Below are 461373 nucleotides of genomic sequence, written 5' to 3'. Positions count from 1 at the left end.
GGTACGATTACCGCCGCAAATGCAAGTTCTATTTCGGATGGTGCGTCTGCATTAGTATTAACTTCAAGTGAAGTTGCAGCACAGCGTGGTTTGCAACCGCTTGCAAAAATTATCGCGACAGCGTCAAACTCTCAGCATCCTTCAGAATTTACGATCGCTCCAGTTGGTGCTATTGAAAAAGTTCTAAAAAAAGCGGGATGGAATGCTCAAGACGTCGATCTTTGGGAAATTAACGAAGCTTTTGCTATGGTTACTATGTGTCCAATTGATGATTTCAAACTTGATGCAGAGAAAGTAAATATCAATGGCGGTGCTTGTGCACTAGGTCACCCTGTAGGTTCTACGGGTTCTCGTATTATTCTTACCCTTATTCATGCACTCAAACGTACTGGCGGTAAAAAAGGTATTGCTGCACTCTGTATTGGTGGTGGTGAAGCAACAGCGGTTGCAATTGAACTCATTTAATCCAAATTCATTATTTTAAAATCCCACTTCGGTGGGATTTTTTATGAAAAAACTACAAAAAATGACCCACAAAATCACTTTTAAGTTTTAACTTATTCCTTTAAACGAAAACAACAATGGACAATAACAATGCAACTCAATCACTATCTCAATTTCCAAGGTCAAGCAGAACAAGCCTTTAACTTTTATAAATCAGTATTTGGTGGTGAATTCGATATGTTAAGCCGTTATGGTGATATGCCAGCGCCTGAAGGTGTGACCTTATCGGAAGCCGACAAAAATCTGGTTCTACATGTTTCTTTACCGATTAATGAGTACACTGTGCTTATGGCCTCAGATACAAATGATCAGTTTTGTGCCCCTAACAGCGTTTTTACCCAAGGAAATAATCACTATATCTCGATCAACCTTGAAAAAGATGAGCAAGAAAAAGCAAAACAACTTTTTGATGCTTTATCTGTTAATGGTCAAATTGAAATGCCTTTAGAAAAAACGTTCTGGGGCGCATTGTACGGCGCTTTTACCGATCAGTTCGGTATAAAGTGGATGGTTAACTGCCAGCTCGATACCTAATATTTTCAATATTTAGCCCTTATAGAGATACTTAATATTTCTATAAGGGCTTTAAACATCGATATTGGAATATTGTGCAATAATCATTAAACCTACAGTAATAAAACCAATTCCCACCCATCCTGCCACATCAATATTCTGACCAAGAAAAATCTTTGCCAAAAAAGCTGTTGCTAATACACCTATCCCAGACCAAAGCACATATAAGATTCCGGCTTGCATATATTTCAAAGCAATAGCAGCGCATGCAAAAGAAATAATATACAAAACCAGAGCAATACCCTGAGCTGTTTTATTGACTAAGCCATTCCCCTTAGCAGAATAAAATGTTGAGAGTACATCTGTCGCAATAGCAAAAAGTAGCCACCAAGCACCAGGATTTATTTTTGAAATTAAACCTAACATTGTTGTTCTTCAGTTGAGTCATTTAAAAATTATTCATAAAAAAAAGCTGAACCTGAGTTCAGCCTTTATATTTAAAAACTATTTAAGCGCCAGTTTGATAACTTGCTTGCGGTACGGCTGTTGAGGCTTGGTATGGGTTGGTAAAGTCTTGCAAACCAGCTGCCGCTTCTTGCACATCTTTACCTTCTTTAATCACAAAACTATCAAAACCTGAACGTTTTAAATAGTTTAAGACATCCTTAAACACATCACCAGTTGCACTCAACTCACCTTGGAAACCTTGACGACGTAGTAGTGCAGCGAATGAATAACCACGACCATCACCAAAACCCGCAAACTCAATGAAGATTGCATCAAGTTCATTTAATGGAAATGTGTGCTCTTCAGGTGAATCATTTACAGTCACATACAAAGCTTTTTTGCCTTGAACGTTAGCTAATTGATCGAGTTGAGCTGTTGTTACAACAACATCACCTTGGGGAATAACACCATCTTCAGCAATGATTTGATAAGTATTATCTGTAATCGTGCCATCTTTATAAAGCACTGGTAGAGCTGTATTAAGCATATGCACGCTCCTTAAATGGTTGAATTCCTACACGGCGATATGTATCAACAAAACGCTCACCTTCAGTACGTAGATCAAGATAAGTATTCAATACTTCTTCAATGACATCTGGCACTGCATCTGCTGCAAATGATGGGCCTAAGATGTCACCGATTGATGCATCATGGTCTGAATTACCACCTAATGTAATTTGATAGAACTCAGCGCCTTTCTTATCTACACCTAAAATACCGATGTTACCTACGTGGTGGTGACCACAAGCATTCATACAACCAGAAATATTTAGATCTAAATGACCAAGATCATAAACTTTGTCTAAGTCATCAAAACGACGTGTAATCGCTTCAGCAATTGGAATTGATTTCGCATTTGCAAGTGAACAGAAATCACCGCCTGGGCAACTAATGATATCGGTAATAAAGCCGATATGTGCACGCGCCATATTTTGTTGTTCAAGCGCTTGCCATACATCAAACAAATCTTTTTGAGGTACATCTGCCAAAGCAATGTTTTGTTCGTGAGTCGTGCGAAGTTCACCGAAAGTGTATTTATCAGCAAGGTCTGCAATAAAATTCATTTCTTCAGTAGTCATATCACCTGGTGCAATACCTGCGCGTTTTAGAGAAATCGTAACAATACGATAGCCCTTCACTTTATGCGCATGCGTGTTGATATTGAACCACTGTTTGAATTTTGGATGCTCAGCAAACAATGCTGTGAAGTCTTCATCTGCCAAATCTTGGTAAGCAAATGGAGTGAACTCTTCATCCAGTTTTTTCAAGATTTCTGGCTGAATCTTTAATGCTTCACGTGTATGTTCAAATTCAGCTTCAACTTTTTGTGCAAACACTTCAGGAGTTAATGCCTTAACTAGAATTTTGATACGCGCTTTATATTTGTTATCACGACGACCATGCAAGTTATAAACACGTAAAACCGCTTCTAAATAAGCAATTAAATCTTCACGTGGTAAAAACTCACGAATCACACTACCGATGATTGGGGTACGGCCTAAACCACCACCAGCCATAATTTTATAGCCGATCTCGCCTGCTTCATTACGCACGATATAAACACCAATATCGTGGAATGCAGTTGCCGCACGATCTTTTTCTTCAAGTGCAGAAACAGCAATTTTGAATTTACGTGGCAAAAATGCAAATTCTGGGTGGAATGTACTCCACTGACGAATCAACTCACATGTTGGACGTGGATCTGCAATTTCACCAGCAACCACACCTGCATATTGGTCAGTTGTCGTATTACGAATACAGTTACCACTGGTTTGAATGGCATGCATTTGTACAGTTGCAAGTTCAGCCAAAATGTCTGGCACATCTTCAAGTGCAGGCCAGTTTAACTGAATGTTTTGACGTGTAGATACATGTGCATAACCACGGTCATAAGCAGTTGAAACTTCAGCAACTTTACGTAATTGTTTAGAATTCATTAAGCCATACGGCACAGCAATACGCAGCATAGGCGCATAACGTTGCACATATAAACCATTTTGCAAACGTAATGGACGATATTCATCTTCAGAAAGTTTGCCAGCTAAATAGCGTTCTGTTTGATCACGGAACTGAGCAACTCGTTCATTAACCAGCTGCTGGTCGAAATCGGTATATAAATACATGGCGTATGGCTAGTAGATTCATTATTAAGGCGGATAGCATAGCGAGCTTTTATTCATCAATAAAATGCTTTTTTTGCATATTTAATAACGGTTTTATTGATAAGCTTTAATATAAATCGACATAAAAAAAGCCCGGATAAATCCAGGCCCTTTCTATAAAAGCTTTTTATTTGTTATCTGGTAAGGCATAAGCCACTAAATAGTCGCCCATTTTCGTACCAAATGAACCATGACCACCAGCCATGATTACAACATATTGCTTACCATTGATTTCATAAGTCATTGGTGTTGCTTGTCCACCTGCTGGTAAACGCGCTTCCCAAAGTTTCTTACCGTTAGTAACGTTAAACGCACGTAAGTAGTTATCTTGAGTTGCACCAACAAACATGACATTACCGGCAGTAGAAATTGAACCACCTAAACCAGGCACACCAATTTTCACAGCTGGTAACTGGAACAAGTTCGGCAAGCTGTCACGAATTGTACCAATACGTTTTTTCCATACCACTTCATGAGTTTTCAAATCAACGCCAGCTACATAGCCCCAAGCCGGTTGTTTACAAGGTAAACCAAGCGGAGATAAGAATGCGCTAATTTCAACACCATACGGTACGCCGTACATTGGTTGTACGCCCTGCTCAGTTCCTGCACCTTTTGCAGTTTGTGCACGGTTTGGATCAGCAGGAATTAAACGACTGACGAATGGCAGACCAATCGGGTTCATTACAGCAACCTGACGATCAGGGTTAACTGACATACCGCCCCATTCAAATACACCCAAGTTACCAGGGAAAACTAAAGTACCGTTTTCAGATGGTGGAGTATAAATACCATCGTAATTTAGACGTTTGAAAGATACACGACACATGAGCTGATCAAGCATAGTGGCACCCCACATGTCTTTATCAGTCAATTTATCTTGTGGCGCCAAGTTCAAGTCAGAGAATGGCTGAGTTTTTGAATAGAACTCACCTTTAGTTTGTGGTCCACGTTTAACTGTTTGTGGAACTGGTTTCTCAGTTACAGGGACAATCGGTTGACCATTACGGCGATCAAGCACAAAGGCATTACCTGTTTTCGTCAATACATAGATTGCAGGAACAGTTTGGCCAGCTTTGTTTTTGATATCAGCTAAAGATGGTTGAGATGGTACGTCCATATCCCATAAATCGTGATGGGTTGTCTGGAAGTTCCACACTAATTTACCAGTAGAAGCATTAATCGCTAACATTGAGTTTGCATAACGCTCTTTCAGCTCGGTACGGTCACCACCCCAGATATCTGGTGTACCTACACCTGTTGGTACATAAACGATATCAAGTTTGGCATCGTATGCTAAAGGTGCCCACGCATTTGGTGAGTTGTGAACAAAAGTAGTACCTTCGCCCGGCATTGCATTTGGATCTGCTGCGCCAGTATCAAATACCCAAAGAAGTTTACCAGTGTTAACGTCGTATCCACGAATGACACCAGATGGCTCTTTATTGGAGTAGTTATCTGTTACAGAACCAGCAATCACAACAGTTGAACCAGTCACGATACCAGGAGATGTTGGGTTGTAACCGCCTGGATAAGCATATGGCATAAACTCTTGTAAGTTCACTTGACCATTTTGACCAAAGTCAGTACACGCTTTACCAGTGTCAGCATTTACAGCCACTAAACGGCCATCGTTGACTGGTACAAATACCTTACGTGGACATTGTGTAGAGCTAGATTTCTTGCTTTGAAGACTCGTTGCAAACTCAGTTGTATTGTTTGCATCGTAGTACATCACACCACGACAAGTTAAATGCTGGAACGATTTATCCGTTTTAAGTTTCGGATCAAAACGCCATTTTTCTTTACCTGTAGCAGGATCAATCGCAATTAACTGCTGGTGAGCTGTACAGATAAACATGTTATTACCGATTTTAATCGGTGTAACCTGATTAGTCGTTTCGCCAGAGTCGTTATCTGTCTTAAGATCGCCAGTACGTAAAGTCCAAGCAACTTTCAAGTCTTTTACGTTTTGATCATTGATCTGTTTCAATGGAGAGTAACGCACGCCTGCTTGAGTACGACCATAAGCTGGCCAATCGCTTTCAGCAACACCAGGCACGGCTTGAGCTGTTTCTGGTTGAGGTGTTTTGATTTCACCATTAATTTCTTGCGGATCATTGAAGATAGAATAAACCATCAACACGATTGCAATTGCTAAAGTTGAAGATAAGGCAATCTTACTTGATCCAAGGTTGTTGATTCCACGAGTTACAGCCGGAACCAATAACCATAAACCAAGAATACCTAAAATATCTAAACGTGGTGCAAGCGCCCAAAAGTCTGTTCCAACTTCCCAGACACTCCAGATAATAGTTCCTAGCATTAATGCAGCATAAACCCACAAAGCAGTAGAAGCACGCTTGTAGAGTTGCCATGCAACAATGAGGAGTAATACTCCAGCTATAATGTAGTAAATTGAACCGCCTAGTGTAGCGAGCCAAATACCTCCAATTAACAGGAATAACGCCAGTAACCCAATAATAATTACGGTAAAAGTCGTTAAACCTGATCTTGAAGTAGGTTGATTCATAAACCACCTCTTATCAATCATCATTTTTATAGGAAAGATGTGCCAAGAACCTTATAGAAAAATGGCATCACCAATACATCTAAAACAAATTCAGGCATCAAGAAAAAACGGAAGGTCAGGATAATTCAATCAATGATTTAGCCCTCGACAATCCGTTTTTCGGAGTAATTACGCTTAGAATGCAGTTGAGAATTTAATACCGCCAACCCAAGTGTTATCACCATTTTTTAATGCACCAACATGACGAACATATTGCACATTTGGACGAATAGTTAACCAGTTAGTGGCATGAATACCGTAGTAAAGCTCGGTATTGTATTCAGTGTCATATTCTTTAGTTTGAACATCGTTCCAATCATCATTGATATGGATACGAGCAACACCGAGTGCCAATTCATCTTGAGGACGTTGATTGAGCAAACCTTTATAGACCAAGCCTACATTTTGCATGTTATCAATTTTGTTGGTATCAGAGTCGTGGAAAGTCAGGTTCACAAAACCTGTTAAACCGCGATCTGTTTGATCAGCAGGCTGGAATAATTTTTGTTTTGCAGTTACCCAAACACCTTGTTTATGAGAGTTTTTAGTTTCATCTGCAATTTCTTTGGCATCAGCAGTGCTGTAGTAATAACCTAAACGGTATTCACCCGCCATACTTTGAGCACCTAATTTAGGTGACCAAACCACTTCGGCAGGAATAATTGCACCGTGAGAACCATCAGTACTTAAGTTAAAACCTTTGCCTCGCTCCAGATTTTCTGGGTTATATTCATATACACCAACTTGAGTATATAAGTCAGGTTGCAAGTTATATTTAACACGCATTGCCCATTGGCTAACCGGCCAGTTATACCACTGATCACCCACCCAGTTACCGACTTGCGAACCACAAAGCGCTAAATTCTGGAAATCACAGTCAAAACTGTTAAAGTCTTCACCTTCACCAAAACGACCGACTTTAACGTCTAATTTTTGATCCATGAATTTTTTCTTAATCCATAAATCTGTTAAACGCCAAGTTTGCTCACGCCCCCACACTTCTTGTACCGAGCTTAAGTGCCCTGCTAAAGCTGGTGAATGTTCAGAAAGCGACTGTCCATCACGATATGTTAATGTGATTTGAGCTTCAGTATCTTGCCAACCTAAAATTTTATTTAGGTCAAAATGAGTTCCTAATGCCAGTTGCCCCGTATAAGCACTACCATGAGTAGATGTATTTTTTGAATCTAAAATACCGGCATATTCGCCGGTATATCCAAAAGAAAAATCATAACCTTGTGCTTGTAACGCAGTGCGTTGACCGTTCCAATCACCCAACATCCAAGGACTATTTGGGTCGAATGCAGCAGCAGCTTGTGCATGCTGTATAAAAAGAGTAATTGATAAAACGGATAAACAGGAAGCCATCAAGGATTTATGTGTTTTCATGTTTACATACCTTTTATGTCTTTGTTTATTAAGGGTACGCTAATTTTATGTAAAGAAATTATTCAAAATGTTAATCAATTGATTAATCTAATAATAATCTTAATACACATTGTATGAAAAATGGCCTCAACTGTTTACCACTGCCCTTCACCAAGTTTTTGACCAATAAAGGAATATCTCATTTCCGATCTTGAAAACTTAATTGGGCAAGCCAATTGTGGTTCTGTAACCGTCGCATTATTTTGCAAAGGTACATCCACAATCCATCCACGTTCTTGTGCTAAAGGCGAGTTTAAGGACTCTGTTAGGCTTAAAACAGGTTCTACACACACATCAAGATTTGCAAAAATTTCATGCCATTCTTTAAATGATTTCGTTTTGATTTTCTCTTGAATGGCTTGTTTAACTTCCTGTCGGTCTTCTACATCTAAGGAAGCGCCTTTTTGTAATAATAAAGGCAAATCAAGCGCCACTGATAAACCAGACATAAATTGTGGCTCAAGACTACCTATTGAAAGATAACGACCATCTTGAGTCATATAATAGTCATAGAAAATGCCGCCATTGAGCATGCCATGCTCAGGTGCCTGCTCAACTTGTGCGGCAAGTGTGGCGGATGCCGCCATACTATTTAGGCTAGCAACACAATCGGTCATAGAAATATCAATATATTGTCCCATTCCACTACGTCCGCGTTCGACGACCGCAGCTAAAATCGCAATGACAGCATGAAGTGAACCACCTGCAATGTCTGCAACCTGAATACCGAGCGGTGGCGGACCACTGTCTTGTCGGCCGCTATATCCAGCAATACCAGCTAAAGCTAAATAGTTAATGTCATGCCCAGCCCTGTCTTTATAGCTTCCTGTTTGTCCATATCCTGTAATTGAACAATAAATGAGACGCGGGTTAATTTCGGCAAGCGTCGCGTAGTCTAATCCTAGACGGTGCATGACATCAGGTCGGAACTGCTCTATGACAATATCAAACTCAGAAATTTTGGCTTTAATCAGATCAATACTCGCCTTATCCTTTAAATCCAGAACAATCGACTGTTTATTTCGGTTTAGATAACTATGTGCTGTTGCTTGACCATTTGCGTATGGCGGCATGATTCGGATTAAATCAGGACGTGATGGAGATTCAATATGGATGACTTCTGCCCCCATATCGGCTAAATACATTGTGGCAAAAGGTCCTGGTAAGAGCGTCGAGAAATCGAGAACTTTAAGTCCATTTAATGCTGTCGTCATCGTATTTTTAACCAATATTATTCGAATTTTCTTTTATATTAGTTAAGCAAATATTCTAAAACAATGTCATGTTCAGCCATTTACCTTGATCATTTCGGCAATTTAACATGTAAAAAGTGCTTTTACTCTGTTGTAAATCGCCAATTTATTTTTTTAGACGGTCATTTAGGTCAATTTAAAGTGAACATCAAAGAGACTGAAGGATTCAATATGAGTCGCGATACGATTAGCATCCACTTCGTGAATGCGGCTTTGACAGGCGTAAAACGCCTTGGCATGGATGTTGAAATGCTCCTTTCACATGTGGGTATTGAAGCGGAATTATTACGTCAACCTAAAGCTCGAATCTCACCAGAACAATACACTCGATTTATAAAAATGTTGTGGATGGTCACACAGGATGAACACGTTGGATTTGACGTACAACCGCGTCGTCTGGGCACTTTTGCCATTATGTGTCAGTTGATTATTCACGCAAAAACATTGGGCCAAGCCCTTGAACTGTCATCTCAATTCTACAAATTATTTGGCGATGAATGGTCTGTAACTCTAGAGCGTGACAAACATGAAGCACGTCTAGTTCCACTCATTCCAAAAACTTTAGATCCAGACCATTTCATTACTGAAAGTATGCTGATGATTTGGCACGGTCTAGCATCATGGTTGATTGAACGTCGTTTGCCATTAGAGCGCGTTCATTTTAGCTATCCACGTCCTGCACATGCAGATGAATATGATGCATTATTTTTTGCACCAGTCATGCAGTTTGATGCACCACGCACTGAAATTACATTTGCAGCTGATTATCTTGATTTACCAATCCGCCAAGATGAAAAAACGCTAGAAGAATTCTTAAAAGCAGCTCCTGCTCAGCTTTTAGTGAAATTCAAAAACACCAACTCGCTAACTTCTCGTATTCGTGAAGTACTCAAAAGCCAAATTGGTGAAGAAATGCCAACGCTTAATGACGTTGCATCAATGTTATATTTATCTCCTCAAACCTTACGCCGCCGCTTGGCTGCCGAAGGTAAAAGCTACCAAGGTGTAAAAGATGCTTTACGCCGAGATGCTGCAATTCACTTGTTACTCAACCCTGAGTTAACACTTGAAGATGTTGCTCAACAAGTTGGCTTTAGTGAAACCAGTACCTTCCACCGCGCATTTAAAAAGTGGACTGGTGTAACACCTGGCCTATATCGCCAGCTACATGGTTATCACTAATTCTCAAATCTCTTTAGTTTCACATTTAGCCCAAGTTCAACTTGGGCTTTTTTGTATTTCTATTGGCAAAAATCATCACCTGACTGGTGCGCTTATCGTCATTGCGTTGCCTTTTAAAACCAGTACACTCAAAACACAACAAAGTTTAACTAATAAAAAAGGAACTGTTATGAGCGAGGCTTATATTATTGATGCCATTCGCACCCCACGCGGAAAAGGAAAAAAAGATGGCTCTCTTTACGAAGTAAAACCAATTACATTATTGACCACCTTATTAAATGAATTACAACAACGCCATCAACTCGATACCTCTAAAGTCGATGACATTGTTTTGGGGTGTGTAACACCAATTGGCGATCAAGGTGGTGATATTGCCAAAACTGCAGCGATTGCAGCAGGTTGGAATGATGATGTTGCTGGGGTGCAAATCAATCGCTTTTGTGCATCTGGTTTAGAAGCAGTCAATATGGCAGCAATGAAAGTTCGCTCTGGCTGGGAAGATTTAGTAGTTGCTGGTGGCGTTGAATCAATGTCACGTATTCCAATGGGTTCCGATGGCGGACCATGGGCTCTAGATCCAGAAACAAATCTTAAGTCATCATTTGTTCCACAAGGTATCGGCGCTGACCTCATTGCAACCCTAGATGGCTATAGCCGTGAAGATGTTGATAATTTCGCTGTAAAATCACAGCAAAAAGCGGCGACGGCTCAATCAAATGGTTATTTCAATCACTCAGTCATACCAGTCAAAGATCACACAGGTGTGGTGATTTTAGAAAAAGATGAATTTATTAAAGGTAATACATCACTCGAAGGCCTAGCAAAGCTCAACCCAAGTTTTGAAATGATGGGCCAAATGGGCTTTGATGCAGTCGCTTTACAAAAATATCCAGAAGCACAAAAAATCAATCATGTTCACCATGCAGGTAACTCATCAGGCATTGTCGATGGAGCAGCTGTAGTTTTATTAGCTTCTGAAAAAGCGGTAAAAGAACAAAACTTAAAACCACGGGCTAAAGTTTTAGCGACCGCACTGGTTGGTACTGACCCAACCATTATGCTGACTGGCCCTGCGCCTGCTGCACGTAAAGCTTTAGAAAAAGCTGGGCTTACGATTGATGATATTGACCTATTTGAAGTCAATGAAGCATTTGCGGCAGTTGTTATGCGTTTTATTAATGAGCTCAATGTCCCTACTGAAAAAGTCAACGTAAATGGTGGTGCGATTGCTTTAGGTCATCCATTAGGTGCAACAGGTGCCATGATTTTAGGTACTTTACTTGATGAGCTTGAACGACAAGACAAAAAGCGCGGTTTAGCGACGCTCTGTGTTGGCGGTGGGATGGGTATTGCCACCATTATTGAACGCATATAAAAATTAGGGATATAGAAGATGAGTGCAATTCAATACGAAAAAAATGCCGACAATATTGTCATTTTAACGCTTGATTCAACTGGTCAATCTGCGAACACTATGAATGCTGAGTTTCGTGACTCGCTTGATGAAGCAACTCAGAAACTTAAAGCAGAAACAGAACTTTCAGGTGTTATTTTCCGCTCGGCTAAAAAAACTTTCTTTGCAGGCGGTGATTTAGATGAGCTGATCCAAGTTCAGCCTGAACACGCAACTGACTTTTTCAATATGGTTGAAAAGCTAAAAGGTCATTTACGTACAATTGAAACACTAGGGATTCCAGTGGTTGCAGCATTAAATGGCACGGCACTTGGCGGTGGTTGGGAAATTGCATTAAGTTGCCATCACCGTATTGCAATCAATGACCCGAAGAGCAAATTTGGTCTACCAGAAGTTACTTTAGGTTTGTTACCGGGTGGCGGCGGTATTGTGCGTATGGTACGTCTCCTCGGACTTCAAAATGCGTTCCCATTTTTAATGGAGGGCAAACAGTTCGGTGTTGATAAAGCAAAATCTTTAGGCTTAATTCATGACACTGCCGAAAATGAACAAGAACTTTTAGATAAAGCAATTGCTTGGATCAAGGCCAATCCAAAATCTCAGCAGCCATTTGATGTGAAGGGTTATAAAATTCCGGGTGGCGATCCAAAAACTCCAGCAGTTGCACAAGTTCTTGCAATTGCACCAGCCATGTTAAAAGACAAAACCAAAGGTTGTTACCCTGCCCCTGAAGCAATTATGGCTGCCGCAGTTGAAGGTGCACAAGTTGATGTCGATACTGCTTTACGTATTGAGTCTCGCTACTTTACTCAGCTTACAACAGGTCAAATTTCTAAAAATATGATCGGCACTTTCTGGCATGGTCTAAATGCAATTAAGTCTGGTGCTAGTCGTCCTGCCGACGTTCCAAAATGGCAAGCGACTAAAGTTGGTGTATTGGGTGCAGGCATGATGGGTGCAGGTATTGCTTATTCAACAGCCATTAAAGGCATTCCAGTTGTACTTAAAGATGTATCTGTTGAAAATGCTGAGAAAGGTAAAGCTTACTCACAAAAGCTCTTAGATAAACGTGTTTCACAAGGCCGCATGACCGCAGAAAAACGTGATCAGATTTTATCTCTCATCACGGCGACAGCTTCCGCTCAAGATCTTCAAGGTTGTGATTTAATTATTGAAGCGGTATTTGAAAATCAAGAACTCAAAGCTAAAGTCACTCAAGAAGCCGAGCAATATCTAGCGCCTAACGGTGTGATGGCATCAAACACCTCAACCCTGCCAATTACAGGTTTAGCTCAGGCAAGTAAGGATGATAAAGCTTTTATCGGTCTGCATTTCTTTAGCCCTGTCGACAAAATGCAGTTGGTTGAGATTATTAAAGGTAAAAACACCTCCGCAGAGACACTTGCCAAAGCTTACGACTTTGTACAACAAATTGGAAAAACACCGATTGTTGTCAATGATAGCCGTGGTTTCTTTACCAGTCGTGTGTTTGGTACTTTCATTCAAGAAGGTATGCGCTTGCTTGCCGAAGGTGTCCACCCAGCGCATATTGAAATGGCAGCACTGAAAGCTGGTATGCCAGTTGGCCCCCTCGCTATTCAAGATGAAGTATCTTTAACATTAACTGAACATGTTGCTAGTGAAGCACGCAAAGCTCTACAAGCCGAAGGAAAAGATTTACCTAAAACTTCTGTAGATGAAGTGGTTCACACCATGATTCATGAGTTAAACCGTAAAGGTAAAGCTGCTGGAGCTGGTTTTTATGAATATCCTGAAAATGGTAAAAAGCATCTATGGGAAGGCTTAAACCGCTGGAAAAAAGATCATGATATTTCTGAACAAGATATGATTGATCGCATTCTGTTTGTACAGGCCTTAGATACTTTACGTTGTTATGAAGAAGGCGTACTGGAGTCTGTAATTGATGCCAATGTCGGTTCTATTTTTGGAATTGGTTATGCGCCTTGGACTGGAGGAGCAATTCAATTCCTAAATCAATACGGCACTGATAAAGCACAAAAACGAGCTGAAGAATTAGCTGCAAAATATGGTGAACGTTTTACACCGCCAGCTTTACTAAGAACCAAAGCTGAGCAGAAACAAAATATTCAGTAATTTAGTCCTATTGAATATTTAAAAAACTGCATAAATCTTACCCATATAAATATATTTTATTTATATGGGTTTTTCTTTATGACCTTTAAGATTTCAGCCCCCTGCCTAAATATGCTATAAATAGACTTCATTTTTGTGCTTCTATAGCACATTCGAGAAATTCTTATGTCCGATAAAAATTCTTCCGAGTCAGCAATTTTAGGCTGGAAATTTGTTCTGATCGTTGGTGTTTTAAGTGCGATTTTCCTTGGCTTTTTCTATTTAGCAATGAGTAATGAACCTGACTATATGCCAGGTGCACAGCGCAAAGCTCAACAAGAGCAAATGCAGCAAAAGGCTGAACACTCTACAGAGCAACATGCTCAACATAGTGACAACATGCCTGAAATGGATATGCAAGAACATAAGCAATCAACTCAGTAATCAGATATTTTTCAAATGACAGATTTTTCCCGCAACGCACTGGTTGTAGAGGGTGGAGGCATGCGTGGTGCCTTTACCAGTGGTGTACTTGACGCGTTTTTACAACAACAGTTCAACCCATTCGATTTATATGTTGGTGTATCGTCTGGTTCAACTAATGTCGCCAACTACCTAGCAGGCCAGCAAGGCCGCACTTTAACATTTTATATTGATCATTCACTGCGTCCTGAATTTATCGATTACAAGCGCTTTTTTAAGGGCGGCGATTTACTTGATTTAAAATGGATGTGGGAAATTGGTGAGCAAGAGCATCCTCTTGATCAACAGAGTCTTTTTGCCAAAAATCCTGATTTTTATATGGTGTTGACGCATGCCAAAACCGGTCATGCAGAATATCTTCGTGCGGGTAAAGACAATTTACTCAATGCGCTTCGTGCTTCTAGCTCAATTCCAGTTTTAACGCGTCATCCCGTCGATATTATGGGTGAACCTTATTTTGATGGTGGTGTTGCAGATGCCCTACCCGTTCGCTGGACGGCTCAGCAAAGTGGCGTCAAAAAACTGTTAGTTTTACGTACTCGTCCGAAAAACTATTTCAAAGCAAGTAGTCGAGCTGATCAATTCCTCGCAAAATATGCGTTTAAACATCATTATGGTTTCGCTAGTAGCTTGCGTAGCCGCTGTGCTCGTTATAACGCTTCGGTCGATTTTGTTCGTGGTGAAAATCCAGACCAGCAAATTTTAGAAGTGTGTCCACCGCCTCTTAAAAATATGGCTGGTCGTTTAACTACCAATCCAAAAAAGCTTCGCTACAGTTATGAAGTCGGTTTAGAAACTGGCTTACAGGCCATCGAAAGTTGGAATGCAATGAAATAAATTAAAATTGAGATTTCTAAAAAGAAGTCTCAATTTAACTTCAAAACCATATCAATATGTGGAATGCCACAGTCCTCGTAAACTTCACCTTGTACTTTAAAGCCTAAAGCTTCGTAAAAAGCGGTCACATAGGTTTGCGCTGAAAGCTTTAAGTAAGGCAGTTTATGACGACGTGCATAGTCAATAATATGCTGCATTAAAATTTTACCAATACCCTGCTTTCGATAAGGCATTAAAACAGCAACACGCCCTACGCTATGCTGCGGCAACAAACGTGCTGTAGCGATAGGCTGCTCTTTGTCATAGACAATAAAATGTAGAACTGTGGCATCCAAGTCGTCCCATTCATCTTCAGGTGCAATTCCCTGTTCTCGGATAAAGACTTGTTCACGGATGTATTTGGCATCTTGCTCAAGCTGTTCCCAACCACCCTCTACAATTTTATACATCCATTCACCGTCCTAGCACTTACAGCCAATATTTTCGATCGGCAACTGATCTTGTAACAACAATTCCAACGTTTGTTTTTTAATACCATACATTTCTTTCAATGCTTGGATTTGAGCCATAATCTTGGGATCAGGTTGTGAAACATTTCTGCGTTTTGTTGCCAAAATCATTTTATTTTTGCTGGTATGTTCAAGCGATACAAACTCAAAAACTTTGGTTTCATAACCATACGCCTTTAAAAGTAATGCACGTAAAGTGTCGGTCAACATCTCGGCTTGTTGTCCAGCATGAATACCAAACTGTAGCATTGGCTGTAAAACTTCTGGGCTATGTAATTGAGGGCGTAACTCTTTGTGGCAACATGGTGCACACATAATCATCGAAGCGTTTAAACGAATTCCGGTATGAATAGCAAAATCAGTCGCAATATCACACGCATGTAAGGCAATCATAACGTCCAGCTTTTCTGGTTGATAACTACGAACATCGCCTTCAAAAAAGTCTAGATGATTGAAATTAACTTTGTTTGCAACGTTCTGGCAAAATTCCACCAAATTACGACGTAGCTCTACACCAGTAATCAATGGTGTTTTCTGCTGTTGTTGCAGATAATCATACAATGCAAAAGTTAAATAACCTTTCCCCGAGCCAAAATCAACAATGCGTAACTCTTGTTGAGACGCATCAATCTGTTCGTAGGCACTCGCAAAAATTTCGATAAATTTATTAATCTGTTTCCATTTACGAGCCATGCTTGGAATAACTTGGGCTTTCTCATCAGTAATACCCAGCTCTTTTAAAAATGCATTGCCTTGCTGTACATAGCGCTGCTTTTCACGGTCATGTGCCTGAACCGTTTGTGTCGTATTTACGGCCTGCTTTTTACCCATATTTAATATGGCTTTTTTCTTATTTTTTTTTAGTTGAATTTCTTGAGTGGTTGAAAATAAGTTTGCTTGCTTACACTGTGTGATTAATTGCTCAATCTGCTGCAAGCCTTCTTGAAATGAATAGTTTTTAGTCACATCTTGAGTCGTGTGATGGTATAGAGCTGAAAGCTGTTTTTGTCCATGTAGCTCTACAACACGGAAAGTAATTTTTTCCAGCTGCGCCAACTCTCCCTTATATTGGCTCAAGATCAAACGCTCAAAAGCTTGTTGGTCAAGCATTTGCTTGATTTCATGAAAGAATTGCTGTTCTTGCTCAAAGGAGAAAACCGACACGGATATACCTGAAAAATGAAGACTCATATAAAATAGAAGTTTAAAGGGTCTAGGATTAAAAATAAAATAACTTTACGACTGTTTTGTATTTCTATACATTTGTATTTTTAATCAAAAAAATTAAAGTTATGAGTAAATCTGTGTTGGAAACTTACGATCCAAAAGAAGAACTATTTAATGCCTATAGTCATGGTGCTGGCGTTGTTATGGCTGTTGTAGCTTCTATCTTTTTAATTATAAAGGGATCTTATCTTTCAACCGCTCAGTGGATAGGTTTATGGGTATACTCATTTAGTCTAATTTTAGTTTTTACCAGTTCTACACTCTATCATTTTGCTCAAACACAAAACCTACGCTACTGGTATAAAAAACTCGACCACACTGCTATTTATTATTTAATTGCGGGAACATATACCCCATTCTTAAGCATTGCTATACCTACACAAAAAGCTCATATTTTACTTATTGCTCTGTGGAGCATTGCTGCAATTGGTACACTTTTCAAGTTAGTTTTTATTCATCGTTTTCAGAAAATTTCGCTACTTGCTTATGTTCTTATGGGTTGGCTTGCTGTTTTTGTTATGGATGATATGCGCACCTATCTGAGTAAAGACGCGTTGATTTTGTTAATTATTGGCGGATTAGCTTATACGGTTGGAGCATTGTTTTACGCGTTAAAAAAGGTAAGATATACCCATGCGATCTGGCATATTTTTGTGCTTTTAGGTGCAGGGGCACATTTTCTTGCAATCTATTGGTACGTAGTTTAGTCCATTTTTCACTCATATTCAGTGATCCTGAAAGAGTCATGGATGATGTTCTTTCACGCTATTCTTTGAGAAAAATACGTCTTTAAAAAGAGTAGCTATTAAAAATAAATTTTAACGGATATAAGGACTTATATGGAGTCAACTTCTGCGACTGCTGCTCCTGTAGTAGCCACTAATTCAAAAACACGAGTTTTGTTTGCAAGCTTAGTCGGTACAACTATTGAGTTCTTCGACTTTTATATCTATGCAACAGCCGCCGTGATTATCTTTCCTCATCTATTTTTCCCTGCTAGTAGTGGCAGTGCCGCAGTCTTACAATCTCTGGCAACCTTTGCAATTGCCTTTATTGCTCGTCCTATCGGTGCCGCATTATTTGGCCATCTAGGAGATCGTATTGGGCGAAAAGCAACTTTAGTTGCAGCTTTACTGACTATGGGTATTTCAACTGTATGTATTGGTTTGCTTCCAACCTATGCCCAAATCGGGATTGTCGCACCATTACTATTAGCTGTTTGTCGTTTAGGACAAGGCTTAGGCCTAGGCGGTGAATGGAGCGGTGCAGTATTATTAGCGACTGAAAATGCCCCAGAAGGAAAAAGAGCATGGTACGGCATGTTTCCGCAGCTAGGTGCCCCAATTGGCTTTATTTTGGCAACAGGTTCATTCTTACTATTAAGCGCAGTTATTCCTGAGCAAGCATTCATGCAATGGGGTTGGCGTATTCCATTCATTGCCAGTGCTGTATTGGTTATTGTTGGCTTATATATCCGTTTAAAACTTCATGAAACTCCAGCTTTCCAGAAAGTCTTAGATAAGCAAAAAGAAGTTAATATTCCATTTAAAGAAGTTTTAACCAAACATACCGGTAAGCTTATTCTTGGTACAGTTGCAGCAATCTGTACCTTTGTCGTGTTCTATCTTACTACCGTATTTGCTTTAAACTGGGGAACCACTAAACTGGGTTATGCGCGTGGTGAATTCTTAGAACTTCAACTCTTTGCCACACTTTGCTTCGCCGCATTTATTCCTTTATCGGCTATTTTTGCAGAAAAATTTGGTCGTAAAACGACTTCTATTGGCGTTTGTATTGCTGCTGCGATTTTCGGCTTGTTCTTCTCTAGTATGTTAGAGTCTGGAAATACCTTAATCGTATTCCTTTTCTTATGTACTGGCTTGGCAATTATGGGATTGACCTACGGTCCAATTGGTACAGTTCTTTCTGAACTTTTCCCAACTTCAGTTCGTTATACAGGTTCAGCATTAACCTTTAACTTGGCTGGTATTTTTGGTGCATCTTTTGCCCCACTGATTGCGACTAAGCTTGCTGAAACTTATGGTTTATATGCGGTTGGTTATTATCTTACTGCTGCATCACTTTTATCATTAGTTGCCTTCTTACTTATTCGTGAAACAAAAAATGATGATGTAAATAATCAGATTTAAAGTTTTAAAGACACCCCTATAAAAAAGCCAGTTCAATTTGAACTGGCTTTTTTATACGTATATGAATTAATTCATTGATGCAGGATTTACTGGAACAACACTATTTGTTGCAGCTGGCGCTGTTACATTGCTTGCTGCAACTGCTGCTGGTCCTGCTACTGCTGCTTCACCGATTAAAGCAACTTTTGCTTTTTCTTGGCTTTTTGCAGAAAGAGCTGGGTTACTTGCCACAATACGATTAATGTTTGCTGAGTTTGCTGGAGCAATCGCAGTAGTTTGTAAAATAATTGGGCGATTACCTGTGTTACCCAAGGTATAGCGAATACCGGTACGTGGACTAATCACTGTAGTATTTTCTTGCTTCACTACAGCTTGAGCCGAAGTTGGGCCTTTTGCTGCAAGAACTTTGTCAACCGTTGTCGTTTGAGGGGCTGAAGCTGCTTCTGCTGCAAAAACAAAACTTGGTACAGCAAGAACAGTTAAAAATAAAGGTTGTAATACTTTTTTCATTGTCTTTCCAACATACACTCTGGATGAGAAGTAAATAGCATTTAATGCTTAAAACTGCAAACATTATTCACAGGCTTACTACAAACATAAAAAAAGCAGAACAATTGTTCTGCTTTTTTTTGTGAAGGCAGATTAGATCTTACCGTGACATTGCTTATATTTTAGTCCCGAACCACATGGGCATGGGGCATTACGGCTTTCTGGAACAGGGAAAGCTTGCTGTTCAGCAGACTCGTTCATGGTTTCTTGAGAAAGTGTAACTTCACCAGTTAAACCATCTACATCATCATGTTCAAAAGAAAGCTTCATTGATTCAGCTTGCTGCTGCTGTTGAGCTTCCATTTCTGCAAGTTCTTCTGGTGTTGGGATATGTACGCGAGACAAATCAGTCACAACATCAGTTTTAATAATACCCAACATGTTTACGAACAGGTTGAAAGCTTCTTTCTTATATTCCTGTTCAGGGTTCTTTTGCGCATAGCCACGTAAGTGAATACCTTGGCGCAAATAATCCATTGCAGCCAAGTGATCTTTCCAATGGCGATCAAGAGAGTTTAAAACGAAATGACGTTCAAGCATTGCTGCAGATTCATCACCCATTTGAGCACGGCGCTGACGATAACGTTCAATTACTTCATCACTAATACGCTCAACCAAACCTTCTTCATCTAAACGACGATCTTGGTCTAACCATTCTTGAATTGGCAGCTCAATACCTAAATCAATACGTAAAGCATTTTCTAAACCTTCCACATCCCACTGATCATGAATTGACTCTGGTGGAATAAAGTTAGCAATCATGCCTTGCATCACTTCACGATGCATTTCTTCAACGTATTCTTTTAAGGTATTTTCAGCTAATACTTCATCACGTTGTGAGTAAATGATCTTACGCTGTTCATTATTCACGTCATCGTATTTCAATAAATTCTTACGAATATCGAAGTTACGCGCTTCAACTTTACGTTGAGCATTCTCAATCGAACGGCTCACCATTTTATGTTCAATCGCTTCGTCTTCTTTCAAACCCATCGCACGCATCATGCCAACAACACGGTCGCCTGCGAAAATACGCATAAGGTCATCTTCAAGAGATAAATAGAAACGAGAAACACCAGGGTCACCCTGACGACCGGCACGACCACGCAACTGGTTGTCAATACGACGTGATTCATGACGTTCAGAACCAATAATGTGCAAACCACCGGCTTGCAGGACATCTTCGTGGTCTTGTTCCCATTGTGCTTTTAGACGTGCTTCATCTTCTGCAGTTGGGTTTTCAAGTTTGGCAAGTTTCGCTTTCCAGTTACCACCCAAGATAATATCCGTACCACGACCGGCCATGTTGGTTGCAATCGTTACTGCATTCGGACTACCCGCTTGAGCAATAATGTCTGCTTCACGCTCATGCTGCTTTGCATTCAACACTTCATGATGAATACCAGCTTGCATTAACTTAGAAGATAAAATTTCGCTGGCTTCAATGGTTGCTGTACCAATCAGAATTGGAGCAACACCCTGCCCACGAATATTCATAATCTCTTGAATAATCGCGTTATATTTACCGTTACGGTTTAAATAAATTAAATCGTTTTGGTCGTTACGAATCATTGGACGGTGAGTTGGAATAATCACAACATCAAGACCGTAAATTTCTTTCATTTCCGCAGCTTCAGTATCAGCAGTACCTGTCATACCTGAAAGCTTTTTATAGAGACGGAAATAGTTCTGGAATGTTGTTGTCGCTAAAGTTTGGTTTTCAGGCTGAATTTCTAAGCCTTCTTTTGCTTCAACAGCTTGATGCAAACCTTCTGACCAACGACGACCCGGCATCGTACGACCCGTATGTTCATCGACAATAACCACTTCACCATCATGAATAATATAGTGAACATCACGTTGGAATAGGAAATGCGCACGAATAGCAGCAGATACATGGTGAACAAGGTTCAGGTTTGTTGCTGAATATAAGCTTTCGCCTTCAGCCAACAAGCCCATCTGAATAAGTTCTTGTTCAACAGTTTCATAACCAACCTCGGTCATTTCAACTGAACGCTGCTTTTCATCAATCCAGAAATGCCCACCATCTGCAACTTTTTCTTCTTTTTGCGGACGTAATTTAGGAGGAATCGTATTGATTGCAGAATACAGATGCGAAGAGTCTTCACTTTGACCAGAAATAATTAATGGTGTGCGAGCCTCATCAATTAAGATGGAGTCAACTTCATCGATAATGGCATAGTGCAAACCACGTTGTTTCTTTTCTGCTAAAGAAAACACCATGTTATCACGTAAGTAGTCAAAACCGAATTCGTTATTGGTACCGTAAGTAATATCTGCAAGATAAGCTTCCGCTTTTTCTGACGGACCTTGCATTGAATAAATCGTACCAATTGATAGACCCAAAAATTCAAATAATGGGCGGTTCAACTCGGCATCACGCTGTGCCAAATAATCGTTCACAGTAATGACATGTACACCTTGGCCACTCAAAGCGTTTAAATAACACGCCAGAGTACCCATAAGGGTTTTACCTTCACCAGTACGCATCTCGGCAATCTTACCTTCATGTAAGGTAATACCACCGATTAACTGAACGTCATAGTGACGCATACCCATCACACGCTTAGCAGCTTCACGACAAACTGCAAACGCTTCTGGAAGTAATTTATCTAAACTTTCGCCATTATTATAACGTTGTTTGAATTCTGGAGTTTTTGCAGATAAGTCTGCATCGCTTAAAGCTGATATCGTCGGCTCGAGCGCATTGATTTGCTCAACAATTTTGCGCATGCGTTTGAGTTCACGCTCATTTTTTGTACCGAAGATACCTCCGATCAGACTTGCCAACATGGATAAACTCTCTAAATCTTGCTTGGTCAAATGAATAAACTTTTTCTCAGTCGTTTATTATGGTGCCAGAAATTTGAAGTACAAGGGGTTTGCACAAAACCCCTAAAAAAAATCTGATAGTTAGACGAATGGTTTTTCATTCATCTAATCTCCCCTTAATGTGCCGAGCACCAAAAACACACCATTAACGCTCATCGATTAAGCATAACTTCCGAGAAATCTAATTTAGCAAATTTACCTTAAAGTTACATTGATTAAGCACTTAAAATAATGAGTTTTAGTCATATATATTTACACTTATATAAAAAGTTCATAATAAAATACAAAAACAATAATTTTAATCATAAAGTAAATGCTGCATATTCATTCAATCGAATAACAAATTATGCGCAATTGAGGAAAGATCATGACACTACGATTAGGAGATACTGCTCCCGATTTTCAACAAGAATCGAGTGAAGGCACAATTAATTTTTATGATTTTTTAGGGGATAGTTGGGGAATCTTATTTTCACATCCAGCCGACTATACTCCTGTATGTACAACTGAATTAGGTTATACAGCAAAATTAAAAGATGAATTTACGAAGCGTAATGTTAAAGCGATTGCTTTATCTGTAGACGATGTAGAGTCGCACAAGGGCTGGATCAACGACATCAATGAAACACAAAACACAACTGTAAACTTTCCAATCATTGCAGATAAAGATCGTAAAGTATCTGAGCTCTATGGCTTCATTCACCCTAATGCCAGTGAAACTCTGACAGTGCGCTCATTAGTGATTATTGATCCTAACAAAAAAGTTCGCTTAATCATTACCTACCCTGCTTCGACGGGCCGAAATTTTAATGAAGTCTTACGTGTTGTGGATTCATTACAATTAACAGATAAGCATAAAGTCGCTACACCAGCGAACTGGCAACAAGGCGAAGATGTCGTTATTGTGCCATCACTTAAAGATGAAGAAGAAATTAAACAACGTTTCCCTAAAGGTTATACGGCTGTTAAACCTTATTTACGCCTCACACCACAGCCTGAAAGCAATAAAACCGACTAAAGGTTTTATTGCTTGCAAGACAAACGCAGTGCGTAGGCAAGCATCTGAAAAACTCCCTACAAGACAAGCAAAGCGTGTAGGCAAACATCTGAAAGGTTCCCTGCAAGACAAGCAAAGCGCGTAGGCACACTTAGATTAAATATCACACCCGAAAAAGTCATCCAGAGTGATGGCTTTTTTATTTATGTATTGAATACTCATGGTTTTTATTGCTCAGATCAGTTATAACTCGAAACGATTCGGTAAAAAAATAAAAATCATGATCTATAAAATTCATCATTTAAAGTGTGGCAGTATGTGCCCAGTTTGTGCCCCCTTATTTGGACAAAAAGGCTTCCGAGCTGAGGTAATCTGTCATTGTCTTTTAGTTGAAACTGATCGAGGCTTAGTACTTATCGATACTGGCTTTGGCTTGCAAGATTACTTACATATGAAACAGCGCCTAGGCTCATTAGTTAAACGCTTAGGCAATATTGAGCATAATCTTGAATTTAGTGCGATCCAACAAATCCAAAAGCTCGGGTTTAGCCCCAAAGATGTACAGCATATTTTTGTCACTCATCTTGATTTCGACCATGCTGGTGGTATCTCAGATTTTCCTCATGCCACAGTTCATGTTTTAGCAGCAGAATACAACGCTGCCCAACTTCCAAATTTTAAAGGCAAACTTCGCTATAGAACCAATCAATATAAAGATCATCGGTATTGGAACTTCGTTGAATATCAAAAAGGTGAAGCATGGTTCAACCTCGAAAAAGTCAAAGGTTTTCCGCTGTTTCAAGATGAAATTTTAATGATACCACTGTTAGGACATACAGCTGGACATTGCGGGATTGCCATAAAGCAACAAAATCAATGGTTATTATTTTGTGGAGATGCCTACTACTCACACCTAGAGTTAAACTCTAAAAATAAATTAAGATCACTCGGTCTGTTGGAAAAAACATTTGCAGAAGATAATGAAAAGCGTCTTTTTAATCTCAAACGTTTACAGCATTTAGCTCAACATGAACCAACAATTCAAATAATTTGTGCTCACGACCCTGATGAGTTGCAACGGTATCAAACATGAAGAAATTATCGCTCCTTACACTTGCCATCTGTATAAGTTTACAAGGGTGTATGCAGCACGAAAGTATCGCCCATGAGCATCGACCACAAGATTGGGGAAGCTTAGTTTCTCAGACTCATAACTTTTATCAAATTAGTAATGATGTTTATCGCAGCGAACAACCGAGTGCTGCCATGATTTCTGAATTAAAGAATCATCAGATTGGAACGATCATTAATTTAAGAGCCAAAGACGCAGATACTTTAGTTTTTAAAAATGAAAATTTTAATCTTGTGCATATTCCTATCAACACTTGGGCAATTGACCGACAAGACCTCCTAGAAGTCATGCAACAAATCAAAATTGCCAAGCAGAATGACCAGCGCGTTTTATTACACTGCTACCATGGTTCAGACCGTACCGGCGCCAGCGTTGCCATGTATCGCATTATTTTTGAAAATTGGGCAATTGATGATGCGGTTAAGGAAATGAAACAAGGTGGTTACGGTTATCACATTATTTGGAAGAACATTGACCGTTTATTTACACCTGAAAATGTAAAATGGATTCAACAGCAACTGTCGAATCCATCTTAGTGACATCTTGAGTGGAGTTTTAATCTGGTTAACGTTGGTCTAACGGCACCCAGTCAATCACCCACGCTGATTTCATGTTTAAACTTGAATCAGAAGTAATTTTCTTACGAGCAGCATCTGCTGTATCACGGTCTTTTGCAGGTCCAACCATAATACGAATCCCCTTACTGGTTGGGCTTGTAGTGACCTTATAGCCTTTAGCTCGTAATTTAGAAACAACTGCATCTGCATTTGCTTGGTTAGCAGCCAAAGCGACTTGAACCATCCACTTTTTATCGCCATTTTCAAGCAGTTCACGTGCTTTTTCAGCTTCAGCTTTTTTCTCAGCATCAGCTTTTCGTTTAGCATCAGAGGCTTTTTTATCAGCTTCTGCTTGTCGTTTGGCTTCAGCAGCTTTCTTGTCTGCTTCTGCTTGGCGTTTTGCTTCAGCAGCTTTTTTATCTGCTTCTACCTGTCGTTTAGCTTCAGCTGCTTTCTTGTCTGCTTCTGCTTGGCGTTTTGCTTCAGTTGCTTTTTTGTCTGCTTCTGCCTGTCGTTTAGCTTCAGCTGCTTTCATGTCTGCTTCTGCTTGGCGTTTTGCTTCAGCAGCTTTTTTGTCTGCATCTATTTTTGAAGTATCAGTTGTTTTATTCACCGTATTGGTTTGCTGGTTTTTAGCTTTCGCCTCACCCACTAACTCCGGTGGAATATTATCTGAACTTTCTTGAGCCGCTGTACGGCGCGCATTAATAGCAGCGTACTCTGCTGCAGCTTTACGAGCAGCATCAGCTTCAGCTTGCTGCTGCATTGCTAAGAACTCAGCTGCACGTGCTTCTTGTTCAGCAACGGCCTTTTCACGCGCACGACGCTGTTCTTCTAGCAAACGTTTTTCAGTTTCAACATCAACCGCAAGCGGTTGTAGTTGTACCATTTGCCCTTCAGTTGTCTGTTTTGGTTTAGTTTGAGTTTTTGGCGATGTGGATGCGGATGGTTGAGCTTCAACCTGTTTTATTTCCTCATTTCCTTTTAGAAGTAATGCTGCCAATAAAACACCACCTCCTAGTAAAACAACGCCACCCATCCAGCGTTGTTTGTTATTCATTGACATTCTTCCAAATACTCCCAAATCGCTTCTAAAGTATGAAACGAACCACAGGCCAAAATCAGCTGATTGTTATTTGTTTGCTCAAGCGCTGATTTAAAAGCCTCTTTGATATTGCCATATTGTTGTACTGTCTGGCCTTGCAAGGCATCATTGAGTTGCTGAATCGGTGCAGCACGCGGCACATTCAATTCAGCAATTTTCCAATGTAAAACAGTAGGTTTCAATAAATCGACTACTGATTTTATATCTTTATCTGCCAGCATTGAAAATACTGCGACAACTTCTGTGTACTGTTTATTGTATTCTAAGAAATTTCGCAATTGCTTTAACAAAAATTCAACACCATGTGGATTGTGTCCAGCATCAAAAATGACCGTCTTCCCATCCACTTGACGCTGTTCAAAACGCCCTGCTAGGCGAGCAGATTGAATACCTTTTTCTAATGCTGACTGAGAAATCTCAAGTCCGCTATTTAAAATGGCCGCAACCGCTCCTGCAATATTTTCAATCGCTAATGTACCTAAAGGAAGTTTTAAAGTGGTTCCTTCCGAAGCAAAGTACCAGTTTTGTCCACCTTCTGCGAGCTTATAAAAATAATCACGATTAACGGTATATAAGTCTGCTTGTGAACTTTGTGCTTTATCTTGAATTGCTTGCGGTAATTGTTGCTCACCCGCGAAGATAACCGGAATATGTGGACGAATAATGCCTGCTTTTTCAAAAGCAATTTTTTCAATGGTATCGCCTAACCAGTCTGTGTGATCTAGGCCAATATTAGTAATTACTGCAATGTCGGGATCAATCACATTGACAACATCTAAGCGTCCGCCCAGACCAACTTCAAGCACCCATACATCACATTGTTGTTGTTTAAAAATAACAAAAGCAGCCAAAGTGGTTGCTTCAAAAAAAGATAAGCTTAAATCACAATCGCGACGAGCCTGATCGACTTGAACAAAAGCATCAATCAGACTTTGATCATCGACTTCTACCCCACCCAATTTAACTCGCTCATTAAAGCGATAGATATGCGGTGACTGATATAACCCAACTTTATAACCGTGTGCGTTTAATATCGCAGCCAGTGTGGTTGTGGTTGAGCCTTTACCATTCGTTCCGGCTACTGTAAAAACTTTAGCATTAGGCTGAGTTACACCCAGCTTTTCTGCAACAGGAATTACACGTTCCAGACCAAGATCTATCCCTGTAACGTGAACATGGCTCCAATAATTGAGCCATGTATCTAAAGAGTCTATTGAAAGTGGAGCTTGTTGGTTCAAGGTAAGTTCATCAATTTCGATACAAGTCGAGATACAGTATCACGTAAAGCATGACGATGAACAATCTGATCGATTACACCATGATCAAGCAAATATTCAGCACGTTGGAACGGTTCTTCAAGAGTTTCACGTACAGTCTGCTCAATTACACGTTTACCAGCAAAGCCAATCATTGCTTTAGGTTCAGCAATATGAATATCACCCAACATTGCTAAAGAAGCTGTTACACCACCATACACAGGATGTGTTAACACAACGATATATGGTAAGCCAGCATCTTTTAATTTTTGAATCGCAGCAGAAGTGCGCGCCATTTGCATAAGCGATAACATACCTTCTTGCATACGCGCGCCGCCAGAAGCTGCGAAACAGATTAATGGCTGACGTTTTGCAATTGCAAGCTCGGCAGCCTGTACAAAACGGTCACCTACAACTGTACCCATTGAGCCGCCCATAAAGTCGAACTCAAAAGCACATGCAATCATATCTACGCCATTTAAGTTACCTTGCATGGCAATTAACGCTTCCGTTTCACCAGTTTTGCTTTGCGCTTCACGCATACGATCTGGATACGGTTTAGAGTCAACAAACTTTAATGGATCTTTTGCAGTAAATTCTTGACCCAATTCAGTTACAACATTATCGAAGAACCAGTTCAAGCGGTCACGAGCTTTCATTCGTAAGTGTTCGTCACATTGCGGACAAACATATGCATTGAAAGAAATTGCTGTACGTGTCACTAGTGCATGACATTCAGGACATTCAATCGTTGGCTCAGTAAATGTTGCTTTGAGAATTTGTTGCTCATCTGCGACTTCAATACCTGGAACCGGACGTTTTGTCCATGGTGTCGAAGGGCTAAGAACTTTCCCTGGTTTCACTTCTTGATTCATACTAACTCATCGAGCGCTGCTCGAAGCTCCTTGACTTTACTCACCGTCTGTTCAACAGCGTCATCCGCTGCCAACGTTGCAAAATTTTTAACGAAAGCACTACCTACAATCACGGCATCAGCAACATTACCCATTGCTTTTGCTGAAGCGGCATCACTAATACCAAAACCAACACCCACTGGAATATTAGTGGCATTTTTGATTTTTTGAATACGCGCAGCAGCTTCTGCCGTATCAAGTGTTGCTGCTCCAGTTACACCCTTAAGTGAAACGTAGTAAATAAAACCACTTGCCTGATTAGTCACATGTTGAATACGTTGATCTGTAGAAGTTGGCGCAAGCAAGAAAATTTGGTCCATATCATGTTGTTTCAACACAGCACCAAACTCTTTTGACTCTTCTGGTGGTAAATCCACAAGTAATAAGCCATCTACACCACATTGTTTCGCATGAGAAACAAACTTCTCGTAACCAATCACTTCAACCGGATTCAGATAACCCATTAAAACAACAGGTGTTTCCTGATCCTGCTCACGGAACTCTTTTACCATGTTGAGTGCATCCAACGTGTTAGTCCCTGCCGCAAGCGCACGTTCAGCTGCAAGCGCAATTACCGGACCATCAGCCATTGGATCTGAAAATGGTAAACCAAGCTCAATCACATCTACTCCTGCCGCAACCATTTTATGCAGTAACGGAACCGTTACTTGTGGCTGTGGATCACCCGCCATAACATAAGATACAAGCGCTTTACGTTGTTGGGACTTAAGCTTTTCAAAACGGGTGGCAAGACGTGACATAGGGTTGTGCTTTCCTTGAATTATTTAAAATTGAGGAGTTGTTTGTAGAAATACAAGAACATCGCATTTTAACGCTATTTTTTGTCCATTGAACAGGTCTAACGTTATGGCGATATTCGATTGTATGATTCATACAACCCATGGTGTACATTTATCAATATTTTGAAACTTTTCTCAATGATCAAAGCTTCCTATTTTCGAGCCATTATTAGATTGCCACCCGATCAAAAAATCACCACACAAAACTTATTTCTCAATATTTTTATTGGCGAGTTGTAATTCCCTTTTCCGCGTGAGTAAAGTTTGTCCTGTCAAATTTTTATGAGCACGCGCAAGTGCCGACTGATCCGAATATCCCAACTGTTCAGCAATTGTAGTGAGGCTTTCATTTTGGTGAAGTAATATTTCACAGCGTTTCATGCGTTCAGTATCTAAAATTAATTTAAATGAAGTATTTAATGACTGTAATTGACGCTGCAAGCTACGTACTGAAATATTCAACTCGATGGCAATATCCTCTATTTTCGGGGCTTGTTGCTTGTGTTTGAAATATTCATGAACAATCCAATGTATTTGCTGAGCCAAATCTGTATGTATTTTCCGCTGAGCCAATGCCTCTTCTGCTTGTTTCACTAAAAGTTGCATTAAGCTGGGGTCTGCATGTCGAGGACGAACATTCAATCCCTCACTTGCAAAAGTTAATGCATAGTATGGTTGCTCAAATGATAATTTACATTGAAAGAAACGCTGATAGTGAACTAAGGGACCACGTGAGCGGTGCACAAACTCAACATGCTGCAAGAGAAAATCATGGAAAGGGGCAATTTGTTTAGCAAGCTGAACCATAGCAGCTAAAGTCAGCTCACAAAGTATGATATTACTGGCATCAACTAGCGGCCAATACAAACGAATGTTAGAAGCATCTTGTTCAACTTGCATAGGCACGACTTGCTCACCGTCAATCACGAGACGATGAAATTTCATGACATATTCAAGAACCTCTGCGAAGCTGCCACTTCGAGAAGCCATATATCCCAGTACACCAAAATTGGCAGGTGTAATACAAGTTGCCATTTCTAGGACTAAATTAGAAACTTGTAGACGAGACTCTGTCAGCTCTAAAAGTTCAAGAAAAAAGTTTAAAGAAGATTGAGCATCAATAGATGAAGCTAAAACATTTTGAACTTGACGGGCCTGAACATCTGTAAGGTTTAATGCCTGCCAATCGATTCCTTTTTCTTTTAGATAAGTATTCCACAGATAAAAGTAGCCATTTGAAATCGTAAAATCCTGCATGGCTCATCCTTTTTTAATGCCATCTTGTCGTAAACTGTATAAAAATTGGCAATAACTGTCAAAACAAAGCCGACTATAGGCGACATACTAATGAACATGTTAGATGCGAGAAATAAAAATATGAACGCACATGTTTCTTATCAGGTCGAGCCAGTAGTTCGTAAAGATCTAGATTTTCATTTAAACGAAGCGCCTCGCTTTTGGTTTAATAATGATCCTTTTTTGACTCGTATGTTTGATGCGCTCAGCTTAACCTTTCCAGATGGAGAGCGTTATTTTATTGAATGTGTCCGTATGTTCCGAGACAAAATTGATGATCCCGAACTACAAAAACGGGTTGCAGACTTTATTAAACAAGAAGCTCAACATGGTATTGCACATGACAAAATGAATCAGCTCATGAAAGAGCAAGGCATGCCTGTTGACCAGTTCACAGCTACACTTAAAAGAATTTTTCGTTTTGAACTCACCAAACGCTCACCGCAATACAATATTGCAATGACGGCAGCAGCTGAACATTTAACTGCATTAATGGCAGAAACTTTTTATAGCCATAAAAAAACTTTGGAAAATGCTCACCCCTATGTTCGAGCGCTATTCGCGTGGCATGCCATTGAAGAGATGGAGCACCGTGATGTTGCTTTTGACGTCATGAAACAGGTGGGTGAAGTTCCTGAGTCGACTCGTCGTTTTGTATTGGTTCTTACAACAGTACTGATGTTTGGCTTTACACTCTATCGCACCAACATCATGTTGAAATGTGATGGCTTTAGTCCAAGAGAAAGACTCTTGATGAACCTTAAAGGTTTACCTTGGTTCTTTGGCAAAAATGGCACATTAACCGCTATGAAAAACCAATATTTAGATTGGTTTAAAAAAGACTTTCATCCAAGTCAGCATCCAGTCATTCGTCAATATCCTGTCTGGATTGAAACACTCGAAAAAACGAATGATCCGATTGCGGCTGGTGAGGCATTCTGGCAAGCAGGTTTATAACCTGCTTGCTACCATTTTGCATAATGTTGTTCTAGTAAACCGTATTGCTCATTGCAATTGATGATATCGGTTGCCTCATGCTCAATTGTTCCGCTAATTTTAGCTTGCCACTGGTTGAACTGGCTGCCAATCATTCTTAAATTAATATTTTCGTATCGGCACCAACCGATATGCACTTGGAGATTAAGCTTTTGATCTAAAGAGCTAATTTGCCAAAGCTCATCATTTACTTTTTCAAATAAAACATCAGTCAGTGGAAATAAAACGCCGTTAATCCATAAGCAGTTTTCATTACCAAAACTTTCATTAACACCAGAAGCTAAATTTAAACCAATACGTCGCCCTTGCTCATCCCAAAAATTACATGAAAGCCAGAACCAAGCCGTTTCAGGTCGCAAAAAACCGCAGGTATCATCTAAAGAGGCAAATGTCTTTTCATCAAATTGTACGATTTGGTTTTGTTTATTAATAAACATTCCCTCTACAGCCAATGTGGTCTGCTTTTGGGTATATGTCCAACCATTGATTCCTGTTGGTGTACACAAGCTTAATATATCGGTTCCAGCACAAAAAATACGAGCGCTAAGTTGAATCTCACCATATTTAGTGACTCGAATGTATCGCACACCATTGGCATGCTGGATATCAAACTGATAAGGCGATTTAGAAAAATAACTTTGATTAAATAAAGGTTGTTCATCAAGGTAGGTTTTATGACCTAAAGGCTGAATGGCATTCCACTCGATGACTTGCTGAGTTTCATGGTCATAAATATAGAAAAAGCCATGCCCAACCCAGCCAATATCTGCAATTGCCAGACCAATACTATAGTGTTTATGTTGAATGCCGCAGAATTTAAATTTTTTATATTTTAATTGCTTACGCCAGCCTTTAAGGACCTTACCGTAAGGGGTTTTATAAATATAATGTTGTACGTGAATGGTTGACGGTACAGATTCAAAACGCCCGTAGCGAGGCTGTCCATTTTCTTGAATTAAATCCATTTACCCACTTCCATATGAATATTAGATTTCAAATGACCTATACCACGGTCAAATACGTATTTTCCCAAATTGTTTCAGCAAAATCGCCTTTTATTAAATGAATATAGCGCCCTGCTACACAATCTATCGCTAAGCAGTCATCAATATCAATGACTCGATCTGTATGTGCTTTTTGCCACTGCCGATCTATAAATTGTTTACCTAATTGTTTGGCAACTACCGCATTTGGTGCAACCACAAACTCATAACGGTGAAGTTCACCGAATTCACTTGCATTATATCCGCCCAGATTAATTAAATATAATTTTAAATCATCTGGTTGTGGAGCAGTATCTGTAAAGTGAATTTGATAATTTTGTCCTTGAGAGCTAACGCCAGAGAGCTTGGCCCAAGCATCAATATGTAATCCTTGAGCCTCACCAAACCAAGCCTGTTTAAGTTGAGGATAAACTTCTTCCAAAGTATCTCCTACAGCCATGACTACATCATGAACTTCTGTATTAGCACGTGCATGACGCCCACCTAACATCACCATAAACAAACTTGGCATTGTATCCTCTTACATCTCGACCATTTCTACGCCATCAATGCGTGCAACTGTCATTAAATCTTTGTCACCACGACCTGAAACAGTCGCAATAATAATCTGATCTTTAGACATCGTTGGTGCAAGCTTAGAGACGTACGCCATAGCATGTGAGCTTTCAAGTGCAGGAATAATCCCTTCGATTTTGGTTAAATCACGGAAACCTTGTAGAGCCTCAGTATCATTAATCGGCACGTATTCTACGCGCTTCATATCTTTCAAGAAGCTATGTTCAGGGCCAACACCCGGATAATCAAGGCCCGCCGAGATACTATGTGTCTCAATAATCTGGCCTTGTTCATCACTCATCAAGTAAGTACGGTTACCGTGCAATACACCCACATGACCCGCATTTAATGGTGCAGAGTGTTTACCAGTTTCAATACCAAAACCAGCTGCTTCAACACCATACATTTTCACGTTGGCATCGTTTAAGAATGGATAGAACAAGCCCATTGCATTTGAACCACCACCCACACAGGCAACTAATGCATCTGGTAAGCGACCTGCTTGTTCCAAAATCTGTTTACGTGCTTCGCGACCAATAATCGACTGGAAGTCACGAACCAATTGAGGATATGGATGCGGGCCTGCAACTGTACCAATCACATAGTACGTCGTATCAACATTAGTTACCCAATCACGCATCGCTTCGTTCATGGCGTCTTTCAGCGTTTTAGAGCCGCTTTGTACAGGAACAACTGTAGCACCCAACAAACGCATACGATAAACGTTCATCGCTTGACGCTTAACGTCTTCAGCACCCATATAAACAACACATTCAAGACCTAAACGTGCTGCAATTGTTGCTGTTGCTACACCATGCTGCCCAGCACCAGTTTCGGCAATAATACGTTTTTTACCAGAAAGCTTTGCCAATAACGCCTGACCAATCGTGTTGTTTACCTTGTGTGAGCCTGTATGGTTCAAGTCTTCACGTTTAAGGTAAATTTGCGCACCACCTAACTCTTTTGACCATCGCTCAGCATAATAAAGTGGACTAGGACGACCTACATAGTAGGCGAGGTCACGGTCGAATTCTGCCAAAAACTGTTCATCATTTTTCATGCGGGAATAGAGATTTTCTAAATCTTCTAATGCCGCCATTAGAGTTTCTGACACAAAACGTCCGCCATGGATACCGAAATGCCCTGCAGCATCTGGATACTGTGTATAGTCAATCACATTGTTTTGCTGATCCACGTTGGACTCCTTGCATAAATCGTTCAATGAGTTGTTGGTCTTTTATACCTTTTGCGGACTCTACGCCTCCGCTCACATCTACTGCAAAAGCACCGGTAGTATGAATAGCGTCAATGACATTGTCAGGGGTTAAACCACCTGCCAAGATTAATGGAATATCAAGTTTTGGGAATTTAGACCAGTCAAACTGATGTCCTGTGCCCCCTTTGAGCTCAGGATGCCACGCATCGAGCAATACAGCACTGGCACCCGCTGCCTGATATTTTTGAATTTCAGCAACTACATCCAGATCAGGTTTAACCTGAATCGCTTTATACCAGCGACGTTTACAATGGCGAGCAATTTCCTGACATTGTTCTGGAGTTTCATCGCCATGTAGTTGTAATACATCTAGGGGAACACAATCAAGTACATCCTGAATTTCAGTAGCACTCGCATTTACAAACAAACCTACCATTTGTACATAAGGTGGAATTACTTTTGCTAATTCTTGGGCCTGTTCAACTGTTACATGTCTTGGGCTTGGCGGAAAAAAAACAAAACCAATCGCATCTGCTCCAGCAGCAACAACTGCCTGAACATCTTGAGTACGAGTAATTCCACAGATTTTTGCTCGTGTACGTTTTTGGTTTGATTGGCTCATGATCTGCCTAAACTACAACCATTTCTTAAAATAAGCGCCATTGTAATGCAATTTTTGTCCCTTGCGTAAAAGTTCTCGGGGAATTGCTCCAAATGACATTGTATGAAGTAAATCGCCACTTTATACTGCGTAAAATTGGAAGCAAGTGTAAGCAATTCATGCTTTAGGGAAGCTGGTGAAAGTCCGGCACTGCCCCCGCAACGGTAACAATGTAAAGCATATTTTTTAAGTCGTTCTCGACTTACACCACTGCAGTAATGTGGGAAGGTGAATATGTCCATAAATTAAATATGGCGCTGAAGTCCGGAGACCTACTTGTTTCATCTATCTACCCGATCATTCACGTGGGGTGAATGTATGGAGCATGTTATGTCTAAGTCTTTTCAACCTACTCGTCTAGTAGGGGCTATCGCTATTGCGATGGGGTTTTCACCTGTTATTTTTGCTGAAGATACAATGAATGTAACTCAGCTTGATCCAATTGTAGTGACTGCTTCAAAAAGTGCTGAAAAAGCAAGTGAAGTTCCGGCACGTATTAATATTATTGAACCAAAAGTTCTCGAACAATCTCCTATCGCTTCTTTACCACAATTATTACAAACCGATGCTTCCATCAATATGGTGCAAAGTGGTGGTTATGGTCAAACAGCATCAATTTTCACACGTGGAACTAACTCAACCCATACACTGGTTTTACGTGATGGTGTTCGTTTAAATACGGGCTCCTTGGGAGCAGCCTCATTACCATTTATTGATACAACAGATATTAAACAAATTGAAGTTCTCAAAGGTCCAGCATCTGTTTTATATGGAACGGATGCAATTGGCGGTGTGGTACAACTAATTTCAAAAACACCTGAAAAAACCTCAGCATTTGTGACAGGTGAAATTGGTGAAAATAATACATATAAATCTATCTTAGGTGCTGACTTAGTAGAGGATGGTTTCTACACACAAATTCGTGGACAACGTTTAGAATCTGATGGTACTCAAGTTACAGATTTTAAAAATGCTAATGTAAAAGCTGGATCTTATGATCAAAAAGGATTTAGTACAAAAATTGGTGTCGAAAAAGAACAATATGCAGCATCTCTAGATTACGCGCAAAATGAAGGTAATTCTGTATATGTCAAATCCATTGAGGATGATAATTTTAATTTACTAGGATTGGAGAATGTATCCCAAGATTTTAAGAATGAAATTATTAATCTTAAAGGACGTGTGAATATCACTGACACTGTATCGTTAAACGCGCGTTTATCCCAGTTCAAAGATGATTTAAGACAAAAAAATAGCCCCGATTTTATTAACAATAAAACACAGGAGGCTGAACTTGCAACTAAATGGCAATTTACCCCCCACCAGAATATTATGGTGGGTGTTACTGACAAAAAAACTGAAACAGATCTACTCTCTATCAGTAAGGATTATACCGTTGATTATTTAAAAGATGTAAATAGCACAGGTTATTTTATTCAGCATCAATATAAAAATGAGAAGTTAAATACTCAAGCGGGACTACGTATTGAAGATCATGAAACCTTTGGAACACACACCGTAGGACAACTGGCTGCACGTTACCAAATTCTGCCAGGCACAAGTGTCTATAGTAATATTGGAACAGCATTTCGTGCACCAAGTAATAATGATTTGTATGCACTCAATTGGGGGGGAAATCCTAATTTGAAGCCAGAAGAAAGTATTTCTTATGAAATTGGTTTAGATCAAAAAATTACTAATGAATTAAGTTTAGGGTTATCTGCATACCGTAATGAGGTCGATGATTTAATTACATATGTTTCAGATCCAATTACATATAAAGGTAGATTATACAATGTCAAAAAAGCAACTTTTACAGGTAGTGAACTTAATCTGAGTTGGATGCAAGATGATTTATTACTGAACCTTAGTTATGCTTACGTTCAACCTAAAGATAAGGAAAGTGACAAAGACTTAGCCCGTCGACCACGTCAAAGTTTAACCTTAACCGCAGGTCTGCAAAATGAGGTCTATGGTATTAGCACATCACTATCTGCGAAATCAAAGCCTAAAGATAATTCAAAAGTTGGGGGTTATGCCACTGTAGACGTAAATGCTTATTGGAACATCAATCCAAATATTAAAGTATTTACTAATATTCAAAACATAGGCGATGTTCAATATGAAACTGCAGCTTATGGTAGCGGTTATTACTACATCAACGGCGGCCGTCTCGCATCAGCAGGCGTAACTTTCCGTTATTAATTTCTCACGCCAACTATAAAAATATTTTCTTAACTTCAGTTTCGGGGTAATGTTCTGACCGACATTATCCCTTTTTTATGTTCAGGATATCCATCATGGGACACCGTTTAAGCAAGATCTATACACGTACAGGCGACTCAGGAACCACAGGTTTAGGCGATGGTTCTCGTGTTGCCAAGGATGACTTACGAGTAGCCGCGCTTGGTGATGTTGATGAACTCAATGCCATTATTGGGGTACTTCGTGCTCAAATCACAGATAGCCAAGTAACTGATAAGGCCGCTTGGGATAAAAGCTTAAGTTTGATTCAACATTGGCTATTCGACTTAGGTGGAGAAGTTTGTATTCCAAATTACCACCTACTCCAGCCCGTTTGTATTGAATTTCTTGAAAAAGAAATTGACCGTATGAATGAAGATTTGCCTATGTTGAAAGAATTCATTCTACCGTCTGGTACTTTATCGTGCAGTTACGCTCATCAAGCTCGTGCCGTTTGTCGTCGTGCAGAACGATCTCTGATGTCAGTACAAACTCGTGATCAAAATATTCAAGCTACAGCACTCCAACTTTTAAACCGTCTATCTGACTGGTTATTTGTCGCATCGCGTGCTTTACAGCGTGCCGAAGGTGGGCAAGAAGTGCTTTGGCAAAAAAATATTAATGAGATTATTTAAAAATAGATTAGATTAAACATGGTCTCTGCTCTTTTTTTAAAGAGACCATAATCAAAAGATTTCAAAGAAGAAAATTATGCGCATTATTGGTCATCGTGGTGCACGCCGAGAAGCTCCTGAAAATACACTTGGTGGGTTTCAGTACATAAAAAATTTAGGTATTCGTGGTGTCGAATTTGATATTCGACAGCTTCAAGACCAAGAGTTGGTTGTTATTCATGATGACAATTTTTTGCGTACAGCTGGAATCGATCAAGTTGTAGAGCAATCTACTTTGGCTCAAGCGTTGTCATTTGATCATCGTCAAGGCTGGCCCAATTGGCCAACTTCTGAATCAACACCGACCCTTACAGGTGTTTTAAACTTACTTGATAATTTCGATCATATTGAAGTTGAAGTTAAAGCTGTAAGAGATATGGTGTTGGCCGAAAAACTCGTTCAAAAGCTTGAGACTGAATTACAGGGTTTTGAGAAAGTTGTAACCATCACAAGTTTTGATCTTCAAATTTTAACTGCCTTACGCGATATCAATTCTCAATTTAAACGCGGATTGTTAGTTGAACTTCCGGTTGGCGCAACAGCGATTGAACTCGCGCATCAGTATGGGTGCTGTCATATTGGTTGGCACGATCAGCTGGCAACAGATGAAATGATTCAATTATCACATCAAGCTGGTTTGAACATTAGTGTCTGGACAGTAAATGATGTAGAAAGAGCAAAAAGACTACGTGATTTAGAAGTTCAGGGCTTAATTACAGATATTCCAACCACGATGTTACAAGCCCTATAAATATAAAAAAGGTGGTAAAAACCACCTTTTATTTCTTTTGTGCCTGAATGAGACGCTGACCATTCTGGTCAAGTAAATATAGCGTATTACCTACGAGTTGGAAGCGTTGAATACGTTGCAAAGCATCTACCAACTCTGCTTCTTGAGCCAAAGCACCATCACAGCTTGAATGACCTGCATTTACTTGCATATCAAGTTTTTGCTGGCTGAAATTAAATGTATAACGGCCAAAAACAGCATTACAGCCAGTATGGCCCGATACTGTTTTGACTGCTGAGTTCAGTGAAAGAGTTGGCCATTGGTTAAAGAATTTTGCCTTATGACCACTGATCTGAGTGATCTGCCAATCAATATCTTGAATGCCATCTGGACTCACTCTCTTTTTTACAACAGGGGTTTGAGTCTGATGAACTGTTCTTTTTGGTTGAACTTTTTTCGTAGTTTGTTCGGGTGCACTTTGACATGCGGCTAATACAAGACTGATTGTGACCAAGATACACTTCAATGATAATTTTCTTGAAATATCAATGCTGTTCTTTTTTTTCAATCGTTGTACGTTCATTAAACAACTTCTCCTGCTTGAAAAACTCTTTGACATAGTTTAATTCTGTTACGGTTCTTTCAATACATCTGTACAATAATGCTAGTGATTCTCACTAAGCACGTGCTAATATGAAGGATAGAATAGCAATATATCTTGATGATTGGTTTTGCTATGTCGTTTTGTCTTTGTACCTTGTTTCACAAGGATTCTAGGAGCGCTGCCGGATATGACTTCCGCCCCACTCAAAGCCCCAATTAACTGGACCGCTAGCATTACCTTAATTGGTTTACCAATTCTTGCCGCAATCATAATCCCGATTTATGCGTATTTTTATGATTTTAGTGTAAGCGCATGGGTAAGCTTATTTTTTCTTTTAGCTCTAAGTAGTATGGGGATTACTGCTGGTTACCATCGCCTTTGGGCTCACCGAGCTTATGAAGCGTCGTTACCGCTTAAAATTCTTTTAATGATCGGTGGAACATTTGCCGTACAAAATAGTATTTTGTTCTGGGCATCTGGTCACCGTACTCACCATCGACATGTTGATGATGTTGATGAAGATCCGTATTCAATTGAGCGTGGTTTTTGGTATGCCCATATGGGTTGGATGATCCGCGATCATTCACCATCTGAGCCAGACTTTAAAAATGCACCAGACCTACTCAATGATAAATTGGTCATGTTCCAGCATAAATATTACGCACTACTTGTAGTCGCAGTTCATGTTGGTATTTTAGGTTTAATTGGTTGGGCAACAGGTGATCTATGGGGTGTAGTCCTCCTAGGTGGTCTCTTACGTTTAATCATTAGCCATCAAGTTACATTCTTTATTAACTCGCTTTGCCACATGTTTGGTAAACGTCCTTATACAGACGAAAACTCAGCACGTGATAATTTCTGGTTAGCTATTGCCACTTGGGGCGAGGGTTACCACAACTATCACCATATCTTCCAATACGACTATCGTAATGGTGTGAAATGGTGGCAATATGACCCAACAAAATGGTTGATCTGGTCATGTTCTAAAATTGGTTTAGCTAAAAATTTACGTCGTATTCCAAGCTTTAATATTAAAAAAGCAGAACTGGCGATGAAATTTAAATACGCTGAACAAGACCTAGCTATTTATGGTCATGATGTAAATGCAGACATTACTCAAATGAAACAACGTATTGCACAAGAGTACGAAGCATTTACACACACCTTAAATGATTGGGCAAAACTTAAAGAACAAGAGTTACAAGCGAAAAAAGCAGCAATGGCTGAAAAGATTCATAGAATGGATCATAAGCTTAAAGTTGATTTTCAATTGCTTGAACACCGTTTAAGTCATCACCGCGAATGCTTAGAAACACTGATGCGTAGTGTTAAAAAGAATACCAACGTGGTGTCAGACTAAAATAAATTCTGATCTAAAATAGCTCTTTCGGGAGCTATTTTTATGCCTGCTTTTTAACTGTGTTATAGTGAAATCTGCTCTCTCTATTTTGCTAAGCCTATGCAGTTTAATCCGCTCTACCCTTCACTTCCGTCTAAATTATTTCATGTTCAGCAACCATCACCTTTACGTGGTGCAAAAGCAGGACATTTTAACAATGCTTTGGCTGATGAACTGCAATGGTCAGAAGACGATAAAAATGCATGGGTTGAGATCTGTAGTGGACAGCGTACATTCCCTGAATTTCCGTCTCTTGCGATGGTCTATGCTGGCCACCAATTCGGACAATGGGCAGGACAACTCGGCGATGGACGTGGTTTACTAATTGCACAAATACTGAATACAAAGGGCCAAACCATCGACCTTCATCTCAAAGGTGCAGGTCCTACGCCTTATTCAAGAATGGGAGATGGGCGAGCAGTATTACGTTCTGTGGTCCGTGAATATTTAGCAGGACATGCTTTAAATGCTTTAGGCGTCGCATCTAGTCATGCAGTCGGTTTTACAACCTCGACTCAAGGTGTACAGCGTGAAAAACTAGAGTTAGGCGCAATGCTACTTAGAACATCTGAATGTCATATTCGTTTAGGACACTTCGAATGGATTAATCAATATGCGCCTGAATTGCTGTCAGAATTCACTCAAAAATGTATTGAATGGCATTATCCAGAATGCTTAGAAACTGAAAATCCAATTTTATCCTTTGCTAAAAAGGTAGTTGAACGTACTGCAATTATGATTGCGAAATGGCAATTGGTTGGGTTTGCTCACGGCGTGATGAATACCGATAACTTAAATATTACGGGTTCAACACTCGATTTTGGGCCATATGGTTTTATGGAGCGATTCCGCCCCAACTGGATTAACAATCACTCAGATTATCAAGGTCGTTATACTTATCAAAATCAACCGAGTATAGGCCATTGGAACTTATGGACGTGGCTAAATAACTTAATCCCTCTCGCTGAACCTGAACAAAAAGATAAGTTTAAAGAAGAGTTAGCACGTTGCTTAGAACAATTTGAACCGACTTTTATTGAACATTACACAACTGGTTTATGTCAAAAAATGGGACTTCCCCATTTTCATAAAGACAGTCTTGATTGTAGTTTTAGTTTTTTAAAAATCTTACAAACTGAACAACTCGATTACACTCAAAGTTTTATTCGTCTTCAAAATAAAGAATATAAGACTCTACGAGATGATTGCCTTGATATTCGACAGTTTGATGAGTTTCTTAGCCAATATCAAAGTATTCGTGAACATCAAGATATTGATGAGCTGGATGCAAATATGCAAAAAGCAAATCCAGTTTATATTTTACGTAATCACATGGCACAGCGTGCTATTGAAGCAGCTGAACGAGATGATTTTAGTGAAGTAGATCGTTTATTTAAGCTACTTAATCACCCATACACAAGACAACCAGAGCTTGAGCAACCACAAGATTTAGGGCCATTACCAAGTGATGTTCCAGATGTAGCAGTGAGCTGTTCATCTTAATATTAAAAAACTAAACTCTCTTAAGTTAATTTGAGACACTTAAGAGAGTTCATTGAGTATAAAAAATAATATATGAAAATTAGACCCTTCATTATTTGCACACTTCTTATCATTCCACTGGGAATCGCTTTTTATAATTATGAAAAATATTTACCGACTTTTACGTCAAGCCATCAAGCGCTCTCAAAAGAAGAAATATTAGAACTCATAAAGACCAAGCCAGTTACCTCAATTGAAGTGTTTAAAAACCAACGCCTACTTCTGCTCAAGAGTAATCAGGACGTGATTCGGCAATATCCGATTCGTCTCGGCTTTAATCCCAAAGGACATAAACACTTTGAAAATGATGGTAAAACACCTGAAGGAATTTATTCTATAGATTGGCGAAACTCACAAAGTGCTTACTATAAATCTTTGCATATTTCCTATCCCAATGCGAAAGATATTGCTTATGCCAAGCAACATAATCAACCAACAGGAGGAGATATCATGATTCATGGATCTGTTCCGAAATCATTACTCTCGATGCCTTTTAGCTCGACTTATATGCCCCATAAGGATTGGACGTTAGGATGTATCGCGGTTAGAAATGTAGATATAGATGAAATTTGGCAATTAGTACCCAATCACACCAAGATTATAATTTATCCATAAAATCTTTAAAACTATCCACATTTTCTGTGGATAACGTTGTGGTTATCCACAGAATAACTTTTATGAAGACTTACTCTTCAGGATATTCGAAGCGATAACCTACACCATAAACTGCTTGAATCCACTCATGGCGGTTACCAGTTTCCGCTGCTTCACTAATTTTTCGTCGCAAGTTTTTGATATGGCTGTCAATCACACGATCGGCAACATCAAAGCTATCTGGATTAATATGATCCAATAATTGTGCACGTGAATAAACTTGCCCCACATGCTCTAAAAATAGCTCAAGTAAGCGAAATTCGGTTGGCGTTAAGCTCAACGATTTTTGTTGATACCAAATTCTTTGTTGTGCTTTATCAATTCGGAAAGAATCATTTTGTTCAGGTTCTGCCTTACGCTCTAAACGGCGTAAAACAGCTTGTACACGAGCCACTAACTCTTTTGGGCTAAATGGTTTACATACGTAATCATCAGCTCCCATGTTAAGACCTAATACTCGGTCAATTTCTTCGGTACGGGCAGTGACCATAATAATCGGTAAATCTGATTGTTCACGAACTTTACGGCAAATCGTTAAACCATCCATTCGTGGAACCATTAAGTCCAGAATCATCAAATTTGGTTTACGTTGCTGGAAACTCGCATAGGCATCTTGACCATCATGAAACATACTTACTTCAAAACCGGCAGCTTCAAGATAATCACGCACCAAATGCGCCAATTCGACTTCATCTTCAACCAACATCACATGTTTCATGAGATATTTTTCCTTTTATATTTAACTCTGCTTTTTAAAAGTAAGTACACAACGTAAACCACCTAATGGTGAATGTTCAAAACTGAGTGTACCACCAAGCGCCTGCGCAATCTTACAAGACAAAGCTAAGCCCAGCCCTGTTCCACCTGTACTACGCGTACGCGAATCATCTACGCGATAGAAACGTTCACCTAAACGGGATAACTGCTCATCACTTAAACCATAAGGACTATCATCGACATACAAAGTCCACTCTTGAGGAGTCTGGCTTGTATGAATATGAATTTTGCCACCTGTTTCTGTGTAACGAATACTATTACTAATTAAATTAACAATAATCTGTTTAAAACGGTCACGGTCTAATAATAGCGGAGAACTTGTTCCTTCAACTTGAATTTCGAGACCAGCCTGCTCAAGTTTTGGTTTAAAGTTTTCAACTTCTTGTAATACTACTTCCCAAGGATTTACAGAACTCAAATAACACTTAAGCTGCTGAGCATCTGCCTGCGCTAAGTCTGCAAGATCTTGGGTCAATTTTTTCAAGCTTGAAACCTGACGCATCATCGCATCTAAATGTTCTGGGGTTGCTTTTCGAATCCCGTCTTGCATCGCTTCAATTTGTGCTTGCAATACAGCCAAAGGAGTTTTTAACTCATGAGAAGTATCAGCCACCCATTGACGTCGCGACTCTTCATGCTGATGTAAAATCTCTGCCAAATGGTTCAATTGAGTAGATAAATCACCTAACTCATCATTTCGCTTAATGACCACTTGGTGTTGATAATTTCCTTTGGTTAATTCATTGGTTGCATTTAATAAACGCTGAATTGGTTTTTTAAAATAAGTTGCCATTAACAGCGCTGCAACTAAACTTGATAGTAAGGTCAAAGCATAAATTAACAGTAAATAACGCTTTTGATTACTAAAGAAATTAATACTCAAAGCATCTTCTTTATCTAAAACAGGTTTTAAACCTAAATATCCCACGACTTGATTGTTTAAGATAATCGGGCGAAATGACATCTGATCTGAAGAAGGCGGCTCACCTACCACAAACTGGTGTCGTGCATCATATAAAGATAAACGTGAACTCAACCCTAAACGGTCTGGCAAAGCAATAAAACGCTTCTTCCCATTTTGGGTTTCAATATCTTTTAGGCTTCCCTTCTTTGACTTATTTTTATCATCGCTTGGACGAAACTGGTTTGCGCTTAAGGGAAATCTTAGCCCTTCAAAGGGTTGATATTGAGAAGGTAAATTTTGCTCAAGCGTTCTTAACTCTTCATCACTAAAAATAGTATTTTTATTGGTCGGTGCAACTTGCGGTGAAATATTAATAAGGGCATGTTCATCGAAAGAATGCTGCTGTATGGCAATATCATATTGGCGACGAAGCCACCACTGTGAGAGACGATCATAGTCGTCAGGAGCTGCGGTTCCTTCGATTTGTAAAATCTGCGCCTGAATCGCATTTCCCCAATCATGGTACACGGTATAGACATCACCCAGATTAGTAATGAGACGATCTAGCTTCTGCATTTCAACGTCAGCCACGTATTTGGCAAAGTTCTTTTGCATTGTCCAGTGCAAAACGCTCAAGCTTGCAGTCGCAATAAGCAATGTGGTGAGCAAGACTGTCAAAAATAACCGTAATGCAATGGGAACACGTAGAACGTTCAAAAGCACTCTCTCATTTTTACCCTATATTTTGCATTGTAACCAACAACGAAAAGAAAAACTCTCCATTGTTTCTACATCTTTATTATCTAATCTTTAACCCATCAGTAAACACAACATTAAAGGGCTTTAGATATGAAAATGACGGCAAAAATTGCATTATTCAGTGCGGCAATTGTAACAATGGGAAGTTTGGCTGCGTGTCAATCGACAACTCAACCACCTAAACCAGAGCGTGGAATGATGCAAGATGGCCCTCGTGAGGGTCACCACCATATGAAGCACCGTGAGTTCACTCCAGAACAAAAAGCTGCATGGAAACAGCACCGCGCAGAACGTCAAGCTCGCTTTGAACAAATCCAAAAAGCATGTGATGGTAAAGCGAATGGACAAACAGTAAATGTTCAAGTTGGAGATAAGACACTTGAAGGTACTTGTAACCTTCGTTTTGAACCAAAGCGCCCTCAACCACCAGTTAACGCTCCTGCTCCAGCAAAATAATTCTAAAATTATGAAACAAAAAGGCGCCTATAGGCGCCTTTTTGTTTATACATAACTGTTTACGATTTTGACTATTTGTATCATATAAACAGAACCAAAAGTGTTTACACTCAAAGCACTTAGCTAGTTTAAGCATTTTTTTCTTGACTTTGCAGTCACAAAGTAAAGGTCCTGAGGTGCTTGTGCAGTTATGCAAGTTGTTGCACGATGTAATAGTCCAAGGTGCCTCATGGCACATTCTCATAGATTAAGATTATAACTCTGGTTTCACCAGTATTGAGGAACCCGATATGCCACAATACAAAGCGCCCTTACGTGATATGCAATTTGTTTTGCATGAATTATTAAATGCTGAAGAACACTATGCAAAATTACCTGATTTCCAAGGTAACGTAAGCCGTGAATTGGTTGATCAATATTTAGAAGCTGCTGCTGACTTCTGTGAAAATGAACTTTCTCCTTTAAACCAAGTTGGCGACCGCGAAGGTTGTACTTGGAATGATGGCGTAGTCACTACTCCAACAGGTTTTAAAGAAGCTTATCAAAAATATATTGAACTTGGCTTTCCGTCTTTATCAGCTGAAGAACAATACGGTGGTCAGGCCTTACCTAACTCTTTAGGTATTGCAATTTCTGAAATGGTAGGTAGCTCGAACTGGGCATGGGGCATGTACCCTGGCTTGTCTCACGGAGCTGTACGTACATTAGAACATCATGGTTCTGATGAACAAAAAAATACTTATTTACCAAACCTTGTTTCAGGTGTTTGGACAGGTACGATGTGTTTAACTGAGTCTCATGCAGGTTCAGATTTAGGTATTATCCGTACTAAAGCAGAACCAAATGCAGATGGTAGCTATGCAATCTCTGGCGAGAAAATCTTTATCTCTGCTGGTGAACATGACATGGCCGAGAACATCATCCATATCGTTCTTGCTCGCCTACCTGGCGCACCAAAAGGTACTAAAGGTATCTCATTATTCATTGTTCCTAAATTCAATGTAAATGCAGATGGAACTATTGGCGAACGTAATGCGGTACGTTGTGGTTCTATCGAACACAAAATGGGTATTCATGGTAACGCAACTTGTGTCATTAACTTTGACCAAGCTAAAGGTTACTTGATTGGACCTGAAAACCGTGGTTTGAACTGTATGTTCACCTTCATGAACACAGCGCGTATTGGTACTGCGGTTCAAGGTTTAGCAGCGTCTGAATCATCTTTCCAAGGTGCATTGACTTACGCGAAAGAACGTTTAGCAATGCGTTCACTTTCTGGTCCTAAAGCTCCAGAAAAAGAAGCAGATCCTATTATCGTTCACCCTGCTGTTCGTAACATGCTTTTAACTCAAAAAGCGTTTGCTGAAGGCGGTCGTGCTCTTGTTTACTTACTTGCTCAATACGCAGATATCGTTGAAAAAGGCGAAACTGAAGAAGAGCGTAAGTTTGCTGACAACATCTTGTCTTTATTGACTCCAATTGCAAAAGCATTCTTAACTGAAACAGGTTCTGAATCTGCTAAGCACGGTGTACAAGTCTTCGGTGGTCATGGCTTTATTTCTGAGCATGGCATGGAGCAAATCGTACGTGATACACGTATTGCTTGCTTATATGAAGGTACAACCGAAATTCAAGCACTTGATTTGTTAGGTCGTAAAGTATTGCAAACTCAAGGTGCAATGCTACGTGACTTCACTAAGATCATCCATAAATTCATAGAAGCAAACAAAGACAACGCTGCTATGAAAGAATTTGTTGAACCGCTTGCGGCACTTAACAAAGAATGGGGCGATCTTACTATGCAAATTGGTATGCGTGCGATGCAAAACCCAGATGAAGTCGGTGCTGCTGCTGTAGATTACCTATACTTCGCCGGTTATATCACTTTAGCTTACCTATGGGCTCGTATGGCGCTTGTAGCACAAGAGAAATTGGCAGAAGGTACAACCGATGTTGACTTCTACAATGCGAAAGTAACTACTGCTCGTTTCTACTTCAAGAAAATCTTGCCACGTGTACGTTCTCATGTAGATGTGATCGCTGGTGGTCTAGATCCATTAATGTCATTAGACGCTGAACATTTCGCTTTCTAACCATAGTTAGTTGCGTTATGCAATGTTAAAAAACAAAAAAGGACTGCTCAGTTTTGACGGTCCTTTTTTTATAAAATCAATGATAAATTTACACTTTAAATTCCATATCCATTTCGTTTTACAGGATATCTAGCACAGGCCAATGTGCACAAAAAAGGTGAACGATTATGCCAATTTACAATGCTCCTTTAGCTGATATGAAATTCATCTTAAATGATGTATTTAAAGCAGAACAATTTTGGCAGTCTAATGAGAAACTCGCTCATGTAGATGCTGCAACAGCTGAAGCAATTTTAGAAGAAATGGCTAAATTTGCTCAGAATGTGACTCATCCATTAAACCGTACCGGTGACGAAGAAGGTGCTCGCTATGAAAACGGCGAAGTATTTACACCAGCTGGTTTTAAAGATGCATTTCGTCAATATGCAGAAGGTGGTTGGATTGGCTTAGGTGCCGATGAAGAATGGGGCGGTCAAGGCATGCCAAAAATGCTCACCGTTCTTTCTGATGAAATGTTATTTGCGACAAACCCATCATTTATGCTTTACCCGCTTCTTTCAGTGGGTGCAGGTATGGCTTTAAACAGCTACGCATCTCAAGAGCAAAAAGAGACTTATTTACCTAAGATTTATTCAGGTGAATGGTCAGGCACCATGTGCTTAACTGAGCCACATGCAGGTACTGACTTAGGTATTATCAAAACTAAAGCTGAACGTAATGAAGACGGCACTTATAACATTACAGGTACTAAAATCTTCATTACAGGTGGTGACAACGATCTAGCAGAAAACATCATTCACTTAGTACTTGCTAAAACTCCAGATGCTCCTGCTGGTTCACGTGGTATCTCGTTATTTATCGTACCAAAATATTTGGTAAATGAAGATGGTTCTTTAGGCGACCGTAACCATGTTGGCCCAGGTTCAATTGAACATAAAATGGGTATCAAAGCATCTGCAACTTGTGTAATGAACTTTGATGGAGCTAAAGGTTACCTCGTTGGTAAAGAAAACGAAGGTCTTGCAGCAATGTTCGTTATGATGAACTACGAACGTTTATCAATGGGTATTCAAGGTTTAGGCGCATCTGAATTTGCATATCAAAATGCTGCTCAATACGCGACTGATCGTTTACAGGGTCGTAGTGCATCTGGCGTTCAATCACCAAACAAACCAGCAGACAGCATTTTAGTACACGGCGATGTACGTCGTATGTTGTTAAACGTACGTGCAAACAATGAAGCATCTCGTGCATTTGCAGTTTATGTAGGTCAACAACTCGATATTACTAAATTCTCAACTGATGCAGCAGCAGTGAAAAAAGCCAATGACCGCGTTGCGCTTTTAACTCCAATTGCAAAAGCTTACCTCACAGATACAGCATTCCAAGCGACTTTAGATGCTCAAATGGTATTTGGTGGCCACGGTTATATCCGTGAATGGGGTATGGAACAATGTATTCGTGATCTTCGTATTGCTCAAATCTACGAAGGAACCAACGGCGTTCAATCTCAAGATTTAATTGGTCGTAAAACCATTAAATGTGGCGGTGCTTTCATCGCGGAATACATCACTGAAATTCGTGACTTTGCAAATACATTAGATGCGGATTTGAACTTTATTAAAGATGCAACTTTAGATGCTGCAACTGAAATCGAAGCAATCACTCAGTTTATTATTGAGCAAGCTGCTGAGAATGTAGAGTTCCCGAACTCAGCTGCGGTTGATTATTTACACGCTGTCGGTTTACTCAGCTTCTCATACATGTTTGCAAAAATTGCAGCAGCAGCAAAAGATAAGTCTGGTGATTTCTACCAAAATAAACTTGCTTTAGCTCAGTACTTTGTTGAACGTATTTTGCCTGATATTGATGCGCGTATTGCTAAAATCAAAGCTGGTTCTGACTTAATTATGGGCTTTAGTGAAGATTACTTTACAAATCAAGCTTAATTAAGTTCTTCATAAAAACGCCTGAATAATCAGGCGTTTTTTATTTTATATTTACTATTTCCATTGGCACAAAATTTGTTTAATTTCTAAATATTATGAAGTAAACAAAAGATCTCATTATGCCTGATTCTAAAAAATACGAACGGATACTTGACCGTTTCGGACATTACGCCGTAGAAGCCTTCCATTATTTAGCCTTGTTTATTATCGGGTGTATGGTGGCATGGTCGGCAGCCAATACCGTTTTTGAAATTCTGACTGTCAAAAAGTACGCTTCAATTGATGATATTTTATTATTATTTATCTACTTGGAATTAGGAGCAATGGTTGGAATTTACTTTAAAACCAATCATATGCCTGTGCGCTTTCTTATTTATGTTGCAATTACAGCCTTAACCCGACTACTCATTTCAGATATTCAACATGATCATAAAGCGGATATCGATCAAGTCATTATTACGGGCTCAATTTTGATTTTAGCCTTATCTATTTTAGTTGTACGATTTGCTTCATGGCACTACCCATCAGTAATGAAAGAGAAACACGCAAAAACCTCAAATAATTTGAAAACCCCTCAACCGCAAGATGACGAGTTAGCATAGAAAAAGGCCTCAAAATAGAGGCCTTTGTTATATTACATTTAACGAACTCGATAAATGTTATGTCTTGAGTCTACTAATAAGTATTGATTAGGGGTTTTAACCCAATGGTATCCACGTGGTGGCGCATATAAACGGTGCGCTCTCCAGTCCGAAACATAATAGCGGCTATGGCGATATTGAGTAGGAATACGTTCACCACGTTTAAAAGCAACATAGTTACCATAATGCTTACCACGATCAGCATTTGACCAAACTGGCGCTCGGTGATCATTACGATAATCATGACGGCGGTCATCACGATGCTCATATCGATCATAGTTTTTACCATGTTTATTGTCCCAACGATGACCTGAATCAGCCATCGCGGTAGCTGATATACCTAGCATCAATGTTGAAAGTACAAGAACGATTGGCTTTTTCATGGCCTATTTCCTTTTAATCTTGATATGGAGCTAGATTAGAAGACAGTCGAGGAGAAACCATGAATAAAACAACTTTGATTGCTAAACTTTGTAATGACTATAAAGAAAATATGAAGAATCTGTATCTGTGCTACCATTAGCATTTTTCAAACTAGGTCAATTGCTGTGTCTGAAATCAGTTTTGAGCGTCTTCATCAATTTTTTTGCAAAGTTCCAAGTGTACAAGAAGCCCGTATCATGGCTCATGGAGCAGATGGCGAACATGCTTGGTGGTTTAAGTTCAGTATTGACGTAGAGCATGCACTTGCATGGCAAACAGTTCAAGAACTAGGTCATGTTTTAAATTACCTATCGACGAATGAACGTCTGCCCACATTATTCTTTCCTGTTTCACCACCACCTTATATGAATGGTGAAGCCAAAGATTTTTTATCATGGATTATTCAGTGTAATCATCCGGAGTTTTCTCCAGATGTGGTCTGTGACTGGCTTGAAGCACGTTTGCCTAATCCTGTTGACGACGAGTCGCAGTGGAAAATTAAGACAGATTTGAGTGAAATAGAAAAACTTGATGATAAAGCGTTGGATCAATTGATTCCGCCAGCGCCTTAAATCGGACTTATAGCACAGCCTTTGCTTACAGTGATGTTCTCATGTCTTTTGTATAGGCTAATGCCTCACTTTTGAGAGGTCAAAAGTGACAAAAACCTTTGTTTCACTGATGTTGCTTCCCTGCAACACAGTGAAACGGCGACATCCATGTCGCCAATCATCTTGCTAATTTTTGGAAAACTCCAAAGATAGTAATTAAAAAGTCGATAATCCTGACCATTCCATAAAACGATAAATCCAATACTTCACTTTAGACTCATCTGCATATTTCGCGTAATCCACACTCATCTGTCTATCTTTTAGGTTTGACCACGAGGTATTGAAGTAATCTTGTGCATCTTTAAAAACTTGATCTTGAACTTTGCCGATGACCAACATATCCGTTTCAAGGTTGTAATTTTTTAAATTACGGGCCGTAAAGTTGGCAGATCCTACGATCAACTCAGCTTGTTGAGCATTATATTTTAAGATCATTTTGCTATGGTTCTGTTCGCCATGGGTATCACACCAACGGATTGGAATACCAGCAGCATGTAGCTCTGAAGCCACCTGGCGGTTTGGAATACCATTCTTTTGTCTACCAAATGCATCTTTATTTGGATCGAGTAAAACACGAACAATAACACCTCGTTCTTGAGCATTTTTTAGTGCTTGAATAATCTTACGTTCAGATAGATAGAACATACTTAAATCAAGATGCTCTTTCGGCTTCGCTGAGTTAATCAATTTCAATACAGATTCATAAATTGCGCCCTCAGTTAAAACTTGCACTTGAGGTTTAGTTACGTCTTTCTCAAAGTCACCTAAAATGAGCGATGGGGAGCTACTGCCTGACATTTGTGCAACTGCAGCTTCAGTTTGAAGAACATCAGCAGCTGTCGCCCCTGTTACAACCAACGCGACATTAGAGTGTCTAGAACTGCCATCGTGTGGATTTGCTGAGGTCACCAATGATTTCCAACCAGCATCGGTATCGACCACAACAGTCTTACGGTGATTGGCCTTAAAATTAAATAAGTTTAGATAGCTGCGCAGTGTAATTTTTTCATCACCGAATGGATTTGGTAACCAGCCCTTTTCAGGGTTATTGCCAATATTTTGACAGCAGATGTACCAGAAGCCTGACCAGAATGGGTTAGAAGCACGCAATGGGGCTAAATTCGTTTCAATCACATCGACACCTGCCTGACGTAACTGACGGTAGTGTTCAGGGCTTAGACCACCGTATACCGAGTTAATCGGGTCGGTAATCATAACGATCTGAATTTGACGATTTTGTCTTTTCTTACTTACTAATGCATCGGTTAGCTCTTGCATTAATGGTCTTTGCTTCAGCTTTGAGTCACCTACTTCTGAATTAAACAAGAACATATCCACCACAATCGTGGTTTTTGCCTCATCAATCATTTTCAAGATTTCATCAAAGATGTGCTGGTCAACCTGCTGTTGCCCTTTTGCATCAAGATAAGTTTTGTCTGCTAAAAATTTAACATCGGCATGTCTAAGCTTGCCACTAAAGTTAATCCCTTGTGGTAATGGTTTTACTGTGTGGTAAATCGCCGATGCAACATATGCAATAGCAACAACGCAAAGTAATACCGCCATATAACGACGCCCTGACCAATTTAACTTTTGATGAATTCGTTGAAAAATACGCATAAAAAAGACCTAACTTGATGGTTTCAAATTAGGTCTTTTGACTTGATTTTTCAAGTTTAGTTTCGTGTTAAAGCCTTAGAAACTAAAATCAACACCCACAGTAAAATTACGTCCAACTTGTGGAATATTTGATAAGAATGAAGCATGCTGATAAACCGTGTCATCTAACAAGTTATTTGCTTTCATATAAACACGGTAATCTGTTTTTGCACCATATTGTCCAGAGTATGCCACGCCAAGATTAAGCATGTTATAGCTTTCAGTTTCGGTCTCGTAAGCTGCGATCTTATCTTGGTTAAAGACATGATAGTACTCGGCAGAACCACTAAAACCATCGCCAAAGTCTGCATCAACTTTAGTACCTAAACGTCCCGCTGGAATACGTGGAGCGTTACCCTCTGCATCAATTTTACCGCGTACATAGTCACCAAAAGCACTGATCTTGTACATTGGGGTAATTTGATAACCAATTTCACCCTCTGCACCATAGAAACGAGCTTTATCTTGAGTGTATTGAACTAAACGGAAGTCTTTATAACGGTCAAGGGTTTGCGCATAGATGTAGTCATCAAACCAGTTATGGTAAACATGAAGATGATAATCGAGTTTGTCATTATCAAAATGCAAACCCAACTCAACATTATTCGATTTTTCCTTACTGAGTTGATCATTTCCTAACTCATAAGTATTCGTCGCAAAATGTCCACCATTTGCATATAACTCTTGAGCTAAAGGTAAACGTTCCTGATGTGAAGCGACAAAAGACAGTTTATAGTTCGGTGCAAACTCCCAATTCGCAGCACCTGCATAAGAAAATGCCGAACCATCAAAATCCTGTTTAGAATTATCGTCTACATCAATTTCTTGCTGATCTGCACGGGCAGAAAGCTCAAAATGTACGTCTTTCCATTGTTTATGTTCTAAAGCAAATACGCTCCACTTTTTGGTAGTGGTCGGGGCCATAAATGCTTCTTCGCCAGTTAAATCTAATTTCTGTTGACCTAACTGTGCGCCAATTACCCCTTCCCAACTTGCAATCGGGTTATGCACTAACTCAATACGACCATCATAACCTTTGTTTTGGAATCGGGTTGCAATTGCGCCCTCTTCAATTTCATCATGCTGATAGTCAGTATAGCTTGCTTGCGCACGTAACTTTTGGAAGCCTGCAAATGGATCATTTAACTCAGTTTTAAAATCGTAACGCTCAGATTTTAAATCAATCCATGGGCCGCCATGCTCGTGCTCATGTTCTTCATGCTCATGATCGTGAGCTTCTTCACCTTCTTCATGCTCATGGTCACCACAATGCAAATGCGGTCTTCCACCTAGATGAGCGCTACAACTTTCATATTCATGGCTATGTCCAGGTAAGCCATACTGGTCTCTGCGGTTGCTATAAGAAATACCCGTATAACCACGGTCATAAATCCAAGACAAACCAACATTAACCGAGTCACCCTGCGCAAAAGTATTGTCTACACGGCGCTCTTTTTCACCTTCATGAATATAATTGGGCGCAATATAATTATTCGCATCACGAGTTAACCCCTCAACACGTAAAGCAACTTGGCTGCCCAAGCCAACAGTTACGCCAGCGCTCGCCAGTTTTTCATCACTTCCAGTGTTGTAACGTAAGCCAACTTGTCCTTCATAACCATTTTCAGGCATTTGCGTAGGGATCTTGTTATCAATGACGTTGACTAAACCACCGACAGTCCCCGCACCAAACAGTAAAGTTGAAGGGCCGCGAATTACTTCTACTTGTTTCGCAAGCACAGGATCTACTGTTACCGCATGGTCAGGAGACAACGTCGATACATCAATATTTTCTGATGAATTTTGAAGTACTTTAACGCGTGGCCCATCTTGTCCACGGATGACTGGACGACTCGAACCAGCCCCAAACTGATTCGCGTAAATTCCTACTTCACTACTGAGTGCATCCCCAATGGTGGCAGCACCTTGCGACAAATGCTTTTGATCAACCACGGTATCTGCAACAGCAAAATCTTGTGACGTTTGCTCAAGTGGATGAGCCTTAATTCGGATGGTTTCTAGCTTTTCAACATTTTCACTTTCTGCTGCAAATACAGGTACCGATATTGCAGCCAAAATGGATATGGTCAAAATATTTTTATAGAACAACATGAGGTGATTCTCTGATCGCTACGCCTTTTGTTTTGTTATATTATAACATTTCAGTTGTTTTGCAATAAAAAACATTTCTAATCAGATGATTCGTTAGACTGGCCAATTAAATGATGTGAGTAAATTCCGATTTCCTATGCCTTTTACGATCTCTCATGCCGTTATAGCGCCTCCTCTTTCAAAGCTTAGCCGAAACACTTTGCCAATTGCTGCGTTAGCAATTGGCAGTATGACACCCGATCTTTACCGCTTATTTACAGTTCAATCCAGTATGCTGACACATCAATGGAAAGGCCTGATTTATCCCAACCTTACTTTAGGTCTCGTTTTTTGTGCTATTTGGTATTTTCTATATCGGCCTGTAATTTACCGTTTTTTCGGCATTCAGCATGATCTTGGCCTCAACTCTTTAAAACATATTTTTTTATTTTTGATTGGGACATTACTCGCACTTACTTTAGGAATTGCAACACATTTAATTTGGGATGGCTTAACACACTCGGACTTTCGCACCTTTATATTTAAAGATGTATTAGCAACAAATATTCACCTTTTAGGACATCCATACCCCTTACATCGTCTTTTGCAGTTAGGTTCCTCTGCTCTTGCCTTACCTTTTATTGTTTGGATGTGTATTCATTATTATCAGCGCTATAAACAACACTGGAGAGTAAACTATAAAATTAAAATTTTCGCATGGTGTCTGTTGATTTTATCTACATTGTTAGGTCTATTTTCTTTTTGGGATTATGCCCGCTACATTCCTCATGAAGTTTGGCATGCCGATACGTATTATTTTACGGGCCGCTCTATTAATGAATTTATGCAAGGTTGGTTAAGTACCTTTAGCTTAGGATGCTTACTATTCCTGATTTTAGATCGACAACAAAGAATGGGATGAATAACTAAAATCGCTGCCAAATTGCTCATTTTCAGGTTAATTTCTGCGGTTTTTTGATCTAGTTCTTGTGACAAACCATCCAACAAGGCATAATCGAAAACTTACTTTTTTGACGGTGCGCGGTTTACGCATCCGTCCTTTCAGCCAATATAGTTTGGATAATCTTCATCATGATGCGAACTCATTACTGTGGCTCTTTAACTGAAGCCCAAATCGACCAGACCGTTACACTATGCGGTTGGGTACATCGTCGCCGTGACCATGGCGGTGTTATTTTCCTTGATATGCGTGACCGTGATGGTCTCGTTCAAGTGGTTATTGACCCAGATACTCCAGAAGCATTTGCAACAGCAGATAAAGCACGTTCTGAATATGTATTAAAAATTACAGGTCGTGTTCGTCGCCGTTATGAAGGTACTGAAAACCAAAATATGGTGAGTGGTCAAATCGAAGTTTTAGGCAAAGAAATCGAAGTTCTTGCTGCTTCTGAAACTCCGCCATTCCCGTTAAATGATGACACGATTAACGTGTCAGAAGAACACCGTTTAAAATATCGTTTCTTGGACATCCGTCGTCCAGAAATGTTAGATCGCTTACGTTTCCGTTCTAAAGTAACTAACTTGATCCGTAATTATTTAGACGATCACGGTTTCTTAGACGTTGAAACTCCGATTTTAACTCGTGCAACTCCTGAAGGTGCACGTGACTATTTAGTACCAAGTCGTGTACAAAATGGTAGCTTCTACGCACTTCCACAATCACCGCAATTGTTTAAACAATTATTGATGGTTGGTGGTATTGATCGTTACTACCAAATCGCGAAATGTTTCCGTGATGAAGACTTACGTGCTGACCGTCAGCCAGAATTTACTCAAATCGACATTGAAACATCGTTCTTAAATGACGATGAAATCATGGATTTGATGGAAGGCATGACTGTTAAACTATTTAACGACTTGCTTGGCGTAAAATTTGAAAAATTCCGCCGTATGCCATATAGCGAAGCAATGCGTGACTATGCATCTGACAAACCAGATTTGCGTATTCCGTTGAAACTCGTTGACGTTGCAGACTTAATGCAAGAAGTAGAGTTCAAAGTATTTGCTGGCCCTGCAAAAGACCCTAAAGGCCGTATTGTTGCTTTACGTGTTCCTGGTGCAGCTTCATTGCCACGTAGTGCAATCGATGAATACACCAAATTCGTTGGCATCTATGGTGCTAAAGGTTTAGCGTACATTAAAGTTAATGAACTCGCTAAAGGAATTGAAGGTCTTCAATCTCCAATCGTGAAATTCATTGAACCGATTGTACTTGAGCTGTTGGAACGTGTTGGCGCACAAGATGGCGATATCGTATTCTTCGGTGCTGATAAAGCTAAAGTTGTAAATGATGCAATGGGTGCGCTTCGTGTCAAGATTGGTCACGACTTGAACCTTTCAACTTGTGAGTGGGCTCCACTTTGGGTTGTTGACTTCCCAATGTTTGAAGAAACTGACGATGGTAAATGGACTTCTGTTCACCACCCATTCACGCTTCCTAAATCTAGCGTAGAAGACGTGAAGAGCAATCCAGGTGAAGCACTTTCTGTTGCTTACGACATGGTATTGAACGGTACTGAAGTTGGTGGTGGTTCACTTCGTATTTACACATTAGAAATGCAAAAAGCGATTTTTGAAGCGCTTGGTATTTCTGATGAAGAAGCAGAAGAGAAATTCAGCTTCTTACTTAACGCGCTTCGTTATGGTGCTCCTCCTCACGGTGGTTTGGCATTTGGTCTTGACCGTTTAGTTATGCTTATGACTGGCGCGACTTCAATTCGTGACGTTATCGCATTCCCTAAAACTAAGACTGCTGAATGTCCACTTACTCAAGCACCTGCTCCTGTTGAAGCAAACCAGCTTCGTGACTTGGGCATCCGCTTACGTGAAAAGCCAAAAGCTGAAGAATCTAAATAATTTTTTAGATTTTCAAATTAAAAAACCCTGCTTATGCAGGGTTTTTTTACTGGGAAATTTCAGCTATATATTCGACTTATCTAAGCTATGCTTTGCGAATAAGCAGGTCAGTGGCATAATAAAGAGCTTTTAATTTAGAGGACAGCTTTATGGCTATGCGCCCTGATGTACGTCGACATGCTTTAGTCGTGATTGTATTCTCCCTCGCACAATGGTTTTTCATGCGCTATATTCTTGCAAATGAATTATTTAATATGACTACAAATCAACGTATTTTATTTTTCTGTGTAAGTAGCTTGGTTGGTGCTTTACTGATTTTTGTTGCACTAATTTATATGGTACTTAAAGGAAATGCCGACCAACCTTAACAACATGGCTCGCCACTGGTTTTAACCGATATTATGATTTTACTGGTGGCTTAATCTTCTATTTTATTTTTTTGCTGCTCATAGTACTGCAATTTATAAAAGATAACCCCCACTTAAGTTACAGCATTTGAATACCACAAAATATATCGAATTATCAATTATGCTTCACCGTACTTGAGTAAAAACTTCATATATTCTTTACTCCCTAGCATTTATAAAAATTAAATTTAATTAATGCTAAGGACTGTATTCTATGACGTTTTATTGTTTGTTTCTATCCAATTGCCAAAGTATCTCAATGACTAAAATTAACGATGTAGATCAATATTATTCTCAGTAACTAGACATTAAATAAAGAAAATCAAAATTTTCCTTACTGGCTATGTCTTTTAATTTCAAGGGCAAAACTTATAGAATAGCAGTTGCTATCATTATGTTGTGAATATCTATATGAAGAAAATCTTAATCTTATGCGTGTCTTTAAAAGATAGCAAAGCAAGACAAGACAACATATCTCATCAAATACAATCCCTTAAACAAGTTGTATCCGATATTCAAATTGATTTTCAGTTTTTTGAAGCTGTATATGGAAAAAAACTTCCGCCTGAATACCTTTCCCTTATTGATATGCGTCGTCAATTTTCAGGCTTGTGTGATCATGCTTTAGGTCCGAGTGAAATCGGTTGCTTCTTGAGTCATATGATTCTATGGCAGCGTCATGCTCAAGGAGACTATATGCAACATGATCGCATCATTATTATCGAAGATGATGTGATTTTTAATTTTAATCAAATTCATGAAAAACTGATTTCTCTCATTGAAACCAATCCCTCTTTTGCATTCTTAGGTGGTCATTCACAACCCTCTAGACGCCGAATTCGAGGTTATACTAGTCAAGATCGATTATATTTTAATATGAGTGGCCCTAAAGACCTATATACCGCTACTTTTGCCTACTCCCTCACTAGAGAACAAGCTCGTATATTTATTGAGAAACAAATCAAGCGATTAACCTATATTGATGACTGGAAATATTTATTACAAAAACATAATACTGTGCCATTTTATTTCTGTTTTGAACATGATGATGAAATTCCTAGTTCGATTGCATCCGATCGCCAGAATTTTATGAAAAAACCAAATCGGTTTAAGAAAAATTATCGAAAGATTCGTAATGACCTCGTTTCTCGTATTATTTCTTTATTTTTATTTAAAAAAATTATTCGTCTTTCTGCTTTTATCGCAGCACATAATAATAGCTTGAATATGTCAGTCGATAATAAGAGCAAGGATTAATATGAAAAAATACCTTTTTATTCAAGATCATTTATATGGTGGCGGTGCAGAACAAATATGTATTGATACTGCTGTCGCGCTTAAAGAAAAAGGTCATGATGTGACAGTCTTGTTATTAGATTCAAACAATATTCGCACAACCTATCCTGAAGACTTGAATCTAATCAAATTCGATATAACACCAGCTTTTATGCGAGGTAGTATCAAAAAAAATAAGTTAAAAAGTGTTCCTTTAGAGCAACAAGCTGAACTAATACAAATCATTAATGACTTAGCACCAGATACTATTATTGCTGGTCATTCACATGCTTTTTGGTTATCACCGATTCTGACAGGGAATGTTTGGTTTTGGGTACATGGTGATACATTAGGTTTAGTACGAAAACAAAATTTAGGTTTCTTTAAGTATTTAGAAGCACTGAAGAAGTTTACGCAATGTAAAAAATCCTGTAATTACTTGTTTAAAGGGAAACAACTTATTGTTGTTAATCAAGATATTAAAAATCTTATTCAACAGCATATTCAAGAGACTACAGTAAAAGTCATTCATAATGGTATTAATGTCAAACGACTCAAGAGTAACTTACCAGATGATAAAAATGTCACTATAAAAAAATGGAATACAATTTTTGTCGGACGTTTATCTGAAGAAAAACAACCAGATGTCGCAATAAAAGCTTTTGCTGAAAGTGGTCTAACCGGACGTATGGCAATAGTCGGTGATGGACCTTTATTAGATGAATTAATTCGCCTTACTGAAACCTTAGGATTGACTAACCGTATTGATTTTTTAGGCTGGCAAACTCAGCCTAATCAGTTTATTCAGCAAAGTAATAGTCTAATTTTGACTTCACGCTCAGAAGGTTTCGGACTCACGATTGCTGAAGCATTAATTCTAAATACACCCGTTGTTGCTTATAATTGTAGTGAAGGTGTAGAGCACCAACTGTCCTCTGGAGAACTTATTCAAGGGCTAGTGACTTTAAATGATATGCAAGCTTTGTCTCAACGACTTTATCAAGTGGTCACGCATCCCTACGAGATTCGAGCACAAGACATACAACGCTTAAATATCTCAGAAATGGTTAAAGCCTTTGAAGAACTATAACCTCCACTATTTAACCTTTGATTTGAGTAATTCATCATGTCTATCTCTCGTATAATTCTCAAAAAATGGTACAAACACCTGCAGAATCAGCAAAATAAAAAATTTGATCCACATTGGTATATCCGCTTTGGTTGGCTGGGTGAATCCCTAAATAATAAAGACCAATTAAAAGACCTATTTGAAATCCACTCCCCTAGAAAGTTTACATTTGCAGACAGCTTTTATGCTTATGAAAATGGCCGTCATTTCATTTTTTTTGAAGAAGTCGATGACCAGCATCCGGTAGGCTTTCTTTCGGTTTTAGAAGTCTTTAAGGATGGCACTTACACTCCACCTGAAACCATTTTAAAACTCGATTACCACCTCTCATACCCTTGCGTATTTAAAATAGATAACACTTGGTATATGGTCCCAGAAACATCAGCCAATAAAACCATCGAACTTTGGAAATGTACTGAGTTTCCGCTGAAATGGGAAAAGCATTCCAACCTTATTGAAAATATTGAAGCAGTCGATAGCACCCCTTTTTACCATGAGGGCTTATGGTATCTTTTTACCTCAACGCGTCGTGATTGTAAGAAATTTGGTGACCGTTTAGACCTGTTCTTTACCGAAGATATTTTAAATCCGAACTGGCAAGAGCACCCAATGAACCCAGTGTGCCGAGGCAGTCAGCAGTTCCGTATGGCAGGCAAACCTTTTATTTATAAAGGGCAACTGGTTCGACCAAGCCAAGATTCTTTAAAGCGATATGGCGGCAATATCGAATTAAAAGCGATTACTCAGCTTAGCCCAATAGCTTATGAAGAAAAATTACTAGAAGTCGTTTTACCAGATTGGAATCAGGCTGATGACGGTTGCCATACCATTAATGTCGAAGATAACTTCGTAGTACTTGATGCCATCCGCCTTACACCCAAAAATAATTAAGTTTTTAGCAGGCCTTTATAAATATTAAGCGTCTGCTCAGCCATGGCTGGTACAGTCAGTTCAGCCTTGGCTTTTGCATATAAAGGGCCAAAGTTGTTTTGAGCCTCAGGTTGCAGTGCATATTCAATCGCTTTTGCTAAACCTTGTGCATCTCCAATTTCTGCTAGATATTGCTCTGGCAACCACTCAATCACACCGTTTACTTTGGTTGAAGCCATTGCTTTATCAGCCTGTAAAGCTTCGACCATGACGAGTGGAAAACCTTCACGGTCTGACGATAAAACTACAATATCAGCCAGTTGCACCAGATCACGCGCATCAGTTCTAAACCCAAGAAAAGCGACCCGATCTTGCATGTTTAATTCACTGACTTGTTTTTCTAAACTTGCTCGAAGTGAGCCATCGCCAACAATCCATAAATTGGCATCAATCTGTTGCATCGACTCAATCAATAAACTGATATTTTTTACGGGTTCTAGACGCCCAATACACATAACAACTTTTTTGCTTGTGTCTAGCTCAGCAAAATCTTTTTGAATCGATTGAAGTAACTTTTCTTTATTTTCAACTGTAAGTACGGGTTGAGGATATACACCGTTATAAACCACGTGTGCTTTTGACTCAGGAATACCTTGCGTGAGTGCTTGGCTCACTGCAATAACCGCATCACCAGCTAAATAAGCGGATTTATTCTTTTTAGTACCATGAACAGTCGTTACAAACTTTGGGCCAGATAAAAATGGCTTAATTCGGGCAATCAGCTCAGCAGCCTTTCCAGCTTGTGCATGAACAATGGCGGGTTGGATTTGTTGAATAAGATTTTTAAGTTGCCAAAGTAAAAAAATATTCCAACGGCTACGTGCAAAATCGACATCATGAAAATGTACTTGTTGGCTAAACTTGTCTACATAGCAAGGATGAGCAATCACATGTACTTCATGATTTAAAGCAAGCTCATTAACAAGGTTAAAAGTGTGCTGCTCTAAACCACCAATTCCACCACTCGTTGCCAATACCTGAACAATTTTCATAGCTTGCCTACTTATTTTTTATCTTTATTCATTGTCTGTTCAAAAAGCTTGGCTTCTTTTAAAAAAGCATAAAACGCGTTAATCATACTATTTACGAAACCACGCCAACCATTTAAGAAACTACGGCGAATAAAATAAGACTTCATGAAAGTCACTGGCATTACCAAAACCAATTTTGCAACACTTGGAGACTTTCCTTTTTGGTATTTCTCTAATGCTTTTAAATTGGAATATTGGTTATTTTTTTCGACTTTAATGAAAATGCTCGACTCGCCATAATGATAAATATCATGTTGAGCACGCTGAGATTCACCATCTACAATCACATTTTCATGAACTTTATTAGCAAGATCATAATGCCCTTTAGACTTGCGAAAAAAACGTACCTTCGCATGCTTTTTAGTATGTTTGCTGTTGGGAACACCTAAAAACACATCATTAATCGGTGTAATTAAAGCATCAAGCTTGTTTTGCTGAATGGTCTCAACAATTTCTTGTTTTAACTCGTTAGATAAGACTTCATCGCCATCTAGATTGAGTACCCAATCATTTCGGCACTTTGCTAAAGCCAAACTTTTTTGTCCAGCATAACCTTGCCAGTCTTGATGAGAGATTTGCGTATTTTTGAAGCGCTGAGCAATTTCATAAGTATTATCAGTACTGCCAGAGTCTAAAATAATGACTTCATCAAACTCACTGACACTTTCTAATGTTCGCTCTAACCAAGCACCACAATTTAAAGTGACAATATAGACACTACATGGAATTTTATTCATAACTTATAACGTCCTTTAGCAAGGGCGATACGCATCTGTAAAGCATTCATGGCGCCATGCGTGCTGACACGTGGAATATTAAATTGGTTATCTACTTCATACGCTTCGATTTTTTTACGAGTCGATACTGCGTTTTTAAAGCCAATCTCTTGAGCCATTTTCTGGTGCTTTTCATTAAATCGACCAAATGGATAAGCAAAACTCGGGCACTTTCCAACTAATGCTTCAACATCACGCTTAGACTGAAGCATCTCATCGTAAGCAGTTTGATCATCAAGCTTAAGTAAGTTCACATGATGTTGCGTGTGCGCACCAAATTCAATCAAACCAGAATTCGCCATTTCATGGATTTGCTCATGAGTTAGCTTTTCAATTCCTTCAATTTGCGTTGCCAAATAAATGGTTGCCTTTGTATTATATTTTTTAAGTAATGGATAGGCATAAAGATAATTATCCATAAATCCATCATCAAAACTTAAAGCAACCACTTTCTTTTGATTACGATATTGCTCAAGCTCGGAAACAAAACAAAAAGTAGCTCCTTTACGCGTCAACAACTGTAAGAGTTGTTCAAACTTTTCAGGAGGCATATTCATGCCAGAGGCCGCATCTTTAGGGGTAACCTGATGCAACATGACAATCCGTGGTAATTTGTTCGAACGGAACGGAAGCCAGAATGTATAATTACCCAGCACATATAACAGTGCAGCAAGTACTAATAGGCCTACCGCAACGTACAAAAACCACATCATGCATAAACCTCATGTGACCATTCATAATCTTCTGAAAGGGGCTGCTTAAATGTCACCTCAACCATAAACTGGGTGATGCGCTTAGCATTGAAAGATTTACGTGTTTTCTCCCAGCCTTCTTTCGCTATTTTTTCAGCCTGCTCTGGATTTTGATCAAAGAATTGGATCTTCTTGGCCAAGTCAAACTGATCATCAAAGTAAACCACTTCCTGCTCAGTATAGAGCTTCTCAAAGCCCGGAATTCTTGGGCTAAAGGTAAGTAAACCATTACCAGTGAGCTGAACAATACGATCAGAGCTATATAAGGTTACATCATTACGACGTGAGTAATTAAGTCCCATTTTTGTTTCAGACAGAACTTTATAATACGCTTTACCATAAACACCAGGTTGTTCAAAACAACCATAATATTGATAGTTCACATCGCCTTGTTGTAAAGCATCTGCCAAGTCCTTTAAGAACTTCTCACGCTCAGGTTCTTTATAAACCACACCACAAAAAATAAAGGTCTTATCCGTATTAGCATTTGAAAATTGCTGTAGTGTTTCTACATTACGATGCCCCACATTTGGCAAGTAGGCCACACTTAAATGAGGCTGTTTTAACTTTTGTAGATATTCACCACCTGTTGTACAGAAAATAGCATCTAAATACGGAGAGAATGCTTTAACAAAGTCGAGTTTGTTTTCAAGATAAAGCGGATCAACATACCAAAATGCAATTTTAGTATTTGGATAAGATTCTTTAATTTGTCTTAGAACATCTGGACTCATTAAGTCACTATGTCCAATCAGTACCAAGTCAGGTTCAATATTATTGACGACTTTTAGTACTTCTTTATTAGCCCAATTGGCACCCAGTTTTTTTGTTTTAAAAATGGTACCCATTCGAGCCATATCGCGAAAACTAAAATCATAAACGAAATGGCCATTTTCAATTAATCCGGCAGAAATTTTACGGTCTGTGCAGTAAAAATGGGCGCCTTGTTTATTAAAGCCAAAATTTGCAATATGCAATATTTTCATTTATTTACTCAAAATAAAAAATTTAATTTTTTGATAAAAGATATGTTGCCACACGGTCTGCTTCTTTAAAAGCATAAGGTTGTGGTAACTGTACAACACAAGTCTGCTGTGAAATTAATTTTGATTCTAACATTTGATCAACTGAGTGCGTAATCCGGTCGTCTTTCAAACGATCCATTGCCATCACCCCGACTCGACAACCCGCAGTAAGTGCCTCAAAAATCATAGAGACGCTGTCTTCTGTCACCCAAACTGCTTCTGCTTTTTGCATTTCTTCGAAAATCCAGCCTTGGGGTGTTTGATCAACTGGAAATATGTGTAAATGCTGGGCAAAACTTTGCTGCCTTAAAATATCGACAAACTCTGCTGGGGTTCGACGTGAAGTGGTCAGAATAATTTCAGCATCTGGATTATTCTCAACAATTTTTTGAACACTGGTTAATACTTTATTCTGGTTCCATTGATGTCGTTTAGATGAACCACCTAAAGCGATTAAAACTCTCGCGGTTTGATGGCGATTTTCATTACGGATGGGGTTTAATGCACCACGTGTGACAATCACATGGCTATCGGCATGAATACCGTCATGTTCTGGAATAACAGCATAATCAAAGCAACCAATAGGTAAACTTGGCTTCATTAAAATAATCGTTTTGGCCTTTTTGAAAATTCTACCGAGTAACCAAACACGAAAATGAGTGTGACTTCCTACGCCAAATACAAAGTCAGGCACTTGTTTAAATAAGGACTTTTTTGAAGAGAAAAGTGCCTGAATTAAAGAAATAATAGGTAAATCAGAAATTAGGACCTCTTCAAAAGTTGTTTCTGGCTGTTGTCTTTGCATTGCCTGAAACAAGCCTAATGCTTGTGAGCGGTGTCCTGCCTTACCATCAGACACATAGACAATATGCATAGAAGCTCCCTAAGCCAAAAAATAAAAAAGGCGAAACCGAAGTTCGCCTTTTTATGTTAACGGATTAACTTATTTTACGTAAGTTAACCAGTGTTCATATTTCGGATTTCTACCTTGAACCGCATCAAAGTAAGTTTTTTGGATTTCAGTGGTAATTGGGCCACGAGTACCCGAACCGATTGGACGGTCATCGTATTCACGAATTGGTGTTACTTCGGCAGCAGTACCTGTGAAGAATGCTTCGTCTGCGATATAGAATTCGTCACGTGTAATACGGCGCTCAACAACTTGATAACCAAGATCTCTAGCGATTGTCATCACAGTTTGACGTGTAATACCGTCAAGTGCACCGCCAGCGATATCTGGAGTGTGTAAAACGCCATCTTTAATCAAGAATACGTTTTCACCTGAACCTTGGCATACATAACCTTGTGGGTCCATGAGCATTGCTTCATCATAACCAGAGTGTGCAACTTCTTGGTGAGCAAGAATTGACAACGTGTAGTTACCAGATGCTTTTGCTTTACACATAGTCACGTTTGGATGATGGTGAGTAAATGATGAAGTTTTTACGCGAATACCTTTCGCCATCGCTTCATCACCAAGGTATGCACCCCACGCCCACGCAGCAACAGCAGCATGAATTGTGTTATTTGTTGCTGCAATACCTAATTTCTCTGAACCGATCCAGATCAACGGGCGTAAATAGCAAGAAGCTAATTTATTTTCACGAACAACATCAATTTGTGCTTGTTCAAGCGTTGCTTGATCATACGGCACTTTCATTTGATAAATTTTTGCTGAATTTAACAAACGTTTTGTGTGGTCTTGAAGACGGAAAATAGCAGTACCTTTAGGCGTTTCATAAGCACGAACACCCTCAAATACGCCCATACTGTAGTGTAATGTATGGGTTAAAACGTGAATCTTTGCATCACGCCAATCAATTAATTTTCCATCTTGCCAAATAAAACCATCACGATCAGCCAAATTCATGGAACACTCCAAATTGTTATAAAATCATTCACTATCCAACTCAACCGAAGCGGTTGGGTCTATTAATCTTTGCCATAAATTGCAAACGACCGCACGGGTACTACGCCAGTCCGCTGCGCTGACTTGCATGGATTGATTTGCAAGGGCTAAACGGTGGCTTTCGGCACGTTCACTAAGATAGGCTCGAATTAATGCTGTGGCATCTTCACTGGATAAGCAGTCTGCTTTAGCAGCATCTTCTAATATTCTTACATTATCAGAATAATGGGCGAGATCGGGTTTCGTCCCGCTCCATGCAAGTACAGCATACTGTGCCATAAATTCGATATCGACGATACCACCTGCGTCCTGTTTTAAATGAAAAATACCATGTTTTTTTTGTTCAGAAGACGAACCTAGGTGGTCTTTCATTTTCTGACGCATTTTCAACACTTCTTCACGAACATAAGCCTCATCTCTAGATTGAGTCAATATCTCGCGGCGAAATATTTCAAATTTCTGGCAGAGCGCTTCATCGCCAGCAATAGAGCGTGCTCGAACTAATGCCTGATGCTCCCAAAGCCATGCACTTTTCAACTGATAGTGCTCATAGGCTTTCAGACTCGTTACCAGTAAACCTGCCTCACCTGAAGGTCTTAAGCGTGTATCAATTTCATAGACACGGCCATCAAGGGTTTGAGTAGTCATGAGTGACATAAACTTTTGAGCGACACGCATAGCAAACTCAAAGCCACTAATTGACTTCGTTCCATCAGTATCTGCTTGTTCATCTAGATAGTGAATAAAGACAAGGTCTAAGTCAGAACCATAGCCCAGTTCAATCCCCCCCACTTTGCCATACCCAATGACAGCAAAAGCTTTATAGTCGAGTGAGCAGCGTTTCCCATCAACGTCCTTTGGGTACCCATGACGCTTCGCCACTGTCTGATAAGCTAAATGTAGGGTTGCATTAACACTCACTTCAGCAATATCAGTTAATGCATCAGATACTTTCATTAATGGGCTTTCAGCTAAGACATCACTTGCCGCAACAGTGAGTACATTGCTCTTTTTAAACAGGCGAAGTGCTCGCATCTGATCTTCGACCTGATCAATCTCAATACGAAGCAATTGCTGACGTAATGAGTCTTCTAAGTCCTTACGTTTTGGTAACTCAAAATCCATCGATAAGAACTCATCCAGCAGTACTGGATATTGCGTTAGCTCTTCACAAATCCACGGACTCACCGTCGCCATTTTCACTAAGCGTTGCAGTGCCCCCTTACTTTCAATCAACATCACCAAATACACGGTTCGACGCATGACTGATTCAATCAGTGGCATTAAGCGCAACAGTGCAGTTTGTGGTTGTTCTGATTGCAAGATGGCTTCAATTAAATGAGGCCAGAAGGTTTTTAAACGCTGCACAGCATTTGAAGGGAGTTTCTTAAGTGCATGACCATGCCAAAACTCATGAATCAGATTTCTCGCATTGTCATCCAACACTTCATCTAACTGCTGCTCTAACTGTCCGAAATTTTCAGTTGCTGCATTAGAGCTGGTATCTTCAATGAGCTGCTTAAATTGAACTTTTACCTTTTGACGTTTCTCATTAAGAACATCAAGAAACTCATTCCAGCTAGCAAAACCTAAGGTATCAATAATGCGTTGTCTTAAGTCCAATTCTTCTGGTAATAATTGGGTTTGCTGATCGTTGAGAGCTTGAATTGCATGTTCAACACGGCGTAAAAATAGGTAAGCATCTTCAAGTTCTAATACAGCTTGTTTTTCTAATAAGCCAGCTTCCCCAATGTGCTCAAGACTAACTAAACATTGACGGTCTTGTAACTCACGTTTAGACCCGCCATAAATAAGCTGAAAGACCTGAACAATAAACTCAATTTCACGAATACCACCCGCTCCGAGTTTAATATCATCCTCAATATGACGACGTAAGACTTCGCGCTCAATCATCGCTTTCATATCACGCATGGCAGCAAAAGCAGTGTAATCGACATAACGGCGGAATACAAAAGGACGTGTCATTTCCAATAAGTCTTGTCCTTCTTTTCCCCCAGTGACAACGCGCGCTTTAATCCATGCATAACGTTCCCACTCACGGCCATGTTGACTTAAATATTTTTCTAAAGCTGCATGACTAATCGCTAGTGCCGAACCGTCTCCCCAAGGACGCAAGCGCATATCAACTCGAAATACAAAACCATCGGCAGTAATGTGTTCAAGCAAATAAATGAGTTTTTGTCCCCACAAAATACAGAACTGCTGTACATCAATACATTTGCGACCTTTGGTTTCACCTTGCTCATCAAAGGCAAAAATTAAGTCGATATCACTTGATAAGTTAAGCTCTTGAGCACCAAGCTTACCCATGGCAACAACAATCAAATCTTGAACTTTGCCAGAGTAACTCACAGGTTCACCGTGTTTCGCCACAAGTGCTACACGCGCAAAATCTTTTGCTGCACAAATACTGGCATCGGCAAAATCAGAAAGTTCACGAGTGAGTGTGACAACATCGGTCAATTGATTGGCATCCTGCCAAATCCAGCGGAACATTAAACGGCTACGTAAAATGCGCATTCCGCGCATCCAAAGCGTTTCATCACCAATCCCATCTAGCGTGGTCTGTACAAACTGGTAAATCTGTTCGGTCGAGAGCGGTGCAGTAAATTGATCTATTTGATAATCTTGTTCTAAAACAGCTTGATGCAAACCTAAAACTTGTTCCGCGTACTGACTGGCACGCAATGTTTTTTGTAACTGCTCCGCATTCATATAAAAAGCTCTTTTCCTCGTACTCTGTTTTTAGTTATAGCAGTTCGAGTAGTGGTAGGAAAAGGGATTAGACTAATTTTGCTTCTGATGAAGAATGATGTTCGGTATGTACTTCATGACTTTCTTGAGCTGAAGGTAATAGAACTTTAAATGTCGTTCCTACCCCTTCTTTAGAATCAACAGTAATTTGCCCCTGATTAATCTCGACAAAACGCTTGCAAAGACTCAAACCTAAACCAGCACCTTTTTCCCCTGCAGTGCCTTTAAAGCTAGCAGTAATACGTGGATGGAATAAATTTGCCATTTGTTGCTCGGTCATGCCTAGACCTGTGTCTCGAACAGTAATTTCTACATTTGCATCCGCTTGTCGAGCTTCAATAAAGACTTTGCCCGATCCATCAACGTCGGTAAATTTCAGCGCATTTGACACCAAGTTTTGAATTACAGAGGTCATCATATTGATATCGGCGTAGATGTTTAAATCATCCGGAACACCATTCACCAGTTCAATATTTTTCTTTAAAGCTAATGTGTGCAGTACATCGCAAACGATATTGCTGACTTGTCTAAGCTTAAAATTAATTGGGTGATAAACAAAACGCCCGCCCTCAGCCATTGCCCATGTTAGTAAGCTTTCAAGCAAGTTATAGGTCGATTGTGAGGTGTCGTACAAATAATCTGCAATATTTTGAATACTAGATTCATCTAAAGTTTCACGCTCTTTGGCGAGTACTTCAGAAAATCCAAGCAAGCCATGAAAGGGTGCACGTAAGTCATGTGAGATAATCGAGAAAAATTTTGTCTTACTCGAATTAATAGCAACTTGTTGTTCATAGAGCTCGTTTAACTCTTCATAGTTAAACTTCAACTCGACCTGCTGCATAAAAATAGAACAATAATCGAGCAATAATTGAATATCATCATCTTCAAACGTTGCCGCATCGTCATCAAAAAAGACAGCAAAACCCATCGAGGTTTTATCAGGGTGTAGAAGATGCACGGCCAGTGCCCTACTGCACTCAATATTTAATTCTTTTAAATAGTTGATTAAATTTTGATATGAGGGATGTAAGTGATTAATGGTCTGTTGTTTGGCGAAGCACTGTTTTAAATGCTTTGATGGTTTAAATGAAATGGCGGTCATGCCTTCAGGGCAACGGTGCCAAAAGTAGGGTTCCTGATTAAAAGTCAATAAGGCTTTTTTACAATTCAAAAGACGAAGACTAAACCGGAAAAATTGCTCGATGTAGTTCTGCTCGGCATTTAATCCAAGCAACAGGGATATCCTACAAGCACTTAACTGCTCAACCTGATTTAGTTCTAAACGTTGGAATGTCATTGCCCGCCTCACAGATTATGTCGTTTTTGGTCGGAACCGCTCTCAAGAAATGTACTTATAATCATTATGATCTACTACAAACTTTAACACAGTACATTAAAAGAGCAACGTTCTTTTCAAAATAGAAATGTGAAGTTTCAATTAAAGGTTTCCAGATACATAAAGTGGGTATGCTTGAGGAAAATACAACAAATATTTGAAGGTAAACAGTTGTAAGATGTTAGAAATGCGAGTTCAGAATACTCGTAAAAGATGGTCAAAAAATATTATTTTGAGCACGAGGTTAGATTCTTACTCAGTTCCGCTTTTATCAAACGTGTTTGGTATTTAAACAAGAACTTCTTGAGCTTAAAAATGAAAGATTTTTATAAGCTCTAAATTTATAGCTAGAAATTCGAGTCCGACCCTCGAGATCAAATACTCATTTCATAATTTCTTAAGCTCTATCCACTTTTTATACCTAACAAAAAACCCCTAAGCCGTTAACTTAGGGGTTTTCGTAGAATCATAAGATTCTGAATATGGTCCCGAGGGTCGGACTCGAACCGACACGTCATCTCTGACAGCGGATTTTGAGTCCGCCGCGTCTACCAATTTCACCACCTCGGGAGAGGAAGTATGTTTGTGTTGCGTATATTAGCGCGTTTGTAAAACTTGTCAAACCCTAAGTGAATATTATCGTTCACTTTTAGATCATTTAAACATTTTTCATGATTTAGGTCAGAAGCACAGCCATAAAAAAGCGAAAAAGTTTATACTAGGCCCAATTTTTGTGGTGTTTTTTCTCAAATATGCAACTGTCTGACTTTTCCTTTGAATTACCTGATGAACTTATTGCCCGTTACCCTCTCGAATCACGTAGTGCTTCGCGGTTGTTGCACTTAGATTCAAAGGGTCAATATCACGATCACATGTTCACAGACATTATCGATCTGTTCGAAGAAGGTGATTTGTTGGTGCTTAATGACACCAAAGTCATGAAAGCTCGACTTAAAGGAAAACGCTCTACAGGCGGTGCGATTGAGATTTTAGTTGAGCGTATGCTAAACCACACAACAGCGTATTGTCATATCAAATCTAGCAACTCACCTAAAGCAGGTGCTGAGCTTTTCGTCGGTGCAGATAATATTCCTGTGATTGTACGTGGCCGTCACGAAAACTTATTTGTGGTTGAGTTTTCACAGCACATCTTGCCTGTACTTGAGCAATATGGTCAGTTACCTATTCCGCCTTACTTTAATCGTGAAGCAGAAGAAATTGACACTGAACGCTATCAAACTGTTTTCCATAATCCTGAAAAAATTGCCAGTGTGGCCGCTCCTACTGCGAGCTTGCACTTTGACGAAGAGTTACTAGCAAAGTTAGAGCAAAAAAATGTTCAAAAATCTTTTGTGACTTTACACGTCGGTGCTGGCACCTTCATGCCTGTTCGTACTGATGACATTACCAATCATGTCATGCACAGTGAATGGTGTGATGTACCTCAAGAAACCATTGATTTAATTTTGGCGACTAAAGCACGCGGCAATAAAGTAATTGCGATTGGTACAACTGCGACACGTGCTTTAGAAAGTGCAGCTCAAGCTCATGGCGGTAAAATTGCAGCTTGGACTGGCGACACGCAAATCTTTATCTATCCAGGTTATGAGTTCTGCATCGTAGACCGTTTAATTACTAACTTCCATTTACCAGAGTCTACTCTACTCATGTTGGTGTCAGCACTTTCAAATCGAGACAACATTTTAGCTGCCTATGAACATGCAGTTAAAAGCCGCTATCGTTTCTTTAGCTATGGTGATGCAATGCTGATTGATAAGCTAGAAGTTTAAAAATTAAAGCTGGGTTAAACCCTATAAATTAATTCAAGGTTTAACCCAGCTCAAATTTTTACAATAAAAAATAATGAATTTAGCTCTGTGAGTTGCAAAACTTTATCGATAAAACTCAGGCATCATTTTTTTAAAGAAAAATTCCAAATTTAGGAATATTTAGTATTTATCTCATTCAATTTAAAAGATAATCTAAAAATAGCACTTTATGATAATGACCTCATTACTTCCATGCCAATTGATACCTTACAAGAAGCTCTGCATATAAGACGTAAGAAAAATACACAGGTTTTTCGCAATATTGCTCGACTTTGGGATGCTGGACAAAAGTCACAAACAGATCAAGAGCTCTTAAATGCGTTACATCCATGGCGTGAAGATCCTAACCTTCGTTTTGTTAATGTATTACCGTATTTGTTAGGTATTTGCAGTATTACGACTTTATTATTTGGATACTTTTTTCATCCTCATATTCAATATATTTTGATCCTCTTATGGGCATTTTTAACTGGTTTTCTGGCCTATTTGCTCTATGAACCGCAAAAACCTCTAAGCGAAGTCATTCACTATTTAGAAGAACGTATCACCACTTTACGTTATGGATTACGGTTTCAACAGTTACCGGCCTATCTTCCTATTCAATCTCAACCAATTTTAGTCATAAGCAAATTAAAGCAACACTTTCCACTGTTTAATCGGGGTAATAAATCTAATGAAATTACTCAGTTTGCTTCCACTACGTGGGATGATGGCATTACGGAACATCAAGTTCTGCTGTTCAAATATCACTATGTAAATAATTTACCCATTCTTCAAAATCAAGATAGTGATAAAAAAATAGTTAAAGAGATCCATAGAGATCTATGGGGCGCTTTTATATTTCAAATGCCTGCATTAGGTATTGCTATAAGTAACCAACGTTCTCGTTTTTTTACTCCCTACAGCAGTAAATGGCAAAGTAGCGATATTTTAATTAACCAAGAACTTAATATTTTCGGGGTTAATCAACACCAGTTAGCCAAAGAAGTCAGTCCGAGTTTAACTTTAAAATTAAATGATTTTTTTCAGCACTTTAAAGGTGATTTAATTTATCATCATGAAGAGCAAATTTTGTGTTATCTCGGTGAACAAGATCTTTTTCAGACCACCAGCAAGCAAATTGAAATTCATGATGTTTCAACATTACGTGGACACTTACGTACCATGACTATGCCGCAATATGAAAAATTTCAGCAATTAATGCTTAATTTAATTAAATAAATCTCTCGTAGCGCTGAACTGGCAACTTATCAAAAAATAAGAAGTTAAAAGGCTCAATGAGAGAATAAAAATAAGAGGAGTGAAAATGACAGGTTTATTTATTTTCTTGGGGATATTCGTCGTACTGATTGTCTGGGGCGTTCACATCCGTAACACCATCGTACGTTACTTTAATGCGACTAAAAGAGCTTGGGCTGAAGTTGCCAATTTCGAGCGTCAAAAAGTAAAGACCTTGGAATCTCTCGAATCAACGCTCAATCAATATACTCAGTTTGAAAAATCGACATTGGAAAAAGTCACTGAATTACGTCAGCAAATTCTTAATTTAAATGTGAATAACACTGATATTTCTCAGCTACAACAGATCGAGAAAATGAGCCAAGAACTTATTCGAAGCTTAAACGTTGTTGTTGAAAATTATCCAGAGCTTAAAGCTGATTCACTCTATAGCAAAATGATGGATGACATTCAGGAACAGAATGAAAATGTTGGTGCAGCAATTAGCATTTTTAACCGCAATGTCGAGCTGTTCAACAACCAGATTGAAGTATTCCCTAATAATCTTATTAACACTTTAACTTTATCCAAGAAAGCGATTCGTCCTTTTAAGGATAATCTTGTTAATGAGAATTTTGACTATAAACCTAATTTTTAATATGAAGAAAATAGTCTCCAAGTTATCGGAAATTTATCTATTTTATAACCAGCTACATTTAGTAGTAGAACTACGTCGCAGAATCAAGGAAAATAGCCCTCTTTTTAGCAGCGAACTGTTTCTTCGCCTCTGCTCGTGTTCAGGATTTTTAGATGAAGTTTGAAAAATTAGGTCAGTCGGGGCGCGCCCGTCGTGGTCGTTTAACTTTAGAGCATGGTGTTGTTGAAACACCTGTTTTTATGCCAGTGGGGACTTACGGCACAGTCAAAGGCATGTTACCTCGTGACATCGAAGACATTCAGGCACAAATTATTTTAGGAAATACGTTCCATTTATATTTGCGTCCGGGTCTTGAAGTGATTAAAGAACACGGTGGTTTACATGACTTTATTAAATGGAATAAGCCAATTTTGACTGACTCTGGCGGTTTCCAAGTTTTTAGTCTTGGCGCAATGCGCAAAATCAAAGAGGAAGGTGTTACTTTCCGCTCCCCGATTGATGGTTCAAAAGTATTTTTATCTCCTGAAATTTCTATGGAAATTCAGCAGGTCTTGAACTCTGACATCGTTATGATTTTTGATGAATGTACACCTTACCCTGCGACACATGAAGAAGCTCAAAAATCATTGCAGCTTTCTTTACGCTGGGCAAAACGTTGTAAAACCCATCATCATGATGAGCTCAAAAATCACAATGCTCTATTTGGCATTATTCAGGGCGGTATGTATGAAGACTTACGCGATGAGTCTTTAAATGGCTTACTTGAAATCGGATTTGACGGCTATGCAATTGGCGGTTTATCGGTAGGTGAACCTAAAGAAGAGATGATCAAAGTTTTAGATTATCTACCAAATAAAATGCCACATGACAAACCACGTTATTTAATGGGCGTTGGTAAACCAGAAGATATCGTTGAAGCAGTGCGCCGCGGTGTCGATATGTTTGACTGTGTAATGCCGACTCGTAATGCTCGAAACGGTCATTATTTTGTCACTGATGGTCTGGTACGTATTCGTAATAGTAAATATCGCCATGATCAGAGCCCGCTCGATCCACATTGCGATTGTTACACTTGTAAGAACTTTACCCGTGCTTATCTATTCCACCTTGAAAAATGTGGAGAAATGTTGGCGTCTATGCTCGGTACTATTCATAACTTACGTTATTACCAACGTTTGACTGAAGGTATGCGTGATGCATTAGACAATGGCACATTTGACGAATTTGTTCAGGACTTTTATGCCCGTCGTGGTTTAGAAGTTCCACCATGTCCGGTTGATGAATAAGCCAGATTTGCGCTCAACCTCAAGACAAGGTAAATTGCAAAACGAATTAGGATTATGTCAGTTATCTGACTCATATTTTTAACTTTAGGAAATCAAAATGAGCTTTTTAATTTCTGCTGCTCATGCAGCACCGGCAGCTGGCCCAACTAATGGTATTTTGCCAAACATCTTAATGATTGTCGTATTCGTTGCAATCTTTTATTTCTTAATTTGGCGCCCTCAAGCAAAACGTGCTAAAGAACACCGTTCTTTGATCGAGAGCTTAGGTGTTGGTAGTGAAGTTGTTTTCGCTGGTGGTTTAATGGGCAAAGTAACCAAAATTGAAGGTGACTATGCAGTTGTTGAACTTAGCCGTGGTGTAGAAGTAAAAATTCAGCGTGCCAGCGTAATTTCAGTATTACCTGAAGGCACTCTAAATAACCTTTAATCATAAAACAGTCGTGCTTTAGCACGGCTTTTTCATTTAAGAAGAAAGCGAATGCGTTACCCTGCATGGAAATATTTACTGATTCTGGTTGTTCTGGTAATCAGTACATTATACGCACTGCCTAGTCTATATCCGGATGAGCCCGCTGTTCAAATTTCCGGTGCCAAAGCTGGTACCCAAATTGATCAAAGTGTGGTGAAAAAAGCAGAGCAAATTTTAAAAACAGCAAATATTGCGAGCCATGACAATACTTTTACAAATAATGCTGCCCTATTGCGTGTTAGTTCATCTGAAGCGCAGTTAAAGGCAAAAGAAGTATTACGTCGTGACTTAGGTGATGAATATGTTGTCGCCCTAAACCTTGCACCAACCACACCGGAATGGCTGCAAAAGATTGGGGCAAAACCAATGAAACTTGGTTTGGACTTACGTGGTGGTGTCCACTTCTTGCTTGAAGTAGATATGGACAAAGCCGTTGCCCAACGTATGGAAACCTCTGCCACCGATTTGCGTCGTCAGTTCCGTGAAAACAAGATCAAATTTAACAGTCTTGCATTAACGAATAATGTGATCACTGTTCAATTTGCTGACAATGCTGACCGTGATGCAGCAATGGATTTTTTACGTCGTAATGGGAATGAATATACCCAACAGGCATTAGCAAGCTCTACAGGTTCTACTTTAAAGCTTACTTATACCGATGTACGTCGCCAAGAAATTCAGTCATATGCGGTAAATCAGAACTTAACAACATTACGTAATCGTATTAACGAACTTGGTGTTGCAGAAGCATTGGTACAAAGTCAGGGTAGCAACCGTATTGTTGTTGAATTACCGGGTGTACAAGATACAGCTGAAGCTAAACGTGTTTTAGGGCGTACTGCGAACCTCGAATTCCGTTTAGTTTCTGACTTAAATGATCAATATATCGATCCATATACGGGTAAATATAATGGTCAACCTTTACCTCCGGGTACAGAAGTTTTTGCTTATGAGTCTTTAGATAGCGGCCGTCAACTCTTGTTGCAACGTAACCGAATCTTGACTGGTGAGCGTGTTCAAAATGCAAGCTCTGGCTTTAGTCAGGACTCTGGCGGTGCCGAAGTAAATATTACGCTCGACAGTGCTGGCGGTAAGCTAATGTCCGATGCAACCCGTAATGCAGTTGGTAAACGCATGGCGGTATTGTTCATCGAGAACAAGCAAAAAATTAACTATGTCACAGATCCAAAAACTGGTGCACAAACAGAAGTTCGTACGCCATACACTGAGTCTGTAGTCATTAACGCTGCAACAGTTCAAGCTGTTTTAGGTTCGACTTTCCGTATTACTGGTTTAAGTTCTCCTCAAGAAGCATCTGAACTTGCATTAATGCTTCGTGCTGGTGCTTTGGCTGCGCCAATGTACTTTGTTGAAGAGCGTGTAGTAGGTCCAAGCCTTGGTCAAGAAAACATTGATAAAGGTGTATTGTCTACTCAAATCGGCTTCTTGCTCGTTGCAATCTGGATGGTGGTTTTCTTCCGTGTATTCGGTTTAATCGCGAACTTTGCTCTTGTGTTTAACTTGGCAATGATTTTAACCGTGATGTCATGGATTGGAGCTTCCCTCACCTTACCGGGTATTGCCGGTATCGTTATTACCATTGGTATGGCGGTCGATGCGAACGTATTGATATGTGAGCGTATCCGAGAAGAAATGCTCTGGGGGGCCTCACCCAAACAGGCCATTGTGGCCGGTTATGATCGAGCCTATAACACCATTTTTGACTCGAACTTAACCACGTTCCTCGTTGCATTCATTCTGTTTGCAATTGGTACAGGCCCAATCAAAGGTTTCGCCGTGACATTAATGATCGGTATTATTTGTTCGATGTTTACTGCAATTACAGTAACTCGTGCAATCGTACAAATCATTTATGGCAAACGTCGTAATTTGAAAAAGTTGAGCATTTAAGGAGATCGATGATGACTAAAGTGACTCAACAAGATTCAAAACAATATGGTCGTCCGGATGATGCAAAAATCATCCCGTTCATGAAGATTGCCAAACCTGCGGCGATCTTCTCGATCCTTATTACTTTGGCAAGTATTTTCTTTATTGCGACTAAAGGTCTTAACCTCGGTTTAGACTTTACCGGTGGTGTTTCAGCTGAGCTTAACTATGCTCAACCAGCCAATCAATCTGAAGTTATTCAGGCACTCGATAAAGCTGGTTTTAAAGATGCTGTAGTACAAACTTTAGGTAGTAATAAAGACTTACTTGTGCGCATGCCAGTACAAGAAGTTAAGGTTGAAGACCTTAATAATGCGATTACTAAAGCAGTGCAGTTGCCAAATAATGCTGCCGAAGTTCATAAAGTGGACTCTGTTGGTGGTCAAGTTGGTAACGAACTCTATGTTCGTTCTGCTGGTGCAGTTGCACTTGCACTTATCTTAATGTTGATCTACGTGACCATCCGCTTTGAGTTTAAACTCGCGATGGGTGCGGTAATGTCTTTATTCCACGACATCATCATTATTATTGGTGCTTTTGCATTATTCCAATGGCCATTTGACCTTACAGTGTTAGCTGCGGTACTTGCTGTTATTGGTTTCTCGCTTAACGATAACATTGTAGTGTCAGACCGTATCCGTGAAAATTTCCGTAAAATTCGCGGTGCGACTCCTCGTGAAATCGTTGATATTGCGTTAACTGAGACTTTACGTCGTACCATTCATACATCAATGACGTTATTGCTGGTTGTTCTAGCGATGATGTTCTTAGGTGGCGATGGTCTACACTGGTTCTCTGTGGCAATGTTTGTTGGTGTATTTGTCGGTACTTATTCTTCGATTTATATCGGTACTGCATTTGCATTATGGCGTGGTCTTAACCGCCAAGACTTCATCGTTCAGGTTAAACCTGAATTTGAGGATGAAATTCCTTAAGCTGTCTAAAACAAGACAAATAAAAAAAAACCGCGATTCATTCGCGGTTTTTTTATTTGATTCAAAAATTATTTATTTACGGCGCAGGGCATCCGAAATTGCTTCAACCAATTGTTGAGAAATTTCTTGCTTAGATGCTTTCTCTAACTCACGCTTTTTCATGTGATAGCTTTCAGCAAAGAAAACTGTCATCGCATTCTCATCAGAAGCAAACCCAATATCAGCACGTGATACATCGTTGCAGGCAATCATGTCTAGTTTTTTAGCAACAAGTTTTCCTGCCGCATATTCTTCAACATTCTGCGTTTCGGCGGCAAAGCCCACCATAAATGGACGTTTTTCCTGACCTGCGATTGTCGCCACGATATCTGGATTTTTTACAAGGGAAACATTCAACTCATCCCCTGCTTTCTTAATTTTATGCTCAGCAACTTCTGCTACGCGATAGTCTGCGACTGCCGCAGTCGCAATAAAAATATCGCAGCCTGTTTCTAGTGAACTCATACTGACGTCAAGCATTTGTCGTGCTGAGGCAACATTTACACGTTGAACACCATTTGGCGTATCTAAACTTACAGGTCCAGCAATTAGAGTCACTTGCGCGCCAGCAGCATAACAAGCAGCAGCTAAAGCGAAGCCCATTTTTCCAGTACTATGGTTTGAGATATAACGGACAGGGTCAATCGCTTCACGTGTTGGTCCAGCAGTAATAACCACTCGTTTACCTGCCAACAGTCCAAATTTCTCAGCGATAGCACGTTGAGCTTGATGGAAATAGCCAGCGACTTGGCGAGCAATTTCTTCTGGCTCAGGCATACGGCCTAAGCCGACATCACCACAAGCCTGCTCACCCGCATCCGGCATGATCACATGTACGCCATCTTCGACTAAGGTTTGCAAATTACGTTGAGTTGCTTTAGCGGCCCACATTTGCTGGTTCATCGCCGGAGCTACCCAGACAGGAGATTTTGTTGCCAAAAACACCGTGCTGAGTAAATCATCTGCCAAACCATTCGCAAATTTAGCCAATGTGTCACAACTTGCAGGTGCGACTAGTAATAAATCAGCCCAACGTGCTAATTCAATATGTCCCATACCTGCTTCAGCCGCTGGGTCTAGAAGTTCAGTATGAACAGGATTACCAGAAAGAGCCTGAAAAGTTAATGGTGTAATAAATGCCTGCGCACCATGTGTCATCACCACTCGCACGTCAAAGCCATAATCTTTGAGGCGGCGGACTAAGATGGCACTTTTATAGGCAGCAATTCCGCCAGTAACAGCTAAAACAATGTTTTTATGAGGAATAACGCTTAGATCAAAGCTCACGAACAGGATACCTTTCTGTTGCAGTGGCGCTCACAATAGCATTAAATACGCGCAGACCCAAGATTGATTGGGCAAACAAAATAAAATTTTAAGCGAATAATGCTGGGGAATATGAATACTTCTATTAAAAATTGGCCTGAACAAGAACGGCCAAGAGAACGGTTATTACAACAAGGTCCACAAAGTCTATCAGATGCTGAGCTACTCGCGATTTTTCTTCGCTCAGGTTCAAGGCAATATTCAGCAGTCGAGTTATCTCGTTTACTCATTCAGCACTTCGGTAACCTTAATGCCGTGTTTGATGCCTCATTTAGTGAGTTAACTCAATTTAATGGCATTGGGGCAACGAAATATTCACAATTGCTGGCAGTCAAAGAACTTGGACGGCGTTATCTCAATCATCACTTCCAGACAAATAATCTCAGCCTCCATTCATCAGATCTAGTGTTGGATTATCTGCGCTATGAACTAAAGGGTGAGAAACAAGAAGTCTTTGCTGTTTTGTGTCTAGATCCAGAACTAAGAAAGCTTCATTTTAAAAAGCTATTCTTTGGTTCAGTTCAGCATTGCGCAGTTTCGGTCAATCAAACCTTACGCTACGCCTTACAGCAACATGCTTGCCAGCTCGTTATTGCACATAATCATCCATTTGGTTCAGCACAACCGTCTTCCGAAGATATTGCCTTAACTCAGCAACTTGAACGGGCTTGTCAGCTTGTCGAAATTCGTCTGCTTGACCACTTTATTATCTCACCAGAAGGGAGCTTTTCCTTTGCTGAACAACAACTGCTCAACCCAGCAACAATATCAGTTCAATGATATTGACAAAGTACTACTAAGCCTAGAAGATCAAAACAAAAATAGCGACGTTTAAAATAAAATGATTGTTCGGGAACAGCCTAGTATTTTCAAAGTATTATTCTCTTGGCGAGGCACAATTTTACCCAAAATTTTGCCATCCTTAGGCGTTGTGATGCTGATCTCGGCAATCATTGGTGGAGTCGAATACATCAATCTTTATCGCTTTCCAGAGATTCCTCTGGTTGGCTTTACGCTCATTGGTGTCGTACTTTCTATTTTCCTAGGATTTAAAAATAGTGCATGTTATGACCGTTGGTGGGAGGCCCGAAAATTATGGGGCGTTCTAATTGCAACTTCACGCCATTTTGACCGTGACTGCCGTATTTTAACTCAAGCTCGCCGTGAGCGTGTTATTCAACATGTGATTGTTTTTGCTAATGTATTGCGTGACCGTTTACGTCGTCAGACGGCGAACCCAACTGAGTTAATACAAACCAGTGGTATGAGTCAGCAAGCACTCACTCAACTCTACCAACAAAATAATGCTCCTCAGTACACACTCAGTCTCATTCACTGGGAATTGTTGCAGGCACTTAAAGAAGGTGAAATTTCTGACATCATCTATGCACAAATGAATAAAAATGTTTCAGATTTAAGTGTTGTACAAACTGGCTGTGACCGGATTGCCAATACGCCCATTCCATTTGCCTATTCAGTTTTACTCAACCGCACAGTCTATTTTTTCTGTTTTATGTTGCCTTTTAGTCTTGGGTCATTACTTGGATTAGCAACGCCTTTACTCGTCGGAATTTTGGCATACACATTTTTAGGTCTAGATGCACTAAGCTCTGAAATTGAAGAGCCTTTTGGTACCCAAAGTAATGATTTACCGCTAGATGCAATGGTACGTAGTATCGAGATTGAGTTATTAGGGACTCTAGGTAAACCAACACCTCCTCCAATTCAAGCTCAAGATAACAACTTACTCTGAGCTCGATTAAAGAAAACGTTCCCAAATCCCATGCTGCTTATCAGTGGGTTTAGGCGTATTTCCTAGTTTAATCCATGGCATATTTTCACCATGAAAATCACTGCCAATTGAAACTGCCAACTGATATTGTTCAATCATTCGATCAATCATCTGGCGAGTAGATAGAGGTTCCATTTGTGGAGGTAACTCAATTGCGTCTCCACCTGAAGTCGCGAATAATTCAATTAAATAACGAACGTTAGTTGCAGATAAATCATAACGGGTCGGGTGTGCTAATACTGCGAAACCTTTACTTTGATGAATCACATCAATAGTTTCTTTTAAGCCTAGTCCTTCAAACTTTACAAAAGCACGTTTTCCTTCTTTTAAGAAACGATCAAATGCTTGTTGAGGACGAGTCACGACATTTTTCTCGACCAATGTTTTAGCAATGTGAGTTCTTGTTACCCTATCCGGCTGATTTTCTACTTTGGCAAGAACATCATCATAAATCTGAAAACCAATACATTTTTCTAATAGCTCACAAATCACTTTAGCTCTTTGCGCTCTAATTCTTTTTTGTTGTTCTAATGCTTCTAAAATTGGTGCTTCATCTTGCATATTTAAAGCAACAATATGTACACCATAACTCTTCTTAGTGGTTGGGCGCGACCATTGACTAGAAATCTCTGCGCCAGAAATAATATTTAAATCATGGCCTTGTGCAGCAATTTTTGCACGCTGCAACCCATCCATTGTATCGTGGTCAGTCAAAGCCAACGTATGCAAGTTCACATCAATAGCAGCTTGCACCAGCAATTCCGGAGACAAAGTTCCATCAGAAATATTGCTATGTGTATGTAAATCTATGCCTTGCATCTTTTATACTATGCCATTCGCCAAACCTGATCAGATACTCTAACATGAAAGCACTTCTGGACTTTGTTCCATTAATTATTTTCTTCTATTTATATAAAACAGTTGATCCAACTGACACCCAGCATCCTTTACTGAAACTGATCGGGTCTGCTGGTGGTGCCGATAATAATAATATTCTTGTAGCGACGACTGGCTTAATTATTTCAATGCTTGTGGTATATGGTGCCCTATTCGTTTTCCAAAAATTCCGTCTTGATAAACAACAGTGGTTTGTATTGTTTATGACTGTCATTTTTGGTGGTATCACCCTCATGTTAAGTGACGATTTCTATATTCGTCTCAAAGCTGCGATTTTAAATTTAGTTTTTGCAGGCGCATTCTTGATTTCACCTTGGTTTGGTAAAGACCGTAAACCGCTCATTCAACGCTTATTTGACCCGATTTTAGATTTGAGTGAAAAAGGTTGGAAAAACCTCAATTTTGCTTGGGCTGCGATGTTTGTTGTGATGTCTTGTCTGCATGTATTCTTCGCATTTTTATTTCACGGTGGAAAATATTGGGGCGAATTTACTGCATTTGGTGACATGATCGTGATGTTTTCATTTATCATTATTCAGTTCATTATTTTACGCAAACATTTTAAGTCACCAGACGCTTAAAGTGCTTCCAGATTGATTATAGAGATACGATTACATGCCTTTTTTTGTTCTAAGCTGTACCGATAACGAAGGAACTTTAGAAAAACGCTTGGCAGTACGCCCTCAGCATATCGAACGCTTACAAAAACTCGATGATGAAGGCCGCCTTGTTACAGCGGGTGCTATGCCAAAAGATCCTAATGATCCGCAAGCAGGCTTCTATGGTAGCACCATGATTGTTGAATTCGACAGTCGCGAAGCATTAGATGAATGGTTAAAAGAAGAGCCATTTCTTAAAGAAGGCATTTATGCTCACGTTGATGTAAAACCGTTTAATAAAGCATTTCCAAAAGGGTAATCGCATGCAGCTTGCAATCAAAAGCTTTCTTGGCTTGTGTTTGATATGTTCAACTGCTGGAGCAGTTGAACCTGCTGCGACACCAGCAACTCCTTCCCCAAGTGCGCCTTCAACTCAAGCCGCTAAACCAGCTCCAACATCTACAACTGGAGTCAAAACAGTAGCGACGACGGCACCAACTGCAACACAACCACTTACAGCAGAACAGCTCGCAAAGAACAAGCAACAGCAAGACGCAAAAATCAAAGCCTTAGTCCAAGATCAAGCATCTCGCTTAAAACAGCTAGAACATGCCAACCTTGAAGCGCTAGCCCAGAACCAAGAGTTACAACTAAAAAATGATAATCTCTCTGTTCAGGTTCAAGTCTTACAAAGCGAACGAAGTGCGCAAATGTTTTTATATGGCGCTGTTACCTTAGCAGGCGGTGTATTGCTAGGTTTCTTTATTGCTAGTTATATTCATACAAAACGTCGACGCCAGTGGTAATACCAAGCGATCTATTAAATTCAATGAACGTATCAAACCGTATCCAAACAGCAGAGCTGGACTGGGAATTTATCGATGGTATCGAGATTCCCATTTCTAAACAATTTGGTGATGTCTACTTCTCTAAAGATAATGGCCTACTTGAAACACGACATGTTTTTCTAAATGGTAACGACTTATCAGAACGATTAGCCAATCTAAAAGATTTTGAATATTTCAGTGTAGGAGAAACCGGTTTTGGTACAGGTTTAAATATTCTTGCACTCTGGCAACTTTGGCAGCAAGTTCGTCCTAATAATCAAAGCCATTTACACGCAATTAGCGTAGAAAAATTTCCATTAAGTAAAGCTGATCTTATTCGCGCTTTAAATGTCTGGGATGAACTTAAACCGCTTGCAGAGCAGTTAATTGAACAATATCCCCTGCCTATTGCTGGATGTCATCGTTTAACTTTTCCTAAAGAACGTTTTAGCATCGATTTATGGCTTGGAGATGCGCAAGAAATTTTCCCAAGCATGGCTAAAACTAAAGCTGTGAATGCCTGGTTTTTAGATGGCTTTGCACCGTCTTGCAACCCAGACATGTGGGAACAAAATGTTTTAAACAATATTGTCCGTCTTTCAGGTTATGGCACTACATTCGCCTCTTTTAGTGTTGCTGGCATTTTAAAACGTGGACTAAAAGCACATGGTATCGATATTTCTCGTCCACGTGGTTTTGGCCATAAACGAGAAATGCTCAAAGCAGTCTGGAAGCTGCCTGAATCTGATCAGGGTTCCACAGAATTAGAACAAACCCACGCATTGGCTACAGAGCAACAGCATATTGCGATTATAGGGGCTGGTGTAGCAGGTTTAAGCACGGCGTGGGCATTTGCAGCACGTGGCCACCAAGTGACCTTATACGAGCAAACCAATCCGTTATCGGGCGCGTCTGGAAACCCTTTGGCATTACTTAATCCGAAACTATGCCCAATTGAACAAAGTCATGAACATCTCATGACATTAAGTTGGCAACATGCTTTAAATTTTTATAAAAATTTTAATGCATTCCACCCGCTTCAAATCCAGCAAATTGCATTAAAAAATGCAGATGAACTTCTTGATTTGGTAAATCAGTATCCAGCTCAAGTTGTTACCAAATCAGCGAACTCACTTGAAAGTGATTATTCAAGCATATTACTAACTGAGGCTGGTTCCGTTTCACCACATCAATTACGTGATGAAATTTTGCAGCATCCATGTATCAATCTCGAAATTGCCCATGTCACAGCACTTGTTTCTTCTGAAAATAAAGTTCAATTGCAAACCAACAATGAAATTATTGCAGAAGCAGACCATGTCGTTGTGTGCTGCGCTCGAGAAAGTGCTGCTTTATTTGACAGCTATCCACTGTTAAAACCAATACGTGGACAAGTCAGCTGGGTTGATAATACATTTTCTCCCCTACCTTTAAATGAAGCGTATAGCTATGGCGGCTATTGCATGCAACTTGATGCTTCACAAATGATTTTAGGTGCGTCTTTCTACCCAAACCGTGAAGATCAAGATGTACTTCCCGAAGACCATGTGCATAACTTTGAATTAATCCACAGTGTATTCCCTGAATATGCTGAAAAGTTACCATTACCTTCGACATGGCAAGGTCGTGCATCTATACGGGCTCAAAGCTTGGATTATTTTCCTCTGGTTGGAAAAATGCAGGAGAATAGCCGAATTGCTACTTTTGCTGGGCTTGGCTCTAAAGGCTTCTTATTTGCACCCCTGTGCAGTGAAATCTTAGTTGCTCAAATATTAGGAGAAGCTTGCCCGGTACCGGAACGCCTATTACAAAAATTGAATCCTCAACGGTTTCAAAAGAAAGTGAAACCTAAAAAGCCTTATTTTAAACCGCAATAATTCACTTCAATAAAAAAGCACCCGAAGGTGCTTTTTTTTATGCGCCCTGCTCTAGAGGCAAGCCGGCATCACGAGCTGCACGTGTCCCGCCCATCAGCACGACATATTCACGCGAGGCATCCAATCCTTCTAGTTTCTCAGCTGCACGAGGAGCTTTGCTACCACCACCACATAAAATATAAATCGGCTGACCCGCAGAGACCTGGTTCAAAATATCAGCATTCAAATCATTAATTGGGCGATTCACCGCACCTTTAACATGCCCTTCTGCATAAGCATTAGTATCACGGACATCCCAGATAACAGCATTTTCTGGGAACTCAAATGTTGTAATTTCTTGTTTACGGATCATTGTGCACTCCTTTGATGTAAACAACACTTGGCAAATGAAGAAAACCCTCTTAGCATCTCAAATATTCTTTCCCTTTGTAAAGGTCTAAACTATGCCTTCTTTCGATATTGTCTCTGAATTAGAGTTATTTGAAGTTAATCATGCTGTACAAAACACACAAAAAGAGATTGCCACACGCTTTGACTTTCGTGGTCACGATGTTTCTATCGAATTAAATGAAAAAAATAAAGAAATCAAAATCAGTACCGAAAGTGATTTCCAGTGTGAACAAGTTTATAACATGTTAGAAAATCATTTTTATAAACGTAAAATTGATGTTCAAGCACTTGATCCACAAAAAGCCTCTGCTTCAGGCAAAAATTTTGTACAAGTCATTAAACTTAAAGACGGTCTTGACTCTGATACTGCAAAAAAAATTAATAAAGCCATTAAAGAAAGTGGTGTTAAAGTGCAATCTTCTATTCAAGGCGACAAAATTCGTGTAACTGATAAAAAGCGTGACACTTTACAACAAGTTATGACTTTTTTACGTGAACAACAATTCGGTGTGCCATTACAGTTTAATAACTTTAAAGATTAATATTTTGTCGGCCATTTAAAGCTAAGGTAATCCCATGTCTCAATCCAACCGTCTATCAAAACTGGTAAAAGCAACTTCAAAATTCCCTAAAGGTATTCGGAGCACGCTTTGGAGCAAGGCGTTTGGTCGTATCGTGCCAATGGTGGGTACAGCAAACATCCGCTATCTGGAAGTAGACTCAAACCACGTTACTGTCCGTTTAGATAACCAAAAAAATATGCAGAATCATATTAAAGGCGTCCACGCTGCGGCTATGGCGCTTTTAGCAGAAACTGCAACGGGTTTTCTAACCGGTTTACATATTCCTGATAATCGAATTTTATTAATCAAATCATTACATGTAGATTATTTAAAAGTGGTTGAAGGCGGTTTGACTGCTACAGCAACATTGTCTGCTGAACAACAAAAGTTTATTGCAGATAATGAGAAAGGTGAACTTGTGATTCCTGTTACTGTGATTGATGACGCAGGCAATGAGCCAATTCAATGTCAAATGCTGTGGGCATGGTTACCTAAACGCAAGAAATAATAACTAATCTAAAGTATTTTTAGATGGTTATTTACCTCAAGATATAAAAATTATTTTTGTATCTTGAGGTCAAAATGAAAAAAATACTGATTCTTTCCTCTTTATTTACCAGTTTAATATTTACAACAATAAGTTCTCACGCGACTGAACCTCACATTAAAACCAGTAAAGTAACTTCGGCTAAATCAGAAGCTATTGATAAAGTAAGTACTCAAAACAAAAGAATAGTGACCGACTTTTATGAAGGTGTCTTTTTAAAACATAAAGTCAAAGAATATGCAGACCGCTATATTGGTCAACAATACATTCAGCACAATCCTAATGTTCCAGATGGGAAAGCGCCTTTTGTTAATTTCTTCACTGAAAAATTCCAAAAGAATCCGCAAGCTAAAAATGAGATTAAACGTGCAATTGCTGAAGGTAATCTTGTCGTTTTACATGTTCATTCCACTGAAAACGAAAAAGACAGAGGAAGAGCGATTGTTGATATATTCCGTGTCGAAAATGGAAAAATCGTAGAGCATTGGGATGTGATACAAAATATTCCTGAGCAAAGCAAAAATACAAATACTATGTTTTAATTTCTAAAAAATAGTTTTTCTTTTGAATAAAATTAAAGCCTGAATACGGATATTCAGGCTTTCTAATTCTTATTGAGTTTCTAAAAACTTTTGTTTCGCTTCTTCAGGTATTTGACGCTTATTACCTTTTACATCTACTGCTACGAAGGTAAACACTCCCTCTGTAATGCGTATTGGCTCACGAGAGTCATCATGACTATCCCAAACTTCAATTTGCATCTGAATAGAAGTATTTCCAACTTTTAAGATTTTGGTATAGCAACTAATGACAAAGCCAACTTTTACCGGAACCAAAAAGGTCATTTGATTAATAGAAATCGTAGCACAGCGACCACGACTGAAACGTTCTGCGTGAATTGCTCCAGCCAAGTCCATTTGTGACACAATCCATCCACCAAATACATCACCACTCCAGTTTGTATCTGCTGGCATGGCAATCGTTTGTAAGGATAAAATTCCTTCTGGTTTGGTATAAGCTTCTGACACCTTAGCTCCCGAAATTCGTTTGAAGTTGTTGATCGAGCCACTGTTGCAATTCAGGCGCACGTAATGCACCGCTAATACGCGCGACCTCTGTCGTTTTATTCATTAAGACAAGTGTCGGAATACTTCTCACATGAAAAGCTTGGCTCAAGCGAGGAGATTCTTCGGTATTAATCTTGGCAAAGATAACGCCTGGATTTTGTTTTGCGACCTGCCCAAAATGTGGAGCCATCATTTTACAAGGTCCGCACCATTCTGCCCATAAGTCTATAAGAATAGGTAAATCACTATTCGTGATGTAGTTACTAAAATTTTGCTCATTTAGCTCAATAGGTGCAAGCGGTAGTAATGGCTGATGACATTGCCCACAGCTTGGTTGTTCTGGAAGTTTTTCTTCTGGAACTCGGTTTTTAGCACCACACGATGCACATACAATAATCATTTACATCACTCCTATATGCTGATGTAAAAATTCTAATTGGGTTGTCACTGCTTTTTCAAACCATGAACCGTGATAGATATCAAAATGTTTCATATCCCATTCATGATAACTCACAAAAGGCGCAATATTTGTCGCAGCTTCACGGCTTGACTCAATAGGAATAAGCGAATCTTTTTGAGCAGCAATAAATAAAACAGGAATATTAATCTGGCGCACAACTTGGATTGGACGGTATCGCATCAGATTAAAAAAGACACGAGCAGGAACTTCCCCACTCCAATAATAATCAGGATTTACAATCGATAAATAGCCATAATAACTATCAGCCGTAGGCATAAAGCATAAGTTATGTTGATCAACAACAGGTAATCTCTTTGGATTAAGCCCCATCTTTGATCCCATATAATCCTGACTCGATAGCTTTAATGCTTGGGGATAGCGCTGCAAAGGATAGAGCTTGGCAGTTTCAGCGCCATCTACATAAGGAATTTGTACTAAAACCGCTTGAATATTCTTTAACTCAGAAGCTAGGCTTAGTGCATATCCCCCACTTAAAGAAGTTCCCCAAAGCACAATCCTTCGGTTATCTACGAGTTTACAAGTCGAAGCATACTGAATCACTGTCTTCCAATCTTCTAATTGTGAATTGATGGAGACCATTTCTCTAGGCTTGCCAGTACTGCCACCCCAATATCTGTAATCAAACAAAATAACAGCGTAACCTGCTTGAGCAAATCGCTGGGCATACTGAATGAGTTTAAATTGACGCAATCCGGCAAAACCATGCGCCATGATAATTACCGCAGATTTATTATTTGTTTTTGGAATATAAAAGTCAGCTGCGATCATTTCCTGATCACATGGAACATATAAAGGCTCAACCGTATAAGCGTGCATATGTGCTCCGTGGCATTATGGTCGAAGTAATGAATTTACAAAAAACATCCTGATCGCCTTTTAAAAATCTAGAGCTGTTCTATGACATAAGTTTTATCTATGTAGGAACAACGTTTTAGTGTCTTGTATCTCAGGTTAAGCTTAATGCTATGATACAGCATAAGAGGTTTTGTTAAATTTTGGAGTGACGAAATGTCAGATAATGTTGGTTTCGCAGGTCAAATTGGTCCAGAACACGTTGGCCAAGTTGTAGAAAAAGGATTTAAATCTATTATTAATAACCGACCAGATATGGAAGGCGGCCCAGAACAACCTACAAGCGCTCAGATTGAAGAAGCTGCACGTCAGGTAGGCTTAGACTATGTATATCAACCTGTTGTAGCTGGACAAATTACTGAACTAGATGTACGTACTTTTGCTAATCATTATAATGAATTGCCAAAACCTGTGCTGATGTTCTGCCGCACAGGAAACCGTTCAAACAACCTATATCAATTAGCAAAACAAATGGATTTGTTAGACGACTAAGTTTAAAAAATTGGTACTCTTTAAAACCCTATTTTCTTCTTTAAAGTAGGGTTTTTTGATAAATTATTTTGCATATCTCTGCACGAACTCAACAGAACTAAAAATAATATTAATTTAGAGTATTTATATCTTTTGATTGATTTATTAATTTTCTATGAATAAATTTATTTTCGTTCTTTTAAGCTGTTTAATCATTAGCGCATGCTCCTCAATGCAAGTAAAACCTACTGTCGGGGTAACGATGGGTACACGCATTTAATCAGTTACCCTGCCTATAAATATCATGAGCAACCTCATGAAATATATGTTATTTTATAAACCTAAAAAATTATTTTAAATAACTTATCATTTTAATGGGGATAATCATGAAACTTACTCAAGGAGTATGTGGAGTTACTTTGGCTGCTTTTTTGACAGCTTGTGGTGGGGGTGGCAATGATGGCTACTATAATCAAAATTCAAATTCTGGTTCTACAACAACACCAACCACTCCATCACCAGATCAGGAGTTAGCGACTTCAGTTTTAAATAATGTAAAACAAGAAGGGAAATATCTATTTGGTGCCTATGATCTTAATGATGAAAAGCAATCAAAAGGTTATATTGATCATGCACTAGATACCTTCGCTCAAGGACCACTTAAGTTAACCTTAGACATTCGAAAAGTAGATCTTACTAAGTACTCCGACCACTATCGAGATAAATGTTTTATCAAGAGTACTACAGACTACCGCGCCTGCTATGTATTTAAAGGGGAAGAAATAAAAACTTTACTCACTGGATATAATGATTGGGACTTTGATATTACAGCAGACGACTTGAAGAACATTAAACTGGCAAACGACAATATATCTCCGAACTTACAGGACTATCAATCAAATACCAGAATTTATATTTTTAAAAATGAAAATAATGATAAAAACTTTCAAGATGTAACTATTACAGGTGCGTTTGCTTATCCTTTCCAACAGTCATGGGGACTTGAACAAACCAAGCAAAAAAGATTCGTATTAATTAATGCTGCCACAAGTGATTATAAAATTACGACAACCGCTCTAGTTCAAGATCCAGAGACTGGCCAACCAACTGAAAAAGAAGTAACCACGGGTGCAATGAGTGTTTATAAAGATAATACATCAATTGATGGTGATCTCTATGTAGTTCAAGGTGGTTCTGGTTTCAACGTACTCATTAATGACAATCCTAATGTCCCTTTTGCAGAGCCAATTTCATTTGTTGTGAACTCAACTCCTGGTAATACGAACAATGCGACATATAAAGTAATGGCTAATAATCACCAAATATTGAGCCTACCAAGTATTACTAGCCTTGAAGGAAGCCGAGTTGAAAATGAATCACCAACAACGAATGCACAGAAATTTAATGGCAGTATTTATTTAGAAGGACAAAATATTTTTACTTTCAAACAAAGCTTGAATGGAACTACATTAGACTTTAAGCATGTTATTAATGGGATAAGCATTGAAGGTCAGTCTTCTGTTAGTCAGAATGGTACTGTTTCAACAACCCTAAAAACACCTTTTATGCAAAAATTTACATTTTAAAGCTAAATAATTAGGACGAAACCCTCTGTTTAAGAGGGTTTTTCTATATATTCTAAATATCTATTAAAATAGCTTAATGACAATGTTCGATATTATTATCATTGGCGCAGGTACTGCTGGTATTAGCGCATACAAAGAAGCCGTTAAACATACCAACAATATTTTAATTATAAATGATGGACCATGGGATACTACTTGTGCCCGTGTAGGCTGTATGCCAAGTAAAGTTCTCATCTCTACAGCAAACCGTATGTTTGACATTCAAAATGCTCAAGAGGTTGCTTTAGATGTATCTGCAAATATTAATACTGATCAAGTGATGCAGCATGTACAAACTTTACGTAACAGATTTACACAAGCAACTTTAAAAGATGTAGATCAATGGCCGACTGAGCATAAAATTTCTGGCAAAGCACATTTTATTGATCCACAAACTGTAGAAGTTAACGGAAAACAGTACAAATCAAAAAGTTTTATTCTGGCGGTTGGTTCAACTCCTAATTATGATCAAATTTGGAAGCAAGAATTAGGAAACCGGCTTATAACAACAGACCAAATATTTGAGTTAAAAACACTTCCTAAATCTATTGCTGTAATTGGTAGTGGTGTGATCGCTCTTGAGATTGCACAAGCTATGCATCGTCTAGGTGTAGAAACAACAATCTTCGCTCGCAGTAAACGAATTGGAATCCTAACTAGTTCTAGAGTTCAACAGCTTGCTCAAAAAGAGCTAGGAAAAGAATTAACAATTCTATTCGAGACTTTACCGAGTGAAGTTAAATGCAGTAAGGAAAACGCTGTATTAACTTACCAAGTTGATGAAACAGAGAAAACTCTCGAAGTTGAATATGTTTTAGCTGCAACCGGCCGTACAAGTTTAATTGATACTTTAAAACTAGAAAATATTGATAATTCATTCAAAGATATTAAGTTATTACCTGTAAATGCTAAAACTAAGCAGCTAGATACATATCCAATTTTTGTTGTCGGTGACGCTTACACCTCAACACCACTACAACATGAAGCAGCACATGAAGGTAAAAAAGTTGTTTATAACTGTTTAAATTATCCACAGGTAAACTCAGTTAAGACACTTACTCCATTAGGAATTGTCTTTAGTCATCCTGAAATGGCGATCGTAGGTCAAAGCTATAAGCAATTAAAAGATGAAGGTATAGATTTTATTACAGGCGAAGCCTCTTATGAAGGACAAGGAAGAGCTATTGTTCTTGGAAAAAATAAAGGTGCTATTGAAGTTTATATAGAACGGGAAAGCCAAAAGCTTCTAGGTGCTGAGCTATTTACAGAAGCAACTGAACATATGGCCCATTTATTAACCTGGATAATCGGTGAAGAATTAACGCTAAATGATATTCTAGAGAAACCCTTTTATCATCCGACTTTAGAAGAAGGCCTTCGAACTGCTCTAAAGCATGCACGTAGACAACTGAAATAATCGATTTTAGAAGAGCCCTTTATTAATCAAAATTGGCTCTTCTCTACTTCACATTGCTTTAATTAATTCATTTGATGGGAAATAACCGCAACTAATGAAGCATTCTTTTCAGATGAACTAGTATATATCCATGTCTCTAAAGGCTTCCCATTTTTAGAAATAATATAATTTGTTGTGGTCAAATTCTTATCTTTATATACTTCTTTTTTATAAGTTAGGCCCGTAGATCCTGGAGGTAGCCAGTTTTCTAAATTCTGCTGAATTTCAGTTGAATTTCCTTTATTTATAAATAATGAACATACACCATTATTGAGTTGAGTAATAACGAATTTTCCTTCAGAAGAACTTATCATCCATGCATGACCATTATAATCTTTTAAAAAATCTGCAGCATATTCATCAGGCATTTGGATAAATCCCATATTTTTTGCTTGTTTATTTATTAATTGAGGGTTTCCTCTAGAACTTACACAGATATTTAAAAAGGCTTTTGTACTATACAAACTTTTCACAGTTTCATTAGCATATATAGAACTACAACTGAGTATTGTAGACAATATGAAGGAAAATATTTTAAATTCTGAAAATTTCATGATTAATACTCTTATTATCATTTTAAATAATGTGATTTATATCATAATTCATTCTAAAGTTACTCGGGTATTTAGATTTTTTTATCACGATAAAAAAACACCCCCATTCATTGGAATGGGGGTGTTTGTAATAATGAGCTGGCGATGACTTACTCTCACATGGGTAACCCCACACTACCATCAGCGCTAAGAGGTTTCACTTCTGAGTTCGGGAAGGGATCAGGTGGTTCACTCTTGCTATGGTCGCCAGCACAACTGTTTATGGATACTTGCTTCGTTTTATTCACTGTGTGATACGTTGCGTTTTCCAAATCTTTACAGATGGGCTGATTGAATCTGATTTTTCGTTGTTCATTTTAGCTAAGTGTTTAACTAAATCAAGTTGCTTTGCATATTTATGAATCGATTGATGCTTCATATACAACTGCTTGGGTGTTGTATAGTCAAGCCTCACGAGCAATTAGTATTGGTCAGCTTCACATATCACTATGCTTCCACATCCAACCTATCAACGTCCTAGTCTCGAACGGCTCTTTAGAGGAATAAATTCCTAGGGAAATCTTATCTTGAGGTAGGCTTCCCGCTTAGATGCTTTCAGCGGTTATCCCTTCCGAACATAGCTACCCGGCGATGCGACTGGCGTCACAACCGGTACACCAGAGGTTCGTCCACTCTGGTCCTCTCGTACTAGGAGCAGATCCTCTCAAATTTCCAGCGCCCACGGTAGATAGGGACCGAACTGTCTCACGACGTTCTAAACCCAGCTCGCGTACCTCTTTAAATGGCGAACAGCCATACCCTTGGGACCTGCTTCAGCCCCAGGATGAGATGAGCCGACATCGAGGTGCCAAACACCGCCGTCGATATGAACTCTTGGGCGGTATCAGCCTGTTATCCCCAGAGTACCTTTTATCCGTTGAGCGATGGCCCTTCCATACAGAACCACCGGATCACTAAGACCTACTTTCGTACCTGCTCGACTTGTGGGTCTCGCAGTTAAGCGCGCTTTTGCCTTTATACTCTACGCGTGATTTCCGACCACGCTGAGCGCACCTTCGTACTCCTCCGTTACTCTTTAGGAGGAGACCGCCCCAGTCAAACTACCCACCAGACACGGTCCTCGTCCCGGATAACGGGACAGAGTTAGAACCTCAACATTACCAGGGTGGTATTTCAAGGACGGCTCCATTGGAACTAGCGTTCCAACTTCAAAGCCTCCCACCTATCCTACACAAGTAAGGTCAAAGTTCAGTGTCAAGCTGCAGTAAAGGTTCACGGGGTCTTTCCGTCTAGCCGCGGGTACACTGCATCTTCACAGCGATTTCGATTTCACTGAGCCTCTGCTGGAGACAGCGCCGCCATCATTATGCCATTCGTGCAGGTCGGAACTTACCCGACAAGGAATTTCGCTACCTTAGGACCGTTATAGTTACGGCCGCCGTTTACTGGGGCTTCGATCAAGAGCTTCGCTTACGCTAACCCCATCAATTAACCTTCCAGCACCGGGCAGGCATCACACCCTATACGTCCACTTTCGTGTTTGCAGAGTGCTATGTTTTTAATAAACAGTTGCAGCGGCCTGGTTTCTGCGGCTGTCGTCAGCTCAGGAAGCAAGTTCCATCACCAACAACAGCGTACCTTCTCCCGAAGTTACGGTACCATTTTGCCTAGTTCCTTCAGCAGAGTTCTCTCAAGCGCCTTGGTCTACTCGACCTGACCACCTGTGTCGGTTTCGGGTACGATTCCTGTGTAACTGAAGCTTAGAGACTTTTCCTGGAAGCATGGTATCAGCCACTTCACTGTACAAGTACAGCTTGCTATCGGATCTCAGTATAGAGTACCCCGGATTTGCCTAAGATACATACCTACATCCTTCCACCTGGACAACCAACGCCAGGCTGACTTAACCTTCTCCGTCCTCTCATCGCATTACACAGAAGTATTGGAATATTAACCAATTTCCCATCGACTACGCCTTTCGGCCTCGCCTTAGGGGTCGACTCACCCAGCCCCGATTAACGTTGGACTGGAACCCTTGGTCTTTCGGCGAACGGGTTTTTCACCCGTTTTGTCGTTACTCACGTCAGCATTCGCACTTCTGATACCTCCAGCATACTTCTCAATACACCTTCATCGGCTTACAGAACGCTCCCCTACCACTTGACTAATGTCAAATCCGCAGCTTCGGCACATAGTTTTAGCCCCGTTACATCTTCCGCGCAGGCCGACTCGACTAGTGAGCTATTACGCTTTCTTTAAAGGGTGGCTGCTTCTAAGCCAACCTCCTAGCTGTCTATGCCTTCCCACATCGTTTCCCACTTAACTATGATTTTGGGGCCTTAGCTGGCGGTCTGGATTGTTTTCCTCTTGACTACGGACGTTAGCACCCGCAGTCTGTCTCCCGGATAGTACTCATAGGTATTCGGAGTTTGCATCGGTTTGGTAAGTCGGGATGACCCCCTAGCCGAAACAGTGCTCTACCCCCTATGGTATTCGTCCGAGGCGCTACCTAAATAGCTTTCGGGGAGAACCAGCTATCACCAGGCTTGATTAGCCTTTCACCCCTATCCACAAGTCATCCCCTGGCTTTTCAACGACAGTGGGTTCGGTCCTCCAGTTAGTGTTACCCAACCTTCAACCTGCTCATGGATAGATCGCCTGGTTTCGGGTCTATACCCAGCAACTAAACGCCCTATTAAGACTCGGTTTCCCTACGGCTCCCCTATACGGTTAACCTTGCTACTGAATATAAGTCGCTGACCCATTATACAAAAGGTACGCAGTCACACCACGAAGGTGCTCCCACTGCTTGTATGCATGCGGTTTCAGGATCTATTTCACTCCCCTCACAGGGGTTCTTTTCGCCTTTCCCTCACGGTACTGGTTCACTATCGGTCAGTCAGGAGTATTTAGCCTTGGAGGATGGTCCCCCCATATTCAGACAAGGTTTCACGTGCCTCGCCCTACTCGTCATCATTATGTGTGCCCTTTCGTGTACGGGAATATCACCCTCTACGTTCGCACTTCCCAGAGCGTTCCACTAAAACACACATAACTTAATGGGCTGATCCCCGTTCGCTCGCCGCTACTGAGGGAATCTCAATTGATTTCTTTTCCTAAGGGTACTGAGATGTTTCACTTCCCCTCGTTCGCCTTGCAACACTATGTATTCATGTTGCAATACCTACCTTAAAGTAGGTGGGTTCCCCCATTCAGAAATCTCCGGATCAAAGGATATTTGCCGCCTCCCCGGAGCTTTTCGCAGGCTATCACGTCTTTCATCGCCTCTGACTGCCAAGGCATCCACCACATGCACTTAATTACTTGACTATACAACCCCAAACAGTCGTCAACACCTACAAGTGAGTGTTGTCCGTGCGATTCTTCATCGCTACTATCTGTTGTCTGTGTACTTAAACACTGTACAGCTTCAATCTAAATTCACATACCAAAACGCTTGATTCAGTTAATTTGCTAGTTCTCAATTCATTTAGATTAATTGCTTAATCCAAACTCTTGAGTGAACAATTTATTTCAGACTCAATTTTGCCAATCTGTTAATGAATAAACACGCCTTCGTCAGGTCATGCTTAATACCGTGATACTTAAATCACAGAAGTTAATAAACCAAGATCTAAATCTCTATTTACTAATTTCTGTAATCCGAACTTCTCTTAAGTTCTGGTGGAGACTAGGAGAGTCGAACTCCTGACCTCCTGCGTGCAAAGCAGGCGCTCTACCAACTAAGCTAAGTCCCCAGCTTACATCATCAGTCATGTATCTTTTATCTATAACTTCAACCAGTCAAAGTCATGGTGGGTCTGACAAGACTTGAACTTGTGACCCCACGCTTATCAAGCGTGTGCTCTAACCAACTGAGCTACAGACCCTCAGATACATCTATGAAGAACAACTTGTTGTGGATTCTTACCAATCGTCAATCTTTCGTTAAGGAGGTGATCCAGCCGCAGGTTCCCCTACGGCTACCTTGTTACGACTTCACCCCAGTCATCGGCCACACCGTGGTAACCGCCCTCTTTGCAGTTAGGCTAGCTACTTCTGGTGCAACAAACTCCCATGGTGTGACGGGCGGTGTGTACAAGGCCCGGGAACGTATTCACCGCGGCATTCTGATCCGCGATTACTAGCGATTCCGACTTCATGGAGTCGAGTTGCAGACTCCAATCCGGACTACGATCGGCTTTTTGAGATTAGCATCCTATCGCTAGGTAGCAACCCTTTGTACCGACCATTGTAGCACGTGTGTAGCCCTGGCCGTAAGGGCCATGATGACTTGACGTCGTCCCCGCCTTCCTCCAGTTTGTCACTGGCAGTATCCTTAAAGTTCCCGACATTACTCGCTGGCAAATAAGGAAAAGGGTTGCGCTCGTTGCGGGACTTAACCCAACATCTCACGACACGAGCTGACGACAGCCATGCAGCACCTGTATGTAAGTTCCCGAAGGCACCAATCCATCTCTGGAAAGTTCTTACTATGTCAAGGCCAGGTAAGGTTCTTCGCGTTGCATCGAATTAAACCACATGCTCCACCGCTTGTGCGGGCCCCCGTCAATTCATTTGAGTTTTAGTCTTGCGACCGTACTCCCCAGGCGGTCTACTTATCGCGTTAGCTGCGCCACTAAAGCCTCAAAGGCCCCAACGGCTAGTAGACATCGTTTACGGCATGGACTACCAGGGTATCTAATCCTGTTTGCTCCCCATGCTTTCGCACCTCAGCGTCAGTGTTAGGCCAGATGGCTGCCTTCGCCATCGGTATTCCTCCAGATCTCTACGCATTTCACCGCTACACCTGGAATTCTACCATCCTCTCCCACACTCTAGCTAACCAGTATCGAATGCAATTCCCAAGTTAAGCTCGGGGATTTCACATTTGACTTAATTAGCCGCCTACGCGCGCTTTACGCCCAGTAAATCCGATTAACGCTTGCACCCTCTGTATTACCGCGGCTGCTGGCACAGAGTTAGCCGGTGCTTATTCTGCGAGTAACGTCCACTATCTCTAGGTATTAACTAAAGTAGCCTCCTCCTCGCTTAAAGTGCTTTACAACCATAAGGCCTTCTTCACACACGCGGCATGGCTGGATCAGGCTTGCGCCCATTGTCCAATATTCCCCACTGCTGCCTCCCGTAGGAGTCTGGGCCGTGTCTCAGTCCCAGTGTGGCGGATCATCCTCTCAGACCCGCTACAGATCGTCGCCTTGGTAGGCCTTTACCCCACCAACTAGCTAATCCGACTTAGGCTCATCTATTAGCGCAAGGTCCGAAGATCCCCTGCTTTCTCCCGTAGGACGTATGCGGTATTAGCATTCCTTTCGAAATGTTGTCCCCCACTAATAGGCAGATTCCTAAGCATTACTCACCCGTCCGCCGCTAAGATCAGTAGCAAGCTACCTCTCTCCGCTCGACTTGCATGTGTTAAGCCTGCCGCCAGCGTTCAATCTGAGCCATGATCAAACTCTTCAGTTAAAATCATTTTGTACCTTATTTAAAGACAAGGTACCAATTCTGGCTCATCAATTACTGACTTAAATTTCGCTCAAATAAACTTCGAGTAATTTAAACCAATCAATCAATGAAAATTATTTCGATTAATCAATCAGTAAAAATCCACACAAGTTGTTCTTCAATTCTCTTAATGATCTTCTTCCTGGTTCGTCACCAGCAAGCTAGGTCGGCTATATTACTCTTAATCTCTTAAAAGTCAACAGGTAATTTCGATATTTTTTAAAACTCATTCTCAAAACCAACTCACCATCAAATTCATCACTTAAAGTAATCAACTTAATCACAAGTAACTGTTTTTCAACAAGTTTCTATCTGCATCACCGCCGATGGATGTGCATTATAGACCATTAAATTCCCTTTGCAACCCTTTTTTTAAATCAATATCATCAACCGGATACTTTTTAAGCTTTTTGGTCGCTTTTAGATGAGATATTAAACTTTTTTTACGTTATCAACTTCATGTAGAATAGATTATTCGTGCAATAGTTTGGCATTAACTCACCATGTGGCAGTTCGCTAAAAAAGTATTTGTTTGCATACTTGTAGTGCTTGCTACGAGTGGGCCTTGTTATGCCAATTCAAAACATAATTTCTATGTACTTACTTTATCTATCCTAAGCTACAGTAAGTGGGAGAATGTAAATACTCCTACTCTTTGTGTAATTGATAACCCTTCTATTACATCTACTTTTCAATCTTATATCCAGCAAATGTCTTATAATTATCGTGTTCAAACTGTAAATGCGAAAGATTTTGCTCGGTCACATTGTCAGGCTGTCTATTTTTCTAGTACTTCTCCGCAGCAACAACAAAACCTTATTCAAAACTATCCTTATCATTCTTTACTTTCTTTAAGTATTAATAATTCAGAGTGCGAGATAGGAAGTATCTTTTGTTTATATACTCAGAATAATTACACTACCTTTAAAGTTAACTTAGATGCTTTAAGTCACTCCAAAGTCCATATTGATCCGAGAGTATTGCTCTTGGCTAAGAATGCGGAGTAAGGATCATGATATCAAAGTTGTATCAGTCCACTTCACTACACGCATTATTTAGAAAATCTCAATTTACTATTTTTGCTATTACTTTTTTCATTTGCTCTTTTACGTTTGTCTCAATTTCTGTTTTTACTATGGAAACTTATGCCAAACAGAATTTGCAATTGCTTAGTCATACTCTATTAGAGCGTATTCAGCCCGCAGTCGTGTTTAATGATAAAATTACAATAGAGCAGATTTTGAATGAGTACACGAATGATCATTCAATTCGTACTATTCATATTTATGATTCAGAACATCATCTGATCGCCCAAAGTTTTAAACTATCAAGTCAAACTTCAATTTTAGAAGGCTGGTTTGATCACTGGTTTTTAAATGAGCCTGTTCATCTTACAATTTATCACCATGAACAAAACGTAGGTGAACTCACACTTTTTGGTAGTTCTGAAAAAATATTGCAGTTCCTCAAAATGATTATGGTAGGGCTTGCGATTGCAATGTTGTTTATTGTTTGCGCTTTATGGTGGTCAGTAAACTTAACTTATCGTCAAATTATGCAGGCTATTTACCCACTTACTAATATTGCTCAAATTGTAAGTGAACAAAAAGCTTATAATCTTCGTTTTCCTTATAACCGAATTAAAGAATTTCAAGATTTAAATACCGTTTTTAACGAGTTACTTGAAGAAATTCAAATATGGGATAATCAGCTGCAAAAGGAAAATCGTAAATTATCCTTTCAGGCTCATCATGACCAGCTCACCTTATTACCTAATAGACATTATTTTTACCAAATCCTTTTAGACATGTTTGAAGATAAAGGGTTTGATAATAAGTCTGCATTATTATTTATAGATAACAATAACTTCAAAGCAATTAATGACCAATTTGGCCATTTAGCTGGCGATGAAGTTTTAAAAGAAATGGCGAATCGCCTGCAAACTCGTTTGCGTCATCAAGATTTTATTGCACGGTTAGGTGGTGATGAATTTGCTGTCATTTTGCATTCCATTAGTCATGCTGATCATTTAATATCTATTGCTGAAAATTTACTCGAAAGCTGTAAAGAACCTTTGCATCTAAATGGGCAAACCATTTACTTCAGTTTCAGTGTAGGTATTGCTTTATCACAATTTGCATCTAGCCCCGAAGATTTCATTATGCAAGCAGATCAAGCAATGTATAAGGCTAAAAATTCGGATGAACACTGGTTTATCTATAAACCTGAAAATTAAATTTAGGCTAATCTATGAATACAAGATCTTTAAAACTCTCTTTTATTGCATTGCTATGCATTACTCTTGCAGGGTGCCTGAGTTTTGGTCCATTAAAATATCGTCAAGTAAAATTGCTCAAAAAAGAAGGTTTCGTTCTTACTGATGAAGGCTGGACTTTAGGTTTACCAGAACGCTTATTATTTGACTTTAATAATGCGCAGTTAAAACAAAGTCATGAAGCTGAGTTAGTACGTCTAGCAAATCAATTGAATAAATATGACCTGAATAAATTGAAAATTGTTGGTCATACTGATGATGTGGGTGATGCTACATATAACCAAAAGTTATCTGAAGAGCGTGCACAAAGTGTGGCAAACCTTTTCTTAACACGTGGATTTAAAAAAGAAAACATCTACGTAATTGGCCGTGGTTCAACGCAACCTTATGTGCCAAATACAACCAATGAAAACCGTGCCATTAACCGACGTGTTGCGATTGTCGTTATTCCATAAGTAAATTTAATTCATAAAAAAGCCAATCCTCTGTGATTGGCTTTTTTATTTTAAACTAGCTCAATAATATCAATAGTTGGTGGCACTCTGAAACGTAAAGGAATTCCAACCATTCCTGTGCCAACGGTAACAAAGACATCCGCATGCTCATGAGAGTAGAAACCGCGCTTATGACCTAAAATTGATACTTTTTTCATAATATAGTTAGTCAACCATGGAAGCTCTACCTGCCCTCCATGTGTATGTCCAGATAACATTAATGGTCGATTCGGTAATTTAGGCACCATATCTACCGTATCGGGATTATGAGATAAAATTAACCAAGGCTTGTCTTGCGGTAAATCTGGCATAGAACGCATATCGGTTTTGCCTGCCCAAAGGTCACCAATACCAATCAAACGAAATTCTTCAAAATCAACAATCTTACCTTCGATATCAGCAACTTCATTATAAAATAGGGCATCTTTTAATAGTTGTTGAATTGGTGGTCCAGGATATTGCTCATCATGATTCCCAGGAACCGAATATACAGGTGCCTGAATTTCTTTTAAAACACTTAACTCTTCAATCAGTCTATCTTCTGGCTCATATGTCCAATCACCAGCGACTACCACTAAATCAGGTTGCTGTTCATTTAATTTTCTAACGATGGTTTTAAGCTGACGTTCATGCCCTGAAAATAAACCGATATGTAAATCTGCAATTAAGGCTACTTTTACTGGTTTATCAAAACTACGATCTGGGTTTAAGCGATATTGATGAGTATCGACACGGACTAAATGAGGTTCGATAAATCGGGCGTAAATTAACACGCCACTTAAGAAAAAGATGAAAATACCTTGATGAATTGAATAGTAACCAATCCAAGCAGCATATAAATTAAAAAACCAGAGAGGAATAAGTAGATAAGAGAGATAAAATGCGAGTAGATGTACAAAAGCTTTAAATGGATGAATCGTCTCGGTTCGTGATTGATGAATCCAAGCCTCAGAAATTCCCCATAGAGCAAGTATTGAAAAAATAAAGTAAAAACAAAAAATGATTGAATTTGGATTCCACATTACGACTCTCGACTTATCTTATATTGATTGCTAGTAATCAAATTCAATATTTATCTTTCAATATGCACGAATTATACTCTAGCTCACCTTATCGTATGTACTGATTATGGCACAATCCTTTCCTTCCAAACAGCTTCAAACGAATCAACAAGCTAAAGGCTTTTTGATAAAAGCCTCTATAGTCCTATGTTCAAGTTTTGCTGTGGGTTTGACAGGATGTAGTACTCTGCCAAAACATGGTGTTGAGCCAGTACAATATGCAAAAGATATTGATACCTCTGAGACTTCACTTGCCAAAATTATTACACCTTTACGCCAGCAAAATCCAAAGTTAACGGGTTTCCATGTTCTAAACGATCCGTTAGAGGCCCTAGCTGCCCGACTCAGATTAATTGATAAAGCCGAAAAGACTTTAGATTTACAATATTACATCTGGGATAATGACAAAGTTGGTGCTTTAGCCTTGCACGCCATTATTCGTGCAGCTGATCGAGGTGTAAAAGTCCGGCTTCTTATTGATGACAATAATGCAAAAAAAATGGAAGGGATTTTACTTGCCCTTTCTCAGCATAAAAATATTGAAGTTAAGCTTTTTAATCCCTACCGTTTCCGCAAATATCGTGCAATGGATATGGTGCTGGATTTAAAACGTATCAATCGTCGTATGCACAATAAAAGTTTTATTGCCGACAATGAGGTTGCCCTTATTGGAGGGCGCAACATGACCAATCAATATTACAATGTAAGCGATAGCTATCAGTTTTCTGATGTCGATGTAATGTTGGTAGGTGCTGCTGTTGATGATATTGTGAATTCGTTTGATGATTACTGGAATCATGAATATGCATATTCAGTTCAAAGTATAGTAAGTCCTGAGCAGCACCGTTTACGTTATGAAGGCTTAAAAGACCAACTCGAAGCACACTATCAACAAGCTACCGTTCAAAACTTTTTAAACTTAACCGCAAAATCTCATGCATTTGATCAATGGCTAAATCACAATATTCAATTCGATTGGGTAAAAGCAGAAGTCGTAAAAGACTCACCTGATAAAATCAAATCGAAAGCTAAGAAAGAAGAACACCTCAATTTCCAGTTAATTAATCATTTGGAAAAACCAGAAAGTAACGTTGACTTAATCTCTGCTTATTTTATTCCTGAAAAACAAGGCGCCAAGATTTTAAGCACGCTTGCCAAAGAAGGTGTTGAAGTTCGAGTTTTAACGAATTCTTTTAAAGCGAATGACGTTGCTGTTGTACATGCCTTTTATGGAAAATACCGTAAAGAACTGCTTAAAAACGGCGTACAACTTTATGAATTTTTACCGACACCAGATAAAAGAGATTTAAATAAAAATACAGATGAGCTTGCTACTAAAGCTAAAGTAAATATGAAAGGGCTAAGCCGATCAAGTTTGCATACTAAACTTATGGCATTAGATGAGCAGGTTTTTATTGGTTCATTTAACTTTGATCCGCGCTCGGCTTACTTAAATACTGAAATTGGTGTGATTTTAGATAGCCCATCACTGGCTAAGACGATTCACCATACGATGGATGAAAATTTAAATAAGTATGCTTATAAATTAAAGCTCGACACTAACAATCATATTTATTGGCAGCAAGAAACTCCAAATGGTCCTGTAATTTATAGACAGGAACCTGAGATGAAATGGTGGCAAAAAGCAGGCATGAAATTTCTTTCATGGCTGCCACTTGAAGGCTTTATGTAATTATTTTTTTGGCTTAAGTACTTTTTGATGTAGTTGAGCCAAACCTTCTACCATTTTTTCTTGAACTTCGCGCGTTAAACTTTTGACGTCATGCCCTTCCACTGAAATAGGAGGCAAAGTTAACAGATGAGCTGTGACTTTAGGCATTTCAAGTACGCGTTGAATATGTTCGGCAAATGTCATGTCACCAATGAATGGCGCAACTGTATCTAGTTCCCCATCGCGATTTACATAACAAATCAAACAAACCTGTACTGGACGCTGTGCTTCAATCGCTGCTCCTAGTAATCGTCCATGTACTTTTTTAACAGAATGTCCATCTGTAGTTGTGGCTTCAGGGAAAAATAATACTGGAATATTCTGTTTTAAAAATTCAGCAATTTGCTCACGAATTCTGACGGAATCGCCAGATCCACGCTTAATAAATAACGTTCCACCACTTTTGGCTAAATTTCCAAGAATAGGCCAATTTTCAATTTCAGCTTTAGCCAGAAAGAAAACTCGCGCACCAGAACCTAGAACTGCAACATCTAGCCAAGAAATATGATTACTTACCCATAAAGCTGGTTCTCTAGGAATTGTGCCATGTACTTCTATATCTAAATTAAAAACCTGACATAAACGGCGGCAAAAGTATTGGACATAACGTGTATTAACAGGATTATTAGGATCTTTATAAAGCCCATGTCGATAAACTAGATAAAAACCTTCACTAATTGCGGCCGTGGCAGAAGTGACCTTTTTTCCGTATAAACCTATTTTTGATAATTTCTTTAACGTTGAATTAACTATACTTTGCGTTTGAGCCATAAAATTTCACTAACGATTAATCATTGTTATACCCATCTCAAGTCATTCTATACGTTTCGTATTAAACTTGCATTGACGTTAGAGAACGGCAAATAAAATAAATCTAAACACTAGACTAATCTCATATAACTAATCTAAAGGATAAGAACAAACGCTTTCCCCTTTTGCTTAAGTTTCCTCTAGAATAAAGTTTTCCCATTTTCAGGATTTATAGCCACGTGGAATATGTTGATCGGCATCAAGGCGGTGAACGCACAATCTTAGTGAGTGTTTCTGTACAATTATTAGATGATCTGGATGCCGAAGAGTTTGCTCTACTTGCACAGTCTGCTGGTGCAGATATCCTTGAACATATTAAGGTTCAGCGTAATAAGCCTAATCCTAAATTTTTTATTGGCTCAGGAAAAGTCGAAGAAATTGCAGAGCAAGTTCAGGAGCTAGAAGCGAGTCTGGTTATTTTTGACCACGCGTTATCACCTGCTCAAGAACGAAATTTAGAAAGAATATTAAAATGCCGAGTTATTGACCGCACAGGGTTGATTTTAGATATTTTTGCCCTGCGTGCCCGTACACATGAAGGTAAGTTACAAGTCGAACTTGCTCAGCTTAAACATTTATCTACTCGTCTTATTCGTGGTTGGTCTGCCGATTTTGAACAACAAAAAGGTGGTATCGGCTTACGTGGTCCTGGTGAAACACAACTAGAGACAGATCGCCGTCTCATTCGTGTTCGTATTACCCAATTAAAAGATAAATTAGACAAAGTACAACAGACTCGTATGCAAGGGCGTGCTGCAAGACAAAAAGCAGCTATTCCAACGGTTTCATTAGTAGGTTATACCAACGCTGGTAAATCGACTTTATTTAATATTTTAGCTAATAGTGATGTCTACGCAGCTGATCAACTATTTGCAACACTCGATCCAACCCTACGCCGTTTAGACTGGGATGGTATCGGTACTGTTGTGCTAGCAGACACAGTAGGTTTTGTACGAAACTTACAGCATGATTTGGTTGAATCATTTAAAGCAACACTTGAAGAAACACTAGAAGCGACCCTTTTACTGCATGTTATTGATAGTAGTAGCCACGACATGCTTGACCAAATTGAAGCGGTTGAAGGCGTATTAAAAGATATTGGTGCTGATGCTCCCGTACTTCGGGTGTACAACAAAATTGATCTAAGCGGTGAAGAGGCCAAAATTATTTATGCTGAGCCCCACGTCCCAGATCGAGTGTATGTTTCAGCTCATTCTGGTCAAGGTCTAGAGTTACTCCAAAAAGCAGTACAAGAATGCTTAATGGGCCAAATTCAAAAGTTTTCACTCGTTCTTAAGCCTGCTTATGGCAAATTACGTACTCAACTTTATGCCTTAAATGTGATTGAGTCTGAACATTATGATGATGCGGGCTTATTACATATTGACGTGAAGATTGCACCACATAAGTTAGAAAAGCTTATTCACCAAGCAAAACTGCCCTTAGAAGAAATCTTGGGAGAACGCGCTAATCAATTTAAGCGACCATTGGAAGAGTTTGAAATCAAGGGCGAGATCAGTTAAAACTCGATAAGTAAACTTTTAGAGATAAAAAATATGGATAAGATCAAAAGTATAGACTGGACAGCATGGGTAGCAACTTTACTACTCATTATTGGTTTTCGTGAAGGCTCTGTCGTTGTCATGCGTGCTTTTGGTCATCCAGAATTAGGTAATCTGGTCGGTTTAATCAGCTTACTTATTATTTTACTGATTTGGAGAAAGTTTAAAAAAATTCCACTTCGAATAGTAGATACCAATAATAAAATCATGAAAGAAAGTGGATTCGCGTTTTTACCTATCTGTGCAGGTTCATTAATTATGCTGGTACATATGGGTAAGGAAATTCCATTATTTCTTTTTGTTTTAGTGGTCAGTACCCTTATACCTTTGTGGGTCTATGCAAAAATGGCAAAACGTTGGTTATAAGGAGAATAAAATGTTTACGATTTTCTACGGATTTTTGATCACATTAATTGGTTATCTGTGTGCAAAGCCTTTAAACCGACGTTTCCCGCAAGTTCCACTTTTAGTTTTCGGCATGTTCATTGTAATTGGCTTACTTTCAGTTTTGCATGTGCCATATGAGCAGTATCGTCTTTATGTGAATGACTTATTTGGTCATCTATTAGGTTATGTCACCGTAGCATTAGCCATCCCTTTAGCTGCAATGCGTTACGATGATCTTCCAATTAAATCGGTCATTGGTATTTTACTTTTTGCAAGTATTAGCGCCGTTGCCCTACCTATGGGGCTAGCATACTTGTTACATATGTCCGAACCTACCATTCTTGCATTTGCCACCCGTGCAGTAACCACTCCAATTGCTCTGAACATCGCAACTTTATTACACGCTCCTGAAACACTCGTAACCCTTATTGTTATTTTGTCTGGAGTAATCGGCGCTGCATTCTCACCATTCTTACTTAAACATATTCATGATGAGAGAGCATCAGGTTTAGCCTTAGGTTTAGCTGCACACGCCATCGGAACAGCTCAAGCTTGGCAACGTGGGCCTGTTGCAGGTCGTTACGCTGCATTTGGTATGGCATTGAATGGTGTATTTACTGCAATTTGGCTACCAACATTAATGTTATCTTTTGGAACACCATAATTAAGAAGTTGATTAAATAAACATTGAACGGTCTATTAATTCCAAATAAGATGACCTTTCAAAGTTAAAAGGATTTTTAATTATGGGGAAAATTTTTATTGGAGCTCTGCTCTTATTGGGGATTAATACTGCTACATTCGCAGCAGATATTACAGGTCTCTGGCAAACAATTGATGATAAGACAGGTGCTCCTAAAGCACAGGTAGAAATACGAAAAGAAGCGAACGGGACATATGCCGGGAAAATTATCAAAGTAACGCCACGCCCAGGTTATACGCCTAAAGAAATTTGTGATAATTGCCCTGCGCCATATACCAACAAACCGATTTTAGGTCTGGATATCGCAACTGGTTTAAAACAGGTAGATGGACTGAACTATACTGGCGGTAAAATTTTAGATCCGAATACTGGCAAAGTTTACGGGCTTAAAGCAAAACTCAGTTCAACTGGCAAACGCTTACATATGCGCGGTTATCTCGGAGTTTCAGCTTTAGGGCGTAATCAAATCTGGATTCGAGTAGAATAATAGTTCCCAATAAAAAAGCCGCTTCTGCGGCTTTTTTATTTTTAGCTCAGCTACAAGCTTCATCTTGCACTCATAGAAAAGCATTGCTTTTCTTATATTTGCACAGGATTTTCAACAGAAAAAATTTCTTTGTTTTCAATACGATAAGCCATTAATTTTCTGCCCCAAACACAGCCACCATCGATATTCTGGATCTGCTCATTAATAGTTCGGCCCTCGAGCGCAGCCCAATGACCAAAAATAATCTGATGAGTTTGTGCGGCTTTGCTCGGAAATTCAAACCAAGGTAAATAACCTTCCGGCATTGGTGCATCCAAAGAATCTTTAAAACTAAACTCTAAAGCCCCTTGGGCATTGGTTAAACGCATGCGAGTCAAATAATTGGTAATACAACGTAAACGCGCAGAACCAGTTAGGTTATCTTCCCACAAATCTGGTTTAGAACCATACATGTCTGCTAAAAAAGCATCCAATACAGATAAATCTTCGTTTGCGAGTACAGCCTCAACCTCTTTTGCCAACGTTACAGTTTTTTGCGCATCCCAAATACAAGGTATGCCAGCATGAGTAAGGATCGTATGCTCGTTTGGCAATAAACATAATGGCTGTTTACGTAACCAATCGATTAACTCATCACCATCGATCGCATCAATAACGTCTTGGGTACGATCTTTTTCTTTAATCTCTTTTAAACCACGCGCACCCGCAATTAAAGTCAGGTCATGATTTCCAAGTACAGTTGCAGCAGCTCCACGATCAGCAAGCTTTTTAATAAAACGTAATGCCCCTACCGAGTTTTCACCACGTGCGACTAAATCACCAGCAAACCATAAAAAGTCTTGATCTGGATCAAAACGTATTTCTTTAAGCAAGGCTTTTAGAGCTTCAAAACACCCCTGCACATCGCCAATAACATAGTTAAAACGCTTAGTCATTTACGCCACCATTTGATCGGCCAAAGCAACAAATTGGGCAAGTGTTAAGGTCTCTGGACGAGCCATCGGATCAACACCAGCTTTTTCAAAGCCATCTTCTGCAATCATACCTTTAAGACTGTTTCTTAAAGTTTTGCGGCGCTGAGTAAATACATGGGCAACCAGTCGAGCTAAAGCTTTTTCATCTTTTGCTGTAATTGGCTTTTGATCATACGGAACAAGGCGGAAAACAGCACTCGTTACTTTAGGTGGCGGGTTAAATGCCCCAGCCGGCACTTCAAATAAAAATGTTGGTTGACAGTAATACTGAATCATTACCGACAAGCGTCCATATTCTTTTGTATTCGGTTCAGCAGTAATACGGTCAACCACCTCTTTTTGCAGCATAAAGTGCATATCTTTAACTTTGCTGCCAAATTCCAAGAGATGAAAGAGTAATGGGGTTGAAATGTTATAAGGTAAGTTACCGACTACACGTAATGGTCGGCCATCTTTTACCAGTTCGCTAAAGTCATATTTTAATGCGTCAGCTTCTATAATCGTCAAACGTTCAGGATGTGGAACACGTTCTGGTAGCCCAGCAGCTAAGTCACGATCTAGCTCCACTACTGTTAATGCATCACACTCCCCAATTAAAGGAGAGGTTAAGGCAGCTAAACCAGGTCCAATCTCGACAATATTGTCGCCTGTACGCGGACTTACAGAGCGCACAATTTTGGCAATGACTCGTTGATCATGTAAGAAGTTTTGACCAAAACGTTTACGAGCTTTATGCCCTTCATCTTTCGGGTTTAGGGCATTAATTTGATACATAGAACATTTCCAACATGAAAAATTTAGCTCGCTGCTAAAGATAAAGCTAAATCAACAGCGACATTTAAACTTGAGCTTTTTGCCAAACCAGTCCCAGCCAAAGACAATGCAGTGCCATGGTCAACCGAAGTTCGAATGAAAGGCAAACCCAATGTAATATTGATGGCTTCACCAAACCCTTGTGATTTTAACACAGGTAAACCTTGATCATGGTACATGGCAAGTACAGCATCTGCATTTTTAAGATGTTCTGGAGTAAACAAGGTATCTGCCGGCAAGCTTAAACTCATTTTAACCCCTTGCGCTCGATAACTTTCGAGTACCGGATTAATGGTCTCAATCTCTTCACGACCCAAATAACCATCTTCACCCGCATGAGGATTTAAGCCACACACGAGTACACGTGGGTCTATAATTCTAAATTTTGTTTTTAAGTCGTGTAGTAAAATATCAATAACCTGATGCAATCGCTCTTTGGTAATCGCATCTGCTACATCTCTTAAAGGTAAATGTGTAGTTGCTAAGGCGACACGCAAGGTTTTGGTTGCAAGCATCATTACGACACGTTCTACACCTGCAAACTCTTGATAGTATTCAGTGTGACCGCTAAATAAAATACCAGCATCATTAATGACCGATTTTTGCACGGGTGCCGTGGCTACCCCCACACTTTTACCAGACATTGCATAATCAGCTGAGCGACGCAGTTGCTCTAATACATAAGCTGCATTAGCTGGGTTTAATTGACCATCAATAACCGCTGCTTCTAAAGGCACATGCTCTACATAGAGTTCATTCAGAGATGATGACTCAGGCTGTCCTGTATATTCTATAAATTGAATATTTACCCCAAGTTTTTGGGCACGTTGCTCTAATAAGTCTCGGTCACCCAAAATAACAACAGGGCGTTCATCAACCCGCTTAGCCAAGCTCAAACAGATATCTGGACCAATACCAGCCGGCTCACCGGAAGTGACATATAATGGCAGCATAATCACTCCAGACACATAACAAGAATTTTTTTGATTTTAACATATCTGACATTCATCAGTTTATGGATTAAATTATATGGCTTAAAATGGATTTTTCTTGTGAGTTGGGACAAACTCGTTTAGAATGCTCGCTCCTTTTGTTTGGACAGATTCCATAGTCCAAACCAACTATAATAGGTAGTGGTTTAATGAAAACTCTCAGCGCTAAGCCAGCTGAAGTTCAACATGACTGGTATGTTGTTGATGCTTCTGGCAAAACTTTAGGTCGCCTTGCGACTGAAATCGCTCGTCGTTTACGCGGTAAGCACAAAACTTCTTATACTCCTCACGTTGACACTGGCGATTACATCGTTGTGATTAATGCTGAACAAGTTCAAGTGACTGGTAAAAAATCACTTGATAAGAAATATTATCGCCATACTGGTTTCCCTGGTGGTATCCGTGAGACTAACTTCGAGAAGTTAATTGCTCACAAACCTGAAGCTGTTCTTGAAAAAGCGGTTAAAGGCATGTTACCAAAAGGTCCTCTTGGTTATGCAATGATCAAAAAAATGAAAGTGTACGCTGGTACTGAGCATCCGCATGCTGCTCAACAGCCACAAGTTTTGGACATCTAAGGGATACAGCACATGGCTACTAATTATGGTACAGGTCGCCGTAAGACCGCAACTGCACGTGTTTTCTTGTCAGCTGGTACAGGTAAACTCGTTATTAACAACCGTACTTTAGAGCAATATTTCGGTCGTGAAACTGCTCGTATGGTTGTTCGTCAACCTTTAGAACTTTTAGAAGTTACTGAAAAGTTTGACCTTTACATCACTGTTAAAGGTGGTGGTATCGGTGGTCAAGCTGGCGCGATCCGTCACGGTATTACTCGTGCGCTTATCGCTGCTGACGAAACTTTAAAACCTGTTCTACGTCAAGCTGGTTTCGTTACTCGTGATGCTCGTGAAGTTGAACGTAAGAAACTTGGTTTACGTAAAGCTCGTAAGCGTCCTCAATTCTCTAAACGTTAATTCGTTTATCGAGTTGGACAAAAAGCCTTGGATTTTTCCAAGGCTTTTTTATTATAAAAATAGAACCATAAAATGCAAACTTATAAATATAAACAAACTATCTCTTTAGAACCGTGATTTCCTAGAGCATTTTTAGTATCCTAATGGATTCACTCAACCACGTCGTCTTGTGATATGTCGGTCGAAAACACCTCTATTCAGGGGATTACCCTTTACAGTCATGCTGATGATTTCCGTTCTCACTGGATTCGTTTCTTATTAGCAGAAAAACAAATCAAATATCAATTAATCATAACTGACCATGAAGACGAAGATTTAGCCAGCTTAAATCCTTACAACCAATTACCGATGTTGGTCGAACAAAATCTTAAATTATTTTCAGCACCTATCATCGCTGAATATTTAGATGATCGTTATCGCCAAAGCAAGCTTTATGCCGATGCACCTATGATGCGTGCAGAACAGCGTCAGTATATCTGGAGACTTGAAAACGACTGGTTTAAGTTAGCAGATCACATGTTAAAACATGCTGACTCACTAAATGTCGAACAAAAGCAAAAAGCTCAAAAAGAACTACGTGAAACATTAATTTCACTTACTCCCCTATTTCAGCATTTTCCGTATTTCATGTCTGAGAATTTTACAATCTTAGACTGCATGCTTGCCCCTATCTTTTTAAGATTAAACAGCATGGGAATTGATTTACCCAAACAGCACTGTCGACCTATATTTTTGTACTGTAAACGTATCTTTGAACGGCCTTCTTTTGCTAAATCAATGACGCCTCAAGAGAAAAACCGTTACAATGAACTATTAAATATGGAATAGCGTGATATGTCTGAGCAAACTATTGATTTAACCCCTACACGTCCTTATCTTGCTCGTGCAATCTATGAATGGATTTGTGATAACCAGCTTACTCCTTATCTATTAGTTGATGCGATACAACCGCATACCGACGTTCCGCAACAATTTGTTAAAGATGGGCAAATTGTTCTAAATATTGTGCCCCATGCAGTTCATCAATTGCTTATTACTAATGAAGCTATTACTTTTTCAGCTCGCTTTGGCGGAGCATCAAAAGATATTTATGTTCCTATTCAAGCTGTTCTAGGGATTTACGCACGTGAGAATGGACAAGGTTTATTCTTTGATCCTGAAGAATATGCCAATGTAACACCTGTAGAAAATACAGTAGAGTCAGAAGTACAAGAAGCAACTGAAACAACATCAACTAAGAAAAAACCATCGTTAAGAATTTTAGATTAAATTTAGAGGAAGAAAGCATGGCATTTGATTTAGTCCAATACTTTGCTGAGCAGATAAAAATTCAAAAGCCTCAGCTTTTAAATCAATATCCAGTTAATGAAAAAAATAAACTGATTGATGAGGTGAATATTCTTACGCTTGGAAAACTGATTAGTTTATGGCGTCAGAATGACAATAAGATTTATCAAGAAATCAAAACCTCAGATCCACTTTATATTCAAGAAGTTGCTCGTCATTTAACGACTTCTAAACATAATCAGTCGACTTTAAAAAATTCAGAACTAGAACAGAGTATTTCTGAAATTTTAACTTTGCAGTTAGCAGAACTTAATCAGCTCGATGAAACAGGTGGTTTTGGGCATAATGGCTTAAAAGAATTAATTTTAGGTCAGATTGAACACTTATCAGGTCAAGCTGAAGATTGGGTTTGGTCAACAAACCACCTAAATGAATTAATTGGTTCTAAACCTGTGGAACAAGAAGAGCTATCATTGGATACAACAATGAAGGAGTTCAACCAAATGGTTCACCAAGCCCAACCTCATCATGATGACGTGCATATTGAAGAACAAGCTGCCGAAATTTCTGTACCTACATGGTCAAAGATTGTTGCCCCTGTAGTTGCTTTAGCAATTTTGGGCTATCTCTACTGTATTTATACACAGCTCGTTTAATTTGATTTTTATATAAAAAAAGGGGAATTCATTATTCCCCTTTTTATGATTAAAATTAGAATATTTTATTTTTCAATATTTTATTAACATTCTATTACAATTGTTTTATTCAGATTTTAAAATATATAATGTAAAACTCAGCACAATATTAAAAGTATAATGTAAAAATAATCTTATAATATTTTTTATAATCTGACATTTTCTGTCACTTATTTCCCAAAACAACAATTTCTCTATTTCTTTGATTTATTGACTTCAAATTGAGCAGAAATATAATTAATTTCAACTACTTTTAGGAAAAAGTAGTAAATATAATTTTAGAATCCTGAGAGATAAAAAACATGGCTAAACTTTCTTTAGATAGCTTAACTGAAATTGATGGTTTTATTGCATCTGCACTTGTTGATTCAGAAAGTGGTTTATCACTTGCAACTCAAGGTGGTGGGGAAATTGATTTAGAATTGGCAGCTGCCGGCAATACAGAAGTAATCCGCGCAAAACGAAACATCGCCAATGCTTTGAAATTAAATGACAATATTGAAGACATTTTAATTACATTAGGTAAGGCTTACCATTTAATTAGACCTCTAGAAAGTAATAATAATTTATTCCTTTACTTAGTCCTTGACCGGAGTAAGTCAAATTTAGCAATGGCTCGCCACGAGTTAAAGTCATTTGAAAAAGAGTTAGACTTTAGCTAATTAATCTGAAATGTGCTTTTTATACCTATTATAAAGAGCACATTAAAACCCCTCTCTTATTCAATAAAATTTAATGTGATACTATGGATAGGCATTGCATAAATATTGCAACCTCTGGTTTAAGCTTAAAAGTTTCGGATGAATTAAAAACTTTAATCAGAAATTTAATATCTAATCAGTATGATATTAATTGGGTTAATATTTCTAATATTCATATTGATCTATTATTAATTAACGAAAACTTTTTTGATTCAGATAATATTCAAAATATTCTTCAAAAGAAAAAATGTCCTTATTTAAAAATTAGTAAAATTCCCTCAAAAAATGGATATCAAGTTGATGAACACACCCTGCATCTGCCACTAGAAAAAGTAGAGTCTTTACTTAACTGGATAGAAATAAACTTATTATCGTATTTGAACAAAAAAAATACAGCTGTAGTTTCAGATTTATCAAATGAGCTACTGTTGATTGATGATAAGTTTATAAGGAATTTACACAGTCCAGAAAATGCCAGACTACATGTTTTTGATGATAAAGGTACTCTAGCCATTATTGATAATAGAACTCAAATTGCTTGGTTAGAGCCATCACGCCAACATACGCAAACCAATCAAAGCTTTGATTTTACTTTTGCTAATACTTCAGACTTCACTAAGGTTTCGCGTAAAAAAGATTATTATTTACAGGACTGGTTATGGAATCTGATTTGGAATTCTAACAATTTTGAAAATCTAGCCTCGAAGGATAGCTATTTTAAAATTGATCATTGGCCACAGCCCTATCAAAAAGAATATAGAAAAGTGAGCCTACAACTCTCTGCATGCTTTATACAGGGAGCAAAAATTACTGATGTGGCTAACCAGCTTAACTTATCAATTGATGATGTCTTACGCTTCGTTACAGCTTGCTTAATGGCAAATAATGGAAAATTTGTTTCTGCAAGCAAATGCACTTACACGCCAAATTCGTACTTAGAGAATTCAAATACAGAGAATCATTTTTTTAAAAATTTTATAGGGAAAATTAGACGGCGATTTGGTCTTTAAGGGAAGTTATGATTATACAGCAATATAAAATTGTCTTTGCAGGTAGCATGGGGGCAGGAAAAACAGAAGCGATTAAATCGCTATCTGAAATTCCAATTCTAGAAACAGAAGCATTCAATACAGATGTTCAAAGCCACCAGAAAACCCAGACCACTGTAGGCATTGATTATGGTGAAATTACTTTAGATGACGGAATCAAAATCGGACTCTATGGAACCCCAGGACAAAGCCGTTTTGATTTTATATGGTCGGTCATTTGTGAAGGTGCAATCGGTGTTATTTTATTATTAGATCATAATAGTTCGAACCCAATTGCTGAGCTAGAAAGCTACTTAGAAACCTTTAAAAATTACAATGATAATATTGCGATTGGTATTACTCATGTTGACGAAAATAAAGAGTCATCACTTCAACAATATCGCAATTGGATAAAAGCAAAAGGATTACCGTATCCGTTGTTTTTTATTGATGCACGTGAGGAAGAACAAATTTTAATGATGGTTGAATCATTAATTGCATCACTTGAAGTCAAGGTAGGCTTAACATCTCAAGGGAATGATCATGCTTAGTATCCCAACTCAAAAACGGACCGCTCCAACACAGTTACTACAACTTGCAAAAAATGAAGCTCATAATATTTTGATGAATACACGAGGTGTAGACTTTGTGATGATTTGTTCTTCTGATGGTTTTGAATTAGCGACCGTAAGTCATAAAAACTACCGTAACACTACAAAATTAGCAGCAGTGAGTAGCTCAATTTTGGCAATGGTCACTGCATTTTTAAAAGAGATTCAACTCACTGGTTGTAACAACATTACTTTAGATGCAGATAATGGCAAAGCTATTCTGACCGCTATTCCTGCTGTTCATCACCCTATGGTTATGGTTACGCTAAGCAATAAAGAGGTTCTTTTAGGACAACTATTATATAGTCTAAAAAAAGCAAGTCAGTTAATTGCGGAAGCCGATGGCGAATAAATCAGGACTCCTCATTTAAAATAAATACCGCTCTATATGAGCGGTATTTTATTAGATTTGAATAGTAAATAACATTTGCCTTTTTTTTACTTGCTGGCCTTGCTGTCCTAAAACCTCTTCCACTACACCATCAACATCAGCTTTAATCTGTTGCTGAATTTTCATGGCCTCAAGAACTAATAAAGTTTGGCCTTTTATGACTTGATCACCTTTATTGACCAAAATATTCACCACAGCGCCATCCATCGGCGCACGAATTTTGCCATCGCCTGCTACGTCGGCAGCTTCTGGCGCAGCGTAGGTCACATTGCGTATCACAACATTACCATTATCACGATCTAGATAAAGCTGACCATCATCCAATACGTATTGCACACGGCGGCGCACGCCATCCAACAGATAGATCAATTGTTCCGCTGTTTTTTCAACAACCTCAATACTTACAGTTTGCTCACAGAATTGTACCGTAAACGTGTTATTTACAGATGAAAGCTGTAATTGGATACTCTGATCATCACATTTCAACTTCAAAGGTAACGGCACGCCAAGACCTGTTTGCCATGTCGCAGTTCCTTTACTTTGACTAAATAATGCTGCAGCAATGGCTAAGCTTTCTAAAGATAGAACCTGCTTATGTAGACTGCTATCATCTTGAAAATGCTGCTGAATAAATGCGGTATTGGTATCACCCGCCACAACAACCGGATGACGCAGTAAATTGACCAAGAACTGCTTATTGCTATTTACACCTAGCAAAACACAGTCATCGACGGCACGCGCCAATAAGCGAATTGCATCCTCACGGGTTTTACCGTATGCAATCACTTTTGCCACCATCGGATCATAAAATGGACTGACTTCATCAGTTGTTAACATGCCATGATCTATTCGCACATTTGGCAAAGTTGCAGGCTTCCAGCGTAAGACTTGACCAGTTTGAGGCAAAAAATCCTGACGTGGGTCTTCGGCATACAAACGTACTTCAATTGCATGTCCAGTTAAGGTCAACTCATGTTGTTTTAAAGGTAACTGTTCACCATTGGCAACACGTAACTGCCACTCAACCAAGTCTAATCCTGTAATAAGTTCAGTGACCGGATGCTCTACCTGCAAACGAGTATTCATCTCCAAAAAGTAAAATGCACCCGATGCATCTAGCAAAAATTCAACTGTCCCTGCCCCCACATAGGCGCATGCTTTCGCTGCTGCTACAGCAGCCTCGCCCATTTGCTGACGCAATTCGGGAGTCATCACTGGACACGGTGCCTCTTCAACAACTTTCTGATGACGACGCTGGATCGAACAATCACGCTCAAACAAATACACATAGTTGCCATGTGTATCGCCAAAAACCTGAATTTCGACATGGCGCGGAGCAATGACTGCTTTTTCTAAAATAAGCTCGCCTGAACCAAAGGCATTTTCAGCTTCTGAACGTGCAGTCTGTAAAGCTTCCACCAACTCAGCGGAGTGCTGTACCAAACGCATGCCGCGACCGCCACCACCTGCAGAAGCTTTAACCATCAAAGGAAAACCGATTTGCTCTGCTTGAGCTGTTAAATATTCAAGGTCTTGACGATCGCCTTCGTAACCCGGCACACAAGGTACACCTGCTTCAATCATGGCAATTTTTGAAAGGCGTTTACTGCCCATTAACTCAATTGCAGAAGCGGTAGGCCCAATAAACGTAATCTGGTTATCGATACACGCCTGAGCAAAATCAGTATTTTCAGACAAAAAACCATAACCCGGATGAACTGCATCAGCAGCTGTCTTTTTGCATGCATCTATTATCTTGGTAATTGAAAGATATGACTCAGATACTTTTGAAGCACCAATATAGACAGCTTCATCGGCCTCTTGCACATGGCGAGCATGACGGTCTGCATCGGAATAAACTGTGACAGTCTGATAACCCATGGCTTTGGCTGTCTGCATGACTCGAACTGCAATTTCTCCACGATTGGCAACCAGTACTTTTGAAAATTTCATTATTTTTATCCTTATCGCTTATGACTCATCGGCCCAATTTGGCAATCGTTTCTGGATAAAAGCCATCGTTCCCTCTTGTCCTTCAGCACCACCAACCGCTTGAGCGAACTGCTGTGCAGCATCATTAAGCAATTCATTTAAATTTTCATTGAGCGTTCGATGTAACAATGCTTTAGTTACACGCGAAGCCTCTGGTGCTGCTCGTTTAATGTGCTGAATGGTTTCCTGTAAAGCTTGTTCAAGTTCGATTTCATTATGTGCAATTTGATGAACCACACCAACACTCAGTGCAGTATGTCCTTCAAAACGCATGCCGAGTAAAGCAAGTCGGCGTGCCTGAGTCAGGCCAATACGTTTCACCACAAAAGGAGCAATTTGCGCAGGAATTACACCTAGACCTGTTTCAGGTAAACCAAACTGGGTATTGTCACGACTAATGGCAACATCGGAAACACATGCAAGACCAAATCCCCCACCTAACACTGCCCCCTCTAAAATGACCACAACAGTCTGTGGTGCAGCTTCAACTTGCTCAAGCATGGCACCAAAACGGCGATTAAAATCAGCATAAGGTTGTAGAGTGCCGACATTGGTCGCTTCAATTCGTAAAGCAGCCATATCTTTAATGTCACCACCTACACAAAAAGTCCCGCCTTCGCCACGGATAATCACCGCACGAATCGAAAGGTCATCGCGAATAGCAGCAAAAACTTGTTGAATGGCATTTACCATATTCAAGTTCATGGCATTACGGCTCTCTGGTCGATTTAACCAAAGGTATAAAATACTGCCGTCTTGTTCCAATTGAATGCTGTCATCAAGATCTAAAGCTTGTAAAGATGTCGAAAGTGTCATGGTGTATTCCTTATTTTTATTTCTGCTTTTTAGGCAGAATATCCATCAACTTACAGATAATCCCCAACATAATCTCATCTGCCCCGCCCCCAATAGACCCTAGGCGGCCATCACGATACAGCTGCGACGCAGGGTTATCCCACATGAATCCGTTACCCCCCCAGTATTGCAGACAACTATCAGCAACTTCACGAGTTAAACGTCCAGCTTTGAGTTTTGCCATAGACGCCAACATCGTGACATCCTCGCCCGCAATATGCTGTTCGCATGCTTGATAAGTTAATGCTTTGAGTGCTTCCACTTCGGTCATAAGTTCAGCAAAGCGGAAATGGATATATTGGTTATTAATGAGAGGTTGACCAAAAGTGGTACGCTCTTTAGTGTAATTAATCGTTTGCTGAATACAATGCTGCAAGCCGCCAATCGCATTAGCACATGCCCATAAGCGCTCTTCCTGAAATTGCATCATTTGCATCATAAAGCCCATACCTTCAACACCCACCAAGTTACGCTGTGGTACACGTACGTTGTCCAAATAAACTTGTGCTGTAGTCGTTGAACGCATCCCTAATTTATTTAATGGTTCTGAAAAACTAATCCCTTTAGTTTTTGCCGGCACAATAATCATCGACTTATTAACGTGAGGTTTATCATCAGACGTGTTGGCTAAAAGACAAAAGAAGTCGGCCTGCAATGAGTTGGTAATCCACATTTTGCTGCCGTTAATGACATAGTCATCGCCATCTTTTTTTGCAGTTGTTTTAATAGCAGCAACATCCGAACCAGCATGTACTTCTGATACTGCAATCGATGCAACATATTCCCCTGCAATCGCTGGTGTTAAAAATTCATCACGTAATTCTTTACTACCAAAACGGGCCAAGGCTGGTGTTGCCATATCGGTTTGCACACCAATCGCCAGAGGCACCCCGCCACAAGCCGCATAGCCAATTTCTTCTGCAACCACGAGGTTATACGAATAATCTAACGCTAAACCGCCATTTTCTTCTGGCTTGCAAATTCCTAATAAACCAAGATCACCCATCTTTTTAAATACTTCATGGATTGGGAAACGTCCCGCAGCCTCCCATTCTGGAATATGTGGATTCAGCTCATTTTGAACAAATTGACGAGCTGTACGGCGCAATGCTTCATGTTCAGCAGTAAATTTCATTGTGTTATTCCTATTAATTTTTTTAATTGCGGTAAAGGTTGATTAAAAACGGGACACACCAAAACGAGTTGAATTTAGCTCTCGTTGCTGTGCTTCATAAATGGTTTGTAAAAGGAAAATTAATAATTTTCGGGTATCTCGCGGATCGATAATGCCATCATCATGCAACATAGCCGTATTGAAAAGCGCGGTAGATTGCTGTTCCAATTTCATGGCCGTACTTTGCTCAAGAAAATCGAGCATTTGCGGATTCGGCTCCTGCCCTGAAGCTTTTTGCTTTCCTTCGGCTACAATACGTAATACTTTTCCGGCCTGTGCAGCACCCATTACGGCAACATGCGAATTTGGCCAAGCAAAAATAAAGTCTGGTGATAGGCTTCGACCACACATCGCGTAATTGCCAGCACCATACGACCCTGCCACAACAATTGAAATTTTAGGTACAGTACAATTGGCAACCGCTTGAATCAGTTTTGAGCCATGTTTAATAATGCCATTTTGCTCGGCATCGGTTCCCACCATAAAGCCAGTAGTATTATGTAAGAATAATAACGGACGGTTAGTCTGTTCACATAAGTGAATAAACTGAGCTGCCTTCGCTGCTCCTTGAGGCGTAATCGGACCATTATTGGTAATAATACCGATATGTAATCCGCCAATTTTTGCCCAGCCACATACCGTTAAATCATCATATTCCTGCTTAAATTCTAGAAAATCTGAATCGTCAATAATGCGGGCAACCACTTCTTTCATATCAAATGGTTGCTTAGGATCACTTGGAATCACACCCAATAATTCCTCGGTATCGTAACGAGGTTCTTTATATGTCGTTTCAACTGGTTTGATTTGTTCTTTCCAGTTCAGATGTTCAAAAATTTCACGTGCAAGTCGAATACCATCAGCATCATTTTCTGCCAAATATTCTGCAGTTCCGGCAACCTGTGCATGCATTTCTGCCCCGCCCAACTCTTCAGCTGTTGCCACTTCGCCAGTGGCAGCCAAGAGTAAAGGGGGACCTGCAAGAAGCATCTCGGTTTGCTTGCGTACAGCAATCACATAATCGGAAAGACCGGGCTGATAAGCACCACCTGCCGTTGCATTACCATGCACCACTGCAAGCTGTGGAATACCTGCCGCAGAAAGACGTGCCTGATTGGCAAATGTCATACCACCATAGGTAAATACTTCCGCAGCATAATTAAGGTTTGCACCACCACTTTCGGTCAGCGTAATCAGTGGGAGTTTTTGTTCTAAGGCAATTTTTTGCAAACGCAAAGTTTTCTGTACGCCCATAGGAGACATGGTCCCACCTTTAATCGCGCTATTACTTGCAGAAACCAGACAGCGCACTCCACTCACAAAACCAATACCGGCAATTACACCACCACCAGCTTCGGAGCCATCCTTGTCATCATGCATGTTGTAGCCGACCAAACCACACAGCTCAACAAAAGGTGAATCAGCATCGAGTAACAACCGTACACGCTCATGTGGCAGAATCTTGCCCTTTTTATCGAACTTCGCTTTGGCAGCATATGATTTATCAATGCTTTTTTGCTGAATTGCACGGACTTCACTCAGTTGAGTAAGCAATGCCTCTTTATTCTTTTGATACTGTTCACTACCAACAGCAATTTCGGATTGGAGAATGGTCATTGTTATTCCTCCTCAGCCTCAGACTTTTTCTGAAAAATTTCAGGAATAAACGCGCGATGGAAACCATTATAAGACTGACTATTTGTCGCTTCGGCTAGTGGGTACATGCGTGTCCCTTGCGATGCAGCGCCATCAATACGCAAAGTTACACCTGACACAAAAGCCGCAGCATCTGACAGTAAATAACAAATCGCCGATGAAACTTCTGATTCAGTTCCCATACGTTTTAGCGGTACATTGCCAGCAAGACTTGGAATAATCACTTTGGCAAAATCACCGCTATAATTATCCATACCGGATGACACAATCCACCCCGGTGCAACCGCATTTACACGAACGCCAGATTTGCCCCACTCAACCGATGCTGTTTTAGTTAAGTTATCAACCCCTGAACGCGCAGCACCAGAATGTCCCATTCCCGGCATGCCGCCCCACATATCAGCTGTCATGTTGACAATACTGCCACCATGTTTTGCCATCCATTGGTTATAAGCTTCACGCATTAAATAGAAAGTTGCATGCAAGTTATTACGCACGACTGCATCAAAACCATTCGCCGAAATATTCTCTAAAGCTGAGGGGAACTGACCACCTGCATTATTTACCAAACCATCTAATTTGCCGAATTTCTCAATCACTTCAGCAATCATATTTTTCACTTGTTCTTCTTCACGGTTATCACAAACAATGAAATGAACCAAGCCACCATCTTCTATAATTTCTTGGCTTACTTTCTCTAGTTTCTCAATTTTTCGTCCTGTAATTACTACTTGCGCGCCGAGGGCTGCAAGCTCATGTGCAGTACAGCGGCCTATTCCTGAGCCACCACCCGTCACAATCACGACTTTATTATCAAAAGCATCTGGTCTAAAAATTGATTGATAACTCATCTTTGTTTCATCCATTCATTTTATTTTTCTAAAAGATGTGCCGGAACTTTTACAGGCATATCTAATAATTGTTGTGCAAAGGCCTTCCCTTGCGGATCTATGCGTAGGCTTGCAACACCACCGCCACCCAAGGCATTTTCCAACATAAAATTCAGTGCATTTAAACCCTGTAACTCATAACGAATTACTCGCCCTTTCTCTGCATCCAAAACATGCTGCATATAGCTAGCAACCGCCTGTTCAGTCAGTGCCGTACGAATCCATGGTAAATATTCTGCTTTACGTGCAATCACACCAATATTGCTATGATTGCCTTTATCACCACTGCGGGCATGAGCAATTTCAATCAAAGGAACTTCAATTTCATCTCCTTGATAAACTGCATTTTCACCTGCCTTTAAATTAGGCAATTGCTCTGTAGAAACTCCTTGTGGAATCTCAACTGGGTAGCGTTTTCCTTCAAAATCGATTTCGACACTTACTTGATTTTTATCTATTAAAAATGAAAATAGTTTAATCACTGGCGATGCTTTTGGACGCCCCCCCACTATCCCTGCCAAAGCCGGAGCCATGCCTGTTGAAGCCTGAGCAATTTCTGATGCAAAGAACATACATGCTTCTTTAAACATGTGTTTCACAGCAATTTTGACTACAACTTCACGACTGTTTAAAGGCTGAGCATGTGCTCCATAAGTACTTTCAATACCTAAAATTTCTACCGATTTTTCACTAAAAGGTGGGACAGAGCGCATTGCTAAAACACGTTCGCACTTAGCCAAAATCGCATCGGCAATGATTTGTGCTTTTTGTGGTGCCTCACGTCCTGCAATGAGGAAACTGACTAAAACCCGATAACCATCTGGATAGGCCGCACTGACTTTATATTGTGTAGTTGGTGCTTGTCCTTTTGCACCCATCACACGAACTCGGTGCTCCCCGACTTGCTCTAAATGCACGTGGCTGAAATCAGCAATTACATCGGGTAGTAAATATACTTGAGGATTGCCTATTTCATAAACAATTTGCTCTGCAACTGTAGCAGTAGAAACCAGACCACCTGTACCTTGTGGTTTGGTCACAACGAATGAGCCATCTTCACTCACTTCAACCACTGGAAAGCCCATGTTGTCGAAACCCTGAACTAAGCGCCAATCGGTAAAGTTACCACCCGTACATTGGGCACCACATTCAATCACATGACCTGCCAACGAACCTTGCGCCAATTTGTCATAATCATCGAGCGACCATTGATATTCATGAAGTAAAGGGGCAAGCACCACAGCAGAGTCAACTACACGGCCAGTAATCACAATATCTGCGCCTAAGTCTAAGGCGTCACGAATAGCAACCGCACCTAAATAGGCATTACTACTTGCTACCTGTTCTGGCAAGGCTTCTCCGCTAAACATTTCCTGAATATTCTGTGATTTTAGCTGCTCATGTTTTGGCAAAAGATCATCACCTAACACCACGGCAACTTTTAGATCTAGTCCATATTCTTTAATTATTTTTTGCAAAGCATCTCGACATGCCAATGGGTTAACTCCGCCAGCATTACTAATGACCTTAATCTTTTTTTCTGCAATTTTTTTAAGTAGAGGCGCCATCACCCGACTGACAAAGTCCAAAGCATAGCCATGTTTCGGCTCTACCATTTTCACTTTTGCCATAATCGACATGGTGATCTCGGACAAATAATCAAAAACCAAATAATTAATATCAGTTAGATGTACCAATTGAAAAGCAGCAGTATTAGTATCTCCCCAAAACCCAGAGGCACAACCTATTTTTACGACACGCTCATCATCCTGTTGATTACTTGCCATCTTGTTTCTCATTATTTTGTTTAAAAATTACACTCAACATTACCAAGCAAGCGCTTGGTTTGTAAAGAGCAAAATGTTATTGTGAAATTGACTAAAACTGCCAAACTCGACAACTAGCTTAAAACATGATGAGATTTAGCAAAATTTTTTCCGTAAATATTTTTATATAAAGGATCCAGCTTTCGTATGATTGCTACTTCAATTGAACAGATTCCAAATATTTCTTGCTTTGACGATAGCTCGCGTGGTCGTTTATTACAGGGGGCTGCCTATCTATTTCACAAACAAGGTTATGATAAAACCACCGTCCGCGAACTTGCTCAATTTATTGGGATTCAATCAGGGAGCTTATTTCATCACTTCAAGAGTAAAGATGACATCCTCGCTCACGTAATGGAGCAAACTATCATTTACAATCTTGCTCGTTTAGAAGAGGCCGCAGCTCAATCTACCGATCCAGAACACCAATTACGAGCTCTTATTAAAGCGGAACTCATTTCAATTACTGGAGATACTGGTGCAGCCATGGCTGTTTTAGTTTATGAGTGGTTTGCGCTGTCAAAAGAAAAACAAGATTATCTTTTAGAAATGCGTAATGAATATGAACAAATCTGGTTAGATGTCATTGAAAAGTTACGCATTCAAGGCAAGATAAAACATGATGCCTTTATTTGGCGAAGATTAGTTGGTGGTGCAATTTCGTGGACCGTAACTTGGTATAAAGCTGATGGTAAAGTCAAAATTGATGAGTTAACAGAAATGGTTTGGGAAATGGCTTTGAAATAAAAAGGTGGCTCAATGACCACCCTGCAAGAATTAATAACCGAGCTGCTTACTAATCAAATCTTTCATAATTTCTTCAGCACCACCGCCAATCATATTGACCTTTACTTCACGGTAAATACGTTCAGACTTAGTACCTCGCATAAAACCCATACCTCCCAATGTTTGTACAGCCGCATCAGCACAAAATTGCATAGTGCGAGTCGCAACATTTTTCAGCATCGAGATTTGAGCGACTAACTCAGGCCCTTGTAGTTTTGGCTGAGTCATTTTCCATGCAGTTTCTTCAAGTAACGCCCGTGTTGAGGTTAATTGCGTTGCCATATCTACCAATTTATGACGAACCACTTGATGATCTATTAATCGCTTACCAAAAGTTTTTCGTTGCTGTGCCCAATCTAAAGCTTCTTCATAACAGACTAACGCGTACCCATAAGCCACTACCCCCAAGAAAAATCGCTCCATATTAAAGTTATTCATAATAACTTTAAAACCAGCATTTTCCTTACCAAGAAGATTCGATGCTGGTACTCGTACTTGATCAAAATGCAAATGCGCCGTATCAGAAGCCCACCATCCCATTTTCTTTAAAGGTGTTTTAGTAATTCCTTCACTGTGCGCATCAATGAGCAACATTGAAATGCCTTCAGCACCTGTTTTGGTTGGGTCTGTACGCACCGCAACTGTATAATAATCTGCACGAATTCCCGATGTGATAAATGTTTTCTCACCCGAGACAATATAATAGTCACCATCACGAACAGCTTTAGTTTGTAATGCAGCCACATCAGAACCACCGCCTGGTTCTGTAATCGCCAATGCTGAAATCTTTTCACCAGAAATAATCCCTGGTAAAACTTTTGACTTTAATTCTTCGCTACCAAAATGCTGAATCGGTGGTGCTCCAATTGTATGTACCATGAGTGAAATATGTACTCCACCCGAACCAGCTTTTGCCATTTCTACACCAGCCAGTAATGAATAAAATGGATCTGCATCGGGAATACCGCCATATTCCTCAGAAAAACCTAAACCTAATAGACCAATTTCAGCAGCCTTTTTATATAGCTCTCTTGGGAATGTCTCAGCCTCATCCCATTCATTAACGAAAGGAGCCATTTCTTTTTGTACAAATCGACGAACATTATCAGCAAAAGCAATATGTTGTTCATTATAGTAAATTGGGTTGGGTTGCATTTCTACAGGTGTCCTGATGTTTTTATTTAATTCCAGAACATATCTTGTCATGTTTGCCATCAATCAAAAGTTGCAAGAATCTCCATTTTCTTGGCATAAAACATCAAAGCCTATTCTTTTTATTCAAATACAATGCAATGCCTATACTCTTAAGCAACAACGGAAACCACGAGCAGCATAATAAGACTGCGCTCCATTATGATAAATAAAGACACGACCATATCGACGATCAGCAAAAAGTGCTCCATCTAGTTTACGAATCTCATTTGGGGTTTTGAGCCAACTTGATGTTTTAAGATCAAACTCTTCAATTTCTTGTAGTTGGTAATATTGCTCTTCTGTTAAAAGTTCAACTCCCATTTCCTTAGCTACATCTATTGCGCTATTTTTAGGAGGATGATCTTTTCTAGATTCTAGAGCCTCACGATCATAGCAAAGGCTTCTACGACCTTTAGGTGTCTCAAGAGAGCAATCTACAAATAAATATTCGTCTTTCTGCTGATCATAAGCAATAACATCAGGCTCCCCTCCTGTATTTTCCATTTCCAGCAATGACCAAAGTTTATCAGGAACCTTAATTAGTTTATTTTGCACATCCGACCACTCTATTTCTGTATGACGATATGTATTCTTTTCAAATCTATTCTTTAATAATTCAAGGAGTAACTCTATTTGCTTTTGAGTTAGCTGTTTTTTATCTACCATTAAATAAGTCCTTATATTTATTAAATTGAACGGCCATCAAAATAATTTATTTTATTTAATATCAATGGCTTCTCCGCCTAGTACATTAATTACAGAGATAGAACTAAATCCAATACCTCTACATTAGGTTCCATAATTAAGATAATCAATAATCGTTTACTATATATTTAATTCCAAAAGTGTCCACAACGCTTACATCTATTACCATTTCTAAAAGAAAATAAAGGTAGGCCCAAAAACATAAACGCTAAAAAGGCAGATTTTTTTCCTTTATTATTAACTTCTATATCCAAACTTCCACACTCAGGGCAACATTCTTTACTCTCCCCAAACTTTTGTTCAAGCTCATCACTAAAGTCTTTTTCAAGAAATGACTTCGCTTCATTAACATAGTTTTCTGGAACTAATAAACGAACCCCACCTAAAGCATTAGAATAAAACCAATCCATATTAATTGTATGCTCATTTTCAATATAAACAGGAATTCCAAATGCTTCTAGTTGAGTCTTGGCAATTTGTGCCTCATAAGGAAACGAGAAAGTTTTAATTACGATCCATTGCATATTAAATTTCTAATTAGGTAAATAATTTTAGAGTAGCTTTATTTCTTTATAATTTGAATAAATTTTAATATCTAAAGGATTGAGAATACAAATTGCACATAAAGAAACACCCCCATTCGTTAGAACGGGGGTGTTTGTAATAATGAGCTGGCGATGACTTACTCTCACATGGGTAACCCCACACTACCATCAGCGCTAAGAGGTTTCACTTCTGAGTTCGGGAAGGGATCAGGTGGTTCACTCTTGCTATGGTCGCCAGCACAACTGTTTATGGATACTTGCTTCGTTTTATTCACTGTGTGATACGTTGCGTTTTCCAAATCTTTACAGATGGGCTGATTGAATCTGATTTTTCGTTGTTCATTTTAGCTAAGTGTTTAACTAAATCAAGTTGCTTTGCATATTTATGAATCGATTGATGCTTCATATACAACTGCTTGGGTGTTGTATAGTCAAGCCTCACGAGCAATTAGTATTGGTCAGCTTCACATATCACTATGCTTCCACATCCAACCTATCAACGTCCTAGTCTCGAACGGCTCTTTAGAGGAATAAATTCCTAGGGAAATCTTATCTTGAGGTAGGCTTCCCGCTTAGATGCTTTCAGCGGTTATCCCTTCCGAACATAGCTACCCGGCGATGCGACTGGCGTCACAACCGGTACACCAGAGGTTCGTCCACTCTGGTCCTCTCGTACTAGGAGCAGATCCTCTCAAATTTCCAGCGCCCACGGTAGATAGGGACCGAACTGTCTCACGACGTTCTAAACCCAGCTCGCGTACCTCTTTAAATGGCGAACAGCCATACCCTTGGGACCTGCTTCAGCCCCAGGATGAGATGAGCCGACATCGAGGTGCCAAACACCGCCGTCGATATGAACTCTTGGGCGGTATCAGCCTGTTATCCCCAGAGTACCTTTTATCCGTTGAGCGATGGCCCTTCCATACAGAACCACCGGATCACTAAGACCTACTTTCGTACCTGCTCGACTTGTGGGTCTCGCAGTTAAGCGCGCTTTTGCCTTTATACTCTACGCGTGATTTCCGACCACGCTGAGCGCACCTTCGTACTCCTCCGTTACTCTTTAGGAGGAGACCGCCCCAGTCAAACTACCCACCAGACACGGTCCTCGTCCCGGATAACGGGACAGAGTTAGAACCTCAACATTACCAGGGTGGTATTTCAAGGACGGCTCCATTGGAACTAGCGTTCCAACTTCAAAGCCTCCCACCTATCCTACACAAGTAAGGTCAAAGTTCAGTGTCAAGCTGCAGTAAAGGTTCACGGGGTCTTTCCGTCTAGCCGCGGGTACACTGCATCTTCACAGCGATTTCGATTTCACTGAGCCTCTGCTGGAGACAGCGCCGCCATCATTATGCCATTCGTGCAGGTCGGAACTTACCCGACAAGGAATTTCGCTACCTTAGGACCGTTATAGTTACGGCCGCCGTTTACTGGGGCTTCGATCAAGAGCTTCGCTTACGCTAACCCCATCAATTAACCTTCCAGCACCGGGCAGGCATCACACCCTATACGTCCACTTTCGTGTTTGCAGAGTGCTATGTTTTTAATAAACAGTTGCAGCGGCCTGGTTTCTGCGGCTGTCGTCAGCTCAGGAAGCAAGTTCCATCACCAACAACAGCGTACCTTCTCCCGAAGTTACGGTACCATTTTGCCTAGTTCCTTCAGCAGAGTTCTCTCAAGCGCCTTGGTCTACTCGACCTGACCACCTGTGTCGGTTTCGGGTACGATTCCTGTGTAACTGAAGCTTAGAGACTTTTCCTGGAAGCATGGTATCAGCCACTTCACTGTACAAGTACAGCTTGCTATCGGATCTCAGTATAGAGTACCCCGGATTTGCCTAAGATACATACCTACATCCTTCCACCTGGACAACCAACGCCAGGCTGACTTAACCTTCTCCGTCCTCTCATCGCATTACACAGAAGTATTGGAATATTAACCAATTTCCCATCGACTACGCCTTTCGGCCTCGCCTTAGGGGTCGACTCACCCAGCCCCGATTAACGTTGGACTGGAACCCTTGGTCTTTCGGCGAACGGGTTTTTCACCCGTTTTGTCGTTACTCACGTCAGCATTCGCACTTCTGATACCTCCAGCATACTTCTCAATACACCTTCATCGGCTTACAGAACGCTCCCCTACCACTTGACTAATGTCAAATCCGCAGCTTCGGCACATAGTTTTAGCCCCGTTACATCTTCCGCGCAGGCCGACTCGACTAGTGAGCTATTACGCTTTCTTTAAAGGGTGGCTGCTTCTAAGCCAACCTCCTAGCTGTCTATGCCTTCCCACATCGTTTCCCACTTAACTATGATTTTGGGGCCTTAGCTGGCGGTCTGGATTGTTTTCCTCTTGACTACGGACGTTAGCACCCGCAGTCTGTCTCCCGGATAGTACTCATAGGTATTCGGAGTTTGCATCGGTTTGGTAAGTCGGGATGACCCCCTAGCCGAAACAGTGCTCTACCCCCTATGGTATTCGTCCGAGGCGCTACCTAAATAGCTTTCGGGGAGAACCAGCTATCACCAGGCTTGATTAGCCTTTCACCCCTATCCACAAGTCATCCCCTGGCTTTTCAACGACAGTGGGTTCGGTCCTCCAGTTAGTGTTACCCAACCTTCAACCTGCTCATGGATAGATCGCCTGGTTTCGGGTCTATACCCAGCAACTAAACGCCCTATTAAGACTCGGTTTCCCTACGGCTCCCCTATACGGTTAACCTTGCTACTGAATATAAGTCGCTGACCCATTATACAAAAGGTACGCAGTCACACCACGAAGGTGCTCCCACTGCTTGTATGCATGCGGTTTCAGGATCTATTTCACTCCCCTCACAGGGGTTCTTTTCGCCTTTCCCTCACGGTACTGGTTCACTATCGGTCAGTCAGGAGTATTTAGCCTTGGAGGATGGTCCCCCCATATTCAGACAAGGTTTCACGTGCCTCGCCCTACTCGTCATCATTATGTGTGCCCTTTCGTGTACGGGAATATCACCCTCTACGTTCGCACTTCCCAGAGCGTTCCACTAAAACACACATAACTTAATGGGCTGATCCCCGTTCGCTCGCCGCTACTGAGGGAATCTCAATTGATTTCTTTTCCTAAGGGTACTGAGATGTTTCACTTCCCCTCGTTCGCCTTGCAACACTATGTATTCATGTTGCAATACCTACCTTAAAGTAGGTGGGTTCCCCCATTCAGAAATCTCCGGATCAAAGGATATTTGCCGCCTCCCCGGAGCTTTTCGCAGGCTATCACGTCTTTCATCGCCTCTGACTGCCAAGGCATCCACCACATGCACTTAATTACTTGACTATACAACCCCAAACAGTCGTCAACACCTACAAGTGAGTGTTGTCCGTGCGATTCTTCATCGCTACTATCTGTTGTCTGTGTACTTAAACACTGTACAGCTTCAATCTAAATTCACATACCAAAACGCTTGATTCAGTTAATTTGCTAGTTCTCAATTCATTTAGATTAATTGCTTAATCCAAACTCTTGAGTGAACAATTTATTTCAGACTCAATTTTGCCAATCTGTTAATGAATAAACACGCCTTCGTCAGGTCATGCTTAATACCGTGATACTTAAATCACAGAAGTTAATAAACCAAGATCTAAATCTCTATTTACTAATTTCTGTAATCCGAACTTCTCTTAAGTTCTGGTGGAGACTAGGAGAGTCGAACTCCTGACCTCCTGCGTGCAAAGCAGGCGCTCTACCAACTAAGCTAAGTCCCCAGCTTACATCATCAGTCATGTATCTTTTATCTATAACTTCAACCAGTCAAAGTCATGGTGGGTCTGACAAGACTTGAACTTGTGACCCCACGCTTATCAAGCGTGTGCTCTAACCAACTGAGCTACAGACCCTCAGATACATCTATGAAGAACAACTTGTTGTGGATTCTTACCAATCGTCAATCTTTCGTTAAGGAGGTGATCCAGCCGCAGGTTCCCCTACGGCTACCTTGTTACGACTTCACCCCAGTCATCGGCCACACCGTGGTAACCGCCCTCTTTGCAGTTAGGCTAGCTACTTCTGGTGCAACAAACTCCCATGGTGTGACGGGCGGTGTGTACAAGGCCCGGGAACGTATTCACCGCGGCATTCTGATCCGCGATTACTAGCGATTCCGACTTCATGGAGTCGAGTTGCAGACTCCAATCCGGACTACGATCGGCTTTTTGAGATTAGCATCCTATCGCTAGGTAGCAACCCTTTGTACCGACCATTGTAGCACGTGTGTAGCCCTGGCCGTAAGGGCCATGATGACTTGACGTCGTCCCCGCCTTCCTCCAGTTTGTCACTGGCAGTATCCTTAAAGTTCCCGACATTACTCGCTGGCAAATAAGGAAAAGGGTTGCGCTCGTTGCGGGACTTAACCCAACATCTCACGACACGAGCTGACGACAGCCATGCAGCACCTGTATGTAAGTTCCCGAAGGCACCAATCCATCTCTGGAAAGTTCTTACTATGTCAAGGCCAGGTAAGGTTCTTCGCGTTGCATCGAATTAAACCACATGCTCCACCGCTTGTGCGGGCCCCCGTCAATTCATTTGAGTTTTAGTCTTGCGACCGTACTCCCCAGGCGGTCTACTTATCGCGTTAGCTGCGCCACTAAAGCCTCAAAGGCCCCAACGGCTAGTAGACATCGTTTACGGCATGGACTACCAGGGTATCTAATCCTGTTTGCTCCCCATGCTTTCGCACCTCAGCGTCAGTGTTAGGCCAGATGGCTGCCTTCGCCATCGGTATTCCTCCAGATCTCTACGCATTTCACCGCTACACCTGGAATTCTACCATCCTCTCCCACACTCTAGCTAACCAGTATCGAATGCAATTCCCAAGTTAAGCTCGGGGATTTCACATTTGACTTAATTAGCCGCCTACGCGCGCTTTACGCCCAGTAAATCCGATTAACGCTTGCACCCTCTGTATTACCGCGGCTGCTGGCACAGAGTTAGCCGGTGCTTATTCTGCGAGTAACGTCCACTATCTCTAGGTATTAACTAAAGTAGCCTCCTCCTCGCTTAAAGTGCTTTACAACCATAAGGCCTTCTTCACACACGCGGCATGGCTGGATCAGGCTTGCGCCCATTGTCCAATATTCCCCACTGCTGCCTCCCGTAGGAGTCTGGGCCGTGTCTCAGTCCCAGTGTGGCGGATCATCCTCTCAGACCCGCTACAGATCGTCGCCTTGGTAGGCCTTTACCCCACCAACTAGCTAATCCGACTTAGGCTCATCTATTAGCGCAAGGTCCGAAGATCCCCTGCTTTCTCCCGTAGGACGTATGCGGTATTAGCATTCCTTTCGAAATGTTGTCCCCCACTAATAGGCAGATTCCTAAGCATTACTCACCCGTCCGCCGCTAAGATCAGTAGCAAGCTACCTCTCTCCGCTCGACTTGCATGTGTTAAGCCTGCCGCCAGCGTTCAATCTGAGCCATGATCAAACTCTTCAGTTAAAATCATTTTGTACCTTATTTAAAGACAAGGTACCAATTCTGGCTCATCAATTACTGACTTAAATTTCGCTCAAATAAACTTCGAGTAATTTAAACCAATCAATCAATGAAAATTATTTCGATTAATCAATCAGTAAAAATCCACACAAGTTGTTCTTCAATTCTCTTAATGATCTTCTTCCTGGTTCGTCACCAGCAAGCTAGGTCGGCTATATTACTCTTAATCTCTTAAAAGTCAACAGGTAATTTCGATATTTTTTAAAACTCATTCTCAAAACCAACTCACCATCAAATTCATCACTTAAAGTAATCAACTTAATCACAAGTAACTGTTTTTCAACAAGTTTCTATCTGCATCACCGCCGATGGATGTGCATTATAGATGATTAAGATCCCTTTGCAATACCTTTTTTAATATTAGTGCAACAACAGTTCGCTTTTTAATCAAAAACTAATAAAAATAGTCATTTTTTATATAAACATGGTTGTAAAAGCATCAATTTATCTAAAATTTTCTCGTCTTGATTCTTTTCTTGCCATCTAAGTGGACGACAATCAATATATTCACAGTATCCACCCTCTCCTTGCAGACACTGTTCATTCCAGCTTAATTGATATTGAAAGCTTCCCACATATCCAGCCGCCAACCCAAACTTATAATCACCACGACTTTGTGCATAAAGTTCAAAGATTATTTTTCCATTTTTCTCACATTGCCAAGAAAACTCCCTAGGCAAGTACATCTCTTTACCATTCGGTGTTTTAACCTTTGGATAAACTCTGTGGATATGTAAATTTACATCTTCTGTAAAACTTTCAACAGGCTTTCCAAATTCTTGAATATCTAATCTTGAACATAGGATGATATTCCACTGATTTCTTATTTGTAAGAATGTAAGCTGCGTAGTTTCATTTAAGTTAATAATTTGGCACGTATAGAAACATAAAGATAAGAACGGCAAATGCAAAGCTCGCGCGTGTTTAAATCGCCCCAACCCTTCAATTTGATATTTCTGTCCTTTATAAAAAATTTCACCTTCACATACGCATAGTGTTGACCAATAGTCAGAAACACCCCACTGCAAAGCAGAGGCATTAGATATGTTTTCTGAAATCTGAATCGTAAGATCACATCCCATTTCTGGATCTAATCGCTGAAGGCGAATCATGGGAATTTGCCATTGAATCAGATCAGTTTTATCAAATTGATATAGCGTCGAATCAAACTGACATTGGCGTCGAATAGAATATGTTTTTAAATGTCCCACACTATGTTGGCTATTACTTACAAGCACTGTTGCAGTGTCGATAGCTGAAGTTGTAATGCTGTGGGCGTTATAACACAGAGGAATACGTGGCTGTCCCACTAAACTAATGTAATTAAAATAACGAAGTGGGGTTGGTAAATTTGGAAGGATCAAGCCTTGATAAACAATTTTAAAAAAGCCACGAGAAGGTTGATAAACAACCCCCTCTTTACCATTAGGGCCCAGCTGCTGTAATTGATTAATTTCACTTATCAACTTAGGCATACTGAACCTCTTCTATTTTATGTTTTTAGTGTTTCATTACTCTTGCGTGCAAATAAAGTCGTAACAAAACCAGATAGAGCATAGATAATTGAAACTGTCAAAATGCCCATTGGAATATTATAAGTGATTGCCGCAAAAATCAGTACTACTGGCAACATAACTACAAAAGGAACGCGTTTACGATCCATCTGCTTGAAAGAATAATATTTAATATTGGAAATCATGAGTAATCCCACAATTACCATAAGAACAGCATTAATAGTTTGAATCGCAATATCACGTAAATCAAAAATGAAAGGATAATCGCGAGCAACCCAGACGAGTGAAATAATGATAATAGCAGCGAGTGGACTTGCAATGCCGATAAAATAACGCTTATCAACAACGCCAATTTGCACATTAAAACGCGCTAGTCGGAAGGCTGCGCAGGCTGTATAAACAAAACAACAAGCCAAACCAATACGGCCTAAATCATGCAAACTCCAGCTATACATCAGCATTGCTGGAGCCACACCAAAAGCTAACAAGTCCGAGAGAGAATCATATTGTTCGCCAAAAGCGCTTTGAGCGCCAATTGCTCGAGCAACTCGACCATCTAAGCCATCCAATAGCGCTGCAATAAAAATGGCATAGATCGCTTGATTAAAATCCCCATTCATACTTGCAATGATGGAATAGAAACCGGACAACAGAGCAGCGGTTGTAATTAAGTTAGGCCAAAGATAAATACCTCGGCGCTTCACTTTTTGTCCTTCCGGATTATCTTCTTCTTCAACCACTTCAAATGTAATCCCATCAAATGAATGTTCATTATGAGTTAAATCTTGCTCTGGTTTAGGCGCATTTGTCATTATTTTCTATTCCAAACATGTGCATTGATTTAAGTTAACTGTTACTCACCTACTAACCAGCGAACAGCAGCGTGACCACCAGTTTCTTGCATACGTAGATGCGGGAATAACCACTGTAGTGCTTGGTCTGCTTGTTCTGAGAACTGCCAAGGTGGGTTAATCACTAATAAACCACAACCATTTAGACCTACAGGAGTATCATCTGGCCATACACAAATTTCACAAACTAACTGACGGCGAATACCCGTTTTAAACATTTTCTTTTCAAAACGCTCAATCATCGCTCGGTCTTTAATTGGATACCAAACTGCAAAAACGCCTGTTGGCCATTTTTTATAAGCTTGTTGTAAAAGTTCAACTAATTGCGGAAAGTCTTTACGTTCTAATTCGTAAGGAGGGTCGATCATAACCAGACCGCGCTTTTCTTTTGGCGGAATTACGCCAAGCAAGCCTTCATATGCATCGCGCTCATGTAAACCTGCACGTTTATCACGAATGTTATGACGTAATTGCTGAAATACATCGCGCTGCATTTCAAATATAGTCGCTTTGTCGATTTCACGCATGCCTTGCAGGGCAAACCAAGGAGAACCAGGATAACTACCCTTTCCTTCCTCAGAACGTAATTGTTCGACCAATTTCAAATATTGCTGGATTGCTTCAGGTGCCTGACGCTTTTCCATGTCAGATAGTTGAACTAGACGATGAATGCCTGTGAGAAACTCTCCAGACTTTTGTGCAGGTGCCAGAGATAAATCATATTTGCCTGCCCCTCCATGCGTATCGATATAACGATAAGGTTTATCTTTAGCATTTAAACGGTTGAGCAGCTGTAGCAAAAGCACATGCTTCATAACATCTGCAAAGTTGCCCGCATGGAAATGGTGACGGTAATTCATGTTGACTTTAATTCCTCAATTCAACAAATAGTTTAACATGAAAAAAATATTCTTTCGTAAGGTTGTGATCATCTAAAATAGAGCTGCTTGATATTTTTACGATCTACCTGAGGTTATATGCACTCTCACTCGCTTCCTGATTCATGGAATTTGGATCAAATTTTAGATGATTTAAATACGCATGGCTTTGCCATTATAAATCAGGCCTATCCCGATCAATATCGCGCTCAGGTCGCCAATGAGTGCAGCCATCACATGGATGAATTTAGAGAAGCAGGTATTCAAAACGGCGTAGTTAGTAATATTCGTAGTGACCATATTCTTTGGATTAACGATCAACTTCCTATTGCTCAGCAACATATTGAAACTTTAAGTTTACTTTCACAAAGTTTAAATCAAGCATTCTATTTAGGAATTAAAGAGGTTGAAGCTCATTTTGCCCGTTATAATTTAGGTGAATTCTATGCTTTACACCGAGACAATCCTCAACAAAAAAATGATCGTATGATGTCAACTGTCTATTACTTACATCCAGAATGGCAAGAAGATTGGGGTGGACAATTACGACTACAAGATAAAAACGAGAAATGGCATATTGTTAATCCTGAACCCAATCGCCTAGTAATATTTCAAAGTGATTTATTACATGAAGTATTAACCTCAAAACAACAAAGACTCTCTATTACAGCTTGGCTTCGTAGTGGAAATTCCATTTGGGTTTAAAGGTTACTCTTTAAATTTGATAAATGAACCCGATATAAAAGCTATTGATTAAAAAAGGTGATGGCGTATGTCTATTGAAAGTAAAACAATTGTGAACCGAATTGGTGAAACAGACCAACTTTATTTGACTGAAAATACGCCTGAGCTTGCTTTAGAGCGTGCTGAGTTACGCATGCAACTTGTAGTACTAAGTCGGGTTCGCCAAGAACAACTTCATTTCTTACAAGAAGCTATTGTCTTGCTTGAACAAGCTCGTATGGAATATGAAGAAATGCCATTGAGCTTATATCTTAATTTGTCTTTACACTTAGCCAAAGCATATATGCTTTACTTTGAACTCAATAAAGAAAAACGTTTTGCGTTGATTACTCAACAAATTTTGAAGCCATTAGCACATCATGAACATGCTGATATCTATTTCTTCTTGGCATATGCGTCAGCAGCACGACAAGAGTCAGCATTAACACGACATTGGTTAACTAAATATTTATCAACGTCTACATGTGATCTTGAATTGCTTCATGGCCAACCCGTATTTGACCTTGTACGTCATGAGCCATGGTATAAAGATAAATTAAAAGTAAAGACACATTAAACTCTTCATGTAATAAAGCCTGTTTTACATATTACTTGTAAAACAGGCTTTATTTTTTGAACTTATTTTTTCACACTGTCTTCATGCAGTTGTTCATTAAGCTCATCAATAACCACAATCCACTCATCATCTTTTTCCCAATGACTTTTTAAAAAATCGCTTTGACCTTTTGACCAAAAAGATGCTTCATGTAATTTTTGCTCGGCTGGCAATTGATGTGTTTTGATAAAGTTTTCAATACTTGCTTCATCAGAATCTAAACCCAACTGATCAAATAAAAGCTCTAAAGTCGGTTGCTGTTCAAACATTGTTATTCTCCTATAACTTCTTTTAAATCATCTATTAACTAATCTAACAATAAAACGTTTTTACTTGCATGATAGTGTCTATATTTTCTTGTTGCTTTTTGTGTTTGCTTTTTCAGGATTCAATAAAAAAGCACTCTAAAGAGTGCTTTTTTAACTCATCAAACTGATGAATTATTTTACCATGTCAGCAATTGCTGCACGTTCTTCTTCAAGCTCGTTTAGAGTGAAGTTGATACGCTCACGGCTGAATTCATCAATTTCTAAACCTTGAACGATTTTGTATTCACCGTTTTCAGTTGTAACAGGGAAACCAAACATTACGCCTTCAGGAATACCATAAGAACCATCAGATGGAATACCCATAGTTACCCATTTGCCGTTTGTGCCAAGTGCCCAATCACGCATATGATCAATTGCAGCGTTAGCAGCAGAAGCAGCAGAAGACAAACCACGTGCTTCGATGATCGCAGCACCACGTTTACCAACAGTTGGAAGGAACACATCTTTGTTCCAAGCAGCATCGTTGATTTTGTCTTTTAAGCTTTCGCCATTTGCAGTTGCAAAACGGTAGTCAGCATACATTGTTGGAGAGTGGTTACCCCAAACTGTCATTGTTTCGATATCAGAAACTGCAACGCCAGCTTTTTGAGCAAGTTGAGTTAACGCACGGTTGTGGTCAAGACGCAACATTGCTGTGAAATTTTTCGCAGGAAGATCTGGAGCAGATTTCATTGCGATGTAAGCGTTAGTGTTTGCAGGGTTACCTACAACTAACACTTTAACGTCACGGCTAGCAACTTCGTTTAATGCTTGACCTTGGCCGATGAAAATTTCACCGTTAACTTTCAACAAGTCAGCACGTTCCATACCAGGACCACGTGGACGAGAACCTACCAATAAAGCGTAGTCAGCATCTTTAAATGCAACTTTCGGATCATCAGTCCCGATCATGCCAGCCAATAAAGGGAAAGCACAGTCATCAAGTTCCATCATTACGCCTTTAAGCGCTTGTTGTGCTTTTTCAACTGGAACTTCAAGCAATTGTAAAATAACAGGTTGATCTTTACCTAACATTTCACCGCTTGCGATACGGAATAATAAGCTGTAACCAATTTGACCTGCAGCGCCAGTCACGGCAACACGAACGGGTTGCTTCATGTAATTGTCTCCAATGAGTGTCCTTAATCGGGCTAAATAGGAATTCCATCTAACCAAATCATCATAAACGGCAAAGATTGTACTCTAAAGATTTGGCAGATGCATGTAAAAGCGACCCGTTTTCACCAAAAGTCTGATAGAAAATACAAATTAATCTCTACTAATAGATTCAATGTATGATGAGCATTTCCTTACGAAATGTTCGTAATCTTTAATAACTACCTTTAATCATGATTTCACCAGGGCAATTCGATACGACATGATTTGCACATTGTTTATATTGCCCCTTTACCGTGTAACAAACTTTCACTTCTGTTAAGACCACATCCGAACGCGATAGTTGACAACTAAAACGGATACCATTTTGGGGCAAGCTAGGATTAAGGCGAACAAATTGTTGTCTTAATGCGGATTGTTGCATTTCAACATTTGTTGAACTTGTGAGACTAGCCGGAATTTTTAAACGTTCAGCAAAGTTAATAACCGTACGAAAATATTGGCTCGCATTCATAGGAACACACCCCCCTACATTTTTCCATAACTGCACACGAGCATTATTATCGGGCATAACCCGAGCAACGACTTTAGCTTGTAATGGAGAGAGAGTGGCCGAACTTTCTGTGGAACAATCAGTTTTAGTTGTTTCAGGCATAAGACCTGTAATTGTCAGTGAATATCCTTCAAGACATTTACGTTGTTTTTGTTTAGAGGGATCTAATGCACATGCAGCTGGTGTCATTTGTACATGCATAACATATCCCTGTAAATTAACAGTTTCGGCATGTAAAACGGAACTCATCAATCCTCCCCCTGCACAGATTATCCACCATGCAAGTTGTAAAATTGAACGAAGTTCCAAATATCTATATTTCATTTAATTAAAACTTGAATATGCCAATTAAAAGAAGATCCATCATCAACCACCTTAACGTTAAGGCGACGTACGCATTGGAATGACTTTCATACGTTGCGATAAGGACTGGGCTCCTTGACCCAATATTACGCCGTAATGTGTTGCATTCGTCATAACATGCTTGACATAGTCTCTGGTTTCTAACAATGGAATTGTCTCAGTATATTGGTCAGCCGAAATTGATTGATAGTCCGGTTGCCAACGTCTAGCCCGATTAGGCCCCGCATTATAACCTGCTGTTGCCAAAACAGGGTTATTGCTTAATTGTCCCTGAATCATCGACAAATAAAATGTTCCATATCGAATATTGGTATTCATTTCACTCAATGCAGCGGGATTATAAGTTTCACCCATTTGACGTGCAATCAACTTCGCTGTATCAGGCATAATTTGCATAAGACCACCCGCTCCAACGTGAGAACGTGCAGAAGTAACAAACCGACTTTCTTGACGCATTAAACCATAAGCCCATGCCGGATCAATTCCTGCATTGTAACTATGACTTACGACATTAGTCTTATGGGGAGTCACAAAGCGGTAAGTATCATTGTGCTTATTTGTTGTACGATCTGCTGCATAGATTGCACGGTCATACCATCCCATGTCATGGGCACGCTTTGCTGCAGCTAAAAGTAAACCGTCATCATGCTGAAGATAAGCTTGGCGAACTGCCCAATTCCACTCTCGATTCGTATAAGTTGGATTTGCATTAATACGTCTTAAAGTAAAAGCACGATTAAAGTGAATATTCTGATCTAAACGTCTTAAATCACTTGCTGTCGGCTGATCATCATAAGGTTGATGGTTATAACGCTCACCTAAACGATCTTTTGCTAAAAGATTATGATAGTCATCACCAGCCTGAGCCAGTTTTCTATAAATTTGTTGTGCGGTTGCTTTAGAAGCACTATCGCCACGCTGTTCTGACGCGCGAGCAAGCCAATATTGCCAGCGGTCTTCTTGTTTTTGGGTTACCGTCATACTATCAATAGCGCGAATTAAACTTTCCCACGCACCAAATCTAATCGCCTGACGCGCATAAATTTCGGCTTCTTCCGGACTTAATGGGTAGCCATAACTTGCATCAAAGTATTGTAGAACTTCACGATTAAAATTATTTTTCATTACCGTAGTACCACCAATATAGGCTACCGTACGATATAAATATTTTTGTACATTTTGTGGCGTACCTTGGGCGACACGCTGCACATTTGAAAAAGCATTACTTAAGTCATTATTAGCTAAACGCCCTAACGCAAAAATCAAATAAGCATAATCTGCATCATTTGTCTTAGGCGCACTCCATAAATAATTGAGTGGGTTCGCCTGAATTTGGTTAAGCTGAGCCAAAGACAAATTCAAACCCAAAGTCTGTGCTGTCGCGAGCGCCTGTCCCGACAAACCTGCACGCAATTGTACCCACAGACGCTGTTGTTTATCTTGTGCGCTCATTAAAGGGCTAGATAACATCATGCGCCCTAAACCTAAGCAAGATTCTGGTTGTGATTCAGTTGCTAACCAAACATCTTTATATTCAGCAAAAACTAATGCATCACCACTTTTCGCCCGTACCTGTGCCAAAGCACAATTTTCGGCTTGGTCAGGGTTGGTGACATAAGATAAGACGGGTTGAGCAGATGCAAAGTCAGCTTGTTTAACTTTTTCTTCGACATAATCGGCTGCTAATTTTTCAGCCATTGCTGATTGTGGATAGCGTTGAGCAAAGCTTACGATAGAGGCAGTAGGTTGAAAGCCAAGGTTTGTATTAAGTTTCCAATATTCTGGATAGTATCCCAACACATCATTTTGCATAGCAAGCTGATATTGGTCTAATAACGCGGTATTACCACTATTTGCAGCATTTAGTGCATCATTAAACTGCTCTTCGGCAGCATAGGTAAATGAACAACCAAGTAAACACATAGCTCCTAACCAGCTACGATGCATATATTTATTTTTCATTACACGACTATGGATTGATGAGCTCTTTCTACTTGGTCTCATATATATGCTAAACCTTGACTATTCACCTTCAACGCATAGTTTAATTATTCTTCGTGCTTTCTTTTGTTGTGTTATGTAACTCTATGATTCAACATCATTAAAATTCACCTAATTTACTTCACAAAAACTGTGTCATGTTCTGAAAGTTTACTGTTATCGGTTCAGCTCAAATACTGCTATAATAGATGGTTTGACCCATTTTGGGCCAATTTATTCTTTTTTAGATCGATCTGTTAGGAGCCTGCATGACGGTTCAAACCTTCATTCCCAATGGTGCCAAAGCTGCCTCAGAAAACACTGTTACCCAGCCAACGCACACCACTGATGTTTCAATAAAAAAACTTTATATTGAAACTCAAGGGTGTCAGATGAATGAGTATGACAGTCACCGTATGGCAGACCTTTTAGGAGATTCTCACGGTTACGTTTTGACGACCAACCCTAATGAAGCAGACATTCTGCTCATGAATACGTGTTCTATTCGTGAAAAAGCGCAGGAAAAAGTATTTAGTGAATTAGGTCGCTGGCGCAAACTAAAAGACAAAAATCCTGATCTTGTGATTGGTGTCGGTGGATGTGTTGCGTCTCAAGAAGGTGACAATATTCAAAAACGTGCGCCTTATGTAGACATGATTTTTGGCCCACAAACATTACACCGTTTACCGCAAATGCTTGATCAACATAATGCTCAAGTAGAAAAACCTAAAAAAGATAAAATCAAACTGGTTGATATTTCTTTCCCAGATATTGAAAAATTCGACTTTTTACCCGAACCACGTGTAGAAGGCTTTAAAGCTTTCGTTTCTATTATGGAAGGCTGCTCTAAATACTGTTCTTTCTGTGTAGTTCCTTACACACGTGGTGAAGAAGTTTCTCGTCCATTAGATGATGTACTTGCAGAAATTGCAGGTCTTGCAGAAAAAGGTGTCCGTGAAATTTCACTTCTGGGTCAGAATGTAAATGGATATCGCGGAGAAACCTTCGAAGGTGGCATCTGTACCTTCCCTGAATTGTTACGACTCGTTGCAGAAATTCCGGGTATCGGCCGTTTACGTTATACAACATCGCATCCACTTGAGTTCTCTGATGAGTTAATTCAGTGTTATGAAGATTTGCCTCAAATGGTGTCGCATTTACACTTACCTGTTCAAAGTGGATCAAATGATGTTTTACAGGCAATGAAGCGAAATCATACGATTGATGTTTATATCGACAAGATTGCCAAATTAAGAAAAATACGTCCTGATATGCACTTATCGAGTGACTTTATTATTGGTTTCCCTGGTGAAACTGATGAAAACTTCGCCGAAACACTTCAATTTATCAAAGACTTAGATTTTGATCATTCATATAGCTTTGTTTATTCAAAACGTCCGGGTACACCTGCATCAGACTTGCCTGATACTACGCCTGAGCACGTTAAGAAAGAGCGTTTAGCTCAAGTTCAGAAAGTGATTAAACAGTCTAGCATTGAAAAAACTGATGCAATGCTTGGCAAAATTGAACGTGTTCTTATTGAAAAAGTTTCGGACCAAGACCCTAATATTTTACTAGGCACAGCCGATAATACACGTCTAGTCACTTTTGTCGGTGATGCTTCTTGGGTAGGTCGTTTTGCAGAGATCGAGATTACTGAAATTAAAACTTTAAATTTAGTTTACGGTGAGCTCTTGAATCTTGAGCCTGACGTGGCGTAATGTAGAGGTATTCTAAAGTCTACTGAAAGGTTTTCTCTTGACTGCAGCGATTCGACGTACCGTAACATTTCCTGAAGTTTCAATGGAACGTTTAAAGAGCATCTTGGGTGCCTATAATGGGCACCTTAAGCAAATTGAACAGCGTTTAGATGTCAAAATTACTCATCGTGGAGATGTTTTTCATATCGATGGTGAGATTGATGCTGTTGGGAGAGCCGAAGCATTATTGCAACGACTCTATGAAGAGTCTGAAGCATCCCAGCAAATTAGTGCCGATCTATTACATCTGTTAATTCAATCCTCTCAAACTGAACGTAATTTCGAGTTAGTTGGAGAAGAGATGGATGAACATGATGCACCAATGGATGTCTACTTCCAGACTCGAAAAGGGCGTATTAACCCACGTGGTGCCAATCAAAAACGCTACGTACAGCGTATTTTACAAAGCGATATTTCTTTTGGTGTTGGCCCTGCGGGTACAGGTAAAACCTATTTAGCAGTTGCCGCCGCAGTAGATATGCTGGAACGTAATGAAATCCAACGGATTTTACTTGTACGTCCTGCTGTAGAAGCTGGGGAAAAGTTAGGTTTTCTACCAGGTGATTTAACTCAGAAAATCGACCCATACCTACGCCCTCTTTACGATGCTCTTTACGAAATGCTCGGCTTTGAAAAAGTTGCCAAGTTAATCGAGCGTCAAGTGATTGAAGTTGCACCTCTTGCATATATGCGTGGTCGTACACTTAACCATTCATTTGTAATTTTGGATGAGGCTCAAAACACAACGCCTGAACAAATGAAAATGTTCTTGACCCGTTTAGGTTTTGGTTCTCGTGCAGTGATTACAGGTGACATTACCCAAGTAGATTTACCTCGAGGCCAACAATCTGGTTTAGCACATGCACTACGTGTACTCGAGAATATTAAAGAAATTCATATTACCCGTTTCCATTCCCGTGACGTTGTACGTCATCAACTTGTTCAAAAAATTGTTGAAGCGTATGAAGGATGGGATGGTGAACAACAGCGTCTTAATGCTGAAGCACGTGCTGAACGCAAAGCACGTCAAGAAGCATTAGTTGCTGAAAACGATACAGCAGCAGACTTGCAACATCAGGATGCGTAAGGATTCATTTTGAAAATCAGTTTAAGTTTACAACAAGACTTTCAATCACCTGAGTTAGAGCTCAAACGAGCTCAACTCAAAAAAATTATTGAGACAACTTTACGCCACGTTGATTATAAAGAAGATTGTGAAATTGGGGTTGCTTGCGTTGATCTGGACGAAAGTCAGCAACTCAACTTGCAGTACCGAGAAAAAGATAAACCAACTAATGTTTTATCTTTTCCAAGTGATATTCCAGAAGAAGTTCTACCAATGCTAGATGCCTTACCTCTAGGTGATTTAGTTATTTGTATTCCGGTGGTATTACAAGAAGCATTAGAGCAGAAAAAAACTGCCCAAAACCATTTTGCACATCTGTTAGTTCATGGTGTTTTACATTTACTCGGTTATGACCACGAAACTAGTGATGAAGATGCTGAAGAGATGGAAGGCTTAGAAATTGAAATTTTAGCAAAACTCAATATTTCAAATCCTTATCAGGAATAATGCGATGACTCTTAAAATGTGGATATCCTAAAAGTTATCCACATTTTTTTAATTAGTGAACCTCAAATTCAGCTTCCGCTGGATCAAAACGCCAAGTACGAACAATACGTAACTCCGAAATATCTTTCATATTGGCATCAAAATGCCCAAATGGCGCACCGCGACGTACTGAAGACTTTGCAGCCTCATCAAGTATTGAATGCCCTGAGCTTTCAAGCAAACGAATTGCACGAATTCCGCCTTGAGCGTTCAAAATCACCATTAAACGAACTTCACCTTTGAGCTGCTGCTGTTTCGCTTCTTCTGGATAATAGCGATTACCGTAAAGCTCTACTTTTTCACGAAACTTATCTAAATAAGCAGCCGAGGCATCTTTCTTCGCTTGAATTCCATCTACTGTTTTTATTTTTTGCTGGCGACTAAAATCTTGTCTACGTTGTAAATATTGTGCTTCAAGGCTTGCAACCATCGCAGCTTTTGCTTGAAATTGACTTTGTAATTGTTCTAATTCCTTTTTCCTTTGACTTGCATCAGCTTGTTTCTGCCAACTTAAAACCGTCATTAAAACTTTTTCTTCAAATTTAAGCTCTCGTTGTTGCTGAATCTTTTGCAAAGTTTCTAACTCTGCATTCCCCGTTGAAGCATCATTAAGCATCGGATTTGGAGTATCACTAGAAGTCCGGTGAGCCTCACGAAATGCACCTGAACCCTGCTGGTCTGCTTGTGCCAAAAAATCTGCCTGAACAACTGGCTCATTGGTTGGTCGAATTGAAATTGCAATTTCTTTAGTAGACTGCTCTGATGGGCTAGGCATAGCAAAGTTAATGAGCAATACAAGAATATGCAGTAAGATTGCTAATATTGTTGCAGCAATAAAGACTTGGTCTTTCCACCAATAATGAAAAGACTCTATAGATAGACTTCTTTTGTTCAACATAATCTTAAAAGCATATAAATGCCTTTTCCCCACGGTTTAATACCGAATAAAACATAAACTGATATTCAAATCTGGATAAAAGTGTGATTCACTTCAAATATAGGATTTTATCCATTTTCATTTTGTCAAAATGTATCAATTAAATTTGTTACACTGCAAGATCAAAACCCGTTTTTTATCATAATAAAGATTGTGTGGGCTCTTTAGTAAATTATCTTCTGGAAGTTCTTTTATGCAAACGCTATTTTCCTCATTAGTCAGACGTCTTCAAAAAGTCTATAAAAAAGCAGAAGCATTCATTGAGGAAGAAAGAGATTTTACATTATCGCAAACCTTTCTGAATGCCACTTTGCAACGTTATGTCACCAATAATGTTGAATTTTTAGATGACCTACATGCAGATCTTTATCATGACTGGTTAAGATTATATGCAACCATGCATGTAAAAGGTTTAGAAACCACACTATCGGTTGATTTAAAATTGATCCAGATGGAATTTAATAAAGAACAACAACTTTTAGTTTTTGAACAAATTAGCAATACACAAATTATTGAAGCGAAATATAAAAACTTTTGGCAAAAGATCGCCGTAAAAGCCGCAGTTTTTTACTACCATAAAATTTTGAAAAAAGATCCTTTGGGAATGATTCTTGAACGTTTTAATGTAGCAGAAGAACGCGATGAACTCATTTTTCTTGATCTCAACCGTTGGTTTGGCAAAAAAGCCAGCATCATCGAGACGTTAGGCAAAGTACATATAAATTACGCACGAGTTCGTGAAGCTGAGTTAGTTGTATTTGGAAACGTGAATTTAGCAGCCTTACTTTCTCGTGATCAGGACGACGATTTTGAAGAAGAATTCGCAGATTCTGAAATAACGCCAATTCAGCAAAAAGATGAATAAACGGTTTATAAATGAAGATGAATTAACTGCCAAAAAACACAAATAGATTACACATTTAGCATAAATCCTGATTTTTTCTCCATGATCAACAGGCATAATATGTTTAAGTTACAGATGCATCAGCACTGACTTTTTAGTCTGTACAAGGATATTTACTTATGGCAACAAAATTTCTGAAATCGTTTGGCATCGCAACAGGTATTTCAACAACTTTGCTTTTTGCAGGCTTCTCAAGCCATGCACTTGCCATGAGCCCATTTCAGGCAAATTATCAGTTTACTTACAATAATAAAGGTATGGGATCGGCTACACGTGCCTTAAGCCAGCAAGGTAATAACTGGACTTATAAATTCACTGCAAAAGCAGGTGGAATTGCGTCCGCAAGTGAAACAAGTAAATTTAGTTTCACCAATGGTAAAATTGGGTCTCAAAGTTTTAGCCGTACCAGCAAAATTTTGATTCATAACAACACCATGAGTATTAACTTTAATCCAAATAGCAAAACTATCTCTACCAAGAAAGATGATAAAGCTCGTTCATTTGCTTGGCAGGCAGGTGTTCTTGATGAATTAAATGCAGAGTTACAACTGCGTGAAGACTTAAAAAATGGTTCATTGAAGTCCTCTTATCCACTTGCAGATGCAAAAGAAGTTGAAAACCGTCGATTTGTAAAACAAGGTAATGAGAAAATTAAAACCTCTTATGGAACATTCGATACCATTAAAGTGGTTTTACAACACAACAAACCTGAACGCAGTACAATCTTTTGGTTAGCGCCTAAATTAGATTATTTACCAGTTAAAGTAAGTCATATTGATGGTAAAACTTCTTATGGATTGTTATTAACAAGTTATACAGGTAAGACGAATTAAAGCTTGCATTTTTTTGGATGCTTTTTAAAATACGCATTTGCTTTAAAAAGCATCCGTCTAGAGGATTCTCCCGTGCACGCACTAGAACAGAAAATCTTAACAGAAGGTATCGTTCTATCTGATCAAGTCTTGAAAGTCGACGCTTTCTTAAACCACCAAATTGATCCTGTATTAATGCAGCAGATTGGTAAAGAATTTGCCGCTCGCTTTAAAGATGCAGGGATTACCAAGATTATTACCATTGAAGCATCAGGTATTGCACCTGCAATCATGGCAGGTTTAGAACTTGGTGTACCTGTAATTTTTGCTCGCAAATATCAGTCATTGACCTTAAAAGATGACTTATATCGCTCTAAAGTATTTAGTTTTACTAAACAAACTGAAAGCACGATTGCGATTTCAAATAAACATCTTCATTCAACTGATAAGGCATTAGTTATTGATGACTTCTTGGCAAATGGTCAAGCAGCATTAGGCCTGATTGATTTAATTCACCAAGCAAATGCAGAAGTTGTAGGTGTGGGTATTGTGATTGAGAAATCATTCCAACCAGGTCGTGATTTATTGCTTGAAAAAGGCTACCGCGTTGAATCATTAGCACGTGTACACTCTCTTACAGATGGCAAAGTTACTTTTGTAAAAGAATAAGATGTACACCTAAAAAAGAGCGGATATCCGCTCTTTTTTATTTGCTCAAAACTAAACTAAAAGCTTTTTGGCAACCTCTCCTAAACGTTTGCCTTGAGCTTCACACAAAATCTTTTCATCCTGACTTAAGTTTTGGTCATGACGCGGTCCACTTACATGGCTTGCGCCATAAGGTGTTCCCCCTGTTTTAGTATTAGATAAGGCTGGAATTGCATTAGGTAATCCCAAAATCATCATGCCATGATGAAATAACGGCGGTAGCATAGTGAGTAAAGTACTTTCCTGCCCACCATGCATTGAACCAGAAGAAGTAAAAACGCAAGCAGGTTTATTATGTAATGCCCCGTTGAGCCAAAGACTGGTTGTTTGATCCCAAAAATATTTCATTTCACTTGCCATATTGCCAAAGCGAGTTGGAGAACCTAACGCTAAACCTGAACAATTCGTTAGATCATCTAACGTACAATAGATATCACCTTCTTCCGGAATGCTTGGCTCGGCTATTGTGACAGCTGGAGCAATATTTGGTACTGTCCGAATTTTCACTGACATACCCGCAGACTCAACACCGTTGGCAATTAAATGAGCCATTTCTTTAGTAGAACCATATTTGCTGTAATAGAGTACAAGAATGTAAAGTTGCATCGGTTTCATAAATTTTGTTAAAAAGAACACTATACGGGATTTTTTATTTTTTTGGCGCAACCAATTTTATGAAATTCTAGAGGTGATTGATGGTGCAGTACAAAAGATAACACGAGCAAATTTCTCAGACTCATCGAGTAAAAAGTTTATCTACTTTTGGTAAACCCTTGCTTAGACAACAGAAAGCCTACTTTGTTGAAAAAAGTTTATGGCTACAATTCTTTCTATAGCACATAGTAAACTTACAGAACGACTTTAATTCTATAAGTTATTATTTTGCTTTAATCTACGATTTGAGTACTTAAGCTCATACTTTGATAAGCTATCAATCGCCCAACATGATGATTAAAAAAATCGGGATAGACGACGCATGTTACAACGTTTTTTAAGTAAGCTTCCTTTTTATAATAAAACCTGGTTTCAGTTCGTTTTATATGTATTTAAGCGTTTTGAAGCTGATCGGTGCCGTGAACAAGCTGGCTCTCTCACCTATACAACGCTATTCGCAGTTGTGCCGATGTTAACAGTTTTTTTAGTAATTATTTCTTCAATCAAAGCGTTAGAACCCGCAAGACAACAGCTGCAACATTTAATCTATAGTAATTTTTTACCGAAGAGCACGATCGCATTTGATAAAGCGCTAAATGCTTTTACAGAAAAATCTAGCAACTTAACCGTTATTGGTGTGCTTTTTTTATTCGTTACTACTGTCTTAATGCTGACCTCAATTGAAACCGTCTTTAACCGTATTTGGCGTGTAAAAGAAACTCGTAGTGGCATTATGGGCTTTATGCGCTATTGGACAATCATCTCTTTAGGTCCCATTATTTTAGGAAGCGCATTTGTTATTTCATCAACAGTTGCATCGATGAACTTATTAAGCAATAACTTCACAGGTTATCAACTTGATGGGGCATTTCTACTCTGGCTAATTTCTTTTGTACTTACTATTTTGGGTTTCTTCATTTTATATTGGACCATTCCCAATCGCCCAGTCCCAGTTTATGCAGCAGGAATAGCGGCTTGTTTAAGTGCTGTACTGTTTGAAATACTCAAAAATTTCTTTAGCTTTGTGATGTCAAATTTCACTAGTTATGAAATTATTTATGGTGCATTTGCAGCAGTACCAATTTTCCTTCTATGGATCTTCCTGTCATGGAACATTATTTTACTTGGCGTAGAAGTAAGTTTTGCTCTAACTGCTTTTCATTCAGGTAAAGAGCAGAAACGTCATCCTGTTTTAATGCTATTAGATATTCTCGAGCTGTTTTATAAAAAACAGAAACTCGGTGAAAGTGTAAGTGACAAAGAAGCTTTAGAAATTTTAGGTCGCGGAGAAATTGGCCGCTGGCCAGCTTATGTACTTTTACTTGAAGAGCAAAATTTGGTTAAACGTACCGATAAAGATGAATATGTTCTCGCGCGCAATTTATCCCAAGTTGATTTTTGGAGTTTTTTCACTGCTCTTCCATACCCTTTACCATTACGTGAAGATGTTTTGAATGTACATGATGACGATGAATGGATGGAAAAAATAGGACCCGCCTTGGTCGAATCTAATGATTATTTAGCAGCAAAACTTTCTATTCCGCTCTCAACAATTTTTGAAGAGAAATAAGAAAGTAGAACTCTTCAATAGTATAGACACTCTTTCCTACCCAATAAAAAACCCTATTATTAAAAAAATAATAGGGTTAAAAATTGGCAATTTTAGGAGTGGGTTATGCTTTTACAAAAGTTTCCCATGCAAAATCTTGCGTTGCACCTTTTAATGTCATTTTCAACTGATCACCTGCATGTAATGGTCCAACCCCAGCAGGTGAACCTGTCATAATCACATCACCTGGCTCTAGTGAAAAAACCTGATTAATATCAGTTAAAAGTTCACCAATAGTAAACATTAACAGTGCAGTATTACCATCTTGACGCAATTCATCATTAATATGGAAAGTGAATTTGGTCTCTTGCCAATTTGTAATTTCTTTTGTATCAACCCAATCTGCCAAAACACAAGCACCATCAAAAGCTTTAGCTCGCTCCCATGGGTGGCCTTTACTTTTCAGATCATTCTGTAAATCACGCATTGTTAAATCAAGACCTAAAGTTACTGCTCCAATCGCTTTTAAAGCTTTTTCAGGATCTGTTTCACCTTTCAAAGGTTGATCAATACGTAACACTAACTCACATTCAAAATGGCAACTGCCCCACGCTGGATTCCAAGAAATACCGTCATTTAAACCAATCAAACTACTCGGTGGTTTAATAAATAATATAGGGCTGTCAGGCATAGCATTATTTAATTCTTTGACATGATCGGCGTAACTTCTGCCCACGCAAACGATTTTTGAAGGACGTGTATTCATGAGGCTTCCTTTGTTGTTGCGGCTAATAATTCCAATAATTTATTTCTTAAATGTATTTTCAAATATGGTTTGATCTGAAACCTGTGCAAATGCACGCTTTGGTACAATAATTACAGTTTTATTCTTTAGCTCAAGCATGTAAGTCAGTTTGCCTTTAGCAAAAGTTTGTACATCTGCATATTGCATCACTTGCTTACGACCATTGGCATAAAGCTCAAAGTAATCTTGATATAAGTCGATTCCCTGCTCACTCTTTCCAAACTGGTAACGAACAAATTGACGCTTAAATAACATAGGTAAAAGCCAGTAACGCATCAGGCCTTGCATCACCAGAAAAAAAACGCCTAACCCGACATAATATCGTCCAACACCAGAGAGACCTAAATAAAATCCCCAAATAATAATTGCGATACTAATTGCAGGTGTAAGAAAACGGGTAAATTGCTTTTTCCCAAATGTCACTAATGAAAATCCATCTTGTGACTCTTCTAAACTCAAATAATAACGTAAAGATAAAGCTGTTTTTTGCTCAGTCATTGCACTGCATCAATACTCAATAAATCGAAACTATTAGAGCATATTCATTTCAGCTTTAAAATGAATCAAAGGCTATTTTTTATTTTGTTTAAAAGTAGAGCTTATGATGAGATTCGAAAATCAACTACGTTGCATATATAGAACGTAGATTCATATTTTTTGAGCTTATTTCAGTTTTTAAAATTTCTACAATAAGAGCATCACCTTCTTAGTGGAATGTCTCATGTCTTTCTTTGCAAAATTATTTGGCTTAAATCAAAAAGCAACAGTCTCAAAAGATGTGGTTACTCACGCCACTCAAGAGTCCCCTCTTTTCAATCAGCCAAGCTTTTTAGAATTAATTAAAAAACGTCGTTCTATTTATTCGATCGGGAAAAACTTACACCATACTCCTTCGGAAATTGAAAGGTTAATTCAAGAAGCAGTCAAACATAGCCCTTCAGCATTTAACTCTCAGTCATCTCGCATTGTTATTTTATTTAATGAGTCTCATCAAAATTTCTGGAATATTGTTTTAGATGTATTAAAAACGATTGTTCCTGCCGAAGCACTGGCTGGAACTGAACAAAAAATTCAAAGTTTTGCAGCGGGTGCTGGTACAGTTTTATTTTTTGAAGACCAAGATGTGATTAAAGGTCTACAAGAGCAATTTGAATTGTATGCTGATAATTTCCCAGTCTGGTCTGAACACTCAACAGCAATTGCACAATTTGCAGTATGGAATGTATTGGCTGAACAAGGTATTGGAGCTTCTTTACAACATTACAACCCAATTATCGATGAGAAAATTAATGCTGCTTTTGATATTCCTGCTCAATGGAAACTAAGAGCCCAATTAGTATTTGGTTCAATTGAAGGCGAAGCAGGTGAAAAAGCTTTTATTGAAGATAAAAGCCGTTTTAAAACATTTGGCTAATTTTTTTCAACTTCAAATCATTTAAGAGCTGGTTGCCATGAGCACTAGCTTTTAAATCGAACTAATAAAAAACAGGTACAAAAAAACCGCTATATATAGCGGTTAATTCTTCAAGTGGTGCGCTCAGAGAGATTCGAACTCCCGACCCCTTAGTTCGTAGCCAAGTGCTCTATCCAGCTGAGCTATGAGCGCGTACTTGATGTTGCGCATTATACGCATTTTTTAAGGCTTAGGAAGCCTTTTTTCATTTTTCTGTCATCAAACGTCTAGTTCTTAGCCATCACTCTAGTTTACATAGCTTTGTAGCTAAAGTTATTGAAACTTTGCTCACCAAAGATGTATCTGAAATATTTTTTTTCAAATAAGTTTTATAGAATTTTTGAAGCTTTTTGCCATCTATCTAGAAGATAAAGGCTACTGTTTTAGTCAACATTATATAAATAATATATTTCTGGTTGAACCTAACCATTATAAGACTGTTTGAAATTTGACTAATATAATGCTTCAAATAAGTGAAAATATGATTAAAAAAATAATTAGTTAAAATTATATAATATAAAAATTATTATTATTTTTATGTCTAAATTAAATAAATTATTATTTCTTTAAATATTATTTAATAATAAAAAATGTGACTAAAAATACACATTGACAGCTTTTGAGATCTAACCAATACTAAATCGCAATTATTGAGATACACATCTCATTAATTATAAAGCGCAATAAATAATACTTACTTAAAAATACAAAATTATATAGGAAATAGACCAACATGTTCTTACTAACAAACCTCGTATCTTCGATATCAAAAATTACTCAAGATTTGGGTAATATTGTATCGGTAAACACAAACGTAAACACAGGTTCCGCTGTTAATGTAAACGTTTCTGATATAAACATTTCTGATGTAAATATCTCTACATCAGGTTTACTCTCTAATGTAATTTCAACGGTAACCAACACCCTGACAACAACCACAACAGGCTTAATTTCTGATGTGGTTGGCACTGTAACCGGTACTGTCGGTTCTACAAATCCATTAGAAACAGTAACCAATGTTGTGGGTGGTGTAACTGGCGGTATTGATCTTGGAACCTCTCCAATTGCTCCAGTTATTGACGTTGTTCAAGGTGGTATCGACATTCTTCAGGGTGTTGAAAGCCTAAAAACTGAAATCATCAATACAGGTATCGACACTGTTGCTGATACTATCATTGGTGTCCTTCCTCAAACTGAACACCCTGTTTCTGAAATTGCTGATCTTGGCACTTTAACTTTCGAAACTTCTCGTGACACAGTAAATGGCACGCTTGAAGTCATTTCTGATCTAGTGGGTGGAGACATTCAAGGCGCAACTGAGTCTGCTACTGGTGTCGTTGAAACATTAATCACTAATGGTACAACTGCGACAGGTATTGTTACTGACGTTGTCGGAAGCATTACAGATGTCGTTGGTGGTGTAACTGGTGGCGTTGATGGCAACCCGCTTGAAGTAATTACTGACATCATCGGCGGTGTAACTGGTGGTGTTGACGGTAATCCACTTGAAGTAATTACTGATATTATCGGCGGCGTAACTGGCGGTATCGGTGGCGGCACATCTCCAATCGCTCCAGTGATTGATGTCGTTCAAGGCGGTATTGATATTCTACAAGGTGTAGAGAGCCTAAAAACTGAGATCATCAATACTGGTATCGACACTGTTGCTGATACTATTATTGGTATTCTTCCACAAACTGAATATCCTGTTTCAGACCTAGCAGATCTTGGCACTTTAACTTTCGAAACTTCTCGTGACACAGTAAACGGTGCACTTGAAGTTGTTTCTGATTTAGTTGGTGGTGATATTCAAGGTGCTACTGAATCTGCTACCGGTATTCTCGATACACTGATTACAAATGGGTCAACTGCTACTGGAATTATTAATAACATTATCGGCGGCGCAACAAGTGGTGATAGCCCACTTGGCGTGGTAACCGACATTATTGGTGGTGTAACTGGCGGTGTTAGTGGTAATCCTCTTGAAGTCGTGACTGACATTATCGGCGGTGTAACTGGTGGTGTTGATGGCAACCCGCTTGAAGTAATTACTGACATTATCGGCGGTGTAACTGGTGGTGTTGACGGTGGAACTTCTCCAATCTCTCCAGTGATTGATGTTGTTCAAGGCGGTATTGATATTCTTCAGGGGGTAGAAAGCCTAAAAACTGAAATTATCAACACTGGCATTGATACAGTTGCAGATACAATTATCAGTATTCTTCCACAAGCAGAACATCCTGTTTCTGAACTTGCTGATCTTGGTACTCTAACTTTCGAAACTTCTCGTGACACAGTAAATGGTACGCTTGAAGTCATTTCTGATCTAGTGGGTGGAGACATTCAAGGTGCTACTGAATCTGCTACCGGTATTCTCGATACGCTGATTACAAATGGCACAACTGCTACTGGCTTAGTAACAGAAATCATTGGTGGATTGACAGGAACTATTGGTGGGGTTACTGGTGGAGATAGCTCACTAGGCTTAGTCACTGATTTACTTGGCGGTTTAACTGGTAGCGTAGATGGTGATAGTCCTCTTGGCTTAGTGACCGACCTTCTAGGCGGCTTAACTGGTGGCGTTACTGGCGGTACAGACAACCCTATCGGCATCGTAACAGATATCGTGGGTAGCTTAACGGGCGGTGTGACTAGTGAAGGCGGATTAGATGTTATTTCTAATTTACTAGGTGGATTAACTGGTGGTAGCTTACTCGGTGGAGTAACGTCGACAGTATCAAGCGTAACTAATACAACGCATACTATCGTACCTACATCATTACTTACCGATAACTTCTTAGAAAACTCTTTCAATACTGTTTAATATAAGTCATTAAAATAAAGCCACTTATTACAAGTGGCTTTATTTATTAATATATCTTTAAATATTAATTCACTTCTTCCCATCTATAATATTTCTTATGCGCTAGCTCTAACATTGCATAATCATTAGGTGTATCACCATAAGCATAAATTGTAGAATACTGAGTTAAATCATATTTGTTTTTTATTCTATTTACTTTTTCTAAATAACCACAATCACCATTAATAAAATCACCTGTCAAAATACCATCACGTATTTCAAGTTGATTACATATAACTTCTAAATCTAAAGATTGGCACCAGCTTTCTAAATAAACACCTAATGATGCAGATACAACAACAATCCGATCACCTTGTTTTTTATGCCAAAGAATACGTTCCAAAGCATTTTGACGCACACAGGTAGGAAGGATATTTTTAGCAAACTCTTCCCCCATATATTTTAGGGAAGCCGCATCATAGCCCACGTATCCCACCTGACAGAGTTTAGTTCGAATAGTTTTATCGGTTACCCATCCAAGCTTATAACCCGCTATATAAGGTGCAAGTCGAATACCACCTAGTATTTGAGTTTTTTTATTTAAAGAAAATTTAAGGAATAGGCTGAATGTATCGCTGTGAGTGATCGTGCCGTCAAAGTCAAATAAAGCTAAGTTCATTTATGATTATCTCTAATATAATTAAAAAGTTATAAATTTAGATTTTTTAAAGTACTAAAAAATAGGCACAAAAAAACCGCTATATATAGCGGTTAATTCTTCAAGTGGTGCGCTCAGAGAGATTCGAACTCCCGACCCCTTAGTTCGTAGCCAAGTGCTCTATCCAGCTGAGCTATGAGCGCGTAACTTGTGTGCCTTTCAGCGATTCGTTCTATTTTACTTGGTGCGCTCAGAGAGATTCGAACTCCCGACCCCTTAGTTCGTAGCCAAGTGCTCTATCCAGCTGAGCTATGAGCGCATTAAGTAAATGGCGGTGAGAGAGGGATTCGAACCCTCGATACCAGTAATAGGTATGCTTCCTTAGCAGGGAAGTGATTTCAGCCACTCATCCACCTCACCGGAACGAGCCGCCATAATACAAACTAAAACCCTATTGTTCAAGTCATCATAGTGAAATTTTCTTGTTTTTTAGTTCAATGAATTATTTTTTAAGCAATTTTCTCATTATTTTCGTCTTTTTCGATCAAACGCTTGTTAAGATAGATATTATTTCTTCATCAAAATACTGTAGTGCATAACACATTATTGCAAACCTAAACGTGCAGTTCGGGTCTGCATGACTTATGCTAAACTTATCTGCCAAGCGTGAAACCAAACGACATGACAAAAAACTGGGCTGACCCCGAAGCGAAAGCTGAAGCTGAACGTTATGACAATCCTATTCCAAGCCGTACTCTTATTTTAGATACATTGGAACAATTGCAGACACCGCAATCTCATGCAGAACTTGTCGATCATTTTAATATTCATGACCAAAAAAGTATTGAAGCACTCAGTCACCGCTTAAGTGCTATGGTTCGTGACGGTCAAATCATGAAAGACGGGTTTAAATTTCAGTTGGTGGCAGATCAACCGACCTATGAAGCAACTGTTTATATCAATAGTAAAGGTTTAGGCACAGCGCATATTGATGGTCAAAGTGACCTTTTACTTCCTGAACGTGAATTACGTTTAGTCTTTAACGGTGACCGAGTTAGAGTGCGACAGACTTCAGTTGATCGTAAAGGCAAACCTTGGGGTTTTATTACAGAAGTTTTACAGCATCGTGTTAAACAATTAATTGGTAAATTGTCAGTTCATGAGGGTGAATATTTTATTCAACCCAACAATCCCAATCAGCATCAGCCTATTCCTTTAGAAAAAGAACTCGTAAAACATGCTGGGGCGAATGTTGGCGATATGCTACGTGTTGCAATTGATAGCTATCCAACCCGTGAAGAATTTGCGACGGCGCATATTATTCAATCTATGGCCGACAAAGCTGATACAGAAATTATTATTCCGCAGACTATTCTTGAGTTTGGCTTACCTTACGAATTCCCAGATGAAGTTATAAAAGAAGCTGAAAGCTTTAAAGAACCATCTGCTCAAGACCGTGAAGGCCGCATTGATTTACGAGATTTAGCATTAGTTACGATCGATGGTGAAGATGCTCGAGATTTTGATGATGCGGTTTATGCAGAAAAACGTCCAGGTGGCGGTTATCGTGTAGTGGTCGCAATTGCTGATGTTAGCCATTATGTACGCTTAGACTCAGCCCTCAATGAGGAAGCTGAGGAACGTGGTACTTCGGTATACTTCCCGCATTTCGTATTACCGATGCTACCAGAGGCATTGTCAAATGGCTTATGCTCTCTAAACCCTCATGTAGACCGTTTATGTATGGTCTGTGACTTGAAACTCTCTCGTACAGGCCGTGTAACTGGTTACGATTTTTATCCATCAGTGATGCATTCAAAAGCGCGTTTGACCTATACACAGGTAGCACAATATTTTGACGGCGCAACAGATGCAATTCCAAAAGACCGTGATGTTCATAAATCGTTAAATACGCTTTTCCAGCTTTATCAGATTTTGAAAAATTTACGTGCTGATCGTCATGCAATGGAATTTGAAACCATTGAAACTTACATGACTTTTGATGAGCTAGGCGGGATTAAAGAAATTTTGCCACGTACACGTAATGAAGCACATAAACTTATTGAAGAGTGCATGTTACTTGCTAACGTTGCTGCGGCTGAATATGCATTAGAACATGATGTTCCAATGTTGTATCGCGTGCATGAAGCTCCGGAGTTCTCACGTATTCAAAAAGTAAAAGACTTTGTGAAATTACTGGGTCTACCCTTCCCCGACCAACCAACTCAAGCAGACTATCAAAGAGTAATTGAAGCAACTAAAGATCGTATTGATGCACCAAGCATTCATGCCGTCTTATTACGCTCAATGATGCAAGCTTATTATGGTGCAAAAAATGCAGGGCACTATGGTTTGGCCTATGAAGCTTATACGCATTTCACTTCACCAATCCGTCGTTACCCAGACTTATTGTTACACCGCGCCATTAAAGCACATTTGAAACAAAAGCCTTATCCACTCTCTGGTGCGGCACTAGATGATGCAGGTGAACATTTCTCTCAAACCGAGCGCCGTGCTGATGAAGCATCTCGCAGCGTAACGACTTGGTTGAAATGTCACTACATGCAACAGCATCTAGGTGATGAATTTATTGGTATTGTAAGTGCGGTGACCGAATTTGGTTTATTCGTGACACTGAAAGATCTATATGTCGATGGCATGATTCATATTAGCCAACTCGGGGATGACTTCTTTATTTATGACCAAGCGAGCCAAAATCTAGTAGGTCAAAATCGTGGTCAAGTCTTTGGTTTGGGCGATGAAGTTAAAATTCAGGTTGCTGGTGTCAATCTGGAAGAACGTAAAATTGACTTCCAGCTCATTAAGCAAGTTACCCATGCAGGCCGAGTAGTTCGTAGCCGTGCGCCGCGTACGACTAAAACTACTACGCAGGCGACTGAAGAAGTTTTCAGTAAACCAACTGTCAGTAGTGATGGTGAGCGACCTGTTCACAAAAAGAAAGAAAAAAGTAAGCCAAGTTCTTACACCAAAAAATCCGGTAAGAAAACCTCAGCAAAAGCCGATTCTAAACCAGAGAAAGTGAAGAAAAAATCTAAGCCTAAAAAGAAAAAGTCGAATGCAAAATCAAAGGCTGAATAATTAAAAATAATTATCACGTTTCAAAAATAAGTCTCCAATAGGAGGCTTATTTCTTTTTAAAAGGGTTATTTTACACATTAAGCTTGATTTCCGACTTGAGAGGACCTACATCTAATACCATGTTTAAAAAATAATGTGGCTATTAGCAATGACTTTACAGCAAGCGACTTTACCAACTCCGCGTTTTGACCAAATTGAATTAGAAAATTTAAAACAAGACATCCAGCAAGCGATCCAAGCAGGCCAGGAATTTTTAAATACTCTTACGGCTGCACCTACAGATGCAGCTCAGCAACTTGCCGTACTTGAGCAAGTCGATACGCTTGAAAATAATCTAAGTGAATCATGGGGCGTTTTATCGCATTTAAACGCGGTAATGAGCAATGCAGAAACGAGAGAAGTCTATCAATCTTTATTACCAGCATTAAGTGAATATTACACTCAGCTTGGTCAACACACGGCGCTTTATCAAACTTATCAACACATCCATGATGGTCAAAGTTATACGTCTCTTAGCCCAGCTCAACAAAGTGCTATTCGTCTAGCTTTGCGTGACTTTAAACTTTCTGGCGTCGCTTTAGAAGGCGAAGAGAAAAAACGTTATGCAGAGATTTCTGCGCGTCTTTCACAGCTTTCTTCTGATTTTTCAAACCACGTTCTTGATGCAACACAAGCTTACTTTAAGCCACTTACCGAAGATCAGCTAAAAGGTCTTCCAGAAAGTAATATTGAGTTATTAAAACAGTACGGCAAACAACGTGAACTTGACCAAGCTGTAGCAACCCTAGATTTCCCAGCATATTTTGCAATCATGACTTATGCAGATGACCGTGCATTGCGTGAAGAGCTTTATAGAGCTTATGTGACACGTGCATCTGATGAGTCTGAACAAACTGAGTTTGATAACAGCAAAATTATGGAAGAAATTTTGAGTCTTCGTCAGGAAATGGCAAAACTACTTGGTTTCAATAACTATGCTGAATATTCTCTTGCAAGCAAAATGGCACCAGACGTAAAAACAGTACATGAGTTTTTGGTTGACCTAGCAGAGCATGCGCGTGCTCCTGCGCTTCAAGAAGTTGCAGAACTTCAAGAAATTGCCAAACAAGATGGTGTTGATGATCTTAAACCTTGGGATACAACTTACTATTCTGAAAAGCTGAAACAGCAACAATTTAATTTATCTCAAGAAGCATTAAAGCCTTATTTCCCTGCACCTAAAGTTATTCAGGGATTATTCCAGATTGTGCAGCGCCTATATGGCATTAACATTATTGAAAGACAAGCACCTGTCTGGCATCCAGATGCACGTTATTTTGAATTAGAAGACCAAGGCCAAGTGATTGGTGGCTTCTTCTTTGACATCTATGCACGTACAGGTAAACGTGGTGGCGCATGGATGAACGGCTTCCGCTCGCGCATGCAGACTCTTCATGGTTTACAAAAACCAATTTGCTATATGGTGTGTAATTTTACTCCTCCTGTAGGTGACCAACCTGCTTTATTGACTCATGACGAAGTGATTACTTTGTTCCATGAATTCGGACATGGTTTACATCATATGTTGACCGAAGTAGATAATATTTCGGTTGCAGGAACTCATGGCGTTGCTTGGGATGCAGTAGAGCTACCAAGCCAGTTTATGGAGTTCTGGTCATGGGATAAAGAAAGTCTAGATGTATTAAGTGAACACATCGATAGTAAACAGACTTTGCCACAAGAATTACTAGATGCTTTATTAAATGCTCGATTCTTCCAATCTGGTATGCAAACTTTACGTCAGCTTGAATTTGCATTGTTTGACTTAACCATTCACACCAAAACGCCTGCCCTGAACAGTGAGCAAATTCAGCAAACGTTAAACGACATTCGTAAGCAGTATGCAGTCGTTCCTACTGTCGACTACAATCGTTTCCAACATAGTTTTAGTCATATTTTTGCTGGTGGTTATGCTGCAGGTTATTACTCTTACAAATGGGCAGAAGTCTTAGCAAGTGATGCATTTGATCGTTTTGAAAATGAAGGTATTTTTAATACTCAAACGGGTAAAGAATTCCGCCAGGCAATTCTAGCTGTGGGAGGAAAAGACACTGCACTTGAGGCATTTGTTAATTTCCGTGGACGCGAGCCTAAAATTGACGCGTTGTTACGTCATCAAGGTTGGACGAATGACAATAAAACCGCTTAAACTATGGGCCTAAATTGATCGTGTGGTTAGGGTGATAAAGATGAAAAAACGTTTCATTGCTGGGGCAAAATGTCCAAAATGTGAAGCCATGGATCGAATTGTCATGCTAACCACCGCAGAAGACGAATGGATTGAATGTATCGAATGCGGTTATAGCGAAAATCGTCCGACTCATGTTGATGAGCCTGAAACACCTGCTGAACCGGATGAAATTGGGGTAATACAGTTCAAGCCACGTCGTCCCGACTAAAGGTCTTAAACATGCCACTACAAAGAAAACAAAACTCAAAATTATTATGGATTTTAATTGGGGGCTTAAGCATTCTCGTAGTGCTTTTTTTTGCAGCGCAATGGTTTTTTAAAAAAACCGAGTCGTCAGCACCACTGGTTGATCCACAACCCGTCTCGACATCCGCTCCTGTTAAACCAGTTGACCCATTACCAAGTTCTGAACCCTTAGCTGAAAATGCAAGCTCTCAGCAACTTGTCAGTGAAAATGTGCTTAAAGAGCCTGTCCCTGCACAAGAGTCTTTAGCAAAAGAAGAAGTATCTAAACTTGAAGATATTCATCGCCAGCTAAAAGATCAGGAAGCAACCTTAAAAGCTCAGCATTCAGATGCTGATCAATTAACTAAACTCAAAGAAGAACAAGTTAAATTGCTGGAAGCTCAGCTTAAACAGCAATAGTTTTTCAATGAACTCTTAAAAAAGCTAAAGCTGTACATCTTTAGCTTTTTTTCAAATTTAAATAATTCTAATCATCTTGTTCTAAATTTACTCAATCTACTTATTAAAAAAGCCCTCCATTTAGGAAGGCTTTTTTGTATAACCAATACTTTGATTTAAGTTATTTATACCAATCGAATAACTTAAATACGTATGGCACATAAGTCACTAATACCAATGATGAGAACAAGACAATAATTGGTAGCAACCAGCGCTCATAACGGAAGTAGAAGCTTGTATATTTCTCTTTCGCTTCAGCATCAGCAGCGTTCACTTCATCATCTCCGACGGACAACCGCGTAAGTAGATGGTTCAAGGCAACTGGTGGTGTTACGTAGCCAAATTCGAATGCAACCAACACAATCATCCAGAAATGAATTGGATGGATACCATTTTCGTATGCTACAGGTGCAATAGTTGCAGCAACTAAAATTACAGCACCAAATGGATCTGTACACATACCAATAATGGCAAGTAATAGCGCAATACATGCAAGTGAGATATAAATACTGCCCAAATGAGTCGGTAATAATTCGACCACTTCAGAGCGTTCAATTAAACCACCTACACTTGCAGACAATGCCATCAAGATAATTAAAGCACCGATATGGCCTACAGTTTCTGAGGTCGCAAAACGAAGTGCTCCACCAAAACCGAGACGGTATTGAGAGCTATGCGGATCATGCGCACGAAGAAATGGTGATTTTTGTTCGTGTTCACGAACAATCGCTTCATGAATATTGATTGCAGGCGCTTCTTTGGTCGCAACCAATTTGTCGTACAAGATCATTGCGATCAGGACTAATGGCAAAATTACTGGTGCAGTAAATTCGTTCATTCCTGTATCTAGTGCATATTTATAGATTGCAAGAACAACAGCAGTGATCAGGATGTATGGAATTACAGGTACAAAGGCACGCATCATGCCCGGAATCGCAACTTTTGGTGAATTCACACGGAATTTTTCTTCAGCCAAAAGTAGTGAAACGCCCAAGAAAATAAATGCAGTTAACCAAAATACATAAATACCATGCCCAAACAGCTCATCCGACGTAACATGACGGCTATCAAGCATTGCAATTAAAACGACCAGTAGACATGGACGTACAACTACCCCTAAAGAACCTGACATTGCAGACACAGCCAAAGCATATTGACGGCGAGCACCCGCATTCCAGACTTCTTTATAAATAATTGCACCTGCTGCGATAACGAAAATACCTGATGCACCTGTATAAGCTGTTGGTACAGCAGCAGCAATTAGAATTAACCAAGTTAAGGTTTCTGGTGCCAAGTTCCATGGACGAAGCACATTAAGGAACAAGTCCATAACGCGTGTTTGAGTTAAAAGCATACCTGCCCAAATGAACAAGGCAAGGTTTAAGAAGATACCCGAGAACTCAACCAATAAACCAAGGTAAATACCTTGCCCCATTGGGTAATCCATAAAGAATGTAAATACGATGCCTGTAATTAGGGCCATGTAAGCGTATAAAGGCACCGATAATAAGGCTAAGCCTATATTTCCGCCTTCACGCTTTGGTGGAGGTGAAACAAATAATTGATACAAACTAATTAAAGTCAGAACAACAAATAGAATCATCCAGATCCAGTAAATCGTTACTGTTTCATAGGTAGGTGTTACCCCAGAATTTATGACTGAACGATACTGACTAATGACAGAGGTACTAAGCAGCGCATTACCAATCAACATAAACAAGGAATACACTTTGTAATCTATTTTTGTTGCCGGATTACGCAAACCAATATGGTGATATTTCAACGATGCAGTAATCGCAGAAATCAGAACCATAAAGACTAGTAAAATGGCACGGTTCTCTGTACCGAATTTAAAAATACCAAAGAAACCAGTTTCAATAGCACGATAAGTACGTACCCCTGGATTAGCTTCGATATATTTAATAGTTTTATCATATGCCTGATATTTTTCATCACATTGTTGCTGCGCTGCGAGTAGTGATGCACGGACATCACTTTCCGATGCTGCACCAAAGAAACTCGCGAAATCATCAGACGCGTTCGCTTTCATTTGTTCTTTTACTTGAGCCTCGATATTTGGATGTCGATCACAAGTTGGCTTTTCAGGCTCAGCACGCAAAAAAGAATATTGCATACCTGTAGCAGGGTCGCCATAAAGACGTTCCCCGATACGTAATAATTGTCCGTGGATCATTTCCCCGGTACCAATAATTAGCGTCATTAATAGCAGAATGAGGATGACGAATGTTGAGATCCATTCGTTCCAGATATAACCCAGCAGACCTAATCCAGATCTTTTTTCTTGATGTTCTTGCATAAATATTCCAATTTTGTTCTCTCAAGTCCCTAAAAATTAAAGAATTGAGTCATGCAATTTTTCTTGGTCAGGGGTTAAATCCATCCCCCTTCTACCAATCCCTTTATTCAACGATCAAATTTGCATCAAACTTTGTTAATAAAGAATGACTAAAATCTCTTTTTTAACAGTTTGTATTGTCAATGTTTCTTTTTTAATCTCTGAAAAAGCCAATAGCATCCTCCAAAGATTGCGCCACCAATTGCTCCATATAGGTGAGCTTCAGTTAAAACTGGACTCCCTATTAACTGAGCGGTCCCTGTTTGCCCAAAAGTGTTTTCCCATATAAGTTTGGCAATAATTAACCCTAAAACCAGCAAAGCAAAATTTTGCTCTTTACGATATTGCAGATAGACCAAAGCAACCGCTGTATATAGTCCATGTAAGACACCAGACAGACCTGCGTAAGCTTCGATATAAGGTAAATAAAAGTAGAACACCAAACTAATAAAAGGTGGCAATAGCAAAAGTAGACTTAGAAGATGCCATGCTTTTGTATGCGGAAAGATAAAGGGTAAACAGGCGAATGCCATCATATTTAAAAGGAAATGAACCCATCCAACGTGTACCCAATGTGCAGTCCATAAACGCCAGAATTCGCCAAGTAAACTTTCGCGCCAATAAATAAAAGTATCGGGAAACACCTGTAGACAAGCAGATATGGAAATGCACACTGCGACCAAAAGCACTTTACTATTCAGTACATGATCCTTCATGGCACACTCCTTGAAATTAAACTCCTTACGATTATTGTAGAACTTAACAATAGACTCGCAAGAAGTTAGTCTTTCAAATATTCTTTACTGCGCTGCTGGTGGAGCAGATGAATCAGCAGGAACTTCAGAAGCGGCTCCCCCATCAAACAACTCATCTAGCTCTGCTGCACCTTCATTCTTATCATCCCAGAAATGAGACATACCATCATCTCCGGTACGTACACCAGTATGTTCAGTCCAGTAACGGTCAGAGATACCACGTACAATAAGGCCAGCCATACTATCAATTAACTTAAAGTTAGGATTGACAGGTTTGTCATCAGCTTGAGACGCCGCATAAGATCTTAATGCATCACGGATTTTTGCATCATCACCGCTTGCTTGAGCAGCTACCGCATATAAGGCATGAGATAGGCGAACACCTTTTTTCTCACCAATCTGAATTGACTGTTTTAAAGTTTGGTATGGATCAGGCTTCCCCTCATCAGCACCTGGCAATAAAGTCCAGATAACGGCACGCGTTGCGTTAGGTGCTCCCCAGAATTTTTCATTATCTAGACAAACCATGCCACGCTCTACAATAGCAGCGATATCTTTAGGAACATTGACTGCGCCGCCTGAGTTAATATCGTTGGTCACAGCCTGAAGACCACTGATCATGCCAAGTAAATAAACGGTTTGATCAGTATCATTACGCATCGTTGGGCAAGAGTCACCTAAGTGATATTTATATTTAGATTCCCAACGATCAGCAAATAATTTATAGCCTGTATACTGACGTTCAGCTGCAATTGCTGCCCAACGCTTCTGTGCAATACGTGCATCTTGGGCTTCTGTCACTTGACCTGCTTTTGAAGCACGTAAATAACGCAGTTCTTGTTCTAAAGCTTGATTTTCCGCACATACACCTGATGCTGCATACATTAATACTGCAACACGTGTCGGATCTGCACCCATCCCTTTGGTAGACATGATTGCAGGCGTTAACGCACTACCGGTATTACATACCATTTCAGCATCTTGCATTGCCAAAATAGGTGGAACGACGTGCTTTTCCGTAAAACCTAGAGCAACATTTGCTCCGGTTTTCACGACGTATGAACAACCTGATAAAACTGAAGCTGCAAGAAAACTCACCGCCAAACCTTGGCTTATTTTTTGGACTTTAGACATCTTCCTGTCCTCTATGTAATTTGTTTTTTCCTTTTCAGATGTACATTAGCAGATGCATATCTTGAATAAAAGAGTAATTACTCTAATTGTAGCGCTTATACTTTGACACACTTCACAGCAGATAAAATTGACAGTTTTTCGAGGAAACAGAAATTTTAGGCAAAAAAAAGTAGCATTGCGACGGTTCAGCACATGCTACTTATTAACTGGGATAAGCTTTTAACGGCTTATATTATTTTTGTTCTATATAATCCTTAAGTAAAGTTCCTGCTCTTCCTACTACTACAGCCATAACAACTGCAATTAACAGAAACATCCACATTGAAATCTCCATGAGAGACCTCCTTACAACAATCGCACCCAGTTATAAACTGGACACTTGATGAAATTAATCGATTAACCAACTTTAATAATTGATTGATCGACGACCTTGCATCCTCTGTCTCTTAACCTTGTTAAAACTAACTTTGTTAAGATGTTCCCTGAGTAAAGTTCCTGCTCTTCCTATCACCACTGCCAGAATGATGGCAATGACCAAGAACGACCATGTTGGCATCTCCATTTTGAGACCTCCGACACACTTTACGTTGGTGTTTGTACTTTAACCGATCAAATAGCTACCCATAGGTGAAATTGTCAGACAATTGTCTTTCCTTGGCTTTTTTCTATATTCTAATTAGACAATCCGAAGTTTAATGAAGAAAAAAATTATTAAGTTTTTGTTTTTTATGGTTTTTAAATAAATATACAATTGTAGAATTGTCGAACAATTAATAGAGTTTTTCTAAAACTTTTAATCTTTTCCACTGCTGAATAGGAAGCTGATCGAACCAAACAATAGCTATATTCGTAGGAGTCTCTTCAAAATAAATAACTACAAATAACTGATAATCAATTATTTTAGTAATTTCTGCACGGTAAATTTCTTTTTTTGAAAAATATGCAACCGACCATAATTTTTGATCTAAATATTCAATTTGAGATATTTGTGCTTGCTTTAAAAAGAAAATAAAACCAATAAATAGAAGAATGACAGCGCATAGCCACCACATGGGTGTTAATAATTGATAAAGCAGGATTGCTAAACCCAAACCAACAAAAAGCTGAAATATTACCGAGACACGACTATATTTCAGCTCAAAATTTAATTCTTTTATCAAAACAGTTTAGCCATGCACATACTGTTTTAGTTTATAAATAAATTCACGTAACTCAGTACGTGGAGGCTCAGAAACCTCCATGAACCAATCTAATAGATCCGGATCTTCTTGATCAACTAACTCTGCAAATAATGCTTTTTCTGCCGGATCAGCTTTTAAATAATAATTTTTTACATACGGGTCAAAATAGACGTCAATTTCTTTTAAGCCGCGGCGTGCTCGATAAATTACTTTACGTTCTTCCAAGGTCATTTCGTCAGACATTTACGTCCCCATCTGTGTTGATAGTGCGCCTAGTTTACCTGATCACATCCTAAAGATCGCTAAAAATATCAAATTGACCAAATTTATCATCTTATTCGCATAATTGAGCATTCATCACATTGTGAGGCATGAAATGCTTACGTATGTTTAGGGCATAACATCACACCTGAACCAAGGAAGAAATACAAATGCAATCTGGTGCCATCCGTCCTATTCCAAATATGTTACCAAGACAATTATTCAATGAAGAACACGAAGCCTTCCGTGAAACAGTGCGTAAATTCTATGAAAAGGAAGTCGTTCCCAATATAGAGAAATATGAAAAACAGCAACATGTTGACCGAGATCTTTGGAATAAAGCTGGAGAACTAGGTCTTCTTTGCACCACAATGCCAGAGGAATATGGTGGCTCTGGGGTAGATCGCCTATACAGTATGATTCTTATAGAAGAACAAGCGTATGCGATGGACTCAAGTACTGGTTTTTCTCTACATTCCGATATTGTTGCTAATTACGTTAATAATTTTGGTAATGAAGAGCAAAAACAAAAATGGTTACCCAAAATGGCAACTGGAGAAGTTGTTACTGCTATTGCAATGACGGAACCAGGTACTGGTTCCGATTTACAAGCGGTAAGAACCACCGCCGTACTTGATGGTGATGAATATGTCATTAATGGCTCTAAAATTTTTATTACGAATGGCTACTTATGCGACATGGCAGTAGTCGTTTGTAAGACTGGCAATAGTGATAAAGGTTCGGCGAACTTATCCTTAATTATTGTAGAAGCAAATCGTGCTGGTTTTAGTAAAGGTAAACCTCTAAACAAAATTGGTATGAAAGGCCAAGATACCTGCGAATTATTCTTTGATAACGTTCGAGTTCCTAAAGAAAACCTTTTAGGCATGGAAGGTATGGGCTTTATCATGCTCATGAAAGAATTAGCATGGGAACGAATGTTAGTTGCTATTATTTGTCAGGCAGGTGCTGAAGCAGCATTTGCACATACCGTCCAATATACAAAAGATCGTAAGGCATTTGGTAAACCTATTGGTGCATTTCAAAATACGCGCTTTAAACTTGCTGAACTCAGAACTGAAATCGATTTCTGTCGTACTTATTTAGATCGTTGTATGGAATTACAACTTGAAGAAAAATTGAGTGTCGAAGCTGCAGCTGCTGCTAAATATAAAATTTCTGATATGTTCTCAAAGATTGTAGATGAATGTCTTCAGTTACATGGTGGTTATGGCTATATGCTTGAATATCCAATTGCACGTGCATACATTGATCATCGAGCAAATCGAATTTATGCAGGTACAAATGAAATCATGAAAGAATTAATTTCAAGAACACTTTAATACCTTCACAAGAAAAGGGGCATTACGCCCCTTTTTTTATTTAACAGGACTTAAGATACTAATTTTGGTTTACGCTCATTCGCTTCAGAACGCTTATGAAAATGAAGAATGCCATCTTCAAATTTTGCATTTTTCAAAGACTTTCTATCTTCTAAATAGTTATTAGTCACCTGCCATGGAGCACGCTTACCTTGTTTAGGAAGTTCATGTGCTGCACGATTAATATAACCTGATGATAGTTTACCCATTACAGTATCTTCTTCCATCACAGTCTTATCACCCGATGGAATCACTTCATCATAACTATTTTTGTCCATATAGTTTAATAAGCGACAAATATATTCGGCAGCGATATCTACTTTGAGTGTCCATGAGGCATTTACATAGCCAATAATCATAGCCATATTCGGTACATCACTTAGCATTATGCCGTTATAAAGCATATGTTCAGATGAGTTGATTGGTTTCCCATCAAGAGTCGCCTGAACTCCGCCCATAATCTGAACTTGTAATCCTGTTGCAGAAACAACGATATCAGCATCAAGATGTTTGCCAGATTTAAGTAAAATACCTTTTTCAGTAAATTTCTCGATTTGATCAGTTTCTACGCTCGCTTTGCCTTCACGTAAAATCTTAAACAAGTCCCCATCTGGCACTACACATAAACGCTGATCCCAAGGATTGTATGAAGGTGTAAAATGCTTCATATCAACCTTACCTTTAAGCTGCACTTCAATTGCTTTTAAAAGTAAACGACGTACAGTTTTAGGATGTTTCTGAGACAGCGCATAAATAGCGCGCTGCATACCAATGTTGCGAGCTCGAGTAAATTTATAAGCTGCCTCTTCAGACATAAATTTACGCGTTTTTTCATAGATAAAATCGATAGAAGGAACGCTAGCAATATATGTTGGTGAACGCTGCAACATGGTCACATGACCTGCCCCACCTTTAGCCATTGCTGGTACTAAAGTAATCGCTGTTGCACCACTACCAATAATAACCACCTTTTTACCTGTGTAATCTAAGTTTTCAGGCCAATGCTGTGGGTGAATAAGCTGCCCTTTAAATGCTTCTTGATTTGGGAAAGAAGGCGCATAACCCTGATCATAATTATAGTAACCTGTACAACCTACAACAAAGTTGGCAATCCAAGTCTGCTGTTTTTTATTGCTATCTTCGACTACAACCTGCCATTTTTTTGAAGCCGAATCATAATTAGCAGAAAGTACGCGATGACCAAAATGAATTTTTTCTTTTAATTTAAATTCACTAATTACTTCACCTAAATATCCTTTAATAGAAGCACCATCAGCTAATACATTCGCTTTACACCATGGTTTAAAGTTAAAACCAAAGGTAGACATATCTGAGTCTGAACGGATGCCAGGATAACGAAAAAGATCCCATGTTCCACCAAAAGACTCGCGACGTTCTAAAATCTCGAATTGTCGTTGTGGTGAATTTTTTGATAAATGGGCAGCGATTCCGATTCCTGAAATACCTGCGCCAATGATTAAAATATCAACTTGCTTTTGCATTTTATTTTTATACCCATTGTTGAGAATATAAGTTTATTAAAACACAATTTTGACAATACACAATGTCAAGTTTGACCGTTTATCTACTTTTTTATGTCACTTGAGGACATTTTTATAATTTTTTTTGTGACTAGAAATAAAAAAGACCGGTATAAAACCGGTCTTTTTTGAATAAAATCAATTATTCAGCTGAAGTGTTTACTTCACGATCTACAAGCTCAACGTAAGCCATCGGTGCTGCATCACCAGCACGGAAGCCCGCTTTAAGAACACGTAGATAACCGCCGTTACGTTCTTTGTAACGAGGGCCGAGTACGGTAAATAATTTACCAACAGTTGCAGCATTACGAGTACGAGCAAATGCTAAACGACGATTTGCTACAGTATCGTTTTTTGCTAGAGTGATTAAAGGCTCAGCAACACGACGTAATTCTTTAGCTTTAGGCACAGTTGTTTTGATCAACTCGTGTTCAAATAAAGAATTAGCCAAGTTTTGGAACATCGCTTTACGATGGCTGCTTGTACGGCCTAATTTCACACCACTATTACGATGACGCATGGTGATAGTCCTACTTAATTAACGGCTACGATAGGCAAAACGGTCGTCCATACGAAGACTAGCTGGTGGCCAGTTTTCAAGACGCATACCGAGTTGTAAGCCTTTCGATGCCAAAACATCTTTGATCTCTGTTAACGATTTTTTACCAAGGTTAGGAGTTTTTAATAACTCAACTTCAGTACGTTGAACAAGATCACCAATGTAGTAAATATTTTCTGCTTTCAAACAGTTAGCAGAACGAACAGTAAGCTCTAGATCATCTACTGGGCGAAGCAAGATTGGGTCAACTTCTTCACGAGGCTCTTGAGCAACTGGAGTTTGGTCTTTCTGAAGATCAACAAAAATTGCAATTTGTTGTTGCAAGATTGTTGCCGCTTTACGGATAGCTTCTTCAGGATCAACCGTTCCATTTGTTTCAAGGTCGATTACCAGTTTATCTAAATCGGTACGTTGTTCTACACGCGCATTTTCAACGGTGTAAGAAACACGCTTAATCGGGCTATAAGAAGCATCTAATTGCAAACGACCAACAGGACGTGTTTCACCTTCAGGGAAACGAGAATCAGATGTTTCATAACCACGACCTTGAGCAACTTTCAAGCGCATTTTTAATGAGCCTGAAGCACTTAAAGTACCGATTAAATGTTCTGGGTTAACCACTTCAACATTATGAGGTAAACGAAGGTCAGCAGCAGTAATATCGCCAGGACCTTGTTTCTCTAATGTTAAATATGCTTCATTTTGATCGAACAGCTTAATAGACAATCCTTTTAGGTTCAGCAAGAGCTCGACGATGTCCTGCTGCAAGCCTTCTAAAGTACTGTACTCGTGCTCGACACCTTCTATTTCTACTTCAACCACAGCAGCGCCAGGTAAAGAAGACAATAGAATGCGACGTAAAGCATTACCTAGAGTGTGGCCAAAACCACGCTCTAAAGGTTCTAGAATCACTTTTGCCGAGGTCCCGCTTACCGCTTCGACCTTGATCGCTTGCGGAGTTAGAAACTCGTTTGCAGTACGCGTCATTATTGCTACCTCAAGGATTATTTAGAATACAATTCTACAATCAAGCTTTCGTTGATTTCAGCAGGTAAATCAGAACGATCTGGTGCAGCTTTAAACGTACCTTCAAGCTTAGAATGATCAACTTCGATCCAAGCTGGAATACCACGTTGTGCAGCTAACTCAATCGCGTTTTTAATACGCAATTGTTGTTTAGCACCTTCGTGAACCGCAATTACATCACCAGCTTTAACTTGAATAGATGCGATGTTTACACGACGACCATTCAAAGTAATGCTACGGTGACTTACTAACTGACGAGCTTCTGCACGTGTAGAACCAAAACCCATGCGATAAACAACGTTATCAAGACGGCTTTCAAGCAATTTCAACAAGTTCTCACCTGTTGCGCCTTTAACACGAGCTGCTTCTTTATAGTAGTTACTAAATTGACGTTCTAACACACCGTAAATACGACGGACTTTTTGTTTTTCACGTAATTGTAGTGAATACTCAGATTGCTTACCACCGCGTGCCTGACCATGTTGACCAGGTGCTTTGTTAGCTTTTTTAGTTTTGACGTCAAATGGTTTAACGCCAGATTTAAGTTGCAGGTCTGTCCCTTCGCGGCGAGAGAGTTTGCATTTTGGACCAATATAACGAGCCATGAATGTTTCTCCTTACACGCGACGTTTTTTAGGTGGACGGCAACCGTTGTGAGGAATTGGAGTCACATCGGTAATGCTGTTAATCTTATAACCCACTGCGCCTAATGCACGAACCGCAGACTCACGACCTGGACCAGGACCTTTTACAAGGACATCCAGATTTTTCAAACCGTAATCTAAAGCTGCTTTACCAGCAACTTCAGCAGCTACCTGAGCAGCAAACGGAGTTGATTTACGTGAACCACGGAAGCCTTGTCCACCTGAGGTGGCCCAAGCCAATGCATTACCTTGACGATCAGTAATCGTAACAATGGTGTTATTAAAAGACGCGTGAATGTGTGCAACACCTTCAGAGACGGTACGAGTGACCTTCTTGCGTGTGCGAGTATCTTTAGCCATCTTTTAGCTTCCAGAAATCTTACTTTTTAATCGGTTTGCGCGGACCTTTACGGGTACGTGCGTTAGTTTTGGTGCGTTGACCACGGACAGGCAAGCTGCGACGATGGCGAAGGCCGCGGTAGCAACCCAAATCCATTAAACGTTTAATGTTCATGGAAATTTCGCGACGTAAGTCACCTTCGGTAGGAACCTTAGCAACTTCTGCACGAATCGCATCAAGCTGAGCATCGTCCAACTCACGGATCTTAGTAGTTTCAGTAATACCAACTGTAGCTAAGATATTCTTAGCAGTGTGGCGACCGATACCAAAGATGTAAGTGAGGGAGATAACAGCATGCTTGTTATCCGGAATGTTTACACCGGCAATACGAGCCATTCACTTTCTCCAAAAAGGCAGTAGAGATAATCAACCGCCCCACAAAAATCTTGAGGGGCGGATATTAACCCAATTCGCCTACTGAAATCAACAGGTCTTGATTAGATTAACCTTGACGCTGCTTATGACGAGGTTCTGCGCTACAAATTACGCGAATAACCCCATTACGACGGATAACTTTACAGCTACCACAAATTTTCTTTACAGAAGCTTGTACTTTCATGATGAAACCTCTAAGTGCGCTTATCCCTTAGGATGAGCAGTCGTTTTTCTCATTAATGTTTGATTATCATATTGATGAGATGTTAAATGCGCTTGTAGCTGAGCCATAAAGTCCATAACCACGACAACTACGATCAATAGTGAGGTACCACCTAAATAGAATGGAATCCCAAAAGAACTTTGTAGAATCATTGGCATTAAACAAATGACCGTAATATAAATCGCACCAATAAACGTCAAACGATTAAGAATATGATCTAAGTAACGAGCAGTTTGCTCACCTGGGCGAATACCAGGCACATAAGCTCCGCTGCGTTTTAGATTTTCTGATACTTCCTTAGGGCTAAATACTAAAGCCGTATAAAAGTAACAGAAAAAGATAATTAACGCACCAAAGAGCACCAAATACAAAGGCTGTCCAGGCGACAATACTAAAGCTAAATCTTGTAAGCTGCTTTTAATAAAACCAGCATTTGGATCTGCACTTCCCACCCATTGACCAAGACTTGCTGGGAACAAGAGTAGAGAACTTGCAAAAATCGCAGGAATAACACCAGCCATATTAATTTTTAATGGCAAATGCGTCTGCTGTGCTGTAAATATACGACGCCCTTGTTGCTTTTGCGCATAGTTTACTGGAATGCGACGTTGTGCTTTTTCAATAAACACAATAGCTGCCAATACACCTAGAGACAAAAGACCAAAGATTACAAGACCAATCAAACTTGTCTGACCATTATCTACAGAAGAGATAGATTGCATAATTAAATTAGGCAAACCAGCAACAATACCTGCAAAAATAATCATTGAGATACCATTACCGATACCTCTTTCTGTGATCTGTTCACCTAGCCACATTAGGAACATTGTTCCCGCAACTAAAGAAGTAACAGCAGGTACGTAAAATGCAAGGCCATTTGTCAAAGTAATACCTTGACCAATTAAGCCAGCACACATACCAACAGCCTGAACCACAGCAAGTAGTAATGTACCCTGACGCGTATATTGATTAATTTTACGCTTACCTTGCTCACCTTCCTTTTTCAAGGCTTCAAGTGATGGAATTACAGTAGACATTAACTGCACAATAATTGATGCAGAAATGTAAGGCATAATTCCTAAAGCAAGAATAGACATTCGCTCTAAAGCACCGCCAGAAAACATATTGAATAGCCCAAGAATAGTTCCTTGGTTCGCATGAAATAAATTTTCTAACGCAGCATTATTAATGCCTGGTACTGGAATATGCGCTCCTAGTCGAAAGACCAGCAATGCACCGATTAGAAAACTCATCCGGCGAATAATTTCACGGTATTTCACATGAAATGGCTGACCTTTCATCATGTTGACATGACCTGAAGAACTAGGAGACATAGACACTCGAGATTACTCCTCGACTTTACCGCCAGCTGCTTCAATCGCAGCTTTAGCGCCTTTAGTCAATGCAACACCTTGAACAGTGAATGCACGAGTGATTTCACCAGAAAGTACGATACGAGCACGAATTTGGTCACGACGAACAACATTCGCAGCTTTCAAAGTCTCTAGGCTAACGATGTCGCCTTCAACTTTGCTTAACTCAGATAAACGTACTTCAGCAGTTTTTAAAGCGATTTGGCTAGTGAAACCGAATTTAGGTAAACGACGATAAATCGCTGTTTGACCGCCTTCAAAGCCTGGACGAACGCCACCACTTTTACGTGATTTTTGACCTTTGACACCACGGCCACCAGTCTTACCAACGCCAGAACCGATACCACGGCCTAAACGACGGTGTTCACGTTTTGCACCTTCTGCAGGCGCAAGTTCATTTAAACGCAGAGTCATGGCTTATTCCTCTACACTAACCATATAGTAGACTTTGTTGATCATACCGCGGTTAGAAGGCGTATCTTGCACTTCTACAGTATGACCAATACGACGCAGACCTAAACCTTGTAAGCAAAGCTTGTGATTTTTCAAGCGATGTGAAGAAGATTTAGTCTGGGTAACTTTAATCGTTTTCATGATTGATTACCCTTGAATTTCTTCTACTGATTTACCACGTTTCGCAGCGACTTTCTCAGGAGAAGTCATATCACGCAAACCTTTGAAAGTTGCGTTTACTACGTTTGCAGCATTAGTAGAACCATAACATTTAGCAAGTACGTTATGTACACCTGCAGCTTCTAGAACGGCACGCATAGCGCCACCAGCGATTACGCCAGTACCTTCAGAAGCAGGTTGCATATATACACGGCTTGCACCATGACGAGCATTCACAGGGTGTTGTAAAGTAGTACCTGCAAGGTCTACAGTAATCATGTTGCGACGTGCAGCTTCAAGTGCTTTAGAAATAGCAGCTGGAACTTCACGAGCTTTACCACGACCAAAACCAACACGACCATTACCATCACCCACAACAGTTAATGCTGTGAAAGAGAAGATACGACCACCCTTAACAACTTTGGCTACACGATCAACGGCAACCAGCTTTTCAACAAGACCTTCGTTTTGTTCAACTTTAGCCATGATTAGAACTCCAAGCCGTTTTCACGAGCAGCATCAGCCAAGGCTTTGATACGACCATGATATTTAAAACCAGAACGGTCAAATGCAACTTTAGTTACACCAGCTGCTTTCGCACGCTCTGCGATTAAAGCGCCTACTTTAGTAGCTGCATCTACATTACCTGTAGTACCGCTACGTAAAGATGCATCCAAAGTTGAAGCTTGTGCTAAAACTTTGCCACCATCTGCTGAAATAACTTGAGCATAGATGTGACGCGGAGTGCGGTTTACACACAAACGAGTCGCACCCAATGCACGAATGTGCAAGCGTGTGCTTTTCGCACGACGCAAACGGGATTGTTTCTTTTCGTTCATAAGAACCTCGCGCCTTATTTCTTCTTAGCTTCTTTACGAAGAATGACTTCATCCGAATAACGAACACCTTTACCTTTATATGGTTCAGGAGAACGATATGCACGGATTTCTGCCGCTACTTGACCTAACAACTGCTTGTTTGCTGATTTCAAAATGATTTCAGTAGCAGTTGGAGTTTCCGCTGTTACACCTTCAGGTAAAGCGTAGTCAATTGGGTGTGAAAAACCAAGGTTAAGGTTTACAACAGTACCTTTAACCGCAGCTTTATAACCAACACCAACTAGCTGCAACTTACGTTCGAAGCCTTCACTAACCCCTTTAACAAGGTTATTCAATACAGCGCGAGCAGTACCAGCTTGCATCCAAGCATCTTTCGATTCTTTAACTGGAGCAAGTTGAAGTTTACCTTCTTCCTGTTTTAGCTCGACCAGCGCATGCAGGTTGAAAGACAATGTACCTTTGCTGCCTTTCACTTCGACCTGCCGGCCGTTCTGAGTAACTGCTACACCATTAGGTACAGTTACTGGGGCTTTAGCCACACGAGACATGAGGAATCACCTATTAAGAAACAAAAGCAATAACTTCACCACCAACGCCCGCAGCACGTGCAGCGCGATCAGTCATGATGCCTTTGCTTGTAGAAACAATTGCAATACCTAAACCTTGCTTAACGCTTGGAAGTTTATCTTTACCACGGTATTGGCGAAGACCTGGACGGCTTACGCGTTTAACCATTTCGATAACTGGTTTGCCTTCGAAATATTTTAAAGTAATTGTCAAAGTAGATTTTGTCTCTTCTTGAGCAACTTCTACATTTGAAATATAACCTTCTTGTTGAAGTACGTTTGCAATTGCAACTTTCAACTTAGAAGAAGGCATAGAAACAGTTTGTTTCTTAGCCATTTGTGCGTTACGAACACGTGTTAGCATGTCGGCAACGGTATCTTGCATACTCATTTAGTCGCTCCTTACCAGCTTGCCTTAACAACGCCTGGTACATCACCCTGCATTACTGTGTCACGTAATTTGTTACGGCTTAAACCGAACTTACGGAAGTAACCATGAGGACGACCAGTTAAACCACAACGGTTACGAAGACGTACCGGAGATGCATTACGTGGCAATGCTTGTAACTTTAACATCGCTTCGAAACGCTCTTCTTCACTTGCATTTACGTTTGCAATCGTAGCTTTTAATTCAGCACGTTTTGCAGCGTATTTAGCAACTGTTTTTTCGCGTTTCAATTCGCGATTAATCATACCTTTCTTAGCCATATCGACCTCTTATTTGAACGGGAAGCCGAATGCACGCATAAGCGCACGGCCTTCGTCATCGGTGCGAGCAGTCGTAGTAATAGTAATATCCATACCACGAATACGATCAATCTTATCGAAATCGATTTCAGGGAAAACGATTTGCTCTTTCAAACCCATTGAGTAGTTACCACGACCATCAAATGATTTCGAAGAGAAACCACGGAAGTCACGGATACGAGGGATTGCGATTGAGATCAAACGGTCCAAGAATTCGTACATTTGGTCGCCACGTAAAGTAACTTTACAACCAATCGGCCAACCATCACGGATTTTGAAACCAGCGATAGATTTACGAGCAAGTGTAATTACTGGTTTTTGACCAGCAATTAATTGCATGTCGACTACAGCGCCATCCAATAATTTCTTATCAGTTGCAGCTGCGCCTACACCCATGTTAAGGGTAATTTTTGTGATGCGTGGAATTTCCATCACGTTCTTAATGCTAAGTTCTTCTTGTAACTTTGCTTTAAGTTCATCATTGTAACGTGCTTTAAGTCTGGCCATTGCCTTTTCAACCTATTACTTCGCTACCGCCACTGATTCACCATTTGATTTATAAACGCGAGTTTTCACGCCATCAATCACTTGGTAACCAACACGGTCAGCCTTCTGGGTTGTAGCATTTAAAATTGCCACGTTTGAAATATGAAGCGAAGCTTCTTGAGTAACAATACCGCCTTCAGCGCCAGTTACACGATTCGGCTTTTGATGCTTCTTCACTAAGTTAAGGCCTTCAACCTTAACGCGGTCTTCAGAAACAGACAATACAGTACCCTGTTTGCCTTTTTCTTTACCTGCGATCACGATAACTTGATCGCCTTTTTTAATCTTAGCCATGATTGCCTCTTATAGAACTTCAGGAGCCAATGAAATGATTTTCATGAACTGTTCAGTACGAAGTTCACGAGTCACTGGTCCGAAGATACGAGTAGCAATCGGAGCTTTGTTGTTGTTCAGGATAACTGCAGCATTATCATCAAAACGGATCACAGAACCATCTGGACGACGAATGCCGAATTTAGTACGAACTACAACCGCATTCATCACGTCACCTTTTTTAACACGTGCGCGTGGGATTGCTTCTTTTACAGTAACTTTAATAATGTCGCCAACAGAAGCATAACGACGATGTGAACCACCAAGTACTTTAATACATTGTACGCGGCGAGCACCACTGTTGTCTGCTACGTCGAGCATAGTTTCGGTTTGAATCATTGCCCTACTCCAAAACCGAGCATCACCGGTCACAATTTCGAAAGGCTCAAAGAGTACTCGAAATTGACCGATGATGCAACAAGAACGTCGAATTACTCAGCAGCTGCTTCAACTACTTCCACTAAAGTCCAAGCTTTAGTTTTAGAAATTGGGCGGCTTTCTTTAATGGTCACAACATCACCAAGCTTAGCAACATTGTTTTCATCATGAGCGTGTAACTTAGTTGAACGGCGAATTGACTTGCCATACAACGGGTGTTGAACGCGGCGTTCGATAAGAACAACAATAGACTTGTCCATTTTGTCGCTTACTACTTTGCCGGTTAACGTGCGGACTGTTTTTTCACTCATTGTCCGTTCCCCTGTTTTTCGGTAAGGAGTGTCTTAATACGAGCAATTGTCTTACGAGCAACTTGCACTTCATGCGATTTACCCAACTGACCAGTTGCTTTCGCCATACGAAGACGGAATTGGTTAAGCTGTTGCTCATCAAGCAAAGCTTTCAACTCTTCTACCGATTTTTCACGTAGATCTTTAGTTTTCATTACATTACCGTCCGAGTCACGATAGTGGTTTTAAACGGAAGTTTAGCAGCAGCTAAAGCAAATGCTTCACGCGCCAACTCTTCGTTCACACCTTCAATTTCGTACAGGATCTTACCTGGTTGGATCTGGCAAACCCAGTACTCCACGCTACCCTTACCTTTACCCATACGCACTTCAAGAGGCTTTTGAGTGATTGGCTTATCCGGGAATACGCGAATAAAGATTTTACCACCACGCTTAATACGGCGGCTAATAGTACGACGTGCAGCTTCAATCTGACGAGCAGTCATACGACCACGTTCAGTTGCTTTAATTGCAATCGAACCAAATGATACTGTACTACCACGATGCGCTAGACCAGTATTACGGCCTTTGTGCACCTTACGGAATTTGGTACGTTTAGGTTGCAACATGGATTATTCTCCCTTGTCAGCAGCACGGTCACCGCGACGACCACGACGCTCTTGACCTTCACCACGACCACGACCACGTTTAGCTGGACGATCTTCAGCAGGAGCAGGGTTCATGACTTGTTTCATGCCACCTAAAATCTCGCCACGGAAAATCCAAACTTTAACACCAATCGTACCGTAAGTTGTTTCTGCACGCATAGTTGCATAGTCAATGTCTGCACGCAATGTATGTAAAGGCACACGACCTTCACGATACCATTCTGTACGAGCAATCTCTGCACCACCTAAACGGCCAGACACTTCAACTTTGATACCTTTAGCACCAGCACGCATAGTGTTTTGAACCGCACGCTTCATAGCACGACGGAACATTACACGCTTTTCTAATTGAGAAGCGATTGCTTCAGCAACTAAACGCGCATCTAAGTCTGGGCGATCAATTTCGTTGATACTTACTTGCGCTGGAACACCCATAATGCTGGTAAGTTCGCGCTGTAATTTTTCAATATCTTCGCCTTTTTTACCGATTACGATACCAGGACGAGCTGTGCTAATAGTTACTTTAGCAGCGCCCGATGGACGTTCGATAAGAATGTTGCTTACCATCGCATTCTTAAGTTTTTTAGTTAAAAACTCACGAACTTGAAGATCTTTAAGCAAGTATTCAGCGTATTGTTTCGGATTCGCATACCAGTTAGCGTTATGACGTTTCACAACACCTAGGCGGATACCGATTGGATGAACCTTCTGACCCATATCAAACCCCTACCTTAACGGTGATGTGACAAGTACGCTTAGTAATACGATCTGCACGGCCTTTAGCACGTGGCATAATACGTTTAAGGCTCATGCCTTCGTCAACGTAAATCGTAGAAACTTTAAGATCGTCAACATCTAAACTGTTATTGTGTTCAGCGTTTGCAATCGCAGATTCCAATGCTTTTTTTACTAAAACAGCAGCTTTTTTATTGCTGAAGTTTAAGATATTTAAAGCATGCGCAACAGATTTGCCGCGAATAAGATCTGCAACCAAACGTGCTTTCTGTGCCGAGATAGCGGCACCGCGTAATTTAGCAGTTACTTCCATCATGACACCTATTAACGTTTAGATTTCTTGTCAACACCGTGACCACGATAGGTACGAGTTGGCGCGAATTCACCGAGTTTATGACCAACCATATGCTCAGTAACAATTACTGGAACGTGGTTACGACCATTATGAACAGAAATTGTTAAACCAACAAAATCTGGAAGGATCATCGAACGACGAGACCAAGTTTTAATCGGCTTGCGAGAGTTACTAGCAACAGCCGCTTCAACCTTAGCGAACAAGTGCGCATCGACGAATGGGCCTTTTTTCAGAGAACGAGGCATTAGTCAGATTCCTTTACTTGACGCGACGGTCGCGAATAATCATCTTAGTCGTACGCTTATTGGTACGTGTCTTGTACCCTTTAGCTTTTTGACCCCATGGGCTTACAGGTTGAATACCTTTGTTACGCCCTTCACCACCACCGTGCGGGTGATCAATCGGGTTCATCGCCATACCACGTACGGTAGGACGAACACCACGCCAGCGCGAAGCACCAGCTTTACCCAATGAACGAAGGTTGTTTTCTTGGTTAGAAACTTCACCAATTACAGCGCGGCATTCAACATGTACTTTACGCATTTCGCCTGAACGAAGACGAATAATTGCGTAAGAACCATCACGACCCAACAACTGAACAGAAGCACCAGCAGAACGCGCTAATTGCGCACCCTTACCAATTTTAAGTTCAACGTTATGAAGTGTAGAACCGATCGGCATATTACGAAGTGGCAAGCAGTTACCTGGACGAATTGGAGCATCGTTACCAGATTGTACTTTATCGCCAGCACGTAAGCCTTTAGGTGCGATGATATAACGACGCTCACCATCAGCATATTTCAACAAAGCAATATGTGCTGTACGGTTTGGATCGTATTCAATACGCTCTACAACAGCTGGGATGCTGTCTTTGTTACGTTTGAAGTCAACGATACGATAGTGTTGTTTATGACCACCACCAACGTGACGAGTAGTAATGTGACCGTTGTTATTACGACCACCAGTACGTTTTTTAGCTTCAACCAACGGTGCGTAAGGAGCGCCTTTGTGAAGATGGTCATGAACCACTTTCTCTACAAAGCGACGTCCTGGAGACGTTGGCTTACATTTTTGAATCGGCATAATTTTCGTCCTTATTCCGCTGCGCTTTCAGCGGTATCGCCCAAGTCAGCCATTTCAACATCTTGGCCAGCTTTCAGGGTGACGTATGCTTTTTTAACATCAGAACGGCGTCCCAATGTACGACCAAAGCGCTTAGTCTTACCTTTAGTAATAGTTGTGTTAACTTTAACAACTTCTACACCAAAAAGTTTTTCAACTGCTTTTTTGATTTCAAGTTTAGTAGCATTGATGTCTACTTTAAATACTTGAACACCAACAGTATCACCTAATACTTGTGCCTTTTCTGAGAAGACTGGTCCTTTTAGGACTTGATAGATACGTTCGTTGTTCATCCGAGTTCTACCTCAATTTTCTTAGCAGCAGCTACAGACATCACAACTTTATCAAACGCGATCAAGCTTACAGGATCGATTGCAGTTGCATCTACCACATCTACATGCGGAAGGTTGCGTGCTGCAAGATATAAGTTCTCATCTACAGCGTCAGTAACGATTAATGCACGAGCAGCATTTAAGTCGTTAAGCTTTGCAAGCAATTCTTTAGTTTTTGGAGCTGCAACTGCAAACTCTTCAACTAATACAAGACGATCTTGGCGAACAAGTTCAGCTAAGATACATTGCATTGCACCGCGGTACATCTTACGATTTACTTTTTGAGACCAATCTTGTGGACGAGCAGCAAAAGTTTTACCACCGCCAACCCAGATAGGGCTACGAATAGAACCCGCACGAGCACGACCAGTACCTTTTTGACGGAATGGCTTTTTACCACCGCCAGAAACGTCTGCACGTGATTTCTGAGCACGAGTACCTTGACGACCACCTGCTAAGTAAGCAGTAACAACTTGGTGTACAAGAGCTTCGTTAAATTCACGTCCGAAAGCAACTTCAGACAATTCAACAGCAGAGCCGGAAACAGTTTTCAAATTCACGGTATTTCCCCTCAGGCCTTGATGGTAGGACGTACAATCACGTCACCGCCAGTTGCACCAGGAATTGCACCTTTAACAACTAAAACAGAACGTTCAGCGTCAATAGATACGATTTCAAGACCTTGTACTGTTACGCGTTCATCACCTAAGTGACCAGCCATTTTCTTGCCTTTGAACACGCGTCCAGGAGTCTGGTTTTGACCTGTAGAACCTAATACACGGTGAGAAACTGAGTTACCGTGGGTAGCGTCTTGAGTACGGAAGTTCCAACGTTTAACACCACCTTGGAAACCTTTACCTTTTGATTGACCAGTTACGTCAACAATTTGACCAACTGCGAACAAATCAACGCCAATAGTACCGCCAACTTCACGACCTTCAAGCTCAGCTTCAGTAACACGGAACTCTTTAACTAAACGACCAGCAGCAACACCAGCTTTCGCGAAGTGACCTTTCTGAGCGTTAGTTACGCGAGATTCGCGACGTTCACCAGTAGTTACTTGAACAGCTTGATAACCATCAGTTTCAAGTGTTTTGATTTGCGTAATGCGGTTTGGATCGACTTCGATGACTGTAACAGGTACAGAAACACCTGCATCTGTAAAGATGCGAGTCATACCACATTTGCGACCGACTAAACCAATAGCCATGTGCATAAACCTCTAAAAAAGCGGCCTAATTAACTTAGAAGTTAATCAACCGAAAGCCTTAACCCAAAGCGATCTGAACATCAACACCAGCCGCAAGATCTAATTTCATCAATGCATCAACAGTTTTATCTGTAGGTTGAACGATGTCGATCAAACGTTTATAGGTGCGGATTTCGTACTGGTCACGCGCATCTTTGTTAACGTGCGGTGAAGTAAGAACGTTGAAGCGTTCGATGCGAGTAGGCATCGGAATTGGACCACAAACTTGTGCGCCAGTACGCTTAGCGGTTTCTACGATCTCTTGAGCAGATTGATCAATCAGACGATGATCAAAAGACTTCAAACGGATACGAATTCTCTGGTTAGACATACCAGTAAACTCCAAGCCAAACATATAAAGAATCACCCTTGACGCATCTCACCCATTGGTAAGTGTCAAAGGCAGTGAAAATCACTAAGGTCATGATCGATGCCACGACTGTAATGCACATTTACTACTTTCTTCGCAGTAAATGCCCCTCCTTTTGAGGGTCGCCCATTATAACGATTGTTTAAGTCTTATGCAATTCTCTTTTTCTATTTTTTGTTCAAAACGTGCTTTAACCTAGCATTCATAATTCATCTAGGCATTTATGACAAACTCAATCGCTTTATTTAAGAGTTGATTACCTTGTTCAAATTTTTGTGCTTCTGAATATTGTAGTTCACTCACAGGCTGAACATATTCCCCATTAAAAATAGATAGCTCTTCTTCATTTTCAAGCAACAGTTCTAACGTTGCTGGTGTCATTTCTGGATGAAATTGAAAACCGAGCACATTTTTTCCAATTTGATACATCTGATTACGACAAGCTATATTCTCGGCTAAGTGTATAGCACCTTTGGGTATTTCAAATGTCTCGCTATGCCACTGCATCACCTTTATCTTTTCAGGTAAAGGAAAGCTGTCTTGAGGTAAATTTGCTACTCTTTGAACTGTCGACCAGCCAAGTTCCTGATAGCGGTTTCGACTAACTGCCGCCCCAAGTGCATTAGCAATTAGCTGCCCACCCAAACAGAGACCTATTGCAGGCTTTCCAGCTGCTAAGTAACGACGCAACCATCTTTTCTCTATCTTAAGCCATGGATAATTCGCCTCATCATTTACACTCATGGTGCCACCCATGACTAATAATAAGTCAACCTCATCAATTTGTGGTAAAGCTTCTATTTCAAGTGACCGATCAACCGGAAGTGCAAAAAACTCCGTAGAACTAATAGTCGCGTGGTGAGCTTTTAAAAATGAATAACAACTCCCAAAACCCTCACCCGCGATATGTTGAAAATAATGAACTCTTAAATGCGACTTCATGCGCTTAAACCTATTGTTGTTAGAATGTTGTAGTGGTCTTTGCAAAAATAAAGCCAAGTTTTTGTTTTATAGGTCTACTGTAACGAAACGTCTTACAAAACTTTATAAATCTAGCGAAGAATTTAAATTTCTCTTAATCTAACTTTATCATTTAAAACATAACGCACTATGAAAAAGCATAACGATTTCCAGACTCGTCTCATTCATGCCCCAAGAAAGGCTCCGCAATTCATTGAAACAGTGCAACCTCCCTTATTTCGCGCATCAACTATTATTTTCAAATCAACTTCGCACCTTTTTGATCGTCATTGGACTGATAAGTATGACTATAGCTATGGAACACATGGCACCCCTACCACATTCACCTTAGGCGACAATATTGCGCAAATTGAAGGTGGTTTGCATTGTTTACTTGCACCGAGTGGCCTATCCGCAATTAATATTGTGAACTCAGCATTTTTAAGCACTAATGACGAAGTATGGGTTCCAGACAATATTTACGGTCCAAATCTAGAGCATTTAACTTATCTACAAAGTCAATATGGCATTATTGTTAAAGTATATAACCCCATTGACGCTGCAAGTTTTCAACCCACCGAAAGAAGTAAACTATTATGGTTAGAAGCTGCAGGTTCAGTTACTTTAGAATTTCCTGATCTTAAAAATCTAGTCAAAAAAGCTAAAAAAAATGGTGTATTGACTGCTCTAGATAACACCTGGGGAGCGGGGCTTGCGTTTAATGCTTTTAATTTTTCTGATGAACATCTATCTGTTAATTTAACCGTTCACGCACTAACCAAATATCCAAGTGGTGGTGGTGACATTTTAATGGGTAGCATTGTAACTCGTGATGAGAAACTTCATCACCGCTTATTCCGTACGCATGCTATTTTGGGCATCGCAATCTCTGGAGATGATGCAGCTCAAGTTCAACGCAGCCTTGCTCATATGTCTTTACGCTATGAACAACAGTCAGCCAATGCTCACACTCTACTTAAATGGCTAAAGAACCAGCCTCAATTTGCACAAGTTCTACACCCAAGTGATGAATCCTCACCAGGCCATCAATATTGGCAAGAAATCTGCATAGACGGTCAAAGTGCTGGCTTAGTGAGTGTTATTTTTAAACCTGAATATGACATTACAGCAGTACGTCGTTTCTGCGATGCATTAGAGTTATTTAAGCTCGGCTTTAGCTGGGGTGGACCTGTTAGCCTGATTATGCTTTATGATTTAAAAATGATGAGAAAACTTGAGAATACACATTTACAACAAGGATTATTGGTTCGATTCTGTATAGGACTAGAAGATCCGCAAGATTTGATACAAGATATCGAAAATGCACTGAAACAACTGTAAAACGACAACATTATAGTGACTCAAACCATAGGATAAAAATATATGGGTACACCGATTGTTATTGCTAAAAATATTAAGGACACATCAAAAGAAATTGTTTTACTTCCCCAGTTTGCTAACCGTCATGGACTTATTGCGGGTGCCACAGGTACAGGTAAAACAGTTACGTTAAAAGTTCTAGCAGAGAGTTTCTCTCGAATCGGTGTGCCGGTATTTCTTGCCGATGCTAAAGGCGATGTTTCGAGTCTTGCAAAAGCTGGTGAAGCTTCGGATAAATTTAATGAACGCTTAAAACTTTTACAAATTGATAGTGTTCCATTCGCAGCGAACCCAGTTGTTTTTTGGGATTTATTTGGTCAGCAAGGTCATCCTATCCGAACCACTATTTCTGAAATTGGGCCAATTTTATTGGCTCGCATACTAAACTTAAATGATACCCAAGAAGGTGTTTTATCTGCTGTATTCCGTATTGCAGATGACCAAGGTTTACTTTTAGTCGACTTTAAAGATTTAAAAGCCATGATCACTTTTGTGAGTGAACATGCAGCTGAATTTAAAGCTGAATATGGCAATTTATCACCAGCCAGCCTAGGTGCCATTCAGCGCAACTTACTCGCTCTTGCCGACCAAGGTGGAGAACAGTTCTTTGGGGAACCAGCTTTAAATATTCTGGATTTTATCCAAACCGATGCAAACGGACATGGCTATATCAATATTCTTGCTGCCGACAAGCTCATGAATACACCTAAGTTATATGCCACTTTCCTCTTATGGATGCTTTCAGAGCTATTTGAACAGCTACCAGAAGTCGGTGACATGGATAAACCTAAACTCGTGTTTTTCTTTGATGAAGCTCACTTATTATTTGATAATGCCAGCCAAGCACTCCAAGACAAGATTGAACAAGTTGTACGTTTAATCCGCTCCAAAGGGGTGGGTATCTACTTTATTACTCAAAACCCACTCGATTTACCCGAAAGCGTTCTGGGTCAACTTGGTAATCGCGTTCAACATGCATTACGTGCATTCACCCCTAAAGATCAAAAAGCTGTAAAAACCGCAGCAGACACTTTCCGTGCTAATCCCGATTTTAAAGTTGATGAAGCTATTACCCAACTTGGTGTTGGTGAGGCACTCATTAGCTGTCTAGATGAACAAGGTACACCACAGATTGTAGAACGTGGTTGGGTTATGCCTCCGTACTCTGCATTTACACCGATCACTCCAGAAGAGCGTCAGACTTTAATCTCGCAAAGTATTATTGCTGGCGTTTATGAACAAGCTGTAGATCGTGATAGTGCCTATGAAATGCTACAGAATAAAGTTGCTGAGCGCGAACAACAACAGCAAGACGCCGAACTTGCAAAACAACAAGCTAAAGAACAAGAAACTTTAGCAAAACAGCAAGCTAAAGAGCAGGAGCGCTTGGCACGTGAGCAATTAAAAGAGGAAGAAAGAGCAGCCCGTGAACGAGCTAAACTCACACAAGACATTGTTGGAACTTTTGCTAAAAGTGCTGCACGTAGCTTAGGAGGAAGTACGGGACAAAAACTTGTAAGAGGCTTGCTCGGCTCTTTATTTGGTAAATAAAAATATTAAAAAAATTGCGTTAATTTTAGGGGATTTTATATCCCCTAATTTTTTTATGGTTTTTTATGAAAAAGTTATTGCCATTAATTTTTTAAAGATGTATTTTAAATACATCTTATATAGCCAGATAAATAAGGTCTAGCCATGACTCCACAACAAATTGAACTTGTTAAATCTACTGTACCGGTTTTACGTGAACACGGCGTTACGCTGACTACATACTTTTATAAGCGCATGCTTAATAACAATCCCGAATTAAAAAATGTTTTTAATTTAGATGACCAAACCAGCTTACGTCAGCCACGTGCTCTTGCAGCTGCTGTACTTGCTTATGCAGAAAATATTGAGAACCCTACCGTGCTCGCTAAAGCGGTAGAACGCATCACCACTAAACACGTGAGCTTAGATATTCAACCAGACCAATATGCAATTGTTGGGGACAACTTGCTTCATTCAATTAGTGAAGTACTCAACGTGCCATTCGAATCAGAGCTTATTGAAGCGTGGAAACAAGCATACTTACAGTTGGCTGATATCTTGATTGGTGTTGAAAAACAAAAATATGAACAACTTGAAAGCTTAAAAGGTGGATGGGCTGGCTGGCGTTCATTTGAAATTACTCAAATTGATCCTCTGGAATCTGGCAAACGCTTCACTTTAAAAGCAACTGACCATGAAGACGTACTGACTAGCCCAGCAAATGCCTTTATTTCAGTTAAAGTACAAGTTCCCGAGCAACAACTTGAACAACCGAAAGCTTTTAAATTTACTGAAGCTCAAGAAGATAACTCGTATCACTTTGAAGTGCAGCCTGAAGAAAATCATACTGAGTTTTCAGTTGCTAATATTCTACTTGAGCATTATAGAGTTGGTGATCAAGTACAGGTTTCAGCCCCTTTAACGCTGTAATGTAAAAACCTCTTGCCTGAAAGTTTTCTTATTTAGACTTTCAGGCTAAGATGATCATCCTTTTAATCTCTTCCATTTTTGGTGATCATGCAGCTTAATAAATTTACCGATTATGCATTACGACTCTTAATGTATGTTGCACGCCCAAGTGATGCACCCTACACGATTGCAGAAATCGCGAAAGATTTGCATGTTTCACAAAACCATCTAGTTAAAGTTGTTCACTTCATGGGCAAGCAGGAATGGATTATTACCATTCGTGGAAAAGGCGGCGGAATTCGCTTAAATCCAGAGGCACTTAACTCAAATTTAGGTTCAATTGTTCGAATATTACAGGGCGACAATCAAATTGTTGAATGTAATACACCACCTTGTGTATTACGCAGTCACTGTGGTTTAAAAGGTATTTTAGATCAGGCTTTAGAGAGCTTTTACCAAAGTCTAGATCAATACACACTCGGAGAAGTTTTGCAGCAATCAAAATCTGCTCCTGCCAACGCCCCTATTGCATTTTTACAAATCTAAGCTCTACTGATTTTGATAACTCGACTTATTGAAAATTAGCAAGAATACCCAAGCTCCTTTATACTAGGCGCGAGCCCTCTCATTTAAAAAGTTATTTTTTATGCGTCGTAGTGAAAAATCGAAAGACACCAAAGCCAGACTCGCACCCAAGCAAAAGATCAGCTATGAAAAGAAACCAGATCCAGCGATCACAGCATATGCTGTGCAATCACTCAACTGGTTACGCCAAGCTGAGTTTCTAATGAGTGCACCTAAATTGGCACTTTGTGTTGAAGATAGTGGCTACGAGATCGCTTTTGCAGGACGCTCAAATGCCGGTAAGTCCAGTGCTATCAATGCATTAACCAATAAAAAACAGTTAGCGCGCGCCTCTAAAAAACCTGGCCGTACCCAGATGATTAACTTCTTTAGTTTAGGTAATCCTGATCAACGTTTAGTCGATCTTCCTGGCTATGGCTATGCAGCCGTACCTGAAGATATGAAACGAGTATGGCAAAAAGAATTAGAGAACTATTTAATCCATCGTAAAAGCTTACAAGGCTTAGTATTACTAATGGATATTCGCCATCCTCTACAGCATTTCGACATGATGATGCTAGAGTGGGCTTATTCACGTCATCTCTTTGTTCATATTCTCTTAACGAAAGCAGACAAACTTAATCGTGGCCCTGCAAACAAAGTGCTATTAGAAGTTAAGCAACAACTGAAAAAAATGAAGCTTGATTTCTCGATTCAACTTTTCTCATCACTTAATAAATTAGGTTTAGAAGAACTAGCAAGTGTTATGGCTGGACGCCTGCATTTTACGCTTGATCAAGAACCAGAATTTGACGTTGACGCGATCCCTGAAGCATCAGATGAGGATACTGAAGAGTAAATCGTCAAAACAGATACAATTTCTTTATTAAATTTATTTTCAAATTGGCCCCTATTGCTAAACACAAATGTAGGGGCTTTTTTTATACTCGTTATAACTTCATCGAGTTAAAAATCAGGACTAAATGATGAAATTGTTATCTTTTTTGAAGAACAAGGCTTTAGGTTCTTCTATTGACTATAAAATTCTTCCACGTAAAGTAAAATTTGACTGGAAAGATACCCCTGTTGACTGGATTCCAAATCAGCCTTTCGCAAGTTATTTTATTAATGAAATTAATAACATCTTACCTGCTGGAGAATTCTGGTTTTGCCGTTTGTACAATAAAGTTTTACCGCAAATTAAAGATGAAAAACTTAAACAAGATGTGCAAGCATTTATCCGCCAAGAAGCTATGCATGCCAATGCGCATACTTCTGCCAATAAAGAATATTTAAGCGCACGTAATATTGATATCCAGCGAAATCTGGACATTATGAATTATCTATTTACTACTGCCTTAGCAGATAAACCATTCGACAAAGAAGTCCCTCAATTTCTACAAGGACAATGGGACCTTTTCCGTTTAGGCGTTATTGCAACTGTTGAGCATATGACCTGTGTGTTGGGTAAATATGCACTCTATAACACGCGTTGGGAAGAATTAGGCGCTGACCCTGAAATGGTCGATCTAGTTAAATGGCATGGTTCAGAAGAAATTGAACACCGTACCGTTGCTTTTGATTTATATCGCCATTTGGGTGGTGGATATATTCCACGCTACTATTTAAGTCTTGCAGTGATTGTACTGGTGCTTGGATTATGGGTAGACGGCGCTGCACATATTATGAAACAAGATCCACGTTTTGCTGATGCAACTAAATCCAGATTTTTCCCAGTATGGGTTGCTGTAGAATGGTTTAAGATTAGTCGCAAAGATAACCAAGTGCTACCAAATCCATTTTGGCTGATTGCCCAACAAATTGATTACCTCATGCCTTGGTATGATCCAGTTAAAGAAGGCAGCACTGAAGATGCGGTAAGTTATTTATCGCAATCTCCAGCAGCAAAAAGAGCCGAGTTACAAGCGGCTTAAAAATAAAAAAGCAGGATTTAAAATCCTGCTTTTTTATTTAGGAGATTAGACACTGATATCTTTATCTTTTGTATAACGGTCAACAACCACGCTAATCATCATATCACCCTGCACATTTACCACTGTTCTTACCGTATCCAATAGGCGATCAATCGGAAGTAAAATTGCAATTGCTTCAGCCGGTAAACCTACAGACTGTAAAACCATAATCATGGTAACCATACCAGCACTTGGAATGCCAGGGGCCCCTAGTGATGCAATCATTGCTGTTAAACACACAATAATTTGTTGTGTCAGGTTTAAGTCTAGCCCCACCAAATTTGCTACAAACAATGCAGCGGCTGCTTCATATAGTGCTGTGCCATCCATATTAAGCTGTGTACCTAAAGGAATTACAAAACCAGCTGTTTGCGGACGAACCCCTAAGTTTTCCTGTGCGCATTTCATACTAAGGGGCATTGTGGCAGAACTAGAGCTGGTTGCAAATGCTGTAATTAGTGCTGTACGTGTTCCTTTGAAAAAAGCCCAAGGACTCATGCGGCCAAAAATCCAAAGTAGTAACGGTAAAACAACAGCGCCATGAAAAATGGTAGTCCCTGTCACTACAACAGCAAACTCAGCCAAACGACTGAGTACCGAAATATCTTCCGTTGCCATTAACTTTGCTAATAAAGCAAAAATACCCAAAGGTGCTAGCTTCATTACCCAGCCGACTAGCATCATCATCATTTCAAAAAATTGATGACTTAATACGCGAATACTTTTAAAACGCTCACCGCCATGGACTAAAGCAACACCAACAAATAGTGCAAACACCACAACAGCTAAAACGTTACCATCGCTAAATGCTTTAAATGGGTTAATTAATGTATTTTGAATAAAATTAGTGAAAAAACTTGCAGGATTTAAACTATCTGGTGCCTGATAGTTTTGCATAGATGTTTGGAAAATAGAGATATCTATACCGCGCCCTACTTCAAATAGATGAGCACAACTTATACCTAAAATTAAAGCTAATGTTGTTGTAGTCAAACAACATAAAAAGGTAATTTTCCAGACTGGACCTAACTGCCCTCCCGCCTGCAAATTAGATACACCCACAACAATCGAGCTAAAAATCAAAGGCACCAACAACATTTTAAGCAGCCCAATAAAGACACTACTTAATATGCCTAACCCATATAAACTATGTTTTACAAACGCAGTATCGGGATACAACGTTAATATAAAACCAAAGGCTAAGCCTAAAATGGCCGCAATAAGAATTTGTGTATTTAAGTTCATATCAGCATTATTTTTTTCAGTTGGCAATCCTTTTGCAAATATGACATGAGCTTGCTTTTCATACGAGCAATTTTTTGTCACATCGTTTCAATTAAAAATAAAAAAGCCATCTCATGAGATGGCTTTATAAATAAGCTTATTGCGTTTCAATTTCGCGCAAACGAATTAAACCCTCTTGCACGGTACTGCATACAAGTTGGCCATTTTGCCACATACGTCCAAAGTTCAAGCCGCGAGAAGCTGCGCTGACTGTTGCTTCCATATCGTAAAGCATCCATTCATCAGCGCGCAGCGGACGATGAAAATAGATGGCATGATCAATACTTGCACACTGTAAACTTGGAGAAATATAGCTAAGCCCATGCGGTCTCAAAGCAGTTGTCATTAAGGTAAAGTCTGAATAAAACGCAACAATTGCTTGATGCAAAGCAATATCATCTAATTGTTTTGGAATACGGTCATGTGTGCGGATATAGTGCGCATTATAAGGAGCTTCAGGTTGAGGCTGAAACGGATTTACCGGATCAATTGGGCGAATTTCTACATGGCGCTCACGCATGAAACTAGCACGAACATTTTCAGGTACGAAATTTAAAATACCTTCTTTGAGCTCATTTTCAGATTTAAGAGTCTCTGGTGCGGGATACTCTGGCTCTTGATGTTGATAGTTCAAGCCTTCTTCGGGGTTAGCAAAAGAAACCATCGCCGAAAAAATAACTCGTCCATGTTGAATTGCACGAACCTGACGGCTTACGAAACTCTTCCCATCACGTAAACGGTCTACTTCATAGATAATTGGGGCATTAATATCGCCGCCATATAAAAAATATGCATGCAAAGAATGCGCTGGACGATCGGTTGTATAAGATGCTGCACGTAAAGCCTGACCCAAAACCTGTCCACCAAAGACACGTTTACCGACGAGATTACGACTTATGCCACGGTAAATATTTTCTTCTAGCTTCTCTAAAGTAAGAAGATCGACAAGTTCTTGGGTTAACGCATTCATGAGAGATACCTTCATATTTCAGGTAAAAAATCGTATTAAAGTACAGATGTGTAGAATCTATTGTGCCATAAAAAACTATTTGAACATGGAACAATCAGTCAACTTCTGACGAAGATTGCTCATATAACAGCTAAAAATACGATTTTTAACGATAAAATATGCCAAAAGCATTATAATTTATAAGAAAGTAGCATATTGTTTTTTTTAATAAATGCCGCAAAATAATTACCCTCTGCATTTGGTGCTGGGATTTGTCTTTAAGAAGTAGGAGTTCTTATGTCCAAGAGTGGGTTTGGTCAAATGTATCGTCGGCTTTCGAGTAAACTACTTGACCTCGTGGTAACACCACATGTTCTTGGGGAAGTTCCTACTGAACCAGTATCAGAAACAACAGAAACAGAAGCAAAAACTGACCGCCAAAAAGTGGTTTGTTACGTCTTACAAAACCACTCTCGAAGCAATGCTTTAGTGGTTGATGGAGAAACGCGTCGTTTAAATTTAAAACCTGCGTTAGACCCACTCATTGTGGGTACTCATCAGGAAAAAGCATCAGTTTTATTTTTACAGCACAATGATGAAAATAATTTACTGAATCCGCCTCCTCATGCTTTTCCACCGCGTTTAATAAAACTGATTGAAGTTTTACAAGAAAACCCTGAACTTGATATAGAGCTTGTTCCGGTTACAGTTTTATGGGGCCGTTCGCCAGATAAAGAAGATTCTTGGTTTAAATTATTATTTTCAGACACATGGGCAACACCAAGCACAGTTAAGCAGCTGGTTAATATTGGTTTGCATGGCCGTCAGTCTTATTTAGAATTTCATGAACCACAATCGCTACGTGAATTGGTTGAATATGCACAGCAGCATTATCCAAATCTTTCACCAGCAACTTATATTGTAAGTACGTTAAATGATTATTTAGACCGTCAGCGTGAAGTCGTGTTAGGCCCCGATTTGTCGGATCGCCGCAATGTCATGCAATCGGTTGTTAAATCTCGTGATGTGCAAGAAGCAATCCGCCGTGAAAGTATTCGCGGAAAAGTGAGCATGCTTGAAGCTGAACGCCGTGCGATTGGCTATGTGAATGAAATCGTATCGGATTATTCGCACTCAGCAGTGCGCTTTGCCGATCTTGCCTTAACACGCCTATGGACCCAGCTTTATGACGGCGTAGAAGTACATAACTTTAGTACGGTTCGTGAACTAGCGAAAGACTATGAAGTTGTCTATACACCGTGCCATCGTAGTCACATTGACTATTTACTATTGTCATATGTCATCTATAAACGTGGCTTAATGGTTCCGTATATTGCTGCGGGCGATAACTTAAACTTACCTTTTGTTGGACAGCTTCTACGTGGTGGCGGTGCATTCTTCATTCGCCGCTCTTTCCGTGGAAATGGACTCTACACTACTGTATTTAAAGAATATCTATATAGTATTTTGTCACGCAACACGCCTCTTGAATACTTTATTGAAGGTGGACGTTCACGTACTGGACGTTTATTACCGCCTAAAACCGGTATGCTTGCCATGACAGTTCACAGCCATTTACGTGGCCGTGCTAAACCTATCGTTTTCTTACCAACTTATATTGGTTATGAACGACTTATGGAAGGCTCAACTTACGTAGGCGAAATGCAAGGTAAGCCAAAAGAAGCCGAATCTATTTTTGGTATTGTGAAAACCTTACGAAAAATTGAACGTATCTTTGGTAAAGTCCACGTGAACTTTGGTGAACCCGTTTTCCTTGATGATCTGCTTAAGCAACATAATGCAGAAAACGTTTATATCGAGAAAAATGACGACCCAATTCCTCAAGCTGTTTCAGATGCAGTAAATAGCTCTGCACATGCAATTTTAGAAAATATTAACCGAGCTGTGGTGATAAACCCTGTTTCTTTACTTTCTATTATTTTGCTTGCAACTCCAAAGCATACGCTTGATGAAGAAATTTGTATTAAGCAGCTAGAAGCTTATCGTAACTTGGCATCGAACTTCCCATATGACCAACGTATGGAAGTAACGCCACTTTCTGGTAAAGAAATTATTGCGTATGGTTTAAAGCTTAAACTCATTAAACGCGTTCAGCATGCGCTTGGCGATATTATTGCGATTGAAGATAATCAAGCTGTTCTTTTGACTTACTTCCGTAATAACATCTTGCACGCCTTTGTTTTACCTTCTCTAGTAGCATCACTTGTTGAGCATAATGGAAAAATCAGTCGTTCAGATTTAACTAATGTCATCTATACGCTCTATCCATTCTTGAAAGCTGAGTTATTCCTTAAATGGAAGAGTAGCGAGCTTAAGGCACAAGTTGAGCAATATGCAGATGCTCTAGTTCAATCTAACCTTATTCAACAAGACGATGAAGGTAACTTGATTAGCTCTGCGCCAAATACAGAAGAGCATAATCAGCTTGTTGTTTTAGCAACGCCAGTTAAGCAAAGTCTTGAGCGTTACTACATGACACTTGCGCTCATTACTCAACGTGGTTCAGGTAATATCTCTGCTAAACAAGTTGAAGAGTTAAGTCATTTATTAGGACAACGTTTATCAGTTCTCTATGAATTTAATTCGCCAGAGTTCTTCGATAAAGCTTTATTCCAAAGCTTCTTAAAAGTACTTACACAACAAAATTATATTCGTACCAATGACCAAGGCCAAATTGAGTTTGATGATAACTTCCGTCAAATGGCTGCTGGGGCACAGTTGGTGCTTGATGAAGTAACCTTACAAATGTTACAGCACATCACTACCTTTACTGACGAAGAATTAAAAGATGCTCTTGAAGCAATGGCATCTCAACAAGCTAAACGCCGTTTAAAACGCAAAAAAGCTTAAAGTCTTCAGTCAAAATAAAAGGCAACTTCGGTTGCCTTTTATTTTATTAGCGAATTGGACATTCAAAATAACGTGGATCGTCCATACAACGTAAACGCTTCATAAGCTGAACGAAATAAGCATCGTAATAACCTGAAAGAACATACTGATTACGTATTTTGGCAACCATTACATCATAACTTTGCTTTTCATAAAAAGAGACATCCACCCAATAATAAGCAGGTAAATGATTCTCCCATTGTGTCGCACGATTCGTCAGCAATTGGCTATTATGAACAAACCATCCTCGGATTTTTCGGCCAAAATTAGCAGGATAAGCTTGCGGTTTAATAATTAAATTGACACCGAAATATGCCAAAGGAAAATTGATGACTTGAGTATCTGATCCAAATTCTTTTTGTAAGTTATATGGCAACAATCCATATACTGGGGCAGCAATAATATCGATTTTATTTTGCTTAAACTGCGCAATCGCGTTTGATAAATCAACATAAACTGGCTGAGCACCTACACTTCGTACCAATGCTTGTTGTGGTGGATTATTAGGTAGCACCCCAATACGTTGATTTCTTAATTGAGCGACTCTAGAGAGCTTCTTATTTTTTAGAACCATGTAAGCAGTTCCAATTGGAATCATTCCTACAGCTTCATAATTCTTAGAAACCAGCCTTTTCTCAATTGTAGGGTGATTTAAAAGCTGCAAAAAGCTTTTGGCCGTACGATTATTAGGAATAAGCCCTATACCCGCGGTACTTCCCATAAACTGGTTATAACGATAAGTATTGAAATTGGATGCAGCTAAACCTGAACATTTCCCATCATCAAAAGCTTGTATGGCCTGCTGTTCTTTTTGATAGGTAACCACTTTAAATTTGACTTGATATTGCTGAGCATATAGCCGAATGTCATTTAAACGGCGAGTAATATCCCCTTGGGACCCGATAGGATCATAGGCACACCACACCTGATCCTCGGCCCAACTCGCAACAGCTGTTACGCTCAAGATAAGAGCTAAACAAATTTTTTTCACTTTCAACCTTTTTATCTTTATCGGCAATTTGACTGCCTCATCAGGTATTTATGTTCTTATTTAAAGTTTAATCAAAATTTCATTTAGTGCTATGAACATTTAAACATAATAAATAGTCATTAAAGCAAATCGGATGTTCTAACTGAAAACCTGTTGTAGATAAATGTTTTGCATAAATTCTTTTACCTGAAATTTGGTTTGATTCTAAAGTTAATTCTGGCAATCCCAATTGTTTTTGAAACCATGCGATAACTTCATGCAAAGGTAATGGTTGGTTATTAGTCACAATATAGCTCGCTTGATGAGTTTCATAATCAGCCATAAAAGCCAAAAATCTTGCTAGATCATCAATATGTATTCGATTGCTATAATGTATATTTGGATAGCTTTGATTATTTTCAGCCATTTTTTTTAAACGGACAATAGAAGTTCCATAAATACCTGTAGGGCGAATAATTACACATTGAGCTGGATAATGTTTCTGCCAAAGGAGTTCCATATTACGTAATATATGGCCTTGCTCATCATTTGGATGAATTTCACTAAAATCATCAATAATCTCTCCTCTATTTTCACCATATACCCGCGTAGAAGAGACAACGATTATTTTTTTCACTGGATGTATTTTTAATGCTTCTCGAATCGGTTCAATACTATCAACATAAGTTTTCTGATAGCCCTCAACCGTACTCTCCTTTGGAGAAAGTAAAATATATACAACATCTACAGGTTCAATTTTACTTAAATCGAGCGAAAAAATATCTTGGACAAGATGTGTTGCGTAACTATCCGTTTTTACACTACTGCTGATTGTGGTAATTTGATGTTCTTTCTCAAATAGTTGTTTAGCAACACGCTGAGATGTTTTACCATAACCGATAAATAATATATGCATAGAAAACTCGTTGAGGGGACATGACTTCAGTCCATCAGTTACAAGGCGTTGGATCGGCTTCAGCAGCCCTGCTCGAAAAACTAAATATTTTTACCACAGATGATTTACTGTTTCATCTGCCACGTGATTATGAAGACCGAAGTACGATTATTCCGATGAATCAACTTGTGGTTGGACGTAGCTATTTACTTGAAGGCGAAGTCAAATCAATTGATTTCCCTCCGGGAAAAAGAAAATCCATGGCAGCCTTAGTGCAAGATGAATTCGGTAAAGTCACCTTACGCTTTTATCATATTTATAAAAACCTGACTGATAAAATAAAACCCGGTCATCGCTTACGCATTTTTGGTGAAGTCCGTGTAGGTGCTCGCGGCCTTGAGATGTATCATCCTGAAATTCAGCTCATTTATGAACATACACCTCTACCAAAAACTCAGCTTACAGCAATTTATCCAAGTACGGATGGGTTAACTCAACCTAAATTACGCGAATACGTTAAACAAGCTTTAAAGCATCATAGTGACGCCTTACCAGAGCTACTCTCAAAACAATATACCAATGGCTATGCGCTTAAAGAGGCTTTGTATTACATTCATGAGCCTCCCGTGGATGCCAACATGCTGCAATTGGCTCAAGGCTCGCACCCCGCACAGCAAAGGCTTATTTTTGAAGAGCTAGTTGCACACCAAATTAGTTTACTTAATCGCCGTGCTTATATTCGTCAAATTGCGTCACCTGCATTTTCAAGCAGTAAAGTATTAGCTAAAAAACTATTAGAAGCTTTACCATTTCAAATGACCAATGCACAAAAACGTGTATCTAAAGAAATTTTAAATGACTTAAAACAACAACAACCTATGCTACGCCTAGTACAAGGTGACGTTGGTGCTGGAAAGACCTTGGTTGCCGCTGTAGCCGCTTGCCATGCTTTAGAAGCAGATTGGCAGGTTGCATTAATGGCTCCGACTGAAATTCTTGCAGAACAGCATTATTTAAACTTTAAACGTTGGTTTGAACCATTAGGTGTAACCGTGGCATGGTTATCTGGCAAACAAAAAGGTAAAGCGCGTGCTCAAGCAGAGCAGCAAATTAAAGAAGGCCATGCGGAACTTATTGTTGGTACACATGCCCTATTTCAAGATAACGTCGGGTTTGCCAAATTAGGATTAGTGATTATTGATGAACAACATCGTTTTGGTGTAGATCAACGTTTAGCTTTACGTAATAAAGGTGCTGAGCAATTCACCCCACATCAACTCGTGATGACAGCTACTCCGATTCCGAGAACACTGGCAATGAGTGCGTATGGCGATTTAGACACATCCATAATTGATGAGTTGCCACCGGGCCGTACACCTATTCAAACCGTTACGATTCCACTTGATCGTCGTGAGGAAGTACTGCAACGAATTGCTTCGAATTGTAGAGATGGGAAACAGGCCTATTGGGTATGCACATTGGTTGAGCAATCTGAGACTTTAGATGCTCAAGCAGCAGAAGCAACTTACCAAGAGATGAAAGAACGTTTTCCTGAACTCAATATTGGTTTGGTGCATGGCAAAATGAAAGCCGATGAAAAGCAAGCCGTCATGCAAGCATTTAAAAATAATGAATTACAACTTCTTATCGCAACGACAGTGATTGAAGTTGGAGTAGACGTTCCTAACTCTTCTATTATGGTCATTGAAAATGCTGAGCGCTTGGGCCTTTCTCAGTTACACCAATTGCGTGGCCGCGTAGGTCGAGGTGCTCAAGCCAGTTTTTGCGTACTTTTATATAAAACGCCTCTCTCTCAAAATGGACAAGAAAGACTTTCTATTTTAAGAGAAAGTAATGATGGCTTTGTGATTGCGGAAAAAGATCTGGAATTACGTGGACCGGGTGAATTACTAGGGACTAAACAAACCGGAGATATGGGATTTAGAGTGGCTCGATTAGAGCGAGATGATCACCTACTGAGTCAGGCTCACTATGTAGCACAGCAAGTTTTAAAAGATTATCCAGAACAGGCAGATGCTCTTTTAAAACGTTGGCTTCCTGAGGCGCCTCGCTACGCCTATGTTTAATTTTTTAAACTTCCAACCTCTTATTCAGTTATTTTCATCTTGCTCATTGTGCGAGTTAGGCATGCGAGAAAAATCATCACTCTGTAAAGACTGTTGGGAACAGCTACCTTGGCTTAAACAAACGATTCAACGTAATAATCAATCTGTTCTTGTGGCCTGTAATTATGCTTATCCAATTAACCGGATCATTCAGCAGTTTAAATATGAACAAAAATTACATTATCAGATCTTATTAGGTGAAATTTTAAAACAATTAAAATTTCCCAAGGTACAAGCGATCGTACCCATGCCTATTTCCAATCAACGTTTAATTGAACGTGGTTTCAATCAGTCTTTGCTACTTGCCAATATCTTAAGCAAACACTTAAAAATACCTGTTTGGCAACCAATTCAACGCTTAAATGAACACGCTCAAAAAGGACTTTCTCGACTAGAACGCTTTGAAAATATCGAACAACAATTTTTACCCCATCATCAAGAGAAACGACGTTATCGCCGTGTTCTCATTATTGATGACGTGATAACCACGGGAAGCTCTGTAAATGCGCTCAGTCAAGCACTTAAACAATTAGGCTGCACATCCATTCATACGGCGTGCCTAGCAGCAACGCCGAAGAGTTAAGCTATTGCAGTATAGATAAATACTCTTCACACCAAGGAATGACAATTTCTCTGGTCAATGGTGCAAGTGGAGTTTCAGAATCATTTAAATCTATCCACTTCATTTCTGCAATTTCGGCTGCAATTTTAGGAGCCTGATCGAGCTTAACAAGATATAAATGACTCACCAAAATATGATCTGGCTCATTGGCAGCTGCTGTTTCAAAATGACCAATAAATTGCTCAATCACACAAGAGCTTCCAACTTCTTCTAAAATTTCTCGCTGCATGGTGATTTCTGGCGCCTCATTAGGTTCCTGCTTGCCACCCACTTGCATAAAAGCATGTGTATTATGTTTTCTTACAAGCAACAACTGATTTTGCTCATTTAAGATCACTGCGGCAGCGACCGTAATTGTTTTCACCTATTTAACCTCGTTTATGGTTGAACATCTGCATTTGTCCATTTTGGAGCAGGAGCCTGATATTGCTCAAACTGTTGAAGAATATCTTCAATTTTGTCTGAGGCGATCAATTTATCAACGAACCGTGCTTGGCTGAATCCATTATCCACCGTGCCTTGAATCATTTTAAGTAAATCTTCATAAAAGCCCGCTACATTTAAGAAAGCACATGGCTTTTGATGAATACCTAATTGTGCCCAGGTCCATTGTTCAAAGATTTCTTCCAATGTACCAGCACCCCCAGGCAAAGCAATAAAGCCATCTGAAAGATCCGCCATCTTGGTTTTACGCTCATGCATATTTTCAACCACATATAATCTGGTTAAACCCGGATGAGCTAACTCACGATCAACTAAAGCACGAGGGATCACGCCAATGACTTGTCCACCTGCTTGTAAGGCGCTATCGGCAACTACACCCATTAGGCCTGAGCGACCACCACCATAAACCAAGGTCTTCCCTTGTTTTGCAATAGCCTCGCCTGTAGCTTGGGCAATTTGTTGGAAAATTGGGTTTGAACCAAGAGATGAACCACAGAAAATACAAATTGATTTCATAGTGTAAAAAACCGTTTTATTGAACTGTCATGCTGACAAACTAAACTATCGATAGAGTTTTTTTTTGCAAAATAGCGTATTGGCAAGTGTTTTTCGGCAAATCCTTGTCTAAAATACACCCATCCATTTCCATCAGACTGCGTGAGGAAAAAAGACACATGCTTGAAGCCTTTTATGCCACAGAACGCGGAAGTCTGGAAGATGCCACCATCAATGGTGGATTTGATCTACATCCCGAATTAGTCTGGCTTGATCTTATTGCACCCTCGCAAGAAGAGCAACAATGGGTATTAGATGCCTATGACCAAAATTTACCAACACTAAAGTCGCTTGAAGACATTTCATCTTCTGCACGATTTTACCGTGATGATGACGGTATTTTGCACATCAGTACTTATTTTTTAACGAAAAATAAAAATTATCAGGTGGATGGCGATGCTGAAGAATCATCACATATGCTTGCCATGGTGCAAACCGTAGCTTTCATTTTACATAAAGACCGCCTCTTTACGATGCGCGGAGAAAAACTAGTTGCGTTTCGTGCCTTTCGTGCCCGTGCTCGCCGAAATGACTATGACATGGACTATAAAGATCCTACCTGGATTTTATTAGGCCTTCTTGAAGCAAAACTCGATGAGCTTGCGGATATCTTAGAAGATATCCACAAAGATTTAGAAAAATACTCCACCGAGGTTCTTAATAACCACCAACGTGAAAAAATTCTAGATCTCGATGACATGATTACACGCCTAGCTCAACAAGAAGACATGCTAGGGAAAGCGCAGCTTTGTCTCATTGATTTAAGACGTGTACTTACTTTCTTATCGCGTCCACGTGCATTAGGCAGTCATATTTATGATGCAGACATTCGAGAGCTCAGTGAAGATGTGCGCTCACTGGTAGAACATGATGCGTTCTTATTCCAAAAAGTACGATTCTTACTTGATACGACGTCTGGATTCATTAACACAGAACAGAATGACACGATTCGTCGATTCTCGATCTTACCAAGTATGTTAGCTCCTCCGATGCTTATTGCCAGTATTTACGGTATGAACACAGACGTATTACCTTTTGCACATGGTACGACCAGTTTCTTCGTTGTTTTGCTGATTATTATGGGTTTCTTTATTGGGCCGATCATTTATTTCCGCTGGAAAAAATGGATCTAAGCTTTGTAATAAAATGCTAATTTCGAGCATAAAAAAGCACCTAAATATAGGTGCTTTTTTACATCAAAAACTTCAGATCATTTGCAGATCATCCTGCAAATGACAGGCTTGAATGATCTTCAGCATTTTTTCAGGGACATTTTTAAAATGCAAACCAGTATTTTTTGGAGTCTCTCGTAACCATTGAACTAAAACAGCCAATGCCAAAGTACTACCATGCTCAAGCTCAGTTAAATCCACCACAAGTGGGAAGCTTTGCTGCTTCTTTATGATAGCCAAACCTGCTTGATACTGTTGTTCCGCATTTTCAAAATCAATTTTTCCCGAAACAACCAATTGTTGGTTGAGATACTGAACCACACGTCACCTACTTATTTCTTTTTGTTTTGATTAACAGCCGCGTCTGCATCAGGTTGGAAAGTTGCAATTGCTTTATTTAAATCACCGCCATTGCGTTTCACTGTTGCAGCAAACTGATTACGGAACTGTAATCCTAGATCAATACCAGAGACATTGATATTACGGATTTTCCATTGAGTACCTTTGTCAGCTAACTGGAAAGAAACAGGAATTTTTTCACCATTGTGATTAAAGTCCAATGTCACTACAGGGTTTTTACCCGCAGTTGCCTTGTAAGGACGCATGGTATAACTTTGATTTGTATATTTAGCAAATGCGCTACCGTAATTTTCAATTAATGTATTACGGAAGTTTGTTTCAAACTGAGCACGCTGTGCAGCTGTACTATACTGATTCGTCGCATAAGTACCCATCACAATACGAGTGAACGCTTGTGAATCAACATACGGGTCTAAGTTCTGACGTACAATTGATTTTACTAAAGCAGGATTGTTCTGCAACTTAGCATGATCTGCTTTTAAACGAGCGATCAAGCCATCAGCAACACGCTTGATAAAATCAGGTGGTGCTTCTGAAGGTGCAGCAAAAGCTGTACCTGCAATCATAGTAGACAAAAGACTTGCTGTCAGGGTTTGTTTAAACAACGTATTCACCTGGAACCACTCCTTCAAATAAACTCTTACTCAACAAATGACGGCTGTGCACTGCTGTCGGTACTTGCAGGAGCTTTTTCTTCTGCTGAGGATGAACCAGCGGCAACTTTACCTGCGCCACCACCAGTAATAAATTTACTAATTAAATCTTCTAAATCCATGGTTCCTTGGGTATTTGAAATTGTATCGCCACGTTTAAGATAGTTTAAACCACCACCTGGAACGACTTTCAAATATTTCTCACCCAACAAACCATTGGTTGCAACCATTATATAAGCATCTTCATCAATACTGGTGATGGAGGACATGTTACTGATCAGTTGCTGTTCCATTGCTTTTTGTTGCTCTGGAGAAGCCTGCGTATAGTCAGAACTATAACGTAGTTCATCTAAAGCATTTTTTTGAACTTCTTTTAGCTGCTCAGCATTAAAACTTGTCAACTTTCCATCTAAACCAAATGTTACGGTAGCCAAACGCGTAACCGGATCAAGTGTAATTGAATCAACACGACCAATTGTGACACCGCTCATTGTTACTTTAGCACGTGGCTTTAGCCCATTGACGTTATCAAATTGAGCCTTCATGGTATAACTATCACTTAAGTTCGTACCAACAAGCCCACTAACTTTCATTGCTAAGAAAAACAATGCAATACCGAAGATAATAACAAAGATACCAACGGCCAGTTCACTACTACGTGATTTCATTAAATCCCTCCGAACATGACCGCAGTCAACACGAAATCAAAACCTAAAACACATAATGAAGAATACACAACCGTCCGGGTCATTGCCGTTGCAATGCCTTCTGGTGTCGGATCACAGGCATAGCCTTGATAAACAGCGACCCATGTACAAATCAAAGCAAAAACAATACTTTTAATAATCGTGCCATTGATAATGTCATGCCCGAAACGCACTGTATTTTGCATGCCACTCCAGAAGGAGCCTTCATCAGCACCTAAAAAGTCAACACCGACCATCTTGCCACCAATAATCCCAATGGCGGCAAATATCACAGTTAACATTGGCAAACTGACAATACCTGCCCAAAGACGTGGTGATACGATTTGTTTTAATGGGTCAACACCAATCATTTCCATACTGGCAAGCTGTTCGCTTTGCTTCATTGAACCAATTTCGGCAGTCAATGCAGAACCTGCTCGCCCTGCAAATAGCAATGCAGCAACCACAGAAGCAAGCTCACGGAGTAGTGTTAACGAAATCGCTGTACCCAACATCGACTCAGCACCGAAAGTGACCAAAATGCTATACATCTGCAAGCCAAGAACCGCACCAATAAACAAACCAGAAACGGTAATAATAAGTAAGGACATCACACCTACGCGGTGCATTTGGTAACCAAAACGACCAAAACCACCCTTGGTAGGAAGTGAAAAAATAATCTGCAAGAGCATATGTGCCGCAGCACCAATGCCTCGAATCCGCTCAATAACGAGTCTACCTAACCAGGCAATCGTATTCATGGACGAACCTCGTTATTTAAATAAGCTTGTTGACTAAACTGGTATTCAACTGGTCCTTCTTCCGAACCTGTTAAGAATTGGTGTACAAATGGAGAAGCATGTTTTTGCAACTCTTCAGGTGTACCCTCTCCCTGAATTTTTCCTTCAGCTACCACATAGATGTAGTCAGCAATCGATAATGTTTCTGCAACATCATGCGAAACAATAATTGTTGTTAAATCTAACGCTTCACGTAGTGAACGAATTAAACGTGTCAAAACACCTTTCACAATTGGGTCTTGACCAGCAAAAGGTTCATCGTACATGATTAAATCGGGATCAAGTGCAATCGCGCGAGCCAATGCTACACGGCGATTCATACCACCTGAAAGTTCTGTCGGCATTAACTGTTCAGAACCACGCAAACCCACCGATTCAAGTTTTAATGCAACCAGTTCAGCAATGAGATTTTCAGGAAGCTTCGTGTGCGCTCGAATTGGAAATGCCACATTTTCATAGACCGACATATCCGTAAACAAAGCACCGCTCTGAAATAACATTCCCATACGTGCACGGGCTGAAAAAAGTTCCTGACGGGACATTTTTGCAATATCTTTACCGTCGAGCAAAACTTCGCCCTGATCAGGAACTAACTGTCCACCGATCAGACGTAATAATGTTGTTTTACCTGTACCAGAAGGTCCCATAATGGCCGTAATCTGGCCACGACGTATATTTAAACTAATATTGTCATAAATGACGCGTTCCCCTCGATTAAAACTCAAATTTTTCACTTCAATAAGTGGTTGAGTCGAGAGAGGAGTTTTATTATTCATAATGGCAATCGTTCCTGCACTTTTATGCACGCATACTATAACACTGAAAATTGGCAAACTTGTTGTTATTTTGACAAAAGCAAAGCTAACTTAGTTGGTAGAAATAGAAGAGGTATGTTCGTAAAAAGAGGTTAATTCAGAAATTTGAAACTGCTCAATAGAACTTCCAGTTATAAAAGCATAGGCAAAATAAACCCCATTACACAGAACAAGTGCAATAAAAAGATATGGCAAGCCGTGCTGAACTAATAAGTTCTTCAACTGTGCCACTATTGTTTCTTTTCGTTTACTTTTACTCATTATTTAATAAAAAATTGAACCAATTCACACTTTGTTATTTTATAACAAAACTGAAAAATAAAAAAGGCCAGTATTTCTACTGGCCTTTCTTTAAACGAACTTTTGATTAACGGTCGAATTTACGACGCGGTTTATCATCAAAACTACGACGTGGACGATCTTCACCACCGAAGCTACGTTTTGGACGATCTTCACCACCAAACGCTGGACGCTCACCACGTGGTTTATCATCAAAGCTACGACGCGGTTTATCGTTAAAACCACCTTCGCGACGTGGACGATCTGAGTTGAACTCACGACGTGGACGATCTTCGCCACCAAATGATGGACGCTCGCCACGAGGCTTATCATCAAAACTACGACGTGGACGATCTTCACCACCGAAACTACGTTTTGGACGATCACCAAAACCATTTTCACGACGTGGTTTGTAATCTACGCGGTTACCACGGTTGTCATCATTTGAGTCAAAACGCGGTTTATCGTTGAAACCACCTTCACGACGTGGACGATCTGAGTTGAACTCACGGCGTGGACGATCTTCGAAACCACCTTCACGACGTGGGCGATCTGAATTGAACTCGCGACGTGGACGATCTTCGCCACCGAATGGACGTTCACCACGTGGTTTGTCATCAAAGCTACGACGTGGACGGTCATCACGACCACCTTCACGGCGTTTGAAGTTGCTTTCGCCTTCAAAACGACGACCACCGCCAAAACCGCCACCACGACGACCATCACGACCACCGTTGCCACCACGACCACGACCACCACCATCACGACCTGAACGAGCAGGAGGTGGAGATGGCTCTAAGCCTTCAATTTCAGAAACACTTAAACGTGCATCTAAATAGTCTTCAAGCGCACGGATTTTACCGCGTTCACGATAAGTCGCTAAAGTAATTGCTTGACCTGTACGGCCAGCACGACCTGTACGACCAATACGGTGTACATAGTCTTCGTGTTTCATTGGTAAACCGAAGTTAATTACGTGAGAAATTGTCGGTACGTCAAGACCACGTGCAGCAACGTCTGTCGCTACCAAGATTTTTGCACGACCTTCACGAATACTACGTAAACGACGGTTACGAACTGTTTGTGGCATTGCACCGTGAAGTGCAACTACAGAGTGACCTGCTTCTGCAAGTTCTTCAGCCAACATATCTGTATCTTCTTGAGTGCTCGCGAATACAACCGCTTGATCAAGAGTTTCATCAGCCAACCAGTGAGTCAGAAGTTTCTTCTTGTGTTCGAAACCATCTGTCCAGTGTAAAGTTTGGGTAATGTCAGTGTTTGTACTGTGACCTGTTTCAATTGCAATACGCTCAGGTTCATTCATCATGCGCTCAGCAAGACGAATAATACGGTCAGCGAAAGTTGCAGAGAACATTAATGTTTGACGACGGTTACCAGCTAAATCGCTAATCGCTTCTAAATCTTCAGAGAAGCCAAGGTCTAACATACGGTCAGCTTCGTCAACGATTAAAGCTTCAACTTTATCTAACTTTAATTGACGACGGTTTACTAAATCTAATAAACGACCTGGAGTCGCAACAATAACTTGTGCGCCTTTAAGTTGTTGGATTTGCTTACCAAAAGGCATACCACCCATGATTGCAGCAATACGAACACCTTTCATGTGACGTACGAAAGCAATCGCATCTTGGCTAACTTGTTGAGCCAATTCACGTGTTGGGCATAAAACTAAAATGTTAGGTTGGGTCACAGCTTTCATACGTTCTTTGAACGGAACAAAAGTTTCTTGACCAGCTAAATTATGTAATGTCGGTAATAAAAATGCCGCAGTTTTACCAGAACCAGTCTGGCTAGATACTAGAAGGTCTTTTCCTTCTAAAGCTGCAGGAATAGATTGTTCTTGCACAGGAGTCGGGGTAGTAAAACCTAAACCTTCAAGCGCTTGTTGTAAGGTTTCATGCAAAGAAAATTCGGCAAAAGTTTTGCTCATAGAGAGTTTCACCCTAGTGGGTGCTCCATTTTTAATAAATACAAAATAGACATCGGCACAAAGCGGCAAAGCAAAGTTAGCTGAAACATTTTTTCAGCAGCAATCCGAGTAACGACGATGTGGACTAAACGCACGCTTGATTACGGCCGAACCTGAAGAATCGCTGAGCGATCGGGGCGCAAGAAATGGTCCTCTCTATGGACAGCGTGCGCTTACAATGAATAGAACAGAATGTTCAGGTAATGAACGGAAATTTAAGTGCGTGGGCGGATTATAGCAGAAAGAAATTAAAAGTCATGTGTTTTAATCAACTTTCTTCATATTTATTGAACTCAGTAAAATTTACCCATGGCTTAAAAAATAAAACCCTCTGATAATAGAGGGTTTTATTTATAAATAATTAAATTATTTTGCGGCTTGACCCCAAGCTGGAACTACAGTTTGCATTAAAGGTTTTAGCATTTTGAGTGAACTTGCAAGCACTTGACCGTTTTCAAGAGACTCATTACCACCACGTGCGTCAACCACTACACCGCCCGCTTCTTTAATAATAAGCTCACCAGCAGCGATATCCCATGGTTTTAAACCCAGCTCAAAGAAACCATCAAAACGACCAGCAGCAACATATGCTAAATCTAGGGCAGCTGAACCACCACGACGAATTTGTGCGCCTGCTTGAGTCACAGCTAATAATGAAGCAAAGTGTTGTTCTGCATAAGATACAATCTCACCAGCACGTTTAGCGCGGTAAGGATGGCCTACTGCCAAGAATGTATTTTCTAAAGTATCTTTTACATTTACACGAATACGGCGTTGGTTCATAACTGCACCACGACCGCGACTTGCAGAGAATAATTCGTCACGTACTGGGTCGTAAATTACGCCGTGCTGAGTAACGCCTTTATGCTGAACTGCAATAGAAATACAGAAATGAGGGAAACCATTAATAAAGTTTTGCGTGCCATCAAGCGGGTCGATTACCCAGCACCAGTCTGCATCGTGGCCTTTGCCTTCTTGCAAACCGAACTCTTCACCTAAGAAGCTATGGTTTTTATAACTTTTACGTAATGTATCAATCGTCAATTGTTCCAAATAACGATCTACACGTGTTACTGGGCCATCAATGCCTTTCTCTTCAACTTGCAAATCGAGTTTATGACGATTTTGATGCGCTTTTAAAAGCTCTTGACCAACTGTTTGAGCCGCACGCGCAGCCATAACCACCATAGGTTCCATTGAACACCCACTACAATACAAGTTTGAAGATTTTGACAAAGAATAATGCATAAAAGCGCATACATTTTAGCAAATGAATGCGCTTTAGGGGAAAAAATGTTTCAAAAATTTTATTAAAGGCTTAAACCACCTGATTTAGCTTAAGCCAAGCTCGCTCAATTGAGTTTAAAATACCTTTAGCATCTAACCCACAATCTTGTAGCATTTGACCATGTGATGCTTGTTGTAAAAACAAATCTGGCAGACCTAAATTAATGATAGGTTTAACAATTTGTTCTTGTGCCATGAACTCATTTACTGCACTGCCTGCACCACCCATAATTGCGTGTTCTTCAACAGTGACAAATAAATGTGTATGTTCAGCCAAATCACGAATAATTTTTTCATCAAGTGGTTTCACAAAACGCATATTTACAACACGCACACCAACATCATGTTTTTGTGCGAACTGCTCAGCAGCTTCTATGGCAACCATAACGCGGCTACCAAACGCTAAAATTGTAATCTGCTCATCACAAGCAGGTTTAATTTCAGCAACTACTTCAGCTTTACCTAATTCAATAGCAGTTAGCTCTTGCTGAATTTCAACGCCTACTCCAGCACCACGAGGGTAACGTACTGCTGCTGGCCCATTATAAGCATAGGCAGTATGCAACATCTGGCGGCATTCATTTTCATCTTTTGGTGCCATGATGACCATGTTCGGAACTGTACGCATATATGCATAGTCATATGCACCAGCATGAGTTGGACCATCTTCACCAACCAAACCAGCACGGTCAATGCCGAAAGTCACATCAAGATTTTGTAATGCAACATCATGAATAAGTTGGTCGTAACCACGTTGCAAGAATGTTGAATAGATTGCAACAACAGGTTTTAACCCTTCACACGCCATTCCTGCTGCAAGTGTTACTGCGTGCTGTTCGGCAATTGCAACATCGAAGAAGCGCTTTGGAAATTCTTTAGCAAACTTAACCATGCCCGAGCCTTCACACATGGCTGGGGTAATCGCTAATAAACGTTCATCTTGTGCAGCTTCGTCACACAACCATTGACCAAATACATCAGAATATTTTGGTGGCGTTTTACCTGCTGAAGTCGCATTAATTTTGCCAATTGCATGATAGGTAATTGGGTCAGCTTCTGCCGGAGTAAAGCCTTTACCTTTTTTAGTATAGACGTGGACTAAGCGTGGACCTTTACGCTTTTTCAATGCATTAAATACTTGAACGAGTTGATTTACGTCATGTCCATCAAAAGGACCGAAGTAGTCAAAACCAATCGCTTTAAATAAATTATCGGCTGCATCTGTTGCCGATTGATGTAAACGAGAGTTGTACGTCCATTTCGGATGCGGCTGTACATAAGCCTCACCATGTTCATCGACATTAACTAAATGACCTTTTTCCCAAATTGCAGCTAAATGCTTAGCAAAACCACCTGTACTGCAAGAAATCGACATGTCATTGTCATTAAGTACAACAATTAAATCGGCATCGTGTGCCACAGCATCGTTCATGGCTTCAAATGCCATACCTGCTGTCATTGCGCCATCACCCACAATACAAACGACTTCACATGGGTCATTTTGATAGCGACGTGCTAAAGACATTCCTAAACCTGCCGAAATTGCAGTTGATGAATGCCCTACGCCAAAAGTATCAAAAACTGATTCTTCTCTAGCTGGAAATGCTGCTAAACCGTTCTTAGCACGGATTGTTGTCATTTGCTCACGGCGACCAGTCAAGACTTTATGTGGATACGCCTGATGTCCTACATCCCAAACTAATCGGTCATTTGGAGTATTAAAGCAATAATGCAGCGCAACCGTCAGCTCAACCACGCCGAGGTTAGCACCGAAATGGCCACCACTCTGGCCTGCTGCATATAAAATATATTGACGCAACTCATCAGCCACTTGAACCAATTGGCTATGCTCGAGCTGACGTAATTGTTGAGGATGATCAATTGCATCTAACAATGGCGTAACAGGGCGTTGAGTTGGAATTTCGGTATACAACATATGTGGCAAAGCCTTTATAAGCCTGGCAAATCCTAAGCTGGGTCAAAATGGGTCGATCATACAATCGAATGAAGTCACCTTCAATCAGCCACATTTGCGAACGAGGTCATGCAAAGCAGTCTCTCATACAGTATGGGTATGGTTGGCAGATTATCCTGAATAATCTGACTATTTATCAACTATTATCGTCTTCTTTATACAAAAAAGAAAACCTTAGTGTTCAAAATGATTATGACAATTCGACCAATCTCCCAGCATTACGCTATACTTTAAACCGTTTTCGGTTAAAAGATGAGTTAATCTGTGCCTATAGAGTTCATTGCAACATCAAAACTCCCGACTGCTTTTGGTGAATTCAATATTTCTGTGTTTCAAGATCCAGTATCAGGTGAAGAACATGTGGCACTTTCTAAAGGGTTAGAAAATCCACCCACAGGCCCTGTTTTAGTACGTGTTCATTCAGAATGCTTAACAGGTGATGCTTTTGCGTCATTAAAATGTGACTGCGGCCCTCAATTACAGGCAACTCAAAAGCTCATCAACGAAGCAGGTCAAGGCGTTATTTTATATTTACGTCAAGAAGGCCGTGGTATTGGACTTACAAATAAAATTCGTGCGTATGCCTTACAAGACCAAGGTCATGACACGGTAGATGCAAATTTACTTTTAAATTTACCTGCTGATGCACGCCGTTATGACATGTGTAGCATTATGCTTGATCATTTAAAAGTAAAAGAAGTTAAGTTAATTACTAACAATCCTTTGAAAATTCAGGCACTCAAGGATCAAGGTATTAATGTGGTTGGTCGTGTTCCGTTAACGGTTGGACGTAATCCTTTTAATGAACAATATTTAAAAACTAAACGTGAACGCATGGATCACCTTTATCAAAAAGATGATTTCTAAAACAAAATTATAAATTTAAAGATAATAAGAAGGGATTTTTAAGACATTTCTTAAAAATCCCTTACTTTTTTTATGGTTTTGTGTTTTGATGTATCTATCTCCTATCTCAATCATCTTTGAGGGTCACTATGCAACATCCGACTTCAACAGATATTCAACGTGTCCGCGAATTTCTCCTCGATTTACAAGCTCGTATTTGTGCTGGTTTAGAACAACAAGAAAAAGCTGGCGGTGGTACGGGTGAATTCATTATTGATGATTGGGAACGTCCAGAAGGTGGTGGCGGTCGTTCACGAGTTTTACAAAATGGCACCGTGATTGAAAAAGGTGGTGTGATGTTTTCTCACATCAACATTAGTAAACTGCCCGCTTCTGCTACAGAAAGACATCCTCAAATTGCTGGTGCTAAAGCACAAGCGCTTGGTGTGTCATTAGTCATTCATCCCAAAAATCCAAACATTCCAACCTCCCATGCCAATGTACGTTTATTTGTTGCAGAACGTGAAGGTCAAGATCCAATTTGGTGGTTTGGTGGCGGTTTTGACTTAACACCGTTCTATCCAGATGAACAGGATGTTATCGATTGGCATCAAGCCGCACATGACCTATGCCAGCCTTTTGGCGACAATGTCTACGCTGAACATAAAAAATGGTGTGATGATTACTTCTATCTAAAACATCGAGATGAACAGCGTGGTGTCGGAGGTTTATTCTTTGATGATTTAAATTGCTGGGATTTCGAAACCTGCTTTAAATATATTCAAGCTGTAGGTAATGGTTATTTAAATGCCATCCTGCCAATTTTTGAAAAACATCGTGAACAGCCTTATACCGAAGCTCAACGAGAGTTCCAGCTTTACCGTCGTGGTCGCTATGTCGAATATAATTTAGTCTATGACCGCGGAACATTGTTTGGCTTACAAACAGGTGGACGTATTGAGTCTATTTTAGTCAGCCTGCCTAATCTTGCAGCTTGGTCATATCGTCCAGAATGGGATGAAGACTCACCAGAGAAACGTTTGACCGACTATTACTTAAAACCACGTGACTGGTTAAACCTAAAAGAAAAAGTCGCTTAATTTTTTGCTTTTTGGAGATTCTTTGGCTTCCACCCTAAAGAATCTCCTTTTTTATTTTCAATTTTTTGAATCTCATTCAAATATTTTTTCTTATTAAAATTTGGCTTATAGTGAGGCCTGCTGAAAATTCAGTACAGACCTTATCTGCCTCATGCCATTTTAAAATTTTGGATATAAGAATGACCAAACAGTTTGCAGTAATTGGCAACCCCATCGAACAATCACGCTCTCCTGAATTGCATCATGCTTTCGCTCAAAAAACAGGTGTTGACCTAGACTACCAAAAACGTCTCGCGCCTCTTGAGGGTTTCGAGACGAGTATGCGTAGTTTCTTTGAAAATGGCGGGAGTGGCATGAACGTTACCGTGCCGTTTAAAGAACAGGCATTTGCTTTGTGTGATGTGCTGACTGAACGTGCTCAAATTGCCAAAGCTGTAAATACACTTTGGATGGAAAATGGCAAATTGCATGGTGACAATACAGATGGCCAAGGCTTAGTTGCCGCAATTCAAGCTTTAGAATGGAATCTTGAGAATACAACTATTTTAATTTTAGGAGCTGGTGGTGCAACTCGTGGTGTTATTTACCCGCTTGTGCAAGCTGGTGCTAAAAAGATTGTGATTGCAAACCGAACTCTTGCTCGTGCTGAACAACTTGTAGATGACCTAAAAGCGGCAGTTCCGCAAGCTCAATTACAAGCAATTTCTCTAAATGAGTTAGAAGGGCAATTTGATATTGTAATTAATGCAACTTCTGCAAGCCTGTCTGGTGATGCATTACAACTACCAGAAAATTTAGAGTTCAAATATGCCTATGAGATGGCCTATGGCAAACCATCTAGCTTTCTTGATCAAGCTAAACAACGCAATGTGCCTTATGCAGAAGGTTTTGGCATGCTAGTTGGCCAAGCCATTGAAGCCTTCTATATTTGGAATGGCGTAAAGCCAGAATTAAAAGATTTTCTATAAGTCAAAAAAAGAACCTACACGAAGTAGGTTCTTTTTTTATCTCATCTATTATTTTTTAGCTGTAACCATCTGCTTATAAACATCTCGGAAAATCTCATAATCAATAAATTCATTATGTTCAGGTTTTAAATTCTGAATTGTTTTTTCCGTAAGTTGCTGTTTACGAGCAGCGACATAGACTTTACCTAAAATATCCGCTGTTTCTGACAACAAGTGTTTTTCTTCATCAGAACTACCATTTTGTTTTTCAAACTCTAATTGATACTGTTTTGAGAAAAGCTGTTCAGGTTGCTTATATTGTTTCTGTAGTTTTTGCCATGCTTCACGCCCAGCTTCACCTTGTATTGTTGTGATCACAATATGGTCCACAGCTCGGCCTAAGTCATTATCAAACTGATCTTCTTGCTCAAGATGATGTTTTTTCTGTAACGCCTCAATACGTTCTAAAGCTTTCCCTTGAGGGTTATAAGTTTCCTCTTCAGAGAACCAATAAGCATAAACCTCGGCAATTTCTTGCAACTGTTGAACTGAATAATAATGAATATATGACGGTTTTTCGGCAGTCAATTTTGCAATAAACACAGCCTTATACGTCTTGTCATAAGCATGTGTTGCATCATAAGTTTGGTTAGCCAACAGTGCCAGAGTCGAGTCTAAATCTTGTACATCGCTATGTGCACCAACTGGATGCTCAGAAACATCACCCTGCCCAAGTTTTTCACTAAACCCTTTTATAAAGTTTTCAAATAAAGAACCCTTACTTGCCTCTGCAACCGATTTAGCTTGTTTAAGCTGCTGCTGATTAATTGGGGTCGCTTTACCATAATTGAGAATTTGCATGTCTGCTTTAATATTAAAGCGATGGTTAAATTCAGCTGGTGTATACGCAATATCATAATCCGCGTTGACTAAACGGCCCTTTTCATCCAGTCCGACATCAATCGCAACTGGATTTCTTTGTTTTGGTAAAGCTTGTTCAATTTCTACCTTATGCTTGATCCATAGAGCTTTGAATGCTTCATCATCAACAAACTGGTTTTGATCATAAGCAGCGAAAGTTTGTTTCAAGGCAGCTTGACGAGCTTTAATCTGAGTTTTTTCGGTATTTACAGCACTCCGATCAAGCACATCAATACCGTAAATTTGACAGTAATTAATATCACCTAAGGCAACGGGACTTTTTTGAGACTGTAATTCAACACACTGATCTTCTGTAAGTGAAACCACTGCTTCATCTTGTGTGACTTCTTCAGCATCTGCTACAGCAACATCTTCGGCTTGGGCCGTATCAGAAGCATCCTCTTCGGCTGCCCCATCTTGAGCTACACTTGATTGGTCTTCATCATACTCAGAATCTAAGGGATTACCAAAATGAGCATTAATCAGTGAGTAAAGTTGCTGGCTAACTGCTGCTGCATCTTCTGAAGAAACTTTCTGCTCCTCAGCACCGCCTACCTTTCTCTTCGCTTCCGAAGCAGCTAATTCAGTTGCTATAGTTTCGGCAATCTTTTCTTCATCAAAACCGAAAACATTTTTTTGCAGATATTTAGCATTGACCTGACTATAGAACTCCGATTGTAGCAATAACACTTCAACTGTATCTTTTAAACGAATTTTTTCTACAATCCCCGCTTTACGCTCAGCGTCACTAACTGATAAACGCTGTAAATTTTGTGGTTCAGCCAAACGATAAGATACAGCACCAGAAGCTTTCGCATATTCAACGAATTTCTTCATATCGACATTCGTAAACAGATTTTTATACTTTGAAAAATCGACATACGCTAAATTATTTTGATTATCTTTATTGACCAGATAAGGCATTAATCCGAAATAATTAACGTAAAATTTATAATCTTTCAGATCAAGTACCATTGGCAATTTTGCCTGTACCAAAAGTGTCGGTTTTTCATACCTTGCTGTAAGGTTTAAAGACCCCATTTTTTGACGATAATGAACCGAACCATCGTAACTAAATTGAAGATCATTTAATAAATTAATTAATACGGCGTTTACTTTTTCTGAGCGTGATTCACCAGAAATGCCTGAATCCGCTTGCTCATTTGCAATTGCGGCATACAGCGCCTGCTTCTGTTTTTTATTCAAATTAATTTTTTGTTCACGTAAATATTGATCTACTTTTTTTTGCACTACAGCATCTAACTGCACTGTTTTTTCTACATTATTTATTTTTTTTGACTGCTTTGGATCAACACTAACTTTAAAATGCCCACGATAGTCATAGCTTGGGTATTCATATATTGCATTCATACCCTGAATGACTTTTTGATCTAACTGAGTAGATGCTACCGATGGACGTAGGTTATGCTGCGCACAAGCGGTCAAACCCAAACTAAATAAACATAAACTGAGATATTTTAAATGCATAACCTTTTTTAAAACCTTATCGCTTTATCTTTTTAACAAAACTTGCTAAAAATAAGAAAATTAGTTGTTTTTTCACATAAAAGTATAAGTCCTGAATGTAGCAGAAATTATAATTTCAGGTGTATTTATTTTCGACAAAATTCGCTTTTCTGACATTTCTTTCGGGTTCGATTAACATTGTATTTTTATCATGTGAGTGAATAATCAAATCATCGATACAGATAATCCCACAATGATTCAAAATTAGGATTAAAGCCATGCCAGCATATAAAGCTCCGCTACACGATATCCGCTTCTTAATGAATGAAGTACTAGATTACCCTGCTCACTATAAAACTTTATCAAATGGTGAAAATGCTGATCCAGATACTGTTGATATGATTCTTGAAGGTGCGGCAGATTATTGTGAAAACGTATTGTCGCCACTTAACCAATCTGGTGATGAAGAAGGTTGCCATTTTGACAACGGCGAAGTAACTACTCCTAAAGGATTTAAAGAAGCTTATGACCAATTCGTAATGGGCGGTTGGCAAGGTCTTTCTTACCCAGAAGAATTTGGTGGTCAAGGCCTTCCAATGTCTTTAAATCTGATTAAATCAGAGATGATGGGTACTGCAAACTGGTCATTTACCATGTACCCAGGTTTAAGCTCTGGTTGTATGAATACTATTTTGCAATTCGGTACTGATGAGCAAAAACAAACTTATATGCCTAAGCTTGTTGAAGGTACTTGGAGCGGCACAATGTGCTTAACCGAACCTCAATGTGGTACAGACTTAGGGCAGGTAAAAACTAAAGCTGAACCTCAAGCAGACGGTAGTTACAAAATCACCGGTACAAAAATCTTCATTTCTGCTGGTGAACATGATTTAACTGAAAACATCATTCATATCGTACTTGCACGCCTTCCAGATGCACCTGCTGGTACTCGTGGTATCTCATTATTCATCGTACCAAAATTCATGCCTACAGCTGATGGCGGTGTTGGTGAACGTAATACTGTCGCTTGTGGTTCAATCGAACACAAAATGGGGATCCGTGCATCTGCAACTGCGGTACTCAACTTTGATAATGCGACTGGTTATTTAATCGGTGAAGTGAACAAAGGCCTACATGCAATGTTTACCTTCATGAATACAGCACGTATTGGTACTGCTGTTCAAGGTATTGCACACGCTGAGTTATCGTTCCAAGGCGCATTACCATATGCCAAAGATCGTATGTCAATGCGTGCGCTTTCTGGTAAAAAAGATCCAGATAAAGTTGCTGATGCAATTATTCACCATGCAGACGTACGTCGTATGCTGTTAACTCAAAAAGCAATCGCTGAAGGCGGTCGCTCAATGATTTACTACGCTGCTCAAATCGCTGACAAAATGACAGACGCTTTAGCACGTGGTGATCAAGCTGCTTTTGAAGACTACGATGATAAACTTGGTTTCTATACACCAATTTTAAAAGGTTTCTTAACTGAACTTGGTTTAGAAGCTGCTAACCACGGTATGCAAGTTTACGGTGGCCATGGCTACATTAAAGAATGGGGTATGGAGCAAATCGCACGTGATGCGCGTATTGCGACTTTGTATGAAGGAACAACTGGCGTTCAAGCACTTGACTTGATTGGCCGTAAAGTGTTGTTAAGTTCAAAAGGTAAAGTAGTTCGTGAATACACTGCTGAAATCTTAAAATTCTGTGCTGCACATGCACGTAATAAATATTTACGTCGTTTTGCTTGGGACTTAACTAAGCTTTGTGCTCAGTGGAACACTTTAACAGTTCGTATCATGCTTGCTGCACGTAAAGACCGTGACATCGTATCTTCTGCTTCTGTAGATTTCTTAATGTTCTCAGGCTACGTGATGATGGCTTATTTCTGGGCTCAACAAGCTGTGGTTGCTTCTGAGAAATTAGAAGCAGGTAACGGCCAAGAAACTGCTGAATTCTATAAAGCAAAAATCAAAGTTGCTGATTTCTACTTCGACCGTTTATTACCGCGTGCTCAAGGTCATGCAGAATCAATGGTGACTACATCTCGCACATTAACATCATTACCAGTGGAACACTTTAGCTTCGATTACTAATCATTGTTAAATAGTGAAACGAAAAAGAGCGCAATATAAACTGCGCTCTTTTCATATAAAGAGGTATCTATTCTTTAGTTAAAACATAAGCCTGATTTGGAACAAAATAGTTTTGCTCTAAAAATTCACGATTTTTTCCATAGTCGCTATAAAGTAATTTTTCTAAATTCGTGACCAATTTTTTATTTGAATCAAGATTAAAATAAAAATTAACTTTAGATAATGGACATTGAATTGTTAGCTCGCGCTCTTTTTCATCTACTTTCCAATTTAGAGTAGGACATAACTGATTTACAGCGGCACTTTTAGCACCGTCCTTACTTCCCACACGACCAAAATGGACAACATTCCAATAAGCTGACCCATTTGGTAATAAATTTAAAATGTATTCTGCTTCGCCTGATTCACAATCAGCAAAAGCATCCTCGCATGAAATACGAGTGTGATATCGCCCTACATATTGCAATGAAGTTGCATTTAATTTTTGGGTTTGATCTGAGGTATCTTCAGGTAAAAAAGTTCGTCCAGCGACATAATCCAATGTTTTTATAGACGTACTACTTTTTATTAAGTTTTCTTCATGATTAGAACTAGAACTTGTAGTTGAGTGATCTTTTGAATTGGTATGGTTTATATCACAAGCACTGAGTGTCATGCACATCGCAGCCACTACAACCACATGCTTAACTGAAAAACGAGACCACTTCAAAGACATATACATTATTCACAGATAACAGCAACAGCTACATTTACGATTCAAATCAAGTATTAGCTGATTGCCGCTTTAAACTCTTAAGCCCTGAAAGGGTGCATTTTAGTAGATGTTAGTTTCGTTCATTTCAATCCTTTACATATTTTAACTATTTTACTTTTTAAAGGACTTTAAACCCGTTATTTCGTCTCCATATTTTTATTAAGCAAGAGTAATAGCTTCTTGTAACTTTTATCTTTAAGGAGAATTAGATGGCCAGTTCTGGTTTATATCGCTCGAACCGACACAGCATGATCGCCGGTGTAATGGGTGGTATTGCTGAACGTTTTGGTTGGAACGTAACTTTACTACGTGTCATTTTTGTTTTGATCTCAATTATGAGTGCTGCCTTTCCAGGAATTTTAGTTTATCTGGTTTTATGGTTAGTGATTCCTAAAAAACAGCCAGAACATATTGAAGGCTATCGACAATCCGTCCGAACAGTAAATGAAGAACAAGTACGTTAATTCATAACTTTGGTCGCTACGGTTGCATCCCCTAATCAACCGTAGCTTTTTTTATTCTAGAAATTATAGCTTTCGATTTAACTGTTGCTGCAATGCAGCAATCATATCTGCACGGCTAATCATTCCTATAAGCTTACGATCTTCAACAACAGGAATGTAATTAAAAGACTTTTCAACAAAGTATGGCACCAAATCTTGAATAGGTTGAGTTGGCAGTACGGTAACCACCCTACGGCTCATAATTTGTTTTACATAATGCTGCCAAGAATTCCTTGGGTCGGCTGCACCTTTAAACCACTCTACGACTTCATATAACGCTAAAGTTCCGACCAAATGGTTTTCTGCATTTACTACAGGTAGGCTCATTAAGTTCACTTGTTTAAACTTATCGAGTGCCTGATGAATATCATCATCTTCATGTAGTTTAATCACATCACGACTCATAATATCCTGACAGATATATTGATTTACCATACGCTCATTGGCATGTTCCTGAGCTTCTAAAATGATTTTTTCTAAATCATATTGGCTAATATCTAAAAGTTCAGTGTGATGCCCTAATGCATACTCAATATCTTTCGGCTGAATCGATACTTTTTGAGTTGGCGTTGGGTCCTTACTTCGCTCATTTAAATGCGCGGTAACCGGATAATGTCGCCCAATCAATCGATTAAAGAAAACAGCAAACCCAAGTAGAAGTAACGAATTGAGTAAAACTGGATAAAAAATAAAGTAAAACCCCAACTTATGAATTGCGGCCCCACCCAGCACGGCGGTAATCGCAACCGCTCCACTCGGCGGATGCAGAGAGTCGGTGGTCATCATTAAAAATATGGCAAAACCTACCGCGACACTAAAAGCTGTAGTTAAATCAGGAATCCACTGTGCACAGGCTACACCAATAATTCCGGCTAACGTATTACCAACAATCACATTCCATGGTTGGGCCAAAGGACTAGTCGGCACAGCAAACAATAGAACAGATGAGGCACCCATTGGGGCGATGTACCATGCATTAATTCCACCCAGAACATACCAGCTAATTAAGGAGGAAATTGCTAAACCACACAAAGCTCCAATTCCGCAAAGTAATCGTTCTTTTAATGGTAGAACCTTAAAATTTGGCTTTAAAATCTGTAACCATTCTGGCTGTATAACACTCACAGTACACCTTAGGGGATATGCCGTTATTTATAACGGGCAAAAGTATACGCCCAAAGACACATAAAGTGCATTTAAATTATACCTTTTAACTATCAGAAAACTTATTAAACCTATTCTTACTATTCTAATACTTTAATATTCAATCAATTTTTCATTTAAATAACGCCAATAACGCTTCGGCAAATATTGCACATGAAGTTTTATATTTTGCCGTTCAGTAATATTAACGCTCTTAAAATAATCCTTCCAAAGCTGATCATATAAAACTTCCTGCTCATCAAGCTCAAGCTGAAAGCTTTGGCTCATTCCATTTTTTAAATTACGATCAACATCCGAGGCTTCGAGTGAAACTTCATGCATTTCACGTAAATCATAATAGATTCCAAACTTGCGTTGTTCGTCATAAATAAGCCAACGTTGATCTTGATAACGCCGTTTAAAATGAGGCTGAATAAGCGGTAAAACATTAAAATCAGGACGTACTAAACTTAAAAAAAGCTCATCTTTAGTTTTCTTAAACCGAATAAAAGCTTCCATCCGATGCTTCTCTCGCCCGACCTTTTTCGTCCACTGCGCAATCGCTAAAACACTAGGATTTGAATAATCTTTTTCAATGGAAACATGGCTAGTAAACACATAAATACAGTAATTAAATAAATGCTGATAGGCATCTAAAGATTCAGATAAATAAGCAAAATAAAATTGTTTTAACGAAGAAGATGAAAGCTTTTTTTGTAGCGCAGACCACACACGCTCAGCATGCTGCTCGTTATTTGCAACCTCAATTTTATCGGCAAATAAGCCATGTTGAGCTGCATCATTTAAACAGAGCCTGACCTGCAATTCTTTAAATTGAAATGCACGAAAAACACAGCTCAGCAGCCCAACCATTGAACCATCAAAACAGTAAGCCACTTCATCATTAAACATGGCTAAAACCCAAGGCTTAATTGTGGCGAGAGTTGCTGCACATATTTCGAAGAACCCTGCGTTAAAATCTGCTGCCGAATAAAACTTGAAGATAACTCTTTTTGGAATTTCGGACTATCTTCACAGCGAATAAAGAATTTTGCACGCTGGTAAGCCACGCCGAGTTTTTTAAGTAAATCGATATGGATTTTTCCAAAACGGCGTGCCTGTACAATTTTCTTAGCTGATTTCACCCCAATACCCGGCACACGCAAAATCATTTGATAATCAGCACGATTTAAATCTACTGGAAACTGTTCAGGATGCCTTAATGCCCAGCTTAGTTTCGGGTCTACATCAAGGTCTAAGTTTGGGTGTTTTTCATTGACGATTTCATTAACCTGAAAACCGTAAAAGCGCATCAGCCAATCGCTTTGATAGAGTCGGTTTTCCCGCAGTAATGGCGGTGCAGAACCCACTGCTGGCAAATAATTATTTTCGGTATTAATTGGGATATAGCCAGAGAAATAGACGCGTTTGAGTTTAAATTCCTTATAATGTTTGTCTGCCATAAACAAGACATCTTGATCTGACTCTTGATGAGCACCCACTACCATTTGCGTAGTCTGCCCTGCTGGTACATATTTCGGTACATGCTTAATGATTTGGCGTTCATCTTTAAGCTGAATCAGTCTGTCACGAACCAAACCTAAATCTTTTTGCACTTCCTGATGTGATTTTTCTGGTGCAAAAGTTTTTAGCCCAATTTCGGTCGGCATCTCTAAATTAATACTCATCCGGTCAGCATATAAACCTGCTTCATGAATCAGTTCAGGCGATGCTCCCGGAATCGTTTTTAGGTGAATATAGCCATTAAAGTTTTCTTCAAGACGCAATTTTTTCACGACTTGAAGCATACGCTCCATCGTATGATCCGCCGATTTAAAAATGCCTGAGCTTAAAAATAAGCCTTCGATATAATTACGTCGGTAAAAATTAATGGTTAAATCTACAACCTCTTGCACCGTAAATGCTGCACGCTGGACATCATTAGAACGGCGTGAAACACAATAGGCGCAATCAAAAATACATACATTACTAAATAGAATTTTTAAGAGAGATACACAGCGGCCATCTTCGGTATAGCTATGGCAAATACCTGAATGACTTGCTTCTCCTAAACCTTTATCTTTGTTTCTACGGTCACTGCCACTTGATGAACAAGACACATCATATTTAGCAGCATCAGCAAGAATTTGTAGTTTTTCTCGTATGCGATCAGACATATCAAACGACTCATTTATGGCATCGTTTAAAAAATATCATTTTGCATTCTTAAATTTAATCCAGTGAAGTACGCTCGGCGTCATGAGGTGACGTATAGAATTTTAACGTTCCAACTTACTTCCATAAATGAGTAAATGCATCATCATTCATTTCGAATGATGATGCATTTACTCGAAATAAGTTCTTTTTAATAATTTAAAAGAATTATTGTTTTGAAGAATCCTGCTTTGGGTTACCGTAAATAAGTTTATTTTCAGTGGCATCAAATACAACTGGGAACCATTCATAGTACGCCATTCTAATCCTTTCTACTCGCATACGCCCTACTACATATGTATGTCCACCTACAAGATCAACAGAAATTCTTTCAGGCTTTCCAATAACCAGCTGTGAATTATGGTCAATTACAAGCTCGGTTTTCCCTTCTTTAACTTTAACAATTAATCCACCATGTGTAGATGAATTAAATGCTTTTCCATTTCTTACCTGCCAAGTACCTTGTTTACCATTAACTTCAAGCAATAAACCTTCACTCATCTGGTAATGAGAATCTGCACCAAGCTGCTGTTTTATTGTATTTTTACATGTAGCATCACACTTATTCGTAATTGTCACAATCTCGGATGAATTGATATTAGGGTCAGAATAAAGTGCTACAGGCGTACTACTACAAGAGCAAAGTAGGAATACAGAAGCAAAACAAAAAAATTTAAACATTCTTTTAATTTCCCAATAAATTTAGGCTTATGATAAATCAAGTTTTTTAATTACCCTATTATGAACAGCAACTTCTTTATTTCCCCTTATAATTTTTTTATAAGCTGGATGATATTAATTAAACATTTTGGTTTGATCGAATTTCCGAATACATTAACCTTTATTCATGCTATACATAGTTATAAGAATCAAACTTGCATTGATTTATATGAAACAAACTATTTTTAATAATTTTAGAATTTTTATTAAAAATTTGGATCCGAACAAAGGCCAAATTTTATATAGCCTTTTTAAAGTCCCACTCTACTTATTTATACCTGCATGGCTTCTATGGAGCTTCACCTTAATGCTGAATGAAGGGTTCACTTTAGAAATTCTAAAAACTATAGCGAGTTTGCCACTACTACTCATTGCGGTTGTAATGACCTATTACATACTCGCATTTGTTCCCGCTTATTTATTTCAACTCTTCTTGCAAAAGTATAATTTCATAAATTTTTTCTCAATTATTGTTAGTGCGATCATACTTATTACGTTAATTCTTAGTTTAATAGGTTTCGAATTCGCCCCAATAGAAACAATCATTTTCTTTAGTTATTTTTCTGTGACTTTCGCTATTACATATTGGATTTTATTGCTAAAAACTTTAAAAAAATCAGAAAAATCTCAAGACCAAAATTTCTCTTAGATCTGCTAGAAAGCCTTTATTACAGAGTGCAAAAATGCCTTTTAATTTTTTAAAAATCTTCATTCAAAATTTAGATCCAGATAAAGATCAAATTTGGCATTGTCTAATCATGACACCCATCTATTTATACATAGTTACTTTATTCATATTTTTAAGCTCTTTAATCATCCATAAAGATTTTTCTTTTGAGATTTTACTAAACACTCCTGTCGGACTACTCTTTATTGCAGCCATTTATTACATATTAGTTTTTATACCTGCTTATTTTTTACAACTATTCTTATTGAAATTCAATTTCATTAATTTCTTCTCTATTCTAGCCAGCGCAATTTTTCTTAGCTTTTTAATTCCAAATATTTTAGCAATTTTATTTATCACCCCATGGCAAATCCTTCCAATAGAAATCATATTTATGGTCAGTTTCTTTTCTTTAATTTTTGCTCTTACATATTGGGTTTTACTACTCAAAACTTTAAAAAAAGCAGCTAAACAATCAAATCTGAAATTACCAAACTAGCCTTTGCCACTCCCCTACAAAATCCTTATACTTAGGGGCAATTTTTCTCATAAATTCGTGGATGCTACATGAGTCGCGCCATCTCGCACATTGATACATTTCAGGGCTTAATTCTTGCCCTACAAAACTATTGGGCCGAACAAGGCTGCGTCGTATTGCAACCTTACGACATGGAAATGGGCGCTGGAACATTCCACACCGCAACATTCTTACGTGCTTTAGGGCCTGAGACTTGGAATGCTGCATACGTTCAACCTTCACGTCGTCCAAAAGATGGCCGCTATGGTGAAAACCCGAACCGTTTGCAACACTACTACCAATTCCAAGTGGTGCTTAAGCCAAATCCAGACAACATCCAACAGCTCTATCTTGATTCTTTAAAAGCAATCGGGATCGATACGCTTACTCACGATATTCGCTTTGTAGAAGACAACTGGGAATCTCCGACGCTAGGTGCTTGGGGCTTAGGTTGGGAAGTTTGGCTTAACGGTATGGAAGTGACTCAGTTCACTTACTTCCAACAAGTCGGTGGTGTTGAATGTTACCCAGTAACAGGCGAAATCACTTACGGTTTAGAACGTCTTGCAATGTACCTTCAAGGTGTTGACTCGGTTTATGACCTTGTTTGGACGAAAGGCCAATTTGGTACTGTAACTTACGGCGACGTATTCCATCAAAATGAAGTTGAGCAATCGACTTATAACTTTGAATACGCTCCAGTTGAAAAACTATTCGAACTGTTTGATTTTTACGAATCAGAAGCAAACCGTTTAATTGAAGCAAAACTTTCTCTTCCTGCTTATGAGCAAGTTGTTAAAGCATCTCATACCTTTAACTTGCTTGATGCACGTGGTGCAATTTCTGTGACTGAGCGTCAACGTTACATTTTACGTGTACGTACTTTAGCGCGTGCTATTGCACAAAGTTATGTACAAGCGCGTGCAGAACTTGGCTTCCCAATGGCAGAACCACACCTACGTGATGAAGTATTGGCACAGCTAAAAGCACAAGCTGAAAGTGAAGCAGCAAAGGCGGAGAAAAACTAATGAGCAAACATACTGTTTTATTCGAACTTGGCTGTGAAGAGCTTCCACCAAAAAGCTTAAAAACGTTACGTGATGCATTACAGGCAGAAACGGTAAAAGGCTTAAAAGGTGCTGGCTTAAACTTCGCCTCAATTGAAGCTTATGCTGCTCCACGTCGTTTAGCGCTTAAAATTGTCGATATCGATGCTGCTCAAGCGGACACTCAAAAACGTTTTGATGGTCCTGCTGTTCAAGCAGCTTACGATGCAGAAGGCAAACCGACTAAAGCACTCGAAGGCTTTATGCGTGGCCAAGGTATTACTGTTGATCAGCTTTCTACATTCCAAGCTGGTAAAGTTGAAAAAGTTTGCTATTTAAAAGATGTGAAAGGTCAAAGCCTTGATGCTTTACTTCCACAGATTTTACAAACTGCATTAGACAATTTACCAATTGCTAAGCGTATGCGTTCTGCGGCAAGCCGTACCGAATTTGTGCGTCCAGTGAAATGGGTTCTTTTACTCAAAGATGACCAAATTGTTGACGCGACTATTCAAGATCACAAAGCTGGTAATGTGACTTATGGTCACCGCTTCCATGCACCTGAAGCAGTGACTTTAGCGCATGCAAATGACTACTTAGCTGCCTTAGAAAAAGCTTACGTTGTTGCGAACTTTGAAAAGCGTCAAGCAACTATTCAAGAACAAGTGAAAAAGTTAGCTGATGAAGTGAACGCAACTGCGATTGTTCCAGCTGACTTACTTGATGAAGTAACAAGTCTAGTTGAATGGCCTGTAGCTTTACGTGCAACTTTTGAAGAACGCTACTTAGCTGTTCCTCAAGAAGCTCTTATTACGACAATGCAAGACAACCAGAAGTATTTCTGTTTGATCAATGCAGAAGGTAAATTACAGCCTTACTTTATTACTGTTTCAAATATTGAGTCTAAAGATCCGACTCAAATTATTGAAGGTAACGAAAAAGTTGTTCGCCCTCGTTTGTCTGATGCTGAGTTCTTCTTCTTACAAGATCAAAAGCAACCGCTTGCATCTCGTAAAGAAAAATTAGCAAACATGGTATTCCAAGCACAGCTTGGTACGCTTTGGGACAAATCAACACGTATTGCAAAACTTGCGGTTGCATTATCTTCAATCACTGGTGCAAACCCAGCCGATGCTGAAAAAGCTGCATTACTTGCTAAATGCGACTTAACCTCTGAGCTTGTTGGTGAATTCCCAGAACTTCAAGGTATTGCGGGTACTTACTACGCACGTATTGAAGGTGAAAACACTGAAGTTTCTGAAGCTTTAGGTGAGCAATATTTACCAAAATTTGCGGGTGATGTTTTACCTAAAACTAAAACAGGTACAACGATTGCCCTTGCTGACCGTTTAGATACGTTAGTTGGTATTTTCGGTATTGGACAAGCACCAACAGGTTCTAAAGACCCGTTTGCGCTTCGTCGTTCAGCAATTGGTATCTTACGTTTAATTATTGAAAATGAATTAGATGTAACCATTGAAGAGCTAGTGAATCTTGCACTTCAAGGTTATGGCGATATCGTTAAAGATCATGACAAAACTCGCGCTGACGCGGTTGCGTTCTTGGAAGGTCGTTACCGTGCTAAGTACGAAGACCAAGGCGTTGCCGTTGACGTACTTCAAGCCGTTCAAGCTCTTGCACCAAAATCTCCACTTGATTTTGACAAGCGTGTAAATGCTGTTAACCACTTCCGCACATTACCTGAAGCTGCTGCACTTGCTGCTGCAAATAAACGTGTTGCTAACATTCTTGCGAAAGAAGCAGCACCAGAAGGTTCTGTAGTTGAAGCGAACTTGGTTGAAGATGCTGAAAAAGCATTATTTGCCGAGCTTCAAGCAGTGACTCCTGTGGTTGAACCATTACTTGCAGCAAAAGACTACACTGCTGCACTCTCTAAGCTTGCAGCACTTCGCGCACCGATTGATGCATTCTTTGATTGTGTAATGGTAATGGCAGATGATGCTGACCTGAAAGCAAACCGTTTACGTTTATTGGCTCAGTTGCGTAGCTTGTTTACTGCAGTGGCTGATGTGAGTGTGTTGCAGGGTTAATTAGCTCATTATTAAATAAAGGGATCTTTTAGAGATCCCTTTATTTTTTTAGTTAAACAAATGCTTTAATTTCTTCTAAACTTTTCGATGGCTCAAACCACATAAAATCATAATCGGCCACATCATGAATATAAAACAGATCATTTTTCATGATTTCTTCGGCTTCTTGAATCGAAGAGCTTAGAACCAAAATTACCCCACCTACTCTATTTTCGCGGCGCCCCGACGCCAAAAATTTCTTTTGCTCATAGTAATGATCTAAAAACGCAATATGTTCTTTTAGTACAGCATCAACTTCGGCTAACGGTTTTTTATAAGTCAAGGTAACAACAATCATCTCATTCTCTTAAAGCAAGTAGCGCATGACATAACTTATTCGATAGTACGCCTATTCCCCCAATTCATCCACACCAAACTCCCTACAATAATTACTCCACCTAGCAGCACCATCATTGATGGTTTTTCATTTAAGAAAAGCACTGCCAAACTCATTGCGACAATAGGCGAACAATATAAAAAATTCGATGCAATCGTTAACGGCATATTTTTAAGTACATAGCCCCAAAGTACATACGCCATCGCACTTGGGAAAATACCCAATAAGACAACCGACATATTGGCTTGCCAAGTGGCATGTAAAATCTCATCAGGCAAATGAGCACTATAAAAAAGTAAAGGAATGGTTCCGAACCAAATGATGTAGCACATCATGCTCAAGGCATCATAATTTAAAGCAAATTTCTTATATAAATTAAAGTACAGCCCCCATGCAATTGCAGCTAAAACAATTAATAAACTATAAGGGCTCGGTACACCAAAACCATGATCTCCACTAACCACCAACACGGCGCCGCAAAGCCCCAATAAAATACATAGCCACTGTTTGAAACGAATTTGCTCTTTAAAAACTAAAGCTGAAATAATAAAGGTAAATAACGGAATAGATTGACTTAAAATGCTGGAGGCAACCGCAGTCACATATTGTTGCCCTGTATTTATCAGCAAATGATGCAGTGTTACAGAGAAAAATCCTAACACTCCAAGCGCAGGAGCATCTTTCCACTTTAAAGGCTGAATGCCTTTTTTTATGACCAAAAGCAGCAAAAAAAACGATGCAATCAAAAAGCGAAGTAAGGCAATGTGCTGCGGGGTATATGAATGCAAAGCACTATGCACACCAATAGGTGAATAGCCCCAGCAAAAGACTGTCACAGCAATACATAAATAGAGCTTAAATGCGGGAGGCTGAGTTTCGGCAGCAAGAGAAATTGCCATGTTAAATCTGCACTAATGAAATGGAACCCTTTCATCATATGCGCATGGATAATTCAATAAAATTAACTTATATTGAGTTTAATATTCATTAAAAGTGAATGATAAAACATGGATATCGCTCAATTAAAGATGTTCCAAACCGTGGTTGAATGCGGAACAATGGCAAAGGCATCAATGCAACTGCACTGTGTACCCTCCAACATTACGACACGGATTAAACAACTCGAAGAAGAGCTTGGTGCACCTTTATTTTATCGTGAAGGTAAAGCTTTAAAACTCACTCCATCAGGAGAAATTTTCCTAGATTATTGCCATAAAATTTTAGCGCTATGCGATGAAGCGAAACGAAGCATTCATCCAGATGCCCCACCTTCTGGTCCATTAAAAATTGGAGCAATTGAATCTTCTGCTACCACTCGTCTGCCAAACTTACTTGCGAAATATCATCAACGTTTTCCAGAAGTTTCTATTCAAATTATTACTGGCACATGGAAACAGTTACTAGTCGATATTTCTCAACATAAACTTGATGGTGCAATTGTTGCGGGTAATATTGAGTTTCCAATGCTCAATCAACTCAGTATTTACCAAGAAGATATGGTCTTAATTGCATCTCACTCTTTGGGAGAGATTCATTGCCAAGAAGATTTGATTGGTAAAGAAATTTTTATGTGGACTGAAGGCTGTCCTTACCGCGCAGCTCTCGAAGAATGGCTTAAGCTTAAAAACATCTCTCTTCCCATCACCAGCATTACCAGCTATGCCACGATTATTGGCTGTGTCAGTGCAGGCTCAGGGGTAGCTTTAGTGCCTAAAAGTATTTATGAGCAATATAAGAATTTGGCTCATATCCAAAGTTATAAATTTGAATATCTTGCCTTTATGCAAAATCACTTTTTCTGGCACAAAAATGTGAGCAACCATAAAGCCAGAGACATGTTTATAGAATTGATTAAGACTGAATTTAGTTTATGAATCATTGCAATGATTCGTTTAGCGCTATTAAATGATGATTTATCGTAATCAAATCGTATGGGTTTTATCTCATTGCAGTACAAGCTTTATTTTTAACAGTAAGATCACCACTTCATGTTTTGATTCTGGTTGGGGAGATTGATCCATATGAAAACCTTACAAGTGTTATGCGTTGCAAGTTCTATATTGGCTTCATCAACCTTATTTGCAGAAACAACACAGCCACAGCAAGTTGTTGAAACGACACCTAAAACACAACCTTATGGTGACAATCCTAGCTTAGGGCGCGTACTGTTGTATAAAACAGGCAAAGGTATACAAAATTTAGGAAACTCTATTCAAGGTGCTTCTGAAAAAACATCGAATAAAATTAGTGAGAAATGGCAAAATACCAAAGAATTCACTGCTGAAAAAGCAGAAGTGGTTCAACAAAAAGCAGATACCGCCAAAGTATTTACCGAACAGAAAATAGAGCAAGCCAAACAAAATATTACCAGTAGCCGAAATGGTGAAAATATTCCGATCGAGCAAGGTGAATTAAGTAAATCGAGCACAACAGCTAACTAATCTTTTGGATAGCGCGATAACTTCGCGCTCTTATTAACACAGATATTCATCTAGAAATAATGTCATTAACTATAAGAAAGCTGGGAATCTGCCTTATGAATAGTCAAAAACTCTTCTTTTCAACACTATGCTGCTTAGCATTAACTGCATGTGCGACCTCTACACCCCCTTCTTCATCTTATTCTCAGGCACAAGTTTTAGAACAAGATACGAATATCGAGGCTTATCCCTCTACTACAGGTAATGTAGCCAAACTCATTAAACAAGATAAACAAGCTTGTATGATTGAATTTACTGGCTATTTAGGGGGTGGACATGTAACTGAGCACTGGACTTTTAATAATAATGGTCTGATTTCAGCGACCTCATCGACTATGCAGTATCCTGATGAATCAGGCATATTAAATCAGGCAACCAACTCTACAACCAAAAGCTCAACGACATTTAATATTCAAGATCCAGAAATTCAGAATAATTTCAAGAAGCTCCAAAACAACTTTAATCCAGTGAATCTAGCAAAGTGTAATTAATACTTTTTACATAAAAAACCCGTTGCAGAAGTTACCCTTTGCAACGGGTTATAGCCATTTATAAATTTCTTGGACCTAATTTAAAAAATTATAAATAAGCTATTTAATTAATAGTCAAACCATTTGTTGCAGCCAGTAAATCAATACGAGGGAAAACTAATCCCGTTCTTGGATCAGTAATTGGTTTACCGGTCGTTTTTAAACGACTAATCGTTTGATCAATACTTTCTGTCGGACTCACACGATTTGCTCGTAATAAAGCAATTGCACCTGCCACATGTGGTGTCGCTTGAGATGTACCACCCATGGTGTAACCACCCGCCGTGATCATTGCTCCCGGTGCCAATAAGGTCACAAGACTACCACCATTACTAAAGCACGCCACTTTGTCTGCCGCTGTGGTTGGGTCAGAACATTTCACTGGATTCCCCCATGACACACCACCAATATTACTATCATAAACAGCACCTACTCTTACTGCACCAGCTACACAAGCAGGAGATGAGATGCCATCTGAAAATGCATCATTACCTGAAGCGACTACAGGCACCACACCAGCAGCTCGTGCATTGGCAAATGCCGTTCCATAACTGCTATCACTACACTCAGAGGTATATTTAACACCCGGTACGCCAAGGCTCAAGTTAACTGCTTTAATATTATAGGTTTGTGCATTATTTACAGCCCAGTTAATCCCTGCGAGGATATCACTATCATAAGCTGTGCTTACCCATTTACCTTGGGATCTCACTTTTCTAAAGACATCAATACCTATAATTTTGGTCTTGGTAGCAACCTTAGATACGATCCCTGAAACATTACTACCATGCCCATCATCATCTAAAGCTCCATCATCTGGTGCACTATCAAATGAATAAACCACTCGACATGTGCTTGATGGTGTATTTACTGCCGTACAGCCAAAATCAGAGTGAAGATAATTCACACCTGTATCGATCACCGCCACACTAGAGCCTTCGCCCGTAAAACCATTGGTATTGGCTTGTGGTTGATTAATTAAAGGTAAACTTTCATTGGTCGTAGTCTGGTTAATACGGTTCGGATAAACCGCTTTAACATTTGGATCATTTAATAAAGTCACCAAAGCTTCGCGATTACTAATTCGATAGAAAGCTAAAGGCAAATTATTGTAGTCCCGAAGTACTTGTACACCACCAGCACGGTTAAACCTTGCCTGTATATTCTTTTTATTTGTTGCAATATAACTCCGCCGTTCTAAACCGGAAGGCACACTCACCGAAGGAATATTGTATTCGACGATTAAATCATTCGAATCATTATTAACCAAGGCATCCAAATCGATTTTGCCCTTAAATACTTTTTGTTTTGCTGCTTGATTTAACCGCTGTTTAGCACCTTTAGAGTCCAAAGGAAGAGCGGATGCAGTTGTACTTAATATTGTACATAGACCTAATAGAAATAACGTTTTACTTTGCATTATTTTTCTCCGTAGTTTTTCAACTAACAATTTGCTTATTTCGCTTTTATTTCATTTGCTGGATCTTTTTCTGGATCAATCGGTTGAATAGAAAGATCACTTTTTGTGTCATAAAAAGGGACGGTATCAGCTGATACCGATTGAGGATGAGTTGAATGTTGAGATAGATTTTTAGGTTGAGTAGGCTCCTTAAGTTTAGAAAGAAAGGACGCGGTGTCTGGTTGTGGCGAATTCGACTCATGTAAAGCAGAATTGAACACATCAGATGCACCACTTGTTGGCTTAAGATAGAGAACAACGGCGACCAAGCCGACCAATACAAGAAGGGAAGCAATAATTTTCATCTGTCATATCTCTGTTTTTTTGTTTATAGATATCTATTTTTATTTTTGATTATTCGAAATAAAGTGCTATTTCTTTCAATACATTTCATGTGAAATTTCTATTTAATGAAATATACAAACCTGAGAAAAGCCAAAGTACCTTTTCCCGAATAAACAAAAATACAGTTCTGCCCTGTACATTTATATTTCTGGCAGAAGATGGTTCAAAAAAGTGCTAAAAAAGCACTCCATTCTCATAATAAGCAATAATTATGCCGTTTCCTCTAATAAATAATTAGATTCACATCACATTTAAAGATATAAAGAACAAGTCAGGAAAAAACGAAAGAGAAAAAATTAAAGGATATTTTTTAAAAAAGGAAAGACAAGCGAGCTTAATTAGAATATCTAACAAATAAATGTTCTTTTTCACTTTATTATTAATTTTTATTAATCTTCACAATTTATCCCTAGTCTGTTTACTCAACGTAACACTGTTGTAACATTTTGATGAAGTTAGTTCCCAAGCCCATATTTCCTTGGCTATGATTCGTTTGCGTTTATGAAATACCTCACTAAAAGGGTATATTCTTTGAAGGATATCGCAATGAAAATGATGAAAACAGCTATCGTTACTGCAAGTGTTCTTGCTTCTGCCTCTATTTTTGCACAAAGTGCGGGCGTTAATGCAGGTGCTTCTGCTCAAGTAAATGTACAACCGGGTGGTCTTGTTAGTGGCGTAGCCAATACAGTCAAAAATACTGCACATACTGTGGGTAGCACAGCAAAGCATGCTGGTCATGTAGCGGCTGACACTACAGTTAAAGCTACAAAAAAAACAACAGGCAAAGTGACTGAACTTTCTTCTAAAGCTGCAAATGGTACAAAACATTTTGCTGCCGAAGCTGCGACAGGTACTAAAAATGTAGCAACTAAAGCTGCAACTGGTACTAAACATTTTGCTACCGAAGCAGTAACAGGTACTAAAAATGTAGCGACTAAAGCTGCAAACGGTACTAAAAATCTAGCAGTTGAAGCGAAAGCTGATACAAAAGCAAGTGTTGATGCTGTAAAAGCTAAAGTTGCAGAAAAACAAGCAGACCAAAAAGAATTTACTGCTGAAAAACAAGCTAATGCTCAAGCACATGTAGATACTGTAAAAACTCGTGTAGCTCAAAGCCAAGCCGAGCAAAAAGAGTTTGTAGCAGACACAAAAGCAGATGCTCAAGCGAAGTTAAATGCAGCTCAACCAGCACATGCAATTAATGCTCAAACTGGTGTAAATGTTGGTGTTAACGTTGGCCCTGTTGGAGTTAACACAAACGCAAATATAAATGCTGGTGCTCAAGCGTCTACACAAAAAGCTGAAAAGAAATCTTGGGTTAAAGGTCTTTTCGGTACTAACTAATCCGTTATAAATAAAAAAAGGGCAATTAATTGCCCTTTTTTATTTACCAAAAATCAAGTATTTAGCTCGTTTCAGTTAAAACTAAGCCTGCACGCAAACCAAGCTTCACATTTGGGTTTGGAAATAAAATCCAGACTTGATCTTGCTCAACCACATAATTACCAGAAGGTTGAATTGCAATGATTTCACCTTTGGTAAAAGTTGAAAAATTCGGAGCTTCAGCTGATAAATTCATCTTAAAATCTTCATCTTTTTTAATTAAAGAATCAGACACTTTAAAGACTCGAATTTTTGTTTTATTGCGTAGCGGCAAGACTTGCTCAGAAACTACATTACGAATGACTTCATCAATTGCTGCAAATTGGCTCAAGTCATTTTGCCCAAATGGTAAGGCTTTACCTAACTCTAAAGTTGCGCTCGCAGCTTTAAAATTCTCACTCGTAAAATGTGTAAACGTTTTACCTACTGCATTGTGATAAACCAAAGCATCCAAATCGGCTGCTTCAAGACTTGCTGTTAAATCAGCATCATAGCTATGGGTTTGATAGGGAAATAAAGCAAACGTTGGTAACAATGAAGCACGAATTGCTGTATGTAAATCATAGTGATAGCGTTTAGCGTCACTTGCACTTTCTTGAAAGAAGTTTGTGACAACTTGCTCTAAAACTTCAGCACGCTTTGATTCCTCAGTCACGCCTAGAGTTTTATACCCGCCACAAAACATTCGATTTACATCATCATACACATAGCGTTTGCCTTGACGCATTGCATAGGGGTTAGCCAATACAAGCAGCAACCTCACAGCAAGGTTTAAACGCCCTGCAAATAAATCCGTGCAAAGATGAGATAACAATTCAATTGGTGCTGTTTCATTACCATGCACTCCAGCTGACAGTACGACAGCTTTGTCGTACTGTGCGTTTGGGGTGCATTCAAGAAGTCCTTCACCCAACCAACGCCAAGAAAAATTATTTTGTTTTCCTTCGCGAGTTGTAGGCTGCTCACCTTGTAAGGTTAATGCTAGAAAATCTTGCATGTCACCTCCTCATTATTTTTGGAAAGGATAAACCGAACCCAAACCTAAAATTTTGGTCAGTTCGTCAAGTGCCATACGGCTTTCCATTAACAAATGTGGATCAGCCAAATCTTCTTGTGCTAAACGATCACGATAGTGTTTATCTACCCATTGATTGAGTGTGCCAAACAATTGATCATTCATTAGAACTTTTGGATTTACGGCATTCAACTCAGTTTCGTTCAAAGCTACGCGTAAACGTAGACAAGCTGGACCACCACCGTTACGCATACTTTCACGTAAGTCATATACCTGAATAGCATCAATTGGCGTGCCCATTTGAATCATGTCATTTAAATAGCCCCACACTGCTGCATTTTGACGAGACTCTTCCGGTACAACAATAGTCATTCCACCATCTGGACGAGTCAAAATTTGGCTATTAAATAAATAGGTTGCTACGGCATCGTCTACAGTAACGCGGTTTTCAGGCACTTCAATCGAAATAAAGTCTTCACCGATGCTTGCCATTTTTTTACGAATTTCAGCAAAAGCCTGATCTTGATTTAAAAAGGCATGTTGGTGATGGAATAAAACCTGTTGGTTACTTACCGCGATCACATCGTTATGGAAAACGCCCTGATCAATTACATCCGGATTTTGCTGAACAAAAACGGTATGTGCATCATCTAAACGGTGCAAACGTGCAATTGCTTCACTTGCCTCGCGCGTTTGTCGAGCCGGATAGCGTTTTGGTCCCGGCAAGCCATTATTTAAATGTTGTTGACCATAAACAAACACCTGAACACCGCGCTTAGCATAATCACCCCCTAAACGATTGTGATTGGCTGCACCTTCGTCACCAAACAAAGCCACTTGTGGCAAGGCTTCGTGGTGTACAAAGTGGCGTTCATTTTTAAAGATTGCTTGTAAAACTTGGCTTGTAGTTTCAGCTTCAATTGAACGATGAAACTTATTGTTCAGGTTCGCTGCTGTGAAATGCACACGCTCATCTTGGCTATCTGCCGAAGGTGAAACAGTAGCCGCATTGGCAGTCCACATTGGAGAAGCTGAACTTAAAGATGACAATAGTTCAGGTGAATGACGCATTGCTTGAGCAATAACACTAATGTCATCACCTGTAAAGCCTAAACGGCGTAACATTGGAACATGTGGACGCTCATGCGGAGCAAGTACACCTTGTTTCATTCCCATGTCAGCCAAAGCTTTCATCTTTAGCAAACCTTGTTTCGCTGCTAATTTTGGATTCGAGGTATTATTACGGTTTTTTGTCGATGCTTCATTACCAAACGACAAACCCGCGTAGTGATGTGTTGGTCCCACTAAACCATCGAAATTTACTTCATATCCTTTCATTTTTTTCTTTCCCTAGTGTTTAAGGCAACACAATCCCTGGAGATAATTTTTCTGGTAAGGTTAGGCTGTCACTTTCAAGTGATGCCATTGGCCAAGCACAATAGTCGGCAGCGTAAAAAGCACTCGCGCGGTGATTACCTGACGCCCCTACACCACCAAACGGTGCAGCACTTGAAGCCCCAGTTAATGGCTTGTTCCAATTCACAATACCGGCACGCGCTTCAATAAGTAAGTCATCAAACAGTTCACGTTTTGGTGAAACCAAACCAACTGACAAGCCAAAACGAGTTGCGTTAGCAATTTTTAATGCTTCATCAAAGTTGTCATAACGTTGAATGGTCGTAAGCGGACCAAAATATTCTTCATCCGGAATATCTTTCACGCCTGTTACATCAACAATACCCGGAGTAAGTAGCGAGCTGTCTTCTTGAGGACGTGTCATGGCTAATAAACTTTTTGCACCCAACTCAAGTAATTTTTGCTGAGCATGCATCATATTTGTTGCAGCAACTGATGAAATCACACCACCCATAAATGGTTGTTGCTCGTCGTTCCAACGGCCAACTTTTAGGTTTTTAGCAACTTCAACAAAACGTTGAATAAATGCATCACCTTCAGCACCATTTTTTACCAAGATACGGCGTGCACATGTACAACGCTGACCTGCCGAAACAAAAGCAGATTGAATAGCGAGATTAACTACTGCATCAACATCAACAATTTCATCAATAATCAATGCATTATTGCCGCCCATTTCAAGCGCAAGAATTTTTTCAGGTGCACCTGCCATTTGCTTATGCAAGTGATAACCAGTGTTTGCACTTCCGGTAAACAATAAACCATCAATTTCATGTGAAGCAGCTAATGCTTCGCCCGTGGTACGTCCACCTTGCACCAAATTCATCACACCATTTGGCAGACCAGCTTGCTGCCAAAGTTTTACAGTTTCTTCAGCAGTCCATGGCGTTAATTCACTTGGTTTAAATACAACTGTGTTGCCAGCAAGTAATGCCGGAACAATATGCCCATTTGGTAGATGGCCCGGGAAGTTATATGGACCGAAAACCGCAAGTACACCATGCGGACGATGACGCAAAGATGCCACACCATCAGCCATTTCAGTTGAGCTTTCGCCTGTACGCTGGTGGTAAGCACGAATCGAAATCGCAACCTTGCCAATCATTGATTGAACTTCAGTTAATGTTTCCCAAAATGGCTTACTGGTTTCTTGGCTAATGACTTCTGCTAAATGCTTTTTATTTTCTTCAAGCAAAGCGGCAAATTTTTCAACAATCGCTACACGCTCTGCAAGTGGTAAACGCGCCCAAGCTGGAAACGCAGTACGCGCTGCCTGACAAGCTTGCTCTACATCAGTAGCAGTAGCCTCGGCACCTGACCATACAGTTTGGTTATCAACTGGATTTGTTTTTTCAAATGTTGCACCGCTGCCTTGTAACCAGACACCGTTTATAAATAAAGAGTTTGACATCAGGATACTTCCATTGGATTTAGTGATAACACACGAACAACGTGACCTTCTTGTACACCGAGTTTTTCAGCTTGTTCATGTGTTAAATTTATTGTGTTATCAACAAGATCAAGCTTTAACAACATTGCCTTATAGTCATGATAATTATCATTGGCAATGAGATATTGGGTCTTACCGACCGCAGCTTCACTTGTAATTTTGACGTTTAGTAACTGACTTTCTTTTACTGCTCGCAATTCATCAATATTGGCTTCAATGGTTGGACCCGCATCAAAAATATCGACATATCCTTGATAGCGTAAGCCTTCCGACTCAAGCACATGATAAGCAGGTAAAGTTTGTGGATGCATTTTTCCAATTACCTCTTGCGCATCTTTTGGCAAGAGATCTACATAGACTGGGAAACGTGGCATAAGCTCTGCAATAAACACTTTTTGCCCAATTCCACTTAAATAGTCTGCTGTTGAAAAATCCATATTAAAGAAATGGTGACCAATCGCATCCCAAAATGGAGAACATCCATTTTCGTCTGAGAAACCCCGCATTTCAGCAATTAACTTTTTCTCGAAATATTGCTTAAAGGCAGCGATAAACATAAAACGGATTTTCGATAAGAATTTACCATTTTGGTTTTCACGACGCTCTGGATCTAAAAATAATGTACAGAGTTCACTACTACCTGTTCTGTCATTACTTAAAAATAAAGTAGGTAATGACTTATACACATTTAATGCTTTTGAAGCGTGTACTTGAGTGCCAACATGAAAGTTGTACCAAGGTTCAATGAGTCCAACAGCAACTTCAATTGCACTTAACCCAATAACACGTTGAGCTTCTGTATCTTCAAGAACAAACAGATAACCTTGTTCACTTTTATGGACATTGCCATTTAAAGTATTGCGAGTACGTGAAATTCGAGCCGAAAGTGTATCCATATTTTGTGGCAAGGAAGTCAGGCCTACACCCGACTTACCTGCTAATTTATAAATATCTTCAAGGTCTCGAAACTCGGCATGACGGACGATCATCATGGCTAGCTTTCCTTTTTTTTATTTAGCCAACTTTGCCAATGCGCGTTTTAAACGAGCAATTCCTTCATCAATATCTTGTTCAGGAATAATCAGAGACGGTGTAAAACGAACCACGTTTGGTCCCGCGATTAAAGCAAGTAAACCTTCTTCACCTGCCCATGTGGTAATGTCTTTCGCTTTCCCTGCATACTCAGCTTTTAATACACAACCAATGAGTAAGCCTTGACCACGAATTTCTTCAAAAATCGGGTACTCAGCATTTAATTTATTTAATGCGTCGATGAAATATTGATGACGATGTTTTACACCCTCAAGCACTTCAGGGGTATTAATAAACTCAAATACTGCACCAGCAACCGCACTTCCTAACGGGTTACCACCATAAGTCGTACCATGTGTACCGACTGAAAAATGCGGAGCAAACTTATCGGTTGTTAGCATTGCACCTACTGGAAAACCACCACCTAGTGCTTTTGCAGTCGTTAATATATCTGGAATAACACCAGAGTTCATGTAGGCATACAGTGCACCTGTACGGCCAACACCGGTTTGTACTTCATCAAAAATCAGCAATGCACCAAACTCATCACACAGTGCACGTAATCCCTTTAAAAATTCGATGTCAGCAGGAATAACGCCGCCTTCACCTTGGATCGGCTCAACAATAACTGCACACGTTTGATCATTAATGACCGCTTTTGCAGCTTCTAAATCATTAAAGGCAACATGGTTGATACCATTTGGAAGTGGTGCAAAGTCTTGTGAATATTTAGGTTGACCACCCGCTGAAACGGTAAATAAGGTACGGCCGTGGAACGCATTGTTAAATGCCACAATGCCACTTTTGCCAGCAACGCCGCTGTCGAGTCCAACTTTACGCGCCAGTTTTAATGCCGCTTCATTCGCTTCTGCACCTGAGTTACAGAAGAAAACCTTGTCTGCAAATGTATTTTCGGTGAGTTGTTTTGCAAGGCGCAGAACGGGTTCATTTGTATAACCGTTGCCTACATGCCAAAGTTTTGTTGCTTGTTCTGTTAAAGCATTCACTGCCACTGGATGCGCATGACCTAATGCGTTTACTGCAATCCCGCCTGCAAAATCGATATATTCTTTATTTTCTTGATCCCAAATACGTGAACCTTCGCCACGTACCGGAATGAAATTTGCCGGTGCAAAAACTGGAACCATCCAGTCGTTAAAGTTGCTTCGAGTTACAGAAATTGGCTGTTCCATGCTTACCTCAGTATTTATTTAATATATTCGATAACACTTAAATTTGAATAATTCAGAAAAAGGGAATGAGCAAATAAACCCTATAACATCCTTTATATTTGCTCAAACCACTTTTTCTAAAGTAATTTCCGCAGATTAGCCTGGGAAAATACCGCGTTCTTTACGAGCTTTTAAGATACGCTCACATGCCAAGATGTAAGCTGCTGTACGTAAAGTACAAGCGTTGCTGTTCGCTGTATTCCAAACGTCATCCATAGCTTGAACCATCAACTTGTCTAAACGCTCGTTGATTTCTTCTTCGCTCCAGAAGTAGCTTGCCATGTCTTGAACCCATTCGAAGTAACTTACAGTTACACCGCCGGCGTTACATACCACGTCAGGAACTACAACAATGCCACGCTCAACTAATACATCTTCAGCTTTAGGATATGTCGGGCCATTTGCGCCCTCTAAAATCAACTTAGCTTTAAGTTTTTGAGCACGTTCAACAGTGATTTGGCCTTCTAGTGCAGCTGGAACAATAATGTCAACTTCAGCTGTCCAGAAATCTTCATCAGCAATTGATTGCGCGCCAGCAAAACCACCAACACCTTGGTTTGCATTTACGTGATCACGTAATGCTTCAAGATCAATACCATCAGCATTGAAAATTGTGCCAGTGTGATCTTGAACGTGTGTAACTTTCGCTTTTGATTCAACAAATAAGAAAGCTGCTTCACTACCTACGTTACCAAAACCTTGAATAGCAACTTTCGCGCCTTCAATTGGTAAATTAATTTTTGCTGCTACTTCACGACCTGTAACGAATACGCCACGACCAGTTGCTTTCACACGACCTAAAGAACCGCCTAAGTGAACTGGTTTACCAGTTACAACACCAGTTACAGTGTGACCTTGGCTAGTAGAATAAGTATCCATCATCCAACCCATGATATTGGCATTAGTACCAACGTCTGGAGCAGGGATATCTTTTTGAGGCCCAATAATATGACCAATTTCAGTCGTGTAACGACGAGTCAAACGCTCTAATTCACGAGTTGATAATTTACGTGGATCAACACGGATACCACCTTTTGCACCGCCAAATGGCAAGTTCAAAACAGCAGTTTTAATTGTCATCCATGCAGACAACGCCATTACTTCATTCAAATCAACATTTGGATGGTAACGAACACCGCCTTTACCCGGACCACGAGACAAGTTGTGTTGTACACGGTAGCCTTCAAAGTGCTGGATCGAACCATCATCCATCACGATTGGCACGTCAACAATAAGCGCACGCTTAGGACGTTTTAAAGTATCAATATAATCAGCTAAGTGTTCTAAATATGGCGCTACACGGTCAATTTGTGCCAAGTAAGTTTGCCATGCATCGCTATGTTCGTTTACGTATGAAAGATCTGACATCTTTTTTCCTATATACCTTCATAGACTCAGATTTGATAAATCCGTAGTCTTTATTATTCAGCAACTAAAACCTTGCAATAACAAAGTCTTAGTTTATTTACTAAACCTTCTGCTCTTCTAAAGCATTAGGTTTTTTAAATTCCATTTGTTGATACTAAAAGTATGATCTACTTTTATATATCGATATCTTTTACAAGCTTTCTTTCATTTAACTTACTGTTTATAAAGCTATCTTTATAAAAGCAAAGTTTAACCACAACCCACTTAATCCAGTCGGCTGAAATATAAATACAAAAGAAATGGCATAACCGTTTGGGAGTTAAAAAGAACGATGATTTATAAAAAAATCATATGTCCATAAAAATTATTTTGACTAATCGATAGATCCCTCCATTAGTCTTTTTAAAAATAAACATTGTTCAATAATGCTACAGATTAATTATCTCTACACATACCGCTTAAAATTAAGCCGGAACATAGCTATAAAATCTTCCAATAAATATAGCATAGAGCACACTCATTTAGAACATTTTAAAATAAATAAGCAGAGAAAAAATAATCAAATCGTACTAATCCTTATAATAAAAAAACAACAAATATTAAAAAAAGCTTAACTTTAATAAAAAAAATTTATAGAAAACATAAAATCATAATTTTAAAAAATACACCAAATTTAAACCATAAATAACAACAACTTAAAAATTAATTATCTTCATGAAATTGTCAAAAAATTATACCTTCTCTACATTAAATCTATAATAAGTCCATTTCCAATTCATATTTCATAAAATCCCAAAAACCTCTTTATCAAATAACCAAGCTAAACATAGACTTAATTAAATATTAATAATAAATAAATATTAATAAGAATCCGATAAATGGTAATTTTACAAAACAATATTTGTTTTCATGATTAAAAATAAAACTTCATTTTAAAAAAAAATATATAAATTCCTTCTTTTTTAACTTCCAGTAAGACACAAAAAAGGCCCCTTACGGGACCTTTAAAAAGACATTCTTTAGACTCTAGAAAGCTCAGCTCTGCACCAGATCTTTCTTTCGATAAAAAATGAAGTAGCTTGCATAGCATAGAAGTATAAAAACAATACAACAGATAAAACCAACTTGCATGGATGGGTCAAAGACCATACTGATGCAGGTAACGAGACAGAACAATCCACCCACAATTGGGGTAAGAGGGAAAAGAGGTGCCGCGAAACGCAAATCTTTTGCTGTTTTTCCTGACTTATACCACTGTCTACGGAAGTTAAACTGCGAAATACAAATCGCAATCCAAACCACAACCATCGTAAAAGCTGCAACCCCCAATAGATTCTTAAAAATTGTTTCTGGTGCGAATTGTTCTGAAAGCAATCCAGGAATTGCACCAAACATAGTTACAGTAATGGCAACAATCGGTGTTCCAGAAGGAGTTAATTTAGAAAATATTTTTGGTAATTGATTTTTCGCCGAAAGCGACCACATCATACGTGAAGCAGCAAACAAACCAGAATTTGCAGCAGAAAGTAAAGCCGTAATAATTACAAAGCGGATAATATCTTCTGCATATGGAATACCAATATAGTTAAATACCGTCACAAAAGGACTATTACTTACTTCATTTGCACTAAGGCCTGCAAGTTGAAACGGCAGCAATGAACTAATCACCACAATTGTACCAACAAAGAAAATTAGTAACCGCCAAATAGCCGCATTGATTGCTTTAGGAACTGTCTGTGCTGGATTCTCAGCTTCCCCCGCCGCTACCCCAATTAATTCTGTGCCCGAAAAAGCAAAGTTAACAATAAGCATAGTGGCAAAAATTGGGAAGAGACCGTTTGGGAACCAACCGTGGGCAGTCAGGTTACTAAATAATGGCGCTGTTTCATGTCCGTGGTAAGGAATAAAACCGAAAATTGCCAGTAGACCCAAACCAATAAAACAGATGATTGTAATAACTTTGACTAGTGCCAACCAGAATTCAGATTCGGCAAATAATCGAGTTGAACTGATATTAAGGAAAAAAACTAAGGCACCAAAAAAAAGAGTCCAAGCCCATACCGAGGTAGATGGAAACCACTCCTGCACCAATAAAGCCGCTGCAGTAAACTCAGTCCCTAAAGTTGCAGTCCAAGTTAACCAATAGAGCCAAGTAATCATATAGCCCGTACCCGGACCAATATAACGACGTGCGTATTCACCAAAAGAACCTGATTCCGGCACATGAACCGCAAGTTCACCAAGGCATAACATCACGGTATAGGCAATTAAACCGCCCAAAAAATAAGAAATAATTGCGCCAATTGGGCCTGCTTGGGAAATTACATCACCAGACCCTAAAAAAAGACCTGTACCTATGGCACCGCCAAGGGAGATCATCACCAAATGTCGAGTACTCATTGCTCGTTTCAAAGGTGCAGAACTTCCATGTTGCGATGCATCATTATTCCGATAATTTAATGATTGCATATAAAAAACTGTAACGACAATTTAGTAAAAAATCATTTTAGGAGAAAAAAATAAATATGCAATTATCTTTGAATAGTGAACTTATTTTAACCAAGCTCTTTATGTAAAAATAAAATATATAGAAAAAACATTTATTTATATTTTTTTATAGCTATATCTGTATTTTAATTAATCTTATATTATTTCGACAATTTATGTAGTAGAAAAACCCATTTATCTTTAAATATAGTATTTATATATATTACTGGTTATGCCTACTTTAAATACAGCAGATCACTATATAACAAACCTACTATTTATTTAAATAATGAGCTTTAAAATAATATACAAATAAGTTTATAAAAAAATATTTTTTAAGCAAAAAATAAAGCCCAAACCTAAAGGTCTGAGCTTTATTTAGACACTATAAAGTTTTAATAGCTGATGGTGCTCAACTGTTCGGTAGATTGAATTGAACCTTCCGTAAACTCACACAGCCCTTGTTCATCACAAGATAAATTTAATTGCTTATAGCTAATCGCTAAAGAATCCGAATATTTTTTGATTACAAACGGACTCATATCCGATGTTAAGGGCTCTTCACGCTTGAACAATTTAATAATCTTACGATCATTCATCGCTAACAAATAAATTTCATTATTTAATTCAATGTGCACTACACCAGTTTGCTCAGCCACAATTGGAACCAAATAAGATTTATTCGCCAGTACAGTATCTACTGTATAACTTTCAAACTTTGAATTGATGAGGTTAAATACCAAAATTAAACCAAAGCTAGTCTGCAAGCCTTCTTTATAATTTGCATCTTCTTGAATTCGCTGTACTTTAATACCGAGCTTTTGAAAGTCCAACTCAGTTGCTTGATTTGTTTTTATCAGACTATGTGTAATAGCCTGTTTAAGTGGGTTATCAAAATAACGTTCATCTAACTGAAAATCATTTTGACGCAATATTTTTAACAACATTTCATCATGTTGAGTAAGAACATGCGCAAGTACATTACGGAAGTAAAACTTACTTTGTTTTTTGACCTTACGAACTTGCTGATAAAAATAGATTTCATCGAAATCATGTTCAATAAAATCATGTAATAAACTTGAACTAGCCAATACAGACAATGCTTCATGACCAGTAAATGGCAAATGAATCGTATGTAAGCTTGGTAACAGCTCTTTTATTTTTAAGTAATGTTCACGGTCAATTGAAAAGTAAGGGTCATAAACAATAATGTATTCACGCGCTGTATCGACATCTTGTGGCTGAATCTGCATGTCTTTATTTGCTATAGCATCAAAAAACTCAGCGTAACGTCGGTCTTCAACATGCTCTGGATCAATTGAATATTGAGGCACAAATGCAATCACACGGTTCATATTCAATAAATTAGAATATTTGATTGCCGCATAGCCGCCCATTGAACCGCCATAACCCACAATATTTTTAAAGCCTTCTAGAATAGGCGAAATTGCTTTTGCCAGCTCAACCATGCTTGCTTGAGGAAACCATGATTTTTGTTTTGGCATTACCCCAATAACATTATATTGGTATTTAATTAGAGACTTTTCAGCATTGATAGATAAGCCACTCGCTCGGGTAATCAAATCGCCAAAAGAGAGAACCAATGTATTAGAATCGCCTGGTAAAAAAATGGCTCTAATGTGTTCGTCTTCAAAAATAATTTGCTTATCCATGCTCACACCGAAAGAAAATTTACTCCCACATACAACGTCAAAAATGAAACAAAATAGGTGTTTTGCCAATTTATGATTGCGGAGTATCTTATTTTATAGATGCCAGTCAGATTAAAAAGCGCAAAATATGACACAATCCTTACATCCTGCCGCTCAAAAAGGCTTCAGTTCAGCTGCTGAACTATATCAGCAAGTTAGACCCAATTATCCCGCAGAAATAGTAAGTTGGCTGCAAAATTGCCTACAAATACAGGAAAACTCTACTGTTATTGATCTTGGATCGGGTACTGGCAAATTCTTACCCTACTTAAAACAAACGCATGCAGATGTTATTGCAGTTGAGCCAATTGGCGAGATGTTACAGCAGCTTCAACAAGTTTATCCTGATATCAAAACATTACAGGCTTTTAGCCATTCAATTCCTGTAGAAGATCATAAAATTGATGCCATTGTTTGTGCGCAATCTTTTCACTGGTTTGACAACCTTGATACCCTAACAGAAATGCATAGAGTATTAAAACCAGAAGGACATTTAGGGCTAGTTTGGAATCAACGAGACGAACGTACAGATTGGGTCAAGGCTTTAGCTGACTTCCTACTTCCACTTGAAGGTGACACACCTCGTTATCATAGTGAAAAGTGGAAACGCGTATTTGAACAACAAGATTTATTCGTATTTGATAGCCTACAAACATTCACACAGTCACAACACGGTTCTGTCGAACAAGTCGTAAGCAAACGTTTACTCTCTACGAGCTTTATTGCTGCAATGACTGAAAAAGATCAATTACAACTCAAAGCACAGTTTGAAAAAATTGTTTATGATTTTACGGGATTAGGTCCTCTAGATCAGATTGATTTTCCATATGTTACGTATGCATATCACTTTCAAAAAAGTACGTTACCCGTTAAATAATTAGTGAATAGGTTTGGTTGAAAGTTATGAAGAAAACACCTCAAATCATATTAATGTCTTTGCTTTGCTCTAGCCTATTTCTGACTGCTTGTAAAAAAGCGGATGAGCCTGCTAAGACGGAGCAACCTTCTGCCACCTCATCTACCGATCAGGTTTTAGAAAAACTAAATGAAAGACCTGTTAAGACCTTCCCTGCCACTGCTGATGATGCACACGATATTGCGCTCTTAGAGGATTATGACCGCCGCTTTACAGAAATGAGTGACGAGATGGAAAGTGAATTAGCAAAAATGCATGAAGCTGGAACCCTCACTACAGAGTTTGAGCAACAGCGTACTCTCGATAATGTGCGCTCTTCTCTGACCATGTTAAAAGATTTAGATTTAAAAACTGAGCAAGGTCGTTACATTCAGGGTCTACTTTATCAATATTGGGAAAACCAAGAAAAACACTTGAGTGATAAGCAAGCCACTAAAGATGAACAGATCAATGATCTTGCCGACTATTTACAAGCGCAAAATCAATTAAAATATTGGAAAGCATCGCAACAGAAATAAGCAATGTCTTGGTTATAAAAAAGCCTTCAAACTTATGAAGGCTTTTTTTTAAATTATATATTTTGCTTTTCAACCCAATGAATTGCCTGAACGCGGAATAACTCACATGCACCATCACCCGTATCAGTCGGCGTAAGTGAGGATTTCCAAACTAAGTTTTTGTCCTTAATCTCGACAAGATCACCTTTTAGATAAACTAAATCACCACGTTTAACCTGTTTAATCTGCTGAGCAATTTCAGGATTTGCAGGAATGATGTGCATGTTAGATACCATTTGCATTGCTTGCTCTGCTGGAACAGGTAATTTAGGAATTTTCCAGTTTAAATAACGGTCATATTGTTTCACTGAAATATGACGTGCGATTTCAGGCTTTGCAAACAATCCCCAACTTACTGCATAGTCGATAGGAGAAAACTTAGCTTGTTCATCATTTTGATAAACTTTTGAACCCAAGATTCTGAAGTTTCCTTGAAAAGGTTGTAATACAGAAATAGATTGATCTTTTTCTATCGGGCTCAAACCATTGGCAATATTATATTCACTTGAGGTCGATGCAAATGTTGAACTCATGCCAATCACGGCGAGTAAGCCCATCATCAAACTTTGTTTTTTCATCGTGTTACACCTCAAATATTGCTAGATCAAAGTGAATAGATCTTCAATTTATAATAGCTTTAAGCGATGAAAAAAATATCGAAATTTAGTAACAATACAGATCAATTTCGTCTATTTTTGTGCTGAATTAAACAGCTTGTTAATCTTCGAAATCTATTCTCAACGTTTCGAAACGAACCTTACCTTGTTGAACAGCTTGGGCAATTGCTTGTTGACCTTTCGTAAGTCTAGCTCCACCACTTTTTACATCAAGCAAAATAATATTGATGTCTTCTGCCGTACCATCGCCATCGCGGAAATCGGTATATCCATCAAAAATAATATAGTCCACCGGATCGCCCATGAATTTTGCATCACTTGGTAAATACTGAAATTCAGGTAAAACGGGAGCAAATTGTTCTGCCATTTTTCCTTTCAACACCGCACGACTTGTATTTACACTTCTCTTTTGTGCTTGAGTAAGCGCCTGTTGATGCTCTAGTTCAAGTTCAGCAATATATTGCTCATATTCAGCCTTAATTCGTCCATTACGTGTATTTGATAAAATAATAGTAGTGATGATAATACCAATGCCAGCACCAATAAGCATGGCAAGCCATACAGACATAAATTTTCCTTAAAAAGCGCGAATTAAGATTACAACTCTAATCATATCTAAAATAACGAAACAGCTTAAACTTTTGTCAAATGCAGTCATCTACTTCTCACAAAAAGATGCTAAGGTATAAAACATAAACAAATGTGCTGCTGAAAATAATTGGATTTATGAAAACGATACTTATTGCAAATCAAAAGGGCGGATGCGGAAAAACCATGACAGCCATTACGTTAGCAACGGCATTGGCACAAAAAGGATATAAAGTAGCATTAGCAGATTCGGACAATCAAAAATCGGCTTTACAATGGTTAAAACAGCGCCCTGATACTGTTGCAACGATTCAAAGCCTAGACTGGCGTCATGAAAAATCAATTGGTGATGCACCCAAAAATCTGGACTATTTAATTATTGATGCGCCTGGTGCTCTGTCAGGTGAGCATGCTGAACAGCTTATTAGTGAAGCGCATGCCATTATTACTCCACTTCAACCTTCATTTTTTGATATAGACAGTACTCGTCGTTTTTTAAAGCATTTACAAGACATTAAACGTATTCGTAAAGGTAAAGTTCAGATTTTACTTCTTGCAAATCGTGTAAAACCAAACAGTGCAAGTTCAAAAGATATCCAACAGTTCTTTGAAAAAATTGAACAGGAACCTGTTGCATGGATTGCTGAACGCACTGCGTATGGCAGCTTAGCAATGCAGGGTTTAAGCATTTTTGATAAACCGCAAAAGAACTTTATTAGTATCCAAAATCAATGGCAACCTGTTCTAAACAAGTTAATTGAAGATAAAGCTGAGTGGTTTTAATTAACTTTTAGCCTCTAAAAAGAGTTGTATAAGGTTTTTTACATTGTGACCTTAAAATTTGCCTCAGGTTATTTTTCAGTTAATATGACTTTATTCTACGTAGAAAATTAGAGAAATATTGTTCGTGCATCCATACGCTCCTAATTTACAGCGCGTTTTATTGTTTGGGCTGTTTTTTATTTTGATTTTTTTAGGATTTAATATCCTGAAATATTTTATTGTTCCTGTACTTTGGGCTGCCATCATTGCATATATGACTTGGCCTATTTATTTAAGAATTCAGCGTTTTTTTGGAGAAACCCGCAATACTTTAAATGCAACTCTAATGATTAGTCTGGTCATTTTAGTCGTTGGTGTACCCTTTACATGCGCTATTTTCATTTTGCAGCATGAAGGACGCAACTTATATTTTGACTTACAACGTCAGGTTTTTTCGGGCCATTTAAGCGTTCCAGATTTTATACGCGAGCTTCCTTTTGTAGGAAAAGAGATTTCTCGTACACTCAATGAGTTAAACAACGATCCTAATAGCACCATTCAAAATATCGCAGCTTGGGTACAAAGTCATTTAAGTTATGGCCGTGTACTGCTCGGTGAGATTAGCAAAAATATTGTCAAACTTGGCTTTGCCGTATTTAGCCTATTTTTCTTCTACCGTGATGGTCAAATGATTTTGTCTCAAGTGAGTAAAGCTTTAGAAATGGTCATTGGCCCTCGTATTCATCACTATCTTGATACGATTTCCGAGACAACTCGTGCAGTAGTCTATGGCGTAGGTTTAACTGCAATTGCTCAAGCCGTTTTAGCTGGATTAAGTTACTTCGTAGCAGGTGTACCAAACCCTATGGTACTCACTATTGCTACGTTCTTATTGGCTTTAATTCCATTTGGTACTCCAATTTCTTATTTAGGCGTAGGTTTATGGTTGTTCTCTCAGGGACAAACCATGGAAGCAATTGGGGTTGTCGTTTGGGGCGTGGTGATTGTCAGTAGCTCAGATAATGTGATTAGACCACTCGTCATTTCTGGCGCCACCAAAATTCCGTTCTTATTAATTATGTTTGGTGTATTAGGTGGTATTGCGAGTTTCGGCTTGGTCGGTTTATTTATTGGCCCTGTAATTTTGGCTATTTTACTGGCAATTTGGCGTGAATGGTTACATGAGACGATTGAGCCTGAACCTATGCCAAAAACGACCATGATTTATGATTCTGAGAGTGAATCGTCTAATGATGAAAAGTGACATAGAGATTTAATTTAAAAATGTTTCTAGATACAAATTAACTATTTAAATTAACTTGTAGGTCAGACCTGTGTTTGTTTGAATCAAACAATCATATATATTTATAAGGACATCCAATCATGCAGATGTTTAATAAAATTGGCGTAGTCTGTGCGCTTACAGCCCTTTTTACCGTTGGCTGTAGTTCGGTAACTAAAACTGTATCTGACACAGCCCAAGCATTAACCTCAATGCATACAAAAAAAGTGGTCGACGTAAATGAAGTGACAGCTAATGGTATTGGCAAAAAAATAGGTACGATTAGCTTTCAAGATAGTGACAAAGGTTTAATTATTACCCCTGCTCTTGCTGACTTACCAAGTGGTACTCGTGGTTTCCATATTCATGAAAACGCTTCTTGTGCACCTGCTGTAAAAGATGGAAAACCTGGCGCTGCTTTAGCTGCGGGTAGCCACTATAACCCGAACCAAGCCCCTCATCACGGTACTCCAACCACTGGCCATTTAGGCGATCTACCTGTTTTAGTTGTCGATAATACAGGTGTTGCAACAACTGCCGTAATCGCCCCTAGATTGAAACTTGCTGATATTCAAGGTCGAGCTATTATGATCCACGCTGGTGGCGACAATTATTCAGACTCACCTCAACCTCTTGGCGGTGGCGGAGCACGAATTGCATGTGGTGTGATTAAATAATTTATGTATTTTTCAAATTGTGGGTATCTAAAAAGATATCCACAATTTTGTTAATTTATTGATCATTACAACTTGATTTAAGTCTAATAAAATCTTAAAAAATGACTGACTTTTGTAGATAAAAAGAATAATATTTTTGAAGTAATAAAAATTTAAAGTTACATACTGCTTTCTCACGTATTCTCTAATTTAGAACAAAAGCCGTGAATTATCTGACCCAAATATTTAATAGCTTTAAGACAAACTCTATTTTAATTTATTGCCTGCAAATTCTGATTGTACTCACTGGCACAACTTTAGGTTTGCTGTGGCTGGGCTATAATCAACTTATTGTTCCCGTGACCTTAGGCGCAATTGCAGCAGCATTAACAGACTTTGATGATCGTTTAAGTATTCGATTACGCAACTTGGTCTATGTCTGTCTGCTCTTTTTTATAGTCAGTAGTATTCTTGGCTTTTTAGCTCCTTACAAAATTTTCTTTATTTTATATCTCTCTATCTCAAGCGCTTTTTTCATATTACTAGGCGCCTTAGGGCAACGTTATGCCACGATTTCTTTTGGCACGATTCTGCTCTCTATTTATAGTATGTTCGGTTTAGGCGAATACGTACATTGGTATCAACAACCTACTTATTTTGTTTATGGTGCTCTATGGTACGGTTTAACTTCTATTTTATTTTTTATTATTAAACCGACACTTCCCTTACAAGATAAGCTCTCACAAATTTTTAAAGAAATTTCTGTTCTACTACAAGCAAAAGCTCGTTTGTTTGATCCGGACAATAAAGAGAATGTTGAGCAGCTTTTATATGAATTATCTCTACAAAATACACAAGTTGCCCAAAGTCTCAATCAAATACGCAGTTCACTACTTACTCGGCTCAAAGCTTCCAGAGTCAGTAATAAAAGTATCTATTGGCTAAACCTATATTTTTTCGCACGAGATATTCACGAGCAAGCCACTTCAAATTATTTACATTACGAACATATTCAACAGAATTTTAGCCGTAGTGATCTTATTTTCCGTTTCCAAAAAAACCTGCGTCTACAAGCACAAGCATGCCAAGACTTAGCTCAATGTATTTTATATAACCAGCCATATCAGCCTTCGCAAGAAAGTCAGAAAGTATTGGGACATTTGGAAAGTTCTTTAAAAGATTGGATACAACAACATCCACAAAATTTTGAAGTTAAAAATTTAAAACTTATTTTTGATAATTTAAAAGGAATGCATGAACAGTTTGAACAACTGCAATATGCCCAACCTGTTCCTGAAAATAACACTCAAACAAGACAAGAACACTTAAATTTACTTGATGATGATATTCAAGGATTTTCAGATCTTATCTTAAAACTTCGGCAACAACTTACGCCACAGTCAGCGCTGTTTAGGCATGCCATACGAATTGCTGTGGTTTTCGCCGCAGGTTATGCAATTTCACTGTTACCCTTTGCGCAGCATGGCTACTGGATTTTACTCACCAGTTTGTTTGTCTGTCAGATTACTTATTTTGCGACTAAAAGCCGTCTTAAATTAAGAACGATTGGTACCCTACTCGGTGTTTTATTAGGAATACCTATTTTATATTTTGTACCGAGTATTGAAGGCCAGCTCATCATTACAATTATTTGTGGAGTCTGCTTTTTTTACTTACGTCAAAAAAAATATGCTTTGGCTACACTCATGGCCACCCTTATGGTGCTATTAATTTTCAACTTAAAAGGCGCTGGCTACAGTATTATTTTGCCTCGACTGATAGATACCTTATTAGGCTGCTTTATTGCATGGCTTGCCGTAAACTTTATTTGGCCCGACTGGAACTTTCGAAACATCCCCAATAATATTAATAAAAGCAGCAAAGCGACCTTAGATTATTTCAATGTGATTGTTGAGCAATATCAATATGGTAAAAATCAGGATATAGAGTACCGTCGAATTCGTCGTGCTGCGCATAACGCTCAGATTGAGCTATCCAACATGATTTCAAGCCTAAGTGCTGAACCCAACCCGAACCCTCAACTCATCCATTATGCTTTTCGTTATCTGGTTTATAGCCACAGCCAACTGAGTTACGTAGCAGCGTTAGGAAGCCAACGACAAAAAATTGATGATCAACAGGTATTACAACTCTTACTGGATTGTCAGCAAATTCTTAATCAGAGCTTATTTGATCCGGCTTATATTGATTTCAATTTCCTTGAGCAGACTTTAGCGCAAATTCAAAGCCTAACTACTCATGAGCACTTTTCAGAGAATTACACACTCGTGTTAAAACAAATCAGTTTATTGCTAGAAACCTTGCCTGAATTATTAATTCTCAAGGGTAAACTTTTAGAACAAGAGATTAAGTAGAATAAAAAAATACCGGAATATCACTTCCGGTATTTTTTTATTTAATTGTTGCCTTGTTGCAGTCTTTCTTGCATTTCCTGCTTCAAAGCACTTCGCGGTTGGCTAAACCAAAGAGCAATAAAGGTAAATGCAGACAATGCAAAAGCCCATAAATGAAATTGTGTATAGAGATAACGTACAAGCTCAATCATTGCAAAGAAGCTCATCATCAGTAACATTGAAACTGCTGCTGCAACTGTTCCTTTTGATACCTCAGATGACATGAGTGCAAAGCGATATAAGACTGAAAAGCTAATTCCCTCACCAAAACAGATGAGCGTCATGCCTGTAAGCAAACACGGTATGAGATAGGCTTGCCACACCACACCTAATATTAAAATAAGTGTACCAGTGAGCATAATCGGTAAACCCATCATGACGGTTTTACCCAAAGGCAAACGGTCAATAATTTTGATTAAGACAATGTTGCCTACAATCAAACCCAAAAATACAGGGAATTGAGCTAAGCCATATTGCACACTGGTGAGCTTTAATTCATCTACTAAAATGATTGGAGATAAAGCAATCCATAGCATTAAAGGCATACCCACTAAAGGTAATGCAAGGCTTAAACCTAAAAACCGGCGGTTGGTAAACACCTTTTTAAAATCATCAAAAAGATAACTAAAAGGTTGCTTGGTTACACTGACTTGCTGGCTTGGCATCTGTTTTTTCAACCCGATCCAACTGAGTAATGCCAATACTGCGATGGCGACAAAGCCCCAGTGCCATGACACATAATCAATTAAGAAAGCGCCAAGTACAGGTCCTAGCAAGGGTGCAAGTAATGAGATATTTGCCATGAGTGCCATGACTTTAATCGCATCACGTTCAGCAAAGCTTTCTTGAATAGCCGCATATCCAACTGCTGAAATTACGGTTAAGCCAATTCCCTGCAAAAATCTTAAAGCTAGAAATTGCTCGATTTGCGTCGTCAGTAAAATTAAAAAACAGCATAGAGCAAAGAATAAAACTCCTGCTAATAGTACTTTTTTACGACCGAGACGGTCCGACAAAGGACCAAGTAACCATGCAACAGATGCGCCACCTAATAAATAAAATGACATCGAAGATGGTGCCCAAGTTGCACTTACACCAAAATCTTCAGTAATTGCCAACATGGCTGGCTGAATCAGGTCATTACCAATATAAACCGCAAATTCAAATAGCACTAAGGCCAAAGGAAACATCAACGTTGTACGGTTCAACGTTGTCGTTTGAATATTTTTCATGAGTTGTACACTTCAAAATAGCGGCCATATGTCTGTACGACTACCTGTAAAATAAGATGTAGTCATGACGATGACATGTATGGTCAATCAATCTTTAGTTAAATTGTTATATGCCGTGAGAGTGCATGTTTAGAGTGTGAAACACCGTATTCACAAGGTGTCTAAAACGAGAAAAAATATATGACGTGAGATTCGGTAATTTTTACCAATTGGCACAATTGCCGAGCGCAACAATAGCACTTTTTAAATTGATCAGCAATCATGCAATTTCAAGAAGCTTAAATTTCAGTTTTGTGCACAAAAAGGCATGCAAATTATGCTTGTGCACAAACTCAAAGTTATCCACATATTCGATAAAAAATTAAGCATCATGGGCAAGGATTAACTTGAAAATCTGTAGTTTCCTCTCCTTTTGTACATTGATAGCTTTGCTTTTTATTCACAATTTTCCAAATTTGCTGATCCCGTTTTAATAAATATTCAGTACGTGTCTTCGACACCGCATCTGGACTAGGTTCTGTTTGCAAAATAGTAACTTGAGCATTGGAAGGATCATCCGAAGCATTCATTTGCTGTGAAATATCTAAATTGCTTGCATTATTTAAAAGATCAGGTTGATCGAGCAATACAGCCTGTATAGGACTATCAGCGAGTTGAGCAGAAGAATTTTGAGATGGAGCACAAGCAGTTAATATACTTAGGCTGAAAATAATCAACAAACCATTCTTTTTCATCACTCTTCCCCTCTATTTACTCAAAATTAATGCTAAAGATAATAGGCCACTTTTTCCTTTTGAGCTTTGTAAATAGGCATAAATTTATTGATATTAATGAGATAGATTAATTTTAAATAGTAATCCAATAATAATTATTGATTTTTTATCAACAATATTTTTCCTATTCATGCATTTTTCTACAACAGTAAATCTCATAGAGTATGCGTCAAATACAGGAATTTAATGAGAGCAACCTCCATGAGTAAGATTTTAGTGATTAATGGCGCTAAACAATTTGCCCACTCAAACGGTGAATTAAATGACACATTAACCACCCTAGCAACCACACATCTCACGGAACTCGGCCATGAAGTCCAAGTCACCCGTGCAGACAGCAATTATGATGCTGAAAGTGAAGTTGAAAAATACTTATGGGCAGATGTTGTTATTTATCAAATGCCAGGCTGGTGGATGGGCGCACCATGGACAGTCAAAAAGTACATTGATGATGTCTTTACCACTGGTCATGGTTCACTTTATGCAAGTGATGGGCGTAGCCGTTCTGATGCCTCAAAAAAATATGGTTCAGGTGGTTTAATTCATGACAAAAAATATATGCTGTCATTGACTTGGAATGCTCCAATGGAAGCATTTGAAGATGCAGATCAATTCTTCCACGGCGTAGGTGTAGATGGCGTTTATTTACCATTTCATAAAGCCAATCAGTTCTTAGGCATGAGCACCCTTCCGACATTTATTGTAAATGACGTCATTAAAATGCCTGACGTTGATAGTTATGTTGAAGAATATAAAGCACACTTAAATACTGTATTTGCAGCAGCCTAATAAGGAGAAATCTATGCTAACCATTATTGCGGAAATTCGTACTAAATCGGGTGGACAGCATCGCCAGAACGTATTGGATGCCTTTCAAAAAATCATTCCAACTGTTTTAGCAGAAGATGGTTGTCATGGTTATGAACCTTTAGTTGATCACAAATCAAATGCTAACTTCCAAACTCACGAGCCTGATACGATTGTCATGCTAGAAAAATGGGAAAGTGTTGCTCATCTTGAAGCGCATTTAGCTACACCGCACATGCAAGCGCATCATGCAGCCGTTAAAGATGATGTAGTTGACGTCAAAATTAAAATTTTAGAAAGCGGCGTATAATTTAGACTATAAAAAAGACGATATATTTATCGTCTTTTTTATTTTTAAGAGCAAAGCTGAGTTTGAAAACCTCTAGAGCCTTTCCCTCTCGCGCATTGATAGCTCTTTTGCTTATTTTGCAATTGCCACTTTTCATCAACCAATTTGAATGAATATTCTGTTCGGATTGCAGAAACAGAATCATCCATTAAACCTGTTTGGATAACGGTAATACGGGAAACTGTTGGAGATTCTACTCGGTTAAATACTTGCTGAACTGAGGTATTGTTATGCTCTTTTACGATCTCAGGCTGGGCTTTAAGTACTTGTTGCATCGGAGTTTCCGAACCCACAAAAGGAATTAATTTACTGGTCGTCGCACACCCAGTGAAAAGTCCAGCACAGAGCGCTGAAATTAAAAATAAACGTTGCATTTTTATCACCAAAAACAAAAGGCATAGCTTTATGATGCTATGCCTTTGTCGGTTACTCTGTAGAAACTATGTAGTCCTACAAAATAGATATAATTTAAAGATCAAATAACTTGCCTGGATTCATAATCCCTTTCGGGTCAAATGCCAACTTCAATGCTTTCATATATTCAATTTCTTCAGGCGAACGTGAATATTCCAAATATGGCTTTTTCGTCATACCTACGCCATGTTCAGCAGAGATTGAACCATCGTATTTTTTAACAGTATCAAACACATATTTATTAACCACCTGACATTTCGCAAAGAACTCATCTTTGGTTAAGTTTTCAGGTTTTAAAATATTTAAGTGCAAGTTACCGTCACCAATATGGCCGAACCAGCAAATTTCAAAGTCTGGATAGTTTTCTTGAACAATCGCATCAATTTCACGAATAAATGCAGGTACGTGAGTAATTAATACTGAAATATCGTTTTTGTATGGAATAAATGGCGCGATTGATTCAGAGATATCTTCGCGTAAACGCCATAAGCTTTCTACTTGGTCAAGGCTCTGGCTCATTACGCCATCAAGTACCCAACCCTGCTCCATACAATGCTCGAAAATTTCCATTGCTTTATCGAGAATCGGCTCATATGGAGCTTCAAACTCAAGTAATACATAGAACGGGCATTGAGTTTCAAATGGGCGTTGTACATGTCCATGATCTAAAACTTTTTGCATTGCAAGTTCACCAAAGAACTCAAATGCAGTTAAGTCGATGTCTTTTTGGAAAGCATGTAACACAGGCATTACTGCATCAAAATCAGGGACACCTAAAACTAAAACTTGTAAGTTTTGTGGTTGACGCTCAAGTTTAATTTCTGCTTCGGTCACTAAACCTAATGTGCCTTCACCGCCAATAAACAAATGCTGTAATGCATAACCAGTTGCATTTTTCACCATGCCTTTGTTTAAACGCAGGATGTCACCTTTACCAGTCACTACGGTTAAGCCAAGTACCCAGTTACGTGTCATGCCATATTTAATAACTTTAATACCACCAGCATTGGTACCAATATTACCGCCAATCTGACTAGAACCCGCTGACGCAAAGTCCACCGGATAATACATGCCTTGTTCTTCTGCATAATTTTGCAATTGCTCAGTCACAACACCAGCTTGAACACGCACCATACGGTCTGCCGGGAAGAACTCAAGAATTTGGTTCATTTTGTCCATGCTAATGACAATTTCACCATTAGTTGCTACCGCACCAGCAGAGAGACCAGTACGACCACCTGACGGTGTAATCGCAACATTAAACTGGTTCGCAAGCTTTACAACTGCCTGAACTTGTTCAGTCGTTGACGGAAAAACGATGACCGATGGGTTCGGATTAAAATGCTTGGTATGATCTTTACCCCAGTTTTCGAGACTATCAGCATCAGTTTTAATACGGTTTTCACCGACGATTGCTGTTAATTGGGTGAGTAACTCAGGTGTTAAAGCGACTGGAGCATTCATCGTTTGCAGACCTAGCAAGAAGTAAACTGTGGTGGGACTATGACCTCATAATTCTCAAGGTTCTCACCTGAGCAAAGCCATAATGTTCAAGGAACTCCTATATTCTACATGTATCCGCGCAAGCGATAAAGTTCAGAATAGAGATACTGTCACTACAAAACATGTTTAACGTAAATAAATGCTTTCTATGGGGCTTTCAGAGAAAAATCACATTTATCCCCCTACCAAGCATATTTTAAAATGCTCGACAAGCCATAAACAGAAGTGATTAGACATAGATAAAATTGCCATAAGGCGATGGTATAAACGAAATATCTATAGCACCGCCCAGTATGTTATTATACCGCCACCAAATTTGGCCTTTGTAGCGGAGCCGTAATGAGCCAACATCTTTCACTACCTAAAGATAAAATCCGTTTCCTTTTGTTAGAAGGCGTTCATCAAAACGCAGTCGATACTCTAAACGCTGCGGGTTACACCAATATTGACTATCGTAAAACTGCTCTTGAAGGCGAAGCGCTTAAAGAAGCAATTAAAGATGCTCACTTTATTGGTATTCGTTCGCGTACCCAATTGACTGAAGAAGTTTTCGAAGCTGCAAATAAATTGATCGCAGTAGGTTGTTTCTGTATCGGAACAAACCAAGTTGATCTTAAAGCAGCAATGGCACGTGGTATTCCTGTATTCAACGCACCGTATTCAAATACGCGTTCGGTTGCAGAGCTTGTACTTGCTGAAACGATTCTTCTTCTTCGCCGTGTTCCTGAAAAATCGGCGGCTTGTCATCGTGGTGGTTGGGACAAGTCTGCTGTCGGTTCTTTTGAAACTCGTGGCAAAACTTTAGGTATTGTGGGTTACGGTTCCATCGGCTCTCAACTTTCAGTTCTTGCTGAAAGCATGGGTATGCATGTTATTTATTATGATGCAGTAACCAAATTACCAATGGGTAATGCTCGCCAAGTTGGTTCTCTAGATGAACTTTTAGCAACTGCAGATGTTGTAACGTTGCATGTGCCAGATGTTCCTTCTACACGTAACTTCTTTACTAAAGAACAATTTGCGAAAATGAAAGAAGGTGCGATCTTCTTAAATGCTGCACGTGGTACATGTGTAGTAATTGAAGATTTAGCTGATGCAATCAAGTCTGGTCATATTGCTGGTGCAGCGGTTGACGTGTTCCCGAAAGAACCTAAAGCAAATGGTGAAGAATTCCAATCTCCACTTCGCGGCTTAGACAACGTGATTTTAACTCCTCACGTTGGTGGTTCAACCATGGAAGCGCAAGCAAACATTGGTTTAGAAGTTGCAGAGAAATTTGTTGCTTACTCTGACAAAGGTATGACACTTTCTGCGGTGAACTTCCCTGAAATCGCGTTACCATTGACAGCTGGTCAACACCGTTTATTGCACATCCACAAAAACGTGCCAGGTGTATTGTCTAAAATCAACAACTTATTTGCTGAACAAGGCATCAACATTTCTGGTCAGTCACTTATGACTAAAGGTGACATCGGTTACCTCGTAATGGATGTTGACGCTTCTGCTTCTCAAGAAGCTTTAGATATGTTGCATGAAGTTGAAGGTACAATTCGTGTGCGCGTATTGTTCTAATACCAACTGTAAATTCAAAAGCCACAGCATTGTCTGTGGCTTTTTTATGGGTATTTACATTATCATGTGAAAAGTATACCAATTGATCAAATAATAAAATGTCCACTTTAAACCAGAAATCTCAGCTACATGCTTTGGGTTTTCTTATTCTTGCCATGTTAAGCGTTCAAAGTAGCGCATCTTTAGCTAAAATTTTATTTCAGAACTTCCCTGTACTGACTGTTTCAGCAATGCGCCTATGTTTAGGTGCAATTATTCTCGCCATTATTTTTCAAATTTGGCGAATTAATTTTAGTCAGGTCCGCTGGAAAGCAATTTTAGCTTATGGATTTGCGCTTGCAGGCATGAACGCCTTATTTTACCTATCGATCGAACGCTTACCGATAGGAATTGCAGTTGCTTTTGAATTTATTGGCCCTTTAAGTGTAGCGTTATACCACGCACGGCAAAAATATGATTTTGTTTGGGTCAGCTTCGCAATTATTGGTCTTATTTTACTTTTCCCTTTTAATCAAGCACATAGCCTAGATTGGATCGGCGTCTTATTTGCGATCAGTGCAGGGGCTTGTTGGGCGCTTTATATTATTGCTGGACAGAAACCTTCAGGTATTTCAGGTAACCACACGGTCTGTTTAGGAATGAGTGTAGGGGCATGCATCTTATTACCCATTACCTTTTTTTCAGGCTCAATTGCACAAGTTATAGAACTTCCCTATCTTTTTTATTTTATTGGTTTGGCCATTTTAGCCAGTGCTCTTCCATTCTCTTTAGAAATGTTAGCACTGCGCAATTTGACACCTTTAAGCTTTGGAACATTAATGAGCCTAGAGCCCGCAGTTGCAGCACTATCTGGGTTTATCTTCTTGGGTGAATATCTTTTATGGAATCAATGGCTAGCACTTGCAACCATTATCACTGCTTCCGTTGGTTGTACCGTAACCACCCAAAAAGCTCGCCAAGAACGTGAAAAAGCAGCAAGTTAATTTAATAAAATCTGCCAGCTAAAACATAGTATTCGTTATAATTGTCCACCATTATTTTTAGACATCAGATGAAGCGCTAGAGTATTTTCCATGCAAAATCTTCCAATTATTGCTGTGCTGTATATGATTTTGTCGATGGTCTCATATCAAATCAGCGCTTCATTTGCTAAGCAGCTCATTGCAACGTTAGACCCTCTCACCGTTACAGTTTTAAGGCTGAGTTTTGCAACGGTTATTGTCGCAATTATGTTCCGATCTTGGAAAATCTGGTCACGCTTACCCTATTTAAAATGGCGTGATTTATTGATGTACTGCGCATCTTTAGGCTTAATGAATATCCTATTTTATACCTCACTTGGAAAATTACCCCAAGGTATTGCTGTTGGATTAGAGTTTATTGGTCCATTAGGCCTTGCGCTTCTTTCTATTAAACAAAAGAGTGACTACATTTGGGTAGCACTAGCCATGTTAGGCATTGTACTCATGGTACCTTGGCAAAACTCTATTCAACACCATTTCTCGTATGTAGGTGCAGCATGTGCGCTAGGTGCCGGACTTTGCTGGGCCTTCTATATCTATTTCGGTCATAAAGTTGTGACCCAAAATATCGGGATGCACGCCTTAACGATTGGGATCGGTGTATCTGCACTTGCCTTATTGCCAATTGGAGTCTGGCACAATGCTCCTGCATTACTTGAAACACAATACTGGGGTAAAGCCTTACTTATTGCGGTGTTAGCGACTGCAATTCCATATGCACTCGACTTAATGGCTCTCAAACAACTTAATAAATTAACTTACGGAACTCTAACGAGTTTAGCACCAGCATTGGCAGCATTAACGGGTTTCTTATTGCTTCACGAAGAAATCAGCATGCTGCAATGGGTGGCTTTGGCTTGCGTAATGCTGGCCTCTATTGGTGTTACTTTAAGAAGTACTAAAAAAGCTGCGTAGGTTTAATCTACTGCTGCTTTTTATACTTTTTATATTCCTTTAAATATTTATTACCCAGCGTTTCTTTTTCGCTGTCTTTAAGAATTTTTCCGGCTTGCTGGAAAAATTTATGCTCTTCTTCTTTTAAATGATGATGGACTTTTTCACTCAACTGTTTGGCGGTTGCTAACCAACTCGGGCTACTCATATCGGTTTTTTCAAGTTGTTCAACCAACTCATCCATTTCATGATGCTCAGATAAAGCATGTCTCGTAATATCTAAACCGACATCGTCAAACATTAAAGGAATATATAAATAACGATCTTCGGCAACTGAATGGGCATAAAGTTCATTTTTTAATGCATCAAATAATTCTTTTCGTTCTTCGGTTAAACCGTGTGTCTGAATGAGTTGTTCAGAAAGGTTACGTTGATTTTCATGGCTTTCTCTTAATGCTTCGAAAATATTCATTCTCTTCCTCATTTTTTAGCTAAAAAATCTTTTTTATTTCAAGGTTTATCATACATTGAAATTTATAATGTTTAAGTAGCTTAAAATGAGACTATTTTTTACACAGTTTTCTTTCTAGTAAATTTCTGTAATGATTTTTATATTTCTAGCTTTAAATGATACATAAAAGTATGAACTGCATTTTAGGGACAGCTCATACTTTCAATCTTATTTAACCCGTAACAAACATTTGATAGCCCAAACGGCAAATCAGAATACTCACCAAGATTAAAAAGATAATACGCACAAAACCACTACCGTACTTAAGCGCGGTACGTACCCCAACAATAGAACCAAGTACGTTAGCCGCTGCCATCATTAAACCAATATGTAAAATAGCGTGACCAGTTGGGATGAGGAAACTCAGCGCAGCTAAGTTAGTCATAAAATTACCGATTTTTGACAAAGCTGAAGCATGCAAGAAATCAACTTGTAAAAAACGGATAAAAAAGAAAATAAAGAAACTACCAGTACCCGGCCCAAAAATACCGTCATAAAAGCCAATAGCCAAACTACCAATAGCAGCTAAAATTAACATTTTCGTGGTAATTTTTTGCTCGGTATGAACTTGACCGAAGTTCTTTTTAACTAGGGTATAAATCGCAATCACAATCAACATCACGAAAACGAAAGGACGCAATACCGATTGAGGAATAAGTGACAAACATGCAGCGCCGGCAAAAGAACTAATCAAAGCACAAATGGCAATAACGGCTAAAAGCTTCCATTGCAATTTTACTTTTTTAGCAAATGTATAAGCCGCCGATGCAGTACCAAAAATGGATGAGACTTTATTGGTACCAATCACCGTAGCAGTCGACATGTTAGGAAAAGTGCTCATGATCCCGGGAATCTGGATGAGTCCACCGCCGCCTACAGCAGCATCAATTGCTCCTGCAGTAAACGCAAAAAAGATCAAACTAAGGATAACGTCCCATTCCATGCCCATGCTCTATACTCTACATCTACTACAAATTTAAGATACGCTTAGGTACCAACCGTTTTTTATCGGTAATCTCGGCTAAGCCTAAACAGCGCTCACCCGAAAACACCAAAACTTCTGCTTCTGCAGAATGCTCAATATTGCTTTCTAAACCGTTGCAAAAATATTTTTCACGCCCTTCCGGAACTTGAATTTTTAGGAAATGGTCAACTGGTGCATAAACTGGAAGTAGCAAAGCCTCTCTTTGCTCTTCTGTTAAACTTTCCAGATATTCAATGGTATAACTCGGTATAAGCTCAAAATGTCCTGTTTGAGTCCGGTTCAGCATCGTTAAATGCCCACCACAACCAAGTGCTTCACCAATATCTTCACCGAGTACACGGATGTATGTACCTTTAGAACAAGTTACATCCAGAGTGATACTATTTTCGGTAAATTCAATAAGCTCTAAAGCATAAATCGTGACTGGACGCGCTTCTCGCTCAATCTCTATACCTTTTCTCGCCAACTCATATAATGGCTTACCTTCTTTTTTCAAAGCCGAATACATGGGCGGAACTTGTTGAATATCGCCTCTAAACTTTTCTAAAGTTTGTTCAATAAGCTCTTGGCTGAGCACAGGAATAGGACACTCTTGTAAAATCTCCCCTTCCACATCACCTGTTGTTGTGGTCTGTCCCAATCGAACAGTGGTTTGATAACGCTTTGTTGAGTCCAGCAAATAATGTGAGAACTTGGTTGCCTCTCCCAAACAAATCGGGAGCAAACCTGTCGCCAAGGGGTCTAACGCTCCAGTATGGCCTGCTTTTTGGGCGCGATATAACCAACGCACTTTTTGCAAAGCCGCATTTGAACTTAAGCCTAATGGTTTATTTAATAGAAATACACCACTGATATGGCGACGAGAAATTTTTTGATTTTTTGTCGTCATTTTTACTGGAACACAAAGCTAGAAAAAAGTGCCGACATGTTAGCAAATTCGGCAAGATATTTTCACAATATTTAGGTGCCTTTTCACTTATTTTATGGCACATTAATGATCGAGTAAAAAAACAACAAATTAAAACTTAAGGAAGATATCTTTATGCAAGGGATGCAGAAGAAGGTATTGTGGTGCGTGCTCGGTTTTTTTATTTTGAGCCTCATTGCATGTGTCTATTGGTTAAAGCCTGACTCAAAAAACACATTAGCCCAAGTCAGTGAAACCACAGCTCAAAATTTATCATCGGCTCAACCCACAAATCATTCATCGCTAAATGCAGATGCTTACCATAGTAAAAGTCAGCAAGATACTGAAGTTAACTGTCAGTTAAAAATTGATAATTCCCAACATTTGGTTGTTAACAGTCAAACTCGTGACTGCTTTGAATATTTTATTACTCAATATGGAGAAAATGATTTAGAGCAAATTAAAAATCACTTTGGACAATTTATTCAGGGGAAATATTTAGAGCCAGCTCGCTCACAGATTCTGGATTTATGGACCCGCTACTTAAAATACCGTGAACAGCTTGCTCAAATCCAAACGCCTCCATCAAAACAACAAGATAAAAATTATTTTCAAAAGATCTTTAATTCAATTCAAGATCTAAGAAAACGTTTCTTTTCGTCCGCTGAAATTGATGGACTCTTCTCAACCGAAGATATCTATCAGAACTACACGCTAGATCGTATGCAAATACTTGAGGACTCATCTTTAAGCGAAATTGAAAAGGCGCAAAAGCTTAAAGAACGCTTTGAACAACTACCAGAAGACTGGCAACAGAACCTACAAGAGCTCTCTAAACTTGATGACTTACATGCACTGACCAAACAAATTAAAGCGCGCAATGGTTCAGCAGAAGAACTTAGAAAAATGCGTACAGCACTTGTTGGAGCCGAGGCGACTCAACGATTAGAAACTTTAGATACACAGCGTAGTGCTTGGCAGCAAAGGGTCACAAGTTACTTGAGTGGACGAGATGAAATTATTAAAAGCAATATGAGCGATAGTGCTAAAAACCAAGCCATACAACAATTACGCCAACAACAATTTAACTCATCACAAGAACAATTAAGACTTCGAACTTTTGAAACGGTCCATGATCAGGGAGGTGAACTGCCATTTAATTATTAAGCCTTTTCTTTTAGGAACTGGCTAAACAAGCACTAGCAGTAAGAAGCTGCTTTTCATACAAAATAAAAATAGTGAGTAAAAAATGAAAAGGAAGTTAACGTTTTTTTGCGCTGCAATGCTCTCAGGATTGAGTGTTTCAGCGGCCCATGCCACAAATGCTGAACAAGTTAAAAACTCGTTCGTCTATTCATCTTATGCACAAACCAAATATCCACTAGTTTTTAACCACGGTATGGCAGGTTTTAACCGAGTTGGAACAGATACTCTTGGTCTCGATTACTGGTACCAAATCCTTCCGGATCTTGCTCGTAATGGAGGAAATGTCTGGGCCACCAGAGTGTCACCTTTTAACTCAACAGAAGTGCGTGGTGAACAACTTGCCCAGCAAGTAGAAGAAATTATTGCCATTACTGGTAAGCCTAAAGTCAACTTGATCGGTCATAGCCATGGGGGCCCGACAATTCGTTATGTGGCCGGTATCATGCCAGAGAAAGTTGCCTCACTCACTACAATTGGTGCGCCTCATAAGGGATCACCAATGGCAGATCTGATCCTGAACGTTGAGGGTACTCCTCTGTCTGGACTGGCAACGTTAGTAAACTGGTTTTCAGCAGCCATTACTTGGGCAGGAGGCCTAGACCCAACAAGCTATCCGCATGACTCTTTAGCAGGTGCTCATAGCTTATCAACTCAAGGTTCAGCTCAATTTAATGCTCAATTCCCTATGGGTGTACCAACTACTTCTTGTGGTGAAGGGACATACCAAGAGAAAGGTATTTATATGTATTCTTTCTCGGGGAATAAAGCGCTGACCAACCCATTAGATCCATTTGATATTGCGCTGACAGGCAGTAGTTTAGTGGTTGATCCATTTGGTGATAATGATGGACTTGTTTCCCGATGCAGTGCCAAATTTGGTAAAACAATTCGTGATGATTACAACTGGAATCATTTAGATGAAGTGAACCAAGTACTTGGTATACGTTCTATTTTCGCTTCCGATCCTGTATCAGTTTATCGTCAACACGCAAACCGTTTGAAACTTCAAGGACTATAGTTTTTAAACAAAAAAATGCGCCAAAAGGCGCATTTTTTTACTCGCTATAAGCTTACGCTTTACGAGCTGGTAATTTTTCACGAATACGTGCAGCTTTACCAGACAAGTCACGAAGGTAGTAAAGTTTAGCACGACGAACGTCACCACGACGTTTCACTTCGATTTTAGCAACAACTGGTGAGTGAGTTTGGAATACACGCTCAACACCAACACCGCTAGAAATTTTACGTACTGTGAACGCAGAGTTCAAACCACGGTTTTTCTTAGCGATTACAACACCTTCAAATGCTTGAAGACGTTCACGATCACCCTCTTTTACTTTTACTTGAACGATGACAGTATCACCAGGAGCAAAAGCAGGGATATCAGATTTTAACTGTGCATTTTCAACAGCTTGAACTAAAGGATGTTTACCACTCATTGTGGGAATCTCCAATATGTGCGGAGTCAGAAGAGGTCTGAATTTCCGCTGGGGATAGAGGCTAAAGCGCATATCAACCCGTTTATCTTTCCCTTTACGACAATATGTCTATAAAGAGCCTTTAAATTTACATAAAACTATTCATTAAATAGAATTATGCTTTAACTCGAAGCATTGCTTCTCGTCTTGTTGCAGAACTTTCGTTCTTGAGAATAACGATTAAGAGTTACCGTTATTCACTTGCGTATCTTTTAGCCATTTTTTTTGCTGCTTAGTCAACTCAACCTTTTCGACCAACTCTGGTCGGCGCTCTAGAGTTCTTTGATATCGCTGCAAAAAACGCCATTTTTCAATATTGCCATGATGTCCAGATTTTAATACCTCTGGCACATCCAGCCCTTCAAAATGGTCAGGCTTTGTATATTGTGGACAATCTAAAAGACCGTCAACAAAAGAATCTTGTACTGCTGATTGTTCATCTGACATTACATTCGGCAAACGGCGAATAATACTGTCAAGTAACACCATAGCGGGCAGTTCACCACCAGATAAAACATAATCACCAATTGACCATTCTTGATCAACATAATGCTGGATCAAACGTTCATCGACTCCTTCATAACGTCCACACAGTACAATTAAGCCGTCATAATCAACAAACTGCTGTACTGCCTGTTCATTTAAGGTTTTGCCTTGTGGGGACATATACACCACAGGAACATGAACACATCCTGCTTGTGAGGCAAGCTGTTTGGCATGTGCAATTGCTTTCGCCAAAGGCTCAGCCATCATCACCATACCTGGGCCGCCACCAAATGGACGTTCATCCACTCTTCTGTAGTTTCCCTCAGCAAAATCACGAGGATTAATACAAGTGACTTGTACAATATCTCGTTTTGCCGCGCGTCCGCTGATGCCGTAGGCTGTAATCGCTTCAAACATTTCAGGAAAAAGCGTAATGACTGCAAAAAACATCACAGACTCCTCTATTTTCCTGCTGTATTAATCCTAAAAGGATTAATAATCTACGCCCCAATTGACGTAAATACGACCAGCTTCAAGATCAACACGTTGTACTACATCTTTATGCCAAGGAATCATGCGCTCTTCTGAATCTATGCTGTCTGGGGTAGCATGCACCACCATCACATCATTAGCTCCAGTTTCAAACAACTCATGAATTTTCCCTAAGTTCACTTCCTGTTCTTCTTCATCAAGACCTAATACAGTTAAGCCCTTTAAATCTGACCAGTAGTATTCATCTACATCTGCTTTTGGCAGTTGAGACTTAGCAATCCAGATATTAGCGCCAACCAAGCTTTCCGCTCCAGTGCGATCACTCACACCTTTCAACGCAACAACTAGGCCTTTGCCATGTGGTTTCCAACGTTTTACATCTATTGTTTGCCAACCGGCCTTGGTCTCAATGTACCAAGGCAGGTAGTCAAACATGTTGCTCATAGGTTCTGTATTTGAATACACCCAGAGCCACCCATTCAATCCATAAGCTGAACGTAACTGTCCAATCTGAATACGATCTTCGGGAACATTCTGTGTTGATGTCATGGGCTACCTACTACAAAAATTATGCAGTAGCTTTTTTAGCTTGAGCAGCTAAAGAAGCAACACGTTCAGAAGGTTGAGCACCTTGAGAAACCCAGTGAGCAAAACGGTCTGCATCTAAACGAAGTTTTTCTGCTTGACCTTGTGCAGTTGGGTTAAAGAAACCGATACGCTCGATGAAACGACCATCACGTGCATTGCGGCTGTCAGTCACAACGATTTGATAGAATGGACGTTTTTTTGCGCCGCCACGTGCTAAACGAATAACAACCATGATAAAAGCCTTATAATTCTTACGGATTATCCCTGCGCCGACCATCGGCAACACTTCAAACCCCTTTCATAGAGGGCGACATTCTACGTGATTTTCGCCCTGAAAGAAAGATTATTTTTTGAGTTATCCGCAGTTTTAAATTTAAATTAGCGACCATCCCAATTTGATGTTCCGGAAGGAACACAAGCGGTACCACTATTAATATCAGTCCCTTTTGTCCAGCAACGCTCACCACGATAATTTAAAACGATATCTCCATCACCCGACTGTGAAGTCTTTACAATTGGAGTCGCAGTTAACACCCATGTTTCAGCAGTTAAAGCACCAGAGGTAACAGGGGCCAAATCGACTGTATACAGAGGATTGCCCTGTACTGGATAAGATTCTGCTATATTGAAATCAGAACTTGTTGCACCTATTACTTTAAAATTTGCGATTTTGTAGCGTTGGATCTGCATAGCGATCTGTTGCAAAGTAGCTTGCATTTCCATACGTTTAGTACGACGAATATGCTCTTGATAAGAGGGATAAGCTATCGCTGCTAAAATCGCAATAATTGCTATAGCAATCATTAACTCAATTAAGGTAAAGCCTTTTGTTTTAATTACCATGACTCCCCTCCCGTACCACAAGTTGTATAAGTAACATTATCAGCAGCTTTATTCTTACAACGTAACCCGCTACTATTAAATAAAAAAGTAAAATTATAAGGATCGGAAGCCTCTGCCCGAATAACCCAATTTTGCCCTAAAACCGAAGTATCCATTAAAGTTTTCGTCGTATCGTCACCATCTCTTACCGTTATTTGATATTTAATAGCGCTACCAATCGCTCCAACAGGTAAAATTACTGGTGCGGTAGCACCAGTAGAAAAACCTCTATAATTAAAATTTCTAGATTTCTGACGCGCGAGTTGCATGGCGATTTGTTGAATTTTTTGTTCTGCACGCGAAGCATCAGCACGCAGAACATATGCTTGATATGAGGGCAATGCAATTGCAGCAAAAATAGCAACAATCACTACTACAACCATTAGCTCAATAAGAGTAAAGCCGAAAGAATATGTGAATTTACTTTTCATCACCCATTCCTTCTTAACGGACATACCAGCGCTGTGGTATTAAACACATTTTACTACTATTCGAGGCAATAATACCGCCAATAGTCGTGACACCACGATTACCCATATTTACACAATAATTTTTATTGTTAGTAGTATTACGATTTTCAGGAGGGGGAGGATCATCATCATTATTATTCTGATTCTCTTTGCCATCATCTACTACTGTAGTACCCTGAATACCAGCACCTTGTGAACAATCCGCACCTGGCGCACATTCCACATGACTATTTTCAGCTGTTAGAATAGATTGACTACATTGTCCAAAAGGCATACAGAACTGCGTTAAAAAGCTTTCTCCCTTTACCCCTGCTCCACAATCGCCAGATAAACCATCTTTACTTCCATCAAACGTTGAAACAAATAAACGATGATTTAGAACAATTGGTGTAAAAAATACTTTTGTTTGGCTACCGTTATAACGATAAAACCATCCACGTTTAGAGGAAAGTAAAGCTATTGCGCCTGCATCATATGTATTCCAATTATTATTAGTAATTTCACCAAGCTGACTAGTACTAATTACAGTTGAATCTTGATATTCATAATTTGATTGATATAAATTTCTCGCTGCCACATCCCGATCATAGATATTGTATACAGCATCATAGTTGCCTGAAGTTTTAGATGCCAAAGGAGTACTACGATCTCCACTACCAATTGAAATAACAGCAAATGTTACGCCATTATAATCATAAATAGAAAAAGCCGGCATTTCATAAAAACGAGGACCAGTCCCACCATTATGTAAATTCAATAATAATTTTGGCAGCTTGGCAAAGCTTGAATTTGTTGCAGCAGCATTATCTAAATCGATACGGAATAGTTGTCCACCTAAATCGCCAAAATAAAGATGATCTACTAAACCATCACCATTTCTGTCTTCTGTCCGGATTTCACTTACAACACTATATTGCAAGTTAGGAGAATACATTTTTTCCACACCTGATGATGCAGTTACACTATTAGTATTGGCACTTGCCCACCATAATAATTTACCATTATCCGCATCAAACATATATATGCCTGCGCCTTTGCTAATAGAGGGGTTATATGTCTCACTTTCATAACCTTCATCATAACCACCACCCACGAACATTACACGCTTCCGTTTCGTTTGGAATGTTCCTTGACTATTTTTTTCTTTCCAATTCACCCATGCAATAGCAGGTTTTGACCAACTCCCTCCCATATATTGTAATTCTGGATAGCTAGTAGTTGTGGCATTAGAATAAACTTTCTGATCTTTAGGAGAAATCTGAAACATTAGTTTTGGATTATTCATATCTTGTAAGTTTAGAGCATAATAACTACGCCCCCCCATACGCAAACCGCCATAAACCATCTGTTTACCTGTCTCAGACTGATAACCTGCTCCTACAGTTAATCCTTCTCGATTACTATCTAATACATATTCAGTATAACTAGTCCACGGTGCATCAATACCATAATAAAGGCTGTCGATCCCACCATCTGTAACATCATTTTTGAGAAATGCAGCAGGTTGATTTTCAACCATTTCATTTGGCACGAAGGTAAATACCTCCTTTCCACCTTCACTGTCCGCATCATTTTTTCCAGCTTTTACTACATGTAATAAACCTTGTGTTGTCCCAAAAAGCACATAATCATCTCTATCAGTAGTATCAATTTTACCGTCAAGATAAGTAATTTTTCCGCTATTCGTAAGTAGTAATGGTGAAGAATGCATAACTGCACCAATCTGGCGAAGTTCTGTAGTCATTGCATTTAATGAAGTTAATGTAATATTAGCGGGGTTTTCAGCATCTATTTTAGTAATTGGATACCCCAACAACGCCATTAAATAACCTCTATAACTATCAGTTTGATAATCTCCAGCGAGTAAACTAGCACGGGAGATTTTTTTTAAATCACCACTACTATTATCAAATGTCTTTGTTGAACTGTTATAAAAACGATTAGTTACTAATTTACGTTGCGAATCTGAATTATCGCTATTCATTTTTAATAAAAGCTTTGACCAAGCTCCACCTTTTAAGGCAAATTTTTTACTTCCGATTGTACTATCATCAGCATTAATATTAGTATTTGTGATTGCCTCTGACCAAAGATCATAATTAGCTTTAATAGTACCTGTGCTTTCAATAATATTGGTTCCATCCCTATCTTTTAACACACCATTGACAACATTATACTTTTTCAGGTTACCTGCCCAAAGTTGAAATTTCTTATCTGGTGTAGGCTGAAATTGGGGGAAATATGCTTCTTTTTGCAATACTGCCGGATTCAAACTATCTTTAGGAATTGTGGGTGAACCTGTTGTTACTGCCGGAATATCACTAGATAAGATTTTAATAAAGTTATTTACACTATTAACGACATCTTGTGAGCTAGAGCCAGAGTACCACCCTCCCTGTCCATAAATCCCCCACGCAGCAGCTTTCTTAACATCGCTATTGAATAAGGCAGATGTAATATCACTTATTCTAGTTTTATAATTCGCTGTGTTAGCGCCAAAAAGCATCTTATTTAAGTTCAATAAGCGATTAGCTTCTACAGAAAGATCTGTTCCATCATATGAAGTCATATTATTATAATCATTACCAAAACCCACTACAGCAGTTCTAATCTTTAATCCCAGTGGATTCATTGGCGTACTTGAAACATTTCCTGCTGTAGTATTATTTAATAGTAGCTGTGAAAAATCACTAATACATTCCCAAGCACTCTGTGATGAATAACTAGCATTCGCAGCATTAAATAGTGTGCCTGAACAAGTTAAAGCACTACTATAACCACTAGTCAAAGCTGTTTTCATTAATTCTTTTGCAGTTGTCACACTAGAACCATTGGGTTCACCATCTGTCAACATATAAATACCTTGCGCACTACAAGATTTATTTGTATTAGTACCAGTATTATTTACCTGTGCTCGAATAGGCCCGGGCATCTCATATAAAGTTTTATCAATAATTTTAGTATTATCTGCTGAATAAGCAAAACCACTACCAGTTGAACTAACCGATTTATAATAATAGGTTGTTACTTTAGAACGGCCACTTCCTGTTTGCATATAATAATAAACCGTCCCATTAGACGGGGAAGACGTGGAATAGTTAGATATACTAGGTGTTGTTGTTAAAAGAGATTGACAATCATATTGGTTGGTAGAACCACTGCTACCACAGCCATACCATTTAACCGTTCCAGTTATTTTTCCCATCATGTAAGCAGCAACCTCAGCATAAGCATTAGCTGTAGGAGTACTACCCGTTCCTTTAAAATCTGCTACAGCCTTTAATAAAGCGTCACGTTGAGTAGCATAGGAAATACCCTTATAAATAACATTGGGTGTATTTAAAGGTTGAGCTGGTAAAATAATATAACCAGCTGAGCTATTATAAAAACTAGATAGACCGATTACCTTATCATCTGATAATTTAGTGACTGTATTGCTTCCTTGTAATAAGTCCACCATAGCATTTTGAACTCGCTGTAAACGAGTATAACTTGTACCATCATAACTATTGGAGTCCGTCATACTCCCTGACGTGTCAATCATAAGTGTTAGGGTAATATTACCAGCTGTCGCTGCCTGATAAATTTTAATATCGCTAGCCTGACTTACGCTACTCGCTACTAATCCAGTGCATAAAGCGGCTACTGCACTTGTTAGAAGCTTTGAATGATATAAAAGTTTTAAGCCTTTCTTATCCATTATTATTTCCCCAATTAATTAAAATCTTGTGCAATAGTGTATTCAGTGACGTTCGTAGTGAATGGAACATTTAAGCTGGTTAAGCACTCTGCTACTGACTTTAGAGGATTATCTAAGTCGGATTTATTAGTAACATCTGGTGCTGGCGTTCCATCTGGGAGTGTCACTTCACTCATGTGTTGTTGTAAACACTTGTTAATATCAACCCGATTAACACTACTTAAACTTGGCATTAATGACACAGCAAAGATCTTGACTCGTTTGGCTTCCTGAACTTGTCCTTCTTTTTCATCAAGGCCACGAGTTTGAGCATAAAATGGATCATCCTCCCCAATAGTCGAAAATTTAATCGCAACCTGAGTCATGACTGCTTTACGACCACTGGTAAACCAGTTCTTGGTTGTATCGACTGCATCACAATATCCATCTGTACCTAAAGCATTATTAGTAGGTGTACTATTTCCATCTACCCACTGCATTAAACTGGCACGCCCAATATTAAAAAAGTCGCGTTGATCTCCACGATAACAAAAGACTAATTCTTTATTTTTGTCATTTTCATTGCTGATATAACCAAAAAGACCTGTCGCACTTAAGCTCTGAATTAGGTTAGTTGGATTCTCTATCTGAAAAAAAGAAGCATCCGAATTTTGCAATATCAATTGTTGTACTTGACTATTTGTCGCTATATTTAGATTAATCAAACCTTTACGAATTGCTATTGTGCCAATAATCATAATTGCGACTAAAAAAATTAGTACCATAATTAATGCCGAGCCACTCTGCTTCAGTTTCATTCACCACGCTCCCCAATTACATTACGCAAGGCAATAGTTTGTGATATCACTTGACGTACATATTTCTTGGTCGAATTCTCAGGCTTTTTTACTGTGATAGTTTGATCTAATACTGAAAATTGCTGGTCATCTTTAATTGCTACTTCTGCACCTACAGGTTGCAATGAGCGGGTTAATAATCCAATTTGTACAGAAACAATACGTGGACGGGGAGCTGTCAAATTCAAATAATCATGTATTGAAATATAACGTCGTCCAGTTCCCCCTTGAACATTAAGTAAAACCCGAAGATAATCCACACGTTTCATTACGATTTCACCTGCATCCCCATAACGAGTTATAGCAGATGGATTACCGGTTAATGAGTAATAACCAGCATCACAAGCAAGTGCCAAGGGTTGATTAGGCTCATCAATATTATTTTTGGCGTCTTTACGTAAAAAATAACGCTGAACAATAACTTGACGACCATTAGCAAGAGGAAAACTCAGATTATTTCCTTCACAATCTATACCACCTTTATATTCATCATCATTTTGAGTTGTTGTACCTTTGGTATCAACTATATATTGCGGTATATATTGAATAACGAGTTGGTCACTAGTGATATCACTTCCATTACTTTGGGCATTTGATGCTCCAGTCCAAGCATTACCACTACCAACACTATCCCCGTTACTTCTTGAAAGTAAATTAGTATTAGCAGTTACACCAACAATAGTTTTATAAAGATTGCTAAGTGGTTCATTAGCCGCATCTTTAGCTGAATTAATTGCGGAGGTTAAGACAATACCACCATAAGCAGTTTGGTCATTAATAACTGCTTTGGGATTATTTAAGTTGGCAAGACGAATATCTTGCGTTAAATAATTAAGACCAAAATTAGCATTATCCTGTATATCAGAAACACCTAGTTGCATAGATAAACTTTTTTGGCTTGTTAAAAATAATAGTATGGCTGCTGCACTAATTATAAGTCCCAGGGCTAAAGAAAGCATGAGTTCAATTAATGTAAAACCTTGATTTTTTATCATTTTAATAGGTCTCCATAATCACACAAGTTGAATTATCGCTATACGAAGTATCTTGAGTACAATCTCCCGGACTAGTGCCATTTGTTGCACTCGTATCGCCCCATGCAATATAAACACATTGACGATTATTAGTTTTTGGACAAGCAACCATATTCACAGTCATGCCTACAGAAGACGCACTTTTAACAACCTGTGCAACATCGAAATCTGCTAAATCTGTATCATTACAATTGTCCTGAAAGCAATTTTTAATAAAGTCTTTTTGCTTAGCAGGATCTTGAAGTTGCTGGTTATAAATAGATAAAGAATTACGATTAACTCTAATCCGTTCGGCTATATCCCGAGCGATCGTAATTGCTTGTACACGTGATGTGCTCTCTGCACTTGCTTCCAAAGCTCTATATTGCAAAGCAATAAATCCTAAAATCCCAATCGCCAAAATCAGTAAAGCAACTAGAATCTCAATCATCCCCATACCCTGTTGATACTTAATATTCTTCATGAACATGTTCCCATCATGGTTAACTGAATTACCCCCATTCTTGAAACACTAATAATTTTTGATTTATCACCACCTGCTTTATTACAAATTTCAAATGTAGTATCTCCGGTTGCATCTTTTACTAAACCAGACATCAAAAATATTAAAGAGGTATTAGATCCCGTCCTTAATTGAGCTTTCCCACTTGGCATCCAATTGATTTGATTATTAGTATCCGCAGTATAAGTAGAGTTTAATTGCACTTTTATTTGTCTACGCTCTAATACAGCTTTCATACGAGCTTGATCTATACTTGAAATTAGATCTTCCGTACTTTTATTCAAGTTTTGGTTAATCAACATATCCCCAAATAGTGGTGCAGCCATCATCGCGATAATAGCCATAACCGCAATCGTCACTACAAGCTCCACCAAGGTGAACCCTTCTTGCGGAAAAACTCCCCTCATCCCCAAAACCCCAAATAACTTAAAAATTTTTATTTATTGTTTAAATTTTACGTCTTATGTTTACAAAACAAATACAAAGCAGATAAAGGGTATAAAAAAACAGATAACTGTCATATCAACAATTATCTGTTTAACTTTTTTAAAATCAGTATGTTAAATAAATCACACTTTACGCTTGAGTCACATGAATGCGTAATTCTTTAGGGAGACTAAAGGTTATGTTCTCTTCACGCCCATCTAATTCTTTCGGTGCTTGAGCACCCCAATCTTGTAAACGTTGAATCACTTGCTTAATTAAAATTTCTGGTGCAGAGGCACCAGCGGTAACACCAATTTTACACGTCTCATTGAACCATGACTGCTCTAACTGATCAGCATTATCTACAAGGTAAGCGGCTTTACCCATACGCTCTGCAAGCTCACGTAATCGATTTGAATTTGATGAGTTAGGTGAACCTACAACTAAAACCACATCACACTTTTCAGCTAAATCACGCACAGCATCTTGTCTGTTTTGAGTTGCGTAGCAAATATCATCCTTACGCGGACCTTGGATCTGAGGAAATTTTGCACGCAAAGCATCAATAACTTTAGCTGTATCATCAATAGATAGCGTTGTTTGAGTTACAAATGCAAGTTTTTCAGGATGTCGAACGGTAAGTGCGGCAACATCTTCTTCATCTTCAACCAGATAAATATCACCGCCTTTTAATTTGTCATATTGCCCCATTGTGCCTTCGACTTCTGGGTGGCCTTCATGACCAATTAAAATAGCTTCAGTACCTTCACGCGCATATTTAGTCACTTCAATATGAACTTTAGTCACTAACGGACAAGTCGCATCGAAAACTTTTAAGCCTCGGCGTTCAGCTTCTTGTTGAACTGCTTTTGAAACACCGTGCGCACTAAAAATTACAATTGAATCATCTGGAACCTGATCTAACTCATCAACAAAAACGGCCCCTCTTTGACGTAGGTCGTCAACCACAAATTTATTGTGTACAACTTCATGACGTACATAAATAGGAGGATTAAAACATTCCAAAGCCCGATTGACGATTGCTATGGCTCGATCAACACCGGCACAAAAACCACGCGGATTAGCTAACACAATTTCCATAACAGCCTCAAAATTAATAAAACAGGGGAATTTCTCTTGAATATTTGCAATTAAAACTATTCAGTTTAAACGCACGGTACACTACAATAGCGAAGATATTTTATCATATCAGGAAAAATATCATGTCGGGTCTATTGTTTGTCGTTTCTGCTGCATCAGGAACAGGCAAAACATCTTTGGTGAAAGCCCTGCTTGACCGTGTAAGCAATTTACATGTTTCAGTCTCGCATACTACCCGAGGTCAACGTCCCGGTGAGTTAGATGGTGTTCACTATCACTTCACTACAAAAGATGAATTTCTAGACCAAGTCAACCATGATGGCTTTATCGAATACGCTGAAGTATTTGGTAACTACTATGGCACTTCTCAAGCTACGGTAAAGCAACAGTTAGCTCAAGGACACGATGTCTTACTTGAAATTGATTGGCAAGGTGCAGAACAAGTCCGCAAACTTTTCCCTGAATCCAAACAAATATTTATTTTACCTCCAACTCAATTTGATCTACGCCAGCGTTTATCTAATCGCGGCACTGACTCAGTTGAAGTCATTGAGCATCGTTTAAGCTGTGCCGTAGAAGATATGCAGCACTACACGAACTTTGATTACATCATTATCAATGATGATTTTAATAAAGCTTTACATGAGCTTGAAGCTGTGATTACAGCAAACCGTTTAGTGCTATCTCAGCAAGCAAAACGTCACCAAACTTTAATTCAAGACTTGATTACTCCTCAACCAAAACAGGAATAACTTGAGTCTAGATCGAAAGCCTTTTATACTATTTAGTCTGTTCAAATTTACCATTCCAGAACGAGAACTTTTATGGCACGCGTCACCGTTGAAGATTGTTTAGATCATGTAGACAACCGTTTTGAGCTTGTGCTCGTTGCAAGTAAACGTGCTCGTCAATTGGCACGTCAAGGCATGGAGCCAACTGTAGAATGGGATAACGACAAACCGACTGTAGTTTCTTTGCGCGAAATCGCGGCAGGGCACGTTACGAAAGAAATTCTTAAACAACGTGAGCAAGATTACCAAACTTCTAGTCTTGATCTTGCCCTTTCTACAAACAGCTTGAATTTAGAAGGTTTTTCTTTCTAATTCACCCTGTTTCATAAAAAAACCATCGTTTTTCTGCGATGGTTTTTTATTTGGCTTTGTCCCATATTTAAACATATTGAGAAAAGCAATTATTTTCATTGAAAAAAAAATACACTTTTTCAAATGAAAAAATTGACAAGTTCCGCAATATGCTTTTCATTAAGAAGCAGATAGATTTAGTTTTTCAGCAATAGGAAAAAGGGTGATTTATGCCAGGCGAAGAGGTCAGCCAAGCCAAGCAACAGCTCAAATTAATTATCGACCCTTACTTATCGGTAAGTGAAGTCGAAAAAGTGCTTGCTGCCTGCGATTTTGCCGATCTAGCACACACTGGCATTACGCGTAAAAGTGGCGAACCCTATATTCTGCATCCGATTGCTGTAAGCTGTATTCTTGCAAACATGCGTTTAGATGCTGAAACTTTAATGGCAGCACTTTTACATGATGTTATTGAAGATACTCAATATACAAAAGAAGATATTATTGAGAAGTTTGGCCTAACAGTTGCAGAGCTAGTCGATGGTGTAACCAAACTTAGCCAATCAAGCGATAAAGAATATAACAAGGCAGCTTCATTCCGAAAAATTCTGCAAGCAACCTTACAAGATCCACGTGTCATCATTATTAAATTAGCAGATCGCTATCATAATATGACAACTCTAGGTGCTTTACGTCCAGATAAACGTGCCCGCATTGCTCAAGAGACCTTTGATATATTTGTACCGATGGCAAGATTAGTCGGCATGAATGAAATGGGCGATAATCTAGAGAATCTCTGCTATCAAAACCTTGACCTTGATATGTTTGATAACGTTCAGAATGCTCTGCTACAGACAAAGCCAGAACGCTGTAAATATCAAAGTATTTGGGAACAAAACCTCGCTGAACTTCTGCATAATTATCATATTCAAGGCCGTATTAAAAAGAAAAATAACAATATCGAATTATTACGCCATTTCGTTAAAAACGAAATGGATCTCCAAGAGCTTACCCATAGTCATGCTTTTGAAATTGTTCTACAAAGCATTGCCGACTGTGACCGCTTAGAAGAAGCATTAAGAGAAAACTTTCAGGTTATCCAGTACCAAGACCACATTCGTCGACCATTACCCGGCGGTAATCAGTCTTTATTGATTAAACTTAAAGGCGAAAAAACAACACTATCTCTTACCATTCAAACCGAGCTCATGCGTAAAGCTGCCCGTTTTGGGGTAGTTTTAGGTGAAAATGCGCCGCAAACTTGCCGCTCTGCCATTCAGGCTTCAATGCAGAACTTAAATACATTGATTGACGGCGAATGTGCTAAAACAACTTTTAATGATTTGCTGGATTATCTACACCAAGAAAAAATCTGGGTATATACACCACACGGTCAACTGCATGAGCTACCGCAAGGCGCTACCGTAGTTGATTTTGCTTATTCAGCAAGCTTATTTTTAGGTAACCATGCGGTTGGTGCAAAAGTCGATGGAGAGATTAAACCACTCTCTACCCCATTAGTTAGTGGTCAGGTTATCGAGATTATTACGGATGTTTTAGCGACACCAAACCCAGACTGGCTAAGCTTTATTAATACGCAAAAAGCACGTCGTGCATTACAGCATGTACTAAAAGATCAAGATATCGAAGAACAACGTCTAGTTGGTGCACAAGCCCTTTCTCGTGCACTGAAACTTTTTAATCGTTCAATCAATGATCTTTCTGAAGCTGACTGGCTAGATCTATTGCAATGGCGCCATATCGATAATAAAAATACATTGTTTGAACAAATTGCGGTTGGCGATTTACTACCTCAACTTGTAGCAAACCACCTGTTTGCTCATGATAAACATCCACAAGTAGAAAACTCAGATCGACTTATTCAAAGCACTGAAGGAGTTGACGTTAAATATGCACATTGTTGCAATCCAATTTTAGGCGATCCAATTCAAGGACATTTAACACGTCGAGGGTTAATTGTGCATCGAATTCGCTGTCATAATTTACTACATGAGCAACATTTACATCCTGAAAATATTATGCCGCTTCAATGGAAAGCAGATGATGTAGATGATGTACGTTTTACAGCCTACCTCGCTATTTATATGGCAATGAATGATGAACAAGTATCAGACCTGATCTACCAATGTCGTAAAAATAACGCTGGGGTAGAGATGGTTCACTCAAATGAGCAAAGAACTTTTGTGAATATTGTAGTGAATAACCGTAAACATATTGCAAAAGTCATTCGTGATTTACGCATGCACTATGGTTTTCCACGGATTGAACGTTTAGACGCTCCTGCTCCGCAAATGGAAATTTCAAAAGTAAGCTAAATCTTTATAGAGACTATTGGTTATAAATTTTTGTTTCCTTAACAAAATCAAACTTTCCAAATTCACTTAATCAATTAAATCGATGATACTTTTGTCCAAAGCTATCATCGATTATGATGGAAATAGATTTAATCAAGGAGAACCAAATGTCCCGCCAAGTCATTCATACTGAAAATGCCCCTGCTGCTATCGGCACCTATTCTCAAGCTATTTTAGTAGATAATACGCTATATCTTTCAGGGCAAATTGGTTTAGACCCATACAGTATGGAACTTGTAGAAGGTATTGAAGCTCAAATTCGCCGTGTATTTGATAATTTAAAAGCAGTTTGTGAAGCTGCTGGTGGTTCACTTGCAGATATTGCTAAGCTCAATATTTTTTTAACAGATCTATCAAATTTCCAACTCGTAAACCAAATTATGGGTGAATATTTTGCTCAGCCCTACCCTGCACGTGCAGCGCTTGGTGTAGCAAGCTTACCAAAAGGTGCATTAGTAGAAATGGACGGAATTGTAATTATTAATCAATAAGATATAAATTTTTAAACCATCCAACTTTAAAATATTTAATTTTTAAAATACGAACCACCTTTGTATAAAAATCTAAATTCTTTTTAGATTTCCGCTTAGGTGGTATTTTTTTATCCAAAATCCCAATAATGATAAATGAGATTTTAAATGAATTTCATTGACAAACGATAATAATTATCAATAATATCAATTATCGCATTTATATTTGGGGATCACTCCCATGTACGTTTGCTTGTGTCGTGGCATTACCGATCAGGATATTAAAGACGCTATTGAAAATGGCGCTGAGAGCTATCGTGAAATTCGCGACTTGCTTGATCTTGGTACATGCTGTGGACGCTGTGCACCAGAAGCCCGCGCTATCATTAGCGAAGAATTAGCAGAAATCGCTGCTCGCATTTCTGTAGCTGCATAATAAAAATTAATATTTAACAAAATTTATTGACTCCTCCACCGCTTTTTGCGGAACCTTTATAGTTCCTCATTCAAGCGGTTTTTTTTGACATAAAAACATCCTTTCTAATACTGTGTTGTTTTTGATTGCGATTTTCATTTGCTGTTCCATAAATTACTCGCCATCTCCGTGATTGTTCACTAAAATGGATTTATAGATTGCCTTAATTAAGTTTGAGGCAGAAATTGTTTTGGAGTGGCTACAATGAAAGGCAATCGTGATGTCATTAATCAGCTCAATCAAGTGCTGTATCATCATTTAACTGCAATTAATCAATACTTTTTACATTCGCGTATGTTTAATGACTGGGGAATTGAGCAGCTTGGATCTGCTGAATATAAAGAATCAATTCGTCAAATGAAACATGCCGATAAAATCATTGAACGTATTTTATTTTTAGAAGGACTACCTAACCTTCAACATTTAGGTAAGCTTTATATTGGTCAACACACAGAAGAAGTTCTGCACTGTGACATTCGTAAAGTAAAAGAAAATATAGAAGCAATTCAAAAAGCGGTTGCTTTAGCTGAAACAGAGCAAGACTATGTCACTCGTGACCTTGTTCAAGAAATTCTAGAAAAAGAAGAAGAATACTGGGACTGGCTAGATACTCAAATTGATCTTATTGGCAATGTTGGTATTGAAAATTATATCCAGAGCCAAATGTAATTTCTCATAAAAAAAATCCCCTTATACTTAAGGGGATTTTTTATTACTTCTCTTTTAGTAATTCCGATAACGTTATTTTTTGCTTATAAAGATGTTGCAAAATTAATATCTGCTGCTGTGCTTGCTCCACTTTTCCATTGTGAGCGAGTAATTTTGCGTATTTACGTAAGTTGTATGGAGTTGCTTTGTTCTTTACTAAATTTCCCCATTCTACTAAATCATTCTCAGATAAGGTAGTTCTAGGATTAAGTTCAATCCAACGTAAACGCTGCTCAAACTGTGTTAAAACAAAAATTTTATCACTTCCCATAAATTCAGCATTTGGACGTTTATTATTAAAAAGCAAATTACTATTCAGAACATAGACATTGTAATCACGTAGAATTGCAATAATAAGCAGCAAGCCTACAACCCATGTTAAACGAAAAAGATGTTTACTGAGGACAATTCCTTTAAGCACAGGAGTCTGAGCTTGCACTATACCAAGCAGGAATCCACAGGTAAGCAAGAAATAAGCGTAGCGCTGTGGAAACTCGAACATAGCATGAATAAGCACTGCGCATACCATCATAATCGCTATAATTGAGATAGTATTTTTAGCCTGTTGATTTAACCAAAGAAACCAAAAAACAAAGTAAGTAATGATTACAGCGCCTAATGGGATACCATTCCAGATGATGATATCCAGTAGCACATTATGAGCACTATTAAACCATACATGCACTGTCCCATATTGAATACTATCAACTACAGCAACGCTAGTTTGACTCCATCCATACCCTAACCATGGCTGTTGAGCTATAGCATGTAATATTTGTATCCACATCCCTATACGCTCATGCCCCGACCCCGCACGCGCGACAAACGAACTGGTTTCAGTAATTTCTGTATTTGTAGAGAATTCAATAAATTGAGTGATATAAGGTAAGATTAGCCCCGCAATTAGAAAAAAAGCTAAGCACCATAAGAAGCCTTGAGTAAATCCAAATCTTTTTTGCTTTTTAAATTGCTTAACCACCCAGTAGATGAATAGGAATGGAAAAACGATCCATGAAGTTCGAGACTGACTCAATGCAATGGTAAATAAAATAATCAATGCTGAAGGCAATAATAACCACAATGTTACTTTATTTTTTTCATATAAATATAAACATCCTAACAACCCAATAATTAAGAATGTCGCCATGTTGTTGGGTTGACCGAAATTACCGTAAGGACGATTACCAATTAGATGAAGTGTATAAATTAAATGTGATTCAATATTCAGCCACTGGAAAATTGCTATAAGACTAGTTAATAGCGATGTAATAATTACTAATAAGCTAAAACCTGAAAAAATTTGATCTCTCTTTTTTTGATCTAAAGATAGGTTGTAGCCAGCCAAGACCATAAACCAAAAACCTAATAAGTAAAATGTACTTAATAAAGCCGTACTTAAATCAAAAACTAAACCAAAGCCCCACTGGACAATAGGAATTAAAGTAAATGGCAGCAACAATAGTTGTGCTCTAGGAATTTTAATATTTTGTTGAATTAGAGCCGCCAATACACATAACCCGGCCCCAAAAGTACTGACTTCACTTGAGAACATCACCCAAGGGCTATAATGAAATGGAGACAACCATGCAAAACTCAACAGGATTGCAGCGAGGAATAGGAAGAATACTTGCATAGTAAAAGGTTAAAGGCCAAAACTTGGGAGAATTATACATGGAAGAGGATGATAAGAATTAAGTCCTATTTATATTCCCTCATCCTATGTCTTACTTTTACTTCCAAGGTCTTAGATCAACAATTTTAACAACCTGAGCAGAGCTCTTATTCATCAACACAACCATATCTATAGCATTCGCTTTTAAAGGAACCCAAGCATCAGCTGATGGATATTTTTTTAGAATTTCTTTTACTTGCTGTTTAGAATTAAATTTTTCAAGCTCATTTAAGTTTTGAACTCTATGCTGTATAAGAGGCTTAATTTGTACTAAATCTACATAAAGTTCTGGCCGTTGAGCAGAAGAAATACCACTAAATATTTCATCAAACATACTTTTATTGCGCTCTTCCTTATTTTTTGGCACTTCAACAGCGGCAAAGCTGGGCTTAAACCAAGAAGGATAACGGAATTGTGGCCGAACTGTTTGAAGATTGGTATTAGTAATTTCATTATTACGTACAAGCTCAAAACGATCAACATTATAGATCACCCAAGCAGGTCGACCTTGAACAATGCTATATAATCCATATCCTAAAGCTAAAATTTGAATTAGGATGATTACTGTTAAATCAAATTTAAGTGTTTTCTTTTCTTCTTTATATACAAAGAAGCTTAAGGCAGGGCCTAATATAACATCTATAGCTATTATCATTATAAAGAGGTGAATAGCTCCTACAGCTTTGGCTAAAGGTTCTGGATACCAAACAAGAAAAAAACAAATGAGAATAATTAAAGCTACTATCATCGAAATAGATAAGTGGCTTAGAAAGAACTTAAAGCGCTTAGACATCTTAATACTCTTAACTATTCTGTACTTAATAAAAAAGACCGAAAAAACGGTCTCTTTTATTCATCTAAAAATTAACGACAAGCAGCTGGAGCAAATTTTGCTTCTAATGTACCAGTACTTAAACCAGTCTCTAGTTTTGCATCTGTAGCAGCACTATGTGTAGCAGATGAACAACCCCAATCAATTGCTCCAGTCTCACCAGATGCTAATGCGGCATCTAATGCTACGCCTGGGTCACCTGCTTTCTTAGAACGAACATAAGGTTTAAGGAATAATTTATTAGCTGATGTACCAATACCAACGGCTGATGCATTATAAACAACTTCAATTTCGCCTGTAGATTCATTAATCTGTACAGAAGTAACATATTTAGAGTTTGCACCACTGCCTTCAGCTTGCGCATTCCAAGTAGCAGCTACCGACTTTAAATCATTTACTGAAGCAGCATCTGATGCAATCATTTGTTTTGCACTATCCGCTAAATTTAATCCCTCAGAAATACGTGTACGTACGGTATAATCTGAATAAGCAGGAATTGCGATCGCTGCCAAAATACCAATAATGGCAACTACGATCATGAGTTCAATTAATGTAAAACCTTTTTGTGCATTCATAGCCTTTTCCCCAAAGATTGTATGTATGTTTTTATGTAAGCTTTTTCAGCTATCAACTATATAGCAGCATCCATGCCAATTTTTATTTTAATTAAAAAACAAATACTTATATAAAACCCCACTATTCTTAAATATTAAACAGGTGTAAGTAAGTGACAAAAAATGTCATATAACTTTTTATAAAAACACTTCACGTATTAAAAAAAATAAAATACACAATTCAAAGTTTATATTTATTTATGTGAACAAAATATCTTTAAAAAATAAATAAGTAGGTGACATTTTTTGTCAGTCACCTTTAAAAGTAAAATTATGAAAATTAGCTAATATAAGAATATTACAAGGCGAGTTAATTAAGAATAATCGGAGCATTCCCCAATTCATTGGATTGATCGGGCATGTTTTCGTCATAAAACCGTGACATCACCTCTCCAATTTGTTGTACGCCCATCACTACAGCTTGTTGGTATTGCTTTTGCTTCAGCTTTTGTACTATTGCTTCACAAATCTGTTGCCAGACTTGATCATTCGTCGCATTTCTAATACCACGGTCAAATATAATTTCTACTGTTCTTTCACATAAATTTAGGTATAACAATACGCCACTATTTAAGGCGGTATCCCAAACGCCCAATTCTGCAAATAATTGCTGTGCTCTTAAACGAGTATTTTGTCTATAGGCTTGTGAACATGGAATATGGCCTTCAATTACAACCTGTATTTCTCCAACATGGCCATGTTCTGCCTGCTGTACCGCATCAGCAATAGCTTGCTTATCTTGTTTTGAAAAATAACGACTACTGGCAGGTAAATAGCATAGATGTTTAAACCAACGTTTTATGCTGGGCTCTACAGATTCCTCAATTTTTGGTTGAGTAATAATTTGTGTTGTTTCTGATGTTGTTACCATGAGCCTGAAGCACCTCCACCGCCAAAACGACCTCCGCCGCCACCATAGCCTCCGCCACCTCCGCCGAAGCCTCCTCCGCGTCCGCCACCAGAACCACTCAGAATGGCCTGTAAAATAAGTTGGGCAATTGATGTAATGAGTAAAAAGAAAATACCAAAACCAAGTAGTAAGCTAGTGACCAACCCTGCCCCATTTACGAATCCTGCTACAGCAGCAGCCACACCTGCTGTAGATGCACTAAGCGGACGACCAACAATAAACGAACCCACAATTCCAGCAACAAGGATAAATAAAGCCATTGTCAGCGTTGTCTGCTTGGCTTGCTGTTGTTCTGCAGCTTGATGCTGACGTTCTTTTAAATCTTGGGCAGCTTGCTGTGCTACTTCTGGATCAAGGTTTAAAATTCTTCCGATTTCATCAATACCTGCACTCAAACCTTGCGCATATTGGGCTTGTTTAAAATAAGGTGTAATTTGGTTTCGGATAATCCGACTTGCCACAATATCTGGCAACACACCTTCTAAACCATAGCCAGTTAGTATTTGTATACGGCGGTCATTTATAGCGACTGCAATGAGTAATCCATTGTCACGTTTAGATGATCCTAATTGCCACTTTTCACCAACACGTAACGCATAATCAAAGATATCTTCTTGGCCAGTGGTAGGAACAATAACGACACCAATCTGCGCTTTGCCTTGTTGGTATAAACTTAGAATTTTTTGATCAAGTTGCTGCTTCTCAGCCTCGCTTAAAATATTGGCTTGATCAATAATAGGCTGGTTTAAAGTTGGCAAATCACGAATTGATTCGCCATCAGCCATATCATTCGCAACTTTGACTTGAGGAGCAGAACTTGAAGCAGCTTGCCCTTCTAGTTTAGTTGCAGCAGCTTGAGTTTGTTGCTTTTGAATAATTTTGCCAGCAACTATTGCGTCTGCCTCATCGGTAGCAGTTGCAATGTTACTTTCACTCCATGCCGTATTCTGAAAAAGAACACCACAACAGAGCAAAATTAAGGTCGAAATAAAGACCTTAATTTGCTTTGATTGAAGCAATAGAGTATTTCTCATACGGCACTCCTTTGATTTATAAAATTAATCAAAAGAAACTTTTGGAGCCTGTTGTGCGGATGCTTCTGCAGAGAAATTGGCTTTTGGATGCATACCAATTACTTTTGCTGTTACTGCCTGAGGGAACTGACGCACATATGAGTTATAGTCTTGTACTGTTGTAATGTAACGATTACGTGCAACAGCAATACGGTTTTCCGTACCTTCAAGCTGAACTTGTAATTCTTGGAATTGAGTATTGGCCTTCAAATCTGGGTAATTTTCCGAAACAGCAATGAGTCGAGATAATGCCCCTGTTAATTGACTTTGAGCCTGTTGATATTTTTCAAGTAAAGCAGGATCTTCTAAAACTTCTTTATCAACTTTTAAACCTGCAACATTAGAACGTGCCTGAGTTACTTCGGTTAATACTTGCTCTTCGTGCTTAGCATAGCCTTTAACAACGTTTACAAGGTTTGGTACCAAATCTGATCGACGTTGATATTGGTTCTGTACTTCAGACCACGCTGCTGTTACAGCCTCATCTTTTACTTGTAGAGTGTTATAGCCACATCCCGAAAACAGTAAGGTACTGGCAAGTGTTGTTGCGATTGCAAATTGTTTCAACGTTTTCATCGTCACATTATCCTCAAGTTTTTCTTTATATTTTTAACCTCTTTACCTGATTGTATGATGAATTAGGCATTATTGTGTTGCTTTTATTTTATTGATTTAAAAAAACCGGATTTTTAAATCCGGTTATCTATTAGCTCAATCGCTGATCTTTTTCTTGTTCAAAACTTGCCATTTGATATTCTTCTGCTAAAGAGCTTTTCCAATAATTAACCATCCTGCCATAATCTTTTTGACTCGGATGAAAGTCTTTTTTGTAATATGCGATGTATTCAGGCATTAACTGAATAAGCATCTTCATCAGCAAATATAATCCAAATAAATTACCCCCGATTTTAGGTAAGCTATTCCATTTATCTTGCCAAAATAAACGAGTTGTCCCATAAAAAGCGAGACTCGCAAATCCTGTTGTGACACTACGCATGAGTAAACGACGGATACGATCATCACCATATACATGTTGATAAACATCAAATGCGACCGAACGATGTTCAATTTCTTCAATCGCATGCCATACCCAAAGTTTTAGCGCATCTTCATCTAGGGTTTTTAATAACTCTGGATGTTGTAAAACATATCCCCCAAGTAAAGCAGTGAAATGTTCAAATGCACAGGTGAGTGCCAATTGCAGCTTAGGTGGAATTGTTCTTAAATATTTATCGCGCTCATTTAGCCAATTTTGAAAACTGTCCAGATTATAATCATCACGTCGCCAAGCTTCATTAAACTCACCATGTGCTTTGGAATGCATGGCCTCTTGTCCAATAAAAGCTGCAATTTGCGCTTGTAGCTGAGGATCCGAGACTTTATCACGCACATTACGGACGCTATTTACAAAAAATTGCTCACCCACCGGAAACGTTGATGAGAGTGCAGTTAAAAAATGCGACATGAGGGGTGAATTTGCAAAATAGTGCCGCTTGATGGCCTTTGGATTAAATTCAAGACGACGCACTGTAATACCCAACGCTTTTCGACGATTTAAATATGATTTTTCTGCCGTCATACCTGCGATGTTCATATTCAACACCTACTGTATTGAAGAAGGAAATTTCGAGTATGTCGCGAGCTTAAAAAGCTAAAAAGGGCAAAAAAGCTTATTATATTTGCCAAAAACATCAAAGTGACTAATGGTAGACAATAAAAAAGCCTACTTGAAGTAGGCTTTTTTTAGTCATTTAACAAATGTCTTTATTAAACACCAAGATAATCCAAAATGCCTTCAGCAGCTTGACGACCTTCCCAAATAGCAGTCACGACAAGGTCTGAGCCACGTACCATATCACCACCAGCAAAGATTTTTGGGTTTGATGTCTGGAATTTGAATTCTTGCTTTTCAGCTGCGACAACACGGCCTGAACCATCAAGATTAATATTCACATTACCAAACCAGTCTGCTGGGCTTGGGCGGAAACCGAAAGCAAGTAAAACTGCATCAGCTGGTAATACCTCTTCAGAACCAGGGATTGGCTCAGGGCTACGACGGCCACGACTATCTGGTTCACCCATTTGTGTCGTTACCACTTTTACGCCTGTCACTTTGCCATTTTCACCAACAATTTCGACTGGTTGACGATTGAATAGGAATTTCACACCCTCTTCATAGGCATTTTTTACTTCACGCGCAGAGCCTGGCATGTTGCTTTCATCACGGCGGTATGCACAAGTTACATCGTGAGCACCTTGGCGTAATGAAGTACGGTTACAGTCCATAGCGGTATCACCACCACCAAGAACAATAACTTTTTTACCATCTAGGCTAATGTATTCACTTGGATCTTTTTCCCAACCTTGGCAACGGTTCACGTTAGAGATTAAGAAATCAAGTGCATCATAAACACCATCAAGATCTTCACCTGGGAAGCCACCCTTCATGTAGGTGTAAGTTCCCATACCCATGAATACAGCATCATATTCTGCAAGTAATTCATCAATCGTGATGTCTTTACCAATTTCAGTATTTAAACGGAATTCGATGCCCATACCCGTGAAGATTTCACGACGGCGTTTCATTACGTCCTTTTCCATTTTAAATTCTGGAATACCGAATGTAAGTAAGCCACCAATTTCAGGACGCTTATCAAATACAACTGGTTTAACACCACCGCGAGCTAGAATATCCGCACAGCCTAAACCAGCAGGACCCGCACCAATAATTGCAACTTTTTTGTCAGTCCATTTTACGCCTGACATATCTGGACGCCAGCCTAAAGCAAAAGCTGTGTCATTGATATATTTCTCAGCATTACCAATGGTTACTGCACCAAAACCATCATTTAAGGTACAAGCACCTTCACACAAACGGTCTTGTGGGCATACGCGACCACATACCTCAGGTAGTGTGTTGGTTTGATGACAAAGCTCAGCAGCTTGGAAAATTTGGCCTTCAGCGATCAGTTTTAACCAGTTTGGAATGTAGTTATGTACAGGACATTTCCATTCGCAATATGGGTTACCACAACCTAAACAACGATGAGTCTGATTAGTGACAGTTTCCGATGTAAAAGGTTTATAAATTTCCACAAATTCTGCTTTGCGGACAGTAATATCTTTTTTCTCTGGATCTTGGCGTGGTACATCCAGAAATTGAAAGTCATTATTTAGGCGTTCTGCCATGTCTCTCTCCGTGGGTAGGCGCGGATTTCCTTGTTGCCCGCACCTGCCTATGTCTTTGCAGTCGTGGAATTATTGTGGGTCAGCTTGTGTTGTTTTCAAAAGCGTTTGCAAATTAGCAGCTTTTGGTTTCACAAGCCAGAATTTACGGCTGTAGAAATCGAACTCATTGCGGATTTTATAAGCCCAAGCACTACCAGTTTCTTTGATATGCTCATCGATAATACGCAACAAGAACTCTTTATGATCTTCCATAGATTCTGTTGAGATACGATTTAAATCAATCAATTCATGGTTGTAGTAATCTACGAAGTCATTATCGAGGTCAAGTACATAAGCAAAACCACCAGTCATGCCCGCACCAAAGTTATGGCCTACTTTACCAAGTACAGTCACAACACCACCTGTCATATATTCACAACAGTGATCACCCGCACCTTCGATTACAGCAAATGCGCCAGAGTTACGAACTGCAAAACGCTCACCCGCTGTACCTGCTGCAAAAAGCTTACCGCCAGTTGCACCATACAAACAGGTATTACCAATAATTGCTGTGTTTTGTGTTTGGAAAGGTGAACCTTGTGGTGGGAAAATCGAAATACGACCACCCGCCATACCTTTACCTACATAGTCGTTTGCATCACCTTCAAGACGGATGTGTAAACCACCAGCATTCCAAACACCAAGAGACTGACCAGCTGTACCAGTTAAGTTCATTACAACTGGATGTGCTTCCATACCCAAGTTGCCGTAGCGACGAGCAATTTCACCCGAAACACGAGCACCGATTGAGCGGTCACAGTTCACGACGTTGAAGTTGAACTGACCACCAGCGCTTGACTCAATTGCAGGCAGCATTTCAGTGACCATTCTCTCAGCCAATACACCTTTATCGAATGGTGCATTACCTTCTACTTGACAGTATTGTGCTTTACCTTCAGCAGAAGGATGAGAAGTTAACAGAGCACTTAAATCAAGGTGAGCATGTTTTTCAGTTTCGCCCGGTAATACTTCAAGCAAATCAACACGACCAATTAAGTCTTTCAATGAAGAAACACCTAGTGCAGCCAACCATTCACGAGTTTCTTCCGCAATAAAGTGGAAGAAGTTGATGAGCATTTCTGGCTCGCCAATATAGTGTTCTTGACGTAAATGATCTTGTTGAGTTGCAACACCGGTTGCACAGTTATTTAAGTGACAAATACGGAGGTATTTACAACCTAGAGCGATCATTGGTGTTGAACCAAAGCCGAAACTTTCCGCACCTAAAATTGCTGCCTTGATCACATCAAGACCAGTTTTTAAACCACCATCAGTTTGTACACGTACTTTTCCACGCAAGTCATTTACACGAAGTGCTTGATGCGCCTCACTCAAACCTAACTCCCATGGAGAACCCGCATGGTGAATTGATGAAAGTGGAGATGCAGCCGTACCGCCGTCATAACCTGAAATGGTAATGAAGTCTGCATAAGCTTTTGCAACACCAGCAGCAATCGTACCTACACCCGGCTCAGATACCAATTTCACCGATACCATTGCTTTAGGGTTAACTTGTTTCAAGTCAAAAATTAACTGAGACAAATCTTCAATTGAGTAAATGTCGTGGTGTGGAGGAGGTGAAATTAGCGTTACACCCGGTACAGAGTAACGTAAACGTGCAATTAAGCCATTTACTTTACCACCCGGTAACTGACCACCCTCACCTGGTTTTGCACCTTGAGCAACCTTAATTTGCAATACTTCAGCAGAAGTTAGGTATGCAGGAGTTACACCAAAACGACCAGATGCGATCTGTTTGATTTTCGAGTTACGAATTGTGCCGTAACGAACAGGATCTTCACCGCCTTCACCAGAGTTTGAACGACCGCCAATCGTGTTCATCGCGATTGCGATTGCTTCGTGTGCTTCTGGAGACAGAGCACCTAAAGACATCCCTGCCGAGTCAAAGCGAGGCAAGATATCTTCAACTGATTCAACTTGCTCAACTGGAATTGAGTTCGTTGTTTTTAACTTAAATAAGTCACGAATAGTCGCTACTGGGCGGTTATTCACCAGCTCAGCATATTCTTTAAAGTCTTCGTATTTACCAGAGCGAACGGCTTTGTGTAATGCATTAATTACATCTGGGTTGAACGCATGGTACTCTTTATCAAATACGAATTTGAGCAAACCACCCTGATCAATTGGCTTACGATTTGACCAAGCTGTCGCTGCTAATTTTTTCTGGTCTTTTTCAAGATCAGCAAATGTTGCACCCTGAATACGGCTTGGAACACCTAAGAAACATTGATCAACAACTTCAGATGACAAACCTACTGCTTCAAAAAGCTGACCGCCGCGGTAAGAAGCAACTGTAGAGATACCCATTTTTGAAAGAACTTTTAATAAGCCTTTCTCAATACCTTTACGGAAGTTTGCTTGCGCATGGATTGGGTCACCTAAAAGCTCACCTTTAGCGATCAAGTCATTGATCACGTCATATGCAAGATATGGGTAAACAGCCGTTGCACCAAAACCAAGTAATACTGCAAATTGATGCGGATCACGTGCAAAACCAGTTTCAACCATGATATTTGCATCAGTACGCAGACCAGTTTTAATGAGGTAATGATGTACCGCACCTGTTGCAAGTGCTGCGTTTGCTGGCAGTAAACCTTGACGGATATTTTTATCTGTTAAAACAATTAAAGTTTTGCCATCACGAACCGCTTGCGCCGCTTCTTCACAGATACGCGTGATCGCAGCTTGCAAGCCTTCTTCTTCAGCATAGTTTAAATTGATATCAACTGCTTCATAACCCGGACGCTCAATGCTACGGATTTGCTGCATTTTTGAATTTGACAATACAGGGCTAGAGATGATGATACGGTCAGCATGCTCAGGGCCTTGCTCAAATACGTTTTGTTCACGACCTAAACAGGTTTCAAGCGACATTACAATTGACTCACGTAGCGGGTCAATTGGCGGGTTTGTCACTTGAGCAAACTGTTGACGGAAGTAATCTGTTACGTGGCGTACTTGACGAGACAATACAGCCATTGGCGTATCATCACCCATAGAACCAACAGCTTCTTGTCCGCTTTCAGCAATTGGACGTAGCAACTGGTCGCGCTCTTCAAATGTCACCATAAACATTTTTTGAGCCGCTTTTAAAGCATCGCCAGTTAAGCCTTTATCGACTAATTGTTCTTCAAGTTCTGGGTTTGCATTTAAACGAATCGCATGATCACGTAACCACTCACGGTACGGACGCATGTTTTTCAAATGTGTACTAACATCTTTAGTATCAAGTACTTTGCCTGTTAAGGTATCAACTACTAAAATTTGGCCAGGACCTACACGACCTTTAGAAACTACATCTTCAGGCTCATAACCCCAAACACCGATTTCAGATGCCAAGGTAATGTAATCATTTTTGGTAATTACCCAACGCGCAGGACGCAAACCGTTACGGTCAAGCATACAGATCGCATGACGGCCATCTTGAATAACGAGACCTGCTGGGCCATCCCAAGCTTCCATATGTTTAGAGTTGAACTCATAGAATGCGCGCAAGTCTGCATCTAAAGTTTCTACGTTTTGCCAAGCTGGTGGTACGAGCATACGTAAGGCACGGAATAAATCCATACCACCACCGACTAAGATCTCAAGCATGTTATCTAAGCTTGAAGAATCCGAACCCGTACGGTTAACGATTGGGTTAAGCTCAGTAAGACCTGGTAATAATGGGTTTTCAAATTTAGGAGTACGCGCCAGCGCCCAGTTACGGTTTGCTGTAATTGTGTTGATTTCACCATTATGAGCAAGGTAGCGGAACGGCTGAGCCAACGGCCAACGCGGTAATGTATTAGTAGAGAAGCGTTGGTGGAATACCACGATATGTGATTTTAAACGCTCATCTGCTAAGTCTGTATAGAACTCAGCAATTGCAGCCGGCATCATCAAGCCTTTATAGCTGATTACTGTCGAACAAAGCGTAGTCACATAGAATGACGGATCATTTTGTAATTGTTGTTCTGCACGACGACGTGCTAAGAATAATTTACGGTTAAATTCAACTTCAGTCACGCCCATTGGACAGTTCACAATGACCTGTTCAAAAGCCGGTAAAGATTGAAGCGCAATTTCACCTAGTGCATCGTTATTTGTAGGGACAACACGCCAAGCCAGTACACGTAAGCCATCTGACTCAATTTCTTTCGTTAAAATATTTTTAGAATGTTGCGCTAATGCCGGATCAGTATTTAAAAATACAGTACCCACAGCAAAAATTTCACTCAGTGTAATATCACTCAGTTTTTTTGCTTCATCACGGAAAAATTGCTTTGGCATCGCCAATAATAAGCCGCAACCATCTCCCGTCTTGCCATCTGCGGCAATACCACCACGGTGCGTCATGCAACTTAAACTGTGAATCGCGGTTTCAACTAGATGATGACTTGATTCACCCTTCATATGGGCGATCAGTCCAAAACCACAGTTATCCTTAAACTCATCAGGCTGATATAAACCTTGAGCGGGAGCTACAGTATTAGGCGATGGCATGTGCATAGCGTACCCTTCTTTCAATAAGGCTCTTTCGAGCGTCAAACAAACAACTTCTTTTTGCGATAGTGCCTACGGACGACAGTTAGCTCAATGTTTCACAAAAAAAATTTTTGGGCTGATAAGCCAATATACGCTGTTCCATTTTTACGTACACTGGTTTTTGCTAGAAAAATGTTTTGACTTATTTCGCACTCTTTTAAAGCAGTTCGACCCCTCGACTCTGCATAGAATTTACTCTTTAGAGCGCTAAAATAGTTTACAGCACATTAATAAGCACAAGAATAAAGCAAAAACTATGCCAATGTTATTTTTTGCAATTAAGTATTTATAATTGTTGAAAATAGATCGATTTTATTCGCGTTATCATTTTAATAAATGACTAAATATGCACCACAGGTGATCAAAAAAGATATATGACTATTATTATTGCACCATATTTGTGCGATGCATCCTTATAATTAATTACCACTTGTGCCCTCATTTGTTGCATTTTTTACTGAAGGTTCTGTTGTACGATTCTGTTGAGCCTTTTTAGCCACATCAACCGCCGAATTAGACTGATGTACATCCACAACATTCCCCTCCGCATCTCGACGAATAATGGTTGTACGAGTTGTAGAGTTTGTGGCTGGAGCCGTCACTTTAGGTTGTGTAGCCACGCCGCCCCCTATGAGCAAGGACTCATCAATTTTAGGTAGAGCAGCTGGACGTAACCGCACTTCATAAGTTTGGCTAATACCACCTTTCATTTCATCCGCACCTAAATCATTGACTAATGGCGCATAGGTCGAAAATTGTTGCGGTTGGGGTTTAATTGATTCAGGTAAATCAAGATTAAGTTGGGTTAACTGCTGAATTGCATCTTCAGAACGTTTAAATACACCATATGTCAAAACATATTGTTCAGATTGTTTATCTCCGCTTAAACGGAAGTAGATAAATTTATTCCGTTCTGGACGATTTTTTAAAAAGTTTTTAATAATATCTTCATCAGACGCACGGAAAAGCTCAAGCGTCCATTGTTTCTTGTTTTCATTAATAAATTTTGTACCGCGGAACTCTGCCTCATGCTGACCAGAGGCAACCGTACGGGTTGTTAAATCAAGAGGTCTAACTTCATCAGCTAAAGCCCCTAAATTAGCCGTTGTTGCCACCTTCTCTGGCTGAATTTGCACTGGCGCATCCGAATCAGCTGATTTTTCAACTTCAACCAGCTTTTTACTATCGGTCATTACCCAAAAAATAAAAGCGAGCAACAAGCAGACGATACCACCCACCAACCAGATATATTGTTGAACATTCTGCCAAAGTGTACGTGATACAGTCATGTGTTACCTTAATTTATTATCCGTGTTGATTTGCCAAAATAGCTTGTTTCATGAGTTCAACATCAAAGTCTTTAGTAATTACTGCTTGCCCAAGTTGCTTTAACAGCACTAAACGTAATTGACCATTGAGAACTTTTTTATCATGCGCCATATATCCAAGGAATTCATCCAATGGAATTTTTGGACATGATATCGGCAAATTAGCGCGTTGAATAATTTTTTTTGTACGCTCTACATCATCGCTTGAAATCCAACCTAAACGTTGTGATAAATCAGCCGCCATCACCATGCCTGTCGCTACTGCTTCACCATGCAACCAAGTGCCATAGCCAAGGTAAGATTCAATCGCATGACCGAAAGTATGACCCAAGTTGAGTAAAGCTCGTTCGCCTTGCTCTTTTTCATCGTTGGCAACAATTCGTGCTTTATGAGCACATGAACGATAAACAGCTTCTGCTAAAAGTTCAGCATCTCGCCCAATTAACCCATCCATATTCTGCTCTAACCAAACAAGAAAATCAGCGTCACCCAACAAGGCATATTTAATGACTTCTGATAATCCAGCAGATAATTCTCGTTCTGGTAAAGTATCGAGTTGAGCCATATCAGCCAAAACAACTTGAGGTTGCTGAAATGCGCCCAACATGTTCTTACCAAGAGGATGATTAATCCCCGTTTTACCACCCACACTTGAGTCTACTTGTGAAAGAAGTGTAGTCGGAACCTGAACAAAGTAAACACCACGTTGGAAACATGCTGACGCAAAACCAGCCATATCCCCAATAACACCACCACCCAAAGCTAAAACCGTACAATCACGATTAAAACCAGCTTCAAGTAAAGCATCAAAAATTAAATTTAGATGTTGAATATCCTTATATTTCTCACCATCTGGCAAAATACAAGTCGCTACAGTTTTACCTAAACTTTTTAAAGCTTCTTGATAATGAGATAAATATAAAGGAGCGACCGTTTCGTTACTCACGATCATGACCTGTTGACCATGAATATAAGGCTCAAGCAACTGCTTAGGATCAAGTTGACTGCCAATAAAAATAGGATAACGGCGTTCGCCTAATTCAACATGTAAAGTTTGCATGAGTTTATAAAACCACAAGTAAGTTTGGCTATTTTAGCGGGTTGGACAAAATAAGTTGCAAAATCTTTTGAGCAAGATCACGAGCAGCACCCTGATTGGTTTCAATCGTGTAATGCGCAACTTCACGATATAAAGGATCACGTATTTTTAACAAATCACGTAATTTTTGTTCAGGGTTTTCAACTTGTAATAGAGGTCTATTTTTATCGCGGTAAGTTCGTTGTAATTGTAGTTCTACAGGAGTGTAAAGATAAACAACAATACCACGTTGCTTTAGAAATTCGCGGTTGGGTGCTTGAGTAATTGCACCTCCGCCTGTCGCCAACACTAAGGCTTTACGGGAAGTCAACTCATTTAACACTACGGTTTCACGAGTACGAAATCCAAACTCCCCTTCTTTCTCAAAAATCCAGGGAATAGTGGCACCTGTTTTGCGTTCAATTTCATGATCACTATCTAAAAATTCACGCCCTAATAGTTCGGCTAAATGACGTCCAACGGTTGTTTTTCCTGCCCCCATGGGCCCTACCAAATAAATATTTGGCAGGGTTTCAAACGCTTTGCTTGGCAAGGCGCCACCTATTTCAATTGCTTTCATTAAAAAATATATTAATGATTTCTCACCAAAGTGTCATTAACAATTCGTGGCGTAACGAAAATCAGTAACTCTTGCTTATCATCAGATTTCACATCTTTTCTAAACAAACGCCCAACCACAGGAATGTCTCCAAAGAAAGGAACCTTGGTTTGTGAATTAGAAGTCGTCTGCTCAAACACCCCTCCTAAAATGACTGTCTCACCATTATTAACAAGTACATTGGTATTAATATTATTCTTATTTAAAATTAATTCACCATTAGGTGCTTCACCAGCTACAGAATCCTTTGAAATATCCAATTTCATTTGAATTTTACCATCAGGTGTAATGCTCGGAGTAACATCCAAGCTTAGGAGCGCATCTTTAAATGAAGTAGTTGCTGTGGAACCCGCACCAGAAGTAGTCGTCATCAGATAAGGAACTTGCTGACCAGTAGCGACTTTTGCAGATTGCTTATCTGCGGTCATGACTTTAGGTGTGGAAATAACTTCACCATAGCCATCGGCTTGTAATGCAGAAAGTTCGAGATCAAGCATAAAATCAGACATACTAATCAAGCCAAAGGCAATACTTCCAGCTGGATTAGAAACCCCTAAATCGACATTTAAATTATCTGGACGTTCAATCGTATATTTATAACCACCGGTAGTATCATCTTTTTTGGGCTCTCGTAAATTCCATAAGGTTGTTTCGCTACCACCAACTAATAAATTATTATTGTTGGTAATCCCTTGCGATAATATTCCCCATTTGACGCCAAGCTCTTTGGTAAAAGAAGTAGAGGCTCTTACAATACGCGCCTCAACCATAACCTGCTTCACTTGTACATCAAGTAAATCAATCATTTTACGGATTTTATCAATGTTTTGTGCTGTGTCATTAATAATTAAAGTATTAGTCCGTGTATCAGCCACAGCACTACCGCGTGAACTTAGCAAGCTCTCCAACGCAAGAGAATCCGAGTTTGCAGTACGATTCGCAACCGCCCCCTTCCCGTCACGAGAATCCTCAATTAACTTAAGTAAATCGATGGCTTTGGCATAACTCAAATGAATGTAATCGGTTTGGATCGGCGCTAACTTAATCGTTTGCGCTAAAGCTTTTGCTTCATCATCTTCAGCCTTGATCAGTTCAGCAACTGGAGCAATCCAAATTACATTTCCATTTCTACGTTTATCCAGATTTTTAGTTTTTAAAATAATATCAAGTGCCTGATCCCACGGAACATCTTTTAACCGCAACGTAATATTACCCTGAACACTATCGGCAGCCACCATATTAATACCAGTGAAATCTGCAAGTAACTGTAGAACCCTACGAACTTCAATATCCTGAAAATCAAGAGAAAGCTTATTACCAGAATAATTAGATGGTTTAGATGAAGTGTTTACACTTTTATCTTGAGGACGTTTTAGACTAATTGTTAATTTATTTTCCGCCTGATAAGCCATATATTCATAGCTACCAGTAGATTGAATCGTAATAATACCATTGCCTTTATCATTATATGATTCAATGGTCGAAACAGGCGTTGCAAAATCATTTACATTTAAGCGTTTAGCTAAATGAGTAGGAATTTTAGAACCTAAAGTTCTTACTACAACTTTGCTACCTTGTTGCTGCACATCAACAGGAGTGTTACTTCCCAATAGGTCAATAACGATAAGACCTTCCCCTTGACTACCGCGTTGGAAGCCGATATTTGAAACGCCTTGGGGTTGTGCCGCACTTATTGCTACAGGTTTAACTACAGCTTGCGCAGAATTAATCTTTAAAATAAAAGTGTTGCCTTCAATACGAGTTGTAAAAGCACCTGCCTCTTTCAAATTTACAGTTAAACGTGAACGCTGATCATCAGAGCTTACATCGACCGAACTCGCTTCATTCGTTCCAATCGCTACTTTTGATTGGGTTAAATTCAGCTGCGCTTTATTAAAATCTAAAACCAAACGTGAAGGATTTTCAAGTTGATATGCTTGCGGTTGTGGCGGCAAGCCATTAAATATCACTCGAATTTCTGTACCTTGGCCCGCTATTTGCGTCGGTACAATATTGGTCATGCTGACCTGTGCAGATGCAACTTGCGTAATTGCAATCGCTATAGCCCCCATCGAAAACTGACGGAATACGTGATTCATTGTCTAACCATCCCCAATAAATAATCTTTAAAAATAATTTTTTCTTTGTTATTCCCTAAATTTTAGGGCGCAGGTCCAATTAACACTAAGGTTCTTGGTCTCTCCACATAGCCTTCTCGCCCATCAGGGACAATCTCCACCAGATCAATCTGAGTAGGACCAATATGGGTAATTCGACCTTGATTCATCCCAATATAATTCCCTACCTGTACTCGCTCAATTTGATGATCAGGTGTTTGGATCAGAGCCATGACTTGCCCGCGGCTGTTACGCATACTTCCTTTCATATTTAAGGACTCTAATGCATAGCTTTCGAGTGGCTGTGGTGCACGTGAGAAATTCGGATATACTCGTTTCCCCGCCATAATTTTCAGCTCAGCAGCAAGTGAGCTTGGTAAAAATGGGCTCTTTAACTGATGGGCTGCATAATTAAATTGTGGCACAGGCGTAAAAACAGGCGCTGGTTCTATGGCTTGTGGTGGCTGATTACGTATATCGGCCATTTGCTGATTTACGGCGTCGATTCTAGAATCGCATCCAGCTAAAGCTAAACATGCCAAAATAGAAAGAGAAAATTGTTTAAGTTTCATCGTAATTCCTCTATTTCGGCTGTGTGTTAGCAGTAGAAGAATCAGGTGCTACCGAGGAAGCCGAAGTATTTTTTTCCTGATGTTCAGGATTTTCTACAGCACCCATATAGCGATAAGTTTTTGCTTTGATAGAATAATTAAGCACAGGAATATCTGATTTACCATCCTTAACAGGAGCAGCTTCAACAATAAAATCATGCATCGTCACAATACGTGGTAATGCCGCAATACTGCTAACAAAAGCACCGAAAGCGTGATAATCCCCAGTTGCTTCGATCGTAATAGGCTGTTCAATAAAAATTTCCTGCTTCACTTCATCTTCTAAGCGGATATTTTTAAACTTCAGACCAGAATTCACCCCCGTTAAGTTAATATCTTCAACTAAACTTGGAATTTCGGTTTCTTTTGGCAATTGTTCTAACTGCTGATTGAAGTTGGCTTGCATCTCTTGAAGTTGAAGCTGGTATTGCTGCAAGTTGCGTAATTTTGAGTCTTTTTCTCGAAACTCATTTAATAAATTACTTTCTTGTGCTTGAGCATTATCAATTGCTTGTAGCTTTGGTTGAATAGCAACAAAATACCCCAAAGCCAATACAGCAAAGAAAATAAAAATCCAACACGTAATTTTCACAGATAATGGCCAGCTGCCATAACTGTTCATATCGAGCGTGTTAAATTGCTGAAGAAATTTTTCTAAGGTGATCTTTTTTTTCTTAGATGGAGCTTGTTCTAAAGACAGCTCATGAAGTTCATCAGGACTCATTTTGCCACCCCCTTATCCGTACCTAAAGGCGTATTGGCGGTATCATCTGTTGTGGTCACCCCCATTTCCCCTACATCAACAGTAACAACAAAACTGCCATAGCTATCTTCAACTCTAGGAAGCAAAGAACTGACAGCCTTATCTTTTTTCTCTTCGGTCGCCAAGAAAGAACTCATAAAAGCGTTGCGATACCATGGCGATGCTTCGAGATTACGTAATAACTCTGCAACTGTATTTGGACTTTCCGCTTTACCTTCAATCGTAAATTTATCTCCGGTTCGGCTGAATTTAGTCAAATACATGGCTGCCGGAGTCACACGTACTAATTCATCCACCAAACGCACAACGACCGGACGTTGGCTTTGCAAACCTTGAATGAGCTTCATACGCTCAATAATTGCGTCCCGCTGTTCTTGCAAGCCATTTAAGGTTTTAAGTTGTTGATCTAGATTCTGGTTTGTACTGATGATGAGCTGATTTGCTTGTTCTTGATCATCTAATTTTTGATTCAAATAAAACCACCCTGCAAATACAGTGGTTATCCCAAAAACAACGACCCCAAAACATAAAATAATAAATTGTTTTTTACGCTGCTCCCTAAGCCCATCACGCCAAGGGAGTAAATTAATTGTTGCCATTAATCAAAACTCCTTAAAGCCAAGCCACATGCCACCATTAATGAAGAAGCATCATTTTCAATTTTTTGAACGTCGACTTGAGGAGAGAAACCCATTTGTAAAAATGGATTGGCAATAGTGACTCGGTAACCGAGTTTCTGCTGCAACAATTTAGCAAGCCCTGGAATGTTGGCATTGCCACCCGCTAGCAAAATATGGTCAATTTCATTGAATTGGGATGAAGAGAAGAAAAATTGTAGAGATCTAGCAGCTTGCTGAACTACAGCATCTAAAAATGGTTCTAAGATTTCGATGTCATAATCATCTGGCAAAGAACGTTCTTTTTTAGCGCGTCCCGCTTCTTCTAATGACAAACCGTAACGGCTTTGAATTTCCAAAGTAAGCTGTTTACCGCCAAAGACTTGTTCACGGGTATAAATGATTTTGCCATTTTGCATAACCGATAATGTGGTCATGGTATGGCCAATATCTAAAATACCAATTGTATTTGCACCCATGGGTAAGCTATCAGCAAACACACTAAAAGCACGCTCGACAGCATAACTTTCAACATCAGCAAGCTTAGGCGTTAAATCAACCAGTTCCAATACTTCTACACGTGTTTCAACATTTTCTGTTCGTGTTGCGACTAAAAGTACATTCACACGATTTGGATTCGGCAGTCGATCTGGTAAAACCTCAAAATCAAGGCTCACCTCATCTAAAGGGAACGGTATATATTGCTCCGCATCTAATCGAATCTGAACTTCACGTTCATCATCGTTCATATCTGCATCCATTTCGATGGTTTTATGAATAACCGTCGATGTTGGAACAGCAATTGCAGCGTTAGTGGTGTGGGGATTTGCTAAATTCATCGCCCGTTCCAAAGCTTCTGCAACTGCTTCTGGATTCAAAATATTTTTTTCAACTACACTGTTCTCAGGTAAAGGCGTTAAAGCATAGCTTTCTACCCAATATTTACCGTTCTTAACAGAGAGCTCTAACAACTTAACAGAAGTCGAACTAATATCGACGCCCATTAACCCCTTATTCGGTTTACGATATAACCTGAGCACACTATTGTCCTATTATTTTTTTATCCCCAAAAAAAATTACAAACCAATAATCTAGGTCTTTATTTTTACACGGATACAATATCTCATCTAACAATCCGCATGTCTAAAGGCTATACTGACCACAATTAGTTTGTATTCGATCTTATTAAAGCTTACTTATCATGAAAAAGCTATCCAGTTTGGGCTTCGTGCGTCCAATTTTTTTGATCATTATTATTATCTTAGTCTCACTTCCGATGGGCTTTTATGGCATGTATCTCTATATCGCCCCATCGCTTCCAGAAATGAGTTCACTAAAAAAAGCTCCCCTTTTAAAACCATTACAGGTCTACACCTCAGACAATCAACTGATTGCTGAGTACGGTGGTAAGCTTTCTATTCCGGTTGAATACAAACAAATTCCCCCTGCTTTTATTCATGCATTTTTAGCAGCAGAAGACTCTTCTTTCTTTGAACATAGCGGGATCAGTTTTAAAGGTTTAGGTCGTGCTTTGAGCGAAAGTGTGACGGGTTCAGATGTGCAAACTGGTGGTTCAACGATCACCATGCAAGTTGCAAAGAACTATTATTTGAGTCCAGAAAGAACTCTAAAACGTAAAATAACCGAAATCTTTTTGGCTCGAAAAATTGAGCAAAATTTGTCTAAAGAAGAAATTCTCAGTCTCTATGTGAATAAAATCTTCTTAGGGAAAAATGCGTATGGTATCGCGGCAGCAGCTAAAATTTATTATAACAAAAGCATTAATGAGCTCAGCATTGCTCAAATGGCAATGATTGCAGGTTTGCCAAAAGCACCTTCTAAATATAACCCTGTAGTTAATCCTGAGCGCGCACTCGAACGACGCAACTGGATTTTAGGCCGTATGTTACAGCTGGGTTATATTTCTCAAGCAGAATATCAAAAAGCAGTTGCAGAGCCGATCAATTTAAATATGCCCAATCGGGATTTAAATAATATTCATCCCTATGCTGGGGAAATGGTTCGTTCAGAACTTGTAAAGCATTTTGGCGAACAAGCCATTGATTCTGGTTATAAAGTCTACACAACAATTAATGCTAAACGCCAAGCGATTGCAGAAAAAGCTGTGCAAGATGGCCTTGAAGCTTATGACCGTCGTCATGGCTGGCGTGGTGCAGAAGCACATGACAAACCGTTAACTGAATTTAGAGCATATGCCAACACCTATCCTGCACAAGTTACTAAGGTAAATAGCAGCTCTTTTGAAGCATTAATGCAAGATGGCTCAACCGTTACGGTTCAATGGTCAGGCATGTCATGGGCACGTCCCTATCGCAATGCAAATAGCGTAGGTGGCGCTCCTTCACGTGCATCTCAAATTGTTAAAGTTAAAGATATTGTTCGTTTACGCCCAAATGATAATAAAACCGCATGGTCTTTAGTTCAGGTTCCTAAAGTTCAAGGTCAACTCATTGCAATTAACCCAAATGATGGCTCAATTGAAGCAATTGTAGGTGGCTATAACTTCTACCAATCAAAATTTAACCGTGCCTTACAAGGCTGGCGCCAACCGGGTTCTACTATCAAGCCATTCCTCTATGCTTTAGCATTAGAAAGAGGTATGACCCCGTATAGCATGGTGAATGATAGCCCTATTACGATTGGCAAATGGACACCGCGAAACTCTGATGGGCGTTACTTAGGTATGATCCCATTACGTCGTGCTTTATATTTGTCTCGTAATACCGTATCAGTAAGACTTCTACAAACTGTAGGGATTGAACGTACTCGCCAATTATTTATGGATTTCGGTTTACAGGAAGATCAAATTCCACGCAACTACACCATTGCCTTAGGTACTCCTCAAGTATTACCAATTCAAATGGCAACTGGTTATGCAACGTTTGCAAACGGTGGCTACCGTGTTCAACCGCATTTCATTCAACGTATTGAAGATGCTTACGGCAAAGTCATTTATGAAGCTAAACCAGAATACGCGTGTATTCCATGTATTAATGCACCTGATACAACGGATGAAGAGCAAAAACCTAAAACGACTGATGATGAAGTCATTGAGGTTACGAATAAAAACATAGAACAGAAAGAAAACGCAGCTAAGCAGCTTAATCTTAAACAGACTGACAAAAATAACAGTCAATATCGCCAAGCTCAACGTATTTTAAAATCAAGCTCTGCTTATGATATGGCGAACATCTTACGTGATGTAATTGAGCATGGTACAGGTCGTGCTGCACTTAAAATTGGCCGTAGTGATTTAGGTGGTAAAACAGGTACTACGAATGATGCAAAAGATGCATGGTTTGCAGGCTTCAACGGCAAGTTAGTGACTGTAGCATGGGTTGGATTTGACCAACCGACTACGCTTGGCCGTCGTGAATATGGTGGTATTGCCGCATTGCCGATCTGGATTAACTTTATGGGTCAAGCATTGCAAGGTACGCCAGCAGCTTGGGTCCGTTTAGATAAAGATGCTAAAGGTCCTATTTCACGTGACCAACAAGAAACCGTGACAGAAGTAGCTGATAAGAAAACTTATCGTGCGGCGCCACCACTAGCACGTCCGCTTTATCGACCAGCACCGCCACAACCAAAATTAAGCAATGACAATGACTTTTCTGATTTACCAGGTGAAGAAATTGTTATTCCGTCAAAAGCTGCGCCTCCTGCCATGAGACCTTCACAGGAGTCCGCTCCTAAGCGAGAAAAAGATGAATTAGAAAATCTGATTAATCAGATTGAATAGCAAAAAAGAAGCCATCATCAGATGGCTTCTTTTTTGCGCTCTTAAAATAGATCGTTATATGGCTTTTTTATTGCGCTTCTGAAAGACATAAATTTGAAATGATGCCGTTACTTCTAATTGCAATTGCTGCTCTAACTGCAAGCGACGCTCAGGAGAAGCTTTATAAGCATAAGGTGTCATAGCAATCAGATTTTTTAAGGCTTGTTGATCGAGCACAAAAGGCGCATCAATAATTTGCTCTTGCTTTAACTCAAACAAATTTTGTAGTTGCTCTACAAACTTTTCTGGTGTGTGAGGATTAACTTGCTCAAATAAAGCCTCACGCATGGCATACAAATGTTCAGAAGCAGGTGTAACAACAATTAAATAGCCCTCATCTTTTAAAACACGCGCAATTTCTGCTTGCGGAATTGGGCTAAATAAACTGGTGCAAGCATCCATACTCCGATCCAATACAGGTAAAGTTGCTCCTGTTCCCACCACCCAAGTTACTTCAGTGTTGAGCTTTGCCGCACGTTGTACCGCGTTTTTTGCAATATCAACTCCAACACACTGCTCAACGACTTGCTGCATAGCACTTGTATAGTAGCCCTCACCACATCCAATATCGAGTATTGACTTTACATCTAGTTGCTTTAATAAAGCGACTACAGCTTGCTGTAAAGGCTGATAATAACCACCTTGCAAAAAAGCTCGTCGCGCATCTACTGACTCGGGTGTATCCCCTGGGTTTTTACTATGTTTATGTTGCACCACATGTAAATTGACATAGCCTTGTTTAGCTACATCATAACTATGTCCTTGCTCACATCGCCAAGTTCGTTCAGTTAAATTCAGAGACTGACGACACACAGGACACATTAAAATTTGCTTAGCCACGTTTAATTATTCTCTTGTTCTTTTTGTTGTAAATAAGTCTTTGCGTGTAGTCCAACAAAGGTGCGACCTGCATTTGTACCATTAATCCATTCATCTACCTGAAACAAATCAAACAGACCTACTTTGACTAACGTTGGAATTGCGATCTTTAGCTCTTCCTCAATTTGTCCTCTTTGCCCAGCATTATATAATTCAATATTGTGCAACATTGTCGCTACAGTTCCTGTTTGCACCTGACTTCCATCTTTAAGTACAACTTGAGGTAATACTTCGCCCTCTCCAACTACTTTTTGATTAATCACAGATAATTGGTCTAGACCAGCAACTTTTGTCATTCACCTCTCCAATAAAAAAAGCCAGTAGAACTGGCTTTATATTGACACTAAAATAAGATCTATCGCAATTTTAAAGTCATTAGACCTAAAACTACTAATATAATTGTAATAATCCAAAAACGGATCACAACTTGCGTTTCTTTCCAGCCCTGCTTTTCATAGTGATGATGCAGCGGCGCCATTAAGAACACACGTTTATTACGCATACGTAAGGAGCCGATTTGTAAGAATACAGATACTGCCTCCATTACAAATACACCACCCATAATTGCAAATACGATTTCTTGACGAACCATAACCGCAATTGTTCCAAGCATCGCACCTAAAGCTAAAGCACCGACATCACCCATAAATACTTGAGCAGGATGCGCGTTATACCAAAGGAATGCCAAACCTGCACCAATCATGGCAGAACAGATTACTACGAGTTCAGAGGTATATTTCACATATGGAATATGTAAATAGTTAGCGAAACGGATGTCACCAGACAAGTAAGCAAATACGCCCAAACCTGTAGCCACCATGACAACTGGCATGATTGCCAAGCCATCTAAACCATCTGTTAAGTTAACTGCGTTAGAAGCACCATTAATCACTAGATAGGTAAATACAATAAATGCCAGACCTAAAGGAACAATTGAGAGTGGAATTGAAAGATTCTTAAAGAATGGAATCAATAAATCCAACATGTTTGCGGTATGTTCTGCATTGGACTGTTGAGTTGCGATTAAATATAACGCAATACCAGCACCCAGCGATGCAACAGAAGTCCAGAAAAACTTCTTACGTGCAGGTAAACCTGCATTGTCTTTATAGCGAATTTTAATCCAGTCATCTGCCCAGCCTACAGCACCGAATACAACCATTACACCAAGCACAATCCAGACATAAGGGTTAGATAAATCAGCCCATAGTAAAGTACTAATACCAATTGAAAGCAGAATTAAAATTCCGCCCATCGTTGGTGTACCCATTTTTTTAGCATGATTTTCAGGAGCAAACGAACTTACTGCCTGACCGTATTTTAACGCTTGTAATTTACGAATCATGATCGGCCCAAGGACCAGACCAATGGTCAGTGAAGTTAATACACTGAGTAAAGAACGTAATGTTAAATAACGAACGACCTGAAACGAGCTGTGATAGCCCGCAAGTTGTTCAAACAACCATAACAGCATTTAAAGTTTCTCCATCAAATCAGCCATCAACGTTTCCATATGAGTAAAGCGAGAACCTTTAAACAGGAAACTCATGGACTGGGGTTGATGTGTTTGGATTAGATTGATTAAAAATGGAAGCGCCTCAGCTTGTGTCTGAAATGCTTTCACTTTATTAGAATGAGAGTCTGCACCCTCGAGAGCAGCTGAAGCGAACTGTCCAACTGCAATAATATGATCTAAAGGAAGTTCGGCAAGATCACGACCTAAATCATGATGCTCTTGCCAACTGCTATCACCTAACTCACCAATATCCCCCATGACCATCACTTTTACGCCTTGTTGCTGCAACAACACTTGTGCAGCAGCGCGCATAGAAGTCGGATTGGCATTGTAGGTATCATCAATAAATAAGTAAGGTGACTTTTGAATAAAGTTAAGACGACCTTTTGCTCCCTGAGCTTGCTCTAGTCCTTGGACAATATCTTCTAGTCCAATACCAATTGCTAAAGCAAAAGCTACAGCTGCGGTCGCATTTTGAACATTATGCTCACCCGCAAAAGGAAGCTTAACTGCACTGCTACCTTGCGGTGTATGAAGGTTAAAATTCGTTGATTGAGGCAATAATTCCACATCTGTTGCATAGACATCACCTCCTACGCCAAATGTAGAAATACGATGAGCTTTTGCAGCATCAAGAATTTCGGCAGTGAAGTCATCTTGTTGCGGCACGATTGCAACGCCATTTGGTAAAATATGACGATAAATTTCCGATTTTGCGCGGCAAATACCTTCACGACCACCAAACTCGCCTAAATGAGCTGTACCAATATTTAATATGCCCGCAACATGAGGCTGAACGAGTTTTGATGTGTAATCAATCTCGCCTTGATGGCTTGCACCCAACTCCATCACCGCATATTGATGTTCCTTGCGAAGCTCTAGCAACATCATTGGTACACCAAGGTCATTGTTTAAATTGCCTCGGGTGATTAGTGTCGGTGCTAAGCGCGACAATATACTTCCCAGCATTTCTTTGGTTGTAGTTTTACCGCTACTCCCCGTTAAGGCAATTACCTTTAATTGTGAGTTTTGCTCACGGCGATACGCTCCTAATTGCCCTAAAGCCAATCGGGTATCTGCAACAACGAGTTGTGCAATATCTACATCTAGCGGACGTTCAACGATAGCTATTTGACAACCATTTGCAGCAACTTGTGTAACGAAATCATGCGCATCGAAACGCTCACCTTTTAGTGCTAAAAAGGCATCCCCAGTTTCCGCATGACGAGAGTCCGTCAAAATACGTTTAATTTCAGTTTGAGGTATCTGGTCTTTATGCCAGTAGCCCTGTGTCGCCTGTTGTAATTGTTGAGCTGTCCACGGTTCCAAAGGTACGGTACTGGTGGTTGAAGTATGCATAAATAATCCTATTGTGCAGGGTAAGCAGCGTCTACAGTGTGATGTTGTGCATCTATCGCAGAACGCACTTCAACAACATCATCAAACCAGTGACGTACGCCATTAATTTCTTGATAATTTTCATGTCCTTTACCAGCAATTACAACAATATCACCAGCCTGGGCCTGCTGTGCAACAAATTTAATCGCTTCACGGCGGTCATGAATTTCATGCATACGGTGCCCTGAAAAATCGATTCCTTGCTTCATATCAGCAAAAATTTGTTCAGGGTCTTCTGTTCTTGGATTATCCGAAGTCAAAATAACTGGATTTGCGCCATCCAGAGCTGCTTGAGTCATGAGTGGACGCTTACCGCGATCACGGTCCCCACCACACCCAAATACGGCCCAAAGTTGATTAGAAACATGACGCTTTAATGTTTTAAGCACTTGAATTAATGCATCTGGTGTATGTGCATAATCAACAACAAATAAACGCTCACCATCACGAATAACTTGCATTCGGCCAGGTGCACCAATCAGTTTAGGAACAAAAGTAGCTAATGCTTTCAAATCAAAGCCTGCTTGCTCAGCAGCAATAAGTGCTGCAATCAAGTTTTCGACATTAAAATGTCCCAACAATGGACTTTGCACAGCAAAAGAACCTTGCGGGCTCACTAAATTAAATGTCGCTCCTGCTAAACTATAACTCAGGTCAGTAATATAATAATCAGCAGTATTTTGAGTAAGTGAATACGTTAAAATTTTCGGTTGAGCAGGATTTTGCTTTGCTGCATTGATCATGAAAGCAGCATGCTCATCATCTAAATTAATAACAGCTACTTTTAAAGAGCTAAAACGAAATAAAAGAGCCTTCGCTTCTGCATAAGCCTCTAAAGTGCCGTGGTAATCCAGATGGTCACGACTCAAATTACTATAAACAGCAATTTCAATCGCACAACCATTTAAACGACCTTGTTCCAAACCATGTGAGCTTGCTTCTAAAGAAGCAAAAGTCGCACCTTGTTTTGCATAATCATGCAATGCATTTTGCAGTTGTAAAGCATCAAGCGTAGTGTGAGTTGATGGTGTTAAGTCTGGCAAAATACCATTGCCTGTAGTACCCATCACAGCACAGCGCTGTTGTTGTGAACTAATTAATTCAGCCACTAGACGCGAAATTGTGGTTTTACCATTTGTACCAGTCACTGCAATAATACGCACTGGTACTACAGGATCTATATGCTGTAAATAACGTTCTTGCCATTCACCCATACGTTGACGCACATCAGAACACACCCACTCATTTGCTACGCCCAACTCAGTCTCGCTAATAATGGCAAGTGCACCATTAGCTAAAGCTGACTCAGCAAAAGCGCGTGTTTTTTCAGGTTGGCTATAACTGGTCAAAGCGATAAAGATCTGGCCTGACGCAACCTTACGGCTGTCTAAACTAAAGCCTTGAAAAGGCTGTTTAGACCACTGTGCATCGATCTCGACGGGATTAATTTCTTGGAAAGAAACAGACATAGCTTACCTGCGAATAGGATGTTCTGGAGTATCAAGGGGCTTATCAAGCGGCACATTCATTAAGCGCAATGATTCTTGCATAATGCGTGCGAAAACAGGGGCCGCAACCAAACCACCGTAATAACGGCCTTGTGGATTTTCAACAACTACAATAACCGCTAAACGAGGATCACTAATCGGAGCTACACCTGCAAATAAAGCACGGTATTCATTATTTGAATAACCTTTACGGTCTGCACGAAGTTTATGAGCCGTACCTGTTTTACCACCAACGCGGTAACCCGGAATATTAGCTTGCTTTGCAGTACCACCCGGCATCGTCACCTGCTCAAGCATAAGCAAAACCTGATCAGCAATTTTTGGAGCAAGAACTTGCTCACCTTTAGGAGCTTGGTCGAGTTTATGCAAACTTAGAGGCATTTTTACCCCATGGTTTGCAAGCATTGCATAGCCTTGCGCCAACTGAAGAATAGTTGCATTTAGACCATAACCATAAGCCATGGTACCAATTTGGGAAGAGTTTAATTTGCTTACAGGAAGTACTAAACCAGAGCTTTCACCAGGGAACTTCACAGCAGAACGCTTACCAAAGCCAGCACGGTTAAAGAAGCTTGGTAATGTTTCCTTAGGAAGTGACAACGCAATTTTTGCCGAACCCACGTTTGATGACTTAATAATTACGCCACTAACAGTCAAAGCACCATAGTTATGCGTATCACGAATAGTATGCCAGCCTAGACGCATTGAACCTGGCGAAGTGTTGACAATCGTATTTGGGGTATATTGTCCAGTTTCGAGTGCAGCAGAAACTGTAAAAGGCTTCATGGTAGAACCCGGCTCGAACATATCAATCGCACCGCGGTTACGCATGGCATCTTTATTAGATAAACCGTTTTTATCATTCGGGTTATAAGATGGCCAACTGGTCATGGCCAGAATTTCGCCTGTTTTAACATCAACAGCAATTGCTGTCGCCGAACGAGCGTTATTTGCAACACCAGCAGCAGTCAACTCACGGTACATAATATATTGCAAACGAGAGTCGATACTTAAAGTGATGTTTTCGCCTGGTTCACCCTCACGAATAACCTCTGAAACCTTTAAGCGGTTACCACGCTTATCACGAATAATTTTTTGTTCGCCATCTACCCCAGAGAGTTGTTTATTCAACTGCATTTCCAAGCCTTCAATCCCTTGGCCTTCACTATTGGTTAAACCAATAATCTGAGCATTTGGCTGCGGTTGAGGATAATAACGTTTATATGTTTTCTCGGCATAAACGCCTTGGAAGTTACCCTTTGTAATAAGATCTGCCTGTTGCGGCGGAACTTCTTTTTTCAAAACCAAATAACGAGAACGTGGACGCGCATTCATCTGTTTTTTTAGATCTGCACGATCTAAACCAACCACATCCGCTAACTCATCAAGGTTTAGGTTTTTATCTGGTAATTGTCGTTTTAACTTACGATTATTTGGATCTTTTTTTAATTCCGCTGTAATTTCGTCATATAAATGCTTGGTATCAAAGTAATCACGTGGATCAATGACAATTTTCATAATAGGCGTACTAATGGCCAAAGGCACACCATGACGGTCGCTAATAACCCCACGCATTGCCTCAATACGTTCCGTACGCAAAATATTGGCATTGGCCTTGTTTTGTAAAAAGTCTTTATTAATCACTTGCACATAAAATGCACGTGCAATTAATACAACAAAACAGAGCAGTACTGTTGCCCAGAGCAGATAAAACCGCCACATATCGAAGGCAAGAGTTGGTTTTTCCGAAATAGACTGCTGTTTTTTCCGTGTTTGCTTTGTTCGCTTATCTACCATACAGCAAGGCCTTACTTATTTTGCTCTGAGGTCATCGGTAAAGAAATTACCACCGTTTCTGCAGCAGGTGGCGAAAACATGCGTAGTTGAGTTACAGCACGCGTACCAATCTGTGCTGTTGCACCGAAGGTTTGTTGCTCAATAAGCAAACGCCCCCATTCAGCATTGAGATCATCACGTTCACGCATATAAGAGCTAAGCTCTCTATAATCATGACGATATTCAAATACTTGAAATACCACCATCATGGCACTGATAAAAACAAGCGCCACTAATACGGTGTATGCCACAACTTTTTTCACCACTTTATTTTCAGTGGTTTCAATTTCATCACTGCTTTTCATTACGCGCCTTTTTGTTCCAAGCGTTCAGCAACCCGAAGCCATGCACTACGTGAACGTGGGTTCGCTTTTACTTCTTCTTCACTCGCACGAACCCGTGAAATTTTCTTTAACCTTCTTGTATCTACCTGTTGCTGTGGCATTCCCCAGCCAATATCTTCTGCCAAAGTCGATTCTTTTTGAATAAATTGTTTGATCAAGCGATCTTCAAGAGAATGAAAGCTAATCACAGACAAACGCCCTTTTGGTTTTAGTAAGTCTACAGCTTGCGGTAAAAATACTTCAATATCATCTAGTTCTTTATTAATAGCAATACGAATTGCCTGAAATGTACGTGTTGCTGGATGCTTATGCTTTTCCCATTTTGGATGAGCTGTTTTAACAAGTTCTGCCAATTGGGCTGTTGTATCTAGTTTTCCAGCTTGTTTAATCGCTTTTGCAATACGTCGACTATAACGTTCTTCGCCATATTGATAAATAATATTTGCTAATTGCTCTTCTTCAATTTCAAGCAACCACTCAGCTGCGGTTAACCCCTTAGAATTATCCATTCGCATGTCTAGAGGACCATCTTGCATAAAACTGAAACCACGTTCAGCTTGGTCGAGTTGAGGAGATGACACTCCTAGGTCAGCCATAATGCCATCAACACTCATCACACCAATTTCCTGCATTTTTTCTTTAATATCAGCAAAACTGGCATGAATAATGGTAAATCTTGGGTCTTCTTGTGCCAAAGCAGCCGCAACTTCCAAAGCTTGAGGGTCTTTATCAAATGCATATACTCGTGCATTTTCATCAAGTTTCGAGAGCAATAAACGTGTATGCCCACCTCGTCCGAAGGTTGCATCGATATACACCCCTGTTGTGCGATCTGCCAATAAGCTCTCAACGGTCTCAAAAAGTAAGACAGAAATATGCGACATAGGTGTTAAATCATTGCGTAAAAATGTAACTGCACATTATCACCTTGTTTATGACCAACGCCAAACGGCTTTTTGTAGGAAAATATTAATTTTTCATAGATAAAACCGTTTTGTTAGCATTTTTTAAGCAAAAAAATAAAGCAAGCTCACTTTTTTAAGTTTGCTTGCTTTCGTTATAAATATTTAACTTCTAAGTTTTGTTTTGGGACTATTGTTTTAGATCATTTTATTTACTGCTTGCCATCATAAATTTGATCAAAAATAGCACCATTTGCAAAGTGAGTTTTCTGAGCTTTAGCCCAACCACCGAACACATCATTAATGGTAAATAATTTAATTTTTGGAAATTGCGCTGCATATTTCGCAGCCACTTGAGCATTCCGCGGACGGAAATAATGTTTAGCAGCCAATTCTTGGCCTAAAGGTGAATATAAAAAGTTCAGATAACCTTTTGCCAAGGTTCGGTTTCCATCTTTATCTACTGTTTTATCTACAATCGCTACGGATGGTTCGGCCAAAATTGAAATTGATGGATAAACAATTTGATATTTATCTTTATCAGGTCCTTTCGTCGCCAACAAAGCTTCATTTTCCCAAGACAACAAAACATCACCAATGCCACGTTCAGCAAATGTCGTAAGTGAACCACGAGCTCCCGAATCTAGAACTTTTACATTGTGATAAAGCTTTTTCACCAACTCTCGAGCTTTAGCATCATTTCCACCCGGCTGTTTTAAAGCATATCCCCAAGCAGAAAGATAAATCCAACGCGGTGCGCCACCTGTTTTAGGGTTAGGAGTGATAATTTCCACGCCTGGTTTTGTTAAATCATTCCAATCGCGTATATTTTTCGGATTACCTTTTCGTACTAGAAACACGACAGTTGACGTATAAGGGGCAGAATTATTTGGAAATTCTTTTTGCCAGTTCGGCTGAATAAATCCAGCTTTCACAATCTCATCAATGTCATTCGCTAACGCTAGCGTTACTACATCAGCTTCAAGTCCAGTGGCTACCGCGCGGGCTTGTTTACCAGATCCACCATGTGACTGTTTAAATTCAACATCTTGCCCTGTTCGCTGTTTCCAAAATTTACCAAATGCTTGGTTATATTCTTGATAAAACTCTCGAGTCGGATCATAAGAAACATTTAAAAAAGAGGTAGCTGCTTGAGCCGCTGTTGTCGCTATTCCCACATATAAAGCGACAGCTATTATTGATATTTTTTTCATTTACAAAATCCATCATTCGTTTTAGTTTAACTATATTTTTAATTTTATTTTTTACAATCAATTACTTATATTTATATATTTTTTATTAATCTTTTTTAGATATATAGCTTAGAATGTCTAAGTTATTTCATTTTGAAAAATTTTGTAATTATTCTTACAACTTATTTAGGACCTTCACTTTATCTACACATTAATTTGTTAAATAATGAAGCGTAAAGGATACATATGGTCTACATTTGAGTCGACCAATTTAAAATATAGGTAAATTTTGTAAAAAGTGTGACACAGTTCCACTTTTTTATTAATATTTATGTTTAAATCGTAGCATTACCGTAATTTTACATTTTGTTAAACTCAAAAAATAGATGAAATGTAATGAACAGAGGGGATGATTAACAATGAAAATTCATTATGGAAAAGCTTTAAGCTTAAGTTTGGTGCTGGGTTTAGCATCACAGTTTTCTGCAGCAGCAGTACTTAAAGACACTCCAAACAAAACAGGTTCAGATAAGCAAACTTCGCTTATTGAAAAAGCTTTAGATCAGCAGAAACGTAACCCTATCGTGTTACCTTCTACAAATGATGAGCTTAAGGTTCTTAATACTATTCGCGTTACTCCAACCCAAAATTTTCTTGCTGCACAACACGAACGTTTTTCACGTTTTGTTCAGGCAATCTTTCAGCCGCATACTTCTTAAAATCTGAAACATCCCCTCTTCGTTTCAGTCTTAGCCCAGACTGACGTTAAATAAAACGTCAGAATACTGGGCTTTTTCGTTATAATAGTTTCAATTTTTATTCTGACCCATTATCTATGAAAGTTCGTACTCGTATTGCACCTTCCCCTACCGGTTTTCCTCATGTTGGCACAGCCTACATTGCTTTATTTAACATGTGTTTTGCGAAACAACATGGCGGAGAATTTATTTTAAGGATTGAAGATACAGACCAACTTCGTTCTACACCAGAATCTGAAAAAATGATTTTGGATTCATTACGTTGGTTAGGTCTGAATTGGTCTGAAGGTCCAGATGTAGGTGGCCCACATGCGCCATATCGCCAATCTGAACGTATGGGAATTTATAAGCAATACGCATTAGAACTTGTTGAAAAAGGTCATGCTTTTTACTGTTTCGCAACAGCAGAAGAACTTGATCAAATGCGTGCTGAACAACAGGCACGTGGCGAAACACCAAAATATGACGGCCGCGGTTTAAAACTTTCTCAAGAAGAAGTGACTCGACGTCTTGAAGCAGGTGAACCTCATGTCATTCGTATGAAAGTGCCTGAAGAAGGTGTTTGTAAATTTAACGACTTGCTACGTGGAGAAGTTGAAATTCCTTGGGCTCAAGTCGATATGCAAGTCCTTCTAAAAACAGATGGTTTACCAACTTACCACTTGGCTAACGTTGTTGATGACCATTTAATGGAAATCACTCATGTATTGCGTGGTGAAGAATGGCTTCCATCTGCACCGAAACATCAGTTGCTTTACCAATATTTTGGTTGGGAAATGCCAACACTTTGCCATATGCCACTGTTGCGTAACCCTGATAAATCAAAACTATCTAAACGTAAAAACCCGACATCAATTAACTACTACCGCGACATCGGTGTATTACCTGAAGCCTTATTAAATTATTTAGGCCGCATGGGTTGGTCAATGCCGGATGAAAGAGAAGTTTTCACATTACAAGACATGATGGACAACTTTGATATTCAGCGTGTATCACTAGGTGGACCAATTTTTGATGTTGAAAAACTGAACTGGCTTAACGGTCAATGGATCAAAGGGTTAACTCCAGGTCAATTATTAGACCGTTTATTAACATGGAAGAGTGATCGCAACACTTTAGAAGACATTGCTGCCGCTATTCAACCACGTATTAATTTACTTTCAGAAGCTGTAAATTGGGCTGGTTTTTATTTTAACCATATGCCACAAATTACTGCTGAAATGTTTGAAAGTAAAAAATTGACTCAAGAGCAAGTTCGTCAAAGTTTACAATTTGCAATTTGGCGTCTTGAAGGTCAGTTTACTTGGAATAATGACACCGTTAGCCAAACCCTGATGGATCTTGCGAATCAGATGGGCATTAAATTACGTGATTTCATGCCAACGTTCTTTATTGCAATCGCCGGTTCAACGAGTTCGACCCCAGTGATGCAATCAATGGTTACGCTTGGACCTGATTTAACTTTCGCTCGCTTACGTCATGCCCTAGAAATTGTAGGCGGACCAAGCAAGAAAGAAGTTAAAAATTGGGAAAAACTCAATGAGAGTTTAAAATTGCCGAAAAATGACGCAACTAGCGAAGTTTAATTCATTTTTTTGTTGACGTGTGAGCACATTCACCCTAAGATTGCGCTCACACAAACTGGGGTCATAGCTCAGTTGGTAGAGCGCTACAATGGCATTGTAGAGGTCAGCGGTTCGATCCCGCTTGACTCCACCACGCTCCTTTGTGTTTGCCTCATCAAGTCCCTATCGTCTAGAGGCCTAGGACATCGCCCTTTCACGGCGGTAACCGGGGTTCGAATCCCCGTAGGGACGCCATATTCTGCTTTAAAAATTATAAAAAGACTCTATCGTCACCTTACTGTTTATTCTTTATCTCTTTCTAGATTGCACATTTGTCTATTTTATCTAAAATAGCGTCTTTCTTAATTCTCTCAATGTGTAATATGCAGCCATCTGACAATCAACTAGATGCTCATCAGCATCAGAACAGTACTGCACCTTTAAAAAGAGCCATGAGCACTCGCCATCTTGTGATGTTATCACTGGGCGGAGCGATCGGAACTGGTCTATTTTTAGGTTCAGGGGAAGTCATTTCACAAACTGGAGCTATTGGCGCAATTATTGCCTATATTCTTGGTGGCGCGATCGCTTACATGGTCATGCTCTGCCTAGGAGAACTCGCTGTACACATGCCTGTTTCAGGTTCTTTTGGTGCCTATGCCAAAAAATATATCAGTCCAAGTACTGGCTATATGATTTCTTGGATGTACTGGCTCACATGGACTGCAACGCTTGGAACCGAATTCACTGCCGCAGCCCTACTCATGCAAGAATGGTTTCCACAGATTTCTATGTGGATTTGGACAATTATTTTTGCAGTTACTATCTTTGGCTTAAATATTAGTTCAACGCGTATTTTTGCTGAATCTGAGTTTTGGCTGGCTCTTGTTAAAGTCGTTACTGTCATTGCCTTTATTGTGCTCGGCCTATTAGCAATTTTTGGTTTAATTCCATTCCATGGTGCCCAGACTGCTCCACTATTTAGCAATCTTACGGCTCAAGGCTGGTTCCCTCATGGTTTAATTCCTATTTTTACGACCATGTTAATTGTTAACTTTGCTTTCTCAGGAACCGAATTAATTGGTGTAGCAGCTGGCGAAACAAAAGATCCGGCTCAAAATGTACCAAAAGCGATTAATGCCGCGATCTGGCGCCTCCTTATTTTCTTTGTGGGTACCATCATTGTCATTAGCGCCTTACTTCCTTTCCAACTTGCAGGTTTAGGCGGTGACGGTGTAAGTAGCAGTCCTTTTGTGACGGTATTTAATTATATTGGCATTCCATATGCGGATGACATTATTAGGTTTGTAATTATCACAGCTCTGCTTTCAGCAGCCAATTCTGGCCTATATGCAGCTTCACGTATGATGTGGTCTCTGTCAGAACAAAAATTACTACCTAGTGTGTTTGCGACTTTATCAAAAAGTGGAACGCCAATCGTAGCTCTAGTTGTAACTATGTTCGGTGCAATTCCAGGTTTATTATCAGAGCAATTTGCACCTGAGACTATTTTTAAGAATCTGCTGGGTGTAGCTGCTTTTACCATGGTCATCGTATGGATGAGCATTTGTTTAAGTCAGTTCAATTTCCGCCGCCAATGGTATAGATCAGGTCATACAGTTAAAGACTTACAATATGCTGCGCCTTTATTCCCTATTGTGCCAATTTTAGGTTTTGTTTTCTGTTTCATTACTTGCTTGAGTATGGCAGCAGACCCTGAAATGCGCGCTGGTTTTGTAGGCTGTCTTATTTTTACAGCTTTATGTTATGTCAGTTATTTTATTTTTTATCGTAATAAAGACTAAACCAGTCGTTATTCAATTAAAGTGTAGCAAAAAGCTACACTTTTTTTTGCCTATATACTGGTTTTAAACAACATACCGTTGTAGATTAAAATTTATATTAAAAACAAAATCTTGTATAGAATGAAAATTATATTTATCCACGGGATGAATCAACAAAACTACACAGCACATCGCTTGAAAGAGCATTGGTTAAAAGTATTCAAGCTCGGCCTGAAACAAATGCCTTGCAAAGTTAATGTCCGCGATCTTCATATTCACATGCCATTTTATGGCGACTTAATGACCAAATACCAATTAAGTAACCAATTAGACCTTAACACGTTATTACCTAAATCATTTTTTAATAATTATTTCCCTATTAACGTACACCCAAGTAATCCTCCTACTAGAGAGCACACTCCATTTGTTCCGTTGTTACGTCCCTCAACCGATCAAACTGATAAAAGCTTCTCAGAACGGCTTTATCTCACTTCTCAATTAGTTAAAGATCGTGTACTGAAAGAACTAGTTGTTTTATTAAATAACTTTCCTAAACTGCATGAAAGTTTGATTCAACAATTCCTCATCGAAACCTATATGTATCTATCTAATCCAGAGTTTATGGAGGAAGTACATCAAAGAATTTTAAAGAAAATGCGAGAAGAAGAAGATTATGTTGTGGTTGGACACTCTCTCGGTTCAGTTATTGCTTTTCAATTATTATCTGATCCCTCTTATCACTTTTCGGTTAAACGCTTTGTCACCTTAGCTTCTCCTTTATCTTTTCGCGTAATTCAAAGTAAGCTCCCGAGTCCAATTTCTAGACCGCCATGTATTTACGGTGATTGGTTTAATTTTTACTCTCAGGATGATTTTTTGACTGCATTTCCATTGTGTGAAGCCCCATTTAATTTTGAACCTGCCATTATTAATCAGAAAATTTATACTTTCGCCAACCAACCTCATGAGATTTTAGGGTATCTACAACATCCGTCGGTCATAAAGGCAATTATTGAGCCTTTTCAGAAAAATGAGGGCTAAATGTATATATTTTCTACAATTTGAGTTATTTTTAATCGCTTGACTGTTTTTTTTAATATTTCTTCAGAAAACTATTTGACACTTTTATTAAATCGACCTAATATACGCCCACCTCTGAAACGTCCCTATCGTCTAGAGGCCTAGGACATCGCCCTTTCACGGCGGTAACCGGGGTTCGAATCCCCGTAGGGACGCCAATATTTTTTCAGATGTATGCCTCATATAAGTCCCTATCGTCTAGAGGCCTAGGACATCGCCCTTTCACGGCGGTAACCGGGGTTCGAATCCCCGTAGGGACGCCAAATTCTAAAAAGCCACTGCATAACGTCAGTGGCTTTTTTCTTGCCTAAAAAATAAAAAGCCAATCAATGATTAGCTTTTTTATATACTCTATCAACCCGCAATTCCCACTTGTACTTCAAGGCGACCTGACTGCACTCGTAGTCCTCTAATTTCAAACTGATCGACTAACTGCTGCACAAGCTCGCGACTTTCTCTCAAAATATTCAAGCCCGGTAAAATACTAAAATCAGTCAAACTTAAAAGCTTTTCAACCATCCATGAACGGTTGTTAATAAAGTCAATAAATCCTGCTTGCTCTAGGTCAATAAACCACATGCGGTGGCCATCGCGTTGGATTCCGGGAATATCACCAATCAAATGATTAATAAGTGATGGAATAGGCAACATATTTACCACTTCGAAACCAACTCGACCAATACGGCGCACAGCCCAATTTGACAAGGTACCGCCATGTCGAATCTGCACATCGAGACTTTCATCCATTTGTCGCAAGCGTAAGAATTTTTCCTGCCCAATACGGCATTCCAATACTTTAAAATCCAAACTCAAACGATACATGAAGCGATGATAATGCCCATCGATCTCGACTTGGAAACTGTCATTGCCGCACTTGATTTTAATATCATCAATTTCTGAGCGATCAATACGCTTACGAATTTGATTATTTAATAACATTTCGGGTAAGTACAACGTTAAGGTACTTTTGCCCAAAAAAGTTCGCGCCATAATCAACGCGACTTGGCGTGCTGTTTCACTGGTTTCAGACACCATATCTCTTACCGTGCCTGCTGCCAGATTTGTCATTCCGACAACTCCACGTCGTGTATGAGTAGTTACTTGATCGAGCGCGTCCAAAGCAGCATCAGCAACCTCTGCAATATTACGTGTCGTGTCGCTAGCAAACCCAACTGCATCTTGGGCATGTTGCAATGTCTTATGCAGTAATCGACGAGATAATGACGGTTTAGCGGTATCTGGGGTAGCTAAAACCGATGCTGTCGTTGTAGGCTGCGACTTATTGTCATCTTGTTGACCCAAGTCCCTCTCTCCTTTTTATATTTATCCCACATCCTATTCGAGTATTTAAGCTCATTTATTGTGCTAATCACACTTCATTTTTCTGTAGATTAGCATGCTCTACAATATTATTTTAATTTTTATGTGTACGGATAAATCATCTGTTTTTTATATTTCTTTGTTTATTCATAAGTAATTTTTCTGCTAACTCAACGCATTTCATCGATATCTTACAAATTTTTTTCTTTCTGCACATTTCCGTTAGAATAGATTCAAACTAAATGTGGAGTTCTCATGCAATATCGTTGCCCTAAATGTCAAAGTGTTAAAATTATGCCTGTGAGCCAAGGCGTGAACAGCGCAAAACCTGTCGTTCCTAAAAGTCTGGTTATCTTGATTCCTGCAATTTTTGTGCTTTTATTGTTAGTAGTCATTAGCATCTTTATGTGGATTTTTGGCAATGGTGCAGGTAGTTCTCTTCAAATCGCAACAGTAGTTGCATTTGTGGTTACTGTAGGGGCAGGTTTTATGTTCTGGCGTGATTTGCCTGATTTTAAACTGTCTATGCAAGCATTTATGCAGTCACAAAAACACTGGAAATGCCGTGACTGCAATAACGAATGGGAAATTTAAAAAAACTGTTCACATCAGCTTAATGCTGATGTGAATGTGTATTGTCTGCATCATCATGTTTGTGCGAAGCATGCTGAGCAATATGCTGGCAATTAATCTCGGCATCGTCCTCAATTTGCAATGTCACTTCACCAATACCATGTTCATGAGAAAGCATTTCAACAGCATCTTGATACAACTTGGTACGGTCAGCTTCTGGCGCAAATAAGTGCACGGTTAAATGGATGTTTTTAGACGTAATCGCCCACACTTTGAGTTGGTGAATACTCTCAACACCATTTAAAGAAAGTAAATCTGCACGTAGCTTCTCAATATCGACCTCTTCGGGTACACCTTCGAGCAAAATGTTAATACTTTGCTTAAGTAAAACCCATGTTCTTGGCAGCACCCAAAATCCAATCAGTACAGCAATAAGCGTGTCAATCCAGTACCAATTAGTGAAGTAAATAATAATTGCACCAATAATAACGCCTACCGAACCTAGTGCATCACTCAATACTTCTAAATAAGCACCTTTCACATTTAGGCTGTTATTGGCACTCGACATCAGGATTTTCATTGAGATGAGGTTAATTACCAAACCAATAGTCGCTACAACCAGCATGCCCACACTTTGAATTTCAGGTGGCTTAGAGAATCGGATATAGGCTTCATATAAAATATAAATTGCCACCACGAACAGCATGAGTGCATTAAATAAAGCAGCCAGAATTTCAAAGCGTTGATAACCAAAAGTACGCTTATTATCAGCGGGACGTTTTGAAATCTGAATTGCGACCAGAGCAATTGCCAAAGCAGCTGCATCTGTAAACATATGCGCAGCGTCAGAGAGCAAAGCCAGACTTTGTGTGATTAAACCTGCAATAACCTCAACAATTAAAAATGTCGTAGTAAGCGCCAAGGCAATCGTTAATTTCTTGGCATTACCTTCAGTCACTACAGCATGACTATGGTCATGACCATGTTGTCCACCCATTTTGCGGACTCCTTATTATTTATCTTTATGGTGAGGTAAAAGTAACCATGAATTCATGTTTACCTTTACCTGTTTCAAATACTTTTCTGACTCAAACTTTTGCATCAAAAAAGATATCTCAAATCGATGACATTATGAATGCCCAACTTTATTCGTCTTGCTTTCATTCATCCATCGATAAATGACTGGCAATAAAACCAGTGTTAGTATCGTAGATGAAATAATGCCACCGATTACTACCGTTGCCAAAGGTCGTTGTACCTCTGCACCCGTTCCAGTTGCCAAAGCCATTGGAATAAAACCGAGGGAAGCAACGAATGCCGTCATTAATACAGGGCGTAATCGCAGTACAGCACCTTTCCAAGTTGCAGCATGAACATCTAGAGTTGCTCTTAGCTCTTTAATGAATGTGAGCATTACCAGACCATTCAATACCGCAACACCTGATAGAGCGATAAACCCGACTCCAGCAGACATAGAAAGCGGAATATCTCTCAGCCATAAAGCCACTAATCCACCGGACAAAGCGAAAGGAACCCCGCTAAATACAAGTAAACTATCTTTAAAGTTACTAAATACCGCCATCAGCAATACAAAGATCATGATGAGCGCCATCGGCACAACGATTTGCATTCTTGCAGTGGCAGAAGCAAGATTCTCAAATTGTCCTCCATAACCCAACCAATAACCGCTAGGTAGCTTTTGCTGCGCCAGTTTGCTTTGCATCTCTTGTACAAAAGACCCAAGGTCACGATCACGCACATTTGCTGTCACAATCACTCGGCGTTTGCCATTTTCACGGCTCACTTGAGCAAGGCCCAGAATATTCTCAACCTTGGCAACATCTTGTAACTGGATCAGACCGCCGTTTGGTAAGCGAATAGGTAACTGAGCTAATTGCTGAGGCGTACGCATGTCTTCCTGCAAACGAATCACAAAATCGAAACGTCTATCACCCTGTAAAATTTGACCTACACTCTGTCCTCCAATACTCGCAGCGACAATATCCTGAATAGACTTGACTGATAATCCATATTGAGCAGCTAGTGCATGATCAACATCTACATTCAGTAGTGGTAAACCCTCAGTCTGTTCAACTTTGACTTCACTAGCACCTGGAATACTACGTAGCTGTTGGGCTATTTTTTCCGCTTCCTGATTGAGGACCTGCATATCATCCCCAAAAACTTTCACCCCGATATCACTACGTACACCTGAAATGAGTTCATTAAAACGTAGTTCAATCGGTTGCGAGAATTCACTGTTATTACCAGGAATCTGATTCACGAATTGCAGCATTCTGGTACGCAATTCATCTATCGTTTCTTTAGGGTTTGGCCATTGATCGTGTGGTTTTAATAGAACAATACCATCGGAAATATTAGGAGGCATGACATCGGTAGCAACCTCGGCTGTTCCTGTTCTTGCAAAAATGGCTTTAATTTCGGGAAAAGCTTTCAGTAACTGCTTTTCCACATTCTCCTGAATCTTAAGTGACTCTTCTATGCCTGTGCTCGGTGCACGCATGAGTTGTAGTGCAAAATCACCCTCACTGAGTTGAGGTGCGAACTCACTCCCCACTCTTGTTGCAATAGCACTTGTCAAAATTAAGATGCTGACCGCTGCTGTGACAACAACATATCGAAAGGCATATGCTTTATCGAGTAAGTCTGCATAACCTTTTTTCAGTGACATCATCCAGCGGCTTTCTTTTTCCTTCACCTCACCTGTAACAAACAAAGCAACAGCTGCTGGAACAAAAGTCACGGATAAAATAATTGCTCCCAATAACGCTAAAACAACGGTCATTGCCATAGGATGGAACATTTTTGCTTCTACGCCTGCCAAAGCAAAAATTGGCAAGTACACGACCATAATGATGATCTGACCAAATATTAATGGTCGTCGTGCTTGTTTAGCGGCTAGAAAGACCTCCGTGAAACGTTCTGAACGTGTTAATAAACGACCTTTTAAATGCTGTGCTTCAGCCAAACGCCGAATACAGTTTTCAACAATAACAACTGCTCCATCAACAATGATCCCGAAGTCCAAAGCACCCAGACTCATCAGGTTGGCACTGATTTTTTGTTCTGCCATCCCTGTTAAGGTAAAAAGCATTGCCAATGGGATAATACACGCAGTGATCAAAGCGGCCCGAAAGTTTCCTAAAAAAATAAAAAGGATAACGATGACTAAAATCGCCCCTTCAATTAAATTTTTAGCTACTGTTTTAATTGCTTTATCTACGAGACTACTACGATCATAGACTGTTTCAATCACAACGCCCTGAGGGAGTGATCTTTGAATTTCCTGAACTTTGTCATCAATCGCCTTGGCAATGGTTTTACTGTTTTCACCCATCATCATCATGGCGATACCTAAAACAGTTTCCTGTCCATTATAGGTAGCACCACCCGTACGCAAATCATGACCAATCGATACTGATGCAACATCTGCAACCCGTATGGGTAAACCGTTTTTAGTGGCAACCGTAACGTTCTGGATATCTTGTATTGACGTCAGCATACCGGGAACACGAACGGTGAGTTGCTGGCCATTTTCTTCAATAAATCCAGCACCACGGTTTTCATTATTATTTTGAAGCGCATCCTGTAAATCAGTGAGTGGAATTTGCAACTGTTGTAACCGTGTCAGATCTGGAGAGACCACATAGGTTTTGTTATATCCACCAATGCTATTAACTTCTGCCACTCCTTGTACGCGTTGTAACTGGGGCCGAATAATCCAGTCCTGAATTTCGCGCAAGTCCATCGCGCTATAGGCTGAACCATCTGCCTTTTTAGCATTTGGCTCTGCTTTTACAACCCATTGATAAATCTCACCGAGTCCAGTTGAAATTGGAGACATTTGCGGATCAATGCTATCTGGTAAAGCACTCTTTGCTTCTTGTAAACGCTGGTTAATCAGCTGTCTTGCCCAGTAAATGTCTGTGCCATCTTTAAAGATAATCGTGACCTGAGAAAGGCCATATCTGGAAATTGAACGAGTCTGTTCCAGATTTGGAATACCAGACATGGCATTTTCAATCGGATAAGTAATCCTTTGCTCAACTTCCGGCGCAGTAAAGCCATTAGCCTGACTATTGATTTGTACCTGTACATTGGTGATATCAGGCACGGCATCAATTGAAAGTTTTTGGTAGCTATAAATTCCGACACCAATCCAAGCAATGACAAACATCATGACCCAAATGGCGTTGTTAATTGAAAACTGAATAATTCGATCAAACAAACCTTCAGCCTTTGGCAAATCAGGTTTATTAATGTCCATGCTCAGCCTCCCCTTTTTCAAGTTCGGACTTGAGCAAGAAACTACCTTGAGTCACATATTGCTGCTTTTCAGTAATTCCAGATTTAACCTCTACCCAGTGTGCATCTGAAGAATAATTACCTAACTCAACTGCAACAGGAGCAAAATGAATTTTGTCCTTCTCTTGTTTTGCAATAAAGACGACATTCTTGCCATCAATCTGTTGTATCGCTGTCTTGTTAACTCGTAATACAGTCGCTGCATTATTTTGTTTCAGTAACACATTGACCATTAAGTTAGGACGTAATTCTTTTGAAGGTGTGAGTACCTTGGCACGAACCTGTAGACGACCAGTTTGAGTATCTGCTTCTGAAGTTAAACTTTGTACCTGTGCTTTAAAAATATTATTCGTTTGCAGTGATTTAAATTCAATTTCCTGATTAGGCTGAATATTGGTATTTGCACTTGGTAGCACAAATTCAACCCATAACTGATCTAGGCGATCAATAACAAATAACTGTTTTTCAGGACCAATTTGCTCACCAATGACAATATCTTTACTACTGATTACACCGCTTAAAGGTGCAGTTAAAACATATCGACCTTTACTTGAGCGATTCGCTCCCAAAGCAGATAAGCGGCTATTTGCAGCCTGCACCTGAATCTGTGCCTGACGATAAGCATTGTAAGCGCGCTGGTAATCTTGACGTGCTGAAACCCCTTGTTCCCACAATTGTTTTTCACGTTGATAATCTTGCTGGGCTAATGTCAGTGCTTCTTGTGCCATGCTTAAGTTAGCTTGTTGATCGACTAGATCCGGCACAAATAAAGTCGCAAGTGCCTGCCCCTTTTCAACTTGTTGTCCCAGCGCAACATTTACGCTGTCTACTCGTGCAGAAAAAGTTGAAGAGACATGTGCTTGCTGGTCTGTATTTACAACAAGTTTGGCAGGATACGAGAGATTCTGCTCAACTTCTCCACGTCCTACTTGCTCTAACTTCACTCCATATTCAACCAGTTGCTTAGACGTGAGGTTTAAACTGCCTTCCTCTTTTTCAGATTCTTCATGACCAACTTCACCCTCTGCATGCTCTTCTTCACCTTCATCAGTATTAGGCTGTTTTTTTCCAGAGAAAAATAACCAAGCACTTAAAGCAAGGCAGACAATCAGCAATAAAAGAGCAATAAGCCATTGGTTTTTCATTTTTTTAACTGACATTACTCTGCCCCTCCAACTGTCGGCAACTTATAGGTGTCTTGCCATAAATTTTGATTAATTTGATTTAATGCATCTCCAGACATCACCATATTTGGATCGATCCCGAGAGCTAAACTTTCTGCCTCAATTGCTTTTTGCCAAGCAGATTTAAGGAGTTGAACTTTCTTCAAACGTTGTTCTTGTAATTGAAGGGTAGATTGCTGAACATCGGTAATTGCAAATTTACCGACTTTAAAGCCAAGCAACATTTTCTCTTGTACCGTCTCTGATAAAGGGACTTGCTGCTCATTCATTAAATTATATTGCTGCTTTAAACCCGCTAACTCGTACTGTAGAGTACGAATAGAATTCTCGCTTTGCTTTTTATAAAAGCTTTGCTGCTGGTCAATTAAATCGAGTTTGCTTTGAGCAACTTTGAGTGCATATTGCTGGCGATTAAAAATATTTAAAGGAACTGCAATACCTACTCGAATCTGATTTTCGGTACTACTCGTTTCTGCGGTTTTACTACGAACCACGCCCATATTTACAGTAGGCGTAGGCCGATTTTTTGCCTTTAAATAATTAATTTCAGAATTTTGTTGTATTGCTTGAAGCCGCAGGGACTGTTCTAACAAATTCTGTTTTAGATATTGATCGATATCACCTTCATTTTTTAAAGGCCATGCACTTTTTATATCTGGACGTAATGTGAAGTTATCTTCTGTCTCACCCCATAAGTTAGCCAATTTTCTTTTAGCACTACTCAGTGATAATTCAACTTCCTGATATAAACGCTGATTTTCAACATGCGTCATGAGAGTTCGATCTAAATCAACCTGAGCAATACTGCCTGCCTGAAAGCGTAAGCGGGTAGCATCTAAAAGGTTCTTACTCGTTCTTAACTGGGCTTTAGCAACTTCATGTTCAAGCTCTAAAATAGATACTTGTGACCATAAATATTTTACCGCCAGCTTCAGTTGAGCCTCATATAAAACCTGATTTAACTCAACTTGATTTTGCTGAACACTTGCTAGTTTTTTTGCTGCGGAACGTACACCAAAAATATCTAGTTTTTGCGAGATCCCAAGTTCTAATTCCTGATCTTTTCCAGATTTAAAACCCGTTTGCTGTACAGAAACCGTCGGATTTTCCCATAGCTGGCTCTGTTTGATATTGCTCTCGGCGATATCTTGTTGAGTTTGCCAAATTCCTGTTTGAGTCTGAAACTGCTTAACCTGATCGAGCACCTGTTCAAACGTTAAAACCTTCTGTACACGCTGTGGTTGTGTATTCTCAGCAAGGTTCTGATTTGAACTGGCTGCGTTTGTTACGACACCAGTTGAAAGTGCAACAGCAACAACTAATGATTTAAATATCCAAGACGTACTCAGACTAACGAAACGTTTTTCGTATAAAAAAATAGACATAAATTAACCCTATGAAATAAATAATATTTCTGGTGGGTTATTTTTCGGCTACCCCACCTATAGCAGGGTTAAAACAGGAGGCGGGTCTTGTTTAGAAATATGAGGGGACTTATAAGAATTGGACCAATAATATTGTTGTTTTGGCTCAGATGACTGTATTAACGGCGAAATAATTTTTTCTTGTGCTTCTACAATCACAACATGAAAACATGAAGGTAAATGGTCATGATGATCAGACAAGGTTAAAGGAGCTTTATGTGTCCCTACGATATCTGTCTTTTCCGTATGGCTATGCTGTGAAGCTTCATAACTCAACGCTGCATGATGACCAAAATGATGTAATGCCTTTTCCTGATTTTCATGGGCGCAAAATGCCGCTGCCACATTCCATAAACTTTGGAATATAAGCAAACAGAATAAGACGGACATGAAAAGTGCAGAACGTGGCAACAGCACACCATTAAACTAAGAAGTTGAACAAAGCCACTATAGCAGGCAGTGGGCATGTAATAAAATTACATCTATAAGTAGCAGTATAGAAATGATTCTAATCTCGCTTGAGTAAAGATAAGAATAAATCATTAAGAATCTTTATCTTTACTCATAGGAAACTAATTATTAATTAATTAGTTTCCTACAAAAGAAATTATTTACGCTTACAAGTTAAATGAGGGTTCTTACTTTCTTCAGCTTTAGCTTTTGTTTCTTGCTGAGACTTAATATTCTTTTCGAGGAATATTAACCCTCCATCAGCATGAGCCAAACTTGTTGAAAGAAGTAAAACCATCAAAGCCGATTTTGTATTTAGTTTAATAGACATAATAATCACCAGATCTAAATATTCCGAATTTATTTAAGGGCTTAGCCCAGAAATAAAATTAATTTTTCGCATGCTTTAGTTAATCAATTCAGGACAAATCTTCTGAGTCTCTAAGAAGCATGCGGATATACTTTCATTTCATTTTTAGAACCAACTAAACAATGAAGGGAGAACACCGTGCAGTCGCAACTCATCAAAAAGTTGGACTAAGGCCGCAACCCAGATAAACCACACCACCTGCGTCAAAAAAATACGGAAATGCTTCGGTGAAACCTGATAGAACTCAGGCTCTTTAAAATTTTTGAAACTTGGTAAAAAGCGTGGAATTGTCTTTATATAATCTGAATATGCAGTTCCATATTTTTCACTCAGGAATGCTTCTTCTTGGCGTATAACAAAATGGTAATAACAGAGAAAATAAAGCGTGAATACTATTGGAAAGATAAACGTCTCTGTAATCAACATGATCCCGACTCCACCCAGATAACTAAACAGATAGAGTGGATTTCTACATAAAGAATAGGGACCGTCTGTCACCAACTTGGCATTCTTAAATCCGGAAATGTAAAGACTGCACCATATTCTTCCCATTACTCCGATGCCCACAAAAAACCATCCAAAGAACCATAAAATATGTTCTATAAATGCCGCTTGGAAATGCCATTTACTAAAACTTAAAGCAAGAATAATAGCTAAAATCAGCCCAATCACTCGGGAGCTCACAGTTCTAACACGGGGGGAAAATAAAATATTCATTTCCATAAACCTCCATCACTGTGAATCATCAGAGATGAGATAACCGACTCATTAAAATGATATTTTTGTTTTCCCGAAAGATTTGACAGAACCTTATATCCCGCCTTGTCATTAACATAAAGACGTGAATGTTTAAGCGAGTAATCTACATAGAAGATTGCTGCGCTTTGTTTGCACATATAATTAAGCATAAAATAACCCTTTGAAATAAATAAATTTCTGGTGGGTTATTTTTCGGCTACCCCACCTATAGCAGGGTTAAGACAGGAGGGGGATTTAAAGAGCCAAGATACGGAGACTGATAAGAATTAGACCAGTAATAGATTTGTGAAAGCTCATGTACACGCACAAAAGGTTCTTGAGCTTGTTGTGCATTTTCAGTCATCACTACATGAAAACATGAAGGTAAATGATCGTGATGATCTTGCCAGCTTAATGGAGCATTCTCAGAATTTTCTACAATACCCACATGTTCAGTCTGCATATGGTCTGAAGATTGATATACATTTAAATCTGCATGATGACCGAAATGTTGTAATGTCTTTTCCTGATTTTTATGCACGCAAAATGCCGCTGCCACATTCCATAAGCTTTGGAATATAAGCAAACTAAACAAGACGGACATAAAAACTGTAGAACGTGGCAACGGTACACCATGACAGTAAATTGCACAAAGTCACTATAGCAAGCGATAGCAATGTAATAAAATTACAAAATGATTTTTGGTTAATTTATCGCTGTTTTAAAAAAGTTTTTTCTTTAGAAAAATTAATTTCCTGTTTGAGTTCCTGCAATGTATAAACTATTTTCCACCCTACTCGTTGTCGTCTGTTTAAATTTGAGTGCTTGTGCCACGACATTACTTTCAGAAGCTTTACCTAACGAAACCACAAAAACCGAGAAAATCATTTTAGCAAAAGATCAAATCATTGCTTTAGGACAAGCTGTTCAAAACCAGCAAGAACAAGGGATCGTCTTTGTAGGTCAAGATTTTAGTTATTTAATGACCGAGGGAAGCGCTGAGCTATCAAAACTTCTTCATGCAATCCCAGCAGACCAACGAAGTCTGACCAGTCCATCCCCACTGGTACTGACCATGGATGATCCCAATCATTTTCATGGTGTTTTACAAATACGCTATAACACGCGTATGGTTGATTTAAATGACTCGCAAAAAAAATTATTAAAGTCTCTCGCCTTTAGACAAAATTTCGATATCATTCAAAATCAACAAACGGCACCTTATCCTTATATCAATATTTTCTTTAAAGGCCAGCTTTATCAATCACAGGAAGCTAAAAAGGTCCAGAAAACCTTAGCGCAACCCTATCCGATTATCCTGCAACAGGAAAATAAAATTACCAAAAAACATCCTTTGAAAAAGGCGACCCGTATGGTGCTCTATCCATTTGCCATGACCTTCGACGTGATTACGGTCGTTCCGTCACTGATGTGGGCTGATTTACGAGGCGAATTTAATAATTAATATTTCCAAATCCTTAAATAAAAAAACCAGCCCTTAGGCTGGTTTTTTTAAATAAAAATCAACTAGCAATATATTATTCCAAATGGCTTATTTAACTAACCTAGGATTTATTGCTGTTTTTGCAGATCAGAAGAGAAACGAATTACAACATCATCAACAACTTTATTAAATGCTTGATTGATCGACATTGGCTGCACATTCTCAATAGGCGCTTTTTTATTTCCAACGGTTGTTAAAATCATATGTGGGTAACGTTGAGAAGTTTCTTTACCTTGAGCATCAACATAATTAAATTTAAACTCATATTTATCAGCAATCGCATTACCAACAGCGCCAAAAGTCAAACCAGTTAAAACTCCTTTACCTGCAGCTTCACCCAAATCGGCCACATTATTCGCAGTTAAATGTAATTTTGCCTGCTTCTCGCCATTCGACTGAGCTGTTGGAGAAAATACGCCTGTTGCTCTTAAACTACGCTCAACTGCAGATTGTAGTTCTTTACCTGCTTTTGGAATAACCTCTCCATTCCTCTGAAACTCAGTAGTTAAAACCACTGGAATAGGTTGAGCTGGTCTTTTAATTTCCGAATAAGTGACAGACTTATAAGCAGGATCAACATACGATTTTACTGAAAGGCATCCAGTAAGTTGTGTAGCTACAGCTACCCCTAAAGCAATAGTATAAAGTTTAATTTTTTTCATGATTTTCCAAAGAGGTATATTTACCTTTTAATAAATTGAGACACAATATTAATCTTAATAAATTAAAAATATAAGTATAAATTCAATCACTTTAGAGATTTTTAATTTCTCATTTCTTAATATTTTTGAATAGGAAATAAAAAACCAGCCCTTAGGCTGGTTTTTTAAATTTTCAGAGATTATCCGCTAATTTTTTTGTATTTAGTACGTTTTTGAACAGCGTCTTCACCTAAACGTGACTGACGGTATGCTTCATATTCTGCATAGTTACCTGTGTAGAATTCTGGCTGTTCATTTTCGAATGACAAGATGTGTGTCGCGATACGGTCAAGGAACCAACGGTCATGCGATACCACCATTACCGTACCTGGGAATACAAGAATTGCATCCTCAAGCGCACGTAAAGTTTCAATATCCAAGTCGTTTGATGGCTCATCCAGTAAGATAACGTTTGCACCTTGCTGTAAAATTTTCGCAAGTTGTAAACGGTTACGCTCACCACCAGACAATTCGCCTACACGTTTTTGCTGGTCTTGGCCTTTAAAGTTAAAGCGGCCGATATAAGCACGTGAAGCAATTTCATAATCGCCCACTTTCAAGATATCTAAACCACCAGACACTTCTTCCCAAACAGTTTTGTTATTGTCTAGAGTGTCGCGAATCTGCCCCACGTAAGCCACTTTAACTGACTCACCTAAAGTCACAGTACCTGTATCAGGTTGCTGTTCGCCAGTCATCATACGGAATAAAGTCGTTTTACCCGCACCGTTTGGACCAACGATACCTACAATTGCTGTTGGAGGTACAGTAAACGATAAGTTTTCGTACAATACGCGGCCGTCAAATGATTTGCTGATACCTTCCACTTCCACAACTTTATTACCCAAACGAGGGCCAGGTGGAATGTAGATTTCAGACGTTTCATTACGTTGCTGGAATTCTTTAGAGTTAAGCTCTTCAAAACGCTCCATACGCGCTTTGTTTTTCTTTTGCTGACCTTTCGCATTTGAACGAACCCATTCAAGTTCTTTTTTCAAAGCTTTAGCAAAAGATTCTTCTTGTTTCTGCTCTTGTTCTAAACGAGCATTTTTTTGCTCTAACCAAGAAGAATAGTTACCTTGGTAAGGAATACCATGTCCACGGTCAAGCTCCAAGATCCACTCGGCAACGTTATCTAAGAAATAACGGTCGTGCGTAATCGCAACGATTGTGCCAGGGAAATCTTTCAAGAAGCGCTCTAACCAAGAAACAGATTCTGCATCTAAATGGTTCGTCGGTTCGTCAAGAAGCAACATGTCTGGCTTCGAAAGCAATAAACGGCAAAGTGCTACACGACGGCGTTCACCACCTGAAAGCTTAGTTACATCCGCATCCCAAGCTGGAAGGTTCAAGGCATCTGCCGCGATTTCAAGCTGGTTATTTAAGTTATGTGCATCCCAAGCATGGATAATTGATTCTAATTTTTCCTGCTCTTTTGCAAGTGCATCAAAATCAGCATCTGGATCTGCATATTCTGCAAAAACCTGATCAAGGCGCTCTAATGCATCTAAAGCTTCACGCACGCCATCTTCAACGTTACCACGAACGTCTTTAGTCGGATCAAGAGGTGGCTCTTGCTCTAAATAGCCGATTTTAATTCCAGGTTGTGCACGAGCTTCACCAGAGAAATCTTTATCTACGCCAGCCATAATACGAAGCAAGGTAGATTTACCTGCACCGTTCAAACCGAGCACACCAATTTTGGCACCCGGGAAAAATGATAAAGAGATATCTTTTAAGATTTCGCGCTTTGGCGGAACCATCTTAGACACTCGGTTCATCGTATAAATATATTGGGCCACGCAGGACTCCTCAATTGAAAAACCAATACATCGCATAAGCGATAAATAATCGCGCGTATTATACGCTGAAAACCTCGATGACTTGAAGTTATGATTTCCATCGTACGGATTTATCAAACAATTTTCTTTTTCAATAAGTTGCAAAATGTTTATGGATAAGATTTGTACAGCGTTTCAGCGTATATTTTTCTATCTATATTCCTAAAATTAGAAAACAAACCAGAATTTGTGCAATTTTCTATTTAACTTTTAAGCTAGACTCGCTCAATATTTAACTCACGAAGATGAAGTAATCATGACTTATAAAGATGAAACCTTAGCCATTCATGCTGGCTACTCACCCGAAGCAACAACAAAAGCGGTTGCAGTCCCTATTTATCAAACCACTTCGTATGCATTTGATAATACACAGCACGGTGCCGACCTTTTCGATTTAAAAGTTCAGGGCAATATTTATACTCGCATTATGAACCCGACCACTGCTGTGCTTGAGCAACGCCTTGCTGCACTCGAAGGCGGAATTGGTGCTTTAGCCTTGGCTTCTGGAATGGCAGCGATTACCTATGCTGTCCAAACGATTACAGAAGCGGGAGACAACATTGCCTCCGTCTCAACTTTATATGGCGGAACTTATAATTTATTTGCCCACACCTTACCAAAACAAGGCATTGAAGTTCGCTTTTTTGATTATCAACAGCCTGAAAGCTTACGTAACTTAATTGATGATAAGACTAAACTTGTTTTTGTTGAATCAATTGGGAATCCACTCGGAAATATTATCGATTTAGAAGCAATTTCAAAAATTGCACATGAATATGGCGTACCTGTCATCGTCGATAATACGGTTGCCACCCCTGCCTTATTAAAACCATTTCAATATGGCGCCGACATCGTCATCCATTCGCTTACTAAATATATTGGTGGTCATGGCAATAGTATTGGTGGTGCAATTATCGATAGCGGTAAATTCCCTTGGGGTAAATATCCAGAGCGTTTTAAAGTTTTGAACACGCCAGACCCAAGTTATCACGGCGTTAATTATGTTGAGGCATTAGGTGAGGCTGCCTATATAGCACGAGCTCGCGTTGTACCATTGCGTAATACAGGTGCTGCAATTAGCCCACTGAGTGTTTTCTTGATTTTACAAGGTCTAGAAACTCTAAATCTCCGCATGGAGCGTCATACTGAAAATGCGCAAAAAATTGCAGAGTATTTACAGACCCATCCAAAAGTAAAATGGGTGAATTACGCAGGTTTAAAAGATCATCCACAGCACCAGCTTGCTCAAAAATATGTAAAAGGTAAACCTTCTGCAATTTTATCTTTCGGTGTACAAGATGGGCGTGAAGGCGGTACTCGATTCATCGATGCACTTCAGCTATTTACTCGTCTGGTGAATATTGGTGATGCTAAAAGTTTGGCTTGCCACCCTGCAACTACGACTCACCGCCAGCTCAATGAACAAGAGCTTAAATCTGCTGGTGTAAGTGAAGATATGGTTCGTCTTTCCATTGGAATTGAGCATATTGATGACTTAATTGCCGATTTAGAACAAGCACTTTCAGCTGTATAACTTTTAAACTATTTATCAAGCCTCTGGAAATAGAGGCTTTTTTATGGCTATATTAAATTCAATTTAAATCTATATTCACTTGAAACAGCTAATTGATCTATTCATACAAAACAATTAATTCAAGATGAAAGATAAAAAATAAATTTAGCCCGATAGACGCTAGGACTAACACCTACACTATTTTTAAATCGAGTTCGAAAAGTGACAGGAGAATTAAAACCACAGCATAAGGCAATTTCTTCAATCGACTGTGAAGAAGTTTCAAGTAATTCCTGAGCTCGTTGTATGCGCATGGTGAGCAACCATTGTAATGGTGTAGTTCCAATCTGTTCACGGAAACGTCGGGCAAATGTTCTTGGGCTCATATTTGCTTTACAAGCAAGTAATTTAATATCAATCTCGTCATCTAGATGAGTGTTCATCCACTCCAATAGCGTCGCTAAGCTATCACGTGTCTCTGGTATTTCATATTGGATAAACTGCGCTTGTCCCCCATCACGATTTAATGGAGCGACAGCAAGCTTTGCAGCCTGAGCAGCCACGCTTTGCCCATAATCCCGACGCACAAGATGTAAACACATATCCAGTCCAGATGAAGCCCCAGCTGAAGTTATAAGACGCTCTTCATCAACGAACAATACTTTGGGATCGACCTTAATCTTGGGATATCGAGTAGCCAGCTCCTCTGCAAGCATCCAATGGGTAGTGGCCCGATATCCATCAAGAAGGCCCGTTTCTGCTAAAACAAACGCTCCCGAACAAATTGAAGCAATTCTTGCTCCTTTTTGCCACGCTTTAAGAATTGCAGTTTTTACTTTGGGATTAAGGGGCTGTTTAGGATCTTTAATACCAGGAATAATAATGGTGTCTGCATCAATAAGATGATCAAGCCCCAAATGTGCCTGAAGCGTAAACGCTCCTGTATTTACATACTCAGCTTCGCCACAAACTTTTACACAATAGCCCATTTCACCATTTAATAACCGTACAAAACCAAAGACTTCGCATGGAATACCCAAATCAAATGGAATGAAATCATGTAAAGCTAAAATGGCTACCGTATGCATTGGTGAGAGCTCAATTAAAAACTTTTCCTATCTTGGCAGAAATCAAATTGGCAGTAAATGAACGGTTATTGTCATTTCTGCCACTCATAACAATAGGTTAATACTGACAAAATTATCCGTAGTAATTTTTATGTCAAAACTATGAATGGAAACACTATTCTCTCAGCTCAGCTTGTCTATTTTCAAAATATAGAATGAATAGCTATCTCCCCCCATTCTTAGTATCGATAAATTAAATCTTCAAATGGGCTAGATACGGATCAATAAATATGGCTAATCCGAAAGCACAAAATATTACTCAATTTCAAAAATTGAAATTTTTTTCACTATTAGAGACAATTTCTTTGCTGTTATTGGTTGTTGTTGCAGTACCTTTAAAATATTTCAATGGATGGGATACAGGTGTTCATTTTATGGGGCCTATCCATGGGCTTACATTTTTTGTCTATTTATGGTTCGCGGTACAAACTATAACCGAGAGCAAATGGACACCATTAGAACTATTAAGATTAGTGGTAGTTACACTTATTCCGTTCGGTGTTTACTTTAATCTATCATTTATAAAAAATAAAATGACTAATGTAGACGAAGCTCAATCATCATGATCGAGCTTTTTACGACATTAAACCCATGGCTTAAAGCTATACATATAGTATCAATGACCATTTTTATAAGTGGCGTTCTTGCTGCTTCGTTTTCATTTAAAATAGATCTGGATATTACTGAAAATATCCATATTCCTATTTGGGCTCAGCGTGAGTATCGATGGGATCAAATTATGACGACCCCAGCGCTCTTTATTACTTTTGCCTCGGGTTTAATCATAGCAATTCATGGTCAATGGTTCAGCTCTAAGTGGCTACCTGCAAAAATTGTATTCGTACTTATTTTGGCAGGTATTCATGGATTCCAAGCTAAGCTTTTACGGCAGATCGCAAATGGTATAAATGTAAGAAAAAAACAAGCAACATTGATTATCCTCATCTGTACTATTTCAATCATCGTTCTTGCCATTATTAAGCCATAACATTGCTGTTCATTATTTAAGCAGTAAAAATCTATTAAACAATTATCATATTATTCAGAAGATTAGAGTAAATAAAATAATATCTCAATCTACATTTTAGAGTTTTTACTCTAAATAAATTGTTAAATTTCATATATTTACAGACTAGACAATTTTTAAACATCTATTAAGATAAAGACAATATTTATGAGTTCATCTGGATGAATCTACGGTTGTAAAAAATAAAAATTACATACCGGAATAAATAGTCCCTGCCCCTACTTAGGTAAAATGCTGTGAATAAAAAATTAGAAGCTCTGTTCCAGGAAAAGGTACAAGATAAAGTCATTTTAGTGACAGGCGCCTCGAGTGGAATCGGATTAACGATTTCAAACAAACTTGCTGATGCTGGTGCCCATGTTCTACTGGTTGCCCGTACTCAAGAAACTTTGGAAGAAGTAAAAGCAGATATCGAAAAACGTGGCGGTAAGGCATCAATTTTCCCATGTGATCTTAACGATATGGAAATGATTGACCAAGTCTCTAAAGAAATTTTAGCGACTGTTGATCACATTGATATTTTAATTAATAACGCAGGTCGCTCTATTCGCCGTGCCGTACATGAGTCTTATGATCGTTTCCATGACTTTGAACGCACCATGCAATTAAATTATTTTGGCGCAGTACGTTTAGTTCTCAATATTTTGCCGCATATGATTCAGCGTAAAGACGGGCAAATTATTAATATTAGCTCGATTGGTGTTTTAGCAAACGCTACTCGCTTCTCTGCATATGTCGCATCTAAAGCAGCGCTTGATGCATTTAGCCGCTGTCTATCTGCCGAAGTTCATGCACACAAAATCGCAATTACTTCAATTTATATGCCATTGGTTCGTACCCCAATGATTGCACCAACTAAAATTTATAAATATGTTCCAACCCTTTCACCTGAGCAGGCTGCTGACTTAATTGCTTATGCAATCGTGAAACGTCCAAAACGTATGGCAACCAACTTAGGCCGCTTAGCTTCAATGACTTATTCTGTAGCGCCAGGCATCAATAATATGTTTATGTCGATTGGTTTCCGTTTATTCCCAAGTTCAGATGCAGCGAAGGGACAAAAAACCGAGAAATTAAACTGGGCACAAAAAGCTTATGCACGTATTTTCCCAGGTGAACACTGGTAATTTTGAGTTAAACTCATAACGAATAAAAAGCGCCTTAACTAAGGCGCTTTTTTAACTAAAGGACTGATCAATCAAGAAACTGAACGTGCCCTGTTTTTACATCGTAAATTGCACCCACAACTACGATCTCACCTCGATCAACCATATCTTTAAGCACGCTGCTATTATTAATAATGTACTGGATGTTGTAATGAACATTCATTGCTGTGACTTGACTAATAAAAGCATTACCTAATTCACGTGGCTGCATAATGTCATATACGCTATCAACCGAATGCATTAATGGTCCAAGTACATATTGAATATGTGGCATTTCCTTCACATCAGACACTTGCTTTTGCTCTAAACGCAATTGACATGCACTTGTTACTGCACCGCAATCGGTATGTCCTAAAACAACGATGACTTTAGAACCTTTAGCCTGACAAGCAAACTCAAGTGAACCCAATACTTTTTGCCCAGCAATATTACCTGCAATTCGTAAGCTAAACAGATCACCAATACCGACATCAAAAATCATTTCGGTAGGGGCACGTGAGTCCATACACCCAAGGACTGCTGCAATCGGATGTTGCCCTTCATCTGCAGTCACACGAATTTGTCGGTAAATATCTCGTTGTAGACGTTCATTTTTTACAAAACGTTCGTTCCCTTCTTTAAGTAGGTTAACGACCTGTTGTGGACTCAGCTTTTGTTGTAAATCATGCGTACTAATATCAATATCAAGTACCGCATCATCAACATCTTGATAGTGCTGTTTGAACCCGACCAATTTAAGGTTTACCTGACGTTTAATAGCCGTTTCACTTTGATAATCTTGAATAACTTGATAGATATCAGGATCAATCGAATCACACTGAGTTGCATCAATAATGAGTTGTTGATGTTTATGTACATGTTCTAATGCCGAAATAAGCGCAGATCGATTAAGAAAGGTGACTTGTGAAGGAAGCTCAATACGAGTCACTACACCATGCAAACGCTTCTCTCTATAAACACGAATACCTTTATTAAAATTGCCATAGAGAATAAAAGCACTACTGGTGAACAGACCAATTAAAATTCCCATTAAAAGATCGGTCAGTAAAATTGCAACTAAGGTAATAATAAAAGGTAAAAACTGTTTCCAACCTTTTTGATAAAGCTGTTTAAATAGTTTTGGATGAGTAAGCTTAAAGCCTGTGACAATAAGGATCGCGGCCAATGCAGACAAAGGAATCATGTTCATTAATGGCACAAAGAACAAAACCGCCAACAGCAACAATACCCCATGAATAATGGTAGAGCATTTACTACGCGCGCCTGTATTTGCATTCACCGAACTACGTACAATCACTGAAGTCACGGGCATGCCACCTATTAAACCCGAAACGATATTCCCTGTGCCTTGTGCCCAGAGTTCACGATTAGGAGGAGAAGAACGTTTCTGAGGATCGATTTTATCTGCTGCCTCTAAATTCAATAAGGTTTCTAAAGATGCAACGACAGCCAGAGTGATTGCCCCTGTGTAAATCATAGGCTCAGCTAAATAGCTAAAATCAGGGAAAATTAATACTTCTTCGGGTGCTTGTAAGATATTCGGTAATTGAATGAGATTATCTATTTGCACTGCCCATGCAGAGCCGATACTCACTAAAACAAAATTTAAAACTGCTGCTAGCACAACTGCAATTAAAGCCGAAGGTAAAGCTAATTTTTTAAGCGGACTGCTATCCCACGCTAAAATTAGAAATAAACTGAGCAAACCAATAAGCGCAGCACCTCCATCAAAACGTTGAAGGAAGGCATCTGGTGTTGAAGTCCAAACTTGTTTCCATGAAAAATCAGAAAGTCCAAACAGATAAGGCAATTGCGTGGCAATCAGGATGACACCAATAGCAGCTAATAACCCTAAAATGACATTATTTGGAATAAAGTTCGCAAAAAAACCTAACTTAAATAATCCAAATAGAATTTGTAGGACACCGGCAAAAATAATACATAATAAAAAGGCGGCATAATTGCCGCCTAATTGTTCTAACTGTACAAGGATGACAGCAGTCAGCCCTGCCGCTGGGCCTGCAACGCTAATGTGAGAACCACTTAGTAAACCCACAATAATGCCGCCCACAATACCTGCAATAATACCAGAGATGATGGGAGCACCTGAGGCTAAAGCAATACCCAAACACAGCGGTAATGCGACGAGGAATACGACAACTCCGGACAAGAGGTCTTTTAAATGAAATCTATTTTTCAGGTTTAAAACCGACATAAAACAACCATTTATAATATAAAGAAATAAGCAAAGTTGTACTATTACAGCCTGAAAGTGAGTAAATGCTTCAAGGCTGGGTTGATGATGTCTAACAACTGAATATCATTAAAGTTTAGTTATGCTATAACGTTGTGTATTTAATTGTGTATTTAACAACGATTTGTTGATCTTAAGATTCACCTCATCTTTACGACTGTTTTTTTCTTATTTCGCTTTTATATAATTATTAAAAAAGTAATATTTAACCCATAAAAAAAGCCTCCAATTGGAGGCCTTTTTATCAATTAAAGACTCTTATTTAGAACCTTTAATTCCTGCTTGTAATAACAATGCACCTAAACCACCAATCTTTTGTTCTTGTGGTTTCTCTTGCTTGCTACGCTGAGGGCGTTCAGCTTGATCTTTACGTGGTTGAGGACGTTTACCTTGAGGCTTACGTTCAAAACGCTGTTCTGTATTTTGTTCACGGCGTGGTGGACGCTGTGCTTTTACAGGTGCAGAACCTTCAGCACGCATACTTAAGTTCACGCGGTTACGTTCAACATCAACCTGCATAACACGCACTTGTACGATCTGGCCCGGTTTTACAACTTTATGCGGATCAGAAACGAATTCATTCGCTAATTCAGAAATATGAACTAAACCATCCTGATGTACACCAATATCAACAAAGGCACCAAAGTTTGTGACATTAGTAATCACACCCTCAAGTTGCATACCTTCAGTTAATTGGCCCACTTCAGTGATATCTTCGCGGAATTTAGCAGTACGGAACTCTGGACGCGGGTCACGACCCGGTTTTTCAAGTTCAGCTAATACGTCTTGTACTGTTGGCAAACCAAATTTGTCATCAACAAATTCATCAGCTTTTACTTGGCGAATGATTTCGGTATTACCAATGATGTCTTTAACAGTTGTCGCTTTTGCTGCAACAATTTTCTCAACAAGACCATAACTCTCAGGGTGAACCGCAGAAGCATCTAAAGGTTCAGAACCATTTTGGATACGTAAGAAACCAGCTGCTTGCTCAAAAGTACGCTCGCCTAAACGTGGTACGCTTTTCAAAGCTTGACGGTTATCAAAACGACCATGCTCTTTGCGGTATTCAACAATTTGCTGAGCAATCGCTTTGTTTAAACCCGCAATGTAAGCCAAGATTGCTGGCGAAGCAGTATTTACATCAACACCAACAGCATTCACACAGTCTTCTACTACAGCGTCAAGAGTTTTTGCTAAACCAGTTTGGTTTACATCGTGTTGATATTGACCTACACCAATTGATTTCGGATCAATCTTAACGAGTTCAGCAAGTGGATCTTGTAAACGGCGAGCAATCGACACTGCTCCACGAATTGAAACATCAAGCTCTGGAAGTTCTGCCGCAGCAAGCTCACTTGCAGAGTAAACAGATGCGCCCGCTTCACTTACAGTCACACGTGTTAATTTGAGGTCGGTGTTTGCAGCCATCATTTCAGCCACTACAGCTTCTGTTTCACGGCTAGCAGTACCATTACCAATAGCAATAAGCTCTACATTATATTCACGGCATAGACGTGCAAGTTCAGCAATAGAACCTTCTTTATCTTCTTTAGGCGCAAATGGATAGATCGTGCTATGAGCAAGTACATCACCTGCATCGCTTACTACCGCAAGTTTCACACCAGTACGAATACCAGGGTCAACACCTAAAGTAGTACGACCACCTGCTGGCGCTGATAATAATAAATGACGAAGATTTTCAGCAAATACCTGCATTGCTTCTGCTTCGGCAGTAAGTCGTTTCTCTGTTAGCAATGAATGCTCGATTTGAGGACGAACTTTACCCAACCAGAATAATTTTGCAGTTTGTTTTAAGAAATCTTGACGTGCTTGAGGTTGAATTTGCTCAAGGTTGTATTCAGTTTCAATACGCGCTAATGGTGCATCATCTTCACCATCTACTTTTAAACCTAATACATTTTCTTGACGACCACGTAACATCGCTAATAAACGGTGTGAAGGTAATTTGTTTAAACCTTCAGAAAATTCAAAGTAATCGCGGAATTTTTTACCGACTTCTTTCTTTTCTTCAGAAGCAACTGTACTTTTTAAAACCGCAGTTTTTGCAAAAGTTGCTTTTAATTCTGTAGTAAGCGCAATATTTTGTGCCCAATCATCAATCAGAATATGCTGGATCGCATCTAACTGACTTTCAACATCTGGATAGTCTTCATGACTAAAACCAGCCAATGCTTCTGTCGGGTCAACTTGTTCTGCAATAATTTTTTCAGCAATCGGTCCTAAACCTGCTTCTTTTGCTTTAAAAGACTTACTTGTACGCTTAGGACGATACGGTGCATAAATTTCTTCTAAAGCATTTTTTGTTTCGGCTGCATTCACCCGCGCCAACAAGTCATCATTCAATTTATTCTGTTCTTGCAATGACTGAATGACCTTTTCACGGCGCTCATATAAATCACGTAAATACGCTAAACGAGTATCTAATTGGCGTAACTGCGTATCATCTAAACCTTGTGTTACTTCTTTACGGTAACGGGCAATGAATGGAACACTGGCACCTTCGTCAATTAAGCGGATGGCAGCTTCTACTTGGTTTGGACGTACGGCAAGCTCACTTGCCAACTGCTGAACTAAGTCAGTCATCGTGTTTGATCCCACAAGGATAAAGTTTAAAAGCACTGATTATAAAGACCAAGCCCATAAAATCCACACTTGTTTGCGTATTCAAAACGTTTTTTTGTATTGACTCTGAATATTTATACTTTTTACGACTACTAGAGCACGCAAAAACAGTGATTTAAGTATGAAAAAGTTAAAACTGAACCCTACCTTTTAATCTTTAAAAAATATAAACGTATGACTTGTGTCATGAACGTGACAAAAAATTAATATAATTTATGAGAAATTGATCATATTGATACATAGCCCAAAAGACAAAAATATTAAGGTTGAGCACTACTTTATTCTTCTAATTTGTTATTTACTCAGTTTTTTTATCTTATTCAACAATCAAAAGCCTATTATATTTATTTCAAATAACTGATTTGAAACAATTAGTTATTACTATTAAGTAATTAGAAATTTATTGAAAATTTAACTATTTGTTGTTTTAGATCTATCTTTGCTAAATTATGGGCTTAAGATGTTGTTTTTTGGTTTCAAACCACCTTGAAAATTGTAATTTTGAGCAAATTGATACATAGTCTAAACAAGAACATCGGCATTATACTGAGGGCTTGTTGGCAATAAGCCTATCCGACCCAATAATATATAAATTATGACTTTAAAAGGGAGTACATCATGAGTTTAGTTGTACCTGCTGAACATCCTGAAACCGTACACAACGAAACGGATCGTGTCGAACGTATTTTAGTGGTCGATGACGATGTGCGTTTACGTACCCTCTTGCAACGTTTTTTGGAAGATAAAGGCTTTGTTGTAAAAACTGCCCACGATGCTTCGCAAATGGACCGCCTATTACAACGTGAGTTATTTTCACTTATCGTACTCGACTTTATGTTACCGGTTGAAGATGGTTTAAGTATTTGCCGTCGTTTGCGCCAATCAAATATTGATACGCCAATCATCATGTTAACAGCACGCGGTAGCGATTCAGACCGTATTGCAGGTCTTGAAGCTGGTGCAGATGACTACTTGCCAAAACCATTTAACCCAAATGAACTTTTAGCACGTATCCGTGCAGTATTACGTCGCCAAGTTCGCGAAGTTCCGGGTGCACCAAGCCAACAAGTTGAAGTTGTAAGCTTTGGTCCATGGTCTCTAGACTTGTCTACTCGTACGCTGACACGTGAAGGACAAATCGTTACCTTAACAACTGGCGAATTTGCAGTATTAAAAGCATTAGTACAACACCCACGTGAACCATTGACACGGGATAAACTGATGAACTTGGCGCGTGGCCGTGAATGGGGTGCAATGGAACGTTCAATTGACGTTCAAGTCTCTCGTTTACGTCGTTTAATTGAAGATAACCCTGCACGTGCACGTTACATCCAAACTGTATGGGGTGTCGGCTATGTATTCGTTCCAGATGGTGCTGAATAAGCTTGAGATAAGATAGAGTGAGTTTAGAACCAATCGCCCCACAGAACTTTACCGATTACGTGACCTACTCAGAACGTAAACGGACTCGATGGGAACGTTTTCTCGACAAAATAAAGCCACGTTCTGCTGCCATGCGTACCACTATACTGGTACTGCTGGTGGTGTTCTTTAGCTTATTTATGTCGTTATGGTTCTTTTGGCGAACTCTGTATTTACCTGAAATTCAACAGCACGCCCGTTATCTTGCGGTCGAGCTTGAGCTCGTCAATAATCCTGATATACGAATTTTTCATCGTGAAAATGAAGTAGATATTGATGCGTGGTTGCGTAATCGAGTCGGTATTGAATACGTTACCAACCCCAAAGAATATCCAAGTGTCCGAGAAAAGGTCATTGCCGAGTTTTTTACCAATCATGTCGAAAAAAAGCTGGCAAATGAGATTGGGACTAAAGACGTTACCGTTTACTTTCAGTTTAAACCGAGCCCACGCATTTGGATTCAAACACCTGAAATGCATGGGAACTGGGTTCGTGAGCCTTTAAAAACCTATGCCAACTACAGTCCTGAACTTTTAGTGGGTTGGGTCGTGGGTGTTCCATTACTGTCGGCTATCATTATTTTAATTTTGGTTCGACAGATGAACCGCCCTCTGCGTCGTTTGCAAAATGCTGCCAATGAATACAGTAAATCTGGAACAGCGCCGTACCTTGATACCAATCACGGTCCATTAGAAATTCGTCAAGTAAACCAAGCCTTTAATCGTATGGTCTATACACTCGATCAGACTGAGCGTGAACGACGTATTATGTTGGCAGGTATTTCACATGATTTACGCACCCCTCTTACACGCATACGTTTAACAGCAGAGATGCTGCCTGATGAGTTTTTGCGTGAAGGTTTGGTTTATGACGTAGATGATATGGATGCAATTCTTAATCAGTTCATTTCATACATGCGCGATGGTTCAGATGAGGAGTTGAAAGACACCAATATCAACATGCTTTTGCAAGAACTTGTTGTGCAATTTAAACCTCTCGATATTCAATTCGAGATGCAGGATGTACCTATTATTCCGGCACGTAGTCTTTCTTTAAAAAGACTTATTGCCAACTTGATTAATAATGCAAAACGCTATGGTGCTGAACCGATAGAGCTCAGTGCAAAAGTTGAAAATGAATCTATTTTAATTACCGTTGCTGATCATGGTGAAGGCATTCCGGCAGATCAAATTGAAGAGTTAATGCAACCTTTTGTTCGCGGTGACTCAGCAAGAACCATTCAAGGTAGTGGTCTTGGGCTGGCTATTGTTAAACGTATTGTCGATATTCATCATGGCGAGATTCAAATTCATAACCGTGAACAAGGTGGTTTAGAAGTTATTATTTCTTTACCAATCCCAAAATCGAGTACCGAAGAAAATACCTCAACCAATCCATTGGAAAAAATAAAACAAACTTTAAGTGAGCGCTTTTAATTTGATCAATCAGTAATTAAAAGCCTTGGTTTAACGACAAATAAAAATAATAAAAATCAATTAAATATAAACCATAAATATAATTTATACCGCCATTTATTTACAAAATTAGACCTTAGCCTAACACCTATGCACTTTTCAATTTTTCATAGCTAAAATCCCGTATGTTTTGACAATATTGAGGATGTCCAATGTCTTTAAGTCGTATTCGCCTAGCTTCTCTTCATGACAAGGTCATCAGTGCTGAACAAGCTGCGCAATTCATCGAAAATGGAATGACTGTTGGTATGAGTGGTTTTACTCGTGCCGGTGAAGCTAAAGCTGTTCCACAAGCACTTGTAGAGCATGCAAAGAAAAATCCGTTAAAAATCACGTTAATTACGGGTGCTAGCTTAGGTAATGACTTAGACAAACAACTCACGGAAGCAGGTGTTTTATCTCGTCGTATGCCATTTCAGGTAGACAACACTTTACGTCGTGCGATTAACAACGGCGAAGTTATGTTTATTGATCAACATTTATCAGAAACTGTTGAGCAAATGCGTAACCAGCAACTTAAACGTCCAGATGTTGCGGTGATTGAAGCAATTGCGATTACTGAAGATGGCGGCATTATTCCAACAACTTCTGTGGGTAACTCTGCAAGCTTTGCTATTTTTGCCGAAAAAGTTATTGTTGAAATCAACACCTCTTTAAGCGAAAGCTTTGAAGGTTTGCACGACATCTATATTCCAACTTATCGCCCAACACGTACTCCAATTCCATTGACAAAAGTGGATGAGCGTATTGGTACAACAGCAATCCAAATTGATCCTGCAAAAATTGTAGGTATTGTATTTAACGATACACATGACTCACCATCAACAGTAACTCCTCCAGATGATGAGACTCAAGGCATTGCAAACCACTTAATTGCTTTCTTTAATAAAGAAGTTGCAGAAGGTCGTTTACCGAAAAACCTTGGTCCATTACAAGCAGGGATTGGCTCTATTGCCAACGCTGTACTAACAGGTTTAAAAGATTCTGATTTTGAAGACCTCATCATGTACTCAGAAGTACTACAAGACTGTACTTTTGAACTCATTGATGCAGGCAAAATGAAATTTGCTTCTGGTAGCTCAATTACCCTTTCTGCGAAATGTGGTGAAAAGGTTTTTGGCAATATCGAAGCTTACAAAGACAAATTAGTGCTTCGTCCACAAGAAATTTCTAACCATCCTGAATTAGTTCGTCGTTTAGGGATTATCGGCATTAACACTGCGCTTGAGTTTGATATTTACGGTAACGTGAACTCAACTCACGTGTGCGGTACTAAAATGATGAACGGTATTGGCGGTTCAGGTGACTTCGCTCGTAACGCTCACTTGGCGATCTTTGTAACCAAATCAATTGCTAAAGGCGGCGATATCTCTTCTATCGTGCCAATGGTGAGCCACGTTGACCACAGTGAACACGATGTTGATATTTTAGTGACAGAGCAAGGTTTAGCTGACTTACGCGGTTTAGCGCCTCGTGAACGCGCTCGTGCAATTATCGATAACTGTGTACACCCACTTTATCGTGATGCATTAAATGACTACTTTGACCGTGCATGTGCTAAAGGTGGACATACCCCTCACTTACTTCGTGAAGCATTGTCTTGGCATGCAAATTTCGAAGAAACAGGTCAAATGCTTCAAGCAGCACCAGTTGCAAAATCAGCTTAAATCACTGGTTGAATCCAAGCACTCCTTCGGGGGTGCTTTTTTATTTGTTTAAATTATTAATAAAAAACTGCTCAAGCCCGAATTTTTATTTTATCTTTTGAGCACATCAAAACAAAAAGTAGAAATCCATATGTTTATTATTCGTCAATTTACAAATGCAGATCTGGATGATGTCGTTATTTTATGGGAAAGCTGTGGACTGACCCGCCCTTGGAATAATCCGGAAACCGATATTTTCAGGAAAGTCTCGCAACAGGATGATTTGTTTTTGGTTGCTATTAAAGATGAGCAACTGATTGGCACGCTTATGGGCGGTTACGATGGCCATAGAGGCTGGATTAACTATTTGGCTGTTCACCCCCACCAACAACGCTTAGGAGTCGCTACAGCGCTCGTTCAGCAGCTTGAGAAGCGCCTTATCGCTCGCGGCTGCCCAAAACTTCAATTATTAGTCCGTAAAGACAATTTGAATGTATTGAATTTTTACGAACAACTTGGCTATGATGAAGTAGAAGCCGTGTGTTTAGGAAAACGACTTATTCGTGATAGTTCTCATGATTAGAACCACGTTTCGGCTGAGCCATTTTTAGAAAGTTAAGGCGATATTGGGAATAACCCTCTTTGCTTGTGGATAAAATGAGATTTATACACAGGTAAAGTCTTAATCTTATTGTTAAATAAACAGGCATGAAAAAAAGCCCCATACATAATGTATGAGGCTTTTTCGAATATGGTGGCGAGACCCAGGATCGAACTGGGGACACACGGATTTTCAATCCGTTGCTCTACCTACTGAGCTATCACGCCGATGGCCTGTATTAAGCCGTATCTCAGAACAATAGTCAACAATTATCCTGAGTTTCTGATTTAAATGAGTATTTTTTATACTTAAAAAAAATCCCTGATGGGATCAGGGATTGAAAACACAAATAATGGTGGCGAGACCCAGGATCGAACTGGGGACACACGGATTTTCAATCCGTTGCTCTACCTACTGAGCTATCACGCCGAAGTGGGCGTATTAAACAATGTTTATAAGAAGACGTCAAGCAACTTCCGCGTTTTTTGTAACAAGTGATTATTTTTAAATCACAACTACAAAATAATAGAAATTTTTAGTGATGTAGTTTACCAATGTGAGCCAAACAGCGATGAATCGCGCCACAGCCTGGCTCAAAAGTTTTAACACCTTTTGACTCTTCTATGCGGCAAGCTTCTTCAACTAAGCGCTCAGCTACCCCACGACCACGGTTAGCAGGGTGCACAACAATATATTCAAGAACCTTGCTTTCGCCTTGTCCTGAAGACCAAATTGCACCTATAATTTTGGTGTTAAATTCGGCAGTGTATAGCGTGGTATACTGTTGTAAATCTTGTTCAAGTTGTTCAATCGCATCGTGCCCGTCACCAAACTCCGGGCTTGTATCATACAGTCGCTCAAGCTGATCGCGGATCTCTGAATTATCTAGAGAACTATAAGCATGTACGGTAATAGGCATTGATTAACCCTCCTGAGCAAACTATGATGCTGTCACGAATTCGTCACAGCGAAATTGTCGTTAACATCCAATCATTTTTGACGTTTTTTGAGGAACGTGTCCATGACGCAACGTATCAGTGAAGTGGTTAGAAATACCAATGAAACCAAAATTCGAGTTCGTTTAAATCTCGACGGTACTGGTCAAGGCACACTAAACACTGGAGTTCCATTTTTAGACCATATGATTGATCAAATCAAGCGACATGGCTTATTTGATATCGATATTCATTGTGACGGAGACCTCGAGATTGATGATCACCACACCGTAGAAGACTGTGGTATCACGCTTGGACAAGCTTTTGCCCAAGCTTTAGGCGATAAAAAAGGTTTAAAACGCTATGGTCATTTTTATGCACCATTAGACGAAGCTTTATCTCGCGTTGTTGTAGATTTATCTGGTCGTCCGGGTTTATTCATGGATATTCCATTTACCCGTGCACGCATCGGTACCTTTGATGTCGATTTATTTTCTGAGTTTTTCCAAGGCTTCGTAAACCATTCGCTTATGACCTTACACATCGATAACTTAAAAGGTAAAAATAGCCATCATCAAATCGAAAGTGTTTTTAAAGCACTTGCTCGTGCTTTACGTATGGCATGTGAAGTTGATCCACGTGCAGAAAACACGATTGCATCGACAAAAGGTAGCCTCTAATGACACGTATCGCGTTACTTGATTATGGCATGGGCAATCTACACTCAGCAGCTAAAGCACTTGAGCATGTGGGCGCTACAGTCGATGTAACCAATGACCCAAAGTTAATTGCACAAGCTGACAAAATTGTTTTTCCGGGCGTTGGTGCAATGCGTGACTGCATGCAAGGTATGCGTGAAGCAGGTATCGATGAAGTCGTACGTAAAGCCGCTTTTAATAAACCTGTTCTTGCGATTTGCGTAGGCATGCAAGCATTACTACAAAGTTCAGAAGAAAATGGTGGTGTAGACGCATTAGGTATTTTTGATGGCGTAGTAAAACATTTCCCTCAAATGGAAGGTTTAAAAGTACCACACATGGGCTGGAACCAAGTTCACCAAATGGACCCAAGCCATCCAATGTGGAACAACATCGAACAAGATGCTCGCTTCTACTTTGTACATAGTTATTATGTCGAACCAAAAGATCAAAGCTTAGTTGCTGCCACATGTGAGTATGGTGTGAACTTCTGCACAGCCATTCACAAAGATAATTTATTCGCAACTCAATTCCATCCAGAGAAAAGTCATACTGCTGGTTTGCAGTTACTTAAAAACTTTGTGGAATGGAATATTTAATATGATTCAAAACTGAAAAAGATCAGGTCGAGATGGCCTGATCTTTTTTTTTATTTATAATAACAACTAATCATTTATAGAATGATATTTTATTCAACAAAATATTGAATATTTATACTTTTAAATAAAACCAAATGATCAGGAAAACAAAATGAATTCACCTTTTGAAAATCAGCCACTTCAACAAGATTCACCCTTTAAAGCTAGTGGTCGTTTTGGACGACTCTCTTATGCTGCTTGGACATTCTTATTTTCACTCGTCATCGGTATCGCTGTTGTCATCATAGCTTTTACTTTTGGATTTACATCTAGTCAGGAACTAACAGGCCTTTCTACGGCAGGCATGATTGTTATCGCCATTCTTTATATTGTTTGCCTCTATGTAAGCTTTATCTTTACCATCCGCCGTTTGCATGACCGCAATAATACAGGATGGCTATCGTTACTGATGTTGATCCCTGCCGTAAACCTCATTTTTATGATTTATCTCTTTGCGGCAAAAGGTACGGAAGGCAATAATGATTATGGTCCGCAGCGCCCTACCCCTGCTTGGGAACGCGTTTTAGGCTGGATTTATATTGTCCTAATTCCACTTGCTTTTGTTTTTGCCATTGTTGCTACAATCATGGCTCCGACCTATGAAGGCTATGTTGAGAAAAGCGAAAGTGTGGTCATTGGTACACCGTCTCAATCTCAATAATTTTTAAAGAAAGTCATAAAGCCTAGTTCTCTAGGCTTTATTCATATATAAAGCTAATAGCTCAATTCATTTGTATGCTATTAAATATGTCCGAAGCCGTTGCCCTCCTTGATAAAGCCTCTATTCAGCAGCTCCCTCCTTTTGAAAATCTCACCTATCAAAATATTGTCGTGATTGAAAATATTGAGCAATGCAAAACTATTGAAGAAGAATTAAAAAATGCTGTAATTTTGGGATTTGATTCTGAATCTAAACCTACATTTAAAGTGGGTGAAATCTCAACTGGGCCACACTTGATTCAACTTGCTACAGCACAAAAAGCCTATTTATTTCATGTCAATTCATCGACTTTAAAATTCTTGCAGCCCATTTTATCTAACCCAAAACAAATTAAAGTTGGCTTTGGTCTTAAAAATGATAAGCACATTTTTCATAAAAAAGGCATAGAGCTAGAAAGTTGTGTTGACCTTGCCAAAGGATTTAGTCACTTTGGTTTTAAACAGCAGATCGGTCTACAAAAAGCGGTAGCACTGTTATTTGGACAATATCTGGCAAAGTCGAAAAAAGTCGGGACTTCAAACTGGGCACGAAAGCCACTTACATCTCAGCAAATAAATTATGCCGCCGCTGATGCTTATGCTGCATTACTGGTATTTGAAGAACTCAGAAACCAAAAACTATTACCCGCCCGCATTTCACAAACGATTCAAACCGTGCTTCAGGCGTAAAGTAATAAAAGTCTTTTCTAAGGCTTAGCGATTGATCAATACTTTGCTAAGATGTGCACAATTTCATAATCATGATGAAGCAAGGAGCGGAAGCATGCTAATCATTCCAGCAATTGACCTGAAAGATGGTAAATGTGTGCGTTTAAAACAAGGGCGTATGGAAGACGATACCGTTTTCTCTGACGATCCAGTTGCAACTGCCCAGCATTGGGTAAATGAAGGCGCGCGCCGTTTGCATTTGGTTGATTTGAATGGTGCTTTCGCAGGTACTCCTATTCATAAGCCTGTTGTTGAAGCGATTGCTAAAGCTCAGCCAGAATTACCAATTCAAATTGGCGGTGGTATTCGCTCATTAGAAACGATTGAACACTATTTAGAAGCTGGTGTGACTTTTGTCATTATCGGTACTAAAGCAGTTCAAGAGCCTGAATTTGTAGAAGAAGCTTGTAAACGCTTTGCTGGTCACATCATTGTTGGTATTGATGCCATGAATGGTATGGTTGCAACTGATGGCTGGGCAAACGTTACTGATGTGAAAGCAACTGATTTAGCGAAACGCTTTGCAGATGCGGGCGTGTCTAGCATTGTTTACACGGACATTGCACGTGACGGCATGATGCAAGGTGTAAACGTTGAGCAAACTGTAAACTTGGCTCGATACTCAGGTTTACCAGTAATTGCTTCTGGTGGTGTAACCAACCTTGATGACGTTCGTAACTTAAAAGGCCAACCGGGCATTTTAGGTGCGATTACAGGCCGCGCAATTTATGAAGGTACTTTAAATCTTCGTGAAGCTCAGCTTTTGTTGGATGAAAACCGTCTTTAATTTTTAAGATGTAAAAAAGAGCCGCTTTAGGCTCTTTTTTATTTTTTGATTATCTTTAGTTTAATAACTTTTCTAAATCGATTACCTCATCCGCAATTTCCATCGCATACGGTGAATGCGTAATCATGATCACGGATGGAACAACCTGCTGAATATATTCAAGTATATTTTTTGCAGTATCTACATCCAAGGCGGCAGTTGGTTCGTCTAGGATGATGAGCTGCGGGCGAGCTAAAAGACCTCGAAGAATGCAAATCCTTTGCTTTTCTCCTCCTGAAAAATTCTTATAAATTTCAGCTAAATCATCATCGAGCGTTAGTTGATGCTTTTTCAAAATATGTAATAGATTAAATTGATCAAGCATCTGAAGTAAGTAAGAATCCTCATATATGTGCGAGGAGTTATAAACTAAATTATCTCTAAGGGAATAAGGAAAAATAACTGGTTGCTGTGCAACGTAAACAACCTCATCAAAAATATGCTTAGAGAAATTTTGGCTAATATCAATATTCTTATAGCAAAGCTGCCCTGATTGAATCTGGTAGACACCCATTAAATAATTCATTAGAGAAGTTTTTCCCAAGCCAGTTTGCCCAATCACTACATACGTTTTATTGGGTAATATTTTTAAATTAAAATGATCTACGGCTCGTTTCCCAAGTAAAAATTTAACATTTATAAATTGAAAGAGAACGTTAGAGTCTTGAACGATAGAATGCGTATAATTTTCTTTATTGAGATCAAAGTATTTTCGATATTTTGCTAAGGCGACAAAGTTGCCATTTAAACGCATCAAGCTTTGGGAAACCGCCAGAAATGGATTGGTGAGTTGAATAATATAGGTACTTATCAATACAAAAGCACCCGGTGTAAGCTGCTTTTCAGTTGAAAGAAATACGGTAAATAACATAAAAAATAGTAAAAAAAGAAAGATCAGAAACAATTGAGAAATCATCAATAGCCCTATTTTCTTGTTCCTATCTTTAGCTGTTTTGATGAATGAGTCTAACGTGGTATTAAATTTTGATAATTGGAACGGTACTGCATTTTTTACTTTAATTTCATATGAATTTGAGATCTGATGTATCAAATGGCTATTTACCTGATTATCTTGTTGATACATCGAATCGAATAAAGAACTGCTTGTTTTATTGATATGAAAGGAAACTAAAAAAATAACAATAGCTACCAATAAAAAACTGATACTAAAAAGTAAGCTAATGGTTGTAAATAGCACTGCAAAGATCATAACCAATTGAAAAATGATCGGTCCCAAATGAAGCAATAACGTTAAATTAATCTCACCAAAAGCAGAACTTCCTCTTGCTAGATCACTGATCACTGTTCCAGCCTCAATTTGATCTTGCTCATCTTTTTTAAGATTTAAATAATTTTTTAGTCCCGCAAAGATTAATGCACTTTTGAAATCAACCATCAAATAAGCACTAAAAATATTTTTCGTCCAATTACATAACTCATTCGCTAACCATGCTGCCGCATATGCGAGTACGATTAGATATAAGAAATTAAATGGAAGTCGAATATCTAGTGAAAAGTTATATGCCTGTGCAGAGTAATCAATAATAATTTTTAATAGGTATGGCAATAATGTCGTAAAGAATGCTGTAAACATCACTAATAAAAACATGAGAAACATACTACCTTTCTGTTTCTTATAATTTTCTTTAGAAACCTGCCATAAAAATTTATAGTTTTGAATATCTTGCGAACTTAATAAAAACTTCATTTCTATATCTTTTTTCTATTAAAACGAGTTAAAAATAATTTCATTACACAAGAAATATCATAACTTGCCTTAGTTACTCTTATTCATATTTTTTTGTTTAAATTGAATTCGTAGATTTTTAAGATAGGTCATATGCATCATATATGCCTTCAATAAACTGCATAAATTTTAAAAACATATATTTTATTAAAAAGCTTAAATTCCAAATCAATACACCACATTACGAGTAAATTTAAGCTCTTGGTTACCACTATTGATATAGGTATAAGTAACAGAACTTTCAAAAATAAAAGACGAACCAGCAGATATTATTTTTTTGCTGTCAGTAAATTGTATGGTCAATTCACCTTCTAGTACGTAAATAATTTCCTGCCATCCATCTGCATCTGCTTCCGCCACGTAAGACTCTCCCACTGCCAAAGACCATATCCAAAGCTCAACTTGGGAACGAGATGGAACTGAAGCGAGCAAGGTTGCTTTACTTTCTTCATCTTTACCCTGCCAAGCGAGTGCATTTACTACAGCATGTTCTTTTAGCTCAGGCGCACTCACAATTGTTCTAAAATCTACTCCCAACACTGCCGCAATCGCATCGAGTTTAGCTAAGCTAATGTTGACTTGGCCTGTTTCCAGAGCAGCAATGGTACGTCTACTTACACCTGCCCGATCAGCCAAGTCCTGTTGGCTTAAACTGCGCTCATCTCTTAATGAACGGATATTTGTGCCTACATGTTGTAAAACGCTACTCGACTGGCTCATAAAATAGATGAATAAAGAAAATTTGAGCAATATATTGCACAAAACAGAAGAATAGCGCAATATGTGCAGTATATTGCACAATTCCTTTTAGTTTGAGTATGTCACCAACTTATCAGAGTTCAAGCAAAGTTCCTCAATTAGCTCTCATTTTGATTACGGTCATTTGGGGTGGAACATTTCTAACTGTGCAGTACGCACTGAATTTTTCATCACCTATGTTTTTTGTAGGCTGTCGTTTTGCTGTAGCGGCTCTTACTTTGCTTCTTATTTCATTAAAAAGTATGAAAGGTGTTACTTTAAAAGATTTAGGCGCTGGTAGTGTGATTGGCCTTGTGATTGCGGCAGGCTACGGCACCCAGAGCATTGGTCTACAAACCATTCCGAGTAGTGAATCAGCATTTTTAACAGCGCTATATGTTCCGCTTGTTCCTATTTTAATGTGGCTCATCTTTAGAAAAACTCCACATATTATGACTTGGGTGGGAGCTGCTCTTGCGTTTGCTGGCCTTGTTTTCTTAACGGGAAATGGTTTTGAGCAAATTTCATTAAGTTTTGGGCAGCTGTTAACAATCTTGGGTGCCTTTGCGATTGCTTTAGAAATTATTTTTATTAGCTACTTTGCTGGAAAGGTAAATTTACGCCGCGTCACAATCATTCAACTTGGTGTCGCTTCTCTACTTTCTTTCGCCATCATGCCTGTAGTGGGTGAACATACGATTCCAGCATTTTCATGGCCCCTAGTACTGATTGCTATTGCATTAGGTTTAGCGAGTGCACTCATTCAATTTATTATGAACTGGGCTCAACGTGTGGTTGATCCTTCACGTGCTGCAATTATCTATGCAGGCGAACCCGTTTGGGCGGGCATTATTGGCAGAATTGCCGGTGAGCGTTTGCCATTGATTGCCCTTTTTGGGGGTGCGTTAGTGGTCTTAGGTGTTTTAATCAGTGAGTTAAAAATTAAACTACCAATTAAAAAAAATAAAAGTATTCAAGAATAAAAAAGAGAGCTTAATGCTCTCTTTTTTACTATCTATTATTTTTTCTTCAATGAAATACAAGGCTGGTAGTACTCAACCATCGGCATTGGATCATAAAATGGATGGAGTAAAGTCTTCCATTCCTGATAAGCCTCAGACTTCCTAAATCCTTCTGTATGATTTTCGATTTCATCCCAGAAAATCATTAAAATATAATGATGGGGATCGGTTGCATGCTTAATCAGTTGGACCGCATTGAAGCCTTCCATTGGATAAACAATATGTTTAGCCTGCTCGAATGCTTTAAGAAATGCTTCACTTTGCCCAGACTTTATACTCAGATGCACATGTTCAATAATCATGATTTATTGATACATCGGACGGTTATCGTTTAACGCAATCAAACCACGAATGGCACGATATACAATCCAGATCCACGCAGCACCAATTACGCCCACACAGAATACGGTCGATGAAACGGCAACGCCTGCAAATAGATTAGTATTTTCGCCCGTAAAGAACAGGAAAATAAACGGCAGAAAGGCAATAATATTCCAAGCCAGATACCACCAGAATGTTCTAATTTGCCATGTAAAGTGGCTCGCGAAAATCGAGCCTTGTACATCAGAACGTTTTACGTAGTTAATAATTAAAGCAATAACCGCAAGTAAGCCGCCTGTAAAAATGGCAACAATATAAAGTACATATAAAATAAGTGTTAAAGTACGATTTGGATCTTGGTCGATAGAACTATTCATTTTTATACCTCTCAAGTTTAATAAAACGATTTACTTTTATGAGCCCCGCAATACGTTTAAGGGAGAAATTAGCCACAAAATCAAAAGTAAATGAAAGAATATGGTACAAAAATAAATCTTACGAAAGGGTTGTTTTTGTGTTTTATGTCTCAGTTTTTGTTGTGCCCACCATGCAGCTGGCCAACCTCCTAAAAAGCTAACAATGTGCAATGTTTGTTCAGGTACACGGCGATTACCCAATTGTGCGGCTTCTTTGTCTTGTGAATAGAGCCAATAACTTAAGGCATTCATCATTAAAACAAATAACAAGGTGTAGGCGGGTAAAATATGAATAAAACTCATAATTCCCATTAAAACGAAATAAAACACGATCCCCATTTGCATTGCAGACCAAGGGCTAGCTTGAAAAGAAGATTCTGCTTTTGCAGGTTTGGACGCTTTTCGAGTTTGAGATGCTTTTAAATAAGTGACCTGCTGAGCACGAAAACGACCTCGTTCGTCGAGAATCACCCGATATTCCAGTGCACAGCCAATAATTGGCCGAGGTCCGGGGCGTGCAAAATCCTTGATATGCAAAAAGACTCGTTCTTTTTCAGCATCATCCGGCTGAATAAAGCCATAACCTTTTTCGTCGAACCATTCGACTAAACGCCCCTGATCTCGCATCTTTATTCCCTTTTATGCTTTTACATGACTTAAACGGTCTTGCATCATTGCTCGCATTTCTTGCGGGTCTTTTTGCAAAATGTCATCGCCGGTACGTCCTTCTTCTTTATTTTTTTGAGCAACTTGCAAACGCATTGACCAAAAACGGCACGCTGCCATTGCCAAGAATACATCTAAACACTCAAGTTCATCTGAAGTCAGCGCACGAACTTTCTGGTATGCCTCTAAGTAAGCTGCTACCTTATTTGAGTTTAAATGCGCTGCCGGATATTCGGTACAAAAATCATTGATGGTAATCGCAATATCAAATAGCAATTCATCTTGATTTAACTCATAAAAATCTAGAATACCTTGTAATTGCTCACCTTCAAACAAAGTATTGTCGCGGAACAAATCAGAGTGAATAAAACCTGTTGGTCGATTTAAATACTGCGCTGTTTTCGCATTAAAAGCTTGATAGACCTGCTCAAGTAAAGTTTGATCATCTTGAGTCATGCTTGGTTTCAGCTGCTCTGCAACACCTGTCCAGTATTGGTGATCACGGCGATATTCACGTTCAAGTGGAAAATCTTGTAAAGCCACATGCAGTTTCGCCTGTGCATCTGCAATCGCTGCAACTTGCGCTACTGTGGTTTGCATGGGATGGTGACCCATTAAACGTGGTGCAATCTGTGCAGGCTTGTCTGCAATCACATGAACCGCTTGTCCGCTATGTTTTAACGGCACAGCAACGGGTACATCATGAGTTCCTAATTGTTCAAGTACAGGAATAAGTTCGCCCGCCCCTTGTGCATCTAACTCTTCAAACACGGTAAGTACATATTGTTTGCGGTTTACATCAACCAGAAAATAATTGGTGTTTTGAATACCTCCCTGAATTGGGTTCAGCTCCAACACCTCTAATCCATAAGGTGCAGCAAAGGTGCGAACTTCATCTAAACTCAACGGGGTATAAACCGACATGGAAAACCTGCAAAAAACATCTGTGAAGTTTGATAGAATACCTCTTCCCTCCATGAAGGTGTAGCGCCTGTGTAGGAACTTTCACCAACGGCGATTATTTTTGGAAAAAGCTATGCTTGCTAAACGTATTATTCCTTGCCTAGACGTTGATAACGGACGCGTAGTTAAAGGCGTTCAATTCCTCGATATTCGTGATGCTGGCGACCCTGTTGAAGTGGCACGTCGCTATAACGAACAAGGTGCAGACGAAATTACTTTCTTAGACATTACCGCTACACATCATGGACGCGATACCACTTATCGTACTGTTGAACGTATGGCCGAGACTGTATTTGTGCCATTAACTGTCGGTGGTGGTGTACGTAAGGTTGAAGATATTCGTGCGTTATTAAATGCAGGTGCAGATAAAGTGAGTATTAACTCAGCTGCCGTATTTAATCCGGAATTTGTTCAAGAAGCTTCTCAGCACTTTGGCGCGCAATGTATTGTGGTTGCGATTGATGCCAAAAAAACTGGCGATAACAAATGGGAAATCTTTACTCACGGTGGCCGTAAACCAACAGGTATTGATGCCATTGAATGGGCAGTAAAAATGGCTGACTACGGTGCGGGCGAGTTGCTGATTACCAGTATGGACGCGGATGGTACTAAAGCAGGTTACGATATTGCATTAATGCGTGCTATTAATGACCGCGTTACCATTCCAACGATTGCCTCAGGCGGTGTAGGTAACTTACAACACCTTGCAGATGGTATTTTACAAGGTGGTGCCGATGCAGTATTGGCGGCAAGTATTTTCCACTTTGGTCAATATACGATTCCGGAAGCTAAACAATATTTGGCTGAACAAGGCATCGAAATGCGCTTGTAAGCTTATTTATATTTAAAGGGGCGATATGCCCCTTTATTTTTTATGCCGCACCATTTATTTCTTTCACTTCACCAGGAAGTTCTAGTTTTTCTTTTTTCTCGACCCATTTTGCTGGAAAGATTTTTTCTACAGCTTGAGTTAACGGTTTAGCAAATAAAGTAGGCAACCGAATACCCGAAGGGTTTTGTTCTTTTAAATCTGCTGAAGACACCACACGTGTTCCCATTACATAGTCAAACCAAGGCTTCGTGACACACCAATTGGCGTCTTGATTAGAGTTCATGTGGTGGTCGTAATGCCATGGAATTTTACGCTTTGCCCAGTCAGGCTCTAAATGTGCACGGCGATGAATATAATAATAATTTCCTGCACTGTACCAAGCTGCGAGTGCCATACCTTTTGAAAACGGATAGAAAATTGCACTTGAAACGGTTGCCACCACAGCAAGCGAAATTAACTCATTTTTAGTTCGCCAGTTTCCCACTCCCTCAACATAGCAATCATCATGAAATTGTTGTTTGCGGACTTCACGATGGTGTGCCCAATGAGATTCCATACTTTTTGGTACTGGGCTATAACGTGGTTTTCCAGCACGGTGTACACCATGCAAAATATATTTGTGTGCTACCCATTCAAATGCATTCGCAACTGCAATTCCGGCAATAAACCCTTTTAACATCACCTAACTCCTTTTCTTTTTATTCAGCATATAAAATTCGTTATGCTAGGTATTGACCAGAACTTATGGTTTCATTGACAAATCACGACAAGAAAGAGGTGGTTAGGGATGCCACAACTAAAGAATTATACAGGCTCAGTGTATGGAGGGCTGGGACATCTATTAAAAGCTTATTGCGAAGCAAATGAATTAGCTATTCCAGAACAATTAGAACAAATTCAAAATCTGGAACGCTTTGACTATGTGGTTTGGCGTGATCTATTAGAAGTGATTTATAAACTAGACCCAAAGCCGGGTTTAGGGCTAGAAATTGCCAAATATGTGCAACCCAAACACTTAGGGATTATTGCTTACCTCGCGCTCTCTTGCGACAACTTAGGTGAAGCCTTAATTCGCTATCATGATTTTCACCGTCTGATTTATGACGGGAGCCCATTAGTGGTTGAGCTACAAGGGAGATATGGTTCTATTCGCTGGGAAGCGACTGAGCTACACCCTACCCAGCTTACCGATGAAATCGCGATTGCGTTGGTGATTCAGTTCTTACGTCTTTTTATGTCTCATGAAGATGTGCATTTACATGAAGTACATTTCTTAAATGCTGCCCCTAAAAATATCAGGGTTTATGAACAATACTTCCAATGTCCCGTTCGTTTTAGCCAACCACGTACAGAGTTGCTCATTCCAATTACAGAAATTCATAAGCCACTTAGCAGCGCTGACCACACATTGCAGCAACTATTGGTTCAGCAAGCACAAGCACTTTTAGAACAATTACCAAATTCGACCCAACTTGATCAGCGTTTACAGCATTCAATTTTGACTGGGCTACAAAAGAATCAATATCAAATTGAACATATTGCTGCTCAATTAGGCCTATCAGTTCGACAACTCCAACGACACTTACAACAACAAGACACCACCTTTCAGGAACGCGTTCAACAAGTGCGCTTTATGCTCGCAACCGAGTATTTAAAAGATCCGCATTTAAGCTTACAAGAGATCGCACTTTTACTTTGTTATTCAGAACAAAGTGCTTTTCAAAGAGCATTTAAACATTGGACCAATCAAACACCCCAGCAATGGAGGGATCAATTTTTAGACAAAGAATAGCCAACCAAAACTTACAAATCTTTTCTTGATTAAAACAACACTGAAAACAAAAATTTCATATAGTCACATGCTTAATTTTTTGTGACATATTTCACACTAATTAAAAAATACATCAATAGATGAGTAATCACAATGAATAAATATTTTGCTGAATTCCTAGGTACGTTTTGGCTAGTCTTTGGTGGTTGTGGTAGCGCAGTTTTAGCCGCAGCTTTCCCTGAACTTGGTATTGGCTTTGCAGGTGTAGCCCTTGCCTTTGGTTTAACCGTACTCACAGGTGCTTATGCTCTAGGGCATATCTCAGGTGGACATTTTAATCCCGCGGTAAGTGTTGGCCTTTGGGTCGGTGGCCGCTTCGATGTTAAAGATTTAATTCCCTATATCGTTGCTCAAGTGGTCGGTGCGACTGCTGCTGCATTTGTTCTCTATATTATTGCTCAAGGCCAAGCAGGCTTTAGCGGTGTTGGTGGTTTTGCTACCAACGGTTTTGGTGACTTATCACCAAACAAGTTTGGCTTAGGTTCTGCTTTCATTATTGAAGTGGTTCTTACAGCTTTCTTCTTAATCATTATTTTAGGTGCAACTGATCGCCGTGCGCCTAATGGCTTCGCTCCTATTGCAATTGGTTTGGGCTTAACACTCATTCACTTAATCAGTATTCCAGTGACGAACACTTCGGTAAACCCTGCACGTAGTACAGGCGTTGCGTTCTTTGCTGAAACTGCTGCGTTAAGTCAATTGTGGTTGTTCTGGGTGGCACCGATTCTAGGAGCTGTGATTGGGGCAATTATTTATAAGGTGGTAGCTGGCGATAAAGATTAACTTTACCTAGACTCAATCTACTATCGCGGATAGGTGACATGGATGTCACCTGTTGAACAGGGGTACATGGATGTACCCTCTGATCAACAAAGCCTTTTGTTTACTTTTGGGCTTTCAAAAGTAAAAAATGTCTATACACATTTAATAAAGTTTAACGTGGTATTAAAGACTGTATGGCAGCACGCCCATGTTAAATATTACGCATAGCATGCATAAATTATAAAAACGGATTATTAATTTCTTGTTCAGCTGGACGTTCAATTTTCTCAGGCAATTCTTCTTTTTCCAAAGCCGCAACAACATCATTTAAAAAGCTCTGCAATGCCTTTGCCTGTTCTAACCCAACTTTGTCTTTGGTAATTTGCAAGTTGCCGTAAATGCTGATGCAATCGACATCATTTTCTAATGTTAAATCTTCAATTGAAGAAGACTCTGTACCCTTTTCAAATGGCTTAAACATAGGTCTTATCTCGTTGTTATATCTTCACAGTGTAATACGATCAATTTAAAAAAAATCGATCAAAATTAAAAGAGCCGATAAAATTAAAAAAGCGCCCATCAAGATATTAAAATATTTCAAACGGTTGCCCTGATTGAGCACCACTGAAAATTTATCACCACAGAACCCCCAAAAGAACAAACACGCGTAGCAAGTGAAAAAATAAATAACGATAAAGATCGGCAACGACTGCGGGTTTTCAATGCTAGTAAACATGGTAATGCCTGACACACAAGCCAACCACGCTTTGGGATTCAGCCATTGTAATAAGAACCCATCTTTAAAATTAGGAATAATCATTTGTTCTACAGGAGCACTGGAAATAGAAATATTTGCAGCAGAAAGAATAATTTTAATCCCGATATAACAAACAAATAGCGTTCCACAAACTGCAAGAATCTTTAATACAACAGGAAACTGAGTTAATAAACTCTGAAGACCAAATGCCATAAAAATTAAAAGCAGGGTAAAACCAATTGTGGCGCCTGAAATATAGGGAAGCGATCTTTTTAAACCGTGATTTAAACTGGTCGATAAAATGACAGTATTTACTGGCCCTGGGGTTATAGACATTGCAAATGAAAAAAGAAACATCGAGGCAAACATTGTTATTGTCCTTATTAAAATAGAATCCATAGACAGATCTGTCTATGGATTCTATTTTAATCAATTACGGTGTTGCAATAACAATCAAAAAAAGCTGCTTATTTCATTATTTGCAAGAAATAGTTCACCAAGGCTTCTACCAGTTGTTTCACAATCGCCTTTCTCGTTTCTTCATCAATTGTTGGAACTTTTGCTTCCATTGGCTCCGAAGAACCAGTTTTTTGCTTTTTAAATTGGTCTTGTAGCGCTTGAATCTGGTCAGCGTTTAGGTCTTGCTCACACTGACTTTCGCCATCCCAGTGTAAATAGTCTAGCTTTTGATTTGGCTTAACTTGGCTCGCTGTTAAAGGTAGACGATAAACATTACGCTTTTGTTGCTCGGTTAACTGCGGGAACAGATTAACGCCTAAGCGCTCCTCGAGGTAGCAAACACTCACAACCTTCACTTGTAGAGAGTTATTGTTAGGTGCGTAGTAAGCCCCAATAGCGCCAGTTTTTGGCATATACACCGCTTTATAAACTGCGGTAGGAACAATGACACCCTGCCCAATCGTCTTAAGACGCTTGCCTTCAAAAACAGGACCGGTCACCACATAAACATCTTGTTTTTGTTTAGTGGCAATAGCACGGGTCGCTTCTTCGAGCTTACGCCAGACTTCTTGGTTATTTTTAGGCGCTTGCGGCACCATGTTACTGAGCGAGAAACTATCAGATTGGGATTCTTTATTTGGCATATCACCATTTGGCGCCATATGCCCACGGTCATAGCCTGAACCGCGATAGTCACTTAACAGTGCCCGATGTCTTTGAGCAACACGGGTTTCTTCATGAAAATTATCTTCACGCTTAATTTTGACACTTAAACGTTCTGCATTTAAATGCTCTGCCGACCACAACGGCGTTTTAGAAATGCCTGAATACAAAACGTTAAAGCCATTAAAACACAGCGGATAACTGTCTTTTTTTAGGCTGTCTTTATTTAAAGCAGGTGGAACTTCACGATAGAACTGATTAAGACAAGTCGAGTTAGTCGTTAAAGGTGAAAACCACTGCGAAATCTTTTCACTACCAAAAGCAATCGCAAAACTTCCCGCAGCAATACAAGCAAGAATAATCTTGCCAAAATGCTGACTTATAGAGAATGAGTTTGTACCTTTACTACGTTTTTTACTTGCCATGTTTCTATCAATACCACTGTCCACACGCAGCTTAACAATCCTGCTTTTTTAAGTATATCTCTTATCTTTCAAATGGTTAAAACATGGTCATCTTTTTTGTAACTCCATTACCCATTACGTAACAATCTGTTGGAATTATGAGAGCCTTTGGCTATTGAATTGCGCCAATTGCGTATCTTTCGTTGAAAAACACTGATTGCTTATGACATGGTTAGCTCCACAAATTTGGATAAAAATATAATCGGAGTCCACTTAATGATCCATTCAAAGATTATTGGTATTGGCGTAATCACGGGATTATGTAGTATGGCCGCTTTGGCTGAGCCAGCAGTCCAGCCAGGAGATACTTTAGAAAGTTTGTCTAAAGTAAAAGTAACCACAACCGTAAATGGCCAACCAGGCTCTATTAGCGATTTAGTCAATAGCGGACAAGTACAGCAAGTTTCTGCTGCACCAACAAATGCAGCGCCTACAGGTGCTCCTATTCCTGCGGACGTTCCACCAGCGCCTCCAGCAGGCGGTGAAATTGCGCCACCAGCAGCACCAACTGATGCAGTACCACCTGCACCGAACCAAGCGCCTCCAGCGCCACAAGATCCGAACACTCCACCGCCTCCGGCAGATCCGAGTCAGTCGGCAGACCCGATGGCAAAAGACGGTGCTTTACCAGCAGATGCACCTATGCAACAAGCTCAATAATCAGAGCCATAAAAAAAACCAAGACTTATGTCTTGGTTTTTTTTATTACATCAATTTTTATATTTCGATTTGACTACCTAATTCAACCACACGGTTGGTTGGAATCTGGTAGAAGTCACTCACCGGACTGGTATTACGCTGCATAGAGATAAACAGTTTTTCTCTCCATGGAGACATACCATCGCCCACCGAATGAACAATACGATCGCGCGAAATGAAGAAGCTGATGTGCATCAAGTCATATTCAAGACCGAGCTGTTCATAGGCTTGCATCAATGCTTTTGGTACATTCATTTCATCTTTAAAACCGTAGAAGATTTTAATACGGAAGAAATGTTCAGCTAAAGTTTCAGTCGTAATACGCTCTTCTGGCGCAACAAACGGTACATCTTCAATCACTACCGTCACCAAGATATTACGCTGATGCAGTACCTTGTTGTGCTTGATGTTATGCAGCATGGCATGCGGCACAACGTTCGGTGTACCTGTCATAAAGACCGCATCACCCGGCACCCAGTGCACGCTATTACCAATACTTTTCACAAACAAATCTAGAGCCAAGGTGTCATGTTCAAGCTTAGCAAATGTAAGCTCACGACCACGTTTCCATGTCATTAAGATGGTCACGGCAATCGCACCAATGAGTAATGGCACCCAACCACCTGACAAGATTTTAAGTGAAGTTGCACCGACCAATACCGACTCTAAAACAAAGAACGGAATAATCAGGAGCAGCACTTTTGGCAAGCTCCACTTCCAAGCCGAGTAAATAAATACCGCAACCAAAATCGTGTCACAAAGCATCGTCAAGGTCACAGCTAAACCATACGCACTTGCCAAGTTCGAACTGCTTTTGAAGATCAAAATTAGGATAATAATTGCGATTAAAAGTAACCAGTTTAAGAAAGGAATATAAATCTGGCCTTCTTCAGACTCAGACGTATGTTTAATACTTAAACGTGGTAAATAACCCAATTGAATCGCTTGGCGCGCAAGAGAAAACACCCCAGAAATTACAGCTTGAGAGGCAATTACCGTTGCCATGGTTGCCATAATAATCATTGGGTAAAGTGCCCATTGCGGAACCAATAAATAGAACGGGTTTTCAATTGCCGCTGGATCTCTGAGTAATAATGCACCCTGTCCTGCATAGTTTAAAACCAAACATGGCAACACCACAAAGAACCAAGCTAAACGAATCGGCACTGGTCCGAAATGTCCCATATCGGCATAAAGTGCTTCACCGCCAGTTACTGTTAACACTACAGCACCCATCACAAAAAATGTCATGATTGGATGGTGATAGATAAACTGAATGGCCCAGTGTGGACTGAACATGCCCAGCACAACAGGGGTCTGAATGACGCTGTGAAGACCCAATAATCCTAAAGATAAAAACCATACCATCGTGATCGGGCCAAAAAACTTACCGACAAAGGCCGTACCGTGTTTTTGTACTAAAAACAACGAGATGATAATGGTAATCGCAATCGGCATGATGAATGGGTCAAACACATCAGTTGCAATAGACAAGCCTTCAACAGCTGACAATACCGAAATGGCTGGGGTAATAATACCGTCACCAAAAAACAGCGATGCACCGATAAATCCAATGGCAATCATGTAGATTTTTTTGTTGTCGGCAATTTTGGCTTTACGTAAGTTCAATGCGAGTAAGGCCATGATCCCGCCTTCGCCGTTGTTGTCTGCACGCATGACAATCGCGACATACTTGATGCTGATGATCAGCATTAAGCACCAAAAAATAATAGATAAAATTCCTAATACGTTTTCAGGCTGAATTCCCAACCCATGCGCTGCATGGAAGGACTCTTTCAAGGCATAGAGCGGACTTGTTCCGATGTCTCCAAAGACCACTCCAAGAGCTGCCAAAGCCGTGGCAGGCAAGGTCGCTTTTTTGGCCGTATTTTGCATTGTGTAATTAAACCAATATGATTTTTAGCGCAATCTTATCACCTCTATTATTTTTTTTCTGTAATGCTCGTCTTAAATCTTGGCAGGACTCGTTTTTTTAGTTACTATCGCACGCCTTGGTGAGGTGTCCGAGTGGCTTAAGGAGCACGCCTGGAAAGTGTGTATACGTTTGCGCGTATCGAGGGTTCGAATCCCTCTCTCACCGCCAGAATTCAAAAAAGACCTAAATCGTTTAGATTTGGGTCTTTTTTATTTAACTTAAATAAAATTAATTTAATCAACGATAAGTAACTTCGCACCATTCAGGCTAAAAGACTGGTGTGGCTCTGAATTATCTCCTACTTGATAACTCATACCTGAAGTTAAAGTAAATGTTCGCCCATCTTTCAACCTACTTTCTAGCTCACCTTCTAGGCAAAATAGTATGTGCCCTTTTTCACACCAATGGTCAGCCAAGTAGTTTGCTGAGTACTCGACAAGTCTTACTCTAATTTTATTTGTTTCTTCACCAAAAAATTGAGTTTTCCAATAAGCTTTTCCTGTTTCACCACTATATTCAGTGACTTCAATTTCTTCCCAATTTGTAATTTGAAATGGAAAAGGTGCGATATTCATAGTTTTTCCAAAGACGTATTATTGTGTTTTCAACTTATAGACAAAATTGGTTTTTGCAAACACTTTAAAAATATTATCTCTTAAAGCCAACGCCCAACTAAGAAAGAAACTCATTAGATTTCTCTAATCAGCCTTAATCCAGATCAAAAACTTCTAATGACTCTACATAAGGCAAAATAAGATATTCATGATTAGATAAATGTTGTTCTAGCTGGTTATGAGTTGTTTGGTTGAATTGATAAAAGTTGCTCAACTCATTAAGCAATTGAGGAGTTTTATTTGCATCAAATTTTGATGTTTTAATAAAGAATAATAAGCTTGCCCCTAAACCCACATACTCTAAGCCATAGTTTTGATCTAAATGCTCAATCAAGCTAAAAGACTCAAAAGGGTTCAAATCACAAGTAAAGTAACCATTGAGGCATGCTGCAAATTTTTTACTTTCAGTTTGAATATTGACTAACTTTACTTGAATAACTTCATCTAAAATTTTTTCTGGTTCAGCATTGATCTGTAGCAGAGTTGCCTGATCTTCATCGCTATAGTTAAGTTTTTTTGGTAAGTTATTAAAGTTTAAATAATTTTCTGGCTTTAATAATTGTTCAATATGGTATCGCAGCTCTAAAGGTCGAGTATTTTCCCAACTTGCTGCACTGTCATCTTCAACGAATTCTGTGGTATCAAAATAAAGCCCCTCTCCCATTGAAGCATGCATAGACGTGTATTCGCACTGTCCTATATCTTCTAAAAGTAATAATACTTTTTTAGGGAAATGTTTCTGCTTAATTTCTGAATATAAGTTAACAACATCGTTCCATGAGTTTATTTCACTGATTGTTGCGTAGCATATTAATTCATGAGCATCTTCAGTTATAAGGGAATTTTCTTTTTCTTTAATGCGAAAAACGGTCATAATTTTTTAAATTTAATCTATATTTAACGAACATTTATATCATAAATAAATCGTATATTTAACTTAATACCTTAATCCATGTTTTTAAAAAATCTTCTATATAAAAGACCCAAACCTCACGCTTAGGTCTCCTCCTCTTAAAAATTACTCAGACAACGCTAATAACTTCTTAACATACTCAATCGCATTATTTTCGATGTCTTGATGAGTCGGAACATCGTCGTCTTCAGAAGGGTTAGTGTCTAAACCATAAAATGCATGAAGCGGTTGATAATCCGCGCCAACATATAAAGCCGTTAGCTTAAATGGAGTAAAAATCTGCTCTAAAGAAAGCTTGTATTCACCATACTCTGAATAAACTTTTTCTTTCACACCAGCAGATACAGCCAACATAAATTTCTTATTTTTAAGCTTATCGCCTGTTGAACCATACGCCCAACCATAGGTCAAAACCTCATCAAGCCATTGTTTCAAAAGCGGCGGGCTGTTAAACCAATACACTGGAAATTGAAAGACTAAATTTTCGTGTTCTTCTACCAATGCTTGCTCTTTGGCAACATCAATTACCCCATCTGGGTAGGCTTGATAAATTTGGTGAACTGTAAATTGGTCTGGGTGTTTTTCTAATTCCTCTACCCATCTTTTATTTACAACTGATTGGTCTATGTGAGGATGGGTAACAATGACTAATGTCTTTTTCATTATGAAAACACTCTTATCGAAAAGTAGATAAATCGATTATAGAAGTGTGCTTTCCTAAATATAAGTACGGTAATTTATGTTATATACTATACCAAAAGATAGTGTAGATTTTAAAAATGACAGAATGCGTTCCATCACATACGCCATTAGAAGAGACAGGTTTCGGCTACACCCTTTCTTTAATTAATGGCAAATATAAAATGATTATTATGTATTGGCTGTATGAAAAAAATGTCATGCGTTTTAATGAAATGCAACGCTGCATTGGCAATATTTCGTTTAGAACGCTCAGCAATACACTTAAGGAGTTAGAAAGAGACAAGCTTATTATTCGCAAGGAATATCCTCAAATTCCGCCTAAGGTTGAGTACCGTCTTTCAGAAAGGGGACAGTCTTTAATTCCTTTGTTAGATATGATGTGCGATTGGGGCGAGCGGAATATGAATTCTTAGTTTTATAGACTGAAAGTGATACTCAATATGAGAAATGAATTAAGAGAAATTTTTATTAAGGGATGCGACGAGAAAATTGAAAAGAAGGGAGACAATGTTGGTCTGTCTTTTTATGCTTTTTTTAAAAATAAGAATGATAACCCTGAGCTACTGATGGAAGCAGCGCATTGGTGGATTATGGAGCATAAATTAGATCACTTTGAGAAGGCGGTTAAGATTAAACAGTTGGTTTTGAGTGAAAGCTAAAAATAGAATTATTTAAAAGGCTTAAATTTAAGTAATTTAAGCCTTTTCATTATTTTAAAAAGATTTACTTAACATATGACCAAACATCAGGATCTGTATATTCTTCATCGATATGATAACCCTCAGCCTTAGCTTTTCTCTCTTCCTTTTCCCGATATTTTTTATTTTCAATTAATCTCTTTTTAAACGCTTGCTCAAACTCACTAGGCGTCATTTTATCAGAGTCAGGAATTGAGTCTCTTTCATTGTATCGAACACTTTGAAAGCTAAATCTAAGCATATATTGCTGTTCATTACGCTCATTCTTAGCTGTTCTTTTTAAACTGATATCTAAAATAACCCCATTAGCATACAACCTATAACCCAATGATTTTGTCGGGCTGTTGTTTATTATATTTTTCCACTCCTCAAAGCTAAAAATATAACTCGGGTCAATGACATCACGACTTTTCGATAGATGTTTAATATTATCTTCTTTAGCGATACGCGGAGCATCTGTAAAGAAATAGTTTTTCCAACCAGCCTGATTAATACGTTTCATTAAAGCTACATAGCTTTGATAAACCTGCTCTGGGGTAGCAAATTCTTCTTTTGTGAGGCCAGCATCAATATCTAAAACTTGGATCCCTTCATTTTTATCATATTGAGTTCCTAATACAGAGAAAACATGCTCAATCGATAAAGTATTAGAACCATTCTCTATAGTTATTTTTCCTAAGTTAGGAGGAGAAAATTGAAGTTCTCTAAAGCTAACGCCAGCTGGATGATTATCGACATTGCCATCACTATATTTTGAAAAATCTTGAATACCTTGTTCACCCATATGCAAAGTGTAGGCTTGCTGATGGGAATCTAAACTTTCATTATGTTTTGCGGCTGGCTGACAAGCGGAAACTAGTAATCCAAAAATAAAAATTAAGAAATATTGTCTAAATTTTACCGTCATTACCAACTTCTCTACTTTGCTATTTCCCGACTCTGCGATAATTTTTAATCTTGGACGATAAAGTTATATGTCTTGTCAATTTCAGCATCACCACCTGCATAGAAATCAGCTCTTATATGAATTCTATATTCTCCTTTGTGCTTAGGGGTTCCTTTGATTTGTATAACATTATATCCATCCAAGTCATCAACAGGTTTAACTGTTACGCCTAGGTCTTCGGGTATATTAGTTTCTAATTCAGCGTATTTATCAATAACTTTCCCACCAGAAATCTTAATAATTTGTTGATATTCTTGATTAATACGTGCAACTGGCAAGTCTTCTGGAGTAATCGTATATTTTTTCCCACAGCCTGTAAGTATAAAAATAATGGAGAAAATAAATATTAATTTATGCTTCATTAGAAACTTTCCTTTTAAGGAGAGAGCAAAATAATTTTATTATCAAAAACTAATAATCTTTGATTACTTATAAAGTGTGATAGATAAACTAGAACAGTATAGTATGCTAGTTTATAAAAATTGAAAGGATAAAAATGTTTATAGAGGCTTTATCTAGCTTTTTTGAAAAATTAGCTTCAACAGAAGAATTAGACGAATGGTACTTATCTACTTTCATTGATGAAAATGTTTATACGCTATCAGCAGCAGAAGCTTTTGAATTTTCTTCACATATTCTAAAGCTTCTTAAAGATGACGCTCAACCAGACTATACATATGAATTACTTACTATTTTATTAGCTCTACAACGACAGTCTGACACAACACAAATACCTGAAATTCTAAAAAATAGTCCTAATTTTTTTGATGAAATTATTAAAAATAATCCTGAAAAATATATTCTAAATCTAGTTCATGAGTTGGCTAAAAACTATCGTATTATTAACCTCTATAGTAATTAAATAATCTAATTCATATATAAAATAGGGTTAAAAAACTTTTATTAATTTTCTGTAGAAAGCCCAACTCTCGTTGGGCCCTCCCCATCAAACCCTTTTTAAAAAATACTCAAGCAATGTATCTCTGTCCTTTGCCTGATCTGAACCTAAAAGTCCAAAAATCGCCCCATCAATCATAAATACAAAAATATCAGACTCTTCATAGGTGGCTCTTTTTTTAGATTCCCTCAGTATCCAGAAAATTTCATTTTTAAGCCAGCGCCTATATCTGAGTGCAGTTTGATAGGCATTTGGATAAAGCTTTTTAATTTCAAAAATCGCTTTAAACAAAAGGTAGTACGCACCTTTTAAGTCGGCATGTAAAAGGTAAATTTGCCTGAGTTGATGAACCAAATCTGGATATTGACGAGCTTCGCTTATCGCCCTCACTTTTTCTTTTAACTGCTCTTTTTGGACCAACAAACACATTTCAATCAGCCTTTCTTTGGAGTGAAAGTAGTTGTAAAAGGTGGCTTTAGTCATTTTGGCCTCACTAACAATTCGGTCCACCCCGACCTTGTTAAAGCCATGTTGTTTAAATAACTCTGCTGCTGTGTATAGCGCCCGCGTCGCTCGAAAGGAAGCTTCTAAATTTTTCATGTATACCGTTTAAAATAATTTTTTGTTGTAAATAAAAGAGATAGGAATTCTGTCACTCTTAAATTGAGCGCTAAAAACAGGCATGCAAAAGCCGCACAAAAAGGTGTGCTCGCCTATCTCAGGTTTTATTGTTGCTATGATTTTTTAGTCGTAATGACCTATGGTTTAAAACCTAGAGTCGATTAAACCGTTTTAAAGACCAGTTGGGTATGGACGTAAAGACTTTGGCAAAGGTTGCCAATGAGAGAGATGAAATAGTACGCATAATGGCGGACTCCTTGTGTATTAAAGAAGAACTACCACGATTACTGCTAAATAATGGTGGCAGAACGAAAGGGGTTAGCAGACTGGTACACAAGGACCCAGCACGCGCAAGCGCGTCCCCCTCCGTCCTACCATAGAAAAAAGGGGGACGTAAGGATCCAGTACTGAAAAGCAAGCTTTTCGTACTCTTGTGTAAAAGGGTCTGCTAAAACCCACTGGCAATGTGGCCAGCAGGCAAAGGATAATCCGCGTGTTTTGGAGTGTCAATGTGATATTGGCTATTCATTTATAAAGATTATTTTATTTTTCATTGGTATAGTGATTTAACAATATATTTTCTTAAAGTTTAGTTTGTCTCGTTATTTCATTATTAATTTATCGTTCATTTTCAAAACTGTTTAAATGAACAGATTGATCGCGCTATAAATAAAAGCTACAGTAAATAAAGTTTGAATTTTATAACTTTAAATAAATTGATAATGCATGCAGGCAAAGACATGGAAACCATACATGATTTTTATCGCCGCTTTTCTTTAACCAGAGATAGCGATTACTCGGTTCCATCAACTTCGTTTGGACATTTTAACGTGTTCCAACGCGATGCCTGCTCGTTTCTCACACCTTATAGCCGCCGCGATTATTATAAAATTTCACTGGTTTTAGGCACAGGTGAACTTCATTACGCCAACCGCTGGATACGAGTCGACCGCCCTGCTTTGCTGTTTTCAAACCCGATGGTGCCCTACGCTTGGGAAATTAATTCGCCCGAACAGGCAGGCTGGTTTTGTCTATTTACCGAAGAGTTTGTAAACCAAGAATCTAGACAAAGCTTTTTAAAAGACTCACCGCTGTTTAAAGTCGACGGCGACCCGCTATATTTTTTAAACGATCAACAGGTTGAAGAAATTTCATTTATTTTCAAAAAGATGATGAATGAAATAAATTCAGACTATATTCACAAATACAACGTTTTAAGAAACTATTTGCACCTGATTGTGCATGAAGCCATGAAAATGCAACCAACCCAACAGTTTGAAAAACATAGCAATGCTGCGGTTCGGATTTGCCACTTATTCTTTGAATTATTAGAACGCCAGTTCCCGATCGACTCGCCCCATTTTCAGCTTAAACTCAAAACTGCAAATGACTATGCCTATGGTCTGTCGGTGCATGTGAACCATTTAAACCGAGCTGTAAAAGAAGCCACAGGTAAAACTACGTCTGAGCATATTAGCTCGCGTATTACGCAAGAAGCCAAAGCATTGCTACAACACACCAGTTGGAACATTTCCGAAATTGCTTATAGCTTAGGCTTTGAATATTCAGCGTATTTCACCAACTTCTTTAAGAAAAATACCGGTTTTTCACCTAAAAAATTCCGCGAAGACTGTGTGGCCTAAAAACAGATTATTTGAATTTTATAATTATTGGTTTGAATGTTATACGTCAGTTTGAGCCAAAGCATTTTATAGTTTTTCTACTCAAGTGATTTTGCAAAAAGAGTGTGAAAAATGAAATATAGAACTTTAGGACAAACAGGCGAAAAAGTATCAGCACTTGGTTTAGGTTGCATGGGAATGAGCTTTGCCTATGGTGCCTCAGACGACACACAAAGCATTGCAACTTTAGAAAAAGCCTTGGACCTCGGCATTAACTTTTGGGACACCGCCGACATGTACGGCAATGGCGCAAATGAAGTTTTACTCTCAAAAGTTTTAGAAAAACACCGCGACAAAGTGTTTTTGGCGACCAAATTTGGCTTTCGCTATAAAGAAGACAACCTTAACCCACAAAACTCTTTAGAGTCTTATATCGACGGTTCTCCAGAGTGGATTAAAGTTGCAGTCGAAAACAGTTTAAGACGCTTAAATACGGACGTGATTGATTTGTATTATGCACACCGCATTGACCCAAATGTTCCAGTCGAAGACACCATTGGCGCAATGGCTGACTTGGTCAAACAAGGTAAAGTTCGTTATTTAGGACTCAGTGAAGCTTCGGCTGAAACCATTCGTAAAGCGCATGCGATTCACCCGATTGCAGCGGTTCAACATGAATATTCGCTACTTACCCGTGAGTTTGAGCAAACTCATTTGCAAACCATTCGCGAGTTAGGCATTAGCCTTGTGCCGTATTCACCGCTGTCACGTGGTTTAATCACCAATACGCTTGATGTGGGCAGCCTAGACGAAAACGATTTCCGTCGTCAGTTGCCACGCTATCAAGGCGATAACTGGAAAAATAACCAAAGCTTGGCACAAGCATTTAGCGAGTTTGCCCAAAGCAAAAATGCGACAGCGGCTCAACTGGCTTTGGCTTGGATTTTGGCGCAAGGTGACGACATTATTCCAATTCCGGGTACACGTAAAATTGAGCGTCTTGTGGAAAATGCAGGCGCTGTAGATCTTCATTTAACAGCAGCAGATTTGGCAGAAATCGAAGCGATTATCGCAAGATATCCAAATATGGGCGCACGCTATAACGCTCAGCAACTTGCTGCGGTGAACCACTAAAATCTAAGCTATAAAAAAGTCCGACTTAGTGTCGGACTTTTTTATTTAGTCTTTGCTATATGTACCTTGCTGGCGTCCACCTTCCCAGATCGCGTCTAAAGATTTGTCAGAAATCGTTAGGCTTTCAGGAAAAATACTTAAATCCTTTTTAAATTTAGAGTCTGGTTTTAAACCAATACAGTCCCCGTTTTTCCACCATGTGCCTTCAGCATATTGATCTAAAGCACCAACAGCGAGCATCCATTGAAACTTGCCGTTTGGTTGAAGTAAAAGTTCCGAACCAACTTCCATCACGCCATTTAAATAATAGTGCCCACTCCAAGCCTCGTCAGCTTTTTGGAATTTCACTTCTTTGCATGTGCTAGTTGGCTCTGCATAAATGTGAGCAGAAAAAATAACCGTCGAAAGAAGTAGTAAAGGCGCAAATATATTTTTCATTATTGTGTTCCTATCGTTTTTATTTTCCAGACTCAACTTTTAAATACGTTCCATCGGCATAAACGTTATGTCCAAAGCCACAGCCCGACTCGCCTTCGCTTTGTTTAACTTGAATATAATTTCCTAATTTCGCGTTAGATTTAAAATCGAGCTGAATGCGGCAGTCTTCATTTTTATAAACCGTTTGCTTTTTATTAGTCGGCATTTTGGTGTCGAACTCACCCATGTTTGGGCCATAAATTAAGCTTCTAAGTCCCATATATAAACCGGTATAGCTGATTGCATATTGGCCCTGCTTACGGCTTACCGTGATGTGGTCCCACTCACCAAAACCTGAGTATCTGACATATTCACCTGATAGGTCATTTGATGCTTTAGGTGCAGGTAATTGCTTAAGATTAAACTGACTCGACTTTGATTTTTCATCGAGCATAAACCACGATCTTGCCCAAAGTGGCTGACCCAATTTGGCATAGGCTAAGCCCACATTATTGTTGGCAACTTCAATATCACGGTCGGTAAATTTAACTGTGGTTTCGTCTGCATTGGCTTTACAAAATGCAGTCCAAGAGGCTTGATTCTGGAAATTTTCGAGCGCTTTTTTATATTGTTTTTGGTCGTAGAATTTCTTACCTAAACTCGCGTATTGCTTCACTTTATTACAGCTTTGTTGTAGCTCTTGTTCATAAGAAAACTCTGCATGCGTGACCGCCAAAGCTGAAAGTGTAAGAACCGCGCAACCTGAAATAATCGATTTAATCATTTTTAAAATTCTTTAATAATTAACTAATTATATAATATGAGTAAGCTCCATAAATCACAATTATTTGAAACAAAAGTCCTTACAATGGTCGTTAACTTAGATTATTTCTTCATGTCATATAAAAAAGGCCTGAACATTTTAGCCCAAGCCTTTTGTTTAGTAGAATCAAACCAAACTTAACTAAGAAGATTCATTTAGACTCAAATTAGAATGATTGCTTTGAGCAATTGCACTTTGCAAAATTTTCATACTGGTTTTAATCGCATCTTCAACCTGTATTTGGCTATCTCCCATAAAGTGAATTTTGGCAGGGATATTTTCATAACTAAAATTGTTATGGTCACCACTTTTCGACTAGACTCGTCTAAAAGACCTACTTTTTATTAAAGTCATTAACTATAGATGAGCCTCCTATTAAAAATTTACACACCTAAAGTAAATCGTTTGAATTGTGGATAAACTCAAATTTATCCACAATTATCGAACCTAAAGATATGCCATTTTTAAAATCTAGATATGTGTTTGAACTTATAAAAGGTACTTTAAGAATCTAAAAATAATATTAAGCTGGATTCTCTTGATATTGAGGTGCCGAGTCTGCAATGTCATACCAAACAGGTTTAGATGAGACAAAAACATGGAACTGGTTCCGCAATCCAGGATCATCATCTAAGCAATTAACAGGCACTGGAAAAGAGTCATTTTCTGAACCAATTTCACCTAACGCTGTTCCACATTTCTTACAAAATGTTCTTACATAACTAAATGGTGATTCAGGTTTATATATTTCTATAAATTCTTTACCCTGAATAAGATTAAATGATTCTTTTTTTACAAAAATAATGGTACTAGAACCTAATTTTCTACAACGTGAACAATGACAAGTTCCCATCATATCTGGAACAGTACTTATTTCAAATTTAATAACACCACAACAACAACTGCCCTTAATCATATTCATCCTATATATAAAGAAATATACTGTTTTTATAAATCGTATTACTATCCAACAATTAACTTTAATAATTTAACACACTCTTTAATATATTTTTTAAAATTTTAATACGTCAATATTTTTTAATAAAAGTAATAAAGCATAATTCATTCAAATTATTAAGACAATCTATTATAAGTGAATTTTAATAATTCACTATAAACAAGTTAAACATCATCTAAAATCTATGATTTAAAAATAATAAAATAAAAATATTATATAAAGTTTCATTCTACCCTCATGAGTAACTTTTTAATTATATTAAACTTATCGATTCTTAAATATTTAATATAAAGAACATTGAATATTCATCTAAAAAATAATGTAGACTGCATGTGTAAAACTTAGGAAGAATTATAAGAGTGAATAATTTAATTATTGGAACCCTATTTGCACTTTGTGCGGCCGCACTCAATGCCTCTATTGGTGTAATTAGTAAATTACTCATGCACAGTGGTTTAAACCCACAAGACATTGCCTTTTTAAAAACCATTATCGCCTTTTTCTTTTTAAGTGTGTTTTTATTTAAAGTGCCAGTCAGCCAAAAGCTTGCCTTTATTAGCAGCACACCAAGTAAACTCAGCGTTTTTACTCAAATTGCCATATGTGCTTTTTTAGGGATTTTCTCTTTATTCTTTTTCGAAACCATTGCCTACAACCACGGTGCTGCGGCCAATGTGGTGGTGGTCCTCATGGCTTCGGCTGCCATCTCTGCCCTATTTTTTGGTCGGTTCATTTTAAAAGAAAGTATCTACATTCACTCTCTTATTGGAACATTATTGGCTGTCGCGGGGATTAGTATCATTTCGTGGAAAGGTGAAAATAGCCTTTTAATGCTGATCAACGCTTCTATTGCCGGTACGGGTTATGGCTTATTTTCGGTTTTAGTAAAAAAGTTCAAATTAAACGGCGGGCTGTTTCTGACTAAATATTTATTGCTGTTTGGCAGTGTTTACCTTGCGGTTCCGTTTTTAATAAACTTGCATAGCATTACTTTTAATAGTGACATTGTTTTAGGTTTGATTGGTTTAGCTGTCCTGCCGACCATCCTCGGCTTTTTCTGTACCACTAAAGCGTTGTCTTATATGAGTGCCGCAAAGGTACAAGTGACCGAGCTTTCAGAACCTATTTTTGCAGCACTTATGGCTTGGTTTTTCATTCATGAACAGCCGACTTTATCGTTTTTATATGGTGCGATTTTTATTATTTCAGGCATCTTTTTAATGAACAGAGCGTCTAAACATTGATATCAATTTTACGGCTATATTACTGAAAAATAAAATCTAAACTCTCTTTAAAACATAAATGATAAATTTTAGAGAGCTTTAATTTAAACCGAATTTTTCTTACGCAGGACAAAGTATTTTAGAAACTGAAAGTAATAATTCTTCAATTTGCTGTAAATTCAAACCCGCTCTAGCTCGAATACCAATACTATGTGCAGCCGAAGTCATTAAGAAAGCTAAGGCTCTAATATCAGTATCACGAGGTAATTCAAGATTTAGCCGAGCCATATCCAGACGTTGATACAGCTGTTCATCCATTTCCGTTAAGACCTCTTTTAATACAGCCTGAATCTCATTATCTGCCAGCGCATCAGCCATGGCAGTAGATATAACTGCACATCCGCTTAAATTAATATCTTCATGGTATCCATCCACTTCAAGGGCTGTTTGCAAATATCTCAAAATCACATCGGCAAAAGTGCGATCCGTATCTTTATATTCCAGCGCCTTACCAAATTCTGTCTTGGCATATTTCTGAAAATAACGCATAGCTTTTATGTAAATTGTACGTTTATCTCCTAGCCCTGCATAAAGACTCGGTCGATTTAATCCTGTGACCAAAGCCAAAGTGTCTAGAGAAGTTCCAGAAAATCCACCTTTCCAAAATGCATGTAAAGCACGCTCTAGTACTTGTTCAGGATCGTAAGAACGCGGTCTTCCTCGTGATTTAGTTTCCATTACCCATCACCTTGAAAAATTCATTGACTATTTTATACAAATCAGTACAAAATTCAAATATTTTGCGAACCAGTACAAAAATATTTCTCTGAAAACTTTAGTTATTTAAAAACTCCCTTTAAGGACCTATGAAATGCCTCCAATAGAGTTTAAAAATCAATTGAAATCATTAGAACAAAATATCTATATGATTTTTATAGTTTTAATTTTCATAAGTTTTATTTTCTTTGTTGGCTGTAGCCATAAAACCGAGGAGCCAGAAAAGATTATTGCGGTTCAACTCACCACAGCATCTCCTGCTGGAGAACTCTCTAATTTATCTTTTTCCGGAAATATTGTGCCTCGAGTTGAAAGCCAACTCTCTTTTCGGGTAGCAGGTCGTGTCATAAAACGTTTAGTTGATACAGGCGCAACCATTAGCAAAAATCAGCCATTAGCCCAGTTAGATGACACCCCTTTTAGGCTTAGTATTCAGGAAGCATCTGCTGAATTGCATCAAGCTCAAAGTACCCTCGCGAGAGTACAAAGAGATCTACATCGCAATCGTAGTCTGGTCGAAATAGGTGCTATTTCACGAGCTGATCTCGATAGTTTAGAAAACTCATATCAAAACACTCAAGCACAGGTAAATGCAGCTCAAAGCCGACTTGATCGGGCACAAAATGATCTAAGTTATACGACTTTGCGTTCACCAGCAGCGGGAACAATTGCGGAAGTTCAGGCAGAAAGTGGGCAAGTCATCTCAGCTGGAACTCCTATATTTAAACTGGCTCAAACTGGTGAAAATGAAGTACAGATAGATGTTCCAGAAAGTCAGATTAATCAACTGAAAATAGATCAACAAGCTAGCATCAAATTACTTAGCTTATCCGAGCATACATTTACAGGTCATGTGCGTGAGATAGCGACTGTTGCAGACCCGAACAGTCGAACTTATCGCGTTCGTATTTCTATATCGAATTTACCTACTGTAGCTAAATTAGGTATGACAGTAACCATCCATTTTTTAAACAACAATGTAAATCAGGAAATTATTTTACCTATTAGTGCCCTGTTTCAAAAAGGACAACAAACCGCGGTTTGGGTACTCCCTCATGGTGCTAAAAATCTACAACTCCGCCCCGTATTATTGAGCAAAATCAATACTGAAACCATTACGGTTGCCAAAGGAGTTGAGGCTGGTGAACGAGTTGTCACGGCTGGGGTACATCGCCTAGACAGTAAGTTGGCTGTAAAAGCATGGGATGGGAGGTTGCCTTGAAAGGATTTAACTTATCCAGTTGGGGACTCCAGCATCGAACATTGGTTATTTTTGCGATGCTACTTTCCCTACTTTTAGGTACCGTGGCTTATTTTAAATTAGGGCGCGCCGAAGACCCTAATTTGACGATCAAAGTCATGACAATAGACGTCAATTGGCCTGGTGCTACCACACGCGATCTAGAACAACAGGTGGTCGAAAAGATTCAGCGCACGCTTCAAGAAGTACCTAATTATGATTATGTACAAAGTTATGTACGCCCAGGTCAAGCAACTATCTTTTTAGTTCTGAAGGATTGGACCCGTAAAAGCCAAATTGAAGAAAGCTGGTATCAAGCACGCAAGCGTGTAAACGATATACGACAAAATTTACCCAAAGATATTCAAGGTCCTTTTTTTAATGATGACTTTGGAGATACGTTTGGATCTATTTATGCATTTCATGCTGATGGATTTGACGATGTCAAAATGAAGCAGGTTCTTCTTTCTACAAGAGACCATCTTCTTCAGGTTCCTGATGTATCAAAAGTCATGTTGTTAGGTATTCAAGAACCTCGCTTTTATATTGAATTTAATTATGCCAAGTTAGCCCAACTGGGTATTTCACCCTTAGACCTAGTCAATGATTTACAAAAACAGAATGCGGTTGAGTCAGCAGGAACTTTTGAAGGTCCTCATGCACGTATATATGCCCGTGTTGATGGAGATGTAAAAACCATACAAGACTTAAAAAATATTGTAGTTCAGGTTGGATCACACAATATTCATTTAGGAGATGTTGCCCATATTAGTAAAGGGTTTATTGACCCTCCCCAAACCTCCATGAGACGAAATGGCGAACGAGTCACTGGACTTGCAGTTTCAATGACAGAAAAAGGCGATATTCTTGCTTTAGGAAAACAGCTTGATCAAAGTATTAAAGAGGTACAAGAAGCCTTACCTGCTGGCATTACTATTGAAAAGATAGTAGACCAGCCTAGTCTTGTCGAACATTCGGTAAATGAGTTTCTCGGACACTTTTTGCTAGCACTAGCTATTGTTTTAGCTGTTAGTTTATTTGCTTTGGGTGTACGAACAGGGATTGTAGTTGCTTTATCTGTACCTCTGGTTTTAGGTATTACCTTTTTCTTGATGTGGCGCCTAGATATCAATTTACAAAGAATCTCGTTAGGTGCACTTATTATTGCCTTGGGCTTGTTAGTTGATGACGCGATTATTGCAGTCGAAATGATGCAAGTTAAAATGGAAGAAGGTCTGGATCGTTTTAAAGCTGCCAGTTTTGCCTGGAGTAGTACAGCTTTTCCAATGCTAACAGGCACATTAATTACAGCCGCTGGCTTTGTCCCAGTTGGCTTTGCTTTATCTTCAACGAGTGAATTTACCGGATCAATTTTTTGGGTCGTTGGGATTTCTTTAATAGTTTCATGGTTGGTGGCAGTATTATTTACACCCTTTTTAGGCACAATTTTACTTCCTAAAGTACAAGCCCATGACCCTCATTCCGCACAAAATTCCTATAGAGATAAACTCTCACAATGGTTTAGCCGTAAAATTGTATGGTGCGTCAAAAACAGAAAATGGGTTTTACTGGCTACTGTTCTCAGCTTTGTTTTATCTTTAGTTGCATTTCAATTTGTTCCTCAACAATTCTTCCCTGATTCTCCGCGTGAAGAAATTTTAATTGATGTACAACTCGAAGAAGGCGCGAGCTACACAGCAACTTTAAATGCAACAAAACAAGTTGAAAAATTACTTTCCAGTGATCAACGAGTACGCGATTTCACAGCTTATGTGGGAACTGGTTCTCCCCGTTTTTATTTATCTCTTGATCCGGAAACACCTAAAAATAATTATGCTCAGTTAATTGTTTATCCCAAAGACATTAAACAAGCGAGTCAGCTAACTTCTGATTTGCATAATCGTCTTGCTCAACAATTTCCGCATATTCGCACACGGGTTTACCGACTAGAGTTAGGACCAACAGTCGGCTATCCTGTACAGTTTAGGGTCCGTGGTAAAGACCCAGAAAAAGTTCGTGAAATTGCTGGCGAAGTCCGTGACATTATGCGTCAGCATCCAAATGTACGCGATGTCAATTTTCAATGGAATGAACGCAGTAAAGCCATCAGATTTATCATTGATCAGGAACGTGCCCGTAGTTTAGGAATCAGTTCGCAAGATATTTCACGTACCTTACAAATGTTATTAAGTGGTTATACCGTCACTCAAATTAGAGAAGGTACCGAATTAATTGATGTGGTAGCAAGAGCGAAAGCAGATAATCGGCTTGATACAGCTCAAATGGGCCAAATTACGATTCGTGCATCAAACGGAAGAAATATTCCTCTCGACCAAGTTGCTGAACTTAGACCCGTATTAGAAGAAGGTGGTATCTGGATACGTAATCGCTTACCAACTCTCAGTGTTCGTGCCGATGTAAATGATGCTCAAGCGCCAGATGTTTCAAAGCAAATAGAACCGACGCTAAATGATCTTCGTAAAATGTTACCTATTGGGTACAGTATCGAGACTGGTGGAACGATTGAAGAAAGTGCTAAAGCAGATGCAGCCATTCAGTCTGTTATGCCTGTTATGTTACTACTATGGGTAATATTCCTGATGTTACAGCTGCAAAGCTTTAGCCGCATGTTTATGGTGGTATTAACAGCCCCACTTGGCATGATCGGAGTAAGCCTAGCCTTATTGATTACTCGTGCACCATTCGGTTTTGTGGCCACATTAGGCGTAATTGCTCTAGCGGGCATGATTATGCGAAATTCAGTTATTCTAGTTGATCAGATAGATAGGAATATTTCGACAGGTCAATCACCTGAACAAGCAATTATTCAAGCCACTGTAGGACGTACTCGTCCTGTTCTACTCACAGCTTTGGCTGCAATTTTAGCAATGATCCCTCTAACACTTTCCACCTTATGGGGTCCGATGGCAATTGCAATTATGGGCGGTTTAGCCGTGGCGACTATATTGACGTTATTCTTTGTACCAGCACTTTATGCAACTTGGTTTAGAGTGAAAAGCTAAATTTATTTAGCACGAGAGAACTAAATAAATTTATAGCTTAAAAGCACAAATAGATTTTTCTATTTGTGCTTTTTCAATGGTTTGTAAAACTAGGATTTCCGTATTTCTAAAATATATAAAACGATCAATACTTCTCTTTAAATCTCCAGTTGCCGATTATCAAAATGACAAGCGACTTGCACCACACTGGCAAAGTTAATCGCCATTTGTGAAGGGGCATGTTTCTTATAAGCAAGCCCTAACCCCACCGTAGGTATAGGTGCTTTCAAAGAGCGATATGCCACACCCTGTATTTGCAATTGTTTGGTCGACTCAGGAACCAAAGACACCCCCAAATTTGCAGACACTAACGATAAAATCGACACAATTTGCGGAGCATTTTGTCCAATTTTCGGTTCAAAGCCACGCTCATGGCAGGCCTGTTTAATCGCATCAAAAAGCCCTGCACTAATGGATGGTGGCGAGACAATAAAATCAAGCTCTCGTAGTGCCGTTAAATTAATTTCTTGCGTTGAATCATCTAGACTCAAAGACTCAGAAGGTAAAGCGGCAATGAGTGGCTCTGCTAATAATTCTTGGAGAATTAAACTATCTGGAATATTTCGTGGTGAACGAATAATCGCAACATCTAAGCGGTCTTCGAGCAATAAATCGATGAGAAGTAAGGTGTTGGCTTCTTCAAGTTTTAAATTTACTTTCGGGTATTGCTGCTGGAAATAGCGAACACATTTAGGAATGAGAGGGTTCAGCATTGAAGTGCCTGTAAAGCCTAATCGCAATTGGCCCACTTCGCCATTTGCCACTTGTTTAACTAAGCTCGCTGCATCTTCTACACGCTGCTGTACTGGCTGAATTGCATTTAAAAAGGCAAGCCCCGCTTCGGTCAGCTCTACCCCATGAGGTGATCGAATAAATAAATCTGCACCTAGCTCTTCTTCTAAGTCTCGTATTTGCATGCTTAAAGGCGGCTGGCTCATGTTTAAGCGTTGCGCAGCTTTGGTAAAGTTTTTTTCTTCTGCTACCGCTAAAAAGTAGCGTATATGCCTGAGTTCCATCGCTATATATAAAACATATCATGACCTATTATTAAATATATTAGAAAAATACCACTCAAATTGCTAATTTTAATTTATCGAATTTTCTCGATGCAGCACGCCTTCAAGCACTGCTCTTTCTTTCTGTCATGGTCATGATATGAGTTCTTCATCTACACCCAGTACCTTAAACACTGAGGCAACTTCTGTTCTTTCCCGTGAGTGGATTCACAAAGGGACTAAAGCCTATAAACACGCAGGATTTGCTTTATTCCTCGTAGGTTTTGCTAGTTTCTCTCTGATTTATTGTGTACAGCCACTCCTGCCCGCATTTAGCCAAAGCTTCCAGATTAGCCCTGCGAGTAGCTCTTTAGCACTGTCATTAACAACTGCTTTTTTAGCGATTTCGATTGTACTATCAAGCGCCTTTTCACAAGCCCTTGGCCGCCGCGGTGTAATCTTTACATCAATGCTGTGTGCAGCAATTTTAAATATTGTCTCAATGTTTACCCCTAACTGGCACAGTTTGCTGATGGCACGTGCGTTAGAAGGTTTATTGCTTGGTGGTGTACCCGCAGTGACAATGGCTTGGATTGCCGAAGAAATTGCACCTGAACACTTGGGTAAAACCATGGGGTTGTATATTGCAGGGACAGCTTTTGGCGGCATGATGGGCCGTGTCGGTATGGGTATTTTGGTTGAATATTTTTCTTGGCGAACTGCTTTAGGCTTACTTGGAGCAATCTGTTTTATTTGCTCAATTGCCTTTTTAAAACTACTGCCTGCTTCGCGTAATTTTGTGCAGAAAAAAGGGCTAAATTTAGATTTTCACATGCAAATGTGGCGTGCTCATTTAAGCAATACTAAATTATTACGCCTGTTCGCCATTGGGTTCTTGCTCACTAGTGTGTTTGTGACCTTGTTTAACTATGCCACTTTCCGTTTAAGTGGAGCGCCTTATTCACTCAGTCAGACGCAAATTAGCCTTATTTTCTTGTCGTATAGCTTTGGCATGGTGTCTTCATCGTTGGCAGGTAGCTTAGCGGATCGCTTTGGCAAAAAAACCATGATGATGAGTGGCTTTGCCTTAATGATTGTGGGTAGTCTCATGACCCTACTCAGCTCGCTTTTTGGCATTATTATTGGTATTGCATTTATTACTACAGGTTTCTTTATTACCCACTCACTCACCAGTAGTTCTGTTGGAGCTGAAAGCAAACAAGCTAAAGCACATGCTAGTTCGCTCTACTTACTTTTTTACTATATGGGTTCAAGTATTGTCGGTTCGGCAGGTGGTTGGTTCTGGTTGCACGGTGGTTGGAATGCGATTGTTGGCTTAACCGTTGTACTGTCATTACTTGGGATATTTTTAGTAATTTATACAAAACACGCGAAAGCGCATTAATGCGTTGAAACCCTAACTTTTTCAGGCTAAACCCTATGAGAATTTAAAAATGATATGAAAAAATTTAAATGCTCATTTTTTGGCTTGTAATTTTTTTAAGAAACTGTAAAATTCACTCCACATTGCCGGCATAGCTCAGTTGGTAGAGCAACTGACTTGTAATCAGTAGGTCCACAGTTCGAATCCGTGTGCCGGCACCATCATTAAACCTCATAAATATTTGATTTATGGGGTTTTTTGTTGTCTGTGGTTTTAGGCATAGTATATTCATACTGTTTTAAATAAAGGTATTTATCTAAAATTTTATTATAAACTCGAGCTTCAAAATTTTTTTTCTAAAAGCAATTTATTCTTTTAACAGAAAAATCTACGTTCTTAATTTATAAAAAAATATAATTTTAAAATAAGAAATATGAAAAAGATAAGATTATAATGCGCCACCAAATAAGGTCATATAAATAAGACCTATTTTATAAACTTTAATTCATTAAGATACCAATACGGAAAAGTATGAAACTTCGTTTTATTTTACCTGCTTTATTTCTAGCATTCCCTTTAACAACATATGCTCAAGAAACTACATCTCAACCTCAAATTCAAACCACTACAAACCCACCCATTTGCTTAATTGAAGGTAATCCTTCAGCAGAGCACTATAAATCTATTAAACGTATTAAAGCCGCAAAAGGAACCTATGGTGGCTTTGAAGAAGTAAAACCTAAATTAGCTAACGTTGCCCGTAAGTATGGTGCAGATGTGGTGATTAATTATCACCAAAGCCAAAGATTTGGTTTCTGGCCTTGGCGTATTGTTCGCCCAGTACTCACAGGTACTGCTGTGAAATGGAATACACCATTTAACTGTGCTGCCTTAGGCGGTAAAGAAATTCGTTAATAAGAAATGAAAAAAGCCCAACATCCTGTTGGGCTTTTTTCGTATTTCGTTACTAGGTACACTTCCTGTAATACCTCACGTCCTGATGCTTAAACTTATTATTGTTGTTTTACGTTTCGGAACTTCCTATTCCTGATGAGTTCATCATAGGCAATTTATCACGTCATAAAAAGACGCCAATTTCCCGAATATATGTACGAAAAAGCGTACATGATTCTTTTAAATTTAAAACTTGATTTATCTATCATGGAAATAAAAATATGAATTTATAAACAAGTTCTGTTCGTCAATTAAATAAGAAAACGATATAATGAGTTTATTACTTTATTTCTAAAATAAATTTAAAAACAACAATGAACGAGATGTTTACTTTACCATCAAATATTTTTCAGCCCTTAGTGCTCATACTCGCATGCCTTATTTTCATTGTAAGTAAAATGCCGCAGCTAAAATATAGAAAAACTATATTATTTTTAGCTATTGGTAGCCTTACTTTAATGATTGTTTTAGGAATATTTGGCTTTTTTAATTAAGCTTTATTTCTTGCTCTTCTCTATCATTTTTTCAAAGTGTTTAAGGTTTGGGTTCAACGTATCCCATGCATAGGCTTGGCTCACAAACACCTCTGCTCTAGGCTGATAGAGACTCGGGTCATCAAGCGTACCTGCACGTATTGAAATCATTTCAGGCGCAATTTCAGGTAAGCCAAAAAGCTGAGAACCACACGTCGGGCAAAACGCTCTTTTAATAGCTCGGCCAGAAGATCCCAAAGTCTCAAAATATTTCAGCTCACCACTTACTTTCAATTCAGATTGGTGAAAAAAAGCGATTGGTGCATATGCTGAACCTGTGGCCTTTTGGCAATCTCGGCAATGGCAATTAAAGCTATAACGTGGCTCCGCTTCACTTTGGTAGCTCACAGCTCCACATAAACACGATCCTTGATATTTGGCTGACATGGCTCATCCTATTTTTTTATTGCTGTGATTTGAATATAACGTACATATCCATTTTGGTAGAGTTGTTGGCATAACTTTGCAGTCATTTGAATTTTAAAATTTGCCAATCCTCGGCTTTGTTTTTGTCCTTGTTGATTTTGAATATATTGCGAAAAACCGAGTAATACATGCTCTGATAAATCTTCAATTTGAATATCGACAAAACCTTGTTGTTCCAAGGTAGCTCTGAGCATTTTTTCATTTGGCACACTATCCCAAGCGACATTTGCTGCTTTGAGTAAATAACGATGCTTTTGTTCTTGTAAAATGGTCATGTTTTGACATGAATCGGCACGCATTAGGTAGTGAAAACCTAATCGTCCTTTTGAATTTAAAACTAGAGCGATGGAATCTAGAAATGAATTTAAATGACTGTGATAAGCCGCATCAATACACATCACCACATCGAAGTATTGTTTAAATTCAAATTGTTTTAAATTTAAAAATGAACCACAGAAAATCTGGCTTATTTCGGGTGTAAGCTTTTGAATTTTATGAACACATTGGGTTTGCAATTCAACTGCACTGAGGCTTTTAGGCTGATAATGCTGTAACCAGTGTAACAAACTTGCACCCTGTCCGCAGCCTAAATCTAAGAGATGATCTTTTGAATTTAAATTGATAGCTTGTGCCAAATGGTCAGCCAATTGGCGACAAGCTTCACGGTAGTTTTGGGTATTTTTCCAAAAACCCAAATTTGTCCAAGCAAGCTCTTGATCATCCCCTAAGCTTGATGCATCAATTGCATATTTATGAGGGATGAATCGAGAGAGAGCTGCTCGAACTTTTGTTTTCACAATTTTAGTAGCCGAGTTCTGGGGCAACTTCCACCTTAGGTTTTAAGCCTACAAATGGTAAAGGTGCACCTAAAATTTCAGCAATATGCATGGCAGAAGTAACTGCTGACTCTAAAATTGGCAAGCCATCACACGACCATGAACCACAGTAGAATACTTTACGGCTTGGGTCTAAATGGCGTTGTTGCAATTCTTTGTTTAAAGCAACCGTTTGTGAGTCTACAACCGCACGCGTTAAAGTCACTTTTGAAATAACTTTTTTAGGGTCAATATCAACCACTGGACGCCAAGTTTGGAATACAGGATTTTTACCCACGAGTGTTGGCTCAACCGCATTCATCCAAACTGTAAATTGCTGACGCGTAAACTTACGGTCCATCATGTAGCTCAGCACTGACCAGTCCTTACGGCGTGGTGGCATAACGGTCGCATCGGTATGAATGACAAGATCGCCTTGCTCAAAGCGGAATTGCTTAAGCAGGTTCATATCTTCTGCAAATTGTTCAGGATTTAAAAACTCATCGATTTTAGAGGTTGGCGTTGCAACAATTACTCGATCAAATAAGTTCTGTTCGCCTTGGCTGTTTTCAACCAGTACTTTTTCGCCTTGTAATTCAACTTTTTTAATTGCTGATCCGCTATGGATATCGATGCCTTTAATCAAGCTATCTACAAATGCAGGTGTGCCACCTTTCATGCGCAATAACATGTCGCCATCAGTTAAGTGACGTAAAAACTCAAGTAAGTTTTTTGCAGGCCAATCGCCAATTGTTTTTGGATTACACGTACAAATTGTATAGAGCACTGGCATAACCACACCGTGCCAGAATACTTCTTCAATATCGTTCTGATTAATAAATTCAGCGAGGGTAATATCTTGATTTTTAGATTTGAAAAACTGGTGAATCGCAGTTTTTAGTTGCAACATCCCTTTCACAAGACGCCAGCCATATTGCTGAATGCCTTTACGGTTATTAATAATCGGGAAATTACCAATACGGCTACGAGATGTCGTTAACCATGTTTCCGTACGATCTTCGAATAACCAGCTACATGACATATAAGTACGAACTGGGAAGGTTTTAATGCCTAAATGAGCAGCAAGGCTGAGTGTATTCTTCCACAGATGTGGATTCATCACACGTAGCGGTGCATCAATAATTCCACCATCGAACTCAATGCTATGGCTATCCATTCCCCGGCCAGGAAGTGCTTCAAATATCGTGATCGTATGCCCTGCATCTTTCAGAATTCTTGCTGCCGCAAGCCCTGCCATTCCACTGCCAATAATTGCGATATTCAAAATGATGTCCCATTTTTCGAGAATTTTTTTGATTATCACTCATACCCCCAAAAAACACCGTATTAAAAACTACCAGATTTTTATTTTTTGCATCAATTTATATAGAAAAAATTTAACAGATCCGCCCAAAAGTTTTTCATAAAATTTTACAAAAGAGGATGAGTGTATAAAAATCTATATTTTTTAAAAATTTAAAAAAAATCTTTTAAATAAAATAAGATAATTTAACTATATTTATATCATTTGTTTTACAACTATCTTTTTTTAAGATATCATTAGCCCATAATAATGAGAAGCAAATCACACAAAACAATGCCGAGAGAATAATGAAAACCATCATAAAAATAGAATCTTTACAGCGAAAAAGCCCGCTATTCACACTTGATAGCGGGCTTTTTATTACTTTGCTTTAATAGCCAATTAAGCACAATTAAACAATTTAACCTTCTTGCATGAGTGAACCGAATTTTCCACGATTAAAATCATTAATCGCTTCCATAATCTCGGCTTTGGTATTCATGACGAATGGTCCATAACCTTCGATTGGTTCATTGAGTGGTTGGCCAGTCAACACTAAAAATTTAGTGTCTTCTTCTGCATTTAAACTAAACTCAACGCCCTCACGAGACAAAATCGCAACGGTTTTACCTTCAAGACGATTTGCATCATTAACCACAACCGCACCATCTAATATCACAACAAGCGTGGTGTGACCTTCAGGTACATAGAGGGTATGTTTTTGGCCTTTAACCAATTTACCATCCCATACATTTAATGGACTAAATGTAGTTGCAGCACCTTTTGCATCTGCATATTCACCTGCAATAACCCGCAAATGACTACCTTCTTCGTCTAGTGCAATGTCTGGAATATCTTTAGCTTCAATCGCTTGGTATTTTCCAGGCGTCATTTTTGAATGAGCAGGTAAATTTACCCACAATTGCACCATTTCAAAAAGACCACCATGCTCAGCAAATTCAGGAGAATGGAACTCTTCATGCAACACGCCTGCACCCGCAGTCATCCACTGTACATCACCAGTTTTAATGGTTCCGCCGCCGCCACTTGAGTCTTTATGGGTCACCTCACCTTGGTAAGCGATGGTCACTGTTTCAAAGCCACGATGAGGATGCGAACCTACGCCTTGCTGTTCAGTCGTTGGCGAGAATGTGTAAGGCGCTGCATAATCGAGTAGCAAAAATGGGCTTAAGGTTTGGCCTAAACGGTCATAAGAGAATAGGTTATATACAGGGAAACCATCACCCACCCAATGCATGTGGTTATTTTGATATGCACCAAGAAATTTCTTCATCTGATCTCTCCTATATATGTAGGATTTTCTTGAACTGGTATTGATTTTACGCCTCAATAATTGCAGTTTATAGATCAGGATTAGCAACACATTATTTCATCTATGAGACAATCTAAGAATTTAATGTGCTCTTTTTAAGATCGTCCTATTTTTAAAATTCTTAATCCTATTTTTTAGACTTAATCACGACATAAAACTCAACTAGCATAATTTTAGGCAATAACGACCTACTCAATAATTTTTGATTATTTATTTTGATAACATGAGGACATAAAAAATGGCTCAAGATTACGTGCGTTTAGACAAGGATAATGCTGCGGTTCTTTTGGTTGACCATCAAGCAGGTTTACTTTCTTTAGTTCGAGATATCGATCCGGATAAATTTAAAAACAATGTATTAGCACTTGCAGATGCTGCTAAATATTTTAATTTACCAACTATTCTTACCACTAGTTTTGAAAACGGTCCAAATGGTCCTTTAGTTCCAGAATTAAAAGAACTTTTCCCAGATGCACCATTTATTCCACGTCCTGGTCAAATCAATGCATGGGACAATGAAGACTTCGTAAAAGCTGTCAAAGCGACAGGTAAAAAACAACTGATTATTGCAGGGGTAGTGACTGAGGTTTGTGTGGCATTCCCAGCTTTATCTGCACTCGCTGAAGGCTTTGAAGTGTTTGTGATTACCGATGCTTCTGGTACTTTCAATGAATTAACACGTGATGCTGCTTGGGACCGTATGTCAAAAGCAGGTGCTCAGCTTATGACGTGGTTTGGTATGGCGTGTGAGTTACACCGCGACTGGCGTAATGATGTGGAAGGTTTAGGTGCGTTGTTCTCAAATCATATCCCTGATTACCGCAACCTGATGACAAGCTATAGCTTTAATACCTCACAAAAATAAGTTCTATTGCCAAGATTAGAGTGCTTAAGCGCTCTAATCTTAAAGTTAAATGGATTGATCGGACATTGATAAGCTCTTTTGATGATTTTTATTATTTCTATTTGGTCGTAAAACACGGCGGCTTTAGTGCGGCCAGTGATGCTGAAAATATTAGTAAATCTAAGCTCAGCCGACGCATTATTGACCTTGAAAATAAATTTAATGTCAGCCTGATTCAAAGAACAACACGTCATTTTAAGGTGACCGATTTAGGTCAAGAATTTTACGAGGAATGCTGCAAAGTTATTACTCAAGTTGAATGTGCAGAAAACGTGTTATTAAAGCAAAAAAGTGAGCCTCAAGGTTTGGTAAAAGTAAGTTGCCCACCTCTGATGATGCATTTTCAAATTAGAAAAATTTTAAATCAGTTTTTAAAAACCTACCCCAAAGTTGAAATAGCACTCGAGCTAACCAGCCGTCGAGTCGATATCTTGCATGATGACATCGACCTTGCGATTCGGACCAATTTCGAACCCAATGAGGACTCAAATTTAATTGTTCGGGATGTAATTAAAACCGATCACTGCCTAGTGGCTTCGCCTGAATTACTGCAAGGTCGCATCATTGAACATTATTCTGAATTACAAGATTTCCCAAGTATTAGCTTAGGTACGCAAAAGCAAAATCCTATTTGGCATTTATGCAATATTCGTAACGGCGAATCGGTTGATGTGCCTTATCAACCACGAATCAAAAGTAATGATTTGGCAGGCGTTTACTATGCCGTGATGGATGGTTTAGGCATTGCCGACCTTCCTTTTTTAACCGTCGAATCTGAAATTCGTAAAGGTACGCTTATCCATATTCTTCCTGACTGGAAGTCGAATATTGGTACGCTGCAATTGGTTTATGTTTCGAGAAAAGGCCAACGTCTTGTGGTTGAAAAACTCATTGAAACGCTGATTGATGAACTCAGGCGTTTGCCTGAAAGTCGTGATGGCTATCTATCGACTTAAAATAAAAAACCGGTCATGAATGGGCATGACCGGTTTTTTGTGAAACATCACATACAGCATAACTGTATGTTTTCGTTCAGAACAAAGCGAACTCGCTTTATTCCTTACTCAGATAAGTCTACGCAGAGGTATTTCATTTCGACATATTCTTCGATGCCGAATTTTGAACCTTCACGGCCTAGACCTGATTGTTTTACGCCACCAAACGGAGCAACTTCATTTGAAATCGCGCCCGTGTTAATGCCGACCATACCATATTCGAGTGCTTCACCTACTCGCCATTGACGAGCTGTGCTTTGCGTAAACAAATAAGCAGCTAAACCAAACTCGGTATCGTTCGCCATTGCCACTGCTTCATCTTCAGTTTTAAAGCGGAATAGTGGTGCAAGCGGACCAAAAGTTTCTTCTTTAGACACTTTCATGTCTTGCGTTACGCCTGTTAACACAGTCGGTTCAAAGAATGTACCGCCAAGTGCCGAACGCTGACCACCAATACGAACTGTCGCGCCTTTCTCAGTTGCATCTGCAATATGAGACTGAACTTTTGCAATCGCATCTTCATCAATTAAAGGCCCTTGAGTTGAACCTTCTTGACGGCCATCGCCAACTTTAAGCTTAGACACAGCTTCAACCAAACGCTCTGCCAATGCATCGTAAATACCGTCTTGAACATAAATACGGTTAGCACATACACAAGTTTGACCGCTGTTACGATATTTACTTGCCATGATGCCCTGAACTGCTTGCTCAAGATTAGCGTCGTCAAATACCACAACTGGTGCATTACCACCGAGTTCAAGTGAAAGCTTTTTAATGGTCGGCGCACATTGTTGCATCAAGATACGGCCAACTTGAGTTGAACCTGTGAAGCTTAACTTACGAACAATATCGCTTTCGCATAGGGTTTTACCCACTTCAACCGCATCACCACTAATGTTAATTAAAACATCAGCTGGTAAGCCTGCCTGTAAAGCCAATACTTCAAGTGCATAGGCGGTTAACGGCGTTTGTTCTGCTGGTTTAACCAACATTGAACAACCCGCAGCAATGGCTGGACCTGCTTTACGCGTAATCATGGCAGCAGGGAAGTTCCACGGCGTAATGGCAGCAGTAACTCCAATCGCTTGTTTAATCACGAGCAGACGTTGGTTTGGCAAGGTTGGCGTCAACACTTCACCATCAATACGGCGAGCTTGCTCGGCAAACCATCGTATAAAAGATGCTGCATAACCAATTTCACCACGTGCTTCTGCTAATGGCTTACCTTGCTCAGCTGTTAAGATTTGAGCCAGATTTTCTTTGTGCTCAAGCATGAGGTTGTACCATGCCAATAGCACATCAGCACGAGCCAAGGCAGTTTGCTTTTTCCAAGCAGCCTGCGCTTTTGCTGAACGGTTAATTGCGGCTTCAACTCCTGCACGGTCATAGGTTTTTACCCATGCCAAAGTTTCACCTGTAGCAGCATCATTAACTTCGATATAGTCATTTGATGCAGGCGCTTCTAATGAAATATCAGGATGTTTTAATAAATACTGCAAAGTATTTTGAATCATGCAGATTGCTCCATTGCTTTTGCACTACCTGCTTTTAGAGTTGCAAAACCTTGTTTCAAGATATCAAGGCCTTGACGGAATTGTTCAGCAGGAATGGTTAATGGATATAAGAAACGAATTACATTACCGTATTTACCACAAGTAAGAAGTAACAACCCGTTTTCCATTGCATAGTTTTGTACAACTTTTGCTTGTTCAGCTGTTTCAAGCTCTACCGCAACCATTGAACCTAATGCACGAATATCAGTTACGACATCGCCTGTTGCTTGTTGAATATCTTTAAGTGCGACAACTAACTCTGCACCTAATTCATTTGCACGGTCGCATAAGTTTTCTTCTTCAATCGCATCAATCACTGCGTGCGCAGCAGCAACTGCAATCGGGCTACCTGCGTAAGTACCACCTAATCCACCTGGGTTAGGCGCATCCATCACTTCTGCACGGCCAACAACACCTGAAATAGGGAAACCACCGCCCAAGCTTTTCGCCATCGTGATGAGGTCTGCTTTAGTCTCGTAATAGTTCATTGCAAATAATTTACCAGTACGAGCAAAACCTGATTGCACTTCGTCAGCAACCAATAAAATACCGTGCTTGTCACAAATTGAACGTAAACGTTTTAAGAACTCAGCTGGCACAACATTGAAACCGCCTTCACCTTGTACTGGCTCAAGCACAATTGCCGCAACATCATGTGGTGCAATATCTTCACTGAAAATATCTTCAACGCTTTCAATTGCCGCGTCTACTGAAATACCTTTAGCAGGCACTGGGTAACGTGCATGGAAAACACCCGCTGGCATTACGCCGAAATCACGTTTGTAAGGAGCCGTTTTACCTGTCATTGCCATCGTCATAAATGAACGACCGTGGAAACCGTTACCAAAAGTGATAATGCCGTGACGACCTGTGTAAGAACGAGCAATCTTCACCGCATTTTCAACTGCTTCTGCACCTGTAGTGAAAAAAGCAGACTTTGCAGGACCAGCAATTGGCGCGCGTTCATTAATACGCTCAGCTAAAGCGACATAGCTTTCATATGGTGTTACTTGATAGGCAGTATGCGTAAATTTAGTAAGTTGTTCAGTCACCGCTGCAATCACTTTAGGGTGGCGATGGCCTGTATTTAAAACCGCGATACCACCAGCAAAGTCGATAAATTGGTTGCCTTCCTTGTCCCAAAGCGTAGCATTTTCAGCTTTTTCCGCATACCACTGGCACATCACGCCTACACCACGTGGAGTTGCTTGCTGTTTACGTGCGTTAAGTGCAGAATGTTGATTATCCATTTGATTCCCTCATATTTTCATCATCAGTTGCAGCTTTGGTTTCTTGCATCCTGTGCTTAATTTTCAGGGTGCTTTACAACGACTGCCTATGCATGTAATTTCGCTCGTCTGATGCCAACTGACGAGAGCCACTTTTTAACTGTAGGAGAGAGCCAATTGCGTAGTTTACTTGGAGATCATTTGCTGCAACGACTCCAACAGGACACTGAAGGGAAACTACATCAACGCCTTTTCCGTTGCCTGCGTGGTGCTATCATTGATGGAGTCATCCAGCCCAAGACTCGTCTACCTGCATCACGCGACTTAGCCAGCGAAATTCATGTTTCGAGAAATACAGTGCTCACTGCCTATGAACAGCTACAAGCGGAAGGTTATTTAGAGGCTCGTACAGGCCATGGCACATGGGTTGCCGAAAAATTACCAGAGAGTTTTTTAAATACACAAAACAAGAAAAAAGTGGTTTCTAGCCCGAAAGCTCAAAGCTCCTATGCACTATCGCAGCGTGGTTCCAACTTATTAGGCTATGCAGCAGCGTCGCCACACCAATGGGGCGCTTTTGTGCCGGGAGCACCGGATGTGACCGAGTTCCCACATCATATTTTTAGTCGTATTCAAGCACGCTTAAGCCGCGAACCCGACATTAACCGCCTGATTTATAGCAATGCAGGTGGATGTATAGAGCTTCGAAGTGCGTTGGCAGATTACTTGCGTGTTGCACGTTCAGTCCAGTGCGATGCGGACCAGATTATTATTACCGAAGGCATTCACCAAGCTATTGATTTAGTCTCGCGTGCGCTCAGTGATATGGGGGATAAAATCTGGATTGAAGATCCTGCTTATTGGGGAATGCGTAATACGTTACGAATTAATGGCCTTGATATTCAACCAATGCCTGTCGATGCTGAAGGCATTATTCCTGAGGAAAATCCGGCAAAGCCACCAAAACTCATTTTTGTCACGCCTTCACACCAATATCCGCTTGGCTCTCATTTAAGCCTCAACCGCCGACGTAAACTGATTGAGATTGCACGTCAGCACAATAGCTGGATTGTAGAAGATGATTATGACAGTGAGTTCCGTTTCTCGGGTCAGCCTTACCCCTCTTTACAAGGTTTAGAAAATGATGCGCCTGTGCTGTACATGGGCACGTTTAGTAAAACCATTTATCCATCCTTAAGAATTGGCTATCTAGTGGTGCCTAAGCCGTTATTTTCACCATTACGTATTGTTGCAGCCGAGCTTTATCGTGGTGGGCACTTGCTTGAGCAAAAAGCCCTAGCTGAATTTATTCGTGAAGGCCATTATGAAGCGCATATTCGCCGTATGCGCCTGCTCTATGGTAAACGCCGTGACTACTTGGTGAGCTTAATTCAACGCTACCTTGGTCCCGAATTTATTCATGAATATGATGAAGCGGCAGGATTGCATCTGGTTTTAAAACTACCAAACGCTTGCGATGATGTCGCGATTGCGGCGACTGCACTTGAACGTGGTGTCAAAGTTCGTCCTCTTTCGCAGTATTACATGCAGTCGCATGCACATGCCGAACGTGGACTGCTCATGGGCTTTGCCTGTGTAAATGAAAAAGATATGGTGATGGCTTTTGGTGTCTTGCTTCAATGCTTACGTGAAGCAGGTGTACCCACATTGAATTAACTGTTTTCTTATAAGACAAATAAAAAAGAGCCTGTTTGTAAGGCTCTTTTTTATTTAAAAAATTTAAACTAACTTTTCTTCATGGCTATGAGTTAAATGAGTCGCTCTACGCTCTTTACCCCAACCCAGTTTTTCAGACAACAATCCGAAGAACACAATAATGCCGAACAGAGCTGTGGTGTAAATCACTTCTTTAAAATAGGTGCCTTCAATCAACATGGTAAGAATTGCACCAATAATTGCAAAAATCACCACGTAAGTTAGATAAGGGAACATCCACATTTTAAAGTCAATTTTCACGCCTTCAGCTTCTAACTTTTTACGCATACGAAGCTGAGAATAAGCAATAGTCAGGTAAACATACAGTGTTGCCGCGCCTGTTGTTAACATGAAAAAGTCATAAACATTCATACTCTCGGTTGCAGTTAAAACTACCGCAATCACAGAGAAGAAGCATGACACAATCACGCCTACCCATGGACTGCTTTTACTGTTTACAGAACCAAAACTTTTCGGTGCATCACCACGTTTAGCCAAAGAGAACAACATACGTGAACACGTATAAAGAGCTGAGTTAAAGCAGCTACATACCGAGGTTAGAACCACAAAGTTTACGATATGGCGCGCCCCTGGAATACCAAGTGCAGACAGAGTCACGCTATAGGTTCCCCAAGTTGAATCTTTCAAAAGTTCATTGTTGTGAGGAATCAAACATACTGCAACAAACATAGAGCCTACGTAGAATAAAATAATTCGCCAAACCACCGAGTTCGATGCTTTACGAATTTCTTTCGATGGATTTGCCGACTCTGCTGCCGCTACCGTAACAATTTCAGCACCAATGTAGGCAAACATGACCCCAAGCAAGGCTGTAATAACGGATGAGCCGCCATTTGGCATAAAGCCTTGAGAGGTTAAATTACTCATACCAGAAGCAGCCGGATTACCCCAAGGCCACAAGTGCATGATGGCTAAACTACCAATCACAAGGAAAATAACAATCGCAATGACTTTGATGAGGGCGAACCAAAACTCAAATTCACCATAGTTTTTCACGTTTTGTAAATTAACAACAACCAGTGCGCCAATCACCACGACCATATAGACCCAGATCGGTATAAACGGGAACCAATTGTTTAGAATTTTTCCTGCCACATAGGCTTCCCACCCCATGAGCATGGCCAGAGTACACCAGTACAACCAGCCAATTGAGAAACCTGCCCAACGGCCAATCGCACGGTCAGCATAAGTTGAAAAAGAGCCACTATCAGGGTTTAAAACGGCCATCTCGCCTAACATACGCATGATGAACCAAACGAGTAGACCACCTAAAGCGTAAGTTAAGAAAACTACAGGTCCGGTATTGTAAATAATACTGCCTGAGCCCACGAATAGAGAACCACCAATAACCCCTGCAATCGAGATCATGGTCAGGTGGCGTGATTTGAGTCCATGTTTTAAACTTTGGGAGTGATTGGCTTCAGAACCATTTTGATGAGCTGCCATATCATTTTCCTTAATATATGGAGGATATCGGCTAGTCTCGGAAATCCTCCGAAGCCAAAAAATATCCCCTAAAAATTTAGCCGTTCTGCCCAATTCCTAAAACAGTAAATTCACTGAGCTTATCCGGCGCTTCCGTATGCATACTTCCAATAGCTTTAATTTGTCGTTTCGGCACTCAAGAAACGAGAGCCATTTTTGTAATAAAAGAGAGAGCCAATTGCAAAATTTATACGCAAAATTGGTCTAGATTCTTTTCATGAATTTAATATTTCTATAAATAATTTACATAAAAATTGAATCAGATTTCCAAATATGAAATATCGATGTGTTTGGTTAGAAGTTATAAAAGTACCTTAAATTTATAAAAAATAACTTATAGGTAATCGAATAAGAATAAAACATCAAAATTTTAAAATTGCAATTAGTAAAATAATAGTATATTATTTTACTATTAAAGTTTTATTTAAATGTGACTGGTGATATCAACTCATTCCGAGCTAAATCTGTCATTCAATAACAACTGATTATTCTTTAATAAAACTATTATTAACTTATATAAAAGGCAAAATTAATGAACAATAAACTTAAAACGTTAACATTTAGCTATAGTATTAAGATTCCAAAAGAGTCCTTTCCACTTATCTGGAAGCACTGGAATGATATTGCCAACTGGAGCAACTGGGATAAAGGATTACTAGAAACCCAATCCGATGGAAACAAAATAAAACTCGGAAAAAATATTAATATTCTTCCCTACGGAGCACCAGATTTAATTTCCGCCTATGTAACCTCATTTATTGATGGACAGCATTTTACAACAACTAGTTATACGCCCATAGGTGCTATGTCTATTGGACATTCACTTATCGAAAAAGGTGCAGCCTGTCCAGATGATAGGGTTGAACATACTCTCTGTATTCAGCCTCATGATTATGAGTTTTTTAAAGATAAAATTTGGGAAAACTTAAAGCAGAACATTGTTCAAAGTGTTAATAACCTCGTTGAAATCACAAAAAAGAGTTGAGCCTATGAAATCCTGGATTGCTGTGATTTCTTATGAGCATGCGTTAATCGCTTCAAAGTTAAATATCCTTCAAGTCTGCCATGGCCGAAAGAGTCCGCTCATCGCGACTAATGCTGGTGATGAGGTATTTATATATTGTCCACGAACTGAAATGCGTGCTGGCAAAGAATTAAAGTTAATTGCCTTTAGATGTTCTTTTTTAAATAATGATATTTATCAGTTTGAACAAACTCCAGACTTTAAACCCTTCAGAAAAGATGTAATTTTTGATTTAGATTTTATACCTAAGCCCATCAAAGACATTAAAGGATTAGAACTTACAAGTAATCCAAACTGGGGAATACTTGCACGAAAAGGTTTTTTTGAAATAACTCAACACGATGCAAATTTAATTAAAAGCAGTAAATTATAGGTATGCTTGTTAAATTAAAGGCTGATCTGGACAAAATTATTCAAGGAATTTTAAATATCTAGAATAGAAATTTTCAGTCAGGATGTAATTAAGTGACTTTTTATTTCCTCCCGCTTCTTAGGAAGCGGTAAGATTAAAAAATGCTAATTATCAATAGAATTTGCAGTGATTTGATTCATTATAAAAATCATGCACTATTGTAAAATCAGCTATAATCGCTTTTGCTATAAGTCTTTAAAAATTATAAATTTACTTAATAGGTCCTATTAAAATGGTAAAGCTTGATATATTTACGCATACCTCTCCAGTGGAAAGTATAGGTTTCAGGTTTTGGCAAACATTTATTAAATGGCAAAGACAAATTGATATAGTTCTAGCCCCATTAGATTTGACTCAACCAAGCTTCAGCATACTGGCTCTTATTGGTTGGCAATTACAACAAAATATCTCTATTTCTAGTCAACATGTTCGGCAGAAAGTCATCGTTGATATGTCTGGTATGCCCAAAATGCAAGTTTCACTTATTTTACAACGCCTGAAAAAAAGTAAATTAATTACTATTTCACCTTATCCTTTAGATTTACGTGAACAACAAGTCCAACTGACCGATGAAGGGTTAGCTGTACTTCGAAAAGCAATTACTCTGGTTGAAGAAGTCGACAATAAAACATTATCCCAAGAAAACTTAGTTAGATTGATTGAAACAAATGAATAATAGATGTTTAAATTCATTAAAAGAAAAGACTTCACTTGAATGAATTTAAAGCTACTAGTTTTGTTCAGAAATTAATAATGCCTTTGTGCCTGTTTCTAAGGCTCTAAATATATGCTTTTGATCGGCTGGATAACAAATATAGTCTCCAACTCCAAGCTCAACAGCTTCATCAATTAAGCCCACTAAAGCTTTACCTTCAACCACAATAATATGCTCCACAGAGCCAACCGGATGCGGTTCTGAAAGACGGTCTTCGCCTGGCTCAACAATCAGTAAATACACATCTCGGCGCGCATGTGGCGGACAAGTCGCCAACAAAATCGCTTTGTAATTGGCAATCTCAGAACTCACTGTTGGCCCATCACCACAGCGAATGACTTGTACCTGATTACTCGGTTCTTCCATCAACCTTGCAAATGGAATATTGAGCGCCACACAAAGTGCCCATAAGGTTTCAATGCTAGGGTTTCCTTGCCCTGCCTCTAATTGAGAAAGTGTAGATTTGGCAACACCTGCACGACGAGCAACCTCTGCCAATGAAAGCCCTGCTCTTTGACGTTCACGCGTTAAACCTTTGGCAATAATTTCGATTGGCTGAGACATTCACCACATCCGTTCTATAAAAAAAACGATCGTTCGTTTTGACAAAACGATCAGACTTATTCATTATAATGGAAAATCGTTCGTTATATCATGCTATGTCCACATACTCTCTAATTAAAAAACTTAGTAAAGACACTACCCGCTCGATTTTCTTTGTATGTCTAGCGACGAGTGTCGTTGGTATGTCTTTAGGTTCACTCGCTGCAAGTTATGGCTTAGCGCTCTGGATCCCGCTTTGTCTATCCGTGTTTGTGCTCGCAGGAACTGCTGAATTTATTTTTATTGGTTTCTTGGCTGTAGGTGGTAGCCCAATTGCAGCTGCGATTGCAGGACTACTCGTCAATTTAAGACATCTACCTTTTGGTATTGCAGTCAATGAACTAATCCGTGGCAAATATTCTCGATATTTCGGGGCTCATATCATGAACGATGAAAGCGTTTTGTTTGGCATGGCACAGCCCGATTTCGAAACAAAAAAGGCTGCTTACTGGTTATGTGGTATTTGCATTATGCTGAGTTGGCCACTGGGTGTCACTGCGGGTTATTTCATTGGAAGTGCTATTCCAGACCCTAAAACATTTGGCTTAGATGCCATTTTCCCAGCGATTTTAATTGCACTTACTTTTAATGCTTTAAAGAATAAATCTACTCGAAAAGCTGCATTTGCCGGATCAACTTTAGCGCTGATCACCACACCTTTTTTGGCCTCAGGACTTCCAATTCTGATTTCACTTTTTGGCTTGATATTTGGTAGAAAGAAATGAGTCAACAATTACTAATTATTTTAGGTATAGGCTTGCTAACACTTGGAACGTATGGGATTCGCTTTGCTGGGTTTCACTTGGGTGCCAAGTTCTCTTTTTCTGAAAAATACCAAGTTTTACTCTCAAACGGTGCGACTGTTTTGCTCTGTGCGATTGCAGTGACGACAACATTTTTTGAAGGTCAACATTTCGCAGGTTTTGCACGTATTTTCGGTGTTGGCTTAGCACTGTTCTTAGTTTGGAAAAAAGTACCGCTGTTATTAGTGATTTGCTTGGCAGCTGCCGGCACGGCACTTATACGTTTGCTTGGAATTGAGTAATAAAAAAGGCGAGATAAACTCGCCTTTTTTGAAACTTTGATTAGAACGGTAAATCGTCGTCTAAATCAGCTGGTGCAGAAGCTGGTTGTTGCGGAGCTTTAGGCGCAAAACCACCCGCTTGAGGGTTGCTTCCACCATTACCGAAACCACCTTGGTTACCATAACCACCGCTGTTTTGGCCATAGCCGCTACCTTGGTTGTTATTATTTTGATAACCATTACCACCTTGTTGAGGTGCGTTAAAACGTGGTTGATTAAAATCATTACCGCCAGCGAAACCTTGTTCACCTTGTTGACGAGCATCTAACATTTGCATCTGGTCGCCACGAATTTCTGTAGTGTAACGCTCTTGGCCATTTTGGTCTGTCCACTGACGCGTACGTAGTGAACCTTCAATATAAACCTTAGAACCTTTACGCAAGAACTGCTGAGCAATTTCCCCTAAACGGTTATGCAAAACAATACGGTGCCATTCTGTTTGTTCTTTACGTTCACCGGTATTTTTATCAGTCCAAGCTTCACTTGTCGCGATTGAAAATTGGGTCAACGAGCCCCCATTTGGAAAAGTTTTTGTTTCAGGATCACGACCCAAAGTACCAACCAAAATAACCTTATTTACACCACGCATTAGCTGTCTTCATCCTATACATTTCTATGTTTTACTTTATAAGAGTTATGCTTAAATGGCTACCTCTTTACCGAACAACTGCGTTAAATCACGTCGCGCAGCATCATCTAGAGACTGTTTATCGACTTTAATATAAGCAACTTGCTGGTCAGGCATCACCACAACTTCTTCGATACCACGAATTGCCAATAGCTGTGTGGTCCACTCATTCACCTGTTGCACTTGCGGCAATGGCAACACAATCGATGACAAATACCGCGGCTGAGCTAAACCAAAACTAATTAGCAACCATATTATAGCAATCCCTGCTAAGACACTCCATCCAATCGCAGTATTATGTAACATCAATAATTGACCACCTAGTGTGCCACCAAAAAAAGCGCCTAAAAACTGACTACTGGCATTTACGCCCATAGCCGTTGCTTTTGACTGGATTGGAGCAGATTTTGACAGCCAAGAAGGCAATAAAGCCTCCATCACATTAAATGCAATAAAGAAAATTCCTAAGCCAGCGAGTAATACATATTTTGATTGATAACCAAATATGAGCAGCAGCAAACCTGCAATAATCCCTGTAATTGCTGTTAAGAAAATCCCGCGCATTTTGCGATATTTTTCAGCAATGATGATGCTTGGAAATGCAAAGAACAGGCTAATGACTAACAGCGGCAAATACACCAAACCATGGCTCGCCAAAGGAATATGCGCAAACTCGATGAGCTGTGAAGGCACATAAATAAACATGGCTGTCAGCAATAAATGCAATGCAAAAACCGAAACGTGTAAACGGTTTAAATCACCCATTTGAATGACTTGCTTAAGCTGTGCCATGTAGCCTTGCTGATAATTACGATGATGGCGAGTGACTTTAGGCACAAGCAATAACATCGCAATCGCAATTAAGCCCATAATGGTTGTCACAAAGAATAAGCCAGAAATACCGACAAGGCTTGTGAGCCAAGGCCCAAGGCTAAACGCCACTACAAAAGACAGACCAATACTCATGCCCATGGCAGCCATGGCTTTAGTACGCTGCTCTTCACGCGTCACATCGGCTAAAAGCGCCATCACGACTGCTGAAACTGCACCAGCACCAGCGATAGCACGGCCAATAATTACGCCATAAATGGTGTCAGATAAACCAGCAATTGCACCACCAATCGCAAACAGTAATAGACCAAATACTACAAGCGGTTTACGGCTAAAACGGTCTGCCAGTAAGCTAAATGGAATTTGCAAAATTGCCTGACTTAAGCCGTAGACACCTACAGCCAAACCAATGAGTGCTGGAGTCGCATATTGATATGACTGCCCAACTACAGAAAAGACAGGAATAATCATGAACAAGCCCAACATGCGTAGTGCAAAAATACTACTTAAGGCAAAAGTTGAGCGACGTTCCAAAGCATTCATCATATCAATACACGTTATCAAACTAGGTAAATTATAAGCCGATTCGTTTCTAAAAATACGGAACACCTTATTTAAAATAACGATTTGGGCTTAAAAAAATAAAGAGGCATTTAGCCTCTTTATTCTATCGAACTTTACTGAAAATTAGCTTAAGGCGACTGTTGCTCGCGCTTTGAATATTGAATTGAAGCAATAACAGCCCAAACAATAAACGCTACACCAATTAAACCAGTAACAACTTCAGGTACATGTACGCCTGTACCACTTGCAATCATAATGAATGCTAAAGCACCAATCGCATAATGCGCACCATGTTCTAAGAACACATAAGCGTCTAGCGTGCCTTTTTCTACAAGGTAAACTGTCATTGAACGGACAAAAATAGCACCGATTGCAAGACCCAGCATAATCACAACAACGTCGCTAGTAATTGCAAAAGCACCGATCACACCGTCAAAACTGAATGATGCATCTAATACTTCAAGATATAAGAAACCCCCTAAACCGGCTTTTACAACACCTGAAGCAGCCCCTGATCCATCTTGTAATACAGCATTACCATTTTCATCAATTTCAGGCTCACCACCTAACAAATGACTTAATACTTCAACGCCAATATAAACCACAATGCCCCAAATACCAGCCATGGTGACTGCTAAACGTTGGTGGTCATCTACATAACCTGCCATCACAATGAGAGCAATCAAAGCAATAAACACAGACATTGCTGGTACGCTTGCTAAACTAGAAAGTTTAGTTTCAAGCCATCTAAACCAATGGGTTTCTTTTTCATCATCGAAGAAGAAGTTTAAGAACACCAATAATAAGAATGTTCCACCAAAAGCCGAAATTTCAGCGTGGTGTGCCATTAAACGTTCAGAATAAGTTTTCGGATCATTGAGTGCCAATTTAGCTACTTCAATAACACCCATATCTGCAGTCACTGCAACAATTACAACAGGGAAAACTAAACGCATACCAAAAACGGCGATTAAAATACCTACCGTTAAAAAGATCATTTTCCAGAACGGGTCCCAATTACGTAGAACCGATGCATTTACGACAGCGTTGTCAAAAGATAAAGAGACTTCCATTACAGCTAAAATGGCTGTAATGGTTAAAGCTTTAAGCATGGTAGACACGCCCGCTTCAGGTCCGTGGGTAAAACCCCAATACGCGGATAGTGCTAAACACACCACTGTAAAAAATATCGAAAATCGGAAATGCTTCATGGATCAGACCTATACCAAGAATAAATTTAATCTTTCTTAAAACCGCCGCTATTATATCGATAATTAACCACAAAACGATGTTGTTTTGTGCCGTTATTCCCTTTACTTTATCTCTCTGTTTAATAAAGAATTTTATAATTTTTAATTAACTCATTAATCGTATTAAATATTTTCTTTCGATATATCTATCATTATTATTTTTGTATTTTAAAATTGATTTAAAATCTGGTTCAGCTGTCTTAATTTAAATGGAATGTTTTTATGCTTTTTTCTCAAGAACTCTGGCAACGTAATTTAAATTTATATCAAAAAATTCTCGACCTGCCTTTTAATCAGGAACTTGCTAACGGTACTTTAGATAAAGAAGCTTTTTGTCATTATGTTATTCAAGATGCTCAATATTTAGTGGCCTATGGTCGTGTGCTTGCTGTTGCAGCAGCAAAGGCGTTTGAGGCTGATGATATTATGCAATTTTCAGATGCAGCTAAAATTGCAATTGTGGTTGAACGTAGCTTGCATGATGACTTCATGAAAAACTTTGGGGTAACTAAAGAAGAATTTCAAAATACACCATTAACTTTGGCAGGTCACCACTACACTTCATTTTTAACAGCAACTGCTTGGTCTGAGAGCTACCCCATTGTACTTGCTGCGCTTTTACCTTGCTTCTGGATTTATGCCGAAGTCGGTAAAGATATTGTAAATAAATCAATTCCGAATAACCCTTACCAAGCATGGATTGATACCTATGCAGGTGAAGAGTTCCATACAGCTGTTCGTAATGTGATTGCGACGGTAGATAAAGTTGCAGCACGTTGTGATGCAGATACTTTAGAAAAAATGCATGCAGCCTATACGATGGGTGCAAAACTTGAGTGGTTATTTTGGGATAGTGCCTATCACCAGAGACAGTGGTTAGGTTTAGATCAGATTTAAAACTTCAAAAGAATCGGTCAGTGCACTTAATAGCCTGATCGATTTTCAATAAAATGCGAGACAGATATGTATATCGGCGAATTAGCGGCTTTGACTGGAGCCACTCCTAAGGCCATTCGGCATTATGAGAAATTAGGCTTACTGCCAGTCGCAAAAAGAAAAGGCAATTATCGTATTTATGAAGAGATTGATGTTCAATCGGTTAAGATGATTCGCCTTGCACAAGCTGTTGGATTTAGCCTTTCCGAGCTTTATGACCTGTCAGCTTTAAAATATAAAAATAATCGTTTTCCTGTAGAAATTGCACAGCAGCTTATTCAAAAAAAGAACCAACAAATTATTGAGCAAAAAGAAGCTTTAAGCCGTTTGCAAAAAGATTTAAAACAACTAGAAGATGAGATTATTCAAACTTATATTACCAATAAGATTTCTGCTTAAAACAGTTTATTAAAATCTAAAAATAGCTTTCAAAATGAGTGCTTGACTCTGCCCTTAGGGACAAGGTTTATGGTAATAGCTTCTTTTATTACGGACCAATAAAATGAGCACTCACCTTTCTACATTTAAAAATTCAACAGCATTAATCACAGGCGCATCTTCAGGAATAGGCAAAGCCTATGCTCAAGAACTTGCATCTTTAGGAATTCACCTGATTTTAACGGCACGCTCTGAGCAGAAACTGACTGATTTAGCCGATGAACTTAGCAAAAAATATAACGTGAATGTTGAGGTGATCGTTTTAGATTTAGCTCAACCCAATTCAGCTCAAAGCTTATTTGATGAAGTGCAAGCCAGAAAATTATCGGTAGAGATTTTAATTAATAACGCAGGATTTGGTAAATGGACTAAATTTCTAGATCAATCTGTATCTATTTATCAAGAAATGATTACGCTAAATATCAGCAGTGTAACGTCTTTATGTTATTTATTTTTGCCCCACATGCTTGCGAACAAAAAAGGCATCATGATTAATATTTCATCTACAGGTGCGTTTCAACCTCTGCCTTATATTGCTGTGTATGGGGCAACTAAATCTTATGTATTGCAATTTACTGAGGCTCTTGCAGGAGAATACGGCTCTTCAGGAGTTAAATTTCTGGCGGTTTGTCCGGGCAATACCCAAACCAATTTTACTCAGGTCGCAAATGCCGATACCAGTGGTATGAAAAGCTCTACGGTTGAAGACGTTGTGTCTGCAACAGTTAAAGCATTAGATAAGAATAAATCAACGGTTGTGGTGGGATGTAGCAACTATTTGACGTCTCAATTGCCTCGAATTCTTTCCCGCAAAAAAATGATCAATTTAGTTGAAGGCATGCTCAGAACTCGTGTTGTTGAGTAACCATAAAAATGGTTCGATTTAAAAGATTAAGGAGTTTTCCTTAATCTTTTAATGCTGAAATAACTGCCAGCCGTAAATCAAACCTGCCGCAGCCACAACCCAACATAACGTTGCTACTCCTAGACACGACCACATCGACATGCGTGTTGCCAGCACATAAACGGCAACTAAATAAATAGCATAGGGAATAAGTGACCATAGACCAAACAGAGCCGTTTTTTGTAACGCCTCAGCCCCTTTTTGCTGATAAACAATCACATGAGCAATCAAAGCGAATGTAGGAAAAAGCGGGACTAAGCCTGCAATATAAAATGCCTTACTTTTCGATAAAATCGAAATAATGAGGACAACCCCAGCCCCCAACATACACTTTAAAAATAACGCCCACATGCGCTGATCCTATCTGGCCATTCCAACTCAAAACGCTGTATTTTGCGCTTTTTAAAGAAAATTAACAGCGACTAAAGCAATCAATGCGGGAACTGCCTGAATATAAATAATCTTTTTGCTGGCAGTTAAACCACCATAAATACCTGCAATCAGTACACAGCCTAAAAAGAAATTGGCAATAGATGTCGCAAATGGCGCATCGGCCAATAAAGACCAAAATAAACCTGCCGCTAAAAAGCCATTATAAAGACCTTGGTTTTGTGCCATCACTTTGGTGAGTTTTGCTTTTTCGACATTATTTCCAAAGGCTTTCATGCCATAGGGTTTGTCCCACAAAAACATCTCTAACACTAAAATATAGACATGTAATATTGCGATAAGCGCAATTAAAATTTGTCCGATCATACGATTTTCCTTTTTATTTTAAAAATATGAAAAAAGATCAGTCTCTCGACTGATCTTTTAGTGTTTTACGGCTTTAGCAATACTTTGCCTTGACGAGCTCCTTGTGTTGCTCTTTGAGCAGCTGTTTTAATCTCATCAAAACTAAATACACCTTCTACAGGCAGAATTAATTTTTTCTGAGTCGCTAGTGTTAGCAGCTCAACGATCAGTTCCTTTTTACGAGCTGCTGGCATTTCTTTATTGACCACACTCGCCCAGAAACCTTTTACTGTCGCTTGTTTGAAAATCAAATCGCCCGATGAAATCTGCATGGTTTCGCCAGTCATACTGCCAAAAGAAACGAGTAGGCTATTTTCACTGAGTAAATTCAGCATTTCGCCACTTGCGCTGCCACCAATCGAGTCCACACCAGCAATAAGAGGTTGGTCGCCGTGAATCTGTTTAACTTGTTCTTTCCAGTTAGGCTGATCAGTCGCAACAACATGCTGAATACCTAGTGCTTGCATCTCTGCAATCGCATCAGTACGACGGACCAGATTAATGACAGGTAAACCACGTGCCTGAGCAATCATGGCAACTGTTTTACCTACTGCACCATTCGCTGTGTTTTGGATTAACCATTGACCCGGTTGAACATTTACAAAGTCGAGTAGCATGAGAGCACTAATTGGCATACCAATCAGCTGTGCTGCAGTTTCATCATCAATTTCATTATTGAGTGGAATAATCCCTTGAGCAGGCGCAATAAAGTATTCAGCCCAACTGCCATGCACAGCTGCAACTGCAATACGTTGCCCTAACTGCACATGTTCAACACCTTCACCTAACGCATCTACAATACCAACTGCCTCACTGCCACCAATCGCAGGTAAGGTTGGTTTATAGCCATAACTTCCGCGTACTGTCCATACATCATGATTATGGATAGGAGACATGATAGTTTTAATACGCACTTCGCCTGCTTTCGGTTCTGGCTTTGGCATATCCGCCTGCTCTAAAACGTCTACAGGTTCGCCAAAATTACGATGGATAATACTTCGCATGCTTTATTCCTCTATCGGTTTTATGAGTTGTTGGGTCGTTTCTAAAGCTAGATGTAGATGTGCTTTGTCTTGCGATAATTTTGTGAGTAAAGCAGCACCTAACCATAACTGATACATGACTTGCGCAGTTTTTAAAGGCTCAACGTGTTTTGGAATTGATCCTTCTTGTTGCCCTTCTTTGAGTAGTAGAGCCAAACGTTGCGTTAGTTTGTGCACACCGTCATTGAGAATTTGGCGCATGTCTTCTGATAAGTCAGAAACCTCTGCCGCTAACTTCACAATCAGACAGTTTTCAGCCCAACTACCGTGTACCGGATCATCAATCCATGCCTGCCATAGGGCCATTAAACGAGCATGGGCACTTCGCTCACTGTGCTGCCAAAGCTGTTCCATACGAACTTTATAGTCAGCCATGTATTGCTCGAGCAACGCACAGCCGAACGCCTCTTTCGAAGCAAAGTAGTGATAGAACGAACCTTTGGGTACGTCACAAGCTTTTAAGATCTCTTGCAAACCAACACCCACAAAACCTTTATGCAGTACCAGCTCAAAACTGGTATCTAAAATGTGTTGTCGCGTGGTTTCACTTTTATTTAAACGTTTCATGCCAACATCATAAACAACTATTAGACCAGTCGTCTAGTAAAGTTATGTTGCTGGTTTAATTTTTTCTAGAGTAGAAATCTGAAGTAAGGAATGTTAAAAATACAACCTGCTTATTTAAACAAATTTTGTCGATTGTCGTTTAACCGTCACAATTTGTCGCTTTAAATCATTTTGTACCACTTGAACAATTTTAAATCGTTATCATATATAGGGTCTGTTGTTTATAACCAGTCACACCTCTCTGCGACTGAGCAATCAGCACCTAAATTTTCATCAATATATAATTGAGATGTTTTATGAGCCAAAGTCATATCCGTATTCGAGGCGCACGTACCCATAATTTAAAAAATGTGTCTCTCGATATTCCACGCGACAAATTTGTGGTAATTACGGGGTTATCAGGTTCAGGAAAATCTTCTCTTGCCTTCGATACCCTGTACGCCGAAGGACAACGCCGTTACGTCGAATCACTTTCAGCGTATGCCCGTCAGTTTTTATCTCAAATGGAAAAGCCTGAAGTCGACTCGATTGAAGGTTTATCGCCAGCGATTGCCATTGAGCAAAAATCTACCAGCCATAACCCACGTTCAACGGTTGGTACGATTACCGAAATTTATGACTATTTGCGTTTGCTTTATGCACGTGTTGGTACCCCTTACTGCCCTGAACATGACTTACCAATGGTTGCGCAAACTGTTTCTGAAATGGTCGATGCGGTAAAAACGCTTGAAGAAGGCACAGCACTTATGTTGCTTGCCCCAGTGGTTCGTGAACGTAAAGGTGAATACAGTAACTTGTTCGAGCAGCTACAAGGTCAAGGTTTTGTTCGTGCCCGTGTGGATGGTGAAATCATTGATATTGATACACCACCAGAACTCGACAAAAAGAAAAAACATACCATCGAAGTTGTAGTCGACCGTTTCAAAGTGCGTGAAGACTTAGGTAACCGTATTGCCGAATCATTTGAAACCGCACTACGTTTAGGTGGCGATATTGCTGTTTTATCGTGGATGAATGGCGAACATCCTGATCGTGTTTTTTCTGCAAAGCACTCATGTCCTGAATGTGATCGCGCAGTCGCAGAGCTTGAGCCACGTTTGTTTTCATTTAACAACCCGTTTGGTGCCTGCCCTGTTTGTGATGGTTTAGGTACACGCAGTCATTTTAGTTCTGAAAAGCTCATTCCAAATCCTGACCTTGCGATTAGTGAAGGTGCTATCCGTGGTTGGGATCGTCAGCGTCCATATTATTATTCGATGCTGCAAAAAGTTGCCGATCATTTTGGTTTTCAACTTGATACACCTTGGAATCAGTTAGATAAAGATACACAAAAGAAATTCTTACAAGGTACAGGTAAAGAAAAAGTCGATTTAAGCTATATCGACGAACGTGGCCGTAAACATACTCGCGTGCAACCATTTGAAGGAATTTTGCCGCACCTTGAACGTCGTTACCGTGAAACTGAAAGTAACTATGTACGGGATGATTTAGCTCAATATCTCTCTAATGCAGCGTGTGATGCATGTGATGGTTCACGTCTCAATGAAATTTCACGTCATGTTCGTGTGAAAGACAAAACCATTGCTGACATTACCCGCATGTCGATTGGTGACGCTGAAAGCTACTATCAAGGCTTAAACCTTGAAGGTGCTAAAGGTGAAATCGCAGATAAAATCTTTAAAGAGATTCGTGAACGTTTACACTTCTTAGTGAGCGTGGGACTTAACTATTTAAGTCTAGCTCGCTCTGCCGAAACGTTATCAGGCGGTGAAGCGCAGCGTATCCGTTTAGCCTCACAAATTGGTGCAGGTTTAATGGGCGTCATGTATGTGCTCGATGAACCATCAATTGGTCTACATCAACGCGATAATGACCGTTTATTACAAACCCTGATTCGCTTACGTGATTTAGGCAACACAGTATTAGTTGTTGAACACGATGAAGATGCAATCCGTGCTGCTGACCATATTATTGATATCGGTCCAGGTGCTGGTGTACACGGCGGTGTGATTATTGCTGAAGGTACTTATGATGAGTTGGCTAAACATGCCGACTCTCTTACAGGACAGTATCTTTCTGGCAAACTCAAAATTGAAGTGCCAAAAAAACGTACTGAATCACCACGTCCAGATGAAGTCATCAAGCTTTCAGGTGCAGCAGGTCATAACTTAAAAAATGTCGATTTAACGATTCCGCTCGGCATTATGACCTGCGTAACCGGGGTTTCAGGTTCGGGTAAATCGACGTTGATTAACCGCACATTACTTCCATTAGCAGCGACACAGCTCAATGGTGCAACAACTTTAACAGCCGAGAAGTTTGACTCAATTGATGGGCTTCAACATCTAGATAAAGTTGTTGATATTGACCAAAGCCCGATTGGACGTACCCCACGTTCTAACCCAGCGACTTATACAGGGTTATTTACGCCAATCCGTGAGTTATTTGCTCAAACCCCAGAGGCAAAAGCACGTGGTTATAGTGCTGGTCGTTTCTCGTTTAACGTGAAAGGCGGACGCTGTGAAGCCTGTGAAGGCGACGGCATGATTAAAGTCGCAATGCACTTCTTACCAGACATGTATGTGCCATGCGATGCGTGTCATGGCAAACGTTATAACCGTGAAACGCTTGAAGTCGGCTATAAAGGCAAAAACATTTCTGATGTTTTAGAAATGACTGTCGAAGATGCTGCTGAATTCTTTAGTGCCATTCCAGTCATCCACCGCCGCTTAGAAACCTTAACTCAGGTGGGCTTAGGCTATATTCGTTTAGGTCAAGCTGCTACCACTCTCTCTGGTGGTGAGGCACAACGTGTAAAACTCGCACGTGAGTTAGCAAAACGAGATACGGGTAAAACTTTATATATCTTGGATGAACCAACAACAGGTCTACATTTCCATGATATTGCCAAATTACTCGACATTTTGCATGAGCTACGTAACAAGGGTAATACCATTGTGGTGATTGAACATAACCTTGATGTGATTAAAACAGCCGACTGGGTTGTCGACTTAGGCCCTGAAGGTGGTTCAGGTGGCGGTATGATCATTGCTGAAGGCACACCTGAACAAGTGGCTGAGGTTGAGATTTCCCACACAGGTCGTTTCTTAAAACCGATGTTGAAGTGATTTTCTGACTCCTTTTCTTCTAACTTCGTTCTTTAATGTGTGAGGTTAGAAGAAAATGGATAATAAATTATTTAAGTCTTTGTCATTAAATGATTTTCAATAATATCCTGCATATATCTTTTGTTAAATTCTGATTCCTGACCAATTTTCTGTAGAACCCTTACAATTATTGAATCTATAGAATCATCTTCTCTTGTTATTAAATATAATCTTTTTAAATACTGTATCAGGCTATCATTTCCTTCAATGAAAAAAGGTTCCTCATAAATTTCTTCAGTCAAATATTTAAACCATTCATTAAATGAAAATTTTCGTAAAAGATCCTTATCATTTTCACTTTTAAAATTACCCCACTTTAAAAAGTAAGAGACAATCTCCCCTAAAGTTTTTTCTTCAATATAATTTTTAGCTAAATCGTCAATATATGTATAAAAGATATTGTTTTCATTTCCCCATAGTTCCCGTTCTTTATTTGCACGAGTAATAGAGTTTCTTAAATTTGAATCAATGTGACTTAGCGTCCTTGCTTTGAACATTTCAGCTTTCGATTTATCAGCTAGATATTTCTTTATAATTTCATACATTGAGGCGGTATTATGAAAGCTTTCAAGTTTTACACACTCATCAGCAAGAGAAACAATATATTCCAAATCAGCTTCTTCTAATTTCAAATCATGACGTTTAGCAAAAATATCCCACATTTTATTTTTAATATCTTGATTTTTCTCTGATATAAGTTCCGAATTAGCCAGCTCCCTTAATTCAAAAAAATCTATCTCACCCTTTTGATCAAACCATTTTTGAAATTCAATTGACCAATTATCATTATGATTAAATGAGTCAGAAACTTTTTGTAAGCTTTCATAAGTTTGTCTTTTCTTATCACTCCAATTTTCTTGTTGCTTTTCTGAGAAATATTTACAATCATCCCAAAGATAATCAAGGCCGGAATAATCCTGAATTAAGTAGCCTTGCAGAATTCGAATTAGAATAATTTCTTTCGTTGAATAGGCAATTTCTTTTGTTAACTCAATAAGAAAGTATCGGAATAATTTAATCACTTTCTGGAAAAAGCGAAAATTATGAATATCTAATTTTTCAGCGAAATCTATCATCAAATTTACTAATTGCTCATCGATACCTTTAGTATTTGCCCGAATCAAAGGTTCAACAGAGTTTAAAATTATCGTTTCATCAATTAACTTTTCTTTATAATCACCATATTTTCTCTTATTTTCCGTCTCTGTTTTATCTTCATCTAATATCAAAATAATCTGACAATTTTTTTCTAATTTTAGGTAGTTTGCCAAACCCATAACATCTTTAACATCCAATTTATTAGACATACGCTCAAAGTCATCAAAGCAAATAATGGCATCTTTCACTTGTGCAAACATTAAGCTATCAATCAATTTAACTGGTGCATTAATTCCCAATTGTGTAATACGAGTATCTTTAAAAATTGAAGGTAAGCTTTTAATCCATTTAGGAATTTCTATTGATGAGTGATAGCTTTCTATACTGCTATAAATCTGAGTTCTAAGATCACTTAAGGACTCCAATCCAAAGAGTGATACATAAGCATATTTCCGATTGAATACATTATCGTTTTTATAAACTCGCTCATCAGATAATTGTTTATCTAAAAAACTTCTCCAAAAGAAAGTTTTACCAATACCCCAAGACCCAGTAATCGCAATGGCCGTACCATTTTTTTCATTTCTTATATTATTTTCCAATAATTCTTTTAGGCGTTGTTCTTTTTGTAATGTATTCATAATTCGATATTTTTCAAGCTAACATGTACTGAATAAAACCACAGATAATTTTATTTTTCAAAAGCTAACTGAGTAAAGTTTTAGAAGTTACCCCTCAACTGCATTCCGTCCTCGGGCCTTTGCTCTTAAAAGTGAACGGTCAGCTTTCTCTAAAAGATCTATCCAATTCGCCGCGCCTATGGCAAAACCAATACTGACAGATACATGCAATTTTTCTTCTGAACCAGATAAACAAATTTCTTCTAAAGAAATCGCAATCCGAATTTTCTCTGCTAAAAGACGAGCATCTATAAATTGTACTTGCTCTAACAATATTAAAAATTCATCACCCCCATAACGAACAATTAAATCCGAACTTCGAATATTTTGCTTTAATTGCTCGGCAATACTGACAATGACGCGATCACCTACAATATGCCCATATTGGTCGTTCACCTGTTTAAAACGATCAATATCAATAATCATTAAACAGGTTTGCGTAAATTTTTGAGGATAACTTTCAACAATTTTTAAATATTCAGATAAAGCTAAACGATTGGAGACTCCAGTGAGTGGATCAGTATTGGCAATATTCTTTAACTGAAATTCAAAAGCGTCGCGTTGTTGCAACATACGTTGTAATCGGTCAATTGCTTCAAATAGAGAAAAAAATTCACCTTTGGTGTCGACATCCATCTCATCTTTACAATGATCAGAACTATGCGATAAATCTAAAATTAAAGTTCTCGCTTTAATTAAAGGCGAAAATACTCGTCTTTGCGCATATATCAAGGTAAGTAATGCAGTAGCTAATGAAATTAAAGAAATAAATAAAGTTAAAAAGAAACCATTTCGAGCAATCGCATTTTCTTGAGCGGCAATGACTACACTTTCATCAAGAATATAACTTTGCAAATCAACCACAGTAGTAAATTTATCAACGATTGCTTCCGTTAATTGGGTACCATTTAAATAATATGGCTTCCCCTTTTGGCTTTCTTCTAATAGCTTTTCTACAATCGGTATACCCTGATCTATAAATTCGGATTTCACTCGGGAATATAACCGACGATATTCTGGAGTTTTTGCCTGTTCAGGCTGCAAGGTATCGACCAAAATCCACAAATATCTAGCTTGATGCTGAGTTTGTAGCGAACGAGCACGATTATTACTTGGAATTTCTTCATTAAAACTTAGAGGGGCAATAATATTAGATGCCATACGCCCAGCCTGATCACGCATATCAGTCAGAACGATAATGAGTGTAAAGTAATTAGAAATACGGCTATCTTTACTTTTTAACTGCAACATTAGTTTTTGCAGTATTTCCCTACAATTATCCCATGCGCCAAACATCCCTAAAATGGCATTATCCAGTTGAACAGAAGTTCTTGCTGTATATGGAGTTTCACCGTAATAATCAACGACACGTCGGGCTTGTCTAAGATTTTCTTTAAAATTAGTTTGTAGCTCATTGGCTAAGGAAACATAACCAGCTTGTTTTAAGATAAGAATGCTTGTATCAATTTGCTCATCAACAATTAAACGAAATTTTTTTAATTCTTGCTGATTTTTTACCAAATCATGAGGACCACTCGACATCATTTTATTGGCAGGAGCACGTTCTTTAGAAACTTTATAGGCAATATCGGCAACTGCTCTTAAACTTTTTATTTCAGCTAGAGCTTGTCTAGTTTTTATATAATCCTGATAGCTTCCCACAATAAGAGGTACTGCCATGAATAATAAAGATAAAATAATAACCAGCATAAAAAAGAACAGTCGATTACTAATATGCTCTGAACGTAATCCTGACATTTCTAGCTGGTACTCCGTAAATGCCCTGCCATTTTTAATACGATATAAATTAGGCTTAAATCCATCCTAGCATTTTAATAACTAAAATTTCATCATTAGACCCTTCATTTCTCTTTTAATAATTATACGATTCCTACATTTTAGTAAGCTTAAATAATAAAATGAATCGAAAAATTGAATGATTTTATAAAAAACCTTACTTTAAAAATCAAAGTTTTTTTACTTATGATAATAAAGTATTTACTTGCCTCTTAAACATTTCTCCCCTCACACAAAATCCAGCTTTAAAATGGGTTCTTTTTATACAAAGCAAAAGATGAATTTTCATGTAATTTTTTTTAATAAATGTTAATGTTTTCTTATAGATAAAAAAAAGCTCAACCTTGGGGAAAGTTGAGCTCATAAAGTCTGATGTGATAACACATCGTATCTAGAAAAGTACTTCTAACCAAAAATATGTTAGGCAGTAAACTTTGTAATTGAATTATGTGACTTATCTCTAATTTCGTAAAGTAGATTTAATTGATCAAAATCAATTTATTAATCGTTTTTTCAACTTAAAACCCTATTTTTTTTGATTTATTAACTTATATAATAATCTAAAATAGATAAATTATTTAGATAAACTTATCAAAATAGTGATAACTATTACTCAAAACATATAAAAATTAGAACAAGAATAATATTTAAATGATTATTTATCGAACAGATCAACAAATCAATTAACGTTAAATCCGATCAACGTGATCATTTTTTCCAATTATAAATGTAATTATTTTGAAACTATTTAATGCCAAATCCTTATGAAACTTAAGGTTTAGCTATTTGTTAATGTTCATTTTTTTATCAGGTTGACATCATATACTTCGATTGATTGTTTTTTAATCATTTTTAACATAAGTATCAAATTTCATTAACATTACCTTTTATCTATTATTGACTTCATAAATTGTTACAATACAATGACCCCAGCTTTATCTCTTGTTAATGCTGGAAATGATTATGAAAAAACTTGGTTTAGCCACTGCTGTATTATTAGCCATGACCGGTGCTCATGCTTATCAATTTGAAGTTCAAGGTCAATCTGAATATGTTGACACAACTGCAAATGATAAAAACTTCACTGGTGACGTTGCTGGTACATACTATTTAAAAAATGTTGATACCACTAAAGGTCCTTTAGCTGAAGCAGCTTTCTTGAACCAAGCTTCTAACGTATCTTTAGGTTACAGCTACCAACAATATGACCAAAACAACGTAAACTACCACGTAGGTACATACGGTGTTAAAGGTGAGGCTTACGTTCCTACTCCTTACCTTCCTGTATATGCTAGCGCAACTTACAACCACACTGATGTTGATGGTAAAAACAACTTCTCTAAAGATGACAACGGCGACCGTTATGCATTAGAAGTTGGTGCTATGTTGTTACCTAACTTCTTGATGACTGTTGGTTATACAAGCGTTGCTAACCAATTCGCTTTAGATAACTTCGGTATCATCAGCAACGGTATCTACTCTGCTGTGAACCAAACTGCTGCGATTCAAAACGACCAAGATGCTGTTACAGCACGTGCTAAATATGTAGGTCCAATTGATGGAACTAACATGGCAATTGGTTTTGAAGCTGCTGGTGCTTTCGGTCAAGAAAACCAATACGGTTTGAAAACTGACCTTTACTTAACTCCTAAGTTAAGTGTTGGTGCATCTTTCGTGGGTAACGATGGTGTAGCTGACATCAAAGGTAATGACCTTGGTGAATTCCGTCAAGCTTGGGGTGGTAACGTAAACTACTTCATTACTCCAGCTTTAGCAGTTGGTGCATCGTACATGAAAGCTGACGTTAAAAATGCTTCTACTAGCTACGATACACAAACTATCGGCTTAAATACTAAATTCCGTTTCTAATTTAATTTAGAAATCGAATTAAAAAAGGACTCAAATGAGTCCTTTTTTTACAGCTAAATATTAGCTTCGTACAATATTTAAGAAATACAGATGACGTTCATATTGATCAATAATGTCCTGGATCAAATCTTCTTGAGTCCAATCCATTACATCATAGTTCTGCCCACCCTCTCTTAAAAATACTTCGGCTTGGAAATATTGCCCATCTTCGGCTTCAGTACGTCCAATTAAAAAACTTGGTGGCACTGTTTCACGTGAAACAACTTTATAAATAAAATTAATTTCATTGTGATGATCGACTCGAAGTTGCATCCCATCCTCAAGTTGAGTAATTGAAACTTCTAAATGACGGCGTCTAAATTCATGTTTGATATTTTCAAACGCACGAGCCACTTGTTTTTCGATATATTCTCTAACCTCTTCTTCACTATGAGGATAGTGCATGATTAAACCTAGCCGCTGTTGCCAGCTTCTTGGATTATGAATGGCACGTGGGGTAATTCGAGCTTCCTGAATTGCTTGCATTTTCGTGACATCAAGATGCAATGCTTTTATTAATCCCCAACTCATGAACAGCATAACCACAGTAAATGGCAATGCGCTCATAATGATTGAAGATTGAAGCGCAGCCAAACCACCGACTAACAATAAAATAATGGCGAGTACAGCCATCAGTACTGTCCAGAACAAACGCTGCCAAGTTGGTGAATTTTCAGTTTTTGCAGTTAAGTAGTCTGTTACCAATGCTCCCGAGTCAGCAGAGGTCACAAAGAATAAAACAACTAAAACGGTAGCCAAAATATTCATGACACCTGACCACGGTAAGTGTCCTAAAAACTCAAATAGAGCTACTGATGAGTCTTGCTGAACAGCCTGAATAAGAGTGTTTTGATGTTCATGAATAATGCTAAATAATGCAGCGTTTCCTAAAAAGCCCATCCAGATAATGGTAAAGCCTGTCGGGATGAGGAGAACCCCTACAATAAATTCTCGAATGGTACGACCACGTGAAACCCTTGCGATAAACATACCCACAAATGGCGACCAAGAAATCCACCAAGCCCAATATAAAATTGTCCAACCACCAATCCATCCATTCGGCTGATAAGCGTATAAATTGAATGTCATGGTAAAAAGGTTAGAGATATATTGCCCAGTGTTTTGAATAGTAGTCTGGAGTAAATAAATACTAGGACCAGCGATAAAAACAAAGACTAATAATATTAAGGCTAAGACTAAGTTTAGCTCTGATAAACGTTTAACCCCTTTATCAAGACCTAAGAACACAGACAAGGAAGCTAAAATGCTCACAAAAATAATCAGTAATACTTGAATATGGGTGCTTTGCTCGACACCGAACAAATAATGTAAACCCGAGTTAATCTGGGTAACGCCAAACCCGAGAGAAGTTGCTACACCAAATACCGTACCAATGGTCGCGAATATATCGATGCTGTCGCCCCAAGGCCCATAAATCTTCTTACCAATGAGAGGATAAAGGGCTGAACGGGTCTTTAACGGTAAATTATGTCGATAAGCAAAATAAGCCAATGCCAATCCGACCACTGCGTAAATAGCCCACGCATGCAAGCCCCAGTGGAAGAAGGTCACCCTTAATGCTTGCTGTGCTGCCTCAATAGTCTGAGCATCTCCACTCGGTGGATTAACATAATGCATGACAGGTTCGGCAACTCCGAAGAACATGAGACCGATACCCATCCCTGCTGTAAACAGCATGGCAAACCAAGACCCATTATTATATTCAGGCTGACTATGGTCAGGTCCTAATTTAATTCGACCTATTGATGAACAGGCGATATAAATCAATAAAATGAGAAAAAAGGCTACAGATAAAACATAAAACCAGCTAAATGAATCGGTGATCCATTGTTTTAATTGCTGCGTTAGAAGTTCAAAAGAACTCGGGGCGATCACAACAACTGCCAAGAACAAAGCAATGATAATGACCGTACCAAAAAATACGTTAGGATTAACGTTTGCGAACCAACCTGGTTGTTTGGAAGGCATAACTCCTCCATGTTATTTTAATGAAAAGTGACAGGCATAAAGCCAATAAAGACATTCACAGAATGAACAAAGTTAAATCTTTCAATAGAGAAAGCCGATAATACTTTAAATAAACTTAAATAATATTGCAGTTACAAAGGTGTAAAAAATTAAAACACCTTCTCCTTTATTTGTCAGAATCCTTCTTTGTTGGATGGGCAATGTACTGTAGAGCAATTAAACGTGTGACAATCAAAGCGAGATACATCACACCACAAAACATTTGTAGCATGGCTAAAACGCGTGCTGGTGGACTAAGCGGCATTAAATCAGATAAGCCTGTTGCTGACTGTAAGCTAAAGCTCAGGAACAATAGATCTAACCAAGTCTGCAAATGATGAGCATTGTTTGGATTTTGGAAGCTCGCAGGAATCAATAACTGACAAATGTTGTAGAGGAATGCAAAGCCCCAAGCAAGCAAAGTAAAAACTGCAGCAGCTGCAAATAATTCATCTCTTGTTAAGTATCGATCAGCAAACATATAACGAAATAAACCGTAAGCAGCCGAAAAGTAAGCTAGCGCTTCACAACTATGAGCAAATATCTGGATCGTTAAATTGCTATAGCCCAATAAAATAAAGACTGAGGATATAATCGCTCCACTGACAAAAGTTAATCCCAGAAAAGTAAACATTGGGGTTTGGCGAATCACTTTGGCAATAATAAGTAAGGCAAGCACTCCTAAAGCCCACGTTAGGGTCCGGTAAAATACATCGTGAAAAGTCAGCATGGCCAAAATGAGTAAGATAAATTGCACAAGCAGCAACCATGCAGAAGGTAGCAGTCGAAAGCTCGCCCAGAAGTCCATGATAGATCGCATTTAATTATTTTCCTTTTTCATTATGTTTTGAATTATAAGAAATCATACTGTACAAAAAATAGGACAAACAAGTTGTTCTTTATTAAAGAGCTTCTTTCACTTTAAGTTATACGATCAACAAAAAAAGCCCCGCAGGGCTTTTAATGAGATAGATATTTAATCCAGTTTGATTTTAGTGATCTGAGGCACCAGAAGCACCGATACCTGTCATTGAACGAACATATTGGGCATCGAATGCAGCACGCTCTTTTTTAGCACGTGCAGAGTTGTCAGTCACCGAGAAGAACCAACAGCAAAGGAATGACAATGGCATCGCAAATAATGCAGGACCATTGAATGGGTTAACTGGTGTATCAGAGATTTTTAAAGTATCTACCCAAACCGCTTTAGACAGAACAATAAGTACTACAGCTGTTACAAGACCAACCACACCACCTATAACTGCACCACGAGTGGTTAAACCTTTCCAGAACATTGAAAGAACAAGAATCGGGAAGTTTGCACAACATGCCACAGAGAATGCTAAGCCCACCATGAATGCTACGTTTTGTTTTTCAAACAAGATACCCAAAATCATGGCAAAGATTGCTAAACCAAGTGTCGCAATTTTTGACATACGAAGTTCTGAAGCTGGAGTCGTTTGACCTTTCTTGAATACGTTAGCGTATAAGTCGTGTGAGATTGCAGATGCACCTGAAAGTGTTAAACCAGCAACAACAGCAAGAATCGTTGCGAACGCTACTGCTGAAATGAAGCCCATGAATAAGTCACCGCCTAAAGCATCACTTAAATGCACGGCTGCCATGTTGTTACCACCAACAAGTTCAAGCTTGCCTGATACTGCCATTTTTGCAACATCAAGGAATTGAGGGTTGTTTGATACGAAAAGGATCGCACCGAAACCAATAATGAAAGTTAGAAGATAGAAGTAACCAATGAAACCTGTCGCTACTACAACCGATTTACGCGCTTCTTTTGCGTCTTTTACAGTGAAGAAACGCATAAGAATATGTGGAAGACCCGCTGTACCAAACATGAGTGCCAAGCCAAGAGACAATGCATCAATCGGGTTTGCGGCAAGTTTACCCGGACCCATAATTTTTGCAGCTTCTTCAAAGCTTACGCTGTGAACTTTACTGAATACTTCAATTGATTGAGTGAACATATTGCTAAAGCTGAAACCAACCGCTTTCATTACCATGAATGCCATGAAAGTCGCACCACTGAGCAACATGACCGCTTTAATGATCTGTACCCATGTCGTTGCCAACATGCCACCAAAAATTACGTATGCCATCATTAATAGACCAACGATGACAACAGCGATGTTATAGTTCAAACCAAATAGTAATTTGATGAGCTGGCCCGCGCCTACCATTTGAGCGATCAAGTAGAATGCCACAACCACAAGCGAGCTTAAGGCAGCTAAGGTACGGACTGGTTTTTCTTCAAGACGGAATGACACTACATCTGAAAGGTTGTATTTACCAAGGTTACGTAAACGCTCTGCAACCAAGAATAAAACGATTGGCCAACCTACCATAAACCCAAGAGAATAAAGTAAGCCATCAAAACCCGAACTAAACACCATCGCGGAAATACCAAGGAAAGATGCTGCTGACATATAGTCACCGGCAATTGCCAATCCGTTTTGGAAACCGCTGATTCCGCCCCCTGCGGTATAGAAATCTTGTGCTGATTGAGTTTGTTTCGCAGCCCACTTAGTAATAAACAAAGTGAAACCAACAAAGATGACAAACATGATGATAGCGTGCCAGTTAGTGGCTTGTTGCTCTGCTTCACCTAAGTCCGGGCTTGCCATAGCAACAGTTGAATATAGCGATGCTGCTGCCAATAAGGCTTTCGCTTTTAATGAATTCCATTTCATATTAGTGTAATCCTTTCTCATGCGTGATGGCTTCAACTTCCTTCAACGCTTCTTCACTCAACTGGTCAAGGGTATTGTTTGCGATATAGGAATACACGCCACACAGTAGGAAAGATAAAACAATAATTCCTAAGCCTAGTGGAATACCCCATGTCGTTACACCACCACTAAATGAACTCATTAAAAATTCTTTGTTGTAGCCAACAAGTAGCATAAAGCCCACATAAAGCACTAACATAATGATTGTGAGCGTCCAGCTTAATGCACTTTTTTTCTTGACCATCTTTTGAAACTTTGGATTGCGTAGAATCTGTTCTACTTGGCTCTGATCCATAACCAAACTCCTTGCCTGTGCCCAACCTTGGTCACTTTTTTAATAGTAGTTTCTCATTATTAAAATTAGCAAAATAACGTGTAATTCGTAACTTAGACTTTGGTCGTTAAAATTTAATCAATTTATAGCTTTGTTTCTGCTTGCGGTATGATAGGCGCAAGGTTTTAATCATGTAGGTCATATGAACAGCTGGCTGATTATTGGGGTACTCACTCTTTATATAGCACTCTTATTTATTTGTGCTTTTTTTGGCGAGAAGCATGCTAGCCGCCTGAGTACACGTGGCCGGATGTTCTTGTTTAGTTTGACCTTAGGTGTTTACTGTTCATCTTGGACATTTTACGGTGCAACCGGAGCTGCCGTCCGAGAAGGCGTCATTTTCTTACCTATTTATTTAGGTCCGCTGTTATTTGTTTGGTTTGGTTACGATATCTGGCGACGTTTAGGCCGAGTACGTCAGCACCACGCGATTTCCTCAATTGCCGACTTTGTTGCTGCGCGTTATGGCAAAAGCGGGGTATTGGCATCGCTGGTTACGATCTTGGCAGTTATTGCGATTATTCCCTACCTCGCCTTACAGTTACGCGCAATTGCCTTAAGTACCTCAGTCATTTTGGAGCAAAATGCTCATATTCATACGACCACCAATAGCGTATTGCTATTAACCAGTGTCCTTGCGATCTTAGCCATGATTTTTGGCACAAGGCAGATCGCGAATACCGAACAGCATGGCGGCCTCATGTTAGCCGTTGCATTTGAATCTTTTGTAAAATTATTCGCCCTAATCTGTGTCGCTTTATTTTTTATTTTTGAAGCACCCGCGAACTTAGTACAAGTCTCAGCCGACGTAAACCAAACCTTCCAAGAAGTTCAGTTATTTGGGGTGCCTGAAACTTTCTGGATTCAGACATTATTGGCAGGTCTAGCAATTATCTGTTTACCCCGTCAGTTTCATGTGGCTGTTGTCGAATTACGCGATGAAAAGCATATTCGTGGTGCACGTAAATGGTTTGCGGCTTATCTCATTTTAACGATTTTAGCTATTATCCCGATTGCAAGCTGGGCTTTGCATGCAGCGCCAAAATTCCTAACTGTGCCTGATGTGGCAGTACTCTCATTACCATTGAGTTATAACCAAGAATGGTTAGCCCTACTGGCCTTTTTAGGTGGGTTCTCTGCATCAACAGGCATGTTACTGGTGTCATCAGTTGCATTATCTATCATGCTCAGTAATGACTTGATTATGCCCGCACTATGGCGTTTTAAGCTGCTATCACGTCACGATAAACATTTACCTAAAGTTCTTAAATTCAGCCGCCGCATTAGTATTGTCGCGGTGATGTTACTTGGCTTTTTATTTTTCCACTTCTTTAATGATATTAACCAGCTTTCAGTATTTGGTTTATTAGCGTTTAGTGCGGTTGCTCAATTCGCTCCTGCACTAATTGGAGGATTATATTGGCGAGGTGGAAGTCGCCAAGGCGTTTATGCAGGTCTTATTGTTGGCTTTTTAATGTGGAGTTACACATTACTATTTCCAACCATTTTACGTAGTTTACCGGAAGCCTATCAAGAAACAGCCCAAAGTATTTTGCTTTTTGGTCCTTTGGGAATTAATGCTTTACGCCCAGAGTCACTTTTTGGTTTTGAATCATTTGCACCTTTAACCCACGGCGTTATTTGGTCTCTCGGTTTAAATATTGTTTTATATATTTGGATTTCTAAACTTTATCGCCCAAGTGTAGCAGAACAAATTCAAGCAGAAAGCTTTTTTTATTATGAAACTAAGCCTCTGCCATCTCCACATACTTCTACCGATTTGACCTATTTACCCCACGATGCTGCACGTTTAAAAGTAGGTGATCTGTTCGCCCTTGCTAAAAGAATTACGGGTGAGCAACCCACAACACAAGCGTTCGAGAACTTTTGTGAACAAAATCATCTCACGCTTAACCCGAATAGTATCGCCAATGGCATGTGGTGGCGGTTCACCGAACAATATCTAGCTGGCATTATCGGCGCAGCCTCTGCCCGTACTTTGCTCACTACAGCAATGATTAATAATGGTTTGGCATTAGGCCAAGTCGCCAATATTTTAGACCAAGCCTCGCAATGGCAACGTTTCAATCAAAACTTGCTGATGACCATGATTGACCACATGACCCAAGGGGTAAGTGTGGTTGATAAAAACATGTGTTTAGTCGCATGGAACAACCAATATTTAAAACTATTTGGCTACCCAAAAGATTTAGTCTATGTGGGTTGTCCAATTGCCGATCTGATTCGTTATAACGCTGAACGCGGCGAATGCGGCCCCGGTTCAGTCGAAGAGCATGTTCGTAAACGTTTGCACTGGATGAAAGTCGGAAGTGCGCATGAATTTGAACGAATCCGTAAAGACGGACGCGTTATTCAAATGCGCGGAAATCCTATTTCAGGTGGTGGATTTGTAACTACCTTCGCCGACATTACGGCTTTCCGTGCGAATGAGGCAATACTTGAAGCCCGCGTAAAAGACCGAACCCAACAACTTGCCGATGCCTTAACCGAGCAACAGCTTGCACGTGAACAAGCCGATATGGCCAATATGTCAAAAAGCCGATTTATTGCTGCGGCAAGTCATGACTTATTACAACCAATGCACGCTGCCCGTCTGTTTAGTACTGTTCTTGAACAAAGCATTGCGACCGAAGAAGACCGTCAAACTCTACAGCAACTTGACCGTGCTCTATATGGTGCAGAAAGCATGCTCTCTGCTCTACTCGATATTGCGCGTTTGGAAGGCGGTACCATACAGCCAAAAAGACAGCCTTATCCTCTGCACGATTTATTAAGCGACCTCGAACTACAGTTTAAATCGATTGCTGCACAGCGAAATATTTCATTAAAAGTTCATGATGTATCATTCTGGATTGACACAGATCCACAGTGGATACGACGTATTATCCAAAACTTTGTAAGTAATGCTTTGCGTTATACAGCCAAAGGCCGAGTGATTGTGGGGGTATTACGCTCAGCTCAAAAACCTGGACACATTCGAATTGGTGTTTGGGATACAGGTCCCGGAATTGCTGAAGAACAACGTATTAAACTATTTCAAGAATTCGAACGCTGTGGGCATTTATCACCTTGGGGTGAGCAAGGTCTCGGTTTAGGTCTCGCGATTGTGCAGCGTATGACGGGTTTACTGAATTATCCAGTCCATGTCTACTCACAACTTGATAAAGGCTCCTGCTTTATGATTGAGGTTCCGGTGGTAGAAGCTCCAAAAGTGATAACCCCAACCGTACAAGCAGTGCCTTTAAAAACTAAGGCTTACCGAATTTTATGTTTAGACAATGATGAAACAATTCTTGAGGGCATGAGTAGCTTATTAGGTCGATGGGGTTACGAAGTTTTTAAAGCCACTGAACCAGAACAAGCATTTGAGATTATTCAAAAAGAGAATATTCAAGTCTGGCTTATCGATCAGCATTTAAATAATAACCAACTCGGTGTCGATTTTATTTTGCAAAATCGTCAACATGATGTTCCGGTTGCTCTGATTACAGCCGACTCTCATCCTGAGTTACCTCAACAATTGAAAGAACTGAATATTGTTTTACTCAAAAAACCGCTTAAGCCAGCCTCTCTAAGAGCATGGCTATCGGGTCTTAAAATTGCCAGTGAGACAGATTAATTTTTTTCTCCCAAATCTTTAATAAGTTTGGGAGGAATTTTTGGCAAAAATTATAGAACTAATTTAAGCCAATAGGCAGAACTGCTCAAAAAGTCTACTTTTGTTGATTAAATAATTGGCCAAACTTTCCAATAGTCCTTTTTCTATGGCAAAGCTCACCTTTTTTGTAAGTGAACACTTGTACACTTAGTTACAATTTCATAAGCTACTGTTTTTTAAAATTATAATTAGCACAAAATAACTATATACGACTTTAGTCGTATTCTACTTGCATTCTTCATGACACATAAATATTCAAAACCTATTTATTAAATGTACAGTCATTTTTATAACCCATTTCCATATTAAGCACCCCTGCTCACGAATTAATGCAAAGGACAATTGCCATGAATATTTCTGATAACAGCCCACAAGGCCAACTTTCGTCTCAACAGTTTTATCGTCAATACAGTGCTAATGCTTTACTTCCTGAACTAGATTGGCAAAGTATTTTCCCCCACAGCAAGCTCAATGAAGCAAACATTAAAGCATTAAATACAATTTATCAGTGTGCCGTCCCGCTGGCACTTAATGTATTTCATGATCTAAATTTTGATGTATTTGCACCTGCGGCTTATCATCCGCAAGGTTTAGGTTTATTTGATAAATTGGCACAACAAGAAGAAAATTTCTTAAAAGTTCTTAGCGCTGAAAGTGAAAATCTTGATCATGACACACGTCATCAAATCTGGAGCATGCTACTCCGTGGCGGTGCTGTACTCGTTTTCAAAGCTTGGCTTGGTCATGTCAAACTTGGCGAGAATCAGTTAGATATGACTCAGTTTGATGAATTATCTGACTTACTCTTTATTAAAACGCACCCCGATCAACTTGCTGAACGACTACATGTTGATGAAAAAGCAAAACTCGACCATATCTTCTTAATGTACGGCAATGACATTTTCCTTGATCGCTTTAACAGCCTCGAAACAGCTGCACTTTTTGTAGATTTAGGCGTTTATGACGCAGCCTTCTTAAGCTTACGTGATGACCGCGTGGCTGAATATTTAAAAATGAAAGGCTATGTGACTCAAGAACAAATTGATGATTTGCAATGTGCGCTTAACCCTTTGTACTGCGACAGCCTAACACCAAAGCAAGATTGCCTTGCTTAAGTGGCACACATAAAAAAGACCTCAATCGAGGTCTTTTTTCTTTTTAGATTTTCTTATCTTCAATATTGAGTGCGCTAATCGCCAATACGGCTTGTGTACGGTTTTGTACACCTAATTTTCTAAAGATAGCCGTTACGTGAGCTTTAATCGTTGCTTCTGAAACATCTAGCTCGTATGCAATCTGCTTATTTAACAAACCTTCCGCAACCATCATCAAAACACGGAATTGTTGAGGTGTTAATGATTGAATACGTTCAGCTAAAGCAGTTTCATCTGCTGCTCTTGGGTCAAGGTTAAGATTAGATGGCAAATTAGGTGGTAACCAGATATCACCTTCTAAGACTTGACGAATCGCTTCGCCAATATGGCTTGGATGAGCCGACTTAGGAATATAACCCATAGCGCCATGAGCAATCGCACGTTGAATGATTGAAGTTTCTTCATGTGCAGAAACAACAATAATCGGAATAGATGGATACTGTGCTCTTACATAAACCAGAGCCGAAAAGCCTGAAGCACCGGGTAGATTTAAATCGAGTAATACTAGATCAGGTTCTGCCCCATTTTCCAAACGCTCATAAAACTCATCAACCGAGGCTGTTTCATGAATTTGTGCCTGTGGCAGGCTATAACGTACTGCTTGAATTAAAGCATGACGAAACAAAGGATGATCATCAACGATTAAAATATTCATAAGCGATTAAAGTAATCTTGAGCATAAGTATGGCCTATTGTAACCCTACTATTTAGATGAAAGATACGTTCATCTTATCCATTTTTATGCAAAATGTTGATAAATGCAGAACTTAGCCAAGATTTTGAGATGTTTTTTAACTTTTAATCAAAATTAATCTGTTTTTTATATAAGCTTCCTTTTTATTATAAAAAATATATCACCTATAATTATATAAAATAAAAACAGCAACTTAATAGAAAAACAAAGTATAAAAATCCACTATTTATCTTTTATATTTAAAACTGATAAGGTTGACCAATTTCGTTATTTTACAGTTTACCGTCGTTGTTGATTAATAAGTCCAATCTCTTGTTTTAGGCTTAGGAACCAAATTATGACTGGTATCACATCACCAAAACCTTTAAATATCGTTGCTGTTTCTGGTGGATTAAATACCCCATCTAAAACGGAAAGTCTGGTTCAAGCCATTCTTGATGAATTATCAGAAGCAATCGATATTAAAGTTCACTTTATTAAATTAAGCGAAATCGGGCCTCTATTAGGCGGCGCATTTTATCGCAACCAACTTCCACAGCGTGTGCAAGATGACCTTGCAGCAGTTGAAGCAGCAGATGCTTTAATTGTAGGTACACCCGTTTACCGTGCTTCTTTTACAGGTCTTTTCAAACATTTCTTCGATTTTGTTGAACAGACTGCTTTAGTCGATGTGCCTGTACTTTTAGCAGCATCGGGCGGTAGTGATCGTCATGCACTCGTACTTGAACATCAACTACGTCCATTATTCAGTTTCTTCCAAGCACAAACTTTACCAATTGGCGTATATGCGACCGATCGTGACTTTACTCCTGAATATACGGTAAAAAGCGAGCAATTATCAGATCGTATTACGTTAGCAGTGGCACGCGCATTACCAATTTTAGAATGGGCGCCAGCGAAAGGTAAACGTGCTGAAGTGGTTAAATCTAAATCACAGCAAGCAAATCAAGAGCTTGGTATTAACAAGCAAATTGAACAAGAAGAAGTATTACCTTCAGCGGCTGTACCAGACCTTGATGCGGCAGAATCTCGTTTGCATCACAAGTCTGGCAAATCATTAACGCATGTTGCTTAAGCGCAATATCGCTAAATAAAAAGAACGAATGGGGAGAGCGAACCATGACGCAATTACAACAACCAATTAAATTTGCTTATTGGGTACCAAACGTAAGCGGTGGCCTTGTAGTGAGTAACATCGAACAGCGTACAGACTGGAGTTATGACTACAATATTCGACTTGCACAGGCTGCCGAAAACAATGGTTTTGAATATGCGCTCACCCAAATTCGTTTTACGGCTGGGTACGGGGCAGAAAACCAACATGAATCGGTAAGTTTCAGTCATGCATTACTAGCAAAAACTGAAAAATTAAAGGTCATCGCGGCTATTCTGCCCGGCCCTTGGAAACCGGCACTTGCGGCTAAACAACTTGCAACGATTGATTATTTAACTCAAGGCCGTATTGCGATTAACGTAGTGAGTGGCTGGTTCAGAGGTGAGTTTGATGCCATTGGTGAAGAGTGGCCTGAGCATGATGAACGTTATGTTCGCTCCGAAGAGTTTATTCGCACTCTAAAAGGAATCTGGACCACCGATAACTATAGTTTCGATGGTAAATACTACCAGTTCCAAAACTACACGCTTAAACCAAAACCTTTGCAAAAGCCTTATATCGAAGTTTTCCAAGGTGGCAGTTCACGTGCTGCACGTGACATGGCGTCTCGCGTATCTGACTGGTATTTCACTAACGGTAATACGGTAGAAGAAATTCAAAAACAAGTCGAAGATATTCGCACTAAAGCAAAAGCCAATAATCACCATGTCAAAATTGGGGTAAATGCTTTCATTATTGCTAGAGATACCGAAGAAGAAGCAAAAGCGGTACTTCAAGAAATTATTGATAAAGCCAATACTGAAGCGGTAAATGCATTTGGAGATGCTACACGTGAAGCAGGTGCTGCTTCACCAGAGCAACAAGGTAACTGGGCAAAATCAACTTTTGAAGACTTAGTGCAATACAACGATGGCTTTAAAACCAATTTAATTGGTACGCCGCAGCAAATTGCAGAGCGTATTGTGGCACTCAAAAATGTAGGGGTTGATTTGATTCTTTCCGGATTTTTACACTTTATTGAAGAGGTGGAATATTTCGGAGAAAAAGTTCTGCCGCTCGTTCGTCAGTTAGAACTTCAACAGGAAAAGGAGGTAGAAATCCAAGCTAAATCAGCCTAAAAAACCCCAGTTAAAACAGCGCAAGATAATAAAAACAATAAATTAAAAATAAAGAATTTATTGGCTCCAAGACTCGGCTTGGAGCTTTATTTTTTAAGATTTTTCGACTTCTCGAATCACAGTTTCAACTGAGTAACGGCACCATTTTGAAAGTTTTTCGATAAATTCATTTAATGCTGCTGGCTCAAAATGGCTTACGATCATATAGCAAGCATTACCCATGACTTTAAAGCATTCATCGATTTGTTCATATTGCTTCACTAAATTTTCAATTTCTTCAAATGCGCGTTGTTCATTTAAATGCAAATGAATAAATTGCTTATGCGAATATTGCACGGCAATGGTGTAGTTTTTGATAACACCAGCATCCATTAACTGAGCAATTCGAGCGCCCACCGCCTGCCCTGTTCGATGGACACGCTGCCCAATTTCTTTATTTGTCAGACGAGAATCTTGTTTAAGCAATGCAATAATTTTTAGATCAATCGGGTCTAATTCAATATTCATTTTTCATGGCGAAAGAAAACTAGCGTTAATGCTTTCATAGGACTATAGCCGATTTTTCAAGCAGAGAATAATCTTGTTTTATCTCATATCAACAAGAGTGACCTCATGAAACAAGCTCTATTAGTTATCGATGTACAAAATGATTATTTTAAAAATGGCAAAATGGAATTGGTTGGGCCAGATCAAGCGCTCGATAAAATAAAGCAGCTTGAAAAATATTTTAATGAGAAAAACTTACCGATTATTTATGTACAACATATTAACCCACCACAAGCGAGTTTCTTTCAAGAAAATACAGATGGGGTTTTACTTCATCCTGAACTTAGTGCTGATAGTGATTCATTAATCGTGACAAAGTATTATCCAAACAGTTTTTTAGAGACCAATTTAGAAGAACTCTTAAAAGCACATCAAATTGAGCAACTCGTGATTACAGGCATGATGACGCATATGTGTATTGATTCAGGTACACGTGCAGCCAAAGAACTTGGCTATCAACCCATCTTAATTACAGATGCAACCGCAACTCGCGATTTAAGCCATGACGGAAAAACTGTAAAAGCTGAAGACGTACAAACTGCTTTTTTAACTGCGCTAAGTACGTTTGCAAATGTACAAAATACTGCTGACTTTTTAGCAAGCTCTTAGTAGAAAGCAATAAAAAAGCCCCAGATGGGGCTTTTTTAAAATTAGTTCTGCTTATCAGGATAAACCGTTGTAATTAACTGATCTACCACTGCAGGTTCAGCCAAGGTTGAAGTATCACCTAAACTATCTAACTCATTCGCTGCAATTTTTCTTAAAATACGGCGCATGATTTTACCGGAACGGGTTTTCGGTAATGCTGGTGCCCAATGTAGTGCATCAGGTGAAGCCACAGGTCCAAGCACTTTACGTACCCAGTTGATTAACTCTTTACGCAGTTCTTCCGACTCTGGAACGCCCGCTTGCAAGGTCACGAAAGTACAAATACCTTGCCCTTTAATATCATGCGGCATGCCAACTACAGCTGCTTCTGCGACTGATTCATGCGAAACAAGAGCACTTTCAATTTCAGCTGTGCCCAGACGATGACCTGAAACGTTTAAGACATCGTCAACACGACCTGTGATCCAGTAATAGCCATCTTCATCACGGCGAGCACCATCACCCGTAAAATAAGTATTTTTAAAGGTCGAGAAGTAAGCCTCAATAAAGCGGTCTGGGTCACCCCAAATGGTACGCATCTGGCCTGGCCATGAATCTTTAATCACAAGGTTACCTTCAACCGCACCTTCTAGCTCATTACCCTCACCATCTACAATGGCAGGTTGGACCCCAAATAACGGACGTGTTGCTGAACCCGGTTTTAAAGCTGTTGCACCCGGCAATGGCGCAATCAAAATACCGCCTGTTTCGGTTTGCCACCATGTATCAACAATCGGGCAGCGGCCTTCACCAACAACGTTGTAGTACCAGTTCCAAGCTTCAGGGTTAATAGGTTCACCGACCGAACCGAGTAAACGCAAGCTGCTACGGTTACTTTCGCGTACAAATGAATCACCCTCTCGCATCATGGCGCGAATTGCGGTTGGAGCTGTATATAAGATAGAAACTTTGTGTTTATCGACCACATGACCAAGACGTGCCCATGTTGGATACTGAGGTACACCTTCAAACATTAAGGTGGTCGTACCATTTGCCAGCGGCCCATAAATTAGATAACTATGCCCTGTAATCCAACCGATATCGGCTGTACACCAATACACATCATCTTGTTTTAAATCGAAGACCTCTTTAAAGGTACTGGTTACATAAACTAAGTAACCGCCTGTCGTATGCAACACACCTTTCGGTTTACCTGTCGAGCCCGATGTATAAAGAATAAATAAAGGGTCTTCTGCCTTCATCGGCTCTGGAGGACAGTTTGCATCAACCTCCATAATAATGAGGTGATACCACAAATCACGACCAGGCTTCATTTCAATCGGGTTTGCATTGCGGTAAACCACAATCACATTTTCAACACACTCAGTACCCGGCAATGCTAAAGCCAAATCAACATTTTCTTTGAGCGGTAATAGTTTTCCGGCACGTAGACTTGAGTCTGCGGTAATCACCAGTTTAGCTTGGCTGTCTTCAATACGACTTGCTAAAGAATCTGGCGAGAACCCACCAAATACCACACAGTGAACAGCACCAATACGGGCACAAGCTAACATGGCAATTGCAGCTTCTGTCACCATTGGCATATACAGTACAACGCGGTCACCTTTACCAATGCCATATTTCTTTAAAACGTTGGCAAAACGGCAGACTTCGTCGTGTAATTCTTTATAAGAGACAATCTTATGACGAGAAGGATGGTCACCTTCCCAAATAATTGCAGGTTTATGTGGATGTTCTTTAAGATGCCTGTCTAGGCAGTTTGCTGACACGTTCAACTCACCATCAGCAAACCATTCAATTTTAAAATTGTCTTTGTCAAAACTAGTATTTTTAACTTGGGTAAATGGCTTTATCCAATCGACAATTTTAGCTTGCTCTGCCCAGAATTCATCTGGGTTCTCGATAGAGTGTTGATAACGTTTAAAGTAGTCTGCTTCAACAGTACGAGCTGTTTTTTTAAATTCCTCTGGTACTGGATAGATCTCATTCATACGCAACTTCCTTGATCTTGTGCATCCCATCTCGAGACTGTGGCTATTATTTTACTGGATCTTATTTGCATGCCTTTGCAGTATGATGACTCATTCAAAGCCTAGACAATGCGACTTTGGTCATATATTAACCACTTACTCAAGCATACGAAATTATGAACATTTTTATAAAATTAAGTTGATTTAAAACATTTGTCTATAGCTTTTACTTTTATAATTTTTTCAATATTTGATGGTTTTGATCATCAACAAAGATTATTTTGTCTCTCATATGCAACCTAGGAATAAAATAATATGTTTGCCCAAACAACTTCCTCACGCCCACCACAGCTGCCTTTAAAAGATAGCCCTTTTTCAATTCATGGCCGTTTTAACCGTATGAGTTATTTAGGTGGATATGGACTGATTTATTTAGTCACAATCGTGGGTTATTTTATTCTGGCCTCCTTTCTTGGCAGTTTTCAGCTTTCAAGTAATTTATTTAATTTTGAGTTTTATAGCTCTCTATCTGGCCTCAGTGCTTTGGTGGTATGGGCTTTTTGGCTATTCCTGATTTATTTAAATGCTGTTCTCGTCGTGCGACGTTTGCATGATCTAAATAAAAGTGGTTGGATGGGATTACTACTATTCATTCCAGTTGTTCAGTTCTTTTTTATGATTTATTTACTGCTTGCCTCAGGTACGGCAGGTCCAAATCAATATGGTCCTTCTCGACCATCAACGTTCATAGAAAAGTTAATGGCTTGGTTTATTTTATTCGCTATTTTAATTAGCCTTATTTCTACCGCAGGCTTTTTTTACTACTTCTCTGGTACCGATACTATTCAAACCCCGTCACAAATCTTACAAAAAGGAACGGAATACTTTTAATTAAAAAACACTTTATTATTCAGATGAACTCATTATAGTAGGCGCACATTTTATCTCCTACTATGATGAAAGCCGATCATCGCTTTCATAATTTTTTAAAATAGAGACTTGTCGTGGCTGATGAACAAAAATCCTTAACGGATGTTGCAAAAAATACAGGCGAACTTTTGCAAGAAGCAGGTACTAAAACCACTCAAACGGTTTTAGCCCATACCGAAAAGTATCATGATGCCTATACCACTATTGATAAAATCGTGGATAGCTTCTGGGAACGTGTGCCTTATATTTGTATTGCGATTATCGTTTTTATTATTTTTTGGCTACTTACCAAATTATTTAAGTTCTTTGTTCGTAAAACCTTAGAAAATCGCTCTTATACGCGCCAAAACCTAGTGTTGGTTCTAAACCGTGTAGGAAGTACGACAATTTTATTTTTTGGATTCTTAATTGCACTTGTCATCATGATCCCAGGTTTTACACCAGGACAACTTATGAGCGCATTAGGGATCGGTTCGGTCGCAATTGGTTTCGCATTTAAAGATATTTTCCAAAACTTGCTTTCAGGTATTTTGATTTTATTGAGCGAACCCTTCCGTATTGGCGATTCAATCGTGGTCAATTCACTTGAAGGAACTGTTGAAGATATCCAAATTCGTGCAACATTCTTACGCTCGCCAGATGGCCGTCGTATTGTTATTCCAAATGCCACTGTTTATACGAGCGCTTTAACTGTAAATACGGCTTATCAGCAACGACGTTGTGAGTTTGTAGTTGGCATTGGATATGACGACGATGAACAAAAAGCTAAACAGATTATTTTAGATATTCTTAATAATGACCGAAATGTACTGAGTCAACCAGCCTTCTCGGTTAACGTTACAGCTTTGGCAGATTTCTCGGTTAACCTGACTGTACGTTGGTGGGTTGATACCACTGAAACTGATATGTCCTCATCTACAAGCACAATTCAAGCTCAAGTAAAACAAGCTTTCAATGAGAACGGAATTAATATTCCTTACCCAATTCAGGAATTAAAAATGGCTTCAAATCAGCCACTTTTAAACCCAGAAGCATCAACTAAAGAGACGACCTAAAATATAAGAAATAGACGTTTCAGTTCTTAAAATACGGTTGCCTAAGCTCACAGCTTGGCAGCCGTTTTTTGTGAGCAAATCAATTTCATAGGGAATAAAGCCGCCTTCGGGTCCAACGACTATACTGCACGCATGCGGAATATTAACTGGCATGCTCTGCTCGGCATACGGATGAGCCACATAGGCGGGACTTTCCTTTGAAATTAAGTTTGGTAAAACATCTTCAACAAAAGGTTTAAAGCGTTTATATAATTGAATTTCAGGAACAATGGTGTCGCCTGCTTGCTCAAGCCCTAAAGTCACATAGTTATCAAGTTGTTGCAAAAATGGAGTTTGCCAATAGCTTTTATCTACACGATAACTATGAATCAAACTAATTCTTTCAACCCCCAAAGTCACACTATCCATAATTAAACGGCGTAAAACTTTGGGCCTTGGTAACGCTACGATTAAATGTACTGGAAGTTTTGCAGGTACAACTTCTTCAGTGATAGGCCGTATACAAACTTCATGCTCATTCATCGAAACAATTTCAGTGGTATAACGTGCGCCATTACGAACACCAACTTTTAGATTTTGGCCAACCGTAATATCAAGGTGTTCACGCAAATGCTGTAATTGGCGCTTTGAACGGATTGACCATAAATCTGACTGAACATCGTCAGGTTCTAGTAAAACGATATTCATGGTTTTTCGGCCAAATACCGGTTAATTACACCAATATGCTTTTGTAATGAACCTTGGTTACGCTGCAAAACTTTATGCGCCTGCTCTACCACCTGCTTTGCTTCTTCAGGCTCGGCTAAGCATGCCATCCAGATTGCTACAACTTGCTCAGCGTCTTGAGCAATGAGCACCCCGTTTTCATCAATGAATTCATCAACAATGGTTTGGAAATTAAAGTAACGAGGTCCTATTACGGTCGGTACATTTAAAACCATAGGCTCTAAAATATTATGCCCACCACCCGGTTCATTAAGTGATCCACCAACAAAACACACCTGACTTAAAGCATACCATAGCCAAAGCTCACCCATACTATCTGCCAGATAAACCTGTGTGCTAGCGTGAATACTATGATTCATACTTCTACGATGAGTAATTAAATCTAAGTTCTGACAAATTTCAAATACTTCATCGAAACGTTCAGGATGTCGAGGCACGACAATACAAACTAACTCTGGATCTGACTTTAGATAAGGTGCAAGTGCCTGCAAAATTTGTTGTTCTTCTGGCGCATGTGTACTGGCAATTGTTAGGACTTTACGCTGCCCCAAATACCATTGTTGTTGTAATTGCTCAGCCTGATTTATAAAAGCCTCAGGTGCATGGATATCAAACTTAATATTTCCAACCACCTGACTTTTTTGTTGATCTAAACCAAGTTCTACATAACGTTGTCGAGTCGCATTATCTTGTGCCAGCACCCAGTCAATTTGCTTCAGCATTCCCGCTGTTAGCCCTGAAACGCGGCTATAACCTTTTGCTGATTTTTCTGATAATCGCGCATTTAATAATAAACAAGGAACCTGTTGTAGCTTGGCTTGATCAATTAAATTTGGCCAAAGCTCAGTCTCAACCAATGCTAAAAGTTTTGGCTGGTACAACTCAAAGAATTGCTTTAAGAGGTGCTTTTGATCAACCGGCAAATAAACTGCTTGAAATAAATCTAAATAAGGTGCTTTTAAAAATAACGATTTAGCACGCGCCTGCCCCGTCTTCGTTGTATTGGTAACTAATACGGGTTGACCAAGTTTAAGATAATGTTCAATTAAGGGCTGTGCTGCATTGGTTTCTCCAACCGAAACAGCATGGAACCAAATTGCTCTTACATTTTTCGGAGACTCAAACGGCCCAAATCTTTCAAGACATTCCTGATTATATAATTCCTGGCTTTCTGCACGTCTTTTTATCCGCCATTGGTAAAAAGGTTTTAATAAATGGAGTGCGGTGTTGTACCAAAAAGGGGTCGCCAAGCGGTTTGCCTCAAATAGTCAAAGTTTAAAACTGGGGAAAATATAACATAGATAGAAAAAATGGCAGAGTTTCGATACCTAAACTCTACCATTACAAGAAAAGCGATTTACTGAGCCCATAAATTAAAGAGGTCAGTAAATCATCTGTTCAAAAAATTACGAAGCTTCTAGTGTTGGATAGTCTGTATAACCTTCAGCACCTTTCGCATATAAAGTCGTTGCTTGAAGTTCGTTTAGTGGCAAATCTTGCTCTAAACGCTGTAAAAGATCTGGGTTAGCAATATATGCCTTACCAAAAGATACAGCATCTGCCTGACCTTCACGCAAGATACGTTTTGCTGACTCTGGTGTTAGGTTCTCATTGGCAATCCATACACCATTAAATTTTTCGCGAAGTTTAGGACTAATACTATCAGCAGCTTCATATTCACGAGAGAAAATGAAAGCAACATTACGTTGGTTAAGTTGTTCAACTACATAACCAAAAGTTGCTAATGGGTTTTCATCTCCCATATCGTGTGAATCACCACGCGGTGCAATATGAACACCTACTCGGCCAGCGCCCCACACTTCAATAAATGCATCAACGACTTCTAATAATAAACGTGCACGGTTTTCAACAGGACCACCGTATTCGTCATCACGTTGGTTGGTATTACTTTGAAGGAACTGGTCAATTAAGTAACCGTTCGCTGCGTGTAATTCAACACCATCAAAACCTGCTGCTTTAGCCAGTTCTGCTGAATGTTTGTATTGAGCAATAACTTCTTGAATCTCTTCAATTGAAAGTGCACGCGGTGTTACATAAGGACGTTTAGGACGTAATAAACTCACTTCACCCGCAGGTTGAATTGCACTTGGTGCAACAGGAATATCACCGTCTAAAAGTTCAGGATGCGAAATACGGCCTACATGCCAAAGTTGAGCTACAATTTTTGAACCTTGAGCATGAACTGCCTCAATAATTTTATTCCAAGCTTGTGCCTGCTCTTGTGACCATAATCCTGGGGTGTCTGCGTAACCCACAGTTTTTGAACCAATCACTGTTGCTTCAGTCAAAATTAGACCAGCATTTGCACGTTGTTGATAGTATTCAACCATTAAATCATTAGGCACTCGGCTTTCACCACTACGCGCACGCGTTAATGGAGCCATTACCAATCGATTTTTGATTTCAAAATCACCAACCGTTAAAGAAGTATTGAGTTCAGCCATAATCGCCTCGACTTACACTTTTAATAATTTAAAGTGTTTGTTTTAAATGTTCGATATATTGCTGAATCAAAGCTTCGTTACGTGAAAAATAAGACCATTGACCATATTTTTGGACCTGAATAAGCCCCGCCTGCTGTAATACAGACAAATGATTAGACATCGTAGACTGAGCTACTTTACCCAAACGTTCAATATGACCTGCACAAACACCCTTCTCAAAACTACCACCACATTCTTCCACCGGTAAATAATGTGCAGGTTCTTTTAACCATTGCAAAATTTGCCGACGTAGAGGGTTGGAAAGGGCTTTGCTAATTGCATCAATATCCATAGGCTCAACACGTCTTTTAAACGAACAAAGCTTTGTTCAGCATTTCGAAAACATAATATCGCATTTTTTCGATATTCATATCTATTTTTTTCGATATTCATATCGCATTTTTTCGATTAACATTCGAAGGCTGAACTGCTTTGCCGTTTTAATCGCTAAAAATCCAAGAGTTCTACATATTCATAGATGAACTGTATTTAAACTAAAAGTTCAGCAGACTCTTATAAACCTTGTTTTAAACTCGCTTCGATAAAACGATCAAGGTCACCATCAAGAACAGCACCTGTATTAGAGTTTTCAACCCCCGTACGTAAATCTTTAATACGAGAATCATCTAATACATATGAACGAATTTGGCTTCCCCAACCAATATCAGACTTCGAGTCTTCTAGAGCTTGAGCTGCTTCATTACGTTTTTGCATTTCTAATTCATATAAACGCGCACGTAACTGTTTCCATGCATGGTCACGGTTAGCATGTTGCGAACGCTGGTTCTGACATGCCACCACAATACCTGTTGGGATGTGGGTCAAACGTACAGCCGAGTCGGTTTTGTTAATATGCTGACCACCTGCACCAGACGCACGGTAAGTATCGGTACGAACATCAGAAGGATTGATATCAATTTCAATATTGTCATCAACTTCTGGTGAAATAAATACCGCAGAGAATGAAGTGTGACGACGGTTGCCACTGTCAAATGGTGATTTACGAACTAAACGGTGTACACCTGACTCTGTGCGTAACCAACCGTAGGCATATTCACCTTCAACACGAATCGTTGCTGATTTAATACCAGCTACGTCACCATCAGACACTTCCATAAGTTCTGCTTTAAAGCCATGACGTTCAATCCAGCGCATATACATACGTAAAAGCATAGACGCCCAATCTTGTGCTTCTGTACCACCTGAACCTGATTGAATCTCTACATAGCAAGGATTCGGGTCCATCGGGTTACTAAACATACGACGGAATTCAAGTTTAGCCAGTTCATCTTCGGCAGCACCAAGCTCCGACTGAACATCTTCAAGCAGGCTTTCATCGTCGGCTTCTACAGCCAAATCTAACATCGCTTTTGCATCTTCAAGCTGTGTAGATAAGCCATCCAATACATTAATAACGTTTTCTAATTCGCCCTTTTCTTTCGCCATCGCCTGAGCGCGGCTTTGATCATTCCAGATCGCAGGGTCTTCTAACTCACGTAAAACTTCTTCTAAACGTTCTTTTTTCAGATCGTAGTCAAAGATACCCCCGTAGTGTTTGGCTACGATCAGTTAAGTCTTTCAATTGGTTTAGATAAGGATTAATTTCCACGCGAGTGTTCCCATAAGAGCAGATAAACAGTCAATTATTTTAGCATAGCTGCGGTTATCTACGAACCCGCTTTGTATTTCTCATCATATTTCATCAATTTGATTTATAAATTTTCTTCAGTTCAATTTAAGATTAATTGGTAACATCCTCATACAAAATTGGGTACTTTTACAGCATTTTTTATGATCTACACAAAATATCCTCAATTTTAATAAAATAAAACATTATGTTTTTATATTTTAAAATCAATAGCTTAAATTAAATTAGTTTACATAAATATCACACGGTTACAGTACGGTTACTTGCGCAAGATTGACGACAAAGCTTTTTCGTCTAGACTAAAAGTTGTAACAAAACATTTATAAAATCGCTTTTTAGAGGGGAGAGATTCCATGAAAAAACTAGCAATTGCATCAGCTCTTTTATCTGCACTCGCAGTGAGTGGCGCAGCAAACGCTTACCAAGCTGAAGTTGGTGGTTCTTACAATTATCTTGATCCAGACAACGGTAGCAGCGTAAGTAAATTCGGTGTTGACGGGACTTATTACTTTAATCCTGTTCAAACTCGTAACGCTCCACTTGCTGAAGCAGCTTTCTTAAGCCGTGCAAGTAACGTTAACGCCCTTATCAACTATGGCGATAACAGCGGTACAAAAGATACTCAGTATGGCGTAGGTGTTGAATATTACGTTCCTAACTCAGATTTCTACCTTAGCGGTGATGTAGGTCGAAATGAGCGTGAAATTGATAACACTAATTACGACCAAAAAGTAACTACTTATGCAGCTGAAGTAGGTTATTTACCAGCTCCAGGTTTATTACTTGCTCTAGGTGTTAAAGGCTACGACGAAAAAGACGGTAAAGACGGCGCTGATCCAACAGTTCGTGCTAAATACGTAACTCAAGTAGGCCAACATGACGTAAACCTTGAAGCGTTCGGTGCGTTTGGTGACCTAGACGAATATAAAGTTCGTGGTGACTACTACATCGACAAAACTTTAAGTGTTGGTGCTGATTACTACAACAACGACTTAACTGATAAAGATGAATTTGGTATCAATGCTAAAAAATTCTTAAATCAGCAAGTAAGTGTTGAAGGCCGTGTTGGATTTGGTGATAACGACAACACATATGGTGTTCGTGCAGCATACCGCTTCTAATCAAGCCTAAAGTCATAAAAAAAATCCGCTCAATTGAGCGGATTTTTTATTGGTTTAAATGTACGATGCGTAATTGTAAATTCACATTACCATTAAATGCATTATGATCTATTTCATAGACCAAATGTACATGATCACGCATTGGATCAAACTCAAAACGGCCCGCTGCATTAAAAGCAATTGCATCAAAACTGTATTGGTCGAGTGCCAACTTAAGTTTCAAATGCGTTTCTTTAAGCCAGCGATAATCAACAACTTTAAAATGTCCTTCAAATTGTGGGAAAGGGAATTTTTGTCCCCACGGTCCCAACTGTTCTATCCAATTTAAAGTATCTAGCTGTAAGGCAGAAGCAGGAAGTTCGCCATCTGTCCATAGCGTTGCTTGAAACAAAGACTCTTCCATTGCTGCAATACAATTGGTAAAAGCTGTTTTAAAAGCTTCGAAGTTTTCTTTACGTATGGTTAAACCTGCTGCTGCTGCATGCCCACCAAAATGGCTCACCAATTCTGGATGTTGTTCAGCAACCTGTTCAATCGTATCTCGAATATGCACCCCATCAATTGAACGTGCAGATCCTTTTATATGAATACCATCTTCATCAGGTGCAAATACAATAGTGGGGCGATGAAACTGCTCTTTTAAACGCCCCGCTACAATTCCAATCACACCTTGATGCCAGTTTTCTTCGAAGAGTATAAGAGCTGGAGGAACGTCTTCCTTTGAGAGCTGCAAGCTATCTAAAGCAGACAAGGCTTGTTGCTTCATCTCCCCTTCGATTTGACGGCGCTCTATATTTAATTGATTTAACTGTCTCGCGATTGGATAGGCAGATTCCATAGTGTCAGCTAATAAACATTCAATGCCTATACGCATGCTCTCCATGCGTCCAGCAGCGTTAATACGCGGACCCAAAACAAAACCTAAATCTTGTGCACGCAAAGATGAAGCCTCACGGCCAGCAATATCTAGCAACGCCAATATTCCGACTCGGCATTGATGTTGTTGAATACGTTTTACACCTGCGTCGACTAAAATACGGTTGTTATAATCTAGAACAGCAACATCCGCATACGTTCCCAAAGCAACCAAGTCTAGATATTGAGTGACTTTACTTGTACTTTTGTTTTGCTTGTTACGTAAACTTGCTAAATTGGCCAGCACATAAAATGCAACTCCAACACCTGCAAGCGCCTTACTTGGGAACTCACAACCTAACTGATTTGGGTTTACAACTGCTTCTGCAAGCGGTGTTTCTTTAGTGGTTAAATGGTGATCTGTAATAACTACTTGCATGCCCAGTGCATGTGCCGCATTAACACCAGCATGGCTGGAAATCCCATTATCGACAGTAATTAATAAATCGGGTTGATAAGTTTGATGTGCAAGCTCTGCAATTGCTGGAGTAAGTCCATAACCGTATTTAAATCGGTCTGGAACCAAATAGTCAACTTGCGCCCCCATATCGCGAAGCACCAATACCATTAACGCTGTACTGGTTGCTCCATCGGCATCGTAATCACCGACAATAACAATTTTTTTCTGCTCATCAATAGCTTGATCTATTAATGCCACAGCAGTTTCTAATCCCTTGAGCTGCGGAGCTAATAAATTCTTAAGCTTTAACTCTAATTCCTGTTCAGATTGTACTCCACGCCTTGCCAAAATTTCGGCAATAAACGGAGGCACGCCCTGAAACTGTTCAGGGCGTGTCAATAAAGGTCTTTGTTTGATTTGTATTTTTGTCATTTAAGGCATCAGTCGGTGCAGCGTCCATTGACCGTCGATTTTTTCATAACTCAAGCGGTCATGTAAACGATTTGGTCGCCCTTGCCAGAATTCATAATAATCTGGCTGCAAACGATAGCCTCCCCAGAACTCTGGTTTATCAAGCACTTCACGACTTGTAACTTGCTGTTGTAAGTCTTGAAAACGTTGCTGTAACAGCTCTCGGCTTTCAATCTTACCACTTTGCGGAGTACTGATATGCGCTGCAATCTGGCTATCACGTGGTCGTTTACGATAGTAATCTGTAGACTCTTGCTCAGCAATTTTGACTACATGACCACCAACTCGCACCTGACGCTCTAGACTTGGCCAGTAAAATAATAATTCGGCATATGGGTTTTCTGCCAAATCGATACCTTTTTGACTGTCATAGTTAGTATAAAAATCATACCCAGCTTCTGTAGCCCCACGTAACAAAACTGTTCGAACATGAGGTCTGCCATTCGCACTTGCTGTCGCTAATGACATTGCATAGGGTTCATGCAAATTGGCTGCTAGAGCATAGTTAAACCAACCAAGAAACTGCTGATGAGGATTAGATTCAACTTGCCCCTCATGCAATTCTCCTTGCTCGTAGCTTAAGCGTAATTCACTTAAATCTTTAATGACATCACTCATGTCATGCACCTTATGCGACTTGTGCTTGTGAACGAACTGAATCTGCTAAATGCTGAGCTAAAGCATTCACTTCTTGCTCATCATCACCTTCGACCATAACACGAATTACAGGTTCTGTTCCTGACTTACGAATCAAGATTCGTCCACGTCCTTTGAGCTGTGCTTCTGCTTTATCAAACTCGGCAACCAATGCAGGGATAGAATACGGATCAAGCATTTGTTCTAAACGTACATTCACAAGAATTTGTGGGAATAGTTTAAAGTCTTGAACCAGTTCATGAAGAGCCTTATTTTGCTCGACAATCACGGTTAAAACTTGAAGTGCTGCAATAATCGCATCACCTGTCGTACTCTTGTCTAAAGTTAGAATATGGCCAGATGGTTCCCCACCAGTAACCCAACCATTTTCTTCTAGGGCTTGTAATACATAACGGTCACCAACCTTAGCACGAACAAAACCAACATTCGCTTTTTCAAGTGCGACTTCGAGTGCCATGTTACTCATGACAGTACCCACTACGCCTGCTGGCTTATTTTGAGCCTGAGTCGCTAAAATATATAAGATATGGTCACCATCAATTAAGTTACCAAACTTATCCACCATCACGACACGGTCAGCATCACCATCAAAGGCAATCCCTAAATCTGCTTCGTGCTCAACTACAGCTTTTTGTAGTTTTTCAGGATGTGTTGAACCACAACCTTCATTAATATTTAAACCATCTGGCTCATTATATAAAGCAACAACTTTTGCCCCTAACTCACGGAAAACTGAAGGGCCAACGCTATACGCCGCACCATGAGCACAGTCCAATACAATCTTTAAATTATTTAAGTCAAAGTGGTAAGGGAAAGTAGATTTACAAAATTCGATATAGCGGCCATTCGCATCATTTACACGAACACTTTTACCTAAGTTTGCTGTGTCCTCAATATATAAATCTTTTTCTAATTCGATGTTAATTTCTTCTTGTAGAGCATCTGGTAATTTTTTACCTTCGCTTGAGAAAAATTTAATCCCATTATCAAAATATGGGTTATGTGATGCAGAAATCACGATACCGGCATGAGCATGTAAAGCACGAGTAAGGTGCGCAATTGCTGGGGTTGGTAATGGGCCAAGTAAATGAACATATACGCCAGCAGCGTTTAACCCCGCCTGCAAAGCAGACTCTAAAATATAACCAGATAAACGAGTGTCTTTTCCTAATACAACAAGTGGCTTATTTTTTGGACTCGTTCGTTTTAATACCTTCCCTGCAGCAAAACCGAGTTTTAAAGCAAACTCTGGAGTAATAGGCATTTGCCCAAATTTTCCACGAATACCATCCGTTCCAAAATAACTCATAGCTTATCTCATTTTTACGCCACTTCAGCCGTGGCTTACTTCATATATGGCAATTCCGCCATATCTCTTTTCGTCAGATTTACTTTACACCAAAAACAAAAAGCCGTCAGTGTAATGACGGCTTTCTTCATTGTTTTGGTTACGAAAATCTAACCAACACGATAGTTTGGAGCTTCTTTAGTAATCGTTACATCATGAACATGTGACTCAGACATGCCTGCTGAAGTAATTTTCACAAATTTCGCATTTTGGCGAAGATCTTCAATCACAGCTGAACCTGTATAACCCATCGAAGAACGTAAACCACCCATCATTTGATGAACGATGTTACCCATTGGGCCTTTATATGGAACACGGCCTTCGATTCCTTCTGGTACTAACTTCTCGGCACCCGCTTTTGAATCTTGGAAATAACGGTCAGCAGAACCAGTTGCTCCCGCCATTGCACCTAATGAACCCATACCACGATATGCTTTGTAGTAACGACCTTGGAAAAACTCAACTTCGCCCGGCGCTTCTTCAGTACCCGCAAGTAATGAACCAACCATGATCGTACTTGCACCCGCACCGATCGCTTTTGCCATATCGCCAGAGAAGCGGATACCGCCATCTGCAATTAAAGGAATTTGATCTTTTAGTGCACTAGCAACGCTGTCAATCGCAGAAATTTGTGGCATACCGATACCAGCCACAATACGTGTTGTACAGATAGAACCAGGGCCAATACCTACTTTTACAGCATCTGCACCTGCATCTAATAATGCTAATGCAGCATCACCAGTTGCAATATTGCCACCAATCACTTGTACTTGAGGGAAGTTTTGTTTCACCCAACGTACACGTTCAATTACACCAGCAGAGTGGCCATGCGCTGTATCAACAACAATTACGTCAACACCAGCTTCAACCAATGCTTCCACACGACTTGGTGTATCAGCACCAGTACCTACCGCAGCACCAACACGTAAACGACCAAGATCATCTTTACAACTGTTTGGATAGCTCTCAGCTTTGCGGAAGTCAGTTACTGTAATTAAGCCTTTAAGTTCGTTGCTCTCACCAACGACTAAGACTTTTTCAATACGGTGTTTTTGCAATAATGCTTGAATATTTTCTTTAGACTCGCCTTCACGTACAGTCACTAAACGATCTTGGCCTGTCATGATGTTGCTAACAGGTTGCTCTAAATTGGTTTCAAAACGCGTATCTCGGCCTGTCACAATACCAACAACCTTGCCGTCTTTAACAACAGGTACACCACTAATGTTATTAGCGCTGGTAATTGCGATGAGTTCACGTACTGTAGTTTCAGGAGTTACAGTGATAGGATCTTTCACCATACCCGCTTCGAATTTTTTCACACGGCGTACTTCTGCAGCTTGAGCAGCAATATCCATGTTTTTGTGCAAAATCCCGATACCACCATTTTGTGACATAGCAATCGCCATACGTGACTCAGTCACTGTATCCATTGCAGCTGAAACTAATGGGATATTTAAATGAATGCCGCGAGTTAAACGTGTCTTTAAAGAGACATCTTTTGGGAGAACAGTAGAGTAGGCAGGAAGTAATAAGACATCATCGAAGGTTAGCGCTTCTTGAACGATGGTCAGCATAACAATCTCACTGGTAAATTCCGTGAGCTATTATAAACAAATTTCAATGCAATTTTCATATTATCTTTGCCTTTTTCAGCAATAGATATAGAGCTTCTCCAAATAATTCCCACTTATTATAGTTTTAACGTTATTTTTTAATCGAGGTTTTTGCAACCCAGAATTTTATCTGGGTTGATCATTAGTCATAATATTTAGGTAGGACAGCTAAAAATTTGCTCAGTCATTAAATCTACGCCGCATGGCAAGGTCTCAATCCAGTCTAAAAACTGATTGACCATTTCTTTACCCATAAATGGACTACCGTGCTGAGGCACAATCATTTCAATATCCATTTGGCGCACCATATTGACCCACAAACGGATAACTTTGTTGGAACACATATAGCGTTGGTGAAAAGCCTTCATTTTCATGACATGCGTATCGAAATCTTTTAAAGGCTGATTAGCATCTTCAACAATCGAGGCACCCATATCGCCAGAAAACAGAATCTTAGCAACTGGATCATAAAACTGAAAATTACCCACCGAATGTAAGAAGTGAGCGGGAACTACCACAAGCTTGGATTCTCCTAGAGTAATCACTTGGCCGCGGTCAGGTAATTCAATAAGACGATCTTCCCAATTCCCTTTCATACGCTCACTCATAAATGAGGAATTTAGGTGCGGTAAAAAACGTGCCCATAATTTTGATGCAACGACTTTAGCATCGGTATAAACCAGCCAGCGTGGCATTGAAGTAATAATGTCCGGATCTTGATGCGAGGCCATCACATAGTCTAGATTTTTCAAACGTGTATATTTATTTAATTCCATCGTTAATGGAACATAGGTCAAATCGCCACCCGGATCGATTACAGCAGCGCGCTCATGGTCAATAATTAAAAATTGATTGGCTTGGATGCCTTCCCCTTTAACCAAGCTGGTAAAACTAATACATTTATGTACGCCATTATCAAATAATATCTGCGATGTTGTTTTTTCAAACCCCATACAATTCCCCAAAAAAACTTTAAATATTAGATATTTTTATATCCATACTAAAATAAAGGGATTCAAAAACACTTGCAACAAATTGATTGATCTTTCTCATAATATTTTAAAATTGATTTTGCTTTTCTTATTTTATAAATGAATCATAATGTTATTTAAAATTAAACCACAATAAATTAAAATAATTCTCATTATCAAATTTACTTTTTGTGCTGCTTAGGCCTCCCATGAATCAACCCTTCCGTTTTTCGACCTCAAAAACATTGTTAGCAGTTGGTATTTTCACTTCGATGACAGCAAGTCACGCTGATGAAATAGCAGAACAACAGAATTCGACCAGTGTTCTCCCCACGATTTCTATTCAAGCGCAAAAAGAAAGCACTTCACCTTACGTCGCAACGAAAGCAAACTCTGCTTTAAAATCAGACGCACCTTTATTTAAAACTGCTCAGTCGGTTTCGGTAGTAACCCGTGAGCAACTTGACCAAAAACAAGCAAAGACACTTACAGATGCACTTGAAGGTGTTGCTGGTGTTGGAGCTGGGAAACTTGGTCGTCGTGGTTGGGATGATTTCATTATTCGAGGACAAACTTCTTCTGATTCAGTTTATGTAGATGGTTTAAGAGTAGGCCAAAGCTCTCCAACTCCATCTGTAGCAGCTGAAATATCAGGTATGGATCAGGTACAGATTTTAAAAGGGCCTGCCTCTATTAATTTTGGTTTAGTTGCTCCAGGAGGTATGGTCAACTTAGTGACTAAACGCCCTCAAGCTGAAAGCTTTGCGCGGGCCACTATGACTTATGGCAGCTACAACCTTAAAGAAGGTACGTTCGATTTAAACTATAGTCCTAATAATAGTGAAAAAGGTGCTTTCCGTTTAAATGGTCGTATCTCGGATCAAGATGACCCAACAGATTATGTATATTTTAAAAATTACTACATCTCCCCCTCTTATAACTTTGACTTAGGGGATAACACTGATCTCTCTGTCATCGCAAGCTATCAGCATCGCGAATACATTCGTCAACAAGGCTTGCCTGTCATTGGTACTTTAAAAGATAACCCTAACGGCGCTATAGACCGAAGTTTATATATTGGCGACCCTAATTTTGGTAAATATGAAGCAGATGTTTACCGCACTGGTTATACGTTTAAACATGTCTTTGACAATGGCTGGAACTTTAACCAGAATTTTGCTGTACAAAAAACTGAAATGGATGGTAAAGCGGTTTTTGCTCGTACAGGTAGTAACTTTTGGGCAGATAAAAACTACACCACCATAAGCCGTAAAAATAACAGCCGCCACCAAATTATTGATAACTTAAGTTTTGCCATCGATAACCGTTTAAATAAACAGTTTGATTTATATGGCATGCAACATGACTTTAATATAGGTGTAGATGCCTTCCAAGAAAAAAGTGATTACACCAATAACCGTTGTAATGTAGGTGATTTAAACATATATGCTCCTGTATATGGGCAAACTGTTACTTGTTCCAATCCTGTCAGCAACCATGATATTAACCGCTTAAAATACGCAGGCTTATATATTCGTGACCGTATTCAGCTTAATGACCAATTACTTTTAAGCTTATCTGGTCGCCAAGACTGGGCACAAACTCAAACTACAAGTTTGGTTAATAGCAATACGAGTAAACAATCAGACAATGCATTTACGGGCAGCGCCTCTGTCATGTATACCCTTAATGATATGGTGGCTCCTTATGTCAGCTATGCCACTTCATTTACCCCAAATAGCGGTACTGATGTAAATAACAATCCATTCAAACCTGAAGAAGGGAAACAGGTTGAAGTCGGAATGAAATTACAAAGCCCAGATCAACGAGTTCAAGGTGCTATCGCCTGGTATGATTTAAAACGTCAGAATGTTGTAGTTAATGATCCAATCAATACAAGTGAGAAAGTTCAGCGTGGCGAACAATTAACTCGTGGTATCGAGACTGAGCTCAGCGCAGAAATTTTAGAAGGTTTAAAATTAACAGCTGCATATACTTACACCATTGATGCTGAAATTAGTAAAGATGCAAACACAAGCAATGTAGGAAAAGCACTAGATAATATTCCTGAGCATGCTTACAGTCTGTCGGCTCGTTATAAATTTGACCCTGCCTCAAAACTTGGTTGGTATGTCGGCGGTGGATTCCGAGGTGAAACCTATAAAACTATGGATAAGTTAGATGTCCATATTCCAGGCTATACCGTATTTGATACAGAAGCTGGCTACGATGCAGGACACTGGGGTGCTCAACTTGCAATCCGTAATTTATTCGATAAAGATTATTACGCAGGCGCCTTAAATGAAAATTTGGTGACTTTAGGTAATCCACGTCAAATTAACTTTACTGTGAAATTTAACTATTAAAATTACCTATAAAAAAACGCACTCGATTCGAGTGCGTTTTTTGGTAGCTTAAAATGCGTTAGAAGAAGTAATACTGCACTAAAGTTGAGATACCTACAATTAAGAAAATAGCAGCACCAATTTTATGAATGAGCGAGATAGATAAACGTTCAGCTAATTTATTACCAATAAATACAGCAGGTGCATTGGCAATCATCATCCCTAAGGTTGTACCAAGCATAACCCAGAAAATGCTGTCATAACGTGCCGCTAAAGCCACTGTTGCAATTTGAGTCTTATCACCAATTTCTGCTAAGAAAAACAAGATAAAGGTTGCACCAAAAACACCAAATTTTTGCCATTTATTAATACTATCTGTTTCATCATCGAGCTTATCTGGAATAAGCATCCAGAACGCCATACCAATGAAGCCAGCGGCAAGGACCCAGACTAAAATTTCGGGGCTCAGCACGGTTGTAATCCACTGTCCAAGTACAGCAGAAATACCATGATTAATTAGAGTAGCTAAAAGAATCGCAATAAGAATAGGGATTGGCTTACGGAAACGTGCAGACAGTAAAAGGGCCAATAATTGGGTTTTATCGCCCATTTCAGCGAGGGCAACAATTGAAGTAGAAATCAGAAATTCTTGCATGTCGTTTCTCTGGCTAGCATAAATGCCCATGACCTACCCCTCCTGCTAGCCAAATATCTGCAGAGTGGTAAATCAAAGGTCTTGCCAACTCGGAAACGATGAGACGTTTAAGCTATGATGACCATGTTCTGTTGAACAATTATGTTGATCATCACCTATTCATTTAGAAATGAATAGCGGCTACTCCCCAATGAAGTATGCGTTTATTATATTCGAGTAGTTCTATTTTTCAAACATTCAGGCGAAAAATTTTATCCATGCCCAAACTAACAATCGTCCTAGACCCAATAATAAAGCCAAACAAATACTTAAGTTAATAAATCCAAAATGATTAATGCCAGTTACGTGCTGAGATTGAAATTCAAATGGCAAAATAAGCATTGCTACAAATACTTCCAAGCCCATTGCAACGTAAGTCATCCATTCCCAAGGAAAGTGTAAAACACTCACCCACAACCCCATTAATAAAAATACAATTAATAGAATCGGCACCATGATTTTTAAAAATCCTACCATTTATTCTTTCTCCTTTACCGACTAACGAGAAATTTCTCCTCTCTCGACACTTCATTTTTCGTCTTTAGATTAACTTAAAACCAATTAAATTAAATATCAAAATAAAACCCCGCCGAAGCGAGGTTTTAATGATTCATTTAAAAATATTAGATTAATAAAGTACGAATATCTTTAAGAAGTTTC

Annotated in this window: 442 protein-coding genes, 17 tRNA genes, 6 rRNA genes, 6 pseudogenes and 2 riboswitches (2 of these 473 cut by a window edge); of the genes and pseudogenes, 192 read left to right on the top strand and 279 right to left on the bottom strand. The window is 39.3% G+C overall.

The window, feature by feature from the left end; translation table 11 throughout:
* Both ACYU0V_RS03160 and ACYU0V_RS03155 read left to right on the top strand, forming a co-directional pair.
* Positions 1-465, top strand: the 3' portion of a protein-coding gene (locus tag ACYU0V_RS03160; protein ID WP_461849000.1) for a thiolase family protein. The gene continues 711 nt to the left of window position 1, outside the view; the window shows 465 of its 1176 coding nt (coding positions 712-1176); the start codon falls outside the window, past its left edge; it ends in the stop codon at positions 463-465.
* Positions 466-594: 129 nt separating this feature from the next.
* Positions 595-1038, top strand: coding sequence for a VOC family protein (locus tag ACYU0V_RS03155; RefSeq protein WP_069124043.1), 444 nt, complete (start codon positions 595-597; stop codon positions 1036-1038).
* Positions 1039-1089: 51 nt separating this feature from the next.
* On the opposite strand, the gene ACYU0V_RS03150 is transcribed toward ACYU0V_RS03155, so the two are convergent.
* The 6 genes from ACYU0V_RS03150 to ACYU0V_RS03125 form a co-directional block, all read right to left on the bottom strand.
* The gene (locus ACYU0V_RS03150) at positions 1090-1443 is read right to left on the bottom strand and encodes a DMT family transporter (protein ID WP_002116446.1); all 354 of its coding nucleotides are present in this window, start codon (positions 1441-1443) and stop codon (positions 1090-1092) included.
* 82 nt (positions 1444-1525) lie between these two features.
* Complete coding sequence (locus ACYU0V_RS03145) at positions 1526-2011, bottom strand: DUF934 domain-containing protein (RefSeq protein WP_461848998.1); 486 nt, start codon at positions 2009-2011, stop codon at positions 1526-1528.
* Entirely contained in the window at positions 2004-3647 is a 1644-nt protein-coding gene (locus tag ACYU0V_RS03140; RefSeq protein ID WP_005064287.1) for a nitrite/sulfite reductase, read from the bottom strand. Before ACYU0V_RS03140 ends, ACYU0V_RS03145 begins: the two co-directional genes overlap by 8 nt.
* A 166-nt stretch (positions 3648-3813) precedes the next feature.
* Positions 3814-6219, bottom strand: coding sequence for a glucose/quinate/shikimate family membrane-bound PQQ-dependent dehydrogenase (locus ACYU0V_RS03135; protein WP_017385605.1), 2406 nt, complete (start codon positions 6217-6219; stop codon positions 3814-3816).
* Between the two features lie 174 nt (positions 6220-6393).
* Complete coding sequence (locus ACYU0V_RS03130; RefSeq protein ID WP_080612991.1) at positions 6394-7626, bottom strand: carbohydrate porin; 1233 nt, start codon at positions 7624-7626, stop codon at positions 6394-6396.
* 155 nt (positions 7627-7781) lie between these two features.
* Positions 7782-8900 carry a CaiB/BaiF CoA transferase family protein gene (locus ACYU0V_RS03125; RefSeq protein WP_461848996.1) on the bottom strand — a complete coding sequence of 373 codons (1119 nt, stop codon included), beginning with the start codon at positions 8898-8900 and terminating at the stop codon, positions 7782-7784.
* 210 nt (positions 8901-9110) lie between these two features.
* On the opposite strand from ACYU0V_RS03125, the gene ACYU0V_RS03120 reads away from it, so the two are divergent.
* From ACYU0V_RS03120 to ACYU0V_RS03100, 5 genes are all read left to right on the top strand, one after another.
* Positions 9111-10121 (top strand): AraC family transcriptional regulator, encoded by a 1011-nt coding sequence (locus tag ACYU0V_RS03120; protein ID WP_002116561.1) that lies wholly within the window; start codon positions 9111-9113, stop codon positions 10119-10121.
* A gap of 169 nt (positions 10122-10290) precedes the next feature.
* Positions 10291-11496 (top strand): acetyl-CoA C-acetyltransferase, encoded by a 1206-nt coding sequence (locus ACYU0V_RS03115; protein ID WP_461849897.1) that lies wholly within the window; start codon positions 10291-10293, stop codon positions 11494-11496.
* 18 nt (positions 11497-11514) lie between these two features.
* Positions 11515-13650 (top strand): 3-hydroxyacyl-CoA dehydrogenase NAD-binding domain-containing protein, encoded by a 2136-nt coding sequence (locus tag ACYU0V_RS03110; protein ID WP_461848993.1) that lies wholly within the window; start codon positions 11515-11517, stop codon positions 13648-13650.
* A gap of 165 nt (positions 13651-13815) precedes the next feature.
* Positions 13816-14073: a hypothetical protein gene (locus ACYU0V_RS03105; protein ID WP_001280981.1), complete on the top strand. Its 258-nt coding sequence runs from the start codon at positions 13816-13818 to the stop codon at positions 14071-14073.
* 15 nt (positions 14074-14088) lie between these two features.
* Positions 14089-14949 carry a patatin-like phospholipase family protein gene (locus ACYU0V_RS03100; RefSeq protein ID WP_274858222.1) on the top strand — a complete coding sequence of 287 codons (861 nt, stop codon included), beginning with the start codon at positions 14089-14091 and terminating at the stop codon, positions 14947-14949.
* A 29-nt stretch (positions 14950-14978) separates the two neighbouring features.
* Here ACYU0V_RS03100 and ACYU0V_RS03095 read toward each other — a convergent pair whose 3' ends face one another.
* Both ACYU0V_RS03095 and ACYU0V_RS03090 read right to left on the bottom strand, forming a co-directional pair.
* Complete coding sequence (locus ACYU0V_RS03095) at positions 14979-15398, bottom strand: GNAT family N-acetyltransferase (RefSeq protein ID WP_262448562.1); 420 nt, start codon at positions 15396-15398, stop codon at positions 14979-14981.
* Positions 15399-15410: 12 nt separating this feature from the next.
* Positions 15411-16622, bottom strand: coding sequence for a class I SAM-dependent methyltransferase (locus tag ACYU0V_RS03090; protein WP_017402645.1), 1212 nt, complete (start codon positions 16620-16622; stop codon positions 15411-15413).
* A 128-nt stretch (positions 16623-16750) separates the two neighbouring features.
* On the opposite strand from ACYU0V_RS03090, the gene trhA reads away from it, so the two are divergent.
* Positions 16751-17392, top strand: a complete 642-nt coding sequence (gene trhA, locus ACYU0V_RS03085) for a PAQR family membrane homeostasis protein TrhA (protein ID WP_016802594.1) — start codon at positions 16751-16753, stop codon at positions 17390-17392.
* A gap of 132 nt (positions 17393-17524) precedes the next feature.
* Entirely contained in the window at positions 17525-18835 is a 1311-nt protein-coding gene (locus tag ACYU0V_RS03080; protein ID WP_002116183.1) for an MFS transporter, read from the top strand.
* Between the two features lie 66 nt (positions 18836-18901).
* Here the strand turns inward: ACYU0V_RS03080 and ACYU0V_RS03075 are convergent, their stop codons facing one another.
* The gene (locus ACYU0V_RS03075) at positions 18902-19345 is read right to left on the bottom strand and encodes a hypothetical protein (protein WP_069036198.1); all 444 of its coding nucleotides are present in this window, start codon (positions 19343-19345) and stop codon (positions 18902-18904) included.
* Positions 19346-19477: 132 nt separating this feature from the next.
* A complete protein-coding gene (gene secA, locus ACYU0V_RS03070) occupies positions 19478-22198 on the bottom strand; it encodes a preprotein translocase subunit SecA (RefSeq protein ID WP_461848989.1) in 2721 nt (906 codons plus the stop codon).
* Positions 22199-22604: 406 nt separating this feature from the next.
* Here secA and ACYU0V_RS03065 point away from each other — a divergent pair, with 406 nt between their 5' ends.
* The 3 genes from ACYU0V_RS03065 to ACYU0V_RS03055 all read left to right on the top strand — a co-directional run bounded on the left by ACYU0V_RS03065 (position 22605) and on the right by ACYU0V_RS03055 (position 24902).
* Positions 22605-23255 carry a peroxiredoxin gene (locus ACYU0V_RS03065; protein WP_005050084.1) on the top strand — a complete coding sequence of 217 codons (651 nt, stop codon included), beginning with the start codon at positions 22605-22607 and terminating at the stop codon, positions 23253-23255.
* 259 nt (positions 23256-23514) lie between these two features.
* Positions 23515-24327 carry an MBL fold metallo-hydrolase gene (locus ACYU0V_RS03060; RefSeq protein ID WP_461849896.1) on the top strand — a complete coding sequence of 271 codons (813 nt, stop codon included), beginning with the start codon at positions 23515-23517 and terminating at the stop codon, positions 24325-24327.
* Positions 24324-24902, top strand: a complete 579-nt coding sequence (locus ACYU0V_RS03055; protein WP_461848987.1) for a dual specificity protein phosphatase family protein — start codon at positions 24324-24326, stop codon at positions 24900-24902. Before ACYU0V_RS03060 ends, ACYU0V_RS03055 begins: the two co-directional genes overlap by 4 nt.
* Before the next feature lie 28 nt (positions 24903-24930).
* On the opposite strand, the gene ACYU0V_RS03050 is transcribed toward ACYU0V_RS03055, so the two are convergent.
* The 5 genes from ACYU0V_RS03050 to ACYU0V_RS03030 all read right to left on the bottom strand — a co-directional run bounded on the left by ACYU0V_RS03050 (position 24931) and on the right by ACYU0V_RS03030 (position 30255).
* Positions 24931-25989: an SPOR domain-containing protein gene (locus ACYU0V_RS03050; RefSeq protein ID WP_461848985.1), complete on the bottom strand. Its 1059-nt coding sequence runs from the start codon at positions 25987-25989 to the stop codon at positions 24931-24933.
* Positions 25980-27266, bottom strand: coding sequence for a bifunctional tetrahydrofolate synthase/dihydrofolate synthase (folC, locus tag ACYU0V_RS03045; protein WP_461848983.1), 1287 nt, complete (start codon positions 27264-27266; stop codon positions 25980-25982). The genes ACYU0V_RS03050 and folC overlap by 10 nt, the downstream gene beginning before the upstream one ends.
* On the bottom strand, positions 27263-28159 hold the full coding sequence (accD, locus tag ACYU0V_RS03040) for an acetyl-CoA carboxylase, carboxyltransferase subunit beta (RefSeq protein ID WP_005804699.1): 897 nt from the start codon (positions 28157-28159) through the stop codon (positions 27263-27265). The genes folC and accD overlap by 4 nt, the downstream gene beginning before the upstream one ends.
* Positions 28156-28959 carry a tryptophan synthase subunit alpha gene (gene trpA / locus ACYU0V_RS03035; RefSeq protein WP_002116163.1) on the bottom strand — a complete coding sequence of 268 codons (804 nt, stop codon included), beginning with the start codon at positions 28957-28959 and terminating at the stop codon, positions 28156-28158. The genes accD and trpA overlap by 4 nt, the downstream gene beginning before the upstream one ends.
* Positions 28960-29205: 246 nt before the next feature.
* Positions 29206-30255 (bottom strand): AraC family transcriptional regulator, encoded by a 1050-nt coding sequence (locus ACYU0V_RS03030; RefSeq protein WP_461848982.1) that lies wholly within the window; start codon positions 30253-30255, stop codon positions 29206-29208.
* A gap of 120 nt (positions 30256-30375) precedes the next feature.
* Between ACYU0V_RS03030 and ACYU0V_RS03025 the strand changes: the two genes are divergently transcribed.
* Entirely contained in the window at positions 30376-31251 is an 876-nt protein-coding gene (locus ACYU0V_RS03025; RefSeq protein ID WP_005072715.1) for a metal-dependent hydrolase, read from the top strand.
* 8 nt (positions 31252-31259) lie between these two features.
* Here ACYU0V_RS03025 and ACYU0V_RS03020 read toward each other — a convergent pair whose 3' ends face one another.
* Genes ACYU0V_RS03020 through ACYU0V_RS03005 form a run of 4 tightly spaced genes read right to left on the bottom strand, consistent with a single transcriptional unit; the run spans position 31260 to position 34687 of the window.
* Entirely contained in the window at positions 31260-32255 is a 996-nt protein-coding gene (locus ACYU0V_RS03020; RefSeq protein WP_039762898.1) for a DUF2804 domain-containing protein, read from the bottom strand.
* Between the two features lie 37 nt (positions 32256-32292).
* Entirely contained in the window at positions 32293-32805 is a 513-nt protein-coding gene (locus tag ACYU0V_RS03015) for a DUF1543 domain-containing protein (protein WP_461848980.1), read from the bottom strand.
* Positions 32806-32814: 9 nt separating this feature from the next.
* Positions 32815-34044, bottom strand: a complete 1230-nt coding sequence (gene trpB, locus ACYU0V_RS03010; RefSeq protein WP_002116129.1) for a tryptophan synthase subunit beta — start codon at positions 34042-34044, stop codon at positions 32815-32817.
* Positions 34019-34687: a phosphoribosylanthranilate isomerase gene (locus tag ACYU0V_RS03005; protein WP_000083562.1), complete on the bottom strand. Its 669-nt coding sequence runs from the start codon at positions 34685-34687 to the stop codon at positions 34019-34021. Before ACYU0V_RS03005 ends, trpB begins: the two co-directional genes overlap by 26 nt.
* A gap of 126 nt (positions 34688-34813) precedes the next feature.
* Positions 34814-35020, top strand: a riboswitch (cobalamin riboswitch).
* Positions 35021-35056: 36 nt separating this feature from the next.
* Between ACYU0V_RS03005 and ACYU0V_RS03000 the strand changes: the two genes are divergently transcribed.
* The 3 genes from ACYU0V_RS03000 (at position 35057) to ACYU0V_RS02990 (ending at position 38395) form a co-directional block, all read left to right on the top strand.
* Complete coding sequence (locus tag ACYU0V_RS03000; RefSeq protein ID WP_461848978.1) at positions 35057-36931, top strand: TonB-dependent receptor plug domain-containing protein; 1875 nt, start codon at positions 35057-35059, stop codon at positions 36929-36931.
* Between the two features lie 95 nt (positions 36932-37026).
* Positions 37027-37605 carry a cob(I)yrinic acid a,c-diamide adenosyltransferase gene (locus tag ACYU0V_RS02995; protein ID WP_461848976.1) on the top strand — a complete coding sequence of 193 codons (579 nt, stop codon included), beginning with the start codon at positions 37027-37029 and terminating at the stop codon, positions 37603-37605.
* Positions 37606-37681: 76 nt separating this feature from the next.
* Entirely contained in the window at positions 37682-38395 is a 714-nt protein-coding gene (locus ACYU0V_RS02990; RefSeq protein ID WP_461848974.1) for a glycerophosphodiester phosphodiesterase, read from the top strand.
* Between the two features lie 28 nt (positions 38396-38423).
* Here the strand turns inward: ACYU0V_RS02990 and ACYU0V_RS02985 are convergent, their stop codons facing one another.
* Entirely contained in the window at positions 38424-38957 is a 534-nt protein-coding gene (locus tag ACYU0V_RS02985; protein ID WP_017385624.1) for an META domain-containing protein, read from the bottom strand.
* Between the two features lie 208 nt (positions 38958-39165).
* Between ACYU0V_RS02985 and ACYU0V_RS02980 the strand changes: the two genes are divergently transcribed.
* The 3 genes from ACYU0V_RS02980 (at position 39166) to ACYU0V_RS02970 (ending at position 42534) form a co-directional block, all read left to right on the top strand.
* Entirely contained in the window at positions 39166-40338 is a 1173-nt protein-coding gene (locus tag ACYU0V_RS02980) for an acyl-CoA desaturase (RefSeq protein WP_017385625.1), read from the top strand.
* A gap of 99 nt (positions 40339-40437) precedes the next feature.
* Positions 40438-41880 (top strand): protein adenylyltransferase SelO, encoded by a 1443-nt coding sequence (locus tag ACYU0V_RS02975; protein ID WP_461848972.1) that lies wholly within the window; start codon positions 40438-40440, stop codon positions 41878-41880.
* 72 nt (positions 41881-41952) lie between these two features.
* Positions 41953-42534 carry a L,D-transpeptidase family protein gene (locus tag ACYU0V_RS02970; RefSeq protein WP_461848971.1) on the top strand — a complete coding sequence of 194 codons (582 nt, stop codon included), beginning with the start codon at positions 41953-41955 and terminating at the stop codon, positions 42532-42534.
* Positions 42535-42604: 70 nt separating this feature from the next.
* Here ACYU0V_RS02970 and ACYU0V_RS02965 read toward each other — a convergent pair whose 3' ends face one another.
* Positions 42605-43291 (bottom strand): response regulator, encoded by a 687-nt coding sequence (locus ACYU0V_RS02965; RefSeq protein WP_002116101.1) that lies wholly within the window; start codon positions 43289-43291, stop codon positions 42605-42607.
* Between the two features lie 21 nt (positions 43292-43312).
* Complete coding sequence (baeS, locus tag ACYU0V_RS02960; RefSeq protein WP_044100323.1) at positions 43313-44971, bottom strand: sensor histidine kinase efflux regulator BaeS; 1659 nt, start codon at positions 44969-44971, stop codon at positions 43313-43315.
* A 132-nt stretch (positions 44972-45103) separates the two neighbouring features.
* Here baeS and ACYU0V_RS02955 point away from each other — a divergent pair, with 132 nt between their 5' ends.
* The 4 genes from ACYU0V_RS02955 to ACYU0V_RS02940 all read left to right on the top strand — a co-directional run bounded on the left by ACYU0V_RS02955 (position 45104) and on the right by ACYU0V_RS02940 (position 50113).
* Positions 45104-45469 (top strand): hypothetical protein, encoded by a 366-nt coding sequence (locus ACYU0V_RS02955; protein WP_461848969.1) that lies wholly within the window; start codon positions 45104-45106, stop codon positions 45467-45469.
* Positions 45470-45759: 290 nt separating this feature from the next.
* Positions 45760-47562, top strand: a complete 1803-nt coding sequence (locus ACYU0V_RS02950) for an acyl-CoA dehydrogenase C-terminal domain-containing protein (protein ID WP_325793231.1) — start codon at positions 45760-45762, stop codon at positions 47560-47562.
* 167 nt (positions 47563-47729) lie between these two features.
* Positions 47730-49511 (top strand): acyl-CoA dehydrogenase C-terminal domain-containing protein, encoded by a 1782-nt coding sequence (locus ACYU0V_RS02945; protein ID WP_461848967.1) that lies wholly within the window; start codon positions 47730-47732, stop codon positions 49509-49511.
* A 119-nt stretch (positions 49512-49630) separates the two neighbouring features.
* Complete coding sequence (locus ACYU0V_RS02940) at positions 49631-50113, top strand: phosphate-starvation-inducible protein PsiE (RefSeq protein WP_086265224.1); 483 nt, start codon at positions 49631-49633, stop codon at positions 50111-50113.
* 38 nt (positions 50114-50151) lie between these two features.
* Here ACYU0V_RS02940 and ACYU0V_RS02935 read toward each other — a convergent pair whose 3' ends face one another.
* Complete coding sequence (locus ACYU0V_RS02935) at positions 50152-50535, bottom strand: RcnB family protein (RefSeq protein WP_002116024.1); 384 nt, start codon at positions 50533-50535, stop codon at positions 50152-50154.
* A 165-nt stretch (positions 50536-50700) separates the two neighbouring features.
* On the opposite strand from ACYU0V_RS02935, the gene ACYU0V_RS02930 reads away from it, so the two are divergent.
* Positions 50701-51147 carry a hypothetical protein gene (locus ACYU0V_RS02930; protein ID WP_002116392.1) on the top strand — a complete coding sequence of 149 codons (447 nt, stop codon included), beginning with the start codon at positions 50701-50703 and terminating at the stop codon, positions 51145-51147.
* Between the two features lie 195 nt (positions 51148-51342).
* Here the strand turns inward: ACYU0V_RS02930 and ACYU0V_RS02925 are convergent, their stop codons facing one another.
* Both ACYU0V_RS02925 and znuD read right to left on the bottom strand, forming a co-directional pair.
* Positions 51343-52806 (bottom strand): phospholipase D family protein, encoded by a 1464-nt coding sequence (locus tag ACYU0V_RS02925; RefSeq protein WP_461848964.1) that lies wholly within the window; start codon positions 52804-52806, stop codon positions 51343-51345.
* Positions 52807-52881: 75 nt separating this feature from the next.
* Positions 52882-54957: a zinc piracy TonB-dependent receptor ZnuD gene (znuD, locus tag ACYU0V_RS02920; protein ID WP_461848963.1), complete on the bottom strand. Its 2076-nt coding sequence runs from the start codon at positions 54955-54957 to the stop codon at positions 52882-52884.
* A 136-nt stretch (positions 54958-55093) separates the two neighbouring features.
* On the opposite strand from znuD, the gene ACYU0V_RS02915 reads away from it, so the two are divergent.
* The 6 genes from ACYU0V_RS02915 (at position 55094) to ACYU0V_RS02890 (ending at position 61515) form a co-directional block, all read left to right on the top strand.
* The gene (locus tag ACYU0V_RS02915) at positions 55094-55858 is read left to right on the top strand and encodes a DUF4184 family protein (RefSeq protein ID WP_461848961.1); all 765 of its coding nucleotides are present in this window, start codon (positions 55094-55096) and stop codon (positions 55856-55858) included.
* A gap of 170 nt (positions 55859-56028) precedes the next feature.
* Positions 56029-57813, top strand: a complete 1785-nt coding sequence (gene aspS / locus ACYU0V_RS02910; protein ID WP_005064200.1) for an aspartate--tRNA ligase — start codon at positions 56029-56031, stop codon at positions 57811-57813.
* 149 nt (positions 57814-57962) lie between these two features.
* The gene (locus ACYU0V_RS02905) at positions 57963-58181 is read left to right on the top strand and encodes a hypothetical protein (protein ID WP_063099595.1); all 219 of its coding nucleotides are present in this window, start codon (positions 57963-57965) and stop codon (positions 58179-58181) included.
* A gap of 450 nt (positions 58182-58631) precedes the next feature.
* Positions 58632-59477 (top strand): glycosyltransferase family 25 protein, encoded by an 846-nt coding sequence (locus ACYU0V_RS02900; protein WP_063099596.1) that lies wholly within the window; start codon positions 58632-58634, stop codon positions 59475-59477.
* 1 nt (position 59478) lies between these two features.
* Positions 59479-60585: a glycosyltransferase gene (locus tag ACYU0V_RS02895; protein WP_213689297.1), complete on the top strand. Its 1107-nt coding sequence runs from the start codon at positions 59479-59481 to the stop codon at positions 60583-60585.
* Positions 60586-60621: 36 nt separating this feature from the next.
* Positions 60622-61515 carry a glucosamine inositolphosphorylceramide transferase family protein gene (locus tag ACYU0V_RS02890; RefSeq protein ID WP_213689296.1) on the top strand — a complete coding sequence of 298 codons (894 nt, stop codon included), beginning with the start codon at positions 60622-60624 and terminating at the stop codon, positions 61513-61515.
* Here ACYU0V_RS02890 and ACYU0V_RS02885 read toward each other — a convergent pair.
* The 9 genes from ACYU0V_RS02885 to ACYU0V_RS02845 all read right to left on the bottom strand — a co-directional run bounded on the left by ACYU0V_RS02885 (position 61512) and on the right by ACYU0V_RS02845 (position 71731).
* Positions 61512-62546: a glycosyltransferase gene (locus ACYU0V_RS02885; protein WP_417890396.1), complete on the bottom strand. Its 1035-nt coding sequence runs from the start codon at positions 62544-62546 to the stop codon at positions 61512-61514. The genes ACYU0V_RS02890 and ACYU0V_RS02885 overlap by 4 nt on opposite strands.
* Positions 62547-62557: 11 nt before the next feature.
* Positions 62558-63322, bottom strand: coding sequence for a glycosyltransferase family 2 protein (locus tag ACYU0V_RS02880; protein ID WP_461848957.1), 765 nt, complete (start codon positions 63320-63322; stop codon positions 62558-62560).
* Positions 63319-64074, bottom strand: coding sequence for a polysaccharide deacetylase family protein (locus ACYU0V_RS02875; protein ID WP_461848955.1), 756 nt, complete (start codon positions 64072-64074; stop codon positions 63319-63321). The genes ACYU0V_RS02880 and ACYU0V_RS02875 overlap by 4 nt, the downstream gene beginning before the upstream one ends.
* Positions 64071-65099, bottom strand: a complete 1029-nt coding sequence (locus tag ACYU0V_RS02870; RefSeq protein WP_167563034.1) for a glycosyltransferase family protein — start codon at positions 65097-65099, stop codon at positions 64071-64073. Before ACYU0V_RS02870 ends, ACYU0V_RS02875 begins: the two co-directional genes overlap by 4 nt.
* A gap of 22 nt (positions 65100-65121) precedes the next feature.
* On the bottom strand, positions 65122-66012 hold the full coding sequence (locus ACYU0V_RS02865; RefSeq protein ID WP_282463567.1) for a mitochondrial fission ELM1 family protein: 891 nt from the start codon (positions 66010-66012) through the stop codon (positions 65122-65124).
* Positions 66013-66081: 69 nt separating this feature from the next.
* The gene (locus tag ACYU0V_RS02860) at positions 66082-67008 is read right to left on the bottom strand and encodes a branched-chain amino acid transaminase (RefSeq protein ID WP_004705670.1); all 927 of its coding nucleotides are present in this window, start codon (positions 67006-67008) and stop codon (positions 66082-66084) included.
* 24 nt (positions 67009-67032) lie between these two features.
* Positions 67033-69783 (bottom strand): bifunctional [glutamate--ammonia ligase]-adenylyl-L-tyrosine phosphorylase/[glutamate--ammonia-ligase] adenylyltransferase, encoded by a 2751-nt coding sequence (glnE, locus tag ACYU0V_RS02855; RefSeq protein WP_461848952.1) that lies wholly within the window; start codon positions 69781-69783, stop codon positions 67033-67035.
* A 67-nt stretch (positions 69784-69850) separates the two neighbouring features.
* Positions 69851-71122, bottom strand: coding sequence for a sensor histidine kinase (locus ACYU0V_RS02850; protein ID WP_461848950.1), 1272 nt, complete (start codon positions 71120-71122; stop codon positions 69851-69853).
* A gap of 522 nt (positions 71123-71644) precedes the next feature.
* Positions 71645-71731: transfer RNA gene (locus ACYU0V_RS02845), tRNA-Leu, on the bottom strand.
* 182 nt (positions 71732-71913) lie between these two features.
* On the opposite strand from ACYU0V_RS02845, the gene queA reads away from it, so the two are divergent.
* The 7 genes from queA (at position 71914) to secF (ending at position 79506) form a co-directional block, all read left to right on the top strand.
* Positions 71914-72951, top strand: a complete 1038-nt coding sequence (gene queA, locus ACYU0V_RS02840) for a tRNA preQ1(34) S-adenosylmethionine ribosyltransferase-isomerase QueA (RefSeq protein WP_057076415.1) — start codon at positions 71914-71916, stop codon at positions 72949-72951.
* A gap of 231 nt (positions 72952-73182) precedes the next feature.
* Positions 73183-74211 (top strand): hypothetical protein, encoded by a 1029-nt coding sequence (locus ACYU0V_RS02835; RefSeq protein ID WP_461848947.1) that lies wholly within the window; start codon positions 73183-73185, stop codon positions 74209-74211.
* 85 nt (positions 74212-74296) lie between these two features.
* The gene (locus ACYU0V_RS02830; protein WP_046813346.1) at positions 74297-74866 is read left to right on the top strand and encodes a LemA family protein; all 570 of its coding nucleotides are present in this window, start codon (positions 74297-74299) and stop codon (positions 74864-74866) included.
* A gap of 152 nt (positions 74867-75018) precedes the next feature.
* Positions 75019-76152, top strand: coding sequence for a tRNA guanosine(34) transglycosylase Tgt (gene tgt / locus ACYU0V_RS02825; RefSeq protein WP_002116306.1), 1134 nt, complete (start codon positions 75019-75021; stop codon positions 76150-76152).
* A gap of 97 nt (positions 76153-76249) precedes the next feature.
* Complete coding sequence (gene yajC / locus ACYU0V_RS02820; RefSeq protein ID WP_002116168.1) at positions 76250-76579, top strand: preprotein translocase subunit YajC; 330 nt, start codon at positions 76250-76252, stop codon at positions 76577-76579.
* A gap of 51 nt (positions 76580-76630) precedes the next feature.
* The gene (gene secD, locus ACYU0V_RS02815) at positions 76631-78532 is read left to right on the top strand and encodes a protein translocase subunit SecD (protein ID WP_002116237.1); all 1902 of its coding nucleotides are present in this window, start codon (positions 76631-76633) and stop codon (positions 78530-78532) included.
* 8 nt (positions 78533-78540) lie between these two features.
* Complete coding sequence (gene secF, locus ACYU0V_RS02810; protein WP_014207646.1) at positions 78541-79506, top strand: protein translocase subunit SecF; 966 nt, start codon at positions 78541-78543, stop codon at positions 79504-79506.
* 72 nt (positions 79507-79578) lie between these two features.
* On the opposite strand, the gene coaBC is transcribed toward secF, so the two are convergent.
* Entirely contained in the window at positions 79579-80832 is a 1254-nt protein-coding gene (gene coaBC, locus ACYU0V_RS02805; protein WP_002116235.1) for a bifunctional phosphopantothenoylcysteine decarboxylase/phosphopantothenate--cysteine ligase CoaBC, read from the bottom strand.
* Positions 80833-80931: 99 nt separating this feature from the next.
* Between coaBC and radC the strand changes: the two genes are divergently transcribed.
* Positions 80932-81651, top strand: coding sequence for a RadC family protein (gene radC / locus ACYU0V_RS02800; protein ID WP_262442225.1), 720 nt, complete (start codon positions 80932-80934; stop codon positions 81649-81651).
* A gap of 61 nt (positions 81652-81712) precedes the next feature.
* On the top strand, positions 81713-82624 hold the full coding sequence (locus ACYU0V_RS02795) for a bestrophin family protein (RefSeq protein ID WP_069141498.1): 912 nt from the start codon (positions 81713-81715) through the stop codon (positions 82622-82624).
* Between the two features lie 6 nt (positions 82625-82630).
* On the opposite strand, the gene ACYU0V_RS02790 is transcribed toward ACYU0V_RS02795, so the two are convergent.
* Entirely contained in the window at positions 82631-83482 is an 852-nt protein-coding gene (locus tag ACYU0V_RS02790) for a PHP domain-containing protein (protein ID WP_461848943.1), read from the bottom strand.
* A 44-nt stretch (positions 83483-83526) separates the two neighbouring features.
* Here ACYU0V_RS02790 and ACYU0V_RS02785 point away from each other — a divergent pair, with 44 nt between their 5' ends.
* From ACYU0V_RS02785 to mnmC, 4 genes are read left to right on the top strand one after another with little or no spacing between them, the layout of a single operon-like run.
* Positions 83527-84141, top strand: coding sequence for a septation protein IspZ (locus ACYU0V_RS02785; RefSeq protein ID WP_033850634.1), 615 nt, complete (start codon positions 83527-83529; stop codon positions 84139-84141).
* Positions 84142-84175: 34 nt separating this feature from the next.
* A complete protein-coding gene (locus ACYU0V_RS02780; protein WP_002116400.1) occupies positions 84176-84478 on the top strand; it encodes a YciI family protein in 303 nt (100 codons plus the stop codon).
* A gap of 4 nt (positions 84479-84482) precedes the next feature.
* The gene (locus tag ACYU0V_RS02775) at positions 84483-84965 is read left to right on the top strand and encodes a hypothetical protein (RefSeq protein WP_005064163.1); all 483 of its coding nucleotides are present in this window, start codon (positions 84483-84485) and stop codon (positions 84963-84965) included.
* Between the two features lie 23 nt (positions 84966-84988).
* Positions 84989-86863, top strand: coding sequence for a bifunctional tRNA (5-methylaminomethyl-2-thiouridine)(34)-methyltransferase MnmC2/FAD-dependent 5-carboxymethylaminomethyl-2-thiouridine(34) oxidoreductase MnmC1 (gene mnmC / locus ACYU0V_RS02770; RefSeq protein WP_461848939.1), 1875 nt, complete (start codon positions 84989-84991; stop codon positions 86861-86863).
* A gap of 37 nt (positions 86864-86900) precedes the next feature.
* Here the strand turns inward: mnmC and ACYU0V_RS02765 are convergent, their stop codons facing one another.
* Entirely contained in the window at positions 86901-87215 is a 315-nt protein-coding gene (locus tag ACYU0V_RS02765) for a rhodanese-like domain-containing protein (RefSeq protein ID WP_002116171.1), read from the bottom strand.
* 91 nt (positions 87216-87306) lie between these two features.
* Between ACYU0V_RS02765 and ACYU0V_RS02760 the strand changes: the two genes are divergently transcribed.
* The 3 genes from ACYU0V_RS02760 (at position 87307) to ACYU0V_RS02750 (ending at position 88905) form a co-directional block, all read left to right on the top strand.
* Positions 87307-87795 carry a YajQ family cyclic di-GMP-binding protein gene (locus tag ACYU0V_RS02760; RefSeq protein WP_032055429.1) on the top strand — a complete coding sequence of 163 codons (489 nt, stop codon included), beginning with the start codon at positions 87307-87309 and terminating at the stop codon, positions 87793-87795.
* Between the two features lie 34 nt (positions 87796-87829).
* On the top strand, positions 87830-88324 hold the full coding sequence (locus tag ACYU0V_RS02755) for a DUF4442 domain-containing protein (protein WP_005804736.1): 495 nt from the start codon (positions 87830-87832) through the stop codon (positions 88322-88324).
* Between the two features lie 74 nt (positions 88325-88398).
* The gene (locus ACYU0V_RS02750; RefSeq protein WP_068528472.1) at positions 88399-88905 is read left to right on the top strand and encodes a nuclear transport factor 2 family protein; all 507 of its coding nucleotides are present in this window, start codon (positions 88399-88401) and stop codon (positions 88903-88905) included.
* 69 nt (positions 88906-88974) lie between these two features.
* On the opposite strand, the gene ACYU0V_RS02745 is transcribed toward ACYU0V_RS02750, so the two are convergent.
* The 3 genes from ACYU0V_RS02745 to ACYU0V_RS02735 are packed head-to-tail and all read right to left on the bottom strand — an operon-like array spanning position 88975 to position 90727.
* Entirely contained in the window at positions 88975-89391 is a 417-nt protein-coding gene (locus ACYU0V_RS02745) for an acyl-CoA thioesterase (protein ID WP_002116010.1), read from the bottom strand.
* A gap of 1 nt (position 89392) precedes the next feature.
* Positions 89393-89830: a thioredoxin TrxC gene (trxC, locus tag ACYU0V_RS02740; RefSeq protein WP_174724056.1), complete on the bottom strand. Its 438-nt coding sequence runs from the start codon at positions 89828-89830 to the stop codon at positions 89393-89395.
* Positions 89831-90727 carry an alpha/beta hydrolase gene (locus ACYU0V_RS02735; protein WP_005064153.1) on the bottom strand — a complete coding sequence of 299 codons (897 nt, stop codon included), beginning with the start codon at positions 90725-90727 and terminating at the stop codon, positions 89831-89833. It abuts the gene before it with no gap.
* A 192-nt stretch (positions 90728-90919) separates the two neighbouring features.
* Between ACYU0V_RS02735 and ACYU0V_RS02730 the strand changes: the two genes are divergently transcribed.
* The 3 genes from ACYU0V_RS02730 (at position 90920) to ACYU0V_RS02720 (ending at position 94276) form a co-directional block, all read left to right on the top strand.
* Entirely contained in the window at positions 90920-91255 is a 336-nt protein-coding gene (locus ACYU0V_RS02730; protein WP_002116083.1) for a protein tyrosine phosphatase family protein, read from the top strand.
* A 365-nt stretch (positions 91256-91620) separates the two neighbouring features.
* Positions 91621-92820 carry a hypothetical protein gene (locus ACYU0V_RS02725; protein ID WP_461848934.1) on the top strand — a complete coding sequence of 400 codons (1200 nt, stop codon included), beginning with the start codon at positions 91621-91623 and terminating at the stop codon, positions 92818-92820.
* A gap of 82 nt (positions 92821-92902) precedes the next feature.
* Positions 92903-94276 carry a dihydrolipoyl dehydrogenase gene (locus tag ACYU0V_RS02720; protein WP_068528482.1) on the top strand — a complete coding sequence of 458 codons (1374 nt, stop codon included), beginning with the start codon at positions 92903-92905 and terminating at the stop codon, positions 94274-94276.
* 62 nt (positions 94277-94338) lie between these two features.
* Here ACYU0V_RS02720 and ACYU0V_RS02715 read toward each other — a convergent pair whose 3' ends face one another.
* From ACYU0V_RS02715 to ACYU0V_RS02685, 7 genes are all read right to left on the bottom strand, one after another.
* Positions 94339-94869, bottom strand: a complete 531-nt coding sequence (locus ACYU0V_RS02715; RefSeq protein WP_461848932.1) for an NMCC_0638 family (lipo)protein — start codon at positions 94867-94869, stop codon at positions 94339-94341.
* Between the two features lie 136 nt (positions 94870-95005).
* A 5S ribosomal RNA gene (gene rrf / locus ACYU0V_RS02710) occupies positions 95006-95120 on the bottom strand.
* A gap of 32 nt (positions 95121-95152) precedes the next feature.
* Positions 95153-95287 carry a hypothetical protein gene (locus tag ACYU0V_RS02705; protein ID WP_447512500.1) on the bottom strand — a complete coding sequence of 45 codons (135 nt, stop codon included), beginning with the start codon at positions 95285-95287 and terminating at the stop codon, positions 95153-95155.
* A 21-nt stretch (positions 95288-95308) separates the two neighbouring features.
* Positions 95309-98199: ribosomal RNA gene (locus tag ACYU0V_RS02700) — 23S ribosomal RNA — on the bottom strand.
* 352 nt (positions 98200-98551) lie between these two features.
* Positions 98552-98627, bottom strand: a tRNA-Ala gene (locus ACYU0V_RS02695).
* A gap of 55 nt (positions 98628-98682) precedes the next feature.
* A tRNA-Ile gene (locus ACYU0V_RS02690) sits at positions 98683-98759 on the bottom strand.
* 59 nt (positions 98760-98818) lie between these two features.
* Positions 98819-100356, bottom strand: a 16S ribosomal RNA gene (locus ACYU0V_RS02685).
* Together the 16S, 23S and 5S rRNA genes with 2 tRNA genes alongside form the textbook arrangement of a ribosomal RNA operon.
* Positions 100357-100898: 542 nt before the next feature.
* Between ACYU0V_RS02685 and ACYU0V_RS02680 the strand changes: the two genes are divergently transcribed.
* From ACYU0V_RS02680 to ACYU0V_RS02670, 3 genes are read left to right on the top strand one after another with little or no spacing between them, the layout of a single operon-like run.
* Positions 100899-101402 (top strand): YfiR family protein, encoded by a 504-nt coding sequence (locus tag ACYU0V_RS02680; protein ID WP_002117836.1) that lies wholly within the window; start codon positions 100899-100901, stop codon positions 101400-101402.
* 5 nt (positions 101403-101407) lie between these two features.
* Positions 101408-102631 (top strand): diguanylate cyclase domain-containing protein, encoded by a 1224-nt coding sequence (locus tag ACYU0V_RS02675; protein WP_005065229.1) that lies wholly within the window; start codon positions 101408-101410, stop codon positions 102629-102631.
* A 14-nt stretch (positions 102632-102645) separates the two neighbouring features.
* Positions 102646-103125, top strand: a complete 480-nt coding sequence (locus ACYU0V_RS02670; RefSeq protein ID WP_002117846.1) for an OmpA family protein — start codon at positions 102646-102648, stop codon at positions 103123-103125.
* A gap of 50 nt (positions 103126-103175) precedes the next feature.
* Here the strand turns inward: ACYU0V_RS02670 and ACYU0V_RS02665 are convergent, their stop codons facing one another.
* Positions 103176-104186 carry a metallophosphoesterase gene (locus ACYU0V_RS02665; RefSeq protein WP_347745643.1) on the bottom strand — a complete coding sequence of 337 codons (1011 nt, stop codon included), beginning with the start codon at positions 104184-104186 and terminating at the stop codon, positions 103176-103178.
* Positions 104187-104292: 106 nt separating this feature from the next.
* Between ACYU0V_RS02665 and ACYU0V_RS02660 the strand changes: the two genes are divergently transcribed.
* Entirely contained in the window at positions 104293-105918 is a 1626-nt protein-coding gene (locus ACYU0V_RS02660) for a phospholipase D-like domain-containing protein (protein WP_461848927.1), read from the top strand.
* On the opposite strand, the gene ACYU0V_RS02655 is transcribed toward ACYU0V_RS02660, so the two are convergent.
* Positions 105919-106728: a lysophospholipid acyltransferase family protein gene (locus ACYU0V_RS02655; protein ID WP_240283144.1), complete on the bottom strand. Its 810-nt coding sequence runs from the start codon at positions 106726-106728 to the stop codon at positions 105919-105921.
* A 218-nt stretch (positions 106729-106946) separates the two neighbouring features.
* Between ACYU0V_RS02655 and hflX the strand changes: the two genes are divergently transcribed.
* From hflX to ACYU0V_RS02635, 4 genes are all read left to right on the top strand, one after another.
* Positions 106947-108290 carry a ribosome rescue GTPase HflX gene (hflX, locus tag ACYU0V_RS02650; RefSeq protein WP_461848925.1) on the top strand — a complete coding sequence of 448 codons (1344 nt, stop codon included), beginning with the start codon at positions 106947-106949 and terminating at the stop codon, positions 108288-108290.
* Between the two features lie 33 nt (positions 108291-108323).
* Positions 108324-108695: a hypothetical protein gene (locus ACYU0V_RS02645; RefSeq protein ID WP_461848923.1), complete on the top strand. Its 372-nt coding sequence runs from the start codon at positions 108324-108326 to the stop codon at positions 108693-108695.
* A 10-nt stretch (positions 108696-108705) separates the two neighbouring features.
* Complete coding sequence (locus ACYU0V_RS02640; RefSeq protein ID WP_005804924.1) at positions 108706-109380, top strand: LrgB family protein; 675 nt, start codon at positions 108706-108708, stop codon at positions 109378-109380.
* A gap of 82 nt (positions 109381-109462) precedes the next feature.
* A complete protein-coding gene (locus ACYU0V_RS02635; RefSeq protein WP_002117847.1) occupies positions 109463-109906 on the top strand; it encodes a DUF2147 domain-containing protein in 444 nt (147 codons plus the stop codon).
* Between the two features lie 92 nt (positions 109907-109998).
* On the opposite strand, the gene ACYU0V_RS02630 is transcribed toward ACYU0V_RS02635, so the two are convergent.
* From ACYU0V_RS02630 to pdxA, 3 genes are read right to left on the bottom strand one after another with little or no spacing between them, the layout of a single operon-like run.
* Positions 109999-110841 carry a symmetrical bis(5'-nucleosyl)-tetraphosphatase gene (locus ACYU0V_RS02630; RefSeq protein ID WP_461848921.1) on the bottom strand — a complete coding sequence of 281 codons (843 nt, stop codon included), beginning with the start codon at positions 110839-110841 and terminating at the stop codon, positions 109999-110001.
* A complete protein-coding gene (gene rsmA / locus ACYU0V_RS02625; protein ID WP_005065242.1) occupies positions 110842-111654 on the bottom strand; it encodes a 16S rRNA (adenine(1518)-N(6)/adenine(1519)-N(6))-dimethyltransferase RsmA in 813 nt (270 codons plus the stop codon). It abuts the gene before it with no gap.
* 23 nt (positions 111655-111677) lie between these two features.
* Positions 111678-112661, bottom strand: a complete 984-nt coding sequence (pdxA, locus tag ACYU0V_RS02620; protein WP_461848920.1) for a 4-hydroxythreonine-4-phosphate dehydrogenase PdxA — start codon at positions 112659-112661, stop codon at positions 111678-111680.
* Positions 112662-112834: 173 nt separating this feature from the next.
* Here pdxA and rplM point away from each other — a divergent pair, with 173 nt between their 5' ends.
* The 9 genes from rplM (at position 112835) to ACYU0V_RS02575 (ending at position 118336) form a co-directional block, all read left to right on the top strand.
* Positions 112835-113263, top strand: coding sequence for a 50S ribosomal protein L13 (gene rplM, locus ACYU0V_RS02615; protein WP_002117832.1), 429 nt, complete (start codon positions 112835-112837; stop codon positions 113261-113263).
* Between the two features lie 12 nt (positions 113264-113275).
* Positions 113276-113662 carry a 30S ribosomal protein S9 gene (rpsI, locus tag ACYU0V_RS02610; RefSeq protein WP_002048725.1) on the top strand — a complete coding sequence of 129 codons (387 nt, stop codon included), beginning with the start codon at positions 113276-113278 and terminating at the stop codon, positions 113660-113662.
* Positions 113663-113836: 174 nt separating this feature from the next.
* Complete coding sequence (locus ACYU0V_RS02605) at positions 113837-114490, top strand: glutathione S-transferase N-terminal domain-containing protein (protein ID WP_005065247.1); 654 nt, start codon at positions 113837-113839, stop codon at positions 114488-114490.
* Between the two features lie 6 nt (positions 114491-114496).
* Positions 114497-114931: a ClpXP protease specificity-enhancing factor gene (locus tag ACYU0V_RS02600; RefSeq protein ID WP_461848917.1), complete on the top strand. Its 435-nt coding sequence runs from the start codon at positions 114497-114499 to the stop codon at positions 114929-114931.
* 17 nt (positions 114932-114948) lie between these two features.
* Positions 114949-115605, top strand: coding sequence for a hypothetical protein (locus ACYU0V_RS02595; RefSeq protein ID WP_005065252.1), 657 nt, complete (start codon positions 114949-114951; stop codon positions 115603-115605).
* Between the two features lie 341 nt (positions 115606-115946).
* Positions 115947-116306, top strand: coding sequence for a roadblock/LC7 domain-containing protein (locus tag ACYU0V_RS02590; RefSeq protein ID WP_003656109.1), 360 nt, complete (start codon positions 115947-115949; stop codon positions 116304-116306).
* An 83-nt stretch (positions 116307-116389) separates the two neighbouring features.
* On the top strand, positions 116390-117355 hold the full coding sequence (locus tag ACYU0V_RS02585; protein ID WP_262468095.1) for a hypothetical protein: 966 nt from the start codon (positions 116390-116392) through the stop codon (positions 117353-117355).
* Between the two features lie 8 nt (positions 117356-117363).
* Complete coding sequence (locus tag ACYU0V_RS02580; protein WP_262442538.1) at positions 117364-117924, top strand: GTP-binding protein; 561 nt, start codon at positions 117364-117366, stop codon at positions 117922-117924.
* Positions 117917-118336, top strand: a complete 420-nt coding sequence (locus tag ACYU0V_RS02575; RefSeq protein ID WP_170249711.1) for a roadblock/LC7 domain-containing protein — start codon at positions 117917-117919, stop codon at positions 118334-118336. The genes ACYU0V_RS02580 and ACYU0V_RS02575 overlap by 8 nt, the downstream gene beginning before the upstream one ends.
* Positions 118337-118387: 51 nt before the next feature.
* Here the strand turns inward: ACYU0V_RS02575 and ACYU0V_RS02570 are convergent, their stop codons facing one another.
* The 6 genes from ACYU0V_RS02570 to ACYU0V_RS02545 are packed head-to-tail and all read right to left on the bottom strand — an operon-like array spanning position 118388 to position 126729.
* Positions 118388-120328, bottom strand: coding sequence for an acetyl/propionyl/methylcrotonyl-CoA carboxylase subunit alpha (locus ACYU0V_RS02570; protein ID WP_461848916.1), 1941 nt, complete (start codon positions 120326-120328; stop codon positions 118388-118390).
* Positions 120329-120346: 18 nt separating this feature from the next.
* Complete coding sequence (locus ACYU0V_RS02565) at positions 120347-121183, bottom strand: enoyl-CoA hydratase/isomerase family protein (protein ID WP_461848915.1); 837 nt, start codon at positions 121181-121183, stop codon at positions 120347-120349.
* A 16-nt stretch (positions 121184-121199) separates the two neighbouring features.
* Positions 121200-122357, bottom strand: coding sequence for an acyl-CoA dehydrogenase family protein (locus tag ACYU0V_RS02560; RefSeq protein ID WP_461848914.1), 1158 nt, complete (start codon positions 122355-122357; stop codon positions 121200-121202).
* Between the two features lie 42 nt (positions 122358-122399).
* On the bottom strand, positions 122400-124013 hold the full coding sequence (locus tag ACYU0V_RS02555) for an acyl-CoA carboxylase subunit beta (protein WP_461848913.1): 1614 nt from the start codon (positions 124011-124013) through the stop codon (positions 122400-122402).
* A 2-nt stretch (positions 124014-124015) separates the two neighbouring features.
* Positions 124016-124903, bottom strand: coding sequence for an SDR family oxidoreductase (locus ACYU0V_RS02550; protein WP_461848912.1), 888 nt, complete (start codon positions 124901-124903; stop codon positions 124016-124018).
* A 20-nt stretch (positions 124904-124923) separates the two neighbouring features.
* Entirely contained in the window at positions 124924-126729 is a 1806-nt protein-coding gene (locus tag ACYU0V_RS02545) for an acyclic terpene utilization AtuA family protein (RefSeq protein ID WP_461848911.1), read from the bottom strand.
* Positions 126730-126915: 186 nt separating this feature from the next.
* Here ACYU0V_RS02545 and ACYU0V_RS02540 point away from each other — a divergent pair, with 186 nt between their 5' ends.
* Positions 126916-127515 (top strand): TetR/AcrR family transcriptional regulator, encoded by a 600-nt coding sequence (locus ACYU0V_RS02540; RefSeq protein ID WP_347745630.1) that lies wholly within the window; start codon positions 126916-126918, stop codon positions 127513-127515.
* Between the two features lie 30 nt (positions 127516-127545).
* Here the strand turns inward: ACYU0V_RS02540 and ACYU0V_RS02535 are convergent, their stop codons facing one another.
* The 12 genes and pseudogenes from ACYU0V_RS02535 to ACYU0V_RS02480 all read right to left on the bottom strand — a co-directional run bounded on the left by ACYU0V_RS02535 (position 127546) and on the right by ACYU0V_RS02480 (position 138755).
* Complete coding sequence (locus ACYU0V_RS02535; protein ID WP_347745645.1) at positions 127546-128709, bottom strand: acyl-CoA dehydrogenase family protein; 1164 nt, start codon at positions 128707-128709, stop codon at positions 127546-127548.
* 141 nt (positions 128710-128850) lie between these two features.
* On the bottom strand, positions 128851-129414 hold the full coding sequence (locus tag ACYU0V_RS02530) for a DUF4256 domain-containing protein (RefSeq protein WP_461848910.1): 564 nt from the start codon (positions 129412-129414) through the stop codon (positions 128851-128853).
* A gap of 167 nt (positions 129415-129581) precedes the next feature.
* The gene (locus tag ACYU0V_RS02525; protein WP_461848909.1) at positions 129582-129977 is read right to left on the bottom strand and encodes a putative signal transducing protein; all 396 of its coding nucleotides are present in this window, start codon (positions 129975-129977) and stop codon (positions 129582-129584) included.
* A gap of 145 nt (positions 129978-130122) precedes the next feature.
* Positions 130123-130237 (bottom strand): 5S ribosomal RNA (rrf, locus tag ACYU0V_RS02520).
* 32 nt (positions 130238-130269) lie between these two features.
* Positions 130270-130404 (bottom strand): hypothetical protein, encoded by a 135-nt coding sequence (locus ACYU0V_RS02515; protein ID WP_447512500.1) that lies wholly within the window; start codon positions 130402-130404, stop codon positions 130270-130272.
* A 21-nt stretch (positions 130405-130425) separates the two neighbouring features.
* Positions 130426-133316 (bottom strand): 23S ribosomal RNA (locus ACYU0V_RS02510).
* A gap of 352 nt (positions 133317-133668) precedes the next feature.
* Positions 133669-133744: transfer RNA gene (locus ACYU0V_RS02505), tRNA-Ala, on the bottom strand.
* 55 nt (positions 133745-133799) lie between these two features.
* Positions 133800-133876: transfer RNA gene (locus ACYU0V_RS02500), tRNA-Ile, on the bottom strand.
* 59 nt (positions 133877-133935) lie between these two features.
* Positions 133936-135473, bottom strand: a 16S ribosomal RNA gene (locus tag ACYU0V_RS02495).
* 444 nt (positions 135474-135917) lie between these two features.
* Positions 135918-137005 (bottom strand): annotated as a pseudogene (locus ACYU0V_RS02490) (DUF6670 family protein).
* Between the two features lie 17 nt (positions 137006-137022).
* Positions 137023-137856: a CDP-diacylglycerol--serine O-phosphatidyltransferase gene (gene pssA / locus ACYU0V_RS02485; RefSeq protein ID WP_002119541.1), complete on the bottom strand. Its 834-nt coding sequence runs from the start codon at positions 137854-137856 to the stop codon at positions 137023-137025.
* 41 nt (positions 137857-137897) lie between these two features.
* Positions 137898-138755: a 23S rRNA (adenine(2030)-N(6))-methyltransferase RlmJ gene (locus tag ACYU0V_RS02480; protein ID WP_016143005.1), complete on the bottom strand. Its 858-nt coding sequence runs from the start codon at positions 138753-138755 to the stop codon at positions 137898-137900.
* Between the two features lie 117 nt (positions 138756-138872).
* Between ACYU0V_RS02480 and ACYU0V_RS02475 the strand changes: the two genes are divergently transcribed.
* Positions 138873-139478, top strand: a complete 606-nt coding sequence (locus tag ACYU0V_RS02475) for a 2OG-Fe(II) oxygenase (protein WP_461848905.1) — start codon at positions 138873-138875, stop codon at positions 139476-139478.
* 67 nt (positions 139479-139545) lie between these two features.
* Positions 139546-140073 (top strand): hypothetical protein, encoded by a 528-nt coding sequence (locus ACYU0V_RS02470; protein ID WP_002119538.1) that lies wholly within the window; start codon positions 139546-139548, stop codon positions 140071-140073.
* 62 nt (positions 140074-140135) lie between these two features.
* Here the strand turns inward: ACYU0V_RS02470 and ACYU0V_RS02465 are convergent, their stop codons facing one another.
* The 4 genes from ACYU0V_RS02465 to ACYU0V_RS02450 all read right to left on the bottom strand — a co-directional run bounded on the left by ACYU0V_RS02465 (position 140136) and on the right by ACYU0V_RS02450 (position 144414).
* Positions 140136-140381: a DUF2789 family protein gene (locus tag ACYU0V_RS02465; protein WP_002119522.1), complete on the bottom strand. Its 246-nt coding sequence runs from the start codon at positions 140379-140381 to the stop codon at positions 140136-140138.
* A gap of 171 nt (positions 140382-140552) precedes the next feature.
* A complete protein-coding gene (locus ACYU0V_RS02460; RefSeq protein ID WP_461848903.1) occupies positions 140553-141539 on the bottom strand; it encodes a malate dehydrogenase in 987 nt (328 codons plus the stop codon).
* A 211-nt stretch (positions 141540-141750) separates the two neighbouring features.
* On the bottom strand, positions 141751-142413 hold the full coding sequence (locus tag ACYU0V_RS02455; RefSeq protein WP_086265333.1) for a ribonuclease T2 family protein: 663 nt from the start codon (positions 142411-142413) through the stop codon (positions 141751-141753).
* Between the two features lie 57 nt (positions 142414-142470).
* Positions 142471-144414, bottom strand: coding sequence for a lytic transglycosylase domain-containing protein (locus ACYU0V_RS02450; protein WP_461848902.1), 1944 nt, complete (start codon positions 144412-144414; stop codon positions 142471-142473).
* A 287-nt stretch (positions 144415-144701) separates the two neighbouring features.
* On the opposite strand from ACYU0V_RS02450, the gene miaB reads away from it, so the two are divergent.
* From miaB to ybeY, 3 genes are read left to right on the top strand one after another with little or no spacing between them, the layout of a single operon-like run.
* The gene (gene miaB, locus ACYU0V_RS02445; RefSeq protein WP_002119558.1) at positions 144702-146153 is read left to right on the top strand and encodes a tRNA (N6-isopentenyl adenosine(37)-C2)-methylthiotransferase MiaB; all 1452 of its coding nucleotides are present in this window, start codon (positions 144702-144704) and stop codon (positions 146151-146153) included.
* Between the two features lie 37 nt (positions 146154-146190).
* Positions 146191-147279 (top strand): PhoH family protein, encoded by a 1089-nt coding sequence (locus ACYU0V_RS02440; RefSeq protein WP_199964081.1) that lies wholly within the window; start codon positions 146191-146193, stop codon positions 147277-147279.
* 9 nt (positions 147280-147288) lie between these two features.
* Complete coding sequence (gene ybeY / locus ACYU0V_RS02435; RefSeq protein ID WP_461848900.1) at positions 147289-147765, top strand: rRNA maturation RNase YbeY; 477 nt, start codon at positions 147289-147291, stop codon at positions 147763-147765.
* A gap of 52 nt (positions 147766-147817) precedes the next feature.
* Here ybeY and ACYU0V_RS02430 read toward each other — a convergent pair whose 3' ends face one another.
* On the bottom strand, positions 147818-148702 hold the full coding sequence (locus ACYU0V_RS02430) for an energy transducer TonB (protein ID WP_086399111.1): 885 nt from the start codon (positions 148700-148702) through the stop codon (positions 147818-147820).
* 232 nt (positions 148703-148934) lie between these two features.
* On the opposite strand from ACYU0V_RS02430, the gene ACYU0V_RS02425 reads away from it, so the two are divergent.
* The 3 genes from ACYU0V_RS02425 (at position 148935) to ACYU0V_RS02415 (ending at position 151126) form a co-directional block, all read left to right on the top strand.
* Complete coding sequence (locus tag ACYU0V_RS02425) at positions 148935-149606, top strand: hypothetical protein (RefSeq protein ID WP_002119526.1); 672 nt, start codon at positions 148935-148937, stop codon at positions 149604-149606.
* 158 nt (positions 149607-149764) lie between these two features.
* A complete protein-coding gene (locus tag ACYU0V_RS02420; protein WP_002119525.1) occupies positions 149765-150478 on the top strand; it encodes a DUF3108 domain-containing protein in 714 nt (237 codons plus the stop codon).
* Between the two features lie 72 nt (positions 150479-150550).
* Positions 150551-151126: a xanthine phosphoribosyltransferase gene (locus tag ACYU0V_RS02415; RefSeq protein WP_002119547.1), complete on the top strand. Its 576-nt coding sequence runs from the start codon at positions 150551-150553 to the stop codon at positions 151124-151126.
* Positions 151127-151177: 51 nt separating this feature from the next.
* On the opposite strand, the gene wrbA is transcribed toward ACYU0V_RS02415, so the two are convergent.
* Positions 151178-151780: an NAD(P)H:quinone oxidoreductase gene (gene wrbA / locus ACYU0V_RS02410; RefSeq protein WP_461848896.1), complete on the bottom strand. Its 603-nt coding sequence runs from the start codon at positions 151778-151780 to the stop codon at positions 151178-151180.
* Positions 151781-152141: 361 nt separating this feature from the next.
* Between wrbA and ACYU0V_RS02405 the strand changes: the two genes are divergently transcribed.
* Entirely contained in the window at positions 152142-153389 is a 1248-nt protein-coding gene (locus tag ACYU0V_RS02405) for a YihY family inner membrane protein (protein WP_461848894.1), read from the top strand.
* 103 nt (positions 153390-153492) lie between these two features.
* Here ACYU0V_RS02405 and ACYU0V_RS02400 read toward each other — a convergent pair whose 3' ends face one another.
* Both ACYU0V_RS02400 and ACYU0V_RS02395 read right to left on the bottom strand, forming a co-directional pair.
* Entirely contained in the window at positions 153493-154134 is a 642-nt protein-coding gene (locus tag ACYU0V_RS02400; protein ID WP_005078301.1) for a fumarylacetoacetate hydrolase family protein, read from the bottom strand.
* A gap of 39 nt (positions 154135-154173) precedes the next feature.
* Positions 154174-154671: a YcxB family protein gene (locus ACYU0V_RS02395; RefSeq protein ID WP_069121969.1), complete on the bottom strand. Its 498-nt coding sequence runs from the start codon at positions 154669-154671 to the stop codon at positions 154174-154176.
* Positions 154672-154894: 223 nt separating this feature from the next.
* Between ACYU0V_RS02395 and ACYU0V_RS02390 the strand changes: the two genes are divergently transcribed.
* Complete coding sequence (locus ACYU0V_RS02390; RefSeq protein ID WP_069121970.1) at positions 154895-155587, top strand: nitroreductase family protein; 693 nt, start codon at positions 154895-154897, stop codon at positions 155585-155587.
* A 115-nt stretch (positions 155588-155702) separates the two neighbouring features.
* Here the strand turns inward: ACYU0V_RS02390 and ACYU0V_RS02385 are convergent.
* Positions 155703-155779 (bottom strand) — tRNA-Arg (locus ACYU0V_RS02385).
* An 88-nt stretch (positions 155780-155867) separates the two neighbouring features.
* Entirely contained in the window at positions 155868-155987 is a 120-nt protein-coding gene (locus ACYU0V_RS02380) for a hypothetical protein (RefSeq protein ID WP_227504977.1), read from the bottom strand.
* Between the two features lie 372 nt (positions 155988-156359).
* On the opposite strand from ACYU0V_RS02380, the gene ACYU0V_RS02375 reads away from it, so the two are divergent.
* Positions 156360-158450, top strand: a complete 2091-nt coding sequence (locus ACYU0V_RS02375) for a hypothetical protein (protein ID WP_461848892.1) — start codon at positions 156360-156362, stop codon at positions 158448-158450.
* Between the two features lie 64 nt (positions 158451-158514).
* Here the strand turns inward: ACYU0V_RS02375 and ACYU0V_RS02370 are convergent, their stop codons facing one another.
* The 4 genes from ACYU0V_RS02370 to ACYU0V_RS02355 form a co-directional block, all read right to left on the bottom strand.
* Positions 158515-159108, bottom strand: a complete 594-nt coding sequence (locus ACYU0V_RS02370) for an HAD-IB family hydrolase (RefSeq protein WP_005804624.1) — start codon at positions 159106-159108, stop codon at positions 158515-158517.
* Between the two features lie 105 nt (positions 159109-159213).
* A tRNA-Arg gene (locus ACYU0V_RS02365) sits at positions 159214-159290 on the bottom strand.
* A 39-nt stretch (positions 159291-159329) separates the two neighbouring features.
* Positions 159330-159406 (bottom strand) — tRNA-Arg (locus tag ACYU0V_RS02360).
* 10 nt (positions 159407-159416) lie between these two features.
* Positions 159417-159507: transfer RNA gene (locus ACYU0V_RS02355), tRNA-Ser, on the bottom strand.
* Between the two features lie 261 nt (positions 159508-159768).
* Between ACYU0V_RS02355 and rnr the strand changes: the two genes are divergently transcribed.
* From rnr to ACYU0V_RS02335, 4 genes are all read left to right on the top strand, one after another.
* Positions 159769-162186 carry a ribonuclease R gene (rnr, locus tag ACYU0V_RS02350; protein ID WP_461848890.1) on the top strand — a complete coding sequence of 806 codons (2418 nt, stop codon included), beginning with the start codon at positions 159769-159771 and terminating at the stop codon, positions 162184-162186.
* Between the two features lie 133 nt (positions 162187-162319).
* Complete coding sequence (locus ACYU0V_RS02345) at positions 162320-164374, top strand: M3 family metallopeptidase (protein ID WP_461848888.1); 2055 nt, start codon at positions 162320-162322, stop codon at positions 164372-164374.
* A 40-nt stretch (positions 164375-164414) separates the two neighbouring features.
* Positions 164415-164624, top strand: coding sequence for a YheV family putative zinc ribbon protein (locus ACYU0V_RS02340; protein WP_032004797.1), 210 nt, complete (start codon positions 164415-164417; stop codon positions 164622-164624).
* Between the two features lie 11 nt (positions 164625-164635).
* On the top strand, positions 164636-165061 hold the full coding sequence (locus ACYU0V_RS02335) for a hypothetical protein (protein WP_461848887.1): 426 nt from the start codon (positions 164636-164638) through the stop codon (positions 165059-165061).
* Positions 165062-165221: 160 nt separating this feature from the next.
* On the opposite strand, the gene ACYU0V_RS02330 is transcribed toward ACYU0V_RS02335, so the two are convergent.
* The 5 genes from ACYU0V_RS02330 to ACYU0V_RS02310 form a co-directional block, all read right to left on the bottom strand.
* Positions 165222-167417, bottom strand: coding sequence for a TRAP transporter large permease subunit (locus ACYU0V_RS02330; RefSeq protein ID WP_017400431.1), 2196 nt, complete (start codon positions 167415-167417; stop codon positions 165222-165224).
* A gap of 179 nt (positions 167418-167596) precedes the next feature.
* Entirely contained in the window at positions 167597-168172 is a 576-nt protein-coding gene (rrtA, locus tag ACYU0V_RS02325) for a rhombosortase (protein WP_069121974.1), read from the bottom strand.
* An 84-nt stretch (positions 168173-168256) separates the two neighbouring features.
* Positions 168257-169345 (bottom strand): hypothetical protein, encoded by a 1089-nt coding sequence (locus tag ACYU0V_RS02320; protein WP_014207738.1) that lies wholly within the window; start codon positions 169343-169345, stop codon positions 168257-168259.
* Positions 169346-170115: 770 nt separating this feature from the next.
* On the bottom strand, positions 170116-170505 hold the full coding sequence (locus tag ACYU0V_RS02315) for a hypothetical protein (protein ID WP_130119844.1): 390 nt from the start codon (positions 170503-170505) through the stop codon (positions 170116-170118).
* Between the two features lie 6 nt (positions 170506-170511).
* Positions 170512-170769 (bottom strand): FAD assembly factor SdhE, encoded by a 258-nt coding sequence (locus ACYU0V_RS02310; RefSeq protein WP_002117064.1) that lies wholly within the window; start codon positions 170767-170769, stop codon positions 170512-170514.
* Positions 170770-170957: 188 nt separating this feature from the next.
* Between ACYU0V_RS02310 and ACYU0V_RS02305 the strand changes: the two genes are divergently transcribed.
* Positions 170958-172130 carry an acyl-CoA dehydrogenase family protein gene (locus ACYU0V_RS02305; RefSeq protein ID WP_069121981.1) on the top strand — a complete coding sequence of 391 codons (1173 nt, stop codon included), beginning with the start codon at positions 170958-170960 and terminating at the stop codon, positions 172128-172130.
* 50 nt (positions 172131-172180) lie between these two features.
* On the opposite strand, the gene ACYU0V_RS02300 is transcribed toward ACYU0V_RS02305, so the two are convergent.
* From ACYU0V_RS02300 to ACYU0V_RS02155, 30 genes and pseudogenes are all read right to left on the bottom strand, one after another.
* Positions 172181-173671: a flavin-containing monooxygenase gene (locus ACYU0V_RS02300; protein WP_276124759.1), complete on the bottom strand. Its 1491-nt coding sequence runs from the start codon at positions 173669-173671 to the stop codon at positions 172181-172183.
* A 181-nt stretch (positions 173672-173852) separates the two neighbouring features.
* Positions 173853-174230 carry a 50S ribosomal protein L17 gene (gene rplQ / locus ACYU0V_RS02295; RefSeq protein WP_002049717.1) on the bottom strand — a complete coding sequence of 126 codons (378 nt, stop codon included), beginning with the start codon at positions 174228-174230 and terminating at the stop codon, positions 173853-173855.
* An 18-nt stretch (positions 174231-174248) separates the two neighbouring features.
* Positions 174249-175256, bottom strand: coding sequence for a DNA-directed RNA polymerase subunit alpha (locus ACYU0V_RS02290; RefSeq protein WP_002116730.1), 1008 nt, complete (start codon positions 175254-175256; stop codon positions 174249-174251).
* A gap of 17 nt (positions 175257-175273) precedes the next feature.
* Positions 175274-175900, bottom strand: a complete 627-nt coding sequence (rpsD, locus tag ACYU0V_RS02285) for a 30S ribosomal protein S4 (RefSeq protein ID WP_000135204.1) — start codon at positions 175898-175900, stop codon at positions 175274-175276.
* A gap of 12 nt (positions 175901-175912) precedes the next feature.
* The gene (rpsK, locus tag ACYU0V_RS02280) at positions 175913-176299 is read right to left on the bottom strand and encodes a 30S ribosomal protein S11 (RefSeq protein WP_001040166.1); all 387 of its coding nucleotides are present in this window, start codon (positions 176297-176299) and stop codon (positions 175913-175915) included.
* Positions 176300-176318: 19 nt separating this feature from the next.
* Positions 176319-176675 carry a 30S ribosomal protein S13 gene (gene rpsM / locus ACYU0V_RS02275; protein WP_000090816.1) on the bottom strand — a complete coding sequence of 119 codons (357 nt, stop codon included), beginning with the start codon at positions 176673-176675 and terminating at the stop codon, positions 176319-176321.
* A gap of 106 nt (positions 176676-176781) precedes the next feature.
* The gene (rpmJ, locus tag ACYU0V_RS02270) at positions 176782-176898 is read right to left on the bottom strand and encodes a 50S ribosomal protein L36 (RefSeq protein ID WP_000867907.1); all 117 of its coding nucleotides are present in this window, start codon (positions 176896-176898) and stop codon (positions 176782-176784) included.
* Positions 176899-176918: 20 nt separating this feature from the next.
* Positions 176919-178238, bottom strand: a complete 1320-nt coding sequence (secY, locus tag ACYU0V_RS02265; RefSeq protein WP_170249219.1) for a preprotein translocase subunit SecY — start codon at positions 178236-178238, stop codon at positions 176919-176921.
* 45 nt (positions 178239-178283) lie between these two features.
* Complete coding sequence (gene rplO / locus ACYU0V_RS02260; protein WP_002116985.1) at positions 178284-178724, bottom strand: 50S ribosomal protein L15; 441 nt, start codon at positions 178722-178724, stop codon at positions 178284-178286.
* A 3-nt stretch (positions 178725-178727) separates the two neighbouring features.
* Positions 178728-178904, bottom strand: a complete 177-nt coding sequence (rpmD, locus tag ACYU0V_RS02255; RefSeq protein WP_000849088.1) for a 50S ribosomal protein L30 — start codon at positions 178902-178904, stop codon at positions 178728-178730.
* Positions 178905-178910: 6 nt separating this feature from the next.
* Positions 178911-179408 carry a 30S ribosomal protein S5 gene (rpsE, locus tag ACYU0V_RS02250; protein ID WP_001141025.1) on the bottom strand — a complete coding sequence of 166 codons (498 nt, stop codon included), beginning with the start codon at positions 179406-179408 and terminating at the stop codon, positions 178911-178913.
* Between the two features lie 2 nt (positions 179409-179410).
* Positions 179411-179761: a 50S ribosomal protein L18 gene (gene rplR / locus ACYU0V_RS02245; protein ID WP_002049741.1), complete on the bottom strand. Its 351-nt coding sequence runs from the start codon at positions 179759-179761 to the stop codon at positions 179411-179413.
* A gap of 14 nt (positions 179762-179775) precedes the next feature.
* On the bottom strand, positions 179776-180309 hold the full coding sequence (rplF, locus tag ACYU0V_RS02240; protein WP_002116801.1) for a 50S ribosomal protein L6: 534 nt from the start codon (positions 180307-180309) through the stop codon (positions 179776-179778).
* A 13-nt stretch (positions 180310-180322) separates the two neighbouring features.
* A complete protein-coding gene (rpsH, locus tag ACYU0V_RS02235; RefSeq protein ID WP_002049732.1) occupies positions 180323-180718 on the bottom strand; it encodes a 30S ribosomal protein S8 in 396 nt (131 codons plus the stop codon).
* Between the two features lie 11 nt (positions 180719-180729).
* A complete protein-coding gene (gene rpsN / locus ACYU0V_RS02230) occupies positions 180730-181035 on the bottom strand; it encodes a 30S ribosomal protein S14 (protein WP_002049689.1) in 306 nt (101 codons plus the stop codon).
* Between the two features lie 9 nt (positions 181036-181044).
* Positions 181045-181581, bottom strand: a complete 537-nt coding sequence (gene rplE / locus ACYU0V_RS02225; protein WP_044119300.1) for a 50S ribosomal protein L5 — start codon at positions 181579-181581, stop codon at positions 181045-181047.
* Positions 181582-181596: 15 nt separating this feature from the next.
* Positions 181597-181914 carry a 50S ribosomal protein L24 gene (gene rplX, locus ACYU0V_RS02220; protein WP_002116820.1) on the bottom strand — a complete coding sequence of 106 codons (318 nt, stop codon included), beginning with the start codon at positions 181912-181914 and terminating at the stop codon, positions 181597-181599.
* Between the two features lie 9 nt (positions 181915-181923).
* Positions 181924-182292 carry a 50S ribosomal protein L14 gene (rplN, locus tag ACYU0V_RS02215; protein ID WP_001982634.1) on the bottom strand — a complete coding sequence of 123 codons (369 nt, stop codon included), beginning with the start codon at positions 182290-182292 and terminating at the stop codon, positions 181924-181926.
* Between the two features lie 92 nt (positions 182293-182384).
* Positions 182385-182642 carry a 30S ribosomal protein S17 gene (gene rpsQ / locus ACYU0V_RS02210; protein WP_002116661.1) on the bottom strand — a complete coding sequence of 86 codons (258 nt, stop codon included), beginning with the start codon at positions 182640-182642 and terminating at the stop codon, positions 182385-182387.
* Positions 182639-182836, bottom strand: coding sequence for a 50S ribosomal protein L29 (gene rpmC / locus ACYU0V_RS02205; RefSeq protein ID WP_000849928.1), 198 nt, complete (start codon positions 182834-182836; stop codon positions 182639-182641). Before rpmC ends, rpsQ begins: the two co-directional genes overlap by 4 nt.
* On the bottom strand, positions 182836-183249 hold the full coding sequence (rplP, locus tag ACYU0V_RS02200) for a 50S ribosomal protein L16 (RefSeq protein WP_002049688.1): 414 nt from the start codon (positions 183247-183249) through the stop codon (positions 182836-182838). Before rplP ends, rpmC begins: the two co-directional genes overlap by 1 nt.
* Positions 183189-184005: pseudogene (gene rpsC / locus ACYU0V_RS02195) on the bottom strand (30S ribosomal protein S3). The gene rplP and the pseudogene rpsC overlap by 61 nt, the downstream one beginning before the upstream one ends.
* A gap of 1 nt (position 184006) precedes the next feature.
* On the bottom strand, positions 184007-184336 hold the full coding sequence (gene rplV, locus ACYU0V_RS02190) for a 50S ribosomal protein L22 (RefSeq protein ID WP_001982638.1): 330 nt from the start codon (positions 184334-184336) through the stop codon (positions 184007-184009).
* An 11-nt stretch (positions 184337-184347) separates the two neighbouring features.
* The gene (rpsS, locus tag ACYU0V_RS02185) at positions 184348-184623 is read right to left on the bottom strand and encodes a 30S ribosomal protein S19 (RefSeq protein WP_001138119.1); all 276 of its coding nucleotides are present in this window, start codon (positions 184621-184623) and stop codon (positions 184348-184350) included.
* Positions 184624-184636: 13 nt separating this feature from the next.
* A complete protein-coding gene (rplB, locus tag ACYU0V_RS02180) occupies positions 184637-185461 on the bottom strand; it encodes a 50S ribosomal protein L2 (RefSeq protein WP_002049686.1) in 825 nt (274 codons plus the stop codon).
* Between the two features lie 11 nt (positions 185462-185472).
* On the bottom strand, positions 185473-185793 hold the full coding sequence (gene rplW / locus ACYU0V_RS02175; protein ID WP_002049693.1) for a 50S ribosomal protein L23: 321 nt from the start codon (positions 185791-185793) through the stop codon (positions 185473-185475).
* On the bottom strand, positions 185790-186392 hold the full coding sequence (gene rplD, locus ACYU0V_RS02170; RefSeq protein WP_002049755.1) for a 50S ribosomal protein L4: 603 nt from the start codon (positions 186390-186392) through the stop codon (positions 185790-185792). Before rplD ends, rplW begins: the two co-directional genes overlap by 4 nt.
* A gap of 11 nt (positions 186393-186403) precedes the next feature.
* Positions 186404-187042 carry a 50S ribosomal protein L3 gene (gene rplC, locus ACYU0V_RS02165; protein WP_014207747.1) on the bottom strand — a complete coding sequence of 213 codons (639 nt, stop codon included), beginning with the start codon at positions 187040-187042 and terminating at the stop codon, positions 186404-186406.
* Between the two features lie 58 nt (positions 187043-187100).
* A complete protein-coding gene (gene rpsJ / locus ACYU0V_RS02160) occupies positions 187101-187412 on the bottom strand; it encodes a 30S ribosomal protein S10 (protein ID WP_000070912.1) in 312 nt (103 codons plus the stop codon).
* 252 nt (positions 187413-187664) lie between these two features.
* Complete coding sequence (locus tag ACYU0V_RS02155) at positions 187665-188393, bottom strand: type 1 glutamine amidotransferase (protein WP_002116949.1); 729 nt, start codon at positions 188391-188393, stop codon at positions 187665-187667.
* Between the two features lie 168 nt (positions 188394-188561).
* Here ACYU0V_RS02155 and ACYU0V_RS02150 point away from each other — a divergent pair, with 168 nt between their 5' ends.
* From ACYU0V_RS02150 to ACYU0V_RS02120, 7 genes are all read left to right on the top strand, one after another.
* Positions 188562-189752 (top strand): PLP-dependent transferase, encoded by a 1191-nt coding sequence (locus tag ACYU0V_RS02150; protein WP_461848866.1) that lies wholly within the window; start codon positions 188562-188564, stop codon positions 189750-189752.
* Between the two features lie 42 nt (positions 189753-189794).
* A complete protein-coding gene (locus ACYU0V_RS02145) occupies positions 189795-191342 on the top strand; it encodes a helicase HerA-like domain-containing protein (RefSeq protein ID WP_064786473.1) in 1548 nt (515 codons plus the stop codon).
* The gene (locus ACYU0V_RS02140) at positions 191332-191484 is read left to right on the top strand and encodes a hypothetical protein (protein WP_202744803.1); all 153 of its coding nucleotides are present in this window, start codon (positions 191332-191334) and stop codon (positions 191482-191484) included. The genes ACYU0V_RS02145 and ACYU0V_RS02140 overlap by 11 nt, the downstream gene beginning before the upstream one ends.
* Before the next feature lie 2 nt (positions 191485-191486).
* Complete coding sequence (locus ACYU0V_RS02135; protein ID WP_014207751.1) at positions 191487-192251, top strand: globin domain-containing protein; 765 nt, start codon at positions 191487-191489, stop codon at positions 192249-192251.
* Positions 192252-192338: 87 nt separating this feature from the next.
* Positions 192339-192776, top strand: coding sequence for an RrF2 family transcriptional regulator (locus ACYU0V_RS02130; RefSeq protein ID WP_461848863.1), 438 nt, complete (start codon positions 192339-192341; stop codon positions 192774-192776).
* 100 nt (positions 192777-192876) lie between these two features.
* Positions 192877-193653 (top strand): ribosome biogenesis GTP-binding protein YihA/YsxC, encoded by a 777-nt coding sequence (yihA, locus tag ACYU0V_RS02125; protein WP_002116788.1) that lies wholly within the window; start codon positions 192877-192879, stop codon positions 193651-193653.
* Positions 193654-193777: 124 nt separating this feature from the next.
* On the top strand, positions 193778-194728 hold the full coding sequence (locus tag ACYU0V_RS02120; RefSeq protein ID WP_238516661.1) for a metal-dependent hydrolase: 951 nt from the start codon (positions 193778-193780) through the stop codon (positions 194726-194728).
* A gap of 45 nt (positions 194729-194773) precedes the next feature.
* Here ACYU0V_RS02120 and ACYU0V_RS02115 read toward each other — a convergent pair whose 3' ends face one another.
* Together ACYU0V_RS02115 and ACYU0V_RS02110 are read right to left on the bottom strand one after the other, a co-directional pair.
* A complete protein-coding gene (locus ACYU0V_RS02115; protein ID WP_032057363.1) occupies positions 194774-196039 on the bottom strand; it encodes a dicarboxylate/amino acid:cation symporter in 1266 nt (421 codons plus the stop codon).
* A 109-nt stretch (positions 196040-196148) separates the two neighbouring features.
* On the bottom strand, positions 196149-197021 hold the full coding sequence (locus ACYU0V_RS02110) for an acyl-CoA thioesterase (RefSeq protein WP_002116924.1): 873 nt from the start codon (positions 197019-197021) through the stop codon (positions 196149-196151).
* A gap of 276 nt (positions 197022-197297) precedes the next feature.
* On the opposite strand from ACYU0V_RS02110, the gene plsB reads away from it, so the two are divergent.
* Positions 197298-199871 carry a glycerol-3-phosphate 1-O-acyltransferase PlsB gene (gene plsB, locus ACYU0V_RS02105; RefSeq protein WP_005067259.1) on the top strand — a complete coding sequence of 858 codons (2574 nt, stop codon included), beginning with the start codon at positions 197298-197300 and terminating at the stop codon, positions 199869-199871.
* A gap of 46 nt (positions 199872-199917) precedes the next feature.
* Here plsB and ACYU0V_RS02100 read toward each other — a convergent pair whose 3' ends face one another.
* Together ACYU0V_RS02100 and ACYU0V_RS02095 are read right to left on the bottom strand one after the other, a co-directional pair.
* Positions 199918-200901, bottom strand: coding sequence for a putative solute-binding protein (locus ACYU0V_RS02100; RefSeq protein ID WP_461848860.1), 984 nt, complete (start codon positions 200899-200901; stop codon positions 199918-199920).
* A gap of 79 nt (positions 200902-200980) precedes the next feature.
* Positions 200981-201796 (bottom strand): Rossmann-fold NAD(P)-binding domain-containing protein, encoded by an 816-nt coding sequence (locus tag ACYU0V_RS02095; protein ID WP_461848858.1) that lies wholly within the window; start codon positions 201794-201796, stop codon positions 200981-200983.
* A gap of 20 nt (positions 201797-201816) precedes the next feature.
* Between ACYU0V_RS02095 and recG the strand changes: the two genes are divergently transcribed.
* Together recG and ACYU0V_RS02085 are read left to right on the top strand one after the other, a co-directional pair.
* A complete protein-coding gene (recG, locus tag ACYU0V_RS02090) occupies positions 201817-203862 on the top strand; it encodes an ATP-dependent DNA helicase RecG (RefSeq protein ID WP_461848857.1) in 2046 nt (681 codons plus the stop codon).
* Entirely contained in the window at positions 203855-204484 is a 630-nt protein-coding gene (locus ACYU0V_RS02085) for a ComF family protein (RefSeq protein WP_461848856.1), read from the top strand. The genes recG and ACYU0V_RS02085 overlap by 8 nt, the downstream gene beginning before the upstream one ends.
* Before the next feature lies 1 nt (position 204485).
* Here ACYU0V_RS02085 and ACYU0V_RS02080 read toward each other — a convergent pair whose 3' ends face one another.
* Positions 204486-204887 (bottom strand): NUDIX hydrolase, encoded by a 402-nt coding sequence (locus tag ACYU0V_RS02080; RefSeq protein WP_199978362.1) that lies wholly within the window; start codon positions 204885-204887, stop codon positions 204486-204488.
* Between the two features lie 14 nt (positions 204888-204901).
* Positions 204902-205483 (bottom strand): LOG family protein, encoded by a 582-nt coding sequence (locus ACYU0V_RS02075; protein ID WP_005804599.1) that lies wholly within the window; start codon positions 205481-205483, stop codon positions 204902-204904.
* A 158-nt stretch (positions 205484-205641) separates the two neighbouring features.
* Between ACYU0V_RS02075 and ACYU0V_RS02070 the strand changes: the two genes are divergently transcribed.
* Positions 205642-206655 carry a magnesium and cobalt transport protein CorA gene (locus tag ACYU0V_RS02070; RefSeq protein ID WP_002116978.1) on the top strand — a complete coding sequence of 338 codons (1014 nt, stop codon included), beginning with the start codon at positions 205642-205644 and terminating at the stop codon, positions 206653-206655.
* A gap of 72 nt (positions 206656-206727) precedes the next feature.
* On the opposite strand, the gene ACYU0V_RS02065 is transcribed toward ACYU0V_RS02070, so the two are convergent.
* From ACYU0V_RS02065 to dxs, 9 genes are all read right to left on the bottom strand, one after another.
* The gene (locus ACYU0V_RS02065) at positions 206728-207015 is read right to left on the bottom strand and encodes an STAS domain-containing protein (RefSeq protein WP_005078357.1); all 288 of its coding nucleotides are present in this window, start codon (positions 207013-207015) and stop codon (positions 206728-206730) included.
* A gap of 11 nt (positions 207016-207026) precedes the next feature.
* Positions 207027-207668, bottom strand: a complete 642-nt coding sequence (locus ACYU0V_RS02060; protein ID WP_002116826.1) for an MlaC/ttg2D family ABC transporter substrate-binding protein — start codon at positions 207666-207668, stop codon at positions 207027-207029.
* Positions 207669-207694: 26 nt separating this feature from the next.
* Entirely contained in the window at positions 207695-208375 is a 681-nt protein-coding gene (gene mlaD, locus ACYU0V_RS02055) for an outer membrane lipid asymmetry maintenance protein MlaD (RefSeq protein ID WP_104075313.1), read from the bottom strand.
* Positions 208375-209154, bottom strand: a complete 780-nt coding sequence (mlaE, locus tag ACYU0V_RS02050; protein ID WP_049837392.1) for a lipid asymmetry maintenance ABC transporter permease subunit MlaE — start codon at positions 209152-209154, stop codon at positions 208375-208377. Before mlaE ends, mlaD begins: the two co-directional genes overlap by 1 nt.
* Positions 209151-209969 carry an ABC transporter ATP-binding protein gene (locus ACYU0V_RS02045; RefSeq protein ID WP_044100001.1) on the bottom strand — a complete coding sequence of 273 codons (819 nt, stop codon included), beginning with the start codon at positions 209967-209969 and terminating at the stop codon, positions 209151-209153. Before ACYU0V_RS02045 ends, mlaE begins: the two co-directional genes overlap by 4 nt.
* Positions 209970-210059: 90 nt before the next feature.
* A complete protein-coding gene (locus ACYU0V_RS02040; RefSeq protein ID WP_078219745.1) occupies positions 210060-210269 on the bottom strand; it encodes a hypothetical protein in 210 nt (69 codons plus the stop codon).
* Between the two features lie 106 nt (positions 210270-210375).
* Positions 210376-212238, bottom strand: coding sequence for a DEAD/DEAH box helicase (locus ACYU0V_RS02035; protein ID WP_016143582.1), 1863 nt, complete (start codon positions 212236-212238; stop codon positions 210376-210378).
* 405 nt (positions 212239-212643) lie between these two features.
* On the bottom strand, positions 212644-213474 hold the full coding sequence (locus tag ACYU0V_RS02030; RefSeq protein WP_002117045.1) for an inositol monophosphatase family protein: 831 nt from the start codon (positions 213472-213474) through the stop codon (positions 212644-212646).
* Positions 213475-213595: 121 nt separating this feature from the next.
* Positions 213596-215500 carry a 1-deoxy-D-xylulose-5-phosphate synthase gene (gene dxs / locus ACYU0V_RS02025; RefSeq protein WP_461848851.1) on the bottom strand — a complete coding sequence of 635 codons (1905 nt, stop codon included), beginning with the start codon at positions 215498-215500 and terminating at the stop codon, positions 213596-213598.
* Between the two features lie 303 nt (positions 215501-215803).
* Here dxs and ribA point away from each other — a divergent pair, with 303 nt between their 5' ends.
* The 3 genes from ribA to aroE all read left to right on the top strand — a co-directional run bounded on the left by ribA (position 215804) and on the right by aroE (position 218453).
* A complete protein-coding gene (gene ribA / locus ACYU0V_RS02020) occupies positions 215804-216406 on the top strand; it encodes a GTP cyclohydrolase II (protein WP_002116908.1) in 603 nt (200 codons plus the stop codon).
* A gap of 128 nt (positions 216407-216534) precedes the next feature.
* Entirely contained in the window at positions 216535-217485 is a 951-nt protein-coding gene (gene hemF, locus ACYU0V_RS02015) for an oxygen-dependent coproporphyrinogen oxidase (protein WP_461848850.1), read from the top strand.
* A 179-nt stretch (positions 217486-217664) separates the two neighbouring features.
* Complete coding sequence (gene aroE, locus ACYU0V_RS02010; protein WP_461848848.1) at positions 217665-218453, top strand: shikimate dehydrogenase; 789 nt, start codon at positions 217665-217667, stop codon at positions 218451-218453.
* Positions 218454-218501: 48 nt separating this feature from the next.
* Here the strand turns inward: aroE and ACYU0V_RS02005 are convergent, their stop codons facing one another.
* Positions 218502-220841, bottom strand: coding sequence for a hypothetical protein (locus ACYU0V_RS02005; RefSeq protein WP_461848847.1), 2340 nt, complete (start codon positions 220839-220841; stop codon positions 218502-218504).
* A 257-nt stretch (positions 220842-221098) separates the two neighbouring features.
* Between ACYU0V_RS02005 and ACYU0V_RS02000 the strand changes: the two genes are divergently transcribed.
* Complete coding sequence (locus ACYU0V_RS02000) at positions 221099-222922, top strand: acyl-CoA dehydrogenase C-terminal domain-containing protein (RefSeq protein ID WP_002116803.1); 1824 nt, start codon at positions 221099-221101, stop codon at positions 222920-222922.
* Between the two features lie 67 nt (positions 222923-222989).
* Here ACYU0V_RS02000 and ACYU0V_RS01995 read toward each other — a convergent pair whose 3' ends face one another.
* Positions 222990-223637: a hypothetical protein gene (locus tag ACYU0V_RS01995; RefSeq protein ID WP_081035553.1), complete on the bottom strand. Its 648-nt coding sequence runs from the start codon at positions 223635-223637 to the stop codon at positions 222990-222992.
* Positions 223638-223885: 248 nt separating this feature from the next.
* Between ACYU0V_RS01995 and ACYU0V_RS01990 the strand changes: the two genes are divergently transcribed.
* On the top strand, positions 223886-224140 hold the full coding sequence (locus tag ACYU0V_RS01990; protein ID WP_002116779.1) for a PspC domain-containing protein: 255 nt from the start codon (positions 223886-223888) through the stop codon (positions 224138-224140).
* Between the two features lie 63 nt (positions 224141-224203).
* Here the strand turns inward: ACYU0V_RS01990 and ACYU0V_RS01985 are convergent, their stop codons facing one another.
* From ACYU0V_RS01985 to ACYU0V_RS01970, 4 genes are all read right to left on the bottom strand, one after another.
* Positions 224204-225304 (bottom strand): HPP family protein, encoded by a 1101-nt coding sequence (locus ACYU0V_RS01985; RefSeq protein ID WP_104075319.1) that lies wholly within the window; start codon positions 225302-225304, stop codon positions 224204-224206.
* Between the two features lie 132 nt (positions 225305-225436).
* On the bottom strand, positions 225437-226234 hold the full coding sequence (locus ACYU0V_RS01980) for a TIGR03915 family putative DNA repair protein (protein ID WP_461848845.1): 798 nt from the start codon (positions 226232-226234) through the stop codon (positions 225437-225439).
* Positions 226235-226236: 2 nt separating this feature from the next.
* Positions 226237-227499 carry a putative DNA modification/repair radical SAM protein gene (locus ACYU0V_RS01975; protein ID WP_461848843.1) on the bottom strand — a complete coding sequence of 421 codons (1263 nt, stop codon included), beginning with the start codon at positions 227497-227499 and terminating at the stop codon, positions 226237-226239.
* 205 nt (positions 227500-227704) lie between these two features.
* A complete protein-coding gene (locus ACYU0V_RS01970; RefSeq protein WP_017387009.1) occupies positions 227705-228217 on the bottom strand; it encodes a hypothetical protein in 513 nt (170 codons plus the stop codon).
* A 722-nt stretch (positions 228218-228939) separates the two neighbouring features.
* Here ACYU0V_RS01970 and ACYU0V_RS01965 point away from each other — a divergent pair.
* The 3 genes from ACYU0V_RS01965 (at position 228940) to glyS (ending at position 232537) form a co-directional block, all read left to right on the top strand.
* Complete coding sequence (locus tag ACYU0V_RS01965; protein ID WP_199992168.1) at positions 228940-229422, top strand: hypothetical protein; 483 nt, start codon at positions 228940-228942, stop codon at positions 229420-229422.
* 68 nt (positions 229423-229490) lie between these two features.
* The gene (gene glyQ / locus ACYU0V_RS01960) at positions 229491-230468 is read left to right on the top strand and encodes a glycine--tRNA ligase subunit alpha (RefSeq protein WP_002044989.1); all 978 of its coding nucleotides are present in this window, start codon (positions 229491-229493) and stop codon (positions 230466-230468) included.
* The gene (gene glyS / locus ACYU0V_RS01955) at positions 230468-232537 is read left to right on the top strand and encodes a glycine--tRNA ligase subunit beta (protein ID WP_461848840.1); all 2070 of its coding nucleotides are present in this window, start codon (positions 230468-230470) and stop codon (positions 232535-232537) included. Before glyQ ends, glyS begins: the two co-directional genes overlap by 1 nt.
* 52 nt (positions 232538-232589) lie before the next feature.
* Here glyS and ACYU0V_RS01950 read toward each other — a convergent pair whose 3' ends face one another.
* Together ACYU0V_RS01950 and ACYU0V_RS01945 are read right to left on the bottom strand one after the other, a co-directional pair.
* Positions 232590-232874, bottom strand: coding sequence for a YciI family protein (locus ACYU0V_RS01950; RefSeq protein WP_461848838.1), 285 nt, complete (start codon positions 232872-232874; stop codon positions 232590-232592).
* A gap of 35 nt (positions 232875-232909) precedes the next feature.
* Entirely contained in the window at positions 232910-233812 is a 903-nt protein-coding gene (locus ACYU0V_RS01945; protein WP_461848836.1) for a DMT family transporter, read from the bottom strand.
* Between the two features lie 108 nt (positions 233813-233920).
* On the opposite strand from ACYU0V_RS01945, the gene ACYU0V_RS01940 reads away from it, so the two are divergent.
* The 3 genes from ACYU0V_RS01940 to ACYU0V_RS01930 all read left to right on the top strand — a co-directional run bounded on the left by ACYU0V_RS01940 (position 233921) and on the right by ACYU0V_RS01930 (position 235884).
* The gene (locus ACYU0V_RS01940) at positions 233921-234787 is read left to right on the top strand and encodes a LysR family transcriptional regulator (RefSeq protein ID WP_086265755.1); all 867 of its coding nucleotides are present in this window, start codon (positions 233921-233923) and stop codon (positions 234785-234787) included.
* Between the two features lie 147 nt (positions 234788-234934).
* A complete protein-coding gene (locus ACYU0V_RS01935) occupies positions 234935-235354 on the top strand; it encodes a hypothetical protein (protein ID WP_017481690.1) in 420 nt (139 codons plus the stop codon).
* A 95-nt stretch (positions 235355-235449) separates the two neighbouring features.
* The gene (locus ACYU0V_RS01930) at positions 235450-235884 is read left to right on the top strand and encodes a hypothetical protein (protein WP_461848833.1); all 435 of its coding nucleotides are present in this window, start codon (positions 235450-235452) and stop codon (positions 235882-235884) included.
* Positions 235885-235987: 103 nt separating this feature from the next.
* Here the strand turns inward: ACYU0V_RS01930 and ACYU0V_RS01925 are convergent, their stop codons facing one another.
* Together ACYU0V_RS01925 and ACYU0V_RS01920 are read right to left on the bottom strand one after the other, a co-directional pair.
* Positions 235988-237343, bottom strand: coding sequence for a S8 family peptidase (locus ACYU0V_RS01925; RefSeq protein WP_461848831.1), 1356 nt, complete (start codon positions 237341-237343; stop codon positions 235988-235990).
* 35 nt (positions 237344-237378) lie between these two features.
* Positions 237379-237687, bottom strand: coding sequence for a hypothetical protein (locus tag ACYU0V_RS01920; protein ID WP_046811856.1), 309 nt, complete (start codon positions 237685-237687; stop codon positions 237379-237381).
* 586 nt (positions 237688-238273) lie between these two features.
* Between ACYU0V_RS01920 and ACYU0V_RS01915 the strand changes: the two genes are divergently transcribed.
* Positions 238274-239074: a hypothetical protein gene (locus ACYU0V_RS01915; protein WP_068530125.1), complete on the top strand. Its 801-nt coding sequence runs from the start codon at positions 238274-238276 to the stop codon at positions 239072-239074.
* A gap of 61 nt (positions 239075-239135) precedes the next feature.
* On the opposite strand, the gene astE is transcribed toward ACYU0V_RS01915, so the two are convergent.
* The 8 genes from astE to ACYU0V_RS01875 all read right to left on the bottom strand — a co-directional run bounded on the left by astE (position 239136) and on the right by ACYU0V_RS01875 (position 250786).
* On the bottom strand, positions 239136-240110 hold the full coding sequence (gene astE, locus ACYU0V_RS01910; protein WP_461848829.1) for a succinylglutamate desuccinylase: 975 nt from the start codon (positions 240108-240110) through the stop codon (positions 239136-239138).
* 12 nt (positions 240111-240122) lie between these two features.
* Entirely contained in the window at positions 240123-241466 is a 1344-nt protein-coding gene (gene astB, locus ACYU0V_RS01905) for an N-succinylarginine dihydrolase (protein ID WP_130119867.1), read from the bottom strand.
* Positions 241467-241485: 19 nt separating this feature from the next.
* Entirely contained in the window at positions 241486-242955 is a 1470-nt protein-coding gene (astD, locus tag ACYU0V_RS01900) for a succinylglutamate-semialdehyde dehydrogenase (protein ID WP_086399341.1), read from the bottom strand.
* Positions 242955-243986 carry an arginine N-succinyltransferase gene (astA, locus tag ACYU0V_RS01895; protein ID WP_002116871.1) on the bottom strand — a complete coding sequence of 344 codons (1032 nt, stop codon included), beginning with the start codon at positions 243984-243986 and terminating at the stop codon, positions 242955-242957. Before astA ends, astD begins: the two co-directional genes overlap by 1 nt.
* Positions 243987-244004: 18 nt before the next feature.
* Positions 244005-245219 (bottom strand): bifunctional succinylornithine transaminase/acetylornithine transaminase, encoded by a 1215-nt coding sequence (locus ACYU0V_RS01890; protein ID WP_461848827.1) that lies wholly within the window; start codon positions 245217-245219, stop codon positions 244005-244007.
* Positions 245220-245354: 135 nt separating this feature from the next.
* Positions 245355-246626 (bottom strand): Glu/Leu/Phe/Val family dehydrogenase, encoded by a 1272-nt coding sequence (locus ACYU0V_RS01885; RefSeq protein ID WP_017481698.1) that lies wholly within the window; start codon positions 246624-246626, stop codon positions 245355-245357.
* Positions 246627-247661: 1035 nt separating this feature from the next.
* Positions 247662-249095 carry an amino acid permease gene (locus tag ACYU0V_RS01880; protein ID WP_017481699.1) on the bottom strand — a complete coding sequence of 478 codons (1434 nt, stop codon included), beginning with the start codon at positions 249093-249095 and terminating at the stop codon, positions 247662-247664.
* Positions 249096-249508: 413 nt separating this feature from the next.
* The gene (locus ACYU0V_RS01875; RefSeq protein WP_461848824.1) at positions 249509-250786 is read right to left on the bottom strand and encodes a hypothetical protein; all 1278 of its coding nucleotides are present in this window, start codon (positions 250784-250786) and stop codon (positions 249509-249511) included.
* A gap of 127 nt (positions 250787-250913) precedes the next feature.
* Here ACYU0V_RS01875 and ACYU0V_RS01870 point away from each other — a divergent pair, with 127 nt between their 5' ends.
* Together ACYU0V_RS01870 and ACYU0V_RS01865 are read left to right on the top strand one after the other, a co-directional pair.
* A complete protein-coding gene (locus ACYU0V_RS01870) occupies positions 250914-251702 on the top strand; it encodes a class I SAM-dependent methyltransferase (RefSeq protein WP_372550553.1) in 789 nt (262 codons plus the stop codon).
* Positions 251703-251728: 26 nt separating this feature from the next.
* Positions 251729-252259 (top strand): hypothetical protein, encoded by a 531-nt coding sequence (locus ACYU0V_RS01865; protein ID WP_017481702.1) that lies wholly within the window; start codon positions 251729-251731, stop codon positions 252257-252259.
* A gap of 53 nt (positions 252260-252312) precedes the next feature.
* Here ACYU0V_RS01865 and ACYU0V_RS01860 read toward each other — a convergent pair whose 3' ends face one another.
* Both ACYU0V_RS01860 and ACYU0V_RS01855 read right to left on the bottom strand, forming a co-directional pair.
* Positions 252313-252876, bottom strand: coding sequence for a hypothetical protein (locus tag ACYU0V_RS01860; protein WP_046811865.1), 564 nt, complete (start codon positions 252874-252876; stop codon positions 252313-252315).
* Positions 252877-253015: 139 nt separating this feature from the next.
* Complete coding sequence (locus ACYU0V_RS01855) at positions 253016-253483, bottom strand: Holliday junction resolvase-like protein (RefSeq protein WP_046811866.1); 468 nt, start codon at positions 253481-253483, stop codon at positions 253016-253018.
* Positions 253484-253641: 158 nt separating this feature from the next.
* Here ACYU0V_RS01855 and ACYU0V_RS01850 point away from each other — a divergent pair, with 158 nt between their 5' ends.
* The 4 genes from ACYU0V_RS01850 to yccS all read left to right on the top strand — a co-directional run bounded on the left by ACYU0V_RS01850 (position 253642) and on the right by yccS (position 258578).
* Positions 253642-254286, top strand: a complete 645-nt coding sequence (locus ACYU0V_RS01850; RefSeq protein WP_005804567.1) for a ParA family protein — start codon at positions 253642-253644, stop codon at positions 254284-254286.
* A 124-nt stretch (positions 254287-254410) separates the two neighbouring features.
* Positions 254411-255529, top strand: a complete 1119-nt coding sequence (locus ACYU0V_RS01845) for an AI-2E family transporter (RefSeq protein ID WP_461848821.1) — start codon at positions 254411-254413, stop codon at positions 255527-255529.
* A gap of 125 nt (positions 255530-255654) precedes the next feature.
* Entirely contained in the window at positions 255655-256224 is a 570-nt protein-coding gene (gene sodC, locus ACYU0V_RS01840; protein ID WP_141314906.1) for a superoxide dismutase family protein, read from the top strand.
* 203 nt (positions 256225-256427) lie between these two features.
* Positions 256428-258578 (top strand): YccS family putative transporter, encoded by a 2151-nt coding sequence (yccS, locus tag ACYU0V_RS01835; protein WP_461848819.1) that lies wholly within the window; start codon positions 256428-256430, stop codon positions 258576-258578.
* 41 nt (positions 258579-258619) lie between these two features.
* Here yccS and craA read toward each other — a convergent pair whose 3' ends face one another.
* Positions 258620-259849, bottom strand: coding sequence for a chloramphenicol efflux MFS transporter CraA (craA, locus tag ACYU0V_RS01830; RefSeq protein ID WP_461848818.1), 1230 nt, complete (start codon positions 259847-259849; stop codon positions 258620-258622).
* A gap of 368 nt (positions 259850-260217) precedes the next feature.
* A complete protein-coding gene (locus tag ACYU0V_RS01825; protein ID WP_086355294.1) occupies positions 260218-260586 on the bottom strand; it encodes a hypothetical protein in 369 nt (122 codons plus the stop codon).
* Between the two features lie 237 nt (positions 260587-260823).
* On the opposite strand from ACYU0V_RS01825, the gene ACYU0V_RS01820 reads away from it, so the two are divergent.
* Both ACYU0V_RS01820 and ACYU0V_RS01815 read left to right on the top strand, forming a co-directional pair.
* Positions 260824-261411 carry an NAD(P)H-dependent oxidoreductase gene (locus ACYU0V_RS01820; RefSeq protein ID WP_014207799.1) on the top strand — a complete coding sequence of 196 codons (588 nt, stop codon included), beginning with the start codon at positions 260824-260826 and terminating at the stop codon, positions 261409-261411.
* 13 nt (positions 261412-261424) lie between these two features.
* On the top strand, positions 261425-261739 hold the full coding sequence (locus ACYU0V_RS01815; RefSeq protein ID WP_417891079.1) for a putative quinol monooxygenase: 315 nt from the start codon (positions 261425-261427) through the stop codon (positions 261737-261739).
* 44 nt (positions 261740-261783) lie between these two features.
* Here the strand turns inward: ACYU0V_RS01815 and ACYU0V_RS01810 are convergent, their stop codons facing one another.
* On the bottom strand, positions 261784-262152 hold the full coding sequence (locus ACYU0V_RS01810; protein ID WP_017400479.1) for a hypothetical protein: 369 nt from the start codon (positions 262150-262152) through the stop codon (positions 261784-261786).
* A gap of 94 nt (positions 262153-262246) precedes the next feature.
* Positions 262247-263656, bottom strand: coding sequence for an FAD-binding oxidoreductase (locus tag ACYU0V_RS01805; RefSeq protein WP_461848814.1), 1410 nt, complete (start codon positions 263654-263656; stop codon positions 262247-262249).
* 378 nt (positions 263657-264034) lie between these two features.
* Between ACYU0V_RS01805 and serA the strand changes: the two genes are divergently transcribed.
* From serA to ACYU0V_RS01790, 3 genes are all read left to right on the top strand, one after another.
* A complete protein-coding gene (gene serA, locus ACYU0V_RS01800; RefSeq protein ID WP_002116919.1) occupies positions 264035-265267 on the top strand; it encodes a phosphoglycerate dehydrogenase in 1233 nt (410 codons plus the stop codon).
* 98 nt (positions 265268-265365) lie between these two features.
* The gene (locus ACYU0V_RS01795) at positions 265366-266250 is read left to right on the top strand and encodes an EamA family transporter (protein ID WP_069037134.1); all 885 of its coding nucleotides are present in this window, start codon (positions 265366-265368) and stop codon (positions 266248-266250) included.
* Between the two features lie 90 nt (positions 266251-266340).
* Positions 266341-267204 carry an EamA family transporter gene (locus tag ACYU0V_RS01790; protein WP_086394126.1) on the top strand — a complete coding sequence of 288 codons (864 nt, stop codon included), beginning with the start codon at positions 266341-266343 and terminating at the stop codon, positions 267202-267204.
* Positions 267205-267211: 7 nt separating this feature from the next.
* Here the strand turns inward: ACYU0V_RS01790 and ACYU0V_RS01785 are convergent, their stop codons facing one another.
* The 3 genes from ACYU0V_RS01785 to truB form a co-directional block, all read right to left on the bottom strand.
* Positions 267212-267655, bottom strand: a complete 444-nt coding sequence (locus ACYU0V_RS01785; protein ID WP_001019905.1) for a hemerythrin domain-containing protein — start codon at positions 267653-267655, stop codon at positions 267212-267214.
* 211 nt (positions 267656-267866) lie between these two features.
* The gene (locus tag ACYU0V_RS01780) at positions 267867-268643 is read right to left on the bottom strand and encodes a sulfite exporter TauE/SafE family protein (RefSeq protein WP_081404667.1); all 777 of its coding nucleotides are present in this window, start codon (positions 268641-268643) and stop codon (positions 267867-267869) included.
* Positions 268644-268662: 19 nt separating this feature from the next.
* Positions 268663-269568, bottom strand: coding sequence for a tRNA pseudouridine(55) synthase TruB (truB, locus tag ACYU0V_RS01775; protein WP_282463654.1), 906 nt, complete (start codon positions 269566-269568; stop codon positions 268663-268665).
* Positions 269569-269721: 153 nt separating this feature from the next.
* Here truB and ACYU0V_RS01770 point away from each other — a divergent pair, with 153 nt between their 5' ends.
* Both ACYU0V_RS01770 and ACYU0V_RS01765 read left to right on the top strand, forming a co-directional pair.
* Positions 269722-270753, top strand: coding sequence for a lipase secretion chaperone (locus tag ACYU0V_RS01770; protein WP_461848808.1), 1032 nt, complete (start codon positions 269722-269724; stop codon positions 270751-270753).
* A 115-nt stretch (positions 270754-270868) separates the two neighbouring features.
* The gene (locus tag ACYU0V_RS01765) at positions 270869-271810 is read left to right on the top strand and encodes a lipase family alpha/beta hydrolase (RefSeq protein WP_342371553.1); all 942 of its coding nucleotides are present in this window, start codon (positions 270869-270871) and stop codon (positions 271808-271810) included.
* Positions 271811-271862: 52 nt separating this feature from the next.
* On the opposite strand, the gene rplS is transcribed toward ACYU0V_RS01765, so the two are convergent.
* From rplS to ACYU0V_RS01710, 11 genes are all read right to left on the bottom strand, one after another.
* A complete protein-coding gene (gene rplS / locus ACYU0V_RS01760) occupies positions 271863-272231 on the bottom strand; it encodes a 50S ribosomal protein L19 (protein ID WP_002116654.1) in 369 nt (122 codons plus the stop codon).
* Between the two features lie 219 nt (positions 272232-272450).
* Entirely contained in the window at positions 272451-273206 is a 756-nt protein-coding gene (trmD, locus tag ACYU0V_RS01755; RefSeq protein WP_060464974.1) for a tRNA (guanosine(37)-N1)-methyltransferase TrmD, read from the bottom strand.
* Between the two features lie 42 nt (positions 273207-273248).
* Positions 273249-273797, bottom strand: coding sequence for a ribosome maturation factor RimM (gene rimM / locus ACYU0V_RS01750; protein ID WP_002116736.1), 549 nt, complete (start codon positions 273795-273797; stop codon positions 273249-273251).
* Positions 273798-273816: 19 nt separating this feature from the next.
* Positions 273817-274068: a 30S ribosomal protein S16 gene (gene rpsP, locus ACYU0V_RS01745; protein ID WP_000260334.1), complete on the bottom strand. Its 252-nt coding sequence runs from the start codon at positions 274066-274068 to the stop codon at positions 273817-273819.
* Between the two features lie 146 nt (positions 274069-274214).
* Entirely contained in the window at positions 274215-274679 is a 465-nt protein-coding gene (locus ACYU0V_RS01740; RefSeq protein WP_068563932.1) for a type IV pilin protein, read from the bottom strand.
* Positions 274673-275149 carry a type IV pilin protein gene (locus ACYU0V_RS01735; protein ID WP_060464976.1) on the bottom strand — a complete coding sequence of 159 codons (477 nt, stop codon included), beginning with the start codon at positions 275147-275149 and terminating at the stop codon, positions 274673-274675. The genes ACYU0V_RS01740 and ACYU0V_RS01735 overlap by 7 nt, the downstream gene beginning before the upstream one ends.
* Before the next feature lie 13 nt (positions 275150-275162).
* Complete coding sequence (locus ACYU0V_RS01730; RefSeq protein ID WP_461848803.1) at positions 275163-278888, bottom strand: PilC/PilY family type IV pilus protein; 3726 nt, start codon at positions 278886-278888, stop codon at positions 275163-275165.
* Positions 278889-278902: 14 nt separating this feature from the next.
* Positions 278903-279685, bottom strand: a complete 783-nt coding sequence (locus ACYU0V_RS01725; RefSeq protein ID WP_069124535.1) for a pilus assembly PilX family protein — start codon at positions 279683-279685, stop codon at positions 278903-278905.
* Positions 279682-280719, bottom strand: coding sequence for a PilW family protein (locus ACYU0V_RS01720; RefSeq protein ID WP_461848801.1), 1038 nt, complete (start codon positions 280717-280719; stop codon positions 279682-279684). The genes ACYU0V_RS01725 and ACYU0V_RS01720 overlap by 4 nt, the downstream gene beginning before the upstream one ends.
* Position 280720: 1 nt before the next feature.
* Positions 280721-281221 carry a type IV pilus modification protein PilV gene (gene pilV, locus ACYU0V_RS01715; RefSeq protein ID WP_199113508.1) on the bottom strand — a complete coding sequence of 167 codons (501 nt, stop codon included), beginning with the start codon at positions 281219-281221 and terminating at the stop codon, positions 280721-280723.
* Positions 281218-281667 carry a pilus assembly FimT family protein gene (locus ACYU0V_RS01710; RefSeq protein WP_068563940.1) on the bottom strand — a complete coding sequence of 150 codons (450 nt, stop codon included), beginning with the start codon at positions 281665-281667 and terminating at the stop codon, positions 281218-281220. The genes pilV and ACYU0V_RS01710 overlap by 4 nt, the downstream gene beginning before the upstream one ends.
* Here ACYU0V_RS01710 and ACYU0V_RS01705 point away from each other — a divergent pair.
* Positions 281576-281871: pseudogene (locus ACYU0V_RS01705) on the top strand (hypothetical protein); the annotation flags it as partial. The gene ACYU0V_RS01710 and the pseudogene ACYU0V_RS01705 sit on opposite strands and share 92 nt — an antisense overlap.
* On the opposite strand, the gene ispH reads toward ACYU0V_RS01705, so the two are convergent.
* Positions 281837-282787, bottom strand: coding sequence for a 4-hydroxy-3-methylbut-2-enyl diphosphate reductase (ispH, locus tag ACYU0V_RS01700; RefSeq protein WP_069124532.1), 951 nt, complete (start codon positions 282785-282787; stop codon positions 281837-281839). The pseudogene ACYU0V_RS01705 and the gene ispH sit on opposite strands and share 35 nt — an antisense overlap.
* Positions 282788-282909: 122 nt before the next feature.
* Here ispH and gmk point away from each other — a divergent pair, with 122 nt between their 5' ends.
* The 5 genes and pseudogenes from gmk (at position 282910) to ACYU0V_RS01675 (ending at position 286735) form a co-directional block, all read left to right on the top strand.
* On the top strand, positions 282910-283539 hold the full coding sequence (gene gmk / locus ACYU0V_RS01695; RefSeq protein ID WP_002116973.1) for a guanylate kinase: 630 nt from the start codon (positions 282910-282912) through the stop codon (positions 283537-283539).
* 72 nt (positions 283540-283611) lie between these two features.
* Positions 283612-283890, top strand: coding sequence for a DNA-directed RNA polymerase subunit omega (gene rpoZ / locus ACYU0V_RS01690; protein ID WP_002116990.1), 279 nt, complete (start codon positions 283612-283614; stop codon positions 283888-283890).
* 38 nt (positions 283891-283928) lie between these two features.
* Positions 283929-284084: pseudogene (locus ACYU0V_RS01685) on the top strand (hypothetical protein).
* Between the two features lie 15 nt (positions 284085-284099).
* Complete coding sequence (locus ACYU0V_RS01680) at positions 284100-286205, top strand: RelA/SpoT family protein (protein WP_002116807.1); 2106 nt, start codon at positions 284100-284102, stop codon at positions 286203-286205.
* 146 nt (positions 286206-286351) lie between these two features.
* Positions 286352-286735 carry a RidA family protein gene (locus ACYU0V_RS01675; protein WP_002116996.1) on the top strand — a complete coding sequence of 128 codons (384 nt, stop codon included), beginning with the start codon at positions 286352-286354 and terminating at the stop codon, positions 286733-286735.
* Here the strand turns inward: ACYU0V_RS01675 and ACYU0V_RS01670 are convergent.
* A complete protein-coding gene (locus tag ACYU0V_RS01670; RefSeq protein ID WP_014207817.1) occupies positions 286725-286853 on the bottom strand; it encodes a hypothetical protein in 129 nt (42 codons plus the stop codon). The two genes, ACYU0V_RS01675 and ACYU0V_RS01670, sit on opposite strands and share 11 nt — an antisense overlap.
* A gap of 102 nt (positions 286854-286955) precedes the next feature.
* Here ACYU0V_RS01670 and ACYU0V_RS01665 point away from each other — a divergent pair, with 102 nt between their 5' ends.
* Together ACYU0V_RS01665 and bfr are read left to right on the top strand one after the other, a co-directional pair.
* The gene (locus ACYU0V_RS01665; RefSeq protein WP_000289091.1) at positions 286956-287150 is read left to right on the top strand and encodes a bacterioferritin-associated ferredoxin; all 195 of its coding nucleotides are present in this window, start codon (positions 286956-286958) and stop codon (positions 287148-287150) included.
* A gap of 243 nt (positions 287151-287393) precedes the next feature.
* Positions 287394-287858, top strand: a complete 465-nt coding sequence (gene bfr, locus ACYU0V_RS01660; protein ID WP_005067113.1) for a heteropolymeric bacterioferritin subunit Bfr — start codon at positions 287394-287396, stop codon at positions 287856-287858.
* 43 nt (positions 287859-287901) lie between these two features.
* Here bfr and ACYU0V_RS01655 read toward each other — a convergent pair whose 3' ends face one another.
* The 17 genes from ACYU0V_RS01655 to ACYU0V_RS01575 form a co-directional block, all read right to left on the bottom strand.
* The gene (locus ACYU0V_RS01655) at positions 287902-289530 is read right to left on the bottom strand and encodes an O-antigen ligase family protein (RefSeq protein ID WP_461848796.1); all 1629 of its coding nucleotides are present in this window, start codon (positions 289528-289530) and stop codon (positions 287902-287904) included.
* A 97-nt stretch (positions 289531-289627) separates the two neighbouring features.
* Positions 289628-290362 carry a TfpX/TfpZ family type IV pilin accessory protein gene (gene tfpZ, locus ACYU0V_RS01650; RefSeq protein ID WP_068563944.1) on the bottom strand — a complete coding sequence of 245 codons (735 nt, stop codon included), beginning with the start codon at positions 290360-290362 and terminating at the stop codon, positions 289628-289630.
* Between the two features lie 71 nt (positions 290363-290433).
* Entirely contained in the window at positions 290434-290976 is a 543-nt protein-coding gene (locus ACYU0V_RS01645; RefSeq protein ID WP_461848793.1) for a pilin, read from the bottom strand.
* A 349-nt stretch (positions 290977-291325) separates the two neighbouring features.
* Positions 291326-291886 (bottom strand): TPM domain-containing protein, encoded by a 561-nt coding sequence (locus ACYU0V_RS01640; protein ID WP_461848792.1) that lies wholly within the window; start codon positions 291884-291886, stop codon positions 291326-291328.
* Positions 291880-292959, bottom strand: a complete 1080-nt coding sequence (locus tag ACYU0V_RS01635) for a TPM domain-containing protein (protein ID WP_461848790.1) — start codon at positions 292957-292959, stop codon at positions 291880-291882. Before ACYU0V_RS01635 ends, ACYU0V_RS01640 begins: the two co-directional genes overlap by 7 nt.
* Positions 292960-292983: 24 nt before the next feature.
* On the bottom strand, positions 292984-293574 hold the full coding sequence (locus ACYU0V_RS01630; RefSeq protein ID WP_002117090.1) for a LemA family protein: 591 nt from the start codon (positions 293572-293574) through the stop codon (positions 292984-292986).
* Between the two features lie 130 nt (positions 293575-293704).
* The gene (locus ACYU0V_RS01625) at positions 293705-294592 is read right to left on the bottom strand and encodes a metal-dependent hydrolase (protein WP_461848789.1); all 888 of its coding nucleotides are present in this window, start codon (positions 294590-294592) and stop codon (positions 293705-293707) included.
* A 173-nt stretch (positions 294593-294765) separates the two neighbouring features.
* Entirely contained in the window at positions 294766-296187 is a 1422-nt protein-coding gene (locus ACYU0V_RS01620) for a glutamate synthase subunit beta (protein WP_002117101.1), read from the bottom strand.
* A gap of 69 nt (positions 296188-296256) precedes the next feature.
* A complete protein-coding gene (gene gltB / locus ACYU0V_RS01615; RefSeq protein WP_171259326.1) occupies positions 296257-300732 on the bottom strand; it encodes a glutamate synthase large subunit in 4476 nt (1491 codons plus the stop codon).
* A gap of 461 nt (positions 300733-301193) precedes the next feature.
* Positions 301194-302063 carry a hypothetical protein gene (locus ACYU0V_RS01610; RefSeq protein WP_461848788.1) on the bottom strand — a complete coding sequence of 290 codons (870 nt, stop codon included), beginning with the start codon at positions 302061-302063 and terminating at the stop codon, positions 301194-301196.
* Positions 302064-302079: 16 nt separating this feature from the next.
* Complete coding sequence (gene aroB / locus ACYU0V_RS01605; protein ID WP_461848787.1) at positions 302080-303162, bottom strand: 3-dehydroquinate synthase; 1083 nt, start codon at positions 303160-303162, stop codon at positions 302080-302082.
* A 28-nt stretch (positions 303163-303190) separates the two neighbouring features.
* Positions 303191-303760 carry a shikimate kinase AroK gene (gene aroK / locus ACYU0V_RS01600; RefSeq protein ID WP_002116987.1) on the bottom strand — a complete coding sequence of 190 codons (570 nt, stop codon included), beginning with the start codon at positions 303758-303760 and terminating at the stop codon, positions 303191-303193.
* Positions 303761-303771: 11 nt separating this feature from the next.
* Entirely contained in the window at positions 303772-305898 is a 2127-nt protein-coding gene (gene pilQ / locus ACYU0V_RS01595) for a type IV pilus secretin PilQ (RefSeq protein WP_068563954.1), read from the bottom strand.
* A gap of 62 nt (positions 305899-305960) precedes the next feature.
* On the bottom strand, positions 305961-306488 hold the full coding sequence (locus ACYU0V_RS01590; RefSeq protein ID WP_068563956.1) for a pilus assembly protein PilP: 528 nt from the start codon (positions 306486-306488) through the stop codon (positions 305961-305963).
* A 10-nt stretch (positions 306489-306498) separates the two neighbouring features.
* Positions 306499-307251, bottom strand: a complete 753-nt coding sequence (locus ACYU0V_RS01585) for a type IV pilus inner membrane component PilO (RefSeq protein ID WP_068563958.1) — start codon at positions 307249-307251, stop codon at positions 306499-306501.
* Positions 307248-307889, bottom strand: a complete 642-nt coding sequence (locus ACYU0V_RS01580) for a PilN domain-containing protein (RefSeq protein ID WP_461848786.1) — start codon at positions 307887-307889, stop codon at positions 307248-307250. Before ACYU0V_RS01580 ends, ACYU0V_RS01585 begins: the two co-directional genes overlap by 4 nt.
* Positions 307889-308947: a pilus assembly protein PilM gene (locus ACYU0V_RS01575; RefSeq protein ID WP_005067078.1), complete on the bottom strand. Its 1059-nt coding sequence runs from the start codon at positions 308945-308947 to the stop codon at positions 307889-307891. Before ACYU0V_RS01575 ends, ACYU0V_RS01580 begins: the two co-directional genes overlap by 1 nt.
* A gap of 161 nt (positions 308948-309108) precedes the next feature.
* On the opposite strand from ACYU0V_RS01575, the gene ponA reads away from it, so the two are divergent.
* Complete coding sequence (ponA, locus tag ACYU0V_RS01570; RefSeq protein WP_174722935.1) at positions 309109-311670, top strand: penicillin-binding protein PBP1a; 2562 nt, start codon at positions 309109-309111, stop codon at positions 311668-311670.
* Between the two features lie 54 nt (positions 311671-311724).
* On the opposite strand, the gene ACYU0V_RS01565 is transcribed toward ponA, so the two are convergent.
* The 9 genes from ACYU0V_RS01565 to ACYU0V_RS01525 all read right to left on the bottom strand — a co-directional run bounded on the left by ACYU0V_RS01565 (position 311725) and on the right by ACYU0V_RS01525 (position 321306).
* Positions 311725-312549, bottom strand: a complete 825-nt coding sequence (locus tag ACYU0V_RS01565; protein ID WP_461848784.1) for a putative RNA methyltransferase — start codon at positions 312547-312549, stop codon at positions 311725-311727.
* Between the two features lie 2 nt (positions 312550-312551).
* Positions 312552-312884, bottom strand: a complete 333-nt coding sequence (locus tag ACYU0V_RS01560; protein ID WP_002116981.1) for a DUF7709 family protein — start codon at positions 312882-312884, stop codon at positions 312552-312554.
* 59 nt (positions 312885-312943) lie between these two features.
* The gene (gene mraY / locus ACYU0V_RS01555; RefSeq protein WP_002116751.1) at positions 312944-314062 is read right to left on the bottom strand and encodes a phospho-N-acetylmuramoyl-pentapeptide-transferase; all 1119 of its coding nucleotides are present in this window, start codon (positions 314060-314062) and stop codon (positions 312944-312946) included.
* On the bottom strand, positions 314063-315463 hold the full coding sequence (locus tag ACYU0V_RS01550; protein ID WP_461848783.1) for a UDP-N-acetylmuramoyl-tripeptide--D-alanyl-D-alanine ligase: 1401 nt from the start codon (positions 315461-315463) through the stop codon (positions 314063-314065).
* 8 nt (positions 315464-315471) lie between these two features.
* Positions 315472-316971 (bottom strand): UDP-N-acetylmuramoyl-L-alanyl-D-glutamate--2,6-diaminopimelate ligase, encoded by a 1500-nt coding sequence (locus tag ACYU0V_RS01545; protein ID WP_461848782.1) that lies wholly within the window; start codon positions 316969-316971, stop codon positions 315472-315474.
* Positions 316972-316974: 3 nt separating this feature from the next.
* Positions 316975-318807 carry a penicillin-binding protein PBP3 gene (gene ftsI, locus ACYU0V_RS01540; protein WP_461848781.1) on the bottom strand — a complete coding sequence of 611 codons (1833 nt, stop codon included), beginning with the start codon at positions 318805-318807 and terminating at the stop codon, positions 316975-316977.
* Positions 318808-318818: 11 nt separating this feature from the next.
* Positions 318819-319151, bottom strand: a complete 333-nt coding sequence (gene ftsL / locus ACYU0V_RS01535; protein WP_002116847.1) for a cell division protein FtsL — start codon at positions 319149-319151, stop codon at positions 318819-318821.
* Positions 319151-320074: a 16S rRNA (cytosine(1402)-N(4))-methyltransferase RsmH gene (rsmH, locus tag ACYU0V_RS01530; RefSeq protein WP_002116998.1), complete on the bottom strand. Its 924-nt coding sequence runs from the start codon at positions 320072-320074 to the stop codon at positions 319151-319153. Before rsmH ends, ftsL begins: the two co-directional genes overlap by 1 nt.
* A 230-nt stretch (positions 320075-320304) precedes the next feature.
* Positions 320305-321306, bottom strand: a complete 1002-nt coding sequence (locus ACYU0V_RS01525; RefSeq protein ID WP_032004899.1) for a sulfate ABC transporter substrate-binding protein — start codon at positions 321304-321306, stop codon at positions 320305-320307.
* 398 nt (positions 321307-321704) lie between these two features.
* Here ACYU0V_RS01525 and ACYU0V_RS01520 point away from each other — a divergent pair, with 398 nt between their 5' ends.
* From ACYU0V_RS01520 to ACYU0V_RS01485, 8 genes are all read left to right on the top strand, one after another.
* The gene (locus ACYU0V_RS01520) at positions 321705-322004 is read left to right on the top strand and encodes a DUF4179 domain-containing protein (protein WP_198496588.1); all 300 of its coding nucleotides are present in this window, start codon (positions 321705-321707) and stop codon (positions 322002-322004) included.
* A gap of 116 nt (positions 322005-322120) precedes the next feature.
* Complete coding sequence (gene gltX / locus ACYU0V_RS01515; RefSeq protein WP_086264787.1) at positions 322121-323629, top strand: glutamate--tRNA ligase; 1509 nt, start codon at positions 322121-322123, stop codon at positions 323627-323629.
* Positions 323630-323686: 57 nt separating this feature from the next.
* Positions 323687-323762: transfer RNA gene (locus tag ACYU0V_RS01510), tRNA-Ala, on the top strand.
* Positions 323763-323787: 25 nt separating this feature from the next.
* Positions 323788-323863, top strand: a tRNA-Glu gene (locus tag ACYU0V_RS01505).
* Positions 323864-323991: 128 nt separating this feature from the next.
* Positions 323992-325413 (top strand): amino acid permease, encoded by a 1422-nt coding sequence (locus ACYU0V_RS01500; RefSeq protein ID WP_005067053.1) that lies wholly within the window; start codon positions 323992-323994, stop codon positions 325411-325413.
* Between the two features lie 120 nt (positions 325414-325533).
* The gene (locus ACYU0V_RS01495) at positions 325534-326433 is read left to right on the top strand and encodes a PGAP1-like alpha/beta domain-containing protein (protein WP_078219795.1); all 900 of its coding nucleotides are present in this window, start codon (positions 325534-325536) and stop codon (positions 326431-326433) included.
* 121 nt (positions 326434-326554) lie between these two features.
* Positions 326555-326630: transfer RNA gene (locus ACYU0V_RS01490), tRNA-Glu, on the top strand.
* A gap of 29 nt (positions 326631-326659) precedes the next feature.
* Positions 326660-326735: transfer RNA gene (locus ACYU0V_RS01485), tRNA-Glu, on the top strand.
* 91 nt (positions 326736-326826) lie between these two features.
* On the opposite strand, the gene ACYU0V_RS01480 is transcribed toward ACYU0V_RS01485, so the two are convergent.
* On the bottom strand, positions 326827-327774 hold the full coding sequence (locus ACYU0V_RS01480) for a hypothetical protein (protein ID WP_002116860.1): 948 nt from the start codon (positions 327772-327774) through the stop codon (positions 326827-326829).
* Positions 327775-328047: 273 nt separating this feature from the next.
* Here ACYU0V_RS01480 and ACYU0V_RS01475 point away from each other — a divergent pair, with 273 nt between their 5' ends.
* Positions 328048-328386, top strand: a complete 339-nt coding sequence (locus ACYU0V_RS01475) for a hypothetical protein (RefSeq protein WP_002117013.1) — start codon at positions 328048-328050, stop codon at positions 328384-328386.
* Positions 328387-328405: 19 nt separating this feature from the next.
* On the opposite strand, the gene ACYU0V_RS01470 is transcribed toward ACYU0V_RS01475, so the two are convergent.
* The 9 genes from ACYU0V_RS01470 to ACYU0V_RS01430 form a co-directional block, all read right to left on the bottom strand.
* A complete protein-coding gene (locus ACYU0V_RS01470) occupies positions 328406-329362 on the bottom strand; it encodes a cation diffusion facilitator family transporter (RefSeq protein ID WP_044099726.1) in 957 nt (318 codons plus the stop codon).
* 132 nt (positions 329363-329494) lie between these two features.
* Positions 329495-332653: an efflux RND transporter permease subunit gene (locus ACYU0V_RS01465; protein WP_461848780.1), complete on the bottom strand. Its 3159-nt coding sequence runs from the start codon at positions 332651-332653 to the stop codon at positions 329495-329497.
* Complete coding sequence (locus ACYU0V_RS01460) at positions 332643-333851, bottom strand: efflux RND transporter periplasmic adaptor subunit (protein ID WP_461848779.1); 1209 nt, start codon at positions 333849-333851, stop codon at positions 332643-332645. The genes ACYU0V_RS01465 and ACYU0V_RS01460 overlap by 11 nt, the downstream gene beginning before the upstream one ends.
* Positions 333851-335260 (bottom strand): TolC family protein, encoded by a 1410-nt coding sequence (locus ACYU0V_RS01455; protein WP_033848933.1) that lies wholly within the window; start codon positions 335258-335260, stop codon positions 333851-333853. The genes ACYU0V_RS01460 and ACYU0V_RS01455 overlap by 1 nt, the downstream gene beginning before the upstream one ends.
* 57 nt (positions 335261-335317) lie before the next feature.
* Positions 335318-335710, bottom strand: coding sequence for a cation efflux protein, CzcI-like (locus ACYU0V_RS01450; protein ID WP_033848935.1), 393 nt, complete (start codon positions 335708-335710; stop codon positions 335318-335320).
* A 196-nt stretch (positions 335711-335906) separates the two neighbouring features.
* Positions 335907-336080 (bottom strand): hypothetical protein, encoded by a 174-nt coding sequence (locus ACYU0V_RS01445; RefSeq protein WP_191113142.1) that lies wholly within the window; start codon positions 336078-336080, stop codon positions 335907-335909.
* A 144-nt stretch (positions 336081-336224) separates the two neighbouring features.
* Positions 336225-336842, bottom strand: a complete 618-nt coding sequence (locus ACYU0V_RS01440; RefSeq protein WP_017400516.1) for a methyltransferase family protein — start codon at positions 336840-336842, stop codon at positions 336225-336227.
* On the bottom strand, positions 336833-337027 hold the full coding sequence (locus tag ACYU0V_RS01435; RefSeq protein ID WP_005067033.1) for a hypothetical protein: 195 nt from the start codon (positions 337025-337027) through the stop codon (positions 336833-336835). The genes ACYU0V_RS01440 and ACYU0V_RS01435 overlap by 10 nt, the downstream gene beginning before the upstream one ends.
* Positions 337028-337083: 56 nt before the next feature.
* On the bottom strand, positions 337084-337482 hold the full coding sequence (locus ACYU0V_RS01430; RefSeq protein WP_032004912.1) for a cation efflux protein, CzcI-like: 399 nt from the start codon (positions 337480-337482) through the stop codon (positions 337084-337086).
* 147 nt (positions 337483-337629) lie between these two features.
* On the opposite strand from ACYU0V_RS01430, the gene ACYU0V_RS01425 reads away from it, so the two are divergent.
* A complete protein-coding gene (locus ACYU0V_RS01425; RefSeq protein ID WP_033848938.1) occupies positions 337630-338322 on the top strand; it encodes a YidX family protein in 693 nt (230 codons plus the stop codon).
* A gap of 107 nt (positions 338323-338429) precedes the next feature.
* Here the strand turns inward: ACYU0V_RS01425 and ACYU0V_RS01420 are convergent, their stop codons facing one another.
* Together ACYU0V_RS01420 and ettA are read right to left on the bottom strand one after the other, a co-directional pair.
* The gene (locus ACYU0V_RS01420; RefSeq protein WP_202744853.1) at positions 338430-339023 is read right to left on the bottom strand and encodes a hypothetical protein; all 594 of its coding nucleotides are present in this window, start codon (positions 339021-339023) and stop codon (positions 338430-338432) included.
* Positions 339024-339202: 179 nt separating this feature from the next.
* Positions 339203-340864 carry an energy-dependent translational throttle protein EttA gene (gene ettA, locus ACYU0V_RS01415; RefSeq protein WP_005067029.1) on the bottom strand — a complete coding sequence of 554 codons (1662 nt, stop codon included), beginning with the start codon at positions 340862-340864 and terminating at the stop codon, positions 339203-339205.
* Positions 340865-341159: 295 nt separating this feature from the next.
* Between ettA and ACYU0V_RS01410 the strand changes: the two genes are divergently transcribed.
* Positions 341160-342437 (top strand): O-acetylhomoserine aminocarboxypropyltransferase/cysteine synthase family protein, encoded by a 1278-nt coding sequence (locus ACYU0V_RS01410; RefSeq protein ID WP_017481748.1) that lies wholly within the window; start codon positions 341160-341162, stop codon positions 342435-342437.
* A gap of 119 nt (positions 342438-342556) precedes the next feature.
* On the opposite strand, the gene ACYU0V_RS01405 is transcribed toward ACYU0V_RS01410, so the two are convergent.
* Entirely contained in the window at positions 342557-343504 is a 948-nt protein-coding gene (locus ACYU0V_RS01405; protein WP_461848775.1) for a GlxA family transcriptional regulator, read from the bottom strand.
* A gap of 269 nt (positions 343505-343773) precedes the next feature.
* Between ACYU0V_RS01405 and ACYU0V_RS01400 the strand changes: the two genes are divergently transcribed.
* The 3 genes from ACYU0V_RS01400 to ACYU0V_RS01390 all read left to right on the top strand — a co-directional run bounded on the left by ACYU0V_RS01400 (position 343774) and on the right by ACYU0V_RS01390 (position 345697).
* Positions 343774-344109, top strand: a complete 336-nt coding sequence (locus ACYU0V_RS01400; RefSeq protein ID WP_017386423.1) for a DUF3817 domain-containing protein — start codon at positions 343774-343776, stop codon at positions 344107-344109.
* The gene (locus ACYU0V_RS01395; RefSeq protein WP_199113464.1) at positions 344106-344531 is read left to right on the top strand and encodes a CopD family protein; all 426 of its coding nucleotides are present in this window, start codon (positions 344106-344108) and stop codon (positions 344529-344531) included. The genes ACYU0V_RS01400 and ACYU0V_RS01395 overlap by 4 nt, the downstream gene beginning before the upstream one ends.
* A gap of 275 nt (positions 344532-344806) precedes the next feature.
* Positions 344807-345697: an SDR family NAD(P)-dependent oxidoreductase gene (locus ACYU0V_RS01390; RefSeq protein WP_002116932.1), complete on the top strand. Its 891-nt coding sequence runs from the start codon at positions 344807-344809 to the stop codon at positions 345695-345697.
* A gap of 67 nt (positions 345698-345764) precedes the next feature.
* On the opposite strand, the gene ACYU0V_RS01385 is transcribed toward ACYU0V_RS01390, so the two are convergent.
* Together ACYU0V_RS01385 and ACYU0V_RS01380 are read right to left on the bottom strand one after the other, a co-directional pair.
* Entirely contained in the window at positions 345765-347951 is a 2187-nt protein-coding gene (locus ACYU0V_RS01385; protein WP_068564004.1) for a SulP family inorganic anion transporter, read from the bottom strand.
* A gap of 297 nt (positions 347952-348248) precedes the next feature.
* Positions 348249-350597 (bottom strand): Tex family protein, encoded by a 2349-nt coding sequence (locus ACYU0V_RS01380; RefSeq protein ID WP_002116875.1) that lies wholly within the window; start codon positions 350595-350597, stop codon positions 348249-348251.
* A gap of 657 nt (positions 350598-351254) precedes the next feature.
* Here ACYU0V_RS01380 and ompR point away from each other — a divergent pair.
* The 5 genes from ompR (at position 351255) to ACYU0V_RS01355 (ending at position 355762) form a co-directional block, all read left to right on the top strand.
* Complete coding sequence (gene ompR, locus ACYU0V_RS01375) at positions 351255-352019, top strand: osmolarity response regulator transcription factor OmpR (RefSeq protein WP_000060753.1); 765 nt, start codon at positions 351255-351257, stop codon at positions 352017-352019.
* A 17-nt stretch (positions 352020-352036) separates the two neighbouring features.
* Positions 352037-353494 (top strand): ATP-binding protein, encoded by a 1458-nt coding sequence (locus ACYU0V_RS01370; RefSeq protein ID WP_311081488.1) that lies wholly within the window; start codon positions 352037-352039, stop codon positions 353492-353494.
* Positions 353495-353509: 15 nt separating this feature from the next.
* Positions 353510-353650: a hypothetical protein gene (locus ACYU0V_RS01365; RefSeq protein ID WP_311081491.1), complete on the top strand. Its 141-nt coding sequence runs from the start codon at positions 353510-353512 to the stop codon at positions 353648-353650.
* Between the two features lie 35 nt (positions 353651-353685).
* The gene (locus tag ACYU0V_RS01360; protein ID WP_002116671.1) at positions 353686-355200 is read left to right on the top strand and encodes an acetyl-CoA hydrolase/transferase family protein; all 1515 of its coding nucleotides are present in this window, start codon (positions 353686-353688) and stop codon (positions 355198-355200) included.
* Positions 355201-355330: 130 nt separating this feature from the next.
* Complete coding sequence (locus ACYU0V_RS01355; protein WP_461849891.1) at positions 355331-355762, top strand: GNAT family acetyltransferase; 432 nt, start codon at positions 355331-355333, stop codon at positions 355760-355762.
* A gap of 169 nt (positions 355763-355931) precedes the next feature.
* Here the strand turns inward: ACYU0V_RS01355 and ACYU0V_RS01350 are convergent.
* The 3 genes from ACYU0V_RS01350 to ACYU0V_RS01340 form a co-directional block, all read right to left on the bottom strand.
* Positions 355932-356007 (bottom strand) — tRNA-Phe (locus tag ACYU0V_RS01350).
* 126 nt (positions 356008-356133) lie between these two features.
* Positions 356134-356209 (bottom strand) — tRNA-Phe (locus ACYU0V_RS01345).
* Between the two features lie 106 nt (positions 356210-356315).
* Positions 356316-356699: a GNAT family N-acetyltransferase gene (locus ACYU0V_RS01340; RefSeq protein WP_002116928.1), complete on the bottom strand. Its 384-nt coding sequence runs from the start codon at positions 356697-356699 to the stop codon at positions 356316-356318.
* Between the two features lie 102 nt (positions 356700-356801).
* Between ACYU0V_RS01340 and hisB the strand changes: the two genes are divergently transcribed.
* The 5 genes from hisB to hisA all read left to right on the top strand — a co-directional run bounded on the left by hisB (position 356802) and on the right by hisA (position 360266).
* Positions 356802-357395 carry an imidazoleglycerol-phosphate dehydratase HisB gene (gene hisB, locus ACYU0V_RS01335; protein WP_461848773.1) on the top strand — a complete coding sequence of 198 codons (594 nt, stop codon included), beginning with the start codon at positions 356802-356804 and terminating at the stop codon, positions 357393-357395.
* Complete coding sequence (gene hisH, locus ACYU0V_RS01330; RefSeq protein WP_461848771.1) at positions 357395-358012, top strand: imidazole glycerol phosphate synthase subunit HisH; 618 nt, start codon at positions 357395-357397, stop codon at positions 358010-358012. Before hisB ends, hisH begins: the two co-directional genes overlap by 1 nt.
* Before the next feature lie 151 nt (positions 358013-358163).
* Positions 358164-358712 (top strand): DUF805 domain-containing protein, encoded by a 549-nt coding sequence (locus ACYU0V_RS01325; protein ID WP_461848770.1) that lies wholly within the window; start codon positions 358164-358166, stop codon positions 358710-358712.
* 86 nt (positions 358713-358798) lie between these two features.
* The gene (locus ACYU0V_RS01320) at positions 358799-359440 is read left to right on the top strand and encodes a 3'-5' exonuclease (RefSeq protein WP_461848768.1); all 642 of its coding nucleotides are present in this window, start codon (positions 358799-358801) and stop codon (positions 359438-359440) included.
* Positions 359441-359534: 94 nt separating this feature from the next.
* Positions 359535-360266, top strand: coding sequence for a 1-(5-phosphoribosyl)-5-[(5-phosphoribosylamino)methylideneamino]imidazole-4-carboxamide isomerase (gene hisA / locus ACYU0V_RS01315; protein ID WP_130173052.1), 732 nt, complete (start codon positions 359535-359537; stop codon positions 360264-360266).
* A gap of 55 nt (positions 360267-360321) precedes the next feature.
* Here the strand turns inward: hisA and ACYU0V_RS01310 are convergent, their stop codons facing one another.
* Positions 360322-362013 carry an ATP-binding cassette domain-containing protein gene (locus tag ACYU0V_RS01310; RefSeq protein ID WP_461848767.1) on the bottom strand — a complete coding sequence of 564 codons (1692 nt, stop codon included), beginning with the start codon at positions 362011-362013 and terminating at the stop codon, positions 360322-360324.
* A gap of 207 nt (positions 362014-362220) precedes the next feature.
* Positions 362221-362772 carry a helix-turn-helix domain-containing protein gene (locus ACYU0V_RS01305; RefSeq protein WP_461848765.1) on the bottom strand — a complete coding sequence of 184 codons (552 nt, stop codon included), beginning with the start codon at positions 362770-362772 and terminating at the stop codon, positions 362221-362223.
* 98 nt (positions 362773-362870) lie between these two features.
* Here ACYU0V_RS01305 and ACYU0V_RS01300 point away from each other — a divergent pair, with 98 nt between their 5' ends.
* Positions 362871-363773 (top strand): DMT family transporter, encoded by a 903-nt coding sequence (locus tag ACYU0V_RS01300; RefSeq protein WP_461848763.1) that lies wholly within the window; start codon positions 362871-362873, stop codon positions 363771-363773.
* A gap of 35 nt (positions 363774-363808) precedes the next feature.
* Here ACYU0V_RS01300 and ACYU0V_RS01295 read toward each other — a convergent pair whose 3' ends face one another.
* Genes ACYU0V_RS01295 through ACYU0V_RS01280 form a run of 4 tightly spaced genes read right to left on the bottom strand, consistent with a single transcriptional unit; the run spans position 363809 to position 366139 of the window.
* A complete protein-coding gene (locus ACYU0V_RS01295; RefSeq protein WP_461848762.1) occupies positions 363809-364114 on the bottom strand; it encodes an antibiotic biosynthesis monooxygenase family protein in 306 nt (101 codons plus the stop codon).
* A 3-nt stretch (positions 364115-364117) separates the two neighbouring features.
* The gene (locus tag ACYU0V_RS01290) at positions 364118-364510 is read right to left on the bottom strand and encodes a DUF4870 family protein (protein WP_005078529.1); all 393 of its coding nucleotides are present in this window, start codon (positions 364508-364510) and stop codon (positions 364118-364120) included.
* A 36-nt stretch (positions 364511-364546) separates the two neighbouring features.
* The gene (locus ACYU0V_RS01285) at positions 364547-365176 is read right to left on the bottom strand and encodes a DUF1294 domain-containing protein (protein ID WP_046812843.1); all 630 of its coding nucleotides are present in this window, start codon (positions 365174-365176) and stop codon (positions 364547-364549) included.
* A 12-nt stretch (positions 365177-365188) separates the two neighbouring features.
* Positions 365189-366139 (bottom strand): homoserine kinase, encoded by a 951-nt coding sequence (locus tag ACYU0V_RS01280; RefSeq protein ID WP_057068879.1) that lies wholly within the window; start codon positions 366137-366139, stop codon positions 365189-365191.
* 112 nt (positions 366140-366251) lie between these two features.
* On the opposite strand from ACYU0V_RS01280, the gene hisF reads away from it, so the two are divergent.
* On the top strand, positions 366252-367010 hold the full coding sequence (gene hisF, locus ACYU0V_RS01275; RefSeq protein WP_000880078.1) for an imidazole glycerol phosphate synthase subunit HisF: 759 nt from the start codon (positions 366252-366254) through the stop codon (positions 367008-367010).
* A 40-nt stretch (positions 367011-367050) separates the two neighbouring features.
* Here hisF and ACYU0V_RS01270 read toward each other — a convergent pair whose 3' ends face one another.
* Positions 367051-367689, bottom strand: coding sequence for a hypothetical protein (locus tag ACYU0V_RS01270; protein ID WP_461848759.1), 639 nt, complete (start codon positions 367687-367689; stop codon positions 367051-367053).
* A 108-nt stretch (positions 367690-367797) separates the two neighbouring features.
* Here ACYU0V_RS01270 and ACYU0V_RS01265 point away from each other — a divergent pair, with 108 nt between their 5' ends.
* The 3 genes from ACYU0V_RS01265 to ACYU0V_RS01255 all read left to right on the top strand — a co-directional run bounded on the left by ACYU0V_RS01265 (position 367798) and on the right by ACYU0V_RS01255 (position 369831).
* Entirely contained in the window at positions 367798-368802 is a 1005-nt protein-coding gene (locus ACYU0V_RS01265; protein ID WP_461848757.1) for an AraC family transcriptional regulator, read from the top strand.
* A gap of 132 nt (positions 368803-368934) precedes the next feature.
* Complete coding sequence (gene aqpZ, locus ACYU0V_RS01260; protein WP_461848755.1) at positions 368935-369624, top strand: aquaporin Z; 690 nt, start codon at positions 368935-368937, stop codon at positions 369622-369624.
* Between the two features lie 42 nt (positions 369625-369666).
* Positions 369667-369831, top strand: coding sequence for a hypothetical protein (locus tag ACYU0V_RS01255; RefSeq protein WP_334378193.1), 165 nt, complete (start codon positions 369667-369669; stop codon positions 369829-369831).
* 10 nt (positions 369832-369841) lie between these two features.
* On the opposite strand, the gene ACYU0V_RS01250 is transcribed toward ACYU0V_RS01255, so the two are convergent.
* The 3 genes from ACYU0V_RS01250 to ACYU0V_RS01240 all read right to left on the bottom strand — a co-directional run bounded on the left by ACYU0V_RS01250 (position 369842) and on the right by ACYU0V_RS01240 (position 371907).
* The gene (locus tag ACYU0V_RS01250; protein WP_000476048.1) at positions 369842-370084 is read right to left on the bottom strand and encodes a hypothetical protein; all 243 of its coding nucleotides are present in this window, start codon (positions 370082-370084) and stop codon (positions 369842-369844) included.
* A 45-nt stretch (positions 370085-370129) separates the two neighbouring features.
* Positions 370130-370729 (bottom strand): LysE family translocator, encoded by a 600-nt coding sequence (locus ACYU0V_RS01245; RefSeq protein ID WP_005804494.1) that lies wholly within the window; start codon positions 370727-370729, stop codon positions 370130-370132.
* Between the two features lie 98 nt (positions 370730-370827).
* A complete protein-coding gene (locus ACYU0V_RS01240; RefSeq protein ID WP_060465024.1) occupies positions 370828-371907 on the bottom strand; it encodes a DNA/RNA non-specific endonuclease in 1080 nt (359 codons plus the stop codon).
* 255 nt (positions 371908-372162) lie between these two features.
* On the opposite strand from ACYU0V_RS01240, the gene ACYU0V_RS01235 reads away from it, so the two are divergent.
* Positions 372163-372606, top strand: coding sequence for a hypothetical protein (locus tag ACYU0V_RS01235; RefSeq protein ID WP_060465025.1), 444 nt, complete (start codon positions 372163-372165; stop codon positions 372604-372606).
* A gap of 57 nt (positions 372607-372663) precedes the next feature.
* On the opposite strand, the gene ACYU0V_RS01230 is transcribed toward ACYU0V_RS01235, so the two are convergent.
* Positions 372664-374541, bottom strand: a complete 1878-nt coding sequence (locus ACYU0V_RS01230; protein WP_044099756.1) for a potassium transporter Kup — start codon at positions 374539-374541, stop codon at positions 372664-372666.
* Positions 374542-374659: 118 nt separating this feature from the next.
* On the opposite strand from ACYU0V_RS01230, the gene ACYU0V_RS01225 reads away from it, so the two are divergent.
* Positions 374660-374749: transfer RNA gene (locus ACYU0V_RS01225), tRNA-Ser, on the top strand.
* A 65-nt stretch (positions 374750-374814) separates the two neighbouring features.
* On the opposite strand, the gene ACYU0V_RS01220 is transcribed toward ACYU0V_RS01225, so the two are convergent.
* From ACYU0V_RS01220 to ACYU0V_RS01210, 3 genes are all read right to left on the bottom strand, one after another.
* The gene (locus ACYU0V_RS01220) at positions 374815-375156 is read right to left on the bottom strand and encodes a DHCW motif cupin fold protein (RefSeq protein WP_001017481.1); all 342 of its coding nucleotides are present in this window, start codon (positions 375154-375156) and stop codon (positions 374815-374817) included.
* A 133-nt stretch (positions 375157-375289) separates the two neighbouring features.
* Positions 375290-376069 (bottom strand): hypothetical protein, encoded by a 780-nt coding sequence (locus tag ACYU0V_RS01215; protein ID WP_068613976.1) that lies wholly within the window; start codon positions 376067-376069, stop codon positions 375290-375292.
* A gap of 144 nt (positions 376070-376213) precedes the next feature.
* Positions 376214-376771, bottom strand: coding sequence for an NAD(P)H-dependent oxidoreductase (locus ACYU0V_RS01210; protein WP_461848753.1), 558 nt, complete (start codon positions 376769-376771; stop codon positions 376214-376216).
* A gap of 116 nt (positions 376772-376887) precedes the next feature.
* On the opposite strand from ACYU0V_RS01210, the gene ACYU0V_RS01205 reads away from it, so the two are divergent.
* Positions 376888-377223, top strand: coding sequence for a winged helix-turn-helix transcriptional regulator (locus ACYU0V_RS01205; protein ID WP_014207878.1), 336 nt, complete (start codon positions 376888-376890; stop codon positions 377221-377223).
* Positions 377224-377250: 27 nt separating this feature from the next.
* Positions 377251-377469 (top strand): DUF6500 family protein, encoded by a 219-nt coding sequence (locus ACYU0V_RS01200; RefSeq protein ID WP_087400223.1) that lies wholly within the window; start codon positions 377251-377253, stop codon positions 377467-377469.
* A gap of 64 nt (positions 377470-377533) precedes the next feature.
* Here the strand turns inward: ACYU0V_RS01200 and ACYU0V_RS01195 are convergent, their stop codons facing one another.
* Together ACYU0V_RS01195 and ACYU0V_RS01190 are read right to left on the bottom strand one after the other, a co-directional pair.
* Positions 377534-378415, bottom strand: coding sequence for a hypothetical protein (locus ACYU0V_RS01195; protein ID WP_461848751.1), 882 nt, complete (start codon positions 378413-378415; stop codon positions 377534-377536).
* Positions 378416-378459: 44 nt separating this feature from the next.
* Complete coding sequence (locus ACYU0V_RS01190) at positions 378460-378816, bottom strand: hypothetical protein (RefSeq protein WP_461848750.1); 357 nt, start codon at positions 378814-378816, stop codon at positions 378460-378462.
* 134 nt (positions 378817-378950) lie between these two features.
* On the opposite strand from ACYU0V_RS01190, the gene ACYU0V_RS01185 reads away from it, so the two are divergent.
* The gene (locus ACYU0V_RS01185) at positions 378951-379316 is read left to right on the top strand and encodes a hypothetical protein (RefSeq protein WP_044099770.1); all 366 of its coding nucleotides are present in this window, start codon (positions 378951-378953) and stop codon (positions 379314-379316) included.
* Between the two features lie 84 nt (positions 379317-379400).
* On the opposite strand, the gene ACYU0V_RS01180 is transcribed toward ACYU0V_RS01185, so the two are convergent.
* Positions 379401-379952 (bottom strand): TetR/AcrR family transcriptional regulator, encoded by a 552-nt coding sequence (locus ACYU0V_RS01180; RefSeq protein WP_461848748.1) that lies wholly within the window; start codon positions 379950-379952, stop codon positions 379401-379403.
* Between the two features lie 761 nt (positions 379953-380713).
* Between ACYU0V_RS01180 and ACYU0V_RS01175 the strand changes: the two genes are divergently transcribed.
* On the top strand, positions 380714-381616 hold the full coding sequence (locus ACYU0V_RS01175; protein ID WP_000447715.1) for a helix-turn-helix domain-containing protein: 903 nt from the start codon (positions 380714-380716) through the stop codon (positions 381614-381616).
* A 111-nt stretch (positions 381617-381727) separates the two neighbouring features.
* Positions 381728-382729, top strand: coding sequence for an aldo/keto reductase (locus ACYU0V_RS01170; RefSeq protein ID WP_006580866.1), 1002 nt, complete (start codon positions 381728-381730; stop codon positions 382727-382729).
* Positions 382730-382774: 45 nt separating this feature from the next.
* Here ACYU0V_RS01170 and ACYU0V_RS01165 read toward each other — a convergent pair whose 3' ends face one another.
* The 4 genes and pseudogenes from ACYU0V_RS01165 to ACYU0V_RS01150 form a co-directional block, all read right to left on the bottom strand.
* Positions 382775-383167 carry a hypothetical protein gene (locus ACYU0V_RS01165; protein ID WP_005078572.1) on the bottom strand — a complete coding sequence of 131 codons (393 nt, stop codon included), beginning with the start codon at positions 383165-383167 and terminating at the stop codon, positions 382775-382777.
* 19 nt (positions 383168-383186) lie between these two features.
* Positions 383187-383930, bottom strand: a complete 744-nt coding sequence (locus ACYU0V_RS01160) for a hypothetical protein (protein ID WP_461848746.1) — start codon at positions 383928-383930, stop codon at positions 383187-383189.
* 180 nt (positions 383931-384110) lie between these two features.
* Positions 384111-384281 (bottom strand): annotated as a pseudogene (locus ACYU0V_RS01155) (ATP-grasp domain-containing protein); the annotation flags it as partial.
* 211 nt (positions 384282-384492) lie between these two features.
* The gene (locus ACYU0V_RS01150; RefSeq protein ID WP_174725488.1) at positions 384493-384885 is read right to left on the bottom strand and encodes a GFA family protein; all 393 of its coding nucleotides are present in this window, start codon (positions 384883-384885) and stop codon (positions 384493-384495) included.
* 401 nt (positions 384886-385286) lie between these two features.
* On the opposite strand from ACYU0V_RS01150, the gene ACYU0V_RS01145 reads away from it, so the two are divergent.
* Positions 385287-386171, top strand: coding sequence for a DMT family transporter (locus ACYU0V_RS01145; protein WP_461848744.1), 885 nt, complete (start codon positions 385287-385289; stop codon positions 386169-386171).
* Positions 386172-386270: 99 nt separating this feature from the next.
* Here ACYU0V_RS01145 and ACYU0V_RS01140 read toward each other — a convergent pair whose 3' ends face one another.
* Complete coding sequence (locus ACYU0V_RS01140) at positions 386271-386888, bottom strand: TetR/AcrR family transcriptional regulator (RefSeq protein WP_151282557.1); 618 nt, start codon at positions 386886-386888, stop codon at positions 386271-386273.
* A 133-nt stretch (positions 386889-387021) separates the two neighbouring features.
* On the opposite strand from ACYU0V_RS01140, the gene ACYU0V_RS01135 reads away from it, so the two are divergent.
* The gene (locus tag ACYU0V_RS01135) at positions 387022-388149 is read left to right on the top strand and encodes an efflux RND transporter periplasmic adaptor subunit (protein ID WP_461848743.1); all 1128 of its coding nucleotides are present in this window, start codon (positions 387022-387024) and stop codon (positions 388147-388149) included.
* Entirely contained in the window at positions 388146-391190 is a 3045-nt protein-coding gene (locus ACYU0V_RS01130; RefSeq protein WP_461848742.1) for an efflux RND transporter permease subunit, read from the top strand. The genes ACYU0V_RS01135 and ACYU0V_RS01130 overlap by 4 nt, the downstream gene beginning before the upstream one ends.
* Before the next feature lie 137 nt (positions 391191-391327).
* Here the strand turns inward: ACYU0V_RS01130 and sxtR are convergent, their stop codons facing one another.
* Positions 391328-392245: a multidrug efflux pump transcriptional activator SxtR gene (gene sxtR / locus ACYU0V_RS01125; protein WP_372542945.1), complete on the bottom strand. Its 918-nt coding sequence runs from the start codon at positions 392243-392245 to the stop codon at positions 391328-391330.
* A gap of 139 nt (positions 392246-392384) precedes the next feature.
* Between sxtR and sxtP the strand changes: the two genes are divergently transcribed.
* Both sxtP and ACYU0V_RS01115 read left to right on the top strand, forming a co-directional pair.
* Positions 392385-393629: a multidrug efflux MFS transporter SxtP gene (gene sxtP, locus ACYU0V_RS01120; protein WP_461848741.1), complete on the top strand. Its 1245-nt coding sequence runs from the start codon at positions 392385-392387 to the stop codon at positions 393627-393629.
* A 124-nt stretch (positions 393630-393753) separates the two neighbouring features.
* Positions 393754-393829 (top strand) — tRNA-Thr (locus ACYU0V_RS01115).
* A 3-nt stretch (positions 393830-393832) separates the two neighbouring features.
* Here the strand turns inward: ACYU0V_RS01115 and ACYU0V_RS01110 are convergent.
* Positions 393833-393964 (bottom strand): annotated as a pseudogene (locus ACYU0V_RS01110) (hypothetical protein); the annotation flags it as partial.
* Positions 393965-394139: 175 nt separating this feature from the next.
* Between ACYU0V_RS01110 and ACYU0V_RS01105 the strand changes: the two are divergent.
* Positions 394140-394523, top strand: coding sequence for a hypothetical protein (locus ACYU0V_RS01105; RefSeq protein WP_078219830.1), 384 nt, complete (start codon positions 394140-394142; stop codon positions 394521-394523).
* Between the two features lie 536 nt (positions 394524-395059).
* Here ACYU0V_RS01105 and ACYU0V_RS01100 read toward each other — a convergent pair.
* The 4 genes from ACYU0V_RS01100 to ACYU0V_RS01085 form a co-directional block, all read right to left on the bottom strand.
* Entirely contained in the window at positions 395060-395482 is a 423-nt protein-coding gene (locus ACYU0V_RS01100) for a GFA family protein (protein WP_005066916.1), read from the bottom strand.
* A gap of 8 nt (positions 395483-395490) precedes the next feature.
* A complete protein-coding gene (locus tag ACYU0V_RS01095) occupies positions 395491-396318 on the bottom strand; it encodes an SAM-dependent methyltransferase (protein ID WP_461848739.1) in 828 nt (275 codons plus the stop codon).
* A 4-nt stretch (positions 396319-396322) separates the two neighbouring features.
* Positions 396323-397621 (bottom strand): FAD-dependent oxidoreductase, encoded by a 1299-nt coding sequence (locus ACYU0V_RS01090; protein ID WP_050501297.1) that lies wholly within the window; start codon positions 397619-397621, stop codon positions 396323-396325.
* Positions 397622-398060: 439 nt separating this feature from the next.
* Entirely contained in the window at positions 398061-398933 is an 873-nt protein-coding gene (locus ACYU0V_RS01085) for a pirin family protein (RefSeq protein ID WP_068564491.1), read from the bottom strand.
* A 277-nt stretch (positions 398934-399210) separates the two neighbouring features.
* On the opposite strand from ACYU0V_RS01085, the gene ycaC reads away from it, so the two are divergent.
* Positions 399211-399837 (top strand): isochorismate family cysteine hydrolase YcaC, encoded by a 627-nt coding sequence (gene ycaC, locus ACYU0V_RS01080; RefSeq protein WP_002052204.1) that lies wholly within the window; start codon positions 399211-399213, stop codon positions 399835-399837.
* Positions 399838-399857: 20 nt separating this feature from the next.
* A complete protein-coding gene (locus ACYU0V_RS01075) occupies positions 399858-400832 on the top strand; it encodes a LysR substrate-binding domain-containing protein (RefSeq protein ID WP_461848736.1) in 975 nt (324 codons plus the stop codon).
* Positions 400833-400936: 104 nt separating this feature from the next.
* Here ACYU0V_RS01075 and ACYU0V_RS01070 read toward each other — a convergent pair whose 3' ends face one another.
* Both ACYU0V_RS01070 and gabT read right to left on the bottom strand, forming a co-directional pair.
* Positions 400937-402385, bottom strand: coding sequence for an NAD-dependent succinate-semialdehyde dehydrogenase (locus ACYU0V_RS01070; protein WP_033849014.1), 1449 nt, complete (start codon positions 402383-402385; stop codon positions 400937-400939).
* On the bottom strand, positions 402382-403674 hold the full coding sequence (gene gabT, locus ACYU0V_RS01065; protein WP_032004962.1) for a 4-aminobutyrate--2-oxoglutarate transaminase: 1293 nt from the start codon (positions 403672-403674) through the stop codon (positions 402382-402384). The genes ACYU0V_RS01070 and gabT overlap by 4 nt, the downstream gene beginning before the upstream one ends.
* A 156-nt stretch (positions 403675-403830) precedes the next feature.
* On the opposite strand from gabT, the gene pdxR reads away from it, so the two are divergent.
* Entirely contained in the window at positions 403831-405330 is a 1500-nt protein-coding gene (gene pdxR, locus ACYU0V_RS01060; RefSeq protein ID WP_461848734.1) for a MocR-like pyridoxine biosynthesis transcription factor PdxR, read from the top strand.
* A 63-nt stretch (positions 405331-405393) separates the two neighbouring features.
* Here pdxR and ACYU0V_RS01055 read toward each other — a convergent pair whose 3' ends face one another.
* Entirely contained in the window at positions 405394-406836 is a 1443-nt protein-coding gene (locus tag ACYU0V_RS01055) for an amino acid permease (protein ID WP_032062500.1), read from the bottom strand.
* Between the two features lie 571 nt (positions 406837-407407).
* Here ACYU0V_RS01055 and ACYU0V_RS01050 point away from each other — a divergent pair.
* The 3 genes from ACYU0V_RS01050 (at position 407408) to ACYU0V_RS01040 (ending at position 408987) form a co-directional block, all read left to right on the top strand.
* A complete protein-coding gene (locus tag ACYU0V_RS01050; RefSeq protein WP_063097717.1) occupies positions 407408-407860 on the top strand; it encodes a hypothetical protein in 453 nt (150 codons plus the stop codon).
* A 4-nt stretch (positions 407861-407864) separates the two neighbouring features.
* Entirely contained in the window at positions 407865-408272 is a 408-nt protein-coding gene (locus ACYU0V_RS01045; protein WP_068564495.1) for an EVE domain-containing protein, read from the top strand.
* Positions 408273-408543: 271 nt separating this feature from the next.
* Complete coding sequence (locus ACYU0V_RS01040; RefSeq protein WP_068564497.1) at positions 408544-408987, top strand: MarR family winged helix-turn-helix transcriptional regulator; 444 nt, start codon at positions 408544-408546, stop codon at positions 408985-408987.
* A 54-nt stretch (positions 408988-409041) separates the two neighbouring features.
* Here ACYU0V_RS01040 and ACYU0V_RS01035 read toward each other — a convergent pair whose 3' ends face one another.
* A complete protein-coding gene (locus ACYU0V_RS01035) occupies positions 409042-409590 on the bottom strand; it encodes a helix-turn-helix domain-containing protein (protein ID WP_002117406.1) in 549 nt (182 codons plus the stop codon).
* A gap of 68 nt (positions 409591-409658) precedes the next feature.
* On the opposite strand from ACYU0V_RS01035, the gene ACYU0V_RS01030 reads away from it, so the two are divergent.
* Both ACYU0V_RS01030 and ACYU0V_RS01025 read left to right on the top strand, forming a co-directional pair.
* Positions 409659-410354, top strand: coding sequence for an AzlC family ABC transporter permease (locus ACYU0V_RS01030; RefSeq protein WP_005804464.1), 696 nt, complete (start codon positions 409659-409661; stop codon positions 410352-410354).
* Complete coding sequence (locus tag ACYU0V_RS01025; protein ID WP_461848732.1) at positions 410351-410674, top strand: AzlD domain-containing protein; 324 nt, start codon at positions 410351-410353, stop codon at positions 410672-410674. Before ACYU0V_RS01030 ends, ACYU0V_RS01025 begins: the two co-directional genes overlap by 4 nt.
* 40 nt (positions 410675-410714) lie before the next feature.
* Here ACYU0V_RS01025 and ssb read toward each other — a convergent pair whose 3' ends face one another.
* From ssb to ACYU0V_RS01010, 3 genes are all read right to left on the bottom strand, one after another.
* A complete protein-coding gene (ssb, locus tag ACYU0V_RS01020) occupies positions 410715-411302 on the bottom strand; it encodes a single-stranded DNA-binding protein (protein ID WP_068564499.1) in 588 nt (195 codons plus the stop codon).
* Between the two features lie 51 nt (positions 411303-411353).
* Positions 411354-412718 carry an MFS transporter gene (locus ACYU0V_RS01015; protein WP_005078603.1) on the bottom strand — a complete coding sequence of 455 codons (1365 nt, stop codon included), beginning with the start codon at positions 412716-412718 and terminating at the stop codon, positions 411354-411356.
* A gap of 146 nt (positions 412719-412864) precedes the next feature.
* Positions 412865-413947, bottom strand: coding sequence for a DUF475 domain-containing protein (locus ACYU0V_RS01010; RefSeq protein ID WP_108009816.1), 1083 nt, complete (start codon positions 413945-413947; stop codon positions 412865-412867).
* A gap of 261 nt (positions 413948-414208) precedes the next feature.
* Here ACYU0V_RS01010 and tenA point away from each other — a divergent pair, with 261 nt between their 5' ends.
* The 3 genes from tenA (at position 414209) to ACYU0V_RS00995 (ending at position 416225) form a co-directional block, all read left to right on the top strand.
* Positions 414209-414883 carry a thiaminase II gene (gene tenA / locus ACYU0V_RS01005; protein WP_461848729.1) on the top strand — a complete coding sequence of 225 codons (675 nt, stop codon included), beginning with the start codon at positions 414209-414211 and terminating at the stop codon, positions 414881-414883.
* Positions 414884-414949: 66 nt separating this feature from the next.
* Entirely contained in the window at positions 414950-415321 is a 372-nt protein-coding gene (locus ACYU0V_RS01000; protein WP_005078608.1) for a MerR family transcriptional regulator, read from the top strand.
* Positions 415322-415424: 103 nt separating this feature from the next.
* Entirely contained in the window at positions 415425-416225 is an 801-nt protein-coding gene (locus tag ACYU0V_RS00995; protein WP_238516593.1) for an SDR family NAD(P)-dependent oxidoreductase, read from the top strand.
* Positions 416226-416273: 48 nt separating this feature from the next.
* Here the strand turns inward: ACYU0V_RS00995 and ACYU0V_RS00990 are convergent, their stop codons facing one another.
* The 4 genes from ACYU0V_RS00990 to ACYU0V_RS00975 all read right to left on the bottom strand — a co-directional run bounded on the left by ACYU0V_RS00990 (position 416274) and on the right by ACYU0V_RS00975 (position 418669).
* Positions 416274-416615 carry a GlpM family protein gene (locus ACYU0V_RS00990; protein ID WP_238516592.1) on the bottom strand — a complete coding sequence of 114 codons (342 nt, stop codon included), beginning with the start codon at positions 416613-416615 and terminating at the stop codon, positions 416274-416276.
* 51 nt (positions 416616-416666) lie between these two features.
* Entirely contained in the window at positions 416667-417020 is a 354-nt protein-coding gene (locus ACYU0V_RS00985) for a DUF1304 domain-containing protein (RefSeq protein ID WP_461848727.1), read from the bottom strand.
* 65 nt (positions 417021-417085) lie between these two features.
* Positions 417086-418063, bottom strand: coding sequence for a zinc-binding dehydrogenase (locus ACYU0V_RS00980; RefSeq protein ID WP_461848725.1), 978 nt, complete (start codon positions 418061-418063; stop codon positions 417086-417088).
* A 3-nt stretch (positions 418064-418066) separates the two neighbouring features.
* Complete coding sequence (locus ACYU0V_RS00975; protein WP_461848724.1) at positions 418067-418669, bottom strand: TetR/AcrR family transcriptional regulator; 603 nt, start codon at positions 418667-418669, stop codon at positions 418067-418069.
* A 296-nt stretch (positions 418670-418965) separates the two neighbouring features.
* Between ACYU0V_RS00975 and uvrA the strand changes: the two genes are divergently transcribed.
* Complete coding sequence (uvrA, locus tag ACYU0V_RS00970) at positions 418966-421797, top strand: excinuclease ABC subunit UvrA (protein WP_032004969.1); 2832 nt, start codon at positions 418966-418968, stop codon at positions 421795-421797.
* Positions 421798-421868: 71 nt separating this feature from the next.
* Here uvrA and ACYU0V_RS00965 read toward each other — a convergent pair whose 3' ends face one another.
* Both ACYU0V_RS00965 and ACYU0V_RS00960 read right to left on the bottom strand, forming a co-directional pair.
* A complete protein-coding gene (locus tag ACYU0V_RS00965) occupies positions 421869-423575 on the bottom strand; it encodes a P-loop NTPase fold protein (protein ID WP_068564518.1) in 1707 nt (568 codons plus the stop codon).
* Between the two features lie 87 nt (positions 423576-423662).
* Positions 423663-425372, bottom strand: a complete 1710-nt coding sequence (locus tag ACYU0V_RS00960; protein ID WP_461848722.1) for a GGDEF domain-containing protein — start codon at positions 425370-425372, stop codon at positions 423663-423665.
* Between the two features lie 1002 nt (positions 425373-426374).
* Between ACYU0V_RS00960 and omp33-36 the strand changes: the two genes are divergently transcribed.
* Positions 426375-427280, top strand: a complete 906-nt coding sequence (gene omp33-36 / locus ACYU0V_RS00955) for a porin Omp33-36 (protein ID WP_060465076.1) — start codon at positions 426375-426377, stop codon at positions 427278-427280.
* Positions 427281-427340: 60 nt separating this feature from the next.
* Here omp33-36 and ACYU0V_RS00950 read toward each other — a convergent pair whose 3' ends face one another.
* The 4 genes from ACYU0V_RS00950 to ACYU0V_RS00935 form a co-directional block, all read right to left on the bottom strand.
* A complete protein-coding gene (locus tag ACYU0V_RS00950) occupies positions 427341-429308 on the bottom strand; it encodes a BCCT family transporter (protein WP_039764889.1) in 1968 nt (655 codons plus the stop codon).
* A gap of 166 nt (positions 429309-429474) precedes the next feature.
* Complete coding sequence (locus ACYU0V_RS00945; RefSeq protein ID WP_461848720.1) at positions 429475-430167, bottom strand: ion channel; 693 nt, start codon at positions 430165-430167, stop codon at positions 429475-429477.
* 172 nt (positions 430168-430339) lie between these two features.
* Positions 430340-432055 carry a cation acetate symporter gene (locus ACYU0V_RS00940; RefSeq protein WP_005078627.1) on the bottom strand — a complete coding sequence of 572 codons (1716 nt, stop codon included), beginning with the start codon at positions 432053-432055 and terminating at the stop codon, positions 430340-430342.
* Between the two features lies 1 nt (position 432056).
* Positions 432057-432389, bottom strand: coding sequence for a DUF485 domain-containing protein (locus ACYU0V_RS00935; protein ID WP_000372818.1), 333 nt, complete (start codon positions 432387-432389; stop codon positions 432057-432059).
* Positions 432390-432570: 181 nt separating this feature from the next.
* Between ACYU0V_RS00935 and ACYU0V_RS00930 the strand changes: the two genes are divergently transcribed.
* Positions 432571-436068 carry a hybrid sensor histidine kinase/response regulator gene (locus ACYU0V_RS00930; protein WP_461848715.1) on the top strand — a complete coding sequence of 1166 codons (3498 nt, stop codon included), beginning with the start codon at positions 432571-432573 and terminating at the stop codon, positions 436066-436068.
* A 386-nt stretch (positions 436069-436454) separates the two neighbouring features.
* Complete coding sequence (locus ACYU0V_RS00925; RefSeq protein WP_032006609.1) at positions 436455-437222, top strand: hypothetical protein; 768 nt, start codon at positions 436455-436457, stop codon at positions 437220-437222.
* Between the two features lie 43 nt (positions 437223-437265).
* Here the strand turns inward: ACYU0V_RS00925 and ACYU0V_RS00920 are convergent, their stop codons facing one another.
* The gene (locus ACYU0V_RS00920) at positions 437266-437916 is read right to left on the bottom strand and encodes a response regulator (RefSeq protein ID WP_002122041.1); all 651 of its coding nucleotides are present in this window, start codon (positions 437914-437916) and stop codon (positions 437266-437268) included.
* A 376-nt stretch (positions 437917-438292) separates the two neighbouring features.
* Between ACYU0V_RS00920 and msuE the strand changes: the two genes are divergently transcribed.
* A complete protein-coding gene (gene msuE / locus ACYU0V_RS00915) occupies positions 438293-439030 on the top strand; it encodes an FMN reductase (protein WP_005066848.1) in 738 nt (245 codons plus the stop codon).
* Between the two features lie 44 nt (positions 439031-439074).
* Complete coding sequence (gene sfnG, locus ACYU0V_RS00910) at positions 439075-440187, top strand: dimethylsulfone monooxygenase SfnG (RefSeq protein WP_202733036.1); 1113 nt, start codon at positions 439075-439077, stop codon at positions 440185-440187.
* Between the two features lie 93 nt (positions 440188-440280).
* On the opposite strand, the gene ACYU0V_RS00905 is transcribed toward sfnG, so the two are convergent.
* Positions 440281-440694, bottom strand: a complete 414-nt coding sequence (locus tag ACYU0V_RS00905) for an Lrp/AsnC family transcriptional regulator (protein WP_005066843.1) — start codon at positions 440692-440694, stop codon at positions 440281-440283.
* Between the two features lie 105 nt (positions 440695-440799).
* Between ACYU0V_RS00905 and ACYU0V_RS00900 the strand changes: the two genes are divergently transcribed.
* Positions 440800-441342, top strand: coding sequence for a cysteine hydrolase family protein (locus tag ACYU0V_RS00900; RefSeq protein WP_461848710.1), 543 nt, complete (start codon positions 440800-440802; stop codon positions 441340-441342).
* A 41-nt stretch (positions 441343-441383) separates the two neighbouring features.
* On the opposite strand, the gene acs is transcribed toward ACYU0V_RS00900, so the two are convergent.
* A complete protein-coding gene (gene acs / locus ACYU0V_RS00895; protein WP_317799976.1) occupies positions 441384-443333 on the bottom strand; it encodes an acetate--CoA ligase in 1950 nt (649 codons plus the stop codon).
* Positions 443334-443627: 294 nt separating this feature from the next.
* Between acs and ACYU0V_RS00890 the strand changes: the two genes are divergently transcribed.
* Positions 443628-444203, top strand: a complete 576-nt coding sequence (locus ACYU0V_RS00890) for a DUF805 domain-containing protein (RefSeq protein ID WP_213689152.1) — start codon at positions 443628-443630, stop codon at positions 444201-444203.
* 113 nt (positions 444204-444316) lie between these two features.
* Positions 444317-445297 carry a mechanosensitive ion channel family protein gene (locus ACYU0V_RS00885; protein WP_002121934.1) on the top strand — a complete coding sequence of 327 codons (981 nt, stop codon included), beginning with the start codon at positions 444317-444319 and terminating at the stop codon, positions 445295-445297.
* Here ACYU0V_RS00885 and ACYU0V_RS00880 read toward each other — a convergent pair.
* From ACYU0V_RS00880 to prfB, 5 genes are all read right to left on the bottom strand, one after another.
* Positions 445277-445984 (bottom strand): 16S rRNA (uracil(1498)-N(3))-methyltransferase, encoded by a 708-nt coding sequence (locus tag ACYU0V_RS00880; RefSeq protein ID WP_461848707.1) that lies wholly within the window; start codon positions 445982-445984, stop codon positions 445277-445279. The genes ACYU0V_RS00885 and ACYU0V_RS00880 overlap by 21 nt on opposite strands.
* Positions 445981-447273 (bottom strand): 3-deoxy-D-manno-octulosonic acid transferase, encoded by a 1293-nt coding sequence (locus ACYU0V_RS00875; RefSeq protein WP_461848706.1) that lies wholly within the window; start codon positions 447271-447273, stop codon positions 445981-445983. Before ACYU0V_RS00875 ends, ACYU0V_RS00880 begins: the two co-directional genes overlap by 4 nt.
* A 156-nt stretch (positions 447274-447429) precedes the next feature.
* On the bottom strand, positions 447430-448488 hold the full coding sequence (locus ACYU0V_RS00870) for an alkene reductase (protein WP_461848705.1): 1059 nt from the start codon (positions 448486-448488) through the stop codon (positions 447430-447432).
* A 28-nt stretch (positions 448489-448516) separates the two neighbouring features.
* Complete coding sequence (locus ACYU0V_RS00865) at positions 448517-448819, bottom strand: ArsR/SmtB family transcription factor (protein WP_002121891.1); 303 nt, start codon at positions 448817-448819, stop codon at positions 448517-448519.
* Positions 448820-449040: 221 nt separating this feature from the next.
* Positions 449041-450136, bottom strand: a protein-coding gene (prfB, locus tag ACYU0V_RS00860; RefSeq protein WP_099475557.1) for a peptide chain release factor 2 whose coding sequence is annotated in 2 segments (ribosomal slippage) — positions 449041-450063 and positions 450065-450136 — 1095 coding nt in all. Because the reading frame shifts where the segments join, the coding sequence is not laid out codon by codon here.
* A 392-nt stretch (positions 450137-450528) separates the two neighbouring features.
* Here prfB and ACYU0V_RS00855 point away from each other — a divergent pair.
* A complete protein-coding gene (locus ACYU0V_RS00855) occupies positions 450529-451296 on the top strand; it encodes a putative porin (protein ID WP_002121889.1) in 768 nt (255 codons plus the stop codon).
* Positions 451297-451342: 46 nt separating this feature from the next.
* On the opposite strand, the gene recJ is transcribed toward ACYU0V_RS00855, so the two are convergent.
* The 5 genes from recJ to ACYU0V_RS00830 form a co-directional block, all read right to left on the bottom strand.
* The gene (recJ, locus tag ACYU0V_RS00850) at positions 451343-453043 is read right to left on the bottom strand and encodes a single-stranded-DNA-specific exonuclease RecJ (protein WP_461848704.1); all 1701 of its coding nucleotides are present in this window, start codon (positions 453041-453043) and stop codon (positions 451343-451345) included.
* Positions 453044-453700, bottom strand: a complete 657-nt coding sequence (gene pdxH / locus ACYU0V_RS00845) for a pyridoxamine 5'-phosphate oxidase (RefSeq protein ID WP_461848703.1) — start codon at positions 453698-453700, stop codon at positions 453044-453046. It abuts the gene before it with no gap.
* 10 nt (positions 453701-453710) lie between these two features.
* Positions 453711-455048, bottom strand: coding sequence for a phosphoglucosamine mutase (glmM, locus tag ACYU0V_RS00840; protein WP_461848702.1), 1338 nt, complete (start codon positions 455046-455048; stop codon positions 453711-453713).
* Between the two features lie 149 nt (positions 455049-455197).
* On the bottom strand, positions 455198-456664 hold the full coding sequence (gene guaB, locus ACYU0V_RS00835) for an IMP dehydrogenase (RefSeq protein WP_002121951.1): 1467 nt from the start codon (positions 456662-456664) through the stop codon (positions 455198-455200).
* A 194-nt stretch (positions 456665-456858) separates the two neighbouring features.
* Entirely contained in the window at positions 456859-457656 is a 798-nt protein-coding gene (locus ACYU0V_RS00830) for an oxygen-binding di-iron domain-containing protein (RefSeq protein WP_017387567.1), read from the bottom strand.
* 227 nt (positions 457657-457883) lie between these two features.
* On the opposite strand from ACYU0V_RS00830, the gene ACYU0V_RS00825 reads away from it, so the two are divergent.
* Positions 457884-460040, top strand: coding sequence for a TonB-dependent siderophore receptor (locus tag ACYU0V_RS00825; RefSeq protein ID WP_461848701.1), 2157 nt, complete (start codon positions 457884-457886; stop codon positions 460038-460040).
* Between the two features lie 58 nt (positions 460041-460098).
* Here ACYU0V_RS00825 and ACYU0V_RS00820 read toward each other — a convergent pair whose 3' ends face one another.
* The 3 genes from ACYU0V_RS00820 to ACYU0V_RS00810 all read right to left on the bottom strand — a co-directional run.
* Positions 460099-460674, bottom strand: coding sequence for a TMEM165/GDT1 family protein (locus tag ACYU0V_RS00820; protein WP_347746852.1), 576 nt, complete (start codon positions 460672-460674; stop codon positions 460099-460101).
* Positions 460675-460689: 15 nt separating this feature from the next.
* A riboswitch (yybP-ykoY riboswitch) is annotated at positions 460690-460875 on the bottom strand.
* 36 nt (positions 460876-460911) lie between these two features.
* Entirely contained in the window at positions 460912-461190 is a 279-nt protein-coding gene (locus tag ACYU0V_RS00815) for a hypothetical protein (RefSeq protein ID WP_017399842.1), read from the bottom strand.
* Between the two features lie 146 nt (positions 461191-461336).
* On the bottom strand, positions 461337-461373 hold the 3' portion of the coding sequence (locus ACYU0V_RS00810; RefSeq protein WP_206258632.1) for a 2-oxo acid dehydrogenase subunit E2. 1952 nt of this gene lie beyond the right edge of the window; 37 of the gene's 1989 nt are visible here — the last part of the coding sequence; its start codon lies off the right edge, out of view; it ends in the stop codon at positions 461337-461339.

The organism is Acinetobacter sp. X9 (assembly GCF_054889255.1).
The sequence above is the reverse complement of the archived record's forward strand: the minus strand, read 5'-3'. Positions and strand labels throughout refer to the sequence as shown.

Coding starts and splice junctions, on each gene's coding strand:
- ACYU0V_RS03155 (WP_069124043.1), top strand. CDS start 595: ATGCAACTCAATCACTATCTCAATTTCCAAGGTCAAGCAGAACAAGCC.
- ACYU0V_RS03150 (WP_002116446.1), bottom strand. CDS start 1,443: ATGTTAGGTTTAATTTCAAAAATAAATCCTGGTGCTTGGTGGCTACTT.
- ACYU0V_RS03145 (WP_461848998.1), bottom strand. CDS start 2,011: ATGCTTAATACAGCTCTACCAGTGCTTTATAAAGATGGCACGATTACA.
- ACYU0V_RS03140 (WP_005064287.1), bottom strand. CDS start 3,647: ATGTATTTATATACCGATTTCGACCAGCAGCTGGTTAATGAACGAGTT.
- ACYU0V_RS03135 (WP_017385605.1), bottom strand. CDS start 6,219: ATGAATCAACCTACTTCAAGATCAGGTTTAACGACTTTTACCGTAATT.
- ACYU0V_RS03130 (WP_080612991.1), bottom strand. CDS start 7,626: ATGGCTTCCTGTTTATCCGTTTTATCAATTACTCTTTTTATACAGCAT.
- ACYU0V_RS03125 (WP_461848996.1), bottom strand. CDS start 8,900: ATGACGACAGCATTAAATGGACTTAAAGTTCTCGATTTCTCGACGCTC.
- ACYU0V_RS03120 (WP_002116561.1), top strand. CDS start 9,111: ATGAGTCGCGATACGATTAGCATCCACTTCGTGAATGCGGCTTTGACA.
- ACYU0V_RS03115 (WP_461849897.1), top strand. CDS start 10,291: ATGAGCGAGGCTTATATTATTGATGCCATTCGCACCCCACGCGGAAAA.
- ACYU0V_RS03110 (WP_461848993.1), top strand. CDS start 11,515: ATGAGTGCAATTCAATACGAAAAAAATGCCGACAATATTGTCATTTTA.
- ACYU0V_RS03105 (WP_001280981.1), top strand. CDS start 13,816: ATGTCCGATAAAAATTCTTCCGAGTCAGCAATTTTAGGCTGGAAATTT.
- ACYU0V_RS03100 (WP_274858222.1), top strand. CDS start 14,089: ATGACAGATTTTTCCCGCAACGCACTGGTTGTAGAGGGTGGAGGCATG.
- ACYU0V_RS03095 (WP_262448562.1), bottom strand. CDS start 15,398: ATGTATAAAATTGTAGAGGGTGGTTGGGAACAGCTTGAGCAAGATGCC.
- trhA (WP_016802594.1), top strand. CDS start 16,751: ATGAGTAAATCTGTGTTGGAAACTTACGATCCAAAAGAAGAACTATTT.
- ACYU0V_RS03080 (WP_002116183.1), top strand. CDS start 17,525: ATGGAGTCAACTTCTGCGACTGCTGCTCCTGTAGTAGCCACTAATTCA.
- ACYU0V_RS03075 (WP_069036198.1), bottom strand. CDS start 19,345: ATGAAAAAAGTATTACAACCTTTATTTTTAACTGTTCTTGCTGTACCA.
- secA (WP_461848989.1), bottom strand. CDS start 22,198: ATGTTGGCAAGTCTGATCGGAGGTATCTTCGGTACAAAAAATGAGCGT.
- ACYU0V_RS03065 (WP_005050084.1), top strand. CDS start 22,605: ATGACACTACGATTAGGAGATACTGCTCCCGATTTTCAACAAGAATCG.
- ACYU0V_RS03060 (WP_461849896.1), top strand. CDS start 23,515: ATGATCTATAAAATTCATCATTTAAAGTGTGGCAGTATGTGCCCAGTT.
- ACYU0V_RS03055 (WP_461848987.1), top strand. CDS start 24,324: ATGAAGAAATTATCGCTCCTTACACTTGCCATCTGTATAAGTTTACAA.
- ACYU0V_RS03050 (WP_461848985.1), bottom strand. CDS start 25,989: ATGTCAATGAATAACAAACAACGCTGGATGGGTGGCGTTGTTTTACTA.
- accD (WP_005804699.1), bottom strand. CDS start 28,159: ATGAATCAAGAAGTGAAACCAGGGAAAGTTCTTAGCCCTTCGACACCA.
- trpA (WP_002116163.1), bottom strand. CDS start 28,959: ATGTCACGTCTTGCCACCCGTTTTGAAAAGCTTAAGTCCCAACAACGT.
- ACYU0V_RS03030 (WP_461848982.1), bottom strand. CDS start 30,255: ATGCAGGATTTTACGATTTCAAATGGCTACTTTTATCTGTGGAATACT.
- ACYU0V_RS03025 (WP_005072715.1), top strand. CDS start 30,376: ATGAACGCACATGTTTCTTATCAGGTCGAGCCAGTAGTTCGTAAAGAT.
- ACYU0V_RS03020 (WP_039762898.1), bottom strand. CDS start 32,255: ATGGATTTAATTCAAGAAAATGGACAGCCTCGCTACGGGCGTTTTGAA.
- ACYU0V_RS03015 (WP_461848980.1), bottom strand. CDS start 32,805: ATGCCAAGTTTGTTTATGGTGATGTTAGGTGGGCGTCATGCACGTGCT.
- ACYU0V_RS03005 (WP_000083562.1), bottom strand. CDS start 34,687: ATGAGCCAATCAAACCAAAAACGTACACGAGCAAAAATCTGTGGAATT.
- ACYU0V_RS03000 (WP_461848978.1), top strand. CDS start 35,057: ATGTCTAAGTCTTTTCAACCTACTCGTCTAGTAGGGGCTATCGCTATT.
- ACYU0V_RS02995 (WP_461848976.1), top strand. CDS start 37,027: ATGGGACACCGTTTAAGCAAGATCTATACACGTACAGGCGACTCAGGA.
- ACYU0V_RS02990 (WP_461848974.1), top strand. CDS start 37,682: ATGCGCATTATTGGTCATCGTGGTGCACGCCGAGAAGCTCCTGAAAAT.
- ACYU0V_RS02985 (WP_017385624.1), bottom strand. CDS start 38,957: ATGAACGTACAACGATTGAAAAAAAAGAACAGCATTGATATTTCAAGA.
- ACYU0V_RS02980 (WP_017385625.1), top strand. CDS start 39,166: ATGACTTCCGCCCCACTCAAAGCCCCAATTAACTGGACCGCTAGCATT.
- ACYU0V_RS02975 (WP_461848972.1), top strand. CDS start 40,438: ATGCAGTTTAATCCGCTCTACCCTTCACTTCCGTCTAAATTATTTCAT.
- ACYU0V_RS02970 (WP_461848971.1), top strand. CDS start 41,953: ATGAAAATTAGACCCTTCATTATTTGCACACTTCTTATCATTCCACTG.
- ACYU0V_RS02965 (WP_002116101.1), bottom strand. CDS start 43,291: ATGAAACATGTGATGTTGGTTGAAGATGAAGTCGAATTGGCGCATTTG.
- ACYU0V_RS02955 (WP_461848969.1), top strand. CDS start 45,104: ATGAAAATGACGGCAAAAATTGCATTATTCAGTGCGGCAATTGTAACA.
- ACYU0V_RS02950 (WP_325793231.1), top strand. CDS start 45,760: ATGCCACAATACAAAGCGCCCTTACGTGATATGCAATTTGTTTTGCAT.
- ACYU0V_RS02945 (WP_461848967.1), top strand. CDS start 47,730: ATGCCAATTTACAATGCTCCTTTAGCTGATATGAAATTCATCTTAAAT.
- ACYU0V_RS02940 (WP_086265224.1), top strand. CDS start 49,631: ATGCCTGATTCTAAAAAATACGAACGGATACTTGACCGTTTCGGACAT.
- ACYU0V_RS02935 (WP_002116024.1), bottom strand. CDS start 50,535: ATGAAAAAGCCAATCGTTCTTGTACTTTCAACATTGATGCTAGGTATA.
- ACYU0V_RS02925 (WP_461848964.1), bottom strand. CDS start 52,806: ATGCGTATTTTTCAACGAATTCATCAAAAGTTAAATTGGTCAGGGCGT.
- znuD (WP_461848963.1), bottom strand. CDS start 54,957: ATGTTGTTCTATAAAAATATTTTGACCATATCCATTTTGGCTGCAATA.
- ACYU0V_RS02915 (WP_461848961.1), top strand. CDS start 55,094: ATGCCTTTTACGATCTCTCATGCCGTTATAGCGCCTCCTCTTTCAAAG.
- aspS (WP_005064200.1), top strand. CDS start 56,029: ATGATGCGAACTCATTACTGTGGCTCTTTAACTGAAGCCCAAATCGAC.
- ACYU0V_RS02905 (WP_063099595.1), top strand. CDS start 57,963: ATGGCTATGCGCCCTGATGTACGTCGACATGCTTTAGTCGTGATTGTA.
- ACYU0V_RS02900 (WP_063099596.1), top strand. CDS start 58,632: ATGAAGAAAATCTTAATCTTATGCGTGTCTTTAAAAGATAGCAAAGCA.
- ACYU0V_RS02895 (WP_213689297.1), top strand. CDS start 59,479: ATGAAAAAATACCTTTTTATTCAAGATCATTTATATGGTGGCGGTGCA.
- ACYU0V_RS02890 (WP_213689296.1), top strand. CDS start 60,622: ATGTCTATCTCTCGTATAATTCTCAAAAAATGGTACAAACACCTGCAG.
- ACYU0V_RS02885 (WP_417890396.1), bottom strand. CDS start 62,546: ATGAAAATTGTTCAGGTATTGGCAACGAGTGGTGGAATTGGTGGTTTA.
- ACYU0V_RS02880 (WP_461848957.1), bottom strand. CDS start 63,322: ATGAATAAAATTCCATGTAGTGTCTATATTGTCACTTTAAATTGTGGT.
- ACYU0V_RS02875 (WP_461848955.1), bottom strand. CDS start 64,074: ATGATGTGGTTTTTGTACGTTGCGGTAGGCCTATTAGTACTTGCTGCA.
- ACYU0V_RS02870 (WP_167563034.1), bottom strand. CDS start 65,099: ATGAAAATATTGCATATTGCAAATTTTGGCTTTAATAAACAAGGCGCC.
- ACYU0V_RS02865 (WP_282463567.1), bottom strand. CDS start 66,012: ATGCATATTGTCTATGTGTCTGATGGTAAGGCAGGACACCGCTCACAA.
- ACYU0V_RS02860 (WP_004705670.1), bottom strand. CDS start 67,008: ATGAATTTGGCTGATCGTGATGGTTTTATTTGGCAAGATGGAAAATTA.
- glnE (WP_461848952.1), bottom strand. CDS start 69,783: ATGAATGCGGAGCAGTTACAAAAAACATTGCGTGCCAGTCAGTACGCG.
- ACYU0V_RS02850 (WP_461848950.1), bottom strand. CDS start 71,122: ATGACATTCCAACGTTTAGAACTAAATCAGGTTGAGCAGTTAAGTGCT.
- queA (WP_057076415.1), top strand. CDS start 71,914: ATGCAACTGTCTGACTTTTCCTTTGAATTACCTGATGAACTTATTGCC.
- ACYU0V_RS02835 (WP_461848947.1), top strand. CDS start 73,183: ATGCCAATTGATACCTTACAAGAAGCTCTGCATATAAGACGTAAGAAA.
- ACYU0V_RS02830 (WP_046813346.1), top strand. CDS start 74,297: ATGACAGGTTTATTTATTTTCTTGGGGATATTCGTCGTACTGATTGTC.
- tgt (WP_002116306.1), top strand. CDS start 75,019: ATGAAGTTTGAAAAATTAGGTCAGTCGGGGCGCGCCCGTCGTGGTCGT.
- yajC (WP_002116168.1), top strand. CDS start 76,250: ATGAGCTTTTTAATTTCTGCTGCTCATGCAGCACCGGCAGCTGGCCCA.
- secD (WP_002116237.1), top strand. CDS start 76,631: ATGCGTTACCCTGCATGGAAATATTTACTGATTCTGGTTGTTCTGGTA.
- secF (WP_014207646.1), top strand. CDS start 78,541: ATGATGACTAAAGTGACTCAACAAGATTCAAAACAATATGGTCGTCCG.
- radC (WP_262442225.1), top strand. CDS start 80,932: ATGCTGGGGAATATGAATACTTCTATTAAAAATTGGCCTGAACAAGAA.
- ACYU0V_RS02795 (WP_069141498.1), top strand. CDS start 81,713: ATGATTGTTCGGGAACAGCCTAGTATTTTCAAAGTATTATTCTCTTGG.
- ACYU0V_RS02790 (WP_461848943.1), bottom strand. CDS start 83,482: ATGCAAGGCATAGATTTACATACACATAGCAATATTTCTGATGGAACT.
- ACYU0V_RS02785 (WP_033850634.1), top strand. CDS start 83,527: ATGAAAGCACTTCTGGACTTTGTTCCATTAATTATTTTCTTCTATTTA.
- ACYU0V_RS02780 (WP_002116400.1), top strand. CDS start 84,176: ATGCCTTTTTTTGTTCTAAGCTGTACCGATAACGAAGGAACTTTAGAA.
- ACYU0V_RS02775 (WP_005064163.1), top strand. CDS start 84,483: ATGCAGCTTGCAATCAAAAGCTTTCTTGGCTTGTGTTTGATATGTTCA.
- mnmC (WP_461848939.1), top strand. CDS start 84,989: ATGAACGTATCAAACCGTATCCAAACAGCAGAGCTGGACTGGGAATTT.
- ACYU0V_RS02765 (WP_002116171.1), bottom strand. CDS start 87,215: ATGATCCGTAAACAAGAAATTACAACATTTGAGTTCCCAGAAAATGCT.
- ACYU0V_RS02760 (WP_032055429.1), top strand. CDS start 87,307: ATGCCTTCTTTCGATATTGTCTCTGAATTAGAGTTATTTGAAGTTAAT.
- ACYU0V_RS02755 (WP_005804736.1), top strand. CDS start 87,830: ATGTCTCAATCCAACCGTCTATCAAAACTGGTAAAAGCAACTTCAAAA.
- ACYU0V_RS02750 (WP_068528472.1), top strand. CDS start 88,399: ATGAAAAAAATACTGATTCTTTCCTCTTTATTTACCAGTTTAATATTT.
- trxC (WP_174724056.1), bottom strand. CDS start 89,830: ATGATTATTGTATGTGCATCGTGTGGTGCTAAAAACCGAGTTCCAGAA.
- ACYU0V_RS02735 (WP_005064153.1), bottom strand. CDS start 90,727: ATGCACGCTTATACGGTTGAGCCTTTATATGTTCCATGTGATCAGGAA.
- ACYU0V_RS02730 (WP_002116083.1), top strand. CDS start 90,920: ATGTCAGATAATGTTGGTTTCGCAGGTCAAATTGGTCCAGAACACGTT.
- ACYU0V_RS02725 (WP_461848934.1), top strand. CDS start 91,621: ATGAAACTTACTCAAGGAGTATGTGGAGTTACTTTGGCTGCTTTTTTG.
- ACYU0V_RS02720 (WP_068528482.1), top strand. CDS start 92,903: ATGTTCGATATTATTATCATTGGCGCAGGTACTGCTGGTATTAGCGCA.
- ACYU0V_RS02715 (WP_461848932.1), bottom strand. CDS start 94,869: ATGAAATTTTCAGAATTTAAAATATTTTCCTTCATATTGTCTACAATA.
- ACYU0V_RS02705 (WP_447512500.1), bottom strand. CDS start 95,287: ATGAAGCATCAATCGATTCATAAATATGCAAAGCAACTTGATTTAGTT.
- ACYU0V_RS02680 (WP_002117836.1), top strand. CDS start 100,899: ATGTGGCAGTTCGCTAAAAAAGTATTTGTTTGCATACTTGTAGTGCTT.
- ACYU0V_RS02675 (WP_005065229.1), top strand. CDS start 101,408: ATGATATCAAAGTTGTATCAGTCCACTTCACTACACGCATTATTTAGA.
- ACYU0V_RS02670 (WP_002117846.1), top strand. CDS start 102,646: ATGAATACAAGATCTTTAAAACTCTCTTTTATTGCATTGCTATGCATT.
- ACYU0V_RS02665 (WP_347745643.1), bottom strand. CDS start 104,186: ATGTGGAATCCAAATTCAATCATTTTTTGTTTTTACTTTATTTTTTCA.
- ACYU0V_RS02660 (WP_461848927.1), top strand. CDS start 104,293: ATGGCACAATCCTTTCCTTCCAAACAGCTTCAAACGAATCAACAAGCT.
- ACYU0V_RS02655 (WP_240283144.1), bottom strand. CDS start 106,728: ATGGCTCAAACGCAAAGTATAGTTAATTCAACGTTAAAGAAATTATCA.
- ACYU0V_RS02645 (WP_461848923.1), top strand. CDS start 108,324: ATGGATAAGATCAAAAGTATAGACTGGACAGCATGGGTAGCAACTTTA.
- ACYU0V_RS02640 (WP_005804924.1), top strand. CDS start 108,706: ATGTTTACGATTTTCTACGGATTTTTGATCACATTAATTGGTTATCTG.
- ACYU0V_RS02635 (WP_002117847.1), top strand. CDS start 109,463: ATGGGGAAAATTTTTATTGGAGCTCTGCTCTTATTGGGGATTAATACT.
- ACYU0V_RS02630 (WP_461848921.1), bottom strand. CDS start 110,841: ATGACTAAGCGTTTTAACTATGTTATTGGCGATGTGCAGGGGTGTTTT.
- rsmA (WP_005065242.1), bottom strand. CDS start 111,654: ATGTATCAAATTAATGCCCTAAACCCGAAAGATGAAGGGCATAAAGCT.
- rplM (WP_002117832.1), top strand. CDS start 112,835: ATGAAAACTCTCAGCGCTAAGCCAGCTGAAGTTCAACATGACTGGTAT.
- rpsI (WP_002048725.1), top strand. CDS start 113,276: ATGGCTACTAATTATGGTACAGGTCGCCGTAAGACCGCAACTGCACGT.
- ACYU0V_RS02605 (WP_005065247.1), top strand. CDS start 113,837: ATGTCGGTCGAAAACACCTCTATTCAGGGGATTACCCTTTACAGTCAT.
- ACYU0V_RS02600 (WP_461848917.1), top strand. CDS start 114,497: ATGTCTGAGCAAACTATTGATTTAACCCCTACACGTCCTTATCTTGCT.
- ACYU0V_RS02595 (WP_005065252.1), top strand. CDS start 114,949: ATGGCATTTGATTTAGTCCAATACTTTGCTGAGCAGATAAAAATTCAA.
- ACYU0V_RS02590 (WP_003656109.1), top strand. CDS start 115,947: ATGGCTAAACTTTCTTTAGATAGCTTAACTGAAATTGATGGTTTTATT.
- ACYU0V_RS02585 (WP_262468095.1), top strand. CDS start 116,390: ATGGATAGGCATTGCATAAATATTGCAACCTCTGGTTTAAGCTTAAAA.
- ACYU0V_RS02580 (WP_262442538.1), top strand. CDS start 117,364: ATGATTATACAGCAATATAAAATTGTCTTTGCAGGTAGCATGGGGGCA.
- ACYU0V_RS02575 (WP_170249711.1), top strand. CDS start 117,917: ATGCTTAGTATCCCAACTCAAAAACGGACCGCTCCAACACAGTTACTA.
- ACYU0V_RS02570 (WP_461848916.1), bottom strand. CDS start 120,328: ATGAAATTTTCAAAAGTACTGGTTGCCAATCGTGGAGAAATTGCAGTT.
- ACYU0V_RS02565 (WP_461848915.1), bottom strand. CDS start 121,183: ATGACACTTTCGACATCTTTACAAGCTTTAGATCTTGATGACAGCATT.
- ACYU0V_RS02560 (WP_461848914.1), bottom strand. CDS start 122,357: ATGAAATTTACTGCTGAACATGAAGCATTGCGCCGTACAGCTCGTCAA.
- ACYU0V_RS02555 (WP_461848913.1), bottom strand. CDS start 124,013: ATGACCATTCTCCAATCCGAAATTGCTGTTGGTAGTGAACAGTATCAA.
- ACYU0V_RS02550 (WP_461848912.1), bottom strand. CDS start 124,903: ATGAGTTATCAATCAATTTTTAGACCAGATGCTTTTGATAATAAAGTC.
- ACYU0V_RS02545 (WP_461848911.1), bottom strand. CDS start 126,729: ATGGCAAGTAATCAACAGGATGATGAGCGTGTCGTAAAAATAGGTTGT.
- ACYU0V_RS02540 (WP_347745630.1), top strand. CDS start 126,916: ATGATTGCTACTTCAATTGAACAGATTCCAAATATTTCTTGCTTTGAC.
- ACYU0V_RS02535 (WP_347745645.1), bottom strand. CDS start 128,709: ATGCAACCCAACCCAATTTACTATAATGAACAACATATTGCTTTTGCT.
- ACYU0V_RS02530 (WP_461848910.1), bottom strand. CDS start 129,414: ATGGTAGATAAAAAACAGCTAACTCAAAAGCAAATAGAGTTACTCCTT.
- ACYU0V_RS02525 (WP_461848909.1), bottom strand. CDS start 129,977: ATGCAATGGATCGTAATTAAAACTTTCTCGTTTCCTTATGAGGCACAA.
- ACYU0V_RS02515 (WP_447512500.1), bottom strand. CDS start 130,404: ATGAAGCATCAATCGATTCATAAATATGCAAAGCAACTTGATTTAGTT.
- pssA (WP_002119541.1), bottom strand. CDS start 137,856: ATGACAAATGCGCCTAAACCAGAGCAAGATTTAACTCATAATGAACAT.
- ACYU0V_RS02480 (WP_016143005.1), bottom strand. CDS start 138,755: ATGAATTACCGTCACCATTTCCATGCGGGCAACTTTGCAGATGTTATG.
- ACYU0V_RS02475 (WP_461848905.1), top strand. CDS start 138,873: ATGCACTCTCACTCGCTTCCTGATTCATGGAATTTGGATCAAATTTTA.
- ACYU0V_RS02470 (WP_002119538.1), top strand. CDS start 139,546: ATGTCTATTGAAAGTAAAACAATTGTGAACCGAATTGGTGAAACAGAC.
- ACYU0V_RS02465 (WP_002119522.1), bottom strand. CDS start 140,381: ATGTTTGAACAGCAACCGACTTTAGAGCTTTTATTTGATCAGTTGGGT.
- ACYU0V_RS02460 (WP_461848903.1), bottom strand. CDS start 141,539: ATGAAGCAACCCGTTCGTGTTGCCGTGACTGGCGCTGCAGGTCAAATT.
- ACYU0V_RS02455 (WP_086265333.1), bottom strand. CDS start 142,413: ATGAAATATAGATATTTGGAACTTCGTTCAATTTTACAACTTGCATGG.
- ACYU0V_RS02450 (WP_461848902.1), bottom strand. CDS start 144,414: ATGAAAAATAAATATATGCATCGTAGCTGGTTAGGAGCTATGTGTTTA.
- miaB (WP_002119558.1), top strand. CDS start 144,702: ATGACGGTTCAAACCTTCATTCCCAATGGTGCCAAAGCTGCCTCAGAA.
- ACYU0V_RS02430 (WP_086399111.1), bottom strand. CDS start 148,702: ATGTTGAACAAAAGAAGTCTATCTATAGAGTCTTTTCATTATTGGTGG.
- ACYU0V_RS02425 (WP_002119526.1), top strand. CDS start 148,935: ATGCAAACGCTATTTTCCTCATTAGTCAGACGTCTTCAAAAAGTCTAT.
- ACYU0V_RS02420 (WP_002119525.1), top strand. CDS start 149,765: ATGGCAACAAAATTTCTGAAATCGTTTGGCATCGCAACAGGTATTTCA.
- wrbA (WP_461848896.1), bottom strand. CDS start 151,780: ATGAAACCGATGCAACTTTACATTCTTGTACTCTATTACAGCAAATAT.
- ACYU0V_RS02405 (WP_461848894.1), top strand. CDS start 152,142: ATGTTACAACGTTTTTTAAGTAAGCTTCCTTTTTATAATAAAACCTGG.
- ACYU0V_RS02400 (WP_005078301.1), bottom strand. CDS start 154,134: ATGAATACACGTCCTTCAAAAATCGTTTGCGTGGGCAGAAGTTACGCC.
- ACYU0V_RS02395 (WP_069121969.1), bottom strand. CDS start 154,671: ATGACTGAGCAAAAAACAGCTTTATCTTTACGTTATTATTTGAGTTTA.
- ACYU0V_RS02390 (WP_069121970.1), top strand. CDS start 154,895: ATGTCTTTCTTTGCAAAATTATTTGGCTTAAATCAAAAAGCAACAGTC.
- ACYU0V_RS02375 (WP_461848892.1), top strand. CDS start 156,360: ATGTTCTTACTAACAAACCTCGTATCTTCGATATCAAAAATTACTCAA.
- ACYU0V_RS02370 (WP_005804624.1), bottom strand. CDS start 159,108: ATGAACTTAGCTTTATTTGACTTTGACGGCACGATCACTCACAGCGAT.
- rnr (WP_461848890.1), top strand. CDS start 159,769: ATGACAAAAAACTGGGCTGACCCCGAAGCGAAAGCTGAAGCTGAACGT.
- ACYU0V_RS02345 (WP_461848888.1), top strand. CDS start 162,320: ATGTGGCTATTAGCAATGACTTTACAGCAAGCGACTTTACCAACTCCG.
- ACYU0V_RS02340 (WP_032004797.1), top strand. CDS start 164,415: ATGAAAAAACGTTTCATTGCTGGGGCAAAATGTCCAAAATGTGAAGCC.
- ACYU0V_RS02335 (WP_461848887.1), top strand. CDS start 164,636: ATGCCACTACAAAGAAAACAAAACTCAAAATTATTATGGATTTTAATT.
- ACYU0V_RS02330 (WP_017400431.1), bottom strand. CDS start 167,417: ATGCAAGAACATCAAGAAAAAAGATCTGGATTAGGTCTGCTGGGTTAT.
- rrtA (WP_069121974.1), bottom strand. CDS start 168,172: ATGAAGGATCATGTACTGAATAGTAAAGTGCTTTTGGTCGCAGTGTGC.
- ACYU0V_RS02320 (WP_014207738.1), bottom strand. CDS start 169,345: ATGTCTAAAGTCCAAAAAATAAGCCAAGGTTTGGCGGTGAGTTTTCTT.
- ACYU0V_RS02310 (WP_002117064.1), bottom strand. CDS start 170,769: ATGTCTGACGAAATGACCTTGGAAGAACGTAAAGTAATTTATCGAGCA.
- ACYU0V_RS02305 (WP_069121981.1), top strand. CDS start 170,958: ATGCAATCTGGTGCCATCCGTCCTATTCCAAATATGTTACCAAGACAA.
- ACYU0V_RS02300 (WP_276124759.1), bottom strand. CDS start 173,671: ATGCAAAAGCAAGTTGATATTTTAATCATTGGCGCAGGTATTTCAGGA.
- rplQ (WP_002049717.1), bottom strand. CDS start 174,230: ATGCGTCATCGTAATAGTGGTGTGAAATTAGGCCGTACAAGCAGCCAT.
- ACYU0V_RS02290 (WP_002116730.1), bottom strand. CDS start 175,256: ATGACGCGTACTGCAAACGAGTTTCTAACTCCGCAAGCGATCAAGGTC.
- rpsD (WP_000135204.1), bottom strand. CDS start 175,900: ATGGCTCGTTATATTGGTCCAAAATGCAAACTCTCTCGCCGCGAAGGG.
- rpsK (WP_001040166.1), bottom strand. CDS start 176,299: ATGGCTAAAGATACTCGCACACGCAAGAAGGTCACTCGTACCGTCTCT.
- rpsM (WP_000090816.1), bottom strand. CDS start 176,675: ATGGCTCGTATTGCCGGTGTAAACATTCCGGATAACAAGCATGCTGTT.
- rpmJ (WP_000867907.1), bottom strand. CDS start 176,898: ATGAAAGTACAAGCTTCTGTAAAGAAAATTTGTGGTAGCTGTAAAGTT.
- secY (WP_170249219.1), bottom strand. CDS start 178,238: ATGAAAGGTCAGCCATTTCATGTGAAATACCGTGAAATTATTCGCCGG.
- rplO (WP_002116985.1), bottom strand. CDS start 178,724: ATGACTCTGCGTTTAAATGAACTTGCGCCTGCAGAAGGTGCAAAACGT.
- rpmD (WP_000849088.1), bottom strand. CDS start 178,904: ATGAAAACGATTAAAGTTACCCAGACTAAATCTTCTTCACATCGCTTG.
- rpsE (WP_001141025.1), bottom strand. CDS start 179,408: ATGGCTAAAGTTGAACAAAACGAAGGTCTTGTTGAAAAGCTGGTTGCC.
- rplR (WP_002049741.1), bottom strand. CDS start 179,761: ATGAACGAAAAGAAACAATCCCGTTTGCGTCGTGCGAAAAGCACACGC.
- rplF (WP_002116801.1), bottom strand. CDS start 180,309: ATGTCTCGTGTGGCTAAAGCCCCAGTAACTGTACCTAATGGTGTAGCA.
- rpsH (WP_002049732.1), bottom strand. CDS start 180,718: ATGAGTATGCAAGATACCGTTGCCGACATGCTAACACGTGTTCGTAAC.
- rpsN (WP_002049689.1), bottom strand. CDS start 181,035: ATGGCTAAGAAAGGTATGATTAATCGCGAATTGAAACGCGAAAAAACA.
- rplE (WP_044119300.1), bottom strand. CDS start 181,581: ATGGCCAGACTTAAAGCACGTTACAATGATGAACTTAAAGCAAAGTTA.
- rplX (WP_002116820.1), bottom strand. CDS start 181,914: ATGGCTAAGATTAAAAAAGGCGATCAAGTTATCGTGATCGCAGGTAAA.
- rplN (WP_001982634.1), bottom strand. CDS start 182,292: ATGATTCAAACCGAAACTATGCTCGACGTAGCAGACAACAGTGGTGCT.
- rpsQ (WP_002116661.1), bottom strand. CDS start 182,642: ATGAGTGAAAAAACAGTCCGCACGTTAACCGGCAAAGTAGTAAGCGAC.
- rpmC (WP_000849928.1), bottom strand. CDS start 182,836: ATGAAAACTAAAGATCTACGTGAAAAATCGGTAGAAGAGTTGAAAGCT.
- rplP (WP_002049688.1), bottom strand. CDS start 183,249: ATGTTGCAACCTAAACGTACCAAATTCCGTAAGGTGCACAAAGGCCGT.
- rplV (WP_001982638.1), bottom strand. CDS start 184,336: ATGGAAGTAACTGCTAAATTACGCGGTGCCGCTATCTCGGCACAGAAA.
- rpsS (WP_001138119.1), bottom strand. CDS start 184,623: ATGCCTCGTTCTCTGAAAAAAGGCCCATTCGTCGATGCGCACTTGTTC.
- rplB (WP_002049686.1), bottom strand. CDS start 185,461: ATGCCGATTCAAAAATGTAAGCCAACGTCTCCAGGACGTCGCTTTGTA.
- rplW (WP_002049693.1), bottom strand. CDS start 185,793: ATGAACAACGAACGTATCTATCAAGTCCTAAAAGGACCAGTCTTCTCA.
- rplC (WP_014207747.1), bottom strand. CDS start 187,042: ATGGCTATTGGTTTAGTCGGTCGCAAATGTGGTATGACTCGCATCTTT.
- rpsJ (WP_000070912.1), bottom strand. CDS start 187,412: ATGTCTAACCAGAGAATTCGTATCCGTTTGAAGTCTTTTGATCATCGT.
- ACYU0V_RS02155 (WP_002116949.1), bottom strand. CDS start 188,393: ATGAAGTCGCATTTAAGAGTTCATTATTTTCAACATATCGCGGGTGAG.
- ACYU0V_RS02150 (WP_461848866.1), top strand. CDS start 188,562: ATGAAAAAGCATAACGATTTCCAGACTCGTCTCATTCATGCCCCAAGA.
- ACYU0V_RS02145 (WP_064786473.1), top strand. CDS start 189,795: ATGGGTACACCGATTGTTATTGCTAAAAATATTAAGGACACATCAAAA.
- ACYU0V_RS02135 (WP_014207751.1), top strand. CDS start 191,487: ATGACTCCACAACAAATTGAACTTGTTAAATCTACTGTACCGGTTTTA.
- ACYU0V_RS02130 (WP_461848863.1), top strand. CDS start 192,339: ATGCAGCTTAATAAATTTACCGATTATGCATTACGACTCTTAATGTAT.
- yihA (WP_002116788.1), top strand. CDS start 192,877: ATGCGTCGTAGTGAAAAATCGAAAGACACCAAAGCCAGACTCGCACCC.
- ACYU0V_RS02120 (WP_238516661.1), top strand. CDS start 193,778: ATGATGAAATTGTTATCTTTTTTGAAGAACAAGGCTTTAGGTTCTTCT.
- ACYU0V_RS02110 (WP_002116924.1), bottom strand. CDS start 197,021: ATGAATGCGTTAACCCAAGAACTTGTCGATCTTCTTACTTTAGAGAAG.
- plsB (WP_005067259.1), top strand. CDS start 197,298: ATGTCCAAGAGTGGGTTTGGTCAAATGTATCGTCGGCTTTCGAGTAAA.
- ACYU0V_RS02095 (WP_461848858.1), bottom strand. CDS start 201,796: ATGCATATATTATTTATCGGTTATGGTAAAACATCTCAGCGTGTTGCT.
- recG (WP_461848857.1), top strand. CDS start 201,817: ATGACTTCAGTCCATCAGTTACAAGGCGTTGGATCGGCTTCAGCAGCC.
- ACYU0V_RS02085 (WP_461848856.1), top strand. CDS start 203,855: ATGTTTAATTTTTTAAACTTCCAACCTCTTATTCAGTTATTTTCATCT.
- ACYU0V_RS02075 (WP_005804599.1), bottom strand. CDS start 205,483: ATGAAATCAATTTGTATTTTCTGTGGTTCATCTCTTGGTTCAAACCCA.
- ACYU0V_RS02070 (WP_002116978.1), top strand. CDS start 205,642: ATGCTTGAAGCCTTTTATGCCACAGAACGCGGAAGTCTGGAAGATGCC.
- mlaD (WP_104075313.1), bottom strand. CDS start 208,375: ATGAAATCACGTAGTAGTGAACTGGCCGTTGGTATCTTTGTTATTATC.
- mlaE (WP_049837392.1), bottom strand. CDS start 209,154: ATGAATACGATTGCCTGGTTAGGTAGACTCGTTATTGAGCGGATTCGA.
- ACYU0V_RS02045 (WP_044100001.1), bottom strand. CDS start 209,969: ATGAATAATAAAACTCCTCTCTCGACTCAACCACTTATTGAAGTGAAA.
- ACYU0V_RS02040 (WP_078219745.1), bottom strand. CDS start 210,269: ATGAGTAAAAGTAAACGAAAAGAAACAATAGTGGCACAGTTGAAGAAC.
- ACYU0V_RS02035 (WP_016143582.1), bottom strand. CDS start 212,238: ATGAGCAAAACTTTTGCCGAATTTTCTTTGCATGAAACCTTACAACAA.
- ACYU0V_RS02030 (WP_002117045.1), bottom strand. CDS start 213,474: ATGGAACCTATGGTGGTTATGGCTGCGCGTGCGGCTCAAACAGTTGGT.
- dxs (WP_461848851.1), bottom strand. CDS start 215,500: ATGTTGTATACCGAAATTCCAACTCAACGCCCTGTTACGCCATTGTTA.
- hemF (WP_461848850.1), top strand. CDS start 216,535: ATGCAACATCCGACTTCAACAGATATTCAACGTGTCCGCGAATTTCTC.
- aroE (WP_461848848.1), top strand. CDS start 217,665: ATGACCAAACAGTTTGCAGTAATTGGCAACCCCATCGAACAATCACGC.
- ACYU0V_RS02005 (WP_461848847.1), bottom strand. CDS start 220,841: ATGCATTTAAAATATCTCAGTTTATGTTTATTTAGTTTGGGTTTGACC.
- ACYU0V_RS02000 (WP_002116803.1), top strand. CDS start 221,099: ATGCCAGCATATAAAGCTCCGCTACACGATATCCGCTTCTTAATGAAT.
- ACYU0V_RS01995 (WP_081035553.1), bottom strand. CDS start 223,637: ATGTCTTTGAAGTGGTCTCGTTTTTCAGTTAAGCATGTGGTTGTAGTG.
- ACYU0V_RS01990 (WP_002116779.1), top strand. CDS start 223,886: ATGGCCAGTTCTGGTTTATATCGCTCGAACCGACACAGCATGATCGCC.
- ACYU0V_RS01980 (WP_461848845.1), bottom strand. CDS start 226,234: ATGTTTAATGATGAAGTGGCTTACTGTTTTGATGGTTCAATGGTTGGG.
- ACYU0V_RS01975 (WP_461848843.1), bottom strand. CDS start 227,499: ATGTCTGATCGCATACGAGAAAAACTACAAATTCTTGCTGATGCTGCT.
- ACYU0V_RS01970 (WP_017387009.1), bottom strand. CDS start 228,217: ATGTTTAAATTTTTTTGTTTTGCTTCTGTATTCCTACTTTGCTCTTGT.
- ACYU0V_RS01965 (WP_199992168.1), top strand. CDS start 228,940: ATGCCTTTTAATTTTTTAAAAATCTTCATTCAAAATTTAGATCCAGAT.
- glyQ (WP_002044989.1), top strand. CDS start 229,491: ATGAGTCGCGCCATCTCGCACATTGATACATTTCAGGGCTTAATTCTT.
- glyS (WP_461848840.1), top strand. CDS start 230,468: ATGAGCAAACATACTGTTTTATTCGAACTTGGCTGTGAAGAGCTTCCA.
- ACYU0V_RS01950 (WP_461848838.1), bottom strand. CDS start 232,874: ATGATTGTTGTTACCTTGACTTATAAAAAACCGTTAGCCGAAGTTGAT.
- ACYU0V_RS01945 (WP_461848836.1), bottom strand. CDS start 233,812: ATGGCAATTTCTCTTGCTGCCGAAACTCAGCCTCCCGCATTTAAGCTC.
- ACYU0V_RS01940 (WP_086265755.1), top strand. CDS start 233,921: ATGGATATCGCTCAATTAAAGATGTTCCAAACCGTGGTTGAATGCGGA.
- ACYU0V_RS01935 (WP_017481690.1), top strand. CDS start 234,935: ATGAAAACCTTACAAGTGTTATGCGTTGCAAGTTCTATATTGGCTTCA.
- ACYU0V_RS01930 (WP_461848833.1), top strand. CDS start 235,450: ATGAATAGTCAAAAACTCTTCTTTTCAACACTATGCTGCTTAGCATTA.
- ACYU0V_RS01925 (WP_461848831.1), bottom strand. CDS start 237,343: ATGCAAAGTAAAACGTTATTTCTATTAGGTCTATGTACAATATTAAGT.
- ACYU0V_RS01920 (WP_046811856.1), bottom strand. CDS start 237,687: ATGAAAATTATTGCTTCCCTTCTTGTATTGGTCGGCTTGGTCGCCGTT.
- ACYU0V_RS01915 (WP_068530125.1), top strand. CDS start 238,274: ATGAAAATGATGAAAACAGCTATCGTTACTGCAAGTGTTCTTGCTTCT.
- astE (WP_461848829.1), bottom strand. CDS start 240,110: ATGCAAGATTTTCTAGCATTAACCTTACAAGGTGAGCAGCCTACAACT.
- astB (WP_130119867.1), bottom strand. CDS start 241,466: ATGAAAGGATATGAAGTAAATTTCGATGGTTTAGTGGGACCAACACAT.
- astD (WP_086399341.1), bottom strand. CDS start 242,955: ATGTCAAACTCTTTATTTATAAACGGTGTCTGGTTACAAGGCAGCGGT.
- astA (WP_002116871.1), bottom strand. CDS start 243,986: ATGATGATCGTCCGTCATGCCGAGTTTCGAGACCTTGAAGATATTTAT.
- ACYU0V_RS01890 (WP_461848827.1), bottom strand. CDS start 245,219: ATGGAACAGCCAATTTCTGTAACTCGAAGCAACTTTAACGACTGGATG.
- ACYU0V_RS01885 (WP_017481698.1), bottom strand. CDS start 246,626: ATGTCAGATCTTTCATACGTAAACGAACATAGCGATGCATGGCAAACT.
- ACYU0V_RS01880 (WP_017481699.1), bottom strand. CDS start 249,095: ATGCAATCATTAAATTATCGGAATAATGATGCATCGCAACATGGAAGT.
- ACYU0V_RS01875 (WP_461848824.1), bottom strand. CDS start 250,786: ATGGATAAGCAAATTATTTTTGAAGACGAACACATTAGAGCCATTTTT.
- ACYU0V_RS01870 (WP_372550553.1), top strand. CDS start 250,914: ATGACACAATCCTTACATCCTGCCGCTCAAAAAGGCTTCAGTTCAGCT.
- ACYU0V_RS01865 (WP_017481702.1), top strand. CDS start 251,729: ATGAAGAAAACACCTCAAATCATATTAATGTCTTTGCTTTGCTCTAGC.
- ACYU0V_RS01860 (WP_046811865.1), bottom strand. CDS start 252,876: ATGAAAAAACAAAGTTTGATGATGGGCTTACTCGCCGTGATTGGCATG.
- ACYU0V_RS01855 (WP_046811866.1), bottom strand. CDS start 253,483: ATGTCTGTATGGCTTGCCATGCTTATTGGTGCTGGCATTGGTATTATC.
- ACYU0V_RS01850 (WP_005804567.1), top strand. CDS start 253,642: ATGAAAACGATACTTATTGCAAATCAAAAGGGCGGATGCGGAAAAACC.
- sodC (WP_141314906.1), top strand. CDS start 255,655: ATGTTTAATAAAATTGGCGTAGTCTGTGCGCTTACAGCCCTTTTTACC.
- craA (WP_461848818.1), bottom strand. CDS start 259,849: ATGAAAAATATTCAAACGACAACGTTGAACCGTACAACGTTGATGTTT.
- ACYU0V_RS01820 (WP_014207799.1), top strand. CDS start 260,824: ATGAGTAAGATTTTAGTGATTAATGGCGCTAAACAATTTGCCCACTCA.
- ACYU0V_RS01815 (WP_417891079.1), top strand. CDS start 261,425: ATGCTAACCATTATTGCGGAAATTCGTACTAAATCGGGTGGACAGCAT.
- ACYU0V_RS01810 (WP_017400479.1), bottom strand. CDS start 262,152: ATGCAACGTTTATTTTTAATTTCAGCGCTCTGTGCTGGACTTTTCACT.
- ACYU0V_RS01805 (WP_461848814.1), bottom strand. CDS start 263,656: ATGAATGCTCCAGTCGCTTTAACACCTGAGTTACTCACCCAATTAACA.
- serA (WP_002116919.1), top strand. CDS start 264,035: ATGAGCCAACATCTTTCACTACCTAAAGATAAAATCCGTTTCCTTTTG.
- ACYU0V_RS01795 (WP_069037134.1), top strand. CDS start 265,366: ATGTCCACTTTAAACCAGAAATCTCAGCTACATGCTTTGGGTTTTCTT.
- ACYU0V_RS01790 (WP_086394126.1), top strand. CDS start 266,341: ATGCAAAATCTTCCAATTATTGCTGTGCTGTATATGATTTTGTCGATG.
- ACYU0V_RS01785 (WP_001019905.1), bottom strand. CDS start 267,655: ATGAATATTTTCGAAGCATTAAGAGAAAGCCATGAAAATCAACGTAAC.
- ACYU0V_RS01780 (WP_081404667.1), bottom strand. CDS start 268,643: ATGGGCATGGAATGGGACGTTATCCTTAGTTTGATCTTTTTTGCGTTT.
- truB (WP_282463654.1), bottom strand. CDS start 269,568: ATGACGACAAAAAATCAAAAAATTTCTCGTCGCCATATCAGTGGTGTA.
- ACYU0V_RS01770 (WP_461848808.1), top strand. CDS start 269,722: ATGCAAGGGATGCAGAAGAAGGTATTGTGGTGCGTGCTCGGTTTTTTT.
- ACYU0V_RS01765 (WP_342371553.1), top strand. CDS start 270,869: ATGCTCTCAGGATTGAGTGTTTCAGCGGCCCATGCCACAAATGCTGAA.
- rplS (WP_002116654.1), bottom strand. CDS start 272,231: ATGAGTGGTAAACATCCTTTAGTTCAAGCTGTTGAAAATGCACAGTTA.
- trmD (WP_060464974.1), bottom strand. CDS start 273,206: ATGTTTTTTGCAGTCATTACGCTTTTTCCTGAAATGTTTGAAGCGATT.
- rimM (WP_002116736.1), bottom strand. CDS start 273,797: ATGACATCAACACAGAATGTTCCCGAAGATCGTATTCAGATTGGACAG.
- rpsP (WP_000260334.1), bottom strand. CDS start 274,068: ATGGTTGTTATTCGTTTAGCACGTGGCGGCGCAAAAAAACGTCCATTC.
- ACYU0V_RS01740 (WP_068563932.1), bottom strand. CDS start 274,679: ATGGTAATTAAAACAAAAGGCTTTACCTTAATTGAGTTAATGATTGCT.
- ACYU0V_RS01735 (WP_060464976.1), bottom strand. CDS start 275,149: ATGAAAAGTAAATTCACATATTCTTTCGGCTTTACTCTTATTGAGCTA.
- ACYU0V_RS01730 (WP_461848803.1), bottom strand. CDS start 278,888: ATGGATAAGAAAGGCTTAAAACTTTTATATCATTCAAAGCTTCTAACA.
- ACYU0V_RS01725 (WP_069124535.1), bottom strand. CDS start 279,685: ATGAAACTGAAGCAGAGTGGCTCGGCATTAATTATGGTACTAATTTTT.
- ACYU0V_RS01720 (WP_461848801.1), bottom strand. CDS start 280,719: ATGATAAAAAATCAAGGTTTTACATTAATTGAACTCATGCTTTCTTTA.
- pilV (WP_199113508.1), bottom strand. CDS start 281,221: ATGAAGAATATTAAGTATCAACAGGGTATGGGGATGATTGAGATTCTA.
- ACYU0V_RS01710 (WP_068563940.1), bottom strand. CDS start 281,667: ATGAGGGGAGTTTTTCCGCAAGAAGGGTTCACCTTGGTGGAGCTTGTA.
- ispH (WP_069124532.1), bottom strand. CDS start 282,787: ATGGAAATTGTGTTAGCTAATCCGCGTGGTTTTTGTGCCGGTGTTGAT.
- gmk (WP_002116973.1), top strand. CDS start 282,910: ATGTCGGGTCTATTGTTTGTCGTTTCTGCTGCATCAGGAACAGGCAAA.
- rpoZ (WP_002116990.1), top strand. CDS start 283,612: ATGGCACGCGTCACCGTTGAAGATTGTTTAGATCATGTAGACAACCGT.
- ACYU0V_RS01680 (WP_002116807.1), top strand. CDS start 284,100: ATGCCAGGCGAAGAGGTCAGCCAAGCCAAGCAACAGCTCAAATTAATT.
- ACYU0V_RS01675 (WP_002116996.1), top strand. CDS start 286,352: ATGTCCCGCCAAGTCATTCATACTGAAAATGCCCCTGCTGCTATCGGC.
- ACYU0V_RS01665 (WP_000289091.1), top strand. CDS start 286,956: ATGTACGTTTGCTTGTGTCGTGGCATTACCGATCAGGATATTAAAGAC.
- bfr (WP_005067113.1), top strand. CDS start 287,394: ATGAAAGGCAATCGTGATGTCATTAATCAGCTCAATCAAGTGCTGTAT.
- ACYU0V_RS01655 (WP_461848796.1), bottom strand. CDS start 289,530: ATGCAAGTATTCTTCCTATTCCTCGCTGCAATCCTGTTGAGTTTTGCA.
- tfpZ (WP_068563944.1), bottom strand. CDS start 290,362: ATGTCTAAGCGCTTTAAGTTCTTTCTAAGCCACTTATCTATTTCGATG.
- ACYU0V_RS01645 (WP_461848793.1), bottom strand. CDS start 290,976: ATGAATGCACAAAAAGGTTTTACATTAATTGAACTCATGATCGTAGTT.
- ACYU0V_RS01640 (WP_461848792.1), bottom strand. CDS start 291,886: ATGGTAACAACATCAGAAACAACACAAATTATTACTCAACCAAAAATT.
- ACYU0V_RS01635 (WP_461848790.1), bottom strand. CDS start 292,959: ATGAGAAATACTCTATTGCTTCAATCAAAGCAAATTAAGGTCTTTATT.
- ACYU0V_RS01630 (WP_002117090.1), bottom strand. CDS start 293,574: ATGAAAACGTTGAAACAATTTGCAATCGCAACAACACTTGCCAGTACC.
- ACYU0V_RS01625 (WP_461848789.1), bottom strand. CDS start 294,592: ATGAACATCGCAGGTATGACGGCAGAAAAATCATATTTAAATCGTCGA.
- ACYU0V_RS01620 (WP_002117101.1), bottom strand. CDS start 296,187: ATGGCAGAACGCCTAAATAATGACTTTCAATTTCTGGATGTACCACGC.
- gltB (WP_171259326.1), bottom strand. CDS start 300,732: ATGCCATCGCCTAATACTGTAGCTCCCGCTCAAGGTTTATATCAGCCT.
- ACYU0V_RS01610 (WP_461848788.1), bottom strand. CDS start 302,063: ATGACTGTATCACGTACACTTTGGCAGAATGTTCAACAATATATCTGG.
- aroB (WP_461848787.1), bottom strand. CDS start 303,162: ATGCAAACTTTACATGTTGAATTAGGCGAACGCCGTTATCCTATTTTT.
- aroK (WP_002116987.1), bottom strand. CDS start 303,760: ATGAAAGCAATTGAAATAGGTGGCGCCTTGCCAAGCAAAGCGTTTGAA.
- pilQ (WP_068563954.1), bottom strand. CDS start 305,898: ATGAATCACGTATTCCGTCAGTTTTCGATGGGGGCTATAGCGATTGCA.
- ACYU0V_RS01590 (WP_068563956.1), bottom strand. CDS start 306,488: ATGAAACTTAAACAATTTTCTCTTTCTATTTTGGCATGTTTAGCTTTA.
- ACYU0V_RS01585 (WP_068563958.1), bottom strand. CDS start 307,251: ATGAGTCCTGATGAACTTCATGAGCTGTCTTTAGAACAAGCTCCATCT.
- ACYU0V_RS01580 (WP_461848786.1), bottom strand. CDS start 307,889: ATGGCAACAATTAATTTACTCCCTTGGCGTGATGGGCTTAGGGAGCAG.
- ponA (WP_174722935.1), top strand. CDS start 309,109: ATGAAAAAGCTATCCAGTTTGGGCTTCGTGCGTCCAATTTTTTTGATC.
- ACYU0V_RS01560 (WP_002116981.1), bottom strand. CDS start 312,884: ATGACAAAAGTTGCTGGTCTAGACCAATTATCTGTGATTAATCAAAAA.
- mraY (WP_002116751.1), bottom strand. CDS start 314,062: ATGCTGTTATGGTTGTTTGAACAACTTGCGGGCTATCACAGCTCGTTT.
- ACYU0V_RS01550 (WP_461848783.1), bottom strand. CDS start 315,463: ATGCATACTTCAACCACCAGTACCGTACCTTTGGAACCGTGGACAGCT.
- ACYU0V_RS01545 (WP_461848782.1), bottom strand. CDS start 316,971: ATGTCTGTTTCTTTCCAAGAAATTAATCCCGTCGAGATCGATGCACAG.
- ftsI (WP_461848781.1), bottom strand. CDS start 318,807: ATGGTAGATAAGCGAACAAAGCAAACACGGAAAAAACAGCAGTCTATT.
- ftsL (WP_002116847.1), bottom strand. CDS start 319,151: ATGAAAAGCAGTGATGAAATTGAAACCACTGAAAATAAAGTGGTGAAA.
- rsmH (WP_002116998.1), bottom strand. CDS start 320,074: ATGTCGCATATTTCTGTCTTACTTTTTGAGACCGTTGAGAGCTTATTG.
- ACYU0V_RS01525 (WP_032004899.1), bottom strand. CDS start 321,306: ATGAAAAAAATATCAATAATAGCTGTCGCTTTATATGTGGGAATAGCG.
- ACYU0V_RS01520 (WP_198496588.1), top strand. CDS start 321,705: ATGAAAATTCATTATGGAAAAGCTTTAAGCTTAAGTTTGGTGCTGGGT.
- gltX (WP_086264787.1), top strand. CDS start 322,121: ATGAAAGTTCGTACTCGTATTGCACCTTCCCCTACCGGTTTTCCTCAT.
- ACYU0V_RS01500 (WP_005067053.1), top strand. CDS start 323,992: ATGCAGCCATCTGACAATCAACTAGATGCTCATCAGCATCAGAACAGT.
- ACYU0V_RS01495 (WP_078219795.1), top strand. CDS start 325,534: ATGAAAATTATATTTATCCACGGGATGAATCAACAAAACTACACAGCA.
- ACYU0V_RS01475 (WP_002117013.1), top strand. CDS start 328,048: ATGCAATATCGTTGCCCTAAATGTCAAAGTGTTAAAATTATGCCTGTG.
- ACYU0V_RS01470 (WP_044099726.1), bottom strand. CDS start 329,362: ATGGGTGGACAACATGGTCATGACCATAGTCATGCTGTAGTGACTGAA.
- ACYU0V_RS01465 (WP_461848780.1), bottom strand. CDS start 332,653: ATGGACATTAATAAACCTGATTTGCCAAAGGCTGAAGGTTTGTTTGAT.
- ACYU0V_RS01460 (WP_461848779.1), bottom strand. CDS start 333,851: ATGTCAGTTAAAAAAATGAAAAACCAATGGCTTATTGCTCTTTTATTG.
- ACYU0V_RS01455 (WP_033848933.1), bottom strand. CDS start 335,260: ATGTCTATTTTTTTATACGAAAAACGTTTCGTTAGTCTGAGTACGTCT.
- ACYU0V_RS01445 (WP_191113142.1), bottom strand. CDS start 336,080: ATGTCTATTAAACTAAATACAAAATCGGCTTTGATGGTTTTACTTCTT.
- ACYU0V_RS01440 (WP_017400516.1), bottom strand. CDS start 336,842: ATGGAAATGAATATTTTATTTTCCCCCCGTGTTAGAACTGTGAGCTCC.
- ACYU0V_RS01435 (WP_005067033.1), bottom strand. CDS start 337,027: ATGCTTAATTATATGTGCAAACAAAGCGCAGCAATCTTCTATGTAGAT.
- ACYU0V_RS01425 (WP_033848938.1), top strand. CDS start 337,630: ATGTATAAACTATTTTCCACCCTACTCGTTGTCGTCTGTTTAAATTTG.
- ACYU0V_RS01420 (WP_202744853.1), bottom strand. CDS start 339,023: ATGAAAAAAATTAAACTTTATACTATTGCTTTAGGGGTAGCTGTAGCT.
- ACYU0V_RS01410 (WP_017481748.1), top strand. CDS start 341,160: ATGACTTATAAAGATGAAACCTTAGCCATTCATGCTGGCTACTCACCC.
- ACYU0V_RS01405 (WP_461848775.1), bottom strand. CDS start 343,504: ATGCATACGGTAGCCATTTTAGCTTTACATGATTTCATTCCATTTGAT.
- ACYU0V_RS01400 (WP_017386423.1), top strand. CDS start 343,774: ATGGCTAATCCGAAAGCACAAAATATTACTCAATTTCAAAAATTGAAA.
- ACYU0V_RS01395 (WP_199113464.1), top strand. CDS start 344,106: ATGATCGAGCTTTTTACGACATTAAACCCATGGCTTAAAGCTATACAT.
- ACYU0V_RS01385 (WP_068564004.1), bottom strand. CDS start 347,951: ATGTCGGTTTTAAACCTGAAAAATAGATTTCATTTAAAAGACCTCTTG.
- ACYU0V_RS01380 (WP_002116875.1), bottom strand. CDS start 350,597: ATGACTGACTTAGTTCAGCAGTTGGCAAGTGAGCTTGCCGTACGTCCA.
- ompR (WP_000060753.1), top strand. CDS start 351,255: ATGAGTTTAGTTGTACCTGCTGAACATCCTGAAACCGTACACAACGAA.
- ACYU0V_RS01360 (WP_002116671.1), top strand. CDS start 353,686: ATGTCTTTAAGTCGTATTCGCCTAGCTTCTCTTCATGACAAGGTCATC.
- ACYU0V_RS01355 (WP_461849891.1), top strand. CDS start 355,331: ATGTTTATTATTCGTCAATTTACAAATGCAGATCTGGATGATGTCGTT.
- ACYU0V_RS01340 (WP_002116928.1), bottom strand. CDS start 356,699: ATGCCTATTACCGTACATGCTTATAGTTCTCTAGATAATTCAGAGATC.
- hisB (WP_461848773.1), top strand. CDS start 356,802: ATGACGCAACGTATCAGTGAAGTGGTTAGAAATACCAATGAAACCAAA.
- hisH (WP_461848771.1), top strand. CDS start 357,395: ATGACACGTATCGCGTTACTTGATTATGGCATGGGCAATCTACACTCA.
- ACYU0V_RS01325 (WP_461848770.1), top strand. CDS start 358,164: ATGAATTCACCTTTTGAAAATCAGCCACTTCAACAAGATTCACCCTTT.
- ACYU0V_RS01320 (WP_461848768.1), top strand. CDS start 358,799: ATGTCCGAAGCCGTTGCCCTCCTTGATAAAGCCTCTATTCAGCAGCTC.
- hisA (WP_130173052.1), top strand. CDS start 359,535: ATGCTAATCATTCCAGCAATTGACCTGAAAGATGGTAAATGTGTGCGT.
- ACYU0V_RS01310 (WP_461848767.1), bottom strand. CDS start 362,013: ATGAAGTTTTTATTAAGTTCGCAAGATATTCAAAACTATAAATTTTTA.
- ACYU0V_RS01305 (WP_461848765.1), bottom strand. CDS start 362,772: ATGAGCCAGTCGAGTAGCGTTTTACAACATGTAGGCACAAATATCCGT.
- ACYU0V_RS01300 (WP_461848763.1), top strand. CDS start 362,871: ATGTCACCAACTTATCAGAGTTCAAGCAAAGTTCCTCAATTAGCTCTC.
- ACYU0V_RS01295 (WP_461848762.1), bottom strand. CDS start 364,114: ATGATTATTGAACATGTGCATCTGAGTATAAAGTCTGGGCAAAGTGAA.
- ACYU0V_RS01290 (WP_005078529.1), bottom strand. CDS start 364,510: ATGAATAGTTCTATCGACCAAGATCCAAATCGTACTTTAACACTTATT.
- ACYU0V_RS01285 (WP_046812843.1), bottom strand. CDS start 365,176: ATGCGAGATCAGGGGCGTTTAGTCGAATGGTTCGACGAAAAAGGTTAT.
- ACYU0V_RS01280 (WP_057068879.1), bottom strand. CDS start 366,139: ATGTCGGTTTATACCCCGTTGAGTTTAGATGAAGTTCGCACCTTTGCT.
- hisF (WP_000880078.1), top strand. CDS start 366,252: ATGCTTGCTAAACGTATTATTCCTTGCCTAGACGTTGATAACGGACGC.
- ACYU0V_RS01270 (WP_461848759.1), bottom strand. CDS start 367,689: ATGTTAAAAGGGTTTATTGCCGGAATTGCAGTTGCGAATGCATTTGAA.
- ACYU0V_RS01265 (WP_461848757.1), top strand. CDS start 367,798: ATGCCACAACTAAAGAATTATACAGGCTCAGTGTATGGAGGGCTGGGA.
- aqpZ (WP_461848755.1), top strand. CDS start 368,935: ATGAATAAATATTTTGCTGAATTCCTAGGTACGTTTTGGCTAGTCTTT.
- ACYU0V_RS01255 (WP_334378193.1), top strand. CDS start 369,667: ATGTCACCTGTTGAACAGGGGTACATGGATGTACCCTCTGATCAACAA.
- ACYU0V_RS01250 (WP_000476048.1), bottom strand. CDS start 370,084: ATGTTTAAGCCATTTGAAAAGGGTACAGAGTCTTCTTCAATTGAAGAT.
- ACYU0V_RS01245 (WP_005804494.1), bottom strand. CDS start 370,729: ATGTTTGCCTCGATGTTTCTTTTTTCATTTGCAATGTCTATAACCCCA.
- ACYU0V_RS01240 (WP_060465024.1), bottom strand. CDS start 371,907: ATGGCAAGTAAAAAACGTAGTAAAGGTACAAACTCATTCTCTATAAGT.
- ACYU0V_RS01235 (WP_060465025.1), top strand. CDS start 372,163: ATGATCCATTCAAAGATTATTGGTATTGGCGTAATCACGGGATTATGT.
- ACYU0V_RS01230 (WP_044099756.1), bottom strand. CDS start 374,541: ATGCAAAATACGGCCAAAAAAGCGACCTTGCCTGCCACGGCTTTGGCA.
- ACYU0V_RS01220 (WP_001017481.1), bottom strand. CDS start 375,156: ATGAATATCGCACCTTTTCCATTTCAAATTACAAATTGGGAAGAAATT.
- ACYU0V_RS01215 (WP_068613976.1), bottom strand. CDS start 376,069: ATGACCGTTTTTCGCATTAAAGAAAAAGAAAATTCCCTTATAACTGAA.
- ACYU0V_RS01210 (WP_461848753.1), bottom strand. CDS start 376,771: ATGAAAAAGACATTAGTCATTGTTACCCATCCTCACATAGACCAATCA.
- ACYU0V_RS01205 (WP_014207878.1), top strand. CDS start 376,888: ATGACAGAATGCGTTCCATCACATACGCCATTAGAAGAGACAGGTTTC.
- ACYU0V_RS01200 (WP_087400223.1), top strand. CDS start 377,251: ATGAGAAATGAATTAAGAGAAATTTTTATTAAGGGATGCGACGAGAAA.
- ACYU0V_RS01195 (WP_461848751.1), bottom strand. CDS start 378,415: ATGACGGTAAAATTTAGACAATATTTCTTAATTTTTATTTTTGGATTA.
- ACYU0V_RS01190 (WP_461848750.1), bottom strand. CDS start 378,816: ATGAAGCATAAATTAATATTTATTTTCTCCATTATTTTTATACTTACA.
- ACYU0V_RS01185 (WP_044099770.1), top strand. CDS start 378,951: ATGTTTATAGAGGCTTTATCTAGCTTTTTTGAAAAATTAGCTTCAACA.
- ACYU0V_RS01180 (WP_461848748.1), bottom strand. CDS start 379,952: ATGAAAAATTTAGAAGCTTCCTTTCGAGCGACGCGGGCGCTATACACA.
- ACYU0V_RS01175 (WP_000447715.1), top strand. CDS start 380,714: ATGGAAACCATACATGATTTTTATCGCCGCTTTTCTTTAACCAGAGAT.
- ACYU0V_RS01170 (WP_006580866.1), top strand. CDS start 381,728: ATGAAATATAGAACTTTAGGACAAACAGGCGAAAAAGTATCAGCACTT.
- ACYU0V_RS01165 (WP_005078572.1), bottom strand. CDS start 383,167: ATGAAAAATATATTTGCGCCTTTACTACTTCTTTCGACGGTTATTTTT.
- ACYU0V_RS01160 (WP_461848746.1), bottom strand. CDS start 383,930: ATGATTAAATCGATTATTTCAGGTTGCGCGGTTCTTACACTTTCAGCT.
- ACYU0V_RS01150 (WP_174725488.1), bottom strand. CDS start 384,885: ATGATTAAGGGCAGTTGTTGTTGTGGTGTTATTAAATTTGAAATAAGT.
- ACYU0V_RS01140 (WP_151282557.1), bottom strand. CDS start 386,888: ATGGAAACTAAATCACGAGGAAGACCGCGTTCTTACGATCCTGAACAA.
- ACYU0V_RS01135 (WP_461848743.1), top strand. CDS start 387,022: ATGCCTCCAATAGAGTTTAAAAATCAATTGAAATCATTAGAACAAAAT.
- sxtR (WP_372542945.1), bottom strand. CDS start 392,245: ATGGAACTCAGGCATATACGCTACTTTTTAGCGGTAGCAGAAGAAAAA.
- sxtP (WP_461848741.1), top strand. CDS start 392,385: ATGAGTTCTTCATCTACACCCAGTACCTTAAACACTGAGGCAACTTCT.
- ACYU0V_RS01105 (WP_078219830.1), top strand. CDS start 394,140: ATGAAACTTCGTTTTATTTTACCTGCTTTATTTCTAGCATTCCCTTTA.
- ACYU0V_RS01100 (WP_005066916.1), bottom strand. CDS start 395,482: ATGTCAGCCAAATATCAAGGATCGTGTTTATGTGGAGCTGTGAGCTAC.
- ACYU0V_RS01085 (WP_068564491.1), bottom strand. CDS start 398,933: ATGAAGAAATTTCTTGGTGCATATCAAAATAACCACATGCATTGGGTG.
- ycaC (WP_002052204.1), top strand. CDS start 399,211: ATGGCTCAAGATTACGTGCGTTTAGACAAGGATAATGCTGCGGTTCTT.
- ACYU0V_RS01070 (WP_033849014.1), bottom strand. CDS start 402,385: ATGATTCAAAATACTTTGCAGTATTTATTAAAACATCCTGATATTTCA.
- gabT (WP_032004962.1), bottom strand. CDS start 403,674: ATGGATAATCAACATTCTGCACTTAACGCACGTAAACAGCAAGCAACT.
- ACYU0V_RS01055 (WP_032062500.1), bottom strand. CDS start 406,836: ATGGCAGCTCATCAAAATGGTTCTGAAGCCAATCACTCCCAAAGTTTA.
- ACYU0V_RS01050 (WP_063097717.1), top strand. CDS start 407,408: ATGAACAATAAACTTAAAACGTTAACATTTAGCTATAGTATTAAGATT.
- ACYU0V_RS01045 (WP_068564495.1), top strand. CDS start 407,865: ATGAAATCCTGGATTGCTGTGATTTCTTATGAGCATGCGTTAATCGCT.
- ACYU0V_RS01040 (WP_068564497.1), top strand. CDS start 408,544: ATGGTAAAGCTTGATATATTTACGCATACCTCTCCAGTGGAAAGTATA.
- ACYU0V_RS01035 (WP_002117406.1), bottom strand. CDS start 409,590: ATGTCTCAGCCAATCGAAATTATTGCCAAAGGTTTAACGCGTGAACGT.
- ACYU0V_RS01030 (WP_005804464.1), top strand. CDS start 409,659: ATGGAAAATCGTTCGTTATATCATGCTATGTCCACATACTCTCTAATT.
- ACYU0V_RS01025 (WP_461848732.1), top strand. CDS start 410,351: ATGAGTCAACAATTACTAATTATTTTAGGTATAGGCTTGCTAACACTT.
- ssb (WP_068564499.1), bottom strand. CDS start 411,302: ATGCGTGGTGTAAATAAGGTTATTTTGGTTGGTACTTTGGGTCGTGAT.
- ACYU0V_RS01015 (WP_005078603.1), bottom strand. CDS start 412,718: ATGATGAATGCTTTGGAACGTCGCTCAACTTTTGCCTTAAGTAGTATT.
- ACYU0V_RS01010 (WP_108009816.1), bottom strand. CDS start 413,947: ATGAAGCATTTCCGATTTTCGATATTTTTTACAGTGGTGTGTTTAGCA.
- tenA (WP_461848729.1), top strand. CDS start 414,209: ATGCTTTTTTCTCAAGAACTCTGGCAACGTAATTTAAATTTATATCAA.
- ACYU0V_RS01000 (WP_005078608.1), top strand. CDS start 414,950: ATGTATATCGGCGAATTAGCGGCTTTGACTGGAGCCACTCCTAAGGCC.
- ACYU0V_RS00995 (WP_238516593.1), top strand. CDS start 415,425: ATGAGCACTCACCTTTCTACATTTAAAAATTCAACAGCATTAATCACA.
- ACYU0V_RS00990 (WP_238516592.1), bottom strand. CDS start 416,615: ATGTGGGCGTTATTTTTAAAGTGTATGTTGGGGGCTGGGGTTGTCCTC.
- ACYU0V_RS00985 (WP_461848727.1), bottom strand. CDS start 417,020: ATGATCGGACAAATTTTAATTGCGCTTATCGCAATATTACATGTCTAT.
- ACYU0V_RS00980 (WP_461848725.1), bottom strand. CDS start 418,063: ATGCGAAGTATTATCCATCGTAATTTTGGCGAACCTGTAGACGTTTTA.
- ACYU0V_RS00975 (WP_461848724.1), bottom strand. CDS start 418,669: ATGAAACGTTTAAATAAAAGTGAAACCACGCGACAACACATTTTAGAT.
- uvrA (WP_032004969.1), top strand. CDS start 418,966: ATGAGCCAAAGTCATATCCGTATTCGAGGCGCACGTACCCATAATTTA.
- ACYU0V_RS00965 (WP_068564518.1), bottom strand. CDS start 423,575: ATGAATACATTACAAAAAGAACAACGCCTAAAAGAATTATTGGAAAAT.
- ACYU0V_RS00960 (WP_461848722.1), bottom strand. CDS start 425,372: ATGTCAGGATTACGTTCAGAGCATATTAGTAATCGACTGTTCTTTTTT.
- omp33-36 (WP_060465076.1), top strand. CDS start 426,375: ATGAAAAAACTTGGTTTAGCCACTGCTGTATTATTAGCCATGACCGGT.
- ACYU0V_RS00950 (WP_039764889.1), bottom strand. CDS start 429,308: ATGCCTTCCAAACAACCAGGTTGGTTCGCAAACGTTAATCCTAACGTA.
- ACYU0V_RS00945 (WP_461848720.1), bottom strand. CDS start 430,167: ATGCGATCTATCATGGACTTCTGGGCGAGCTTTCGACTGCTACCTTCT.
- ACYU0V_RS00940 (WP_005078627.1), bottom strand. CDS start 432,055: ATGAAATGGAATTCATTAAAAGCGAAAGCCTTATTGGCAGCAGCATCG.
- ACYU0V_RS00935 (WP_000372818.1), bottom strand. CDS start 432,389: ATGGATCAGAGCCAAGTAGAACAGATTCTACGCAATCCAAAGTTTCAA.
- ACYU0V_RS00930 (WP_461848715.1), top strand. CDS start 432,571: ATGAACAGCTGGCTGATTATTGGGGTACTCACTCTTTATATAGCACTC.
- ACYU0V_RS00925 (WP_032006609.1), top strand. CDS start 436,455: ATGAATATTTCTGATAACAGCCCACAAGGCCAACTTTCGTCTCAACAG.
- ACYU0V_RS00920 (WP_002122041.1), bottom strand. CDS start 437,916: ATGAATATTTTAATCGTTGATGATCATCCTTTGTTTCGTCATGCTTTA.
- msuE (WP_005066848.1), top strand. CDS start 438,293: ATGACTGGTATCACATCACCAAAACCTTTAAATATCGTTGCTGTTTCT.
- sfnG (WP_202733036.1), top strand. CDS start 439,075: ATGACGCAATTACAACAACCAATTAAATTTGCTTATTGGGTACCAAAC.
- ACYU0V_RS00905 (WP_005066843.1), bottom strand. CDS start 440,694: ATGAATATTGAATTAGACCCGATTGATCTAAAAATTATTGCATTGCTT.
- ACYU0V_RS00900 (WP_461848710.1), top strand. CDS start 440,800: ATGAAACAAGCTCTATTAGTTATCGATGTACAAAATGATTATTTTAAA.
- acs (WP_317799976.1), bottom strand. CDS start 443,333: ATGAATGAGATCTATCCAGTACCAGAGGAATTTAAAAAAACAGCTCGT.
- ACYU0V_RS00890 (WP_213689152.1), top strand. CDS start 443,628: ATGTTTGCCCAAACAACTTCCTCACGCCCACCACAGCTGCCTTTAAAA.
- ACYU0V_RS00880 (WP_461848707.1), bottom strand. CDS start 445,984: ATGAATATCGTTTTACTAGAACCTGACGATGTTCAGTCAGATTTATGG.
- ACYU0V_RS00870 (WP_461848705.1), bottom strand. CDS start 448,488: ATGGCTGAACTCAATACTTCTTTAACGGTTGGTGATTTTGAAATCAAA.
- ACYU0V_RS00865 (WP_002121891.1), bottom strand. CDS start 448,819: ATGGATATTGATGCAATTAGCAAAGCCCTTTCCAACCCTCTACGTCGG.
- ACYU0V_RS00855 (WP_002121889.1), top strand. CDS start 450,529: ATGAAAAAACTAGCAATTGCATCAGCTCTTTTATCTGCACTCGCAGTG.
- recJ (WP_461848704.1), bottom strand. CDS start 453,043: ATGACAAAAATACAAATCAAACAAAGACCTTTATTGACACGCCCTGAA.
- pdxH (WP_461848703.1), bottom strand. CDS start 453,700: ATGAGTGATGTCATTAAAGATTTAAGTGAATTACGCTTAAGCTACGAG.
- glmM (WP_461848702.1), bottom strand. CDS start 455,048: ATGAGTTATTTTGGAACGGATGGTATTCGTGGAAAATTTGGGCAAATG.
- guaB (WP_002121951.1), bottom strand. CDS start 456,664: ATGCTGACCATCGTTCAAGAAGCGCTAACCTTCGATGATGTCTTATTA.
- ACYU0V_RS00830 (WP_017387567.1), bottom strand. CDS start 457,656: ATGGGGTTTGAAAAAACAACATCGCAGATATTATTTGATAATGGCGTA.
- ACYU0V_RS00825 (WP_461848701.1), top strand. CDS start 457,884: ATGAATCAACCCTTCCGTTTTTCGACCTCAAAAACATTGTTAGCAGTT.
- ACYU0V_RS00820 (WP_347746852.1), bottom strand. CDS start 460,674: ATGCAAGAATTTCTGATTTCTACTTCAATTGTTGCCCTCGCTGAAATG.
- ACYU0V_RS00815 (WP_017399842.1), bottom strand. CDS start 461,190: ATGGTAGGATTTTTAAAAATCATGGTGCCGATTCTATTAATTGTATTT.